A 461,373-nucleotide genomic window follows, 5' to 3' on the forward strand; every position below is an offset into this window, starting at 1 on the left:
GCCAGGGTTCGTTGTCGCGGCTCCCCCTCCAGGGCGCGCAGGTGAGAAATTCCAAGCAATCGGCTGGCCTCCTCGCACTCCTCGCGCCGCTGCCGATACGACCCTGTCGCATGGCTGTGATCCACGCCGGAGTGAATGATGATCCATTCGGCTGCGAGTGGAAGCGGGATGTGTTCGTATCGCAGGGACATCGTATCCAGAAGCAATGCGCGGCCCGCCATGCCGAGGGCACAGACCATCTGATCCATGACACCGACGGGGGCGCCGACAAAGTCAGTCTCGGCTCGATGCGCCAAACGCGCAATATCCGCATCCGTCAACGTCAGTCCCATCGCCTCACGTAAGACGCGGAACACCGCCACCAGTAATGAGGCGCTGGACGATAGGCCCGCCCCCAAAGGCACCGTCGACTGAAGCGTGAGGTCGAATCCCGTCAATCGTTGGCGCTCTTGGCCGAGCAGGTGCGTGACGCCTTGGACATAATCAACCCATGCTCCCTGACGTGCCTCAGTGCCGAGTTCGTACGTATGGGACGATTGCACGGCAGCGACGTTCCCCGACCATACGTGCACGGTTTGGTCAGTGCGCAAGGCCAGTTCCGCTCGCGTGCGTTGCGGAATGACCGTCGGCAGGACATACCCGCCGTTGTAGTCGGTATGGTCACCCATGAGGTTCACGCGGCCGGGAGCGCTCGCCTCGAACTCGCTCCTTCGTCGAAACACCGCCTTAAAATCCGGCACACCCGACTCCTGTACAGCGGATGAAGAGTTACTCATCGAGATGCACCGCCACTCCTTGCAACTCCAGTGCCTTTACTTCAGGGAGCGTATCGGAGGTAAACACTCCCGCGCCTAGCTCACTTCCTGCCAAATATTTAAGTCGGCCCGGCATGCGATAGGCCGAATAGCACTCGATATGGAGATGGCTCTCGGGATGGGGCCGGCCATCAGTCGGGGCTTGATGAAACACCATGACATAGGGAAAGGCGATGCCCCATAACCCGTCATATTTCAGGAGCACGGTCTTTAACGCACGGGCAAAGTCGCGCCGCTGGACGGTTGAAAGTGAGGCGAGTGAGGCGCTGGGCTGTCGCGGCGCGATCCACACTTCATAGGCATAACGCGCACACGCCGGGACAAACGCGACCGCCTCCTCGCCTAAATAGAGCAGCCGTTGGCCATCAGTGATTTCTGCGTCAATATGGTCCTGCAGCAACCCCCGCCCGTGCGCACGGTAGTAGTCGGCTTGGTGCTGAAGCTCCAGTGCGGGAAGCGGGGGCACGAACGGGTAGGCATAGATCTGTCCGTGTGGGTGGGACAGCGTCACGCCGACCTCCATCCCTCGATTCTCAAACGGAAAGACATACTGGATGTCGTCACGGCTCCCTAACTCGCGATATCGGTCGGCCCATATTTCAAGGACGAGCTCCACATGCGAGAGCGAAAGGCTTCCGAGCGAGCTGTGGGGGTCCTGTGTAAAGACGACCACCTCGCAGACGCCGACTCCCGATCTCGTTTCCATCATACTCGGAGGCGGCGGCTTGGCATGTGTTGTCATCGTCGGGAACAGATTCTCAAACACCGCGACATCGTACGTTCCTCCCGGCAGCTCCGTCGGATTTCGCGCATCAGTAGTTGGTGCGAGAGGACTGTACTCAGGAGGAGGCAGGAACGTCCGCTGCTGCCGATGTCCCGCATAGACGACCCATTCGCCGCGCAGCGGGTGCCACCGGAAGTGACTGGCCGGTTCATTCCGCCCTAACGTCGGTGAAGGAATGGGGGTCGAAATCTCAATCGGCGTGCGGCCGTATAAGAGGAGTGTCCGCCCATCCGGCTTGGTGTACTCGCGCTTGTACACCGGATGTTCAGCGGGCCCGATGACGGTCATGCCATCGGCTCCCGCCGTTCGGGCGGGCCAGGGAAATCCCACGGTGCCACGCTGCCCCGCGTCGCCCGGGCTATGTCCTCGAGGGGAAATTTTGGTGTGCGATCGGCATACAAGAGCCCATTGGCCTCTTGATAGGTGTCGGTAAATTGTGTGTAGCAGAAGCCGGCGAGCAACTGAAGACCATGGACGACCCCTAGCAGGTCCGTGTAGCGTCGCCCGAAGTCTTTCGGGGTGTCGCAGTGGGAATAGCCCCAGGTCGAGCCCTCCCGCAGAGCGATGCCGCCGAATTCCGAGAGAACGACGGGGTGATTGGCTTGCTGATGACCTTCAAGCAGCAGCAGGCGACCGCCCGGGCGCTCGTGCTGAAAGAGCCGGACACGGACGTCCTTTGCATAATAGCGTCGCGCCATGCGTTGAGGATCTTCATCATAATCGTGGATTCCGATGATGTCGGTTGCGACGCTTTCCCAGCCGTCGTTGCCGATCACCGGTCGAGTCGGATCCAACGTCTTCGTAAAATGATAGAGTGCCTGGACATAGTGGCGCTCGGCGGCATTGTCCGGAAGATTGGGCACGCCCCATGACTCGTTGAAGGGCACCCAGGCGGCAATGCAGGGATGGCTGTAATCCCTCGCAATGACTTCTTCCCATTGCCGTTTTACCCGGCTGATCGACCGAGAGGTGAAGCGATAGGCGCTTGGCATTTCTTCCCACACCAGCAGGCCGAGGTGATCAGCCCAATACAGATAGCGCGGATCCTCGATCTTTTGGTGTTTGCGGACGCCATTGAACCCCATAGCCTTGGCCAATTCCACATCGAGCCGCAAGGCTTCGTCATCCGGAGCCGTGAGGCCGGTCTCCGGCCAGTATCCTTGGTCCAGGACCAGACGCAATTGATAGGGGCGGCCATTGAGTACTACGCAATCACCCTGTACCGAGATCTCACGCAATGCGGTGTACGTCGTCACCTGGTCGATCAGACGGCCATCGTTCCCCAACAAATGTAGCTGCACGTCAATCAGCGTCGGCGAGTTGGGGCTCCACAGCAGCTCGTTTCGTGAATCGTCGATGCCGGGATCGGACAAGGCAATGCGCCGATGGACATCCTGTCCGACGACGACATACGTATCGTCCGCAATGATGGTATCATTGGCCAGAAACCTCGCGCGCAATCGGAGTGGTTCCGCTCGGCGGCCCTCAATCACCACGAGCGAATCAATTTCCCAGCGCGTCAAACTGGACGTGAAGCGGACCTCAGCGATTCTCGTTTCGGGCACACGCTCGAGCCAGACCGTTTGCCAAATGCCGCTGGTTCGTGGATACCAAATCAAGTGCGGCTCCCGTTGCCAATCTTGTTTGCCCCGCGGCTGCTCCAAATCTTTGGGGTTATCGCGCGCACACACCACGATCTCATGTCGTCCTCCGCCATGGACCCACTCGGTCACGTCGACATGAAACGGGGTATATCCGCCTTCATGGATCGCAGCCCGGGCGTTATCGATCCATACCGTGGCGAGATAGTCCACTGCGCCGAAGTGCAATAGAAGCCGCTCGCCGAGCGCGAGCCGGGGTGGATCGAAACCGCGCCGGTACCAGCAGGCTTGGTAAAATCCGGTGTCTCCAACGCCGCTTCGCTTCGTCTCAGGAGCGAAGGGAACATCTATCGTGTCGTTCCAACGCACGTGTAACGGGTGTGACCACTGGGCATCCCGGTCCAATGCAAAGTCCCACGGCCCATTGAGGTTGATCCATTCGGATCGGGACAACAGCGGCCTTGGATACGCGTGCACAGAATTGCTCAACAGGACCGACCTGCTTGGAAGCCAGAGAACCGCGAGAGCATACCGTATCCATTGGTCATGCTGCATTGTCGCAGATGGAGACGGACGGGAACGACCGGTGGAGCGGAAGTCAGGCGGCAGGTGGGAAGATAGCACCTTGTAGGCGGCGGTTCGGATCTCTGAGGCCGAACTCCATCTGCCACACCACCGGGAAGGGTGCGACGAGGCATTCGGCGGCGGCTGAAGAACCTTGGCAATAAAGCTTTTCACTTCGCGACTTCGGTCTCGACACCAAAGATGACCAGCGGTTTGCCTATGACCGGTTCCACGGGATAATGCAGCATCTCCGATAGGACTCGATTCGCTTCGAGGATGACGCCGCGGGCCATCCGTCACGCCATACCCGTCAGGCGCGATTCGAAGAGTTCCGGTGGCAATCCGCATGGGCTTACTCCACGGCCTTCTCGGTCGCGTGGCTTTGCTGGGCACCGTTTCTTCGGCAATCTTGAGCGCTTCCACAGCCGTGTCGGGTGTAGAGGAACCCACGCTCGTTCGCTCGTTCAGGGCCCCCAGAAGGAGGCATGGTCAGCAAGCTCTTTCGAATGTCGGTCCGGATGGGATCAACGGCTGTCGGCGTCCGCGGGACACATTCATCCAAGGACCAGACGAACGACTGCTTCTCGAAGCACCGCAATCGTCCTCGCTTGGAGCCGCCTGCGTAGGCGGACCGTTCGCCGCAATTACAGCTTTCTTCCACGGACGATTCTATCCGTCGCCGATAGCGTTCGGCGGACGAGGGCAGTAGGGTGAAGCATGTGTCCAAAATGTTCTGAGACGAGATTTGATCCATACGGGATCTTTTTGGCGTTGTACCGGTTGCGCATTGGCGATCACTGATCAAGCATTGCGCCGCGAAAGCGATCGTGTTCCCGCTCGTCGCTCAATCGAGAGCCGTATTCTCATGCCAGACACACTCATGAGACAAGCTGATTTGGCGGAGGGGTATCGGCATTTCAGCGCCATCTGATAGACCCTTGAGCCTCATCCTGATGCGGTCAGCAACTCTCAAGGGAGACATTCTATGCGCCGACCCGTCGTAGTGATCGTAGCGACTGTAAGCCTTGTGTGCAGCATCGGAGTCTGGGCCGCGGACAAGTCAACCCGCCAGGCGCCCCAGGCGTACGGACAGGAAGAGAATCTGGCGAATGGTGTTATTGGGGTATCGCTCCATGTAGGAGCGGATCGAGTCGGAGATCCGGCCGTCCTGTACGTCGCGATGGTGCATCCGCAGGGTCCCGCCCAGGAGGCAGGTTTAGCCCACGGAGACGAGATCACAAGCGTGGATGGGGCGGCGGTATCCGGTAAGAGTTATGAAGAGCTCGTGAAGATGATCCGCGGTTCAGCAGGTACCGTCGTCAGGCTCGGGGTGAAGGGCGAGGCCGGTACGCGCGAGGTCTCGGTTACTCGGGTACCGAGCGAAACCCTTGCCCAGGGGCCGGGGGGGTCGCGGCACAGCCCAACCCCGTGACCATCTCGCCTTCGGAGTCTCCCTGGTGGCGCTGTGAACGTGCCGTCATGTCACGCCGCTCGGGATAGGCCGCAGAGAGAGCATCGGTACGCCACCTGGTCATGATTTCTCCTATCCTATTCCTCTTGTCTTGTCGAGCGGGATTGGTGTTGCCTCGCATGTCACGCCGGATGTCCCGGCTGCCGTCCGTACCTCGGTCCGATTAATGGTCCATAAGCGGGCCGCGCGAAACGTCGCCTATTGTCTGAGAGGAGCGTGGAGTTTCCTGATAGCACGGTCAGGCGACCCTCGCTCTCAATGTTCACCTTGGGTCTGTAGTCTCGCCGAATGGTTGGACGTGATTTGGCGCAAGAAGCGAGGGTCGATGTATGCGCTCGACGTGACCGTCGGTGCCGTCGTTTTGAGCAACTATCGCAATAGTGTTCAGTGTCGGAGCGTGGCGGTGAACCGCCGGTTTTCGCACGAAGGCGACAAGGCTCGCTATGAGGTCTTGGCGCTAGACGACCTGCTGTGGCTCCGGACAATCCCTTCCTGAAAGGCGCCCTCGTGTCCGCATGTCCCTTCATTCCATCGGGTGAAGTCGGAAACCACGGTGTATGGCCACAATTAGCCTAAGTCATATTGTGAAACGGTACGGACAGACGGAGGTCTTGCACGACGTTTCGCTCGACGTCGGCGAATCTGAATTGATGGTCTTTGTCGGTCCATCGGGGTGCGGCAAATCGACGCTGCTGCGGACTATCGCCGGGTTTGAAAGGCCGACTGCCGGCGACGTCGCGATAGACGGCCGCGTGGTGAACGATAGGCCGCCGAACCAGCGGGGAGTGGCGATGGTCTTTCAGAACTATGCGCTATACCCACATATGACGGCCGGGGACAACATCGGGTTTGCGTTACGGAACCTCCGAGTACCGGAATCCGATGTGCGGCGACGGGTCGCCGCGATCGCGGAGATGCTGCAAATCCAGTCCCTCCTGCAGCGCCGGCCTCATGAAATGTCGGGCGGTCAGCGTCAGCGTGTGGCGATCGGCCGTGCCTTGATACGGGATCCCAAAGTATTTCTCTTCGATGAGCCACTGTCGAATCTCGATGCTGCTCTACGTGTGCAGATGCGAGTGGAACTGGCCCGTCTGCACCAACGGTTGAGCGCGTCGATGGTGTACGTGACCCATGATCAAACCGAAGCCATGACGCTGGCGGACCGCATGACCATTCTCAATGCTGGTCGCATCGAGCAGATCGGCCGCCCTGTGGAGGTCTACCGGCATCCGATCAATCTCTTCGTCGCGGGATTTCTTGGCGCGCCTCCCATGAATCTCCTTCCCGGCGTCGTGCACGCTGCACGAAACCACGAGGTGCACGTCCGTCTTGGCCATGGCTTTATCGTCCACGTGGACGCCGATGCCACTGCGCTCACGCCTGGCGCGCCGGTTACGGTCGGGGTCAGACCGGAGCAGCTCCGGATTGGTGCGCCTGGCGACGGCATGGTGGGTGTGGTGAGCGTCGCGGAGCGTCTTGGGCATCGTACGCTCCTGTATGTGGCGCTCCGGCACGCAGCGTCCGTCTCGGACGGGAGCATGCCGGACATCATTGTGGAGGCCGGGGCAGCCGAGTCCGTCGATGAATCGACCATCCCAAAGCCCGGGGACCACATTCATGTCAGTGCCCCACCACAAGCCTTGCACCTCTTCGATTCCAGGGGACGAGCTGTGCCGGCTCTCGGGGAGCGCACTGCCTCTGTTCCCGAAGCGATGGGACAGTAGCGCGGCATGCAGGCCCGGCGCTTTAGGCAACATCGGAATATCTATGATGCCGCGGTGCTCCTGACTCCGTTTGTAATCCTCTACGCGGCATTTCTCGTCTATCCCTTTTGCAAGGGGCTGTGGATGAGCTTCCATGACTGGCCCCTGCTCGAGCCGGCCGGCACGGAACCGGTCTTTCTTGGACTCGGAAACTATGGCGAGCTCGTTACGGATACAGTGTTCTGGACCTCACTGCTTCACACGCTCGAGTTTACCCTCTTGGCGGTGCCGCTCATTACCATCACCGGATTAGTATTGGCGCTCGGATTACGTCACACTCGACGGGGCTCAGCGGCGATGCGCGCCGTCTTTTTCACCTCGGGCGTCTTCTCCGTCACCGTGGTCACGCTGATCTGGCTCATCGTCTTCAATCCGGTGCGAGGACTGTTGGGGCAGGCCTTCTTCGCGATGGGACTGACCCCGGTCGATGTCCTAGCCGACCGACGGTTCGCGATGCCGGCTCTTGTCGTGACGACGCTATGGTGGTCCGTCGGGCTTCCCATGGCGCTGTTTTTGGCCGGCCTTCAACATATTCCCCCCGCACTGTACGAAGCCGCGGAACTCGACCATGCCAGCAGCTGGACAATGTTTCGACGGATTACATGGCCCGGCTTGACGCGCACGACATGGCTGGTCGTCTTCATTGAAGTCGTGATGCATTTTCAAGTCTTCGGGCAGGTCCTGCTGATGACCCGGGGAGGTCCTGCCAATTCAACTCGGGTGCTCGTCCAGCATATCTACGAGAGCAGCTTTCGCGACTGGCGAGTCGGGTATGCGTCCGCCGCCGCCATGGTGCTGTTCACTGTCCTGCTCGGCGTGTCCCTCGTGCAGTTCCGCATCTTACGACAGGACGACTAGCGGTGCTCGCCGGAGGAAGAAGAGGGGAAAGGCCGATACTCTCGATGCTGATCGGCATCATGGCGTTCTTATGGGCGCTTCCGATGCTCTGGGTCGTCCTGCTTTCGCTGAAGCCCAACGAGGTCTTGAGACTTGCCGGGCGATCTCTGTTTGTGCCCTATCCGGTGACCCTGGAACATTACGAAACGCTGTTCCGGGTGTCTCAGGCGCCGCGGTGGCTTCTCAATAGTTTTATCGTTGCCGGCTCTACCACCGTGCTGACACTTGTCGTGTCGTCCCTCGCCGGCTATGCCCTCGCCCGCATTCCGTTTCCAGGAAGGACAGCCGTGTTTGCCGGCATGGTGGCCGGCACGATGATTCCTGAGCAGGCGGTCTTTCTTCCTCTTCATTCTATGCTCTCGAGCTGGGACCTCCATAATACGTATGCGGCGCTGGTGGCGCCCCGTGTGGCCGGACCGTTCGGCGTCCTCTTGATGGCGCAGTTCTTCAAAGCGGTGCCGCGCGAGTTGGAAGAGGCGGCCGAACTCGATCATGCCGGGCGGTTCAAGATCTTCCTGACCATCATGCTTCCGCTCTCGCGCCCGGCGCTGACGACGCTCGGGATTTTTACATTTCTCGCCGGATGGAACGACTTCCTATGGCCGCTCGTGTCGGCGACCGACTCCAACATGTTTACGATTACGGTTGGTCTCTCGTCGCTGCAAGGGAACTTCGCGCAATCGGAGAGCCTCGGTTTTCTCATGGCCACTGCTGTTTATGCCAGTCTTCCCATGGTGACCGTCTACCTTCTCTTTCAGCACCATATCGTCCGCGGCGTGGCCATGGCGCCAGAGAAGTAGCATCCATGTGGAATGCGAGAAACAGGACCGGTGTTGCCGCCGCGGTGGTGCTTGCGCTAGCCATGGCCGGACTGTTCGCGAGGTACGGTGCAAGCAACATGGCGGATGAGGCGGACCGGCGGCGGATAGACCTGACACTCTATCGCTTCTTTGGCGGATGCTCCGATCAATACTCCGGTGTGACAGATGTTTCACAGGCCGTTGGTGAATGCGGCATCATTCAGGTCTTGACGAATGCCTTCAATGCCACGAATCATCAAGGCGCGGTGGTCCGCACTCAGAACATTGAATGGAGCGCCTATTATGACCGGCTGAGCGCCGCCTATGCCACGCGTCATCCGCCGACGATTGCGATCATGAATCGCAGTGCCCTGCCGCGCTTTGCCGATCGGGGCCTCCTGCTGCCTTTGAAGCAGGACCTTCTGGCGGCCGGCGTCACACTGGACGACGTGGTTCCGTCGGCCCTCGAAGGCGTCATGTTCCACGGCGATCTGTATGCCTTACCGTTCGATATTCATGGCCTGCTGTGGCATATCAATGTGGGGCTCATGGCGCAGGCCGGGCTCGTGAGCGCGACCGGTGAACCGGTTTTGCCCGGAAGTGCTGAGGAACTCCTGTCACATGCCAAGCGCCTGCGGGAGAAAACGGGGCGCGCGTATCTCGCCATTCCATCACAGACAGACCCGATGCCGGTGTGGACGTTCGAAACGTGGCTCTGGCAACAACGCGCCACGATAATTTCGCCCGATCACCGCTCCGTCTACGTCGATACCGTGGCTGGGCGAAGAGCGCTGCATCTGTTACAGAAGCTGTACGATGACGGATACGCCAATCCGCATCACGACTATGCCGGTGCTGAGCAGGCCTTTCTCAACGGACAGGCCGCGATTCTGGTGAACGGAACGTGGGTTGTGGATGGCTATCTGGCCCACGCGCAGCTGCCGGATGCGAGACTAAAACACTACGCGGCCCGCACCGTACCCAATTTATTCGACACGCCGGCCGCGTGGGCTGATAGCCACGTCTGGGTGCTTCCGCGACCCGAACGGCCAAACGCGCCCGTTCATGGCGCCGCCATCGGATTTCTGAAACATCTCTTCGAGCAGAGCCGCTATTGGGCCAAAACCGGACATCTGCCGGTTCGCCTTAGCACACTGACAAGCCCCGCGTTTCAATCCTTACCAGAACGAAAGGGATATATGGACACGGCCGCGATCGCCCACATGCTACCCCCCGTTCAAAACCATAAGGCCATCCAAGATGCGCTTATTCAGGAGATCGCTGCGACATGGTTGCTGCCGCGCAGTCCGGACGAGACGCTGCGGCGTGCTCAACAGCACGTCGAGCAGATCCTTGAACGATGAGCGCGCGCGATCCCGCATGATTCTCTCTGTTCGACGGTGAGCGAGCCGTCGCCCTTCTGACTGACATCCGAACGCGACCCCCCTCGCGACGACTGTCACGCGGTTCAGTGCTGCCCACAGGTTCCGCCCAAAGTCGCGGGTTCCGATATTCGTCATCCCCTCACGTTTATGAAAGATGACTCCCGACCCTAATCTGCAGCCCGGCTGATTGGAGCGGCTTGATGAAATACGGTACTTGCGTGTTTAACATCAACCGGTGTCTGGCCTGCCAGACCTGCTCGATGGCGGACAAGTCCACGTGGCTGTTTTCCAAGGGACAAGATGCTCAACGAAACGCCGAGTACATCGCCAGAGAAATCCGGTTTCGGTGGCGTCACAAAGGTGACTCGGATCACTGTATGCTTAGGGCATTTCCTGTTCATTCAGTTTCGGGATAGTGCCAGGATAGCGCTGGAGGATCATCGAGCCATCAAAGGGCTCCTTGAAGCCCTTCACGCGATGCCCTCCGGTTTCCAATGGGCGACCAATTCAACGAATTGTATGAAGCCGCAACTCGCCATATGAAATGAGGAAGACGAATTATTTGGCCAGGCGGATGGCGTATTGACACAGCAAGAAGCGGATGAACTGGGAATGAGCAGGTCATCGGTGTCCGGCGTTGTCCGGTACTACTCAGAGCTGCTCCGGTGGTGCAGGATCTCGGGCGGCTCACCACTCACGCTCCTTTCTTAGGAGGCCCAGAACGCGGATGACCTTACTGACGATGATGTTAGCCGGCGACCAGGCGGGATGACGAGGCCGAATCGACGTGTGGAACACGAACCTCTACGCGTGGTCTTCTCTCATGGTATGACTCTCCGGCAAGTGCGTGTGGGGAACATGCAGTAAAGGGTGAGCTGGAAAGTGTTGATTTAGAGTCGGCTTGGAGGATGCTTTTCAGAGGTGTGCCGGTCGTATCGAAGAAAGTAATTCGTTCAAGCTATCACCACTTTGGGCAGTCAAAACTTCGCGTGCGGGTCGGCAAGGTGAATTAGGACAGATATCTTCTCCGAAGATCACGACCGGGTGACTGCACATCATGGAGGACTGGCACCATGGATTCGCCGGATAGCACAATGACGTGGCCGTGGTAGCCGTCCTGGCGCTTTAATACCTCGGCGCCACTTGGCGCTGCCGATACAGGTCTAACACAATCACGGCCGGTTGACGGTCCTTCATCGCAGCCATGAGATCTTCACGATGTTCGGGAACACATGGTCTGATAACCCTTGGCTTGCAGATTCTCAGTTAGGTGCCACGACTTCTGCAAACTGCTCCAACCCGTGAATTTTTTCCCGTAATTGGGCGTTGAGCTGCTCTGTGGCGTTCTTTGCGGTCGTTTGGTCCCGCACAATCTTTCCAAAACATCCGCTTTCCTTTATCGCCACGAGACAGCCCTCGATCCAAATGCGGCGTCCATCCTTCCGTACCAGCCATCGATTGTCACACGCACGCCGACCCTCCGCAGCCTGTTGAAGCTCTTTTTGCGGCACCGCACTTTGGATGCCCTCTTGGAGAAATAAACGCGAAAAAACTTTGGCCCGTGATCTCGGGGCTGCGCGCGGTGCTCACGCAGTTGGCGAATACGCTGGGCAAAGAAGGCGCCATCGACCAACGCGAAAGCTTCATCGATGCCACGTTTGCCGCGGCCAAAGGCGGAGGCGCTGAGATCGGCCCGACGCGCCGGGGCACAGGCGTCAAGATCCCCGCTATTGTGGATCGTCATGGGCTGCCGCTCTCCGTGAGCACGCATGCGGCCAATCATCATGAGGTCACGTTGGTGCAACTCAGTTTCGGCTTCTACATGCTCGAGGCCAAGCCCGAACATCTCATCGGCGACCGCGCGTATGGCAGCGATGGTCTCGATGCTGCCCTCAAGAGGAGGGCGTGAATATGATCGCGCCTCATCAGTCCACTCGCAAACTGAAGACCCAAGATGGCCGCCATCTGTGGCGGTACCAACGACGCTGGCTCGTCGAACGGTTCTTTGCCTGGCTGCAATGGAAGCGTCGGCTGTTGATTCGCTGGGAATACGACGCCACGAACTTTTTGGGCTTCGTCCAGCTTGCATCCATCACCATGCTGCTCAAGCAATTTTCAGATAGGCTCTAAGACAGCTCTTGAGAGCGGCTTCGACGACGCTCTTGGGTGATCGCCGTTGGCGCGACCGGTGTGAGGTGCGATTGTGCCTTGCTGAGAAGCGTGTCGTATTCCTGCAGCACACTAATCCGCCCCACCACCACTTTCTCCGCCTTTGGCGCTACGACGACTGATTGTCTGCTCGTCGGCATCCTCCGCAACCGCAAGGGGCGCATTCTGCTCCGGCGTGGATTGCGATGTTGTCTTGATCTCTTCTTTAGAGGCCCCGCGTGGGGGAACTCGTTCCTGATTCTTTTTTTCCTCTTCGAGCGCAAAATGTGTGACGCCCGTCTTTTTGTTGTCGTCTGATGATTCCGCCATGTCTATATCCCTTTTTATATTAGATATAAGGCTGCGCTATCGCGAGATCGCGATTGCACGGGTAGCGAACTAGTGTCCCTTCTTCCCCCGTTCCCTCTCTTTTTCTTCTCGACTCTTTTGAGGCATCTGCCCTGCTTCCTCTTGCTTAGTGCTGGAACTCAGCCCCTGGGGCGAGTCCTTCCCTTCCTGTTGTTCCTTCATGCGCTCCTGGTGCATCATTTCTTGGGATTGCTGCGTTCCCCCTTTGCCTGATGCGCCGCCCGACATTCCCCCCGAACCACTTTGAGCGAAGCCGAATGGTGCACTGATCAATAGAATCAGCAGCGTTGACGGGCCTAGTGTTGCTAGAAAAGTCATAACGCACCTCCCTGTGTTTCGGGAGTGTACGACTGAATAGGCACAACGCAACATCAGTCCTGTTTTCCATTCGCTGTGAGAGTACGCCGACAGACCCAGGTGATATGTGCTATGCCGGCCTACACCAGTGATTATGGATGGAAAGTAAATGAATCACCGGGATCGAAATGTAGGTGTGATCGAATGACATGGCCCTCTGTCAATTTACCGGACACAAGGTCGTTTTTTTATTTCAATCTCAACATGTGGCTTGAGAATGCGCTGGACGCTTCTGCGGCTTCATATTACCGTAGCAGACGGAGGTGACGCGCCTCACAAAGGCTGTCCTGAAACATGGCGGACGTTGGCACGCGGTAAAGGACTGGTTATCTCACGCGGAAGGAACATGTAACGGCTTTCCACGGAGTTGGTCCTGCGGCTGCTACAGTGTCATCATCCGTTGCCCATGGCCAATCCGATAATTGCCGGGCGTAGCCCCGTTACGACTTCGGCGAGTGCCCCATAGCTCAATTTGTCCGGAGTATCGTACCGCGTGTGATAATAGGGATAGCGAAAAGGCGCCGTATCGGTCGCCATCATGGCGGGATAGCCGCATTGCCAGAATGACCAGTGATCGGACGAGCGCACCCCCGGCAAGAAGCCTGGAAGCGCGATGGCCCGGACCGGTAAGTCTGAACCTCCACGAAACGTTCGAGCGACAGTGTGCACAAGATGTCGAGAGTTTATGTTGGAGACGAGCGCGAGAAACTTCCCTTGTAGTGGACGAAGGAGTTTCGCTGGCCACGGGTCCTTTAATGGAGGGTCGTACGCGGGAAAACATCCCAGCGTCTCTAAGCTGAACATCGCCACAATGTGATCCCCCCGATGACGACACGCCCTTGCATAGACGAGGCTGCCCATCTTCTTAGTCCGAATGTAAGGTGGTTCTTCATTCACAAAAGCGACAAATCGCAACGTGCGGCTCATTCGACTGCTGGCCAATGCACGAGCGAGTGCCAAGAGGGCTGCTACACCGGTGGCATTGTCGTTCGCGCCTGGGCCACCCCGCACCGAATCGTAGTGGGCGCCGATAAGAACAATCTCGTGCCTATCGCCGATTCCGGCCAACTCACCCACAACGTTGTGACAAGCGCGCCCCCCAACCGTATAGGTCTGACGACATACCGGTACGCCCGCTGATTGAAGGGCGTCGTCAATGAAGGTGGCAGCTCGGTCCAGGTTCGCATATCTCGCCGTGTTACGCTCCCCGATGTCGGATGCTAGCACGCGGACATCGTGCTGCAGCGCTGCCTTCAATTTCTCTCGACGGTCCTCTGACCAACCAGCCGTGACAGGGCGCAATAGTGAAGCCAGTCCCATTCCTCAGCACCGCGCCGTTCCGAGGCAGGCATACCTAGTCATGTAGGCATCGTCGCAGGACAACTTATATCTCATAGACCTCGCCTTCAGTACCACTTCCTTCGATGTCCTCATTGCTGGTCACCATGCCGGTGCCCCTTCAGTCCGCCGCTGCTTGGTGTCGCTCAGGGCCCCTAGGACCTGCTCGTGGAGCGAGAGAATCTTATTCCTCTGACCGCTGTCTTGCTCAGCCTGGGTGAACAAGCACTCACGGAGCAGTTCAGCCTGCGCCACGGTGAAATCCAACTGTACTCTCGAGGGGTCCAGCTCACTGCTCATCGGGACGGGCTCCTTGGTATCCGTTACCTTGCCCCGTGCAGAAAGAAGCCATGCCAGCACCGATGCACCAAGGATGCAAGCGCCCAAGACTTGTCCGGGCAGCAGTCGCCTATTCTCCCACATCCAGTGTCCGCTAACCTCTCGCCCCTCAGCCATCGGCTCAAAGAGGTTGCCAGCAGTCGGCGTCGCGCCTTTCTTTCGGGATAACTGGAAGCGATCCGACAGGACTGCCATAAATCGTTCGGTGAAGCCGGGAGCGAGCTGATGCTGCGCGTTGAAGAACCGGCCGCTGTGGCCAACAAACACCTCACGTCGGGGCTTCTTTACTAAGCGAAGGATCGTCTGGGCGACACGTTGCGCCTCATAGACGGGCGGCATGGCGTCGACGGCACGTCCGCTGTAATTCGCCGCGTGCTGGAAGAGTGGCGTATCAATGGTTGCCGGCATAACCGTACAGACGTGCACGTCGCGGTATCCCTCAAGCCACAGCTCTTGTCGGAGGCTCATCCCCAGCCCACGGATAGCATGTTTGGAAGCGACGTAGGCACTCATATAGGGTTGCGAGAGTCGGCTGTCGATGGAGGCGACATTGATGAGGACGCCATGTCGTTGCGGCAAAAAGTGCTGAAAGGCGGAGCGCGCGCCATGGATGTAGCCGAATAGATTCGTCTCAATCACCCGCCGATGATCGTGCATCGGTACGGCTTGGAGGGACCCGAATGCGGTCACCGCTGCATTGTTCACCCAAACATCAATGCGCCCGAATCGAGCGCCCGCGCGGCTTGCCAAGTCATCGACAGCGGCCGAATCGGTGACATCGAGCGGCACAGCCATCGCCTCACCGCCTGACCGTCGGCACTGCTGGACGAGCGTCTCCAACACATCGTTGCGCCGCGCAGCGAGGACAACATCTGCGCCGCGCCTGGCAAATGCCAGCGCTGTGGCTCTTCCAATGCCACTGGTTGCCCCAGTAATGACGACGACCGGCCGTTTATTCACCATTGCCATGTATTCCCTGGGATGTGACAAGCTAAATCACGCTATGGTCAGACGATAAACCATGCCCAGATGCCGCAGTATCGGTCATATGGAAGACTGACGTGCAGCAATATGGCACTGATGTGCCTCCATCCATATGAACGCTGCGTCGGCGTTCTGATACAAGGTCTAACCGTAGCCGCCGGGCCGAGAAAAGACACGCATCCTGATTCTCCTACCAGCTCAGGCATCAGTACGTATAGGGCGGTCGTGAACCGCTTTCTTTTACCTTCCCCCCCGAGCCCGAGAATCCTGTGGCAGCTGACAATCGATACCGGGGTCCTGGGCATGGCGGCAACAGGGAAGGTTGGATTAATGCTACGTCAGGCTTACACCGTTTGACCTCCATCGATGACCATGGCGTGCTCGACGACGAAGGAAGACGCATCGGAACACAGCCAGAGGACGGCATTGGCAATCTCCTCTGGCTTCCCCATCCGTCCGACGGACTCCTGTGCGATCACCCTGTCCGTCCTCAGAAGTGCCCTGGTGAAGCGATCCATCGGGCCCCTTGTGCGGGTGACCTCCAGAGTACCATCGACATGCGGGTTGGTGTCCTTAGACCGCGCAATGTCATTGACCCTCCGACCCCACGCGGGCCCCAGCGGCTCTATCCAGTGCCCTGCCTCTTGACTCTCTTTTTCGACGTGCTACCTGTTGCGGTAGTTTTGGATGGAAATCAGCAAGGAGGTGTCGTATGAATGTCGCGCGCTGGGATCCCGTCCGGGAACTCGAAGACATGTCTGAACGGCTGAATCGGATGTTTGCCCGTCCTCTGGCTCGTCAGGAGAATGGTAAGGAGAGGCTAACGGTAGCTGATTGGGTACCGACCGTCGATATTGAAGAAGGGGAGCAGGAGTATTTGATCACGGCCGAACTGCCTGGGATCAAGAAAGAGGATGTGAAGATTACGCTTCAGGATGGTGTGCTGACCCTTCATGGAGAGAGGAAACAAGAAAAGGTTGAACAGGGCAAGCGACTCCATCGGGTCGAACGTTCGTATGGCGCCTTTGTGCGAAGCTTCGCGCTGCCGGATGTGGTAGATGAAGGCAACGTCTCGGCAGAGTTTAAAGACGGTGTTCTACACGTTCGGCTCCCTAAATCCGAGAAAGCCAAGCCAAAAGCCATTGAAGTCAAAGTCGGATAAGCGCTCGGCAGAAGGACGGCATTGAGTTTTCGCACCCATCAAAGCCCGCCCGTCGTGCGCGGGCTCTGATGGGCGCCCCATTACGGCAATGGGGAACGGTTGCGCCTACATTGTGTCGTAGAACTTTATAGCAGGGCCTCTTCAGCTTTCATCCAACGTGGGCGCTTCATAAAAGCGATGCAGCGTTGACCCGAGAGACCAGTCACGACAGTAACCAATTCCCATCCTGAAATCCCTTGATGGTTCAACCACAACTCTACAGTGGCACTATCTGAGGGATCAAACTCCTTCATAAAGTATTCCCACCCGTCATTTTTCATCTCAGGCATACATCCTCCTTAGAACAGTGGCTTATACATCAAAAGATCGCGCGTACGTTAGCATTATCGGCAGCTCTCCAGCATGGCAAGAGCTCGTGAGAAGCGTGGGATCTCGGATACGGGAACACCGGATATCTCCACTGAGTAATCAGGACTCTTCATTTCATCTGCCTATATGGAAAGGGTCCTATTTGCATGGTAATGCTTAGGTTAGTCTGTCACCTGATAGCTGTACAAGCCATCACGTTGTAAAACTCACTCTTACGTTATTACGCGCGACAACATTTTGATGTCCCTGGACTTCTGTCGCCTCTATTAGCGCCTCCATTTCAGGATCGTCTTCTTTTCCGTGCCACCCACATATTAGGAGGTCGTTGATGCGACGAGCGGGACGTCCCCGTCGGACTCAAACAGATGTTATGATGATCGTTGCCTATGATGCGCGCCGCGTTCACGGCACGCTCAGGAAAGCCGCGGCACAGTTGCAGTTGAGCCATGAGCGGGTTCGGCAGCTCGTGGCACAGGGCGTGGCGAAGGGGCTGGTGCCAGCACTCCCGCCGAAAGACGCCATACGTTCACCCAATCCCTTTGTCGATCGAACCACGACCATGAATCTGCTAGCGCAATACGGGACGACCGTCGCCATCAGCCGGGTCACGGGGTGCTCCATTACGCGACTGCGCAGTCGGCTGACTGCGTACGGTCTGCGGGGCCGGAAGTTATGGGCCCTAAATCGTGACTACCAGAAACGGGTGATGGCCAAGCAGCGCTACGATGCCTTTGTAAACGCGCAGTGTGGGACCCATCCTACGACGACCCAACTAACGTTCTTCAGAAGGCAGGAATCTTGATGCCTTTATTCGTCGGCATTGGCGATCGGCCGTGGCCTTTCGCCGGGCGTATGGCATCCGGGTCCATGCACCCGTCAGGCGGGCGCCGATTGAGAGGGCGGCATGAAGGAAGGGGCTCCTCCCTGCCAGAGGCTTTCAACGATGATCTAACTATTTCCTGCCGAGGATCGCATCCTTAGCCGCCTTGGCCACGCGGAATTTCACGACGCGTTTGGCGGCAATCTTGATGGTTTCCCCGGTCTGCGGATTACGGCCTAAACGGGCTTTACGGTTCGCGAGGGCCAATTTCCCAATGCCAGGAATTGTGAAGGTGTTCTTCGCTTCCTTGTAAGCCAAGGCGTTAAAGGCATCGAAAAACTCTCCTGCGGTCTTTTTGGGGACACCCGCCTTTTCTGCCAAGTGAGTGAGCACCGCTGATTTCGTCATTGCCTTTGCCATGGAGCCTCCTGGATTGGTGTACAGAGAACGACCGGACGCTGTCTTGTAGGAGTTTTCAGTATATCTGTCAAGAGCACAGCCGCTTCAACTCTTAGATTGGATGATAAGCTTCCTGCACTCTATCGCCCCCAATGCCTATCGGTTCGTGCGGCGCTACCGCTCTGGAGATGGCCTGCAGTCTGATCTACGGACCCTCAAGGATAAGCAGCAGGTGTATCGGGTTGGTGGTCGATGCCCGGGATCCGGACCCGCTGGCCCGACGAGGTGATCCGGAGCTTTCTAAAGCTTGTCGGCCGGTGTGACGCATGGTTGTGGCGACGGAACCCCACGGTATGGACGAATTTTCTACACGAGCTCAATCGTCGGCTGCGCGCAGCCTCTACTCGTCGGCCGGGTCTCGCTAGGGCGAGGGAGCAACATGCGCGGTGAGGTTGTGACGATGACTGCCGCAGGGGAGTCGGTGAGTGAAGCACATCAGAAATGCCCTTTTTGCGCCGCCCGAAAAATTTTACCAGCCGGGCCTAGGGCTAAGAGGCATGGCGAACACGCCGGTGGTCGGCCTAAGCCACTCAGTAGGCCGGAAGGCTCCGCAAGGGTATCCCCTCTTCGGATCGATATCTCGCGAAGACCGAGATACGTCGGGTGACGAAGTTCCGCCCGTTGTCCACTCCGTGAATTTCACTCTCCACAGCAATGAGTGCCCGGATGCCATCATACTTTGGTTCGTAGACGTATTGACGATCCGTCAGTGATACCTCAACCAGTGAGGCGAACATCGGGCAGAGGCTGGCAGTATCCATACGTCAGGTTACGGGCCGTTGAGTCCGCTGCCGTTCGCAGTCTAAGGCATTACTCATGAACTCGCGACTCGACGCGTTTCTCGGCAGGGTCTTACGAGAATATGGTTCGGGACGGCTGATCAGCAGAGACCTTGTCACATTTTATTTGGATTTCCGTTGGTCGCCGCGATCGCCCTGTCCTTTCGGCACAGTGGCATTCGCGGTGCTCTTCTTGTCTCGACTCAGGGACCGCCCGATATCGACCTGCCGTGGCACGAGTCTCAACGTCTTCTGCATACTTTATGTCCAAATCGAATTGTCGTAAGGCACAGTTGGCGGGAACTATGAAAGTGGAGACGCAAGTGTGGCTTCTAAAACGTTGGGCACAGTTGAGAGCGAAACCGCCTATAAAACCGCCTATAATTCTTCGGCGAGAAAAACCGCTTTTCTAAGTTATTGAAACTGGAGCGGGAAACGGGATTTGAACCCGCGACCCTCGCCTTGGCAAGGCGTGGGTCAAGGTATTAGCCTTCAGCAAACTCATGTTGATGGTATGATTTCTTCGTGACAGCAGCGTGACAGAATATACAACTCCTAATGATATAAACCACGACAGCCGGAATGGTTGTTGGTCAGGCAGCAGTTTCTAAGTGATTGTATTTGGGAAGACCGCCCACTTTCTTTATGGAAATTTTCACTCGTACGTATTGGCTGTAACGGCCCTCTCAAGGCTCAAACACGGGTTCGAATCCCGTTGGGACCACCAACTTTTTTAAGCTGTTGTCTTGCATCATCAGCACAATTCCATGCCTGCCGACAAGGCCTGACCTTTATACATAATAGTAAGAAGATTTGTCGTTCCTGGTCCGTTCACAGGAACTACCGCCATCTCAGATGCTTGTCGGCAACGATCGTACGATCAGTCCGGTCACAGCCTGATCTCACACGGATGGCAATGCTGGTAGATTCTAATCAGCATTGAACATGCGCCTCTAGTGCGGGAGGATGAACGATGCAGATGGCGATGATTGTTTCCGCACGTCATGGAAGGGAAAGTTCAAGGCAAGGGAGCTACGGGCACGGTCCCTATGTCAGCCATGTGCGGCGGCGCCAGCCTTCCCTGCCTCCTCGACGAGGCATCCCCCACGGGTAAGGTGATCACGATACCCCCATTACATCGTTCAATCTGAAGTCACGGCGGGGGCTACGGGGATGGGTAGTGTAGCGGCCGATACAGGCTTGAGCCAACAGCCCATATCGGCATGTGTGCAAGGTTGTCTAGCTCATAGCTGTTCATCTCCGTCTCTGATTACATTTCGTCGCGAGAGACAAAAGAGAAGGCTGAAGGAAAGAGGTCCAAACGAGGGCAAAGTTGTCCGCCAAACCTTTCGACCGCGCAAAGTCGTTAGCGTGAACATTTGATGGCGGGGCCGATCCGTCACTCATCCTAATTGAAAGCAGCGAGCAAAGTTAGATACTGGATAATGGGTCAATAAAGTTCGATACTACTTTCGGTTCATTCGGCTATTCCCTATGGTTGAGACCATCTGTTCCGGTATTTTCCAGTCAAACCGACGATAGCCGTAATCACCATTGTGGTTAATGAGGTTCTGACCTCTATCACTCAGCGAGACCTTATCTTTGAATCCCCTGCTAAGCCAGTATCAGACAGGTAGAAAAGAATGTTAGCCAATTCCGCATGAAAGACCACATGGATGTCTCCCGGAAGAAAAGTGCGAGGGATGAACTTGGGAAGGGCTATGAGCTGAGCAAGAGCAATATGTCGAGGTCGCAGAAGAGGAACTGGAGGCGCTGGAGGCGGACGCGAATCGGAATATCGCGGTCTAAGGATTGTGCCGGTGAAAGTGGGAGATGCCGCGGAGTTTCAAAAAGCCTAGCGACTCTAACGTCTGCTCGCACAAAGCAACGGCGCAAGAAGCGCAGGCTACCGTGGCTCAGCTTCCCCTGTGAGACAGGAAGGCTCGTCATGGTTCGTGCACTCGCTGATGAGCGGCTCATGCTCCATGTACGGACGCGTCATCCGTTCAGTGTGTTCACGGGATCTAACTATGTCGACAATCCCTGTTTCTCATGATCGGCATGAATACAGAGGGTCGTGGTCTCACTGGAAATACCATGGTCATCTGGTTGGATCGTTCCTGGCCGCCCTTTTTATGGTCGGACTTGTCGCCATCTCCCTCGCTCCTGCAGAGGATGAGACCCCTATCCACAATGTGACGTCCCCTCTTTCTAAAACTGACAAAACCTCCAATACCAACGATCATCGAATCGATGACGCGGACATCGCCGCATTGCAAGACAAACGCATCGAGGCTGCCAAAGAACTGGCCGCTGTCAGCAGATCCGGGGATCTGCGAAGGGATGCCCCTTCCGGCGTATCTCAAGAACAGCTATCGGAACGACATGCCTTACTTCAGCAAATAGTACGAGCATATGACCAGGCGATAGATGAGTACCACCGGCTGGAGCAAGCTCGCGAGCGCCATGGAGACGTCACGAAGAGCAACACGGAGTGGAACGGCTTTTCGGAACCGGCGCCTTACTCTATTCTTCTTGCGGATGAACTGTGGAACACGGCATTTTCATTAAGGCTCGCGGTCGAGGGCCTCCAATCGCAGCTCAATATGATTGAGCTGCGATTTGGGAGAGCCCGGGAGTTACACAAATCTGCGGAAGAACGTCTTCGGCAAGCGTCTGAGCGCGTGGAAGCGGCAAAGGACCCAGCGGCGCTCGCGCGGGCTCAATGGGCACGCGACATGGAAGCGCTACGCAGTCGCACGGGATCTATCATGCTCACCGCTGCAGAACGATCGCGGAAACGTATTGAAGAGGAGCTGGCCGAGGCCCGCGACCGTCTAGCTTTTGCCCAGCGGCAACTGCAGACCGCCGAAGAACACGTTCGTTTCACGGAGGAGGACCTCAATAAAGTCCGTGCCCGTCTGACACAGGAGCGACAAGGACTTGATCGAGAATTGCAGCACACCATCGCTGCTGAGCACGTACAGTCGCACGCTTTGGAGGAGGCCGAGCGTCAACTAGATGCCATGAGCGGGCGGCAGGCAAGTCGATCATCCGGCAAACTCACCGGCAGAATGGGACGGCTCAGAAGAGCCGTGGAACTAAGACGGGTGCAATCCGACAACATGACGCTAAACGTGGATCTGCTCAAGCAGATGCTCGATATAGTGGAAGGCGAGCGTCAGCTTTGGGAAAGTCGATTTGCCCTTGCGCAAGGCGTTGAGCCAAGTCAAGCCCGCGAGGCGTATCGCCAGTCCGATCGGCTGCTGAACAGCTTGCACGCCTCTGGCAATTATCTACAGCAGCAAGTGACCGTTGTTTCGGGCGAGAGGAGCGAACAGGACAATCGGCTGAGCAACGCCTCCGTTGGCGATGATCACGCTCACTTGCAGGCCGTCCTGGATGCCCACCGTCAACGTGAAGCGCTTTACAACCGCGTGCTCCAGCGCGTGGATCAGGCCACGCGTTTTGTGGAACGTTGGCAATCGGAATTCAAGGAAAAACGAAAGAAGTTACCGCTGTCGGCACGCCTGACAGATTGGGCAAAACAAGCCTTTGGTCTAGGAACAGCGTTCTGGAACTTCGAGGTCTTCGCGGCCGAAGACACGATCGAAGTGGAAGGGAAAAAGATCACTGGACGGCGCAGCATCACCGTGGGGAAAATCCTCACTGCCCTCGGGATCTTGTTGATCGGCTATTGGATCTGTTTGTACCTGGCCCGGCTTATCAGCGCGCTCGTTGTTAGGCGACTGGGAGTAACACCGGAGCTCGCGAATCTGCTGCGACAGTGGACACAAGCCTTCCTCATCATCATCCTCATCTTGATCAGTCTCATTTCCGTCAAAATCCCACTAACCATTTTCGCCTTCCTGGGCGGTGCCTTTGCTATTGGACTCGGCTTTGGGGCACAAAATCTTCTGAAGAATGTGATCAGTGGCATCCTCTTGCTGATTGAGCGGCCACTGCGTGTCGGCGATTTAATCGAGGTGGACAATATCCGCGGGCGGGTGATGACTATTGGTCTTCGTTCCTCGACCATCCGCGATGCCAAGGGCGTTGAGACCCTTATCCCCAATAGTAATTTGTTGGACCGCAATCTCACCAATTGGACGTACTCCAGTCCGATCGGTCGGTTCTCGCTTCGCGTGGGAGCGCCGTATGGTTCCAATCAGGTCGGTGAAGTGCTGATAGACATTGCCAGGCAGCATCCTCGCGTGCTGAAACTTCCATCACCCCAAGCACTGCTTGAGGAGTTCGGGGACAAGGCGGTCATCTTCACCTTGCATTATTGGCTCGACATAGGGCGCGAGGTCGAACCGGCGGAGGTAGCCAGCGACCTCCGGTATATGATTGAGAAAAGGTTTATGGAAACAGGTCTCAAACTATTGCCAGCAGGATAGGCCTTGAATAGCCTTAACCACACCTGCTGCCGGAGTACATTACCGGGCCCCTGACTTTATGACCAAGGAGGGCTGAGCCCACTACAAGTCCAACGCCGAAAATTCTGGAGGCGCATCGCGAAAGTATGCCCGAAGATCATGGAAGTGGAGATCCTGCACGTTCCCACGCTTGCACAGGCGACCCCAATAGACGGTGAGGGGCGTCCATTGTCTGAAAACGTGATCCTCGATACAGGCAGGCCTTTGCCTCAGTGCCTGAGCAACGATTGCGCTTAGCGGAATCTCTTTTGGGGTTCCCTTCCAGCGACTTCTCGCAGGAGGCAGCACAAGCCACCATCCGTTATCCCGGAGTTTGGCTACGATCGCCCGATGTTCAGAATGTTGGCTTCCCTTAGCCCGGTATGTAAGCGACAAGACAGATCGCCCACAACTCTTCTGACGCGACCTTCTGAATGGCGGCCAATTTCTCGTCTGCTGCCATCCGTTCTCGGTTCACGGCCTCAGGCAGCGCCACGCGTTTCAACCTATTTTTATCGAGCGTTTCAAAATCGACGGCGAGATTCAGAATCCTCATGAGGACATTCCACTTCCGTCTGATAGTCGCGGCCGCAGCCTTCGCCTCCACACGCTCAGCAACATAATTATGCCGTCCGCTGCCCTCAATGAGGCAAGGGGCCGGTTTCCAATAATGCTCCGCACGGCGAAACGGGTTATTCTGACAGGCCTCGCGCATACAGCTGACAGAAGCAATCAAACGCGGCCTTATAATGCGCCTATCATAACCGCTGTGTGCCCAACCGATTTCGCTTAATATGAATCTACGAGGCAAAAATGCTTTCACTATCCGGAGAGGATGAGGTCCATAGAGACCTGTCACCGCGTTCAAGGCGAAACATCGAGCCTGATGAGAAGAGTCAAGTATCCGGTACGCTCGCATGCGTCGTTTTATGCGGGGCAGTTGCGTCGACCGGGTGTGGATCGGTTCCAGTCACAGATGGCTTCCGCACTCAGCTGCCGCAGCAGTCGGAAAAAATTATCGTATGGGGTCACCATCCGAGTGCGGTTGACACGGCTACCATCTGGTTGCAACGACGTGGGCTGTCCGCGCTCGATCAAGCCGGGTTGCAGCAGGCCCTGGGTGAGCACCGGCCACGCGCTGTCCGTTGGGAAGCGGCTGCCGAAGAGGAAGCGGTGATTTTGAAAGCGGCGACGGATCTCGGTGTGGATCAGGTGGTGTTCGTCCAGGATTTCGGCGATCTCCGCGCGCCGATGGTCTCGATCCGTAGTGTCCAGGCACCGACGCGGCGAGTGCTGTGGGGCGGCACAGCGCGGTTTGCCGATTATCGTTCCAAGCCACCGACGGATGCGCTGGCGGACCTCACCTGTCAAGCTTTGGCGACAGCCTGGGGCCTTCGTGAGCCGGGAGAGAAATGGTTCAAGTCCTCTCAAGCGATGTGTACGGCGCCATGAGACCGTACGTTGTCCCGCTGCTCTGTCTAGTATTTTCCGTCTCCGCCTGCTCGACGACACGTGAGCTGTCCAGCACGCCAAGGTCGCCGGTCGAGCAGTTGCTCATCACACAATCCATCGTGCGCAGCCTCGACATTGCTGCGCTACCGCTTCTGCCCGGCGACACCGTCGCGCTTGAAACCGTGGGGATGACCGACGACAAGAACTTCGGGCGTGATGTGATTGCCGGATGGCTGGGCCGCCGTGGCGTGTTTGTGGGAGGCGGCGAGCCCGCCTATTCAATCCGCATTATTTGGCACACCCTTGGCGCCGAAAAAAGTGAAACCTTTTTCGGCATGCCGCCAATCCAAAGCGCCTTACTCCCATTTTCGACGCCTGAGCTGTCCTTGTACAAAGCGACCCGCCTCCGCGGCTATACGCGCTGCTCGCTTGACATCGTCGAGAAAAAGACCGGCCAACTGCTCGCCTCGACGCCGGTGACAGAAGCGGACGTGCACTTCAGTCGCTATACGGTGCTGCTTTTGTTCGTGTTCGATTCGACGGATATGATGCCCCCACCGTTGTGATTGAGATGTCCTGATGTGATGATCTGATGAATTCGAAGTCCTATCCATGAATCCCACGGTACTGTGATTCTGGAATGGCTCGCGCCAGAACGGCGTGAGCCAACATGAAGTGGTTCTCCTCGATGTCGGACTCCAGTTGCCCGGCAGCTCGTGGACCACGGACAGGTGAAGGGAAATCGTCAGCGCAATTCTGGGCTACATACTGCCGGTATCCTAGGTTATGCCGATCACCCGTATCGAAAAAATCATCTCAGGCGGACAGACTGGTGCAGACCGTGCCGCGCTGGACTGGGCCATTGCGAATGGGATTCCCCATGGGGGCTGGTGTCCAAAAGGGCGCCGTGCAGAGGATGGCATGATCCCCGAGCGGTATCGCTTGCAGGAAACCCCAGGACCTACGTATGAGCAGCGCACCATGAGGAATGTCCGCGACGCCGATGCCACGCTGATCGTCACCCTGGCAAGGGAACTAACTGGTGGAACGCTGTTGACCCGCCAATTTGCGAACACCATGAGCCGGCCGTGCCTGCATGTCATGCGTTGCGACCATTGGCGAGAAAAGATGAAGGACTTTTTGAAAAAGTACTCGATTCGGATATTGAATGTAGCAGGCCCGCGAGGTTCAGAATCACCCGGCATCCAGCAATTCGTTCAAGAGGTATTGAGCGAAATAAAGGCGATCACTCTATTCGGAAAACCCATCACGAGCTCTGGATGTAAATGATCGGAACATCAAGATCTAATGAAAGCATTTGGGGTTACACAAAAATAATTTGGCATCCCTGCCGTGATAGCGACCATGTTTCTGCCATTTCAGCTGCACCTTCAGCGGACCGCCGGGATTGCCGCTTTGATGTCATTTCCAAGGGGTTCTTTAACCCATAGGCCCTCAAGCTGCTTCCTGAGCCGTTCGAGTATTCGTCCTTCGATGAAATCAGAGAAGAATGAACGTTATGGCAAAAGCGTTATTTTTGCTAATTCATTATACCTCCAATAGTATACGTAAAGTCGCTAATTGCTATTGATCCTAGCTGAGCAGAGCCATAAAAGTTCATACCTGCCAGCATCTTCTCGTCTAAAATGCCGCCTCACGTACTTCGTAGGTCAGCGCAGCCATGCATGATCCGGACCCTCACGCGGCATGCATCTCATTCCGCTTGGCAGTACTCCCGCCTTTCCTCATAGAGGGGTAGTGCTAAATGTGAACCGTCCTTCGTCCGTCTGGGGTGTCTTGGCGACCTCATTTCAAACGGCGAACTGTGAAGGAGGTTCATGCTAATGGGCCAAAAGTGCCGATTCCCCATTTTAGTGTAGAAGTAGGTGTTCTCTATCTGAAGAAAACCATCTGCCGGAGCGGCGACCTGCTGGCTTTGAACCGACGACCCTTAAAAGTAGGAGTCACGATATAGAGATGGATGTGCTTGAGGACCAACAACACATACAAAGGCTTATCCAGCGCCTGCATGAGTCAGAAGCGGTGGCCAAATTAATCGGGAAAGCGCCTGCATTTGTTCGAGCCATTGCGCATCTTCCAATGATTGCGAAGAGTGGCGCAGCCATCCTGATTCATGGTGAGACGGGAACCGGTAAGGAGCTTGTGGCGCGAGCCATTCATTATATCGGCAGTCGGGCGCATTTCCCTTTTGTGCCGGTCAACTGTGGGCTGCTGTCCGATACGCTTCTCGAAGACGAACTATTCGGCCATGAGCGCGGCGCGTTTACTGATGCGCATAGCACGCGGCGCGGCCTTCTTGCTCAGGCCGAAGGGGGAACGCTTTTCCTTGATGAAATCGATGCGCTTAGTAAAAGGGCCCAAGTGTCTCTGCTCCGCGTCTTGCAGGACAAGAAATATCGGCCCGTCGGGTCGGCAAAAGAGCAGCACGCGGACGTCCACATTGTCACTGCAACCAACGCCGATTTGGATGGCCTCGTCCAGGCCGACCGTTTTCGTGCAGACCTATTTTTCCGGCTGTGTGTATTCTCCATCGCTCTCCCTGCCCTCCGTGAACGACGGGAAGATATCCTACTGTTGGCAGCACATTTTCTGAAGAAACATGCATTGCGTCCCCATGCTGTGCAGGAGTTGACTCCGCGAGCTGCGGCCATACTGACATCTTATGAATGGCCGGGGAATGTCAGGGAGCTGGAAAATGCATTGATTCGTGGCATGTATGCAACAGAAGGGGAAGGTCCTATCGATATCTATGATCTGGGCCTGAAGACCAGTGATCGGGGGCATAGCGCATCGGAAGAAACGTCCGGACCGCAACCATATGAAGTCCTCAAAAGGGAGGCCATTTCGAAATTCGATAGAGAGTATCTGACCAGACTCATGGCCGCTCATCAAGGCAATGTGACGCGGGCGGCTCAAGCTGCAGGAAAAGAGCGGCGGGTATTGGGTCGACTTCTAAAGAAGAATCAGATCGATCCAAAACACTTCGTCGTGCGTCGGTTCCGGGATGAAGCTGGGACTCCCGTGGCCCAGCAAGCGGGACCGTATAGTCCCACCTAGGCATCGTAAGTCGTAACTCATCTTTTTGTCGGCTGACCTCAGCCGAAGGCGAGAGACCATGCGTCTCCGCGAGCCCAGTCCGGTGTCGCCATTGGTCTTCTTCATTTATAGTTCCTTTGAATTACGTCGAGTTAATTAAGTACCTAAGCTGGCCCGCGTCTTGCTCACCTTATCAACTGACTGAAGTTCAGCACGGTTGCTCTAGTTCCATGACTGACTCTCAACAAGATTCGGAAGAGCGGCGAATAGCGAGGGTGATCCAAAATTATCTCGCTCATCATCCCAAAGCCATGGATACCCTCGAAGGCATTGCGGAATGGTGGATTCCTCGAGAACAGATTCGCGCCAACGTCACGATCATTGAGAAAGTGCTGGCTGACTTAATTCATCAAGGGACTGTAGAGACCTTCGGTACAGGCAAGAACCTGCGATATCGGCTGCGAGTCGACGCAGAAAGCTCAATGCAGTCTTTCCCGATGACGCAGCGTTGTTGCAAGAAAGCGGTGACTGAGTGATCCATGCGGCCCTCCATCATCTTGCATCTCACTTAAACCTCTATGTCCGGAGAACAGTAGACCTTGGCGAAGATATCGTGGTCCTCTCGAATATGATCGAGCAAGACGGCCAGGTGGCTCCGCACGTCAACAACAAGCTCGTGATGTCGCTCGTCAATATCGAAAAGGACACCGTTTCATTTCGCCGGTCGAATAGCAGCAACCCCGGAGCCTCACGGTCAGTCGAATCCCATCCTCCCATCTATTTGAATTTGCATCTGATGGTCGCCGCGCATTTCAGCGGCAATAACTATCCGGAGGCGCTGAAGTTTATCTCGCATGCCATCGGTTTTTTTCAGCGGTCCCCTGTGTTCGATCACCACAGCACTCCGGATTTGGACCCACGGATAGAGAAGCTGGTCTTGGATATCGAGAACCTCAGCATCCCGGATCTCAGTAATCTATGGGGAGTCTTAAGTGGCAAATATCTACCCTCTGTTCTGTATAAGGTTCGAATGGTGGGTTTCGATGCGCGAGATGTTCGAAGCCAGACGCCGACACTCAAGGACCCGCAAGCCTCATTGAGCCATTAAGCCTGTACGTATCTATGGGATCGTATCGACCATTGTTCAGTGTAGCCGTGGAACATCAGTTCTTCTCTGATGCGGTGCCTCTTGGCCTTAAGTTTGTCCCGACCCCGAAGACCGTGACGATGCTGCAATGCACCGGCATGCTGTTGAAGAACACGACGAAGGGCATCTCCTGTTTTTATGATGAAGCAAACGCCGAAACTCTGGGCCGCGATGCCGCCGGCCAGGATGAGGCGTGGACCATCGGCTTCAAGGTATTTTCAAGCGACTCTGCCTTTGCCAACTATACGGAGCTGTTCCGTCATCGAGAGGACGCCATCCTTTACTTCGACAATCGGAACGGCACGGATGATGTGACAGGCATGGTCAGATTACATCATGAAGAGTATGTCGCTGAGGAGAACTTGCAATCAGTGACCTCACCTAGCTTGGAGGAACTTCTGACCAAAAAGGACCGGCTTGTCAGACCGCTCTGTCTTGTCAATCTGTGGATGACCGAGCGAGAACGGGGCGTTCTTGCGAGCCTTGCGCATACACCCGCCGGCGTCTATGTCATCAAGTTCAAGGCCCGACAGACATTTTGGAAATACTATGTGCTGGGAAAGCTGAGCCGAAGACGCCTCTCAATCGTGGACTTGGACAATAAGATCGAATTTGAGTATGCCGGCAACACGTCCTTGTCCGATGACCGAACGGCGATCACTTTTAGGTCACACGAGGCGATCTCCTTAAGCGCCCGGTCCGATTATCGTATCCAGTTAAAGGAAGCCGGACCTAGCGGGGCGAAAGTGCTCATCCCGCGCTTGCCCGTTCCAAACGCAAGCCGGCTTCATAAAGAAACACTCGATGGGCAAGAGATACTCGTGTCCGAACTCTACATTAACTATTAACGCTGAAAGGGAGACAGTATGGGACAGATGAAAACGCCGGGCGTATATGTCGTCGAAAAGAATGCCTTCCCAGGGTCCGTTGTCGAAGTCGCCACTGCTGTCCCTGCGTTTATTGGGTACACCGAGAGAGCAGACAACAAAGGCAAGTCCCTTTTCAACAAGCCTTGGCGTGTGACCTCCTTATCCGAGTTCCATAGTTATTTCGGCTTTGGACCCAAGCCGGAATTTTTTCTAGCGGAGAAGACTCCTGCGTCGAAAGAAGAGGCGAACTTCCAGTCGGCAGAAAAGCAGTATCTGTTGACACAAGAGAACGGCAAATACTTGCTCTATGTCAGCCTGGCGCTCTTTATTCACAATGGGGGTGGTCCCTGTTACATCGTCTCAGTGGGAAACTATAACGACCCCATCGACCCGGACAAGCTGCAACAAGGCCTTGATGCGCTGATCAAAGAGCAAGAACCAACCATGATCGTGATCCCCGATGCGATGTTGTTGAAGACGGCGGATTGTACGACGGTACAGCAAGCGGCATTGGCCCATTGTGGGGGCAAGATGAAAAACCGGATCGCGCTCTTGGATATTCCTGGGGGCTACAAGAGCCGTCAGCATCCGGACGGGGACTGTATCGAACAATTTCGAGGGGCACTGGGAATTAATTACTTGGATTTTGCGGCAGCCTATTATCCCTGGCTCAACACAACGATCGTCCAGGACAAAGATTTAAGTTATGAGAACGTGTCGAATAAGAGCCTCTTGCAGAGTCTGCTCAAGATTGAGTTGAAGCTTCCAGACGCCAAGGATGATAAGACCCCGGTCAAAACCGCGCAGCAAATGGATGCGGTCGACGCCATTACCAAGGACTGGGCCAAAGATACGACGATCAAGCCGGAAGATATCTCGACGAACAAACGTCTCTTGGACCAGAGCTTGCGTTCCATGAGTCCGTTGTACGTCACGATACTCGGTGAAATGCAGCATCAGCTGAATGTGCTGCCTCCAGCCGCGGCTATGGCCGGGGTGTACACCATGGTGGACAATACTCGCGGGGTCTGGAAGGCGCCCGCCAATGTGAGTCTGAATGCCGTCGTGTCACCCACGGTGAACATCAGTCATGATGAACAAGAAGATTTGAATGTCACGACCCAGGGCAAATCCATCAATGCGATTCGCACCTTCATCGGTGAAGGGACCCTCGTCTGGGGGGCGCGGACGTTAGATGGTAATAGTCTGGATTGGCGCTATGTGAACGTTCGTCGAACGATGATCATGCTTGAAGAGTCCATTCGTCTGGCGACGAAAGCCTATGTGTTCGAAAAAAACGATGCCAATACCTGGGTCACGCTGAAGAGCATGATACGCAACTTTTTAACCGGCATCTGGAGCCGTGGTGGCTTGGCAGGAGCCAGTCCCGACGATGCCTTCAGTATCCATGTCGGACTCGGCGAGACCATGACGCCCGAGGACATCCTAGAGGGCATTCTCAAAGTAACCGTGCTCGTGGCGATCAGCCGCCCGGCCGAGTTTATTGAGATCACCTTCCAGCAGCAGATGCAGAAATCGTAGCGAGATGAGTATCGAAGGAAAACATCCGGTCTTTAACCCCGCTCGAAGAGGTGAATGATGGCAGATGACGGATCCGCTCAATCCAAGGATGTATGGCCCTTACCGAAGTTCCATTTTCAGGTCAAGTGGGATACGACGGTGATGCGATTCCAGGAAGTATCGGGCCTCGATACCGAAACTCAGGCGATTGAATACCGCCATGGCGATCATCCGGTTTTCTCGACCATGAAAATGCCGGGAATAAAGAAGTTCGGCAACATCACGATGAAAAAAGGCATTTTCAAGTCAGACAATAAATTCTGGGATTGGTACAACCAGATCAAGATGAACACGATTAAGCGCGTTCCCGTGACGATCAGCTTGCTGGATGAAGCCGGCGGCGCCACCATGACGTGGACGTTGGCCAACGCGTGGCCGACGAAGATTTCCGGCACGGATCTCAAAGCTGATGGGAATGAAGTCGCCATTGAATCGATTGAGATAGCGCATGAAGGGCTGACGATTGCTAATGCCTGATTCAGACAAACGTGAGGGGGCAGGCGGAATCATCCGTCCATCTGCCCTCCGACAACCTCCGATGGAACGATAGCGATGCCGCTCTGGGACAGTGCAGACGGTGGTGCGGGCGCAGCGATCTATGGGTATCCGCCTTCTGCGTTTTATTTCCGCGTCGTCTTCGGAAAACCTTCGGAAGGCTTGGATACATCGTTCCAAGAAGTGACAGGCATCAAATCGGAACTCACCCTTGAAGAGGTGATCGAAGGCGGTGAAAACCGGTTCGTGCATCAGTTGCCGAAAGGGGTGAAACAATCCAAGCTAGTCCTAAGGCGAGGGATCGCGAACCAACAGTCACCCTTAGTCCAGTGGTGCCAATCGATTCTCGAAGGAACGTTGTCCGTGTCTTTCGAACCTAAATTAGTCTATGTGCATTTACTGAACCCAAATGGAACGCCCGTTCGTTCGTGGTCTTTTGCCAATGCCTATCCAGTGAGCTGGGAGGTGGAGTCCTTTGAGTCGTCGAAGAACCAAGTGGCCATCGAAAAAATCGAACTCAGTTATCACTACTCGAAACGCGAATTGTAATCATTATGACCATAGAAGTCAGGCAGTTGCTTATCAAGTCGACCGTGAATCAACACTCGGACACGGACAATCACGCACGTGACCGCCGTGACATCGTGGAAGAGATCAAAGGGGACATTCTGGAGGAATGCCGACACTTGGTCCGTTCGCTGTTACGCCACAAGCCGGAGCGATAAATGAAGAAGCTGGCCATTTCACCCTGCACAATCGAAAACAATGGACAGGTGACGGTCGATCACACGCGCCTATTCGAAGTCATGTTGAATCCCGCGACGTATAGCCATGCGTATTCCATCGACTACAATCAAAAGAATGCCATGGGGCAATCGGGAGCAAATTCGAAATTCAGTGCGGTGAACCCCGACGCCGTCACGTTCAATATTGTGATGGATGGAACTGGTGTCGTGACGACCTCTGCACCCGGTTCAGGGTCGAAGGACGTCAAAACCCAAATCCTACAGCTCAAGAACATTGTGTATCAGTATCAGGGCAACACTCACGAGCCAAACCATGTGCGGCTCTTGTGGGGGACGTTGATATTTTTCGGCCGCCTGAAATCGATGTCCGTCGAGTACACCCTGTTCAAACCGACTGGAGAACCATTGCGGGCAAAGCTCACGCTCGCGTTTGTGGGTTTTATGAGCACGGAGGAAGAGGCGCTCAGAGCGAACCGGTCGTCCCCAGATCTGACCCATCGCGTAGAAGTCAAAGCCGGCGATACCTTGCCGCTCTTATGTTATCGCATCTATAAGGATAGCTCCTACTATCCGAAGGTCGCCGCAGTTAATCAGCTCACCAACTTCCGCCATCTTACACCCGGTATGCGCCTCCATTTCCCGCCTTTGAGATAACGGATGCCACGAAACGTTGTCGAGGATAGCCTTGTCAGGTTGGCGGTGTTCAGCGATGGCGTCCAACTTGATGAGACGATACAGATTGTCTCCGTAGACATGAGCAAGGCGCTCAACAAAATTCCTATGGCGACCCTTGTTGTGCTCGATGGCGATATGCCCGGAAAGGATTTTCCGATCAGTAATGCCGCGCACTTCAAACCGGGAAACGAGATTCAGATCAAGGCAGGTTATGACCAGGATGAGGCGACGATCTTTCAAGGCGTGATCGTGAAGCACGGCATTAGGATCACGGGAAACAATTACTCACGATTAGTACTCGAATGTCGGGACAAGACGGTGGGGATGACCATCGGACGACGCAACGCCACCTATCTCGACTCGAAGGACAGCGACATCATCACCAAGCTGATCAGTCAGTACAGCGGGCTCTCCTCCGATGTGACTCCCAGTCAGACCACGTATAAGGAACTCGTACAGTACTATTGCACGGATTGGGACTTTTTGCTGTCACGCGCTGAAGTCAACGGAATGATGGTCATCGTGGATGATGGGAAGGTCACGGTCCAACCACCGCAAACCACGGAAGCTCCCGTCTTGACGGTGACCTATGGTGAGGACCTCATGGAGTTCGAAGCCGATGTAGAGGCCAGGACGCAACTCACGTCGGTCAAGGGAATCGCGTGGAACCTACAGAATCAAGCGGTGGTCGAAGAGGAAGTCACTCCCATAGCACTCAATGCGCAAGGCGACATTGATTCAGCAGCGTTGGCCCGCGTGGTGGGACCCCAGTCCTTCCGTTTGCAGACCACGGTTCCGATGGAGCAAACGGCGTTGAAGGCATGGGCTCATGGTCAGCAAGTGAAATCGGGACTGGCCAGAATTCGGGGGTACATGAAGTTTCAGGGCAATGCGAAGGCCAAAATCGGGGGCCTGATCGAGTTGGACGGGGTGGGAAACCGTTTCAACGGCAAGGTCTTTGTCAGTGCCGTGCATCACGAGATTGCGAACGGGAACTGGATCACAACCGTGGAATTTGGCATGTCGCCGGATTGGTTTGCGGAACAGCGAGATCTGGTGTCCCCGTCGGCGTCCGGACTCTTGCCGGGCGTCGAGGGTTTACAGATCGGAGTGGTAAAAGCACTGCACGAAGATCCGGACGGGGAGCACAAGATCCAGGTCACGGTTCCCGTCTTGCAGGCGGAACCAGAAGGCGTATGGGCCAGGTTGGCGAGCTGGTATGGGTCCGATGGTATTGGTGCGTTCTTCATTCCGGAGATCGGGGACGAGGTGGTTTTGGGATACCTGAACAATGATCCGTGCCACCCGGTGATCTTGGGCAGCCTGTATAGCAGCAAAAGGAAGCCCGCGTATGATCTCACCGCCGAGAATAGCATCAAGGCGATCGTGACCAAAAGCAAGCTGAGGCTTGAATTTGATGATGAGAAGAAGACGATCACGATCGTCACACCAGGGAAGAACACCGTTGTCGTTAGTGACGAGGATCAGTCGCTGCTTTTGAAGGATCAGCATGGCAATACCGTCAAGCTGAATTCGGAAGGCATTCTCTTGGACAGTCCAAAAGACATTGCCCTCAGCGCGAAAGGAAAAGTCACGCTGAATGCCGTGGGAGACATGAGTCTCAATTCGAAAGCGGATCTGACGCTCGCGGGCCTCAATATCAACCAAAGTGCCAACGTTGGCTTTGTTGCCAAAGGGAATGCGAGTGCAGAACTGTCCGCTTCCGGACAAACTACGGTGAAGGGCGCGATGGTGATGATCAACTAGCGAGTCGGCAGCTCGCGGGCAGTCTGCCCGTGTTGCCGTGAAGGCGCGATGCCATCTTCATGGAGAGAATGGCATACACAAGGAGAGTACGATGCCACCGGCGGCGAGGATCACCGATATGCACACCTGCCCCATGCAAACCCCGGCCTTACCACCGATCCCGCATGTCGGAGGGCCGGTAATCGGTCCGGGAGTGCCGACCGTGCTTATTGGAAAGCTGCCCGCAGCGGTACTCGGTGACAATTGTGTCTGCGTGGGACCTCCGGATGCGATCGTGCAAGGATCAGCAACCGTGATGATCGGGGGAAAACCCGCTGTAAGGCTGGGCGATACCAGTGCCCATGGAGGCGCCGTGGTGCTGGGGTGTCCCACCGTCATGATTGGGGGATAGGTGGGACACGTCAAGTCATGAGCATCGATAAGACGTTTCTCGGAACAGGTTGGAGCTTTCCTCCTGAGTTTCAGGGGCAGGCCAAAGCGGTCAAGATGGTCTCGGATGAGGAGGATATTCGGCACAGCTTGTGGATCCTGTTGTCCACGGCGCCAGGAGAGCGGACGATGCAACCGGCGTACGGGTGCGGGCTCAGAACACTCGCTTTTGAATCGCTCAGCGCCAGTGTTTGTACTGAAATGCAGGACATGATCGAACGGGCGATCCTCTTTTTTGAGCCACGAATCACCCTCGACAGAATTGTTGTCTGCTCCGAGGAGATGGCGCAAGGCCTGATCGAAATCGAATTGACATATACGATCAGAACGACCAACACGCGAAGCAATATGGTCTATCCTTTTTACTTTCTTGAAGGCACGAATCTTCCACTGAGATGAGCCGGTTTGGTACCGCATGGTGGATTAGGGCAACATGACCTCATGGCCTAACGTGTATATTCCCGACGGAACCGACCAAGGAAGTCGCATTCCGTCCGCATTGGAAGCGAACTATTTCAATGTGGACGAAATGACACCCGAGGAGTTACTGGCCATGGGGGCGGAGTTGGCATCTGCGTTGCGCTTTATCAACGTCAAAAATGAAAAAGACGGCACGTGGGCTGACCTCTTTCTCGCTGATGAAGCGGTGGTCATGGCATTGATTCTCAGCACCAACGTCAAGCGGCTCGAGTCAGACTTCCTGCGTGCTGCCGAGTTCAGTCTCCGGCGCATGGCCACCTGCGTGTACCGGCTGGCCAAGGCGATCGACTTCTGGTTCAGAACATTGCAGGCGTCGGATGGCCACGCAGGAAAACTGCTGAGCCTGAAGATGGCCGAGGTGATTCAAGGCAAACTGGCTGCGGAACTCGCTGTGGTGCGGGCCTATACCCGCCGCCTCACGCGCCAAGGTGATGTACAGACAACCGATTTCGGCAGCTTTGCCCATATGTGGGGGATAGGGCAAACCGAGGGGCCGCTCGTATTTCCGCAATCCAAATTATCTAATGCGACATCGGCGACAGAAGCCCACAGCCATGTGCGGTCCGCGTTTTATTCATTCTTGCATGCGATTGCCTATTTCAAGAAGAGCACGGCCAGGTCGTGGCAGGACACGTTCCAGAGTCAGACGCACAACCCCGCCATCGGTCTGTTCATTGCGTTTCTCCGACTGTTTGAAAAGGCGCAGGACACCATAAACACGTTTAGCCAACGGCATCTCTCTTTTTATTACCACCAGTGTCTACAGGCTGTTCCCATGAGGTTTGTCCCGGAGAGCGCCTATCTTCTGTGTGCGCCAGCGGCGCTCAATCATGATGTGTTTGTCTCCAAGGGAACTGTGTTCACTGCGGGGAAGGATGACGACCAGCACGAGCGTCTGTACCGGGCCGATGACTGTCTGGTCGTGACCGACGCTCAAGTCAAATTGTTGTACACCCTGTACTTGGAGCGGGATCGCCTGATAGTGCCCGAGCGGGAGTTACAGTATGTCACCCGGGCTCAAACCATACGCGTTCTGCTTCCTGGCTCTCTTGAGAGTGATCGGCCCATCACGGCTTGGCCTCTCTTCGGCGCTGGAGAAAAAAGACACGGACTAGCCGAACACGCAGAAATGGGTTTTGCGATTGCTTCACCGATTCTGTTCCTCAAAGAAGGGCGGCGAAAGATCGACATCACCCTGCACTTTAAAGGCCCAGCGGCAAGTGATGAGGCCTCCGGACGTGCCCCCTTGGAACTCCTCAAGCAGGCTGAATCGAGCGAAGCATTTGCCAAACAGCTGGGGAAGGTGTTCAGCCGATATCTTCTCACCGGTCCGGAACGACACTGTTTTAGCCTGGAGAATGTGCAGTGGCGCATCCTATTGGACAAGAAGGAATGCCCGGAGGGTTTACGTCAGGAGTTTGCGACTCACAGCTGTGCGCTTGTGGGTGCGCGGATCGAAGTCATCATCGAGGGGAAACGCTGGAGCCTCACAAGCGGGGAGCGGACTTACCAAATCAGGCAAGAGGGCCATCGAGTGACGGTGTTAGAAGAATGGCTGACCGAGGAAGATAAACAGCTCATTCTCGAACGCGTGCAAAGGTGGTCGGATCCCGCAGTATCTTATCAGGCTATTCGTGCTCTCTTCGGTGGAGACCGGGAGGCGCTTGCCTACACATTCCTCAACAACCTGTTCACGATCAGTCTCACCACGGAACAGGGATGGCATGATGTCGGGCACTACACGATGCAGCTTCACCGGAGTGAGATGGAGCTTTCCAGCGGCGGCCTCACATGCAGCCTCACGTTGGGCCCGGGCATTGCGCCGATCACTTCCTATATGGCTGAGGTGCATGGTGGCCGGTGGAAGACGCAGCTGCCGGTCATTCGCTTCTGCCTGAATGCGCAAAGCACTCGGTGCGCCTACTCGTTGTTTGAGGACCAGCCGGTACGTGATATTGCCATTGAGACCGCAGTCGAAGAGGTGAACGATGTGCTGGTCTACAATAACTACGGACAGCTCGACCCGTCGAAACCCTTCCAGCCCTTCGGCCCCCTGCCCACAGTTCACTCGTACATGGTGGTCGGAAATTATGAGATGGCAAGAAAGAAGCTCGTTGAGCTGAAACTGAAGATCGAGTGGGGCGATCTGCCGAAAGACGCCGGCGGATTCCGGAGCTATTACCAAGGGTATGGGCCCCCGCTGTCTACCGAGAGTTTTCAAGTCGAACTGTTAAGTCTTCAGGATGGCCATTGGCAGCCGGCGCAAGACAGTCGCCGTCAAAAGATCGCGTTATTCGATGCGGAAAAGACTGAAGGCAGGATCAACGAGACCCGTGTCCTGCCGGTTGATATTCTTCATGGCCGGAAACCAATCGGTTCGACACTTTCGGAAGAAGAATACCGGTTCGGTGTCAACGCGAGGAACGGTTTTTTCAAGATGGCACTCGTGGCACCTGATGATGCATTCGGTCATCGGGAGTATGCACCACTGCTGGCTCAGGTCTTGTCGCAGAATGCAAAACTGAAGTCGGCGACGCCCATCCCCAATTCTCCCTATACCCCGCTGATCAAGCGAATGGGATTGGAGTACACGGCCAAGAGCCATCTTCATGTGGAGTCTGGCCTCATCGATGCGAATGACGCGGGCGAAATGGTGTTCCACCTCCATCCGTTCGGTGTGGAAACCGTATTCCCCTCCGAGGTGCCTACCTCTCCTACTCTCTTGCCTCAGTACCACTACGACGGAAATCTCTTTATTGGACTTTCTGCTCGACGATTGAAAGGACCCCTGACTCTCTTGTTTCATTTGTCCGACGATTCTACCCAAGAGCCATCATGTGAGCGACCGGAGATCACGTGGTTTTATCTCGCCTCTAATCGTTGGCGACGGCTCGATCAGTCGTGTGTGGTGTCCGATACGACGGACGGCTTTTTGTCTTCAGGCGTCGTCACTCTGAATCTTCCCGACCAGATTAATCAGGACAACACCATTATGTCCGAGGATCTGTCCTGGCTGAGAGTGTCTGCCAACACGCTCCTGGACTCCTTCTGCAGCCTCTACTCAGTGCAAGCCCACGCGCTCAAGGTCACGCGCTGCGACAGTGGCAGCCCGGTCTCACCAAAGACGCTCCAGGCAGGAATCCAATGCCGGCCGGTGGTCTCGATTCCCGGGCTTGGAAAGGTGCGTCAGATCGGGGACGCGTTTGGCCGAAGACCTGCGGAGAGCCGGACTCAGCTGAACACGCGCCTCAGCGAGAGGCTGCGTCACAAATACAGGGCGTCAACGCCGTGGGATTACGAGCGGCTGATTCTGGGCGAGTTCCCGGGCCTGTTCAAAGTGAAGTGCTTTCCACACACGATGTTCGGAAAAGCGGAGCCCCATCCCGGTCACGTCTTGATCGTGGTCGTTCCGTACGTAAAGGCGGGTGAGCGCAGCAACGATTTCCGCGCCATGGTCAATGCACATGAGTTGAACCGCATCCACACGTTCATTCATAACCTGGCCGCCCCTTGCGTTGAAATTGAGGTGCGCAATCCGGTGTATGAACAGATACAGATCAGGTGTACCGTCAAATTCACCACGGACCTAAGCTCGGGACTCTCGCTCGAGAGGCTGAACGGGGCTATCAACGATTATCTGTCTCCATGGCACGAGTTGGGGTGCAAGGCCCGGTTTGGTTGGTGTATCCGGCGGGAAGATATTGAGTCCTATCTCCGGGGATTGGACTATGTCGACGCGGTAACCAATCTATCCATGCTCCATATCACCGAGGACGACCAGGATCGATTCAGCCTTGAAGACACAGCGGCGATGACCGAGCGCCGGCCACGGACGGATCACTCAGACAGCGCGTCATTAAGTGCGCATGGCGCGTCTGAAGAAATCCGGCCGAAATATCCGTGGAGCCTTGCGATCCCGATCAGGACGCATTTTATTCAGACCATGGATCGTCGGCAGACGATTCAGGCCAAACGAACAGGACTCAATGAATTGGAAATCGGAACGACGTTGATCATAGGCTCGACTCAGCATGGCTAGGAGGAATCGAGACACGCTCAAAGCCTTTTTTAAAAAGGGGGCGTTGCCGTCTGAAGAGCAGTTCCACGATTTCATCGACTCCGCCCTGAACACGATCGATGAAGGATTTAGCAAGTCGCCCGAGAAGGGTTTGGAAATTTCCTCCGTCGGGAATTATGACCAGCTGATCACTTTTGGCCGGAATGATCAACCCATGTGGGTCGTCCGGTATGATGAGGGCCACCACACCCTCCTCTTTCAAAACCTCCAGGGCGCGACGCTGCCCTTGGCATTGACCGAGAGCGGCCATGTGGGGGTGAATCAAAAGGAACCGGCATGGCCGCTCGATGTGGCCGGAGTCATCAGAGCGGAAGGGCGAATCGGCGTCACAGTGACCAAGGACACAACGGTCCCGGCTGACGGCGCCTGGCATGACATCACCAATGAACTGAGCGGCTGCCAGGCGTTTGAAGTGATGGCCGGCGTCGGGAAACGACGGACAGGAAAGTATGCACTGATGCAGGCCGTTGCCATCAATACCTTCAATCCAAAAGGACTGTTCTTTAATTTCCTGAACCTGAAAAAACGAATCCGATACCACCAGGCGTATTACCGTTCATTCACCGATAAGTTAAAGCTGCGCTGGTACGGAGCCAATCAAAAATACACGCTGCAGCTTCGCTCCAACAGCGACTATGGAGATGACGTTCAGATCAGGTATTACCTAACGAGGCTGTGGTTTGATGAGGATATGAGCGAATCTTCTCCGCAGACAAGCCGTGAGCCCGGAGCAGAGAGAGATTGATGGAAAGCCACTACATAGAGAGAAGGACGGATGCGGAGGACAAGACCAGCTTTGACAGTTTGAAACGAGACGGACTCAAGGTAGTCCAGGAACTGTCCGGGAAAATGTGGACGGACTATAATCTCCACGATCCCGGGGTCACGATTCTTGAGCAGCTCTGCTATGCGCTCACCGATCTGTTGTATCGGACGGACTTCAAGGTTGAAGACTACCTCACGGATGAAGACGGGATCCTCGATTGTTCACGGCTGGCCCTGCATCCTCCGGACATCATCTTCCCCTGCCGCCCGACCACGCTCACCGATTACAAAACGACCATCCTCGACGCCATAGTTGAATTGGAAAATGTCTGGCTGTGCCAAGGGAGCGGCACGACCTACCGTGGGCTTTCGCGTCTCGCTGTACGACTAAGGCCACTTCCAGGAGAGGCGAGCGGAGAGGAGCTGCGTGAAAGGGTGCGGCTCCTCTATGGAAGAAACCGCAACCTGTGTGAGGATGTCGAAGACGTCAGCATCGTCCGGGAGATCGAGTGCGATCTGCATGCCGAAATTGAAGTGTCAGGAGAACGGAACCGCGCTGATATTATGGCGGACATTTATTATCAATGCGCACGGCGCGTGCTGCGTGGGGTGAGGTGGTGCCCCGTTCAAGAGGGCCTCCAAGAAGGCAGAAGCCTGGAGGAGATGCTCAGGGGACCAATTTCTCGCAGCGGCGCGATCGAGGATGACGGACTGGACGACGATGGCGATGAGACACTACTCGCCGATCTGTTTTCGATCATCAAAGGAATCGACGGCGTCGAGCAGATCATGAGCCTCTCGATCGTGCCTGTACAGGAACAAGGGTCGACACCACTCGGGTATGAATGGCCAAAGGCGGTCCTCCGCCTGCGCGTTCCTCGCGACGCCGGTGAAGTCAAGGTGACGTTGAGCAAGAATGGAAGAGAACTCTCCGTCCCGACCCCGGAAGTCGTGACTGGGTACAAGAAGCTGAATTTCAAGCACGAGCCGATTACGCGCCAATTTCCGGGCTCCGCCGCACTCTGCGCGCGGCCTCAGGGCGTATTCCGAAACCTGTCGGTCTATACGTCCATCCAAAATCATTTTCCTCGCATCTACGGCATCAACCCGTATGGTGTGCCGAACTCTGCACCTCCAGATGTCAAAGCCAAGGCCGCACAGCTGAAGACGTATCTTCTGCTGTTTGAGCAACCTATGGCCAACTATCTGGCCCATCTGGATCATCTTCGGACACTCTTTTCGACGGACCATCCGCGGAAGCAATCCTATGGTCGCCAAGTGCTGGACGATGCCATCATTCCCGGCATCGACGCATTCTATGAGGAACCTCCAACCGATGTTCTCCGTAGGATCGTCGGCAAGTACGACGACTCCACGGACCGTAAAAGTCGTGTGCTTGACTACCTGCTGGCTTTGCATGGGGAAACCTTCACTCAGGAATCTCTGCGGCATTTTAGTTATTACTCTTCTTCAGAACGGGCGGAGGAGGTCCTCCTGGAGAACAAGCTCACCTTTTTGAAACAGATTGTGGAGATCGGTCGGGACCGAGCGGGCGCTTTCGATTACAACGCCGACTCCTGGAATTCGTACAATGTCTCAGGTCTACAGCGGAAGGTCAGCCTGCTGCTCGGATTTCGGCATCAGCAGAGCCGGTCGCTGACGATGCCCATTTTGAAGCATGGGCTCAAGCTGATTTCACACGAGCAATACAGTCGATTGCAGAACGGGATCCTGGACCTGAAGTTCACCACACTGCAGGACATCGACGAACAGCCGGGCGCGCAGTTTCATCGGATCCCGACGACAAGGCGTGGCGAGCGAGCCAATCCAACTATCCTTCGTCGGCGTATTCAGGATCTGCTCCCGTTGAAGCACAATCTGCTCAGCGATGCGTTATTGCGGTGCGGAATCGACATGGACCGGTATCGACTGGGAAGCCTCACTGCCAATGAGAATGATCAACTGGTGTTCCGCGCGGAACTTGAGGGGCCCTGGTGGTACCTTGGAACATGCGCGAACAAGGCGCGTGGGATGAGAGCGGCAAATGCGCTGCGTTGGTTTCTGATCCATCTCAACATCGAGAGCGAGGGGTTCCATCTCGTGGAGCACATTTTGCTCAGACCCGAGGACCGAGCGACGCACGCGGACCTGGCTTTGCCGAATGACTACGACTTCTACTCCTTTCGACTCAGTGTGATTTTCCCGGCCTGGACGGCGCGCTGCCACACTCGTCAATTCCAACTCTTGGCCGAAGAGACCGTTCGAGTGAGTTGCCCGGCGCATATTGCCCCGGAGTTCTATTGGCTGGATTTTGACACGATGTGCCGGTTCGAACTCCTCTACAAGAACTGGCTTGATGCCCGCACTGCCTCCAGGAAAGATAGCGAAGCACGCAATGCGGCCGCCAAGGCCCTCATCGTCTTCCTGCTCCATCACAAAAGACGCGACGCGAAACCGTAGGCATTCAGGAATGGGGAATCGCCACATCATCGAACACGCGGTCATAGACATGACGTTCAGCTCGGAAGACCTCGCGTTCGAACAGCAGGCAATGATGAGCGACTATGTTCAGCGCCGGCTGATGCCGGTCGTGGACGAAGTTTTTACTGAATATGGCCCGGTAGATAAAGTGCTCAGACTTGACCGCCTGGAAATCGATTTAGGCCCCATGGGGGACCACGGCTTTCAGGACGAGATGCCACGCAGGCTGCGAGAACGACTGGGGAGCGTCTTGCGAGAACAACTTCGGTCGATAGAGACGGCCTCGACAGCCACAGAAGCGGTCCTCTCGCAACCACGCTCCCAATTCGAGCGGCTCGAATACTTTCTCCGAACGGGTCGCCTGCCTTGGCAGGCGAATCCGACCGATAGCGAGAATAGTGATCGCATGCTCCAACGCATCGTTGAGTCAAGTTCCGAGCAGCTCGTCACTTTTTTAAAGCAATCAGCAGCGAGAGAACGTCCCATCCAACGACTGGTGAATCAGTTTCCCGTTCACATTCTGGCCGGCATCGTGAGGGCATTGGTATCCGGCTATTCAAGTGCGATCGTGGCTCTGATTGATGATTTGCGAACCGTCCCGATGCACATGCGCGCCAGAGGTCCGGTGAACCGTGACCTAGGTCAGTCTCTTTGGAAAGCGCTCATCGAGGAGCTCGTGGTGCTTCACGGAACCATTGTTCATCCGAAGGATCTGGTCGATCGGGTGTTGAGGAGGGTCTCGCTCTACGAAGGCGCGACGTATTCGCAGCTCTTAGCCCTCGTTGCTCACGAAGCGGTCCAAGCTGACCATCCCCAGGAAGATCATGTGCCATTGATTGCCATTCTGAACACGTTGAGAACAACGGAAAACGGCACGCAAAGGCACGCGCTACCGGCGGATGTAGAAATAGCGAAGATAGCGCCATTCCCTGACGGCGAGGAAGATGCTGAGATGGGAGCAGCCGAATGGGACGGCGTGGAGGTTGCGGTACCCCTTCAAGAGGCGCACCTGCGAACCCAGATGGTTGAGGCGATGGTCCGTAGCCGTGTGGCCGGCATTGAGGCGATGTGGCCGATGCTGGTGCAGGAACATGCGGCATGGCTGGAAGGGATACTCAGACAGTACGGGCGGCGGGCGGAGGTCAGGCACACGATTGCCTGGAACTTTACGGATTCTATGCTCCGGGAGCTTGTGGGGATCGTCGAGCCGGGTGCGCGCGAGTTTATCGATGAGGTGATCGAGAGACCGGAGCTCTTCCAGCGAGCGAGCGACGCCCCGCCCGCGGAGCCAGGCCGTCAGAAGAAACGGCTTTGGGAGTGCACCCTTGCCTATTTGCTGGTGGAGCGCGGGAGTCGATTCAATGCGCGCGCGTACCTCGGAAGCGTGATTCGGCAGATGGCTGCGCATGACAATCTAGGCGAGCGCGACCTGCTGCGCTCCTTGACGGCGGCACTGGATCAGATTAGAGCGTCTTCAGCGATGCACCGCAAGTTGGTACAGATGCTGAGGGAACTCGCGACAGAACATGAGGACCGACCGTCACCCGCAGCCGAGTCTAAGAAATCCAGTGAGGCCGTGATTCGCGCCTATGATCTCTATGCAGGGCTCGCAGGGCGGTTGTATAGCGAGGGGGGGCGCTATCCAGAAGACGTCAGCGAACTGACAACCCTACTGAATGACTTGATCCGAGAGTGTCCCTGGCAATTGCAGCGGTTCTATCGGGAGCTTCAGGCCGGCGTGCTGTCCTGGGCACAGGCGGTGGCCTCGCTCTCTGCCAACGAACTCCGACAACTGATCACCGCAGTGCTCTCCGGGACCTCGCCGGGCGGTGCCGATTTCATCCAAGCAATGGACACCGCTGCGACCCGAGCCCGGCATGCCAATCTCTACTATGAGCAGATCTTTGCCTGCCTGATGTTGAATCAGGTGATTGACTTAGAGGCGATCCTCGCAGGGAACCGGTCAGCGGAGAAAGTGAGTAGCGAGGACACAGTTCTGCCGCCTGATCGAGAGGTCCCGCTGTCCACCGAGTTGCAGCAGCGTCACCTCTCGTCTCCGCTTACCCCTTCGGCTGATGATAAGCGCCCGTTTCAGGAGGCGCGGCTGCGAACCCGGCTGGTCGAGGCGATGGTGCGTGGCCATGTAGCCGACATTGAGGCGATGTGGCCGATGCTGGTGCAGGAACATGCGGCATGGCTGGAAGAGATACTCAGACAGTATGGCCGGCGGACGGAGATCAGGCACACGATCGCCTGGAACTTTACGGATTCTATGCTCCGAGAGCTCCTGGGGACGGTGGAGCCGAGTGCGCTCGACCTTATCGACGAGGTGATCGGGAGACCGGAGCTCTTTCAGCGAGCGACTGGTGCCCCGAACGCCGAAACGGGCCACCAGCAGAAACGGCTCTGGGAATGCACCTTGACCTATCTGTTGGTGGAGCGTGGGAGTCGATTCAACGCCCGGGCGTATCTCGGCAGCGTGATTCGGCAGATGGCCGCGCATGACAATCTTCGGGAACGCGACCTGCTGCTCGTCTTGATGGCGGGGGTGAAGCAAGTGACGGGATCCAATCGGCTTCATCACGAGTTCGTGCAGTTGCTGGAAGAATTGGCGCTGGAGCAGGAGGACAGACCGATGTCTGCAGCCAACGCTGCGGTCGCCGGCGAAATTGTGCTCCGCGCGTACGATGCGCAGCCTGACCGAGAGGCGCCACGTTCCACCGAGTCGCAGGGGGGCCATTCCTCAACCCAGATCGCCACTCTGCCTGAGGACGAACTCGCTGCATACTTGAAAGAGTCCTACGGAGTGACTCCGGAAGAGATAGTCCGCCTCACAGAGGCGTGTGAGCAGGTGTTGAGTCGGCAGCCTACCCGATTGCGGCGGGTGTTTGAAGCGAGCCTCGATAATCCGAAGGCTGTTACAAAACTTATTGAGCTGCTGCCGGAACGATGCCTTACCCGTATCCTCTTCTTGTTGCGGGCCGATCAGCATGCGCAGGCCCAACAGGCTGCAGATACGATCGTCATGGCCGGTATGGTCAAGGGTTTTTGCATCGCACCCGAGCGCCTGCACCGGCTGAAGTGGCAGTTTCTCTTTACGTATCTAGTGCTGGAAGGCCGTCCGTTTGATGAAAAGAGGTTCGCCGTCGCCTTTGTCGACTATTTGGCAAAACAATCCGATACGATGGATGCCAAGGAGATCCGCGCGTTTCTTGCCCGACAGCTGGCGATGACGATGCTTCCATCGACGCGATCATGCCATCTGGCGCTCATTGACGCGCTCTCACAGACGGCCGACGACGCTTCAATCCCCATGCCGCGGCGCCTGACTTTCGAGACACCCAATACCGGTTCTCATCGTGAGCAGGAGATCGAAGACGAGCCCTGTGATGAAGAGATCTATATTGCCAATGCCGGCCTTGTTTTGGCGGCGCCCTATCTGCCAAGCCTCTTCGACCGACTGTATCTGACTGAGCAGGGAGCCTTTAAGGACCGGAAGGCGGCAGAGCGTGCCGTGCATCTGCTGCAGTACCTGATCAACGAAAGAACGGCTTCACCGGAATATCAGCTCGTGCTGAACAAGCTCCTCTGCGGCGTGCGAACCGGGACTCCGATCGCAAGGGAGATCGCGCTCATCGATCCGGAACAAGAGATCATCGAAGGGTTGATCCAGGGGATGATCCGGAACTGGACGAGCATAGGCCAAACTTCGAGCGCCGGCTTGCGACAATCCTTTTTGCAGCGCGAAGGGCGACTGCAGCGCAAGGAAGACGCATGGCATCTGCTCGTAGAGCCGCGGGCCTATGACGTGCTGCTCGATCAGATTCCTTGGAGCTTTTCCATCATCAAGTATCCCTGGATGGAACGAATCCTTCATGTGGATTGGCGATGAAGACCATGCATGTCCGGTATGCCAACGCTGCCAGCCTGGAGCAGGAAATCGACTGGTTCAGCCGGGTCTTGGAGGCGCGCATCAGTCTCTACTTTAAGCAGCCGTGCGAGTATCGCTCCATCGAGGACATTGCGCCTCCTAATCTTGACGGCGACGACGGCTCGGAATATGCCCGCCTGGTGAGTGAGTGCAAGCTGAGCCGCGAGGAGCGTCTCGTGCTGATCCTAGCCCTGATTCCTCACATGCGGCCTCAGGCGTTGGACGCGTTCTTTGTATCCAACAAGAATTTTAATCGAGGCTTCACCGAGTTCGGTGGCTGGAAGGGCAAAAGCCACGGCGGGTTTCTCCCAACCTGCGAAACGGCCTCCTTTCTTTTGGCGGGAGCCGACCTGCACATGCGTTTCGACATCATTCGGTTGTTTGAGGCCGATCATATCTTTGCCAAGAAGGGAATTCTACGGGTCGAGCCACACTCAACGGGTGAGCCGTTTTTCAGCGGAGGGCTGATTATCTCGACCGAGTACCTGAACCGGCTGACTTCAGGCATTTCCCATAAGCCGGATTACAGTATGAGCTTTCCAGCCAAGCTGATTACGACACAACTGACGTGGGACGATCTCGTGTTGGCGGATGACGTGTTGGAAGAAATTGAACATATCAGGACCTGGCTTCACCACTCGCAAACCATTATGGAGGAGTGGGGGTTGGAGAAGTCCATCAAGCCGGGCTATCGCAGCCTGTTCTATGGTCCGCCCGGGACCGGCAAGACGCTCGCGGCAACCCTCATGGGCGCGGCCGCGGGAATCGATGTCTACCGAATCGATCTATCCATGATCGTCTCCAAATACATTGGAGAGACGGAGAAAAATCTGGCCAATGTCTTCGACCAGGCGCAACACAAGAACTGGATTTTGTTTTTTGATGAAGCGGACGCGCTTTTCGGCAAGCGGACACAAACCAGTAGCTCGAACGACCGCTATGCCAATCAGGAAGTCTCCTATCTCCTCCAGCGGGTTGAAGATTTTCCGGGGGTGGTCATTCTCGCAACCAACCTGAAGGCGAATATCGACGAAGCCTTTGCACGCCGCTTTCAGTCCGTCGTCTATTTCCCCATGCCGGATGCGGAACAGCGTCTTCGACTGTGGGCGGGCATGCTCAAGGGCAGACGCGATCTCGCCCCAGATGTGTCACTAGAAAAACTGGCTGATGTCTACAGCCTTTCCGGTGGCGCCATCACCAATGCCGTCCGCTACGCCGCCATTAGGGCTTTGCAGAATGGGAAAGAGACCATCAGCCATGGAGACCTTCAGAAGGGAATCGCAAGAGAGCTGATGAAGGAAGGAAAAACAGTATGAGTGCCCGACAAATCCTTGGCTTGCTGAGCGGGCAAGGAAACCTCCACGCCTCCTGGGGCGATAGAGAAACAGACTACGTATGAACCATGCCGCCATGAGATTCCTGCTCCTTGTCTTGTTGGTCTCTTCTGTACCGCTGAGCCTCTTCGCAGAACAGCCCAAGCCATCGGCGAATGGACCGGCCACGGTACTGGAGAGATTTACGTCGCAAGAAGGCGGGGCCCAAGTAAAAGGAGCCAGAACCCCACCGGAATGGACCCCGACCGATTGCGGATGTGAACCTGTTCCCACGTCCTTCCAACTGTTCGGGCTGTATCCATTTCAGGCCATCACGAAAGAGACCCCGATCAATTTCGCGATGTGGTCGAGGATCGAATATGCCTTCCTATCGCCGGATGCCTATGGCACCTTTTCATCCTGGAACGAGCCTAGCCATGAACATATGAACGACCTCCCGCATCGATATGGAAGACAGGTCGATGTTGTGATCAGTCAGAACACCTGGCTCACGTTCGATCATGAAGATCCGGATGCATTGGACTTGACCAGTAGCCAGATTACTCAGACACTCACAGACAATATGGTGAACCTTGTGAGTCGGTATGATTTTGATGGGGTCACCATCGATTTCGACTTTAGTCGTCCTATGGGTGTGTTGAAGGAGAAGAATGGAGAACTTCAGCAGGCGCGTGCCCAGAAGCTGACTCAAGAGCTTGTTGAGGCGATCAGTAGGGACGTCCATCAACTTGAGCGCCGATTGGTCCACCTGAAACACAGCTATATCTCCTTCATCCAACAGTTGCACAAGGCGCTCAAGGAAAAGAATGAAACCTATCGACTGCACCTGACACTGGGAGATTATGGAGCCGTCGCGCTGGAAAAGGACGGAGTCTCGACCACGATTCCGGGTCGTCTGTTCACGAAACAAGAAATGGAACTGCTGGCCGAATCCGTCGATTTCATGCTCTTCATTCCAAATGTGAAAGAGTCGACCGGACAGTGGGGCAAAGCCATGGGCGCCGTGGATGAAGCGTTTCAGGATTATCGTTATGGCGAAGATTCACAGATCTTCAAAAAGCTGGTGATCATTCTCGATGCGAACGAACGTGGGGCGGATGACAAAGAGATTGTCGGAGAAGAATTCAAGACCATCGACAGCAACAGATTCGGTGGTGTCGGGATCTGGGCACCGAACCAGACCGTGGAGAAGGTGGTGACGCAGAAGGCCAATGAGATTGTGCAGCGTGAAGAGGATTACGTGATCACCTTCGCGTCGGCGGCATTGCCGAAAGCACCCTGCACTGTTGTGTGCCTGCATCGGGCCTTTGTGATCCCGCTTCTTGCCGGGTTGACATTCGTGTATGTCGGAGGGGGCATCCTTTCGGTGTTCCTTGCCGAGTTACGGCGGCTCTATCGAACCTATTTTGTCTACGTCCTGGTAGGAGGCGTCATCATCATTCTGCTCTTTTTGTCCCTCGTCTTGTGCGTGCCGAGCTTGTGGGAGGGGATTCAAACGCAAGTGGTCTTGGCCTTGCTGATGCTGCTGGGTGGTTATTTTGTGAAATCGACGGTGGATAAGAAGCGAGCCGCAAATTACCCGTAAGTGACCCTGGAGGGATAAGACCAGGCATGGTGGCTTCGGCAGGGCGACTCTGTTCCCTGCGATGCAGCGAGGCTCATGCGGCGGACGTTAGTCAAGCCCGCCAGTGCCATACGAAAAGCCAGTGGTATTTGCAATCAAAGGAGGACGGGCCATGACAATGTTTGTGCCGAGTCAAGCCGATCAGGAGCGCCGCTCCGCCGTCATAAATCGTACCCCGCAGGTCGAACGAGCTTTGAAGGAACGGAGTCACTTCAGCCTGAATCAGACCATCGATGCCAGTCCACGCATGGTCGCCCAGATGAAGCAACTGCGCAGCATCTTTGGGGAGGCGGCACAGTTGAAGGGCGGGCCGGATGAGGAAGAACTGCAGATGAAGGCCGACACAGCGGTGCCCCAGCATCCCGCAGGAGAAATCCTTCAAGGCAAGGGTCCTCAGAATGGTGTTGTCGCGCACATGCAGGGGTCTCCTGCCTCATCCATCAACCGTACCGGTCTGCCCGATAATCTGAAGGCCGGCATCGAAGCTCTCTCCGGTTTTGCGATGGATGATGTGCGCGTCCACTACAACTCATCCAAGCCCGCGCAGTTGCAAGCTTTTGCGTATACGCAAGGCACGGACATTCATGTGGCGCCCGGCCAAGAGCAGCATCTCCCGCATGAGGCCTGGCACGTCGTGCAGCAAAAACAGGGACGTGTACAGCCGACGAGGCAAATGAAAGACGGGGTCGCGATCAATGATGATGCCGGATTGGAGCACGAGGCCGATGTGATAGGAGCCAAGGCGCTCACGGATGGCGGAAAACATCAGTCCTTGGTCCAACGGAAATGTGATGCGTGTGCAGAGGAAGATGCAGGCCACGCGCAGCACGTCGTCTCGCGAATGCCATCACATGCTCCCTTCCAGCTCGTTCGGAACGGCATCCATGCGGCAGTCGTGCAGTTGAGCTGCTACTTTTTCAAGAATGCAGACTGCCAAGGGCAGCGAGTCTATGCATCAAGCAAACATAATTTTAGAGATTGGGCGACATACAACTGTTCAGGCGAACGCGGCGGAGACGACTGCGTGGACAACGATGGGAAAGGGCATTGCTACTGCCCCAGCCTGCAAGAGGAGGACACTGGATCGGACCGTAAACCGGGAACCTCCGGCCCCCTGAGCGCCTATGATGATCCTACGACGAGTCGTGCTTCAAAGGCCTTGATTGAGAGAGGATTGTTGACCGGACAATATCCACCTCGGTGAGCGTTGTGAACTGCTTTGAGTGGAATTACCAGTGTCCGCCGTGGTCGCGGCCGACCGGAACTGACGTAGTCGGTAACAACTCAGGGTCAACCGCATGTTAGGGTCAAGGGCGCCTCGCCTGGTTATCCTTCGACAACTGGTTATCCTTTGATAAGAGGAAGAAGCCATGAAAACAATGGATCAACCCGAATCCGACCGTCAACCATGGGCCGCATCCCGTGCGGGGCACGCGAATCCGCAAAGAGAGGGTCTCACAATTGCCGGCAACGGAGTGGTGGTGAGCGCTGCACGGCGCCTGGCAGGCGCGATTCACAATAGCCCGCGCTTAGTTGCCCAGCGAGCCCAACTCTCCCGCATGTTCGGCAAGGCGGCGCCATTCAAAGATGGATCCGGAGACGTGGAGCTCTCTCAAGGGAGACTCGAAGCGCTTTGGGGGAAGACAGCAAAGACCGCACCGGCAGCCGCTCCTGGCCCCGTCGTTCAGCACAAGAAAACGACCAAGCCTGGTGACAAAGAATTGATGGATACATTCCCTGAATACAAGCTGCCCAGCGCCGTTCTTTCCGGCAAGCTCGCCGATTCCGAAAAGGGCGATGCCATTTGGGCGCATCTGACGTCGGTCTATAACACTAACAAGGACAATGGTCAGCGGTATTGGGGAGAGTTGAACAAGGCCATCACGGACTACAAGGACGTGGACAAGAAAGGGACCGTGGTGGGCGGGAACACCGGCAAGCGCACCGGGTATGACTCGCGATTTGCATCGAACTATTCCAACACGGTTGAGGGCCTTGGCGGGACGAGTTATCGTGTCAACACTAGAGGATACGATCCGGGCAAGTCCCCAAAGCCGGTGGTGCCGACAGGCATGTACGAAGGCAATTACAGCAATGAATTTGATGTGGCCGGCGGCACTATCAAGGCCGCCTGGAACTTTGGAGCCAGTAAGGATCGGGATACGGGTGTCGTCGGTTACGACGACGAGGCGCTGGAGGTGGGCAAAGGGCTCAATAACTCCGAGATTCTGTGGCAACAGTACCAGCTCGCCGCATCGCAGCACTTTAGCGCCGATCCCGATCAAGCGAACAAAGTACAACAAGCCATGAAGAATATCACGACCATTAAGCGTGATACGGTCATTAACGATGAGACGCAGGAGACGGTGTATATGGCCTATCCCGATGGCAAAAAATGGGGTGATGAGGACAAGGTGTGGAGGCCGAATCAGGAGGAATTCATGGCGGTCCTTGGGACGCCGAACGCGAGAAGCAGTTCCCACTTTCTCAAGGATCATCTCGATCAAATCGAGAAAACCATAGACAAAATCACCACCACCTCAGCCGAAGGCATCGACATCGATTTTACCCCTATCTGACCTCGCGGCACAGAAAGGGTGCGGTAGCCTTGTATCCAAGTCTTGGAGCCATGGCTCCCAGATAGCTTGCGTCTATCAGGGCCTCCCGGGCTTGTGAAGTCAGAGCCCCGCACTTTCCAGAACATATGGCTGAGGCTGATGGAAACTCATTCGAACTCGAAAATACGATAAGGCGCGCTTGACGGGAACCTCTTGAACTGCACGTACGTCGCCAAATTCCATCGTCATCCGGGAAGAAGCGGCCTTACGGAATTTAATGATGAGAAGTTGGTTCACAGTAGGCGCTTGAGGCATCATGAGTTCGACCTCTGCCATATCGATCGCAAAGATGATGGCCATGCCCTCGTGCGTGACAAAGTTTTCTTCATTGAGGGGCTCGAACATTTCATAGGAGCAGATCCGTGAGACCGGCGTTGAGTCTCCGATGTGGGGGGTTGCAAAAGAAGCCCCAAAAAGCTCCTTCATATCCATGGATGATCTCCTCTACATATCTAAGGTGGAGCGTGCTTGAACTGCCGTACTGCCCGTCCGCGCTATGGGGTTTACTATACAAGCAAGGCGTGCACAGTGAGGGTAGGCCCGTGGGATGTTGGTTTGAAAGAAATGGAGTTTTAGTCTAGGCCAAACTTCTCTATGTGGCGCAGTGCCGTATGTAAAACGCGGCCGCTTGCGATCGGCGACGAATCTGAAGTTTTTGAAAGATATGGCTTACGTAGTTCTTGATCGTCTTGTCGCTGAGCCCCAGAGCAACTCCAATTTCCTTATTAGTCTTACCGTCTGCTAAAAGGGCAAGCACACGGGACTCTTGTGGAGCCAATGGCGTACTCTTCTTCTTTCCGACGGAACTCTCCGACGGGTGCCTGGGGGCGACGGCGTGTGCGGTGACTGACCGATCGAGCGAGCGTCTTGCAGGCGCTGAAACGCCATCGATGAGCGCTTGTCGGCGGATGGTCTTATGCAGGTGCCCATGCGCGCTTCCGACAAGAGGGGCAGGCATTACTTCTTCGTCGGAGAAGGAGGTAAGAACCAAGACGCAGGTCTGTGGCGACAAGGCGGGGATTTTGCGGCAGACGTCTATGCCGGCCCCATCTGGCAATCGCAGATCCATAACCACCGTGTCTGGTTTCAGTCGAATGGTGTGTTCAACTGCAGACGCCATCGTGTCTGACTCACCCACCACGTTGAATTGTGCCTGTTGCAATAGCTCTCGTAACCGCTGCACGACTTCGCGATCGTCAACAAGTAACAGTCGTACCTTCTCTCGACTGCTCATGGCTACCGGCACCTCTTCTGCCCCTTCGTCCAGAAGCACCCTACGGTTCATCGTCACGCGAGAAAGATGCATGCTGTTCTTTCATTGCTCACCGTAATAGTGCTGTATAGTTCTTCAGGCATAAGCAAAGTTTCGGCCAATGGTATTACAATAGACGAATCACACATGAAACCGTTGCGAAGCGTGATCCTAAACGGCGCATCGTGCTCATTGACGATGATGACACACGCCAGGACATTGCTCGCGTCCCCTCACCGCACAAAGCCGGTTCTCTGTAGCCCATACTGACCTATCATGGCTAGGTTAATCCGCCGACTTGCCACAGCCGACCGATTCTGTGTAGTCTGATAGCGATTCTCAATATCACCTAGGCCAGAGACCGTTTGTCCAGAGCCCGGCTGCTTGGCAGCTTGGGCTCTTTTTTTTGCCATGTGCAAGACGCAGGAGCATGAACGATTTGAACCGATCCGATCTCGTCATTGAATTCGAGGCACACGTGTCTGATCTGCACCGTGTCCTATCGCATCGTTTGGTCGAGCCGAGCGACGTGTCTGATGTCATTCAAGAGCTCTGGGTAAAAATCCTGGCCCTTCCTCTCACGGATTCTATTCGCCATCCGCGCGCATACCTTTTTCGCGTGGCCACGAACCTGGCCATCGATTGGGTGCGCCGTCGGTCTGCCGATCTACATCGACATGCGGAACTGGACGACGCCGACGATGAGTTGTCGCTTCTGCCTACTCAGGAAACGATGATGCAGGCACGGCAGCAGTTGAAATTGCTGGACGATGCTATTAACGAACTGCCGCCGAAGTGCCGGCGAGTATTTGTTCTGCATAAGTTGCGAGACTGGTCGCATAAGGAAATCGCCGCGCACATGGGCATCAGCCAAAACATGGTGGAAAGGCATGTCATGAAAGGACTCTCGTACTGCCGGAAGCGTCTCGATCTCGCCCCATAATGCTCCAACGACTCGCGCGTTCATCTATTCGCAAAAAAATTTTTAGAGCTGGAGGTCAGGGTCGAGCAGTCGCCATACGTCTTACATCCGATGAGTGATATCGATAATCAATATCATTGTAAGGGGCTCCATGTTTTCGCGCATTGTTCTCTGCGGTGTAGTGGTCTCACTGAGCGTGTCTATCCTTTCGTGGTCCGGTACTGTTGTGGCGCAAGAAGGAATGCCTTCTGATCATGGAAGGGCGGAGACATCTCGGCCGGTTGTGGACAGTGAAATTTCGAAGCCAGGAAAAACCGTGGCCATGCCCGAAGTAGCCATTACTGCCACGAGGAGTGAACGCCCGGTGGCATCGATCCCCGAGGCCGTGACAGTCATCACGCGCGAAGACATCGAAAAACAGGCCTCCTCACGCGTGACGTCGGTGAATTGCTGGGCAAGTTGACTCCGGGGTTGGCTCCCGGCAATCAGTCGCTGAGCAACTTCGGCCAAGTCCTCCGCGGCCGAAATGCACTGGTCATCATCGACGGCGTCCCGCAAGGCACGGCCCGCAATGCCGGCCGAGACCTCCGAACTATCGATCCGTCCGCCATTGAACGCATCGAAATCGTGCGAGGGGCGACGTCCATTTACGGAGACGGCGCGACGGGCGGCATCATCCATATCATTACGAAGAAGCCGGCGGAGGGCAAGGCGACGTTTACGACCGACCTGTTGGCGAGTACCGCGGTGACGAACCCGACCGCGGGGCTCGGTGGCCGATTGGTGCAATCGGTAGCCGGGAAAAAGGGCGCGTTCGACTACTCGTTGAGCGGGGCCTATGAGCGAACCGGGGGCTATTTCGATGCGGCCGGCAGCCGCATTCCTCCTGACCTTCAGAGCGCCCAGGGCGGATTGTCGGATCTGAATACGTATAATCTTTTTGGAAAGTTAGGATATGAATTTGCCAAGCAGCGTCTTCAACTCACCGCCAATCGGTTTGTCAGCTCTCAGGATACGGACTACGCGACGGATCCCTCCGTCAACGCCTTCCCCCCGAAAACCCAGAAGGCGCGGACACGTCAAGGATTGCAACTGAGCGACCAACCCGGGATCGTCAATACCCTGGTGAATGTGGATTATAACCACGCTGGCCTGTTGGGCAGCCGGCTCCACGTGCAGGGGTATTATCGGAACTACTCAACCCGGTTTTTCCCTTTCGATGGCCGCACATTTGCCGCTAACCCGTTTATCTTTCAGTCCCGGGTGGAGTCGGAAAAAGTCGGTAGTCGTTTGGAAATCGATACCCCTCTGCCGGTGCCGGGTATCACAGTGCCCCGGCTGCTGTGGGGGCATGGATTTCATCCGGGAAGTCACCGCTCAGCGTGCCGCCATCATGGACCCGGCGGCGTATGACAGCAGCGGTGGCCTAGTGTTCAATCAGACCGGTGATCGAATCTGGGTCCCTCCCATGACTCAGCGCAACATCGGGTTATTCGCGCAGCTGGAATGGAGCCCGTTTTCGCGGTGGGTGTTGCGGGGCGGCGTTCGACACGAGCGCGTCGATCTCGACGTCTCCAGCTTTACGACGCTGGCGGGTAATCCGATCGCAAGCGGCGGCCGAAGTTTTAATGCCACGCTGTTTAACGCCGGCACTGTGGTCTATCTGACCGACGAGATCAACGTGTTTGGCAGTTTTGCGCAGGGATTTTCGATCCCGGATACCGGGTTGATTCTGCGTGCGGCCCCGGCCGGCTTTCGTTTCTCCTCCTCGCAACTCGCTCCCATCAAGGTGAATCACTATGAAGTCGGTGTCCGCGGTGAGTGGAGCCGCATCCAACCGTCTCTCTCGGTGTATTACAACGAATCTGACCTGGGCGTGACGTCGGGAGGATTCTTCGCGACTATCATCCGCGCGCCGGAACGGGTGTACGGCCTCGAAGGGACGCTCGATATTCAGCCGATCGAGCGCTGGCGGGTGGGTGGCACCTTCACGTGGACGGAGGGAGAGAATGATCCCGATCTGAACGGCGACTACACGGCGCTCAACGGGTTCCGGATCGCACCCCTGAAGCTCACGGGGTATATCGAACACGATACGGTGCCGGCATGGCAATGGCGTAACCGCCTTCAGGTCCTGTATGTCGGCGGGCGTGATCCCGGCCTCGCGCCAACCGTGTTCGGCGGTCGGCCCGTCGACCCCTATACCCTCGTCGATTTCATCAGCACTGCGAAGGTCGGTCCAGGATTTCTGCAATTTGGAATTGAGAACTTGTTGAACAATGAATACTTCAACACCATTTCACAATTGCTGCGGACGGGGCGGAACGACAGTTATACCGCCGCCCGAGGCATGGTCATTTCACTCGGCTACACCTTCAAATACTAAACGTATCGGCCATGAAACAAGAAAAGGAGACGAACCATGGTGCATGACTCGGTGGTGAGTTGTATCGGCGGGACCCCGGTCGTACGGCTGAGCCGGTTGTTTCCGGTGGAGCGGCTTTCCGTGCTGGCGAAACTGGAACTGTGCAATCCGGGCGGCAGCGTGAAAGACCGGCCGGCTCGATACATCGTGGAGGCGGGTCTCCGCGATGGCACGATCACGTCCGAGACGCATCTGATCGAAAGCAGTTCAGGGAATCTCGGGATTGCCCTGGCCATGGTCGCACGGGTGTATGGCTTGCGGTTCACGTGCGTGGTCGACCCGAAAATCGCCTCGGCAAATCTCGCCATTCTGCGCCGCCTCGGTGCGACCATCGACATGGTCCAGGACCACGACGACCAAGGCGGATACCTGAAGACTCGCATCCGCCGCGTGCATGAATTGATCAATCGCGTCCCTGGCAGTCTGTGGGTCAATCAGTATGCCAACCGGAAAAACTGGCAAGCCCATTTCCATGGGACCGCAGGGGAAATCTTGACGGACGTTGGCGAACATCTCGACGCCCTGATCGTGGGGGTTAGCACGTCGGGCACCATTATGGGATTGTCCCGCCGCCTACGCCAGGCGTTTCCCAAATTGCGCGTGATCGGCGTCGATGCTGTCGGCTCAGTCATCTTTGGAGCGCCGGCCGGGCCGAGACACCTTCCGGGGATCGGGGCAAGCCGTACCCCGGAACTGCTGTCGCTTGAAGAGATTGATGACGTCGTCCATGTCAGCGACCTGGAATCCGTGCAAGGTTGTCGAGATCTGGCTCTCAAGGAAGGCATCTTTGCCGGAGGCTCCTCCGGAGCCGTGGTGATGGGCATCCGAAAGATGGCCTGGTCATTTCCTCCAGGCTCGACGGTCCTCACGCTACTCCCGGACCGAGGCGACCGGTACCTGGATCTTGTCTATAACGACGACTGGGTGGCGGCTCTTCCTCAAGGACGGAACGCCGTGTCGTCAGCAGCCATTGCCGGGGTGTGATTGAAGAACAACGCTACTGAGGAGGTGACCATGGATCAACGACGACTGGTGGAGACCCCCACACTTCTGTATCTGAGCAGGGCCGATCTCATACGTGTCGGCGGTGACACGCCATCCGTATATATGAACGCCGTGCGCCAGGCGCTATGCTTGCACGCAGTGGGGGACACCGTCCAACCACTCAAGCCATACCTGCGGTGGGGCGACAGTCATATTGCCGACCGCCTAATTGCCATGCCGGCCTATGTTGGCGGGGCTGATGCCACGGCGGGGCTGAAGTGGATCGGGAGCAATCATGCGAACCCCAGTCGCCGCGGCTTGGAGCGGGCGAGCGCGCTCATCATCCTCAATGACCCCGTTACCAATTACCCCATCGCCTTGCTCGAGGGGTCGCTGATCAGCGGCATGCGGACGGCGGCGGTGACGGCGCTAGGCGTTCAGCATCTCGCCCGCCGAGGCTTTCATTCCGTGGCCTGCATTGGGTGCGGCCCGATTGCGCAGTTCCAGTTGCGCACGCTGCTGGACCGCTTCTCGTCGATTCGGACAGTGCATCTGTTTGACGTACGAGAGGAGGCATCCCATCGCTTGGCGGACTACCTGCAGGGTCAATGTCGAGCGTGCGATGTCCGCGTAGCGGCTTCCGCGGAAGAGGCCGTCCGAGCCGGTGAAGTCGTCGTGACCTGTACCGTGACTGATCGTCCCTATCTACGCTACGAATGGCTCCAGCGCGGTGCGTTTTTGAGCAATGTTTCCATTATGGATGTCGAGAAGGATGTCTTTCTGAACGTGGACAAAGTCGTTGTCGATGACTGGGATCAGTGCAATCGAGACAAAAAGATCATCAATCAGCTCGTGCTCGAGGGACGTTTCTCCAGGGAGCGACTGCATGCCGAATTGGGGGACATCCTGATCGGCCGCAAGCCGGGACGAGAGTCGGATGATGAGACGATCGTCTTGAACCCGATGGGCCTCGCGATCGAGGACATCACAAGCGCCGTCGCTTTGTATCAGCGAGCGCTTGATCAGGGCATCGGCGTCCGGTTGCCGTTGTACGAGGCGACGGAGTCTTTACGATGGGATGCGCCCGCCGCCGTCCTTGAATCGTAGTTACGTCCTTTTATGCCTTGGCCGATTTCTGACGACGGTGGGACTGACGGTGCTCGTCCCGTTCTTGCCGGTGTACCTGGCGGACGTCGACCGGGGCGATATGGGATCGGTCACGTTGTGGGCGGGGTGGTGCATCGCCGCGCCAGCGGTTATGCACCTGTGGACCGCCCCCATGTGGGGCCGGTGCAGCGATCAATGGAGCCGAAAATGGATGGTCATTCGTGCCTTGATGGGGATTGCGTTCAGTCTGGTCTTGATGGGACTGGCACAGCACGCGTGGCAACTCTTGTGTTGCCGGCTGTTGCAAGGGGCGTGTGGCGGGGTGGAAGAAGCGGCTGCTGCTTACGTCGGCTCTGATCCGGAGGAGCATCGTCAGTCCCGGCAATTAGGGGGACTGTACAGCGCCATGGCGGGGGGCGCCCTGCTCGGACCGCTGCTCGGTGCCTGGGCGATTGTGGCCGTGGGATTTCGCCCGGTCCTCATTATGCTGGGAGCTCTGATTGCCGTGCTGGCCGTTGTGATGATGATCATGCTGCCGGAGGCTCGGTCCCGTGGTCCGAGCGTGTACCAGGGCGCTTCGCTCTGGCGGACAAGCCTGCTCTTGCTGAATCATCGCCGTCGCGGGACTGTCCTCGTGTCCGTGTTATGCGGGCAACTAGCGCTCTTTGGAATGGTAACAGTGTTTGCGTCCCATCTGGAGCAGCTTCTCCAAGACGTCTCGAGCATTCCGATGTGGATCGGGGCGCTCCAAGCGACGCTTTGGGGAGCCGCCATGATAGGCGGGCGTTGCTGGAGCCGATGGAACGAGAGACAGCCGGCAGAAGTCTCTCTGCTCTACGCCATGGTAGGAGCGGGTGCAGCGCTGCTCGTCCAGGCCGTCCTCGAAGAGGGCGTCTGGCTTTTCCCGGCACGGCTCGTACAGGGATTCTGCGTGGGCGCGCTGATACCTTCTCTCCAACTCGTCGTGCTGGAAGAAGCCGGAGGGCGGGATCAAGGGGCATGGATGGGAATGACCGCAAGCACGATTGTTCTTGGCCAGATACTCGGCTCGGTGGTGGCCGGTGTGGCGGCGGGAATTATGTGCCCTAGAGCAATCGTTGCGCTCATGGGGTGCGTGTCTCTCATCGGGGCAGCGGTGCTGGCGTTCTCCCCGTGCATGTGGTGGGCCAAAAAGGCAAGTGCATGAAGCCTATACCGACAGACAGGAGTGATGATGAAAATGATTGATGGTGAAGTCCCTTCGCCTGTGGTACGTGACCTGTCCGTTGTCCGCGCCGAGCGGGCGGCGATCGAACGGCTGCTCAATACGTATCTTCGGGAAACAGGACAGTACGATGTGCTATGCCCCGATACGGTCGAGATACCGCCCAAGGTGGCTCCTGTGGGAGCCAGTCTATTCCGAGTGGTGTTGCCCCGGACACATCAAATACTGTGGGGCACCTTCACGGCCGCCTCTCCTTCCGGGCATCATCGATACGGTGAACTATTCTATCTCCACCAGCAGACCACACCGCCGCAGTTCATCTCCGTCAGTTCGTGGAAGGAGATCGCCGGTTTCATTCTTGAAGAATTGGGAGAAGGCCACCCCGATCCCATAGCCGGCGAAGAACAAGCTTGGGCGCTGTTCGGGCGTCTGGAAAACTCGGTCGACAAAACGATTTGTTATGTCGAACACCACATGGAAAGCCATCGCTCCTTTCTTTCCTTCCATGGACCACGAAAATTTCAGCTCGCCGAGCAATCGCTTATCTTCGGACATCCACTGCATCCCACCCCAAAAAGCTCTGAGGGCTTCTCGTTGGATGATGTCTCACGATATGCCCCTGAACTCGGTGCCGAGTTCACCTTGCGCTATTTTGCCGTTGCTGAAGATCTCTGTGTCGAATCTCCGGCGTTGGAAGATCACCAATTCTTTACAACCGGTGTCCTTGCGGCCGCGGCGCGCAGACTAGGCCCGCGCCGGAATCGCTATCGGCTCATTCCTTGCCATCCGTGGCAAGCCGATCATCTCCATCAGTGGCCGGAGGTCCAGGCGTTGCTTCGGACAGAACAGCTCGTTGATCTTGGCAGGCAAGGCGACCCTGTATTTCCCACCTCATCGGTCCGAACAGTCTGGGATCCGAGGCACCCGTATGGGTTTAAGTTGCCGCTCAATGTACGCATCACCAACTTTGTTCGCACGAATCCACTCGAACACCTCCAGCGTGCGGTCGACGCCGGGCGTATCCTCGGCGCCTTACGCAGCAGCGGTAGATGTGCAGACATCGCCATTCTGCTGGAGTTGGGCTATCGGACCCTCAACCCCCCGGGCTTGGGAGAGGACGAGCGGTCGCGTTTTGCCGAAAGCTGGGGTGTGCTGCTTCGCGAAAATCCCTTTATCGATGAATTGAAAGACTGTCCCGTCGTCGTCGCCGCTCTGGTCGAGTGCGATCCCGAACGTGAACGACCTCGATTAGGAGGCATCATAGACGATCTGCAGGCACGTGAAGCAGGCTCGGACATTCCGTTCCTCTGGACTCGTCGATATGTGGACACCGTCATTATGCCGCTCCTGAAACTGTTTCTAAAGCATGGAGTCAGCCTCGAAGCTCATGTCCAAAATACCTTGCTGCTGCTTCGTGGCGGCTGGCCGGAGCGCGTCTATATCCGTGACCTGGAAGGGGTGGGCATCGGCCGTTCACGCGCCGCTGAGCAACGGTGGTTCGAAGGGTATTTGGCCGAGACAAGCCCAGCCGTGATGAGTGATGACGAAGCCTGGAAGCGCCTCAAGTACTACGTCTTCGTCAATCATCTGGGCCACATGCTCCATTCTCTCGCGTGGTGCACCGACCGGTCTGAGATGGAACTGTGGCGGATCGTTGCCGACACATTGGCGGCGTCACCGGAGCGCAGTCGCTACCCCGATGAGTTCGATGATCTGTTGAACGGGGATACGCTTCCAGCCAAGGCGAATCTCACCAGTTGCTTTCTGGGAAGAGGTGAAAAGCCGTTGTATGTCGCAGTCCCGAACCTTATCCGCGAGGCCCGGCGATGCTCGGCATAAGGATCGATACAGCAGCCGAGGCCAAACCGCGGCAGATGGATTCACAAGCCGAAGCTGAAGCGTCGGTGCTGGTTGACCTGGTCAATGCCTTGCTGAGTGAAGATCTGTTCAACCTGGCCACGCGACTCACCACGCACTCTTCAGTGAAGTCGCACAATGGAAAGGACGCCTGCGAGCCGGGTCTTGGAGAAACCTTTGCCGCGGTCCACGCTGCTCGAAGCGCATGGACGCTCGTCTTCCCGGCGACATCATGGTCGGGTGGCAGATGTCGTATGAGCCGTGCGCCTCTCTTCTGTTTTGAGCAGCCAGAGAGTTCGCTTCCGCGGTCGATTGGTCCTCTCGAATTAATGCAACTGTTGATACAGGACATGGCCGAGAGTGAACGAACGGGACTTCGGGGCCTGCCGGCATTCCTCAAGGATCTCCGTCTGGCGTTGCGCCATGCGAGTCTCGCACTCGATGCGGCGCCAAGCGTTGTGCGGACCTTTCGCAGCATCATGGGTCCACACCTCAGGGATTGGGAACGACTGGCTGCTCTTCGCGATCGGCCTTTCCATCCCACTGCACGGGCTCGCCGAGGCTGGGACGATGAAGCGTATCAGCGCTATAGCCCCGAATACGGAAGAACGGTCACTCTGGAATGGGTGGCGTTGCACAACGAATGGGTTCAGCAGAGTCAACAGGTAGGGCTTACCACCCCGGCCGCTCTCTTGCTGTCGCAAGCCGACCAACTCCATCTCAACCATATCCTTGCTGCGCATCGCTTGGAAAGCCATATCCCCATTCCGGTCCATCCCTGGCAAGCGGCCCATGGTCTTCGGCGATTCTTTGCGAAGGAAATCAGAGCCGGCATCGTGAGGGTGCTAGATGCCCCACTCGGTGACTTCGTCCCGACGTCTTCCATCAGGACGCTGGCCCCCCTTGCTGGGAACGGCTATCACGTCAAATTGCCGCTGGCGATCGGATCGTTGGGCGCACTCCGGATCTTGCCACCGCACTATCTTCACAATGGCGAACAGGCACAGTCGTATTTGGAAACGATTCTGGAGCGTGACCCTCGTCTCTCGGAACGGCTCATGTTGTGCAACGAACGGCGATGGTGTCGTATCTGCCGCCGGGCAGAGGATTGACAGACTCTGACGCCGGCCATCTCGGGTGCCTCATTCGGGGCTATCCGATTATCCCGGCTCGTCATGCCACCGTGCTGCCGCTTTCGGCCCTGACCGTTCAAACCCAGGACCATGAGGTACCTGCGCTTGTTCGCTTGATTGGCCCAGGGTGCTCACTGCACCGGGTCTTGCAGTTTTTCGCTGATCTCGTGACGGTCGTGAGCGAGGTCGCCTTTATGTGTTTGGAGTATGGCGTCATGCCGGAGTTGCACGGCCAAAATGTGCTGCTCGTACATGAACCGGGATGCCGTCTCAGGCTCCTCTTGCGAGATCACGATACGCTTCGGATGTATCCACAAGCCGTGGAGCGGACCGGCCTGCCGGCACCGACGTATCTGCTTCGTCCCGGTCACAATACGCTCATCAACAGCAGCCGTGAAGAACTCCTGTCATACTTTCAAACTCTCGCGGTCGAAGTCATGCTGGCCTCCATTGGGAAGACGCTCGCACAGGCGTGCCACGCCAAAGAACACGTGTTCTGGCGCATCCTCCGTGAGGGGATTGAACGGGCCCATGCGTCATTGGCTCTCTCATGCGAACTCCGGGAACTGCTGCGCACCCATGTGCTGGAGTCCGAGACATGGCCAAGCAAGTTGATCCTTTCGCCGTTATTCCAACACCCGGCCTGCGAGGGACCTGGAATGCCGAGCGCTCAAGGGGTCACTGCTAACCCGCTTCGAGACGTCAATAGTCGCAAAAGAAAGGCGAGAAGGTGAGGGCTATGCGAGCTGATACCACGGCAATGATGTGGGCCGGTGCGGCGGTCATGCACGACGCGCTGCCATCAGAGGTGTATATCGATGTTCGGCGTCGAGTGTTTCGCCAGCTCATTGAGTCGTTGCTCTACGAGGGACTCTTGACCGTTCCGATGCCATCCCCTAGAACCTTCGGTCCTGTTGTTATCGAAGGGCGTGACGATCGCAATGAGCCCGTCACCTATGAACTCTCCGCGAAGCGCCGGTTCAGCTTCAACCGCATGTGCCTCGGTGCAGACCCGGTCATCCGGCGAGACAGACGTGCAGCAGCCGAGGCCGAGTCTGTCACACAATTCTTGAAAGAGGTTCAACAGGCGCTTGGCGCCGACCCGCAGCGGCTCATTACCTTCGCGCATGAACTGGAACAAACCGTGCTGAAAGATGCCCTGGCACAGAGCCATCGCCGGCAGCTCGTGGGATCGCTTCACGATTCAGATTATAACGAATTGGAGGCCTTGGTCATGGATGGCCACCTCTATCATCCTTCCTACAAGTCTCGAATCGGGTTCGACTGTTGCGACCATGCCGACTATGGGCCGGAGTTCAGACCGGCATTGGACCCGATGTGGCTTGCGGTGGATCGCCGATATGCCCGTATGGCGGTATCGCAACGCCTTGAGGTCAACTCGTTCATCAAGGATGAGCTTGGAGCGGCCTACCCGCGGTTTGTCGCGGGTCTTCCGAAGGGCAGCCACTTCCCGAGTGACTATCTCTTCATCCCGGTTCACCCGTGGCAATGGCGCGAACGGGTGCTACCTCTCTTTCATGATGACTTCATGGGAGGACGCGTTATTGCCGTCGGATCGTCCGGCGAGTGCTTCCAGCCGCAACAATCACTGCGGACGCTCTCGAATCGTTCGGCGCCGGACAAGTGCGCGCTGAAATTGCCGCTCAGCATCCTCAATACTTCCACGCTGAGGATTTTGGCGCCGCACACCGTTGTCAATGCGCCGCTGATCACCGACTGGCTGCAGGGTCTTCATGCCGAAGACGATTTCTTCAACCGGTCTGCACCGTGCGGCCTCTTAGGTGAAGTCCTAGGCATGGCCTATGAGGGACCGCCACAACGGCGCGATGAACTGGCCTATGGAATCCTGGGTTGCATCTGGAGAGAGAGCGTGAGCCGGTATGTCGTCCCGCCACAGCGGGCGATTCCATTCACGGCACTGTGCACGCTCGATCTCAACGGCGAACCGTTCATTCAGCCGTGGCTGTCGAGATGCGGCGTGGAGCGATGGGTGCAGGAACTCCTCCGTGTCGCCATTATGCCGGCCATTCATTTTTTGTATGCGCACGGCATCGCGCTGGAAGCGCACGCGCAGAACATGATTCTGATCCATGAACACGGCCACCCCGTCAAGGTCGTCTTTCGCGATTTCCATGACGGCGTGCGCTTCTGCTCGCGACTGCTCGCGCAACCGGAGAGGCGTCCCGCACTCTGCCCGACGCCGCCTCATCACGCATGCGTGAATCGAAACTCGTATATCGAGACGGACTCCGCCGAGGAGGTTCGAGATTTTCTGGCCGATTCGCTTTTTTTCATAAACCTATCGCAGCTCGCCCTCTTCTTGGCCGATCGCTGCGGCTATCCCGAGGAGCAGTTTTGGAATGTGGCGCGTGGAGTGATTCGGGAATATCACGCGCGCGTCGGCCCGCAGAGCGGCCGGTTGGAGGAGTTTAATCTACTCGCTCCGATGCTGTCCGTCGAGCAGTTGACCGCCAGGCGCTTGCTTCCTGAGACCGTGGCCAGAGTGCATGCGGTTGTGAACCCCCTGTGCCTAGAGTAACGCCGGAGTTGATCGTGGCTGCTGGTTCGCTCAAGCGTGCAATTCGCAACAGACAACCGCTGCTCGGACTGTTCTGTTCGACTCCGTCGCCGATCGCAGTGGAGCTGATCGCGCACGCTGGGTTTGATTTCGCGGTGATCGACACTGAGCACAGTCTGCTCAATCCGGAAACGCTAGAGCATATGGTCAGGGCCGCCCATGCGGCTTCTCTTTCCGTACTCGTCCGTGTAGAGGGTGTGTCTCCTGCTGCTATCGGCCGTGTGCTCGATGCGGGCGCGTCCGGCATTCTTGTCCCGAGGGTTCGAGGGGTAGGCGAGACTCGCACGGTGGTGAGGGCTGCTTTGTATGCACCGCAAGGTGAGCGTGGTTTAAATGCGGGACGGTCGGCTTCCTTTGGAGCGACCTCGCTGACCAAGTATGTGGAGAGGGCCAACGATGAGACGGTGGTCGGCGTCATGATCGAGGATCAAGAAGGTCTGGCCAATGTGGACGAGGTCCTCGCAGTGTCCGGTTTAGATTTTGTCATGGAAGGTGCGGCGGATTTGTCGCAGTCGCTTGGCGTGTCGTGGCAGACGCGCCATCCCGTTGTAGTCCAAGCCGTCACCTCACTGCAGGCCACGGCTGCAACACGACACGTCCCGTTTTGCGCGGTGCCCCGCGTGCTGGAGGATTTCGCGAAGTGGTGGGACCTCGGCGTGCGACTCTTTGTGTTGGGCGATGAGCGCGGCGTGGCGCTGAGAGCGTTGCAGGCCCATGTCCAGCGCTTCCGTGCCGCGATCCCATCCACAGAGATCTGCCGATGAATCTGCCGCCACGAATTGAACAAGCGGTCCGGCAGGCGATGGCCGCTCAGGATGGCCCGATGTGCGCCTATATCTATGATCTCTGTGCTCTGCGTGCCCATGCTCGGCGGCTGGTGACCACGCTCCCCGAACACTTCCGCCTGTTTTATGCGATTAAAGCGAATTCCGATCCATCGATTCTTCGTGCGTTGTCGGGACTGGTAAGCGGATTCGAGGTTGCTTCCATCGGTGCGAAACGTGCCCGAGAGGCGAAGCCAAGCCTACCCATTATGTTCGGAGGGCCCGGCAAAACGGACGATGAACTCGCCGAAGCGATCCGGCTTGGGATCCAGACGCTCCATGTCGAAAGTCTGCACGAGCTTCGCCGGGCTCAGCACATTGCCGGTGGTTTGGATAAGCAGGTGCCGGTGCTCTTGCGAGTCAATATACGAGGCGCGTTGCCCGCCAGCACGCTTCGCATGGGCGGGAGCGCCACCCAATTCGGATTCGATGAGGCCGATGTGCCGCACGCCATCGCATTGGCTCAAGCCTCTTCGCACAGTGTTCTACGGGGGTTCCATTTTCACTCCGTCTCAAATAACTTGGATGCCGCCGCTCACGTGGAGTTGGTACGCAACTATCTGCGGAGAACAAAGCATTGGGCGCGCGTCTTCGGATTGACGGTGGACTATGTCAATGCCGGGGGCGGAATCGGAGTCAATTACGCTTCGCTCGAGCAGCAATTTGATTGGCTGGCCTTCGTTCAAGGGCTCAAAGAGGTAGTGGAGGGAAATCGGTTTCTCAAGGACGTCTCGATTCTGTTCGAGTGCGGGCGCTATCTGACCGCCTTTTGTGGCTACTATGCCGCCGAAGTGCTGGACCTCAAACGGAACCACGGAAAAGCATTCGTCATTGTCCGCGGCGGCACACACCATTGCCGGCTTCCGGCCTCCTGGCAACATTCCCAGCCTTTCACCATACTCCCGGTCGACTCATGGTCCTATCCGTTTCCCCGACCGGAAATACGTGGCGAGGCCATTACCATCGCCGGTCAGCTGTGTACGCCTAAAGATGTCCTTGCCCGCGACTGCCCTATTGACCGTGTCCGGGTGGGCGACGTCATCGTCTTTCATCTTGTGGGCGCCTATGGCTGGTCGATCTCGCATCACGACTTTTTAAGTCATCCGCATCCAGCGCGTCTGTATCTCGACGATGCGGAGATCGAGATGGTGAAGGTCGGTGTGTCCAGCACGATGGACGGACGATCGTCGTGACCTCCGCGACGCGGCATCTGTCCAAGACCCATACGATACTCGGTATCGTTCTGATGGCGCCGCTCATCGTCACGACGATAACGGGAATTCTGTTGGGTTGGTACGATCAGTTGCGCTATGCCACCGAGCCATACGGCCTATCTTCTCCGTCAGACGCGCGTCTCTCACCGACGGCACTCGTCACAGCGATCCAAGACCGGTACCCCAATCATCGACTGGAAACCCTGTTCATGGCGATCGAGTCGTCCCGAACAGTGCGTGCCAAGCTGGGATCTCCGTCGCCTCTGACCGTGTTCCTCCATCCGTCAAGTGGCGACGTCTTGGGCACCCGGACGCCCGCGGAGCGCGATTGGGTGGATCTCCTGTACGATTTGCATCCAGGGAAAACCATCGGCGTAGCGGGCCAAGTGACAACCGCGGTGACGGCGTTCGGTCTCGCCGTGTTGTGGGGTCTCGGGATAGCCATGTGGTATGGCCGGCGAGGCAATGCGCTCAGAACAGGTCCTGCGTTGTCATGGCGTGCGACCGCCTTTCATCGGTGGGCCGGGTTCTGGCTCGGCCTGCCATTTATCGTCCTCACCGGGCTCGGCGCAACACTGAACTTCGCCGGGTCGCTCATCGCCACCTTTGATCCGCCTCCGAAGGTCGTTCCGACGGGATCACGGCCAAGCCTGTTGGGTCTGGCTTCGATCGCCGAAACACAGGCTCCGTTGTATCGGCCGGCATCATTGGAACGCATCATCTTTCCTAAACACGAGACCGATTCGGTTCAGTTGCGATATGCCGACGGTGGATGGGTGTTCCTCGATGGGTATCGAGGACGTGTTCTCGACATTAAGGGACCACTCGCTCACTGGACCCGGAGCTTGTATCCCTTGCATAGCGGGCGTTTTTTCGGTTTTGCCGGCCCCTGGCTGGTGGCATGCCTAGGGCTCGTACTTTTGGCGGCCGTGACAACAGGCATCATATTTTCTTGGCGCCTTCGCTCCAGCTTCCGCGGGAGAAACCGCGTGAGGAATTGCCTACACTTACTCAACATTCTTCGATGAGATCGTCGCCATGATTGAATCTACATCCGTCCAATTACTCGGCATCGCGGTCATTGCTGCCATTCTTCCTGTCTACGTGGGGATTTTCCTCGCGACCCTCGTTCGAAAGGTGTTGCCGCCGGACTGGGAGCGTCTTTTGCTCGGGGTCTCTACGGGAGTGGTCGTCTATCTGTTTTTTGATCTCATGCATGAAGCCACCGAACTGACCGGTGCACGGGACGTTCATTCCTGGCTGGTCTTTCTCTTGACCTTTCTCATCGGCTTTCTAGGGCTCGTCTGGTGTGAGCAGGCACCGCGTCATCGGCTTGTGCAACCGTCGACGGTCTTTCTTCCGTATATGGTTGCGTTGGGAATGGGGTTACATAATCTTGGGGAAGGCCTGGCGCTCGGTGCAAGCTATGCCGCGGGGCAGTGGCATCTCAGTGCCTTACTGATTGCCGGGTTTGCACTGCATAACGCCACGGAAGGGGTTGGAGTCGTCAGCGCGGCCGGCAGGACTCCCTTGGAGTGGAAAGACCTGCTTCGACTGGGCGCGATCGCCGGCCTGCCGACAGCAGTGGGCACGATGCTGGGAGGAATCGACCTCTCTCCGTATTTTACGTTGGCGTGTTATTCGCTGGCGGCAGGAGCACTGTTGTATGTAACTTTTGCGCTCGTCGCCATTGGGTTTACGATGGCTCGACGCATGCAAATGGCGGCCGGTGTCTTCGGCGGCATCTGCCTGATGTTTGTCACGGCGATGCTCTTGACGCTTTGGACCGGGTTCAGCAGCTGACTGCCATACATGCCGTGGTAGATCACCTCATCTCAAACTCATAATGAATCGGAATGTGAATCACCGCGTCGGGCTGGCATAGTGGCGGGTCTGACCGAGCGGCGATGCTGGTTTCAACATGTTGACGGCATCCCGATCAAACACCGCATGTCCTGAGCTTTGCGCGATTTGCAATGGACACTGACCGTCGTCTCGGATAACCGCGAAGGATAACTGGCCTTCCCATCGATTCATTGTCGACCTGTGACGCAGCCGCCGCTCGGTAACAACGGAATGCATGGCGACGGTATCGTTTCTTCACGACAGGAGCGTGATAGAATCTACAGCCATCATGGAATACACAATGTGAACCCGAATGTAAGGTTGCTCAGGAGTCTGCCGGTTATTGTGCTTGGGCGAGGTAGAACCTGGCGGCTCTGTTGTACGCCTGTCTATCTGTGTTTTAATTTCTTGCTTTATGCTTCATCCCTGGTATACGAGAAAAACCCCTCGGGCGGTTGCCGCTAATAGGGGACCAATCGGCGGCGGTAGCCTGTCGCGGCTCTGCGGGGATGGGGACGACATCAGTTAATCAGGTCAGTGGTGCCAAGAATGATTAATCGCACTAGGAATGAGATGTCTGACGCCGACGCGCTCAGTGGTGTTGGTCACGAAATCCTCGGCATGAGTGCTGATGGCTTAGAGGATGTATTGCGCGGTATTACCAACCGCGCGGTGGAGTTACTGCAGGTCGGCATATCGCTCGTCATGCTGAAGAACGATCAGATGGGGTGTTGGATCATCGAGGCGGCGTCCGGAGAATGGCACGAACGTCTCAACAAATCCGTGATGCTCTGGCAGGAGTTTCCGTTATCGGCCCAGGCCTATGAAACCAAGCAACCCGTTATTGGGGAAGACTTGAGCCTTGATGATGGTCCGGAGATCAGGAGGCGAAATCAATTTGGCCGCAGCATGCTCTCTATTCCTTTGCTCTCACAAGGGGTCGCATTCGGCGTGATCGTGCTCATGCACCAGCGAAGAGTGCCTCGAGAAGATTGGAATCTCCCGCTGGCCAACGCGTTGGCGAATTTGGCGGCTCTTGCAATCGTCAATGCGAGGCTGTATCAGAGCACCACATCTGAACAGGATCGAGACCTGCGGTCTCGTATTCGGGAGTTGCAGCACCTGGCAGAAAATCTAGCCCATGATGTGAAAGCTCCTGGAGAACGGATTCAAGGGTTGGCCTCTCTCCTCAGAGCGGATCCTGGCAGTCAATTGAGTGAGGAAGGCATCCACTGGTTGGCACTCATTGAGGTCTATGGAAACGAACTCAGAAAACGGGCCCAACATATTCTTGCCCTGGCGCGGATTGGCTCCGCGTCCATGGCGGTGGAGGCGGTCGATCCAGCCGTCATTATCAGAGATGTCGTGAGGCTGCGAAGTCATGAGCTTGAGCAAAGCGCGGGGCACGTTGAAGTTCAGGAGAACCTCCCGCTTGTCGCATGCCACGAAGCGTATCTTCGCCAGATTTTTGACAATGTCATCTCGAATGCGATCAAGTTTTCACGCATCAATCAGGCACCTCTGATTCGCATCTCATGGGAACGAAAGAAAGAACAGATCTATTTTAAGGTGTCTGACAATGGTCCCGGCATTCCTCCGGAAGACCATGAACGTGTCTTTACCCCGTTTGTACGGCTGAATCCGGATGCAACAGCGGGCAACGGAATCGGTCTCCCCATTGTTCGTCGGATTGTTGAACTCTATGGCGGACGCGTCTGGGTCGACTCACACGTGCGCAGTGGGTGTGCCATCATTTTTACCATGCCGGCATTGGCCGACTTGAGCCGAGAGACACTCGACGGAGAGCCGCTTAAATGGACCTATGGGAGCCTATGAACATGTTCATGTTTCAGTCGACTGTGCGTAAGGTGCCGGTATGACCAGGACCGCGGCACAAGAAGTGCCGTTTACTCTTTTGATCGTCGAAGACGATGCCGGAGATGCTGAAATCATGCTGAAGGCCGTAGAGCAGGCTGACCTACGAGCCATTGGCGGTGATATTTGGATTGAAATCAGGGCCACCGCGGAAGGCGCGTTGCAATTGCTCGCTGAACGGCCTGTCGATCTCGTGCTGTCCGATATGGTGCTGCCGGGTATGAGCGGGTTGGATCTGGTCACGAAAATACAAGAGATCGATCGGAACCTTCCTGTGTTGATCGTGACAAGGGTCGGTGATGTGCCGCGAGCCGTGGAAGCCATGCGTCGTGGAGCATTTGATTATCTGCTAAAGCCGGTGAACCCGTTGGATCTCGGCATGCGGCTCCATCGAGCTGTACGTATCTCGGAGATCGTCCGTCGCGCAGTGTCCTATCAGCGTTTATTTGAGCAAGGTATGACGACCGGGACGATGGTCGGGACGAGTAGTGTCTTTCAGGAGCTCATGCAACGTGTCCGCCTCGCGGCGGAAGCTCGATCAACTATATTGATCCTTGGTGAAACCGGGACCGGCAAGGGGATGATCGCAAGGTTGATTCATGAACAGAGCCGTGAGCGCGACAAACTGTACCAAGTGATCGACTGTACGACTGTGCCTGAAAACATGGTGGAGAGCGAACTGTTTGGCCATGTGCGAGGGGCGTTCACCGGTGCGGTATTGGACAAGCCGGGCTTGATTGAACTTGCCAATGGAGGAACGGCCTTTTTTGATGAAATCGGTGAGTTGCCGCTTCCCATGCAAGCGAAACTTCTCCGCGTCTTGGAAGATAACGAGATCCGTCCGGTCGGAGGAACCCGGACCAAGCGGGTGAACTTGCGAGTCATCGCGGCCACGAATCAAAATCTCGAGGAGAAGGTTCGCAAGGGAACGTTTCGTCAAGACCTTTACTATCGCCTTGCCGCCGTTGAGATTAAGGTTCCGCCGTTACGCGAACGCCGCGACGACATCCCCGTTCTGGCTCGCCATCTCCTTCAGCGGCTGGAATCTGAAATGCGAAGGCGGGGATGCCGGTTCGATCCAACTGCCCTCTCTGAGTTAGTGGCCTATGATTGGCCAGGGAATGTACGAGAATTGCGCAACATCATCGAACGTGCGGTGATGCTGGCCAAGACAGAATGCATCAGCGGAAGCGACATTAAGGCCTTGCTCCCAGTGCGCAAGGGGCCGAGTTCGCCCATCGAGGTGTCGGGGTCTGCGGAAGAGCCCTATATCGAAGCCAAGAAAAAAATCGTCGCTGATTTTACGAGTGCCTACCTCAAACTGAAACTCGCCATGTCGAATGGATTAATGACGCAAGCAGCGGAGAGCAGTGGGATCAATCTCCAATACTTCTCGCTGCTGAAAAAACGCTATCTCCCGCAGGAAAAGAAGCTTTAAGAGCGCCTGGTATTTTGGGTAACATCAGGTCCACCGGCGTAACACGGGTATGGCATCATCGACGATAAGCTTTTCCCGCCGTTACCACCTCGAAACGTTTTAGCCGGCTTTCCCTTATGCGAAGGTGTTTTGACCTGCCTTGAAGAGTGCATTCGCCATACAGCTATAGCCCTCATATTTTTGTATAAGCTGTAAGTAGTTGAAAGATAATGACGGGATGACAATCAATGTAGACGTTTATACTCTTTTATAAGAAATCTTCTCACTCCCAACCGACGCTCCCCATCGTTTATCGCTGCTACGCGCAGCGTAATTTATTTTTCAATCAGTTATGAGCTGACTGCCTTGACCGTCTCTGGCAGTGCCCAGTGGCAGCGGTTTTGCTGGATAACAGCGACGCGGTTTGAACTTTTGAATCAGAAAGGAGGGGATAGGCCAATACGTGCAGGGTTAACAGTGACAGCGACACTTTCTTAAGGAGGTATTAGATGTTTTTGTCACGACGGCAATTTTTAAAGGTCTCGGCGGGGACGGTGGCGGCGGCCGCCATTGCCGATAAGGCACTGGCGCTGACGGCGTTGCAACCGGTCATCGAGGTGGGCAACCCCCTCGGCGAGTACCCGGACCGCTCCTGGGAGCGGGTGTATCACGACCAGTACCGGTACGATTCGTCGTTTACCTGGTGCTGCTCCCCCAACGACACGCACGGTTGCCGGATTCGCGCCTTTGTGCGCAACGGCGTGGTCATGCGGGTCGAGCAGAATTACGATCACCAGACGTACGAAGATCTCTACGGCAACCGCGGCACGTTTGCGCATAATCCGCGGATGTGCTTGAAGGGCTATACCTTCCATCGGCGCGTGTACGGCCCATATCGGCTCAAGGGCCCGTTGATGCGGCGGGGCTGGAAGGAGTGGATGGACGCGGGCTCGCCGGAGCTGACGCCGGAAATGAAGCGCAAATATAAGTTCGATGCGCGGTTCTTGGACGACATGGTGCGGGTCTCCTGGGATACCGCGTTTACCTATGTGGCCAAGGCGGCGATTCTGATTGCGACCAAGTATAGCGGCGAAGCCGGCGCGCGGCGATTGCGCGAGCAGGGCTATCCGCCGGAGATGATCGAGATGATGAAGGGCGCGGGGGTGCGCTGCTTCAAGCACCGCGCGGGCATGCCGGTGCTCGGCATCGTCGGCAAGATGATGAATACGCGCTTTAACGGCGGCGTGTTGCCCCTATTGGATACGTGGATTCGCAAAGTGTCGCCGGACCAGGCGCAGGGGGGTCGCTATTGGACCAACTACACCTGGCACGGCGACCAAGACCCGTCGCAGCCCTTCTGGAACGGCACCCAGAATTGCGACGTGGACCTCTCCGACATGCGCTTCAGCAAGCTGAATACGAGCTGGGGCAAGAACTTCGTCGAGAACAAGATGCCGGAAGCGCACTGGAAGTTGGAGTGTATTGAACGGGGCGCTCGGATCGTCGTGATCACCCCCGAGTACAATCCCACCGCTTCCCGCGCGGACTACTGGATTCCGGTGCGGCCGGAGTCGGATTGCTCCTTGTTCTTGGGCGTGGTGAAGATCATCATTGACGAGAACATGCAGGATACCGATTACATCAAGGGCTATACCGACATGCCCATCCTGATCCGGACGGATACGTTGCAGTATCTGGATCCGCGGGATGTGGTCAAGGATTATGCCTTCCCGGACTTCTCGAAGTCCTATTCGGGGATGGTGCAGTCGCTCAAGCCGGAGCAGGTGCAACGGCTCGGCGGCATGATGGTCTGGGACCTGGCGAAGAACCAGGCGGTGCCGCTGCACCGCGAGCAGGTCGGCTGGCACTATCAACAGAGCGGCATCGATGCGGCCCTCACGGGAACCTATCGCGTGAAGCTGCTCAATGGCCGCGAAGTCGACGTGGCGCCGATCTATCAGTTGTACCAGGTGCACTTGCAGGACTATGACCTGGATACGGTGCATCAGATCAACCGGTCACCGAAGGACCTCATCGTCCGGTGGGCACGGGATAACGGCACGATCAAGCCGATGGCGATTCACAACGGCGAAGGCGTGTGCCACTACTTCCATATGACCGAGAACGGACGCGGCGCGGCGCTGATCTGCACCGTGACCGGCAATATCGGCAAGTTCGGCACGGGCTGCCATACCTGGTCTGGCAACTACAAGGCCGGCGGGTGGACGGCGACGCCGTGGTCGGGGGCGGGACTCGCGGTGCATACCGGCGAAGATCCGTTCAATCTGACCCTGGATGCCAAGGCGCATGGGAAGGAAGTCAAGACCAAGTCCTACTACTATGGGGAGGACGTGGGCTTCTGGAACCATGGCGATACGGCCCTGATCGTGAACACGCCCAAGTATGGCCGCAAGGTCTTCACGGGCAAGACGCACATGCCGACGCCCAGCAAGTTCCGCTGGGTGACCAACGTGAACGTGCTCAATAACTCCAAGCACCACTACGACATGGTCAAGAACGTCGATCCCAATATCGAATGCCTGATCACGCAGGATATTGAGATGACCTCGGACGTGAACCATGCGGACGTGGCCTTTGCCTGCAACAGCTGGATGGAATTTACCTATCCGGAAATGACCATGACGGTCTCCAATCCGTGGGTGCAGATCTGGAAGGGCGGCATCCGGCCGTTGTACGACACGCGCAACGATGCGGACACCTTTGCCGGCGTGGCGGCGAAGTTGACCGAAATCACCGGGGATGCGCGCATGAAGGGCGTGTTCCACTTCGTGTATCAGAACCGGGTGGACGTCTATCCGCAGCGCATGTTGGATGCCTCCAGCACCTATTACGGCTACAACGTCGATACGATGTTGAAGTCGGAGAAGGGCTGGATGGTCATGGTGCGCACGTACCCGCGGCACCCGCTGTGGGAAGAGACGAACGAGAGCAAGCCGCAGTGGACGCGGTCGGGCCGCATCGAGACCTACCGGATCGAGCCGGAGGCCATCGAATACGGCGAGAACTTTATCGTCCATCGCGAAGGGACGGAGGCAACCCCGTACCTGCCCAACGCGATCTTCACGACGAATCCGTACGTCCGGCCGGACGACTACGGCATTCCGATCACCGCGCAGCACCATGACGACAAGCACGTGCGGAACTTGAAGCTGCCGTGGCAGGAGATCAAGCGGCAGAGCAATCCGCTCTGGGAGAAGGGCTACCAGTTCTACTGCGTGACGCCCAAGACCCGGCATCGGGTGCACAGCCAGTGGTCGGTGAACGACTGGGTGCAGATTTATGAGAGCAACTTTGGCGATCCGTACCGGATGGACAAGCGGACGCCGGGCGTCGGCGAACACCAGTTGCACATCAACCCGCAGGCGGCCAAAGACCGCGGCATCAACGACGGCGACTACGTCTATGTGGACGGCAACCCGGTGGACCGGCCGTATCGCGGCTGGAAGCCGTCGGATCCGTACTACAAGGTGGCGCGGTTGATGATCCGGGCCAAGTACAACCCGTCGTATCCGTACCACGTGACGATGGCCAAGCACGCCCCGTACGTGTCGACGGCGAAGTCGGTCAAAGGGCACGAGACGCGGCCGGACGGACGCGCGATTGCCGTGGATACCGGGTATCAGTCGAACTTCCGGTATGGCGCCCAGCAGTCGTTTACGCGCAACTGGCTGATGCCGATGCACCAGATGGACTCGCTGCCGGGCAAGCACGCGGTGGCGTGGAAGTTCAAGTGGGGCTTCCAGATCGATCACCACGGGGTCAACACCGTGCCGAAAGAATGTCTCATCCGCATCACGAAGGCGGAAGACGGCGGCATCGGGGCGCGTGGTCCATGGGAGCCGGTGCGGACCGGGTTTACCCCAGGCCAGGAGAACGAGTTCATGATCAAGTGGCTCCGGGGTGAACATATTAAGATCAAGGTCTGAGATCTAGTGCCGAGCGCCGAGTGCTGAGTCCTGAGCGAAAACTCGGGACTCAGCGCCCAGGCCTTGACTTAGCACAGAGGACTCAGAACTCAGCACTGAAGAAACGGAGGAATGCAATGCCGGAAGTATATAACTGGCAACTGGGACGTAAGATGCTCTATCCCTATGAGGAGCGGCATCCCAAGTGGCAGTTCGCCTTCGTGTTTAACATCAATCGGTGTCTGGCGTGCCAGACCTGCTCGATGGCGGACAAGTCCACGTGGCTGTTTTCCAAGGGACAGGAGTACATGTGGTGGAACAACGTGGAGACCAAGCCCTACGGCGGGTACCCCCAGTTCTACGACGTGAAGATCACGCAGTTGATCGAGCAAGTGAACCCAGGCGGACAGGTGTGGAACGTGCGGGTGGGCCGCAAGCACCATGCGCCGTACGGGGTGTTCGAAGGGATGACCATTTTCGACGCCGGGGCCAAGATCGGTCAGGCGGCGATCGGCTACATTCCGACGGACCAAGAGTGGCGGTTCGTGAACATCTACGAGGATACGGCCACGTCGATGCGGGCCCTCGTCGAAGGCATCGACAAGACCGGCTTCTCGCGGGATGAACCGTGGAAGCTGCAGGGCAGCAGTCTGCCGGAGCATGAAACGTTCTTCTTCTATCTCCAGCGGATCTGTAACCACTGCACGTATCCGGGGTGTCTGGCAGCGTGTCCCCGCAAGGCCATCTACAAGCGGCCGGAGGACGGGATCGTGCTGATCGACCAGAACCGGTGCCGCGGGTACAAGAAGTGTGTGGAGCAGTGTCCGTTTAAGAAGCCGATGTACCGGGGCACCACGCGGGTGAGCGAGAAGTGCATTGCCTGCTATCCCCGGATCGAAGGGAAGGATCCGCTGACGGGCGGCGAGCCGATGGAAACGCGCTGCATGAGCGCCTGCGTGGGGAAGATCCGCATGCAGAGCCTGGTGCGGATCGGTGAAGACGGCCTATGGGCGGAGGATCGCTGGCATCCCCTGTACTTCACCATTCGGGTGGAGCAGGTGGCCCTGCCGTTGTATCCGCAGTGGGGCACCGAGCCCAACGGCTTCTACATTCCGCCGCGACACAGCCCGCGGGGGTATGCGCGGCAGATGTTCGGGCCGGGCGTGGACAACGCCATCGAGAAGTATCTGGTGCCGAGCCGGGAGCTGTTGGCGGTGCTGCAGCTGTGGCGCGCCAGCCAGCAGATCGTCTTCCGGTACGACGTCATTCCGGGGCCGAAGGTGTTTGAGACCCAGATCCACGGGAAGCGGTTTGAGATGTACAACGATACCGTGCTGGGGTTCAACAAGTCGGGCAAGGAAGTGGCGCGCATCCAGGTCGAAGAGCCGATCTACATTCGGCCGGCCGAACGCGTGACCTGGCTGTAGGTTCAAGCCGAGTTCGATGAGACGCCGTTAATGGGCGTCCGAAGGAGGGGCAGGCGAACAAGCCTGCCCCTCCTTTTTTGCCGGCGACTTTCCGCAACCGCGTCGGTTCGCGCCGTCAGAAGATGGCTTTCGTCAACAATCGATTCGTAAAGGCTGTTACAAATGGTAGTGACCGGCGGCTTCCGGTTGATACAGAATCTCATCAATCCTGAGTTGTTTGAATCCTGCAGGCACTTTCCACTCGATGATGTCCCCGACTCGGTATCCCAGCATGGCCGTCCCGATGGGCGCTAGGACCGAAATCTTGTTCAGTTCAATATCGGCGTCGCTAGGGAATACCAAGGCGCACAGCCTCTCCTCTCCGGTATCCACATCACGTAACCGTACCCGCGAATTCATGGTGACCACATCCTGCGGAATGGCAGTGGTCTCCACCACGTGAGCTCGGTCTAACTCTTCCTGCAACCGCTGAAGATGGTCATCATCCTTGCCCTTAAAGGTGATGCCGACCTGTACCAGTTCCATGAGCCGTTTCAAATCGAATTCAGTAATGTAAATATCGCGATCCATCTCACATTCTCCTTGTCCACCAGTGGAAGGCGCCTGTGCCGCGAGCGACACCCACTGTATCGCCACCTTCATAGTACCCTATTTCCTGCAGGAGGACTTCGATCATGAAGACTTCTTCACGGTCCGTTCATCATTTATTCATCGCGTCTCGTTACGATGTAGTTAGGGAGAACAGAAGCCATGGAGACGGTGGCCGTATTCATCGCTGAGACCGGCAACGCTTTCCTCCTGTAATGATCGGGAAATCAGGGGACAGGGGCCCAGCGCAAGGAAGGCTGGTCGTGACGATAAGGAAAATTGGCGTCTGGTATCCCGACCCATAGCGTTCCAGGCAATAGACTCGTTTTTGCCGCTGTAATAAGATGATATCGATTGATCCGTTCTCAATGGATACATACTCCGCTTCATGAGCAAAATTCGAAACGTACATGCGAATTCTTCTGATTGAAGACGATGCCGACCTGGCGCAGTTCATCCGCAAGGGGCTCAAGGAAGAGCGCTACGCCGTGGACGTGGCGGAGGATGGAGAGCGCGGCCTGGAACTCGGCACGCACAATCCTTACGATCTCTTCATCCTCGACATTATGTTGCCCAAGCTGGATGGCCTTGGCCTGTGCCGTGATCTTCGCGCCCACGGGATCGTGTCCCCGGTTCTGCTTTTGACGGCACGCAATACGGTCCAAGACAAGGTTTCAGGGCTCGATACCGGCGCCGATGATTATCTGACAAAGCCCTTCGCATTTGCCGAACTCCTGGCCCGTGCGCGCGCCCTCTTACGGCGCGGCGCGCCGCAGCAACTCGCTCGCTTGAAGGCGGCTGATTTAGAGTTGGATCCCGCTGCACGGCGTGTCTGGCGGGCGGGGAAGGAAATCCCCTTGACCAACAAAGAATACGCACTCCTGGACTTCCTCTTGCGAAACAAGAATCGAGTGCTTACACGCACGGCTATCATCGACCATGTGTGGGACATCAGCTATGACCCGCTCACGAATATCGTGGATGCCCATATCAGGGCCCTGCGCGCCAAGATTGACCGTCAGTTCGGCACGGAACTTATCGTGACCGTCCGCGGTGCCGGGTACATGCTCGAAGATCCTGAAGCGATGCGATGAAATCGCTCGATGGCCTGATTCGTCACTCGACACTGGGCCTAGTCGCGCTGCTACTCCTTGCTTTTTCCTTATTAGTGTATCTCGGTGGCGAGACGTTGTTGCACCGCTATGTGGATGGCCGACTCTTTGACCTGGCAGCAAGACTCGCACAACTCATTGAGCAGCGCCGTGATCTTCTTGTCAAGAGTGGAGAAGACCTGGTTCCACTCGGCGAGAGTGGCAGCACGGAAGAAGAGCGTCATGGCTTGCGTGAGGTGGCCCATTCCGTCCTGATCTTCTCTGCGGACGGCAAGCTGGTATTGAAGGGGTCCGATGTAGGGCTGCGTCCACCGCTTACTGAAGGGCTGATGGAGCGAGTCCGGCCGGGAGAGCCGTTGTTCGAAACCATCCGGCTCCCAGATGGCACGAATGTCCGTCGTGTGTCGATTCCGATTCTCCGTGAGGGTGCGCTTCGGTATATTTTGCAGGCCGAGGAGTCGCTCTTGTTTGTCGAGAAGACCCTCACAGGTCTGATGCTCCTCCTTGCCGTTGGATCGGGAGCGGTCGTGGTTATGGCCTGGTTGGGCAGTGGGTGGCTTGCCCGAAAAATCCTGCTCCCTATACACGCCCTCAGCGCAAGCGCGGAAACGATGTCCGGGTCGGATCTAGGAACTCGCCTCATGCTGGACTCCCCCTTCGGCGAGTTTCGCCGCCTTACGCAGGCGTTCAACGCCATGATGGATCGGTTTCAGCGGGCCTGTGAAAGTCAGCGGCGCTTCGTTGACTATGCCGCCCACGAAATGCAGACGCCTTTAACGATCCTCGAGGGCAATCTTGAGGTCACGCTTCAGAGGGCCAGGACTCCCGAAGAATACCGTGATGCTTTACTGGGTAACCTGGAGCAGGTGGAGCGGCTCATTACGCTGACCCGTTCACTCTTGATGCTCACGAAGCTCGCAGGAGATCGACCCGCAGTGCACCTTGAACCTCTGTCCCTGGATCCCTTGATCCGTCATCTCGTGAGTGAACTGATGATCCTGGCCGATGACCATCGGATTACCTTGACCCATGATCTACACCCGGTGCCGAGTGTTCCTGCAGATGCCGGGTGGCTCAATCAAGCGCTGATCAATCTTCTGGACAATGCGCTTCGGTACACATCGGCCGGTGGCGCAGTAACCGTTCGATTGCGCGTCGCGGGTGATCATGTGACCATTGCCATTGAGGATACGGGTCAGGGCATTGAAGCGGTGCACATACCCCGTCTCTTCGAGCGGTTTTATCGGACAGACCATGCGAGAGCCCGAGACTCCGGCGGTACGGGGCTCGGGCTTTCGATTGTGAAGGAAATCGTCGAAGCTCACAACGGGTTCGTGACGGTAGACAGCCAAGTGGGAAAGGGGTCGACCTTCACGATTTGGTTGCCACTCCCCGCCACCGTATAATCTCACTCCTCTTCATCCGGTCGACATCCTGTCTTGAGGACGGCCGGCCCTCCGTCATGAAGAAAACTTCATCGACTATTCATGGCGGCTTCATCTGGCCTCTGTAAATACAACACTGGTTTCTTACACGGTCAGCTTTATGCTCCGTGTCTTATTGTCCCCGTATTAGAGGAATTGATGCGAATTGCTCAGCTTGCACCATTGGTCGATACCGTTGCGCCTAGCGGCGTCGCTCCATTGCAGCGACTCATCCATCATTTAGTGGAGGCGTTGACCGATCGGGGTCACGATGTGACGCTCTTCGCCGGCGTTGAATCACAGACACGAGCGAAGCTGCATGCCTTGCCGTCCATTAGCGCCAGTAGTACTCGCCGGATGCAATATGCGGCCAAGGTGATGCTGTTTGAGCGCGGGCTGCTTTCCGACGCCTCGTTTGATGTCATTCACTCGCATCTGGATTGCCTCGCATTGCCTTTTGCGCGACGGGCTGTTTCGCCGGTTGTGACCACCGTATACGACGCGTTGGAGTGTTCCAGCACGGCCGACCTCTATGGTCAATTTAATGAACTGGCTCTCGTGTCCGATTCTGAGCGCCAGCGTGCTCACGTGCCGGCGGCACGATGGATAGCTACGATTTACCCCGGTCTGCCTGAAGACTCACTGCGGTTTCGCGCCGACACCGGTGGCTATCTCGCCTATCTGGGCCCGGTGTCTTCCACAACGCTTGGTCCATCTCTGTTATCGCTTATGCATGATACCGGCATTCCCTTTCGGGTTGCCGGATCAATGCCCCCGAGCCATCATGCCGCTGAGCAGCTCAGGCGGGACATGAAGCGTCACGATATTGAATACGTCGGTGACATTACTCAGGCCGATGAGGAGGAGTTCATTGGATCCGCCTTGGCCATGATCCTTCCGGAGGGAAACAGAGCTCCCTCGAGCCTGACAACCGTTGAGGCGCTGGCTTGCGGCACGCCTGTCGTCACCGTCGCAGCACACGTGGACGCTGAATTGATTGAGCATGGCATCACCGGCTTCGTCTGCCCGCATAGTCATGACATCGCGGGGGCCGTGAAGCAGATTGACCGGCTCGATCGGCACCATTGTCGTGATGCCTTCGAAGCCAATTTCACGCTGGATCGAATGGTGGAAGAATATCTCAAGGTGTACACGATGGTCGTAAATGAAAGAGTTTTCTGACACTTCGTGGATTGCAGGACACACCGTGCATCAATTGACGGTCGTGAAAGCGAGCTCCGTGAACGGCACGGAGCGCTGGGCGGGTCCAACCTTCCCTTTTGGATGGTAGCGATCGGTAAGTGGGGCTGGTGCCCCTTCACACCAGTCCCCGCCCGTCCGGCATAGCCAGTGACTCTTCCTTTTGGGTTCGAACTGCAACCACTACAATGAGAGCCGACAACGTATGGAAAAAGTTCTTCTGTATGCCGTACTATGGGGGTCGTAGACCGTTTCCGGGAGGGTGTTCCACTGAAGCGGACTTAGAAGGTCTCTCGTGATAGGCCGAATGATGAGGGTCAATCTGCCCGTCACTGAACCTTGGCTTGGCCGCTCCACCATGCCTGTCCCATCTCGAACCTGGCAACACACCTGTCCACGCCGTGATCCAGCCTCATCGTCTAGGCGACTCCGCATTCGCCCCCACACCGTCTCAACTTGTTATGTTGCTGCTCGCGCTTACCAGTCAGAAGCGTGAGGCATCTTCGTGCGACAGCGTAAGGCGATATCATGCAAAATACCTATTTGAGTTATCGAACACTCCTCGACGTCACCAATGCGTTGAACTCCCAGCGCGATACGGAGAGTTTGTGGGGAGTCATTACTGAGCTGATTCAACAAGTCACCCCGTGGGAGCGGGCAGGTATCACGCTGTACGATCGTGAAATCGACTCATTCAGATTTTATGCCCTCGAAACTACGGTGCCGACCCCGATGCTGAAGCGAGATTCGGTTATCCCCAGGGAAGGCAGCGCGGTCGGATGGGTCTACGAACATCATCGGATCCACGTACGACCTGATCTCTTAACCGAGAAGGTGTTCCTGGAAGATGCGCTCTACATCCGGGAAGGATTGCGGCGGATGATCAATTTGCCGCTGCTCATGCGCGATGCGTGCTTCGGAACCTTGAATATTGGGAGCACCCAAGCTGGAGAGCCGGCACGGGAGGAAGTGGAATTTCTTCAACAGGTCGCGATACAGATCGCCTTCGCGATCGACCATGTACAAGCGTATGAGCAGATCAATCGATTGCGGGAACAACTGGCACGTGAGAATGAGTATCTCGTCGAAGAAATCAAGTCGACCCATAACTTCGGGGCCATGGTGGGAGCAAGCGACGCATTCCAGAAGGTCCTCAGCCTCATGGAAGCGGTCGGACCGACCTCAACTGCGGTGCTGATCTCCGGTGAGACGGGAACCGGAAAAGAGCTGCTGGCTCGATCGATTCACGAGTTGAGTGCGCGCCGACATAAACCGATGGTCCGGGTCAATTGCGCGGCCTTGCCCATGGGGCTCGTTGAAAGCGAACTATTCGGCCACGAACGCGGCGCCTTTACCGGTGCAGTCCATCGACACGTTGGTCGATTCGAGTTAGCCAACGGAGGGACGCTCTTCCTCGATGAAATTGGTGAAATGCCGCTGGAGGCGCAGGCCAAACTGTTACGCGTACTGGAAGACGGCCAGGTTGAGCGAGTGGGAGGGACTCAAACGGTCACCGTGGATGTCCGGATCATCGCCGCCACAAATGCGGACCTCGTGGCCGCCATTGGGGAAGGCCGATTCCGGCCGGACTTATTTTACCGGCTGCACGTCTTCCCCATTGTAATTCCCCCTCTTCGTGACCGACCGGAAGACATTCCCCTTTTGAGCCAATACTTTTTAGAACGATACAGTGCCAAGTTAAAGCGGCCGCCACTTGAGCTGAGCGACGCATCCATCAAGCACCTGAGCCAATATCCGTGGCCTGGGAACATCCGCGAGCTACAAAACGTCATTGAGCGCGCGGTCATTTTATCCCGGTCTCCTATCGTTGAAATTGATCATCAGTTCCTGCCCCTGCCACGGTCTTTGCGCCAGGAGAACGTCCCTATCAATTTTCAGGAGATGGAGCGACTGCATCTTCTCCGTGTGCTTGACAAGACGCATTGGAAGATTCACGGCCCGTGGGGTGCCGCGGAACAACTTGGCGTCAATCCGAGCACGCTACGCAGCCGACTGAAGAAACTCGGCCTCAAGCGCCCCGACGACCTGCCAGAGTGATGTCACCATCGTCGTGACGCATCACGACGAATCGCGAAATCTCGCAACTTCCATCCTCCGATCTCATTGACTCCGCACGAACATTTACTCGCTCTATCAAATGCTTAGACGCCACGCATTCAATTGGTGAAGTGGCACCTTAGTTGCTGAACACGGTGACACATTTAGAAGCGCTGGGGTGTGACTGCAATCATCTGCATCATTCTCCCCTGCAGCAGTCTCATAAATCTTCTTAAGGGCAGTCCTTGTTGTTGAGCCAACAGGAAATAAGGGGGTGATAAAAGTTTGATCGTAGATCGCTTTATTTTTTGCAGTCATTCGATAGTTGAAACACGAGTATTCAACTGAGGAGGTATTCGGATGTTTTTATCACGACGGCAATTTTTAAAGGTCTCGGCGGGGACGGTGGCGGCGGCCGCCATTGCCGATAAGGCACTGGCGCTGACGGCGTTGCAACCGGTCATCGAGGTGGGCAACCCCCTCGGCGAGTACCCGGACCGCTCCTGGGAGCGGGTGTATCACGACCAGTACCGGTACGATTCGTCGTTTACCTGGTGCTGCTCCCCCAACGATACGCACGGCTGCCGGATTCGCGCCTTTGTGCGCAACGGCGTGGTCATGCGGGTCGAGCAGAATTACGATCACCAGACGTACGAAGATCTCTACGGCAACCGCGGCACGTTTGCGCATAATCCGCGGATGTGCTTGAAGGGGTATACCTTCCATCGGCGCGTGTACGGCCCATATCGGCTCAAGGGCCCGTTGATGCGGCGGGGCTGGAAGGAGTGGATGGACGCGGGCTCGCCGGAGCTGACGCCGGAAATGAAGCGCAAATATAAGTTCGATGCGCGGTTCTTGGACGACATGGTGCGGGTCTCCTGGGACACCGCGTTTACCTATGTGGCCAAGGCGGTGATTCTGATTGCGACCAAGTATAGCGGCGAAGCCGGCGCGCGGCGGTTGCGCGAGCAAGGCTATCCGCCGGAGATGATCGAGATGATGAAGGGCGCGGGGGTGCGCTGCTTCAAGCATCGGTCCGGCATGCCGGTGCTCGGCATCGTCGGCAAGATGATGAACACGCGCTTTAACGGCGGCGTGTTGCCCTTGTTGGACACGTGGATTCGCAAAGTGTCGCCCGAGCAGGCGCAGGGGGGGCGCTATTGGACCAACTACACCTGGCACGGCGACCAAGACCCCGCGCAGCCCTTCTGGAACGGCACCCAGAACTGCGACGTGGACCTTTCCGACATGCGCTTCAGCAAGCTGAATACGAGCTGGGGCAAGAACTTCGTCGAGAACAAGATGCCGGAAGCGCACTGGAAGTTGGAGTGTATTGAACGCGGGGCCCGGATCGTCGTGATCACCCCCGAGTACAGCCCGACCGCCTCACGTGCGGATTATTGGATTCCGGTACGGCCGCAATCGGACGGTGCGCTGTTCCTCGGAGTCGTGAAGATCATTCTCGACGAGAACATGCAGGATACCGATTACATCAAGGGCTACACCGACATGCCGATCCTGATCCGGACGGATACGTTGCAGTATCTGGATCCGCGGGATGTGGTCAAGGATTATGCCTTCCCGGACTTCTCGAAGTCCTATTCGGGGATGGTGCAGTCGCTCAAGCCGGAGCAGGTGCAACGGCTCGGCGGCATGATGGTCTGGGACCTGACGAAGAACCAGGCGGTGCCGCTGCACCGCGAGCAGGTCGGCTGGCACTATCAACAGAGCGGCATCGATGCGGCCCTCACGGGGACCTATCGCGTGAAGCTGCTCAGTGGCCGGGAAGTCGACGTGGCGCCGATCTACCAGTTGTACCAGGTGCACTTGCAGGACTATGACCTGGATACGGTGCATCAGATCAACCGGGCGCCGAAGGACCTCATCGTCCGGTGGGCCCGGGATAACGGCACGATCAAGCCGATGGCGATTCACAATGGCGAAGGCGTCTGCCACTACTTCCATATGACCGAAATGGGGCGCGGCGCGGCGCTGATCTGTACCGTGACCGGCAATATCGGCAAGTTCGGCACGGGCTGCCATACCTGGTCCGGCAACTACAAGGCCGGCGGCTGGACGGCGACGCCGTGGTCGGGGGCGGGCTTGGCCGTGCATACCGGCGAAGATCCGTTCAATCTGACCCTGGATGCCAAGGCGCATGGGAAGGAAATCAAGACCAAGTCCTACTACTATGGGGAGGACGTGGGCTTCTGGAACCATGGCGATACGGCCTTGATCGTGAACACGCCCAAGTATGGCCGCAAGGTCTTCACGGGCAAGACGCACATGCCGACGCCCAGCAAGTTCCGCTGGGTGACCAACGTGAACGTGCTCAATAACTCCAAGCACCACTACGACATGGTCAAGAACGTCGATCCCAATATCGAATGCCTGATCACGCAGGATATTGAGATGACCTCGGACGTGAACCATGCGGACGTGGCCTTTGCCTGCAACAGCTGGATGGAATTTACCTATCCGGAAATGACCATGACGGTCTCCAATCCGTGGGTGCAGATCTGGAAGGGCGGCATCCGGCCGTTGTACGACACGCGCAACGATGCGGACACCTTTGCCGGCGTGGCGGCGAAGTTGACCGAAATCACCGGGGATGCGCGCATGAAGGGCGTGTTCCACTTCGTGTATCAGAACCGGGTGGACGTCTATCCGCAGCGCATGTTGGATGCCTCCAGCACCTATTACGGCTACAACGTCGATACGATGTTGAAGTCGGAGAAGGGCTGGATGGTCATGGTGCGCACGTACCCGCGGCACCCGCTGTGGGAGGAGACGAACGAGAGCAAGCCGCAGTGGACGCGGTCGGGCCGCATCGAGACCTACCGGATCGAGCCGGAGGCCATCGAATACGGCGAGAACTTTATCGTCCATCGCGAAGGGACGGAGGCAACCCCGTACCTGCCCAACGCGATCTTCACGACGAATCCGTACGTCCGGCCGGACGACTACGGCATTCCGATCACCGCGCAGCACCATGACGACAAGCACGTGCGGAACTTGAAGCTGCCGTGGATAGAAATCCAGCGGCAGAGCAATCCGCTCTGGGAGAAGGGCTACCAGTTCTACTGCGTGACGCCCAAGACCCGGCATCGGGTGCACAGCCAGTGGGCGGTGAACGACTGGGTGCAGATTTATGAGAGCAACTTCGGCGATCCGTACCGGATGGACAAGCGGACGCCGGGCGTCGGCGAGAACCAGTTGCACATCAATCCGCAGGCGGCCCAAGACCGCGGCATCAACGACGGCGACTACGTCTATGTGGACGGCAACCCGGTGGACCGGCCGTATCGCGGCTGGAAGCCGTCGGATCCGTATTACAAGGTGGCGCGGTTGATGATCCGGGCGAAGTACAACCCGTCGTACCCGTACCACGTGACGATGGCCAAGCATGCCCCGTATGTGTCCACACCGAAGTCGGTCAAAGGGCATGAGACGCGGCCGGACGGACGCGCGATTGCGGTGGATACCGGGTATCAGTCGAACTTCCGGTATGGGGCCCAACAGTCGTTCACACGCAACTGGCTGATGCCGATGCACCAGATGGATTCGCTGCCGGGCAAGCACGCGGTGGCGTGGAAGTTCAAGTGGGGCTTCCAGATCGATCACCACGGGGTCAACACCGTGCCGAAAGAATGTCTCATTCGCATCACGAAGGCGGAAGACGGCGGCATCGGGGCGCGTGGTCCATGGGAGCCGGTGCGGACCGGGTTTACCCCAGGCCAGGAGAACGAGTTCATGATCAAGTGGCTCCGGGGCGAACATATTAAGATCAAGGTCTGATGGCTCCGATGTGTCAAAATGAGAAACAGAGGAGGTCTTATGCCGGACGGTTCTAACGGGCAATTGGATAGAAACCCTGACCATGGGGGCATCCAGACGATCGGGGCCAGGGGCCCGTGGGAGCCGGTGCGGACTGGATTTACCCCAGGCCAGAAGAACGAGTTCATGATCAAGTGGCTCAAAAGTGAGCATATCAAGATCAAGGTATAAAGGCTTGAGCAATAGGGCTGAGGCTGAGAGGTTGCCGTTCTGCGCTCAGCCCTCAGTCCTCAGCACTGTAAGGAGGAGATCACATGCCGGAAGTGTATAACTGGCAACTGGGGCGCAAGATGCTCTATCCCTATGAGGAGCGGCATCCCAAGTGGCAGTTCGCCTTCGTGTTTAACATCAATCGGTGTCTGGCCTGCCAGACCTGCTCGATGGCGGACAAGTCCACGTGGCTGTTTTCCAAGGGACAGGAGTACATGTGGTGGAACAACGTGGAGACCAAGCCCTACGGCGGGTACCCCCAGTTCTACGACGTGAAGATCACGCAGTTGATCGAGCAAGTGAACCCGGGCGGACAGGTGTGGAACGTGCGGGTGGGCCGCAAGCACCATGCGCCGTACGGGGTGTTCGAAGGGATGACCATTTTCGACGCCGGGGCCAAGATCGGCCAGGCGGCGATCGGCTACATTCCGACGGACCAAGAGTGGCGGTTCGTGAACATCTATGAGGATACGGCCACGTCGATGCGGGCCCTCGTCGAAGGCATCGACAAGACCGGCTTCTCGCGGGATGAACCGTGGAAGCTGCAGGGCAGCAGTCTGCCGGAGCATGAAACGTTCTTCTTCTATCTCCAGCGGATCTGTAACCACTGCACGTATCCGGGGTGTCTGGCAGCGTGTCCCCGCAAGGCCATCTACAAGCGGCCGGAGGACGGGATCGTGCTGATCGACCAGAACCGGTGCCGCGGGTACAAGAAGTGTGTGGAGCAGTGTCCGTTTAAGAAGCCGATGTACCGGGGCACCACGCGGGTGAGCGAGAAGTGCATTGCCTGCTATCCCCGGATCGAAGGGAAGGATCCGCTGACGGGCGGCGAGCCGATGGAAACGCGCTGCATGAGCGCCTGCGTGGGGAAGATCCGCATGCAGAGCCTGGTGCGGATCGGCGAAGACGGCCTATGGGCGGAGGATCGCTGGCATCCCCTGTACTTCACCATTCGGGTGGAGCAGGTGGCCCTGCCGTTGTATCCGCAGTGGGGCACCGAGCCCAACGGCTTCTACATTCCGCCGCGACACAGCCCGCGAGGGTATGCGCGGCAGATGTTTGGGCCGGGCGTGGACAACGCCATCGAGAAGTATCTGGTACCGAGCCGGGAGCTGTTGGCGGTGCTGCAGTTGTGGCGCGCCAGCCAGCAGATCGTCTTCCGGTACGACGTCATTCCGGGGCCGAAGGTGTTTGAGACCCAGATCCACGGGAAGCGGTTTGAGATGTACAACGATACCGTGCTGGGCTTCAACAAGTCGGGCAAGGAAGTGGCGCGCATCCAGGTCGAAGAGCCGATCTACATTCGGCCGGCCGAACGCGTGAGCTGGCTGTAATCTCGAGGCCGCGCGTCGTGAGTCAGGCAGGAGGTCCCGCCCGGGGCCTCCTGCTTTTTAATCGGAAGCCATGAGCCGCCTTTGACCCAATCCCGGCCTGCCGGGCCGACACTCGCTGCTCCTGTGATGGGGGTACACTGCACCACATCGTAACGCGGCCAAAGTTTCATCAGTTCTTCATGGCCCCTTCATCTCCAGGCACGACAATGAAGACTGCCGGGGACACTAGCTCGTCTGCCGCATACTACGCAGCGAAAGAGGTGCACATCATACGTTCACATTTTGAAAGCGAAACGATGAAAAACCATGTTGATTCTGATCATAGCCTTCCTGGTTTTTGAGCCCGTTGCGTGCACTGCAGTAGAGGATGCCGCGGGCTCCACGAAGGCGTATGGGGCTCATGGGGAATGGCTTGAGGAATTTCTCTCAACGGTAAAGAAAGCGGCACAGGAAGGGCCGGCATGGCGCAATGACCTTCAGGCCGTTCAACGGCACATTAAAGACATCGAACACCATGCCGAACAAATGATTGCGGCGAGGAAGACCGCAGACCGAGCAAGAGCCGAGGAAGCAAAAGACCAAGTCGTCGCCCTTCTTAGTCGTGGTCTTGATAAAGGATACTTTACCAACCCGGATGCCGAAGTACTTGTCCAAGCTCTGAGACGGTATTTGCCCGTCGCCCGTATGTAGACGCGCAATCAGGTCCACATTCTTGCGCGCAGTCGTGCTCGACAGTGGTGTGCCGCGACACCGCAGAAAATCAAAGCCCGATTCAATACAATGCCACTGAAACGCCCGACACTTCAGCTCCGGTATATCACGACATTTGTCAGGAGCGCGTGCGATCGTCTCCGCTGAAGGTACCGGCTTAGTGCGATTACGCTCGTTCCCTCTCAAGTAATACGAAATAGTCACCGTTACGACCCACGCATGGCCGTTACATGTCACGATACTGATTGTGAGTACCATCGTCACCCCAATAACATCAGTTACTTAGCGTCAGGCCGTGATCTTGCAAGATCAGTTCCGAGAGCGTTGATTGGACAATGGTCCCGAGTCAAGACCGTTCTTGGAACAAAAGAAACAAAGGGGGAACACGATGAGAATCACATGGAGGTATCGGTTATCAGCCTTCATCATCAGCTCTATGTTCGTCAGTCCGATGATCGGCTGTTCTGAAACCATGCAGACGACGTTGCCAAAGGGTTTAACCACTTATCCATGGAGCACCACTGAAAAAACTTCGGCGTGGGCTGAACAATTGCTTGGCCAAGTCGTGACGTTCAAATCGATGCATGATAATGGGGTGCTTCGGGGAAACTATACTCCTTATGTGGAGGTGCTTTCGAAAGCACGAGACGCGTATCGGTTAGGTGACCGACAGACGACCTATGATACGGTCAACCAATTCATGGTGATGTTAGAGGCGCGCGTGGGTGAGATTGATCCGCATGCCGCGGACATGCTGTGGGATCAGTGCTATCGCTGGACGCCCAATGAATATCACGCCCGGGATCGGCATACCCGTGCGATGGGGCACGAAGAACTTAACAAGGCCGAAGAGTTCCTCAGGAACATGGAAGAAAAGGCCTCGCTGTCATTTTAACAGGGAGACCGGCGAGTGTATTCCTCCTGTTTGCGCTCGTCGGTCCGTTTCGACGGAACGTATGCGGGTCTACCCTGTGGTGACTCGCCGCTTCTTTCCGCCGTCCTGGGGTTCCGGGTGCCCGGAACCCCAGCCTTATTTCGATTGCAATTTGCCCGCTACCTTCGTGGCGTGTGCGTGTCATAGGGAGGCCTCTCAAGCGAGGCGTTGCGGGATCTGAGTCACTTATTTTGGAATACCTGATGAGTCGCGCAGAACTCAATTACGAGATCTTGCTGGAACTGACCAATGTGCTCACATCGCAGCGCGATACGGAGAGCCTCTGGCAGGCTATTGCAAAGCAGATTCGCCGGGTCGTTCCATGGGATCGGGCGGGGATTGTCTTGTATGACCGTGATGTAGACGCGTTTCGTTTCTATGCGGTGGTGACCAGTTCCGCGACGCCTGTCTTGAACCGCGACACGTTGATTCCGAAAAAAGAGAGTGCCGTGGGATGGGTCTATGAACATCGACAGATCCATGTCCGTCCGAATCTTCATTCGGAGCAGGTCTTCTTTGAGGACACGTACTATCTGCAAGAGGGACTGGGACGAATGATTAATCTCCCGCTCATCGTGCATGACACCTGCCTGGGTACCTTGAACATCGGCAGCGTACAAACCGGTGAGGCGGATCCGGAGGACTTAAAGTTTCTGCAGTTGGTGGCGACCCAAATCTCATTTGCCATCGACCACGTGCGTGCTTATGAGCGGATCAAACGCTTGAGTGATCAGCTCAGCCGTGAGAATGAATATCTTGCCGAGGAGGTGAGGCTGAGCCGGAATCTCGGGACGATGGTCGGAGAGTCTCCGCTCTTTCAACAGGTCCTTACGCTGGTGAAGGCCGTTGCCCCTACGAATACGACCGTGCTGCTCTTGGGAGAGACAGGAACCGGAAAAGAGCTCCTGGCCCGAGCCATTCATGATTTGAGTCCTCGACACGCGAAACCGTTTATACGGGTCAACTGCGCTGGCCTTCCAGCCGGATTGGTCGAGAGCGAGCTGTTCGGACATGAGCGTGGAGCCTTTACGGGCGCCGATCAACGACGTGTCGGCCGGTTCGAGTTGGCGAACAAAGGCACGCTCTTCCTCGATGAGATCGGGGAGATGCCGCTGGAAGCGCAAGCGAAGTTGTTGCGGGTGTTGCAAGACGGACTGGTCGACCGCGTTGGCGGCACACAACCCGTGCCGGTGGACGTGCGCATTGTGGCTGCGACGAACGCTGATTTGAGCCATGCGATCGCCAAAGGGGGGTTCCGATCGGACCTCTTTTATCGGTTGCATGTCTTTCCAGTGTCGATTCCGCCTCTTCGCGAACGGCGCCAAGATATTGGCTTGCTGGCCCAGCATTTCCTTAAGCAAGCGGCGACCAAGCTCAAGCGGCCGAATGTGACGCTCGATCCTCTGTCACTGGATCGTTTGGCGAAATATGACTGGCCTGGCAATATACGGGAACTCCAGAGCGTCATCGAGCGAGCCGTCATCCTTGCACAATCCACGCTCATCGAAATTGATGAACGCTTCCTGCCTCCCCTGAATTCCGGGGGCGACCCTCCCCTTGCGCCGTCGGTTCCCTCTTCTGCTGCCCAAGCCACAAATCTCCTTGAGCTCGAGCGGCATCATATTCTCTCGGTCCTCAAAACCACGGCGTGGCGTATTTATGGCGCGCAGGGAGCCGCCCAGCAATTGGGTCTTAACCCGGAAACGCTTCGGAGTCGCCTGCGTAAGCTCGGCATTAAACGGCCAACATCTGTGTAGGGAGGCTCGTCTATTTCAGCAACGTCCGACTGGGGAACAGCGCATAAGTCACCAGTCTGATCCACTTTTCGTTCAATATCACGACAAGCCGTGCTTCGTCACGACTTGTCGTTTGCTATAACGACAGCAACGGCACGTTCCAGTTCCGCTACCGGAAATATTCCTTCTTTTCCCTTTTGTAGCTGGCAGTTAGCTCACACAAATAGAGACGTCGTCTCAGGCATTTCAATTGCTGGAAGCACCGCGATCACTCGGGAATTGTTTCCCTTGCCAGGCCGCTGCTCCACAGGACCGCGACGAACGCTGAATACCCGGAACTAGAACGACCGAAGTTGACTCCATCGACTCTATGCCATTTGCACCATCGTACTCTTCCTCTGCACGGTTGACCCATGCGACACGGAAGACCCCGTTTTGATCTCCAGCATTGTGAGGGGCAGAAATCTGGGCCAAAGGTTTCTTGTCCTCTGTAGTCTGCTGCTATTCTGTTGGTTCCCGTCTCACGTACAGGCTGAACTCTCACTGCCCCCAGGCGAGCGGACCACGGACCTGGGGGATGTGCTGCGTGGCATCCCTCAGAAAGAGGCCTACGAGCGCTACGATCCGCCCATCGGTCGCAACTTCGACATCACGAAATTTTGGATGCGTGGGGATCTTCGTGTCAGACCGGAATGGCGACGCGCGGTATGTTTTGGGGGAGGATCGCCGATCGGGGGTGCCTGTAATCGATTGGGGACCAATGGTAGCGGCACATCGGCCAATCCGGGATCGGCGCCCGATGACTACTTCGTGCAACAGTGGGCGCGGTTGGGGCTCGGGTATGACCTTTCCCCCGACGTCAACTTTTACCTGGAAATTCTGGACACAGCAAACTGGGGGGATTACGCCAGTTCTCAGCCGGCCTGCAGTGCCGTTGCGATAGGACAGTGCCGACTCGGTATCCGCGCCGGGTATGTCTTGATTCGAAACGTGGCAGGCGTACCGGGTCTCAGTATCAAAGCCGGACGACAATACGTCGTGTTTGGTAACCAACGCTTGTTTGGGCACTTTGACTGGTCGAATACCGGCTATTCCCATGACGGGGTGATGCTGCAGTATGGGAGTACTGTCGTCGATTCCTATGTCGGCTGGTTTCGGAGTGCGGAGACTGACCTTTCTGAGGCGGCTCCATATGTAACCGGGAACGGCCATTCCGATGGTCGCGCGGACGGCGACTTCTGGCTGTTGTACAACCAGATTAAATCGGTCCCCGGGTTCATCATCGAACCGTATTATGTGTTGTATCAAAACAACGTTCGCGACGTGAATCGGGGGCTCTTCACTCCCAAGGCTCCGTCCCAACTCAGGCATATGGTCGGCATTCGGCTTGAGATGCGCAAGGGCAACTGGGATCTCGGGCACGAAATGGCCTACCAATTCGGCCGTATGGCGGATGGCCTTACCCCTGACCATGGCCGTAACCTGCGCATCAATGCGTGGGCCAGCGGAAGCTGGATCGGCTACACAAAGTATGTTCATCGATGGAAACCGAGAGTGGCGATCGGCTTTGACTATGCCTCGGGAGACGGGGACAGCAATTGCGTAACTTCAACCGGTGAGGCGACGCGATCCTGTGGCGGCAACGCCAATACGTTTGAGAATTTCTATCCGACCAATTTCTTGCATGTGGGGTTTATGCTGAACGGGGCTTGGCGAAACATGGTCCAGCCATCAGTCAATGTCCAGGCTCGCCCAAGTCCTCGTGACCATGTGGAAGTGTGGGCGCAACGTAAGTATCTGGCCAGTGCACGGGATAACTGGTACCGCGGCTCTCAGGCTCCGTTAGTATTTTCAAGCGCCGACAACACGGTGAACCATGTCGGGGACGAAATTGATGCGGCATGGACACACATTTTTGCAGACGGGAAAATTTCTCTCAGCCTGATGTATGGCCACTTCTTCCCAGGCGCCTACGTACGCCATCAGCTCGGAACCTCTTCTCACCAAGACTGGGGTATCGTTCAGCTTTGGACAAATTTTTAGTCCCTTCTCAGATGTTGCTCGATACGGGTCCATCACCATTCGATGCTGTGCTGAGCTCAAGGTCTAAAGACTACAGCACAACCCGATGCCTTTGTCTTCGATAATTCACTCCAATTCAAAGTAGTTAACGAGTCGAACGGCTTGCTCGTCCATCGAACGAACTCTCCTGACTGTCATCGCAGGTGATGATCCCCTGGGCGGAGTGCTTCGGCGAATGCTCCAGCCGAAATAGAATGGTTTGGGCGTATGACATCAGATCGTTATGGCTCTGTTAACGCACATTGACGGTGCAGTTCACCTTTCCCGTGGAGCGAGCACAGGCAATATCGTAAGGTATGTCAATGTGTTAGGTAGCCATGCCATGTGTAACGCCCTTACTCATTTTCTATGGGCCTGTCTTGATAAATTGACACTTGCTTTCCTGTAAGAAGTGCTAGGTAATTTTCCCCTTATTTTCCTTCCTGTAAAGAAGAGGCATTGCGCGTGCATATCTCCCCTCCCAATTTATCAACCCGGGAGGAATCGACAATGCAACGTACGCTAGCTAGATTGGTTGTTCTTGCGGGAACGTTGGCAATGAGTGCACTGCCTGCTTTTGCGGATCCTGTCATCATCAATCAACCGGTGGGCTCTCCGTTGACCGCGAGCTTTATCGACTTCAGTTATGTCGCGCTCGTCAATCAAACGGCGACCGCCGGTACGGGCACATTCAATGAACAGGGAGCCGGCTTCTTCGGCTCGTATCGCGGTCCCACGTTAGCCGACGTCGTCCCTGGTTCCGGCTTGAATAACACCTATAAGCTCTATGCGGTCTATACCGGTAGTGGAACCGTGGCACCGACTACTGGAACGCCGGGGGGCACAACAGCCACGTTCACGAACTTCAATCTGCGGTTGTTTCTGGATCCAGGCATGAACACGACCATCACGGCGTCTCCGGTTGGAACGCCGGGTGGCACGGTGTCAATTGGCGGCACGACATCGGATGATGTGCTTGTCGGACAGTCGACGGGTTTAATTGCGGGGCAAGCGCATGCCTTTCCCGGATTAGCAAACGGCGATTTCAACGTGCAGGTGAATTTTAGTCCCGTCGGTGGTTTTTTGAGTGGTCCCTTGACCATCCAGTTTGCTGATTTTAACGGTGTGAATACCAGTCTCCAAGGGTTCAGCATGGGGAGTTTTACATCGGGGCGTGTTGATGGATCCGGTAACGTCAGCTTCACGGCCGTTCCTGAACCGGCGACCCTTCTGCTCATTGGCTCCGGGTTGGCCGCTATGGGCTGGATTCGCCGAAAGCAAACCGCATAGCCGCGACTCACAGTGAGTCGTCCTCCCTTCCGGGTATCCCGCGAGGGGAGGACGAATTGCTCTGCGCTTGATTACTGCTGAGTCGCTGATTCCACCCACACTGTTTCCTTTCCATCCCGAGCGTTAAGCCTCAAGCCGCCTCGAATCCGACATTCCTTTCCAGGCTTATCGTGGTTGCACCATGCACAATGCGTCCGTGTCATGAATTGACGCCTGAAGCTTGGTTATGTAATAAGTGAAGAAAAAGCAGCAGTAATGACATGCTGATTCGGACGTGTTGAAGGAGTTGTCGATGCAGGGACGTGAGTTTCGCGACGGAGCGCAAGACGGACTCGAGGCGCTGGAGCCATTCGACCCGGACAAGGTAAAGTCGTTTTCAGATCTCTTAGTCGCCATGAAAAAGACCGCCTTCGGCGGTCGTCGATTGGGAGAGGCGTTTGAGGTCCTCTGGACCATGGTGGAGGATCGCGAGTGTTCCGTCGTGCTGACATTGTCCGGTGCGATGACCATTGCCAAGATGGGCAAAATTATCAGTTCCATGATCGATCATGGGATGATCCAAGCCATCGTGTCGACGGGGGCTCTGATTGCTCATGGCTTAAGCGAGTCCGTCGGCAAAACGCATTATCGATACGATCCGGCCATGAGCGATGAGGAGCTCTTCCACAAGGGATACAATCGCGTCTACGATACTTTAGAGATGGAATCGAATCTCAACTATGTCGAACATGTCATGGCGAGTACGCTGAAGCGTCTCGATGCTGACCAATCCTTGTCATCTGAGTTGCTCACCCGGGAGTTGGGTCGCACCCTGGTTGATGAGCATCATGGGACTGGGATTTTGAAGAGTGCGTATCTTAAAGGAGTTCCCGTCTATATCCCGGCCTTTACCGACTCTGAAATGGGACTGGATGTCGCGACGTGGTCGATGGGGCAACAGATTGACAAGGTGAGAAGCACAGTGCCGACGCCGGATCATGACCTGGCTGTTTTGAAACAACTCCATCACACTCTTCCGCGCTTCAATCCCTATCACGATTTAAACAGCTATACCGATCGAGTGTTGGGGGCCAAGCGATTGGGCATTTTTACAATTGGTGGTGGCGTTCCGAGGAATTGGGCGCAGCAGGCTGCCCCGTATGTGGAGATCGGGAACGTTCGCATGGGGCTCAATGTCACTCCTCCCCGGTTTCAATATGGTGTCCGGATTTGTCCGGAGCCCGATTATTGGGGGGGACTCAGCGGCTGCACCTACACGGAAGGCATTTCCTGGGGGAAATTTATTCCTCCGGCCGAGGGGGGACGTTTTGCGGAAGTGCTCAGCGACGCGACCGTCGTCTGGCCGCTCTTAATGATGGGCCTGTTAGAACGGCTTCAGGCGAAGAAGGGGTCTTCGTAAGAGTCGTGTTGTTCGATAATTTGTCGAGAGACTTTGACGATGACACCGGCACCGCGGCCTCGTCAGCGACCTTACAACCTGGCGCGTGAGGTGTTAGAGCGTGAGGTCATCGTTGAGGCTTTTCGGAGCGGTGGGCCCGGAGGACAGCATAGAAATGTGACAGATAGCGCCGTGCGGTTGCGGCATATCCCTTCAGGGGTGCGGGTGACCGCCGCCGACTCTCGTTCGCAGACCAGAAATAAAGACACCGCATTTGCGCGGCTGATCGAACGTCTGCGCGAACTGAACCGCGTTCGCAAACCGCGCGTGCCGACCAGAGCGACAAAATCTTCCGTCGAACGGCGGATCCATAAGAAAAAGCAGCATCAAAAGGTGAAACGACGACGAGGATCGGTCAATGATGATCAGTAAGGCTTCCGCATGACACGAGGTAACGATCGGACATGGCGCGGCGGCGCGCTTGCTGTGCTGCTGTGGAGCGTTTTCCTCCTTCCTGTGGGTACCACTGCGAAGGAGGCGGATAGTCGATCGACGACGGATGTCCGGCTTCGGGGCAATCCGGGTGCCCCCATCACGCTCATCGAATATTCCGATTTTACCTGCGGCTATTGCCAAAAATTTTTCCGAGAGACCTGGCCACGCCTGCAAGCCAAATATGTGGAGACGGGCAAGGTCCGGTTCCTCTATCGAGACTTTCCGCGAGCCGCCCAAGGGCCTGGACTCAATGCGGCGGCTGCGGCTCGATGCGCGGGCGATCAGGGCAAATATTGGCCGATGCATGACCGGCTTTATGGGGGACGGCTTGACCTGCCCGAGTTTCAGCGTCATGCTACAGCCATTGGACTCAATCTGCCCGCCTTCACGAAATGCTTTGATGAAGGCCGGCACACCGACGCCATCTTTAAAGATAAGGAAGAGGGCACGTCTTTAGGATTTCGCGGAACGCCGGGATTTGTGCTCATGCTCACACGCCGCTCATCGCATGAATCGCCGTTACTGATCCCCGGAGCGTTTCCGTTCGATGTGTTTGAAGAAGAAATCGATCGTCTGCTGAAGCTGGAAGGTCGGCCTCAATAGATCGAGGAGAAAAGAAGGGAACCATGTCACAAGAACAAACATTTTGGTCAGTCGAGTGCGGAGACGAGGACCCTGAGTTTTTAGTCTGTATGTCGTGTTTGAACGAAGTCTTTCGGCGCAAGGTCCCTATGCCGGATTGCCCGACCTGCCATGGTGTGTCTACGTATGAGGCCTTTACGCTCGACTCCGTTCGCGATTGGGGCACCGAAGAACTCATCGCCAAAGCCGAGGCCGCTTCCAAACTGACAGAGCGGCCGGTCGAGACCAGTCTTGCCGAACAAGAACCGTAGCCCGCGTTTTCTATGGCACATGCCAGACCCTTGTTTATCGCTCATGAGTGGAAACGGACGGCCACGACCGTGCCCGTGCTCAATCCCTTTACCGGGGAGCGAGTCGCGGACGTCTGCCAGGCGGATCGAGCCGAAGCCGACGCGGCGACCGCCGCTGCGGCAGCGGCATTCTACTCGATGCGCCGACTCCCTTCGCATGCCCGGTCGAGTGCGCTCGCGACGCTCGCTTCGCAGTTAACCACTCGCCAGGACGAGTTCGCCAAAACGATCACGGCGGAATCCGGCAAGCCGATCACTGACGCCAGGCGCGAGGTGAATCGTGCTATTCAGACATGTGTCATCGCTGCTGAAGAGGCAAAGCGTATTCCGGGCGAGGTCGTCCCGCTCGATTGGACTCCAGGCATGGAGTCCTATCTCGGTCTGACCCGTCGTGTCCCCATCGGACCCATACTCGGGATTACGCCGTTTAATTTTCCGCTGAACCTCGTGATCCATAAGCTCGCGCCTGCGCTTGCAGCCGGTAATTCAATCGTCATCAAGCCTGCACCTCAGACCCCGTTGACGGCGCTGCTGCTCGGTGAACTGATCCTCCAGACGGATCTTCCACCGGGGGCGGCTAGCATTGTACCCTGCGCGAATACCGTGGCCGAGCAGATGGTGACAGACTCGCGTTTTAAGCTTCTGAGCTTTACCGGGAGCGCGGCGGTGGGATGGATGCTGAAGTCGAAATGCGGGAAGAAAAAGGTCGTGTTGGAATTGGGCGGCAATGCGGGTGTGATCGTCGAACCTGACGCGGATTTGGATATTGCGGCGCAGCGGTGTGTGGCGGGAGGCTACGCCTATTCGGGCCAGACATGCATTTCCGTGCAGCGCGTCTACGTCCATGCCGACATCTATGAGACGTTTCTTCAAAAGCTCATTACCAACGTGCGCGCCCTGAAGTCCGGCAATCCGTCGGATGACGGCACGGTGGTTGGCCCGGTCATCGATCAAGGGGCGGCACGCCGAATTGAAGACTGGATGCGTGAAGCGGTCGCTCAGGGCGCACGGGTCAATGTGGGTGGTGCGCGCTCCGGGTCGCTCCTTGAGCCGACCGTGCTCACTGATGTCACGCCATCCATGAAAGTATCGTCCGAGGAGCTGTTCGGGCCGTTACTGACCGTCACTTCCTATACCCGTTTTGATGAGGCGCTCGCCGCCCTTAACGATTCCGAGTATGGCCTACAGGCCGGCGTGTTCACGCAGGATGTGAACAAGATTTTTCTGGCATATCGGGAACTGGAAGTCGGTGCAGTATTGGCTAATGAGATCCCCACGTTCCGCGCCGATCATATGCCCTATGGAGGCGTCAAAGAGTCGGGAGTCGGACGCGAAGGCGTGCGGTACGCGATTGAGGACATGACCGAGCTGAAACTACTCGTGCTCAACCTGCGAGAGACCCCCTCCGCCTGACAGTTGTGCCAAGGCATGGCGGCCTGTCAAAAAAAGCCTCAGATCATATTGCGGAATCGGCTCTAACTTGATACAACAGCGGCCCTATGTAGAAGACGCGGGAGCCGAGGGGTAGGACTGCCTACCAACAGCACCTGGCATCACAGCGGATTGAATGGCGCTCACGCGCGGAAGCGGCCCAAGGGAGGCAAGATGGTTCCAACACATATGTTTCTCACCAGAGGAGTCGGAGTCCATAAGGAGAAGTTGGCGTCGTTTGAACAAGCGCTACGAAGCGCCGGGATCGCCTATTGTAATCTGGTGAGTGTGTCTTCCATTTTTCCTCCATCATGTAAAATTCTTCCAAAAAAAATGGGAGAAAAGCTACTGAATCCGGGGGAAATTACCTTCTGCGTGATGGCGCGCTCGGAAACCAATGAACGCAATCGCCTGATTTCTGCGTCCGTCGGTCTCGCCATCCCGACCGACCGCCGAACATACGGCTATCTTTCGGAGCATCATGCCTATGGCGAGACCGACGAAGAAGCCGGAGAATACACGGAGGACCTCGCCGCCCAGATGCTGGCCACCACGCTCGGGGTCGAGTTTGATCCTAACATCGCGTGGAAAGAACGCGAGCAGGTGTTCAAAATGGCTGGACAGATCGTCAGAACGATGAACATCACTCAGTCTGCCATCGGCAAGTCCGGCAAATGGACGACGGTGGTCGCGTGCGGTGTCTTTATTCCATCAGAAAACATCCCTAAAAGCATGCGTCGAAAAAGTTGATCTACGCAATACAACACCACTCCTCCTGACGGGTTACATTCACGCTGTAGGCATATGATGCTTCCCCCCGGCTGGCTAGGCACAGAGAAGAATTTTCTAGGATTGGACGAGCCGTGGTCTCACCCGGACGCCGCAGGGGTGTATGTCCTGCCGGCCCCGTATGAGCACACATCGAGCTATATTCTCGGGTCCGATCACGGCCCAACCGCGATCATTGAGGCGTCCCAACAGGTTGAGTTGTATGATGAGACGCTCGGCGTCGAACCCTATCGAGAGTGGGGTGGGGTCGCCACCGCCGTTCCACTCGAATTGGAGAAGAAAGTCGATCGAGACGCCGTAGCGGCGATTCAGGCGTATGTCGAACCTCACGTGAAGCGAGGCCGATTGATTGTCACTCTGACGGGAGAACATACCGGAGCGCTTGGCGCCATTCGAGCGCATGCCAAGGTGTATCCAGACCTCTGTGTCCTCCAGATCGATGCACATGGCGATTTGCGCCACGCCTATCAAGGGAATCCTTATAGCCATGCGAGCGTCATGGCCCGTGTCGTCGAAGACGGTCTTCCGCTCGTTCAGGTCGGCATTCGGTCCATCTCAGCCGATGAAATTGAGCTCATCAAGCGGACACAATCCGTGTCCACGTTTCTGGCGGCGCACATTCTTGACCCATCGGGACCCTATGGCGCGCACGCGTCTCGCTGGGTACCGGACGTCGTCAAAGCCTGTAGTGGTCCGGTGTATCTGACCTTCGATTGCGATGGACTGGATGCCTCGCTCGTCCCGGCGCTTGGTACGCCGGAACCTGGAGGGTTGGGATGGTATGATACGCTCAGCTTGATCACTGCGCTTGCGAATGGGCCCGGTATCATCGGAATGGATGTCAGCGAGATTGCGCCCATTCCAGGTTTTGTCGCCCCGCAGTTTGCCGTGGCTCGCCTGATCTATCGAATCCTGGGACGGATACGGGCAGCACGAAAAGCAGGATGCTGAAAAATGTCCCCCAACTTCGTTCTCAGGTCATCAACATCCTCAACGTACGCCAGAGGGTACGCCTGCGGTGTTCACTTCACCTCGGGCCTCGTTGGCTGCCCTTTTTTAGCATTCTGCCCAATTAGATTGCTCGCAAGATAACTGGTGCACCCGATCTTCCTTGCCTCATGGCTTCTCACAAGCTAATTAAGAAGCGCTCATCGAGCCCTTCATCGGCCGCTTCCGACTCTATTGCTGGTGCACACACGTCGCCTCTTCACGACCCTCGTATTCGAATTAACAAATTTTTCACTGCGCAGGGTGCCTGTTCCCGGCGGGAGGCAGATAAGCTGATTCAGGAAGGGCGCGTCGCAATCAACGGGCGCGTGGCCGTACTGGGTGATCGAGTGAGTCCGGAGGATGTGATTACGAAGGACGGCGTGGTCATTCCATGGGGCAATGCTCCGCTCTATATCAAATTTCATAAGCCGATCGGGGTGACCACGACCAGTGAACCGCATGTGCAAGACAATATCATCACCTATATCGGCCATCCTGAACGCATATTTCCAATCGGACGTCTGGATAAGGATTCATCCGGTCTCATTTTGCTGACGAATGACGGGGACATTGTGAATCGCGTCCTCCGCGTCGAATATGCTCATGAGAAGGAATACGCCGTACGGCTCGACCGTCCGTTCGATCAGGCGTTCTTGGATCAGATGGCTGCCGGCGTGGTCATTCTGGGGCAACCCACGAGACCGTGTCGCCTGAGTCGAGTTGGGCCACGCGACTTTCGGATTATCCTGACGGAAGGTCGGAACCGGCAAATTCGGCGGATGTGTCAGGCTCTCGGGTACCGGGTTGACACACTGCATCGTATCCGGATCATACATATCACGATTGACGGGTTGCGAGTTGGACAGTGGAAATATCTCACCGATGAAGAACGAACGACGTTGCTCGCCACAGTGCGGGCTCTCCGGACTGCGGCAGCCAGTGATGGGTGCGAAGACGCCCGTTGATGCTAGAGTCGACTCACCGGAGGGCGTAGGGGCGCATGAGGAGCGCCGGGCAGCGAGACTGAGGGTGATTCATCGAGGGATGGCTTCAAGGCGGGCCTTTGTGCGGGAGGAGCACCGGTTGAAGGTCTTCCCAACACGAGATTCAAAAACGCGATCAACAGACTTCCGATGAGCAGGGTGGCGCTGGTCGTACGGATCGTCTTTGTCCCTTCATCCCGCATGTCTTTCGCAACCTCTGCGACGGTCTCCAGAAGTCGATCCAAGGCCAGGCTGACTTGAATGAGTTTTGGACCGGCATTATCCGCCGCTTGTAGTTCCGCCTTGGTGCGAAGATTGGCGGCCTCTTCCGGAGATCCCGCCCCCCAGAGCTGGACCAAGAGATTGATGGTGCGATTCGCGGCCGCGATGTAGGCATCAAGGCTTTGCCGAACGGCTTCCAGATCTTGTGGTTCACTCCGGCCACTGCGCGATACGCGAAGACTGGCGGCGGCATACCGGTCGATCGCATGCTGGATGCGGGCGCGTTGATCGGGAAGAGAGCCGGTGATTCGTTCGAACTCCTTTTTGGAAGGAGCCTCCAGTGCGCGAATGACCGTGGTGCGGTATCGAATGATATCAGCGGAAATATGCGCCAGATCTGTCGCGGCGAGCGTATATTCGGTGTACATGATACGAAGGTCCTGGTCGACCTCGCTCAACGCGCGGTTCCCGATGAAGCCGAGCCCGATGATCAGGAGGCTGATCAGAATCTGGGCGACCGACGGGCGTACACGCCGGAGCGAACCGAGGAGAGGTTTCATCTTGTCCATACAGAGTCCGCAGAATACGAAAGCCGCAGTCTAACAGACCTACGGTCCAAAGAGAACCGACTGACCGCCTAATCGAGGATCAATCGGCGATCCACGTGCGTGGTCAGGCCCGGATCGTTCGAAACGAACAGCACTGACCACGGCTCCTCCTTCGAGCAGAGCCGGCGGAGGATGGCCTCACGGGTGCTCGGATGCAGGCTGTGGAGCGTCCCATCGAAGATCAGAAGTTGCGGCCGTGTCACAATCGCGCGCGCGACCAAGGTCTTCTGAATCTGCGTGTTCGTGAGCGCTTTCCCTTCGGGGCGGACCGGGGTCTGGAGTCCCAGCGGAAGCGCGTCGACCTCTTCTTCCAACTCGACAAAGCGCAAAGCCCAGACGATATCCTCGTAGGAAATGGACGGCCGATCCAACGTAATGTTTTCCTCGAGCGTGCCTTCAAACAATGTGGGCTGAGAATCCAGGACGAGGCCTCGGTAGGCGTTCAAGGACTCCATGTTCAAATCGCGTACGTCGACACCGTTATACCGGATGACGCCGAACGTCGGGATATACAGTCCGGCGAGTACTCTCGCCAATGCCGTTTTCCCGGCGCTGGTATTCGAAAAGATGGCAATTTTCTCACCGGGGGCGACGTCAAGGTTAAAGTTTGAAAATTCCGGATTCGAACCAGGAAAAGAAAACGCGAGGTCTTTGCACGTGAGCCGGAGGCCGTGAATCTTCGGGTCCGGAAGGGATACCGATACGGTTGTCGGGGAGGCATCTTTAGGCAGCGAAAAGACGAAATCCAACTCCGTCAAGGCGGTCAGAAAGTAGAAGACATAGCCTAGGCGCTTCACGACTGAATCAAAATTGATCAGCAGCGCGCCGACGATGACCTCGGCCGCCACCAATTGTCCCAGCGTCATTTGCCCTATGGCGAGCAGCCACCCCGCCGTTCCGATCAAGGCGCTGTGTGCCAACGCCTGCCAACCTACCGAGCCTAAATACTGCCGGATGAGAATCTTAAAGCGGGACCGCCGGGCGTCCACATAATGCCCCACCAATTCATCGGTCTTTTTTAACAAGAGCGGGTCGCTCACCGTCGCTTTGAAATGCGGTAGGTTGAAGGAGATTTCCTGCAGCCAGTGGAGAGTGTCGTATTTGGCCTGAGACATCTCGATGGTGGATCGCAACGCCCCATGGCTCAGAACGGTCACAATGAGCACGAATCCGGTGAGGAGCAGCGCATTAAAGACGAGAAAATACGGGTGGTAAAAAACCAAAATGATCATTCCGACGACGCCGCCCACCACGACATTGATGATGTCGACCAGCAACACGGACAGGGCGCGCTGCATCAGGACGGTTTCAAAAAAGTAGTTGGCGTAGCGAGGGCGAAAGCCCTGAACCTTGAGGCGTGGCAACAAGTGAGTCAGCGCAATGGCGACTCGAGCGAAGATGCGGCGCTCGAGGATCTCCACGGCATAATATTGCAAGGCGCGAAAGGCGCCGACGCAGAGCAAGGTCAACACCATGATACCGGCCAGGGTCACAATCATGACCGGCTGGATCGAAAAGGCAAACGTATTGACGAGCTCTTGAACGGTCAGCGGAATGATCAAGGAAAAAAGCCCAATGGCCAATGCGTAGGAGACAATCAGACCGATCACGCGTCGCTCAAGCCTGAAGAGCAGGCTGATACGAGCAATCATGTCGCGGACAGAGTGGCCCGTGGAAAGATGCTGCATGGTTAGTTAAAAGGATTACGTAATTGGCACGCGTTCGTTACACGCGCGCACTTCTTATCATACCGCATTACATCGGACCATCAAATAATCTATTGGCCGGGACGGTACGCAGCCGGCACGACCGAAGGCGCCGATTTCCCCCATGTACCGATGGCCCATTGATAGAAGGCCTGAGCCTTCTGATAGTCTGCCTGCGCCCGAATAAGCTGAGCCTCGGAATCGACCGCATTGCGCTCGCGCAGATTCACAAACAGCACGCTCGTAGCCCCGACGCTGAATCGGAATCGCTCACCTTCCTCCAGTGTTTTGGCGAGCTGAAGCGATTGTCCGGCCGCTGCGATTCGTTCTTTGGCACGCTCGATCGCCGACAGCGCATTATCGACATCGACTTGGACCTGTTGCTCACGATATTTTTGTACCAGTACGAAGCGGTCCGCCTTCCCCTGCGCTTCCATCACTTCTCCGCGAGATCGCCGTTGCAAGATCGGAATTCGCATTTCGACGCCGAATCGATAGCCTAGCCCCAGCACAAACTTTTCGGGAGTACGCGCGGGCGACGCTTCAACATCGAGGCTGGGAAGCAAATTATTCTTCGCCAAGGCCAGATCGATGTTATTCAATTTGGCTTCGATTTCGACCTCCCGGACTTCCGGGCGCATGGCGCGCGCCACGAGCTTATCGGCTTTCACGACTTCAGCAGATGGCGGCTCCACGGGTTTCGGGAAATCCCAGGCCCGTTCGGCAGGGGGTGTGACAGGCGAGTCGCGCTCCCACAGGAACATCGACAGTTTGTACTGCTCCTGCTCGACGGCCCGCGTGGAGGCAATCCATCCCTCGCGTCGGCGCTGAACTTCCTGATTGGCCTCCACCGCATCAAGCGGTGCTGCGGCTCCCGCTTTCGCCCGTTGTTCGACTTGTTTGAAGCGGTCTTCAGCCACGCGGAGCGCCCGCTTTTGGACGTCGGCAAGCTTGACCGCCGCCGTCCAATCCCAATATTGACTGGCGGCTGCAAAAAATAAATCCTGCCTGGTTTGCGCGATTTGAATATCGGCTTTCGGGTCGGCCAGATTGGACCGCTGCAGTTCTGCATTCTCTGGATTGATCATCAGCCCGCGCAGTAAGGGAATGAATCCCCCCACCAGCACCTGGTTGTGGCCATTGTTGAAGCCAAGATCCGGGATTTTCGCCGGACCGTTGATGACTTCCCGCATGCCTGCGCTCCCACGGAACCCCCAGGGATGGCGGGCTTCTATCAGCGTATCGTTAAATCCTACTGTTCTTGTGTCCTGCGGCCCGCTGGAGGGAATAAACCGCTCGAGCTCCATGTCGTTGACCAACGTCGGCTCAAAGGCGCCGAGTGCCCGGAGAAGTTTTCCTTTTGCGACGATCTTTTCCGTCCCGGCGCCCTTTAACAGCGGGTGGGCACGGTCCACCCACGCTAGAACTTCATCCAGGCTGAGCGGAATAGGCGCGAGCATTTTCCCGGGAGCGGCCGGTTCTGCGGCCATGAGGCGTTCGCCATGGATGAACATCATGAGAACCAGAGCCGTCAAGACCTTTAGACATAACACCATGATCATCTCCTTTGTAGAATACTGACGAAGGGTGGAGACAGGTCAAAGGGCAGGGGATCAACGGATCGCGCACGGCAACAATTCGCTTGTCATTGCCATAGGCGGTTACTTCGCACCTCTTCCGGCCTTCGGTAAGAGCGTATCGAGCAGGGACGGCGGACCTTCCTGATAATCGGGCGGGAACAAATTAAACCGCCGCCACAGTTCATACCACAGGGGAACTCGATTGAGGATGACCCACCCCATCACTTTCGTTCCCTGGCGTACATGCGTCTGCTCGGGCCAAGGGCGATCTTCCGGGTCCGGCACAACCCAATAGCGATAATTGCCCTTGCCGTCGTCCACTTGATCGATGACTTTAATAATGCCGCTGTAGGTCCCAGCCATGAGTTCAGGCCAGGCCGGCAGCGGGATGGCCGGGATCCCATAAAAGAGCAGGCGTACTTTTCGGCCCACATTCAACAGCGGCGCATCGATACCGTCGGCCTTCATCTCGACGGCCTTATCGACGCTGGTTGGAGACACGCGAAGGAGCTTATCGCCGGGCCGAACCGTTTCACCGATGCCGACTTGGGCCATACGAACTACCGTGCCGTCAATCGGGGCCAGTATTCGACTGGCCACGCGGCGCTGGGTAGCATTGGACAGCCTGAGTTCGACGCTGGCGACTTGATCGGCGGCCCGGGCAGCATCGGCAAGAGCCCCTGTTCGACTGGCTTCGGCATCGAGCAGCCGCTGAAGTACGTCGGCATTGATTTGGTCGCGACCGAAGCTGAGCGCCTTCATGGCCTGTTGCGCTTCCTTCAACATCGCTTCAGCGGCCTGGCGTTCGGCGTTACTCGCGATCGCGCCTTGAATGGCCAACTCCAACTCACGCTGGGACGCTAACCCGCGTGCCGCGAGCTCTTGCGTCCGGTTGACATTCAGTTCGGCGGTGTCGACGGCGATTTTAGCCGTCACGATCCGTTGTTCAGCGGCCCGAACCTTATTATCGGATTCCCGCACGCGTGCTTCTGCCGACGGGCCGGCAGCTTTGACGACCTCCTGCATGGCTTTGATGCGTTCGGTCAGTTGATCGGCCCGTTCCAGAGCGGCTTTTCGATTCTGGTCCAAGGCAATTTTCTGTTTTTCCAACAGGGCCAACAGTTCCGGCGCCATGAAGTTGGGATCAACGTCATCCAGTTCTAAAATCAGTTCGCCTTGTTTGACCCGCACGCCTTCATACACATGCCACTTTTTCAGCCGCCCCGTAATCTGCGATTCAATGTCCTGAGGACGTTCGTACGGTGAATAGGCGGACAGCTGACCCGTGGAAGTAATCGTTTGGGTCCAAGGGACAAATGCGATGGCCAGTGCAAAAACTAACAGCAGTTTGACGGCGAGCCGTGCCGAGAAACGCAGGCGATCGGGGATCTGAACGGCTTCCCACGACTGAAGATGCCGGGAGGTCGCAAGATGGTCAACGTGGATGTCTTCGAGCCCCGTCGGCTGCTCCACAAGAGAGTGTATGTTGCTTCTCAAACTCGGAAGGCTTTCCACGGTGTCCTCTTCAAAGCCATTATAGGTAGTTCGCAGCTTTCGGTCAATTTTGGGCAGGCGCACCGAAGGTGTACGGCTTTAGTCTTGACCCATGGGCCGGGAGAAGACTAAGGTGTGGCCCTTATCATCGAGAGGTCCGCATGCCGCGACGAAAAATGGAACAGGGTAATCGGGATCCGGACACCATGGGCCGTGGTCCATTAGTCGGCGTGGTAGGGGGAAGCCGAACCGACTTCCCGTTTCTCGAGAAAGCCATCGATGTGCTGAAGAGACTCGGCGTGCCGAGTGAGTTGCTGGTAGTGTCGGCTCATCGCACTCCGGATCGGTTGTTCACGTATGCCGAGCAAGCACCATCTCGGGGTATCGAAGTCATCGTGGCGGGTGCAGGGGGGGCTGCTCACCTGCCCGGGATGCTAGCGGCGAAAACCCATCTGCCGGTGATCGGCGTGCCGATTCCGACTGAAAATTTGCGAGGGCTCGATTCGCTCCTTTCGATCGTCCAAATGCCGAAAGGCATTCCGGTTGCCACGGTGGCGATTGGTGGTGCAGAAAATGCCGGCTTGCTGGCGGCTCAGATTTTGGCAGGCAAATATCCCGACATTCAACAACGCGTGATGGAGTACCGTGCGGAACAAACGCGAGCGGCCATCGCCTCGTCCCCGGAATCTTCTCACCACACCACGCCGCGGTAAACATGCCAGGTCCCATACCGCCGGGAGCAATGCTTGGGGTCCTCGGGGGAGGCCAGCTGGGCGCTATGTTTTCAGCGGCCGCCAGACAGCTCGGGTATCGGGTAGCCGTGTGGGACCCTGACTTCCAGGCACCTGCTCACAAAACTGCAGACTGTTCGTTCAGCGCACCCTTTGCCGACTGCGATGAACTGGAGCGGTTCACGAATACTGTCAGCGCGGTGACGTTCGAATGGGAAAATATCCCGGTGGCGGTAGCCTCGGGTCTGGAGCGATCGGTACCCGTCCGTCCGGGAAGCGCCGTGTTGCGCGTGTTACAAAATCGTCTCGATCACAAGTCGTTTCTGGCTCAGCAAGGCTTTCCGGTTGCGCCCTTTCGAGCCGTGCCGAACCCGAACGAATTGGCGAAGGCAGCAGAAGCAATCGGCTTTCCCTGTCTCTGCAAAACGGCGACGGCCGGCTACGACGGCAAGGGCCAATGGCGATTGTCTTCAATGAGCGAGGCGGTGAGTCTCCAGGAGCAACTGAGTCGGAGCGCTCCTCCACACAGTCGATGGATCATTGAGCAGTTGTTACGCTTTACGAAAGAACTCTCCGTTCTCGTGGTACGAGGACTCGACGGCGAACAGCGTCTCTATCCCGTTGCGGACAATGTCCATGAAGCCGGGATTTTGCGAACCACATCCATCCCTGCCGCAATCAATGGCGAGGTCGCCGAGCAGGCGCAAAAGATGGCCGCCTCGGCGATTCATGCCTTGGAAGGCGTCGGCGTGTTTTGTGTGGAACTGTTTCTCATGCCGGACGGGACGCTGCTGATCAATGAAATCGCGCCGCGCCCGCACAACTCGGCTCATTACACACTCGATGCCTGCACGATTTCCCAATTCGAACAACACGTCCGTGCGGTCTGTGGACTGCCGCTCGGCGAGGTACGATTGCTGAGTCCCGCCGTGATGATCAATCTAATCGGTGAAGATCTGAGCCGCGCCCTCTCCGAAGACGCTCTCATGTCGCTGCTTCGAGTTCCGGGCTCGAAGGTTCATGTGTATGGGAAGGCGTCGATACGTCCCGGACGCAAAATGGGACACGTGACGTTCCTGGCAGAAAAGCCGGAAGAGGCGCGGAAGGCAGCGTTGAATCTTGAGCGGTCTCTTCGATCGTCCACGACATAAGCCACAACGAATGTTAGGCTTCTCCAACCAGCCATTGCTCTAGTCCGGTTCTTCCCAGGCACGATGCCTTCCCGGCGAAAAGAAGTGAATGTCCGGGCGCTTGAACAATCCTACCAAGGCCATCCCCGCTATGAAGCCACCCACGTGCGCGAAGAAGGCGACTCCACCGCCGGACTGGCCGAGACTCATGCCGCCACTCAGCATTTGCATCACGAACCATAACCCCAATACGATTCCCGCAGGAATGTACATCATGCGCGTGTAGATGCCCAGCGGCACGAGGACCAAGACCTGCGCGCGTGGGTAGAGGAGCAGATAGGCGCCGAGCACGCCCGAGATCGCCCCGCTGGCTCCGACCATGGGGACGGTCGATGATGGATCGGTGATCGCATGGCTAAATACGGCGGTGATGCCGCAGACCACATAGAAGGTGGCGAACCGGACATGTCCCATCGCCTCTTCAACGTTATCGCCGAAGATCCACAGGTAGAGCATGTTGCCGATCAGATGCATCCAGCTTCCATGCATAAACATGCTCGTGAAGAGGGCGACAACCGGTGCAGCGCCATGCATCTCCGGTGGCAATGCGGCATTGCCGAAGATGGTCGCCGGAATCGCACCGAAGCGGTAGACGAATAGTTCCCCCGGCTGAGGCGGCAGGGAGGCTTGGTACATATAGATCAGCGTGCAGAGGACGATGAAGCTGACGCTGATAATTGGAGTCGTATGAGTAGGGTTGTCGTCTCGCAGGGGAATCATGGCACGGCGCTTCAGTACACCGGAATGATCATGCGTGAGAGGCGCGACCGTCGACGTCGACTCTATTCTACTGTGTGCCTGGTGTCCGCGTGGTCATACTCAGCGGGGCCAGCGGTGTAGGCGTATCGGCAGGAAGCGAGACTGAAAAACCCGCGGCATGTGTGTGCCCCCCTCCGCCATATTGCATAGCGATAGCCGCGACATCAGCCGCGTCATCCCGCGAACGGAGGCTGTAATATCGTCGGCCATCGCGATCGTGCCAAATGACGCAAAAGGGATGATCTCTCGAGAGCCGTTCACCGATTTGACTCGTGAGGACCGAGCTCTGAACGACCGGGACGACAGTTCCTTGAAACGGCAGTATCACGGCCGATGCGGCGATCTTTCCCACCAACTCAGTTTCATAGCGAAGGATCGCCCGCCCTTCCGCCTCCAACGCATCTTGCCGGAGCGTATCCCACACGTCAAATTCAAAAGGATATGAAGCCAAGGCGGCGTTAATTTCACGGCTACCCGGCAAGGCCCATGTCCACAGATCTTTATCTTGAACATATTGAAGCAACCAGGGGGCGGGCTGCTGATGAGCCCACTCCCATGCGAGCACCGCACCGGATTTTTTCAAGTCAAAGTAAGCAAACGGAAGACCGGCCAAGGCATCTTGCGCGGTGATGTGATGGTCTAGGACCTGCAAACTGGCCGCTTCTTGTGCCATGGCTTCCAAGGCCGTGCGGTGATAACTAAAGTCAACCATGACAATATGCCGGCCCTTCAAGTTCGGCGGTGGCGGGTGCCCATGTTTGACGGCTTTGAATTCGGCCGCCGGAAATTTTTTCCATAAGGCCCAGGCAGCGCCGAACCCGTCCGCACAGTCACCATGGTATAGCACCATGTCTGGCGGCGTGGGGGTAGGTAATCCCGCTAATGGATGGACACGACTCATCGTGAGTCAGCTTACCATGGCCGTACCGATCAGAGGAATGACAAAGTGAAGTCAGAGACCGGCCGGGGCCGGCATGGCGCTGACCGTTGGAGTTTCCACGGATTGGAGAAATCCATTGATCCGATCGATGAGCTGCCGCAAGCGTCCGGCGCTACGGCGATTGTAGTGGAACACGAGTCGCGGGAGGTCTTTCAGGGCCGCTTCATCCGATTCTTCGGGAAATGCGCTGCGTTGAATAAACGTTCCCCCGGCGAGCATGTCCGGAAACTCGGAATTGATCGTAGCCACCTGTTCGGCGGTCAGCGCATGCCGCAGGCGGAGCACTTGATTGTGATGCACAAAGCGGCTGGAGTGGTACGTACGGTAAAATTTTTCAATCTCCTCAACCGCCGCTTCCTGCGAATCGAAGATTTTAAACAGACTGAGGTCTTCGGGACTGATGAGCCCCTGGGGCAGCAATTCATCGGTCAGAAAGGCATGCCAGCGCTTCCAATAATCGCAGCCGGGTGCTTGCAGACAGACGATGGGTTGCGGATGGCTTTTCCCGGTTTGAAGTAGGGTCAAGACTTCAAAGCATTCATCCTGCGTGCCGAATCCGCCGGGAAAGAGTGCCGTCGCGTGCGATTCTTTCAGAAACATGAGCTTGCGCGTAAAGAAATATTTGAAGACGATCAGCTTAGGGTCGTCGGCAATCGTGACATTCGCCCCTTGTTCAAAGGGCAGCATAATATTGAGACCGAAACTGCTGTCCCGCCCGGCGCCTTCTTGAGCCGCACCCATGATCCCATCTCCGCCTCCCGTGATCACCATGAAGCCGCGTTCGACCAGACGGCGCGCGAAGTCGCGTGCCAGGCCGTAGTTCGGGTCGTCAGGCGACGTCCGGGCCGATCCAAAAAAGCTCACCTTCTGCCGGTCCCTGTAGTGATGAAACGTCTTGAACGCGTAGCGCAGTTCTCTCATCGAGCGGTTGAGAATCTTGAGGTCGAGCGTATCCAAGTGCGAATCGCCGAGCCGTAGGAGGGTCACGAGCATTTCCTTGCGGAGCGTCTGCCGGAGATCGCCCTTAGTTCCATTCAAGAGGCTTTTGACTTGGTTGAGGATCTCGTCGTTGGTGAGACCCAGTCGGGCCGCGGAATCAAATTCTCTCATCGTCGCGTCCTCTCCCTAGTATTAATCTTATCAGCCCCCTGTCAACTGGTCAAAACGCATCGACTCTTGTCAAAGCGCATGGACCATCAGTAGACTGAAGGTCGGCCATTTCTTGTGTTCGCAATCCGGTGATGATCAACATCGAACAGGAATTTATCCGTCGTCTCCTAAGGATTCCATCCCACGGGCTCGGTCTGTCCGTGGATGTCTATTCACCCAATCTATTCGACCTCCTGGACGCCGCCGCATCTCATGGATTGGAGTACGGTTATCTCGAAATTTTTCAGGCATCCCAATCGGCCTTAGCGGAAGTGCGCCGTCGGTTGCCGGGAGAATGTCTCGAGTACCATGCCGAAGGATTATGGCTGACCCAGCCCGAATGGGGATCGACGGAGACGAGCCTGAGGGATATCGACAAGACGGCCTCTCATCTCGCCACACTTGGCTGTCATTGGATGAATCATGAGTGTGCGACCAAGCAGATGGCTGGCTTCTCGTTCGGCACCTATTTGCCGGCACTCTTCACTGCGACGAGCGCCGACGTGGCCGCGGCGCACGTGACGCGACTTCAACGCAGCCTCGCGGCCTCCGGATACTTCACGCCAGACCGTGAACCGCTCGTGCTCCTCGAGATACCACCACTGACCTATTTTGCCTTCGGCGATCTGCCGGTCACGGAATTTTTCAGCAGGATTGCCGATCGGACTCCATGCGGTTTTGTGTTGGATCTCGGTCATGTATGGACGTACTACCGTTATGCAGGCGACTGGCGAGGCCGGTCTCTCACGTCGTTCGTGGCGGAATTTCTGGACGCATTTCCGCTGGAGCGCGTCGTCCAGATTCATATGGCAGGCCTGGCCGTTCCTGAGACCGCTGCAGGCGATCGGTTCGAAGCGCTGTGCGATCACGCTATGCCGTTCTGGCTCGATGCTCACGATGCCGCGATTCCCGAGGTACTCTTGGATATGCTCGAACAGGTCCTGGCCCATCCCAACCTGCGTTCGCTCAAAGGTCTTGCGCTGGAAGTGGATACAAAATCGATCGAGCAGATCGTTGTCGAACTCGACCGGGTGCAGGAACGGTTCGGAAAGCGGTTGAGTCTGGTGTGCCAGGCCTCGCAATCACCATCCGTGGCTGGGCCGCCGCATGACGTCACCGCGGGTGATTCGTTCTCGCTTGAATTTGATGACGAGGCGGTCAATACATTATGTCGTCAATATGAAGGCTATGCACGTGTTGTCAGTGGGCAGGTCACGGCATCACAGTCGGGCCTGCCCTCGCGCTGGCTCGAGCCCGGCAGTCTGGATCTGTACCGCGAGACCTACTTGCCGCATGAGATTTTGCACTGGGGTGGGGATTTGCAGGACATGTTTCCCGGCACGTGTACCCAATTGGCCCGTGAGGGCATCGAATTATCCGGGTTCGTCGACTTTTGGTTTCGCAAGCCTCATGCCGTCAATCAATCATATGATTTTTTTTTGTTGAAGCTGGACCGGTTTCCTCTATTCGTCCGGAAGGTCTACCCGGCAGCGTTCGCCGATGCTATGCGTGAAGCCGACGCGCTTCGTCAGGCGTATCGGACGGCCTGCGATGATGTGGTCCGGCCTCAAGAGGCGCAGTCATGAATTTTTGGACCAGGCTGCCTCAGCCCATCATTGGTCTAGCGCCGATGGATGGGGTGACTGATGCGGCGTTTCGGCTTATCGTCGCGCAGCAGGGCCAAGCAGATGTGAGCTTCACAGAGTTCACGAATGTGGGAGATATCTGCCGCGGGCCGGATCGTATGTTATCGTCGCTGCTCTACCATGAATGTGAGCGCCCCGCCGTGGCGCAACTCTATGGAAAAGATCCCGACCTTTTCTATCAGGCTGCCCATATCGTCTGTGAACTCGGCTTTGATGGGTTGGATATCAATATGGGATGTCCGTCGAAAAATGTCGCGTCATCGGGATCGGGTGCAGGGCTGATCCGAACGCCTGATGTGGCGCATGCCATTCTCCGTGCCGCCCGCCAAGGCGTGACGGATTGGGCCAATGGACAGACGCTTCTCGATGCCGGTCTCAAAAGAGCTCGCGCCGAGATGATTGGAGCTATGAACCTGAGTCGGGCCGGCGCGTCCGCCATCCCGCGGCGCCTGCTTCCCGTGTCCGTCAAAACGCGGTTAGGCTACGACTCGGTGATCGTTGAGCAGTGGATCAGTCATTTGCTGGAAGAGCAGCCGGCCGCGATCACCGTGCACGGGCGGACGCTGGAACAGATGTATCGCGGTGAAGCGGATTGGAATGCGATTGCCAGGGCCGGGGAATTGGCCAAAGGAACCGGCACCCGGCTGTTGGGCAATGGCGATCTGCATTCCATGCAGGATGTGGTGACTCGTATTCGCGATACGGGCGTACATGGTGTGCTCGTGGGCCGCGGGGCCTTGGGCAGCCCCTGGTTTTTCAAAACCAAAGATGTGGCGCGTGCCCTTGCGAGGTGCCACGGCGATGGAAAGGCAGAGCCGGGGTCTTCTGTGTCGATCGAGGCGGATCTTGCAAAACGGTTCGAAGTGATGATCGAACATGCCCGCCAGTTCGAGACGATCTTTGGTATCGCGCAGTTCCCCCGGATGCGGAAACATCTCGGCTGGTATTGCAAAGGATTCCCTCATGCCGCCTCACTCCGAGCGAGCATGGTACGGGCGTCGTCGGTATCGGATGTGCAGCGCATTCTGGAAGAATATCTGCGGGACCATCCATCGCCCTCTGATGAGCCGAATATCACGCCGGCGGATATGGCTTTTCCCATCCCTGTCTCATGCGGCTGATTTTAGCCTCGACATCTCCTCGCCGGCAGGATTTGCTGGCCCTGTTGAACACCCCCTTTGAAACCGTTGCGCCGACGTATGTTGAACGGCTGAGTCCTCACGTCTGTCCGGTTGATCAGGCTTGTCTTTTTGCTGAAGGCAAGGCGCGGTCCTGCGAAGACCTGTTCGCAGACGGTCTTATCATTGGATGCGATACGCTGATTGAGCTTGAGTCCCAAGTCTTGGGAAAACCATCGGATAGCAGGGACGCAGTTCGCATGCTGCAGCGGCTCAGTGGGCGGCAGCATCTGATCCACACGGGGGTTGTGGTCCTCTCCACTTCCACCAGTCGGCTTGAAACGGCGGTCGAGACGGTCCACGTGTGGTTCAAGAGTCTTTCGTCAGGAGAGGTGGAGGCCTACGTTGGTACGGGAGAAAGCTTTGGGAAGGCGGGCGCCTATGGCATTCAAGGACGAGGCGCGGACCTGATCGAACGAATCGAGGGCGACTATACCGCTGCAGTCGGTCTGCCGCTCAAGACGTTAGTCCGGCTACTGGAGGGTTTTGGCATAATCATCCCCGTCGATCTCAATGATGTCTATGAGCAAAAGTCCTATCCCAACTGGAGGCGGTTTACTTCCGCCTCCCGCGCTGAAGGTCGATTGCAATGAAGTGAGGCTTTTCTTACAATGGCGCGATTATTGCGGTCTTCTAGGCTCAAGGAGGCACTATGCAGTTGACGCTTGTCAGAATATTTATCTTCAGTAGTGCGGTCTTCTCATGGATGCTCGGGGTCAATGTCGTGCAAGCGATTGACGTGAACCTTACTATGGACGAGGCCAAGAAGGCGTTGGCCGCCGGCCGCGCGCCGATGGATGCCGCGAATAATCCTGACGACGTGAAGAAGGTGTTGCAGCAAGCGGCGGTCAGTACGCGAGTCGGGGCGGACCCTGAGAAAGATCCCTGTGGCGCGAATGCGGTCTTGCGGACAAAGCGGTATTGGCTCGAATCATTCGGTCGGCAAGAATCTACCGAATCGAAAAAGCAAAAACACGAAGTACGTATGCCGGACGACAAGATTCAGAAAATTTTGGACATGCCGAATCTCGAAATGTCCATCCAGCTCTGCGGCGACGACGAGTATTTTGCCGAAGGGGTTCAAGTAGCGCTCCAGCAGGGCAACAAAACGATCAAGCCGGTCGATGTGAGCCCCGCGGATAAAGGCCGCAAGAATGAGGGCCAGGGTCCCGCCTACCGATCCCGCTTCACGTCCCGCTTCGCGTACGACAGCTTTGATCCCACCGCAAAGACAAAAATTCTGATCTATTTTCAGGACGGCAAAATGATCGACTTCGATGCAGATTTGTCCAAGGTGAAATAAGCCATAGAGCTACACTATAAAAATTGTGCCCGTGTAACGAATTGTATTCTGTGTCGTAGAGTTGTATCTCGAGAGGCGTGCAACCGAGTTTGCGGTGCCAGACACGGTGTCGCCGACGAAAGCCTGATTCCTGCCGACCGTGTCTTCATCAAACATGGCTATCTGCCGCCGGTAGCTGCCATAGATTATCTCAAGGCCAAAGGAGTGATCTCGTTTTCGTCTGCGGAATTCAGGCTGATACCTGCTGCCTCGCCACTGGCTTCATGCTCTTTGACACAGGATTGCACCTTGCTCAGTGGTTTAGCGTCGGATCATCGCTTGATCGATCAGCCAAACTCGGTGCCGATATTTGGCAGCATCATTTTGGCAGCGTCCTTCACAGCTCGGATGAACTTCGTCTCTCTACATGATCATGTGACGTAGGCGCCGTCTCCCGCTCAACTATCCCCTCAGAGTGTGTCGACGACCGTTTGTTCGGCCAGCCGCAGCGTATAGAGATAGTGGTACAACCCTTTTTGCTCCATCAGGGTAAGGTGATCGCCCTGTTCGACGATGCGTCCCTTGTTCAGCACGACGATTCGGTCGGCCCGTTGAATGGTGCTGAGTCGATGGGCAACGATAAATGTGGTCTTACCCACCATCAACCGCTCTAACGCCTCCTGGACCAGCCGCTCGGATTCAGTGTCGAGTGCGGAGGTCGCTTCATCCAGCATCAGAATTCTAGGATTCTTCAGAATGGCGCGTGCAATGGCAAGGCGTTGACGTTGGCCTCCGGAGAGGTTGACCCCTTTCTCCCCGACGAGCGTGTCATAGCCGTCCGGAAGCGCGGCGATAAAGTCATGTGCATTCGCTGCACGGCTGGCCTCAATCACCTCGTGGTCGGTCGCATCCGGGCGCCCGTACCGGATGTTGTCACAGATCGTGCCTCCAAAAAGAATGGTTTCTTGCGGGACAAGCCCGATCTGCCGATAGAGACTTTCGAGTTGGACATCACGAAGGTCATAGCCATCGATCGCGATGGTCCCTGAGCTCGGATCGTAAAACCGGTGCAGCAGATTCACCAAAGTAGTCTTCCCGGAACCCGTCGGACCGACGAAGGCCACGACTTCGCCAGGCTTGGTTTCAAATGAGACGTCGGCAAGGACCGGTAGTCGTGGATCGTACGCAAAGGAGATCTGAGCCACGGTCACATGCCCTGTGATCGGCGGCATGGCTATGGCGTCGGGTCTATCTTGGACGTCCGACTTTGTATCAAGAATGTCGAAGACCCGACGCATGGCCCCCTGTGCTTCCTTGATCTGCGCGAAGACGCGAGCCGCAGACCCGAAGGGACCGATGAGAATGCCGGCGAAAAGGACAAAGGCAAACAGTTCGCCGGGGGAGACGATTCCCTCGATGACTTGTTTGCCGCCATACCAGAGGACGGCCGCGGCCGCGGCTAAGGTTAGTAGGGTAATGGTCGGAATAAAAACCGCCAGCACGCGGGCTCGGCGCAATGTGAGTTCCAGCATCGTTCGAACCTGCCCGGCAAAACGCATTTCTTCGCGCCGTGTCTGCACAAAGGACTTGACCACTCTGATCCCGGACACCACCTCTTCAATGAGGGTCGTGGCCGCAGCCGTCTGGTCCTGAATATCGGTGGACAGCGCTTTCAGACGCTTTCCGAAAAAGCGGGCGACGAGGACCAGCGCCGGCAGGAGCAGGAGAATCAGGAGGCACAGGCGCCAGTTCATAATCAGGAGAAAAGCCACACCACCGATGAGCGTCACGAGCTGTTTGGTTGAATCAATCGGCGTTTCGGTGAGAGTCGATTGGATCACGCTCACATCGTTCATCAACCGGGACAGGATTTCACCTGTGCGGCGTTTGGCAAAAAAATTCAGCGAGAGTCGCTGCAGATGGGCAAAGACGTGTGTCCTGAAATCGGCCATGATGTGCTGCGAGACCCAGGCCGTCATATAACTATGTCCAATGGAGAGCAGGCTCTGTGCGATGACCAAGCTCAAAAAAAAGCCGATGATATTAGTCATGCCTTGCAGATTTCGCTGCACCGTGATTTGGTCCCACAGGACACCGGCCAGCCGGATCAGGGCGAGGTTGAGTAGGGCGACTCCGACCACGAGGCCGGCGGCCGACAGCATTTTAGGGAGATAGGGCCGGATAAATGGATAAAAACGGGAGTAGTACGACATGATGAAGCTATCTTCTCAAGGATGGACTGGGGATAGTGCAGACTGAAATGCCGGAGCAGAAAAGGCTCAAGTGTAACTGGAGTAAAACTGAACCGACCGGGCTACCTACAATTGTGTGATCGATTCGATGAGATTTTTATTGATCGCGACAAACGAGGTCCGCTCTTTGTCGTTGACGACGACATCAGTGAGACTGATGAATAATCGCTGCTCTTCGTTGATCGCATCGGAGACGCGATTTCGCATGGCAGGAATAAGAAAGTCGCCGACGTAGATACCGCTTACCGTTCGGACTTGGATACGGACCTTTTTGCCCTCGGTCATGTCGACCTCCGGTGTATGGTGGACCTACGCCTAGCTCCTGCGTCGCAAGAATTTCTGGCGTCTGCGCAATTTCTTGTGCTTGTGCTTTCGCATTTTCTTGCGGCGCTTCTTTAAGACACTCGACATGCGGGCTCCTGCAGAATGACAAATAAAAATAATTGAGGCAAAAGGCACACCGATCCATCGCCGCCTCTCGCTCTCGAAACCGTGCACTGGTAACATAATTTCTTCCACCATGTCAAGGCAACCATGCGGACGCGGCCTTTATGGTACACGCTTCCTGTCGTTGCTTGACGGTGGTCGGGTCAGTTCCTATACTGCGCCATGCCTTATTCTGTATTGTTGAGAATGGCCATTGTGCTGTGCGTGCTGGCCGGTATATTGCCGAGCATCGGGTGTGGCTCAAAAGGTCCACAGTACCCCGAAGAGCACGCCCGTTATGTCCGGCTCGATGGCGCGGTCGAAGCTTTGCGGAACGCCTATATACGTAAGGACCTCTCTGCGATGGAAGCCTTAATGTTGCCGAACGACTCTCTCGATCGAATGGTTTCAGATATCACGCAGGACTTTCAGCAGTACGCGGACATCTCGCTGGATTTCTCGATCGAACGTGTGCTGATAGAGGGCGATCAAATCGATGTATTTTTTCATTGGCAAGGTCAATGGAAGAAAAATGCGACGGACACCGGAGTGCGTGACCGTGGGCATGGGTTGCTCCGGTGGAACGGGGCGCAATCCCCCTTACTCAACGGAGTCGGAGGCGACCTGCCGTTTGGCATGGCCGTTCGCCATACGGTCCCCCGGACGCAGCCGAACCATGCCTCGTAAGCTGCCCGTCTACGTTTTCGACTTCACCTCATCATCAGTCGCATAATAGACAACGCGACAACATGCACTAAACCATGGTCAAGAAAACGCATCCTATTCAGGCCGAGTTTCTCGTGATTGGGAGCGGTGTGGCAGGCTTGCGCGCCGCCATTGAATTGGGTCGGCATGGTCGCGTCGTCATGCTCACGAAGGGCCATCCCCTTGAAAGCAATTCGAGTTACGCACAAGGTGGTGTGGCAGTTGCCCTCAGTGAAGAGGATGACGTCGCGATTCATCTGACCGATACCGTGAAGGCCGGGCACGGCCTGTGCCGCAAAGAAGCCGTACGGATTTTGGTCGAAGAAGGGCCGGATCGAATACAAGAACTCATTCAATGGGGGGCACGATTCGATAAAATCGGCGGCAAGTATGCCTTTGCCAAGGAAGCAGCACATAGCCGAAGCCGCATTTTGCGCGCAAGGGGCGATGCGACGGGTAATGAAATGGTGCGAGTATTGATGGCGCAAGCTCGCCGGCAAAAAAATATTCAATGGTTCGGCCATCACTTCACCGTGGACCTCGTCGTCACGAATGGCGTGTGCCGAGGCGCACTTGTACTCGATGAGATCGGCGGAGAGCGATTCATTTTACCGGCTCGCGCGGTCGTGTTGACTACTGGAGGATCGGGGCAAGTCTATGCCAGAACGACAAACCCGCCCAATGCGACCGGGGACGGCATGGCCATGGCTTATCGCGCCGGAGCCACGCTGCAAGACATGGAGTTCGTACAGTTTCATCCGACTGCATTATATCTACCTTCCAGTCCTCCGTTCCTTCTTTCCGAGGCCATCCGTGGGGAGGGTGGACGACTGAGAAACGTACAAGGCGAATTATTCATGGGACGCTATCATCCGAATGCAGAGCTTGCGCCACGCGATGTCGTGGCTCGCGCCATTTGGTCTGAAATGGCGGCCACTCGTTCGCGTCATGTGTATCTGGATGTGACCCATCTCAGCCCCACCTTTACGAAGGAGCGCTTTCCGACGATTTATTCCACGTGTTTGCGCTATGACATCGATATGACTGAAGAATGGATCCCGGTCTCGCCAAGCGCCCATTACCAGATGGGCGGTGTGCTGACCGATACGGATGGGGAATCGACCCTTCCAGGCCTCTTTGCTGCCGGGGAAGTGGCTTGCAGCGGAGTGCATGGTGCCAATCGACTCGCGAGCAACTCGCTCTTAGAAGGGCTGGTGTTTGGCGAACGAGCGGCTCGGGCCGCCACAGAATTCGCGGCCAGCAGCGATAGCGATCAAGACGTTCTACCCTCTATTCATGACCTAGATGGGGGGCCGCTGGCCCAGTTGGAGGATGCGGACAAACTTCGCAGTTCCTTGCGTCGAGTCATGTGGGGCAAAGTCGGATTGATCAGAACCGCCGAGTCGCTCGCCCGCGCCATCGGCCAATTAACCAAGTGGGAGCGTCTGGTCTCACGTCCCTTTGCCTTGCGGCGGGACCTGGAGGTCAAAAATATGGTGCAGGTGGCGCGGTGTATCGCGGAGGCCGCCTTGTGGCGGGAGAACAGTGTCGGGGCGCACTATCGATCCGATTATCCCAAACTAGACGGTCCACGCTGGAAGGAACACAGTCAGGGCAGGCAGCTTATGGATTCTGGAAGCTTGAAAGTGTCACGGTCCGGGACCAAGTCGGAGCGGAAAATGGTCGTATTGAGGAAGGTTGAGAAATCCGCCGTTCGTCATACTGACGATAAAAGCGAAGCACTTTCTTGACGTAACGCCGTGTTTCATGAATCGGGGGAAGCGTATTGTACTGTTCCACTCGTGTCGCTCCGGCGTTATAGGCTGCAAGCGCAAGCGGTAAGTTCCCGTGAAAGCGGTTCAGCAAGTATCTGAGATAGCGAGTCCCGCCTGCAATATTCTCTTCGGGGTTAAACGGATCTCGGACCTCCAACCGGACAGCCGTTTGCGGCATGAGCTGCATGAGGCCGATGGCTCCCGCGCGCGAGACGGCATCAGGATCGAAATCCGATTCGGCTTTAATGATGGCGCTGATGAGAGCCGGATCTAATTGTTGTTGACGCGAATGATGGGCGATCGTCCCTTCCAGGTCTCTCAGGGGCAGACGAGCGCGGAGACGAAGAGTGCCCACGTCGACCTTGATGAAGGTATCGTTCGTCGGAACATTGGTAAAGGAAATGACCCCATTTCTGTCGACGCGTCTATAGATTTCGGCCTGCGTGGCCGCGAAAAGTGGATCAGAAAGGAGACCCTGAATGAGTAAAAGGCTCCCAACGGTCAACAAGATACCAATGATCGGCATGCGACGAAGCATGGTACAAAGATACCAGGCGGTGCCTAACTGTCAAAAGGGTCATGATAAATAGCCCTCTACTCCAAAAAACGCGGCAAATTGGCTCGGAAGAGTGCTTGTAGCCGCCCGGTCACGGGGCCTGGCATACCGGTTCCGATAGCATGTTTATCGATGTCACTGACCGGCATGATTTCCATGGTTGTATTGGTGAGAAAGCATTCATCGGCCCCGATCACGGCATCGGCCGTGTAATGTCCTTCTTGAATAGGGAATCCTTCCTCTCTGGCCAGCGATAAGACAACTTCACGCGTAATGCCATCCAAAATCCCGGACGCCACTGATGGTGTGTGCACACATCTATCCTTCACAAAGAAGATGTTGCTGGTTGTGCATTCCGTGATTCGTCCCTCGGCATTCAGCATCAGACCATCAAAAGCTCCCGACTGAGCAGCTTCCTGCTTGGCCAGAATGTTATTCAGAAAGTTAAGGGATTTGATCTGCGGGGACAGGGCCGCCGCGAGGTTGCGCCGGACGCTGACGACCGCGAGCTTGACTCCTGTCTGGAACAGGTCGGTCGGGTATGGCTGCAACGGCATGCTGATGACAACGACCGTCGGCCGCGGGCATAGCCGGGGGTCGAGTCCTATGTTGCCTTCTCCTCTCGATATGGTAATGCGGAGGTAAGCATCGGAGAGCGCATTTCGTTTCATCGCCTCCTGCAACAACGGTATCCAATCCTGTTCGGCAATGGGGACGTCCAGCCCGATAAGGGACGCGGAGCGACGGAGACGAGCCAGATGCTGACGTAACATGAATATGCGCCCACCATATGCTCGCAATGTTTCGTACACACCATCGCCATACAAGAAGCCGTGGTCGAATACCGACACCATGGCGTCTTCTTTGTGCACAAATCGATCATTCAAGAAAATCCACATTAGGCTGCTCCCAGCGCTTTGATCACGGCTTGGGCTTTCAACAACGTTTCTTCATATTCTCGGCGCGGATCTGAATCCGCCACGATGCCGGCCCCAACTTGAAGATAACTGCATGCGTCGGTCATGACTAACGTACGAATGATGATATTGAGGTCCAGATCCCCATTCCAACTGATGTAGCCTAATGAGCCGGTATAGGGTCCACGGCGGACCGGTTCGAGTTCTTCGATAATTTGCATGCACCGGATCTTCGGTACGCCGGTGATCGTGCCCCCGGGAAAGACGGCCTCTATCAGATCCAAGCTGTCCACGCCGTCGCGCAATTCACCGGACACGTTCGATACGATGTGACTCACGTGGGAATAGCGTTCAATGGTCATCAATTCATTCGTCTCCACCGTCCCATAGCGACAGACACGGCCGAGATCGTTTCGTTCGAGATCCACAAGCATAAGATGCTCCGCGCGCTCCTTCGTGTTCGACAAGAGTTCCTCGGCCAGCCGACGATCATCCATAATATTGGTCCCCCGAGGGCGGGTACCGGCAATGGGCCGCGTATCCGCATATCTTCCGGCGAGGCGAATCAGACGCTCCGGGGAGGATCCGACAAGACTGAAGCGATCCAGTTGCAGGAGAGCAGAGAACGGCGACGGATTGACCCCTTTTAATCTCCGATAGACATCGTGCGCAGTCAGGCGATCCGATGAATGTGGCGCATCATTTCGCTGGATGGAAAAGCGGTGAGAGAGATTCGCCTGGTAAATGTCCCCCGCACGGATGAATTCCTGGCACTGACGGACCCGTGCCATATAGGAATGCTCGGATTGGCCAGGCCGGATATCGAGTCGGCCGAAGGAGCGCGGTGGCTCATTGAGACATGGAACGGACAGTCTCGCTTCCCACTCGGCCAGGCGGTCGCGGCCTTCGCGATAGAGCTTTTCGCGCGGCTCCTCTTCAAAGCGGTGCAATGGTGGCGCGAACATCAGATGAAGCATCCCGGTGTGGTGGTCGAGCGCCGCGACCTGATCAACGAAGAGACATTCCAGGTCAGGGAAGTTCAGATCATCGAGCGCCAGCTCAGGAAGTGGCTCAAACTGGCGGACCAGATCGTAACTCAAAAACACAATTGCCCCGCCGAAGAATGGCGGAAGTCCTTCAGGCTTTGGAATATATGATGCCTTCAGCCGATCCCGTAGAGCCTTCCATGGGCTCCCTGCATGGACCGTGATTCCATCACGAGTCCGCAGCTCATAGGTCTGTTTGTTTCCGGAGAGCACCAGATAAGGCGTGCACCCCATGAACGAATAACGGGCGATCGTGTCATTGCCCTTGCCGCTTTCCAAGAGAAACGATGGATACCCCGGTACTTGTAGGCGGCGATAGAGTTCGTAGGGGTCTCCGGCTACGGCAGGAACTGACAGCACCAGCGGGCGAGGGTTCGCCTGATCAAGAAATTGAGTCCGAGACGGAATGATCATATTGTGGCGGTGCCGACGATTAAAATCGGATCGTCAATAACAACCGTGGATTCAGGTGGTCATTGTGCAATTAGCTTGTTGCGTTCTTCAAGGGCTCCTAAGAAAGGCGCCGTGCAATGCTACGTAGGTCGACGCTTACATCTATCTTTCAGAACGCCTAATTGCGAAGTAGAGGGATTCCGATATTTGCGTGATTATATCTAATTATATTTTGACGGTAGCCATTCATTATTGCCATGGAGGTTCTTATGCAATGCCGTCGGTGCCAAGGACTTATGGTCGAGGATTACTATATCGATATGGAGGATGATCAAGGTACACATTGGCTGCGAGCGTGGCGGTGTATGTCCTGTGGTGAAGTGATTGACCCTGGCATTCTCCAACGCCGGCTTATACGTGAGTCAAAGCTTCCGGGGTTTGTCGAGCAGGTCACTGGCCGACGAAGCATGCGGCGCACGCATCAGATTGTTCCAATCTAGTGCAGCGCCTTCAACATCCCACCGTGGCCTGAACAGGGGAATAAGGCCTTCTCGCCCCGATCGGCGGCTAAGGCGTTCACACTCACACGTTCGCCTTGACAATTCCCCCCTGATTTTGATTGAATGACGCGCCGTTTCAAGCCTCCGAGAATGATAATAGAATATGCCCTCGACCGATCCGTTGTATGCGGGCCTAGGGCAAGCAGTTCGCATCGGCACTGAATTGCTTGCAGCCTTGATTGTCGGTGGAGGGCTAGGCTGGGTTGCAGATACCTACCTCTTTGCATCAAGCCCGTGGGGCTTGGTGGTAGGATTGGTCCTCGGGGCCGCTGCCGGTATCCGTAGCGCGTATCGGGCCGCGCAGCGCTGGTCCAAGCCGTAAGCTCCCAGAGCATTGCCCATAAAGAAGGAACACGGTGGAAAATCCGCTTCATCCGTTTGAGTTACATAACTATGTGCAGCTGTCCCTCTTCGGGATTGATATTTCTATCAATAAAGCCGTGCTGCTTATGTGGCTGATCATCGCCCTGGTCGCCGCTCTGCTCATCGCCGCCGGTTCCTCACGTCGTCTTGTTCCGAGTAAGCTTCAAAGTCTCGCGGAACTGCTGGTGGACTTTATTCGCGGCATGATCCTGGACACGATGGGAAAGGAAGGATTGCGATTCTTTCCGTTTATCGCGACACTGTTTCTCTTTATTCTATTCAGCAATCTGTTGGGCCTCATTCCGGGATCGTATACCGTGACCAGTCAAATTATCGTCACCGCGGTCTTCGCTCTGTCGGTATATCTCATGAGCCTGATTGTTGGGTTTGCGCGTCATGGTATTAAATTTCTTGGGATTCTCGTGCCACCGGGGACGCCGGGCTGGCTCTTGCCCCTCATGATGCCGATTGAATTGATCAGCCAATTGGCTAGACCGATTTCACTTGCCGTCCGACTCTTTGCGAATATGACCGCCGGGCACGTCATTTTAGGCGTACTCTTCGGGTTAGCTATTGCCGGAGGTGCCTTGATCGGCTGGTTGCCTTTTGCGTTTACGATTGCAATGAACGGTTTGGAAGTCGGTATCGCGTTCATTCAAGCCTATATTTTTACCGTGCTGACGTGCGTGTATCTTGGGGACGCGATCACGCTGCATGGCCACGGCGACTCACACGCACACTAATTAAACGCGAGTGATCAGTTCCGAGCGCGAAAGCTCAGATGTCACTTAACAGGAACTCTCAAAACTCAAAAACGGAGGATAGCATACGATGGATTCTGCAGCTTCAGCGTTGTTGGGAATGGGAATGGCAGCGGCCGGCTTTGCGGGAGCCGGTGTTGGAATCGGCTATATTTTCGGCAAAATGATCGAGGCAGTCGCACGCCAGCCGGAAGCCGAAGGACGAGTCGGCAAGTACATGTGGATCGGCTTCGCACTAGTCGAAGCCATTGCCCTGTACGGCCTTGTCATTGCCTTCATTATCATGGGGCTGCGCAAGTAGATTAACCTTACGCGGTCATCTCTCTGACGCTTCCAAAGGAAAGACCATGCCACAGTTTGAATCCCATTTTTTCTCATCGTTGATCTTTTGGGAAATCGTCTCGTTCGGTATCCTGTTATGGGTGCTGTATAAATATGCATTCCCGCCGATTCTTGAGACATTGGAGACTCGGGAGAAAAAGATCCGGGAGAGTCTCGAACAAGCCGAACGTCTTCGTGTCGAGGCGGAACGGAGAATGCAGGAGTACGAAGCCAAACTCACTGTTGCATCTCGCGATGCCGAAGCAGTACTGGTCCAAGCCAAAGAGCGCGCACAGCGTCTCTTGGACGAAAATGAACAACGTCTGGTGGCGGAAGCCGAACGCGTGAAAGCTGATGCCGCTCGGGAGATTGACCAGGAGCGCCGTAAAGCGATACAGGAAATCCGGAACCAGGCGACCGATCTCGCGTTGCTCGTGGCAGAAAAGGTCGTCGAACGGAGCCTGACGGATGCCGACCATCGACGCCTAGCGGACGAGGCTTTGGCCGCTGTCGCGAAGACTTATCAGAGTTAAACTCCTCACCTACAAGCTCCGTCCCTACGAGCGGGTTCTGGAACTCGTGGAAAATATAGAAAGTTCATTGTGAAACGAATGAAGGCCGAAGGCTGTCTGAGTTGGACCTTCAGGATAGGTTACGTGCCTAACGTATCTATCCCCCCCGTGGGGCTGGCTGCTCGAGGCTGCTTCGATTCACCGCCTAACTACACGCTTCCCCGCTGATAGCCTTCCAGGTCAACCGTCACAAACCGGAATCCCACATCCTTCAATTTTTGAATAATGCCGCTTCGACGAGCAGCATTCTGTAGAAGCGCCAGACAATCATCGTCCAGCTCCAGCCGGGCAATGTCTCCATGATCGCGCACACGAAATTGACGGAAGCCTTCCCGGAACAGTGCCGCTTCAGCCAGTTCCACACGGCTCAATTTCTCTCGGGTGATGACCGTTCCTCGTGGAATGCGCGAAGAGAGACACGCTGCGGCTGGTTTATCCCAGTTCGACAGTCCGAAGTCTTTAGCCAGTCTCCGCACGTCGGCTTTGGTGAGGCCCGCTTCAACTAACGGGCTACGGACTCCGCGTTCACGAGCTGCAACAAGTCCCGGTCGGTGGTCACCTAGGTCGTCCATGTTGGTGCCGTCTACAATGGCGCCAAGTTGAAGATCTTGTTGGAGGCGGCCCAATAGTTCATAGAGATCTGTTTTACAGTGGTAGCAGCGGTTCTCGTCGTTACGGACGAAGTCGTCTATTTGAAGCTGGTCGGTTGGCAGCATGATATGGCGTACGCCGATCTCCGCAGCCACCTGCCGTGATAGGTCTAGCTCGATCTCGGGAAACGTGGGCGACACAGCCGTCACCCCAATGGCCTGGGTCCCCAGAGCATCGTAAGCTACCTTCAAAACAAGGGTACTGTCGATTCCACCGGAAAAGGCGACGACTACTGAGTTCATGGCTCTCAGCCGCGCTTGCATTTTATAAAGTTTGTCAGACAGCGTGACATCACTCATGGCAGGCGTGGTCGGCATGGCTAGGATTTCACTTTCGCCTTGCTCAGATTCGCCACGACCACAAGGGCATAGCGATGCGGGTGTAGGTACTGTTTCGCGACACGCAGCACATCCTCCTTCGTGACTTGGTCAATGAGCTTCGGATAATGACTGAAGTAGTCAAGACCAAGCCCGTAGAGTTCGACCAGTGCCAGTACTTCTGCCTGCTTCGAAATAGTATCCACGCGAAGCGGGAAGCTCCCAATCAAATAGGCTTTGGCGTCCGACAATTCCTGATCTGTCACGGGCGCTTCCCGAATCCGGTTCAATTCGCTGACCACGCCCGTGATCGCTTGATTAGCCGCTTCATTTCTTGTCTGAAGACTGACGATAAATGGTCCAGGCACTAGGTTTGCCTCGAAATGGCTCCCGACGTGATAGGCGAGGCCCTGGTTGTCACGGATAGAATCCATGAGACGAGAGGAGAATCCGCCGGCGCCGAGAATGTAGTTCATGACCGTCACGGCATAGTAGTCAGGGTTCGTCCGGCTGATTCCGACGTGCCCCATGAGGATCGTCGCTTGTGTGAGGTCTTTTTCAATTAACTTCACGACCGATTTCTCGAGTTGATGCGGCGGGGTGAGACTCCGTGCGCCATTTTCAGCGCGCTTCCAAGTTCCGAACCGTTTCGCGACCTGGGCCCGTGCTTGATCGACCGTTATGTCTCCCACAATAGTGAGCACAGTCTGATTCGGGACATATTCGCGTGTATAGAACTGAACGATGTCCGCGCGCTTGATCTTAGGAAGGGTGTCCTCCGTCCCGGTGATCGGCCACCGGTACGGATGGTTTGGGAAGACGATCTGTTTAAATGCCTTGGCCGCCACCTGGCCAGGATCGTCTTTCTCGCTTTGCATCTCGCCCATGATTTGGCTACGGACTCGTTCCAGTTCGTGGTCCGCAAATGCTGGATGGAGCAGGATGTCGGCCAGCAGGTCAAATCCGAGTTCAATGTCCTTTTTCAAGACCCTGGCGGAAGCGGTCGTGAAGTCCTCCCCGGCTTTTGCTTGGAGAGCCCCTCCAACAAACTCGATCTGTTCGGCAATCTGATTGGCTGACCGTGAGGTCGTTCCTTCGTCCAGTAATCCGGCCACTAGATTGGCGAGTCCTGCCTTGTCCGCAGGGTCCTGAGCTGCTCCCGCCTTGATCAACGCATGGATCTGTACGATCGGCAAGGCATGCTGTTCCTGCACCAGGACGGTCAGTCCGTTCTGCATGACAAACCGAACCGGATTGATGTCCGCCGCATACGTCACCGGATGAGCGCCAGCCCACAGCAGGACCGCCACGAACGTTGGGACACTGAAACGCATCATGATTTGCCTAACCATTATTTTCATTTAACGTCCTCAGTGCCGGTCGCTCACGGCGGCCGATTCGCCCTGGGGAGCAATCGGGAGGAGCGTGCCCACCGTGCGGGTATCCGGGGTCAGATATTGACGGGCTACCCGCTGCACATCCTGAATCGTGACGCCGCGTATCCGTTCAAGAAATTTATCGATATGCCGCCAACCGGCGCCGACCGTCTCGGCTTGACCGAGCACCATGGCTTGCCGAAAGTTGGAGTCCTGGCCAAAAAGATATTCGGCCTCCACCTGGTTTTTGGCCCGTTGAAGCTCTTGCTCCGTCGGAGGACTCTCGTGAACTCGTTCAAATTCTCGATACAAAGCCTGTTCGACGTCTTCAATTTTCGACCCTGGTTTTACGACGGCAAAACAATACAGCAGTTCGGGGTCGGTCTGAAGCAGGTTGTATTCCGTTCCCACGGCCAGCGCAATCTTCTGCTCATACACTAGGCTTCGATAGAGGCGAGAACTCTTGCCATGCGAGAGAATGGACTCGAGAATGGTCAAGGCATAGGAGTCGTCGCTGGTATAGTTCGGCACCCGATACCCCACCATGGCGAAGGGCAATTCGGCCTCCCGCTTGAGGATAAACCGGCGCTCGCCTTTCTGGTCGGGTTCCACAACACGCTGAGGCGGGGGAGTAGGCCCTTTCGGGATTGGTTCAAAGAGACGTTTAATCGTCTCGATGAGAGTCTCGGCTTTGAGATCGCCTACCACCACCAAGGTCGCGTTGTTCGGACTGTAATAGGTGTCGTAATACGTCTTTAAATCTTCCAGCGACATTGCGTTGAGATCCGAAAACCAGCCAATGACCGGCCAGTGATACGGATGCATGAGGAAGGCTTGCGCAAACAGCATCTCCACCAAGGAAGACTGGGGATCATCTTCAGTGCGCAGGCGTCGTTCTTCCTTCACCACTTCCCGCTCGAGTTGGAATTCTTTCTCGTTGAGCTGCAACCCTTGCATACGGTCCGCCTCAAGCGACAGAGCCAATTCGACGCGATCGGCCGCCACATTTTCAAAATACGCGGTGAAGTCTTGACTCGTAAACGCGTTGTCATTGCCGCCGTTCTTGCGAATGAGTCGTGAAAACGTGCCTTTCGGGTACCGTTCCGTTCCCTTGAACATCATGTGCTCGAGCATGTGTGACAGTCCGGCTCGTCCCATGACCTCATTCCGCGATCCGACCTTGTACCAGATCTGCACGGTTACCACCGGCGCTTTGGGGGATTCCACGAGCAGCACTTTAAGCCCGTTGGTCAAGACATACTCATGTACGCTTGACGCGACATCCAATGCCGCCGCCTGTGCGCAAGACAAGAAAAAGAGGCCGAGCCACAGCACCATGGCAGTCATGAAGGTTTGGATAGGAACTCGTCTCAGCGTGTGCATGATCTCCTTAATGGCGGTAACAACCCGCCATACTGACTAACAATGTACGCTCACCGGAGTCAAGAGAACCTGTTGCCGGCGACGAAGATCACCAAGTTGACCGCACGCCCCGAGGACGTCGCGGCCCTTACTCTTTCGAACGAACACATCAAGCCCCGCTCGCCGCAGCACGCTCTGAAACTGCTGGACAATCGCATCATCGGGACGGCGGAAGGCATTGCCGGCAAATTCATTAAACGGAATCAGATTGACCTTGCATCGGATTCCGTTCAGCAGCTTCACCAACCGCTTGGCATCCTGTTCAGTATCATTCACGCCAGCTAACAGGACGTATTCAAACGTCAGCCGTCGGTGAGGTGAAAGAGGATAGGCTCGACATGCGGCCAAGAGACGATCGAGCGGATGGAGTCTATTGACAGTCGGCATCAATCGGTCACGCTGTGCATCCGTCGTGGCGTTCAGTGAGATGGCCAGATTGACACCCAGTGCCGCGACCTCTTGAAGGCGCGAGGCCATGCCCGCGGTTGACAGGGTAATCCGGCGCGCCGGAATTCCGAGGCCCCAATCGATATTTGTGATGATTGCCACCGCGCTGGCAACAGCATCGAAGTTGGCCAATGGCTCACCCATCCCCATCAATACGAGGCTGGTTAGCCGTTCACCGGGTTCCAGGTGATCCTGTACGGTCATCACTTGATCAACGATTTCATGCGCGTGAAGATTGCGTTTCAACCCCATCGTCGCAGTAAGGCAGAACCGACAATCGAGCGTGCAACCGACTTGGGTGGAGAGACAAAGTGTCAAACGGCCGGCATCTGGAATCAAGACGCTTTCAATGGCCAAATCATCTTCAAGGCGCGCCACGAACTTTCTCGTTCCATCAGACGAGCGGAGGATCTGCACGTTTTGAAATCGCATAATGGCTGCGAGTTGCCGAAGTCGAGTCCGCTCCACCTGGGAAAAGTCCGTCATTTCATCGATCGTTTTCACACGTTTCCGGTAGAGCCACCGAAAGAGTTGAGAGGTCCGATAGCGCGGCCACCCAAGTCGCTGAACGAGTTGCGCGGCGGCGGAAAAATCGAGACCCAAAAGATTCAGGGAGTGCTCACGCGAAGGACCGCCATGGATCGACGGGATCGGAAACATAGGATCACACTAACACAGCGGAAAATTCTCTGACAAGCAAGGGCCGTCCATTCATGGACCTAGGGTCGATTGCTTTGCTATAATGTCGCCGGTCCATCGGTATTTTTAGAATGAGACCTTCTCTCGCAGCGCTTGTCCTCCTCCTGATCGCCACGATTTCAGCTTCGAGTCTTGCCCAACAGGATCCCGCACGTGATTCCCTAAGCCTCGTTCCAGACACACCGGACGTTTCCTGTGAATCCGCCGAGGCCTGTTATCGCATCGCCTTGATGACTCAGGACTCAGCTATGTCGCAAGAGGATCGAGTGCGTAGGAAAATCGAACGATTGCGCCTCGTCACGCTTCGGGAATCGGAATCGGTATGGGCCAAGCGCGCTCTGTTGCTTATTGGGCTGCTGTCGATGGACACGGATTCGGCTCAAGCAGTGCGGCAACTTCAGGCATCGCAGCTCGATTGGCCGCTGCTCGACGATTATGTTCGGTTATGGATCGGTGAAGCGCTTCTGAGACAGGGAGACGCCTCTCAAGCCGCTGTCCTCTTCGACTCCATTATTGAAGCTCCCGATAGCACGCTCTTGGCACGTGCGTCGTTTCGGTCAGGAGAGGCGTGGTATCGAGCAGGGCAATGTGCGCGCGCCATCGACGCCGCCGTCAGGGCGATCGCCCTCGCACCGGAGGACCCGTCTGCTCCAACCGCTCAATTCATGCTGGCAGACTGCGAGGCACGAGAGAATCGGATATCCGACAGCCAGGCGGCCTTTCGACACCTGTGGGTTCGCTATCCCAATTCGCCTGAAGCGCGAGAGGCGACGGCGCGACTGTCACTGATGACACAGAATGGGCTCTGGCGGCCGACGCCTGATGAACTCTACAGCCGTGCCACCGCTTTCCTGACGTTGGCGCTTCATGCCGACGCGGCGGAGGAGTTGCAGAAATTTTTGTTACTTGCACCCGAGCATCCGAAGCGCGACGAAGCAAAATTCAAGCTCGGAACTGCGCTGGTCCGCTTGAAACGGTACGATCACGCGCGGGATGTCTATCGCGCCCTCGCGAGTGGACACTCCGCTCAAGCCGCGGAATCCGCTGTGTGGCTTGCGCGGGTGTATCTCAGGCAGGACGCCGGTGACCGCCTATTAGGGCTGCTCTCATCTCTGCCATCCATTTCCCTGTCAGGTGATCAGAAGGCCATGATCCTGATGCTGTCGGGAATTTGGTTGGACGACCAAGGGCAGTATGACAGGGCCGAGCTGAAGTATCATCAGGCGGCGCAGGCGGCAGAAGCCAACCCTCAGCGATTGGAGGCGCTGTGGCGTATCGGATGGATTCACTATCGAACAGGGCAATATCAGGCCGCGGTAGACGCGTTTGAAAGACTCGTGTCAGGGGCTGAAGATCCTCAATGGACGCCGCAAGCCCTCTACTGGATCGGTCGAACGCGGGAACGCTTGCACGATGCTCAGGCCGTCGACGCCTATGCGCAGCTGTGCCGCCGCTATCTTTTCACGTACTACTGTCAACTGGCCCAGCCCAAGCTCAATCCTCCTCTTCCGGTGTCCACTGTCGCCGAAGTTCCACCAGTGGAGGCTTCCACAGCGGACACGATCAACGAACTGAAAAAAGATCGTCATTATCTCAAGGCCATCGAATTGAAATTGCTGGGCCTCGATCAAGAGGCCGCGAAGGAACTCGCCTCCTTGCCCGACCGCTATGGAAAGGACCGGGGGGTCATCATGGAGCTGTGCGGACTCCTCAGCGAGGTTGGGGAGCATCATCAGGCGCTACGGCTGGCCCGACTGTATTTTCGAGAGCCGATCGAACGAGGGACTGGAGTGGGTGTGCCGGGCAGGCTCTGGTCGGTGGCCTATCCGACGGCCTACCTGCCCCTGATACGGACCTATGCAGGGTCAGTTGACCCTTTTCTTGCCGCTGCGATTATTCGGGAGGAAAGCCAGTACGATATTCGAGCGTTGTCTCGCGTTGGAGCCGTTGGACTCATGCAAGTCATGCCGGCGACCGCACAGATTGTGGCCAAGAAGAACGGAGCCGGCGACGTCGGTAGGGAAGAACTTTTCGATCACGAGACAAATATCCGATTCGGCGTGAAGTATCTGGGGCAACTGCTTCAACAATTTTCCGGCAACGTGACGCTAGTGGTGGCGTCATACAATGCCGGTCCACAAGCGGTCTCTGGTTGGATGACCAAATATGCCGACAAAGATCCGGATGAATTTGTCGAAATGATTCCTTATTTAGAGACCCGTCAGTACGTCAAGCGCGTCCTCCGCAGCTACCGCGAATACCTTCGTCTCTTCGGTGCCGGTTGTGCGGCTCATTCGCTTGACAAGATGTGTTGAAAATTTTATAGTTCCCTTGATTTTTCGACATGTTCTGGCTTTTACACGAAGATGGAGCATCATGGCATTAGAGAAATTGGAAGCGTTGGAATCTCGGGTACGTGGGTTGGTTGAGGTGATTCAGGAGTTGAAGCGGACGAACGCCGCTCTGCAAGGTGAGCTGCGAGCTATGCGTGAGCGCGTGACGAAGCAAGAAGAATTGGGCCGACGTTGGGAAGAAGAGCGGGGAGACGTGAAAGCGCGGATCGAAAAGGTCTTGAACGAATTGGACTTCCTCGATTGCTTGGAAGAATCCAAGGAGGTGGCGCTTGACTAAGACAATCGATGTGGAAATCTGCGGTCAACGGTATTCGATTCAGGGTGAAGCCGACGAAGAGTATGTCGAACGGCTAGCCGGCTATGTCGACGAACAGATGCGGGGACTGTCGAAGAGTATGAAAACAGCGACCATGTCGAAACTTGCGGTCCTGGCCGCCATCAATATCACGCATCAGTTGTTTCAAGCTCAGCGGATGCGGGAAGAAGGCGACGCCGACATTAATCGCCGAGCGGCCCATTTGATGGAATCTATTGAGGAGCACCTACAGATCGCCGTGCAGTCGAAATAGAAGTCTTTCTCAAGGAGTTGCGTTCATTGGTGATTTTTGGTAGGGTGCGTATTGTCCTGACCTGATAACGGGGCGGGGGAGAGAATCGTGCAGTAATCGATGGACGAGAGTGCAAGGCTACACGACGTGATCAACGTATTGAAACTGATCTTGATGGTAATGTGCGGGGCGATTTTCCGCGGGCGAGAGGCCATGGGAGTGGTTTTTGGTCAAGCTGTTGTAAGAGCAGACCGAACTGCTCCACGTGAAAGCGGGTCGGCAGTGCAGCAGGGTAGATTGGGAAGAGGCCATCCGGTGCGACAGAGCTCATCTCATAGGTGGCCCACCATCTCTACTGGTGCAGTGTTCTACCCCTTTACGAGTAGAGGCCGTCCATCTCCCGCTCCGCCGCTCACGTTGCCGGTCGCTGTTCTTTAGCACGTCTTCTTCGTCCAGCCTCGCTGCGCGTTCTCTCATTCATCACAGGGTCGATTGATTCTGGCCTTTGCTGCGCGGAAGAGCAAAGCGCTATGCAATGATGACCGACGGACCTGAAGGGGGGTGCCGACCATTTTTACCGATATTGTCACATACCTCGCTGTCGCCATTGTGGGGGCTGTGCTTGGAATCACCATCAACGCAGTCAGCCAGCGCAAAAAACTGACCGCCGAGCGCCATCAGGCGGATGAGTATGCGCGTCAGACTCGACAGGGCGCGGAGCGGGAGGCTGAAAACCTGGTCAAGGAAGCCAAATTAGAAGCGAAGGACATGTTGCTCCAGGCTAAGGCCGACATTGAACGGGAACAAAAGGTGAAGCAGGGTGAGTGGGCCGGTCAAGACAAGCGGTTTGTTCAAAAAGAGGAGCAGTTAGAGCGCAAGATCACAATGGTAGAAAAGCGCGAAGCGGAGACGCAAAGACGCGAAGCCCTTCTTGCTAAACGGGAAGAGATCATCGCGGGGACCGAAGTGACGAGCGAACGTCTGCTGAAGGAACGTCGGCAGGCGCTGGAGCAAGTATCGGGCATGACCATTGATGAGGCGAAACGCCAGCTCATGTCGGAGATTGAAGGAGTCGCCAAGCATGAAGCGGCCGGCATGGCCAAGCGAATTCTCGACGAAGCCAAAGAAAATGCCGAGCGAGAGGCGCGTGAAATCATCACCCGGTCAATTCAGCGTGTCACGCGCGATTACGTGTCGGAAGCCACGATTTCGGTGGTCCCGATTCCGAACGATGGGATGAAAGGTCGGATCATCGGCAAAGAAGGGCGGAACATTCGCGCGATTGAGGCGGCCACGGGCATCGATCTCATTATCGATGAAACACCGGAGGCCGTGATCATCTCCGGGTTCGACCCGCTCCGGCGGGAAATCGCCAAGGTGTCACTCGAGCGATTGATGCATGATGGGCGGATCCATCCGACTCGCATTGAAGAGATTGTCGAAAAAGTGAAGACCGACCTCGATAAAATGATGATCGAGGAGACGGAGAAGATTATTTTCGAAGTCGGCCTCGCCGATTTCCATCCCGATCTCATCAAAATTCTGGGCCGGCTCAAGTACCGGACCAGCTATGGACAGAATAATCTGTACCATGCCAGGGAGGCTTCTTATATCTGCGGGATCATGGCTGCCGAACTGGGCTGTGATGTCAAATTAGCTAAGCGTGGGGCCCTGCTGCATGATATCGGGAAGGCCGTCAGCCACGAGGAGGAAGGTCCTCACGCCATGTTGGGTGCGGAGATTGCGAAGCGCTATGGTGAATCGACCAAAGTCGTGAATGCGATTGCGGCACACCATGAGCAAGTCGAGCCGCTCTGTCCGGAAACGGTCCTGGTCGCCGCTGCAGAAGCATTGTCCGCAGCCAGGCCGGGCGCGCGTCGTGAAGCGTTGGAATCATACGTCAAGCGTCTCGAGAAATTGGAGTCGCTTGCGGTGGCCTTCGCCGGCGTGCAAAAGGCGTACGCGATTCAAGCCGGACGCGAAATTCGTGTCATCGTGCGTCACGATGAAGTGAGTGATGCCGAGTCGTTGCTAATGTCGAGAGAACTCGCGAAGCGCATCCAGGATGAACTGACGTATCCGGGCCAGATTAAAGTGACCGTGATCCGGGAGAGCCGGTTCGTAGATTTCGCCAAATGAGAGCCGTCAGTTTGGAACGACGTTGATGGCCGAAAGCTGATTGCTGACGGTTGTGGATTTAAGGGGCATTACACTATGAAAGTGCTCTTCATCGGTGACATCATGGGGGAGCCGGGGCGGCGCGCCATCGCACGGCGGCTTCCGCGGCTCGTTGCCGACGAGCAGATCGATATCGTGTTCGGCAATGGGGAAAACGCCGCCGGCGGGTTCGGCATTACGCCAGAACTGGCACAGGAATTATTCGACCAGGGATTGGCCATCATTACCCTTGGCAACCATGCCTGGGACAAGAAAGAAATTGCTGATTATATCCGCTATGAGCCGCGGCTCCTACGGCCGGCGAACTACCCGGAGGGAGTGCCGGGACGAGGCAGTCTTGTTGTGGAGACGCCGGCTGGCGAGCGGGTGGCCGTGCTTCAACTCATGGGGCGGGCCTTCATGCCGACCTTGGATTGCCCGTTTCACGTCGGCCGACGGGAAGTCGAACGGCTCAAGGCGGAGACACGAGCCATTGTTGTCGACATGCACGCGGAAGCAAGTTCGGAAAAAATGGCGATGGGACATTACCTGGACGGAGATGTTTCGGCTGTTGTTGGAACGCATACGCATGTGCAAACGGCCGATGAGCAAATTCTTCCCAATGGAACGGCCTATCTAACCGATATCGGAATGACCGGGCCGATTCATTCCGTCATTGGCATTAAAAAGGAATTGGCGATTGAAAAATTTTTGACGGGAATGCCCCGCCGTTTTGAGGTCGCCACAGGGCCGGCGGTCTTGTCCGCCGTGTTGATCGAATTGGACAGTCAGCTCGGGAAAGCGACCCGCATTCAACGGTTTCGCATTCCGGATTGAAGGCAGGGCTGGGTCTTCCTTCGCGACTGTAGGCTCTGCGAAGCACCATGCTCGGGACCCCACAAAAAATCCTCACCGTGTCAGAGCTCACGCTGCTGGTCCGAGACCGATTGGAACAGGGGTTCCCGGATCTTTGGATCGAAGGCGAAGTTTCCAATCTCCGTACGCCTGGGTCCGGCCATCTCTATTTCACCTTGAAGGATCAAGCCAGCCAGATTCGAGCGATCCTCTTTCGGACCGGTGCGCAACGGCTTCGATTTACGGTGCGGGAAGGGGTTCATGTTATTGTTCGTGGACGACTCACTGTGTATGAGCCCCGCGGAGAATATCAAATTGTCCTCGATTATCTGGAGCCGAAAGGGATTGGCGCACTTCAGATCGCCTTTGAACAGTTGAAGGAAAAGCTGGCACGTGAAGGACTCTTTGATTCAAGCCGCAAGCGTCCGTTGCCTTTGCTCCCCCGCTGTATTGGCGTGATCACGTCGTTATCGGGGGCGGCAATCCAAGACATCCTGACCGTTCTACATCGGCGGTGTTCGATTCTCAAGGTTTTGATTCATCCCGTTGCGGTGCAAGGCGATGCAGCAGCTGAACAGATTGCCCGTGCCATCCGTGCGCTGAGCCTGTCCGGCGATGTGGACGTGATCATCGTTGGACGAGGCGGCGGGTCCTGGGAAGATCTGTGGTGCTTTAACGACGAACAGGTCGTGCGGGCCATCGCCGCTTCGCATGTGCCCGTTGTGTCGGCCATTGGCCATGAAATGGACTACACCTTGGCTGATTTTGCGTCGGACTATCGTGCGCCGACGCCATCAGCCGCCGCTGAAGCCGTCGCACCGGTTCTTCAGGATCTGGTGCGCATGATTCAGGATATGAAGGAGCGTCAGGAACGTGCCATGCGAGCCCGTGTCGATCATGTCCAGCGCCGGGTTGCGGATCACTGTGGCGCAATCGCGCTGCTCTTGTTCCGCATCCAGCGCTACAGTCAACAACTCGATGACGCCGCCGAACGATTGCGCACGTCGTTCAGAGAATATTTAGAAAACTTTCGTCAACGCGTTCAACTGGCACGACACCACAGTATGCTCTGCAGTCCTCGCAACAAAATCCGCGCGAACCTCTTATCAGTGCCCTACCTCATCAAGCGAGTGGAAGAGTGTCTGCATACGCGGTTGGCTTTCCGTCGGGAGAGAATGCGATCCTTAGCGTCAGCCCTGGACAGTCTCAGTCCGCTCGCAACTCTCGCGCGCGGGTATAGCATCGTGCAGACCGTTCCTGATAGCAGGATTGTGAGAAAAGCGTCCGATGTCGCGGTTCATGAGCAAGTCGGTATCACGCTGGCAGAAGGACGACTGAGGTGCGAAGTTCGTTATGTTCTGCCCGATTCTCGCCCTTGACCTGAGGTTAGGTCTATAATACGATCCTCTTCACTGGTGTACGAGCATGGCTACGACTGTTAAATTTGAAGACGCATTGGCTCGGTTGGAGACCATTGCCACTGAATTGGAAAATGGCGATCTACCGCTTGATGAGTCCTTGAAGATTTTCGAAGAGGGAATCCGACTCTCAAAGACGTGCTTGAAGATGTTGGATGAAGCCGAGCGGAAGGTCGAAATTTTAATCCAGGATAAGGATGGGAAAAAGCGGCTTCGGGCCTACAATCTTGGGTCTGAAGAGGCCGATGAATCCCTCCCGTCAGGCTAAGCCGTTGTCGCCTGCCATTTCCTTTCCGACTGTGTCGATTCAGTTCCTCATGCGACAGAAACCAGGCCGTGATCGATTGGACCGTGCGCTGGTGCTACGTGGGCTGGCCGAGAGCCGCGAGCAGGCTGGGCGATTGATCCTCTCGGGCAATGTTCGCGTGGACGGTATGCCTGTGGACAAGCAGGCCCGTCTGGTACCTCAAGCGGCAAAAATAGAAATCGTTGGAAAGGCCGAACCATACGTCAGCCGGGGCGGCCGGAAGCTCGAGGCGGCGCTGGATGCGTTTCATGTTGATCCAGACGGTCTGATTGCCATGGATGTGGGGGCTTCGACGGGAGGCTTCACCGATTGTCTGCTACAGCGTGGCGCACAACGGGTTTATGCCGTGGATGTGGGATATGGTCAGCTCGACTGGCGGATCAGGCAGGATCCGCGCGTAGTTGTCCTCGATCGCCGGAATATTCGATATCTCGAAACTTCCGCAGTGCCAGACCCCATTGATGTGGCCGTCATTGATGTCTCGTTTATCTCTCTCTCGCTTGTACTTCCCGCGGTGCTTCCATTTCTGCGCCGCCCGTCATACGTGATTGCCTTGATCAAGCCGCAATTTGAAGTGGGGCGTGGCCAAGTTGGACGGGGCGGGATTGTCCGGGATGACGCGCAGCGACAGGCCGTGAGTGCACGAATCATCGCGTCCGCTCATCAGCATGGATTGGCTAGCCTTGGGGTCTTGGATTCCCCCGTGCATGGTCAAAAAGGGAACCGCGAGGTTCTCGCCGCATTTTCCTGGTCATGATCAAGACAGTGGTAGGTGAGCGCAGAAGTAGAAAGAATTCTTGAGGAGAGCGGCATGAAAATTTTGGTGACAGGTGGTGCGGGATTTATTGGGTCTCATCTAGTCGACCGTTTAGTTCAGGAGGGACAGGAAGTTGCGGTTGTCGATAATTTATCCTCAGGTAAACGAAAAAATTTGAATCGCGCTGCGGAGTTTTATAAGACGGATATCCAAAGTTCCCGATTGGAACAAGCGTTTCGGAAGGAGCGACCGTCGGTCGTCGTGCATCTAGCCGCTCAGATTAATGTCCGTCGGTCAGTTGACGATCCCGTATTCGATGCCCAAGTCAATATTCTCGGCATGCTGAATTTGCTGGAACAGGCGGTGAAGCATGGCACGCGCAAAGTTGTTTTTGCATCTTCAGGCGGGGCGATCTACGGTGAGCAGGAAACGTTTCCTGCACCAGAGTCCCATCCGACCCGTCCGCTCTCACCGTATGGAATCACCAAACTCACCGGGGAGCACTATCTGGCCTACTATCAATATCTCAGCGGCATACAATATGTCACTCTCCGCTTTGCGAACGTGTATGGCCCTCGCCAAGACCCGGAAGGGGAAGCCGGCGTGGTGTCCATTTTTGCCAAGAAAATGTTGGGCGGGGAACAGCCTATCATTAATGGGAATGGCCGACAGACGAGAGACTTCGTATATGTAGAGGATGTCGTCGAGGCCATTCTAGCTGTGATGGGTCAAGAGATCCAAGGTACGTATAACGTCGGGACCGGCCAGGAAACCACCGTCAATGACTTATTTAAGACGCTTGCCGAGCTCACCGGCTGTGGGTTTAAAGGCATTCATGGTCCCGCCAAGAAGGGGGAGCAGGCCAGAAGTGTTGTGGATATCACCAAACTTCGCCAGGAAATAGGATGGGAGCCGAGAATAACACTAGAGGATGGTCTAAAGCGGACCGCCGACTATTTCCGTGACGAACTGGCGCGGAGTACTCATTGACTGAGGGACCGAAGCGTCACCGGTAGCGCGGAACAGCGGGATCGATCTGGACAGACCAGGCATCGATCCCTCCTACCAAGTTCTTGACGTTTGTAAACCCTTGTTGAAGGAGGAATCCAACAGCGTCCGCACTCCGCATTCCATGATGGCAGTAGGCCACGATTTCCTCATTTGGATCCAACTTTTCAAGGGATTGCGGCAAAGTCCCTAACGGAATTAAGACCGACCCTTCCAGCTTGGCGAGGGAATATTCGTATGGCTCACGCACATCAAGCAAAAATGGCTTATTCCCCATATCCACTTTCTGCTTGAGCTCTTGGACAGTTATTGTAAATCCCATGATACCCTCCATATTTCAAGTCAATGATCATAACCCTTTGTTTTAACACGTGTCAATGGAAACGAACGGGAGAACGATATCATGGACCCGAAAGTAGCACGTCATTTTGGATCTGAGGAATCGCAACTCATTATTGTCCTGGTGACTACGGCTTCCGAGGAGGAGGCCACTACAATCGGTCGTGACGTGGTCAAACAAGGGTTGGCTGCCTGTGCAAACATCCTTGCACTGAACAAATCTATCTTTCAATGGGAAGGTAAGTTAGCAGAAGAGCGGGAATTCTTAATGATATTGAAATCCAGAGCTGATTTGTTCGAGGATCTGGCAGTCGCTATAAAACGGTTGCATAGTTACAAGGTTCCGGAAGTCATCGGTATTCCAATAGTCCAAGGCTCTCAGGACTATATAAACTGGCTAGTGGATAGTACTCGTAAGTAGCCGATTTATTTGAATTCTATAACAAAAATGTTGACCGTGGCCGTGAGTTTGGCTACACTTGGCGCTGTCGGGGAATAGATACCGATTCTCATTAGGAGTAGGGGTATGGACGAGCCAAAAGATGCTTACACAGTGATGATCTTCAGGGGCTCAATGTCAGGTCCCCTCAAATTCAGTTTCTCTCGATCTCTCATACGAAAAGCCATTGGGTTTGGAGTGGCGCTTCTCATTATTGAGGCAGTACTGCTTTCTCAGACAGTGATGCGCATTGGAGAGATCTGGGAACTAAAGGCCTTACGGGCGGAGATGGCATCAGTTCGTGAACAGACAACGACATTTTCAAACAGCGTCAATGACCTGAAGCGTCGGCTCTTAGCCATGAAAGAGGTCAATCAGCGACTGCGTCTCATGCTGGGGATTGAAGCGCCGAAAGCTGAAGGCGTTCTAGACGGAAAGGGCGGAGATAGCGAGATGCCTGCCCAGGGTCAACTGGGCCGGATGGATATGGAACCGAGCGAATCTGTTGAGGTAAAGCCTGTTGCATACGAAACGGCTGGTGAGGATCAGCCCCAAGACCCGCTGCTCTTACGGGTGCAAGCAGGACTGACGTGGCTTCAAAATGAAGCCGGCTCAGAAGAACGCTCTCTTCAGAATTTGACGTCTGTTATCGAGAGTAAGCAGGCGAAGTGGGATGCGACTCCCTCAATCTGGCCGGTTAAAGGGTGGATTACTTCAGGATTCGGGAAGCGGGTGTCACCATTTACCGGACAAATGTCGGTCCATGAAGGAGTTGATATTGCCGCACCGTTTAATACCCCGGTTCAATCTCCCGCCGCAGGCAGAGTGGTGGTCACCGGCTTTGACCCAAGAATGGGGAATTTAGTGGGCATTGACCATGGATATGGCACAGAGACACAATATGGACACCTGGCGAAAATTCTCGTCAAAAGCGGCCAGAAGGTTCGACGGGGTGATGTCATTGGCCTTGTCGGGAGTACTGGCCTATCAACCGGCCCACACTTGCATTACCATATTAAGTCCAACAATCATGCGGTAGACCCACAGCGGTATGTTTTGGACTAATCCTGTAGGTTCTTCTCCCCTTTTGGTATTCTTCTCTGCCTTTCCTTTATTGAACGCTGCTTTCCGATAATCGCGAGATCCTGATCGCTTCCTCACCTCTGCAGCGCCATAGAGGGAGTGTGTTACACTGCTATCTTCGCCTGTCACAAGGAGGGATTAAGGGTGACAGACCTGGAAATCGCGCGTTCGGCAAAAGTAAAGCCAATCGAAGAAATCGGCGAGATGCTTGGCTTGCTTCCCGAGGAGGTCATCTCTTATGGCAGGACAAAGGCCAAGGTCGCCTTATCGGCATTGGAGCGACTTAAAGAGTATCCCACCGGCCGCTATATTCTTGTGACAGCCATCAATCCGACACCCTTAGGAGAAGGCAAGACTACGACCTCAATCGGGCTTGCTATGGGTTTCTGCCGGAGAGGGTATCAGGCTGTCGTCACGCTCCGTCAGCCTTCAATAGGACCTGTATTCGGTATGAAGGGCGGAGGGACTGGAGGCGGGCGAGCGCAAGTGGTTCCGATGGAAGACATTAATCTGCATTTAACCGGGGACGCTTATGCCGTTGCGGCCAGCCATAATCTGTTGTCAGCCTTCATAGATAACCATCTCTTTCATGGAAATGAGCTTCATTTGGATCCAACCCGCATAGGATGGCCTCGTGCGATGAGCGTCAGCGACCGGGCTCTTCGTACTATACGGATTGGAGATGGTGAAGGCCATGTTCGCATGGGGCGGTTCGTGATTACTGAGGCCTCTGAGGTTATGGCGATCCTAGCCCTTGCCTCCGGAGCCCAGGATCTGCGGAAGCGGCTGGGTCGTATCGTCGCCGGTTTTACCCAACAGGGGAGGCCGGTGGCGTCAGAGGAGCTAAAGTGTGCCGGAGCCATGGCGGCTTTGTTGAAGGATGCCTTGCACCCTAATCTAGTCCAAACCTTGGAAGGCACGCCAGCCTTTGTCCACACGGGGCCGTTCGGCAACATTGCACATGGCAACTGCTCGATCCTTTCGGATGCGCTGGCGTTGCGTTGCGCCGACTATGTGATTACGGAGGCTGGTTTCGGGAGCGACCTTGGCGCAGAGAAGTTTTTCAATATCAAGTGCCGCGCCTCGGGGCTCAAGCCGGATGCTGCCGTCATCGTGGCCACCTTACGCGCCTTAAAGCTCCATGGAGGCGGTGGTGTGGCAAAGGCCGGATCTCCGTTGCCACCGGGATTGACCGGCCCGAACCCCAAAGCCTTAGCCAAGGGCATCGCCAACCTGGAGCAACACATCGCGAATGTCACAACATACGGTGTGCCGGTTGTTGTGGCCATCAACGGTTTTGAAGGAGATTCGCAAGAAGAGTGGCAGTATGTCAGGCAACGTGCCTTGGAAGCGGGGGCCGTGGGCGCGGCAGTTTCCACTCACTGGGCTGATGGGGGAAAAGGAGCCGAGGCACTCGTTGAAGAGGTCGTGGCGGCGTGCCGGAAGCCGTCTGGATTTCGCTTTCTCTATCCTGGCACCATGCCGATCAAAGAGAAAATAAATACTGTCGCCACCCGTATGTACGGGGCGAGTGGAGTCGTTTTTGAGCCGGCGGCGGAAGAGCAGATTGAAACGGCTTCGCGCTTGGGCTGGGATGGATGGCCGGTGTGTATGGCCAAGACCCCGCTTTCGCTCTCTCACGATCCAGCCCTCAAGGGACGACCCACCGGTTTTACCGTGCCGATCAAAGAGGTTAGGGTTCTAGCCGGAGCGGGTTTTTTAACGGCGCTTTGCTCCGGCATCCAGCTCATGCCCGGATTACCCGCACATCCCGCCGGGGAACGCATAGACGTAGATCCAGAGACGAACCAGATTGTCGGGCTCTCTTAAAAATGTGCAGCCACCGACCCGTTCGCGGGGCAGGCTCTAGCGCTGTCTGAGATACTTGAAGAATTCCGAGTCCGGGGTGAGAACGAGGGTGGAACGGCCGTTGAAAGATTTCTTGTAGGCTTCCATTGAACGGGTAAATTCGAAGAACTTCGGGTCTTGGCGATAGGCATCGGCATATTGCTTAAACGCCTTGGCATCGCCCTCACCGCGTAATTCCTCGGCAGTTTTGTAAGCCTCAGCCAACAGAATCTCGCGATCTTTCTCCGCATCGGATCTGATTTTCTGAGCTTCCTCCGCGCCCTCGGCGCGATACTGCTTCGCTTCACGCTCGCGCTCGGCCTGCATACGGGCAAACACGGCTTTTTCATTCTGCTCGGGGAGATCGGCGCGCTTGATACGCACGTCCACGATCTCAATGCCATAGGCTGCCGCCTTTTCATTGCCCCGTTTCGTCACAATTGACATAATATCCGATCTGGTTTTTGAGACGATCTCAGACAGATCATGGCGGCCAACCTCTACGCGTAATTCTGAATAAATGATGTCGTCAAGTCGCTTGTAGGCGCTCCGCTGCGTCTGGAAGGCTTGATACACCTTTAAGGGGTCGGTGATCCGCCATTTTGCGAAGTTATCGATCAGCAGCGTTTTCTTGTCTTTCGTAATCACGTCTTGGGCCCCGGAATCATAATCGAGCAGCCGTTTATCAAAATAGGTCACGTCTTGTATGAACGGCACCTTCCATTGCAGTCCCGGTTCAGTGATGCTCCGCACCGGCTTTCCGAGTTGCACGACAATCGCGCTTTGGGTGAGATCGACGACAAACAGCGGCGAGGCCCCTAAGACGAAGAGCAGGACCACCACACCGATCAATGCCAAAATGAAATTTTGCTTGGTCATGAGATCATTTCTTCTCATCCGGGGTTGCCGCCACCGGTTTTTGCAAGCGATCGAGTGGAAGGAACGGCAGGAGCTTATCGCCTGCCTTTCCATCAACGATGACCTTATCGATTCCTGGCAACACTTCTTCCATCGTTTCGATATAGAGCCGCTTCGTGATGATATCTTTCGCCTGGGTGTATTCTTTGAGCGTCTTGAGGAACCGGTCCGTTTCACCTTGAGCCCTGGTGATACGGGCTTGTGCATACCCTTTGGCTTGATTAATCACTTGCGCCGCTTCTCCCTTGGCTCTCGGGATAATGTCGTTGCGGTAGCCTTGCGCTTGGTTGATCAGTTTCTCGCGATCTTCCTTGGCACTGGCGACATCCTTAAAGGCCGCGACGACGGCTTCCGGCGGATCGACATCTTGCAGTTGTACGGCTGCGATTTGCACTCCGGCCTGGTAGGAATCGAGAATCGTCTGTAGCAGAGTCTGCGTGTCATCCTGAATTTGCGCCTTGCCCGACGTTAAGGCTTCATCGATCTTGCTTTTGCCGACCACTTCCCGCATCGACGCCTCTGCCGCTTTCTGGATCGTTTCATCGATTTCGTCCACGCGGAACAAGTAGTCCTTGGCGTTTTTGATTTTATATTGAATGATAAATTCGATGCCGATGATGTTTTCATCACCGGTCAGCATGAGCGCTTCTTTCGGCAACATACGTTGCCGTCCTTGCTGATCGGTGCGAAAGCCGATTTCGACACGATGCAGCTTTTCCACCTTGGGCCTTGCCACCGTTTCAATGAATGGCACTTTCAGGTGAGGACCGGGACCAACGCTTCGAACGACCTCACCGAATCGTTTCACGACGCCTTCTTCATCAGGCGCGACGATAAAAGCACTTTGCCAGATAAATAGCAGCGCGGCGACCGCGAGGATAATCGGACGGAGGCCTTTAAACTGCCGCAGATGCGACTTCGCCTGACGGAGCGCCTCATCGAGAGGATCGTTTTTCGGCGTCCAAGGATCTTTGGGGTCCCAAACCACGGCACCTCCTTCGTGAAGAAGGAGTGCACCTTAACATGCCGGGGGTAAGGGGTAAAGGGGAAAGGAAGCTATATAAGGAGATGATGGGGTAATGCAGTAGAGAGATGTGGGATAGGGGGTAGGCGTCAAGAGTCTCTCATCACTTGTACCGCTTACCCCCTCTCTCCTTTTATTCCTTCCCCTGACTTCGCCGTCGAACGCATGAGGCCATCCGCTTGCGGCGGGGAAAATCCGAGGAAGCCTTCGTGCCGTTCCGTCAGTTCCACAACCGAGAACGGTGCACCGTTGAGATCCTCGGGAACCGTAAAAATCTGTCGCAATGGTCCGCCGCGCTCACCGATGATCGATCCGGCGAAGTGAATCCCTTCCTGTTGCAATCGCCCGATTGCCACATCGATATCTTCTACACGTACGGCGATATGATGTAGTGTACGATCTCCGAATTGCGCGACCCATCCGGGGATGATGCTCGTCCGGCCACGTGCGTCCGTATAGGCCTGGTCGATAAACAGAGCGGGATAGCCAGGTTTGCGATAAACTTTGGCAAACCAGTCTTGGTATTCAATCGTTTCCGAAAAGCTGTACCCCAATCCAATAAATTCCTCCGCGCGGTCATCGATATCGTAGGTTCGAAAGGTGAGGTGGTCTGCTAGCGGACTGAACCCCACTCCTACTCGATCAAGTTGTTGTTTGAGCATGCGTGCGGCACGATTGCGGGCGACAAAATCTGCGACATAGCCGGACAGCAATCCATCAAGTTGGCGTTCTGGTTTCATCGCGCACCTCTCTATGACTCGGCCAGGTTCGCAAGGCAACGGGCTCGCCGCTCTATGGCACGTTCTCGCCGAGAGCGCCCATTCAAATTCTACCAGGTCTCTTCTTCGATTGAATGAACGCGTTTCCCCATCATTGTGCCGACAACAGCTGCCGGCGGAGCTGCAAGACATTTCATCAGTCGGAAAGGTGTCCGGAGGCGAGATCTCATCAAGGCGAAGTGGCATCGTAGGAGGATGATTCGAGGACGCCGCAGCGTTTTAGAGCAAATCCCGGGTTTCAAGATTCGAAATATCTTTCGAAATAAGGCATGTTATCTAGAGCGACAATCGGCCATTGCGTCCGGCAATCTGCAACATCGCGTCCGTCATGTCGACACCGGTCACGTTGCCGGTAACCGCGTCGGTAATCGCGTCATGTGCCATGGGTCGCTCTGCTCCTTACGGAAGGTCTCCTTCCCAGGGATGTGTCTGCGCGTCAATGGCTGATAGTCCGCATGGTGTTCACTGCTCATTGCAAACGTAAGTCGTTGATAAGCTGACTAGTGTTTTCGTAATAGGCAAGGCTATGGACACCTTTTGCTTGTCAGTCCACAATATGTCTCTTGTAAGGATGACGTAAAGCTGAGTACTTAGCGTCGCTGTAGCACGGTACTTTGTTGGGGCCACGACCTAGATGAATCGCTTTATCACTCAACTCTGGCCGTATCTTGCGGCCACTGCCACGCTCGGGCTGGTCGGAGCCATTTTCTTCGTGGACTTGTCGACACCTGTCGGCCTCGCCTTCTGGGTACTGTATCTCTTTCCGCTATGGTTAACGTCACGGCTGTTCCGCCATCACCCTCTGTTTCTCAAATCTGTGGGAGGGTTGTGCGTCGCTTTGATTATGGCTGGGCTCTTTCTGCCCCGGGCAGCATTGGCAAATTGGATGGGTATTGCCAACCGTTTGCTGTGGGTTGCGGTCATCTGGACCGTGACCGTATTGCTCCTGAGGGCGATCCGTCGGGAACGGACGCTCGAAGAACGGGAAGAGCGGCTGAGTCTGGCTCTGGACGGCGCCCAACTGGGAACATGGGAAATCAATCTGCAAACCGGCCGGATGTCGGCGTCCTCGCGGATGAATGGGATGGTCGGTGTCCAGGACGACGCTTCGGCCCGTCGTTTGGACGACTGGTGGGAACGTGTTCATCTAGACGACCGACTTCGGCTGCGAACGGAAATTGCAGACGCGATGGCGCGGTTGACGATTTTTGAAACGGAATTCCGCGTCGTCTGGCCGGACGGGACCGTGCGCTGGCTCCTCCCGAAAGGAAAAATTGTCCGGGATGAGGAGAAGCGACCGATTCGCGCAGCCGGCGTGGCAATGGACATCACGGCCCGCCGTCAGGCGGAGGAGGAACGGGCACAACTCTTACACGAAGCGGAGCGCCGGGAGCAGGAGTTGCGTGAAAAGCAGGCGCAACTCGTTCAGAGCGCGAAGTTGGCCAGTTTAGGAGAATTGACCACCGGTGTGGCGCATGAACTGAACAATCCATTAAACAATATCAACCTCATTGTCGGTAATCTGATCGATCAAGTCCATACGCAATCGATTGAGCGTGAGGGATTGTTGGTTCCCTTGAAAGTGGCGATGGCACAGGTGCAGAAGGCATCGACGATTATCAACCATCTTCGGGCATTCGGGCGTATGGCGCCGATGGAGCGGGAACCTGTCTTGGTTAATGAGGTGCTCAGCTCTGCGGTCGACCTCATGCAGGAACAATTGCGCCTCAGGATGATCGAGCTGAATGCCTCATGGTCTCCGGCGAATCCCGTGGTGCTCGGCAACCGGATTCAGTTGGAACAGGTTTTTCTTAATCTTCTGGCCAATGCGCGCGATGCCGTCGATTCCAGGCCCCAAAAGTCCATCTCCTTGAGCAGTGCCGTGCAGGGCGACAGGGTTCACATCGTCTTTCAAGACAGCGGAATCGGCATTTCTGCCGAGCACCAGGGGCGTATTTTCGATCCCTTCTTCACGACCAAACCCGTCGGGGAGGGGACCGGTTTAGGCCTGTCCATCAGTTATGGCATTATATCGGAGCATCAGGGCCAGATTTCACTCAAAAGCCATCCGGGGGATGGAGCGACATTTACCATTCAGCTCCCACTGCGCAACGTCGCCAGTGAAGACCCCACAGAGGCTCGATTTTCACACACAGGGGAATCGTTGGGGATCAATTCGTAACGAGCCTCCGGGCATGATTGAACAATCGAAGTCGTCGGCTGCCAGTCCCTACGCGGAGGCATCTTTCAAGACGTCTTCTTCCAGTCTGGACTCGCCATAGTGAATCGGGCATGATGCCCAAAATCAGAATAGGGACGGCCCGGACGCTTCACCAGCCCCGCGGTATACAAGTCTGCCGTCCTCTTTAGTTGCGAAGGAGGGTAAGCGATGGAGGTTGACCGTCCTCGAAGTCATAATGTGCCGTACCTCCCATCCCAGGCTGACGAGCGCATCGGCGATCAAAGAACGATGACACCGCCATGGAACGGCTTCGGCACACATAATCGCGGTCGTCTCGCCCTCCGCATAGGTTATGAGCTGGGACAATCCTTCCTGGAACGGTTCCGTCTGCATGTAATCCGCATATCCACGAAAGCTGCTGTTTCGCCACGCCTGATTGATCGAATCGGGATGACTTTTTCTCCGGCCGCCGAGTAAGGGGAGGTGATGGTACGCCAGGCCGGCTTCCCGGAGACTCGCGGTCAAGGCCGCCGCGTGAAATTGAGGATGGCGGCGTGAAGAAGGGAACGCCCGTACGTCGACCACCTGGTGGATCGCGTGGGCCTTCAACAAGGCAAGAAAGGTTTCCATTGGCCTCGTGGAGTGGCCCAACGTCCAGATGAGAGATGCCATACATCATTATGCCATGAGATCGGCACCATCGCTGCAGCCGCGTTTACAGTTTTTGCGATTGAAGTGGCCGGCATAGACAAGTGGTCGCAGGAATCTTCTTGTCAGTCGTTCCAATGTCCTTCTGCGCAAGCAACTAGAACGGCTCTTTGACCCGTTCGGGACAGGGTTCGGCGATCATCGTCCACGAAAGACGATATTCTCTAGGATCCGAGTACGTGCAAATGCCGCCCGTAAAGGGGGCCCAGCAGGCTCTAAGAGCATTGCTTGTTGCCAACGTCAAGACCTGCACCTTCTCGTGATGCACGTGAATGACAACATACGTTGAGGAGAAATCCTGCATGAACTGTAATGCGTGGTACACTCTTGACGAACAGATCCGCAGCGTACTCGAGCAGAACGACAACATTTTGAACGGTGACAGACGACATGGCACGTATTCTTATTATTGACGACGACAAGATGGTCCTCAATATGCTTCGGCAGGTGTTGGAGGGTGCCCAGCATACCGTGGTGGAGGCCTCCAATGGCGAAGTCGCCATGCGATTATGGCGTGAGCACGCTGCCGATCTGATTATCACGGATATCTTGATGCCGGAAAAAGATGGTCTAGAGGTGATTCGTGAGTTGCGGCGCGAATGTCCGACTGTCAAAGTGATTGCCTTATCCGGGGGAAGTCGGAAGATTCATTTTGATGCGCTGGATGTAGCGAAGCGCTTTGGTGCGGTCTCTACTTTAGAAAAGCCGTTTGAGTTGAAAGAGCTGCTTGCCAACGTCGATACTGTCCTCAATACCAAGCCTTAGCGTCCTCATAGACACTGCGTAACTGCACTCAATGCCCGTGCCGTGACATGTTTTCTGTGTCCGAGATCCTCTGTGCCTTTTCCAGTCGATGCAGCAGGCGCTTTAGTCTAAAAACATCTATCATTCTCGGGCTGTGTAGGTCTCAGGTAAGCCCGATCCGGGCTTTTCTCAGACAGTGATGTCAGCCCTAAGGGGGAATTGCGTTTTTCGCAATATTTACGCTATGGTGATTGCAGTGGGGGAGATACCATGATCAGCTCCGATGTATTGACCGCCTATGTTCGTCGGGCGTTACCCGATGCAACGGTGGCTGTGACCGACCGGACCGGCACGATGGATCATCTTTCGGTCCGGGTAATATCCGACCTGTTCAAAGGGAAAAACTTGTTGGATCGCCATCGCATGATTTATCAGGCGCTGGATGAACCAATGAAGGATGGCCGGATCCATGCGCTGGAACTCAAGGCCGAGACATCTGATGGATGCTGAAAAAAGGCCGTCAACTTTGTTCTCCGTTCTGAAGCATCCTCAATGTACCCCAGAGGGTACACCTGCGGTGCTTTCTTCACCTGCGGCCGCGTTGGCCGGCCTTTTTTTGAGCATCCATCCCGTATAAATGAAGGGGGAATAGTCTATGAGCAATCCCATTGAAGAAGAAATTCAGAAAGAAGTCGGCTCGCACAAGATTTTGATCTATGGCAAGGGAACGAAAACCATGCCGATGTGCGGATTTACGCGCGAGACGATGCAGTTTTTTGATAAATACGGTTACCCGTATGAACTAATCGACGTGCTTCAGAACCCGGCAAAGCGAGAGGCACTCACGAAGATTACGAATTGGCCGACTCTCCCGAAGGTCTTCATCAATGGCACGTTCTATGGCGACACGGATATCCTAGATCCGATGGAAAAAAAGGGCGAGATTGAGCCGCTGCTAAAGAAAGCCTTCAATAAAGAGTAACCTCACTCTTGGTGTCTCCAACATTCTTCCTTGAGGGTGCTCGAACGAGGCCCGAGGCGAGAACAAACCGGAGGCGTAGCCTCGGCTACGTCGAGGATTTGTTTGAGCCGAAAACGAAGGTGGATGCCTTTTTCAGCACCCTCAGATCCCCCAGCCGCCGCTGACGTGGATGTTCGTTCCACTGACATAACGCGCTTCATCTGAGAGCAGAAATCGCGCAGCCGCAACCGTATCCCTGACCTCACCGACGTAACCCGCCGGTATCCGTTTGACCATCCCGGCTAACTCCTCTGCCGGCGCGCCTCCCGAATCGATGAATCCGGGTGAGATGGCATTTGCGGTAATTCCAAATGGCGCCAGCATCTTCGCCCACGTGCGCGTCAGAATGAGGATGCCGGCTTTCGCAATGTAGTGCGCAGTAACATCGGGCTGTGCAATCATCTGATCGGCATTCGCCATGCTGAACGTAATGATACGACCATACCGTCTGGCTTTCATGCCGGGGGCGACAGCCTGGGTCAGATAAAAGACCGGATGTAAGTTGTTGTCGAGCATGGAGGCCCATCCCTCGGGTGTTTCCTCCATCAAATTCACCCGATGGTACGGGCCAGCACAGTGGATCAGTGCGTCGATTCGGCCCCAGGTTTGCTCGACCTGTTCGAGCATGCGTCGTCCAGCGACCGCATCCGACACATCGCAACGAATGGCCTCTGCTTTCTTGCCCTGCGCTGCAATCGCGGCGGCGGTTTCTTGCGCGGACTGCTCACTTGTTCGGTAGGTAAATGCAACCGACCAGCCTTCGGCGGCAAGCTCCAGAGCAATGCCACGGCCGATTCCGCGAGCTCCCCCGGTGATCACCGCCACGCGATCAATCATGCATGCTCTCATAGGGGAAGAATAAAATCATGGTGCCGGAACGATCCTTCCCTCGGTTGGGCCCGCGCCCCTCTCCTTCAGCCGGCTGCCGATGAACTGTAGCGCGTCGGCGGTACGTTTCGAGAGAAGAGACGCTTTTGCTTTGTTGCTCTTCATTGCGGCACCTTGATGGCTATTCAGTCCTGCCTCGTGGATGATGGCCAGCACGTCGTCGATCGTATCGACGTCCCGTTGCGGTTGAAGTAATGCGACGTTCAAACCCAGGGCATGGGCTTTCGTCTGTGTGAGCGTCAGGACGTCGGGCGTCGACCAGGGGATCTGACGGAATAGTTCAGGCGCGGTGCGCGAGAGGCCAATCAAGTAGTAGCCCCCGTCGAGCGAGGGGCCCAGCACGAGATCATGTCGAGTCAATAGGCCGAAGGCGTCTTCATAGACCGATGCAGGAAGCGCCGGGAGATCGGTCCCGACGATGACGGATCGTTGATACCCAATCCGGAACATGTCGGCGAGAGCGAGTTCCATCCGTCCACCGAGATCGTCGCCGGTTTGATTGATGAGGCGAACGCCGTAACGCTCCTCCAAGATCTTAAAGAATACATGCTCCGTTGATGGTGCGCAGGCGACAAATCGATCGAACCTCGGCGCATGCTTCGCCACGCCTCTCATCGCCGCCTGAGCGCTGCGTTCCAACGCATCCAGCACAAAGCTTCCATGCAGGCTGGCCGCCTCGTCGTCGGTCAGCGGAGGGCAGAGGCGAGTTTTCACCTGCCCTGGAATGGGTGCCTTGGCGAAGAGAATCAAGGCATCGTCGGCGCGCGGGCGAGATTGCATGCGTTGCGTGTGTGTATGGCCCATGGCCTGTGTCCGCGTCATCATTACCTCACGTGGGCGTACATGCGGGTCAGTGCATGAGGGCTGATTCCGAGCCAATAGAGAGCTCGGAGCAGCCACATGAGTGCGATGGTTTTGACCGGGCCGCGCTGCTCCCAGCGACGGTAAGATGTGATCACCGTGGCCCGCAGGGCCGCCATATGGCCGGCTCGTTTAAGGCGCTGCGTGAAGTCGATATCTTCCATAATCGGCACATTAGAGAATCCGCCAAGCTGCTCGAAGCACTGCCGTCTCACAAAAATCGCCTGATCGCCGGTGGCAATGCCGCTCCAACGCGAGCGCCAGTTCATCATACGGCTGATGATCCGGCCCCATCCCGTCTCCGGCTCGAATTGCACATCAAATCGTCCGCCCACACAGGCAGGATTCACGAGAGCCTGTTCAATTTGACCACGAGCGTCTGGCGGTAATTGCGTATCGGCGTGCAAAAATACCAGCACGTCGCCGTGACTCATCGCGGCGCCGGCATTCATTTGACATGCTCGTCCGCGTGACGCGATCAATAAGGACAGGTTGCCCGGGTTCGTCTGTATCAGTGAAGTCACGAGGTCCGGCGTGCGATCACCGCTCCTGCCGTCCACGACAATCACTTCATCGAAGGAGAGTGACAGGGTATGTAACAGGGTCTTTCCCAGGATCTGCTCTTCGTTCAAGACGGGCATGATCACGCTGATGTACATTGCCTAAAATAACTTTAACGGTCAGCCCGCAGCTCTCAACCAGGACTGTGAAGCTGACGGCCTGACTACTATCTGCTCGGCGGAGCGGTTTTGAACATGAACACGATGACGATGGCGATGGTTCCCCAAAACACCGCTTGCTTGTGCCAGAACAGGACTTCACCAAAATGAAAGATCGCCAGTGCCAGGACGATGGCGGTTCCCATGACCAAGTAACGCACGGTGATGTTCGTAATGGTCGCTTGCGCCCAGAGCGCGACCCCGGCAAAATAGAGCAGCAAGGGCGTGACGCCGGCGAGTTCGAACCCGCCGCTGATGGAGAGAAAGACGTCGAGAAAGCCGACAAACATCATCGCGACGCCCACGAACATCATGGCAATGGTGAGGTGCCGGTCTTCTGAGCCATTGTCCGGCGGAGACTGCCTCTCTCGGTTCGGTTCGTCAGGTCCCACGGTACTCACTCGGTCTCGTTTACAGGGTTCAGGCGTGTCGGAAGCGCTTAAACTGTTTGCTGAGCGCGAGGCCTTGTCCTTGATAGGAAGAGCCAATGCCCATGCCGTAGATTTTATTTGGTGCTGTCAGCATCCGCTCGTAAATGAGACGCCCAACTATTTGTCCATCCTCTATTAAAAAGGGTACTTCGTGTGAGCGTACTTCAAGGACCGCATACGATCCTTTTACATCTCTTGCTCCGTAACCGAAGCCCGGGTCAAAAAAGCCGGCGTAATGAATTCGAAACTCACCCATCGACGGGTCATAGGCGACCATCTCGGCCGCGCTGCCAGGTGGTACACTGACCTTCCTTTTCGATAGCAAAAGATAGAAGTCGTCTGGATTGAGAATGATCCGTCTGCTATGGGGCGCTGGTATTGGGTCCCAGAATTCTTCCGGCTCGTAGTAGTTGACCTTTAAAAGATCAATGGCAGGGGCATTATGTTTGCCCCGATATCCAATAATATTGTCTTCCTTCGTCCCTTCAAGATTTAACGAAACCATTATCCCGCGATCAATGTCGGCATCTCTGCGGGTGTCTTCCTCGTCGTAGACTAGGCCTTCATTAGCATCCAGTTTTCTGTGCATCGATTCAGTCGGAGATGGGCAGCCTCTCACGAACCTCAATTGATTCAGTTTTACTCCCTGGCGAACGATAATAGTAAACGTTCGAGGAACGACCTCAGCATAAAGCATTCCTTTGTAGCCTTCCGGTACTCGTTCGAATTCGGTCGCTCCATCGCAGATAAGCCGTGTAAAAATATCCAAACGTCCGGTCGTACTCTTAGGGTTCGCCTTAGCGGAAGTTTGCGGTGGTAATGCAAGGGACTCCATTAATGGAACCAAATAGACCGACCCTCTTTCAAACACGGTGGGACGAGAGAGATCGAGCTCACTCATCATCAGGTTTCGTAATTTATTCTCAATGATTCCGTTTGGGCCTGGCAAAAAGCTAGCTCGCATCCTATAAGCGACAGGACCGAGTCTAAGATCTATGCTTGAAGGCTGAATTTGGTCTTCCTCGATTGGCGAGGACGACGATATACGGCCATCTTCTATCAGCTCTTGTATTTTTTGTGAAGGAAATATGCCTGTATTAAACGACAGACTTCGTAGGTCCCGCTCGAGTTCTGGAAACAGAGAATGAAGTTGGTCAGTCACAGCAGTCACAGCCTCGTGACACGTCGCGCTTTACTTCGCTGAAAAGGATAGTCATCAATCGTCCAAGGCTCCCTCCGCGCATGAAGAAAATGACGGCGACGCGCCGACCATCGGCAACTCCCGTCGGTCTTGCTTCTGTGGCTGCGGATAATGATACGTCTTTTGCTCATAGTTCTTCAGCATGGCGCCGTCTTCATCCAGATGCATCAGATAATCGGGCGGAAGGATCGGGATCTTCCCGCCGCCGCCGGGCGCATCAATCACGAAATGCGGTACCCCCATGCCGCTGGTGTGGCCCTGCAATTCTCGAATGATAGTCATGCCGGTCTCAACCCTAGTTCGAAAATGGTTGGTCCCCTTTGTCAGGTCTGCCTGGTACAGGTAATACGGCTTAACGCGGGCTAGCAAGAGCTGATGCATGAGCCGCTTCATTACCTCGGGATCGTCATTGACTCCCTTCAGCAGAACCGTTTGCGCGCCAAGCGGGACACCGGCATCCGCCAGCATTCCGCACGCGGCTTTCACCGCGGGCGTGAGCTCATCAGGATGATTGAAATGGAGGTTCATGTAAAGAGGGTGATATTTTTTGACCAGCTCGCACAGCTTCGGCGTAATCCGCTCCGGCAGCGTGCCGGGCACTCGGGAACCGATTCGAATCAACTCCAAGTGCGGGATCGTCCGCAACGCTCTCAAAACCCGCTCCAATAGATGATCCGGCAACAATAACGGATCACCGCCGGACAGGATGACGTCGCGCACTTCCGTATGCTTGCGCAAATAGGCAATCGCCCGATCCAGTTCGCCTTTTTTCAGAAAGCCCGGTTTGCCGACCAACCGTTTGCGGGTACAAAAGCGGCAATAGATGGGGCATTGATTCGTCACCATGAGCAGCACGCGATCGGGGTAGCGGTGCACCAGATGCGGCACCGGGCTCATCAGGTCTTCTTCGAGCGGATCGTCCTCCGCATCGATATCGTCGAGTTCGACCGGATCCGGTACCACCTGTTTCCAAATGGCGTCCCCTTTTTCTTTGATGGTGGACAGGACGGTCGGCGTGATCCGCATCGGATACGGACCGATGACGGCTTCAATGTCCTGTGGATCGACCCCAAGCTGTTTAGCCAACTCGTGCGGCTTCACGATGCTCTCGGCAAGTATCCGTCTCCATTCCTCCATAAGCACTCTCCTAAGGGTTCACCTCGGGCCTACCGCGCGGCTTGTGTCATAGGCTGCAGGACGGAGCTTCGTCGTCCGTCTCACCTTGGACATCCGACCCCGTACCTTGAACCTGTTGATGGCCGTAGCGCTTGTCCAGATAGGCCACAATCTCTCGCGTCTCCGTTAACACGGTCTCGCCGTCCTTCAATACGGGAACATAGTATTGGCCGGACACTTCAAAGACCTGTTGCCGCGACGGGCGGAAGTCGGGGACGATCACATCCTCATACGTGAGATTCAAGGCGGTCAGTTTATCCCGCACGACGGCACACTCTGGGCACCAAGACACATGATAGAGGATCAGATCCATTACGAGCCTTTCCGATCTATTTGCGTCGCACATGGCGCCATGATGGCGTCTTTCATGCCATGGATAATTTTTTTCTCGGGAGAGCAGACGGTCGCCAGAATCCCAGCGAGTTCTGCACGTCCACCGCTGACAAAATAGTAGGGCGAGAGCCTGGCGCGTCCGGGCATTGGCACAATATCGTCACGCTGCACGTCGAAATAGGCCAGATCGAACTGCCGGCCCTTATGGAACTCCTGAAGAATATATGGAGTTGTCGCAAAGGATCCCAATGCCGTGTCGAGAGCGGTGGCCCATTCGGCGGCGGGAAGATCATGTCCGACGGCCACGCCTCGGCTTCCCCACGCCAACTCGGAAAATCCGGAGGGCTTGATCACGTAGCGGCGCTCTTTTTGTGTCGCATTCGCTAGCGTGTGCCAGTCGGCCACGGCTCGTCCACTGAGTGTCAGATTAGGAATAATTGCTGATGGCGGAAGCGGCCGGGGATCCAGCACCCAGGTGCGCGGCATCATGGCACAGAGGAGACCAAAGGTCTCACTACCCAGCTGCTTATCCCAGAATGGGGCCAGGATAGGGTGATGAAGCAGAGCAAACGCCAGTTTTTCTTCCAATGCCGGTTTGAAGGGCGGCGTCACCAGCGTCTTGTCCTTCTTCGCGCTATACATGATGAGTTCGGATTTCGGGACGTTCTTCAGGTCAAAGAGTTCAAAGAAGCGATACAGGACCGCAACCGGTTGCTCGTCGCCCGCCTCGCCACCGATCCATAGGGCCTCTTCGGTAAACCGGAGGTCACGCGGGTTAACACAGTACGCGGGCAATCCAAGGACACGAAGTTGCGCCGCCATCCACATCATTTCAGCTCGATAGTCCTTGGCTTCGTCTGAAACTACAATAGCGAGATACCCGGGTCGATCGCGGAGCAGATCCCCAACCATCGCCGCAAATCCCTTAACGATCCCATTGTCTCCTCCGACGAGGGCCAAGCCCTCGCCGGTTGCAGCGGCGAGCTGAGCATAGGCATGCGAGAGGCCCCCGGTCAGGCCCATCCCTCCCGGAACGGAATCCAGTTCTGTAATGACCATGCCGTTGTCCGTCGGGATGATATCGGGGCGAATAACTCCGGGGAGATGATCGCGGAAGCGCTTCATTTGGCTATAGGAGAGAAGGGATTCCGGTTTGCCTTGATCGAGATAGGCCGACACCCACGCAGGTTGTGCCCCCCGCACACTCTCCATGTACAACACGTTTAGTGCACGATGGAACGACAGCAGATGTTGACCCAGCGACTGAAAAAAGGAGACCTCATCGGAGGTCAGCCAGAAAGGGGTTGCCGCAAGACGCCACTGCGTCACGAGCGGAGCCGTTGTCTGAGCCTCTGTGGATGCCGACGGGGTCGTCGTATCGTCGTACAGTCCCGCCTTGACTAAGGCGTCACGGAGGAGGCGGCCACGATCAAGAGGAGTCTCAGCCGGAATGCCACTGGAGAGATTGTACGCGAGTGCCAACAATTGCCTCTAGGAAAGGATCCTGAGCTGGTGTCTACACTCCAGTGCGTCGGAAGGTCGAGGAGAATCCATGTTGGATCGTTGGGGAAATCGGTGAACCTTCGAATGTCCTGTCATCTGTAAAAGATCGTAACATGGCCTCTCCGGTCGACACAAGGGGACTGGACCGTGGTGACCGCTGAGAACGCCTCCGTTGTCGGCCGGACAGACAGGGGCGTATGATGATCGCCGTGGAACCGAATCGTGCCATGACTAGGAGATCGGAGCTTATCCAAATCACCCCACTCCCTCAGCATGTGCCTAGCCGGGTGTGTCTGAGCTGCGACGTCTGCTGCCGGTTCCCGGAGGTTGATAGTTTCCTGCGCCCATATTTCACCGAACATGAAATCCGCAATGCGATCTCAATGGGAATCAATCCGGATGCTTTTCCAGACCACCGGGGAAGTCAGATTCGCGTAGTCCCCAATCCCGCGGGGGAGGGGTATGTCTGTTCAGCTTTTGATGTCGCCACGTCGCACTGTCGCATCTATCACAAACGGCCCCTGGATTGCCAAATCTATCCACTCGCCGTCATGTGGTCTGCCGACGGGGCGGAAGTTGTGCTGGGCTGGGATCGCAAGTGCCCATTTCTTGATACAGATTCTGCGGTCCGGGAGCGGGGTGCCAACGCTGGCGCTGAGATCAGATCCATAGAGGAGTACGGAACAGAGATAGCTGATTTGATCGAACAAGACGCATCGATTGAGGTCTATACGAATCATCCACGGCTGATTGGTCGCTATCAGGATGACGTCGTCATTCTGCGTTCGTTGCCCCGATTGACCCGCCGGATGCGTAGAGGCGAAGACTCATCGCTGCTTGCCGGGCCCTCAGGGGGGACGCGCTTCCCTGATCCCTCACCGCTGTCTTTTAAATTGCTCATGCCTGAGGATCACGTTCGGTTCCAAAAGGCACTTGCAGGTGGTGAGACCTCATTGGCTGCCTATGGTTTGGCTCCGCACCTAGTCTGGCGCCGGCTATTTACCTATTACTGGTCGGAATGCGACGGATACCTGTGTTTGTTTGCACAATATCCTGACGGTCTTTTTATGCCGTTGCCGCCGCTAGGCCGGGGGTCGATGAAATTGCCGTTGGCGCGCGCTTTTGCCGCGATGTACGAGCATAACCGTGGCTCGGGTGTCAGTCGTGTGGAAAATGTGCCGGAAGAATGGAAGGCGCAGTGGGAAGCATGGGGGTATTGTCTCACGCTCAAAGACGGAGACTACGTGTATCAAGCCCAGTCGCTGGCCGAGCTTCGAGGGGACCGCTACAAATCCCAGCGCGCGGCATGCAACCGATTCGTCCGGTCGAATCGATTCCGTTATGAACCGTACGACGCACGCGATCGGGAGCGTTGCCTCGACCTGTATCGCAGATGGGCGAGGCAGAAAGAGGCGCGCGGGGTGGATGATGTGGGGAAGATGATGCTCGAGGACGCGGCTGGGGCTCATGATGAGGCAGTAACAGCCGGACCACAATTAGGCCTCCTCGGTCGGGTCGTGTGGGTCGACGACGTGCTCGTGGCCTACACATTCGGATATTTCGTGAATCCATCCCTCTTTTGCGTGTTAGTGGAGATCGCGGATCGTTCGATCCCGGGATTAGCCTCCTATATGTTTCGCGAATTCTGCCGCGAGGCCTACGAGCAAGGGGCGATTCTCATCAATACCATGGATGACTCGGGGCTCGGGACATTGAGACAGTCCAAGTTAGCCTACCACCCATGTCGGACGGTGAACAGTTACATTGCCACCATCCCGGATCATTGGTAAGCGTCTACCAGTGCCCCCGGATTCTCTTCCCCTGCGCTGGCTTGTGGCAGGAGTGATAAAAAAAGGCCGCTTCGCGACGGATTCATGAATAATCAGTATCAGGAATATTTTGACTGATAAATGGAATGGGAGTACCATTATTTTTTCGTAGGGCTTTCAGCACCGAGAGCAATTCACCTCTGGAAATCCTACCCCTGACATCTGGGATGCCTTCACACCGACACGCGAGACCTTCTCAGGATCGCCCGCCCTATGCGTGGCTTCCGAGCCTCATCGTCGGAATGACATTCGTGGCCATCGTCATCGGGACGCTGGTCCTCCATTATGTGGAAACTCGCCTCGTAGCCGCTACCGGCCAGAATCTAACTCTCGCCGCCGCCGAAATCACCGACAAATTAGACCGCCTCCTTTTCGAGCGATATGGCGATGCGCTCATGACTGCGCGAGCTTTCAGCGCGCGGATGGAAGACAGGGTCTACCAGCAGTCGTTCCTCCAGTCGATGAAGGAGGCCTATGCCCGCGTCTACGTATGGCTGGGGGCCGTGGATGCGAAGGGCATTGTGATCGCCTCGACCGACCCGACGTTGTTGGGTCAAGATTGGAGCGGGAAAATTTGGTTCCAGCGTGCGCGGGACACGAGAACGATCCATGTCGGTGATGTAGGGACATATGAAGCCGTCCAAGGCATGGACGCGATCGCCTTTTCCGCCCCAATCATCAACCAAGCCGGTGAATTTATGGGGGTCGTCTCGACCCGAATCGGCGTGTTGATGATGGAAAATGTTCTCACGCAGACACTGCATGGAATCGAAAACCGAGACGGATTTTTAGGAACGATCGGCTATCAATTCATGACGCAGAACGGAGATGCGTTTATCGATTCGGATCTCGAGCACAAGGGCGGAGTGAACCTGAAGCGGCTCGGCGTGACTTCGGCCGTGTTGAGCGAGTCCGGGGAGGCGAGCTATGTCGAAGAAACGCATCTGCGACGCCATATCTCCGTGATCACAGGCTATGCGACGACCCATGGGTACGGGGATTTCAAAGGGCTGAACTGGACCGTTCTCATACGAATGGACCGAAGCGATATTCTCGCGCCTGTCCGTCTAGTGTTGCTGAACATCGGCATCGCGGGAGCCATTGTCTGGATTCCGATGTTTATCGTGCTCCTCTGGGCGACCGGCCGTTTACGGCAAGAGTGGGCCCAGACCCAACAAGAAGCGGCACGCGCCCATGCGGCGGAGGCGGCCGAGCGAGAAAGCGAGGCGCGCACCAGGATGATCATCGAAACGGCTTTGGATGCCGTCATCGTGATGGATGCCGGTGGGCGGGTAACGGACTGGAACGCACAAGCCCGCGCGATGTTCGGGTGGTCGCGGGACGAGGCGATTGGGCAATCCTTGTCGACGATGATTACTCCCCCTCGACTTGAGCAGGCGCATGACGAGACTCTTAAGCACTATCTCGAAACAGCAGAAGGACCGGTCCTCAATCGGCGCATCGAATTAGAGGTTCGACATCGCGATGGCCACGAGTTTCCCGTCGAACTCGCGATTTGCCCCACGAACGTAGGCTCGACCTACAGCGTGAGTGCCTTTATCCGCGATGTCACCGTTCAAAAACTGGCCGAACGGCAACTCCGTGAAAGCGAGGAGCGGTACCGATCCGTGGTGACCGCGTTGGATGAAGGCGTCATCCTGGCCGACGACCACGGCATCATTCGGGCGTGCAATGCGAGCGCCGAGCGGATACTGGGGGTATCGGCCGGACACCTGTTGCAGCGCAGTCTGCACGACCCGAATTGGCAGATCATTCATGAAGACGGATCGCCCTATCCAGCCGATCGGTATCCGATTCTCGTGACGCTGCAGACGGGCAAACCGTGCGCGGACGTCGTCATGGGTGTGCGCATTCAAACTGGAGGGTTACGGTGGATCTCGGTCAATACGCGCCCATTGATGCGTCACAGTGAAGCCGCCCCGCATGCCGTCGTGGCGTCCTTGACGGATATCACCGAGCAGAAGCGCGGCGAGCAACGTTTACGGGTTCAGCATGCGATTACACGAATACTGGCCGAAGCGACGACGCTGAAGGAGGCCGCCACCGCGATTCTGGAAACCCTATGCGAGCCGTTGGGGTGGAACCTCGGTGTGCTGTGGATTGTGGACCGACAAGCGAATGTCTTGCGATGCATGGATAGTTGGGCCCACCCGACGAGCAGCATGGAACCGTTTGAAGCAGCAAGCCGGCAACGGACGTTTGTGCGGGGAATCGGCTTGCCGGGGAGAGTGTGGACCACATGTGCGTCGGCGTGGATTGCGGATATTCAACATGATCCCAACTTCCCGCGGTTTCCCATGGCTGAAAAAGTCGGACTCCATGGCGGGGCGGCCTTTCCCATCCTGCTCGGCGGTGCGGTGGAAGGGGTCATGGAGTTCTTCAGCCGGGACGTCCGCCCCTCAGATGAGCACATCCTTGCCCTGATGGCGGCGATCGGAAGCCAAGTCGGACATCTCATTGAGCGGAAGCAGCTGGAGGAGCAACTCCGCCAGTCACAGAAAATGGAGGCGATCGGCAGGTTAGCGGGGGGGATTGCGCACGACTTTAACAACTTGCTGACGGTCATCAGCGGATATAGCGAGGTCGCGTTGAGCCGCCTCCGTGACGACGATCCTCTCCACATGGACCTGGAGGAAATCAAACAGGCGGGGAACCGTGCGGCGGCCCTCACCAGCCAACTCCTCGCGTTTAGCCGCCGTCAAGTCTTGCAGCCAAAAGTGTTGGACCTCAACACGGTGCTCACCAATCTGGAAAAGCTGTTACACCGACTGATTGGGGAGGACATCAATCTGGTCGTCTCGCTGACGCCTTCCTTGGGTCACATTCTCGTCGACCCGGGCCAGATCGAACAGGTCCTGATGAATTTGGTGGTCAATGCACGTGATGCGATGCCCAAAGGCGGCAAGCTGGTTATTGAAACGAAACATGCGGACTTCAGCGAACCGTCAGCCGGGCGGCCCCTTTCGGTTCCTCCTGGTTCGTATGTCGTGCTGATCGTCAGCGATACAGGCAGTGGCATGGACGAGTACACGCGTTGTCATATCTTCGAGCCGTTTTTCACCACGAAAGAACAGGGGAAGGGGACGGGATTGGGCTTGTCCACCGTCTATGGAATTGTGAAACAGGGTGACGGCGAAATCGTCGTCGATACCAAGCCCGGACGTGGCAGCACGTTTACCATCTACTTCCCACGTGTTCCCGACGAACAGATATCCGAGGACGACTCTACGCTTGTGAGGGGGATCCACGGCGGGACGGAAACCCTGCTGTTGGTGGAGGATGAGCCCGCCATTCGCGCCTTGGCCGGTGACATCCTTCGCCGATCCGGGTACAAGGTCTTGGAAGCGCGACATGGCGTGGAAGCGCTGCTGACGGGCAGCCAGTACCTGGGTGCCATTCATTTGCTGGTTACCGATGTCATTATGCCGCAGATGAGCGGCAGCGAAGTCGCCGAACGTCTGATGCACGAGCGGCCGCATATGAAGGTTCTCTATATCTCCGGCTACACCGATGATGCCATTATTCATCATGGCGTCGTCAAAGAAGGCACTGCATTCCTGCAGAAACCGTTCCCGCCCGAAGCCCTTGTCCAAAAAGTCCGCCAACTCCTTGATTCGTAGTAATGGGAGAACAGCGCCGTTCCCCTACATCCAATCCAGCCGCTCCTCCGTATACTCTCTCAAGACATCGGTTCCAATTCACAACCAAAAGGAGGGCGCGATGAAACACTTTCTAGGTCTTGCCATAATAGTGCTAAGCCTGACGTTCGTGAGCGGCCTGGGCTGGGCTGACATGGGGAAGGCGACGGCGGCCCCTCTGAAGACCGCGTCGGGCTCGAGCGCCGAGATGCATAACAACGAGGGCATCGAACATTTCAGGCAGGGCCATTGGGATGTGGCGAAGAAGCACTTTATGGAAGCGGCCAAAGCCGATCCCAAATCGGCAGAAGCCCACTACAATCTAGCGCTTACCCTGGACAAAGCAGGCGATCACAAGGGCGCCACGGAACACTTCAAGACGGCCTATGAGCTGGGCAAAGACAATCACGACATTCAGGAGTCCGGTATTCTGAAGGCGCACCTGAAGATGAAATAAAGTGCTGAGTTTCCTTTCTTTACCCATTCTCTTAAGGCAGGGCGGCTGGGGTCATCCTCATTGCGCGCGTCCAGCGAGCACATTGTGATCGTGCGCGCTACGCGCGCACAGGATGACCCCAGTCGTCCCTGCCTTTCCTTCCGCCCTTGCTATTTCCCCCCGGTTTCAGTTATTCGTCATCCATGACGGAATCATCCTCAAAAGGCCGCGAACTCGACATCGATCAGTATCGCGTACGCGACGAACCGTACTACGCCGAGGTCAATGGCGAGGTCGGGCTGTTCACTATCGCGGCACAAAGTCGGATGCCGGTCATGTTGAAAGGACCGACCGGATGCGGGAAAACGCGCTTCATTCAGCACATGGCGTTCCGCTTGGGGCGTCCGCTTATCACGGTCGCCTGCCATGAGGACTTGACCGCGTCCGATCTGGTCGGGCGCTACTTGCTGAAGGGAGATGAGACTGTCTGGGTCGATGGGCCGCTCACGCTCGGCGTGAAGCATGGGGCCATTGTGTATCTGGATGAAATTGTCGAGGCACGAAAAGACACGACGGTCATTATCCATCCCTTGACCGATGATCGGCGCGTTCTGCCGCTTGAAAAAAAAGGACAGATCATTGAAGCCGTCGATGAGTTTCTGTTGGTCATCTCCTATAACCCCGGCTACCAAAGTGTGCTCAAAGACCTGAAGCAGAGCACGAAGCAACGGTTTATGGCGATCGAGTTCAATTACCCGCCCCGTGAGGTCGAATCCCGGATTATCGAACGCGAAGCAAAGGTCACTTCCGATGTGGCACAGCGACTCGTTAAGTTAGGTGAAAAAGTCCGCAACCTTCGGAACCACGGACTTGAAGAAGGCGTGAGCACGCGATTACTGATTTATGCCGGCGAGTTACTCCGAAGAGGTATCACACCGATCCAAGCCTGCGATGTGGCCGTCGCGCGACCAATCACCGATGATCGCGATATGCAGCGCAGCATTCAGGAATTCGCCAAAGCCATCTTCGGATAGTGCGCGACGCGAGACGGCTCGCGTGGCGATTGAATCCGCCGAGCCGCGGCTGCATGCCTAGCTCTCACCACGCTCCCATACAGGACAGCGCTGAAGGCGTACTCCTGACCATCCACGTCCAGCCCAATGCCTCATGCTCGAATTATGCCGGCTTGCATGGCGACGCGCTAAAAGTCCGTATTGCCTCGCCACCTGTCGATGGCGCGGCCAATGAAGCCTTGTGCCGATTTCTCAGTGAACAATTGGCTGTACCGATGAGCCAGGTGATTATCCGCGCCGGACATGGTGCGCGGCGCAAGCGCGTGCTGGTGAAGGGCGTGGCCACTGCGCAGGTTCTAGCCGCCTTCAAGCTCGACAAAGTTCCAGGAGGTAATCGATGACGAGACAGGGCACCGGAAGCGCAATCTGCGTGCTTACCCTATTCCTCTCGGCCTGTGCAGGACCCAAACCGATCCTCTACCCCAACGACCATTTCAAAACCGTGGGACAGGATACAGCCACGCAAGACATCGCAGCGTGCCGGGAAATGGCGGAGGCAGCCGGGGCGAAGCCTGGTGCAGGCAAGGCGGGGCAAGTAGCCGGCAGTACGGCAGTTGGTGCCGGCGTCGGAGCCGCGGGTGGCGCGGTCGGCGGCGCAATCTATGGCGCGGCGGGACATGGCTCAGCCATCGGGGCCGCCAGCGGCGCGACCATCGGATTGCTGCGCGGCCTGTTCAGTCGTCCAAAGCCGGGGCAAGGCTATATTAACTTTGTCAATCGGTGTTTGAAGGAGAGGGGGTATGAGCCGGTGGGATGGGAGTGAGGAGAGAGGGCAACCTGACCGCCCTGCTTGCTCGCACAACGCGTACGATAGGAATGTGCTCGTTGCATGCGCGCAGTGAAGGGCAGTCAGGTTGCCCTCTCGGGATGTGGAGTGTTGAAAAGACGGCCTGGGAGGCGGGGCGAGGCTGGGGCAAGCGCTGTGCTCGCAGACCGCGCACAATCGGAATGTGCTCGGTCGATGCGCGCAGTTGGCGCTTGACCCCAGCCCGTCCCCGCGGGAATGAGAGTTTGTAAAGAGTAAAGTCGAAGAGAGAGGACGGCCTGACCGCCCTGTCTTGCTCGCGCAACGCGCACGATAGGAATGTGCTCGCCCGCGAAGGGGCGGGTTCTCCGCGCCTGGTGTGGGTCGGTGAAACGAACGTGCAGGTTGAACCCGCAGCTCTGGTCGTTCCCGTGTGAGTAAAAGCGTATGGAAAGCAAAGTCAGCCGCCAAAATTTGCATCCCCGCCCAGTCTGGTAGTACCCTAAGGCCATGAAGCAACCAGTGATTTCTCGCAATTCTGATGTCATGGGTGGAACTCCAGTATTTTACGGTACTAGGGTTCCTATACAGACATTGCTCGAGTACCTGGAAGCCGGGGAATCCATCGATGACTTCCTCGAGGGCTTCCCCTCAGTGACCCGCCAACAAGTGATTGCGTTCCTAGAAGAAGCCAAGGATCGTCTCGTTTCCGCAGCATCGTGAAGGTGCTTCTCGACGAGTGCATCGATTGGCGACTGTCACGCGACAGTGCCGGGCATGATGTCAAGACGACTCGTCAAATGGGATGGGTCGCTCTTAAGAACGGCGAATTGCTCAAGCTCGCCGCTGAACAATTTGGCGTGTTCATCACAGTCGATCGCAATCTATCGTTTCAACAAAATCTTGTCTCCTACCATATCGCGGTTGTCGTATTACATGCTCGCACCAACCGCCTTGCAGATCTCCAACGACTTGTCCCAAAACTCCTCGCTGCTCTTCCGTCTGCGAAGCCGGGGATTGTGATGCATATCGAAAGTTAGTTCGCTGTGGGCCATAGCTCTAGTATCAGGCAAGGGTATATCAATTTTGTGGATCCGTGCTTGGAGGAAACGGGGGTATGAGCCGGTGGGATGGGAATAAGAGGCGGGATAGGCCTAGGTCGAGGGACTGTGCTCGCACAACGCGCACGCCAAGACGGTGCTCGTTGGATGCGCGCAATCGCGCTCGACTCCCCCTTTCCCTCGGGAACGGAGATAATGGGGCGAACGTAGAATCAGATATCCGGGGGCAAATGGTGAAAAAGGAGCGAAAAGATCTTGATCCTGTCGAGAAGCGACTCAAGAATATGCCAAAAGCGCTTATACCTCGTTACAAAACCAAGGCTCTGAACAAACCTATCTCACTTTATAGGGGGCCACTTCATCTACATTTGCCGCGAGAAGAAAATCCGATGCTGATGAAGAAAGCCGAAATTGCATTACGGTATTTGCCTCAATGCAAAGTGGCATTCAATAGCAATTTGAACAGTAGCCTTCCAATCAGTCCAGGCGAGGTAACCATCTCGGCCCCAGGAGTGGGATTGCCTTTTAAAGTATGGATTACGAAATCGAACTGGAAAAATGGGATAGCCTTTCTCGAAGGAGTTTTTCTTGAACCGTTCCAAACACAGTCTGACTCCGCTGCGCATCGCGTACTCTTTCCCCTTAAAAAATTTTCATGACTACATTGGGTTTCCTCTGCGAAATATGCGCGCTTGCACGCTCAGTCGATTGACCCTAAATGATGATGAATGGCAAGTAGTGGTCGATAAGGTGAGGAGTGAAAGAAATAAAAAGATGGAGGTTGAGCGCGGGTTCTGTATTACACACGTTGGACAAATCAGTGAATCCATTCAGGTCAGTTTTGTTTGAATGATATTTCTTCTCTCCTCGAAGGGCTCCATTTCTTTTTCTCATTTGCCCGCGGCTTCTGGACGGGTCCTATTTTGTTAATCGGGGGGAATAAAAATGGTAATAGCTTAGAGAATTGGTCCGATAAACGTCTAACTCCATGGAAACCTGTTAGGTCATGGTTTCCGATGAAGATAGATGAGGAATTGAATGAACTGTTTCATGGGTTCATCCAAAGATGGAAAGATACATTCTGGAAAGAGTCATTGGCACGTGCAATTGATTGGTACGTCCATTCAAATGCTCTGACAGAAATTGCAGAGGGAAGCATCGTCCTAACGCAATTAGCTTTGGAAACCTTGGCTTGGACCTACTTTATTACGGATCAAACCGGACAACACCTCGGGAAGTATAGAAAGAAAAAGGCTGCCGATCGGCTAAGAGTGTTATTGGTCGGTCTTAGTATTCCCATAGAGATTCCAGAAGAAATGATTCATTTGAACAAGGCCAAACAGGTTTTTTCTTCGCTGGACGGGCTGATCTTCTCACCAAGCTTCGGAACGGGATTGTCCACCCTACACAAACGCGCCAGAAGGATATGGCCGACTTAGGCCGCACCCGTATGATGTATGAAGCTAAGCAGTTAGGACTTTGGTACCTGGAGCTTATCGTTCTAAATCTTTGCGGTTATGGAGGAACATATTCGAGGCGATGGTGGCAAGGGTGGCGAGGCGAAGATGAAGCCGTGGTGCCATGGAAATGCTGAATCCGAAACACAAGCGCAATAGGTCCTGAAGCCTCAATCGACCGCAAGGTCTGTCATTACTGGTTACCAACGTGAGGTCAGTCTTGGGGTCAGCAGTCTTGGGGCCAGGTCTTGTATCTTGCCATCACCCATTATGATAGTTCTGATGGATCATGGCTCGTCCGTTAAGATAGAATTTGACGGCGCGATTTACCATGTGACCACCCCCCGGGGCAAGGCTCGAGCAGACATCTTCGGAGTGGGCTGTGGTGATTGCGGAAATCGGGCGAAGCCAGAAACCAGAAGTATCTGGACCAGCCTACACTGAGGATGTTCTTTGAAGGAAAGAGCGCCAAAGCCAAGCGGGAAGCACGGATTGTCGAGGCGGTCCATCGTTACGATATAGCCAAAGACAGGTTGCCGATTACGTAAACCTGCATTACGCGATAGTCAGACGATTGGCAAACCAGCCCTGATACAAGAAAGATGACCTGCTCCTCGTTGTTTGGCCATTGACATTGCTCGACTACCTGAAAGCCGGTGAGTCCATTGATGACTTCCTGGAGGGCTTACCTTCAGTGACCCGCCAACAAGTCATGGTCTTTCTGTGCAAGACTTAACTGTATTAGCCAGCGGAACGGCGAATAGTAATAAGATAGTAATAAGCAGACGACCCCACTGCCACTAATTACTCAGGACGTTCACAAACGCATGTGTCCTGCCGTTGTTAGGCCCTTGCAAGGGTTCATCTCTTGTTTTAGCAAATCGTCGATTAGCTTTCCGATGCTCTTCAAGACCGGGCCGTGGACGCTAGCGGGATTAACCGCTGCCGCTGTTTCGCCCACAGCGAAAGGGGTAAAGAAAGTATAGGGCTGACCTTGAGCGGATAAAATTACCGACTGCCGCCTGAGCATTAACGGGATTCTTGCTCTCCCTAGTACTCCAAGGATGCGTGATCTCCGTGCCGGCTATCACCCCCGCTGGTACAACGTGATTTTGCAGAAGATGACTGACGCACTCCGAAGCCTCCAAGGTCGAGACCTTTTCAAGGACGGTGTTGGGCGGACGGACCAGAAGCGATAGGTCCAGAGCTATGATTCCGAGTCCCGGATTTGTTGCGCCGAGTACTTGGTCCCGCGCTTCTTCAAGGCAACCCTGAGATTGAGTTCGATATCCAATGCAAGCGGCCACGCTATCTTGAATCGGCCGAGAAGGCGTTTCAAGAAATGAAAGTTCTGGCGGCTGGATCGGCGACATTACCGTGAGCCATGCCCACTGGCACGCGGCCCGCAATTTCTCCAGTAATTCGGCTTTGCTAAAGCGTGACTCGAAGGGAGAAAACATCTTTAGTCGTACTTCAAGGTCTTTGAAAGTGTCAGTCTATCTGAAACATAGCAACGTACGTCGTCCATCGCAGAAGTCAGACGTGTTGAAGGATTGCCTAGGCACCTTTGGCTATAGGAGATGGCTTAGTGGGGTCAGGTCTTGTACGCCGCTATCGGCGTAGTACTTTTGATGGACCAAGCTCGGCAACATTCTTTGGCGTCATGAGGGGGTAGAACATGCCACATTCTTCAGGGAGATACAGTGTCATGGTGAAGCGATGTTATAGCTGGTGTTCTTGCTTCCTCCCTCATTACGGATAAGCAACCCAAGGTCAATAAGTTCTTTAATGTCGCGCTGAGCGGTAGGCATAGAGGTCTTTGTAATGATCGACCACTTGCGAGCGGTTAACTTGCCTGTAAAGCCATCCAGGACTTTATTAAGCATGAGCTTCTGGCGTTCGTTGAGACGGGCAGATCCATTGCGTTGCCAGAAATCAGCCTTACGCAGGACTGTCTCGCATGCAGCTTCAGCTGCGTCAATGGCTTTCGAAAAGCACTCTGTGAACCACAAGAGCCTTTCAGTAATCTCTAGATCGCCGCGCTGCGTGGCTTCCAGTGAGGCATAATATTCAGGTCGTTCTCGGCGAATAATGCTGGCCAAGCTATAGAATCGTTGAGGCGATTTGTCCCAGCGCGCTAAGACCATATCGGCGAGCGCGCGGGCGATTCGGCCATTGCCATCTTCGAAGGGGTGAATTGTCACGAACCATAGATGAGCGATAGCAGCCTTTATGATGGCATCAGTTCTTAGCGGCTCATTGAACCAAGTCAAGAAAGCGTTCATCTGCGCTTCTATTCGTTCGGCAGGAGGCGCTTGAAAGTGAACTTTCTCATTTCCAAAAGGCCCTGACTTAACTTCCAGTGGACCTTCGGCGTCATCACGCCATGCACCGGTCTTAATTCTACGGAGTCTTGAAAAACCGCTCGGAAATAACGCAGCGTGCCAGCCGAACAAACGTTCGCACGTGAGAGGAGAGCTGAAGTTCTTGGTAGCATCGAGCGTGATCTCTACAATTCCTTCAACACGTCGGTCCTCAACTCCAACGGCCGCGTTCGGAACGCCAAGGCGGCGCGCTATAGAGGAGCGCACACTTTCATGGTTGAGACTCTCGCCTTCAATTTCTGAAGTCTTGATCGCCTCTTCAGTAAGAGCCGCAACTTCAGCTTTGCTACGATCCGCAAAGCCGAGCCGCGCCATAGTAGCTACAAAAAAACCTTCCTTAAAATGGGCATTGGCTAATGGCTCAGCCAGGCGATCGGCGTCCCATCGGAAGTGTGGCCATTCTGAAAGTTCCCATATATACATCTATCGAATTCGCATCAATTAATGATGTGAATGTACTGCAATTCGAATCAAGATGCAATTCGCATCACTTGATGATATGAATGTCGGGGCTTTGGTGAAACGATCAAAAGAAGCTGATTCTCGAAGACATCTAAAGCGATCCCACTTGTTTTCGGTCGCTGTTGCTGGCGCGCGAACCCTACGATAAATGCCAATCGTCGTTTAAAGTAAAAAACATCCCGGCATATTGCTTAGCAGGCACTGCATTCTGATTGAGAGTCGTTCCATCCTTTTCACGTCTTCCGGCGTGGCCTTTGACGGATCAAGTCGTTCCAGCCAGTTGCGGTCTTGTTTCAGTTTCCAGAGTGAGAGAGAGGAGGTGCCTGGAATTTTGGTGGCTTCTTCGGCCGCTTTGATCGTCAGCGGACGGAAGGCGTCGACTTCGTCGCTGAATTCCAGGCGATCGTTCTCAAACCGATACGGCTCCTTGTCTTGATCGATCGAGAAGATCAGATGCTGAAGCCAGTGGACGGTTGACGCCATCCGCTCGTAATGAAGCGTGTTCGGCAGATCGGAGGGCTGATGGTAGCGCGGGGTGCGGCCGGCGGAGAGAAAGAGGAATGGGACCGAGGCATTTCTGAACGCATCGTAATCGCTGAAGGCGACTCGACCGATTAAGGGAATCTCTTCTACCAGATGCAGACCAACTGGATGGACGGTGAGTGGAGCGATCGTTCCGTCCTTCGCCGCGTCCTTCACGCGACGGTAGAGGCCGGGACTGTGTTCTGCTCCGGCCGCAAAGATGATCTTTTGCAACGGCTCCCAATGGACACCACCCATGAGATCCATGATGATGGCGGCTTGAAAGCGAGAGAGCGAGCCGATCTCGACGGGAAGATGATTGGCAAAGTGCTGCGAGCCCATCAGCCCTGTTCGTATGTATGGGGCCTCTTCCGTATTAAAGGCGACCAACATGACCGGATGGTTGTTGAGCGACGGCAACGATCGGGCGAGTTCGAGAAGAATTGCCAAGGCCGAGGCATTATCGTCGGCACCGAGGTATGGCCCGCCGAGGTGATCGTAATGCGCGCCGATGAGGATCCAGCCTGCCTCACGCGACTGTGAGGCGGACTGAATGCCGATGAGATTGTCGCCCAGTTCTTGAGAGACGGTTTGGCGATAACCATTCAATGAATCGAGAGGCTGGAGACCGGCCTTTTGAAACTCCGTCACGATATAGTCGGCGGCTTTCCGATGGCCGGGCGTGCCGGGCTTTCGACCTTTCAGCTCGGCGCTGGCCAGAAATTGCACATGTGTTTGCAGGCGACGCGCCAAATCGGTGATTGGAGGAAACTGTGTCGGGTCGAGAGCAGCCATGGCGATCAAGTGATACGACAACGTACCACAAACCAAGGAGAAGACGGCCAGGAGCAGGCAGCGGGCGGACGGGCGATCTTTCAATAGCCTCTATTGGTTCGGTATGCGTTTCGAGGGCATACCATCCGCAGAAGGAGTCGAGGGAATGGCCGCGGGCGCTCGATGGCGGAGCGCGCGTCCTTTGTCGGGTGTCGGATCGGTAATCAACCCATAGATCTGCCGTCCTTCGTGGTCTTCGGGCAAATATTCGGTGATCGGCATGCCATCTTCGCGTACGAATAACAGACAGTGGCAATACTTGTAGATCTGCATTTCGTCGCACGCGCAGATCCATCGTCGCAACTTCGCTTCCGCCTGCTTGTCCTTATAAAAGTTGCACGGGCAGAGGGGTTTTCCTAGCTCATCGACATGCGCGGCCAGGCCATTGACCACCGATTCCGTTACGGCTGGGGTGGGGTGAAAGGTCGTGCCGCTTTTGTCCGCGAAGCCCTTGACGAACTTCCACATTTTATCGAGACTGTCTTTATTTGGTTCGGCCATCGTCCCACCTAGCTCAATTCAAAATTAAGAATTCACAATGCGCAATGGTCAGCTTCGCCACCGAAGGATGACCGGTTCCTTTAGCGGATGCTCGATCGGGCCGCCATGCAGACGAGCGGCCAGATAGGCCGCCTTCAATTTGAAATACCATTTTGCCGGCGTGTCGGCATCATCCAACAGCATCATGGGTGGCGAATGTTTGAGGCCGACTGACTGTTGTTCCATCGCCCGTTTGTCCTGATCCAGAAAAATGCGTGCAAAAATCCGGAACAGGCTTTTGGAAAAAGGCAGCCAAGGCAAAATATTCCAGGCGGCACAAAAGTCGATCCGGCATTCGTCTTGTGTAATCGGTGTCACTGCCGCTCGCGTCGAGATCCACCAGCGACCGGCCCGGACCAGTTCCAAACGCAGATTCGGCAAGATGAAATCAATCGTGGTCGAAATGGGGCCGGAAAGCCCTAATAACTTATAAGGGCCGCTGTTTCGCGATGGTGCATGGGCCGTCATACGGAATCCGTTGGGAATCGGCTCAAAGGCTTTTGCCTTCTCATGGATGCTGTCCCGGCTCCGCCACCACACGCTTTGATGGACGAAGGGGCCATGAGCGGGATCCATGAGTCCCACGATACCGTTATCGATGGTGCACTTCAAAGTGGTGGAGATATGAAACAGCCTGTAGGATTCGGACAAGACGGGGAGGCGGGGGACATCCGGAACCGTTTCAGGGATGCCCTGCCTATCGGGCACGTAGACCCAGACATAACCATCTTGATCTCGGCAGGGATAGCTCGCCACACCGATTTTCTCGGGCTTCACCGGCGAGCCTTCAACGAGTGCGGGAATATGCCGGCACGTTCCCGTCATATCAAATTGCCAACCGTGGTACGAGCATTCGATCCGCTGGCCATCGAAGCACCCAAAAGAAAGAGGCATGGCGCGATGCGGACAAATATCCCGGAGCGCCGCGACACCGCCTTGTTTATCCCGACAGAGTACGAGCGGCATGCCAAGAAGCGTTTGGGCCTTCATCGCGCCTGGCCGGAGGTCTGATGAGAGCAGCGCGGGATACCAAAAGCCGGTCAATGGCGCACTGACGTTACTTTTCGTACTGTACTCAATCTGATTCATCATCCGTCTAGAAAAGGCAGCCGTGAGTCAGTTAGGGGCTTACAGAATAACGATTGTTTCAAGGAGGGTCAAGGACAGGCAAGTCACAGTCTTCGTGCGTGGCTAGTTTACAAAGCGCAGACCGCTTCTTTACAATCCGCATTCTACACGCCAACGAGAGACCATTCAGATTTCCATGTCCATTTCCTTACCTGAACAGTTGATTGCGCGGCTGTCGGAGCACAATGGCCGGGAAACCGCCGTCGCTATAACCGAAGAGCTCCTGACCTCGGCTGGTCGCCCCGATGTCCTTTCAGCCGTGCTCGTTTTGCTCGATGAATTGCAAGACATCTCGACCAAGGCCTCAGCCTACGCCATGGAAGCATTTCCGGAGATGGCACGCCGCCACGTGACCGATGCGATCGTGCCTTGGCTCGATCTGGGAACGGCGCTGGCCGAGTCGTCCGGTGCGGTCGCCATGAGGTATTTCAAAGAGAGTCCCTTAATGCTTGGATTGATCGACACCGCGCCTGCCCGGCACACGGTGTTGAGGCAAGCATTGGAATTGGCTGAACATGATGCGACTGCGGCCCTGGAGTTTTTTCGAACCGCACCCGAATTAGTGACCGTTCTTCCGCCCGCCGATCTTGCCGCATGGTGTGAAGTCGGTATGGAACTCGTGCGCTGGGATTTTGTGCCCGGCATCGAATTCTTTCGACAGAGCCCTGCGGTCGCCAAAGTGATTTCACTCAGTCACGTGCGGGCCTGGGTCGGCTTCGGAACCAAGCTGATCACTCAGAATAGTCTCGGCAAGCCCGACTATATGGGCACCCTCGAGTTCTTCCGTAGCAGTCCGGCCATCCTCGGTGAGATCGACAGTGCCGCCGTGCGAACACAGGTCATTGATCTCGGGTCGGCCCTTGCGGTTCGGGATCCGCAGCAGGCTATTTCGTTTCTCGCCGAAAGCGCATCCCTACTGCTGCGCATCGCCTCGGAAGAGTGGCAGGTCCGGATTCTGCACTATGCGGAGTTTGTCGCCGAACGGGACTCCGAAGCGACGTTGAGCTATATGCGGCGTTGTCCCGAGCTGCTGGAATTGATCGGCGACGTGCCTGATGCGCGCGCCAAGTTCGAGGAGTGGTACAAGGCCGGCATGGAGGTGCTTGCGTTCAGTGTCGACGGCGGTCGCGCCTATTTCGCATCGGAGACCCATAAGGCGCTCGCGTCCATCGAGCAGGCCATGAGCGGAGTGCCGTTGCGTCGTGTGGCCCGTTCCCTCAAGTTCTTTGCGGAAGGCCTCTGCGGCACGGAGATCCTCATCCGTTCCCTACCAGAGACTGAGGGCCCTGCACCGAACGCACTACGCCGACCGACTGTCAGTCCTGATGGGCGGATCATTTCCTTGCCCGGTCTTCTGCGCCACTATCCAACACAAGTAGAAAACGCGCGGCTGTACACGGTGATGGCGGCTCATGAAGCGGGCCACCTGGAGTTCGGGACGTATCATCTTCAATTGGACAAGCTGGCGGATCTGATCGCGGCAGTCCAATCGCGGTATGCTCGGTCAATAGCTGAGTCCGGGAAGACGCACGAGACGACATTGTCCGATGTGTTTGCGCTGTACCCCCAACCCGGCCTCATGCGCGACCTGTGGTCCATTGTCGAAGATGCCAGGGTTGAGCATCGGCTCCAGGAGGAATACCCAGGCCTGGCCCGGGATTTGGCCTCCCTGGCTCAGGAGGCTGTGCAGACTCGATCCTTGACACATGGCATGACGGTTCGGGAAATGGTGGTGGAATGCCTCTTGTTGCTGTCGACCCAGGATCCTCGCACCGTGCGTGTCCCGGAGGCGTTGACCGGTGTGGTCGAACAGGCTTGGAATATGTGTCGCAGTGTGCTCACGATGGCCGCCACCGCTGCAGATGCCGTGCGTCTGGCCGACCGACTCTACGTCCTGTTGGAAGGCCTGGTTGCGGGTTCTCGTTTTGATCATGGCCCGGAGGAGTCGGCTTCCGATACAGAGATCAATGCGGGTTCAAAAGCCTCCGAAGAAGGAGCCAATACATACCGGCCTGTGACGAACTTACTGTATCGCGGCGACATGGACCCTGCCATGGTCAAGGATCGGACCGGCGAAGACGAGACGGAAGACAAGAATGCGACTGATCCCGCAATCGGCTCTGCCGGATCGCATCCCGGTGCCGATCGCGCTCCGCATGCGGGTCGAGAATCGGTCAAGGAACTGGCAGGCGGAAGTGCACCTTCTCCGGCTTTCACAGATGAGAGCCACGATCACAGCAAGGATCAGGAGAGGCAATCGACATTCGGGTCTCAGGACAGCCACGAATTTCTTTATGATGAATGGGATGGCGCGATTCAAGATTACCGTTCCGCATGGTGTCGGGTCATCGAGCGCACGCCGGTGGAAACAGACAGTGACTTTGTCGATGCGACCATCGGCGCCCATGGAGCGGAAGTCCGGGTATTGCGGCGCTATTTCGAAAGCCTTCGTCCGTCCCGCCTACGCCGGATGTTTTCGCAGGTGGATGGCGAAGACCTGGACCTCGATGCGACGATCCGTCGGATCGTGGATCGGCGTGCCGGCGTGGATGCGTCCGATCGGATCTATGTTCGCCGTGATAAGCGGGAGCGCGAAGTGGCGGTGACCTTTCTGGTGGATCTGAGCGGATCGACCAGCCGCCAGATCGACTCTGCCGATAACCGGCGTGTCATCGATGTCGAGAAAGAAGCCCTGGTCTTATTGTGCGAGGCGCTGGAAGCGATCGGGGATCAATATGCGATCTATGGATATTCCAGCCACGGCCGCCGCCATGTGGATTTCGTCATGCTGAAAGATTTTGACGAGCCGCTCAATCGCTCCTCGTCGCGCATCGGCGGGCTGATGCCGCTTCAACAGAATCGCGATGGGGCGGCGATCCGTCATGCGGCACGCAAATTACAGAATCGTGAGGCGCGCGTGCGATTGCTGGTACTGATCAGCGACGGGAAACCGCTTGATGATGCCTATGTGGATGAGTACGCGCTGGAAGATACCAAGATGGCGTTACAAGAAGTGCGCAGGCAGGGGATTCATCCGTTCTGTATCACGGTCGACCGGGATGCCGATGAGTACGTGAGGCGCATGTATGGGGACGTGCGCTATCTAGTCATCGATCATGCAGCGGCGTTACCGGAAAAGCTGCCGAGAATCTATCAACGGCTGACGGCATAGCGCGATGCTGAAAAAGCCACTCTACTTCGGTTCTCGTCTCATAAGAAATGATGTTTCTGATCATCGTAAAGACAGCGACACTTATGAAAGAATAATCAAGAATGTCTAATAAGTCTCAAGAAAACGTGCCTCCGTGGCTCTATAAGCTGTTCACCGGCCACCAGTATCCGTATGTGCGGCGCTTGGCCAAATTTTCCAATAAGGTCGTGCCCGGAGAAGAGCGTGGCGAGCCGACCAAGGACGAAATCAACGCCAAGTTTGTAGAAGTTTTTCCTCGCTGTTGGGCGAAGATTTTGGAAGAAGTGAAGTCCGGCATGATCGTGACGTTTGTTGAACTCGGGACCTATCCTCCAGGCGGGTTCCAAGAACTGATCGATCATCCCGAAGACTTTCTTGCCAAGACCTATGGAAAAAAGAAAATTAAAGTGAATTTCTATGACGGCGAGAATTTCGTCTGCACGATTAACTTTAAGGTCGGTGGGTGGACGGGCCATGAAGGGCACTGAAGAAACGCGGCAATTTCCGTGCTCGCGGAGCGCGCAAGTAAAGAAGGTATCCCGTAGGAATGAGGGCCTTTGGGGAGCAGATTTGGTACCGCACGGATCGGTGCACGGTGCGATGACGCTTGCGGCGGGCAGGTGAAACGACGCCCGGGGTGAAGGTCGGCATCGGTCGGCTTTCAATATAGATTGAGAAGTGAGGGAGCAATATGCGGTCAAAAATTACAGTAGTGGGCGCCGGCAATGTGGGCGCGACGGTGGCCCAGCGGTTGGCTGAAAAAGATTGTTACGACGTAGTGTTGGTCGATATCGTCGACGGCATTCCTCAAGGCAAGACGCTGGACCTTTCTCAGGCCGGCCCGATCTGTGGGTATGACTCTCAACTGCAGGGTGCGACCACCTTTGATGGGACCGATGGTTCATCTATTGTCGTCATCACATCCGGTGTCCCACGCAAGCCGGGGATGAGCCGGGATGAGCTGCTCGCGACGAATGCGAAGATCATCCAGGGTGTCGTGAAAGAGGCGACGAAGCGATCGCCGGAGGCCATATTGATCATGGTCACCAACCCCTTGGATGCCATGGCGCATGTCGCTCATCGAATGAGCGGCTTTCCGAAGGAGCGCGTGTTGGGGATGGCCGGTGTGCTGGATTCTGCGAGATTCCGGTCGTTCATTGCCGCCGAACTGGATGTCGCCGTCGAGAACGTGCACGCGATGGTGCTCGGCGGGCACGGCGATACGATGGTCCCGCTGGTTCGCTATACGACGGTCGCCGGTCGGCCGATCGCCGAATGGTTGCCGAAAGAGCGGCTGGAGGCCTTGATCAAGCGCACGCGAGACGGCGGTGCGGAAATCGTCAACCTCTTGAAGTCGGGCAGCGCCTATTACGCGCCTTCCGCTGCGGTCGTGGACATGATTGAAGCCATCACCAAGGACCAAAAGAAAATATTGCCGTGTGCGGTGCGATGTGACGGCGAGTATGGTATTCACGGGTTGTTTGTGGGTGTACCGGTCAAACTCGGCCAACGCGGAGCTGAAGCGGTGATTGAATACGAGCTCACGTCGGACGAGCGAGCGGCGTTGGCCGCCTCCGCTGCGGCTGTGAAAGAATTGTGTGGTGCCGTGGACCGCGTGCTCACGTAATTATTGACAAGGTCATTCACCGTACGGTAGACACTGAGCCGCAGCATGAGCACTGAACCGAATAGGGGACGACGATGAAATTTCTCGAAGATGTGTACCAGACGATCGGTGTAGGATTCGCGATAACCGTTGTATTGTTGGTGCTGTGGCTGGCGATGGTGGGTGGAGCGCCGGACGCAGGGGCGTGGATCGAACAGATCTTTCGATGGACCCACTTTCTGGCCGGCATCACCTGGATCGGATTGTTGTATTTCTTCAATCTGATCAATGCCGGTTTCCTGAAGTCATTGGACGCCGCTCAAAAGGGGGTCGTCATCCCCCGCTTAATGCCGAGTGCACTCTGGTGGTTCCGTCATGGGGCAACCGTCACCGTACTGGCCGGTCTCGTCCTGATTTTCATGTTGCATCCCTCCCTGTCCGGCACGGGGGATAAAGCCATTTGGATCGGCGCCCTTCTTGGAATTATTATGATGGTCAATGTGCATGCGATCATCTGGCCCTGTCAGCGTGAAATCATCCGTATGACGAAAGAATCGGCGGAGACCGGCAAGCCGACCCCACCCGAAATGGCCGCACTGGGACGGAAGGCGTTGTTGGCTTCACGCGTGAATGTCATGCTCTCGGTCCCGATGCTGTTCTTTATGGGTGCCGCAGCTCATTTCAAGTAAAGCCTTCAATGGTAAGGTGTCCCGCGTCGGCCTAGAAGGCCGACGCGGCCTGACATAGAAGCGTGGACTGATTGAAGATGTGTGTATCCCTCCACTAGGCACAAATCACTCCGACTATTGAAAGCCGATTCAAGTCCCGATCGTAAGGTGAAGACGATGAGCTCCTCCACCTCCATGTCAAGGGGGTAGCGAGGCAGTGCCGTGGGACCGCTCATGGAGGTGATCTGTGGCACACCTTTCACGAGCTGATAAACTGGAACCGTGCTATCGGGGCTCGCGTGCGTTTCGACAAGCACTCCTGGCAATGTTTGTCCTTGATGCTGCCATCGCGCGGTGGGCTGAATAGAACTCCCAGGCGCATCTCGTTCAACACAAGCTTCTGAACAGACATCCAGTAGCTGTCTCCAGCCAAAAGCCCTATTCCAGCGAAGCCTCTATCCCCTAATGGCCTAACAGATTGAGAATAAGGCCCATTTAGCCCAAAGGTGGCTTGACGCTCGTTAAGCGGTCCCTTATAGTAAGCATTCCCCACTCAGTCCCATTGTTGGAGAGACACGTGAACGCCAACGGAGCACGACTGTTACAAAAACTCGAAGGTCCTCCTAGCGACATCGAAGCGTATATCGCTACGGGGGGATATCAGGCCTGGCAAAAGTGTGTCCAGGGCATGGCTCGCGAGGCGATCGTCAATGAACTCAAACAGTCAGGCTTGCGGGGACGAGGGGGCGCAGGCTTTCCCACCGGGATCAAGTGGGACAAGGTTCTCAATCACCGCATCAAAGAACGCTATTTCGTCTGTAATGCCGGCGAACATGAGCCGGGCACCTTCAAAGACCGGTATCTCTTAAAGCACTACCCGCATCAACTGCTGGAGGGGTGCCTCATAGCCTCGTTCTCCGTGAATGCCAAGGCCTCATTTATTTATGTGAATCACGAGTATCATGAAGAGCAAGCCAACCTGAAAAAGGCGATCGAACAGGCGAAGGCGAAAGGGTTTCTTGGAAAAAACATTCTGGGGACCGGAGTGGATTTGGACATTGAATTGTTTTCGGGACACGGCAGCTATGTGGCCGGCGAGGAAACGGCGATGTTGGAATCAATGCAAGGTCGGCCCGCGATGCCTCGTCAGAAGCCGCCGTTTTATCCCACTGACTTCGGTCTGTACGGAAAACCGACGTTGGTGAACAATGTCGAAACGTTGTGTAATATTCCGCGAATTCTAAGCAAGGGCGCCGCGTGGTTTACGCAAGTCGGCACGGAGAAGTGTCCGGGGACCATGATGTTCTCGCTCAGCGGAGCGGTGAATAAACCGGGCGTCTATGAAAAGCCCATGGGCATCACCATTCGTCAACTCATCGATGAATGCGGTGGAGGCATTCCAGGTGGGCGAAACGTGAAGGCTGTGTTTCCCGGCGGTCCCGCGTTTTCAATGGTCACGGCCGATCAGCTGGATTTGGCCATGGATTTTGATTCTCTGAAGAAGGCCGGCACCGGACTGGGTTCAGCAGGCGTGATTGTCGTTGACGATGCCACTTGCATGGTGGCGCAGACGTTGAAGTTCTCGAATTTCTTTAAAGGGGAGAGCTGCGGCCAGTGCCCGTCGTGTCGTATGGGGACGATTAACTTAGCCACGTTGATGACGAAGATCGAGAATGGTGAAGGGACACAAAAAGACCTCGATAGCCTGCTGCAGCTCTGCGGATTCGTCAAAGGGACGGGTTATTGCACGCTGGTGACCGGCGCCGCTGTCCTCGTTCAAAGCAGCCTTCGGCTATTCAAGCATGAATTCGAAGAGCACATCACCATGAAGCGCTGTCCGTATCAGCCTGCCGGCGTTGTCGCCGGTTCCCATGCCTGAGGCTGAACTTGGTATAATGTTGAACATGCCGAAAGTCACATTCCTTCATCCTGATGGGAAAAGCGGAGAGGTGATCCGCGGTCAATCCTTGCTGGAGGCCGCAGAAGCCTTGGGATTTGCCCTCAATCATGACTGTGGCGGCAATGCTTCGTGTACGACCTGCCGCGTTGAAGTGCAATTGGGAGAAGAGAATCTATCTGAAATCGACTTTGACGAACAGGATCTTCTGGATCGTGAAGCGCTTTCGGATCGATGGCATCGACTGGGGTGCCAAGCTCGTGTGCTGGGCGATGTCGTGGTGCGCGTGCCGGAACAGAAATGGGAAGCCCCCGGGTCGGTGGACCTGGAGAAGGTGGAGGAGTTGCAGCGGACTTTGGCTGAATTAGGAAAACCTCGTTCATAAGGAGAACAGTATGGTTACGATTACCCCGATTGCAGAACAGAAGATCAAGGAATTGATGCAGGAAGAGAAGGACACGGTCGGGTTGCGGGTGTACGTGCGTGGTGGAGGCTGTCACGGATATCAATACGGCATGGCTTTCGAGACGAAGATCGGCGAAGATGACAGCGTCATTGAAAAGGGCGATGTGAAAGTCATCATGGATTCACAAAGTGCGCCTCTCTTGAGCGGCGCGGAAGTTGATTATGTCGACAGCCTTCAAGGATCGGGCTTTGCGATCAAGAATCCGCAAGCCAAGACGACCTGTGGCTGCGGAAGTTCATTCAGCGCATAACTTGGATCTGTAATTGTGGGCCGGACTCGCGGCTGTTGGGCTGCGTCCGGCCCATGGTGTTTCAGGAGTCGGAGGAAGCGGTCGAGAGAGACCAGATATGTCTGAAACCGCCACACTAACCCGTCGCTATAAGTTCTCGGCTTCGCACCGGCTTCATTCCGCATGTCTGTCGGCTGAGGAAAACGTGAAGATCTTCGGCAAATGCAACAATGCGAATGGACATGGCCACAATTATCAGGTCTATGTCAGTGTGAGAGGCTCCATTGAACCACGAGTCGGCACGGTCACGGATGTCGGGGCGCTGGATCGAATCGTGACTGAAACCATCGTGAACCGTTTCGACCATCGGGATCTCAATCTCGATCCGGCCTTCTCCGATCGGACCACGACGGGTGAAAATGTCGCCCGGTTAATTTGGGATTTGTTGGAGGCGAAAATTCCGGGCGGTACCTTACAGAAGGTTGGATTGGTGGAGACGCGCGACAATTATTTTGAGTATTCGGAGCGGTAAGGATGTGGGAGTCGTTGGACTCCCCTTGTGCTCGCGGGACGCACAGGTTGGAAAGTGCACAGTCCATGCGCGCAGAGGCGGGAGTCCGGCCACTCCCACACGTGTGATGTAAACGCTCTTTTTGGGGTGGGAGAATAGATGAGCACGCGGACGAAAAAGTCGATGCAGCGGACGGTGGATGTGCGAGGCAATGGGCGCCCCGCAGAATTGCAGGATATGGTGGAGCGGATGCTCGTGGTGTTAGGCGAAGACCCGAAACGGAACGGGTTGCTCAAGACGCCGGAGCGGGTCAGCAAGGCGCTTCAATTTATGACCGCCGGGTACACGCAGAATATCGACTCGCTGCTCAATGGTGCCCTTTTCCCAATAGAGTATGACGAGATGGTGATTGTAAAGGATATCGACTTCTTCAGTATGTGCGAACACCATCTGCTCCCGTTTTTCGGACGATGCCATGTCGGCTACATGCCGAACAAGAAAGTGGTTGGGTTGAGCAAGATCCCTCGGTTGGTGGATGCTTTTAGCCGGCGGCTGCAAGTGCAAGAGCGACTGACAGTGGAGATTGCAGAAACGCTTCAATCCAAGCTCAAGGCGCACGGTGTGGCCGTCGTCATGGAGGCCCGCCATCTATGCATGATGATGCGCGGCGTGGAAAAACAAAATACAGTGGCAGTCACCAGCTCCATGTTGGGTGTGTTCCGGACCCAACTGCAGACTCGCGAAGAATTCCTCAAGCTCATCAACCACGGTTGAGTTCGCCCCGGTCTCTCGCCTGTATACATTTCCTCGCAATCCTTATCAGCGTGACCCGTCTTCCGAGGAAGGCGGGTCAAACAATCTCTTTGACGAACGACAGCACGGCCTGATTAAAGGCCTCCGGTGCTTCAAGATTCGACAAATGGGCGGCAGCCGGAAGTACTGCCAACTGAGCACCCGATATGCGGTCGGCCATGAGTCGAGCATCGGATGGGGGCGTCCCTTGATCCAGTTCTCCGACGACGACGAGCGTCGGCCGGGCAATCTGTGCCAGCAGCGGAACCGAATCAGGACGCTCAGCCATGGCTCGTAGATCAGCCACAATGGTTTCAACCGGATTGCGCAGAATCATGCCGCGCACTTTCTCGACAAGCGCAGGATCCGTCTTAATGGTGCGGGCGCTGAGCAAGCGAGGAATCATGATATCTGCAATGGCGCTCGTTCCGTGAGTCTCCGCTGTACGGATCATGTCCAGTCTGCCTGCACGGCCTTCGGGCGTATCGGCCTGCGCGCGCGTATCGGCCAAGATCAGGCCCTTCACTCGATCGGGATAGAGTCGGTAGAAAGCCATGAGGATATATCCGCCCATTGAGAGGCCGACGAAGATCGCGTCTTGAATATCCAGATGGTCCAGAAGATGTTCAATGTCAGTCGCCAAGTCTTCGAGTGTATGGGGCGTGCGGCCTTGACCCGATTCTCCATGTCCTCGTAGATCAATGGCGATGGTTCGGAAGCCCGCAGAGAACGGACCCATTTGCGGGTCCCACATCATCTGATTGAGGGGAAACGCATGGAGCAGCACCACAGGCGTGCCCGTTCCCTCGTCTATATAGTGCAGGCGGATGTCGTTCAGATGTGCGTCCATCGGTTCCTTGTGATGCGATAGCGTACGCACGGGACTAACATAGGGCATCAAATTGCGTCAAGCTGATCACCTAAGTTGCGGTGTCGTTTGTCGGCCTTGTACAATCCGGTCAGCGTCAAGGGAGAAGCCCGCCATGGGAAAACACCCTTCCGGTCCTTCTCTGTTCCATATACCGGAATCAAGCGATAAAACGGGTGTGCCGCTCGCTGAACGGATGCGCCCGCAGGATTTTGCCGATTTCGTAGGGCAGGATGACATCGTCGCTTCGGATCGGCCACTGCGACGTGCCATTGAGAGCGATACGTTATCTTCCGTCATCCTTTGGGGGCCTCCAGGAACCGGTAAAACCACGCTCGCCAGGATCATTGCCCGCCATACGAAAGCCGAATTCGTTCTGTTCTCTGCCGTCACCAGCGGGATCGCCGATCTGCGAGAAGTTGTGAAGGCCGCCGAGCGGCGGCGCGTCACGTACCATCAGCGCACCATCCTCTTTGTGGACGAGATCCATCGATTCAACAAGGCGCAGCAGGATGCGTTCCTGCCCCACGTGGAGCAAGGCACGATTATTCTCCTAGGCGCCACGACGGAAAACCCATCCTTTGAAGTCATTGCACCACTGCTATCCCGCTCGATCGTAGTGGTGTTGCAACCTATATCTGATGAGGCGATGGCCCGCATCATCGACCGGGCCTTGACGAATACCGAGGTCGGTCTCGGCCGGTATCAGGCCGAATTATCAGACGGCGCCCGCCGCCGTTTGATCGCCTTTAGCAATGGGGATGCTCGTTTGGCCCTCACGGCGCTGGAGTTTCTTGTCATGCAGGTACCGCCCGGCCCCAACGGCCGTGTCTCTGTGACCGAGGCGACCTTAGAAGTGGCGATGCTCAAGAAGGCCCTTCGATATGATCGGAGCGGCGAGGAGCATTACAACCTGATTTCGGCCTATATCAAAAGTCTTCGGGATTCCGATCCGGATGGTGCACTCTATTGGCTGGCCAGAATGTTGGAAGGAGGGGAAGACCCTAAGTTTATCGCACGGCGGATGGTCATTTTTGCCTCAGAAGATGTCGGCAACGCCGATCCTCGGGCCCTGCTCATCGCGACGGCCGTCTTCCAGGCTGTCGAGCGAGTGGGGCTTCCCGAAGCGCAAATCAACCTGGCGCAGGGGACGACTTATTTGGCGACCAGTCCAAAGGACAACGCCTCGTATGTAGGACTGCTGGAGGCCCTACAGGATGCCCGTGCATTCGGCAATCTTGAAGTTCCTCTGCACCTGCGCAATGCCGTCACCTCCCTCCTGCGGGATATCGGCTATGGCCGTGGCTATCGATATGCCCATGACGATCCCTCGGCGACCACGGATCAGGTCCACTTGCCTGACAAGCTGAAGGGGAAGCGCTATTACCGTCCGAAACCCAAGTAAGGCAAAAAATGGCCATGCGGTGGGATTTGTCCAAGAATACCCTCTAGACAAATCGTGTAAAGAGAGATACTCTGAATTGTATGGGGCAAACTACTAAGGCCGATGATCGTCGACGTCAACGCCGTGTGACGCTCGTGGGGCCTGCCTTGATTACAGCCTCCAGCCGCTCTGGACGCGCCTTAAGCGCCGTGCTCGATAATGCCAATCGGCTTGGGGCCGGATTCCATGCGAGAGAGCAACTTCAGGTGAACGACACCGTGTCCGTATCGATTGCGTTTCTTGATCAGGAAGGCGACGAACAGCAAGAAAAATTGACCGGGACGGTGGCCTGGGTCAAACCGTGGGAAAAGGGGTTTCTCATCGGGGTGGTCTGGGACCAGATGATTACGAAGGACCGCAATCGCTGGCTGTATTCGTATCTCAATGAAACCTTGAAAGAAACCGCATAGCAGCCGTCGAAAAGGCATCTCACTTCGTTCGCGGCTCCAAAAAATACTGAACGTACCAGCTGATCTACGGTCTTGAAGCACTCATCCCAGCCATCGGCCTCAAGGTATTCAATCAGAATCAAACATCCGAAGGCGATAGTGGAGTGCTGATACCTTAACTATTGCGTGACCGCTTGCAACTTCTGCTTGACGGATTCCAGCTCTTCCGACAGAGAACTCCACCGGGCTGTCAGGCGTTCCAGTTCGCCTTTCCATCGCCCCTGTTCAAGATGTAGGGCGTGCCATTGGTCTTGCTTTTCATAAACGACAGGGTCGGCCAATTCCTGATCTCGCACCTTGAGGCGGGATTCCAGTTCTACAATCTCAGATTCAGCCCGGGCAATCTGCTTTTCTAAGCGAGCCTGAGCTTTGGACATTTCGCGACGATCGGCCGCGGCAGATCGGGACGGCGTTCCCGATGACGATCTGCCGTTCATGTCCGAGTGCGTGGCGTGCTTCTGCGTGGGCGCCAGATCCTCCTGATTCCCTTTAATCGATTCCAATTCCTGGGCGCGCTTCCAGAGATAATACTCGTAATCGCCGGCGTAATTGCGGGCTTGCCCGTTGTCAATTTCGACGACACGTGTGGCGACACGATTCAGAAACGTCGGGTCGTGCGAGATGAAGACAATCGTGCCTGGAAAATCCGTCATGGCGTCGGTCAACACATCGACCGAGGCTGGATCAAGGTGATTCGTCGGCTCGTCCAACAGCAGCGTGTTGGCAGGTTCAATTAACATGCGTGCCAATGCGACCCGATTTCGCTCGCCTCCACTTAACGCTTTGATGGGCTTTTTCTGGTCCGGGCCGGAAAAGAGAAACGCTCCTGCGATGCCGCGAAGGAAATTCACTTCAGCTTGGTTAGACACTTCGCTCAGCGATTCCAGAATCGTATGTTCCGAATTCAGCGTATCAGCTTGATGCTGCGCGAAGTAATGGATGGTGACCCCATGGCCGACGGTTCGGGTTCCTTTTTCGAAGGCCAGCACGCCTGCCAACATTTTCAACAGTGTGCTTTTCCCGGCTCCGTTCTCCCCCACCAGCGCAATCCGTTGGCCACGTTCAACTGAGAAGTCCAGGCTGTCATAAACCACTGTCGATCCGTAGCTTTTCGCGATATCCCGCAACTCGAAGACGTGCCGACCACTCGCCGGAGGGACAGGAAATTTAAAACGAACACGCTTGACATCTCGAGATAACTCAATCCGTTTGACCTTGTCGAGCTGCTTGAGGCGAGATTGGACCTGGCTCGCCTTATTGGCCTGATAACGGAAGCGATCGACAAACTTCTGCACGCGCGCGATTTCTTTTCCTTGCCGCTTGGCGGCCGCTTCTTGATGCGCGTCCCGCTCCGCCCGCAGTTCCAGAAACTTCGAGTAATTCCCTCGGTATTCTTGAATGCCATGCTCCCGAATGTCCCAAATATGCGTCACGATGCGATCGAGAAACACGGTGTCGTGACTAATCACTAGAATGGTCATCGGCGACTGCAGAAGGAACTGCTCGAACCAGGCTTGCGTCGGCTTGTCCAGATGGTTTGTCGGCTCGTCCAACATCAGCACGTCGGGGTCGGAGAGAAGCAGATGGGCCAAGGCGACTCGCATGCGGTAGCCGCCGGAAAGCGTCTCGACGGGACGACCAAAATCCTGGTCACCGAACCCCAGCCCGGATAGAATACGCTTCGCCTCATGTTCCGGGTATTGATTCCGATGTGCTGCATCCAGAATCGTTTTGCCGGAGAGGGTTTCCAATTCTTGAGGGAGATAGCCGACCCGGAGACGGGGACGCTTTCGAATGATCCCTTTATCGGGCGATTCCTCCCCAAGGATCATCCGAATTAACGTGGTCTTCCCCACGCCATTTGGTCCCACGAGTCCCGTTCGCGTGCCCGGGCGCAAATGCGCGGACGCATCCCTAAAAAGAATACGCGAGGCAAATTGTTTACTGACGCCTTCAATTTGGAGCATAGTGTTTGCGGGGTGTACGACCCGCCGCTACTGTTATAGGTTCAATGTTGAATGCTGAATGGGCAGGAGGGTGAGCGTGACACTCGAAACTTACACTTCACATTTAAGCATGGCCGGGCTCAAGCCCTGATAAAAATTGGTGGAGCTGGCCGGGATTGAACCGGCGACCTCGTGAATGCCATTCACGCGCGCTCCCAACTGCGCCACAGCCCCACTTGAATTCGTTCTGAATATCCGATGATCGGCAGCAATCGTCAATCGTCAATCGACAAACGACCTGGATGCTACCATTGCACCTCATGATGAGTCAACGTCGATGCATTCGTCCTGTTTTTCATCTCACTTCGTCGTATATAGACAATGCAGGGATCACTTATCTTGACAAAGTCCGTGCCGCGTCACTAGTATGAGGTCGGCGCGGCTCTGGCCATCGTGGTCAGGGCTATTTTTTTGTATGTGTATTCCGCGAAAGGCTCGTACGGCACATGCCTAACCTCGTGATCATCGGGACGCAGTGGGGGGATGAGGGCAAGGGGAAGATTGTCGATATCCTCGCCCGTGAAGCCGATGTCGTGGTGCGCTATCAGGGTGGATCAAATGCAGGTCATACGGTTATCAATGATCGCGGCACATTTATCTTCCATCTGATCCCATCCGGCATTCTGTATCGCGGCACTTTGTGCTTAATCGGAAATGGTGTCGTGATCGATCCCGCTGCCCTCATCGAAGAACTCGATCACCTGCAGGGAAAAGGAATTCGAATTGGGAGTAATTTCGCGGTCAGTGGACGCGCGCACCTGATTCTTCCCTATCACAAGGCCATCGAGAAGGCGAATGAGCAGTCCAAAGGCTCACGACGGATTGGCACGACCGGCCGAGGCATCGGTCCTTCCTACGCGGATAAGATGTCGCGTATTGGCATTCGCGTCAGCGATTTGCTCAACCCGTCTCTCTTCCGGCAGAAACTGCAAGAGAATCTCGTGGAGATCAACTGGTTTCTTGAGCGGCTGTATCGGGTCGACAAAATTGAATTGGAGAAAGTCTTTCAACAGTATATGACCTATGCTGATCGCTTGAAGGACCACATTGCCGATACGTCTGTCTTACTCAGCAAGGCGATTAAGCGGGGACAGAACATCATTTTTGAAGGCGCGCAGGGGACGCATCTGGATGTTGATCTTGGGACCTATCCGTATGTCACGTCCTCGAGTTCCACGGCCGGTGGAGCCTGCACAGGCACCGGCGTAGGGCCGACCGTCATCAATGGCGTCTTGGGTATCGCCAAAGCGTATACGACCAGAGTCGGAAGTGGTCCCTTTCCCACTGAATTGACCGATGCGGTTGGCGGAGGATTACAAGAGCGCGGTAAAGAGTTCGGCGCCACGACGGGCCGCGCCCGGCGCTGCGGGTGGTTCGACGGCGTCGTTGTGCGGTATGCCACGCGTGTGAACGGGCTCACCTCACTGGCAGTCACCAAGCTTGACGTCCTGGACGGCTGCAAAGAATTAAAACTCTGTACCGGGTATCGTCATGATGGGAAATTGTACCGCGAAATGCCGGCGGATCTGGATGTCTTAATGGGTTGTGAACCGGTATACGAAGTGATGCGCGGGTGGACCACGTCCACGACAGGGGCCACGTCGTATGCGAAGTTGCCCCGCGAAGCCAAGCTCTATCTTAAGCGGATTGAGGAATTAGCCGAGTGCCGCATCGACATGATTTCCACGGGATCCAAACGCCAGGAGACCATTATCGTCCACAATCCGCTCGCGCCGGCGCGACGGAAGACGACCACTGCCCGCAAACGCTGACGTATCTGATGTGACCCGTCAAGAGATTGACAAGGTGATCCCATCGGTGCCAGCATCCCGTTACGGTGAGCCGGTAGCTCAGTCGGTAGAGCATCGCCCTTTTAAGGCGAGGGCCCTGGGTTCGAGTCCCAGCCGGCTCACCAAATAAATCAGTCACATAGCACGACGCCTCCCGAACCACTGCTCTGCGAAGCGATTTCCCTATGCCTGTCTACTTTGAATACCACGGTATCGGATGGCGCGTTTTATTTAGCGGTGTATTGTCATAAATGGTCTCTCTGAGACCATAAATGGACCTGGCAAAGGTACCCCTGTACCCTCGAAAGCTACTACCACTGTGCCGAGTTGTTGACTCTTTCAGCTCAGATCAATGACACCTTAGTCTCGCTTCCTGCGCTGGCCACCACGACGCGTGCGAGTGTCAGCCGTATAAGCCAAACGGGAGACGACGAGACAGGCGTGTGTTAGATGGTACAAAGTCCTATGGGGCGGTCACCGTGCGCATTACGAAAGAATTCGGGCTTCCACGGAAGAACGAGCAGTAGAACGGTGGATGGTTGGATTTCGTAATATTCCTCGCGATTTGATGCACAGGATTAAAGTGGCGGCGGCAATAGAGAAAGAAGTCTGTAAAGCGGCCATTGATAGAGCTTTCAGAAACTTATCTTCAGGAGATGGCGAAATATCTCGTTGTGTGACAAGCAGCACATGAACGGGGAAGCGATTGAATGAGATTCTTTTGATGCTTCTATGTCTGTCAAGTCGGGGTCGCTACGACCGGCGTGACGGCAGTTCTCTCAAGGATGGGAAACAGCCGCCGAGCCAGAAAGCGTTTGAGGCATCGGCGAATCTCGCGATTCGAACGTCCCTCACTCTGACGCCAGACAGCGTAGCGCCGAGTTTCCTCGTGGTGAGACGGGCGGCTAAGGACGATTGTGTGAAGCGCGCAATTGAGCAGCCGATCGCCGCAGCGGTTGAGGCGATGGCGTGTGACCTGCCCCGACGAGGCGGGGAGCGGCGCCGCTCCGGCCATCTTCGCGAAGGCGGCTTCTGAGCGTAGCCGCCCCGGATGCGACCAGGCGCAAATAATCTTGTCAGCCGTGAGCGCCCCGATGCCAGGCTCGGCTAGGAGCGCCGGGGCGGCGTCCTTTACCAGAAGTTCGATTTGCGTCTCGTGCTCGTTGGCTTCGGCTTCGAGCATTAGCACGCGCCGCGCGGTGAGCCGAATCGCCATGATCGTCGCCCGGTGCTCGGTGCTCTGCTGAGCCGTCGTACGCAACCGTGCGCAGCGTGCGACGAGCTCGTCGGTCGCCATCTTGTGGAGCGAATAGCGCAACAACTCGGGCGCCGTGACCACGAGCGACTTCAGATGGCAGAGTGCGCGACTGCCCGCATGGATAGCACCTTGGCGTGTTCGGAGCAGCACGCGGATCGCCTCTCGATCGCCCCGGCGACGGGGCTGAGCCAAATGCTCGCGGCCGAGAGCTTCGCGTGCCGCCCGTGTCGCATCGAGTTCGTCGCTCTTGGCACCGTTGCGCCGTGCCGGGCGGGCGGGGCGATCGATTTTGGCGACCCGGTCCGACTGTTCTAGGAGGTAGGTCGTCAAGCCCGCGCCGAAACTGCCTGTGCCCTCGATCGCGCAAAGCCTGCGCCCGGGCGCATGCTTCTTGGCAAATGCCAGCATGCGGCGATAGCCGAAGGCATCGACAGCAATGGTCGCCGTGGCGAGTTCGGCACCGTTCATGGCGACGACCGAGGTGGTGTGGGAGAGCTTGTGCGTACCGACACCGATCACAAAATCGACACTCTCGTGGATACTGAGCATGGTGTGTCCCTCCAGCGTATGATGGTCGTGGTGCCGGCCTAGAGAGCGAACACGGCATGGCAGGACTGTGGGGAGTCACGCCGCACAGGCGACGGGCAGGCTTCTAATCAGGCCAAACGAACAGTCGTCAGGGCCGGCACCCCTTCGGATGAGAGACATATCCAAAGCAAAGGCAACGTCTTTTGCGAAACGCGCCAATGAGTCTTGGGGTTATCTCGTTCCGATGGGATGCAGCCTGGCATCGTTTCCGCTCGTGGGCCATAGACGACCAATTATCACAATGGCTTTTGCCCACCCGGGGAGGACCCAGGATCACGAGATTCTCGCCGTGCCCGATGAAGTGACAAGAGGCCAACTGCTGAACCTGCTTTTTATCCAGCGACGGCTGGTAGGCGAAGTCGAAGGCCTCCAGACTCTTCACGAACGGGAATCGGGCGAGACTGGTGCGCATGGTCTTGGCGGCCTTGTCGGCGACTTCTTCGCCGAGCACCTGGTCGAGGAAGTCGGCGTACGAGCGCTCGTGGGTGGCTGCGTCCTGGTGGAGGGCTTCGAGCCGCTCGCGGCTCTTCAGGAGTCGCAAGCGCGTCAACTGGTCTCGGAGTCGCTCGAGCTGGGCGGGGTTCATGCGTGCCACCTCATGGGCGGCCGAGGTGCCGTAGAGCGCGAGACCGCGGACCTCGACGTCCGGCATCGAGCCCGAGGTGGGCGCCGACCCGGTCAGAGTCGAGCGGCGCTGGGGGCTCGTCCGTGCGATGTCGCCGGGGCCGTGGCCGGGCAGGATGCGGAACTTAGGTGCCGGACAACACCGGGTGCGTCGCGACCTCCCGATCGCGGTGGAAGATGTGCACCGTGTCGCCCCGCCGCTGGACTTCTACCCGCTGGCCGATGAGGCGACAGGGCACCGAGTAGCGGTTCGTGTCCACGCTCACGAGATAGTCCTCGGCCACGATGCGCGAGACGCGCGCCTCCTGGTGAAAGCTGCGTTGGCCCGGCCAGCAGCACCAGCTGCCCGCGTTCGCGCGCAAATCGCGCGATCGGCAGCTCGTGCGTCGTGCCGTGCAGGCGACAGTCGGCGATCGTCGCATTCCACTCATCGAGTGGGGTTTGAAAGTCCACGAGATCGACAAACGTCCGCCCGGGCAGACAGTTCCGCTTCACATACTTGGCGCCCGATTCACCCTTGCCCTTGGTCTGCGCCCAATAGGGCCGGCACACACGCGGCTCCAAGCCCCACTAGTCGGCATACGGTTTGAACGTGGGATTCCAGATGCGCCGTCCGGTCTCATCCGCATAGCATACGGTGCATGGGCGGTTATAGAGATGCTCCCGGGTGTGGCCGCCGAAGTGCGCAAAGGCGCGTTCGTGCGTCTCGAGGAACTGCGCGAGAAGCTCATCCGCGCAGGCGTGATAGAACCCGCGGCGGCTGAACCCCAACGTGAGCACGAAGACGTGCACGACGGAGGGGCCACCGCGAAACGGGATCCTGGCTTGCCCCCCAATCAATCTGACTTTGCTGCCCCGGCGGCGTCTCAAACCGCAGGCGCGCGCTCCGCTTGCATCTGCACCTCGCGCAGCGGCGCCACACCCCGCTTCACCGTCTCGTAACTGCCGGTGTAGCCGCGGCGGGCCCGTAGTTCCTGGTACAGAATCTGCGCCGAGTCATTCACCTCGCGGGGCGCGATCACGCGAGAAGTCGGCATGGGCCCTCAGCAGCGTGTCGGTCATCACCGCCGGTGGTAAGGCCGCCAGGTCGTTTGTCGCAAATGGCTGCGCACGGTCTTCCGATCCGGGTCGAACCGCCGCCCAATCTCTGAAATGGACACCCGCTCCTCGTTAAACAACCGTCGAATCGCCGCCCACCGCTCCTGATTCACCATGCGCGCCTCCCCAAGTCGGTTCACCTAAGGACGCATGATCGTCGAATCTTCGGCATCGTCAAGTCCCATCTCACCCTCCTTCTGATAAGAGCGTGAGGAAAATTCAATGACCACATCTGGGGATTATTGAATGACCGCTGACAGCCAGTTCAACGTGCCCTGTCTCTCGCCATATTTAAACTATGCGAATGAGCGCGTTACGAGCGGTAGCGCCTTTGCGCTAACGTGCGTGTGAGCTCTGGCGTTATTGGTAATGACGTCTCGTTCGGGGCTAGCGACTCTGAAGTTTTGCGAGTGAACCCTATCGCGCTTCGCTCGATCGGGTATGTATCTGTGTTACTAACAAATGCTCTGTAATCGGTACGATTGTCGATACCTCCGTTTGCGTTCCATGCTTTTCCTGCTTCGGCGCCCATATGAATGTTAGAGGAGTGGTGACATTGCGTGCCGTCATCACGCGCTGTAAGCATGTCGATATGGTTAAGATTTCCAGAAGATGGGCACGTCGAAAAACAAGAACAGAGCAAGGAGGGGTCTGCGTGAAACCACTGATACGTCTTCTTCGTCTTGAAGATGATATTACGGATGCCGACGTGGTGCAGGCCATGCTTGTGGCAACTCCGGTGCACTATGATGTGGGCTGGGTGGAGAGTTATATCGTTTGTCGTATTCGGTCTAGATCTTAACGCCAACTTACTGTCCTCAACGGTGCCCTGCCGTGATCATCTGCCATTAACTGTACAGCATATAGCTAGAATTGCCTAGTACTGTCTCCCCCCAGCGTAGCGTAGTGTCATCAGCAGAACCACATTCCACTTACTCAAATGTTAGGGAGGAACGACATGAAACAAGTGAAGCGCGAAGCGGCACAGGACAACGCCATTCTGTGGGTGAGCCCAAGTCTATTAGTAATTGACGAACTAAACGACCTGCTGTTTCCCCTGACCGCTAATGATCTTGAAATGCTTACTCGTAGTATCGAGCAAATAGGTTTCCAGGACACAAAAATCATAGACACCGTGCCCGATACGAAACGGGACGGCCACTACCTCGTATTGGATGGGCGAAAGCGCACCAAGGCCGCGCAGCTACTTGCGATCGAAAAAGTTCCCATCCGCGTTCTCACTAAATTAACCGACGAACAGAAATTCGAGGCGGCGACAGTAAACAATGTACTTTTGAACTCAATTCACGCGAAACTACCACCGAGTCAGCGAGTGGTCTTGGCAATTCTCCTCCTTGAGCGCGAGCGGTCCTCTGGGAAGAGCAATCGGCTGTTCCCGGCGAAGATTTGGTCTGTCGCAAACGTGAGCAAGAGTGACTGGTGCGACGCTAAGCGCTGCGTTGATCGATGGCTAGCTGAGGCAAGCAAGCAGAATCCAAAGCTAAATACGCATGATTTGCTTGTAGCAATTTTAAAGAAAGAGATTGAATGCCCCGGATTATTTAATTTCTATCACTCGTCAAAGTCCATCCGTAAGCAGCTTCAAAGCCTAGAAGGTGCCCCGTCATCTGTCTCCCATGATGCCGTAGAAGTATCACCTCTGACGGCTCTACGAAAATATGTCACTCATCTCGGCAAGAACTCCACATTGACGAATAGCGAGCAAGTGATTGTAGGTCAGGTTTTGCAAAGAATCTCGGATGGCCTCCTTTTGGGAAGTGGCCACCAGGATCTTCTACGTTCTACCTGCATCGATGTCGCGGAATTGCTTGAAGTAAAACACCACAGGGCTGAATGATAACAAGTATTAATGCTTATACGGGTCTAGATCGGCAAATCATAAAGCGCCCGGATGGAGGGTCATTTGAAGTCGTGAATGATGAAAAGGAGAGAGTTCACATGAAACGGCAACGGACCACCACAGTAAGTGAACCACTTGAGATGCCGAGTGAAGATTTGATTGAGCGCACCCTACCTCATCCCCTTTTTACGCTGACGGAAAATTGCCGACAAAGGCGGGGAATCAATGGGAAACGAAAAAAACACCGACATATTTTGCCGAGGTTCGACGTGTTGAATCGACGGCAGCCACTTCCAGCACTGTTTACGCGTGAGGACCTCCTTAGTAACACTCTCGCAAGGACGTGTCGCGTGCTCAAACTGCATAAGAAACGCCACGTGCTTCTTACCAATCCGATGGCACTGCAGTGGTGTTGTCGGCTCGGGGTCAACGTAGTCGTAGAATACATTTCGCACGCCGGCCCCATTGAAGATGCGCTTATAAGCACCTGCAAAGAAGTCATACGGGAGTGCCTTTCTCCCACGATGCTTGTGCCAGCTGCGTATTCGCATGATTGGCGCATTCAAGTATTGCTTCGATTAAGAGGGGAGTCGCCCTGGCCTCCAGAGGGGGTCGCAATTGTGCGAGAGAATGGCTTCGGCTCCTTTCTTGAGAAAGTCGAACATTGTCGCACCGAGCTTGCCGGTCGGGGCCCGCGCATGCGCGAACAGGAGAGCGGCAATGTAGGTTGGCCGGCTGGCTCGCTGTTCTCGCTTTGCTTCCCTAATGTCACGCTGGCGCAGGTCCTCGAGTCCTTGCATGTCCATCGAAGCACTTATCAGGCTGCCAGAACCGTCTACGGAGAACAATCTGAGTTCACCACCGATTGAACGATTATCAATTCTTCTGAAGGCTGCAGCTATCTGCATGAAGCATAAGGAAACGATATGAGAACATTCGCCCGGTCGTCACATGCCCTGTTTAAGAATCCTGAACTTAACTTGCTCCATGAGAAGTGCGGGCAGCTGATCCCTGCCATTCCGGGGTTCCCCTTGGGTCGCCATCCCCGTGTAGCTGAAGTGCTACAAGGGCTGAAGAGCTGCCGTCTTTACAAATCAAATTCAGATTTTGAGTTTTATGCAGAGGCGGCTCAGTTTTTAATATATGCGCTGCTTCCGCCCCCTGACCTGTGGGGATGGTGTCGATGGACAGATTTGCGCACGTCTCTCCTTCGCGGTCTTTGTTTGTCGATACACCTAGCAGGCGACATCCACAAGCGTTTAATGGTCACCCATGAGATGCTCACGGAAGTTGTCGGTAAGAATTCTGCTCCGAGCACTGATGTATCGGAGAAGGATTATCCGCTTTACTTTTTGTACATGCACCTGTCGGAGGATCTGAATGCATTGGGACAAGAGCCCTTTCAGGCATATGGGGTTTCCACATACTTGGCTCTCACCCGTGTGATGACAAAGGAATTGGCAGCAATTGAGCAAGGGCGTCCACACCGAAGCCCCTTTCGCCAAAGCATTGAGTACGATACGGCTATAGCATTGCGCCGTTTCTTGACGTATTGCCCGATTCCATTCCAAATATCCGGGTGCGACACGGACCCTAAGGTGCTCTGGACCGCATTCTATCGAGCACTGCGCCGTGAGCGTGCGCTCGATGACAGTCGTCATCAGAGCGGCAAGCTTCTAGAGGCACAGAAAACAGTGGAGAATAACTACAATCTGGCGCTTGCCGCTTTTGAATATAGTTCTCCACGCCGCTGGGGTTCCCGCGTTTCCAGGTATGTTCTTAGTTTGCCCCGCATGATTTCCAAGGAAGTGTGCCGTCTGCGCCCCCAGCCCAATGACGTGTCAAGGCAGCTGATAGAATGGCGTGATACTGACATGCGACGCGGGTCGGTTGCCGTCCGGGTGCGTGAGGTCAACAGTAGCGTCGAACTAACGGCCGCTGGGTATCGGGAGCTCTTAGAAAATGGAGAATCATTGCACGAGGAGGCGAAGAGTCGTCTGGAGTTGTCTCGCTCCGCCGATATTCCGACCACTTCACTGCAAAAGCGTATCTATCAGTCTCATTTGGCCGCACAGGCCCAACGAGGGCGCCTTGTATGCTTTTGGACTGGTGACATTCTGTCGATTTCTGCATTGGCCGGTGCACTCGTTTTTATTGTCAAATCGTACCTGCGTGAGCCGTGTTTGACCACAGCGGCCGCATTAGCAAGCTTTGCTCTTGTGCTCTTTCACGGCATGCGGCCTTATCGAGTGGAATCCGCGACTATTCGGCTATCCGATGAGGGGCTGAAGTCCGATTCCCTCGCGCCAATATCATTGGTATATGACGCGAAACACCGAGCGTTGGCCTACCAAGTCGATGGAGACGTTCTTGGTTATACGAACGGCAGTGCGCCGGAATTCGTGAACCAGTGTCGATCTGCCTCGCCTGTTGCCTATTTACCCCTTGGACAATTGGCCTCCGGTCTCATGCGCTGTTATCTGACGCATCGGCCGCTCCCTGAGCACATTCCTTCTTCACTTCGACAGCACTTGTTCTTAGTCGGCTCAGACGGAAGCCTGGGCAAAGGGTCGATTGCAGGACTCGATCGCGTCCTGGCCTCATGCGGTCCGTTTAATAAGGTCTGTGTCACCTCTGAGGCCGTGGCCCGCAGTTTCCTTGTACACGCGACGACCCAATTCGGATTAGATCCCATTTGCGCTTGCTACGTGACGGCGGACGTGCCGAGGCAGTACCGCGCTCAGATGGCCTATACCTATGTTTCCCAGGATCGTCTTTGGAGCGACGCTGCCTCAATTGATGTTCAATTTACCCGCCTAATACTCGCTGAAATTGACCAGCATGGTGCCGCATCAGCTGAAGTGGCGGCGTTCCTACAAGGTTCTGTTACCGAGGGTGGCAAATGTGAATCTATTGTTCCCAATGGCTATCAGGGCACGGGAACTCGTTGTGTTATGACTGACGCTCATATTCAGGAATTTAATCGTGGAATAAAAGAGGCGATCACGAAACTGACAGATCGCGCCGCAGCCGATCAACGTTTGGTTCTGGTGACTCTCCTGTTTAATTTGCTGATGGTACATAATTACCTCCTTTTCAGCTTTGCAACCGGTCTTCGACCGCGGCGCATCCCACCAGTCAATGCCGCCACTGTGCGGCTTGGCCAAAACAGTCGTGTTCTTATTAGAGATAAGCACAACAAGCGTTTTAATATGGAACCACGCCAGATTCCCTTGCCCCCGCTCGCCTGTCAAGGCCTAGTTGCCTGTGCAGCGGCAGGTGACATGATGGAGACATATCTTCGCCGACGCTTTATCTTCATTAACAAGTGGTTAGAGCGCGAGGGTCAGCCATATTTTTATCTTCTTACGGAGGACGGACACCCAATACATCTTTCCCCCGCAAGGCTCACAGATGTACTTGCTTCCATCGACGATCTGTTGACGTTGTTTTTGGTGCCGGTTAATGCTGGACGCCACTATCTCCGAACCAGCCTATTTGAGGCTAGATGGGCGTGGCGCATGATTGATCTGTTCATTGGCCATGTTCACGAAGGGGAGGAGCCTCTCGGCGTATTCTCCGCAGCCCGCATTCATGAAGCCGAGCAACATTTCATTGAACACGTCGAGCCTATGTTACGGAAACTGGGATTTAAAGCGGCGACGTTACAACCTTCCGTGCTTGGCCTCCAATGAACACCCGATGCTACAGAGAGAGAATCATGTCACGTGCAGCGTATCTCACTGAAGTTGAAACGTGTGTCCGACGTTGGCTTCCGCAGTGGGTCGGAACACAGCTGAAGCATTCCAACGATTGTGAACAAACGCTGGGCGATCTGTGCGAGCGTCTCTCCGCTCTCACCATAAACACGTCACTGGTCAGCACTCCTTATCCCTTATCTGATCTGGAGGTTGACGCTCTTGTTAAGAAAAAGATTGGATCATCGTCCACCACAATTCCCGCTCGGTGCCTAAAAGACGTCCTGATAGTTCTTACGGAGGCCCGGTTGCTGGATGCACGCTGGCCGGTCGTGGGGCTCAGAACCCCTCGACGGGTCGTCGTAGATTTAACACCTTCACATACAGTGTATTGGAGCCGGATTGATGATGTGCGTTTGCACTGGTTTCGAACAGTGATTACTGAAAAGTTTCCCTCCTCGTTGTTGTCAGCGGACAGTAGACGCTTTCGAGAGTTGGAGGATAACTATGCCTGTGCCGCCATGTTTGCTCTGCTTTTGGATGTGGGGATGCTGGCCGATCTTCATGGACGAGTAGTGGCCTGGACGAGACGTAAGGATCTCCATGTTACACAAGGTCTGCTTATCGTCCGTGGCCCTTCTAAAGGCCGACGAACAGGACGGAGAAAGTATGAAGAGAACGCGGAGGTCAGTAGCCGAGGACGCGTGCAACTTGGCGTGCTAACGCGTCTTATCCTGAACCGGTATCTACTATATAACCAGAAATGTGGCTTCAGTGACGGGCGATCTTGTCAAGACCCGTATCTCTTTCCGGTGCGCTATCGGGAGCACCCGACGTTATTTCAGCAGTGGGTCCATGCAGAGCTATTGAAGCTGTTCTATTAGCTGAGCAGGAAGACATCATGGCGATCACGGCATCGGCTCGTCACATCATCTATGCCTCTCGTATCGAAGCTTTACGATCCTTACCGCCCTTCTTGCTTACGCCTCTGCTTGGCCTGGTGTCCTACCGGCCCATGACAGAGGAGAGTTTCAATCGCTTTGTTCTTCCTAGCTCGGCGACTGAGGATCCCGTGGGGATGACTGACGCCTGCGGTTCTATCCCTTCACAGCTGCCGACACAGGCCCCAACTAGCGATATTGGATTGGATGATGCTTCCCCACCTTTCCAAATTCCGGCTCATCTCGATGACACCGTCAGCGCTGTCCGATCTTGGACCAAAAATCTTCGATACCTTAACGATCGCCCGGCACGAATCCTATTAGCTCGCCAAATTCGACGCCAGAGCGAAAGATTAACCCTAGCTTCGGCGTCTATGTCTCATAAGGAACTATTTTTAGAATCAAACTGCAAGCTTGCACTGGAGTATTTGGCGCACATGCTGGAGCCCTCCCCCAAGAGGCATCGTGGATTGAAGGCGTCGACTGTGGCCAGCTATTGGTCTAATTTCATGGAACACCTCATCATCCATTCCCATGCCACGAATCTATTGTCCCTCTCTGATTCTGATGCCGTCGTGAATTTTGTGGCAGGCTGTCTCCGTACGATCCGGGTGCCCAGCACACGCGCAACATATCGAAATAAATGGTCTCAATTTATTCAATTTCTACATCCGCGTGGCGTGGCCCTTCTGAACTGCCATGACCCTCGTATGTATATTCCTCAGGACCATCTTCCCTATCCCATGCTGCACTATGCTGACATCGATCGGGTGATTGCATTGATTTCGACACAGGCTGACGTCGATATCGCAATGGACTTAATACAGACCGCGGGCTTGGCGGGTTTTCTTGGATTGCGTCTCCACGAAATCCATAACATCGCGCTTCAGGACGTATTCATGAGTCAGAACTTGCTCTTTCTTTCTATTCCGAAGTCCAAGTCATCCGCTGGAATACGAACCCTTCCATTAAGCTTGTTACTACCCTCCCATGACCTTCAGCGATTTCTGAATCATTGGGCATGTCGGTTGCGGGAGGCCAATGGAGATTTAAGCCGCCCATTCTTGCGCGTGGCAGAAGGCGGCCTCAGTGTCAATGCACTTGGGACGCGCATGGCCTCCTACATTAAGCAAATCCATCCTGAGTCAAGCTTGCATGATTTTCGGCACACGGCTGGCTCCTGTCTCCTATTGGCATGGTGGCTCTCTCGTCATTGTCAAGCTGCGACGGAGCTGCCTTTTCAATTCACGCACCGTGGATTTGCTTCAGAGCGGATAGCCCGCGTCCGAACACTTTTTGACGGAAGCGACGATCGTCAATATTGTGGCGGCGACCTTTTTGATCCGATTCTCTTTGCGATTGCGAGAATTCTTGGTCATGCCTCGCCAGACACGACCGTCTCCACATATCTTCACACCTTTGAAATCGTATCGCTGTTGCATCAGTGCGCACACCGGGACGGGGCCGACCACCACAGTGGTGTGCCCGCCTTGAACCAAGGTCAAGCAGCGAATCTACTCCAACGTAGCTCCCCCGTTGTGGCCAAGATTCTTTCGAGCGTCCCAGGCGCTATGCCCATACAGAGTTCTCGTGTGTTGGAGCATCAACTGTCCTTCAAAAGGGTACTCGAGGCCCAAATTGCGCTCTTACATCGGCACAAAACGTAGAGGGTTGGTCATTCTTGATCGGGAGACACCGACACTAGCATCGTCAAGACGCTACCCCCTTTGGCACTGCCTTGCCATGGACCGGCCGGTCCGGGATCTCACCTTTTCTCGAATCTTTGTTCACGTCGAACTCTAATGCTATTCCCGGACTGAGCACTTCAGTCATCACGGGTTTTCTTCGAATGGGTCTGTATTTGGGATTTGAGCGTTCCGCTAGACATTTAGTGGGAATATTCTCCCCCATCAACTGCTGTACGGTTGCTATCGGTCTCGGTATCGCAGAGACACTGCCGTTGTCTGCACTGTTCGGTCCCACTGTCTGTATCGCCGATGGGAGGATATCAACAATCGGGATGTTTGAAGCACAAAAGGAGGTATGTGGAGATAATATGGAACAGGTCAATATAGGGACAAGCTATGAAGCACGAACGTTCGGGAGTTTTCGTGCCATCTATGAGAAAGAACTTAGGGCGGAAAAACTCGCCGATCTTCGCAGACCGCTCGGCATTGTAGACAGCCTGCTCTTACCGCGCTGGGGAATGCTATCCTTGGTCGCACTCACCAGGGAACATGGTATCGATCTGATTCTGCAACTGCGCGAGGATGGATATGAGGAGCAGGGCATCCGCCGTATCATTAATACGGCGCGACGCTATGTGAACCTTGCTATGCGGCACGGCTTGGTGTCTTCGAACGTTTTCCGGGGTCTTCCATTGCAACCTTATGTGCCGCGGGACCGTATCGCGTCCCCAGATGAACTCAGGATGCTACTTCAGTCCTGCTCCCTTCGCATGGGGAAGGTCATTGCATTGGCGTTCAATGTGCCTTTCAGGCAGGAATTGATTCTAGAAGCCAGTCGAAACTACGTGTATGAGAGAACAGATGGCTTATGGTACCGACCGCCGAAGGCGCCGACAATCGTTAAGGGCCGGCCCCTTGAAATACCTCTCAATAAAACCGCAGCAGAAGTTGTGCTGGGCGGCACGGCTCACCAACCGAATGTTTTTGGGGGCTGGAAGTCCGAGAAGTTCCGGAAGAGTTGGCGACGACTGACTAAGCGTGCCAAAATCGATGACTTGCACTTCCATGATCTTCGAAGAAACGCGGGAAGTGCCCTCCAGGAAGCACGTGTCCATCCTGAAGTTATCAGGCTTCTCTTAGGCCACAAAGGACAGGATGTTACGGGGATATACAAAACATTTGACAGTTGGCGGCCAGACTTAAGGAATGCCATTGAAGTGCTGCATCAAGCCTGGTGCGACATTACTCGTAGAGATGGCTCCGGAAATCAGACAGTATGATAAGGGGTTCCCTTGTGTGACCGAAGCCATTGCCTGGTGGCGAAACAGAACAGTAAGGCGATGAAGAGGACGCGAAGGAATGACGGGGTGGAATTCAAGGCCAAGGGGCCTTGAGTGCGCTGCGAGGCGACAAGACGCTGGCCGAGTTGGCTGAGCAGCTTCCTAAACCAGATCTCATATGGAAGCACAGGTGCCGGAGCTGTGCCGACAATGCCGCGGCCGAAAGATTGTTCAGAGTGCCCAAACGCGAACGGGTGAACCGACGTCAGTACCAAACCCCAGCCGAGGTCAGGGCGATATCGAGCCGTCTCGCCATCAGCGCGAACGGCGGAGACTAAAACTCACAGCAAGCAGGGAAACGCCATCTGATCCGCAAAGACCATGACATCCGCCACCCAATCATAGGATTGGGTTTGGCGGATGGCGTATTGAGTCCTGAGCTCCTTGTGCTTCCTATTCCAGGTCGGTGTCTCGCCCTTCGCGATCGCATTTCTCATCGGCCTCGCCGGTATCACGCTCTTCACTTTCTCATTTGCCAATCTGTTTTCGCATCCAACCGGTGAGTTCTGCCTTAGCTAAATCGGCCGCAGCTACCCGACGCGTCGCAGTCTCCAGATCTCTGGGAGGAGGCAATTGATCGACACCGTTAATTTTTAAAAGGCGAGGGCTGCGACGGCTGCGGCACGTTTATTTCAGTCGTTGAAGGGATGGTTTGGAGCAATATGAAAGAGGTAGGCCCCTGCCATAGCCGCTACGTCTTCATGCAGATAAGCTCCGGCCAGGAATGTCGACCGTGTCGAGATCTGGAGGTGAAAGGTGGCACCGGGAGGTAGACGTGCCGTCTATCACCGGCGATAGGGCATGCTGAAGTCTTTTAGAACTGCATGCCACCATTGCATGGTGATGGCAGGATGGACTAGGGCTGTCGGTCCTTAAAACGGCAGGCGGATTCCAAGCTGCACTTCGTTCGGCATGACGGTTTTCCCCATGAGATCCCGGAGGATCCGCTCATCCTGTAGACTGCCCTGCTGCGCGAGGCCGCGAACCATGCTGCCATTCACATCAGTCGTCGTGCCGCGGGAGAAGCCAAACCCCAAAAATGGCACCAGCGCGCGGCGCCCGTGATAGTCAAGTGCTGGCGGCTCTCGCATGAAGGCACTATCAGTGCCTTGGGAGAGAGTAAATGGAAGAGCTTCACGGTGCGGCAGAGGCGGTGGTGGACCCATTGAGATATTTTCAGTAGCAAGGCTAGGGATAGCCGTACCGAGACTGACTGCCATGACGATGAAGAAAACATGCCCTTATGGTGCCCCCTGTTCATCCTTGAGGGCAAGAGGGGCGAAGTCCGTAGGAAGTATAGCCGGGACGCGCAACTCATCTATATCACTAGGGAGAACAGTTGACCTCTGAGTCTAAGGCTGATAGTGTTCGAGCTGACGCGTCCAAAACGGGCGAGAGGCATGACCCAACCTTCCCGACTTCGTTCCCCATCGCTCTAGCGTGTAGTCATCGGCGGGCGCTGGCGACACATCTCTCATTGGTGGTGGCAGCACGCTACTACTCCTATGTTGCTCCATAGTAACCATACGAACTCATTTATCTCGGGGACGACCACAGTGGCTCAATCGGGAATCTGGGTGCTTCCGATCCTCGTCTTGAACGGCAGTGCCGCCCCGGTCTATCTCATATCCCCTGTGGTGATTCGCCTTCCGCGGGCCTTTTGACCTCAAGGAGAAGATGAAGGCGACACCCGAGGGAGACGGACAGCATTTCTGTTCCTACGCCAGGGACTCTTTCATAAGGAGGACCGTATGGTCAGAGTCTTTACCCTTTCCTATGCGATAGTCTTGGTCTCTATGGCAGCCTGCCAAAGTCAACATACCTCCTCGATCAGCACGGACACCATCCCGTCTCTCTTGCTGCGTGCCCCTCACTCTTCCGGAGCGTTACCAGGAGCGACGGAACGCATCATGGAGGATCAGGTCACCGTGTCGGGTCGGATTGCGCCGCAAACCACGGAGCGCCGGACCGCCACCGGCGACAGTGTATCGGAGCGCCGCCAGGAAAACGTCTACTTTGATTATGATAGTGCGCGTATCACCGAAGAAGGACAAATGATTTTACGTGAGGTCGCCAACCGTCTGCGCGCGAGCGGCACTTACGCCAAGGCAACCATCGAAGGGCATTGCGATGCGAGAGGAAGCGAAGAATACAATTAATACTCGGGGAACGCCGAGCCGTCGCCGCGACACAATATTTGCGGGACCTCGGCATCGGTCCAGAACGCCCGACCGTGCTGTCATATGGCCATTCCCGCCCAGCGTGCACTAAGACTGATGAAAGCTGCTATCGCCTGAATCGGCGAGCTCACATTCTGTTAGAGTCGGACACAATCGCGGCGCGACCCTGACCACTGGCCCTTCAATTCTAGGACTAGTCACCCCTTTCGGCCCGTTATCTAGTAAATAAGCGTTGAGAATCTTCCGGAACCGGTTTTCGATAGCAGTCTGATTAGTGCATCACTCGGAGAAAGCAGACGCTAATTCGATGCATGTTCGACTGTCGGTCGCATCAACCCAGGCCAAAAGCGGGAGCTGGCCCGTTCTATAGCGCGGCACGGAAAGGCCACGGCCATGGCCGCTGCGCCGGTTCCTATGTCCACGTGGGAGATGCCTGGCTCTCGCTTAGCCACCTCAATTCGCCGTTGACTCAATATCATTTCTGCCTCCTTCTCGTTGCTTAACAGCTTTCCCAGTGGACTTTTCCAATTGCATCAGCATAGGCCATCCAATAGGTTTTTCCGCGCCGGTAAAGGCCCCAGAGCTTCCGAGCCATAATTCAACATCCTATTTACGAATTGTGTTGTTGAGTTGCTGTTGCAATTTGGTGTGCCAGATCGGTGCGAATCTATCGAAGTTTGATATGGTCGAATTTGCTGACAAACTGAACTCGTTCTCTGATGAGTTCTCAAAGCGCATTCGGACCGCATGATTGGATACTCCAAGGCGATCCACTACTTGAACGTTTCTCACGCCCGCCTCAAATAGCCACGAAGCGCACGTCCAACGTAAATCCTCACATTTGAGCGTGGGATGCCAATAGCTAGACGGGCAACATAGAAATCAATTGGTGAGTGGTGTTGCGCGATAGATGCCCCATCCTCGCCACGCAGCGAATCCACCTATCGAACCGAGGTTCAGGACCAGTCCGGAATGCCGTTTGCGCATCGACGGCAATACCGCACCGGTCAGGTTCAGTAAGCCTCCACATTCACAGCGAACACGGCGTGTCAGCCCTATAAGGCAAAAGCTATCTTACGGGTAAAGCCCGAACCGCTGACGCGTCCGAAACAGCCGTTTGCTGAGATAAACGTGTCTGATAAGCCCACGAAGGCTCAAGATAGAGGACGGTTAACAGCGTAACGAGCCGGACCCTTCCTGGTGACCGTTAGCCCGACCTCTTGCTAACCAGGGAAGTAGGCCAAACAGGGACAACTTCACTTCTTCATTTGCGCACACTTGTGCCGAGATATTACATCGTATTAACGAGGCAAGCTAAATAGCAGCCTCGGTTGCAGCTTTCTTCTGGCCGTGATCGTGCGTGTGTGGGAAGGTTTGACGATTAGCGACAGCGTAATACTCTTATGATCAGTCCCCGTTCCTAGCGCCTTTACTGCTTGCCGTTCTCATGCTCCGGACGGGACACATTTCGTGACTCGGTAAAACGGTAGCGTTTGGGTAAAGCCTTCGGCTACTTATTGCGATAGTCGCGCCGGGAAGCGGAAATGTGTTTTAGAATTAAGCAAGGGTCAAAGCCAACTGCTTTGGCAACTTGAAGGAACTCGACCACGTCTAGCCTACGTTCTCCCTGTTCATACTTTGACACATAAGACTGTGGCCGGGATAGCTTCTTGGCGACCTGCATTTGGGTTAAATGCTTACATTTCCTGATTTCAATGAGTTGTCTGCAGAGTAGCTTGTATTCTCGGGTGAATGTCGACTTTGGCATGAGGCCTCCTCTGAGGAGGCCCATGATCGATCCTAATCTAGGATTATTCCAAAATAGGATATTAATTTAGCTGCCCCATTGGTATAATGGCGCAAGCCAATAGGGAGGTTTCAATGGATGAATACGGAATGTGGGACATACGGCCAGAGGATGTTCTCCCATACCTTTTTGGGGCTGCACCTGACTGGCATTCCTTCAAACACTTTGATGTAGAAAGGCAGGCGAGATTTCTTCTAGAGCAAGCAGAGAATCAGCAAGAATACGAACTGGCGATGTATTGGACCCGCTTAAAAGGAAAAAATCCCAAAACCATCCGGCATACACTGTATACGGAAATTCTCGCCGCGGTTGCAGAGGACGATGATTGTCCGCCTTTCCTAAAGCGACCGGCTTCTCAGAGCCGTTATGATATTGAAGAATCTCTATTTCGGGATAGGTTTTTCATGCTCACTCCATCAGAGTTGAAAATGTTCCATCACTTGCGCCGAAGGGCCTGGGAACAACAACGAGCGGCGGAGACGTGGATCACGCGACTCCAAAGCCTTGATCTCTGTCTTTCCCGGACCTTTGAAGCGACGAACCACTATCTTGGAGGCGGAGCGGAGCCCATCGTCTGCATTCGTGTAGCCTATGACGGGTTTGAACACTTCGTCAGAAGACAGGCCGGAAACAATTGCCTTCGACTGACTGATGAGGCTGCATTAACCAAGTCTTTCCCGGATCTGGCGCCATGGGTCAGGGACTATATCATCGAAGCTGGAATTCATGCTGACGATGAGAAGGAATTGGTCCCTGAAATTGAGCGTGATAAATATTTCCTATTGTTTCTTATGGCGGCGGTCGCCGCCGTGTTAACACGGCCAGCGGATGCGGCTCTCTGCTACCCCTTATTCGAGATGCCTTTTGTCGGTAAGGTACAAAGTTCGCCGCCAAATGATTCCCGTATCATGAATTATAGAAGATAGGCGGTTGGTTGCGTCCTATAAGCGGGTCGGGTGTTTTCCATAATGAGCAACAGTGTTCGCTTCCCGTCTGAGACGACGGCCCATGGCGGTCCATGTAGTAGATGGCGGCTTGGGATATTCGAACGAACGCACTCCTGGCGAGTGGGCGTGGTCAATTACGCTAGGAGAAGGACAACAATAGTGCTCCCCATCAAGCCCATTTCGGATCTAAAGAAGAAGAGTGGTGACATTGCACAACTCATCCATAGAAGCAATGGTCCTATCTTAATCACAAAGATTCTAGAGAGACATGGTGATGACCCTATGGCTCAGTACAATCATCTTCAAAGGACAATTGAGTTGTATGAAAAGTTGCTCGTAGCGGAATTTCAAGGTTGAAGCTGGGGAGAGACGTCGATCCATGAGGAAAGTGATGAAAGGTCTAAAGAAGCAGATCGGTAAGGCGAAGGTAACTTTCCAAACAGGTGTTCGCCATGGTGTTGAGGTTAAAGAACCAACCGTGAGTAGTCGCCCTACCATTGAACACAAGGACAACGTGAAAGACCTGGTGAAGAAAATCACCAAACAGAATCGGCATGAGGCCACAGACTGGACTCCCGTGGGAAAAGAGGAACTGTGAGACGGTGGCTTCTCCAGAGAAGAGTTCAAGGCTGGCGAGAGAGGACGGTTGGTGAGCACAGTTAGAAGGAGTTTCGTCTTAGCCCCTTCAGACTTAACCTTTGGGATGAATGTGTGCGCTTATCAAGGAATGAACGTGCCCGCGCGTGATGATGATAGCTTACCTGGATCGTAACGAGGTCAAGTGCTTTTTTGAGATTTGTCGTCCTTTTCATTGGCGGTACACGATGGAAGCCGCGATCTTGGGGTTCATGGCTGTGGTCTGGGCGTTGGCGGTGTGGTGTGCACTCTCGTCCAGGACATCTCATGCCAGGGAGTTGACGAATACAGCCGGTCGACCCGTCACCGCCGAGGAATCCCATGACCTTGGCGAAGTGAAAATCGAACTGATAGACGGGCAAATCGGCACTCCAGAAATGCGAGCAAATACTCCTCCGTGCTTTCCTTATTAACGAGGGACTAAGTGCCGTCATCAGACTCGCGCCTCCTCAGGCCTGGCAAAGGCGATGAAGAAGTCATATAGCCACATGTGAGATCGTGCACGGTTGCTCCGATGAGCGCGGCGGCGATTACATGGATGGGCAGTTTATGTGCGGCTCGGATCGCTCTTGCCTAGGCGGTCGCTGGCGCTCCGCTGCATGTTCAGGATTCGCGGCCAGGCTACTAGCCGTGCGGGCGATGCGGGAATCCGCAGCAGCTGCCAAACTCGCCTTTTAGCCTGCGTGGCTTCATTTGGGGGAATTCATGACGCCGCTTGATTGGGTATTGCTCGTGGGGACCATTATCGGTTTCATCGGTGCCACGAGGTCCGTGTACCTGGCGTACTTTCGAACCGGTGAGTGGAAGAACTCAGTCCCGATTACATCGCCCACCCTTTCGGCGGGTCCTGAGTTGGATCGGCGCATTGCCGAAGACTTTATGGGACTCATCCCCTGCGATCAGTGGGAAGGTCCCTATCCCCAAGAAGGGGGGCTCATATGGAACCACACCGGGCCGACTGATCATCGGTGTTACCGACAGGACGATCCCCCTCCGTATTCGCGATTATGGGGTCAGGCCTGGGCAGTCCTGGAGGAATTGCAGCGAGGAGGACGAGTCGTGGTCATCACCCTGGATGGACATCGGCGCCCACCAAAATATACCGTGATGATCGACCACTTTCATCCTGTCGAGGCCGACACGGTGATCCATGCCCTTGCTTATGCCGCGCTGAACACGATCCAGCGAACACGGCGGCCTGTCGAAGAGGGGTCATGCTGCATAGGGTTTGACTCTAGGAAGTTGTTAGAGATGCAAGAGACAAGCAGACGCGCATGAGTCAAGAATACGCCCAACAAACTCGCTATTCAAGGCGCTTTGGTACTGTTGTCAACCCAATTTAGAAATGTCCTCTTTCTCCCAAAGTAGAAATGTCCGGGGTTATGTCGTCGCCGCCGCCGCGGCTTTGTGACGCTCGGGTAAGAAGCGGCGATGCCACGGATGCGCGCGGCTTCGGTTTGACGGGGCGCCGCTTCGGGGTGAACGGCGGGGATGCGGGCCACCTTGATTGGGCATTAAATCACTTCAATGAAATCGCCATAGTGGTGGAGTTGTGTGTCGGCGGTGAGGAAATGTAGGTGGTCAGACTGTGCTTGCGCCATCAAGAGCCGGTCAAAGGGATCACGATGATGCCACGGCATGTGCTGCAGTCCGAGGGTGTGCAGAGCCGTCACCGGCAGCTCATTGAATCCACTGGCGGCGATGCCTTCGACCAATTCGTGAGGATTGGCGGTGAGTTTCTTCAGGTGAATTTTCAACACGGCTTCCCAGATTGAGGCGGCACTGACGAAGACGACAGGTGCCTTCTGAATGCGATGGCGAATCTGTTTGGAGAGTTTCGGGGAGTCCGCGACATACCAGAGGTACACATGAGTATCCAGCAAGTAGTTCATAGATCACGTTCAAAATCATGGACGACCTTACTTGGCAACGCGGCATCGAAGTCCGGCGCAATCGTAATCTTGCCTTTGAGAAACCCGGGGTGCCGTGCGGGAATCGACGCGTCCAGTGGGGTGAGTTGTGCGATGGGTGTACCGCCTTTGGCAATGATGAATCGGTGCCCTGCAGCCACTTTGGCAATGAGTTGGGATAGATGCGTTTTGGCTTGATAGATATTGACAATCTCTGCTTTGTCTCTCATGACGCACCTCCACTATGAACTAGACTAAGTCTAGTCTGATTTGACCTATGAGTCAAGTTGACATCCTTCAACAGAATGATTTCGCTATAGAACTATCACGGACGATCAGATATTTGAGTAAAATACCCCCCAAATGATACCTTGTCCCCACGCGGCAAGGGCCGCGTGACGACCGCTGGCCGGGTCGCAACTGAGCGCGACTGGACAGACGTGGACGAACGTGATCTGGCGGGGACCTGCGCCTTAGTGAAATCCTGAGTGCAAGCCATCAAGGCTTCAATAACTGAATGACCCTCATGATCCAAGAAATAGCAAAGATTTCTGATTGAGCCTTGCAGATCGACCGTTGCTTTTCAAAATTCCTTTTCGATATTCCTTGTCATTACCGGTATCCTTGCTGAACGTTTGGCGCAAAGGCCAGGGATAGATGGAACCACGGAAATCACGTTTCTCGGCCTGTCTCAGCTCGTGCATCATCACCTGCTCTGGTTCCTACTCGGCATCTATGCCCTGGCTGCAATTTTCCCCGGAACTGGGCTCGCAATTAGACAGGTCTGTTTTGGTACCCTCTCATTTTTTCAGACCGAGACCCAAGTATCGGTTCTCTTGAGGTTCCGATCTAGAAGGAACGGCGTTGTCGTGTCAGGAGGCCCCGAGTGGCGGCGTGCTTTAGGTTTGATTCTTACATCCTCGTGGTCAGACGGTTATACAGCATCCCTGTGCCGCTTGCTTTGCGAGAAAAACTGGCCGAAATGTGATTCAGTGACCTGACTCTGAAAGAGAATCAGACAAGTCCATCATTGGTGCATTTACTATATCTCCGTTCTCGACTCAGTTTTGCCCGCTCGTCGGAACTGTTCCAAATAGTCCAGTATTCGTTCCTTCGAGAGTCCTAACTGTTCCAATGCATGTCTGATCACAGTGCCAGCCGCTTCAATCTCAGGCTGAATCACTTCGCTGGCTCCAACCGCCATCAGTTGCTCTGCTTCCGTTCGACCGTGGGCACGGGCAAGAATTGGCACCATGGCATTCATTGTTCGCAGGCGTTGAACGGCCAGTTTGGCCGGCTCTATTTCCGGAAGCGCAACGATTACTAGAGATGCGCGATCTGCACCAGCCCTCACAAGAAGCTGCGCATGCGAGGCGTCCCCATAGAGAGCGTAAATATCCCGACTCCGCAGCTTGCTAACGGTATCCGGATCGCGTTCGATGACAGCATAGGAAAGACCGAATGTCTCTAAGGCTGCCCCCACAGCACTTCCCACACGACCGAACCCACAGATGACCACACGCGTGTCTAATGCCTTGGATTCAGGTGAAGGTGGATCAGTCAGATGACCGGCATGTAACCAAGGGACGCCGGCGATCCATGAGGGGACATACCGTACGAGTGCCGCGTTGAGGATAATGGTGATCAATGAGGCGGCCAGCGTGGCATTGTACACTTCTGTGCCGATGTGTCCAGCCATTCGAGCTGCTTGGACAAGCACGAAAGAGAACTCACCGATCTGCGTCAGACCCGTCCCCACCAAGATAGCCGTTACCAGGCTGTAACCGAATATGCGAACTACCGTCGTCCAAATGAAGAACTTTCCCACGATAATCAAGGCAATTATGATTCCAAGCAAAGGCAGATTCGCGATGATGACGGATGGGTTAATCAGCACACCAATCGTCACGAAAAATAGGGCTACGAAGACATCACGGAGGGACAGGAGTCGTGCCAGTGTTTCGTGTGCGTATTCCGATTGACTGATGATGAGCCCGGCTAAGAACGCTCCGAGGGCCAGCGACAGGCCAACCAGCTGAGTGAGCGCAGCGGTGCCAAGTCCAATGGCCAGCGCCACGAGAAGAAACAGCTCCGAGTTCTGAGTTCTCGCAACGCGGGTCATGATGAGAGGGACGACTTTCGACGCCAACAGAGCAAAGGGGCCAAGGATGAGTAGGGCTTTGCCCAGGGCCTGCCCGATCAGAATGAATCGGCCTGGCTCTAACGCTCCCAGCGCCGGCAAGAGCACCATCATGGCAACCACCGCGAGATCCTCCACTAGGGTGATCCCGATCATCACGCGCCCATGCTGAGTATGGAGTTCTCCACGATCGATCAGCAAACGAGCCAGCACCATGGTACTGGCCATTGAGATTACGGCGCCGATGACGATACTTTGGATCGAGTTCCACCCGACCACACTCCCGATGCCGACTGCCAATCCAATGGACAGCATGATTCCTAGGGGGCCGCCCATAAGCGCCACCCATTTCACCTCCATCAAGTCCTTAAAGGAGAACTCAATGCCGATGGAAAACATCAGGAGCACCACACCGATTTCGGCAAACAGCTCGAAGGTGTGGGCATCCAAAATGGCGGGACCGGGGGTAAACGGACCGATGAAAATGCCGCCCAAGACGTATCCCAAAATCAGCGGCTGCCGAGCCATCCAAGCGAGCCCCCCTCCGAGCACCGCTGCAACGAAGACATACGCGAGATCACGGAAAAAGATTGGGTCCGGAGTCATAAGTACCTCTTCCGACTTTTTGCAGATCCGATCAATCGAACTGGTCCATGAATTTGGTTGCGCATTCCTTTAGCCTCCCCTGGTTTTCAGCGCGGCCTTCCCATCTCTATTTAGCCGGCCCTAGATTAGGGGATGTCTCCCAAAGAGCCAGAAGAGGGCTCGCAACAAACACCGATGAATAGGTACCAATTATGACCCCCAGTAATAAGGCCAGGGAGAAATCATGAAGCACCTCACCTCCGCCTTTCATCAGAGGAATCAGAACCAGGATCACCGTCAGCGAGACCACGATGGTGCGGCTGAGAACTTGATTAATTGCGTTGTTGATCATGTTCTCAAACGATTCCCGCCGCCGAACCTTGAGATTCTCGAATCCGGTCGAAGATGACCACCGTATCTGTGAGGGAATACCCGGCTAACGTGAGCAGGGCTGTGACAAGAAGGAGTGTTATTTCCTTGTCCAACAAATAGAAGATGCCTAGTACGGCCATGGCGTCATGCAGGGTTGCGATCGCGGCCGCCACACCGAATCGAAATTCAAAGCGCGATGCAATGTAGACAACGATGCCAACAATGGACAGCGTAATGGCAAGCAATGCGTCCCGCTGAAGTTTCTGACCAATAGTGGGGCCAATTTTCGTACTCGATTCCATGACGTACACTTTGTTCTCTGTCATAATGTCCTGCAATTCGACGTTTGACCATCCCCGATGTACCAGTTCAGCCCGAACCAGCTCAATGGACACTGGAAGATCGAATGTCAGTTGAATCGCTGTCCCCGTAAAATCGATTCCGAGGTTGGCCGCGCCACGAGCTATTTGGACGACGGCAATAATGCCTAAGATTACTAATACAGAGAAGAGTGCAAAGGAGTAGCGCCGCCAGCCTATAAAGTCTATCGAGGTCTTTCCTATGATTTCGAACATTGAATTTCCTTATGTTCTAAGCTTGAAGGAGTTCGGACCTTTCGACCTCCTCAGAGGCCGCAAAACAGCGATAGGGAGGTGGCTCTGCAAAGTGCCTGAACCGCAACCTAAAGGAACATTGGCTATATGGCTGTGGACCGATCGGCTCTCGCGATGCGGACACTCCGCATCCGTTCATGAGAGTCGATCAAATGAGATAGAGGGAAACGGTTTGGTGGATGGGACGCGGGGAAGGACGATTGGCCGTCTGTCCATCTGGTTTTACTGTCGTTAGTACACTCAGAAGAGGAATGTGGGATCTATAAAATCTCAGTGAAATCGGATCTGCATGGTGACGGCGTAAGGTGTCCCGCTTCTGACTATCGGAGTGTTCTGCTATAGCCTTTTGATTGAAATCATGGTTCTGCTCAGCTTTAAAACTAGACTGAGGTCCGGTGTCGCTGTGGGCGAGACGGTATAGGTCACTAGATAAAACAGAGAAGAAGAGAAGACAGAATAGCATTATGTGGCGGAGTAGGGCAGTCACCTGACTAATGTAGTGGTTACAGAGGTCCCGAATCAAGGTCCAATCCGCCTGCCCTTCTTGGTACGTCTTTCCAGAATTCCAATTTGAGGCGCTATCTATGACAAGCTGCTGCAAACAGTTGTGGCCTATGGGACAGGTGGGTTTACTAATGCTATTGATCTTACATAGCGGTAGTGTTTTTAAGTCGAGAGCCCTTCGGTTCGAGTCCCAGCCGGCTCACCAAACTTCAATAGCTTCTGCTCATCGTCCAACCGCCACCAGCAAGCCGCACTGGGATTTTGAACGTCACTATATCTATATCAGTATAGGTAACCCTCGCCGCTGCAGTCGCCCGGCGTCCAGCAGAGAACCATGGTCCTTTCGACGAGTGCTACTGGACGGTGCGGGCGGACGTGGGTGACACTTGTGCATAAAAATGGAAGGGGCTGACGGAATTTAGCATCGATACTTGATGTGTAAGAGCAGGAAGAGAAGCGACTGGTAAAGCCCTTACGAGACCCTAAGAGAGGAGGCTGCTATGCCTGGGGCCGCACCGAATTAAGAAAGGCCTCGACCTCTTTGATAACAACCGCCTGTTCCTGGGGTGTTAACTTGTCCCAATGCTCTCTTAATGGTTCAAAGTACCGCCGAAGCGAGCTATACAAGCTATAGGCCTTGCTGCCTTTTTCCTCCCCGATATCCGCCATAGGGTCCTCCCTAGTCTGCTCAGTGTAAAGAATCCGGCTTCGCCGAACAAGTCGATTCCAAGGTCATCGTTCCACCCTTTATGTCCGTATCTTTTCAATGAGGCGCTTAACCCAGTCCTCACTCCACGGAGACCGCCACTTCCAACATGAAGGCCCTAGACCTAGGCCCTAGACCTTACGCCCAATATATTTCATCGATTCTGCCTGGTACAAAAGATGTGGACCACTCGAAAGACAGCAAAGGAGATACTATGCGTCCACATACACTTTCAATGTTAGCAACCGCGTTATTGATCTGCTTTGTATCTCTCGCACAAGTCGACCACGCCGCCGCTATGTCATTTGGGAAACATCACAGCGATGGCGGAGCGTACAATCCACCCGCGAGTCAAAGCACGGGACCATCATCTATATCAAGCCTAAACTCCATTGATGCACCTCCCTACATGACTCCAGTTCCGGAACCTTCGACCGTGGTGCTGCTTGGATCAGGAGTCGTCGCGCTGGGCCTATGGCGCTGGAGGAAGAAAGACTAAGGATACATTGTGCACCGCGTCCCCCGTTCTTTCGGGACTAGACGCGGGGCTGTGATAGGCAGTAGACTATCTCCGCCCAGGCAGGCCTTGATCTGCTCCGCATGTACGAATAGGAGGATTGGGCGATGGATATGATCAAAGCTCCGCTCGCTTTTATTGCCGCATTGGCGATTCTTCTCACTCTCTGTCTCTTTGCAGCGCTATCCATGTACTTGCAACCACAACGGTGGAGTGAGCGTGCATCATGAGCCGAACTTGCTTAGCTGTCATTACAACATTGATGCTGGCTGCGGCAACCAGCTTTCTGTGGGCCTAGGTCTGTTCTCTGGTAGAACGACACTATTTCCTGTTCGGTGAGCTACGTCTATCCCATCTCACGGCTGCGAACCTTTACCTAGGTTTCCTCTCCATCCTCTAAGCACGCGTGACATTGCTCCATTCCCCAGGTACCATGATCGCTACAAAAATGCCGACGACACTGTGAGCACGTCATGAAAGTCATCCGTATACGGTCAGCCTTCTCACATACATAACAATTTTTTTCCCGAGCAGCTTTTGGCACGCAACGCCTCCTCTAACATCAATAGAACCCGTTCTACTTTGCCGTCTTGCATATTAACGTGCGCCGCATAATTCACACCAGTGGTAAATGCACGGAGGGAAATCGGTGGTCCCTACGCCAGCCGTACTAAGGAAAGATAAGCATGTCAAAAATGTAAGGAATGCGGTAAGCTTATGTTGGTTGCGCAACACCCCGGCTCGCCAGGAGGTGATGTTTTGTCTGTGCCGTCACTAAGTCATGACGAGTTGAAAGCTGCTGAAGCCGCATTTCGCGGCCGTCCATGCAATTCAGGGTGGTCGGAACGTGCGCAGGCCATCTATGAAGGTATTTGGGCGCAAACGGAGGGGCGAGATATCGTCGAAGCGAAGAGGAGTAGCGTGGAGCAGGCCGAGGACCTGCAGGTTGCCTTAGTTGGAGTGAATATATGAAACAGGTCCTCCGGTGTTATTTGGTGAACGACTCTAATGAGGTGAAACGGATCCCCGTACCGCACTATCGGCGTGTCCTGGCTGGCGGCGTCAAGATAGCCCAGTTTGCAGGGGAGGCGATTCGGTTTGCGGAGACGACGCTATGGTTGGATAAGGATAGAATCATCGTTCGCGCCCTCATCTGCTTCCCATTAGTTCATTTCAATTGTGATGGCCGGCGTGACGTCTTAAAACTGCAGCAGGAAATGGATCTACTCACGAAGGAACAAGCCTCATCCCCAGACGGTTATTGGCCAGAACTGTATCGAGCAGAACGATTCCACGCCTTTCGTTGGGTTCCGTCACAACACATCCTTGAGCAACTCCGTCAGAGTCTTCCCCATCATCCCACTCAAGTCCCGATGCATACGCCTAACGAAACCTTTCCCCCCAGTTGATGGGGTCTTTCATAGTTCCCATTTCGTCTCTTTGGGAGTCAATAGCTTCGGCCGAAGTGAGTCGCGACTAATGAGGCCCAATCGTGGCTGCTTGCCATCCATTCTCTATTGTCAAAATACATGTATTTTCTGCTTGCTGAATCCAGGTCCATGATGGATAATGCGCTCCTTTTTTGGTCATTTATGCAGGAGGTTTTCTATGTCATGCCCACGTTGTCGCGGTGTAATGATCGCACAAGATCTTCATGATCACCACGGGACCTATCTCACGCTGCCCGGTTGGCGGTGTCTTTCGTGTGGAGAAGTGCTGGACGCAACAATCCTAACAAACCGGCAGTCGTCTCCGGTCAAGAGCGCTGCCGGACGACCTTCCTCCCCTAGCGTCTGCCGGTAGTCTTGGGGGACCCTGGTTCGAAATCCAGGGTCCCAGCCCAGTTGGATTCAACATTAGATTTATTGAGAATGATGTTCAGCGGGCTTTTTGTCCCTTGGGACGATCTGTCCCGCATCTCACTGATGCGGGTCTGACAGATGCTAGAAATTCAACGGCCTTAAGCTATCGATGGCCTGGCATTCCCATTGCTCGGTGGTGGTCTATGCGGACGTTCTTGCACATCTTCTTGCTAGCAGCTCTTCTTCCGGTCTCGTGCGATGCGGCACGCATGACATTACATGGCAGCCACGAGGTGAAGGCACTGACGAGTCGCCAAGACCTGTTGCTGATGGCTAATGAGCGGCAAGTGGTACACTATCGATACCTTGCAGCCGAGCAAGTGGGGGCTGCGTCGCGCCTCGCCGAGGGAGGTGACGTAGATGGGACGACCCGGATGTTGTTCAGCGCCGTTGAATATCAGGCACTTGCAGAGGAAGTGGAAGAGCAGACTGCCGATCATCTAGCCGCTCAAGTACGCGCCTCCACTGAAGAGCATGAGCAACGGTAGAAGCCGAGAAAGAACTTTATAGAGACAAGATGCTATGCCCGAGGAACAGGGATATGGCAATAGTCTATGGACTTATCGATAGAATACCCGCCTGGTCTGTATTGCCATACCGTCGCGAGCGCGTGACACAAAATATGGCTCGGGGCAAGGCTTCGGTCGTTTTCGTCCATCTTCTCGGGTCCTAAGAAATCTGTCCCGGTGGCGCTGAAGATTTCTTTGCCGGATTTGACGGCAAAGCCGTTGATCGTGACGGAGAATCTTTCAGGAGTGTGGTCCATAGAGACGCGGAAAAACACGACATAATCCACGCCCGCTGCCTTGGCCGCCCCGAGGACTGCTGCCGTGTGGCACTGCTCTGGACAGGTCGCAATGCTCTCAGGAATCGTAAGCGGTTGCGCAGGCCCTAGCTCGATGACGTACAGATTCCGATCATGCAGCCACTCTTTAGCAGAGGATAATACCCTTGCATCGTTTCCGATTACGGATACGCGAGCACCCGGCGAAGGGAGGGCGTGGTATGAAGAAGATGAAACGTAGATCTGTCTGTTGGCGCCGCAGGCGCTGACGATCACGCACATGCAGAGCACACTGACGTGCCACATCACCGGCATGATAGTGTTCCGTACCATGTAATCGATTATAAGATAAGACGGGGTAGGGAGAAGTGTCTTTCTTCTGGCTGGGTTAGGATAAGATGATAGGCAGCGAGAGTTCGGTGGCATTGTTAAACTCAATCCCTCAACCGGCACATCTTCGGTAGCGATGCTCATCATCACCCCAGAGGCACGCACGGTGTTGCAAGACTTGCTTGTAGAACATCCGGATGAACGGGTGGTCCGTCTTGCCGTAAAGGATCTCGATGAGCAGCGCCTCGCTATTAATATCAGCCTTGAGCATGCTCCTTACCCCGGGGACCGAGTTCAAGAGAATCAAGGGATTACCGTGGCGATTGCGGCTGATAGCGTGAGTCGCTTGGACGGAGCGACACTGCGGTTTGCCAACAATGCATTCCATCTGGAACATCCAACTCCACCTCTCCGTGAACTGCGTCTCATTTCACCTAACTAGACCCTGTCGTAGGCTGACCCGTACGCTGATCACCTCGAATCTTCCAAGCAACATCATAACAGGGAAAGCCATCGTACCCTGACCAGGCTTCTGATCGTAACGAGTCAGTAACGACGTTCGCGTGGCTGACCAGTGGATGGATTATACAGAACCAGGCTTGTGATCATAACGGGTCAGTACTGAGGGAGGAGTATGGTTCTCTGGGAGGAGTTGGAATCGGGAAAGGAAGTGGTAAGCAGAACCGTTCAATTCATCGTGACGCCGATCGCCGAGAGGTAGGAGGCGGTGGCCACACCGCCTCCTACTTCCTTCTCACTGGAGGAGTATCCTCGGCGAGAAGAAGGCAGCGTCCGAGTCGACCGCTCGGCCCGGACACTGGTAGCTTACCATGAAGGTGTCTCTCGTGTGAATCATGATTTATGGATTTAATTTCAATAACTTAATAGTCTTGAGGCGGTGAACATCGCGAGGAGATGGAGCAGCAAAAGGAATCAATCAAGAGCGAGTCCGAGCCTAGCGGGCTGACGACCCTAAGAGTGACACTATGCCAGTAGTGCTATTCACACGGTGGGCGCCCAATTGCAGTGAACATACGAGATAAAGATTGCCAGCGTGGAACATCTTGAGTATTTCGAAATGTCACCCCTCCACCGGTTTGAAGGTTAAGCATGGTCCATTCCTGGTACAAGGCACAGGCATCCGGAGTCGCCGTGAGAGCTTCAGGTGTGGTAGCGACGACAGGCGGGACTGCCGGTCCGTTCTGTTCAAAGAATGGGGCAAGGTTTGCTCGGCGGCCACCTTCAGGGGCAGCCATGACGGTTCCACGCGGCTCATACGGCGCGCAGAGCAGATCCGCGCGATTCGTGAATGTCCCATCATCGCAGCGAAAGAATTGGTCGTTGCCTGATGCGAATGGTGCCGTCACGGCGAAGAAGATCAAGAGCATGAGTGGCATCATGGTAATACTCCTTCTGCAGTGACAAGTACCATATCTCAATGTTGACTGCCTATCGGACTCCAGTCGTGGACTGGGATTTTATAGCGGTGAGATTTGCTGCCGATGGCGATACAGCTTCATGGGCTATCGTAGCGCGCGCCCACCGGCACGTGCGTTGCGCGTATACCCGATAGAGTAGACAAGAGATAGAGGAGAACTTTAGCGGGAAGTCGCAGATCTCAAATATGCTCGTTAAGCACTGTTTCTCGGTGAACCTGCAAAGCCGCCCGATTCATGACCCCGAGTGGACCAGCCGGTGGCGCTGACCGTTGAGATCAATCGCATAGCGGAACCGTTCATCTGGAGTGGAAGAGGGCTCCCTGGTTGTTCATTGCTGGGGGCACTCGGGTCAAGGAGAACACAGGGGCATGGCGCATCGCCGACGTTCAAGGCATAAGCATCGATCCGATTTGGGGTCTGAAGAGCGGTTGGATCATCGCTCGGAGTGAGTTGATAAGCATCGAGCGCCGAAGTGGCCGGCGGCCAATTCCCGCCCGCATGATGCAGTGCAGTAGGGGTGATGTCGCAGGCGAGAACATAGCTGTCCTTCGGTAGCACAAGCAAATAGTTGCGAATGCGCTGCTGATCAAGAAGAGAAGACAATAACACGGCAATGTCAGCCGCATCTCCGGTCTTAATAGAAAGAGTGCGAGCGGGGTGTTGTGGGGCATGAAGCCACGGATTTTGTTTGGCTTCCGGCATCACCGTAGCCACGACAAAGTCGTAGAGCGCGAGCAATTGACAGGCCGTATCGTGAGGTTGGCAATGCGTGACCTGCGAGGTCGCCACAGTCTTGATGGACGGCACGTCTACACTCTCGGTCGGGCGATTTACCGGCTCCTGGACGGAGTGCAACGGGGCTGAAAGGGGCAGCGACCGACCGAGGGTGAGGTCAAATAGACCGAAGGCAAGTATTCCAATAAATAAAACGATGACTAGTGGCATGGCTGTGTTCCGACACAGAAGTGTAGCTGATCCAGAAAATTATGGTCGATCGGGATGCGCCTACAGGGATGGGTTTATCCTCGTCCGCGTAGGGGGACAATTGGATATTCTAGGGGTCCGGCATTACGACTCACTCGTCCAGATCACTCGTCCAGATGCCCGGAATAGATTTAACGGCTGAGACGGCCCAACGTTTACGACTTGCTCGCCGCACAGCGCCATTGGAATCTGCAGCGAGTCGTTCAAAAAGGGATGGAGACAGGAAGGGGGTGAGACGACTAAGAGGCGTATGAGTGGTTCATCATCCAATGCCAATTGCTCCAGAGTCTCTTCGTCGATCGAGGGATGTTCGGCCAGTTTCAACCGAACTTGAAATTGCATCATCTTCAACCGAAGCCGCAAGGAGGACGGCCGGAACGTCACGGCGTGAGTCGATCGTTCGCCGAACCAGGGCGGATCTGTCTTCAATAAGGATGGTGAAGGCCACGAACGGAATTGAGGCTCTTCGGGCAATTGCTAGTCAAACGCCGAGATCGGGGTCATTCGCCCAAAAGGACCAGTTCGTCCGCAGGGGCGTCGTGGTCCCAGGCGATCAAACGACGCAGGCCTGGTTCTGGCGCCGAGACAAGCGTCTTTAAAATCGGCGGAAAGGTCATTCCTGTGAGGCCCGGGTCGAAAGGGACATCTGATGTTCCATTTTTCGCGTCAACGTACATCCAGGACAGTCGCCGTAGCGGCCATGTCCAGGTACATGAAACTTTGTTACTTCTTGATACAGCTCGCGTCCCCGGCAGGAATTCCATACAAGCGGTTGCGGATGATCTTTCATACGTCACCTCCTAATTGATCGTTATATCGGCTCAACATTGCGAGGACTTGAGGAACTCCGCCGTTTCGGAGATGAAGGCCGGGTGGACCTCGGACGAAGATGATCGAGGTGATCAAGGTCGAGGGGTTGGATAACCTAGATGACAGGGGGTGGACAATGGAAAAGAGGCGAGTCGCCGCCTAATGTCCCTGATAGGAAGCTATAGTCCCATCCGCGGGGCAGATCTGTTGAAAAGTGCTGACCAGAGACGGTGTCACCCGATGAGGGGGGCCTTACTCCCTTAAACGATAGTGTGCGGATTCAGAGAAGGGTGAAGCGAGTTTAAGAAGAGAGATCGAGAGGCTGATGGGGTTCATTCACAGACGATCACAGTAAATGAGCCCCGATGAAACCCATGCACGTCTTATAGTCGTCGCATTCTCCATGCTGCGAGAGCGGCAAGTCCGCTACCGAGAAGAAGCAGCGAGGCTGGTTCGGGGACGGCAGGTCCCGTCCCGCCTCCTCCAGGTGTCGGGGGGATGACCACTGGGACACCGCCCACTAAATTAAACCAGATATGATGATTGGCAACCACTCCTGCGATGCCGTTTTGTGTTGATCCAGCCAGCACTTGCCCATTACCCGCTCCGTCGCCAAATCCAACGGCGCCGGGCGTCCCTCCGAATCCACCGGTGCCTCCACTCGCATCGCCAGTTTCCCAGTTCATGCCCTTGTAGAAAAATCCGATCTGTCCTTCACCAGCGGGAATGGCAAAGCCGGGGCCGCGCAACACCAGTTGGAAACTATTCAGCTTGTCGTCATGTGCACCAAAGTATCCGACCTGATCCCAGGTCACGATGATTTCGTTGGCGATATTCGTCCTGAGATGTGTCACACCGCTGAGTGCGCCCCGTGTATCCACATCAGCGAAAAATGGGGAGATGAGGGGCTGCGGCGCGCCTGTTGGGCCGCTCGGTGTGAAGGCCGAGATGCCATTGTTGAAGCTGATGTTGCCGTTGTTATTCACCCAGTATTGTGTTTGATTTGTCCCAAAAAAATTCAGCGTAAAGCCGAGAGGTTTTGGTCCGCTGAACCCGTCGTCATTGCGGCCGGTGGGATCGCCAACGCCCGCTGCATTGCCCCCGCCGGTCATGACGACCACATCACCAATCCCCCCGCCAATTGTATCGGTATAGTAGTTAGTGGAAGACACCAGCGCACTCTGCGGGATCACCGTTTCAACCGCATGTGCACCCGGTGCGCCTCCCATACAGGCAGCAACCGCGGTTGTCATCAGTATAGCTAGAAGCGACTTACGGCTCATCATTTTGAAACCTCCTCTACGGCGGTGAGCTTTGTGAAAATCTTGTCTCTGGTTGCGGGAGACATGCACGGCGCATCTGTTTCAGTATCTCGATGCAAGAACATCACTTGCTGGCAAGGAGCTCCAGCAAAATCGAGTCCAATACGTAACCATCTGATTGACAAGGCTATGAAGAGAACGGGTGATGGCAGGAAATCGGTGAGTGTCGTCTTTTCCGACTTGGAGCTACAGCCCTGTCGGCAGTATCTCCATTGATAGGGATGCCAACCTATTGATTCTGTGTGTGTTTAAAAATGTCTTGGGATCCAGATGCCGCAGGCACACGGAAAAATAAGTTGACACTATGTCAACAGCGCCTCGCAGCATATTGAATGGATGGCAGGTATGAGTCATCTGGGATTCAGGAGAGGCACGTACTCTGTTCTAGGGCATCGACACCGTAGACATTTGTCGGCCCGTTGCTATACTTTGTGTAGGCCAATGGACTACACATGGAGAACGTCGACATGAAAGAATTGCACGACGAACTTCACCGCTTGAACGGTCTACGTTTTTGCGGTGTCTGGCAGACTGAGCACGGTGAATTCGCTCTTTTTGAAGACGCGCTCGGTACGCGTTCTTCATTTATGTTAAAAACCGGAGAGACCCTTGGTGAGGGTGTGGAACGAGTGACGACTCGATATCGCACCGTCAGTTCCTAAGCCTTATTTTTATGCGGCGATGGCTCTAATCGCCTCAATCATTCCGTTTACCCTCTTTGGAAAGTGTGTGCCTTGTTCCGTAGGCTGGATCAATGCAGACACGCACCCGTTTGGTAAGATCTAATCCAGCCAACCCCTTTGCTTGAAATACCAATAAGGTGTGCCTCCCGCTAAGATCATGACCAGGATGGCAAATGGGTAGCCGAATGGCCATCCGAGCTCCGGCATAAAATCAAAGTTCATGCCGTAGATGCTGGCCACCAATGTCGGCGGAAGGAATACGACGGCGGCAATGGAGAAAATTTTGATAATCTTATTTTGTGCGAGGCTAATTATCCCAAGCAAGGCGTCCATTAAGAAGTTGATTTTGTCAAAGATAAAGCCTGTATGGCCGTTCAACGATTCAATGTCCCGCAATATCCCGCGCACCTCTTCATTTTGATCCGGCGAGAGGATTCGGCTGCGCAGCAAGAACGATAAGGCGCGCCGGTTGTCCATCAAATCCAAGCGAACCTTTCCGTTGAGATCCTCCTGGCTCGCTATGCGCTCGATATTATCCCGCATGATTCGATCCGTAATCTCCTTGTGTCGGTCCAACACCAGAATGCTGATTTGGTCTAAGACCTTGTAGATCTTTTCCAAGACGTCCGCATCCTGTTCCACGGAGAGCGCATAACAGGCGAGCATAATCCCCACCGCATCATGGACCATTCCCGGTCCGGCGCGTGCTTTCATCCTGAACAAGCGAAGGAACGTCAGGTCTTCTTCATGGACCGTCAGCAATCGCCCGTCGTGCAGAGTAAAGGAAAGATTGACGCTTGACGCTCCATCTTCGTAACTTTGTACAAATGTCGACTGGATATGGATGCCATGCTCGTCTTGGTAATGGCGCGCACTGGCTTGAAGGTCCTTCAATTCGTCGTCTTCCGGTAGCTCTAAGCGAAAAACCGACTGAACCAGTTCACGTTCATGTTCGGTGGGCGACACCAGGTCGATCCACAGGGTCTCTTTTTTCGTCAAGTCCTCTTTGGATGTGATCGGGGCTTGCATGAGCCGGCCCTCAATCAAGGTAAAAGCAGTGATCATGATGTCTAGACTTCCCGTTTCAGAAATATTGTGCTGAGACTCACGCTGGCTCCACTTCGATACCTGTGCCCCGATGTAGCTACATGCCACATGTAACACGAGAGCATGACAGATCGGTAATGTATTTAATCTATTTAAGGAGGAGAAGTTCGCAGAGAGGAGGGCGTGCTCAAAGATTTCGAATCTGAATTCCAATGCGTGAGCAGCCAGTCTTGAGAACTCATTGGAGTCTCGCCAGCCGCCGGTCTCAGACGTTCGTAGGTGCCGTCCGGACATAGACGCCGAGCCTGTTGATTGTCTCGTAGCCCGGCTCCAAGAATGTCCGTGATGATGGTCTCGCGCAGGCGCGGATGTTCCACGGGATAGAGGACTTCGACGCGGCGATCGAGATTTCGCGGCATGAGATCTGCACTGCCGACCAGCACTTCATCCTGACCACCGTTCCGGAAATGATAGATGCGGGCATGTTCGAGAAAGCGGCCGACGACGGAGGTGACCGTAATGGTAGAGCTCAAGCCGGGGATACCGGGCCGCAATCCGCAGATGCCCCGCACTTGGAGGTCGATCTTCACGCCGGCTTGTGAGGCGCGATACAGGGCCTGAATACACGGCTTATCAACCAAGGCGTTCAACTTAAATCCGAGATACCCATGGCCATGTTCCCGGTGGAGGCGAATCTCACGTTCGATCCGTTCCAGAATCTGCCGGCGCATGGTAATGGGAGCGACGAAGAGTTTCTCGTAACTTTTCTTGTGTGAGTATCCGGTTAGCGCATTGAACAGGTGCGTGACATCAGCGCCAATCGCCGGATCACAGGTAAAATAGCTCACATCCGTATAGATCTTGCTGGTCGCCACATTATAATTGCCCGTGCCGAGGTGTACATAGCGGCGAATGCCATCCGATTCCCGGCGCACGACGAGACACAGCTTCGCATGCGTCTTCAGTCCAAGTACGCCATAGACAACATGCACGCCCTCATCCTCCAGTTTCCGAGCCCAGGCAATGTTGTTTTCTTCATCAAAGCGCGCCTTCAGCTCCACGACCACCGCCACCTGCTTGCCGTTGACCCGGGCTTCCATAAGTGCCTCGACAATGGGTGATTTCGGGTTCACCCGATACAGCGTTTGCTTGATCGCGAGCACGTTCGGGTCAGTCGCGGCTTGACGGACGAAATCCACCACAGGACCGAAACTATCGTAAGGATGATACAGCAGCACATCCTCATGCCGGACCGCATCAAATACGTTACCCGGTGAAGTCAGCACGGCAGGAATCCTGGGCTGAAACGGCGGATCTTTCAGATCCGGACGATCTAGGCCGACCAGTTCCATGATGCTCGCCATGCCGATCGGGCTCTCAACGGTATCCACGAGATACGGTGCCAATTGGAGATTGCGTGTCAACGTATCGCGAATATCATCAGGTGTGTGGCGCTCCAACTCCAAGCGCACGGCGGATCCGAATTCACGCTCATCAACCTGGGCTTCAACTGCCGTGATGAGATCGGCCGCCTCGTCTTCTTCAATGGCAAGCTCCGCATCGCGGGTCACACGAAACGGATACGACGCGACCACCTCCAGACCAGGAAAGAGCGTCTCAAGATTGGCCGCCACGATTTCTTCGAACCAGACGAAGCTATACCCTTTGCCGGTGCTGGGCAGGTCCGTCTGTGGCACATGATTTCCGGGTTGGGTCAGGACGGGCACCAGCCGCGGAAACACGTCAGGCAATTTCAGGCGAGCGAAACACTCACCGCGCTCGGGATCTCTGACCACCACCGCCAAGTTGAAGCTGAGATTGGAAATGTGTGGAAACGGATGAGCAGGATCGAAGGCCAGCGGGGTTAGTGTCGGGAAGACCTCGCGCAAAAAATACTGCCGCAGCCGCTCCTGCTCGGTGTCGGCTAAGTCTCCATAATGCACGATGTGAATGCCTGCCTCGCGGAGCTTCGGCAGCACGTCCTCGCTCCAGCACGCGTGGTAGCGGCTCAGTTGTCTCTTCAATTCTTGACGGATGGCGGCAATTTGTTCCGATGGCGTCATGCCGTCAGGCGGCGCCTCCGTCGCCACGCCACTGAGCTGGCATCGTAGCCCCGAAACCCTGATCATGAAAAATTCGTCTAGGTTCGTCGCGTAGATGGCCAGAAACTTCACGCGTTCCAAGAGGGGATGTCGTTGATCCTCGGCCTCTTCGAGCACTCGGAGATTAAATTGCAGCCAACTCAGCTCGCGGTTGAGAAACAGCCCTGGACTGTTCAGATCCAGGGAGGAATCCGCTGTGGCGTTCGCCGGCTCTGATGGAGGAGTAACCATAGTGATGATCGCGACGGGTGCCTCGGTGGCCCATCCGGATGATGTCCTACGCACACTGCTTGTACTATCCTATCATGGCGAAAGGATGGACTTCTCCATTGCAGCCTTCCCCCTACACGATGCCTCAGTCACGTGGTATGGTATGCCATGGCGAATTTTAAGAAGAAACTTCCCGCCAATATCCCTGGGAATTTCTTTGTCGACTCGACCTGCATTAACTGCGACGCTTGCCGGCAGCTGGCGCCTGAGACGTTTCAGGAGCAGGAGGACTTTTCGTCCGTCTTTCACCAGCCCGCTAGTAAACTGGAAGTTCACCGGGCGTATCAAGCCATGATCGCCTGCCCGGTCGGCTCGATCGGCGTCATCGACTCAGATCATCAACATTGGCAAGAGGCCATGGCGAGCTTTCCACTTCGCCTCGATCAGGGTCTTTATTATGCAGGGTTCAATTCTGACAAATCCTTCGGCGGGAACAGCTATTATCTTCAGCACGCGGACGGCAATTGGCTCATTGATTCACCACGCTATCTCAAGCACCTGGTGGACGCGTTTGAGCGCTTAGGCGGTCTGCGGTATATTTTTCTGACGCATGAAGATGATGTGGCTGACGCCTCACGGTACGCCAAACGGTTTGAAGCGACACGCATTATTCATCGCGCCGACCTGATGGCTGCTCCCGAGGCCGAATGGGTCATTGAAGGACGCCAAACGGTGTCGGTCTCCAAGCAGTTTCAGATCATTCCGGTGCCCGGTCATACACCGGGCAGCATGGCGCTCCTATATGGCGAGCGATATTTATTTACCGGCGATCATCTGTGGTGGGACCGGGACTGCAAAAGGCTGGACATCCCTCGGGTGTATGTGGCCAATCAACACGATCTGGAGCAGTCGACCGAGCGGCTTCTCGATGTGCACTTTGAATGGGTCTTGCCCGGACATGGCGATCGCATCCATTTACCCGCAGAAGAGATGCGAGGCCAGCTTGAGCGGTTGGTGAAACGACGAACCGCGCAGCCCACCAAACAGTAGCGGAATCGACAGGATCCCGATTTGTGCACTGCGCCGACCAGAACAAAATCTGTCAATCCATGCCAGCGTTAACATGCCGGTCAATCCACCTCCAACAATGGAGTCCATTGTGTCTTTGAATACGACAAGGCCAAGCCGGTGGGGCTATGCCGCGTGGGCGTGTTTGCTTCTGTGTCTGTTGATGCCGACCTGGGCAAGCGCCTCGACGCCGGTCGAACTGGAAAATGCTCGCCCCGGCAGTGCGGCGTGGCACCTCACTAATCCAGCGGAATACGGAGAAATCGAAGGTTACGCGTCTCTCACCAGTGTGAACCGTGGCAAGGCGATCAAACTGTTCGTCAATACTCATGAATCGTCCTATACCATCGAAATCTATCGGATGGGCTGGTACGGCGGTGCCGGGGCCAGACGCGTCGTTGGACCTATTGAACGTCCGGGTACTGTGCAAGCGATACCGGAGCCGGACCCAGAGACGGGATTGATCGAATGCCGCTGGACGGATCCCTACGAATTGACCACCGCCAATCCCTCGGATCCGCGTGATTGGTTGAGCGGCATCTACCTTGCCAAGCTCACAACGGTCAGCGGGAAGCAGAGTTACATCATCTTTGTCGTGCGTGAAGATGAGCGCCCTTCGGATTATTTATATCAATCGAGTGTCACCACGTTTCAGGCCTATAACAATTGGGGTGGAAAGTCCCTCTATCAGTTCAACAGTGTGGGACGCGCGGCCAGGAAAGTCTCTTTCAATCGGCCCTACGCTCCCAGCGAGAATCCCGTCGCGGCGTTCGGCGGAGGAGCGGGAGAGTTTTTGACGAACAATTCACCGGGCGACCGGGTTTCTTCTGCGGGCTGGGAATACAACATGGTGCGGTGGCTCGAACGGGAAGGCTATGACGTAACCTATTGTACGAATGTCGACACGCATGCCGATCCGACCTTGTTAATGCATCACCGCGGATGGCTGTCCGTTGGGCACGATGAGTACTGGAGCTGGGAGATGCGGGACCATGTCAAATATGCGCGGGATCACGGTGTGAGCCTCGCGTTTTTCTCTGCCAATGTCTGTTATTGGCAAATCCGATTCGAGCCGAGTCTGATGAGTGGGGATCGGTACCGAACCATCGTCTCATACAAGGAAGACCCCGAGGATGAGTTTCACGAAGATCCTTACGTGCTCGATCGTGACCCGACGAACGATCATCGAGTCACGAGTCGATGGCGGCGGGCTCCCGTGAACAGCCCTGAAGAAGCGTTGCTTGGCGTCATGTACGAAGCGGACCCGGTGGACTCCGACGTGGTCATTGCGAATGCGGGTTCCTGGGTGACGAGCGGGACCGGTCTTCGGCCCGCAGATCATCTTCCGGGTCTCTTAGGGTATGAGGTCGATCGGGTGTTTGGATCCGGACCCGGATCCGTCACGGTGGTCGCCCATTCTCCCTACACCATCGGCGAGCAACCGCACTATTCGGACCTGGTCTTCTATGAGTGGCCCAGCGGTGCCACGGTCTTTGCCACGGGATCGATTCAATGGAGCTGGGGCTTGGATGATTTTAACGTCCCTCTGTTGCGCACATCGCGTTTGCATGCCGGCGCCCAGCAGATGACGCGGAATGTCCTGGCCCGTCTGGCGGGAGACCACTTCCCTGTGGCGGCTGTTTCTGGGCCGACGGAGGGGCGGACCGGTGTTCCTCTTTCCTTTAACGGACGCTCGTCGAGCGATGAGGATGGCGGGATTGTCGGCTATCAGTGGACGTATGGCGATGGGACCAGCGAGAAGGGACCGGCCACAACACACGTGTATCGCTCCCCGGGCCGGTACACCGTCACGCTGACGGTCATGGACGATCGGGGCGCGCGCCACAGCACGAGTCGGGAGTTATCCATTCATGAGTAGCAGGAATTGAAAAGGGCAGTGATGCCGATCGATCAGCGTGCGTCACGCTTATGACTCAAGGCCCCACAAGCGTTGAGGGGTGATCTTCCGCGTCATGTCCATCGTTCGCCGGTAGTCGTCAATGTGGCGCAGCCGGGCAGCAGCCTCCTGATCGACCAGCACCGTCACCTGAGGATGAAATTGCAGCACCGATGCCGTCACAGACGCCGTCACAGGTCCTTCTACGGCTGCCGCGACGGCATGGGCCTTGTGTTCACCTGACGCAAGCAAGAGAATTTTCCTCGCCTCCAGGATAGTGCCTAGTCCCATTGTAATGGCGCACTCCGGAACCTCCTCGTGCGGACCGAAAAAGCGACGGTTGTCCTTACGGGTTTGCGTCGCCAATGTTTTAAGCCGTGTCCTGGAGTTGAGACTTGATCCCGCTTCGTTGAACCCGAGATGGCCTTCTTTGCCAATGCCTACAATCTGCAGATCAATCCCTCCGGCCTCACGAATACAGCCTTCGTACCACGCGCAATACTCACCATACGAGTCTCGTAATGTTCCCTCCGGCATGTGAATGTTCTCCGGCCGGACATTGACATGATCGAAAAAATGTCGCGCCATGTAGGCGTGGTAACTTTGCGGATGCTGTGGCGGAAGGCCCAGATACTCGTCCAGATTAAACGTCACGACGTGCGAAAAATCGAGCCCCTCTTCGCGGCGGAGCCGGACCAACTCGCGGTACATACCCATGGGCGTACCACCGGTCGCCAAGCCGAGCGTCACATGCGAGCGAGTGTTCACCGCATAGGCGACCATCCGGGCCGCGTCTCGACTCAGCGAGCGATCATCGTCTTCCAGTACGACCAACACGAGGGGCCGGCTCCAGTCCCACAGAGCGTGCTGTACGTGGCCTCACAGCTCACGCAGCCATGGACGAGGCCACCGCAATCCGACGCTGTTGCATCTGTTCCCCAAGCGCGTTGACGTCCAGTTTGAGACGGGCAGCCGGGAAAATCAGCTCTTCCTCTTCCGAGACGTGATCCAGCACGGCGTCTTTCAGTTCACCAAAGCGGGTCTTGTAGTCGGCGGACTGCGCGTCCATCCCCTTCAGTTCCTGAATAAGATCCTTCACGATTTGGTGCTCTTCATATGAGACGGCGATGATATCGTCGCTGTCATCCGATTCTTCAACATCCATGTCTTCATCCAACTCTTCTTCCTCTTCGGTTGATGACGCTTCTTCACTCACTTCTTCATCTTCAATGACATCCTCAAAGTTGATGTGCTCGCGCACGGCCGGATAAAAAATCTCCTCCTCGAGAATGGTATGAAGAGTCAGCTCATTGAAGATCTGGGTGGCGATCGCCTGACGCTCGCCAACCTCGGCCCGTTCAAATTGACCGAACAGATCGGTGACAGTTTCGTGATCCTTTTTCAGCATATCGACGGCATTGGTGTCTTCTCGTGGTGTCTGGGCCATAGGACCTCCTCTTGTGTGACAGCCTCATTCTGCCCCGTGCCGCCGGCGTAGGGGTATCAGGCAGTGACTCTCCTGCGCGTCTCAATTTGTGTGATGGGTTCTATCGGTGTTTGGCGTAGGAAGTCCGCACATTGACGCCACTGACCGTGTCCGAGAGAGAAGCGATGGCATGGCGAAGACCAATGACAACATCGGCCAGTGCCCGGTAGCTGAGCTTGTCCGGTGTGTCCTGAGTCGTGTGGTAGAAGGGATATCGGAAGGGTGCCGTGTCGGTAAGCATGAGAGCGGGATATCGGCATTGCCAAAACGACCAGTGATCCGACGATTTGACTCCGGGCAGGAAGCCCGGGACTGAGACCGGCATAATGGGAACCCGGGTGCCTTGACGCAACCAGCGCGCGACGTCACGGACCAGACGGCGCGACGGCCGATTACCAACCACGGCGAGAAAGTTCCCTTGAAATGGTCGTAGTAACGTGCGAACCGGCCAGGGATCACGCAAGGGCGGATCCAGGCAAGGGAAATAGCCAATTGTTTCTAAGCTTAACATGGCGACAATGCGTTCCCCTCGCCGCCGGCATTCCCTGGCATAGACAAGACTGCCCATTTTTGGGGTGCGGACGTACGGTGGCTCTTCATTCACAAAGAAGACGAAGCGGACAGTGCAGCCGAAGCGGTCATGAGCAAAGAGGCGGGCGAGAGCGAGCAGCGCCGCGACGCCGCTGCCATTATCATTGGCCCCTGGTCCCCCGCGAATTGAATCGTAATGCGCCCCGATGATGATGATTTCATCACGACCTATGGGGCCGGCCATTTCGACTTCCAGATTGTCGCAAAAACGACCATTGACCTCATAGGTGTATCGCGACACGGCGAGTCCGTAAGACTGCACCGAGGTGCGGATGAACGAAGCCGCCCGCTGCAAATTCTCGAAGCAGGCGATATTGCGTTCGCCAATATCACCGGCCAGCGTGTGTACGTCCGCCCGTAGCCGGTCGATGAGCGCCTCACGAGCCCCATACTCAGAGAGAGACAATACCGCGCCAGGTATCGGCATAGTGAGTGCGCCAACACTAACCGTTGACGATGGTCCCTCCATTTGGATGGAGCACCTGCCCGGTCATGTATGATGAATCGCCCGACGCGAGGAATACATAGCTTGGCGCGACTTCCTCCGGTTGCCCGACGCGTTTCAGCGGAACATTGGAACCGAACGTCTCGACTTTTTCTTTTGGAAAGGTGGACGGGATCAGCGGGGTCCAGATAGGCCCGGGGGCTACAGCATTCACGCGAATGCCTTTCTCCGCCAGGCCAAGCGCCAAGGACCGGGTAAAGGCCACAATCGCGCCTTTGGTAGAGGAGTAATCCAACAACTGCGGGTTGCCCTTGTAGGCGGTCACGGAAGTCGTATTGACGATTGCGCTCCCTTCCGGTAGATGCGGCACAGCGGCCTTCGTCATATAAAAACATGAAAAGATATTCGTCCGAAAGGTGCGCTCGAGTTGATCCGCGGTGATCCTCTCGATGCTGTCCTGCGGATGTTGCTCCGCGGCATTGTTGACAAGAATGTCGAGCCGGCCGAGCGATTCGACCGTACGGGCTACGGAGTCCTGGCAGAACGGCTCGTGACCGACGTCACCCGCGATGGCCATACATCGGCGCCCTTCCTTTTCGACGAGACGCTTCGTTTCCTCGGCGTCCTTATGCTCATTCAGATAGACGATGGCGATGTCCGCGCCTTCCCGTGCCAACGCGATCGCCACGGCTCGGCCAATGCCGCTATCGCCGCCGGTGATCAGCGCCACCTTGTGCTGGAGTTTCTGGCTGCCCCGATGGTCAGGATCGTCAGTTTTGGGGCGAGGGATCATTTCGGACTCAATGCCCGGTTGACGTGTCTGTTGTTGCGATGGCTGTTGTTGTTTGGGTTTCGGCTTCGATTGATCCGGCGACATGGATCGTTCCTCCCATGTTGAAATGTCACTTCGACTCGATGGGCGCTGCGACGGCTGTCGACTGTCGTGCTACGCCGGCTGAGGGCTTCGCGGACGTTGGCGTGGGACATCAAACGTATACGCCTCGCCATGACTCAAATACCGAACCCTTTCTTCGAGTCCGGCTGAGCGCACTTCTTTCTGGAAGTGACTGAGAGGCGATTTAAAGACTGTGTAATCGTTGTAGTGAACGGGAATGGCAAGCGTTGGTCGAATGAGCTTGATCGCTTCCACGCCTTGCTTTGCATCCATTGTCACCAGGACGCCGAGCACGCGCGTGCCGCCGAGGTGAAGCAAAGCCTGATCGATGTTGGGATACCGCCGGGGAATGGCATGGAGCGCATCGTGGACGAGTGTGTCACCCGTGATATAGAGGCGGAAGAGAGGCTCCCCCGTGGTGGTCTCGAACTCGAGCATGCTTCCCATGACGGGCGGAAGCAGGCGTGAAAAGAGCCACGGCCCATGGCGGCCGGGCATCGCAGTAAGCCGCAGACGTACCGAGCCCTTTGCCATTGTCACATCCTCCCACGTCCGGAGCGGCACCGTTCGATGAAACCCTATTTTCGCGAGCGTCCGTGCGGCCTTTGGGGTCGTGACGAGTGGGAGGGCGCGATCCAGCGTGCGTTCGACGACCCCATCGAAATGGTCCTCATGTAAATGCGACAGTACAATGGCGTCAAGGGGAGGCAGATCAGCCAATCCCATAGCCGGCTCAGTGAGTCGCCGCGACCGCAGGCCATATCCCAAGTGCACAAATTCTCCCCGATGTAAAAAATTCGGATCTGTGAGGATGGTGAACCCGGCGTACCGAATGAGCACCGTCGCGGTACCGATAAACAGGATCGAGCCCTGTCGCACGTCGGGAGTTCCATCCTGTGAAGGAAGGTCTAGATGCTGCAATGTTGCCTGCACGGTAGTGCCTCCACTAATAGTAAACCGCCTGCCTAGAAACGCAGGACTCGACGTCGCCGCGAACATTCTTTTGAATGTTCGGGCGTCGATGAGACTGCGTCAATATTGATGTCCCGAAGGACTGGATCCTTCGGCCCTGGAGGTGTCTTATCGGATTCGTTCGCCCGGCTTACGCCGTATTATTCATGAATGTCGTCGCGAAGCGGCTAAGGAGCTCAAACGAGATCTCGCAGATGATCAAAAAGGTCGTCCAGCGAGGCCGCAGGCAAAGCCAACACCGCAGGTGTACCCTCTGGGGTCCACTGAGGATGTTGGCGAGACGAGAACGAAGCTGGCGATCCTTTTTCATCATCCTGCCAAAAGCCACGCATGCGGCCTAGGCCGCCGTTCGTTTTCGACTTCGCCCGCGACCAGCCGACTTGGACGATTTCTTCTTCGAGCGCGATGGCCCTGCACTCGTCTTCGCCATCAATTTTTCTTTGCGCATCATGGCGTCTTGTCCCAATTCCATCAAATCAAGATCCGACTCTTCAGCCTGGGGAAAAACTTGCGATTCCTCTTCCTCAATGTGATGCTTCACCATCTCCGCCATGACCTTAAACTTGGCTCGATAGCGCTCATCCTTCGGTCCCATCTTGCGCAGTTCCTTCATCAGAAGCTCAACAGCGTGATGTTCTTCCAACGCCTCATCCATCAAGTCTTCTTCATCAATGGCGTCCCGAATGGCGGGGTAGACCAGTTCTTCCTCAAGCTTGGTGTGAATCTCCAACTCTATCAACGCCTGATCGGCGATGCGTTGCCGTGAGCGGTTGTCGGCGCCTTCGAATTCCTCGAATAGGTCCTGCACCTTGCGATGGTCTTCTCTTAGGAGCTCAACCGCGTTGACGCCGCCCTCTTCTCCCTGCTCATTTTCGTCAAAATTCTCGTCAGATTGTTCTCGTTGTTTCATGTGGTCTCCTTGAATGGCAAAAAGTAGACGAATAGTGTCTGTGCCATAGACTACTGGCGGTAATGGCGTGGCGCAATCGGAGGCACACGACTGAGGCGTAGTGCCGACAGCCTACAAAGGAATAGCAGGGCAATGTTGCGAATCGTGTGTAGGCAGTACGTGAGCCGGTTATTCCATCAAGCCGCCGCTAAGCGGCGAGAGCAAGCTGGGTCCGTTGTATTGACCCACGGAATTCCCGCGAGCCGGCACTTGCCAAGACATGGGATTTGCCGGAGGAGCTCTCGTTCCATCGTTTGTTGCAGGGCCGGATCACAACTGATGAGGCTTAGGGACAACAATGGGGTAGATGAAGGAGTTGCTCGTCAAGAATGAAAGAGTCGTGCGAATTTCCGGGAGGCCCGGCGCTGAGGTTATTGGAGGGCGCAGGAACGGGCTTGCTGCCACCGTCGTTCCTGGAGGGCTTGCTGAAGTAACGCGACAATGAACGTGGCATCGAGAGGCTTGGTCAGGAACGCGTATGCCCCTGCCGCTGAGGCCTGTCCACGAAGGCCATTTTCGCCGTGGCCGGTAATCAGAATCACGGGCGTGCTGGGCTGAACTTCGCGCATTTTCATTGTTAAGGCCACGCCATCCATGCCCGGCATACGAATGTCGCTGATAATGGCGTCATAGGGTTTATCCTGAACGAGCTGCAGCGCCACGTCGGGATTGTCAGCCGTATCGACAACGCAGCCGTGCAATCGTGACCGGAGCGTATCGGGCAATGCCATCAAGAGCGCCGGATCATCATCAATAAGCAAGAGACGATGGGGCAGAACGGCTGAAGTGTCTTCGGTATCAATCATGATGTGACTATGTATCACCTGTGCTCGGTACCGCCTATCAGTCATTGTGAAGGGGGATGTCGGACGACGGCCCTGAGAGATAAATTCTGGAGGGGACGTTTATGGAATGACTCTCACATGAACCGTGCCGATCGCCGTCGCGCCCTGCTGGTCGCTGACGAGGTATCCGAAGGTCGCAGAACCCGTAAACCCTCGATCAGGCTCATAAGTCACGTGGTCTTTGGCGAGGCGCACGGTGCCGTGGGTATCATCATTGGCCATGACTGCTATGACGGTCAGGACATCTCCATCGGGGTCCATATCGTTGGCCGTTAGGTCGGCGGAGGGGAAGGTCAAGGTCGCATTCTGGCGAGTGGACTTACGATCGGGATTAGCAACCGGCGGATCATTGATCGTATTGGCATCGACGGGAGGCACGGGCAACCAGGGTGGTGTCATGGTCTGAGCGGAACGATGAGGAGGACGTAACTGTTCGCCGAGTGTGCCGCTTCGTCGAAGGACGGCTTGCAACAAGAGCGGCGTGACGAAGGTCGTGAGTGTGCCCATGAGGACGAGAATCGAGAAGATCTTTTGGTCAATAAACCCATTCGTCAGGGCAATACTGGCGATGACCAGTTCCATAATCCCTCGGCCATTCAAGCCTATCCCCAGGGCAATACTGTCCTGCGTCGATTGCCCTGCCAACTGTCCCCCTAAAAACCCGCCTGCGATTTTTCCCACGAAAGAAATCACCAACACCGTCACGACTAATGGCCAGTCGGACAGCGTCGACGCATTGAATTCCAGGCCGATTGCAGCAAAAAACAACGGACCGAGAAATCCCATGGTAATGCGGGACGCTGTTTTCTGGACTTCCTTGAAGTTCGCAACCCCCAACCACTGATGGCTCAACAGCATGGACCCAAAAAATGCTCCCACGACGAAATGAAGACCGACTAGCTCCGACGTTCCCGCGAAGATCAGCACAAAGAGCAGGGTCAGGGCAAACAAAGCTTCTTTGCCTTTGAGCTCTGCGAGCCACCGGTTCAGCCACTGCCGGGACAACGGGATCCGTCCACTCGAGTACCGGATCAGGTGACTCGCGAGCAGCACGCATCCCATGAAGAACAACGTCTTAGCGAGAATCCAGAATGCGCCTTGTATATACGTCCGCCAATTTCCACCGTCCTGCTGCATTTCGAGAATAATGCCCAACATGAGCAGGGCGCTTACGTCATTTAAGATGGCGGCCGAGATAATCTGGCGGCCTAGCTTCGTCTGCAGGACGCCGAGATCCATGAGAATGCGCACACTGACCGGTAAGGCGGTAATTGCGATGCACAGCCCCAAGAAAATGTTCCGCGTCATATCGAAACCAAAGATCCATCCTGCCGCAATGCCCAGTGCTAACGGGACCACGAATCCCATGACGCCGACCCAAATACCTTTGCCTTTCATCGCTGTGCGCAAGTCATGGAGATCCATTTCCATACCGGCGAGAAAGACGAGCAACAGAACACCCAGCTCGGCGATGGCTTTGAGTTGCGGCGTCATCGCAATGAGGCCAAGGATCGAGGGGCCTAACAGAATTCCGGCGGCAATTTCGCCGATCATGGACGGCTGGTGGTACCGCTCGGCGATTTCCCCCGCAATACGAGAAACCACAAGCAACAGCAAGATGGATTCGATCAGGGGCATGTCACATTATACGAGAGACGTGAATCAGCATTCCGCGTTGGCCTTGAATCGGCCATACGAAGGAGACGGAAGCGCCTTCTATGTTGGAAGGGAGCCCTTTTTCATCATCCTGAAGGGTTCTACCCTTGTTGGGCAGTCTTGGCTCGTTTGCGTGGCAGCCGTGGATCGAACGGTGATCGGCGCCCTCGAGGCTTGCGTTCAGTATCGATGACCGTGTTGGTCAGGCCGTCGCGACAGTTGTCGCAATGGCCGCAGTCTGTCGGAGGCTCGTTTCCGAAATAGCGCGCCAAATATCGCACGCGGCACATGGTCGTCTGCCCGTAGCGCATCATGCGATCGAGCCGATCGCGATCGTCGGCATGGCGCTGCTCATATTCTTTGAGAAAAGAATCGAACTCATCGTTGGTGGAGAACTCGCGAAGTTTTCGGAGACGCCTCCCACGCTCGATAATGCCGGTCGCCTCCAACAGCGCCACAATGACTTTGATGCGATTCTTGTGCAGTCCTGTCGCGTCGACCACGGACGCCACCGTCACGCCTTTCTCCGATCCACTGTCTTTGGAGAGTTGACTGATCGTCTGATAGACCCGCAGCGATTCCTCGCGGTGTGGATATTTTCCGCCCAAAAAATAGGCTTGTACCCGCCGATCTTCTAACCGGTACAGCAGGACGGCCCTGGCGGGTTGGCCGTCGCGTCCGGCACGTCCGGCTTCTTGGACGTAACTTTCGATGGAGTCGGGAAAGGCATAATGGACGACGGCCCGCAGGTTCTGTTTGTCGATGCCCAGGCCGAACGCTTTGGTGGCGACGATGAATTGGTAATGGTCCCTCATGAAGGCACGCTGCGTCTCTTCGCGGTCGTTGGCGTTCATCTTGCCATGGTAACGGCCTGCGCGAATCTGTTGTTGCAAGAGACGAGCATGCAGGTCATTCGCCTGCCGGATCGTCGGCACATACACAATGCCCGGTCCATCGTGTGTAGCGTGAACAATCTGCATAAGACGTTCAAACTTTTCGTCGTCGTTGACGGTCCTGAACACTTCGAAAAAGAGATTGGGACGTTCGATGCCGTGATTAACGACCAGGGCGTCCTCAATGTCGAGCTGCTTCAGGATGTCGGTTATGACGTCAGGCGTCGCGGTGGCGGTGAGGGCCAGCACGGGAGGCCGTCCTAACGTTCGAATCGCATCGCGGATGGCGAGATACGCAGGGCGAAAGTCATGGCCCCACTGCGACACACAATGTGCCTCATCCACCACAATTAGTGACACCCCCGACCGTTTGAGGATGTCGAGGTAGTCCGGATTTTCTAATCGCTCAGGCGTGATATAGATGAGTTCCGGCTCCCTGTCTCTAATATCTTGGATGGCATCGCGCTCCTCAGTGGCCGACAAGGTGGAATTCAAATTGGCCACCTCAATATTCTGGCCTATCAGTTTGGTTTCCTGATCCTGCATGAGCGAGATGAGCGGTGAGATGACAACAATCGCCCGTGGTAGAAACAGTGAGGGCAGCTGATAGCACAGTGATTTGCCGCCTCCAGTGGGCAAGATGCCGAGTGCGGACTTGCCGTCCATGACGGCTTGAATCAGCTCTCGTTGCCCTGGTCGGTAGGCGGTGACGCCAAAGCGCAGCCTGGCCTTTTTCTCGTTGAGGGGCGTCCAGCGCCAGGCTTCATTCATGTATGTGTGGGCTTACCAAGATGCAGCGCGACAATGCCAAGGTCTTCCTAGCCTGGATTATTTATGAATGCCGTCACGAAGCGGCTGAGAGGGAAGCCCGCCGGGACTTCTCGCAAGTGAGGGCGACGCAGGCGTACTTGCGGTCCGTCGAGGAGATCGAACGAGAAAAGCCCCGCCGGGCGAGAGGATCGGCCGCTGTAGTAGGTGTTCACGAATAGTCCAGGCTAAAGCTTAGTGTAACAAATGTTGAGCAGAATGTGTGGCGGGTGGCCGACAGTTTTGCCGGGTTCTTGAAAATCTTTCTAATATTCCGGTGAGCTATCCAATAGGATATTCAAAAAGGTCGACAATTGCACCCGCCCACCCCAAATGCGCCCAGACGCATTCCTTCCCGAGCAAGGCCGCAGGCGAAGCCAACACCGGAGGTGTACCAACATTTGACCCGCCCAGCCCTGAGCCGGCCAAGACCGACTCTTGCCCAGGGGTACATTGAGGATGCTGGCGAGACGAGAACGAAGCTGCCGGCCTTTTTCAACGTCCTACCTCAGGATTGTTGAGCAGAATGTGTGGCGGGTGACCAGCAGCTTTGCCGGGATCTTGAAAATCCTTCTGACATTCCGGTGAGCTATCCAATAGGATGTTCAAAAAGGTCGTGCAGCAAGGCTGCAGGGGAAGCCAACACCGCAGGTGTACCCTGTGGGGTACATTCAGGATGGTGGCGAGACGAGAACGAAGCTGCCGCCCTTTTTCAACATCCTAGCTAGGACAAGTGGCGCTCAGCCATGCAGCACTTGCGCGACAATCGCCGTGCGAGTCGAGCACTTCGTTTTTTCCATGATGTGCTTAATGTGAGCTTTAACGGTGGGCTCGGTAATCCCCAGGGCTGAGGCAATTTCCTTGTTCGTAAATCCCTTGGCTAGGTTTTGCACCACGCTTTGTTCGCGGTTGGTCAACTGAAAACGTTCCTGAATTTGTTGCGCCACGCGTTCTCGCCGTCCCATCGCCTCCATCACGATTAAGACACGAGAGTCCGGTCCCGGAAGTCCGAATCCGCGGAGCAAGATCGGTCGTTTCGGGTCGCCGACCAAGCGCCTCACCTCGAGCTGTTCCCAATCCTTTGATGCCAACTGTCCTTTAAGAAGGGTGTGGATTTCTGTGCAGATGTCAGTGACGGCCGTGGGAAGCAATCCACCGGCTTTAACCGTCTCGGCGACGGTTTGAGCGTCATTAATATGGCGGATCAGCTCCCAGCCGCGTCGATTCATATGGAGCAGCCGGTTATCCGTCGACAGGATGATCAGTCCAGGTCCTCCACGTAAGTCAGCTATCCCCTGTAAATCATGATAAAATCCAACCGGTGCTTCCATTGTCGTGCCCCTATCCGTGCCCTTGTTCATGTCACTCCCTTTGATCGTACTTTCGGCCCTGATCCAATTTACCTAGGTTGGTACCATATAGATAAGTTCGAAAATAATCAATCAGACTAAAGTCGAAGATCTGCGAAAAAACATAATTACTACAACTAAGCAGTCATATAAATAGATAAGTTATTCAGTATGTTACTGATGAAGTTATATACGCAACGCTCGCATGAGTATCCTCGTTAAAAATACGACGATGTACTAAGTACGGAAGTCGCATTGAAGGAGTGAGGGCGGTTGTCGGCACTGTGGCGAAGGTGAAATCAACCATGCTTCTTTCGTAGGGGGCACAACAGTACTTCAGATGGATTGAGCTAGGAAAACTAAGGTAGTACTGTAGCTTACACATGCGCGGGTATAGGACAGCAGGTTTGACACCCTCGTTCAAGATGGTACGCTAAACAGCACTACTTAATGGGACACGATATGGCTGTGCATCTCGGGATGGAGACTGGAGGAGACATGATGGCGGCACCGGACTGGGAGTGGCGGACGGCGCCAAGCCAGCAAAAACATAGCGAGCGAGTCACCATGATTCGCCCGATTGAGTATGAGAGCACCAGCCCGATCGATCCGGACCTGTTCGAAGAGCAATTCCATAGTCGACAGGGCAAGGCCCTGACCCTGAACATCAGCTCGGGCGGCATGTTGCTCGTTATGGATCATGCGCCAGGCCTCCTGCAGCTCCTCAAGGTGCACGTGCCTATCCCGATCCAGAAAACCCACATCCCGACGTTGGCAGAAGTCGCCTGGACTCGACCGCTCCCAATGGGGCCACAGGATTTACACTTCGTAGGACTCAAGTTTGTACTCTAATCCACGGCTTTCTCGTGAAAACCTTGCGACAGATTCCAAGACGATAAAGGCTCATCGGCCAGGAGGCAGTATGAATCGTCTATTTATATGGAGCGTAACAACTGGGCTGTATGTCGGGCTCTCACTTGGAGCGGCCTTGGCCCAGCAGGCGGCGCCCATAGCGACCAAGTCACCCACCTCGACGTCTGCACTGAGCCTACCGAGCACGGTCACATCGCCGGCACCCGTTACAGCGCATCAAACGGCTGAGAAGTCCTCGTTGATTGTGACGAAGGAGTACATCATTGGACCCGAGGATGTGCTCGAAATCACGGTTTGGCGGAATCAGGACCTGTCTAAGGTGGTGGCAGTCCGGCCCGATGGGCGAATTTCCATGCCCTTGATCGGCGACGTGACGGCGGTGGGAAGAACTCCATCACAGCTCACGGAGGAAATCACAGCACGACTGAAGGAGTTCAAGGAAAATCCGTCGATTGCCATCGTCGTGAAGGAAGTGAACAGCTACACGGTGTTTGTTCTGGGTGAAGTGCAAAAGCCGGGAAGGTACCCACTTAAGAGTAAGACGACGCTGCTGCAGGGCATCACGATGGCCGGCGGGTTCACCCCCATGGCGTCGCGAAACAAGATGGTGGTCTTTCGATTTGTTGATAACGGGTCGGGTGATGAACGGATTAAGGCAAGTTACGACGATATCGTCCTGCGTGACGGCTCTCGTCAGAATGTTGAACTCAAGCCTGGAGACACCGTGGTGGTTCCAGCGGAAACAATGGTGTTGATGCCATGAACGTAAAGTTTTTGAACCAAACTGCTTCGGCATGTCTAGCGATTCTTCTGATCGTCGCCGTCGCGGGATGTACGTCTCGTTCCGGGAATCTGAAAGAAACTCAGACAACTCCAACGGATTTCTTTTTAGGGCCCGAAGATGTGTTGGAAATAACAGTGTGGCGCAATCAGGACCTATCACGCCAGACCGTCGTCAGGCCGGATGGCATGGTCTCGATGCCGCTGATTGGCGATGTGCAGGCCAGTGGTTTCACGGCCAACCAGCTTGCGGCCCGGATCGCGGACCGGCTCAAGGAATTCAAGGAAAGCCCGTCCGTGTCGGTCAGCGTTAAAGAAGTCAACAGCTACAACATTTTCGTTTTGGGCGAAGTGCAGAAACCCGGAAAGTACCAACTCAAATCGAATACGTCAGTGCTACAAGCGATAGCAGTAGCAGGTGGCTTCACGATTTATGCTTCAAAAAACAGGATGCAGGTGGTGACGACTGAAGTCAATGGTGATGGACGACCGCACGAGATTCGTATTCCCGTGCGCTACAGCGAACTTCTAAGCGGAAAAGGAGATCGAGGAAATTTTGTCCTGAAATCGGGGGACATCGTTGTGGTGCCATAGGGTTAGTGGGCGGGATCTCCCAACGGCACCTTTTGTCGTCACGGGTCTAATCCTAGCGGTATTGATTCCCCAAGAGCTCTGGGCAGAGCCATTGTTGGTTCAATCAGAGACCAAGCTGATTCCGGCACTGACAATTGCTGAGCGGTACGATAGCAATGTCTTTTTCATACAAGGAAAGAATCTCGAAGATTATGTCACCACCTTTACACCTCAACTCAGGCTTGACCATTCAGGACGGCTGATATCAGGGAGTCTATTAACATCCTTGACCGGAGAGTATTACGTCAAAAATCCGGGGTTCAACTATATTGCGCCCAGTGCTGCTCTTAACCTGAACTTGGACGACTTGATAGGACAGTTGGACAGAAAAGCTAAGTTGAAGGTGAGCGATAACTTCATGTTTACGCCAAAACCGTTGGCCTTTATTGGACCTGAATCAGGAAGTGAGGTTCCCGACACTTTTGTGCGAGGAATTCAGGCGTCGCGTGCGAATGCTCTCATGAACATGGCCATGGCTACCGCGGCATACCAGTTCACTCCTGGCGTGACGCTACAAGGGACCTATACACATTCCATAATGCGATTCGGGACTGTATTGGTCCAGCCAAGCGTCGGAAGGTTCTTCGATACGACTTTCCAAAACTATAGTATCGGCCCTCAATTTCAGGTCACAGCGCTTGACGTGTTGAGTCTGAACTATCAAGGCTCTCGTGCGGAGTTCGGTCAGGACGGCGTCTTCAGCTCAAGTTTTAAAACTCAAGGAGGAACATTGGGGTGGAACCGAAAGCTGACCTCAACCTTAACGGGCAATGGCTCTGTGGGGTTAACGCAAATTGGTAGTGGATCGAGTGCAACAATAACCTATGTCGTTGATGCTTCCCTGCAGTGGCAGCGTGAGTATGGTGGAGCAATGTTGCGTTATTCTCGCTCAGTCTTCCCCAGTTTTTTTGTTGTAGCTGTTCCACTGCTTAGTCAAGTCATCACTGTATCAACCACCTATAATCTTTCTGGAGATCTATCACTAACGGGAAGTGCGAATTACGCAAGAAACGAATCTACCAGCGGCCAAATACCGTTAAATTTTGACTCCTATGCGTTGTCTATGTCCCTGAGTTACACCATCACGCGGTCGATCAGTGCAATTGGTTCATTCACACACTCGCAGTTTAGCCAGTCGTTCTCAGGAAGTGACTTAACGTTTAATCGCAATGTCGCAAGTCTCAGTCTCAGAGGAGAGTGGAACTGACAATGACTACAGCATCCTCGACATCGATAAGCCCACAAGATTACTGGAACATGGTGATGCGGAAGAAATGGCTGGCTTTGTCCATCTTTCTTCTGTCGGTAGGTGTTGCGATAACTTTGTGCTTTATCATACCGAAAAGCTATCGCTCCAGTACGTTAATCGTCGTTGAAGATCAAAAGATTCCAGAGAATTATGTCAAAGGAATTGTCGGTTCAAACATAGAAGAGCGGCTCACAATGATTCAGCAGCAGGTGATGAGCCGTACCCTACTCAGTCAGGTCATTGAGGAATTTAAGCTCTACCAGGATGATGCGAGAAAGCAGGGGATCGAGAGTGTGGTTGAGCGCATTCGTAAAGGCATTAAGGTGGACATGTATGGAACTACGGGAGGTGGCGGTAGAGGCTCCATAGAAGCATTTAAGATCTCTTTTGCCCATGAGAGTCCCGTAATCGCGATGAAAGTGACGGCAAAGGTGGCTTCTCAATTCATCGAGCAAAATTTGAAAGTGAGAGAACAGTTGGTCGAGGGAGCGTCGGAGTTCATCGAACAAGAATTAAACCTGGCCAAGAGCAGATTAGAATCCCAAGAACAAGCCATCAGCACTTTTAAATCAAAGTACATGGGTGAACTACCTGGCCAAATGGAGGCCAATCTTCGAGCATTGGATCGACTTCAGAGCGATCGAACGGCAATTACTGAAGGCCTCAGTCGTTTGAACGATCGTCTCGGCATGGTTGAAAAGGCGATGAAAGAGTATGAAGCCACCGGTGTAACGAGCCCGGGCGTTCCTGTGATGCAAGGGAGAGGCGTTGATCCGGTCGCTGTTCGTCTGAAAGAACTTGAAAGAAACTTGGCCACGCTAACTGCCGAATATAAAGACAACTATCCGGATATTATTTCGACCAAGCAGGAAATTGAAAAAGTAAAGGCACAGCTAGCTGGTAAGACAGATGATGGCGAAGCAAAAATCGAATCCAAGAGCATTCCGATCGATCCATACCTAAGGGAACTTCATAAGCAAAGAGACGAAATTAAATCTGATATTGCCGCACTAAAAGAACGCCATATTCGGCTGACCGGCCAGATGAAAGATTTCGAGGGGCGAGTGGAGCGCTCTCCTGCCCGTGAGCAAGAATTGATGATCTTGCTTCGTGACTACGGGAACCTAGGTGAGAACTATCGCTCTCTTCTGGACAAAAGATTGAACGCACGAGTTGCTGAGAATTTGGAAAAAAGGCAGAAAGGTGAGCAGTTCCGAATCATCGATCCTGCCAATTTACCGGAAAAACCAGAAAAGCCCGACATTATGAAAATCATGCTGATGGGCCTTGCAATAGGGTGCGGCCTGGGAGTTGGAGCACCGATTGCGTTAGAACAATTTCAACCGGCATTTAGAAAATCCGAGGAGGTGGAGTCGCTATTGGGACTTCCAATCCTCGCATCTATTCCCCTATTTCACACCGCCTTTGGGATGTCCGCTCGAACATCGACAAAACTATTGGGCTATGCCGGTGGACCTTCGCAGCCGACTCAACCAGTTCCAGCTCTGTATTTAGAAAAAGCAGAATCCGGACTGAATGGAAATGGTCATAAGGCACCGTCCAATGGTGCCGAAAAAGCATGGATACGGCCTTGGGCAAAATGGAAAGCTTCACCGGTTTCTTCGGAGGAGTTTCCTGTCGAATTGAATCTCGTAAGCAAGTGGAGACCTTGGTCTGTCGTCACAGAACAGTTTCGCGTCGCGGCAACGCGCCTGACCCTTATGCAGGGCAATCGAGGTAGTACGGTGATCATTGTTACGAGCGCCGTCAAAGGCGAAGGCAAATCAGCGGTGGCCGTCAATCTTGGCTATGTACTCGCACGCGATCTCGGCAAGTCGACATTGATCATTGATGCCGATCTCAAGCGCCCGGTGGTTCATGGCTATATGAGCAATCCATTAGCTCCAGGGCTACAGGATCTTCTTGAAGGCGAGCAATCGATCGATGCGTGTCTACATCCGCAAGGGGAATTGCCTCTCTGGGTCATGCCGTCAGGCACACCAGCGGACCAAACAATCGAACTATCTAAAATTAATCGGCTGAGCGAGACCATTACGCAGCTGCGCGGACGATTCGACTACATCATTCTGGATGCACCTCCCATTCTTCCGTTGGCTGATATGCATGTCTTGTCAGGTATGGCCGATGTCGTGGCAATGGTGATACGCGCCGGCATCACACGGCAGGCAGTCGTGCAAAAGGCGCTCAGTACCCTGAAGTTGGGCACGGCTCCCTGTATCGTCTTGAACGGATTGCAAGCTGAAGTCATCCCTTATTACATGCAGGAAGGGTACGACTATTTTTCTCAGAAAAAGGAACTCCCTCGCGCATGAACGCTATGAGAGAGTCGGTTAATACCACGGCAACCGTACCCAAATCTGTGCTTGGAGACCGTTCATTCTCGACACGACGGAGTCGCGTCTTGATACTGGGCGGCGACCAGCTCGCTAAGGAACTTGGACAGACACTCGTGTACAGGAGCAAGTTCCGTTACGAGCTGGTCGGGTTCTTGGAGGCCGATTCAGCGCGTATCGGAGAACGCATGGTGAATCCCGGCATTATCGGAAGTTTCGATCAATTGCCTGAGATCGTCGAGAGCTATCGCATCGGAACGATTGCAGTCTGTATGAGTGATAGGCGTGGGGGTCGACTGCCAGTGCAGATGTTGCTTGACGCGAAGGCGATGGGGGTCGAAGTTGTCGACGGTCATGATCTATATGAGCAAGAATCGGGACGGCTTTCGATAGATCTCTTAAAGCCGAGTACGCTCATCTTCTCCACGGGGTTTAGGCGACGTGCCCTGACAATGGGTCTAAAGCGTCTATTGGATGCCACAGTCTCTGCGCTAGGGTTGATCGTCCTTGCGCCTCTGTTCGCGTTCATTGCGGTACTGATCAAGTTGGAGTCCAAGGGACCGGTGTTTTATCACCAAACGCGTGTCGGACTCCGAGGAACGCCTTACTCTATTTGGAAGTTCCGGTCCATGCAGGCAGACGCGGAGGCTGAGGGGGCACGCTGGGCAGTAAAGGGGGATAGTCGGATAACGCGAGTCGGGAAGTGGCTCAGAAAACTGAGAGTTGATGAGCTCCCCCAATTGATCAACGTGTGGAAGGGGGAAATGAGTCTCGTTGGACCACGCCCCGAGAGGCCGGTCTTCGTCCAAGAGCTGCGCAACAAAATCCCATATTATGACCTCCGCTATACAGTCAGGCCTGGGATTACTGGATGGGCTCAGATCCGGTATCGCTATGCGGCAACGGAAGAAGAGTCCCATGTGAAGCTTCAATATGACTTGTATTACGTCAAAAATTTGTCTCTGGCTCTTGATGCTCAGATTTTGATTGAGACGGCTCGGGTCGTGTTGCTCGGTGAAGGGGCACACTAGGAAGTGGCACGCATTGGCAGAACAAATTATTCCTCTCGTCACTAATTCTTATCTAGATACCATGTTACAGGAATTTGCCTCGATACCCTTGTTGGATGCCGCCTTCTTCGGATTTTTATTCATTGTGTTTTATACCTATGTTGGTTACCCGCTGCTGCTGACTGTGTGGAGTCTGAAAAAGCCGCGCTCGCTCGTGCGGGAATACTGTACTCCTCGGGTGACGATTGTAATTGCAGCGTGGAATGAAGCACGGCATATTGCGGCTCGCATCGAAAACTGTCTTCAACAAGTGTATCCTCCTGACCTCTTGGAAATTGTCGTAGTCTCGGACGGATCTACAGATGCGACGTCATCGATCGTCAAATCATTTGCCGCCAGAGGTGTGCTACTGGTCGAACTGGAAGAGCGGATGGGAAAGGCCGTGGCATTGAATGTCGGTGTGGCGGCCGCGCATGGGGAAATTGTTGTCTTTGCCGATGCCAGGCAATCATTTTCAACGACAGCAGTCCGCGAATTGGTGGCCAACTTTGCCGATGCGTCGGTGGGAGCTGTCAGCGGTGAGCTGATCTTGGAATCAACTATGGGGGGGGCCACAGCAGAAGGCGTGGGTCTGTACTGGACGATTGAGAAATGGGTTCGCCAAAAGGAGGCTGCCATTGATTCCATCGTTGGTGCAACAGGAGCGATTTATGCGATCCGACGCGATTTGTTTGAAGCCTTGCCTCCGGGGACGATACTTGATGATTTGCTGACTCCCATGCGCATCGTCATGCAAGGCTTCCGCATCGTGTTCGAAAGCCGGGCGCTGGCATACGATCGGGTGGCAGATGATTATTCGAGTGAATTCAAACGAAAGGTGAGAACGCTGGCTGGAAATTATCAAGCCATGAGTCTGTGCCCCGGTCTCATGAAGCCGTGGGCCAATCGCTTATGTTTGCAATTTATGTCACACAAAGTATTCCGCCTGATAGCGCCTGTTGCCCTGATCGGGTTACTTGTGACTAACCTTGCACACCTTGGAGGCTGGTATACCGTGTTTATGATGGTACAGGTGACGGGGTACACGATGGCCTTGGCCGGATGGTGGCTCAGCAGGATTGGAGTTCGTGAGCGGCTCACAGGTGCAGCCTTTACCTTCTGCTTGCTCAACTATGCGGCGGTGATGGGCGCCATTCAGTTCTTGAAAGCGGAGGCTGTCCGTTGGGAAAAAGCAAGTTAACCTGCATTAATCATGAATGTCGTCGCGAGGCAGCTGAAACTGAAGGCCCTTTTATTGCACCCTCCCACCCCAGCGCGCCAAGACGCGCCCCTTCCGTGGGCTTCTCGCACGGGATGACGACGCAGGCGTACTTGCGGTCCGTCGAGGAGTCCGAACGAGAAAAGCCCTGCCGGGCGAGAGAATCGGCTGCCGCAGCAGGCGTTCATGATAATGCAGGTTAGAAAGAGGAACGTATGAAAGTAATGTGTGTGGTTGGCGCAAGGCCCAATTTTATGAAAGCCGCGCCTGTCATTGAGTCGTTGCGGCGGTATGCAGACATGCAAGTGATGCTCGTGCATACCGGTCAGCATTATGACCATAAAATGTCGGCGCTATTCTTCGATGAGCTTGGGATGCCGAAACCGGATGTGGACCTTCAGGTAGGTTCAGGTTCCCACGGTGAGCAGACCGGGCAGATCATGATGAAAATAGAGCCGCTCATGAAAGCGGAAAGGCCGGACGTCGTCATTGTCTTTGGTGACGTCAATTCAACCATCGCGGCTGCCTTGTGTGCTGCAAAACTCGGCATCCAGATAGCTCATGTTGAAGCTGGTCTGCGAAGTTTCGATCGGACAATGCCGGAAGAAGTGAACCGGATTCTGACCGACAACCTGTCCGACTTGCTCTTTACGACGGAACCAGGTGCACGAAAGAACCTGGTCCGCGAGGGAATTTCAGAAGAGAAGATACATTTCGTTGGTAATGTCATGGTTGATACGTTGCTCAAGCATCGCAATCGGGCCGCCGCGCTCAATATGAGTCAGAAACTCGGGATGGGACCACGAACGTATGGATTGTTGACCCTGCACCGCCCCAGTAATGTTGACGATGATCAGACGTTGTCGGAAATACTCGGGGCAATCGAGGAAATCTCGAAACGACTAACAATCATTTTCCCGTGCCATCCACGGACACGACAACGATTGAGCAATGGTTCTTTTGCTCACCTACTGAACACCGAAAAAAAAGAAACTGATCGAGTGCGACTGATGGTCGTGGATCCGCTGGGCTATTTGGAATTCTTGTCCTTGATGGCCGATGCCCGCCTTGTCATGACCGACTCCGGAGGGATTCAAGAGGAAACGACCGTCCTTGCAGTCCCATGCTTGACGCTTCGCCACAATACAGAGCGACCGGTGACGGTGGAACAAGGAACAAATGTCCTCGTCGGTAATTCTCGCGATCAAATTCTGGCAGCAGCGGAGAAGGCTCTAAGTGGCACGGCACAGCACGCACGCGTCCCAGACCTGTGGGATGGAAAAGCATCCGAACGCATCGCAAAAATCTTGCACGACCATCTGTCATCCAAGTAACGACAATAAGGAACTTATGGCAGTGGTTAAAACTTTAATTTCTTCCAATAAGGCAGGATGTTCAAAATGGCCATCCAGCAAGGCCGCAGGCAAGAACGAACCGGAGCCGTACCCGCGGGGGTACGTTAAGGATTCTTTCGAGCCGAGAACGAAGCTGGAGGCCTTTTTCAACATCCTGATCGAACGATGATACTAGTGACAGGCGCCGCCGGCTTCATCGGTTTCCACGTTGCTCAGCGCCTATTACAGCGCGGAGAACGGGTGTTGGGACTAGATAATCTCAATCCCTATTACGATGTGCGCTTAAAGGAAGCCCGACTCGAGCAACTTCAACGATCCAACCAGTTTGAATTTGAGCGTCTGGATCTAGCTGACCGAGCCGCCATGACTTCGCTCTTCGAGCGCTACCCAATTCGCCGGGTCGTGCATCTGGCAGCACAAGCCGGTGTTCGCTACTCGCTCACGAATCCTCATGCCTATGTCGACAGTAACCTGACAGGATTCATGAATATCCTTGAAGGATGCCGGCATACCCACGTTGAGCATCTCGTCTACGCGTCGTCGAGCTCGGTCTATGGCGGGAACACGCACATGCCGTTCTCAGTTCAGGATAACGTCGATCATCCCGTATCGCTGTATGCCGCAACCAAAAAAGCCAATGAACTGATGGCCCATTGCTACGCACATCTGTATCGCATCCCGTGCAGTGGGCTTCGTTTCTTTACCGTCTACGGTCCATGGGGCCGACCCGACATGGCTCTTTTTATATTCACGAAAGCCATCTTAGAGGGAAATCCGATTCAAGTCTTCAATTTTGGAAAAATGCAAAGAGATTTCACGTACATCGACGACATCGCAGATGGCGTCATCCGAGTACTGGATAAGCCCGCTCTAGCCGATGTGGCATGGAATAGCGAGCAACCTGATCCCAGTAGAAGTGCAGCGCCTTATCGAATTTACAACATCGGGAACCATCAGCCGGTCGAACTGCTACACTTGATTGAAGTGTTGGAGACCTGTATTGGGAAAAAGGCGGAGAAGGTCATGTTACCGATTCAGCCCGGTGATGTACCCGCCACCTATGCCGATGTTCATGATCTCGTCCGGGATATCGGGTTTAGGCCCGCCACGCCAATCGATGTCGGAGTCAGCCGGTTCGTGCAATGGTATCGAGAGTTTTATCAGGCATGATGTCAAGCAAGAACCGGCAGCCCTCCTTCCTCCACTCTAAAAGAAGCGTGCGATGAAGGAGAGAATTGCCAAGTCAGTATTCTGGATGGTCTGGTCACGTGGAGGGCTCCAGCTTGTCTCCTTTGTCATTACTATTACTGTCACGAGACTCCTATCTCCAAGTGACTACGGGCTGATGGCGTTGGCGACAATATGGACAGCGACTATATCTATGTTGGCAGAAATGGGCCTCGGTGCAGCCATTGTTCAGTTTCGTGATCTTGATAAAAGCGAACTAAGTGCTTGTTTCTGGCTGATCATGACTGTCGCGGTGGTTGGATATGGAACTTTATTTCTGGCGTCGCCTAGCATCGCAGACTGGTTTAACACCCCCGAACTAACAACTATTTTGCGCGTGGTCGGCTTGACGTTGCCACTTATCGCCATACGAGTTGTCCCAGACAGCCTTCTGCGAAAACAGTTGCGATTAGACAAGGTGTCACAAGCTGAAATCCTTTCGGTGATGATCACCATGCCGGTAGTGCTTGGTTTGGCGTTAGCAGGCGCTGGAGTGTGGGCACTCGTCGCCGGGGCTATTATTATGCCATTGGTCCAAAGTATGGCTACCTTCTGGTTTGTTCGGTGGTCGCCGACACTCAAAATACGTGGTCGCAGGCTGCGCGAGATTATTCACTATAGTGCAGCTACTCTTGGGTCGAGGCTGTGCTGGGCTCTGTATCAGCAAGCTGACACCCTGGTGCTAGGGAAGGTGTGCGGCGAAGCGGTGCTGGGCTTTTATACCGTGGCTAAACAACTTGCTACATTACCCGTGGAGAAAGCCACACCCTTCGTGAATCAGTTAGCGGTTCCTGTCATGGCGGAGTTGCAAGGAAATCTGGAAGCGTTGCAAGCCACATTTTTAAAAGGGCTTCGATTGGTGACCTGCCTGGCGTTTCCAATGTGCGTCGGACTGCTATTGGTGGCTGATGATCTTGTAGCCGCCACTCTTTCAGATAAGTGGGTGGCTACCGTTCAGATTTTAAGAATCTTATGCATCTTTGCAGCGACCAGTTCGATCGCAACCTTACTCGGTCCTGTGTTGATGGCTAGAAATCGAGTGAAGCTTCAATTCTGGTACACCCTTATTCAGCTATTCGTCATGCCATTAGCATTTTGGGTAGGCGCTATCGTACTGAAGGGAATGGGAGTGGCCATAGCCTGGGCCATCATTTATCCGCTATCGCTTTTGTGCTTAACGCACTTTACGCTCACGGAATTAGGACTCGGGTGGCAAACGTTCTGGAGCCATTTAATGGTGGCCAGTATGGCAACAATGGTGATGGCCGTCAGCGTCTTAGCTGTTCGATGGATGTTCACCCAATTCGATTTAGTAAATCCAGGCGTGAGATTATCCGTCAGTGTCGTGACCGGCGTGGCATTCTATAGTCTGGCTCTATTTCGTCTAAGGGGGCCGCTTCAGCGCGAAATTCGAGAAGTGTTTGGATGGGTGCTGGGACGCGGAACCATTTTAAAATCAAAACATGCTTGAGCCAAGCTCACGCTACGCTGATGTTCCGGGCCAAGTTTTATCGCTTTTGATGGGCATGCCATTCGCGGCAATAATCATAATTGCCGATGGTCGCAAACAGAAGCAGGGCAATCGTTGCTAAACGAACCGTTTTTCCATGTTAAAAAGGTTGGGGAAGGATTGCTGACAAGGGGAAGGCCTACGTGCTTCTTAGGCCACCGAATCAAAGCTAGTGGCGCGACGCCCAGTGAGGGCGTGTTTGCCGAGTGGCAATGGGACGGGCGACGTATCCGTTTGCAAACTGACGGCTATGGATTTTATCCGGTCTACTATTTCGCACGAGACAGCGAATTCGCTATCTCGCCTTCTATTCCAACGTTGCTGGCCTTAGGCGCACCGACCGATTTGGATTATTCAGGCTTGGCTGTATTTCTGCGGGTTGGATTTTTTATTGGAGAGGATACCCCATTCAAATCCATACGAGCGTGCCCACCAAATGCAAACATCGAATGGACCGAGGGTAAGCTCAACATTTCCGGCGGGTTGCCGCTCCCGAAGGTTAACGATATGGATAGAAATACGGCTATTGACGGTTATGTGGATCTGTTTCGAGCCGCTATACGACGACGTCTTCCGTCAAGTGAGAATTTCGCAGTTACGCTAAGCGGCGGAAGAGATTCACGCCATATTCTTTTGGAACTCTGTCACGCGGGATTTCAGCCGAAAGTGTGCGTCACTGTGGGAACGTATTTGTACAATGAAAATCAAGAAGTGCAAGTTGCATCAGAACTCGCGGCTTCACTCAACGTGAATCACGTCGTTATTGATCAGAAAGAATCGCCATTTTTATTAGAATTGAGAAAAAACAACATAACGAATTTTTGTGCTGACGAACATGAATGGCTCTTGGCTATAGCCGATTATTTAAACGGAAAAGTATCGATTGTTTATGATGGTCTTGGGGGAAGTCTCTTCTGTGATGGGTTTGGATTGAATAAAGAGCGTAGGAGAATGTGTGACGTAGGTGATATGCGAGCGCTCGCTGATGATGTCTTGGGAAATGATACAACTCTTCTAATGTTGAGAACAGCTGAGCTTAAGAAAGTTAGCCGCGAGATTGCTCTCGCTCACCTCACTAGAGAGCTTCAAAATCACAGAGAATCTCCGAATCCTATTGGCTCATTTTACTTTTGGAATAGATCAAGACGAGAAGTGGCGCTTAGTCCATATCGTATCTTTAACAAATTCGAATCAGTCTTTAGCCCCTTTACGGATCACGCCCTGACTGAATACTTGTCGAGTCTTCCAGCTAGCATTGTGCTAGACCATACCTTTCATAATGATACGATTGCGCGAGCATTCCCCCGGCATGCACACATGCCGTTTGCAAACAAGCCTGGCGTTCGAAGAGTGAACGCCGACGTGTTAAAGCAATTTGCGTGGGATGTGGGGCGGTTTGGCATTGGAAACGGACGTTCTTCATTCATCAGCTACTCGTGGTTATATCCACGGCTGATGCGATGCTTTATGGATAAAAATTATAGTTCATCGATTCTGTGGATAGGTCCATTTGCGACATACCTTCTTCAATTGGAGCGCCTTCGCCGGCAAGCTCGTGAAACATCTACACACAGTGTGGTCGTCTCATGAGCACGATGTCTCAACGACACAACGTTTTTGAGTTTCTCGGTAGCCAGAGGAAAGAAGTCAGTGTTTCTCAAGATGAACTCGAGAGGATTGGCCTAACAAAGGCGATGATTCCAAACAATGTCCAATCAATCTTGGACGTGGGATGTGGAGATGGGCGAATACTTGAAGAGCTGTCGCCACAATATAAAGCTGTCGGAATCGACTATGCATTCAGTTCAGTACGACAAGTCAACCGCGGAGCGGTACAAGGGAGTTCAAGTCAGTTGCCATTTTCTGACAGGTCATTTGACTTGGTTCTTTGCTGTGAAGTTCTAGAGCATCTGGACCAACAACTATTTTTAGCTACCATTACTGAGTTAATGAGGGTCACCCGCCGATATGTGCTGATTTCCGTTCCGTATAAAGAAAATTTAAGGCGATTGCTGACAAAGTGCCAACAATGCCACACCGTGTTTCACATCTGGGGCCACGTACGTTCCTTGTCGAGTGGCGATCTGGATAAAAGGTTTGTACCTTTCAAAGCAGTCTTGACTCAGTTTTCTGGAAAACGCCCACCATACTTCAATCCGATAATTTTATGGTGTAATCAGCAGATTGGTAATAGATGGACTGAGTTTGCTCCCACCACTATGTGTCCTTGTTGTGGAAATACTGAATTCAAGGCGACGGGGAGAAATAGTGTCACACTTGCCTGTGGATTATTAAATCTCATTACATCCAAGACCATCCCTACGTCCAAAAGAAACTGGATTCTAAAGTTGTATGAACGATGATTACTCAAGTTAATGAGAATGGCGTTCTTATAATAACCTATGATTGGCCACCTAGTGCTGATGTCGGTGCAGTGCGCGTCGAAAAAATAGCCCGCTCTCTGGATGCCCTTGGCATCATGCCGGTCATTTTGACAACACGTGAATCAAATTATGAACGTGTATTCCGGCAAAAGAAGGAGTTTTCTTTTCCGGTAATTAGAACCAGAGAAGTGCCAAGCCCACTTAAAGCGTACAAATACTTGAAGAGCCTCATATTGAAAACCAGAGGTTCCAAGGATTTGAATGGTAGTGGTAATAAATCACAGCGTAGTTCTTGTCAAACGGCGGAATCAATCTTCCGAACCTCTTATCTCAAAAGGTTAGTCCTGTCGTTGTTCTTTATGCCTGATGAATTCCAGGGATGGCTTCCTTTTGCAGTTTTAAAGGCCATGTCTGCCATGAAAGCCCATTGCATTTCTCGTGTTGTCACATCAGGCCCTCCCTTCACGACACATCTGGTGGGCTTAGCAATTAAGAAATGGAAAGGCGATCACATCAAATGGATTGCTGATTTTCGTGATCCATGGGTTGCGAATGAACAACGTACGGAACTGGTGACTACTGCAGTATCCAATTACTTCAATCGACTACTGGAGAAACAGGTGGTCACTCATGCAGATCATGTGGTCTGTGTGACGCCTTCAATGACGGATTGGTATCGAAAGCGGTACCCATTGGTTGAGGATAGTGTGTGGCAAACCATTACAAATGGGTTCGAGCGCGCAGAGTTCGATCGGATCAAAGTCGATAATGGGACTAAGAAGTTCACGATTAGTTATATTGGGAGCATTGAGTACGACAGAAACCCTTTAGCCTTATTGCAAGGCTTCGCAGAGCTTTGCCAAGAGCGAGTTTTCGATAAGCAGCAAATAGCCATCCGATTTATAGGGAAATGTGGTTCGGTGCAAGGACGTCCGACGACTGAAATAATCCAAGAGTGCGGTCTCGAAGGGGTAGTCGAGTTGGTAGGGTTGGTTCCGCGTTCAGAGGCACTTAAAGAGATGAAAGAAGCGCACGTCCTTCTTTTACTCGCGAACGCGCAGCATCTTCAGGTCCCGGGTAAGGCCTATGAATATATTGGTGCCGGATCATTCATCTTAGCCGTGACAGAAGAACATGGGGCGACCGCCGATTTTGTCCGACGAGTTGGAGGAGGGGCAATTGTTCAACCCGGTGACCACAAAGCAATAAAAAGTGTTTTGAGAAACCAATATGAGCAACTCGTTAAGAGTTCATCAGCCCAAACCATGGGGCACGAGCCAGTGCGTTCCGCGGCCATTCTCAATGAATATGAGTGGACTCAACTAGGTGCCCGCTATGCCGAGATGCTTCGCTAGTTGTTCCTGTGTAAGTCTCGAGAAATGAACATGAATAATTCATGGTGATGGATTAGATGTTGGCATTTCTAGTTACTGGACTTATTGCAATCATTGCAGGCGGCATAGTGTGGCACGAGGTGCGAGTAAAACACCTCAATATCTGGATGGGGACGTATCTTCGAGCGCGACTGCGAAAAGCCTGTGGGTTTGAAGGCGCCTCATCAGTAACTCCTGTTCATGTTCTGTTTTGCATAGTGGATCACTTTGAGCCTGTTGCAGAAGGCTCCACGGTAGAACAAGAGCGTGAACGCATGCGCGATTGGTTAACCCGTTATCCGGCGCTTGCTCGACGGCACAAGGACTCAGAAGGACGTTCACCACAGCATACATGGTTCTATCCAGGTGAGAATTACCGCGCAGAGTATTTGGATGATCTAGTGACATTATGCCAACAAGGGCTTGGAGAGATTGAGCTTCATCTGCACCATGGTTATGACACGTCAGATTCATTGCGCGAAAAGCTTCTTCGCGCCATTTATCAATTCAACAAGCATGGAGCACTTATTACGCAAGACGTGCCGTCGAAGCAAGTATATGGGTTTATCCATGGCAATATGGCGCTTGATAACTCGATGGATAACCAGGCTCTCTGTGGAGTGGATGCTGAGATCACGGTGCTGCGTGAAACCGGTTGCTATGCCGATTTCAGCATGCCCACCGCCCCGGCCATCAGCCAGTCGCGAAAGATCAACGCTGTGTACTATTCAACCGATGATCCGTCCAGATCGAAATCCCATGACACCGGTATTGACGTAGAAGTAGGGCGGACATCAAGCAGCGACTTAATGATCATTCAAGGACCCCTTGGCATCAATTGGTACAACCGAAAAGGGGGAGTGATCCCCAAAATAGAAAATGGAGAACTTCAAGCCTCGAACCCACCTTCATTAGCCCGAATTCTGAACTGGGTGCAGCAGCATGTCCATGTAAAAGGACGGCCGGAATGGGTCATTGTCAAAGTGTCTTGCCATGGAGCGGAGGATAGGAGTCGCGATGTTCTGCTTGGAGACATTGCTGATGAGATGTATTCCCTGCTCGAACAACAATATCGAGATCAACTCGCCTACCGGCTTCATTATGTAACAGCGCGTGAACTATATAACATCATTAAGGCGGCTGAAGCCGGCCTCATGGGAAATCCAGCGTTGTACCGAGATTATGTGATACCGCCGTACCAAACGCATTCGGAGGACATGCTCTCTCGGGCTGCAGGGTTGAAATAAGAGCAATGCACGTAGCAACATCTACGATGAAAGTCCAAGGGACTCAGAGTCCTCCATTTGATGCTCCTATAGCTTACTGGAGCCTTATCTTTTTGACGTTCGTCATGTTTATCTGTCCACAAGCGTTCTTACCGGCCTTGGCACCACTCCACCTGGCGCTAGTCTCTGCACTGGTGGCAATAGGCACGTACCTAGCATCTGCGTTGAGGCAAGGACATCCGATAACCGTCTGGACCTTTGAAGTGAAGGCCATTCTTTGGCTTGTAGCCTTTGCCATTATTTCTATTGTGAACTCAAGGTGGCGAGGAGGCAGCTATGACCTTCTCTTCGACAGTTATCTTAAATCGGTGGCGGTCTTCTTCTTGATCGCGAATTTGCTGACTTCAGAACTTCGCATTCGCCGTTTCTTCTGGGCGCTCACCTTCTATGCAATGTTTAATGCTGTTCTGGGTATTAATCAATATAGGACAGGAACTTTCTATAACGAAGCGGAAGGGCGAATTAGTGGAGGCTTTTCTCCGCTCACAATGAACCCAAATGACTTAGCCTTTGCGCTGAACTTGCTCATTCCACTCGTAGGCTACTTGTTTGTTTCTTCTAAGAATCTGCGGCAAAGAATAATCACTGGTGTAGCCTTGGCTGCTTCTATTGCATGTATTGTTGTGACATGGTCCCGTTCTGGTGCGCTCACTTTAATAAGCATGTTTATCTGGTATGCCTGGAAACAGCCCGGACACAAAAAGCTTAACGCATTCGTAATGATTGTTCTTGTAACTGGGATGGCTGTGACATTGGCCCCGCAGGGCTATTCGGATCGACTAGCCTCTACAACTGACTTCTCAAAGGATAAGACGGGCTCTGCCGACGTGAGATTGGAGATTATTAAAGCGGGATTGGTACAAACTTTCGAACATCCCTTTGGCGTTGGCTTGGGGATGAATGGGCTTCTGAATCATGATGAGGGACGGGGTTGGTCTGCCGGAGTTCATAACGTGTACTTGCAAATTTCGACCGAATTGGGGGTAATTCCTGGTATTTTATTCATTGTCCTGCTCTGCAGTTTGATTGTAAGCCTCACAAAAGTAAGCGCTGCGTGCAGGGGAGAGCGACAAGCGAAAGCCTTGTTGCCAGCAGCCGCACAATATAGCCTTGTCGCATTTTCTGTGGGCGCTTTTTTTGAGCCAGTAGCCTACCACTTTTACTTTTATATTCTTGCCGGGGTAGCGGTTGCCATAAAACAATTATGTGAACAACAGTTGCCAAGGGAAAGTGTACTGCGGATCCCTGGCTATGCATCAGCCAGTAACCATGCCTCGATTTTACATTAGAAGATATAGAGCAGCTAGTTTTTGTTGTACTTGGAGGTGAGGTAAGTAGGTGAACATTTTAGGCATCTCGGGCTATTACCATGACAGCGCGGCGGCCCTATTGCGGAATGGGGAGATTATTGCTGCGGCTCAGGAAGAACGCTTTTCACGGAAGAAACACGATTCTCGATTTCCCAAAAACGCTATTGCCTACTGCCTAAAGGAAGCCGGGATCACTTTACAGCAGGTTGATCAGGTCGTATTTTATGAGAAACCCCTGGTAAAGCTTGAACGGCTTCTTACAACCTATTTGAGTTACGCTCCAAAGGGTTTCCGGTCCTTCCTGGCGGCCATGCCTGTTTGGCTAAAAGAAAAGCTGTATTTAAAAGACGTGCTTAAAAAGGAACTTGCCAGTCTCGGTGGCTGCAGCGTTTCGAACCTGCCAGCACTCCTCTTTACCGAGCATCACCAATCCCATGCCGCGTCGACGTTTTTCACGAGTCCATACGAACGTGCTGCGGTGATGTGTTTGGATGGAGTGGGCGAATGGGCAACATCAACTTTATGGTTAGGGGAGGGCAACACCCTCACCCTGAAGCGAGAAATCGATTTCCCTCACTCTTTAGGTCTGCTTTACTCCGCCTTTACGTATTACACTGGATTTAAGGTCAACTCTGGTGAGTACAAGGTCATGGGGTTGGCTCCGTACGGCACGCCAAAGTATGTCGACCTGATTTTGAAGCATTTGATCGATCTGAAGGAAGATGGGTCGTTTCGCTTGGACATGAGCTATTTCAACTATGCCACCGGTTTGACGATGACGAATCGCAAGTTTGATGAATTGTTTGGGGCGAAGCCAAGGCAAGGTGAAGCGCGTCTCACCCAAAGGGAAATGGACCTTGCACGCTCAGTGCAGGAAGTGACGGAAGAAATCATGTTGCGCTTGGCCCGCACAGTCCAAAAGGAACTGGATGTTGACTATTTGTGCTTGGCTGGGGGAGTTGCACTTAATTGCGTGGCGAATGGACGCATTCTGCGCGAAGGTCCGTTCAAGGATATTTGGATCCAGCCGGCCGCAGGCGATGCCGGTGGAGCGCTCGGCTGTGCACTCGCCGTATGGCATCTCTACCACAATAATCCGCGTCAAATAGTCAGCAGCGTCACAAGCATGGCAGGCTCTTATCTTGGGCCTAAATTTAGCGATGACGAAATACGGCGTGATCTTGACTCGGCTGGCGCTGTCTATAAGCGAATAGAAGAAGACGAATTAATGAGCCTATTGGCGCAGTTCCTCGAGGACGGCAAGGTCCTTGGATGGGTCCAAGGGCGGATGGAATTTGGTCCGCGCGCGCTCGGAACGCGTTCCATCATTGGTGATCCACGCAATACCAAGATGCAATCGGTGATGAATCTCAAGATTAAGTACCGAGAATCATTCCGTCCCTTTGCACCGGCCGTTCTAGCCGAGCGGGTATCAGACTATTTTGAGCTCAACCGCCCAAGCCCGTATATGCTTATTGTTGCACCGGTGAAGGACTCTCTTCGCATACCAATGAGCCATGAGCAGGAGCAGCTCTTCGGGATTGAGAAGCTTAATGTGCCTCGTTCGACGATTCCAGCCATCACGCACGTCGATTACTCCGCTCGCATTCAAACGGTCCATCGGGAGACAAACCCTCGATTCTACCGTCTGCTGAAGTCTTTTGAGGCCAGAACGGGCTGTGGAGTGTTAGTGAATACATCCTTCAATGTAAGGGGAGAGCCGATTGTTTGTACGGCTGAAGACGCCTATCGATGTTTTATGCGTACTGAAATGGACTACTTGGTGGTCGAAAACTTTCTGCTCGCGAAGGCGGATCAACCGATTCGGAAGCAGGATGAAGCTTGGAAATCTGAATTTGAACTTGACTAGGTAATCTATGCATGAAATTCCACAACTTGATTCAAAGGGGCTTCGCAAGTTCGGTTTAACGACCGGGGCTATTGTGGTCGTGTTGTTCGGCCTACTCCTGCCATGGTTACGGGATCGGCCTTTGCCTTGGTGGCCATGGGGCGTAGCTGTGGTGTTGGCGGTCTGGGCGCTCCTTGCCCCAGCTTCACTGAATCTTGTGTATCGGCCTTGGATGAAAGTGGGTTTGATTCTTGGATGGATTAATACAAGGATCATTCTCGGCATCGTATTTTGGATCATAGTCCTGCCTCTCGGTATTCTTTTGCGTTTTGTTAAAGAAAAGAAAGTATCAAAAATGATCGCTGGATTTGATCCATCCGCGAGGACCTATTGGGATCTCTGTCCTCCGACATACCGAGTTAACATGGAGAAACCATTCTGATGTTGGACCTATTGAAAGATCTCTGGGAATTCATGAGAGAACGAAAGGTGTACTGGATGGCGCCGGTGATTATTGTGCTTGTCTTGCTCGGTGGCTTGATCATTCTAACTCAGGGTTCAGCCGTCGCCCCGTTCATCTATACTCTGTTTTAAGCTGGAAGGGCTACTGTCTACTATGTGAAAAGATCGGTCATTCTGCTTTTTGACGGCATGATCTAGGTGAACCTATCCTGCATCGACCCAGATGAGTACGAGCACTCATTCCGGCTTGTATGTCTTATAGGGTGTTATGTCTCATGCGCATATGTGAGTTGAGATCGCTTTGGTATTCCGATTTGTACAGATATTCAGGCCGCGCCGATCTAAGAACGTGTTTAAGGTATTTAGTGATTTCAGAGGGGTATAAGTATTCATTCCATATGAGGTTGTGTAAGTACCTCTCAAAGGCAACTTGGCGAGAATTCGGAAGACCTTTGTATTTATTTTGTATGATCATCCTGAAGCGGTATCAGTACAAATTTGGTATCTCGATTTATCCTAGTGTTGAGATAGGGAGTGGACTGTATATTGGTCATTTTGGAGGCATTGTGGTTAACGATGGGTGCGTCATCGGGAAAAACTGTAACATCAGTCACGATGTCACCATTGGAGAATCTTATAGAGGTGAAAAACAAGGGATCCCTAAAATAGGCAATAACGTCTTTATTGGGCCCGGGGCAAAGATTTTTGGTGGTATATACATCGGCAATAATGCAGCCATTGGTGCGAATTGTGTCGTCACGCATGATGTGCCTGACAATGCCGTCGTTGTTGGTTCTCCAGCTAAAATAATTTCCTTCAAAGGCTCCGATGGGTACATCAACCGCACGGATTATGAAGACATTGTCTTCCCACCTCACCAAACAGAAAGCTGCAACTAATGTGCGGGATTGCTGGTTACGTTGGAGCAGAGGGAACCGGGCCTCCTGTTAGAGCCACCATTGAAGCCATGTGCCAAACAATGGTGCATCGCGGCCCCGATGATCAAGGTATCTACTTGGACGACTCAGTCGCACTAGGTATGCGGCGCCTTAGCATCATTGATCTCAGCACCGGGCATCAACCTATTTCAAATGAAACCAACCGCATTTGGGTTGTATTGAATGGAGAAATCTATAACTATCGCGAGCTCGCTGTCTGGTTGAGAGGAAGAGGTCACACACTCGTTACATCGTCAGATACCGAAGTGATCGTCCACCTGTATGAAGAGCTTGGCGACGAGTGTGTCCACAAGCTCCGCGGGATGTTTGCTTTTGCTCTGTGGGACAAAGAGCAGGACCGTCTGCTTATTGCCCGTGATCGCCTCGGCGTGAAGCCGCTGTATTACTATTGGGATGAGCAGCAATTAATCTTCGGGTCTGAATTAAAGGCTGTCCTTGCCCACCCGGCTGTCGAACGGCAACTAGATCCGCATGCCTTACTCTATTATCTCCGTTATTCATATGTCCCAGATCCACTGTCAATTTTTAAAAATATCTCGAAGTTGCCTCCTGGATGTCTCTTAACCTTGTGTAATTCAAGACTTAATATTCGATCCTACTGGAATGGTGCTATCGCTTCGCAAGATGACAGACTGGACTTGTCCGAAGAAGAAGCTAGTATCCAACTAGAGGAACGATTACAAGAAGCCGTAAATCTGAGACTCATAAGTGACGTACCATTAGGTGCATTTCTGAGTGGTGGACTTGATTCCAGTCTGGTCGTGGCTCTCATGGCCCACCAGATCGGCCGACCGGTCTCAACCTTCTCAATTGGTTTTGAAGAGCCAACCTACAATGAACTTCCCTATGCCAGAATGGTGGCGAAGCATTTCAGCACCGATCATCACGAATTGATTGTCGGTCCACAAAGCTGCGGTCTCATTGAACGGCTTGTTGCGCACTTTGATGAGCCATTTGGTGATGCTTCAGCTATCCCGATGTATCATCTATCGAAACTGGCGTCAGAGTCAGTGAAGGTCGCACTGAGTGGGGATGGAGGCGATGAGCTATTTGCTGGATATGACCGCTACCGAGTTGACCTGGAACGACATCGATATCAACGTTGGCCTAACTTTACCCGGCAGGCGCTTGGCAGGGCTAGTGACGCACTGCCTGAAGGATTTCCAGCCAAGAGCCTGTTTCGCAATATTTCACTGCCTGCGCGGTCTCGCTATCTGGATAACATCTCGTATTTCGCGCCCGGGCAATTGCACAAGCTTCTTATGCCGGAGGTCTATCATGCTGTCTCTGCTGACCGTGAAGCCGAGGCCATAATGATGGAACATTTCGAGGTTGGATCGAATGAGCCATGGTTGTCTCAATTGCAGTATATCGATACGAAAACCTATCTGCCTGCTGACGTGATGACAAAGGTCGATCGGATGAGCATGGCTCATTCGCTTGAGGCACGAGAACCTCTTCTTGATCATGAATTATTTGAGTATGTTACGAGACTTCCAGTCAGCATGAAATTTCAAAATGGAATTTCAAAATACATGCTACGGCGGATGGCTCAGAAATATCTGCCGACAGAAATTCTTCAACGCAAGAAACAAGGATTCGGGGTGCCGTTGGAATTCTGGTTTAAGGAAGACTTGAAACAGTATGTGAATGATGTGTTGTTCAATGAGCGGACACGTACACGTGGGCTGTTCAATCAATGCGAGGTGAGTCGGTTGGTACAGCAGTATGAGGGTGGGCGTCGGGAATTAGCGACGACGATTTGGATGTTACTCATTCTTGAAACGTGGTGTCGGATATACCTGGACGGGGTGCCTCCTCTTTCTTGTACAGAGCCGGTTTTGGGCTTCGCCGGATCACCACAAAACTCTGCCACCATACCAAGACTATAGCGTGAATCGGATGATGAAGCAGATGAGAGTTTGTTCCTCGCCTGGTGTTCATTTCTCAGGCTCCTAAATCTGCTTCAAAATTCACATCGGAGACAATCTTGAAAAGAGTTGCGATCTTTTTGTATGCGTAGAAGTAAGGTATTAATTTTCATCAATAGCTTCCGTGCTGGTGGGTCAGAGCGTCAAGCCCTCGAGCTGATCAAGCGCCTCGATCGCACAAGGTATGAGCCTTTCGTTGCTTGTTTTAAGAAAGAGGGGCCGCTTCTGTCTGAACTTCCGGCCGATGTAGAGTTTATACATACCTTTCCTCTTCAGAGCTTTTTCAGTTGTGCATTCTTCAAACAGGGGATAGCGTTTAGCAAATTACTTCAACAAGCCGGCATTCAGATTGTTCAGTGTTTTGACTTCTATTCGAATCTCTTCGCCGTTCCATGGGGCAGAATAAGTGGTGTTCCCATTATTCTTGGAGCTAGACGAGATGAAGCCTCAATGAGGACATCAGGACAGCACCGCACAGAATTGTTGGTTTATAAGCTGACCAACGGGGTTATCGCCAATGCGGAGAGCATCAAGGATCAATTGGTGGTTCGTGACAAGCTGGTCTCGGACAAGGTTTGGGTTATCAAAAATGGTCTGGATCTGGACCGGTTCGATGGACGTAGGCAGCACTCTTTGGATTCACGAAAAGAAAAAAGCACCGGTCCGTCCGTTGCAGTTGTGGCAAATCTTCGCCCTGAAAAAGGTCATTTGGTACTGCTGGAGGCCTGTCGCCATCTGGCAGATCGTTTCTCCACGCTGAAAGTCTTTATCGTTGGCAATGGCCCTATGAAGGAGTTGATTGCCCAGCGAATTAGTGAATTAAAACTGACGCATTGTGTGGAGATGACGGGAGAGCTAAAGAATGTTCCTGCTTTTTTTGAAGTTGCTGACATTGCTGTGCTGCCTTCCTTGAAGAACGAAGGTTTTCCAAATTCAGTCATGGAAGCCATGGCCGCCTCTTTACCTGTCGTGGCGACAGATACTGGTGGCACAGGTGAATTAGTAATTGACGGGATCACGGGCTATCTCGTGCCAGCTGGTGATCCTGAGGCTCTGCAAAATCGCTTGGAAAAATTATGTGCAGACCCTGAACTTCGGAAAAAAATGGGGAAGGCGGGGCGGCAGAGGATCATCGAACGCTTTACGGCGGACGGAATGGTCAGGCGATTCGAAAGTCTCTATGAAGTCTTGCTAAAACGTAATGCAGGATAAGGGCATGAAGCAGTTCAAACTGTTGTTGGTTGGTCCCTACCCTCCACCCTATGGAGGCATTGCAATGACGGTCTTTGATCTCCAGCAGTACTTACTGGCGCAGCGTGCATGCCATGTTGAAGTATTGAACATCGGTGAAGGCCGATCTGTGATAAACGGCGAATGCATTGGTGTGAGAGGCGCTTTGGATTTTTTCCACAAGGTCATGAGTTTTGCCCGGAGGGGGTACTTCATCCATCTTGAAACAAACGGCCATAACCTTAAAAGCTGGATTTCGGCATTAATTTGCTCAGCGGCAGGTTATCTGAACGGACGCAAAACAATTATTGCTTTCGGGTCAGGAAATCTTCCGGCCTACCTGCTTCACCTGAATCGATGGAAAAAGCTAGTTGTAAAGGCTGTTCTTGCTTTGGCAGGTGTTGTCATTTGCCGAAATCAGAATATGGTGGAAGCCATTCAAAACGTGCGAGAGCGCCAGGACCGAATTGAGATTGTACCGGGATTCATGGGGCTGCATACCAGAAAGCTGATCGACGTTCCTAGGGATGTTAAAGAGTTTTGCGACGCCCACACTCCACTCATCGGTGCCACAGTCACCCTGGCGCCTGAGTACGGAGCGTCATTGGCGCTTCAGGGGATCCAACGACTTCTTCACAAGCATCCTAATCTTGGACTGGTCCTTTTAGGCATTGGCCCTGAGGAAGCGAACCAGTTACCTGGGTTAGCCGACGTGCGCGAGCATGTCTTTCTCGCAGGGTCTGTAGATGCAAACGTTTCTTTGAGCGTGATGCGACACCTCGGTCTGTTTCTACGGCCGACGTACTTCGATGGTGATTCTCTATCCGTAAGGGAGGCGCTTGCCTTAGGAATTCCTGTCGTCGCAAGCAGCACCGGCCTACGACCTAAAGGAGTTGTGCTCTTTGAGCCCGGTCAAATCGACGATCTCGAGAAACAATTGAATTATGCCCTTCACCATCGCGAAGAACTGATGGCTAACCAGCGGAATGAATCTGAAACACGCGGCGGGGTCGATCTGATGATGCAAATTTACCGACGACTCAGCAACCAGTGAAGCGCACTTTCTTGCATGGGCTGATACATACACGGTCAGAATCAATGGCGATTTCAGAAGATAAGGTTTATTGGGGTCGACTTGGGATCAAGCAGGAGGTCTTGTTGGTTACCTTGATTATGCTAGCTGGAGCAGTGCTCAGGCTTTTCGCCTTTGCTGAAATCAGTGATGGCACTCTTCGATTTGTGGGAACATGCGGGCAATTGTTTGATGAAGCAAAGCCGCTATTTGATGCGAGAAACCCGCTACATTTTGAAGTTTTCTTTTATCCTCCGGTCGCTCCCATAATAGTTGCCTCCACCGGTATGTTGCTCCAAGCCGTTTTGCCTGAAGCGCTCGACTTTGCACACTACTGCCTGGTCTTCAATATTGGAGTCAGCGTTGCGACATTGCTTGTCATATACATGATAGGCAGGCAGTGGAGTGTGCCAGTTGGCTTGGCCGCGATGTCATTCTATGCGGTTACGATGATTGCCATTTATAGCTCAGACAATGTTCAGATGTACCCGACATTCTTTTCTATGCTGGCTTTATATTTCTTTTTTAGAAGCATTCAGAAACAGTCGATGACTAACTTGATTCTGATGGGTGTCTTGTTAGGGTTGGCCGTCTCATCAAAATATTTCCCTGTTATGCTGATTCTGATGCTTTTTATGGTCTACTTTGTGTCCGGCGCCAGTAATGATCGTGAAAGTTTCATAGACGATACTGAAAGTCAGGCAGCAACAGGGAATGGTAATCCACAGGTCGCTTACGCGTGGAATTACATGCTCTATACGGTTCTTAGTGTCTCCATAGGAATCTGTTACATCACCCTGTTTCATAACAACCTGGTTTGGTCTGGTTTTCAATCTCTCTATGATATGTACCCACATGACCATCCGTTTGAACATCATTTTCAGATGGTGAATCGTCTTTATCATATCGGGATATTATGTGTCGGTGTTGTTGCGAGCTTGACCGTGCTCAGTCTTTACATCCCGCACCGGCAGGGCCTTATGCCATGGGCATGGTTCAAGAAATTCTCAAGGCATCAACGTCTTTGGCTTATTCCCGCCGCCTCCATGTCACTTACCATTGTCGTTGCCCTTGGAGTGCCTGCGATCCTCAATCTGAATAATTATTTGAGGTACACGACCTGGATTGCCAAAACCTATGCGTCTGCTGATGGAGGATTTTTCCCTGCCGGCAACCCGGCGCCATCGTACTTGCTCTCTTATTTCCCTGAGAATCTTGGCATCCCGCTTTTTATCCTAGGGTGTCTTGGAATTATTTACTGTCTCTACATCAGGGATCTGAAAGCTGTTCTACTCTTATTCATAGCATTACCGCTCTATATTGCACTCGAGCTGAGTTCCGTTAAGGTGAATCGGTTCGCGATGGATATTATGCCGGTATTTTGTCTATTAGCAGCTATTCTTATAGTGCAGGTTATGAACGTACGACATTCGATTATCCTGAGGACATTGTCCATTGTGACGTTCATATTTGTTATGTCGTATTCATCTCTGTATTCCCTTGCCTGGGCAAATCTTCAAAGATCATTACATGTCATACCGGTGCAAACGGCCGGTTGGATCAGTACCTATGTCCCTCAAGGCAGTCGCATCGGTATGAAAGCCGATCTTTGGCTGGCCGGGTCGCCCGGCCTATTACCTGATCCGAATTCGCTGAGCAGGTTCGAAATTGCTAACTACACGGAATATCCAGAGTTTATAATCCTGCCAAAGACTCTCTATGAAATCATGAAGCAATATGCCGATCTGACAAGTCTTGGCTATACGTACCGACCGGAGGATTGGACACCTTTTGCGCCACCAATTCAGGCTGAAGCAACTGTCCTTATGGATCTGGTTTCTGAACAGCAATATGAATTGGTGAAGGAGTTTGAGCAAAAGCCTACTATTTTAGGCGTTAGTTTCTCGCCTCAATCATTAGGAGGTCGCACGTGGCTGTTGGAACACACAGGTCCTTATGGCATACGTGTTTATAAAAAACGTCAATTACGTGATGAAGCAAGCCTCTATCAGAGATCTGACACTCACTGAGGGCACACGACATGTATAAAGGTAAAAAAGTGTCCGTGGTCGTTCCTGCCTACAATGTAGCGCCTCACGTTCTGGATGTTTTAAAAACGATACCAGACTTCGTGGATGAGACCATTGTCGTGGATGACTGCGGGTCTGATGGCACGAGCAGAATATTAGCGCAGCTGTCTGATCCTCGTGTCACCATTGTCAAGCACGAGACGAATCAAGGTGTCGGTGGTGCAATGGTGACGGGTTTCAAACGAGCGTTAAAAGAGGGTGCCCAGATAATTGTAAAAATGGACGGTGACGGTCAGATGGACCCAACCTATATTTCAGCACTCCTTGATCCTTTAATAGATGACGGCTATGCCTATGCCAAGGGCAATAGATTTCTCGACAATACCAAACTTAAGGAAATGCCCACCCATCGGCTGATCGGCAATTACGGCCTTACATTTCTTACCAAATTGGCTTCAGGCTATTGGCATGTGTTCGATCCCCAAAATGGATTTCTAGCTGTTAAAGCTGAAGCCTTGAAATGGATTGACCTTGATCATTTGGCCAAAAGATATTTTTTCGAGAATGATATGCTTGTCCATTTGAATATCTTTGGAGTTCGTGTGAAAGACGTGCCGATACCAGCTCGATATGGTGAAGAAAGATCCTCGATGTCAATTTCTGAGGTATTGGTCACATTTCCGATCTATTTATGGCGGCGCTTCTGGTATCGGATCTATCAAAAAGACGTGCTTCGAGACTTCTCTCCGGTCGCCCTTTTCTGGATCTGCGGGCTAACACTGTTCTCATGGGGCTTCTTTTTCGGGGCATACACATGGGCAAAATCGAGCTTGCTTAAGCAATTTGCTTCCACCGGTACAGTGATGCTCAGCGTCTTACCCCTGGTGTTGGGCTTTGAGTTGATACTTCAAGCCATTATCTTAGAAATCAAGGAAAGTCCGAAGTGAACATCTGCTGGTGAAACAGTCCTACCACCATAAGACACTACTTATTACTGGAGCGAATGGCTTTATTGGCGCGCAGTTAGCGATCGCCGCCTTTGCTCGCGGGTACCTCGTCAAGACGCTTTCTCGATCTACTCCGTCTATCCCTTCATGCATTCCCAACGAACATCGATACGCTGGAAATTTGCCTGGTAGCATTCCTCCGCAAGCTCTGGAAAACGTCAATAGTATTGCTCACTGTGCTGCATGGGTGAAGAGCGGATGGGAGATGGCGCAGGCAGTCAATGTCGACGGAACCTTGAAACTTGCTGAAATGGCGCTTCGACAGAAGGTGGAGACATTTATTTTCATTTCATCCCAATCAGCAAGGGCGGACGCCACATCGGACTATGGTAGATCAAAGTATTTAGCAGAACAAACTTTACTATCGAGGTTTTCAAATACAGGACTTAAGATCATCATTCTTCGTCCCGGCTTGGTGACAGGCCACGGCCATCAAGGCCTATACCGACGTTTATGCCGCATGGTGGATTCGTGGCCTTTCCTTCCTCTTCTACATAGTGCGAAAACGATCGTACAGGCTATTCATATCGATGATTTATGCAACGCCGTTTTGCGATGCGATCAAATTGCTCATCAGCTTAACGGGAGAATATTGAAGCTCGGACATCCGCATGGCGCGTTACTAGTCGAATTCTTACAGGAGCTCGCCTTAGCAAGGGGAGGACATAAGAAATTGGTCGTCACAGTGCCGATGTGGCCTATAGCAGCTTTGGTGTCCACGGCTGAGCATTTAGGTTTGTCTTTGCCCATTACGAGTGTGAATCTCAAAGGGCTTACTACAGTTGAAAGGATGGACACCGCGACTGATATGGCCCTTCTCGGCATACCGGTACGGTCATTAGATATTCTCGTTCGAGATCACATGGCCCATGACCCTGCTATCTTGCGGGACGCTGCTCTCATTAGCCGTTATTTGCTTCACATCACAGCTAGTCCTGAGCTTCAGTATCGCTATGCAAGCGCGATCCAGCGATTGAATATTAGGTTTGATCGAGATGAAGACCGCTTATGGCGAATCATCGAACGGTATCCCCGCACATTGCGAATGATCGACGGCGGGTTGGCATTTCTACAGCCGCAAGGTGGTATTAGACGAAAAATTTATACGATGCTGGCGATCTTGGAGGCCTCTCCCGAACACTGCGACCATTTCTTGCCAAAAACATGTACCCGGTTTCAAAGGATTAGGCTCTTCGGCATTGGTCTCCGTGCCGGTCTTACTACGCTACTGGGCCTCCTCTTTATTCAAATGGTGAAGGTAAAGTCGAAGTGATACACGATTATATTGTAGTTGGATCTGGTGCAACCGGCGCTCAGGCTGCGCAAACGCTTGTCGAGCATGGAGCCAAAGTTGCTATGTTGGATGTGGGACATCGAGATGAGAAATACAAAGATCTCATTCCGAACCAGGACTTTACCACCTTGCGCCAACAAGATACCAATCAGCACCGGTATTTTGTTGGAGATGAGCTCGAAGGGATACCATGGGGGAAGGTGAAGGTTGGTGCTCAACTGACACCTTCTCGCCAGTTTATGGTTCGAGACGTAGAACGACTGATTCCGTTGTTGTCGGGCTCCTTCACTCCAATGGAAAGCCTTGCCTATGGAGGCTTAGGGAATGGCTGGGGCCTCGGATGTTTTGTCTTTTCCGATCCGGAATTGGACCAGGCGGGTCTTGACCGCTTGGAGATGAAGGTAGCCTATGAGACTGTGAGTCGGCGGATCGGAATTTCAGGCGTGCGTGATGATGCGGCCGCCTATACTTTAGGAGATCTTAAGCATTACCAACCTCCCCTTCGTCTAGATCAAAACTGCCATACTCTTTACGAAACCTATCGACGTAAGCGCCTTTCCCTAAATCACAACGGTTTCTTCATGGGCCAACCGTGCATGGCAATACTTACTGAAGATTTGGGGGATCGGAAACAGACCTCTTATCATGATATGGATTTTTATGCGGATCACGGGCTCTCCGCCTATAGGCCTTGGATAACTACCAGTCAACTCTTAAAGCATTCTTCTTTTACATACCAACCAAATTGTCTCGTCCTCAAATTTGAAGAGCATGGAAACTATGTCAGCGTCTTCGTTCATCGAACCGATACCAATCAGAAAGACATCTTTCAGTGTAAAAAGTTGGTTCTCGCACCAGGCGTGCTTGGTACGGCTCGAATAGTACTGCGCTCATTTAGGGACGCGGGTCGCTTGCCCTTGATCTGTAATCACTACTGCTATGTGCCCTGCCTTCAACCGGCCATGCTCGGACAGCCCATTGAGCAGTTCAAGAGCAGCATGGCCCAACTCGTCTTGTATCATGACCAAGATCGCACTCATACTGATGTCGCTGTTGCATGTCTGTTTAGCTATCGTTCCTTATTGTTGTTCAGACTCCTCAAGGAGATGCCACTGAACTATGCTGACGGTCGAAGCATCATGCAATATCTACAATCGAGCTTTGTTATTGCGGGCATTCATCATCCAGATTCTGCGGGTTCGCACAAAACTTTAAGGTTAGTTGAAGATGATAATTCGATCACGGGAGATAGTTTACGAGCTGATTATTCCATGACGGGTGAAGAAACTGCAAAAACAGATCGACGGGAGCGCAAGTATCTTGCAGCGCTACGAAAATTACGGTGTTATCCCATAAAAAGAGTTTATCCAGGGTTTGGGGCCAGTATTCATTATGGCGGGACATTGCCTGTATCTCTTCAGGAAAAGGCCTTTACACTTGCTCCGGATGGGAAATTACATGGCACCAAAAGGGTCTTCGTTGCTGACGGGTCCAGCCTGAAATATTTGCCTGCGAAAGGGCTGACTTTTTCACTTATGGCAAATGCTCATCGCGTCGCGCAAAAGCTCGTTAGACATGAGCAAGAATGCCGTTGAGCGAGTCTTGTAGAGGAAGCGAATGTAGTGATGGGTACGGGCGCTGACCGCATGAAGCTGCTCAACCTTAGAGACTATGTATCCGATGAATTTGACTTTGGGGAGTTTCCTCATGGCGCTCTGATAGTCGATATTGGGTGTGGCACTGGAAAGCAATTGCAATTACTCGAACTCCGCGGGTGTGCTCCAATTGGGATAGAACTTGACAGGAATCATGTCAAGAGATGTGGTAAGGACGGCCTTAAGGTGATTCAGGGTGTTGCGGAGCAAATGCCGTTGAAACAAGCGAGTTGTGATGGCGTAATATGCAAGGTTGTTATCCCTTATACGAATGAAGCAATGTCTCTCCAAGAGATAGGCCGTGTTCTCAAACCGGGTGGGATTGGCAGAATTTGCTATCACGGTGCAGGTTACTACCTTCAGTATGTGCTGGGGGCTGTTCCTTGGAAATATCGAATTTATGGAGTTCGGGCTCTTGTCAATACGTGGCATTACGCTATGACGGGTAGACGGTTGCCTTCATTTCTCGGCGATACGCTATATCAGTCTAAGGGTCGATTAAATGAGTACTACTCGCGGTACGGTCTTGAGCTGTTTAGAGAGGAAAAGTCGCGTGAATTCCTAAGCTTCCCTGTTTTCATCTACCATTCAATTCGAAAGCTCAGAGGACGATAGACCAGAAAATCCAGGGTACGCATGAAAGAAGTATATACCGCTAAAGGAACGGCCAGGCCATTTATCCCCGAGTCGGAACGTACATGTCCTATAATACAATCTAGATCTATCTCACCTTACTCTATCCATTAACTGTTTGAGCTTACCCAAGAAGTTCTTGCCCGTATCTTTCTTAGTGGAAGTGGGTGAAGTCGTCGTAGAGGGAATACTGGTTGAAACGGCCGAACTCGTTGTCGTTGATGTAGAGCCCGTAGACAATAATGAAGATGGTGTCGGGTTTGTCGTCAATGTAGAGCCGGTTGACAGTGAGGAGGATGGTGGCGTCGTCGACGCCACTAAAGGCTCACTATTCGATGAGTTCTGTGCTGCATCAAATTCGGCCCAATCCACACCAATGTCTTTGCCATCGGACGCTGCGTTTTTGTAAGGCGAATTCGATGCCAAATGATAATTACTGTCAGACAGATTCACATATCCAATATTTGACGCGCTTCCAGGATAACTATTACCGTTTCCAATCGGCATAGGAATGGGATATGTCACTTGGTAACCGCCGGCTGTCGGCCATGGCCCAGCCATTACTGTGTTTGTCCAAATATATCCTGGAATGAGTGTATTCATATCGGGTGCTTGGTTCAAAACTATCGGCGTATGTCTCGCATGAAAGAGGTTGTCCTGTACGACAAAATTTGACAAGGGAAAGAGCGCTTTTTCATCGGAAAGCCCATAACTAAAACTAAAGATAGTGCCTCGAACTGTACTGCCTGCATAAGAAGCGACTGTATTATGCTTAATCTGAACATCGGATGGCCCCATGCCGATATTCGCGAAGTTGCCGGAAGTATAATTCGGATCGTAGTCTCCTCCTAGACCGACAAATAAGTTGTTTTGAAAAAGAAATCGTCCGCCTCGCTGTGTGGGCCCGCCTTGACTTAGTTCAATCGTCGGTCCCCCTCCAGAGAGAGCAATACCATTAGCGCAATTTATAAATTTATTATTGGTTACCCTGATGTCAGAAACAGTGGTCCAGGAGTCACTCCCAGTAGCACCGCCGCCGCGGGGAGTTAAAACCATCGCTTGACCCGTCTGTCCATCCGGCCAAACATTTTCAAAGATATTCCCATCAATCAAGACACGCTGAGCATTCTTTAGCTCGAACAAGTTCTTTGTTGACACAGGATTGGGCCCACTCCTATAAGCTGGATCATCTCGCCACTTCAATGGCTTATAAAAGTGATTGTGTCGAAACTCTATGTCGGAAGGCGTAAGCCCAGATATCAGAGGCGTGGCTCCTCCGATCATAATATTTTCGCCTGATGCTGACAGGAAATTGTTTCGAATGACTAGAGGGCCGGCACTATCCCAACTAACAACCGCCTTAGCTTCTCCGTCGCTTGACGTGATTTCTTCGATAGTTGAATCGATGATTCCCTGATGTTGTCCACCAAACACTATGCCGAACTTCAGTGTCCATGCCCCAGGCGCTGAAGGCCCATGCATATAGACTCGGTCGAACAAAATATGATGGCTCTGACTCGACAGAGTTGTCTGCTGAATCGAGTCGCAATTTACAAAATTCCCGATGCGCAAGGTATCTTTATTGCCCGGATTCATAAATTCGATGCCCATAATCCGATAATGATGAGAGGAGGCATCACAAGACATCGCGTAGTTGCCGACTGCTGACCGCACTATTTTGGGTAACACGTTTGCGTAACTTGGAGTTAGCCTTGTACCTGCTGAAGGTAGAGAAGAATCAGGCGCAGATGTCCGAATGATGATCCACCCATTGCCAGAGGTCTTATTCCTCAACAGAAATCCACGGTCATCCAGTGGCGTATATATGGCACCTGCTTGCAAGAGAATCGTTGTGCCGAGCTGTGCCTCGTCGATTGCTTGCTGGAGCTGGTCATTCGTGTAGTTGCAACCACTATTGCAGACGGTCTTTGTAATGCTCGTGGTCGGCATCGAGGTATCAACATACACTCGGGGCAGCTCAGGCGGAGTGGCCGCATAAGCAGAGATTGTCTGCAGCATCAATAGTCCTGAAAGGACTAGCTTCAACTTAAACATGGTGCACGCCTCCTTTTCTTTTCCTGCATGTCAATGGAACCATGCACTGCCATGTGGGGTGAGCAAGGGGTATGCCATTAGGTATCTCATATGTGCAAAATAGCTAAAGTATCGATATCTATATATTTATTAAAGTTTTTGAAAATTCGTATGCTCTGAGAGTTTCAGACAACTTTGAACAGACGTGCCGTTAATTATGGTACCACCTGCTAAGGTGTTGAAAAACATTAATCCGCAATAATCTGTATACTTATCGAGTCAGACGTATGACTATTTCGCAGGCGACGCTATTAAGACAAGTCTACAAAAGTAGTATCACCCACCACTCACGGATAATTGATCAATAGTCCTAGCTTGTCCATAGTACCTAAAGGAATTTGGTTGTTTAACTGCCGAAAAGGAGTTGTTTTTGAAAGCACTCTCTTTCTATAGGACTGCCAGGATTTTTCAGCAGCTTAAGATTCCTATCTTCCCTTTGCTATTGGAAAAGCTAACCATCTTGGTATTTCGGTGCGTTGTGCCAAGACATTGCGAAATCGGAGAGGGCACAGAGCTTGGCTATGGAGGAATTGCTGTCGTAATTCATGAGCGCGCTAAAATCGGCCGTCATGTGATGATTAGCCCATGCGTGACGATTGGTGGACGTTCTGGCATGTTCGGCGTGCCGGTTATTGAGGATGATGTATTTATCGGTGCGGGCGCTAAGATTTTGGGGGATGTGCGAATTGGTCGACGCGCAACGATTGGCGCTAACGCTGTTGTATTACATTCTGTTCCTGCAGGGGCAGTTGTCGCCGGAGTCCCAGCCCGCGTGATCCGTATTGAAAATGAGCCGGTAACGAGCATTGGCCGACTCAAAGAAAGCCTGTGACAGGCACAGCATGCTAAGCGGGTCTTTGAGCTTTGCCTTACGGGCTCTGAAACAGGAAATCTTTGGTTTCAGGTTGGATTATCCAGTTGAGGTCATCGAAAAGGCTGGACCTTCCGATTGCCTCCACTATTATCTGTGGAACCCATCACTTTTTCTGGATAATTTAGACTTCGATCAAAAGGAAGTTCCCAGAAAGCGCTACCGTGCACAAGGCGCTCAATATAATCCCTTGTTTATTGCTTGGTGGGGACTCTCGAATTTGCAGCAGTATTTGAAAAACCATGACAAGGACTATCTTAAGAAATTTCTGATCCAAGTCGCGTGGCTCAAGGCCAATGCGGTGCACCGAGTAGACGGTGCTGTAGTCTGGCCTTGTTACTTTGACTGGCAGGAAGGTTTCTGCAAGCTGGACTCTCCTTGGATATCTGCCATGTATCAGGGTGTGGTCATTAGCACTTTGGTACGGGGCTATCGAATTAATGGCGATCGGGAACTACTCGATCTCTGCAAGAGAGCCGTTATTGTCTTCTCGCAAGACATTGAGAAAGGCGGGGTGAGAACTTTCGAAGGCGGCAGAGCGCTCTACGAAGAGTATCCGGCGTATCCACTGCCCAGAGTACTTGATGGTTTTCTCTTCAGTTTACTGGGACTCTACGATCTCGCAATTGAGACTGGTTCCGCTGATATCCGTCGCTTATTCGAGGACGGCATCGATGGTTTGAAAGGGACACTCGAATTTTGGAACTACCGAAATAAATGGAGCTGGTACGGATCACATGGCTACCTTTGCCCCCCGCACTATCACAAGCTTAACGGGATACTTCTCTTAATCCTTGGCCGCTTAACAGGGGATACCACCGTCGAACATTTTGCGACTCTATGGGACACCAAACAACGCACCTTCATCGATAAAGTTGAAATCTTCTTAATGTTTGCATTTACAAAAAATCGAGCCCGGCTGGGCCTTCCAAGGAACTAAAGCATGTGCGGGATAGCGGGCATATTAGACCTCGATGGGCATGTCTCGACTGATTCATCCCACATCAAGCGGATGGCTGATGCAATGGTCCACCGTGGACCGGATGATGAAGGGTTTTTCGTCTCAGGTCCTGTCCATTTGGCACACCGACGACTCAGCATCATTGATCTGAATACTGGGCAGCAGCCGATGTTCAACGAAGACAACTCAATTGTGGTTGTCTTCAATGGCGAGATTTATAACCACCGTCAACTTCGAAATGTCCTTGAAGCCAAAGGACATATCTTCCGCACTCACTCGGATACTGAATGTATCCTGCATGCCTATGAACAGTTCGGGAACAATTTTGAGTCGCACCTCACCGGCATGTTTGCTTTTGCTCTTTGGGATATTAGACGTCGTCGGCTGGTCCTTTCCCGAGATCGACTTGGCATTAAACCGCTCTATTATACGGTTCATCACGGCCAACTCATTTTTGCATCAGAGATCAAGGCAATTCTGACCATTAAGGAAATAGAACGACGAGTCGATCATGACGGGTTGGATGCTTATTTGAGCCTTCGCTATGTTCCAGGGCCGAGGACCATGTTCAAGGACATCTATAAACTGGAGCCTGCCCATACGATGATTGCGCAAGAGGGGACGATTACTACTCGCGCGTACTGGGAACTCACCTTTGAGGAGAATCATCGCGACGAGCGACAAGCTGCTCAGGAGCTTGAGGCGCTCGTGTCCGAGGTCTGTCATGATCATCTCATGAGCGAGGTTCCGTACGGGGTATTTTTGAGCGGAGGAGTCGATTCCAGTGCTGTCGTGGCCGTCCTCCAGAAGACTTTGTCGGACAAGCTTAGGACGTTCACGGTGGGCTATGAACATGCCGAAGGAATCAACGAATTTGATTATGCAGAAAGTGTGAGCCGGCATATTGGCACAGTACATCACAAGCTGACTCTACAGGCGCAGGATTTTGCCAATTGGATTCCGAAACTGGTTTGGCATTTGGATGAGCCCGTGGGCGATGCGGCCTGTATCCCACTTTATTTCCTGGCCAAGTATGCAAAAGAGCGTGCGACAGTGTTGCAATCCGGTGAAGGCGCAGACGAAATTTTTGCTGGGTACTCCATTTACAAAAAGATGGAGTTCATGAACCGCCTGCAAACAGGCATCTTGTCGCCGCTACTCAGAGCGGGGTCTCAAACCGTGGCCCCGCGCGCGGGCGGTGGGAAGCTAGCCCGATACCTTCGCCTCTTTGGAAAGCCGCTCGAACAACGCTATCACGGGGTGTCTGGACATTTCATGGAAGGCATCAGAGAGAAGCTGATAAAGCCAGGGATTTTCAGGGCCGACAACAAGGAAACCTTTGCCGAAAAGACCTTTTCACAGTACTATGATCGCGTTTCTACCGATCATGATCTCAATCGCATGCTCTTTATCGATACGAAGACCTGGCTTCCGGACGATCTGTTAGTGAAGGCCGATAAAATGACTATGGCCGCCTCCGTTGAACTCCGCGTGCCGTTTCTGGATCATCGTCTTGTGGAATTTGCCGCTCGGCTGCCAATTTCACTAAAGATTCAAAAGGGCGAAAGCAAGTATTTGTTGAAAAAGATCATGGAGCCGTATTTGCCGCGCGACGTTATTTACAGGACAAAGGCCGGATTCCCTGTTCCTGTCTCCGAGTGGTTCAAGAATGGGCTCAAAGATTTGGCGACTGGCATGCTGCTAAATCCAAAAAGCGCTGTCAGTAACTATCTTGACGCGGGCGTTATTCGTGGCCTGTTGCAGGAGCACAAGTCTGGGGCTGGAGATTACGCGAACGAACTCTGGGGTTTATTAATTTTAGAATCATGGTTTCATGAATTTCGCGTACAGGTATAGTGAGGTTATAGACCTTGCACTGTCTAATCCCAGAAATAAAGCCTAAAAGCAGCGAAGTTATCATTCCTGATCAGGGCAAGCGGCTCAAAGATTGGCGCCACAAATCATTTTTAGTTGCGGTTGCTTTTATCATATCTTTTTGTCTGGGTGAAGGAATTGTGCGGTGGTGGGATATTATCGATCCCCCTGCATTTGAAGCTAATCCATACTATGGATATCTGATGCGACCAAACCAATCGGTGTCACCTCGTGGGTACCGGTTTCAGATTAATAATGTCGGTTTTCGCGGTCAGAAATTCGCCGTGCCTAAGCCCGAATCTACATTTCGTACTGCCTTTTTAGGGGATTCCATCACCTATGGAGGAGGAGAAGTTTCAGATCACGCTTTATTTGTGAACCGTTTTGTGCAGTTGCTCCAAAACGAAGAAGGACTCAAGGCAGAATCCGTTAATTTATCCGCGCCGGGATGGGGAATTCAAAATATGGTGGCCTATATAGGCGAAAACGGACTGTATCAGAGCGACTGTCTGGTATGGGTAATCTCCTCGGCTGATTTTCGGCGACCTAAGATGTCATTGGAAGAGAATGGATTTTGGGAAAACAAGCCATCCAGTCGTCTTATCTATGGAGGTTCAGTAATATTGCGACGTGCCTACTCTGTTGTACTAAAAAGGATGAGTCAATCAAAGACAGCGGAAGCTCGATCAACATCGGAAACTCTGGAGAAGAATCTTGAATTGGTGAAAACGACATTGGCTGGATTGAAAGAGAGCGGAATCGTAAGCTTCGTCGTGGTTGTACCAGATTCGAATGGCTATGATGGATATGATGGATGCCGTGAAGATTTTCAGAAGTACAAATCGATAGTTGATGGATTATCAATTCCTTTCTTGGACCTCAATCCGATCCTTCAGCAGCACAAAACTGAACACCTCTTCTTTGATGGTGTCCACTTAACCTCTCGGGGACATGAGCTGGCAGCCGAAGCCATTGTTTCTTTTTTTCGTGCTAATGGTCCGAGGCACAACCGAGGCATTTCATAGTAATGAACGGAAAGTACCAGGTATAGTCATGATGTCTGGCCAGAACATTGTATGTTTTGCGAACGACTGGGATGCCGATCCTACCAGCAAGCATCAGGTCATGAAAATTCTTGCGCGGTCCAACCGCGTGCTGTGGGTCAATTCGATCGGCCTTCGCCGTCCAGGAGCCACGGCCCATGATGCGTCTCGGATTGTAGCCAAGGTCAAAAAGTTTTGCAGTGGCCCGGTATCGGTGACCCCAAACCTACACGTGCTCACTCCGCTTGCCATTCCATTTCACGAGGTGCCGGGCATTCCGACTGCCAACGCATGGTTGCTGAGTCGATATATTCGGCATCACGCGCGACGATTGGGGATGGATCGGTTTCATATGTGGACGTTCATGCCGACGACGGCTCCACTCGTTCCTTACTTAAAACCGGACAAGCTCATTTATTATTGTGTCGACGAGTGGTCCGCATTTAGCTTTCTGAACAGTCAACTCATGGAGCAGATGGAGCACAGTTTGATTCGGCAAAGTGATGTTGTCATCGCGTCGGCGGAAAAGCTCTATGCGACTAAGCGCCACTTGAATGCCGAGACGCACTTGGTCTCACACGGCGTCGACAGTGAACATTTTGCCAAAGTGCAAGCGGCGTCGACTGAAGTCGCAGCCGAGTTGCGCAGTCTTAATCGGCCAGTCATCGGGTTCTGGGGATTGATCGGGGAGTGGATTGATTTGGATCTCATCCGATATGTGGCCGAACGTCATATAGATTGGTCTATTGCTCTCATCGGTAAAGCGGACGTTTCTTGCGCAATCTTGCAGGGCTTGCCGAATGTTCACTTGATTGGCTCGCGATCGTACGATTCGCTGCCGGGGTTCGCCAAAGGATTCACGGCGGCCATTCTTCCCTTTAAAGTGAACCGGTTAACTGAAAATGTGAACCCTATCAAGCTCAGAGAATATCTGGCTGCGGGACTTCCTGTTGCATCGACTGCACTACCTGAAGTGAAACAGTATGATGGCGTGGTAGGGATTGGTCACACACGTGATGAGTTTGTCGCCCAGTTAGAGGCGGCAGTGCTGGATACGAGTCCTTCCGCGGTGCGCAAGCGCATGGCCGCCGTCAGCCATGAAAGCTGGGACGCTCGAGTTGAGCATATTAGCCGGCTTATCGAGCAGAGTCGACCGAAGTCTGGATGCTGAAAAGGGCTTCCCACTTCGTTCTCAGTTGCGCATCTCCCTGCGACGTACCTCTGAGGGTACGCCTCAGTCACCGCACTCCCTGCGGCTTCCCCTGGGAAAGGGCGCGTCCTTCTGGAAAAGCGCCTGTCTTGGCTGGCGCGGGGTCGGTGGGTGAGACAACGCCTGGGGTGGGCGGGTGTGACAGAGATCCTTTTGAATATCCTGTGACGGACAGTATTATTATCCACTTGGCTAATAGACAACGGAGTGTGTTTCGCTAACAATGGACACATTGTATGGATAGAACTCTATCTAAAGAATTCCCGCAGTCTCAAGCCGGCAGTTTGCCTGGTGAGATAGCTCCCGGAGAGGCACTCTCCACCGGCGGTTCAAGGAACTGGCAAGCCATGCTGGTTGTCGGTGCTCTCGTCGCCCTGTTAGCCGGCCTTTATCATGAAGTCCTAGTCAAATTGGGGATCCAGTGGAATGACGATCCCGATTATTCACATGGATTTCTGGTGCCGGTGCTCGTTGGCTATTTCGTGTGGGAGCGGTGGGACCGACTCAAGGTCATTCGCATTTCGCCCAGCCTGTGGGGTATCGCCCTGTTGGCCAGTGGCTTATTGATGCTGGTCATCGGATCAATTGGGGCGGAACTCTATCTCCAGCGATCGTCGCTCATCGTAGTCATAGCGGGTTTAGTCCTGCTGATTATGGGACGGGACGCGCTGAAGACCTTCATGTTCCCCATTGCCTTTATGTTGTTCATGGTTCCGTTGCCGGCTATCGTGGTCAATGCCGTTGCATTTCCGTTGCAACTATTTGCCGCAAGAACGGCTGAATTTTGCTTGTTCAATTTCGGAATTCCTGTCTTACGAGAAGGGAACGTGATTGTGCTGGCGGGTACCACACTCGAAGTGGCAGAAGCCTGTAGCGGAATTCGATCCCTGCAAGCACTCTTGGCGTTGGGCACAGTGTACGCGTACTTCTCTCAGCGATCGACATGGAAGCGTTGGACCCTGGTGCTGCTTTCAGTTCCTATCGCCATCGCAGCGAATGCTTTTCGCGTTAGCGGTACGGGAGTCTTGGCAAACTATTGGGGGTCGCAGGCTGCTGAGGGGTTTTATCATACGTTTTCAGGCTGGCTTATCTTTGTGGTCGCCTTTTTACTGTTGCTTGCTTGTGGTGGTTTGTTGTCGAAGATGGGCCACGGTCATAGAACTGCCGCGCAAGGGAGACATACCTGATATGAAACGATGGCCCGTCGTGGTCGCGATGACCATGTTATTGATGACATGGGGTTCCATCCAACTGTTGTCTCACGGTGAACCTACCCTCAATAAGAAACCGTTTTCTGAATTTCCTCTTGCCATCGCCGACAAATGGCACGGGAAAGAGCTTGGGATGGATCAAACCGTGCTCGACATCTTAAGACTGAGCGATTATATGATGCGCGTCTATGTTCCATCTCAAGAAGCGCAAGTGCGGGGGACGCCCCTCTGGCTCTACGTCGGCTACTACCAGAGTCAGAGAACAGGGTCCACGTACCATTCTCCCAAGAATTGTTTGCCAGGATCGGGTTGGCAATTTGTGGAGACTGATCAGGTTGCCGTGCCGATATCGGAAGGCACATCCATCCAGATCAATAAGGTGCTGATCCAAAAGGGCTTAGACAAGCAAATGATCCTCTACTGGTATCAGGATCGGGGTCGAGTCATTGCCAGTGAGTATTGGGCCAAGGGTTATATGATTTGGGACGCCATGACGCAAAATCGGACCGATGGATCACTCGTGCGCATTTCGGTCCCGGTCACGACCACCACGGAAGAAGCGTACCAATACGGCTTGAGCTTTCTACGGGATATGTGGCCTTTGCTTCTTGACTACATGCCCGCCGGAGAGAGAGTAACCTGACAGTGGGCGCGATTCTCTCCCCTGTATCTGCCTTCGTCGTTAGCGGTCTGACCTTTTCCCTTGCCTGTCTTCTCATCGTTAAGAAAGATCGAGCCAACTCGTTAAATCGCGCCATCGTCTTTGTCCTGCTCGTTGGAAGCGTCATGCAGGCTGCCAATGGCATGGCTTTGGTGGACTCTACTGATGTACCACTTTGGCGTGGTCTCACACTGCTGTGTGAACTTCTTTTTCCGGCAGCCTTGCTCTATATCGGGTTGGCACTGATGCGAGTCGCAAGCTTGCAGGGTGAAGCGGGTGCTCGTTGGCGCGCACATGCCGTCCTGGTGATTGGTGTGGGACTTAGTCTTCTTGCGTGGTCTGAGCTGACTTTCCAGACCAAGGGCGGACTCATTACTTTAGGAGGACTGGGCCGGGTCGACTATATCTTTATTGTCTTTACGCTGGCATTGGGATTAGCGCAGCTTGAGCAAATTCTACGAAGAGCACGCGACCCTATCCGCTACCAGTTGAAATTTATTGTCATTGGCCTTGGCGCATTTGGTGGTTACAGGGTGTACGAGTCGAGCCGGCTGTTGCTGTTCCCGATCTGGCAGCCTAACGATGCGCTCGTTGACAGCCTCGTAACATTAATTTCTATCGTTCTGGTGATCTACGGATTACGACGGGTGCACGTTCAGGAAATTAAATCAAAAGTGTACGTGGCTCCCCAAGTGCTGTACGGATCAGTCACGTTCCTCGTCATCGGGATATATCTGTTTGCCGTTGGCGTGGTGGGAGAGTTGTTACGCTATACCGACCAGTCACTAGGATCGGCGCTCAGTACATTGGTGATCTTCTTGGCCGTTGTCGGCCTCGTCGTTGTCCTCTCGTCGCGGACCGTTCGAAGTTCGCTGAAACGGACGATTAGCCGCTATTTTTACCGGGTGAAATACGACTATCGTTCTAAATGGCTTGAACTGACCGAAGCATTCCGATCCTGTGCGTCCGTGGATGCCATCCTCGACCGTTTCCTGGATGTCTTGAGTGCCACTTTCGGTGCAGGCCGTATCTCAATCTGGATGCGCTTTGAAGCAGATGGCCGATTTCACCAGGTACGGACTATCAATACTGAATTGGCTCCGCCACCAATGGCTCTCACTCATCCCCTCATACACAAACTCCTTAATACGGAGGATCCCTTAGGCGCTGAAGAATTGAGGTCAGTCAGAGGCGCCGGCACGGACGATAATTTTTGGGAAATGACGAGGGCTGTGCTGTGCGCACCTCTGCGATCGGACAATCGTTTGGTGGGATTTGTCACGCTCAGTCAGGAACGGGGAGCAGCCTACGGCACAGAAGATGCCGATTTGCTTCGCGCCATTGCTCATCACGTCGCCATGCTTGTGTCCCTTGCAGAACTGGCGGAGCAACGGCGGGCCGCCTCAGAACTGGAAGCACTCCATCGATTCTCGGCTTTTTGTCTGCACGACATCAAGAATCTCGCAGCCCGGTTATCACTCGTCATGCAAAATGCAGAAGAGTATGGGCAGGACCCTGCATTCCAGCAATCCGCGATGCGCACGGTTTCCACCACCGTGCAAAAGATGATGGCACTGATTGCCAAACTTTCTCCCGGCGTCGGGTCCATTCATGCCACCGAAGAAGGCGATTGGGAAGTGAGTGAGTTGCAAGCAGTGTTGTCAGAGACCGTGGATTCACTTAACGGAGGATTGCGCGTACCGATCCGAAGGATTGACTCGCACCTTCCCCCCGTGCGGATGAAGCGAGATCAAATTCAACAAGTCTTGCTCAATGTCATTTTGAATGCCCAGCAAGCATGCGGCGAAAAAGGCGCGATCGAAATAAAAACGGTCTGCGGCGAACGTGCCGCTGTCATCACAATTTCCGATAATGGTCCCGGGATCTCGCCATCCGTTCTGAGAACGTTGTTTCACCCGTTTCAGACGACTAAGAAGGAAGGACTTGGCGTCGGACTCTATGAGTGCAAACGCATCGTCGAGTCCCACCAAGGCACGATGTGTATCGAAAGCCAAGTTGGTCAGGGTACGTTGGTTCGTATTACCCTGCCTTTTGCTTCTAAGGTCGATGCGTTGTCTCACATCAGTCATACTAGGAGCCAAGCTGAAGCATGATGGAAACCCTTGAACATCGGCGGCCTACGGTTCTCATCGTCGATGATGATGCGGAGATTCGAGAACAACTCAAATGGGCACTGGCCAAGGAATATTCGGTGGTGGAAGCCGAAGACAGGTCAACGGCTGTATCGCTGGCGCGCACGGAGTCTCCAGCGCTGGTTACCCTTGATCTTGGGTTGCCGGGTGATGTCGATGGGGCGACGGAAGGACTGGCTGCCTTGGAAGAAATTCTCGCCTTGAACCGCCTGACGAAAGTGGTCGTGATGACCGGAAACAGTGACCGGACCAATGCGGTGAAGGCCGTGCAACTTGGTGCGTACGATTATATCCACAAGCCTGTCCAGTTGGAGGTGCTCAAGGTCATTCTTCAGCGAGCAACCTATCTGTACGAGCTCGACCGCGAGAACCAGGTCCTTCAGCATGAAGAGCGTCATGAAGGCTTTGGCGATATGCTCGGGGCCAGTCCGCCCATGCAAAGAATTTTCACGATCGTTCGACGGGCCGCACCGTCCGAAGTACCCGTGCTCATCACGGGCGAGAGTGGAACTGGCAAAGGTCTGGTGGCCCGCGCGATCCACCGCTACAGTGGCCGGCAAGCGGGCCCATTTGTATCAATTAACTGCGGGGCCATCCCCGAGAATCTTTTAGAGAGTGAACTATTCGGTCATGAGAAAGGCTCATTTACGGGCGCGCATATGCAGCGAAAGGGGCGAATCGAGTCTGCGGATGGCGGCGTCCTATTTTTGGATGAGATCGGAGAACTTCCTCTTACGCTTCAAGTCAAACTCTTGCACGTGCTTCAGGAACAGCGAATCGTCAGGGTCGGAGGACGAGAAGAAATTGCCGTCAATGCGCGAGTCATTGCTGCCACGAATCGCGATTTAAGTCAGGCGATCCAAGCCGGTGCATTTCGCGAGGATCTGTTTTATCGTTTACAAGTCGTCACAATTGTCGTCCCCCCGCTTCGCGATCGAGGTGAGGATATCGTCTTGCTTGCAAACTCTATCTTGCGGCAATACGGGAATGAATTAAAGAAAAAGATTGCCGGCTTCACGCCTCAGGCCATCAAAGCTATTGAAGGGCATGATTGGCCTGGCAATGTCCGGGAGCTGGAGAATCGAATCAAGCGTGCCGTGGTAATGACCGAAGGAAACCGAATCACTCCCGAAGACCTTGAAATCTCTAGTGTGGGAACAAAAGGTGGTGGTCAAAGCCTCAGAGATGCCCGTGAATCAATCGAAAAAGAATTTATTCAGCGAACGCTTGCTAAACACCGCGGAAACATCAGTAAAGCAGCCACGGAACTTGGCATCAGCCGACCCACTCTCCACGGCCTTCTTACTAAGTATTCCATAGACCGTTGATATGCAGGGCATTGCCTCTCTCAATTGCTAACCACGTCCAGGTGATCATTCCACTCAAAAGGAAAACTTTCTGCACTCAATCTGGGCGATCTCACAAATGTGTCCACGATTGGTCCGGTCACCACGTCGCTCGACTTAACAGCAGCGGTACACACGCTCGCCGCACGCTAAACGGAAACTCGCCAGCTAATTTGTGCAACGAACACGGTTGCGAGTGAGTCTTATAGCTTTTTCGCCAGCATCTCCTAGAGCATGACCTTATCTAAGGTCAGATTGGCCACCAACTGTTTGACCTTCAGCTTTGGCCCTCAGTTGCGGAAGGCGACGGATATTGGCCGCCGGCCCCCTGTATACCTTCCCTAACGCTGTCGCTATCTGCTACCCGGCATACTTGCTCTTCTTCAGATCGGTTCTTCCTGGTTGAGGACAGCAGCGCAGTCGATTTTCGGTTTGGCTGGTGTATTCCTTCGGGGAAGAGCTGAGTGCCGACGAACACCTTCACATACTGTCAAAGAATTTTACACAAACTCATCGCTATATAAGGCATTGAGAATAAAGGTTAGTGGCACAAACTAAGGCCTGCGCGCATTATACAATAATCAAAATTTTACAAAATTGTGCTTAGTCAATTCTGGCAACTTCAAAGATTTCATTTATTTGTATATTCCCACTGAAAGGCACTGCTTTTGCAAAAGTATAATACTAGTTAATGGTACTTATTATGGATTGCAAAAGCAGTTCAGATGCCTCAGGTTCAATTCTAGATTATCTGCTGGGTAAAGCGTGCTCTTACCTCTTAGCGCCATTTCAGTCCCTAGACAGTTTCATTTTCGTTATCCTAGGCCCATTCAAAGCAGTATTGGATGTAAACTTTAAGACTGGTTGGCCCTATCTTATATCGGCTGTTATCCTGGCGTGGTGGGTCTTCATCTGCGGGAAAAGAAAAGGAGTCATTTCTTCGAACCAGTCATTCAAAGCTTTCCTTTTTCCACGAGAGATCTTTCAGCATCGCTCGGCGATACTCGATTATAAATTTGCCCTTGTGGATCTGACGATCAGTGGTCTTGTGTATATGCCCTTTATCGCTGGGCTGAGTATGCTCGTTTATAAAGCTCTCCTTCATGTCCTACCGTCGATGCCTATTCTATCTAAAAGTGTCGTCGTGACGTTCCTGGTGGGTGTGATTCTTGTCGACCTCGGGTCATTCCTCGGTCATTTAATGATGCATAAAGTACCAATGTTATGGAAGTTCCACGTAGTGCACCATTCCGCTGAGGTATTGACGCCGGCCACCTTTTACCGGGTACATCCGATTGAAACTTTAGTCAATGCTGTGGTGGGGTCGATTCTGAGTGCCGTGGTGGCTGCGGTATATGCCACGATGTCTCATGAAGACATGACGCTGCTTTCCATTGCCGGCGTGAACGCGGCTACGTTCCTATTTCTGTTAGGAGGTAGCGTTCTCCGCCATACACATATCTGGCTGTCATTCGGTTTTATGAATTGGATCATTGTTAGCCCTGCTCAACATCAAATTCATCATAGCCAGGACCCTAAACACTGGGATAAGAACTTTGGGTATATGCTCGCGATCTGGGATGGCATCCTCGGTTCGTTATATGTTCCGCGAAATCGCGAGAATATTCGCTATGGCATACCAGACCACGACCCCAAAGATCTATCATCGGTAACACAACTGTATTTCCAACCGTTCTACGCTGTATTAGGCCTTGGTCGAAAGCGACAAATAGAAGCCGAAACCATCTCAACACAGGACCTGCCCATTTCTTCCCTTCAGCACAATAGTCCGCCGAAAGCCCCTTCTATCGGAGTACGAGAGCCTACTCAGGCGCAGTGGAATGCATCAGTCCACGCCTTAGCTAGTAGTCCTAACAGGGATTCTTAACTTTGCAATCCCATAGCCGTGATATCCGCAGTCACACGCGATTGACCAGGCGGTCTTAAGACTGATTCTTTAGAGTCACTACTTCGAGTCCTGCTTCTAGGAAGCTTGCTTGTCACGAGCCAGCGAAGCCAGTGATAGCTCTAGTTCCTAGGCTGGATACTCATTTCCGTTTCCTTGAGGCATCATGTCAATAGTCCACCCCCCGCCGGTTGGCCAAGGGCCGGCGAAGACATTGTTCGTCCAAATATAGCCAGGCATAAGGGTGTTCAGGTCCGGTGCACCACTTAAAGTCATGGGATATTCTCTGGCTGCGAAGTGGTTATCCTGTAAGGCGAAGTGAATGAGTGGAAATAGTGCACCTTCATCCGAAATGCCGTAAGTAAAGGCTAGGGTGGTGCCCCGTATATTGGTCCCTGCATACGACGCAACGGTATTATGTTTTATCTGAAGGTCCGACGGCCCCATCCCGATTGTTGCAAAGTTTCCAGAAAGGTTGACTGAGTCGTAATCACCTCCTAACCCTGTGAAGACATTGTTCTCAATAAGAATGCGACCTCCTCGTTGTGTAGGGCCACCTTGATCCAGGGAAATCGTAGGTCCACCACCCGATATGGCAAATCCATTGGCCACGTTCAGAAATTGGTTATTTGTAATTGCAATGTCCGATACGGTCGTCCACGAGTCACTGCCTGTCGATCCTCCTCCTCTTGGAGTCAGCACCACCGCATGGCCAGATTGTCCGTCTGGCCAGACATTTTCAAACGTATTGGAGTCTATGACGACGCGCTGGGCGTTTTTCAGCTCAAGCAAATTTTTTGTCAGTACTCGGTTTGGCCCGGACGTGTAGGCGGAATCATCACGCCACTCCAATGGCTTATAAAAGTGATTGTGGCTTATCTCAATATCGGAAGGTGTGAGCCCGCTGATTATAGGTGTTGCGCCGCCTATCATGATGTTTTCACCGGATGCAGACAGTAAATTGTTAGAAATCAACCATGGACCGGCGCCATCCCAGCCTGCAATTGCTTTTGCTTCCCCATCATCGGAGACTAAGCCTTCGATTGTTGAACCAATAACCGCCTGATATTGACCTCCCAGTATCACTCCAAATTTAACGCCGTCCGATCCAGGCGCAGAGGGACCATGAACGTAAAGACGGTCCAGAACAATGTGATTGCTCTGGTCGGAGAGACTGCTTTCCATTCCATCAAGGTTGATAAATGCGCCATTTAATCTAGTGTCTGCGTTCCCTTGGTTCAAGAACTCAACGCCAATGATGCGATAATTATGAGCGCCTGGTTCAACTGACATTGCGTATGAGTTTTCATCTCCTCTCACGATTTTTGGCATCCATGCCGAATCGGCAGATGTGACTCTGGCGCCGGGTGCCGGTAGGGCAGAGTCGGGCATGTCGGGACGAATCACAATCCATCCTGTCCCTGTCTTATTGGGAAGCACAAATCCAAGTTCATGCGTTGTCGTGTACGAAACGCCTGGCTCCAGAAGAATAGTCGTCCCCAGGGAAACATTATCAAGCGCGGTTTGGAGATCGGTATAGTCGCCATGAGGACCGACCTTTACTGTCACGGACGTGGTTGGCATTGATGTATCAACTGATACCTGAGGCGGTAGCGGATTAATGGCGCCATTTGTTGGAGCTTGTATGCTCGGGGACGTTGATGTTCCACCATTCGCAGAAGGTAACGGGAGAACGGGGTTCACAGGGATTGGTTGTGTGGGCACTTGGGTAATTGGCTGCTGTGTCTGCAGCGCGAGGATTTCCGCATCCGTAAGGCGCGGTTGGCCCTGGTGAATGTCGGGGCTCGCAACGCTTTGTTGTGTTGGAACTTGAGTAATCGGCTGCTGGGTCTGCAGCGCGAGGATTTCCGCGACTGTAAGGGCCTGTTGACCCTGCTGCACCAAGGGAGGTTGTACGGTGGAAGAGGTCGCTGGTCCGCCATTATTGCCAGAAGGTAACGTAACCGGAGGGCTCACAACGGCTTGTTGTGCAGGCACTTGGCTAAGCGGTTGCTGCGTCTGTAGGGCGACTATTGCGGCATCCGTCAAGGTCTGTTGGGCCTGCTGGACCGTAGGCGGTAAGGCGGCCTGCGAGGCAGCTTGGCTTGCGTCATGAGAGGTCTGAGGAAAGGAGGATGCCTGCTTTGCAAGCACCTCGGAGACCGAGATAGTTTGTTGACCGGCAGCAGGTGCCGCCTGGACATTAAAAAGCACGGCCTGCTGGGGGACGGCTTGGCCGACTGATGCCACTTGAAGCGCACCGGCAAGATCGGCAGACAATAAGACGCGCGACTCCAGCAGTTCAAGGGCGTAGGCCGTCGCCGTCTTTTTCCGCCTGGACGTTTGGCCCTTCTTGCTGAATAAGCCACTCTTGGCACTGTGCTTCTTATGCTTGATCAAGTTGCCCTCCTAAGCGTTCTCTTTGTAATTGTCTATTTTCTGCTTTATCAGTGGCGGCACCGGTCCATACTATCTACAGGAGAGAACCGGTATTTTGGTAATCACGGACTGACATAATACCTAGCTATTTAGGCTTAGACAGCGAATGAACGAAAAGTGGAAACTATGTACTTTATCTAGACCCAAAAGAAAATTGATATGTTGGCGTTTATTTCTCCAACTTTTATCAAATCCAACTGAACGTTTTACTTTGAAGACGTATGCCTGTAAGGCACTTTTAACTTTGGGGATCTCGATGCTCGTACAATAAGACTTATGTCCAAGTAAAATCGGGAGATACTGGAATCCCAGTGTCGGGATATTTTACAAAAGTCACTGGTTAGGCATATTCCGCTAACCTGCCGCATTAGTTGTTATTTCTTGCTCTCACTCCTCCTAAGTTAAAACCTATGTAAATGTTTTTTACGAATTCTGATTGTATTTTAGATTTAAGGCTGCGATTCCCTTTCTACTCCTACGCCTCGGTCCAACGCCAATCTATTTAAATTTAGATACTTATACGGCTATATCGCTCTTACATTATGAGTCCGTCTGATGGCATGGGTCTTGAAATCCTTTAGTACCGTCTGACGGTAGAAAATAGGGCCTATTACACTTAGGGAGGTAGATGATGAAAAGTGCAAGTTCGAAAGTAGGGATGTGGGTCGCAGCGGCGGTCCTATCCCTCGGGCTGTCGTCACAGGCGTTTGCGTCGCCTATTCTTAGTACGGGCAATGTTCGCCCAGTGCCTGTGAATGTCATTGCGAGTGAGCCGAGCCTGCAAAGCCTTCTGGATGCCATGTTTCCAGGAGCAGGCTTAAACGCTGTTACGAGCCAAGAGAGCACTGGAATGTGGACGGCTGTTACCCCGATTTTCCCGGCCATCGCCCCGACCTTGGTATTTGAATATACGGCGAATTCTACTGTTCAAACGTTCGGCATTTGGTCCGGAACTGATACCACGGCGATTACAACTGTGGATATTTTTAATGGATCCGCCGTGCCAGGAGCCAGCGCTTCGGTCTCCTGGGCAGTGCCTGGAACCGGAGCATTGACCATTGTTGGTGGTGTGGGCGTCAATTCCGGTACGTTTAGCGGCATCGATCCTTTCGCATTTGGTTTCTATCTGAAGCCGAATGGTTCGCCGACGCCGACCTACTTCACGCTGGATCAGCTGAATGGTGGTACGGCCCGCGCCCTGGCATTCAAGCCGGCCGGTGGCGATACCTGGGCCCTTGCGTTTGAAGATGGTACGGATAATGACTTCAATGACATGGTAGTTCGTGTTGAGTCCATCAAGCCGGTTCCTGAGCCCGCCTCAGTTCTGCTCCTCGGTTCAGGCTTAGCCGGACTCGGTCTCTGGGGTATGAAGCGCCGGAAGAACGCGTAATTCAATCATTCTTTCCAGTTTCGTGAGTTAACCGGCCCGGGCTACAACCCGAGCCGGTTTTTTTTGGGGCCTCTGCACTGGTTTGTAACCCAACGTAAAACTGTCGGACGTTTTTACACTTTCACCGCCTGTAGGACGTTTCTCCTAATCACTCGATTTATAAGCGTTTTCATTCATGTTGGAAGAGTGGCGAGACGAATGCTGTTAAATCACTTTACAACCCTCATTGGATCAGGTCCTAATGGCACTACTGTATTGTTATTAACCTCAGCAACTTATGTAGGTGCAGTCGTAGGCACAGCTCTTGTATTACCTATCTGCAAGACGATTGACGCTTACAAAGACGGCGTTAGTTTACGTTCATTAACAAAAGGGGGGAAGTCGATGAAAAGACAACTCAAATCGCTCCTATCGCTCGGAGCAGCTCTCGTTGTCGGGAGTTTCATTCAGGTTGCGCAGGTGCACGCATTGACGTTTGACCTCAATTGCGTCCTGTCGTCCAGTGGCTGTGCGCCCAGTGTGTCCTACGGGACAATCACGCTCACCGATAACGGAAGTAGTGTGAATGTCACCGTGGATCTGGTTGGGGCAGGAACCCATAAAGTCCTAGAGTTTGGCCTGAATATCGATCCATCGCTGAATAACACCGGATGGTCCATTACCGGCACCACCATTACGGCCAATGAAGACGCCATCCAAGCGGACGGCTATACCGCTGGAAAGTTTGATTTGAACATTCCGTCCAATGGCAATCTTGGGTTTGAGCCCTTCAGCGGAACCATCAGCAAGACAAGCACGAACTTGGATCCTGCCACGTTTGATTTCAACGACACGAATAACCTCGTGCGCGGGTTTGTCCACATCGGCAACATTTCGTGCGGGACAAGTGGTTGCACGCCCGGAGTGGGCGGTGGCGATTCTCTCTGGGTGGGAGCTCGCCCGACCTCGACCGTTCCAGAGCCAGCCTCTTTGATCCTCCTGGGCTCGGGATTGGCTGGAATTAGCCTGTACCGCATGAAGCGCCGAAAGTCCGTATAAGACACCTCCTAGTAGTTTCACAAAGGGCCAGTCCGATTTCCATCGGACTGGCCCTTCGCTTTAACTAAAGCACCGTAAGTATGCTACATTCTCCACACGCACCAAATCTGGATATAAAAGCCGCTTAACAAAAAATGACTATTCTTCAGACTATTTTCCCACAGCGAAGTTGAGACCAGGTGGCTGCTCGAATCCTTCCATTTGCCGTCTATCTCTCCTTCCTGGCCGTCGCTCAAATCGTCTCATGGGTCAGCGGTTCTAACGAGAGCCAAAGCGATTGGGCGAGTCACGTCGATGTGTGGCTCTATCCCATCAAAACTGCCGCTGTCTTAGCGCTATTGATCTATTTTTGGCCGCAGTATCGAGAGCTCAAGGACAAGGCTATCAATGGCCCTGCGGACGCTTTTCTTACAGTGACCGTCGGTTTGCTGGTGTATTTGGCTTGGGTGCGAATGGACTGGTCATGGGCCATGCAAGGGGATGGAACAGCGGCAGGATATGATCCATTTCGCGCCGGTACTGGGATTGGGATTGTCCTGGCCGGCATTCGAATCTTTGGCGCCTCAGTGGTGGTTCCGATTATGGAAGAGCTCTTCTGGCGCTCGTTCTTGATACGTTATTTGATCTCTTCGAAATTCGATTCCATTGCACTAGGCACGTTTACTCTCTTCTCCTTCGCCGCGACGGTCGTCTTGTTCGGCTTAGAGCATGATCTGTGGCTGGCCGGAATGATGGCAGGGGTCGCCTATACGGGGCTGCTGTACTACACCAAACGACTCTGGCCCTGCATCCTTGCTCATGCCGTGACCAATTTCGCCCTTGGTATCCATGTGTTTGTGACAGGCGAATGGCGGTGGTGGTGATGTACCTAGTATCCTCACTGTCTGGGCTGTCGGGAGTTTTTACACTTAACGATCAAGAGATATAAGGTACTTAAGTAATTGATTTAATTCTAGTGCCTGGCGCATCGCGCCTTCAAAAAACTTAATAATCCGACGAACTGTAAAAGTTATTTACGTTTTCTCCCTTTAGCATCCGAACCCCCAAGACCTAACCGCTCTGCCTTTCTATCTTAACACGCCGTAAACATTGGTAGTTTTATCTGCGGCTTTACGGTCTTCGAATGTAAAGAACTTAGCACGCAATATGCTAACCACCTACGTAGTAATTAGGTTCTAACCGTTTTGGCATTTCGAACGAAAGGATGGGCAGTATGGGTAATAGGACAGCAAAGCAAGGGTGGATCGTTCGCGCAACGGCAGCCCTATTCTCGCTAACGGCGGGATTCGCCATGTCGGCCCCAAGCGTGGTCTTGGCCGATTCGGTCTCACCGTCTTCCTACGAGAACACTTTAGGCGTGGGCGAAAGCGTCACCATCGACAAGACGGTGACCATAGCTGCCGGCCGTCCCACGACATCGCTTGTCGATGTCTTTTTCTTGGCGGACACGACAGGCAGCATGGGCGGGGCCATTGCCTCCGTTATTAGTAGCGCGTCAACTATTCTTTCTACCACTGCCTCGCTCGGTAATGTTCAGTTTGGTGTAGGCGAGTACAAGGACGTCGGAGATGCGTTTGTCTACCGAACGAACCAAGCACTCACGAGCAATCAGGCCCTAGTCACGGCTGGGATCAATGCATGGTCGGCCAGTGGTGGTGGAGATCTTCCTGAAGCCAATTTGTATGGTTTACAGCAGGTGGCAACGACGACTGCATGGCGTCCTGGCTCAGCGCGCATTCTGGTGTGGTTTGGCGATGCGACGGGTCATGATCCGAGCCTCGGAGTCACCGAGGCGGCCGCGACGGCGGCTCTCGTGGGCCAGAACATCAAGGTCGAGGCCATCAACGTGGGTGACCTCGATGGCACCGGCCAGGCGACGCGCATTACCACTGCAACCGGCGGACAGCTGTTCAATGGTGTCGCGAGCAGTGCCGTCGCGACTGCCATTCAAAATGCTATCACGACGGCTTTTTCGACCTATAGCTCTGTCTGTCTCTCACCAAGCGGCAATTTGCCTGGTGTAGGAGTTTCGACGAGCGGATGCATCACCGGTTCCTTCGATCGGTCGATTGAACGTACGTTCAATTTCACGGCAACGTTCACCGGACTGACGCCCGGAGATCATTCCTTCGTGATCAATGCCACCGTTAATGGTGGCACGGTCGCCACGGAAAATGACCTCATTCATGTCGGCGGTGCGGCTGTACCGGAGCCGGCTTCCTTACTCCTCTTGGGCACGGGCCTTGTCGGTCTGAGCGCTTGGCGGTTTCGTCGACGGGCGTAATCGCTTCTAACGCCGACCGCTGGTAGAAAGAAGGCAGGTAGTTGGACATCCAGCTACCTGCCTTTTTCTTGCCGATCACACACTACTCGGGCATACTTAATAGGCGAAATTACTATCCCCCTCAGTCAATATTAAGGTGTGCCTACACAAAGGAGCTCAGCATGCTCAGCCTTGTCCCGGTGATCGTCCTTGCTTTTCTTTTTGTGTCCAATGCGTGGGCTGTCTCCACTCAAAGCGAGCCCGATACCGGCCACATTCTTGATTTACGAGATCTTCCCGCCTTTTCTCCTGAACGAGAACGAGTGTTGCTTGACGCCCTTGATCTCGTGAATGCGGCCAAGTACAAGCCGGCCATCGAGATGGCTCAGACCTTTCTGCAGTCCAATCCGAAGTCAGCGCCGGCTCTTGAGTTGCTCGGTGCCGCTCAGATCCTCGATACGCAGGTCGAGCAGGGACTGAAGAACCTCAAGGAAGCCGTGGCCATCAATCCCCGGCAAAGCACTGCTGTCACGAAGATCGGCGACGTGTATCTCGCGCAAGGTGACTCCACCAAAGCGAAAGAACAATTTCTGAAGGCCGTCGAACTTTCGCCCGACAACAGTCGCGCTCACCAGAGACTGGGCGTCCTGTTGGAACAAGAGGGGAAGGTCAGTGCTGCGATCGATCATTATGAAAAGGGATTAGTCGGTACACCGATCGGCTATACGGGTATCAAGGTGAATCTTGCAGGCCTGTACAACCAAGTGCACCGTCCTGATAAAGCCATTGTCCTGTTGGAGACGCTCATCACGGAAGACAATAAGAATGCAACCGGCCATCTGGTTCTTGGGAACGCCTATCTCGCCGTCAAAAAAACAGAGAAAGCGTTGCATGAATATCACCTCGTTGCGAAGCTGGAGCCGCAAACAGAGCGAGCGCCACTGGCACTGGGGGTGGCTTATAGAGCGCACGGCGATTTTGCGGCTTCACTGAAAGAGCTGGAGAAGGTTGTGAAGCTCAAGCCATCCTGGTCAACCGGCTTATTCCAGATGGGGGAAACGTTTTTCGCCATGGGACAGTATGAGAAGGCACTGGAATCATACCGGCAGGCGCAGCAGTTCAGCGCTACTCCCGTTTTAATTAACAAAAGAATTGGAACCGTGTACCTCAAGCAGGAGAAGTATCCGGAAGCCATTGCCGCCTATAAGAAGGTGGTCGAGGCTAATAATCCCAGCATGGACAGCTACGATCTGCTGGCCACGGCGTATCAAGTGAGTCAGCAAAACGAGTTAGCCGAAAAAACCTATCGTTCGATGGTGGACGCATTCTCCCGGGAGCCGTATCCGCTCTATCGACTGGGCACGTTTTACGGATCGATTAGGAAATATGATCAGGCAATTACCGAATTGAAGAAAGCCGAAGCGCTCTCGCCGAACGATCCGCCGGTTCTGAAGGCGCTGAGCATTGCCTACAGCCGAAAAGGCGAGCACGACCAGGCGATTACCTTCGCGCGGAAGATCGTCAAACTACATGGAGACAGTGTTCCGGATAAATTTTATCTCGCTGCCTTGATGCAGGATGCGGGGCGTGCGACAGAAGCTATCGCATTGTACCAGGAGATTCTGGCGCAAGACCCGAAGCATGCTCTCGCGATGAATAATGTAGCTGCCTTGCGACTGGAACACGGCGACCGCAACCAGGCATTGGACTTCGCTCAAAAAGCAGCCTCCCTGTCCCCGGAGAATCCCGCGATTTTGGATACGTTGGGGTGGGTCTTATTTAAAGATGCAAAACATGCGGAGGCACTCACGGCTCTTCAGAAATCCGTCGCGCTTGTCCCGAAGAATCCTGTCTCACGCTATCATCTTGCTGCCGTGCAGCATGCGCTGGGAAACAAGCAGGAGGCGAAGAAGGAACTTGAGCAGGCGTTGGCGCTCTCGACCGGTTTTAAGGAGGCAGGGGAAGCAAAACGCCTGCTGGCAAGCCTCAATGGGAGCTCTTCAGCCAAGCATCCCTGACTGTCAGGCGGGGATGGAGCCTAACGCTTCTGTTTTCGGCTTTGCTGATTCAGTTGCTCGATAAATGCATGGGCTTCCGTTAATGCCGCGTCTCGTCGACGTTTCAGGTCCTCCCTCGCCTTGACTGGGTCGTTGAACGGTAGCGCGAACGAAGCAATCGTAGGGTTACCTTGCGGGCGTACATGCCTGAGCACGGTGTCCTCTTCAGTGAGGAATCCACGTCCCCGCCAGGGGTTATATAGCGGATCTCCGAACAGCACCATGCGCCAACTGACGTAGCGAGTCGTTAAGGCGTATGCTTCCGCCAACGTGTATCGTCCGGTTAACAGCAGAGCAACAAACTCGTTCGGAAGCGGGAATGCATCGACGTATGGCTCACCGGTCGGCCCGAGTGTGACCGTAATGCCTCGCTCGAGCGCGTTCTTGCACCACCCCGGTTCCTTCGGATCATGAATGCTGACGGCTTCGCCCGACGCGATATGGTATCCGATCGCGCCAGGATTGAATGTGAAGGCATCTTCATAGGACCGAAGTTTGTACCATCCGGCGTAGATGGCTACATCAGGGGCCTCTCCGCGCCGGCTGAAGCGCCGTTCGGTGTCTTCGAGCACGACTGGATAGGGCGTCCGCGTCCGTAAAAGATCAGCCAGATCACGCAGCCCCTGGTCGTAATACCCATAGCCTACTGTTCCATCTGGTTGTATGCCCCGCGAGTCGACGTATGCGTTTCCAGTCAAGCCTTGTTGTTCGGTCTCGATGGTCTTATCAACCAAACCCATCGCCAGTTGTGGCGTCGGCGCATCAAGCCGGCTTACCAGGATGATCGGCAACGTGAAGGATGATGGATTGGCAAGCGATGGACTTCCATGAAACAGGGGGTTCCCCATTCTTTCCGCGACACGATACTGGTCTCGATCCCACCATAATAAGGTCAGTTCGCTATCGACGCTGGCATCGCCATTCTTGTAGCTATAGGTCTCAATCTCTGCAGTCGACAGACGAAGGATCCCTTCGAAGCCAAATACGCGTTCAGTCAGTTGGTAGGCTTTTTTTCGATTTGTGTCCGAAGGGATCTCGGTGAGGACGCGGACCACGTTTTGTGCCGAGACGATGTCCTGGCGGAGCTTTGACAGATTGGCTTTCGCCTGTTGGTCGGCCGGCTCTACCTGTAAGCGATGGACCAGCGATGCAGTTCCGCCAGCCTGGACCATGATGCGAGCGATTTCCTGATTCCACCTCGCTATTGTGTCGCGTGACTCCTTGGCTTCGGCTTGCTTCACGCGTGTGATGGCATCACCGATGGCTCGGTTCACATGGTCCAGAAGGCTTTGATCGCTTTCTATTGTCTTCAAGTCCGGTTCAGAAGGGGTGCCTTCCGTAGAATGAGCCGGCGCGACGCGTTTAGCCCATCCAGGAATTTGCGCGAGATACCCTCGTGCGAAACGCTGCCGCTCCGTGGCTTCCTGAACCCAACGCTGCTCAGACTCATTCGGTTGCGGCGCGTCAACACGTAAGGGCATTCCGTACGTGGTGACCAATGCACGGATTGTCGTGGTGAGTCCTTTGGACTGCAGCGCCTCTCGGACAGGCGCCACCAGCCGTTCTTCATAGTCTTTTCGGCTGATCGTGTCTTGAGGGGGGAGATCGAGCTGAAGAAGGTGTGTCGAAGGAACGCCGCGGCGGGTCGCGTAATATCGGGCGACAGCCAGGCTGTCTGGACTGTTCCGATTTGCCAGGATGGCAACGTGGGTAGCGGTCAGCTCACCAAATGCCGAGCTGACCGCCGTACTGACCCAGACACAAACAAGGAGACTCAGCGAAAGATGCTTCGAACGCGTCACAACTCCTTCAGCGTCTTTTTGGCATCCTCGGCGCCGGGAAAGGTTTCGCTCAACTTCAGCGACGTCTGAAGGCTTTTCTTCGCACCGGCCAGATCGCCGTTTTTCTGCTGTGCAAGCCCGTAGTGGTAGTGAATGATGGGATTATTGGGCGCCTTTTCGACCGCCTCTCTCAGCAGTGAGCTGGCCTTCAAATACGCGTTCTTCTTGTAGTAAATCCAGCCGAGCGTATCGGCCACACTAGGATCGTTCGGCTGTTGCTCACGAGCCGTTTGCGCATAGGTCAGCGCCTGATCGAGATTCGTTCCCTCTTCCCCGAGGATGTAGGCGAGATTATTTGCCGCCGGCCCGAACTTTGGATTTAATTTGAGGACTTCTTCGTATTTGGCCTTGGCTTTGTCTACTTCTTTGTTGCGCTCATGGATCATGCCTAAGATCATGTGGGCGCCCACGAGCTTCGGGTTTTTTTCCAGCGCCGCCTCATATTCTTTCACCGCTTGGTCTTGCTTGCCCGTCGCGAGATAGAGTTCGCCCAGATTGGTATAGGAGAGAGGAAGATCGGGCGTAATCTCAATCGCCTTCTTATAGGCAGCTTCCGCTTGGGCGGTGTCCTTTGTCTGCAACCAGATTTTCCCAAGCAGATTATAGAAGAGTGGATTCTTGGGAGAAGCTTCGATCTGCTTCAACACGCGTTCTCTCGCCTCTTTCGGCTTGCCTTGAGCAAGCCTGATCGTCGCAATCTGATCCAGTGGTTCGATCGCATGTGGATTGATGGCCAAGGATTCTTCAAAATGCGCAAGAGCGCCCGCGTCATTTTTCTCGCTGCGTTCAATCAGGCCCAAGCGGTACCGACTGACTTGCTCTTTTGGCAATGCTTTCGCAATGGCCTCAAAGGTTTGCTTCGCCTTCGCGATCTCGTTCTTCCGGAGGTAGGCATCACCTAAAATCGTCGCAGCCGCGAGATCCCGTCCGTTCAAACGAAGCGCTGCTTGAGCCTGTTCAATGGCAAGATCCGGAGACCCTTCCGCCAAATGAATGGTGGCCAAGGCGGTGCGCGCTTCCCGCATATTAGGCGCTAACTTCACGGCTTCCGTCAATTCGCGTCGAGCTTGCGGGATGTCATTTTTCTGACCGTAGGCCAACCCGAGGATATGGTGTGCGCCGGCGTGTTGCGGCTCATCTTTGATGACGCCTTGCAGAATCTCAATCGTTTCATCGGCCTTGCCGCGGGCGAGACGCAGCCTGGCATCCAAGTAGCGCGCAGACAGATCTTTCCTATTCTTTTCATAAATGGCTTGTATGCCTTTGTCCGCCTCATCCAGCTTGCCCATGTCCAGATGCAGATCGATCAATTTATCGCGGGCGATGCTTGACGACGGGTTCAATTGAGCCGCCTGCTGAAAGCTCGCGAGGGCCTTATCCCGTTGGCCTATTTGCTTGTAAAATTCTCCCAAAATCAGTTGAGGCGTTTCATCCTTTGGCTTGACGGCGGCCAATTTCTGATACGTGGATTCCGCTTCCGCCCATTTATTAGCCAGTTGATAATAGCCGGCTAGTTTGAGGTAGAGGGCGTCCTTGTCAGGAGCGATTTCAAGGGCGCGCTTGTACTGTGCTTCCGCCTCATCCGGCTTGCCGCTGATCAGTCTAAAGTCTCCCATCGCGACAATGGCCTCGACGGACTTTGGATCCGCTGCTAAAGCTTGCTCGAGAGCATGTTCCGCTTCCGAGACGTTCTTCATCTGGAGATAGGCCTGCGCCAGCGTCAGGTACGTCGGGATGTGCTTGGGGTCTAACTCGATGGCTTTCTTCAGTTCGGCGATGCCTTTTTCAAATTCTTTTTCGCTGATAAGGCTTTGCCCGTGCAGAATTAACCCCTGCGTGTTTTGCGGTGTCGACGCCAGCACCACTTCGGCATGTTCCCGTGCTTTCGCCGGCTGCTGGCTGACGAGATACATTTCGCCAAGCTTGAGCTGCGCATCCTGGTTGGATTGATCCAGTTCCACCGTCTTGCTTAATTCACCAAAGGCGGCTTGGAGGTTGGGAAGACCGCCGACCTTGAGATAGGTCAAGGCGAGACGATAGTGACCATCCGCATCTTTGGGATCGATTTGAACGACATTCTTTAATTCGATCAGCGCTTCCTGGTATTGTCCCTTCTCGTAATACGCCAGACCGCGCTCCCGGTGCTTGGCCTTTTTGGCTTCCGGTGAAAATCGATCGCAGCTCACAAACGGGACCGCAGCGATGGAGACGAGCAACACCGCCGCGATTAGAGAGCGAACGCGCATGGGAACCTCCTACTGAAAAGTATCACGGGGGCCTGTCCCACTCTTAAGCTTGGCCTGAAGCAGGCACTCCGTCAGCATGCTAAGTGTGGCAACACATAATTATCTGGTATAATCCGTACCCGGTCAACAATATTCAATCCTTCGAAAAGGTTGTGGCATGCTACGAAAGTCGAGGAGGAAGCCTTCAGCAATAAGCCTCAGCTATCAGTCTTGGAGAATCGTACCGCTCTTGAGATCACTGCTAATAGAGCTAATGACTGAGAATCTTACTTCCGTTTGTTTATCCTAGGATTTCTTCAATATGGCACAGATCGCGACACAATTGCAGGGTGAACTGCGTGCTGAGGCGGGTCGACGGCGGACGTTCGCCATTATCAGCCATCCCGATGCCGGCAAAACGACGCTTACTGAGAAACTGCTCTTATACTCCGGCATGATTCGGACGGCCGGTATGGTGAGGGGACGTAAGGGCGGAAAGGTTGCGGCGTCCGATTGGATGGAGATGGAGCAGGAGCGAGGCATTTCCATTACGGCCTCGGCGATGCAGTTTTACTACAAGCATGCCGTCATTAATGTCCTGGATACCCCCGGCCACCAGGACTTTTCAGAAGATACCTATCGCACGCTGACGGCGGCAGACAGCGCCATCATGGTCATTGATGCCGCCAAAGGTGTCGAGGCGCAAACCCGTAAGCTGTTCCAAGTCTGTCGGTTACGGAATATTCCTGTGCTGACGCTGGTCAATAAGATGGATATGCCGGGGCGACCACCCCTCGAACTGATGACGGAAGTGGAGGACGTGCTGGGCATCCAGGCGAGCGCGATCAATTGGCCTGTCGGCTCGGGCAGCGACTTTGCCGGCGTGGTCGAGCGCGCCACTCGGCAGATGCTGCTCTTCTCCAAGACCGGTGTCGGGGGATCGACGAAAGCTCAGATGGTCCAGGTGCCGTTCGACGGAGCTGAAGCGGCCTCCCTGGTTCCTGAAGAGATACGGCATCAGGTCGAGCATGATTTGGAATTATTGGACGTGGCCGGGAATCCCTTCTCACGCGAGCGTTTTTTGCGGGGCGAGGTCACGCCGGTCTTCTTTGCGTCGGCTTTGACGAACTTCGGCATCGAAAACTTCTTCGACGCCTTCGTGGAACTAGCCCCGTCTGCTCAGGTCCGTCTCGCGGATGGGCCGGACGGCACAGAGTTGGCCATCGATCCGATCGAGACGCCCTTTAGCGCCTATGTGTTTAAGCTGCAAGCCAACATGAATCCTCGGCATCGGGACAGCACGGCCTTCCTGAGAGTCTGCTCCGGTCGGTTTGAGCGCGATATGGTAGTCAGGCATCATCGATCGGGGTCAGATGTGCGGCTGTCGCGTCCTCATAGCCTTGTCGCCCAAGAGCGCAACACCGTCGATGTGGCCTACCCTGGAGATATCATCGGCATCATCAATCCCGGCACGTTCGCCATCGGCGATACGATTTCATTGACCGATGGCTTCAACTATAAGCCGCTTCCACAGTTTCAGCCTGAAATGTTTGCCCGCATTCATCCGACCGATGTCGGGAAACGCAAGGCCTTCGATAAGGGTATGATGCAGATGGCGCAAGAAGGCACGATGCAGATTCTGCGGAGCCTGAGCGAATTGGATTCCTTCGTGGCGGCCGTCGGTCGATTGCAGTTTGACGTGTTGCAGTATCGTCTGCGTCAAGAGTATCGGGTTGAGACGGTGCTGACCCCGCTCCCGTTTGAGTGTAGCGCCTGGTTGATCGGCGATCCGGCGACCTTCAGGCTGCCCATGGACGCGCTGATTGTGAAAGATCGTCTCGATCGCCCCGTCGTGCTCTTTCCTACTCAACGGTCGAAGACGTTTGCCCTGGAGCGTAACCCTGACCATCGCCTGCAGGATATGGGGTGACGTATCCGTCTTCGCTTGTTCGCTGAGCCTCCATCGCTTGTCAGCGCCTACAGCTTCTCCTTTCAAACCGTCACACAAAATTTTGGGCGAGTGCCACGGCCCTTTGCAACGCTAATGGTGTCCCTGCCATGCGGGTTTTCGTAAGCTCAGCGGACGCCGTTTCTCACTCACCTCCGGCGAGCGCCATAAAAAGGGGAGAAAATGGCTCGGTTGAATGACGAGGCTCTCGACGTTCTCTTTCGAGAAGCACGCACTCGGCCTTCGTTCGGATAAATACGATCACGGCCACATCGGGTAGCTTTGGGAGGGTAGATCTTGGCGTTACGGGTGCAGCACTTGTGCGACAATTGCCGTTCGAGTGGTGCATTTTGTTTTGTCCATGATGTGTCTGATATGAGCCTTGACGGTCGGTTCGGTGATCTTCAGTTCCGCTGCAATTTCCTTGTTGGTCCACCCCTTGGCTAACCGCTCGACCACGCTATGCTCTCGTTCAGTGAGTTGAAACCGTTCCTTCGCGTGATGCGTCGACGTGACCCTTCTAGCGATGGTTTCCATCATGATGAGCACGCGGGCGCAATCTCCGTCCTGTCCGGGTAACCCAAATCCTCGCAGCAAGACCGGTTGTTCAGGGCCTCCCGCCATGCGTCTGATCTGGACCTGTTCCCATTCTTTGATAGGTGAGCCGATCCCGTGAAGATGCTGCATCTCCCGGCATATCTCCATAACTTCCGCGGGCAGCAAGCCGCCGGAGGGATACGTAGACGTCGCTTCATTGATCAGCCGAAGAAGATCCCAGCTCCGCCGATTGATGTATTGAAGTTGACCACCCGTGGTTAAAATCATCACGCCAGGCCCCTCACGGAGACAGGCCAATCCGGTCAGCTCGGAGCTATATTCCTGTTGCCGCACCATGCTGCACCTCCCATGAGTGTCTTCTCCACGTCGTTTCACGTGAGCAGACAGAGCAAGTTATCTGCCGGATCACTTAGGAGTTCCTATGTATACAAAAAGATTTGGTGTAATGCTGTAAGATTGACATCACCATGCGTGTCATCAACATAGGTAGACAATAGATCCCGCTTCCCGTCAATTGCGGGCGGATGGGTTGAAAGTGTCACGGCGTGGACAAGACCGGAAAGATAGCATCAAGTGCTGTGACAAGCCGACATATCTATTTGGATACATCAGAGAGGAATGGATACCGATGCGCCGGAGAACCGATTCAGGATGCATGGAAGCAAAAGCTCGGTGGTTGGGCTCCTGCTTGCTGAGGATCCTTATGCCTGAAGTTTCGACGACGTACTGGACGAGGAAAGGGCACGGCGACTGTGCCCGATCTTGCCCGCCATCTTGATCGGGATGTCGAGTACATCGAGCGAGCCGGGATGAGACGGAGCATTCACGTCATTCTCTACCGGCAGGTGAGTCGGTTTCAAGAAAATGCCCTCATGGCGAACGTCCAGCTCCGTCCAGGGGAGACGAACCAGCTCATTGGTCTGGGCCAACATGACGTCCGCGTAGGATAGTTCGCGCGTGTTCGAATCGATGATCAATTTTCGAATGCTGCCAAATTCCTCGCCACCCGCTTTCTTCACGATCCAGTTATCTGTATTCATCGGATTTCCTTTCGTCCTTAAGCACACTTACCAAGGGCGGGACCTTGTTCTGTCTATCATACTGGGTTCGACCCTAGCAGTTCACTCTATCCGCCACCATTCACCGGAAGGAGCGGTCAGACACCCGAAAGTCGTAGGCCCAAGGCTGCATGAATTTATAGGAGGAACACGTGGTATAGCTCGGGCGGGAAGTAGTGTCTTGGATGCTCAGCAAAAATCCCATCTAGGATCGCAACTTGTTCGCAGCGAAGACACCCAACACGAGGAATGTGATGCAGATAGCCAAGAAAATGAAGAAGAGTACCTTTGCTATCTCTGCAGCACCTTCCGCGATACCGCCGAAGCCAAAGAGCGCGGCGATAATCGATATGACAAAGAAAATGGCAGCCCAGCGAAGCATGAGTTGACTCTACAAGCGGCCGCGCTCATCGGCTATCGGCCTGACATGAGGCGCCGTGTCGTCATAATGCACGACGCGACGATAGGACTTTACAGGACAAAGATTTGATACTTGTTAGCCGAACACGGTGATTGTTCGTACAGCGTCCTCCGATAGGTTTTGTATGGCGCCTCATTTATGATGATCCAATGAGGACGTTTGGAGGTGTCTATGTGATTGCCTGCCTGCTCGGCTTGATGGGTTGCTCATCGCACAGACCCATTCTCTATCCCAATGCGCATCTTCAGTCCGTCGGCGAAGAGACGTCTAAGCAGGATATCGCGGACTGTCGCGAGATTGCGAAAGAGGCAGGCGCTTCAACCGGATCGGGCAAAGGCGGCACAGTGGCAGGTCACACGGCGATGGGAGCAGGGACCGGTGCGGCAAGCGGTGCGGTCGGTGGAGCGATCGTGGGATCGGCAGGGACTGGTGCCGCGATAGGAGCCGCAAGCGGAGCGGTCTTCGGTTTCCTTGGCGGCCTCTTCAGCCCATCCCAGCCGGATGCCGCCTATGTGAATATTGTGAACCGATGTCTGGGTGAACGGGGTTATGAAGTCGCCGGCTGGAAATAGTCCCATATCGCTCGTCAGTGTTCTCTTCGAGGTCGCGAGAGCGAATTGCGCAAGAGATTCCACGATGAGACTATTGTGACTGGTCAGCGTGGCGCCGTTGAAGACAGCCCTCGATGTTCCTTCAGCCAGCAACGGTCCATGACGACGAGCAGTCCCGCCTCATGCGCCCGTTTCGCCCCTGCCTCGTCGATGACTCCTTCCTGAAGCCAGATCGCTTGCGCACCCATTTGAATGGCCTGATCTATGATCGCGCCTGCTTGATCGGAACGCCGAAAGACGCTGACCAAGTCGACTTTTCTGGGGAAGTTTGACAAGCTGTCATACGCGCGCTCCCCAAGCACGGTCCGCTCATTGGGATTGATTGGAATAATAATATAACCGTGCTGTTGCATGTAGGCAGCCACCCGGTGTGCCGGCCGGGACGAATTCCCGGATAGGCCGACGATGGCTATTGTGCGACATGAATCGAGGATGCATTGGATCATGTGAGGACGGCGAAATCCATGGATGTCCCCTCCAGACTCTCGTCACCCTCTACTTAGATGATGGCTTCGGGACATCGAGTTCAATGAGAGTTGCGCTTAGCTTGTCGCCACAAATCTCCAGCTTCGCAACCGACACGGGAAGCCTAAACCGTCTGGGACCGGCACTGCCTGGATTAATGAATAGGATGCCCTCACGTTCCTCAATTCGGGGCCGATGGGAATGACCGGTTACGACGACTCGAACCGGTTGCCTAGGAGTGGCGATCTTCAGTTCGGCGATATCGTGCAGCACATGGATGCAAATCCCTGCAATGGTCACCTCCGTCGCGAGTGGAATGGCCGCGGCCCATTCGGCCGTATCATTGTTTCCGCGAACCGCATAGACAGGTGCGATCTGTTGAAGCGTATCGAGAACCGATGCACTGCCGATATCGCCCGCATGCACGATAGCCGAGGAGCCCTGCAATGCGGCCAGCGCTTCCGGGCGGATGAGCCCGTGCGTGTCGGAAATGAGTCCGAGCGTCGAAGACATGGGCACACACAAGACGGTTATACGTTCTGCCATGAATGTCGCGTGCCATGTAGTTTAGCAGGCGATGCCCGGCCGCTCAATCAGCTCTAGGCCACAAGGGGGGAGAAGAACATGCGTTCACTCGTCACGACTCTCATTGTCTGCCTCCTACTGGTACTCTCGGCATGTGCAGGGCTACCAAGGGAGAGCCAAACCGGTCGAACCGCCGTCGTGCGCATCAGCAATGGCCAGGTAACGCCGCGGGATATTACGGTACAGTCAGGAGATGCCGTACAGTTGCTTAATGTCCGAGACAAACCCGTTTGGATCTACTTTAGCCGGGATCGGCCAAAGGAACTCTCCTGTCAGCGGGGATTTTCTTTTTTTTGGGGCGTCGAAGAGGTGGCGAAAGTCGCACCAGGGTCGTCCGCGAGTGTCTGTTTCTCAGCCCCTGGTGAATATGGCTACTGGGTGCAATCGCAGCCGTCTGTGCAAGGCGGGGCGAGGTTGGGAGAATTAGATATGCCCGCTTCGTTGCCCGGGGCCATCATTGTCGAGGGCATTCATGCGGCGCCACATGACCGTTGATATCGGGGTTAGAATCCCGCCTGACCGCTTCCTTGTCGCTCACTCCACTTACCCGGTTGCATGACGGCGCTCAATGCCGCGGCGGCACACAAAATCGCGAAAAATGCCAGCGTAAGCAATAACAGGGACCAGGCTTTGATCTCTGTGTGCATCACAAACCTCCCCGTATGAGTTATGCGCAATCAATAGAGGCTGCCCATCCAGAGGCTGACCATCGACGGCAAGGCGACACACAATGTCATAGATACTCTACCGCGAATTGCCGAAGATGCAAGGCTGAGGAAAGGCACTCATAGCGTCAGCCTTCAACTGACAAAAAATATCGGCACCACCGATGGGAAGTCAGCTTACCTCTTCCGTACGCTTAATTAGATAGTACGGAGGTGACCGATGAAGGCAAACACGTATTGTAGGTCTTTTATTTCAGCTGCTGCACTGACGAGTCTGCTATCCGGGTGTGGGGCGATACAGCCTCTTGTCACACAACCGACGCTTGATGTGACGAAGGCGCCCTTTCAAGCCACCACGGATCTCAGTGAAGCGCCCTTCAGGGCGTCGAGCGAACTCACCGACGGGACTTCCCAAGCGGTGACCGATCTCACGGAGCCAACCAAAAATTTTACGTCCAGTACCTCCCCCAGCTCATGGTTTGCAGCTGATGGGACGCTTAAGGCCGAATACAAGGTGATGGCCTTTACCGTACTGAACTATGACAACGTGAAAGAGAACATTGCGCGCGGGGAGGGGGAATACCTTGCCTCGCTTGCCTCGCTGGCTCACGTGCCTCAGGAGGAGCAGGCACGATTTTTCACCTTTGCCCAAGCTCTGTACCCGAGCGTCTATGGAGACGGAATCGAACCGGTAGAGTCGGTGAACCGGTTAATTTCAGAACTGCCAAAGAAACCCTAGGAACGGGCGGCAGGAGGAGCCGATACCCTCATTTATGGCCGAGGCTCTATAGCGGGCATCGAACATTCACCGCTTCAGGCACACTGTCTGACAATTCAGTGTGCCGGCAGAATAGCCACTGCACTAATCACGGGGGCACTTCTCTCGTCCCGCGTTCTGCCAGGGGGGAAGAGCACCCGTATGCGACGGCGCGAGAGCTTACTCGCGTTTCCTAAATTGCGGGGGGAGATTTTGGGGCGGTGGCGAGGATGGCGCGGCCGCGGGATTGCCAAACAGCAAAGGATAGTAAGGACCATAGAAGGGGTATCCATACCCGTACCCATATCCATACCCTCCTCCAAAGAAGGGCGCGTAGGCACCATAGTAGCCGCCGTAGCCGCCGTAATACGGATATCCACTTCCGCCAGCGTACTGTGGCATGCTTTTGTTCCAATCAATCAGCCGCGTGATCTCGATGACTGGATAGGTGTATTCGCTTTCGTCCAGCGGTCGCGCGACACTGCCTTTGACTTCACCAACAACGGTTACCGGTGTGCCCGGCTCAATCGTCGCAGGATCGAGAAACTTACCTTCAACGGCCAAAAAACGACCTTCTGAACGGGTCCGATCACCGGAGGGCAAGCCTCCAGGCGCAGCGGGAAGTTGAAGCACTTCAATCTCAGTCCGGTCCTTGGCGCGCTTGGCTTTGAGCACAATGCCGCTCAACATGATTGTTCGCCCTACATAGGAAGATGGGGCAGCCTCGAGATCGCTAAAGCGCACCGTCGAATCGATCTGTTGCCGAACATCTGGGGGTAGGACCTGATCCAAAAGGTCTCGTCCTGTCTGGTGCGCCGACTGGGCGCATGCAGAAACGATCAAGAGTTGAATGAGTCCGATGAAGAGGCGTGCATGAACCATGTTCACATCTTAAAAGTGGTATGACACACCGACGAGGAGCTGCTGGGCTCGATAATCACCCATAAAGCCACCCGCCGTCCCAAAGCCGCTGAATGCTTGATCGAACCGGAGTGTGGCTTGCGTCACCTTGTACTCGGTAAATATCGCGACATACGGCGTGACGAAAGCGCGAATCCCTGCCAGCAAATTCAGTCCTCCCGTGACGTCGGAATCGCTTTGCGTCGTCGGCGAGTTACTGATATGTGCCATGATCGCAGCGGCCCCGACTCCGGCATAGGGTTGAAAGGTCACGCCCGGATATCGTGCAATAAAATTGACCCCTGCCGAGGTCACCCGCATGTGGATGCCGGGGATGTTATCGAGGTTCTTGATGTGCGGAGTTGTGTGAAAGGCGTCCAATTCAACGCCGAACCATCCATTCCCAGGAAAATACCCGAGCTTGCCGCCGTACGTGAATGAGTTACTCAAATCAAAGTCAGGGGCACTGGAACCGGCAAATCCATTTGTTCCTTTCACATCAGTGAGGCGATCCGCAAAGTTCACCCCAAACTGTCCGGCGACATACCATTCCCCCGATGCGTCATGGACAAGGCACGCACTTACTAGACATACGGCGACGCATAGGAGGCCGATAGCCCTGAGCATCCCTCGTGTCATCGTTCACTCTACCGTGCAAGCAGCGAGGATCGTGTCAGTCGATACGGAGATCGAGCGCGCCATTTCCCTGACGCGAGGCCGTATGCCTTCTTTCGCAGTGCAGGTACCGAGACTGGTTACGCCGGAACGAATTTCAGCGCCACCCCGTTGATGCAATAGCGCAACCCGGTTGGCGGGGGGCCGTCGTCGAAAATGTGGCCTTGATGTCCGCCGCATCGGGCGCAATGCACTTCCGTTCTGGTCATGAAGAACTTCCGATCCGTTTTCGTCTCAACCGCGGCCTCCTCGATCGGCTTCCAAAAGCTGGGCCAGCCGGTTCCGCTCTCGAATTTGTGCTCGGATGAAAACAGCGGAAGCTCGCATCCTGCGCATTGATAGACGCCTGGGTCATGATTTTCGTGATAATGGCTGGTAAAGGCCCGCTCCGTTCCTTCCTGCCGAAGCACATAGTATTGATCCTTGGTGAGGACCTTTTTCCATTCATCATCCGTCTTGGTCACTTTCACGATGCGTCCCTCCTTTGCTACGACCGGCCAGAGCTCCATGTAGCCGGCGAAGAGGCCCATGCCTACTCCCAGACTGATTTTGAGAAGCGTCCTTCGATCCATGGCCGGGCCTCCTTTCTGAAGGCAATGATGTTCCGGATTACATCCCAACATGGTTCTGGATCGTCTTCGACAACATCCGATCTACGGACAGCGAGGCGGATCCGATGTATTTTATGATGAAGTGAGCCAGTGGTGCCAGGTGGATCGGCAACCGTGGTTCGTGACTAGGATGAACGGTGCAAGGCGGTTGAGCGTGGGCGTTCGCCGATGACGGTAAGCATGCGCCCACAATATACGGAATATTATGATGTGCTTTGAGATAGTGTGGCGACTGTATGACGGAGGGCCGAACACGGTGTATGCCAGTAAAAAAGCCGGCGTTCTCCCCTAGGTCGTATGTTGCGCCCGTCCCACCGGACCGTCATAGCGTCGTGAACTCTTGTATAGTTCGAAGCGTCCATCGGCCGCATACTGGGCAACACGGCCCCTGAGCGTGTCCATTTCGGCGGCGGTCATGGGGACGAACCGCTGGGCAATGGCGAGATTCTGGCGAAGGACCTCCAGCGAGTCGATCCCGCTTACGACCGCCGCGATGGGGAGACTCAAGGCGTAACGGAGGCACTCCTCCGCCGTGACGATGCCTTGTTTGATCGCCTCTCCATTTCCACCCATTGTCTTCATACCAAGCGGAGCGATGTCTAGTCGATGTAGTGCCGGCAACACGTCCCGCTCAAAACTTTGGAAGGTTGCGTCGAAGCAATTCAGTGGAAGCTGACACGTATCGAAGGGAAACTTATGGCTCAGCATCTTGAGATGGATCGCCGGATCTTTGTGCCCCGTGAAGCCGATGAACCGAACCTTCCCTTGGTGCTTGGCTTCCAAGAGTGCCTCTGCTGCGCCACCAGGCGCAAAATGGCGATCGGGATCGTCCTCGTAAATGACTTCGTGGATCTGCCAGAGGTCGAGGTAGTCGGTCCGTAACCGCCGAAGCGACTGTTCCAGTTGTTGCATCGCCACCCGCTTGTCCCGGCCGTGTGTGCAGACTTTGGTCATGAGGAAGGCCTTGTGGCGTCGGCCTTCAAGTGCACGTCCCATCCGTTCTTCACTCCGCCCGTCGTGATATTCCCAGGCATTGTCCATGAAGGTCAGGCCGGCGTCGATCGCTTCGTGCACGATGCGGATGGCGTCTCGCTCGCTGCCGGCTTTGCTCAAGTGGGCGCCGCCGAGGGCCAAGATCGAGACTTCGACTCCCGTGGTTCCTAAGGGACGCCGTGATATCTGGTCGCTTACTTGCGGAGTTGAAAGCCCTTCCTGAACCGTATCCGCTGCCTGGAGAAGCTGGAACGGGACCTGCAGTGCCATGGCGGACCCGGCGAGGCCTATTGCTTTGAGAAGATCCCGTCTGTTGACGGAATTGGAGCTGGTAAGCGGACTCCGATGGCCTGACCTGTGCTTCATGGCGTCTCCTTGCCACCAATCAATTTGCACATTTGAGCAACACAGTTGATCCTCGCTCAGGGAGGCAGGCTTGGCCAGCCTCCCTCTTGGACTGTTCCTGTCGGTGAAGGGCCGACAGAATTCGTGAGCCCATACGCCATTTCTCGCATTGCAATAGTCGGGCGGCTCGTTGTTATCTGGCCTAATATTGTTGAAATCGCCAGGCATAGTCGTATAAGTAAAGATGCGGCTTCCTATTCGTTGTTGAAAGGGCCGATTCCGTAGGCTCTGCAGGACGAAGGAATGACTCATGGCACAACGCGAACGCCCCTCCTGGCCCATTCCAATCGGGTTGATTGTCGCCATTGCGGCCGGCTTCTTGATCTATCAGTCCCCATTGCAAAGTTCACGTCCGAGCTCGACTGAGTCGCAACACCCACGGGCGCTCGGCGAGGAGCAGGTTCGCGCCCGCCTGTGGCAGGATCCGCTCGCAGCGGCAGAAGAGCATGCGCGTGCCGAATCGTCACAGGGCAAAACCTTCGAATTTCGTGTTGAAGGCGGCACCCTGAAGGCGTCCGAGAAGCGGACCGAAACAAACCATCATCATCCAGTCAAGGCCCTGACGGATGACATCGCACAAGTTATCAAGAAGCCGCCTGGCCACGTGACCGTCTTGTTCATCATGATTCCAGGCGGCCCATATGTTGAGGGCACGGAGACTCGTATCCGGACGCGCTATGCCGTAGTCTCGGCACTCGGCGTAGCATGCTTTGTTCCTGAAGACGCTGAACACATCGGATATGTGAATTGGACACCCCGTCCATCCGTGCCGACCGCCATTCCGTATGACAAGCTGGTCGTGCCGTATGAATGGTATCGACCGCGGAAGTTTCAGCAGTGCAGGGAAACGACCGAGCAGCCGCACAACATTCTGGTCATGTGGCTGAACGAAGATGCGTTTTCAGAGGAGCCACTTCAGCGCTTATCCTGGTTGACATCTGACGTAAAGGGGCAACTCAACGGTGCCACCATTACATTTAAGACAATCGGTCCGGCCTCCTCGACCACGTTGCGCGGGATGCTGGAAGATGCGATCGCGCATCCGGCGCCGCGAGATGTTGTCCCGCGCATGCCGCTCTATTCGCCCTGGGCCACGGCCAACCCCGGTCTCCTGGCGTTGAGCTTACAGGATAAACTCGGTTCCGCTCCTCAGCCCAAAGAGCCCCAGAGCTACGCGGAGTTTGAACGGCAATTCACGACGATCCTTAATAAGGTCGTCGATGTCCGGCAGCACATCGGCCACGATGATGAATTGGCTATGGCTCTTCTGAAAGAACTGAATCGAAGGGGGATAGAAGTAGGCCAGGACCACATTGCCTGGCTCGCCGAATGGGATAGCTTCTACAGTCGCGCGTTACAAGTGGAGTTCTCAGCCGCAGCGTGCGTCGAAGCGGAACGGATTCGACCGCCTGCAAAAAGCATCTGTCCGGACATGCCGACCGCTCTGGACGCGGTGGTGACAGAGGACCGCAGTTCTCAGTCGGGCCGCTCGTGGCTGCATCATTACAGTTATCTGCGAGGGTTGGACGGCGAAATTCCGGGCGAGCCAACAAGCCGCGAGTCATCCAGTCAGGCAGGGAAAAGCAAGTCGAAGGAAGGAGACAACGACATACAGGCGAGCGTCAAAGAGCTGGAGCGACCGGAAGGACACGCCCAGCTCGACTACGTACATCGACTGGTTGCCCGATTAGAGGCGGATGCGGCGCTTTGGGAGGGCAGCGGCAAGGAGTTGAAGGCCATCGGAGTGCTGGGCAGCGATGTGTACGACAAGCTGCTCATCCTGCAGGCGGTGCGGAAGCGGTTCCCTTACGCGATCTTCTTCACCACCGATCTCGACGCCCGGCTTCTTCATCCCAGCCAGTACGATTGGACGCGGAATCTAATTATCGCGTCGCATTTCGGTTTGCAGTTGCATCCGGCCCTGCAGTACGACATTCCGTCCTTTCGAGACGGCTATCAAACGTCCGTTTTTTTCTCTGTATTGACCGCGGTCGGCTATCTCACCTCCACGGCACCATCGTCGGGCGACTATCGACGAGGACAGTATGCATTTTCGACAGGTGCCGTTCCGAGAATCTATGAAGTCGGTCGGACACAGGCCGTTGATCTTACCCCCGATCCAGTTCATGCGGTGGCGGCTTCGGAGTGTGAGAATACCAACCACACCGAACAACAACTGAAGGGAAGCATTCATCCTCCGCGCGAAGCGTTTTCACTATGGTATGAAACCGGCTGCGCAGGCTGGGCCGATAGTCTCCACAATCTTCGATATAACCATGCCATGTGGGCCGTCATCGCAGTGTTCTTGGCATGCGTGCTGCTGATCCCATTCGATGTTTCGCTGGCGAAGGCTGCGTTTGGAGGCGCATTCCTGCTCATCGTGATGTTGCTCGTATTCTGGCGCCTGTCACTCGACCCGGAAGGTGAGCCATTCTACTGGCTTGAAGGAGTGAGCATTTGGCCGACGGAGCTCCTCCGAATGATCGCCGCCGGACTGAGCATAGTCTTTGTGCTCAAAGCCGTTCGTGCGTTACGGCGAAACTATGAGCAACTGACGCGGCGCGTCTCACAGCAGACGGCTCAGAACAGTCAGCATGGCATGGAGACGACGGCATCGGAGGCCAGTTGGCGAGACTGGATCAGACCGGGCGCCTGGGGCATCTACTACAGTTGCCACCACACCACTCTCATGTCGTTGTGGGACGAGTACAGACGATTCAGCGAATTTCAGGCTCAATGGCGCCGAGTGGTTCCGCAAGTGCTGCTGTATGGCTTCTTTGGAATGGTCTTATTGTTGGGCGTCTTTACGCCTCCTCATACACCATTCCGGGGATCGGTCAGTGCGGTGGCGGATCGACTGATTGTATTCCTCGGCGTCTTGTCATTCCTCGCCCTGATCTTTTTTGTCGTCGATGAGACACGGCTGTGTGAGCAATTCATCCGGCGGCTCACGGCTCTGTGCTGTGGAAACAGTAGGCCGGTTGCGGAGCCCCAACTCATTCGCTTTTCGATCGATCTCATCGCGGAACGCACGAAGGTGGTCGGCCGACTGATCGATTACCCGTTCATCGTGCTCTTGATCTTGATTGTAGGGCGGATGCGGTTGTTCGATAACTGGGATATCCCTGTCGGGCTCGTTCTGCTGTGGGGGCTCAGCGCAGGGTATGCGATTGTCTGCGCCATTTTATTGGGCCGTGCAGCCGAACACTTGAGGCAGGCGGCGATCACACGCCTGGTGGTCACACGAGATGAGGCAAGGCAAGCGGGGAAGACCGATGATGTGGAGCAGATCAGCCGCGTCATGGGCGAGATCTCCGAAGAGGGCAGTGGCGCATTTGCTCCATGGACTCAGCATCCGATTTTTCGTGCCGTCCTATTTCCCACCAGCGGGCTTGGCCTTGCGTCCTTACTGGAATATTTCTCCTTCCGCTAATCAGGCCGCATTCAAGCCGACTGTTATAAGTCTCCATCGCATACCAGTCTTTTTTTCGGTATGGAGGATGTGCTTGAGGTGGCGGTGTCGCCTGTCGGTATGATAGGTGTTTTCTTATGGCCACGCGCGTCCTGCTCATGATTCCGCCACTCACCCAGCTCAATACGCCATACCCGTCGACGGCGTATCTCACCGGCTTTTTGAAATCCCGCGGATATGTCCTGGGACAAGGCTCCGTCTCGGCGGAGCCGGGGTGGGAGGGTGAGATTAGACAAGGCTCCGTCTCGGCGGAGCCAGGGTGGGAGGGTGAGATTAGACAAGGCTCCGTCTCGGCGGAGCCAGGGTGGGAGGGTGAGATCAGACAAGGCTCCGTCTCGACGCAGTCGGGTCGGGCGCGTGCGATCAGACAAGAATCGATCCAGTCAACGTCGGAGTCGGTAGATGTTGTCGCGCAAGCCGATGTCGGCATCGAAATGGTTCTGGCGGTATTCTCCCGGGCAGGATTGAGCCGAATATTTGAAGAGATTCGTCGCATGCCTGACGTCCCGGGAGAAGCCCTGCAGATGTTATCGTTGGAACGGGCGTATCTCGATACTATCGACCCCGTGATCGGATTTCTCCAAGGCCGGGATGCGGCCTTGGCTCCGTTGATTTGCCAAGGGAAGTTCCTTCCGAGGGGGCCACGGTTCTCGCCCGTCGACATCGCATCACGTCACTCGTCCGCCACAACGGACATGGCGAAACATCTGGCCACACTATATCTCGAGGACCTTGCCGATCTTATCAAGCATACCGTCTCACCATATTTTGCTTTGAGCCGGTATGCGGAACAGGTCGGCACGTCCGCGAGCTCCTTTGATGCCGTCGCGCGTGCGCTGGAGCAGCCGCTGAGCCTTCCCGATCAATTCATGCTGGATGCCTGCTGGAAGCACATGACGGCCGTCGATCCCACGGTCGTCGGATTGACGGTTCCATTCCCGGGGAATTTGTATGGGGCGTTTCGAATTGCTCAATCAATCAAGTCCAGACGCCCGGATACGACGATCGTGCTTGGCGGCGGCTATGCGAATACGGAATTGCGACGACTCACCGATCCCCGGGTGTTTGAGCTGGTCGATTATGTGACGCTGGATGATGGTGAGCGTCCACTGCTGTGCATCCTGGAGCATGTCGCCGGCAAGCGAAATGACACAGACTTGAAGCGCACGTTCATGCGATCGGCCGGCCAGGTCGTCTTTCGGAACGGCGCACGGGAGCCGGATTTCGGGATGGCGGAGGTTGGCACTCCTACGTACGCGGGCCTCAACCTCGATCAGTATCTCTCGATTCTCGATACCCTGAATCCGATGCATCGCCTCTGGTCCGACGGGCATTGGAACAAGCTCACCGTGGCGCATGGGTGCTACTGGAAACAATGCACATTCTGTGATGTCGGCCTGGATTACATCGGACGCTATGAAGCCTCGCCCAGCGAACTCTTGGCGGATCGCATTGAAACACTGATTGCAGAAACCGGTCGCCGCGGGTTTCATTTTGTCGATGAAGCCGCTCCACCGGCCGGTCTCAAAGCGCTCGCCTTGGCCTTACTTGAGCGCGGGGTCTCGGTGAGTTGGTGGGGCAATATTAGGTTCGAAGAAGCCTTTAGTGCGGACTTGTGTCGGCTCCTGGCTGCCTCCGGATGCATTGCGGTCACCGCGGGATTGGAAGTGGCGTCCGATCGTCTCTTGGCTATCATGAAGAAGGGCATTACGGTCGAGCAGACGGCACGGGTGGCTGCCACGTTTCAGGCGGCCGGTATTCTGGTCCATGCCTATTTGATGTATGGATTTCCCGGGGAAACTATTGCTGAGACAGTGGAAAGCCTCGAACGGGTCCGGCAATTCTTCGCGCGGGATCTTCTCCAATCAGCCTTCTGGCACCGATTTACCGCGACGGCTCATAGTCCGGTGGGGCTGAATCCGGTCGCGCACGGCATTCGCATCACGGGTCCGACGTTCGGCGGCTTCGCCGAAAACGATCTGACGCACGAGGATCCCGTCGGGGAGGTGCCGGACTGGCTCGGCGAGGGTCTGAGAAAAGCCCTGTTTTCTTATAAGGAACGGGACGGCCTCCATACGGACGTGCGACAGTGGTTCGATCATCCGGTGCCTCGACCTAAGATTCCATGTGATTGGGTCACGTCGGTGGTCCGTGAGCTAGACGAATCGCCCATCGAGGCGGTGCGCATGCTTGGGGTATCGACCAAGGGACAGTCTTACGCGGAGCGCCGATCCGTGTGGATCGGCGGCACGCCGGTAGTTGAGAAGAACGGGCGCTCTCATCACGTGATTCTTCCTAATCGAACGGCAGACGTCACATTGCGATTGCCCGCCGACAAGGCCCATTGGCTTGTTGACCTGATCCGAGCGGCGACGCCCATGGCGGGGAAGCGCGGCGAGGGGTATCCGGTCCTAAAAGACATGCAGGCCGGTTATCCTGGCGGATCTCGCCAGTTCGATGCATGGCTCCGATCAACGGCCTGGAAAAAGACGCGCGAGATTGGCCTCTTATTGGTGTGACACCTTAGCGGCGACAAGCAGACCGGAAAAATTGTCACCCCCTTCGTTTAGGGACAATCACCGCCTGTCGCGTGAATTGCCTCGTGACTCCAGCATCATAGCGATATCCTGCCTGCCTTGTTGACTTCCTGACGTTCCGCCGACCCTACGGTCGGCTTTACACCACCATGTATTATTGCGTACGGGCCTCATGACAGTCGTGATTTGCCAAGCACTTACGTGTTGAGCATGAAGATTGCCAGGAGAAGATGAGGGGATCGACACATTCAGGAGGTGGTCTATGGCGAACAGACTGTTGATGACGAGCGCGCTCATGGCAGTGATCGTCGGCGCGTCCTCTCCATCGTGGGCCGTTCCTATCGTGGAACAAGGAAGCGGCGCAAATCCGGCAGTGATTCAAGGTACCGTCGATGCGTTTCGGGCCGACCTGGGCAATCCACTCAATCCGAACGTCGCGGGCTCGTTCCCTAGCGGTCGACGCGAGATCAACTGGGACGGGGTTCCGAACAACTTTGCAGCTCCGAATAATTTGCCCCCGGACTTCTTTAATGTAAATTCACCGCGCGGGACCGTCTTCTCCACCCCCGGCACGGCTGTTCAGGTCAGTGCGAACGCCGGTGTCGCTCCCGTGCGGTTCGACAATATCAATCCAACGTATTCCTCAATGTTCCAAACCTTTAGCCCTCAACGGCTCTTTACTGCAGTGGGCAGTAATATCGTCGATGTGAACTTCTTTGTACCAGGCAGCACGACTCCAGCCACCGTGAGTGGGTTTGGTTCCGTCTTTACCGATGTGGATCAGGCCAATACGACCTCCATTCAGTACTTCAATGCGAACGGCACCTCCCTCGGCACATTTTTCGCGCCGACTGCGAATAACGGCCTCTCATTTCTCGGGGTCTCCCGATTTGATGAGGGCATTGCGCGGGTTCGCATTACCACTGGGAATAGTGCATTAGGCCCAAGCGAACTCGCCGGGACCCCCATCGATGTGGTCGTCATGGACGACTTCCTCTACGGCGAGCCACAGGCTATCGTTCCAGAGCCGTCTTCACTCCTGCTACTGGTGACGGGCTTGAGTGGATTGGCCTGGATCAGGAAGAAAACCGGAAGCCTGAGGGTCTAACGAACGCTCGACCTCTCGGCACAAAGAGCTGACTCAAAAAAGGAGCCGCGTAAGGCGGCTCCTTGTCTTTGATGTCCCGTCGAGAATCGATTACTTGTTTGGTTGCGGGGTTACACGCAGGTAGGGCTTCACCGCTTTCCAGCCTTTCGGGAATAAATTCTTGGCATCGGCGTCGGACACGGCCGGCGTGATGATGCAATCTTCGCCGTGCTTCCAGTTGGCGGGGGTGGCAACCTTGTACTGAGCCGTCAGCTGCAACGAGTCCATGACCCTCAGCAGTTCATCGAAGTTGCGTCCAGTCGACGCCGGATACGTCAGCATCAGCTTGATTTTCTTGTCCGGGCCGATCATATAGACCGAGCGAACCGTCATATTGTCCAGGGCGTTCGGATGGATCATGTCGTAGAGCTGTGCGACCTTTTTTTCCGGATCGGCAATAATCGGATAGGACACCGTACAGTTCTGCGTCTCGTTGATATCCTTGATCCAGCCCTTATGCGAGTCGACCGGATCGACGCTGATCGCGAGGACCTTCACATTCCGCCTCTTGAACTCGGGCATAATCCTCGCCATGGTACCCAGTTCTGTCGTGCAGACCGGGGTAAAGTCCTTGGGATGCGAGAACAGAATGCCCCATCCATTGCCAAGCCATTCGTGAAAATTAATGGTACCTTCCGTCGTTTCTGCCGTAAAATTCGGCGCTTCATCCCCTAATCGTAGTGCCATGGCTTGCCTCCTTGTGCAATTGATCTGCTGTGCCCAGAGAAATTATCGTTAAACTACTCCTTCCACGGATCGCTGTGCAAGACCGGACACTCCTTCTTTGCCTCCTCACGAATAGCGCCATCCTCGAGGACGTTGCCAAAAAGCCATCTCGGTCGGTCTTACGAAGTCTCCCCCTGTAGTTTGACATTTTACGTGGAATCCCAATTTCTTTGTCCAGTGAAAAGGGCTCGATAATGAAGGCCGGCCATTGTGATGTTCGCCGTTATTCGCTATGCTTCGCCACCATCGTTCAGTCCGATCTTCTCGCAGCTGCCTTCTTCGTTCGTCAATCTAATTAAATACTCTAAGGCTATCGGTCGACGACACGTGTAATCAACACTGACATTAGCTAGGTGATCACAGATGCGAGATACAGTTAGCGCCACGTCACAGCGGGAAGCGACCGCGGAACTTCCAGCTTCCACGGCTTCCGTGCCGGCTCATCCGGAGACCGTCCTCAGGACGATTCTGGGTTCAGTGGCAACCGCCGTTCATTCAGAGCGGTATGCAGAAGCCGCGACGGCCTGTGTGACGGCACTGGCGGGCCAATGCGCCTGCGATCGCGTGAGCCTCGGCATGGTGAAGCAGGGGGCCGTGTCTGTTCAGGCCCTCTCTCATAGCGCCCGCTTCGATCGTAAGACGGATCTCCTTCAAGCGATCGGATCGGCGATGGAAGAAGCGCTGGATCAACGGGCATCCGTGGTGTTCCCGCCGAGGCCGGGTCATGCGATGCAGATTACGCAGGCTCATCAGGAACTCGCCAACCGTTACGGAAGCCGGGCAATCTGCTCGGTCCCTCTCCAGGCGCATGGCAAGACGATCGGCGTGCTCACGTTCGAGCGTGGGAATGAGCGGCCCTTCGATGAGCAGACCCTGGCCGTGTGCGAGGCCCTGGGCGGTTTGACCGGCCCCGTTCTTGAGCTGAAACGCCGTGATGACCGATGGCTGGTCGCGAAAACCTGGGATGCCGGTCGTGAACAGCTCGCGGCTCTGCTCGGGCCCGGGCATCTGGTTCTCAAGATGGCGGCTGTAGCTGTGGTGACGACCATCATTGGATTAGCGACCATCACGGGCGACTTTCGGGTGACGGCGAAAGCCGTGCTAGAAGGCGAAGTTCAGCGGGCCGCGGTGGCGCCGTTTCAAGGATTTCTGCAGACCGCGCCTGTTCGCGCAGGTGATGTCGTGCATGATGGCCAGGTATTGGCCACTTTACAGGACCACGATCTTCGGTTGGAACGACTGAAGCATTTGAGTCACCGTGAGGAACTCACGAATCAATATCGGAAGGCACTCGCCGACCGGGACGCCCCCAAGGTCGAAATTGCCGCAGCGCAGCTTCGCCAAGTGAATGCGGAACTGGACCTGGCGACCGATAAACTCGCCCGCACGCAGATCGTCGCCCCGTTCGACGGGGTCGTCGTCACGGGTGATTGGAGTCAACACCTTGGCGCACCCGTCGAAGAAGGAAAAGTCTTGTTCGAGATCGCCCCCCTGGATACGTACCGGATTGTCCTGCAAGTGGACGAGCGGGATATCGCCCCGGTCGCGGTAGGCCAACAAGGGCATTTGATGTTATCGGCCATGCCGGGCGAGACGATTCCCTTCACGCTCGACAAAATTACACCGGTCTCCACGCCGAAAGACGGACGGAATTTCTTCCGAGTGGAGGCCAGGCTGGCCACACCATCATCGCAATTGCGGCCCGCAATGGAAGGGGTCGGCAAAGTCGACATTGATCAGCGCCGGCTTATTTGGATCTGGACGCGCGAGGCCTTCGATTGGGTACGTCTGAAGCTGTGGGCATGGTTGCCGTAGGAGGATACGATGGCTGACGATCTCTTCAGCGCATCCTGGTATCGAGTGGAGCGGCTCAAGCCTCGTCTTCGTGGCCACGTGCGCCTTCAGCGTCACCAGTATCGTGGTCAGGTCTGGTACGTCCTGCATGATCTCTCCACCGATCGGTTTCATCGTTTTGCGTCCTCTGCTCATGTGGTGATCGGCCTCATGAACGGACAGCGGACGATCCATGAGATCTGGGAAGCGGCGAATGCACAACTCGGAGACGACGGGCCTACGCAGGATGAGGTCATTCATCTCATCAGCCAACTGCATGCCGCCGATGTCCTTATGATCGACAACATGACGCCGAATACCGCCGAGCTGGCGCGGCGCGCCGCTCAACAAGCCCGCCGCAAGCACACCTCGGCATGGATGAACCTGTTCGCCTTTCGTATCCCGCTCTGGGATCCCGATCGGTTCCTGAGCCGGATCGTCCCGTTCATACGCCCATTCCTGGGGCGGACCGCGGGCGCGATCTGGATGTTGGTGGTGGGGATGGGTGTGCTGATGGCGGCGATGCATTGGACGGATCTGACGCAGGATTTTTTCGATCAGGCGCTGGCTCCCCAAAACCTTGTCCTGCTGTGGCTCCTGTTTCCCGTCCTGAAGCTGGCCCATGAGATGGGCCATGGCATCGTTACAAAGGCGTTTGGCGGAGAGGTCCATGAACTCGGCATGATGCTCATGGTGTTCACGCCGGTGCCCTACGTCGAAGCGTCGGCGGCCTGGTCATTTCAAGACAAATGGAGGCGGATTCTCGTCGGCGCGGCCGGTATGATGGTGGAACTGTTTCTCGCATCGATTGCCCTTGTCATCTGGCTGCACACGGAACCTGGCCGCGCCCATCTGCTCGCCTATAACACGATTCTGATCGCCGGCGCGTCCACCGTTCTCTTCAACGCGAACCCGCTGCTTCGATTCGACGGCTACTACATGCTGATGGATTTTCTTGAAATCCCGAACCTCAAGCAGCGCGCGAACCGGTATTTCGAGTACCTGAGCGAGCGGTATGTGCTGGCCCAACGAGACGCGCAGTTACCGATTGCCACCACTGGAGAACGGGTATGGTTCGTTTTGTACGGCGTCGCCTCAGCCGCGTACCGCGTCCTCGTGGTCGTCGGGATTCTGTTGTTTCTTGGAGACCAATTCCCGTTGGTCGCGCTGCTGTTTGCCGGGTTGACAGCCGTCACCATGATTTTCAGGCCGCTCGGCAAAGGCATCATGTTTCTCTTTTCCAACCCGCGGCTTCGCCTGGTGCGGGTTCGAGCGGTGGCCACGGTCGCACTCCTTCTCATGGTGGTTATCGGGACCGTGGGATTTGTTCCGATGCCGTTCCATACGATGGCCGAAGGTATTGTCTGGTTGCCGGAGGATGCGTTCGTGCGTGCGGGCGTGGATGGATTTGTCGATCGGGTGATCGTGCAGCCCGGGGGGCGTGTGCAACCCGGCGATGTGCTGGTGACCTGCCGCAACTCCGAGTTGTCCACTCGTCTCCGCGTGCTCAATGCGCAGCTCCAAGAATTGGAGGCGCGTCGCCGGGAGCAGGCGCCGACCGATCGGGTGAAAACCGAAATGCTGGAGGAAGAGATCCGATACACGACTAAAGCCCGTGATGAAGCACAGACGCGCGTGAATCGGTTGGTCATCCGCAGTCAGCGAAACGGCACGTTTGTGGCCCCAACCGCTCAGGACTTGCCCGGTCGCTTCCTCCATCAAGGCGATCTCGTCGCGCATGTCGTGGATGTCGACACGCTCACCGTTCGGGCCATCGTGGATCAATGGGACATCGATCTGGTACGAAACCATCTTCAGGAAGTGCAGGTTCGGTTGGCTGAACGAATCGGAGATATCATCTCCGCCCAACTTGAACGCGTTGCCCCCGCGGCCGTTAAAGAATTGCCGAGTGCCGCGTTAGGAGCCGACGGAGGCGGTCAGCTTCCTATGGATCCGAAGGATGAGAAGGGCCTCACCGCTATGCAGCGGGTATTTCTCGTGGACCTGATCATGGCGGATGATGCCCATGTCATCAATGCCGGCGGCCGTGTGCACGTGAGGTTTGCGCATGAGCCGCTTCCATTTGCGGAACAATGGAGCCGGTATTTGCGCCAACTTTTCCTGACCCGGTTCAACGTGTAGCAGGATGCTTCAAAAGGTCGCCAGCGTTGTTCTCGGGTCGCTCAAAGCCCTCAACGTACCAGAAGCGTACGCCTCCGGTTTTCGCTCGCTGCGGCCGCGCGACATGACCTTGTTGAACTCCTGCAGGTAGGCTGTCGGTTCGGGCCTGGTTAGAGAACAGCAGACGGAGTTTGAACATTCTGTTGTACAGAGAAGAAGTTGACATGAACTTTTTAAACATCCTCTTTCAAGGACAGATCTCGTGGTGATATCCGGTGTGGGATATGCTGAACGTCTGCTGCCGCACGTCGGCAAGCTGGAGGAATGGGCGGGCCGGGCCATTGGGCCGCTGGCTCGGCGATTCCGAGCCGCCATTTTCCGCCGTGACGAGTTCGTACGATGTGTCGCTGCCGAGGGCAAACAATATGTTCGCATGAAGGATGGCGACTTGAAATCTACGGCTCAGGCATTACGACCCATGCTGATCCGCTCCGGCTTCCGCCAGGACCTTGTGGCCAGGACCTTTGCCTTAATACGGGAAGTCGCGCACCGCGCGATCGGCCAACGGCATTTCGATGTGCAACTGTTGGGCGGGTGGGTTTTACTCAACGGTCGGGTGGCGGAGATGGACACGGGAGAGGGGAAGACGCTGACGGCGACATTACCGGCTGGTACGGCGGCGCTTGCCGGTCTGCCGGTCCATATCGTGACCGTCAACGATTATCTAGCGACCCGCGATGCGGAGGCGATGGCGCCGGTGTATGGGGCCTTGGGATTGACCGTCGGCGTCGTGAAGCAAGGGATGGATCCGGATGCTCGCCGGGCGGCCTACGCCTGTGACGTGACCTATTGCACGAACAAAGAGTTGGTGTTCGATTATCTCAAAGACCGACTCGTCGTGGGGCAGATGCCCAGCCAGACCCATCTTCAATTAGAGCGTTTACATAATCCCGAGACGCCTCAGCGTCTGCTGTTGCGGGGACTCCATTATGCCATCGTGGATGAAGCCGATAGCGTCTTGGTGGACGAAGCGCGAACGCCCTTGATCATCGCACAACGCGGCAATGAAGCCATGGAGCAGGCGGTCTATGAAGAGGCGCTGAAATTGGCAAGCCGTCTTACCGAAGGCGAGGACTTTGTGGTGGACCAGGCTGAGCGTAGCGTGCGATTGACCGCAAAGGGCGAAGCGAGACTCCGAGAGTCGGCGGAGTCGTGTGGCGGACTCTGGAAGGGACGCAAGCGACGCGAATACCTCGTTCAACAAGCGCTGACGGCGCAACATCTCTTTCATCGCGAGCAGCATTATCTCGTTCAGGATGATGCTGTGCGAATTATCGACGAGTATACCGGGCGCGTCATGCCGGATCGCAACTGGGAGCGCGGACTTCATCAGATGATCGAAGTCAAAGAGGGCTGTCCGTTGGGTCAACGTCAGGAAACGCTTGCACGGATCAGCTACCAACGATTCTTTCGGCGGTACCTGCGACTGGCCGGCATGACCGGAACAGCCAAGGAAGTGGGGGGAGAACTGTGGTCGGTCTACCGGCTCGGTGTTGTGCGCATTCCGACCAACCGGCCTGTCCAAAGACGCCGCATTCCGGATCAGATTCACGCCACCGCCGGTGCGAAATGGGACGCCGTCATTCGCGCGGTGACGGAGGCGCGTCAGCACGGGCGCTCCGTGCTGGTCGGCACCAGAACGGTCGCGGCCTCCGATCACTTGAGCCGCCTTCTTACTCGGCATGGCGTTCCGCATCGGGTGCTCAATGCGCGACAGGACGGCGAGGAAGCGGCCATCATTGCGGAAGCCGGGGAGCCGGGCCGCATGACAGTCGCCACCAATATGGCTGGTCGCGGGACCGATGTGCGGCTGGGGACGGGTGTTGCGAAGGCGGGCGGGCTCCATGTCATTGCCACCGAACGCCACGATGCACGCCGTATCGACAGACAGCTCTTTGGCCGGTGCGGCCGGCAAGGCGATCCGGGTACGTACCAAGCGATCCTTTCGTTGGAAGATGAGCTGATCATGGCGCAGACGGGTCCTTTCTTGCGATGGTTCTCACGGTCGGTGTCCTCCGTCGGAGGTCCGGCTCCTCGGTGGATCGGACGGGTGTTGTTCTGGTGGACACAGCACCGTGCCGAACGAACGCATGCACGCATGCGCGTCGCCGTGTTGAAAATGGACGAACACCTAAATACGGCGCTGGCGTTCGCCGGGCGGCCGGAATAGGAGGAACAGCGTGACTAATCGGTGGATGTACACAGTCGGACTCGGGATGTTCGGGATGTCGCTGCTGTTGCCGAGACCGGCAATATCGGCGGCGGAGGGCAACTGCCTGATTCATCCCTATGTGGTGATTACAGTGACGACTCCGGTCGGCGGCATACTCGAGACCGTCACCGTGGACCGCGGCGATCTGGTCAAAGAAGGCCAGATTGTGGCGACCCTTGATACGAGTGTGGAGCGCGCGACCGGCGCGGTGGCGCACGCCCAGGCGGAACTGTCCAACCGGCGGTTGGCCGACCTTGAGCTGCAACGCACCACTGCCGAAGTCAATATGCGAACGATCCGCAGTCCTATTAACGGCGTGGTTGTCGAACGCTTCATGTCGCCGGGCGAGTATCCGAAGCAAGAAAAGATCCTCAAGCTGGCCCAGCTTCATCCGCTGCGGGTCGAAGCCTATGTCCCTATTTCGATGCTGGGGAAAATCACGGTAGGGATGGAAGTGCAAGTGAAACCCGAGGAGCCGGTGGGCGGCACTCATAAAGCCAAGGTGACGGTGGTCGATCACGTCGTCGATGCCGGGAGTGGAACATTGGGCATCAGGATGGAACTACCGAATCCGGATCTACGGATCCCTGCAGGGCTCAAGTGCACCGTTCGGTTTCCTCAGAAGCAAGAGAAGAATGGGGCGGCAACGGATTCAACCTCAACCAACAAGGATAGATAGCCGGCATGAGACAGCGCATATGGCGGTGGGCATGGTCCCAATGTGTGATATGGATGGCGGTCGTTGCAGTCAGTCCCGTCAATGCCGGGAGCGACTTGTCGTGTGTGGTGAAGCCGCGCGTCATCGTGGCGGTCGGAAGTCCCATCCCGGGGCTACTGACGCAGCTTTCAGTGGATCAAGGAGATCTGGTGAAAGAAGGACAGGTGTTGGCGAACATAGAATCGAGTCTTGAACAGGCGGAAGTGGATGTCGCCAAAGCGAAAGTCGAGATGGAGGCGGCGATCACAAGCACGCAAGTGAAAGCCGAGTTCAGTCGCCGCAAGGCAGGGCGCGCACGAAACCTGACGAGCAGCTCCGCCATTGCGTCGAACGAGTTCGATGAAGCGGAGACCGAGCAGCGGGTAACGGAGGCCGCTCATCTTGAGGCGTTGGAAAATAAAGTCTTGGCCCAGCGGCAACTGGTGCGGGCGGAAGCGGCTCTGGCATTGCGGACCATCCGGAGCCCTATCACTGGGGTGGTGATTGAGCGGTACGTGGCGCCCGGCGAACTCGTTAAGGATAAGCCGATCTTACAGATCGCTCAGCTCGATCCGCTTCAAGTCGAAGTGTTAGCCCCTGTGTCCTTGCTCGGGAAGTTTACCGTCGGCATGCCGATCGACCTGAAGATGGACCATACGAAGCCGGGTATGCATCGGGCCCACGTGACGGTCATCAATCCGATTGTGGACAGTGCGAGCGGTACCTTTCGCGTGCGTCTGGAGCTTCCCAATCCGCAATACCGCATTCCGGCCGGTGTGGCGTGTACGGCACGCATTGCGCCGCAATAGCTACGGAATGTTCAACAAGGCCTCCAGCTTCGTTCCCACTCGTTCAGAGCCTCGGACGTACTGACTAGAGTGCGTCCCGGCTCCTCGTTCACTGCGGCCTTGCTGGATCTCCTTTTTAAACATCCCGCTGCGCGACATTGCGACGCGCTGCGCAGTCGGATTGCGGTAGCGGCAATAGCGCATTCAGTGATTTCCTCCTCTCAGTAAAGGGTATCTGAATGAATAGAACAACTCTGATACTAGCCATACTCTGTGCAACATGTGCTGTAGCTCTTCAAGTCGAGACAAGTCGCGCCGCTTCTCCGCTCGACCCTACGACGCTGCCTCCCACTGAGCTGCGGCTGTCACTGAAGGGGGCGATGGAGGCGGCACTGGATAACAATCCCGACGTCCGGTTGTACAAAGAGAAAATTGAGGCCGCACGAGCGGCCAGCTCCACGCAATTCGGAGCATTGTTGCCCAATGTGAATGGGGCCGGGCAAATCACGCACCAAACCGTGTATCTCGGAAAATTCGGGTTGACCCCGATGCGAACGAATCCATTCGAGGTGTATGACGCACGGGTCTCTATGACGCAATCCCTCTTCAGCTTAAGCCTCATTCAGCGATGGAAGGCGTCCCGTGAGGCACTGAAAGTAGCGGAGCTCGAGTCCGAGACGACCAAGTCTGATACCATGGGAACTGTTGGCTTGCTGTATGTGGAAGCGTTGCGGGCCGATGCTCTGGTGAAGGCGCATGAATCGAATCTGCAACTGTTCACGGAACTGATTCAATTAGCCCGCGACCGTCGAGGTGGCGGTATGGGCACGGGCTTGGATACGGCTCGTCTGCAGGCTCAACTCGAGAATGAACGCCAGCAATTGGCGACTGCACGCTATGAGGTGGAACGCGTGCATTTGAATATCATCAATGCCCTCGGCCTTCCCTTTGAGGTCCGGCTCGTGTTGACTGATAGCCTCAAAACCGAGGTCGATGCGGTTCCTTCTATTCAGGATGCCGTGACGACGGCACTGGCGGACCGTATGGAAGTAAAAGCCCAAGCGCAACGTATCAAGACGGCTTCGATCGGACTCGATTCGACGAAGAGCGAGCGGTTGCCATCGATTCAGGCACAAGGAGATTATGGGCGAATCGGCAATCGTATGGATACGACGATCGACACGTATAATATCGGGGCATTTCTCTCCGTCCCTTTGTTTGACGGGGGACAGCGTCAGGGGCGTATACAAGAAGGCCGCAGCCAGGTCAGACAGGAAATGATACGTCTTCAGAACGTGTCGAACCATGTGACCCTGGAGGTGCGAGAAGCGCTCGTCACCCTCGCGTCAGCGCAGGAACAGTTACGCATCGCCAAGTCGGGGATGGAAGCTGCACTCACCGAGTTGGCCTTGGCCCGCGAGCGCTTCGCCGTGCTCAGCTCCAGCAGCAATCTGGAAGTCACCAATGCGCTCTTTTCGGTGAGCCGGGGGCGTGAAAATACGGTGGATGCAATGTTTCGTCTCAATCAAGCGCGTATCAACCTCGCTCGTGCCTTAGGACAGCTGGACCGCGTGTCGTAATCAATTCAGCTCATTCACGAAATGGTCTTCCGATCGACACACAAAGGCCGGTCGTCTGTGTCGGACGACCGGCCTTTGTATTCTCTTCCGATGGCCTCGGAGGCCATGTCCTGAATCGTGGGTCTACCGAGTCGTCCAGTCCATAGCGAGCATCTCGGCCACGGTAAATGACCTCTCAGCGGTCGTGGGTGGCGGCGGAGTGTTGGTCACGGGCTCTGGCGCGACGGGCGCCACGGGGATCACAGGCGCAGGAGGTACTGTATCGGGTACTACGACCTGCGAAATGACCGGCGCTGGAGGCGTTGTCGGCAAGACAGTCTCATTAGAGGGAAACGAAAGGGCAAGCATTTCTGCGACGGTCTTGCTTTCCGATGCGGCCGGTAATGGCGAAGTCGCTATGGGCGCCGGCGCAGGCTCAACACTGACCGGTGTCGGGTTGACCACCGGCGCAGGCTGTACCATCGGCGTCGGCTCAACCGCCGGCGCCGGCGCTGTGCTCACCGGCGTGGCGGCCGGAACAGGTGCCGCCGGGGTCGCCACTACATTCGATGCCACAGTGGAAACGGGGACGAGAATCAGCGCCTCGGCATTGCGAATTTGCACACTGTTCGTCACCGGCCCCAGCGTCGCGTCTTCCTTCAGTTGACGGTAGTTGCCGTTCAGCTGGACTGTCACGGCGCTCCTGTCTCCGTAGTCCGTGCTCGACCATTGGTCCATGGGACGAAAGAGAACTTTCGCATTGGTATAGGACCGTGAGAAGACCGTGTACGGAGCCCCATCGCTCGGCGAGGTGCCGCTCTGGGCCTCAGTCATTCCACCAGTCGGTTCACCGACATCGAATTGATAGGCGCTATACCAATGGCTTGCGTCGCCAGGAATATCATTCGTCATATAACTTGGCAATGTCAGGTCGAAATAGCTGTGTCCACTACTTCCTGCCGGCTCCTTGGTCAAATAGTAAAAGGATAATCTCCACATATCATTGCGCGCTTCGCCCGATCCATAGCTTCCGGATGTGTAATTCGCCGGTTGGAAATTCCATTTGCCGGTGATAACCGCGTGTCCCCCATTCGCCGTGACGCGCTGCGTCAGGTCATACAGACTCCACACACTATCCGCGCCGCGCAAGGAGTCCGGTGCGATCAAATTTTCCGTCTGAAATCCGCCGATGGCGATCGCTTGCTCTCGGGACATCGGGTCGTAGGCAAAGTTCGTTGCCTGATTGAGAATTCCCCACTTGCCGGCCGCCGCTAAGTCGCCATGAAGCTGTGTCATCCAACTGAGCAAATCCGCGCCATACGCCGCATCTAATCGCGGATCGCCGGGCCGCAAGCCGCCATACTCTTGAATGCCGCCGCCGGAGTTAATGATCGTTTGAAATCCAATCTTGAAGGTGTCCGAGAATCCCGATCCGTGCGCATCGAGAAAGACGCCCGCTTCACCACCGACTAAGTTGAGTATTCTGTTGCTATCGTATGCACGGAGGTTGGGATCTTTGATATTGAATGGCCAATGCTTGTTGACCCACACTGCCGCTTCGAATCGGCCTCCGGTGGGAATGGTGTAGTCCGCGAGGACGTTACCATTGATATCTTTCAACGTGACCGAGGTGGGTTCACTCACGTGAAGAAAGGAGGACTCGGGCAGTCCGCTCACTTCGTTTTGGTATTGATAGAGATCCAGAGCGTACACCCAGGATTGAATCGTGGGATTGTACTGCCGAAAGTGTCCGACTGTGTCTTGGCTTTCCGTCAGATCGACCCGATTTGCGAACCATTGTACCGTGCTTTCCGTCCGCGACGGGTTTGCAGGACTACCCCAGGAGCTCTCGTGATACGAGCGCCCGAAGTCTGCAACCCGCAGATGCGGCAAATGCGGGCTGCCGGACTTGATGTCCTGAACAACGGCTATTGCTTGAGTGGCATTGACTACGCTAACTGTGGCTGCGGCGTCAATATTTTGGGTGACAGGAACCACAGGTGCTGCCGTCGCGAGATCCGCGCTGAGCAGGACTCGGGCTTCGAGCGATTCCAGAGCAAATGGCGAGGCCTTGTGGACACGAGTCCGGCGCGTCGCGTGGCCCTCCGACCTCTCAGGCGTCGGGGCACCATACCGGGTTTGATACCACGTTCGAATCCTCTTAAGAGAACGTGCCTTCGCCATTACCCTATCCCTCCTTGTCTTGTTATGTGTACACCAGCGATCGGGGCTGAGGTGGAAGTTCACTGATGCGACACGCAACGTATAGCTCGGCCCCCTTCAACGCAAGAACGGATAATAACTTAGGCGTATACACGTGTTATGGTTTGGCTATCGAAATGATCAGCAAAAACATCTGATCAGGCCTGCAGTTAAGCGCAATACAGCCGTCATGTGGGTAATGATCGCATGTCCGTTGGACGGAAAGGGAAAAGCGAATCATGATTTGTACAAGAGCGAGGCCGCTTTATCTGCCCTCGCGGTAAGGCGCGGCCGGCTTAGCCCGGTCTTCATGAACGCCTGCTGCTACAGTGGATGCTCTCACGCCGCACGGGGCTCTTCTCTCTCGGTCTCCTCGACAGACCGCAAGACGTCTGCGTCGCTCTCATAGTGGCCCCCGCGGCCTTTGGACTCAGCTGTGGGCGATGACAATGCTGAATATTCAGGCTAGGCACTACCGCCTCGTTACGATACAGTAGCCCTACCGATGGATGAACATCACGAACAGGGACGGCTGCCGGGACGATCTCCTGACCCTGCTCCTCGGTGGGCTGAATCCGGCGCGCCGGGTTCAAAATGGCCACGCTATTCATCCCGGGCGTTCCCTGCGTATCGCTTCATCCCGGGGGTCACGCCCCATCCCCGCCGGCATCCTGACGGGCATTCTTATGGCCATGCTGAACCAGCTCTTTCAGCCGTGGCTCCGGATCAATGGCAGACCAATGACGCGTACCTCTACGGCGTGGATCTCTATAACTTTGACTTTTGGTGGGAGTGTCATGAAGTATTCGAAGGCTTTTGGCGCGGGGCACGGAAAACAGAGCAAGGCTGCTTCTTCCAAGCGCTCATTCAGGTTGCGGCCGCTAACTTAAAGCTATGTATGGGCAGTCCTGCATCAGCCGGCCGGCTGAGTTTGGCAGCCTTCGAACGCTTTCAGCCTCTCCCTCATATCTACATGGGAATCGATGTCAGACGTTTTGAGCGGGACATGCGGGCGTACATCGCCGGTTCACGTGACACGCCGGCCCGCATCCGATTACTGACCTCTGCCGACTAGCTGCGGCATTAACGGCTGGATGTGCTACGCTCGCTAGGTTGATACAAACCAGTCTCTGACCAGAGGATCGGATAAGGAGCACGGGAAATGGACACAGTGACATATCCGCGAAGCCCCAAAGTACTCCTGGGCGGCCTCGCACATTTGGGCCGATTAATCGACAAGATCCGCCTGCGCCACGCCGGCCAGATTCAGGACTATAACTATCTGATGGCGGGATTCGACAAGTATTTGCTGGACCTGTTAGGTCTCACTGGTGAAGTCTTGGAACGTCGTGTCCTGCAAGGCGGGACCGACGATGACATTGTGCTTTGGGTGAAAAGTCACGCCCGTCCTTTGAGCGATGAAGACATTCGGCAGTGGAACGACCGGATTGTTACAAGCGGTCCGCAAGACGACGCAGCCTGCCAACGTTTTCAGGGACGGTTGCGCGAGGTTGCGGCGAAGCGGGGCGTGACGGTGGATGCGCTGCCGGCGGTCGCAACATGGGCCGACGTGATCGAGCTGGACGAAGGCCGATTGTAGTTTGACTCTGCGCGCTCCTATTTGCTACAGTTCACGACTCACCGAGGGGTCCCCATCGTCTAGCCTGGCCTAGGACGTCGGCCTTTCAAGCCGGCAACACGGGTTCAAATCCCGTTGGGGACACCATTTTCAACGGACCCGCCAAATTCAGCCAGGAGCGACAGATAACTGTCGTCCCGGTTATTCAATACCCTCGCTGATTTCCCTCTCTTACTGCCTCACAGTGTAGCGGTTGATTAATCCGTGTTTTGAGAAGCCATCTGGCCCTCGACATCTGCCTGCCTAGCAAGGCCTGCGTATCCGCAACACGCGCTTTGAGATCGCGTTGGGCCGGGCTTCATTAAGGTCCGAAAGGCCATCGGCCGAGGAAAGCCACTCCAGTTCGATGATCAGTTGCTGCCTCCTAGGCTCCTCAGCACTCAGACCTTCCCGGATAGCGGGATCCTTATTTCCATCGCTCTCATCATCGACAGCTCCCGTTCGCCGGTCCAGCTTACCTCCTTTCCCAGCTCGAAGTTGAACCAGCGCTTTGTCTGCCGCAATCTTGAGCATGTGTGGAGACGACGGCAAGACGTGCGCCTCTGCATGGCGACATATTAAGATCGCGAAATGCGGCCAGTGCCAAAGCGAGCAAGAGATTAAAGAGACCTGACCCGGAATACGTCGTCCCGGAGAAACATCAATGTCCAAGGACTTGTGCGTGCAGTCACTTTCCTTCAGGGTTATCACGGACACTAGAAAGAGCGTTGAGGAAATTGTGAAAGTGAAGGTAGTAAGGATAAGTCTAAAAACAGGGATAGATAATTTCCGTTTTGCCCGCCCTCCAATCCAGGATCGCGTCCGATACTGCGGTCCGACAATTGAGCTCCGCCAAATATCATCGTAATGAAGAGAACCATCCGGTTGATCCGCTTTTCAACGCTCGCCTGTCCAAGTCTAAGTCTTGCATTTTCAATTCCCCATAATGCTCATGCGGTGAAAATCCAGGCGTACAAGGTCCATTCTGCAGTGCCGATGCTCAAGATGGCCATGTTCAAGGAATAGGTGCCGCCATAATGTCTTTCCGCGCCGGAACTGTGTCGCGAAGTCATGGAGGACTCCTGGCAGCGGGCGTCAGGGATCGACTGGGCTCCAGCGAATCCGAATCAGTATCCCATATCCGTTGCGAGCAGCAGTCCACAAGCCCTAGCTCAAAAGCAGCACCTAAGAGCCTGCCACAGTATTAGCTCTATTCAAATTATGCTATCTATGTGGCTCACGCGCTGAGTGTGATCCACCGGAGGTCCATATGAACCATGGGGAATTCTCAGGCACACCAAACGCAAATTGGCTTACTGAAGATGAGATCGATGACCGAGGCATGCGGCTGCTCGATGACTTCTGGTTTGTTGAGGCCGACGGGGAACAATGGGATGCACCGAAAGGCTCTGTAGTTGACGGCACTTCTATTCCCCGTGCTTTGTGGTCGTTAGTTGGGCCACCGTACACTGGTGATTATCGACGTGCTTCAGTCGTGCACGATGTCGCGTGCGTCGCAGCTGGAAACAATTCGGAGAAACGTTTGGCCGCCGACCGTATGTTTTATCATGCGTGTCGTGCAGGGGGCTGCTCGATCTATCAGTCGATCCTCTTATATGTTGGGGTGCGAATCGGGGCGGCGGTACCTAATGTGAAGCAATGGAGAACCGCGGATTCCGCAGTGAAGGATGGTGCCCGGCTCCATCAGACGGAAGATGAAGAACGACTGGTGCGCGACTATCAGCGAATATCCGAGCACGTATTAGCTAGGAGGGGAGTCCGATGATCCAAAGGAGTTAGAGCGGCGCATGAATAAGGCGCTAGAGGTCGTGGTTGGCCTGAAATTGCCCAAGGTGGGCAAAGGTCGAAAGCATCGTCGCTAAAAGGGACATCTTCACACATGCGCGATGTTAATTTATAGCGTCCCGGGTCGATGTGATCATGTCTCTGCAGGTGCGGGTTCATGCCGAACGACGCCATGGGATTGAGCATGATCGCTTCTCTATGCGCATTGGGACCTGGATGGCGATACGCCTCCCGGATACGTGGATCTTACCCTTTGAGGGGGACATTTCTTTTTCCGATCCGCCGTGTGGTATCGGGCGCAAGGACCTCATTTTGCCGTAGTCCGGCCTTCTGTAGGCATCCGTCTTGTGGTTCTGCCTCCCTCATACTCAACTCCATCAAGCTAAAATTTCTTGCATGGTCTGAAAACTCATGCTGTTGAGCGATAGGAGAGAAGAGCAGAGGATATAATTGGGCAGTCTGTCAGGCTACGGAAAGTTGAGAGAAGACTTCCGAGGCAGTCGACTTACTTGGGCGAGCCTACACTCGTCATCTCACCGATTGAACGGTCACGATGAGCCGAGGATCGAGTTGCTTTATTTCAGCGTTTCGGGGGCCGGTCATCGGCGACGCCGGATTTTTTTGAATGACTGCAAGCTTGATCAGAGTCTCCTGGATAGTAAACCGCGGTCGGCTGTACAACTCTTCGAGGGTTTCGATACATTGTCCATCCAGCAGCGCGCGTTTGTCCGGGTCTTCTAAAATGCTTTTGAGGGCAGGTCGAAGATAGACCGTAAAGGGATTCTGGCTCAAGCCCTTCTCTCGCAGGTTTTCCTGCAGGCTGTCTAACTCACCATTGCCTTTATATGCGCTCAGTTTGTATTCCAGCTCCTTCAAACTTCGGCGAACTTCCGCGAGGACTTGCGAGTACTTCTCGGCGTACGGAGGACGTCTTCCAGGTAAGCGTTGTCCTCCGTCAAGCGCTGCAGTCTTGAGAATCTTTGCCTTCGCCCACCATAGGGGTCACCTTCCTTCCCAAAGGGTTTCGCTATCTCACCATGAGCGAGGTCCATTGGATACGGATTTTCATCCGATGCCCGTCTTCGCATAGATCCGGCTCACGATGAAGGCGGAGCAGTTTTTCGTGTCTCATAAGCACAGAACGATTTTGGAAACGTGGCCTGCTGCTCGTTTCAGTCCCGAAGAAGTGTTTCCCATTGGTTGTCTACGGCCTGCAGATACGTATTCGACACGGCCGACCGTAAGTCGGCAAATTGGGGATTGCTCGTGAACCAAGCTGCCAGCCTTGCTAATGAGGAGCCCTGAGCAGGCGTCGACAGAAAGAGAACCGCCCGCACAAGCCGAAGTTGTTCCACCTTGCTCTCCCTGTTCAGATCAACCAGCATCCGTTTGATTATCAGGCCACCCATGCTATGGGCGATAAAGTAAATCTGCTTGAACCGATCAAAGAGGCCGCCATCTTGAAATTGCTGCAGTAGCCGCGTCGCATTTTCTTCTATCGTCGACGCTCGGCCGAGGAAAGGACTGGGATAACTCACTACAAATACATCGAACCGGCCGAAATCCGGATCTTCTGTAAGAAGCGTTGGCCAATACGCCCCGCTATGCCTGTTGAACCATGTCTTCTCGGGATCCCCGGTGATGCCGTGGATAAATACGACGAGATGGTCTTGGTCGGTTGACTTAATAAAGCGAGATACCTTCGGGCGGTTTGCTGCCCTAAAGCATGAAAGAGGGGAGGTCGATTCCATATTGCATCTATTCTCCCCGGGTGAATGGATTCTCGAATTTGGCGATCGTATTCTGTTTAGGCGACCTTTCGCGAGCGTTTTCCGGACTTCACGCGGACCTTCTTTTTTCCTTCAGCGGCCGGCGCGGCTGTCCTGTCTTCGCTCGCCAGGCTTTGCTTCAGCGCCGTCATTAAGTCCAAGACTTTCCCACGGGTGGGAACTGGCTTCGGCGTGACAAGTGTCTGGTCCTGCTGTTTTTGTTTAATCAATGCGAGAACCCGCTCTCGATACGTATCGTGATAGCGGCTAGGATCCCAGGTCTTATTCTGAAGATGGTGAATCAGTTGGGTGGCGAGCTGCAGCTCACGCTGGCTGGCCTCTTGCCCTTCCGGCACCTCATCAAAGGCTCGAACCTCGTCGGCGTAATACAAGACATGGAGCAGGAGTCGATCATCGCTCATGGGGCGGACCATCACCAGTTCTTCTTTCCCTCGCTGCACAAATTGTGCAATGGCGGCCTGATCTTCCTGATGCATCGCCTGCGCGAGCAACCGATAGGGTTTATCACCGCCTTTGTCGGGACCCAGATAATACGTCTTATGGAAATAGACGGGATCTACGGCTTTCACTGGCACGAATTCTTGGATCTCGACATTCCTATTCGCTTCCGCCTCCAGCGACTCTAATTCCTCATCCGCAATCTCTACATACTTACCTTTACTGACCTCAAAGCCTTTCACCAGTTCGTCGCGAGAGACCGGCTTCTCTTCCGTTTGGCAGACCGGTTGTTCACGGATCCTCGACCCGTCTTTCTTGTGTAACAAATGAAACGAGACCGATTGAGAATGCGCGGCCGTATAGAGCTTCACCGGTATGGTGACCAGTCCGAACGACAATGAGGCGGACTGCAAGGCTCGCGGCATAGCAACCTCCTTCAGTGTAGGCGCCTCCATTCTCTGCACCGCTCCCTCCCGCGAACAAGTATGTCTGATGCGCCTCTTAGGTAGGACTGATGATGACAACGTGGCTCAGGCCGATTCCAAAGCGATGGCTTCTAGTACTCTGCCGAATGCAGCCTCCGTCGGCGAGATGCCACTCCGCCTAGCCATGAACGGCGCATCACTCAGCCGATCGCCACATGAACAGAGACTGCCAGCGACCAAGGGCATAAAGCCAGTGAAGTTGGACGTGGGCTGATTTTCGTGGCTGGTATTCTTTGCCAGCGAGCCAGAATGCGGAATCTTTGACAGAACTGACGTTGGAATTGGGCGACGGGATGGAACCAGAAATAGTGGCGGTCGTCGATGACACGGAACGACACAGTATTGAAGCAAAGTGGCTTCCAGTGATGATGAGCGGCAGGGCATGTTTCGCTTTCTGGGAGTGTATAGGAAACAATTTGCCGGTGCTATCGCGGGTTGCAACCAAGATACCTAACGAGATGTGGATACGTGCCGCGATCACATTGTCGTTGGTGTTCGCTCTTTGCGTGCGGTTATCATGCATAATATTTGGTATGCCTGGCTCTTCAAGCCGGCTTCCCTTGCGCATTGTACGCTGAGTTTGCAATAGACGCTTTTTCTGCACTGTGATCGATTGAAGCACTTACTTCTGGGAACCGATTGCTGTTATGATGACTCTCGTGTACCGTTTGTTTGCCGACCGACGAAAGGAACTGACTTTGAAAACAACGAGGCTGATTGCCACCATTATCGTATTCTCTCTTATCGGGGCCCCGGCTGTATCGTTTGCAAAAGCCAGAGGCGGCTCTGGAGGATACTCGAGCGGGTCGCGCAGTAGCGGCACCTCCGGGAGCATGGGAAGCCGAGGATCACGGACCTATGATCAGAACGGCTCTCGACCGATTGAGCGGTCCACCACGCCTTCAGCAGCGCCTTCCCAACCAGGGACAGCTCCCTCGGCCGCCGGACCCTCCGTACAGCCCTCCCCGGCCATGCAGCCGTCCTTTCTGCAGCGCCATCCCTTACTGGCTGGAATTGCCGGAGGTATGGCAGGGTCATGGATCGGACACATGCTCTTCGGAGCGACGGACAGCTCCGCCCGTGTGAGTGAAGAGGCGCGCGATGAGGACAGTGGATCAAATGGCTCCGGTTCTCCTGGATTGCTCGTCCTGTTGATGCTGCTCGGCGCCGGAGCAGTCTACTATTTTATGCGAACACGCCGGACGCCGGTGCCTGACTTCTCGGGTCTCAGGGCGAGTGCCTTACGTGAGACGTCCCTGCAACCCGTGTCAACCGGCAGCATTGCAACCAAGGTGCTTGAGGCAGAAGTCACTCCGAGTGATGAAGCGGCCTTCAGACAGATTCTGATCGATGTGCAGACGGCTTGGGGGAAGGGGGATCTCGCCGCGTTGCGGCGCCTCGTGACGCCGGAAATGCTCTTTTATTTCAGTACGGGCTTAAGCGAGAACGCCAGCCAGGAAGTCGAGAATCGCGTGGAAGACATCCATATCGTGAAGGCAGAGGTGCGCGAAGCCTGGATGGATGATGCGATACAGTATGCGACGCTCTTGCTGCGATGGATGGCGAGGGACTATACGGTGTCTTTAGCGAAGCGACCGGGAGAGCCCGGCTATGTGATTGAAGGCAGTGAACAGACACCTCGCGAAGCGGCTGAGACCTGGACCTTCATGCGATACCAGAATGGCAAGTGGTTGCTGTCCGCGATCCAACAGGTGGACTGAACCCGCACAACACCAGCTTAAGGTATAGCCGACATTTAGCTGCTGCCGCATAGATCGTAGCTGAAACTGAAGCTAAACACACGTAACCGTTTTCTCCTTCTCCCTCTTAAGAGAGATAAGCTAAACGCCTACTCCTCCATAATTCTCCCCCAGGCGGCAATGAAAACCTCATTGCTGGATTACATAGAATCCCGGGGACCGTCCGACTTCCCCCTAAACTTATCAATCGCTTCTGTTTTGTCTTCGGATTACCGCCAACCGACGACCCGACATGCTTCTGACACCCGCCACAACCAGCTGCCGATACTCGCCATTGCGCCTCGCTGTTAGGATCAATCCGTAAAGACACGTGAGGGATAGTTAGATGCCACGAATATCTAAACAAGGAGGCACTCATGATTAGAAAAGCCATTCAGTTCTCTGTCGCGGCTGGCATGTTGTGCACCGTCCCGGTATTTGCACAGACCGGGCAACATGCACCGGGTTCGTTGGATATGACGAACACCAAGGACCCTACACCAAGTGAGTATGCTGTGCTACCACTGGCCCGAGGACAGAAACAGGACGCGAACAGTGATCTCGTAGGTGAGGAAGTCAAAGGCAAGGACGGACAGGTTGTCGGCACACTGGACAAGCTCATTATGGATTCCAAAACCGGGAAGATTGAATACGGCGTGGTGAACTTCGCCGATACTCATGAGACGTGGCCGATCCTCTGGAACAGTTTTAAAGTCAGTAAGGACGGAGAAATTACCCTCAACCTCACGAGGGAGGAGTTGCGGAAAAAAGAGACGTTGGAGCAATCCAAAGATCTGTCTCCGGATATCAAGAAGCTGATGAAAGACATGCAGAAAAATATGGGGGATCCCAAGGTTAATCAGCAAGGACTCGGCGTGACCAAGCAGCCGGCGTCGGGCGGCGGAATGGGCGAAGAAAAAGCGGGAGGCGGTGGTCCGAGTGGACCGCGTGCAGATCCGCTCTCCGATAAAGCTCCACAATATGAAGGCGATGACAAAGGACATCGCTAATCGACACGGCGCAGGGATCGGTCGCTTGGATCGATCCCTGCCTTCTTGGTCCTACCCGTCGCGTTGATTTCTCTGCTCCGCTCACCACGTTACCATCGTCACGAGAAACTCGGTTCTTCTGAAGCCGTCGATCTCAATGCAGTCGTCTAGGTAAACACTACCTACCGTGTGGCGATCTTTGCCGATTATTCAACGGCAGGAATGAAGAATCGCCACGAAATCCATGACCGGTATCTGCGGCATAAAACTTGAGACTAAGGCGTGTGAGCCGATGTGCGATGGTAAGGGCAAAGACGTCCTCGTCTCAAACAGCATGGTGCGATGATTGAAACAATAGCAGGATGGCTCAGTCACGACGTGGCTCTGTGGGGCAGGTTATACAGCCCATTGCTGAGTTGGATCGGCGCGGGAGCGCTGATCGTGTTCGCATGGTGGCAAGCCATGCGGCTCTATGCAGCCGTTCGGGCAGCGCGCGCCTTGTGTACGGATATCGATGATTCACTTGTTCCATTGCTGCAAGAGCGGCGCGCAACGCATCGAGATCCGTTAACCCCCCAGCACCATACATTCCGCTCCAAACCCTCGCTCCCCAATAATTCGCGCGATGCCGACGATCTGGGCCGACTCGACCGCCTGATGGACATCGACCCCGCGATGGCACAGGCCTGGGTGCAATATCGAAAAACATTGGTCCTGGAGCAAGTCGCGTGGTTTCAAGAGCCTCGAATCTTTAGTACACGACACGCCGAGGATTTCTTCACCTTCGATCGGCTCTTCGCCCGGCGGATCCACTACGCGTGGTACAGCCATGTGCCGTCGTTTGTGACGGGCATCAGCCTGCTCTTGACCTTCGTTGCGCTTCTCATGGGGCTCAGTCACTTACACGCCGATGCACAAGGCATTCAAGGACTCCAGGGTTTGATCAATGGGCTGGCGGGTAAATTCCTGACGTCTATTGTCGGGCTGTTCTGTGCGAACATCTTTTCCCTCGTCGAGAAACGAGTGTCGATCGGACTGGTCACGGCTCATCAGGAGTTAGTCAATTCCCTCGAAGGTCTGTTCCCACGCAAAATGTTGGAGCAATGGCTTGAAGAGCAAAACGGTTCGGCAGGGACCATGAATGTCAGGGAGGGGAGCGCGGGGCGTCCCGACTTGGAGGTCTCCATTCATAACCTGGGGCTGATGATTCAGGATCTCACCAAGGCCGTGAAGGCACACACTGTGGCGTTGGAGGAAGAATCCGATGCCGGCGACGCAGTGCTCAAGTTCGCGACACCGGTGAGCCATGGCCGGCACGGTGCCTTCGCCGCGACTGGCAGTCTATCGGATCGACCATGACCGTGCGAGGCGTCTGAACATGGAGATTCCATGATACGAGGGTTACCGGAGCAGCAATTGTCGCAGTCCTCGCTCACAGTTCATGGCATGGCGGATCTTATGACCTCGCTGGCCGTGATGTTCCTCCTCTTGTTTGTCGCCGTACCTTGGCGCCCTCCCGTACATGAGGTTCCGGCCGATCAGATCGACAGCCCGGCCGAATCGGCTTCAGTCGCGTCGCTCCTTGCCGAGCAGGTGCGCCAGTTTGGGCTGGCCCCTGAAGAGGTCGATGCGTCGGAGCTGATGGTTGTCATGCCGGAAGCGCTGCTGAATTTCGAATTCGGTAAGAGCACGCTATCTGCGGCGGCACTGCAGTATGTCGCTGAAGTCATGCCGATCTACGCGGGGACGGTATGCGGGCCGATACGTGATCGCATTGAGTCGATTGTCGTGGAAGGTCATACCGATGATGTGGGGGATGATGCCGCGAATCTCAAGCTCAGCCAAGCACGTGCATTAGCCGTCCTGGTGGCAAGCATGCAGGCCATCGAAGTATCCGACCCGGCTTCGGCCGAGTGCTTTCAGTCGCTCGCATCTGTCAGCGGTCGGGGCAAACAGGATTTGGTATACCGAGACCGGAGCATCGATCGGAATCAGAGCAGACGAGTCGTGTTGAAGATGCGTCTACGTCCGCCTCGTTCGGCTACACCGTCATCGAGATCGTCTTCATCGCACCCTTCCCGGCCTTCCCAGCCTTCTTAACCAAGGAGTACTCCGACAGTTCATCCTTGAGTATCTTCCCGACCGACAGACGCGGGACAGTTACGCTTGTACAATGAAGGTAGTGTTTGGACGCAGCCTCCCCGTGGATGCATCTATGCGCGTGCCGTGGATCACAAACGTGTCGTGTGCCGGATGCCTATTGATTGCAGGTTGTACGTTGCCCGCCGGCGATACGCGCCAATCAGTCGTGGTGGAGAGCGCTGAACATGTTCCGGAATCTACCTTACCCTCTTCTGATACGGCACAAAGTCATGTTGAACGCGGGATCGCGCTAGGCGTTCAAGGGCATTTGGATCGCGCGATCGACGAGTTTCAGAAGGCGATTCGTCTTGAGCCGGACCATGGCGACGCTCATATTAACTTAGGTTTGGCGTTCGAAAAGAAGGGTGAATGGGACCGTGCTCTCACGGAGTATGAGCGTGCCATCAAGGCTCAGCCAAACCATGCCGCTGCGCATCGCGGTTTGGGCGTGGTGCTTCACCGAAAGGGCGATCTCACGCGCGCTATTGCGGAATACCGGACGGCGCTTCGCCTTGACCCCACCTCCCTGGATGCGCATTACAATCTTGCCTTGGCGCTGCACGCGCATGGGGATCTCCAAGCCGCGATTGCCGAATACGATACGGTGATCCGCCTGAACCCCCAGTACTCCCCCGCCCATCACCATCTTGGCTTGGCACTCTGGCAACTAGGCGATATCGACGGTACGATTATGGAGATGGGTATTGCTGTCGGCATGGAGCCGTATGTGGCCGACTCTCACTACTATTTGGGGTTGGCCTTAGAAGCCAAGCACGATCCGGACGGAGCATTGGCAGAGTACGAATCCGTCGTCAAGCTGAAGCCTGATGACTCCTCAGCGTACCTTCGTCTTGGGCACGTCTTGGAACAAAAAGGCCGAGTCAGTGATGCCATCGGTGTCTACGAACGTGCAGCTCGCATTGTGCCCGGGGATGCCGACGTGCACGCCGCCCTTGGACTGGCATTGAAGGCGACGGGAGAGTATATCGCCGCTCGTGCAGAACTCGAGGAAGCGCTGCGTCTGATTCCGAAGGAGCCGGCGCATCAAGAGCGGCGCGAACAGTTACAACAAGCGCTTCAAGCCATTGCGCTGAAAGGGTGAGGTCATCAATCGTCACCATTCCGGCGTGGCATGCCTTAGATGCCCCGACATTACGTCATTCATATACACCAAGATACGGGGGCTTTTATGAAACTCCATCACGTCACACTCGTCCCGTTCATTGCAATTGGAATCACGGCCGTGACTCTCTCGGCATCCGCGCAGCCGGCGCAACTCAATAGCGGACCGCAAGCCGTGAACCCCAACTCGGGTTCCCCGGGGATTTCTCCTCCCGTATCGGGAAGTTTTGGCGTCACGCCGGCACCGGGTGCAGTCCCAACACCAGGCTACGCACCGGGCGCTGCACCATCGTCCGGGGTGGCGGGAGGCGCGGGGCCCGGGATGTCATCGGGTGCGCCGTTCTCAGGGACGGGCTATGGCACCAATTCGATCGGATCAACGCTCCCACAACCGGGTGCAACCGTTCCGTCTTCCCCTGCGATTGGGACTCCAGGCGGTGCAATGAGACCTGGTGGAACTTCGACCAATCCCGCCTTAGGTGTAGGGCCTGGACCCGGATCGCCAGGCCCGAGCATGGGGACGACGCCATCTTCCGGCGCCCTGGCACCTGGCGCTGGTGCAGGAGCCGGCGCAGGACGGTAGGTCACAACTATGCAGGCTATGGGTGGACAGGAGTGTGGCGTTCCAACGCCAAATCGAGCTCACTCAACTGGTGCGTGAGTATCGGATTTACCCGTCTCAATCCTTCGTATCTGGGTTGATAATGCCAAATCGAGCTGGGATATGAGCGTAGAAGACTCGTAGGTGCTGTTCCTTGAGGAGGTTCAATAAACGTTCAGCTTCCTGATCGCTGACGATGAATTCCACTTCAACCGTGACACTGCCGGCCAATTCAAAGAAGTGATCTTCATGCAACACGTGGTGTCGGCCAAAGCCCGCCATGGCTCGAAATGCCGAACCACCACCGATACCCATCTTGTTGGCTTCTTCAAGCAACCATTCCCAAAGAAGGGCACCTCGATGGCGGTCCCGTTCATGGATATACACCCGTAGAAATGAACCTTCCATGGTAGAACTCCTTTCATGGCCGATTGCGGTCTTGCTGTGCTGCCGGAGTCTTGGTCATTAGACATGGGACTCATGCACTTCCATTGAAACGGGGTTATCCTTTTGTCACAAGCATCTTAATCGTAAGAATACCTAATCCGGTGAGCAACACCGAGCCGCCTAGATGAAGCGCCGTCAACACAGCGGCCCAGGCATATTGTTCTCGCGTCAGAAGCGTCATCACTTCCGCAGAGAATGTTGAGAATGTCGTGAGGCCCCCCATGAATCCGGTAATAATCAGCAGCCGGATCTCAGGCGGGACGCTGGTGTTATGCGCAAAATAGGCGACGGCCACGCCGATAAGGTAACCTCCGACCAGATTGGCAGCGAGCGTTCCAAGCGGTAGAGTGGGAAAGACAGGGTTTAACCGGATGGCGAGTATCCACCGGAGCCAGGCACCAAGTCCGGCTCCTCCAAACACGGCGAGGAACGCATATACCCCCATGAGTCTCCCTTCCTGGTCATCTTCCAATTGATGAGGTGACCATCATCTCTGACAGTTCATACACGGCACATGCAGGGCATAAAAAAACCCCTACCATGCAGGATGCATTAGTAGGGGTCATCAGCTGACGCACAGCGGTTGATGGCGAACCCCATCGCCGTTTTTTGAGCCATTATAGCGGACGTCTTCTAAAAAGCAATCGCCTTCTAATGAGATCCATTGTGCCGAGGCGTCGCTTATTCATTTCACGTTCCCGCCTCATTTGACAGCACTTAAATAAAAACACATAATCGTGCCTGCCATCAGTAGAATGGGGGATGGAAAATGAATTCAATGGAAAAGGAGGATGTAGATGAAATTGGAGAAACTATTTGTTGTCTTCATGCTCATTGTTCTCTTGCTCCCTGGCTGTTCCCCAATTATGGCGGCAAACCGGTCTTCGTACAGAGGTGATGTCAATGTCATCAAAGAAGGTATCGATCGGGGAACTGTGATCGCTGAACTGGGTGAGCCTGATTCTTTCAGTAAAACGGAAACTGGGGGATACGAGGATAAGTACACGTTAGATCCTGGTGCCCATCGCGCGGCTGTGAAAGTTCTCACAGTCCTGTTTCACCTTGGAGCGGACCTTGTGACTCTTTGTTTATGGGAAGTGGTCGGGACACCGTACGAACTTGCCGTCAGGGATAGATTGGCAACATACGATCTCAAGTACAACGAGAACGGCAAACTGGCTTCTTTTGAAAAGAGAAAGTCGTGAATCTGCTCCATTCTGCGAACAGAACTTGGCGTCCGCGGCTCTGTTTATTAAAGAGGAGTTCCAACAATGATGCAAATTGTGTCCATGGGCGTTCTCACGATGCTGATCTTGGCAGTCGGCGTGCCGTCCCATGCGGATACTATGTATGCCGATCACGTCACAGGGCTGTATAGGGGCGATACGACGATCGGCTTTGCGCCTGGCTGGTATGGCGGCACGTTCACGTCCAGCTTTCCCGTTACTTTAACGGATAGTCAGGCGGCGGCGGCCGTTCTCGGGGCGCCGGACAATGTGTTTCTTTCATTGCCTGGAAACGAAGCTGCCAATCCGACAACTGTAGGGTCCGCGTTTCAGTGGGCGTATGTGGAAGTGGGATTTGCGAGCCACTTCGGGGCGAACACAGAGCTCTTGATTACAGAGCTCGGTGATAATGTTGAATCGGCGCAACTCTTTATCTGGACTGTCGATGGAGAAAATATTCAACAGACGATCACGAGGGGGACGAGCGACACGATTGCCGTCAATCTTTCGTCGTATGCCGGTTTTGTAGCTGCTCATGGTGGCGCGTTTACCCGGGTAGGCATCGGCGGCGTGGATCTGAATGGCGCCTCGCCGGGATTCGATCTGGATGCAGTCGGTGTCACGTTCGTTCCCGAACCGTCTGCCTTACTCCTTCTGGGGTCCGGTCTTGCCGGGATGGGATTAATCAAGCGAGGTAAAATTACAATGCAGGCTTTGCGCTAGTGCAGGTGCCGCTGCATGCAGTGGGCGCGCTTTAGGTAATCCCACCCGCTCTCCTACGGCGGTCCTCTTCTCTTTTCTCTTAAACAATCAACTCAGCCGCCTCGTTTACAACCTTCTATCGCCTTGTTAGGATGCGTCTTCTATGCGATCCAGCATGATGGTGTTCTGGGGATTCGTTGCGGCGTTGTGCACGGTGGCCTTTAGCTTCGTCACCGGCCTCGTCAATCCCGATGAAAAAGTGAACGGGCTCTGGCTGGTGGTGGCCGCGGCGTGCTTCTATGCATTGGCCCTCCGCTTTTACAGCGGATTTCTGTCTCGGCGTGTCATGGAACTTGACGATACGCGTATCACGCCCGCTCACCGCCTTCACGACGGCACCAATTTTTATCCTGCAAACAAGTATGTCTTGTTCGGCCATCACTTCGCGGCTATTGCCGGCGCCGGTCCACTGTTGGGTCCCGTGCTGGCCGCGCAGTTCGGATTTTTACCGGGGTTTCTGTGGCTCGTGGTCGGCGCAGTCCTGGCCGGGGCGGTGCAAGACTTTATTATTTTGGTCGCGTCCATGCGGCGAAATGGCCGTTCGTTGCCTGAAATCGCGCGCGATGAGCTCGGCCTCGTCACAGGAACCGCCACTGCAGTCGCCGTCCTCTTTATCGCCGTCGTGGCATTAGCTGGATTGGGCCTTGCCGTAGTGAATGCACTCTATCGTAATGCATGGGGCACGTTTACGATTGCGATGACGATTCCGATCGGGTTGCTGATGGGCTTTTACCTCCAGACGTTTCGTCCCGCGCGCATCGGTGAAGTTTCGGCGCTCGGAGTCGGTCTTCTTGTTGCGTCCGTTATCATGGGGCGCGTGGTGGCACAATCTGACTTCGCCGCATGGTTTGAATATGAACGGTCAACACTGGTCTGGCTCTTAAGTGGATATGGATTCTTCGCTTCCGTGCTGCCCGCCTGGATGCTCTTGGTGCCACGAGGCTATCTGTCGACCTTCATGAAACTTGGCGTCGTGCTTCTGCTTGGCCTTGGTGTGGTCCTCATGGCGCCCACCGTAGAGATGCCGCGTGTGACGTCATTTATCCATGGCGGCGGGCCGATTATTCCCGGCACCCTGTTCCCCTTTCTCTTCATCACCATTGCGTGTGGGGCCATCTCGGGATTTCACTCTCTGGTCTCATCCGGGACGACGCCCAAGATGATTGAATACGAGACGCAAGCGCCGGTGGGCTATAGCGCGATGCTACTCGAAAGTTTTGTGGGGGTGATGGCCCTGATTGCCGCGTCGGTCCTCGTCCCCGGAGACTATTTGCGCATCAATACGATGTTGTCTCCTGATGCGTTGGCCACGATGGGTTTTCCGACGGCAAAGGTTGAAGAACTGTCCCGGTTGGTGGAAGTGGACGTCGCAGGGCGGCCCGGTGGAGCGGTGTCTTTGGCCGTGGGCATGGCCTCTATCTTTTCCGCCTTACCGGGCATGGGAGGCTTAATGGCCTATTGGTATCAATTCGCCCTCGTCTTCGAAGCGCTGTTTATCCTCACGACCATTGACACCGGCACACGCGTGGCGCGATACCTGATCCAAGAAATGGGCGGCCGATATTACGTCCCGTTACGGAACATGACGTGGTGGCCCGGTGTCGTGCTCAGTAGTGGGATAGTGGTCGGCGCGTGGGGATATTTAATCTCGACAGGGAGCATCTCGACGATTTGGCCGATGTTTGGGGCAGCCAATCAACTCTTGGGAACCTTAGCCCTGTGCATTGCTACGACCGTGCTGATTAAAATGAGGAAGTCCCACTATGTCTGGGTGACAGTCATTCCGATGGTCTTTGTCGGCATGATTACGTTGACGGGGTCCTATGAAATGTTGGGCATGTTTGTGGGAAAGGCAATGGCTGCGGGCGGGACGGGACAAGCGGTGGCCTTGTACGTTGATGCCGCCTTAGTCGGCGTGGTGGCACTTTTGGCCGTGATCGTCCTGGCGGATAGCAGTCGACAATGGTACGGGTATATCGTCCTGAAGCGCTCGTTTACGAGCAGCGAGGTAGTCGTCTCCAGCGGCGGATCTGCGGTGACCGGCCGTCTGACTGCGAGTGACGGTTTTCATCTTCCCCCGGGCGGCTGTTGTTAATCGGAGGTGTTATGGCTGACCAATTTTCATTTGATGTGGTATCCCAGGTGGACTTGCAGGAAGTGAAAAATGCGGTTGAGCAGACGACCAAGGAAGTGCGCCAGCGCTTCGACTTCAAAGAATCGAAGACAGAACTCACGCTCAATGAAAAAGAGAAACAGTTGACCATCGTATCGGACGACGAATATAAGCTCAACGCGGTGCTCGACATTTTGAAAGCAAAATGCGTCAAGCGCGGCGTTTCTGTCAAAGCGTTGAACTATGGCAAGCTCGAAGAGGCACTTGGCGGCACTGTTCGTCAGGTCATCACCATTCAAAGCGGCATCCCGGATGACAAAGCCAAGGCGATTGCCAAGGACATTCGTGATGCCAAGTTGAAGGTCCAAGCCCAAATTCAGGGCGAACAAATCCGCGTCTTAAGCAAGAGCAAGGACGAGCTCCAAACCGCCATTACCTTTCTGAAGCAAAAAGATTTCGGGATTGATCTGCAGTTCGTGAATTATCGCTAAGCCTAGGGATCTCAAAATGGCCCTATCACACCCACCCTGGCCCAGGCGCGCCAAGACGCGCTCCTTCCTGAGCTTCGTTCTCGGGTCGAAAAATCCTCCACGGACCCATGGGAGAGAGCCGGTCTTGGCCGACTTAGAGATGGGTGGGTAGTGTATCGGTATGCCTCCGATTTTTTCTTGCCTGCGGCCTTGCTCGGGAAGGAGTGCGTCTTGGCGCATCTGGGGTGTAAGGTTATAGTTCATGACGTTTTTGAGCCTCCTAAAGAGCCTGTTCTTATATCTCTCTGATTACCAGACATGCTCACTTGCCGATACCTGTGCTTTCTGATTCTTGCTTTCCTCTCCCTAGTCTCTTCCGGATGTGGTCGCAGCGATGCCATTGTGGTAATTGCGCTGCACCCGAAAAATCCTGACATCCTGTATGTCGCCACGAACGACTATATTTATAAGTCGCGTGACGGAGGCCGCACTTGGGAGAACCTGTCGCATAACATGAGCCATTCCCGTGTCATCTCCATGGCCATCGATCCCGCTTATCCGGCAACGGTATACGCAGGCACAAAAGGGGACGCCGTCTATAAAAGCTATGACGGCGGGCAGCGATGGGTCTCACTTCGTGCAGGTCTCGACGATGTGACCATTAGCTCCGTCGTCAATCAATTCGTCTTCGATCCCGCCGATAACAATCGTCTCTTTGTCGCCACGACGATGGGTGTTTTTGAATCAACGAACGGTGGCGAGCAATGGCAGAAACGCATGGACGGCATGAAAGAAGTCTTGATGGTCGTGACGCTGGCGATGGATCCCGTGCGGCCGGACATCATGTATGCGGGGACAAGCGGAGGCGTGTATAAAAGCGTCAATCAAGCCGGTCGATGGGAGAAGATCAACAATGGCCTGGTCTCTCCGAAGGAACTCACCTCTTCTCGGGCCCTGGGCGTCACCGTCATGGGTGTGGACCCATTTTCGTCGGATACGGTGTACGCCGCGACGCTAAGTGGAATCTATAAGTCAACGAATGGCGGACAATCATGGGAACGGATTGCTCTGTCTCTGCCCGATCAGATGATCAGTGCAATGGTCCTGGATCGAACGACTGCCGGCACGGTGTACGTGGCGAGTCGTGAAGGCGTGTACAAGAGCGTTGATGGCGGAGGCACATGGCACGCGATCAATACGGGACTTGCGACGCTCAATATACGCTCGTTGGCTCAAAGCCCAACTGATCCACGCGTCCTGTATGTCGGCACCAATGGCAGCGGATTGTATCGCAGCCGCAACGGCGGGGAGACCTGGGAAGCCATGGCCCCGGTTGGATCAGAAGGGTAGCGAAATGCTAGCTACGAATGGAGAGTAGCTCACTGGAACCGTTAGCGGTTATTCAGGCTAGAGTCTCCAATTGAAGGCCCTACGCGTACTGGGTTCGTTGATGCACCAGTTGGACCTTGTGTCGTCCCGATTTCAAATCCCGTGGAGATCGGCAGATCGCTAGGCGGTGTATTGCCCCCGCCAAGTGCCGGGCCGGATCGGGTGGGTAGATTCGTATCTTCGATACTTTGCCCTCTCCGTGGATGCAGGTCTTCCCGAACATCGCTGTAAGGAGATACGGTGCGATTAATATCCGCTCCAAACGAACTTCCCAACGTGGTGCTTTCAATATCGCCACCGATTCTGGTTGGAATGGTGGTATTTTGAATTTCCATCCCCGTGCGAGCCGATGCCGGGGGTCGCTTGGCACGAAATTCTTTGGCGATCGCATCCTCTTCTTCTTCAATCTTTCGGCGTTCTCGTCCTGCGGTTTCGTAATCAAGCCTATCCAGTTTCTGCTTCGATTCGGCGAGTTGTTCCAGGCGAGTTTGAAGCTTGCGCAGGTCGTCTCGAGCGCGTGCCACGGTTCCGACGATGGCTCCCAGTGTATACTGTCTTGCAAACGTGCCGAGCTTAGGACTTTTCCCTGCCCCGCCGAGCAACCCACCGCTTCCTGTCCCGTCTCCTGGCCCGGCCGTGGTCGCGCCATCTCCTTTGCCAAAGCCGGTGCTATTGTAGATTCCTTTTTGCTGGACTGATTTGAGGATATACGAGGCCTGTTCATGGAGGTCATCGAGTTCCTCCATCGATTCGATCTTGTTCGCGCAACAGTCCAGGAACTCTCGATAGCGTTGCACGAACTTCGACGCCTCATTCTGAATCTCCAAGATCTTAATGGGATTCTCTGCCTTCCCTTCTTTTCTTCCGGCCTTTTGGTCGTCTACCGGATCGACAAGGGGAGTGCAGCCCGGGTCAGGAGTCGTTGTAATCAGATTGTCAGCGGTCCGATTGGGGCACCAATAAATGGGGGCTGGAGGGTTGAGCGGATTGTTAGGGTCAAACTCTTTGGGCCAGGCGTCTGTCGGTCCTATCACAAGGCTTATCAGTGCGATTGCCGGACCGAAATGTTTCATATGTTTCTCCTAGGCTGTCTGCCTAATCATTGTCTCCGTGGTCATCGGAAATGTCAATGAAAGCCTGAATTCATGCGCCCTTGAAAGCTCTCAGGGAATGCGTTACGCTGCATTCCTGCACAAAAAATGGGCATGGTGGAGAAGCGAAGATGACGCCTATTGTCTATGTACAAGACGTGCCTCGATACGTGGGACAAGAGGTCACTATTCGAGGATGGCTGCGGAACAAGCGTTCGAGCGGGAAGCTGCACTTCTTAATTGTTCGGGACGGGACCGGCGATATTCAAGCGGTCGTCAGTAAAGCAGTCGTCGGAGAAGAATCGTTTGGGCGTTCCGCAACACTCACACAGGAGTCGTCGATTGTTGTGACCGGCTCGGTCCGGCAAGATGCTCGTGCGCAAGGCGGCTACGAACTGGATGTGAAGCGTGTGGAGCCGGTGCACATTGCCGAATCGTTTCCTATCCAGCCGAAAGAACACAGCGTCGGATTTTTAATGGAGCATCGGCATCTGTGGCTGCGATCCACCCGGCAGCACGCGGTGCTTCGTATCCGGCACGAAATCATCCGCGCCTGCCGCAATTTTTTCGACGATCGTGGTTTTCTCCTCGTTGATACGCCGATCTTTACTCCCAATGCCTGTGAGGGGACTACGACGCTCTTTCAAACTGACTATTTCGATGAGAAAGCCTATCTCACGCAGAGTGGCCAACTCTACAGCGAGGCCACAGCGGCTGCTTTCGGCAAGGTCTATTGTTTCGGTCCCACGTTTCGAGCCGAAAAATCTAAAACACGCCGTCACCTGATGGAGTTTTGGATGGTGGAGCCGGAGGTTGCCTTTGCCGAATTGCCCGACATGATGAATCTGGCGGAAGAGTTTCTGTCATTCATTGTCGAGCGGGTATTGGAGAACCGGCGCGATGAACTGGCCGTCCTTGAGCGGGATATCACTAAGCTCGAGCGGGTGAAAGCACCATTTCCGCGGGTCTCGTATACCGATGCCGTGGCGATACTTCAGCAGAAAGGAAATCCAATCCAGTTTGGGGATGATTTTGGAGGAGACGAGGAAACTCTGCTGTCGAATGAATTTGACCGACCGGTCATCATTCATCGCTATCCAGCCGCCATCAAAGCATTCTACATGCAAAATGACCCACATCAGGCGGACCTGGCACTGTGCATGGACGTGCTGGCTCCCGAAGGCTACGGCGAAATCATCGGCGGCGGGCAACGCATCCATGAGTATGAAAAGTTGCTTGCTCGCATCCGAGAACACAAATTGCCCGAAGAAGCGTTTCAATGGTATTTGGATCTTCGGCGATATGGTTCAGTGCCGCATGCAGGATTTGGGATGGGCATTGAAAGAGCTATCGCCTGGATCTGTGGGTTGGATCACGTGCGAGAGACCATCGCCTTCCCACGGATGCTCTATAAGCTCTATCCTTAACCCAGGATTGGGCGTAGGCCCCGCTTAAGTGATACAATCACAGTGAGAATCTGCGACACTTCAAGCAACATCGCCCTCTTTCCTCACCTATACCTACAATCAAACTCAGCGGTATAAACACTATTTCGCTACGCATGATAAGCGCTGACAACACCGCGCTCTTACAAATTGAAATAGCTTTGCCCTGTGTTGACGTGTACGCGACCCCGCGCATATTCTTTGACTGCTTGATTCACCTTAAATGGGTAAGCTTGTGTTCAGAGCATGATCGGCATGAAGACCTCTCTCACAAAGCTATGAGTCTGTTGCTCAGCTCGTGGCAACTCGCCTCAATTTTCTGACACTTACACGACTCCCATGGAAGGCTCGGGCCTTATCACCGGGTTGTAACAGACGGCCAAACCTTTTCTCTGCAGTACGTTTTGCGTGCCATGGCGGCCCCCACCTCTATACCTTTCCGCTCAACGGTCCACGTAACTTGGGATCTAAAACGTTCAGTTTTATGGTTCCCGACGCAAGATGCCATGGCAATGGCTGGTGTGTTGACCCGAGGAGCACGAAGGTAGGCCGCTCGGCAAAAATGGGGCGCCGATGATGTTCCACGGTTGGTAGTCCTTTGGGGTTGGATAAGACGCCAAGAAGCCAGGTTGCCTCATAACTGTCCATCGGCAAGCCCGATAAAGTACCTATTTGGATACGCCTGTGTGTAAGATGAGTATCCTATTAGAAAAATAAAGTTTTTGATTGACAACCTATGAGAGGCGGGTATACTTCTGGCGAAAAGTGGGAGAAAGTGGAGGAAGATGGTGGCAGCCATATCCGTCCTGAGTTTGGCCATATTCCAGTCCTGCTGGAAGAGGTCATGGCGGGGCTCCATTGCCGAACAGGTGGAGTCTATGTCGATTGCACCATCGGGCAAGGAGGTTTGGCTGCGAGAATCCTCGATGCAGTAGGACCCGGCGGAATGTTGATCGGCATTGATCGAGATGAGGAAGCTCTTGCCATGACTCGCGGACGACTCAACCAGTTCACGCCGCAATTAAGGCTTATGCATGGAAGTTTTCGCGACATCAAACAGCATGTTCACGCATCAGGATTCTCATGCGTCGATGGAATTGTGTTTGATCTCGGGGTTTCTTCCACTCAATTGAATGATCCAAGCCGCGGCTTCAGCTTTATGGAGGAAGGGCCTCTCGATATGCGGATGGATCGAAGTGCTGAGACGACGGCTGCTCAGTTGCTCGAAGACCTATCAGAAGTCGAACTCTCCAATATGATTTTTCAGTATGGTGAAGAGCGGTATGCACGCCGCATTGCTCGCTCGATTGCACGCGCCCGTGAGCTGCGACCTTTGCGAACGACTACGGACCTCGTGTCAGTGATCCGGAGTGCCGTTCCAGGCTCCTACCGGCATGGCCGCATCCACTTTGCGACCCGCACATTCCAGGCTCTGCGAATCGTGGTCAACGGTGAGCTCGATATCTTGGCCGCTGCCTTTCGAGATGCGGCCGGTATGCTGTCTCCAGGCGGCCGCCTCTGTATCATTTCATTTCATTCTCTCGAAGATCGCATTGCGAAGCATACGATTCGCGAGTTGTCGCAAGGACCGGAGCCGGTGTTGCTCACAAAGACCAAAAGACCGATCGTTGCTTCAGAGCATGAAGTAACGGCCAATCCACGGTCGCGCAGCGCGAAATTGCGAATTGCTGAACGGCTCCCTCAACGGAGGTGTGCATGAAAACATTCACCGTCCTTGCGGTATTGTCCGTCTTGCTCTTGTACGTGTGGGAGCGAGTCGATGTCGTGCAGGTCGGGTATCACATTGAAGAACTGAAGTCCAAGAAAGTAGCTTTGGAGCGAGAGCGTGATGAGCTCCGATTAAGGGTTTCGACGCTCAGCTCGCCGGAGCGGATTGCAAAAGCGGCCACCGAGAAGCTTGGTATGTTGCCGCCCCAGCAGGGCCAGGTTCGACTGGTGCGGCTGATGCCTGATGTACCGACAAAAGAGTCGGCCATCGCAGCCGTGGCGATGGAATTAAAGGTCGCGAAGCACGACGTATTGCGAATGGCGCCATGACAAAATCAGACCCTCTTCGTCATCGACGGGTCTTTATCGGTATCCTGCTCTTGCTGGGGTTTGGCGGCATCCTAACCAGATTATTCTTTCTGCAAGTCCTTCATGCGGCCGAGTTGACCGCAAAAGCGGATCGTCAGCATCAGAAGACCGTGACCGTTGAGGGGGGGCGCGGCGCGATCGTGGATCGGCAGGGCAAAGTTCTGGCAGTGAACATGGATGTGCCGTCGGTCTTTGGAATCCCTACATCACTCGACAACCCGTCAGGCGTCGCGCACGATCTCGCTCGAGTGCTCCACGCGAGGCCGGAAGATATTGAACGCAAATTGAAGCAAGAACGGAACTTTGTCTGGATTGCTCGTAAACTGGACCCCGAGCAGGGGCGTCGGCTGGAAGCTCTTTCCCTGGATGGTATCGGCATCGTCCTGGAAGGGCGTCGGTTTTATCCAAACGGCACATTGCTCTCTCATGTTTTGGGATTTGCCGGCATGGACGGCCAGGGTCTCGAAGGCCTCGAACGGCGTTATGACAAATATCTAAGCGGCGAGAAACAGTTGGTGATCCTTCAACGGGATGCGCTGGGCCGGACGGTGTTTCCCAAGGGAATCAGCGAACGGACTCCGACCCCGGGGCATAGCCTGACATTAACGATCGACGAATTTATTCAGTATGTCGCCGAAAAAGAATTGGACGAAGCGGTCACGTCCGCTCGTGCAAAAGGCGGCATGGCCATTGTCATGGAACCGAAAACAGGCGCGATACTCGCGATGGCGCTTAGCCCCAAGTTTGATCCTAACGCCATGTCGGGAATGTCCGCTGATCGATGGCGGAACCGCATTATCACGGATGCGTATGAGCCTGGCTCAACAATGAAAGTCGTCGTGGCGGCGGCAGCATTGGAAGAGCGAATCATGAAGCCAGACTCGCTTATCTATGGGGAGAATGGCCGGATGGAAATCGCCCGTACGGTTATTCACGATCATGAAAAATCAGGCTGGATTACGTTCGCGGAGGTCATTCAGAAGTCCAGTAATATCGGGGCGGCGAAAATAGCCATGCAGCTTGAGGAGGCACGGCTCTATCGCTACGTCAAGGCGTTCGGATTTGGGGAAAAATCGGACATCGATCTGCCCGGAGAAATGGCCGGGCTTGTGAAAGTGCCTAAAGATTGGGGGCGGCGCTCGTTGGCCTCCATCGCGATGGGGCAAGAGATCGGCGTCACGCCGTTGCAACTGGTAACGGCCATTTCCGCAGTCGCCAACGGCGGTTGGTTAATGAGACCCTATGTCGTTTCCGAGATCCGTGACGCCGGCGGTCATTTGGTCGGCCGAATCGAGCCGCAAGTTCGACGGCAGCCAATTTCAACTGCAACTGCTCGCACGGTGACGGATATATTGGAGGGTGTCGTGACGATGGGAACCGGCCGCAAGGCTGCGGTACCGGGATATCGTGTGGCGGGGAAAACAGGAACCGCCCAAAAAATCGATCCGCGTACGGGCGCTTATTCTTCCAGTCTATTGATTGGGTCCTTTGTCGGCTATGCTCCCGCAGAGGACCCGCGTGTAGCTATCGTGGTGGTGATTGATGAACCAAAGGCGGAGGCCTGGGGTGGTGTCGTGGCGGCACCGGTGTTTAGACGGATCGCCGAGCAGGTCTTGCCGCATCTTGGCGTGTCACCCCAAGAGCCAGTCAAGCTGGCGCTGGCATCCTGATGCTGATCTACTTGGAATGAGTAAGAAGGGGTCGATGCGTTTATGACCTTGGAGGAACTCATCGCTCCGCTGAAGAAGCAGGGTGAGGTGACGCGTCAGCGCGGCGATATGCACGTGCCTGTCGCTTCGCTGACGGATGACTCTCGGCAGATCAAACCAGGCATCCTTTTTGTGGCGGTCAAAGGAGAACGGCTCGACGGCCATTCCTATCTGCGTGAGGCAGTAGCGGGTGGGGCGGCGGCGTTAATCGTGCAAGACGCCTCGGTCTCACAGGACCAGCCCGTGCCAATCGTCGGATTGCGCGATTCTCGACGAGCGTTGGGTATATTGGCGGCTCGATTGCTCCATGATCCCTCGGCGCATCTCCGCATGATTGGTGTGACCGGCACCAACGGCAAGACGACCACCACCTATCTTTGTAAAGCCGTACTCCAGTCCGCGAAACGGCACGTGGGGTTGATCGGGACCGTGGCGTATGAGATCGGTTCCGAGCGGATCGATGCCTCCCATACGACACCGGGAGCCGTTGAACTGCAGCAGCTCTTGGCCCGGATGGTCCAAGGCGGGCTGGATGCTGTCGCCATGGAGGTTTCGTCTCATGCCTTAGCTATGGATCGCACGAGTGGATGTGAATACGACACGGCCGTCTTCACAAACTTAACGCAGGACCACCTGGACTATCACCATACGATGGAGGAGTACTTCCAAGCGAAGTTGCGTCTATTTACAGGATTGACGACGTTGGGAAGCAAGCCGGGGCCCAAACGAGCCATTGTCAATGTGGATGATCCATGGGGGCCCCGTATTAAGGAGGCCTGTCGTGTGCCGGTGTGGACCTATTCAATACGTGAGTCCTCAGACATTCGTGCTCATGATGTTCGCCTCTCGGTCGATGGCACACGCTTTCGCGCAGTGACGCCAAGCGGGGACTGCCAGGTCGAAAGCCGACTGGTCGGTGAGCACAATGTCTCCAACGTCTTGGCCGCGATTGGGGTGGGCCTGAGCGAGGGATTGTCGCTCGACGTCATCCGCGAAGGCATCGCTACCGTACAGAACGTGCCCGGACGATTCGAACGAGTCGAGGCGGGGCAAAATTTTTCCATCGTCGTAGATTATGCGCACACGGAAGACGCGCTGGTTCGTCTGTTGACGGCGGCGCAAGCGCTCAAGACCGGGCGGATTATCACGGTGTTTGGTTGTGGAGGAGATCGGGACCGTGGCAAGCGCCCGAAGATGGGCCGTGCCGCAACTGAACGCAGCGATGTCGTCATTCTGACGTCGGACAATCCGCGTACGGAAGACCCGATGGCCATCCTGAAAGAAGTGGAAGCGGGCGTTCGCGAGGTGCTTGAGACCAATCGAGTCCGCTATGAGATGATCGCCGACCGCCGCATAGCGATCGAAACGGCCATCCGAGAGGCGCGGCGCGGCGACATGGTGCTGATTGCCGGCAAAGGCCATGAGGATTATCAGATCATCGGAAAGCAGAAGTTTCACTTTGATGATCGAGAAGTGGCGCGGGAAGCGGTCGGAAAGCTCAGATGATGATCGTGCCGTTGCCTCTTCGAGCCTCCGGACCCGAGGCGATGAAAGTGGATAGGTCGCTGTTTACCCTTGAAGAAGTGCTGGAAGTGACGAGCGCTCGCCTGCTCCTTGGCGACACCACGGGGCTGCGCCGCAAGATTCGCCGCTTGTGCTCGGACTCCCGAGATGTCGGACCAGGAGACCTCTTTGTCGCATTCAAGGGCGACCATTTCGATGGACATGAATTCGTCCAGCAGTCGCTTCAAAAAGGCGCCATCGGTGCACTGATCGAGAGCAGGTCTCGGGCTGCCTCATCTCTACAATCATGGAGGGGCGAGACGACTCCATTCATCCTGGGAGTGCCGGATGCGCTTCTCGCCTATCAGCAACTTGCGACGTACCATCGAAGCCGTTTTCAAATCCCCGTCGTGGCCGTTACGGGCAGTAACGGAAAGACGACGACGAAGGAGATGGTCGCTCGCGTCCTTGAGGAGCAGTGGAAGGTCCTTGTCACCGAAGGGAACTTAAATAATCGTATTGGCGTCCCTCGCACGCTCCTCCGGCTCACTGATCGACACGAAGCGGCGGTGATCGAAATGGGTGTGGACCACAAGGGGCAAACGACCCGATTAGCGGAAATCGCCCGGCCGACGATCGGACTCATTACCAATATCGGGCCGGATCATCTCGAGTTTTTCGGAACGATGGAAGTGTCCGCCGAGGCGAAAGGGGAATTGCTGGATTTACTTGAGCCTGATCAAGCCGCCGTGCTCAATGCCGACGATCCCTATTTCGGGTACCTGGCCTCACGGGCCCGTTGCCGCGTCGTCTCGTTCGGGCTCTCACCCACTGCGTTGGTCCGGGCGACGGACGTGCAGTCCGATGCCAAAGGCATGACATTCCGGTTAAGCCTTCCCGGCCGGATCAGGCCAACGCCGGTCACCTTACCGGCCCACGGGTTTCATAATCTTTCTAACGCGCTGGCGGCGGCGACCGTCGGCTATCTCTGTGAACTCAGCGGCGCGAAGATCGCTCAAGGCCTGCTTCATTTTCAGCCGGCCACCATGCGTTCTCAAGTCGAACACCTCAGCGGCATCACGGTCATCAATGACTGCTACAACGCCAATCCGGCGTCTATGAAAGCTGCGGTCGATCTGCTGGCGGAGCTTGGCGCTGGGACGCACACGATTGCAGTGTTGGGCGATATGTTAGAGCTCGGCGTTCACTCAACTGCATTTCATCTGGAAGTTGGCGCCCATGTGGCGGCTCGTGGCATAGGTTCGTTAGTGAGCTGCGGGGCCTTGGGACGTGCGATCGCAGAAGGAGCCCGGAAAGCCGGACTCGCACATGGGCGGATTACGGAATGCTCCGATGCACAAGATGCTATTTCCCACGTGCTCTCCATTGCACACCCCGGCGATGTCGTGCTCGTCAAAGGCTCGCGCGGCATGGCAATGGAGCAGGTTGTCGAGGCCTTACGCCCAGACACATCAGCCTCCGCACAAAAAGGAAAACGATCGATGGCCGGTAAAGGAGCGAAGCGCTAGGTATGCTGTACCTCTTGCTCTATCCCTTGCATACCGAGTTTTCATTTTTGAACGTATTCCGGTACTTAAGTTTTCGGATCATCTATGCGGCGGTCACCGCGTTTCTCCTCGTCTTTGTGCTGGCGCCTCCGCTTATTCGAAAACTGCAGGAAATCAAGCTCGGCCAAAACATCCGAGACGATGGACCCAGCCGGCACCAGACCAAGAGCGGAACTCCGACTATGGGAGGGCTTCTGATTCTCTTTTCAGTCGTGATTTCGACGATTTTGTGGGCCGACGTGACGAATCGCTATGTCTGGTTGGCGTTATTAGCCACCGCGGGATTTGGATTAGTGGGGTTTGCCGATGATTACATTAAGTTTGTTGGCAAGCGCTCCAAAGGGCTCACTGCATCACAAAAATTCATTGCGCAGGGAGCGGTCGCTTTGGCCATCGGTATCTTCTTCTATTTCCTGCCCGGCTATTCCACTCAGCTGAGCGTGCCGTTTTTCAAATCGTTCACGCCGGATTTGGGATGGCTATACATTCCGTTTGCCGTTGTGGTGATTGTCGGCGCGTCCAATGCCGTGAATCTAACGGACGGCCTCGATGGTCTGGCTGTCGGGCCTATCATGATTGCGTCTTTGGCCTATACGGTCGTCGTCTATGTCGTGGGCAATAAAATCACGTCGGAGTATCTCTTGATTCCGCACATCGACGGGGCGGGCGAGTTGGCTGTGTTTACCGCGGCGATCTTCGGAGCGAGCCTGGGATTCCTATGGTTCAATACGTATCCCGCGTCGGTTTTTATGGGGGATGTCGGCTCGCTTCCGCTCGGAGCGGCCCTCGGAACGGTCGCGGTCATCAGCAAACATGAATTGCTGTTGCTCCTAGTCGGCGGTGTGTTTGTCATTGAAGCCATTTCGGTCATCTTCCAGGTCGCCTCGTTTAAGTCACGTGGAAAACGGATTTTCTTAATGGCCCCCATCCATCATCATTTTGAGATGAAGGGGTGGGAAGAACCGAAGGTCGTCGTGCGGTTATGGATTATTGCGATTCTTCTCGCGTTACTGAGTTTGAGCACCTTAAAACTACGATGAAGCGAATGCTGAAAACGGGTCCTATTCCACCCGCCCTACCCCCAAGAGCCCCGAGACGCGCTCTTTCCCGAGCTTCGTTCTCGCCTCTGCAAAATCTTCAACCATTCAGAGGCTACGCCTGCTGTTTTCTGTCGGCTGCGGCCTTGGCTGGGGAATGGGTGGTGCCTCTGGGGGAGCGAGTGTAATCGGTGACCGTTTTGAGCGTCCGTTAAGATAGAAATTTCGATGAAGCCTGAAGAGCTAAAAGGCAAGAAGGTGACGGTGGTTGGGTTGGCGAGAAGCGGCGTCGCTGCGGCGAATCTCCTTCAAGCGGTGGGGGCAGACGTGACTGTCGCCGATGCGAAGGACGAAGCCAAGCTGGCCGGGGCGCTGACGCGCCTCGATCGAAACGCGATCCGAGTGATTATCGGGCCTCGATATGAAGCAGCGCTCGAAGGGGCCGAATTGGTGGTCATCAGCCCAGGCGTGCCAACCGAGCTGGACATCCTCAGCGAGGTGCGGGCACGGCAGGTGCCGGTGATCGGAGAACTGGAATTGGCGTTTCGTTTTCTTGACGCTCCGGTGCTGGCCATCACAGGCACGAATGGAAAAAGTACGACCGTCACGCTGATCGGGTTGTTGTTGAAGGAGCAGGGCAAGCGCGTGTTCGTGGGCGGCAATCTTGGCACGCCGTTAAGTGAAGCGGCACTCAAGACCTACCGCAGCAGATTGCACGGCTCCTCGTATGATTATGTGGTGGCTGAAGTGTCCAGTTTCCAATTGGAGTCTATTCAGTCGTTTCGCCCGTGGGTGGCGGCGGTCTTGAATATTACGCCGGATCATTTGGACCGGTACCCTGCCCTGGCTCCCTACGTGGCGGCGAAGGCGAGGATCTTCGAGAACCAACGGCAGAATGATTATGCCTTATTGAACCACGATGATGAGCGGGCGCTCGCCTTGCGAGCAGGTATCCGGGCACACGAACTGGGATTCAGCCGAATGGGTGCTGTGGGTGAGGGGGCCTTTCTTGACGGCGATCAATTGGTGGTGAGTTTCAAAGGGCAGCGTCACTTCATTTGCAAGATTGGCGATATTCGAATCCCCGGAGCTCACAATGTCGCAAATGCAATGGCTGCCTCCATGGTCGCCCATGTCTGCGGGTGTCCGCCGGATGCGATGCGCCGAGTCCTCTCGACCTTCCCAGGGCTTGAGCATGCACTGGAGTTGGTCCGCGAGCGGAACGGGGTACGGTTTATCAATGACTCGAAGGGCACGAATGTCGATGCCACGATGAAAGCGCTGGAAAGCCTTGATACGCCGATCGTCTTGATTGCCGGCGGGAAAGACAAAGGCGGCGATTTTGGAAAACTGCGCGATCTCGTGGCACGTCGGGTGAAACGGCTGGTGTTAATCGGGGAAGCGGCGTCTCGCATTCAAGAGGTGTTCCAAGGGCTCAAGCCGATGACGCATGCGACCACATTTCGAGAAGCCGTTGAATCGGCGGCACAGTCTGCTCAGTCAGGAGAGGTCGTGTTGTTGTCCCCGGCTTGCGCCAGCTTCGATATGTTTGTCGATTATCAAGATCGCGGACGTCAGTTCAAGGCATTGGTCAATGAATTGGCATGAAAAGAGATGGTCGGCTGGGCTGGATCTCCGTGCTCGCGCATCATACAGCTATGAGCTGTCCACTCTGGTAAGTAGGCGCGCGCAGTAGGGAACACCCCAGCTGCCCATTATTATATTAAGGGACCACGACGCTGAGGCTATTGAAAGTTAGGATGTGAAAGGGGATGTCACGAAAAGCCGGCGAGGCAGGAACATTAGCACTTCCTTGGTCGTTCAACAGGGAGCGGTCGACCACGCGTCCGAGCGCCGATGGCACGGTGTTGGTCATTACCGTCGTGTTGGCATTGATCGGATTGGTCATGGTGTTCAGCGCGAGCGGTGTTGTAGCCGGCAATCGGTTTCACGATGCGATCTATTTTCTCAAACGCCAAGTCGCCTGGCTGCTCTTTGGCTTTATTCTTTTGCACATCGCCTCGCGTCTGGATTATCTCATGTGGCGGAAATTAGCGGTGCCCATTCTGATCGTGACCGCCGTCCTCCTGATCCTCGTGTTGATTCCATCGATTGGTGTCGCGGCGAAAGGGGCGAGACGATGGCTCAAGCTCGGGCCGATTTCGATTCAGCCCGCCGAGATGGTGAAGCTTGTGGTGGTCCTGTATGTCGCCGCGTATTTGACCCACAAGGGAGACCGGGTGAAAGAATTCAAGCGGGGCTTTCTTCCGCCATTCATCATCGTCGGTATGCTCAGTGCGCTGGTGCTCTTGCAGCCGGACCTCGGGACGGTGGTCGTCATCGGAATGGTGACCCTTGGGTTGTTGTTTTTGGCCGGCGCTCGACTCCTGCATTTGTCCGGGTTGATTCCTCTTCTCCTGGTCGCCGTCGGGGTCATGATTTGGAAATCGCCCTATCGGTTGCAGCGCCTGTTGACCTTTCTCGATCCGATGAAAGACCCGACCGGAGCCGGATTCCAGGTCAATCAATCGTTTCTTGCCTTCGGCAGCGGCGGGCCCTTTGGGGTTGGATTGGGCGCCGGAAAGCAGAAGCTCTTTTTTCTGCCGGAGGCGCATACTGACTTTGTCTTGGCACTGGTTGGAGAAGAACTCGGATTGGTCGGGACAGCCGCCGTCATGCTGCTCTTCGGAGTATTGATCGTGAAGGGTTTTCAGATTGCCGGACGAGCGCAGGATCCGTTTGGGCGGCATTTGGCAATGGGCATTACGTTACTGATCGGTGTGCAAGCCTTGATCAATGCCGGGGTGGCGACGGGTCTCCTGCCGACAAAGGGATTGACGCTGCCACTGGTCAGTTATGGGGGGTCGTCACTGTTGATCAACCTGTTGGCGATCGGCATGTTATTGAGCATTTCACGAGACCGACAACGGGGTCGGCACACGAGCGACTATGGCGGTCGGATTGCAAACCGATGACCATTATCATTGCCGCCGGCGGCACCGGGGGACACCTCTATCCCGGGGTCGCGCTGGCCAGAGAATTTCTCAGGAAGGATCCGACCGCGATAATTCGGTTCATTGGAACGACGCGTGGGATCGAAGGAAAGGTCTTGACGCACGAAGGTTTCGCGCTGGATTACATTACGGCGTTGCCCTTGATGGGCCTAAGCCTTCGAAAACGGCTGTCCGCCCTTGTGTCGCTTCCGAAAGGTCTCTGGCAATCGTTGAACCTCTTGCGGCGCCATCGTGCCGACCTCGTGGTCGCCATTGGCGGATATACCGCTCCACCGGTTGTCTTGGCGGCGTCTCTGTTGCACATTCCCCGTGTAATTTTAGAACCCAATGCTTATCCCGGGATGGCGAACAAAATACTGGCGCCGCTGGCGAATCGCGTCTTTGTCGCATTCGAGGCGACGGCCGGCTTTTTCAAGTCATCGCAGGTCCGGGCTCTTGGCGCACCGATCAGGCGGGACTTTTTCCATTCGGTGGCACGAACAAAGACCGTCGATGGGACCGAGGCGAAAAAGACCTTGCTAGTGTTTGGGGGCAGTGGGGGTGCGCATGCGATCAACGTCGCGATGATGGAAGCGCTGCCCTTGCTCTTCAACGATGCCACGGTCAACGCGCGCTTATCCGTCGTCCATCAGACTGGACAGCAGGATTACGAACGAGTCAAAGAATTCTATGCGTCAGCAGGGATCAAGGTCGACGTAATGCCGTTTCTTTTTGATATGCCGTCGGCGCTCCGTGGGGCCGACCTTGTGGTGTCCCGGTCTGGCGCCATGACATTGGCCGAACTGACGGTGTGCGGCAAGCCATCTGTCCTGATCCCGTTTCCGAATGCCATCTATCAGCACCAAGCACACAATGCAGACATATTGAAGAAGGCAGGCGCGGCGCTGGTGATTCCACAAGGCGAACTTTCCGGGGCAAAACTGGCCGAGATCATTGGAGCGCTCTTTCGCCAGCCCCATCGATTGCAGCAGATGAGCGAGCGGAGCCGTGCATTAGGACGAGCCGATTCGGCGGAAGCAATCGTTCGCGAATGTCTACAGATCACAAGAGGAAAGGCGAGGGGCTAGAGGTTGACAGGAGGAAAGGGAACCCTGTTCCCTTTGACCTCTAGCCCCAAGCCGACATCATGTTTAGAAAAATACAACACATTCATCTGGTGGGAATCGGTGGATCCGGGATGAGCGGCATTGCCGAAGTCCTCCTCACGCTGGGCTATAAGGTCACAGGGTCGGACCTCAACTATTCGGATACCGTTCGCCGCCTGGAGGAACTAGGCGGAACCATCTTCATCGGCCACCACGAATCCAATGTCGGAGAGGCTCAGGTCGTGGTGATTTCCTCGGCGGTGTCGTCGTCGAATCCGGAAGTCATTGCGGCCCGTGCCAAACCAATCCCTGTGATCCCGCGAGCCGAGATGTTGGCTGAATTGATGCGCCTCAAATATGGCGTCGCGATTGCCGGTGCGCATGGCAAAACGACCACGACCTCGATGGTCGCCACCGTCCTGGCCCAAGCCGGTCTCGATCCCACCATGGTGATCGGAGGCAAGGTGAATGCACTCGGCAGTCATGCCAGATTGGGGCGCGGCGATCTGCTCGTCGCGGAAGCCGACGAAAGCGACGGATCCTTTCTGAAGCTGTCGCCCTCTATCGTCGCGGTGACCAATCTGGATCGCGAACATCTGGATCACTACGGCACGATGGAACGTGTCGAGGACAGTTTTGTCGAGTTTATCAACCGCGTCCCGTTCTATGGCTTGGCGGTGCTCTGTGCCGATGATGATCGCCTTCGGACCTTGCTGCCTCGCGTCGTGAAGCGATATCAGACCTACGGCCTGAAAGAACACCCTGGAAGTATTCCGCCTGACTTTTTCGCAAGTGACATTACGCTGAAACAAGGAGAGTCGGAGTTTCGCGTCCGTTTCAGAGATCGAAACCTGGGTCCTTTTCGTCTGTCTGTTCCGGGCATCCATAACGTGTCCAATGCCCTCGTGGCGATCGCGATCGGACTGGAGTTGGATGTCCCGATGGATTTGATCCGCAAAGGGTTGGCCGCCTTTACCGGTGTGGAGCGACGCTTTCAGCGACGGGGAGAGAAGAATGGCATCATGGTGGTCGACGATTACGGCCATCATCCGACCGAGATACGGGCGACCTTGGCAGCCGCGAAACAAGGGTGGAACCGACGGCTCGTCGTCCTCTTTCAGCCGCATCGGTACACGCGGACGCGTGATCTGCTTGAGGAATTCGCTCGCGCCTTCGATCAAGCCGATGTTCTCTTTGTCACTGATGTGTATCCCGCAGGCGAGGCGGAAATCCCGGGGGTAACAGGCGAAAAACTGGCGGATGCCATTCGGGCCGTCGGTCATCCATCGGTTACTTGGGCAGGCCGAAAGGACCAACTGGCCGAGCGAGCCGGTCCGATGCTTCAGTCCGGCGATATGGTGATCACGCTGGGTGCGGGGGATATTTGGAAAGTCGGACCTGAACTGTTGGAGCGGCTGTAATGGAGGTGAGGCTCATGCCGAACCGCATGTCGTCCGCAGGATCCGGATCCGTCACACGATCGTCCGATCGTCCTGATCGTATGCTTCATGCAGTCACGGCTGGTCTCAAAGGCGAAGTCCGTTTCAAGGCACCGCTGAAGGACTGGACCTCATTCAGGATCGGGGGGCCTGCCGATGCCCTCGTCGTCCCCGATGACGTCGAAGATCTCTGTCGTCTCCTCCAGCAAGCCAGAGCGGCCAAGGTTCCGCTGTTCGTCATTGGAGGAACCAATGTCTTGGTTCGCGATGGGGGCATCCGAGGTATCGTGGTGAGTCTGTCGAAATTGAAAGGGATTACGGACCAGCCGAATGGGGTGGTCTATGCGGAAGCTGGAGTGACGATGCCGGTCCTTCTGCAACATAGCATCAGTCGCTCGCTCAGTGGACTGGAATGGGCGGCCGGAATCCCAGGAACGGTCGCAGGATGTGTCGTCATGAATGCAGGCACACGCCTCGGGGAGATGAAAGATGCAGTCAAGGCCGTACGCATTGCGTCTCCCTCGGGAATACTGAAAGAAATTCCCGCCTCCGCTATTCCATTTAGCTACCGACGTGCGCGTGTGCCGCGCGGGATTGTGACGGGTGTGTGGCTCCAGCTCACGCCGGGAGTGAAAGATAAAATTCAGACGGTCGTTAAGGACTATCTCCGGTATCGCAGAGACACGCAACCGCTCACCATGCCTAATGCCGGCTGTGCATTCAAAAACCCAAAGTCGGAAGCCGCCGGTCGGCTCATTGAGGCGGTAGGGCTCAAAGGATTTCGTATTGGTGATGCGCAAGTGTCCGACAAACACGCCAATTTTATTGTGAATCGTGGTGAGGCGCGTGCCGAAGATGTCATGGCGCTGATCGCACAGGTACGTCGAACGGTGCAAGCAAAGGCAGGAGTGAAGTTGGAATTGGAATTAAAAATCGTTGGCGAACCATGAGACGAACGATGCGCGACCATCTGCGGCATTCTCGGCTGGAAACAATCCTCAATGTAGTCAGGGGAAAGGGTCGGTCTCGGCTTGCCCAGGCTTGGAAGGGTGAAATGTCGCTACGCTTCCGGTTGTTCAAACCTGCGGCCGTGCATCTGGTCACGCCTCCTTCGCCTCCTCTCCTGTATCCGCTGACACGTGCCCCAAGATTTTATGAAGAATACAAAAAAGAAATTAAAGACTTCTCAATCCGCTCCGCTTACGAGCGTTCGGATTGGTGTATTAATGGGTGGGCAATCCGCTGAGCGAGAGGTCTCGCTTCGAACCGGACAAGCCGTCCATCAAGCGCTTTCGCGCCGTGGGTATGATGCCGTCGCTTTGGATGTAGATCGGTCTGTCGCCGACCAGTTGCGCGACCACAAAATCGAGATGGCGTTCATGGCTCTGCACGGCCCAGGGGGTGAAGACGGAAGCATGCAGGGATTGCTGGAGACGTTGGGCATTCCTTATACCGGGTCCGGCGTGAGAGCCAGTGCGATCGCAATGCATAAGGGGATGACAAAAACGCTCCTCTCGGTTTCAGACATTCCGGTCCCACGTGGAATCGTCGTCCACGCCCACAGCAAGCTTCCCAAGACCATACCTGCGGGCTTTCGATTGCCGGTGGTCGTGAAACCGGCAGCACAAGGGTCGACGATCGGCATCACAATTGTGCGAGCGTCCTCGGAATGGGCAGTGGCATTGCGTCGGGCGCACAAGCATGACGAAGAAGCCATCGTCGAGCCTTATATTCCTGGACGGGAAGTCACCGTCGCGGTTCTCTCAGGAGACGTCTTGCCGGCGGTCGAGATCGTCGCGCCGGGAGGATTCTACGATTATGCCGCGAAATATCAAAAAGGACAGACACAGTATCTCTGCCCGGCTCCCTTGTCGTCCGGTGTCACCCGTCAGCTGAAAGACGTGGCTTTGCAGACCTATCGGATTATCGGATGCGAAGGGGCTGCGCGGGTGGACTTCCGGATTACGCCCCGTGGAAAGCCGTTCGTCCTTGAGATCAACACCACGCCAGGCATGACAGAGACCAGTCTCTTACCAATGGCTGCAGCGAAGGCCGGTTTGGACTATGACACGCTCACGGAGCGGATTCTTGAGTCTGCGATCACACGGGCAACCGCTTTGAAGAGGATGGCCACGTGAGACTGTGGCGCTCACAACATCGATCAGCCAGACGGAAGCAAGGCCCTCGACCCAATCTTTCCACGCGTCCTTCCCGCAGTACTCGGCGTCGGTGGCAGTGGGTTCGTCCCGTCGGAAAGTTCGTGATGGGCATCATGCTCGTAGGGGTGACCGGATGGGTTGGGATCCTCGGCTACCAGACGGCAGCGCCTCTGGTTGCCACATGGTTGACGGTCAAAGACGTGATGGTATCCGGTCATAATCAGGTGCCGCGTGCGGAAGTGTTGGACTATTTGAAGCTTGATCCTCATGTGACGCTGCTCACCGTGAATCCCAGGCATCTCGCGATGCGCTTGGAAGCCCATCCCTGGATCAAACATGCCGATATCAAACGTGTGCTGCCGAACGCGCTGCAAGTCCATATTGTCGAACGTCACGCCGCCGCTGTGTTGCGATCTTCCGCTATGACGCTGCTGCTTGATGACGAAGGACATCCCTTGTCGGTCCTTGCCCAGGGTAGCGAACCGGGGCTCCCGATTCTTGTGGGATTAAACCCTACGCGTCTCATGAGCGGAGAGCGGGACCTTATCAAGACCGCTCAAAGGGGTATCGAGGTGGCCGGGATGTTGACCCGCACGTTTGATGGCCGTCCGGAAGTCGATGTCGCAAATGGAGAGAACGTCGTGGCGTATGTCCAGGGAATGCGTCTGCAGTTCGGCGGGTCCTCCTTTGAAGAAAAATGGGATTTGTATCGGAAGCTCGAGCCACATGTGGCCGGTAATCTGAGCAATGGCCGAGCCGATGGCCGAAGCGACATCGATCTTCGCTATCCAGGCAAAGTGATCGTGCGGGAAAGGGGGTAACCAACGGTGGCCAAACGAGATCACATTGTAGTGGGATTGGATATCGGGACGACGAAAATCTGTGCCATTGTCGCCGAGGTCACCGAAGAAGGCGCGATCAATATTATTGGAGTGGGATCAAGCCTCTCTCGCGGTTTGCGAAAGGGTGTGGTCGTCAATATTGAAAGTACCGTGGAGTCGATCAAGAAGGCCGTTGAAGAAGCCGAACTGATGGCGGCGGTCCAGATCAATTCTGTCTATACGGGGATCGCGGGGAGTCACATCTCCGGCGAAAATTCACGTGGAGTCATTGCACTGAAGAAGCAGGAAGTCACTCGGTCGGATGTCGAACGGGCGATTGAAACGGCGCGGACGGTCGCGGTGCTGCCGCATGATCGTCGGGTACTACATGTGTTGCCACGTGAATTCATGGTCGATGATCAAGACGGCATCCGCGAACCGCTGGGCATGTCCGGAACCCGTCTTGAGGTGGATGTGCACATTATCACCGGCGCGGTGACCTCCGCGCAGAACCTCGTCAAGAGTGTAAACCGGGCCGGCCTTGATGTCGTCGATATCATCTTGCAACCGTTGGCGTCCAGCGAAGCGGTCTTGAGCCCTGAAGAGCGCGAATTGGGAGTGGCGATGGTGGACCTCGGCGGAGGCACCACCGATTTGGCCATCTTCGTGGAGGGGAGTATTCGGCATACGGCGGTCTTGCCGATCGGGGGACAACACTTGAGTACCGATCTTGCGATCGGCCTGCGCACGCCGCAAGCGGAAGCGGAGAAATTGAAGGTTCGCCACGGTGTCGCCTTAGTGGAAATGGTCAAGGAACACGAGTTCGTAGAAGTCCCGAGCGTAGGGGACCGGCCGCCCAGAAGCTTGGCCAGGAAAATGGTGGCTGAAATTATCCAGCCACGGGTTGAGGAAATGTTCGATCTCATGCGCCGGGAGATTGTACGAGCCGGGTATGAAGGCATGTTGGCGGCCGGTGTGGTGATTACCGGCGGGACTTCCATGCTTGAGGGTATGCCTGATGCGGCAGAACGAATATTGGATTTGCCCGTCCGGCGCGGGATCCCTTCCGGGGTCGGAGGACTCCGGGACATCGTGAGCAATCCCATGTATGCCACCGGCGTGGGCTTAATTCTCCATGCATGCCGTCACGCCGAAGCATTAGAAACAGTGGGCGCACGGGGCGGAAAACGGTTTGGGCGGGTCTTCGATCGCATGCGCAGCTGGATGCTGGAGTTCTTTTGACTCGGCTTCAGACGGCAGCGATCAGCCGTCAGCTCAAAAAAGGGATAGATGGCGTTGGGTATCTTGCAAGGCCGGCATTAGACCATTAAAGCTGAGGGCTGACGGCTGCAGGCCGATCGCTTCATTCAGCGAAAGGAGGGACGCAATGTTCTCATTTCAAGACGACGACATTATGCCGATTCGTATTAAGGTGATTGGAGTCGGCGGTGCCGGCTGCAATGCGGTCAATACGATGATCGGCTCGGGGCTCAGTCGTGTCGAATTCATCTCCGCCAATACCGATGTCCAGGCGCTGGGCCGCTCATTGGCGGCGTTCAAAGTGCAATTGGGTCCTGAGCGGACTCGCGGTCTTGGCGCAGGGGCGAAGCCGGAAATCGGCAAGGAGGCCGCCATAGAAAGCAAAGATCGCCTGCGCGATGCGCTGGAAGGGTCCGAAATGATTTTTGTCACCGCTGGCATGGGCGGGGGCACGGGCACCGGCGCAGCCCCCGTCGTTGCGAGCATCGCCAGGGAACTTGGGGCATTGACGGTAGGCGTGGTGACGAAGCCGTTCCAGTATGAAGGGAAGCGGCGGTGGGCACATGCGGAAGAGGGACTTCAGGAATTGCGAAAAAACGTCGATACCTTATTGGTGATTCCCAACCAACGGCTCCTTGGACTCGTGGATAAGTCGACCCCGCTGCTGGACGCGTTCAAAGTCGCCGACGACGTCTTGCGACAGGCTATTCAGGGCATCGCCGATATCATTACCACGACCGGCCATGTGAACGTCGATTTCGCCGATGTGCGAACCGTCATGACCTATACGGGACGGGCAGTCATGGGCATGGGGATCGCACGCGGTCCGAACCGAGCGCTCGAGGCAGCGCAAAAATCCATTTCTAGCCCACTCCTGGAGGAAGGGAATGTGCAAGGGGCGCGCGGCGTCTTGTTGAATATCACCGGCGGGCCGAGCCTCTCGCTGCATGAGGTGGATGAAGCCTCATCCATTATCAAGGAAGTCGCCGATCCGGATGCGAACATCATTGTCGGCCAGGTCATTAATCCGGACCTGAGCGACGAATTGATCATCACGGTCGTCGCCACAGGGTTCGATCGGGACGAGTCACCGTTTATCGCTCCTGCCATTGAGCAGTCGAAGGCTAAACCGGTCCGAGCACCGCAGCCGGCGCTGGTATCCGCTCGTCTTGCCTCGGCAGAAGCCACGCCGCAGAATTTGGAGCGTCCCGCGTTTCTCCGTCGCATGAATGGGCAAACGGAAGCTCAAGAGCGGTTAGGACTTGCGGTCGATGACGAATGGGATGTCCCGACATTTTTGAGAAAGCAGGCGGATTAGGGAAGGGCTCAGGACAGTGTACGAGTGCGGTAGACCTTTGTCTTCTATGGGGACGTACCGATGTCGCAGCCTCTCACGAAAAAGAGCGCCGCTACAGGCCTGATTACGGTCGCTGAGTTTGAAGCGGGCCATCCTGTTCGACACTTTTTCGGGACCCGCCATTGGAACAGTGGTCAGCGGTCTTTGTTGGACGGTACCGCATACTCTGGACCCGGCTTCTGGAAGGCCCGTGCCATCGTATCGGTGAAGCAGGTGCATGGAGCGGATGCCCTGGTGGTGGACCGACCGATTGAAGCCGGAACGACCTTTGCCGGCGGGTGGGATGCCGTGATCACGAACCAACCCGAGCTACTGGTCACTGTAAGGACAGCCGACTGCGTGCCAATTTTGCTGCATGACCCGATTCACCACGTTGTCGCAGCAGTACATTCCGGTTGGCGAGGGAGCGTTGCCGGGATCGTTCCAAAAACGCTCACCACAATGCAACAACAATTCGGATCCCAGGCTAGCGCGATTCAGATGGCGATAGGGCCGTCGGCCGGACGGTGTTGCTATGAAGTGGATGAGCCTGTTTTGAAGCCGCTTCAATCGTATCCCTTTTGGACATCGGTCGTTCGTGAGACGGGATCCGGGCGTGCCCTGCTGGATCTTCGCGAGTTCGTCCGTCGCCAGGCTCAGGCAGCGGGTGTGCCCGATCAGAATATTTGGACGGTGAGCCATTGCACGATCTGCGAGCCTGACCTCTTTTTTTCGTACCGCCGGGAAGGGGTAGTGAAGGAGACGATGGTCAGTGGAATAATGCTGTCGGAATCCCTTTGCTAAGATCGCCATGTTGCCCAAAAGAAGAGTGACTGAGTTGGCACCACTGACACAGGGCAACGCTTCCTGTACAATGCCGTCGAATTGTTTATGTGCTCAGGCCTTGATTAGCGGGCGTGTGTGGAAGATTTTTCGGATTCGGACACTATTGCCGACCGCGTCGCCATCATTTGGAAGCGCATGCATGCTGCGGCGTCCAAAGCGGGGCGAGTTCCCGACACGATTCAACTGGTTGCTGCCACGAAAGCCGCGCCGCTTGCTCGAATTCAGGCCGCTCTGGATGCAGGCATCACTCATTTTGGCGAGAGTAGGGTACAGGAGGCGCTGCCGAAGCTGGATGCATTCGCCAGGCGGATGGACGTGACCTGGCATTTCATCGGGCAGTTGCAGCGGCGCAAAGTCAAAGCGGTGGTCGGGCGGTTCCACCTCATTCACTCGGTGGACAGTCTCGAGCTGGCGCAAGAGATTAATCGTCGTGCAGAAGAAAAAAACATATGTCAATCCGTGCTGCTGGAAGTGAACATCGGCGAGGAGTCAACGAAGACCGGGTTCTCCTCGTCGGGATTACTAACGGCCCTGGATAGAATCGACACGATGCCGTATCTCGCTGTCAAAGGCCTGATGACAATTCCGCCGCCGACAGAGACGCCGGAATCGGCGCGGCCGTATTTTCGGGCAGTTCGTGTCTTAGCCGATTCCGTGAAGCGCTCGGCCCATGAACGCATTCGAATGGATCAACTTTCCATGGGCATGTCACACGATTTTGAAATTGCCATTGAGGAAGGGGCGACCTGCGTTCGTATCGGCACTGCCATTTTCGGCGAGCGACCTAAGAAGGTTAGTCCGTGAAGGCCGTAGCGTCCCAGAAGATTGCCTGTATCGGCGCCGGTCAAATGGCGGAGGCGTTCATCGGAGGGCTCTTGGCAGCCAAGATCGCCGAGCCGGCGGATGTGTGGGCAACAGATCCAAGTGAGCCGCGACGGGATTTGCTCAAACAGCGCTTCGGCATTCGTGTCGGCTCCAGTAACCATGAAGCAGTGACATGGGCCGACACCGTCCTGCTGGCTGTGAAGCCTCAAGTACTGGGTCCTGTGTTAACCGATTTGTCATCGTCGCTGTCCGGCCGGTTGATCATCTCCATTGCAGCGGGGATTACCATTCAGTACGTGAGTGACCGGCTTTCGACGGGAGCCAGAGTCGTTCGTGTCATGCCGAATGCGCCGGCCATGGTTCGGGAGGGTATGTCTGTGTTGGCATTCGGTCCAGCGGTGAGGGACGCGGATAAACAATTTGTACGAACCATGTTTGAGTCTGTCGGGCGTGTGGCATTCGTCGACGAGCCGTTAATGGATGCCGTCACGGGCTTGAGTGGAAGCGGGCCGGCGTATATCTTTATGGCCATTGAGGCATTGGCCGACGGCGGTGTCAAAATGGGTCTGCCAAGGGCTGTGGCTGAACTACTGGCTGCGCAAACGGCCGTAGGAGCAGCCCGCACGGTTCTAGAGACGGGCGAGCATCCGGGCCGGTTGAAAGACCGCGTGGCCTCTCCGGGCGGAACGACCATTGCGGGTCTGCATCAGTTGGAACAGGGTGGTGTACGGGCCAGCCTGATGGCCGCCGTGCGTGCGGCGACTGAGCGCGCACGAGAGTTGGGGCAATCGGGTTGAGAGTCCATCAAGTTAGGAGAATGTGAAGGATGTTCGTCGCGGGTAACATTCTACAAGCAGTGGCAGTCATATTCGATTATGTGCTCTGGCTCTATATGTGGGTGATCATCGCACGGGCGCTGATTTCCTGGGTCAATCCGGATCCGTGGAATCCCATCGTACAATTTCTCCAGCGTGTGACTGAGCCTGTGCTCTATCCCATCCGCCGGCGTCTCGGATTTGCTATGGGAGTCGACCTGTCACCGATTGTTGCGCTATTGGTCATTATTTTTCTGCAGGTTGCCTTGGTCCAGTCGCTGAAGGACCTGGCGTTTCGCATGCATTGACGAACAGAGAGGTATCCGATGAGACTCACGCCCCTCGACATTCAGCAAATGGTCTTCAAAGTTCGGATGCGAGGCTACGATTGCCAGGAGGTCAAGCAGTTTCTCGAAGATCTCTCGCAAACCGTCGAGTCGTTGAATCATGAAAACAACGCGCTCCGTGAAAAGCTGGCGGCGACCGAGGAGCAGCTCATCGCGCTCAAGAAGGCCGAAACGACATTGACTCACACGCTGATTTCGACGCAGGCCATGGCTGACGATATGAAAGAAATCGCGCAGCGCGATGCCGCACTGCTGGTCAAAGAAGCAGAGTTCAAGGCGGCCGAAATGTTGCAAGACGCCCGTCAGGAACTGGTTGTTCTGCAGCGTGAAATCTCCGACATCCGCAAACAGCGATTGCTGGGCATCGAGCGCTTGCGCTCGACGTTGCGTACCTTCGAGCGCGTCTTGGAAATTGAAGAGGAAGATGAAGAACATTCTAACGTCTCGGATATGACGGGGAAGCTCACGCGAAGCCCCGATCGATAGCCCTTCCGTGAAGGGTTCATCGGAGCAAGCCACTATTCGAGCCATATTAATGGCACACTCCTGATTCACTGATCTTTTCTTCACCGCGGACGCCATGGCTGATCTCATTACACATGCGATGCAGTCCGCTGTGGAGGAGCGCATCTTTCCCGGGGCCGTATTGCTCGTGCGGTTTCGGGGACACCTCGCTTACCAAGGCGCGTTTGGGTGGGCGGCATTGATTCCGCAATCCGAGCCGGCGAGGCTGGAGACGATCTACGACCTCGCTTCCCTGACCAAACCGCTTGCGACGACAACCGCTGTATTATGTTTGATTCAGGATGGAAAGATCCGTTTAGAGGATTCTCTTCACGCCTATTTCCCTGAGCTTCAGGGAAAGACGCTCGGATCAGCCACAGTTTTTCACCTTTTACATCACAGCTCTGGCCTGCCGGGATGGCGTCCGCTCTATCAAGAGATCGGTACGCAGGAACGGCAGCAGCGCGGCGTTCTTGAAAGCGATGCCGCTAGGAAGTTCGCCGTACAGTATATCGGCAGAGAGCCACTCGTCTATCCGTTGGGGACGGGGAATCTCTATAGCGATTTGGGATTTATCTTGCTCGGACTGATGATCGAGCGTGTCACCAGTGTGTCACTCGCCACATTCTGCCGGGAACGAATATACGAGGCGCTTGGTATCCAAGGCCTGACGTTTATGCCAATTATCAATGGACGGAGTGGTGTGGATAAGCAAGATGTGACGGCCGGCTCCATTGCGCCCACTGAAGATGATCCTTGGCGAGGCCGAATGCTTTTGGGTGAAGTCCATGATGAAAACGCTTATGCCTTAGGAGGCATCGCCGGTCATGCGGGACTATTTGGGACGGGTTCAGCCGTGATGGCGATAGCCGATGCCTGGTTAAGCGGATATCAGGGCCGAAGCCATTTCTTTGATCGAAAGCTGGTTCGTCGTTTTCTGACTCGCCATTCCCAGACGCCCAAGTCAAGCTGGGGCTTAGGCTGGGATACGCCATCGTCGCCATCGTCCTCTGGGCAGTATCTCTCCGCGCAATCCTTCGGGCATCTTGGCTTTACCGGTACCTCGCTTTGGATCGACCCGAGCGTGGAACTCGAAGTGGTCCTGCTCTCGAACAGGGTGCACCCAAGCCGCCAGAACACGAGGATCCAGCAGTTTCGGCCGCTGATACATAATGTCGTCTATAAGACGATCGTGGGAGGAACACCGCAGGGGAGCTAACGTGAAGTGCTGTTAAGCGCAGCGAAGAGGCTTACGAGTCGGGATATTCCACCCATGTTTCTTTTTCAGCCAGATAGCGACGCCCTTTGAAGTTTGGCCGAGTCCGCATCCGCCTGAACCCCAATTCTCGGAGCTTTTCCACGACGCTACTGACTGCTGCCGCGATGGTGGGATAGGTCTGGCCTTCGACCGCCAATGCTTCATAGTTCAGCTTGGCGAGATAGCCCTGACCGACACGGCTGACCAGAATCGCCCGGCTGAAGTAACGATCGCTGGGATCATTCCCCTCAAGCTGATGCCGCTCGACAACTCCATCTTTTTGTCTCAGTGAGAGGGGAAGAGTGCTCACAGTATCTCCTAGGATCTGCTGTTGATCAACAAGAATGCGGCGCCGAGAACAGGATTATAGATGGACTGTTCCACAGACTTCAACTATGGTTGACAAGAAGAAATCATTCTTATAATGTGCCTGCGTCGGTTCCTTCCCCTACCTGTATCCGCCAAAGGGCCGGCCAGTGTCCACCGGCGATTCCATGAATGTTCCGAACAGCCTGACCATCCTCCGCATTCTTCTCATTCCTGTGTTCATAGGGTTTCTTAACTATGAGCGATATAGCCACGCGCTGGTCGTAATCCTCATCGCCGGCCTCACGGATGCCCTGGACGGCACCATCGCGCGTGTCGCCAATCAGCGTACCAAACTCGGCGCATATCTGGATCCCTTAGCTGATAAACTCCTGCTGACTTCCGGCTTCGTCACCCTCTCTGTTCTGCACCTTGTGCCGCTCTGGGTTGCCATTCTTGTGGTCAGCCGCGACTTGATTTTGCTCACAGGGGCCTTGCTAAGCCGCTTTACGGACTCATCGCTCGATATGTCACCGACATTTATAGGCAAAGGAACAACGTTAGTTCAGTTGTTGTACATTATTCTTATTATTGTCTTTACATCACGTCACCTCGAACGCCAATTGCTCCATCCTCTTCTCTATCTCATGGTTGCGCTCACCGTATCCTCGGGGCTCCATTACCTGTACCGGGGCGTCGCACATCTCAATACTCGTGAAGCGTAACGAGAACCAGCTCTTGACCTGCCTGCAAATCGGCCTTTCTAAATCCAGTAAGGTTGACAGCTTATACATCCTCCAGTAGACTTCGGAGGTACCACACCTAAACGTAACCCCTGAGAACCACATGGAAATGACCTGTTCCGAGTTTGTTGATAACAGGATAGGCTTAATTCGTATCATAGACATCTCGCCTTCTCACAACCAGCTCAATCACCATGGCGAAGTTCGTTTGATCCACATACGAGGTTGAACTGCAATGGCTACGTTTTCATACGTCGGTAAAAACCGGCACGGAGCTGTAAAAAAGGGTGAAGTCATTGCAAAAACCCGTAATGAAGCCATCGAACAACTGCGAAAACTCAATGTAGGGGTCACCAGTCTTCAGGAAAAGGCCTTGACCGAAGGCATAATGAGCCGGCTAAGCGGGACCGGCATTAAAGACAAGGACCTGGTTGTCTTTACCCGCCAGTTTTCGACGATGATCAACGCAGGCCTGCCTCTTGTTCAATGCCTCGACATTCTTTCGACCCAATCCGAAAATAAAATTCTTGGCAAAGCCGTCGGAGAAATCAAGCTTGACGTGGAGGGAGGGGCGACCTTTGCCGATGCGCTGAAGCGACATCCAAAAGTGTTCGATGACCTTTATGTCAATATGGTGCATGCGGGCGAAGTAGGCGGTTTGTTGGATACTGTTCTGCTTCGTCTGGCAAAGCACATTGAAAAGGCCATGAAGCTCAAAGGCGCAGTCAAGTCCGCCATGGTCTATCCCGCGACAATTGTCAGTGTGGCGATTATCGTCATCACAATCTTGATGATTTGGGTGATTCCGATTTTCGCTAAGATGTTTACCGATCTGTCTGGGGGGAAGGCGGGACTCCCGGGCCCGACTCAGTTGGTGATCGATCTCAGCGAATTTATGCAGCACTACTTTATCTTCATAGCGGTAACCTTGGGTGCAACTGTGTATGCCGTTAAGCGGTATTATAAAACCCCCAATGGCCGCATCATTATCGATCGCCTCCTTCTGAAACTGCCTGTCGTCGGCCAATTGGTTCGCAAAGCTGCGGTTGCGAAGTTTACGAGGACCCTAGGGACTTTGATCACGAGCGGCGTACCGATCATGGATGGATTGATGATTACCGCCAAGACATCGGGCAATAAGATCGTCGAGAATGCGATACTTGAAGCTCGTCTGAGCATAAGCGGAGGCAAGACATTAGCGGATCCCCTTTCGAAGGGCGACGTCTTTCCTAAAATGGTCACGCATATGATCTCAGTGGGAGAATCAACCGGCGCCTTGGATGCAATGCTCGGGAAGATCGCGGATTTTTATGACGACGAAGTGGATCAAGCAGTGGCTTCATTGACGGCTCTGCTTGAGCCCATGATGATGGTCTTTCTCGGCGTGGTTATCGGGTTCATCGTCATTGCCATGTATCTGCCGATCTTTAAGATGGCGTCGGTGATAGGCTAACGCAGTATACAGAGGGGCGATCACACCTGTTTCGTTGGTTTCTTGTCTTCCTCAGGACTCCTCTGTAAAGTGCCGAAGCGATTCCTTCCGCCACGATCCTGAAATGGCATCTACGAACTGCTCGACCTGATGGAAAATCTTCGGATAAGACTCTACTGGCTCATGGGCTTTCGGGTAGTTGTCGTCACCCTGTTGCTCGGGCTCTCCGCGGTGCTTCAGATAGGGAAGAGCCAGCCTGTTTTTGCTTTTTATCCCCTGATTGCGTGTACGTATATCATCACGATCCTCTACGCCTTCGCCCTTCGCTATGTCGTCAGCACTGCGCTGTTACAGCAATTTGCCTACCTGCAGGTAGGCATCGATCTCCTTCTCGAAACCTATCTCGTCGCAAACACGGGCGGCATCGAAAGTCCCTTTTCCGTCTTTTACATCATCACGGTCACATTGGCGAACCTGATCCTTCGGCGGCAGGGAGGATTGATCGCGGCCGGAGTCAGCGTCATCCTGTTCGGTATAGTCGCTAATCTTCAGCTGTCCGGTGCTTTTGATTTTGCTCCACCTAGCCGACTCTCGGCCCCGGCCACATTGTATACATTCGGCATTCATAGTCTGGCCGTCATTATGGTGGGACTTTTAAGCGGTGCCCTGGCTGATCAATTGAAGCGGGCGGGACAGTCGCTCGTTGAAAAGGAGCAGGGCCTCAGCCGCTTGCAAGCCTTTCACGAAAATGTCGTTCAAAGTTTGAGCAGCGGGTTATTTACGACGGATGAAGCCGGACGGATCACGTCTTTTAACCGGGCCGCGCAGGACATTACACTCTATTCATTCGAAACAGTAAAGGACAGGCCGTGGTGGGACGTGTTCAGCTGGGAACAGGCGAATCTGTTTGATGCGGATACGTCTACGGTCATGGCGCCTTATCGATTCGAAGGAGAAGGGCGGCGAGCCGATAAGACGCGGGTCGTTATCGGCATGACCCTGGCGCCATTGACGGAAAGCGGCGTGCGAACCGGTTTGGTCGGGATTTTTCAGGACTTGACGCAGATCCGGGATCTGGAAGAGCAGATGCGGCGCCGTGAATGGCTGGCCACGCTCGGTGAAATGTCGGCGGGTATGGCGCACGAAATCCGAAACCCCCTCGCAGCGCTTGCCGGTTCTATGCAAATATTACGAAAGGACGTTGATCTCGATGAATCTAACCGGCATTTGATGGATATCGCGATTCGAGAAACGTCTCGGCTCGACTCTATTATCACGGAGTTTCTGCTGTACGCGCGTCCGCCGGCGTTGAATTTGAAAGAGTACGATGTCAATGTGGTATTGGCCGACACGCTGGATCTCATACGCCACGAGGCCCAGTCGCATCTGAATATCGTCATTGTTACGTATCCTGGTCCCGGCGTGATGAACGCCCAGATTGATCCCGATCAGATGAAGCAAGTATTCTGGAACTTGGCGACCAACGCGTTTGAAGCCATGTCGTTGGGAGGTCAGTTAACGATTTCAACCGGTCGTCGTCGGATCGGCTCGGGGGATCGCAGCGGGGAGGTCATTGAAGTCTTGTTTCAAGATACGGGGGAAGGCATTCAGAAGGATGCGCTGGACAAAATTTTCCTTCCATTTTTTACCACCAAGAAACGTGGGTCGGGTCTCGGCCTTGCCGCTGTTCATCGGATTGTCGACCTTCACGGTGGATGGATTCGTGTGGAGAGCCGCGAGGGCAAGGGATCTCAGTTTAGCGTCTGTTTACCCGTGTCCGTTGACGCCGGACTACGGCTTTGGCACGAAGGTAGGGAACCGTGGAAAAGATCTTAGTCGTCGATGATGAACGCAGCATGCGGGATGTCCTGAGCATTATGCTCAAGCGCGCCGGGTATGACGTCACCTTGGCCTCGGACGGGAGCGAAGCGATCGTTCAGATCGGGAAAGAAATTTTCGATCTGGTGATTACCGATCTCAAGATGCCGAAGGTCGGCGGGCTCGAAGTCTTGAAATCGGTCAAGGAGATTTCGCCGGATACGGTTGTCCTGCTGATTACGGCGTTTGCCTCCAGCGACTCTGCCGTGGAAGCGATGAAGCTCGGCGCGTATGACTATCTGAGCAAGCCGTTCCAGGTTGATGAAGTCCAGCTCATCGTGCGCAATGCGTTGGAGAGGCGGCGGCTTTCGACCGAAAACACGTTGCTGAAACGTGAGATTGCCAGCCAATCCTCTTTGGCGAACATTATCGGGCAGAGCGAACCCATGCAGAAAGTGCTCGAAGTCGTTCTCAAGGTTGCCGACAGTAAGAGCAATGTCTTGATCTTCGGAGAAAGTGGAACGGGAAAAGAGTTGATTGCCCGAGCCATCCACTACAATAGCTCCCGCAGTCGACTGCCCTTTGTCACGGTCAATTGCAGCGCGCTCCCGGAACCGTTACTTGAAAGCGAATTATTCGGCCATATGAGAGGGGCTTTTACGGGGGCTATTGCCAATAAGGCTGGGTTGTTCGAAGTGGCGGACGGCGGAAGTATCTTCCTCGACGAAATCGGGGAAACATCGCCGGCGATGCAAGTCAAACTGCTGCGTGTGATTCAGGAACGTGAATTCAGGCGTGTGGGAGGGACACGCGATGTCAAGGTTGATGTCCGCGTCATTGCCGCGACCAATAGGGATTTGGCCAAAGCGGTCGCCGATGGAACTTTTCGTGAGGATCTCTACTACCGCCTCGACGTCATTCCTATTACGCTCCCTCCACTCCGTCTCAGGACAGGCGATATTCCATTGCTCGCGAAACATTTTCTTGAGCAATTCGCGAAGGCCAATGGGAAACCTGTCCCGACCTTGTCGGCCGACGCCATGCGAGTGCTATTGGCTCATGAGTGGAAAGGGAATGTACGAGAGTTGGAGAATTTGATTGAACGCGTCGTGGCTTTCTCAACGACAGCCCTAATTGATGAACGGGATATTGAGGGGTGGTTGCATCGTCCGGTGGCACCCGGTCAGTCCTCCGCGTCCACGCACGGCTATCCCACGGAGCTTCCGCCGGACGGGTTGGATTTAGAGAAGTTAATCAACTCGATTGAAAAGGACCTGCTGCTCAAGGCATTGGAACGAAGCCGGTGGGTGAAAAAGAAGGCGGCTAGATTGTTGCAACTGAATACACGATCTTTTCGATACCGCTTGGAGAAGTATGAGATCAAAGGCGGCACTGATGATTCAGATAATGAGTGAGCGATGATGAGCGACGTTCGGGTCTACGCACCGGCGAAAGTCAACTTAATCCTGAGAGTCCTCGATCGGCGGACCGACGGGTACCATAACCTGTGGTCTCTCATGCAGACGGTTGGGTTGGAAGACGAGTTGCACATCCAACTGCAGCCTGAAACGACCGGCGTACATCTGCGATGCGATGACCCATCGCTTCCGACGGACGGGCGAAACTTAGTCGCTCGAGCGGCTGGCGTGGTTTTGGAGCGGGCCGGACTGTCCGTTGGATTGGATATTCGGATCGTAAAACGAATCCCGGTTTCTGCAGGGCTTGGCGGAGGGAGCAGCGATGCGGCTGCCACTATTGTCGGCCTCAATCGTTTATTGTCGCTGGGATGGTCGGCGTCCGAGATGGCCGACGTCGGCCAGGTCCTGGGCAGCGATGTGCCGTTTTTCTTTTTTGCACCGACAGCTCAGGTCCGTGCTCGCGGTGAAGACGTGGTGCCATTGCAGCTGGTCGGGGAGCGGTGGATTGTCCTGTTAAATCCGGGATTCCCGATCAACACGCGATGGGCCTATGACCGGTTGGCCGCCACACGAAGCAGCATGGCTGCTCTTTCTCCGGGTATCATCCGTTTAGCCGGAAAGGCTCACGCGGACTGGGATGAAGTGCTTCCATTAATGGAGAACGATTTTGAAGCAGCATTAGCTCCGACACATCAGGTGCTTGGGGAAATGAAACGCTCCTTGATATCATCGGGAGCGCAGGTCGCTCTCTTGTCGGGAAGCGGCGCTACGGTGTTCGGCGTATTTTCAGACGAAGAGTCAGCTGTCCGGGCTCGGGATGGACTGAAACGCCAACATGGATGGTGGGCCTCAGCGATCCGGACGGCCGCACGCTCATCAGGCTCGCAGGAAACTTTCCCGTTAAATCCTCTCCAAGTCGGTTGACAATTCCCCCATCTTTTCGCTACCGTATCCTGCTTTACTACGGCGGGTGGTTCCCCGATCGTGGCGTGGCTTACATTCGAACGGGTCATCCGACAATGACTGTCTTGTCGGGGGAATAGCATGGAAAAAGAACTCAAGTTATTTTCAGGAAAAGCGAACCCCGCCTTGGCCAAAGAAATTTGCGCCTATCTGGGAATCAATCTGGGAGAGGCCACGGTTTCGTCGTTCAGCGATGGGGAAGCGAGAATCCGGATCGAAGAAAATGTCCGGGGCGCCGATGTTTTTGTCATGCAGTCGACCTGCCCTCCCGTCAATGATTCGATCATGGAACTGCTCATCATGATCGACGCGCTCAAGCGTTCATCGGCCTATCGAATTACTGCCGTCATTCCTTATTTCGGTTATGCTCGGCAGGACCGTAAGGATCAACCGAGAGTTCCCATTTCCGCAAAGCTGATTGCCGATTTAATTACGACCGCCGGGGCAGACCGGGTGCTGACGATGGATCTCCATGCCGGGCAAATACAGGGATTCTTCAACATTCCCGTTGACCATCTGTACGCCACACCTGTGCTGTTGGATTACATCAGCAAGGCGGGCGGGAAGGATCTGGTAGTCGTGTCCCCCGATGCCGGCGGTGTCGAGCGTGCCCGAGCGTTTGCAAAGCGGCTGCAGGCAAACCTGGCCATTATCGATAAGCGTCGGGAAGGCCCGAATCAGACGCAGATCATGAATATCATCGGAGATGTGGAGGGCCGGAGCGCATTGTTGTTGGACGATATGATCGATACCGCGGGAACTATCGTCCAAGGCGCGCAGGCCTGTGCCAACAAGGGCGCCGCACGAGTGTGGGCAGGGTGTACCCATCCCGTTCTGTCAGGGCCGGCGTTGGAGCGGATCCAAGCCTCCTGCCTGGAGGAAGTTGTCGTGACCAATAGCATTCCGCTGAATGGAAAAGAACAACGCTGTCCCAAGCTTCGGGTACTGTCAGTGGCCCCATTGTTGGGAGAAGCCATTACGAGGATTCACGAGGAAGAATCGGTCAGTTCGCTCTTTGCATAGCGTCCGTCCCACCATCTCGATACTCCATCGTTGTCCAGCGTCTGAGATTGCTCAGTGGAGGGCGAGATGCAGTGAGCCAAGGAATTATTAGTAGACGGAAAGGAAGATACCATGAAATTCGACATGACAGCAGCGTTGAGAGAACAAGCCGGCAAAGGAGTTGCGCGACAACTCAGACGGCAAGGGAAAATCCCTGCCGTGCTGTACGGGCAAGAAGAATGTCTCCTGCTGACCTTGGAGCCTGATGTGGTTCGAAGGATTCTGCGTTCTCATGCCGCCGGCACCGCCCTGCTTTCCCTTTCGGTTGCCGGAGCGAAGACGAAGGCCAATCGAACGGCCTTGCTCAGGGATTACCAAGTCGATCCCGTGACCAACGAGATCCTGCATGCCGATCTTTTTGAAGTATCGATGGACAAACCAATTCGCGTGAAGGTGCCGGTGACTTTGACAGGGGGCGTGCCACAAGGCGTGAAAGAGGGCGGGGTACTTCACCACAATGTGCGTCAACTGAACATCGAATGTCTGCCGGGCGCCCTCCCGGACCATATCGAGATCGATGCGTCCCAACTGGGGATCGCACAAGGCATTCACGTTCGGGAACTGCCTCAACAGGAAGGGTGCCGGTTCCTCGACGACGGCGATCAGATGGTAGTGAGCGTGGCGGCCCCGATGTCCGAGGCGAAGCTCGAAGCATTGCTCACCGGTGGAGCTGCCGGGGAGGAAGGGAAAGAACCCGAACTTATCGCGAAGGGCAAAGCCGAAGGTGAAGCAGCGGCTCCCGGAGCCGGTGAGGCCAAAGGCGAAGCCAAAGCCGCCGGCGCTCCAAAAGCCGAGAAAAAAGAGGTTAAGGAGGAAAAGAAGAAGTAAGCTTGCGATTGATTGTGGGCCTTGGCAATCCCGGGCCGCCGTACGAGTCTACGCGTCACAATGTCGGCGTCATGGCATTGGAGCGTGCGGCTGTTCGCTGGGATATTGTTCTGCGTGAGATGGGATACGCCCGTAGAGGCCAAGGGATTGTGGATCGTCTCGAGATTACGTTAGCCCAACCTCTGGCTTGGATGAATCAAAGCGGACCGGTGGTGCAAGCACTGGTCACGGAATTGGGAATTCCCTCTCACGATCTGATTGTCATCCACGACGATGTCGACTTGCCGGTTGGCCGCCTGCGGATCAAACGTCTAGGCGGTTCGGGCGGGCATAACGGCATCCGTTCCATTCAGACTGCCCTAGCCTCTCAAGAATTTTGCCGGCTTAAAATTGGAGTTGGTCGACCGAGTGCCGGTGAGGACACGGCGGACTATGTTCTCTCGCCGTTTCACAAGGAGGAACGGGAAGTCGTCGATCGGGCATTGGATCATGCGGTGATGGCATTGGAGTGTTGTCTATTGGAAGGGATTGAGAAGGCGATGAACCGATTTAATATCCGCGACACGGAGGGGCCGAATAATCGTACTTAAGTACGCCTCACCCACCAGTAATAGGGCCTCCTTACGGAGTCATTTTGAGCTATCTGTTGGCATAGCAGTACGACGGTGCGGAAGTTCAGTCTTTAAATGCAACGATGCTATCGCAATCCCCGAGAGTCTGTGAGCAAGGAGCACTATGGGCATGCTGCTGGAAGATAAAAAAGGGCTGATTATTGGTGTTGCCAATAAGCACAGCATCGCGTGGGCAATCGCTCAGGCGACGGTGCGTGAAGGGGCGCATCTCCTGTTCAATTATCAGAATGACCGTTTGCGCGAAAATGTCGAAGAACTCGCCCGCACGATCCCGAAGGCGAATGCATTTCCCTGCGATGTCGCGGATGACGCGCAAATCGATACCTTGATGAAGCATGTCGAGAAGGAATTCGGCCAGCTGGACTTCCTCGTGCATTCAGTGGCATTCGCGCCCCGCGACGAACTGACCGGGTCATTTCTGGAGACCACACGGGCCGGATTTGCGACGGCTCTCGATGTCAGTGCCTATTCCTTAGTCGCGGTCACACGAGCTGCCGCGCCTTTAATGTCCTCCGGAGGCGCTGTCGTCACCTTGACCTACTTGGGCAGTGAGCGGGTCGTGCCGCATTATAATGTCATGGGAGTAGCCAAGGCAGCGCTCGAGTCGACCGTGCGGTACCTCGCCTATGATCTCGGCCCGAAAAATATCCGCGTGAATGCGATCTCCGCGGGTCCTATTAAAACACTGGCGGCCCGTGGGGTTTCAGGGATCAGTAAGATGGTTGAGCATCACAAGGAATGTGCCCCTCTTCGGCGGGCTACCGAGCAAGGAGAGGTCGGTGATACTGCGCTGTTTTTGGTGAGTTCGCTTGGAAGAGGCATCACCGGGGAAGTGATCTACGTCGATGGCGGCTATCATATCCTTGGGTCCTTGGCTGCTATGGAGTAAGGCGCTGTCTTGCACAAAAACGGCGCTTGCTCGTGTCGTCTGGATAGGTAGTCGATCCAGATCCAAAACAGTCCGTTTATTGACACCTTCTGGAGGTCTATGGTAGCTTCTGACGCTCATTTGGTGTGACGCGCCTCGATAGTAACCGACATCGCGGTCAATATTTTATCCCTCGCTCCAAGTCCGGTCTTGGGGCCATTGTCCAGGAGGTTCTGCATGCAGCTCTACGAGTCTATCTTCATTGTCCGTCCTTCGTTATCCGACGAAGATACTTCCAAGCTCATCGACAAACTCAAAGGTGTGGTAGAAAAGTCCGGCACGGTGTTAAAACTTGAAAACTGGGGCAAGAAAAAGCTGGCGTATGAAGTAAAACGGGAGCGGAAAGGGACGTTTGTCTATCTCAATTTTCAATCCAAGGGCGATCTTATCAGTGAGCTTGAGCGATCCTATCGATTGGAAGATTCCGTGATTAAGTTTTTGACCGTGCGTATGGAGCAACCGTCGGTCCCAGCATCTACCAGCGAGGTGCCCGATCATGACAGGGTTCAATAAAGTTGTTTTGATCGGAAACTTGACCAGAAATCCGGAAGTCCGCTATACGCCCAATGGAACACCGGTCACAAGTTTCGGACTGGCGATCAACCGCCGGTTCAAGCAGGCCGAAGACTTGCGAGAAGAGGTCTGTTACATCGATATTGTCGTGTTCGGAAAGCAAGCAGAGCATTGTGGCCAGTATCTCAGCAAAGGCAACGGCGTGATCGTCGACGGACGGCTTCAGCAACGACGCTGGGAGACGGAAGACGGGCAGAAGCGGAGCAAGCATGAGGTGGTGGCTCAAGCCATCACCTTCTTGCCGAAGCGCTCAGAAACAGCGACCGAGTCGGCCGCCACAGAAGACCCACACTACGAATATGAGGAGCCGGTATAATGATGGACGAGAGAGGGGACCGCGGAACAGGGGGAAGTGGAAGCGCGAGTGGCGGTGGCAGTGGCAGGTTTTTTCAGCGCAGACGTGTCTGCCGGTTCTGCTATGAAAAAATCCCCATCGACTTCAAGGATGTGGGGTTGTTGCGGAACTTTTTAACCGAACGGGGTCGAATTGTGCCGCGCCGGATCTCCGGTAACTGCATGCCGCATCAACGTGAACTGACGGTGGCGATTAAGCGAGCGCGAACCATTGCGATCTTGGCGTTTGCCGAAGAGCGATAGACTCGCTCTGCGAGATGGTAGAATGGATTGGCTTCGATGATAGGAGATATGACCGGAGTAGCGACTGTGGCAAGGCTCGGCTTTCAGTTAACGGACATACTAGAAGAGGGACTTGATCTTGCTGATGAGGTTCAGCCTGACGAGCTTGGTTTGTTGCCTGAGGAAGCTCAGGTAAGCGGGCCGCTGTCTCTCTCGGCGCGCCTGACAAAAGCCGGGGACCAGATCTACGTCGAGGGCGTCATCGATGGGACATTCGTGCGGGAATGTGTGCGGTGCCTCAAACAATACGAAGCCTATGCTGAAGTCCCATTCACGGCATCGTATCAGGGTCCTGATCCTTCAGGTCGAAGCCGAGGTCGTGCCACCAAGGACCGCCGTCATGAGTCTGATGAGGAAAGGACCTTCGAAACATCAGATCAGGAAGATGATCTGTATTTCTGCACAGGCGATCGGGTAGAGCTGGCGGAGATGCTCCGCGAGCACATCATCTTATCCACTCCGATGCAACCGCTGTGTCGTGTAGAATGCCGTGGCCTGTGTCCTGTCTGCGGTCAGGATCGAAATGAAGCGCCGTGTAACTGTAGTGAAGCACCGATAACAAACCCATTTGCCATTCTGCAAGAGCGGTTAAAAAAGTCACGGTAAACATCGTGAGCATTAGCACGAGATAGACACTGAAGCGAGGAAGACCATGCCAAATCCAAAACATAAAATATCCCGAGCACGTCGAGACAAGCGCCGAACCCAAAAGTTGAGGATCACGCCTCCAAGCTTTTCCGTTTGCCCGCAATGCCATGAGCCGAAACTTCCCCATTACACCTGCCTGAATTGCGGGACATATAAGGGAATGGACATTATCGCCGTTGAGGAAAGTTAGGGGTGCTGAAGATGGACCGCAACTTCGTTCTTCGCGCTGTCTTTGCCTCAACGTAGCTGAGCTACGCCCCAGCACCCCACTTTCTGGGGCTTCCCCGGAAGAGGCGCGCCTTGTCGCATGCCTGAGAGTGCGGGAGTCATAGGTGGCCTTGTGAGCATCCTCTCTCGTTAGCGTACGAATCATCGAATGAAAATAGCCGTTGATGCCATGGGGGGGGACCACGGTCCCGCTCCGAATGTCGAAGGGGCCTTGCAAGCGGCCACAGAGTTGGGTGTCGAGGTCATTCTTGTCGGTGATGAATCGGCGCTTCGCGAGCAGCTCTCTCGTCTTCGGATTACCGATCCGCGTCTCTCGGTCCGCCATGCTTCACAAATCGTGGAGATGCACGAGTCACCCGCGCAAGTCGCCAGAAAAAAGCGCGACTCCTCGATATGGGTGGCAACAGAATTAGTCAAGACCGGTGAGGCTGCCGCAGTGGTCAGTGCGGGAAATACCGGGGCCAGCATGGTCGCCGCTTTTTTTCTGCTGGGGGTGATCAAAGGTGTAGAGCGGCCCGCCATAGCGACGTCTCTTCCGACACTCACAGGCACCGCCATCATGTTAGATGTGGGTGCCAATGTCGATTGCGAGGCCCCTCATCTGATGCAGTTTGCCTTAATGGGGAATGAGTACGGCAAGTATTTGTTCGGCAAGGCGAATCCACGGATCGGTCTCTTGAGCATCGGCGAAGAAGATAGTAAAGGCAATGAAGTCACAAAAGAGGCCTTTGCCCTGCTGAAGGCAAGTCCCATTAACTTTATCGGCAATGTAGAGGGGCGCGACGTCTATAGCGGGGCGGCCGACGTCATCGTGTGCGACGGGTTCATCGGCAATGTCGCTTTGAAGATTTCCGAAGGCGTGGCGGATACGATCAAGAAATTGCTGATGAAGGAAATCGCCAGTTCGCGACTGGGGCGATTGGCCTATCTGTTTCTCGCGGGTCCCTTGATGCGACTTCGTCGGCGGATCGACTACGCGGAGTTCGGTGGGGCGCCGCTGCTTGGCGTGAACGGCGTATGCATGATCTGCCACGGGCGTTCCTCCGCGAAGGCGATCAAAAACGCAATTGCGCGCGCGAAGGGATTGGCGGAAAGCCGGATGCATGAATTGATTCAGCGGGATATCGAGGAAAGTCCTGCCCGGCAACCAGGAGACGAGCCACTATCATCCCCATGAGAAGCAGAATAGTCGGCATAGGCGCCTATGTACCCGATCGTGTGCTGACCAACGCCGACTTGGAACGGATGGTTGCGACATCCGATGCCTGGATTGTCGAACGCACAGGCATTCGGGAACGGCGGATCGCGGCTCCGGGCCAAGCCTGCTCCGATCTCGGTACGCGCGCCGCCCAACAAGCCTTGACGGCGGCCGGGATTCAGGCGACCGATCTCGACATGATCCTGGTGGCCACCTGTACGGGTGATCAACCCTTGCCGTCGACGGCATGCCTTGTCCAGGCTCAATTAGGCGCCTCGCGCGCAGCGGCATGCGATCTTTCCGCCGCCTGCTGCGGATTTGTCTATGCGCTCTCGGTTGCTGATGCTTACGTCAAAACAGGCTCACGCTATGTGTTGGTGGTAGGAGCGGAAATCATGTCCGCTATTACTGATTGGACCGATCGAGGGACCTGTATTCTCTTTGGAGATGGAGCGGGGGCCGCAGTGCTCGGCCCTGCAGATGGCGACCGCGGCATTCTCTCCACCCATTTGCGATCGGATGGCGCGCTGGGCGATTTGATTTGTGTGCCGGGCGGCGGGTCGGACATGCCACCGAGTGAGAAAATGCTCACGGAAAAAGCGCAGTATCTCAAAATGAAGGGGAATGAAACGTACAAGGTGGCCATCAAAACGCTGGAAGAGGTTGCGCGTGAAACCTTGTCGGCTCACGGCCTCGCCGTCAGTGATATCGATCTGTACGTGCCGCATCAGGCGAATGTCCGCATCCTGAAAGCCGTAGCGGACCGGCTTCAATTACCGATGGAAAAGATTTTCATGAACATCGACCGATATGGCAATACATCGGCTGCATCAGTTCCCTTGGCGCTCGACGAAGCGGTGAAATCGGGGCGAGTCAAAGACGGCAGTCTCGTGATGATCGGCGCCTTCGGCGCAGGCTTGACCTGGGCTTCAGCCCTGATCCGGTGGTGAGTGGAACGATCGGCAAACCGACAACCGCACAACGATCGGCTCTGAAAAATGTCACGGCACAATCAAGATTTCGCAGGTTTCTGGAAGTGTCTCGCTCAGTGTTCAAAGCCCTTTTTCCCGTTGACATTGGGAACTGTTTCCCTCATATCTAGCCCGATATGACGTCCGATATCGCGTTGGTTTTTCCCGGTCAGGGATCACAGTCGGTCGGGATGGGCCGAGCCTTTTATGATGCCGATCCAGAAATCAGGAAGATGTATGAAGGCGCCGCAGCGATTCTCGGCTATGACATCGCCGCTCTGTGCTTCGACGGTCCGGCCGATCGGTTGAACTTAACGGAATACACCCAGCCAGCGCTTCTTACGGTGAGTATCGCAGCGCTCCGGGCTTTCGAGCCGGCTGGCATCCGTGTCACGGCCGTGGCTGGCCATAGCTTGGGAGAGTATTCCGCATTGGTCGCGGCAGGTGGATTAACGTTCGAAACGGCTGTCTCGCTGGTGCAGAAACGGGGCCGGTACATGGCGGAGGCGGTTCCTTCGGGACGGGGCCTGGTCGCAGCCGTGTTGGGCGTTTCGAAAGAGGTAGTTCTCGAAGCATGCCGGGAGGCGACTTCAGTGGGTGTCGTGGCCCCGGCGAATTTTAATTGCCCGGGACAGATCGTGATCGCGGGGGAAAAAGTTGCGGTCGAACGAGCGATTGAGTCGATCAAGAAGAGCGGCTGCCGGAAAGCCATCCCATTACCGGTCAGCGTCCCGGTGCACACGCCATTAATGCAGTATGCGGCCGACCGCCTGGCTCAGGACGTCGAGGGAGCGATGTGGTCGGACTTGAAGATGCCGCTCGTGAATAATGCCGAAGCAAAACCCTTACGTGTGGCGGCCGAAGTCAGGGAATCGGTCATACGGCAACTTCCTTCTCCCGTGCTGTGGGAAGATTCGATCAAGGTGCTGCAAGGCATGGGCGTGAAGAGCTTTATTGAAGTGGGGCCCGGCACCGTGCTGACCGGCCTCGTCAAGCGCATCGCCCCGGACGCGAAGACCTTTAATGTGCACGATCCGCAGTCTTTGGAACGTACCCTCAAGGGGCTGAACGCCTGAACGTTCACTCGTTGTTCTCGAAGGAGTTGTGATGCCGCTCGATGGAAAAGTTGCGATTGTCACCGGTGCCGCGCAAGGAATTGGACGGACCATTGCGGAGGGGCTGGCTCAAGATGGCGCCGATGTAGCCGTCGCCGATATGGATCCAGGGCGGGCCCAAGAAACCATCGAAGCCATCAAAAAACTGGGCCGGCGCGCGATCAATATCAAAGTGAATGTGGCGGAGTGGAACGATGTCAAAGCAATGGCTGATCAGGTGCTCAAGGAATGGGGAAAAATCGATATCCTTGTGAATAACGCCGGGATCACTCGCGACGGTCTGTTAGTCAGAATGAAGGAGGAAGACTGGAATCTCGTGCTGCAAGTCAATTTGAACGGGACCTTTCACTGTACGAAAGCGGTGATGCAGCCGATGACCAAGCAGCGGTATGGACGCATTGTTAATATTGCGTCGATCGTCGGCGCCATGGGTAATGTCGGGCAGGCGAACTACGCAGCCTCGAAGGCGGCGGTCATTGGGTTTACGAAGACGGTCGCGCGCGAATATGCCAGCCGATCCGTCACGGTCAACGCCGTGGCCCCGGGATTCATCGATACTGCCATGACGCAAGGATTGTCGGCGGACGTCAAGGACCTGTTGCAGAAACAAATTCCGCTGGGCCGCCTGGGGCAGCCATCCGATGTGGCGGCAGTCGTGCGATTTCTTGTATCGGACGAAGCCGGATATATTACCGGCCAGGTCATTCATGTGAATGGCGGAATGTTCATGGCCTGACCTTGTAGAGACAGATCAAGATCGAAGTAGCACTGTTCGATGAGGGCCGTAAGGCCGGGAAGAGGAGGATCTTTATGGAGGAGGTGAAGAAACCAATGGCGATCGAAGATCGCGTCAAAAAAATTATTGCGGAACAACTGGGCGTAGACGAGGATGAAGTGGTTCCGGAGGCGTCCTTTGTGGAGGATCTGGGAGCCGACTCGTTGGATACGGTTGAATTAGTCATGGCGTTTGAAGAAGAATTCGATATCGAAATACCGGACGAAGATGCCGAGAAGATTCTGACCGTCGGTAAAGCGATGGAATACATCAAGGAAAAGGTGTAGTCGGTTCATCCATGATGCATATGCCTGCTGCCAGACGAGTGGTTGTGACAGGTATCGGACTCGTCACACCGCTAGGGATCGGCCTGGAAAAAACTTGGAAAGCGCTGTGCGCCGGGCAGTCTGGTATTGCACGGATCACGCGGTTTGATCCCACCGACTATTCGACGCAGATCGCCGGCGAAGTGAAGGATTTCGACCCTGCCGCGTTTATCGAAAGAAAGGAAATCAAGAAAATGGATTTGTTTATCCATTTTGCCGTCGGCGCTGCGCAGTTGGCGACTGACGATGCCGGGCTGAAAGTCACGCCCGACAATGCGGAAAGGGTCGGGGTCTATATCGGATCAGGCATCGGGGGGCTGTCTTCCATTGAAGCCTATCACACGGTCCTCAAAGAAAAGGGGCCCGATCGGGTGTCGCCCTTTTTCATTCCGATGACCATCATCAATCTCGCGTCCGGACAGGTCGCGATTCGCTTGGGCGCGCGTGGACCGAACTCGTGCGCGGTAACGGCATGCGCCACGGGCAACAATTGTATCGGCGATGCCTTTCGTCTCATTCAACGGGGCGATGCGGACGTGATGGTCGCCGGAGGGGCTGAAGCGGCGGTTTCCCCGCTGGGTGTCGCGGGGTTCGGTGCCGCCAGGGCCTTATCCAGACGTAATGATGAGCCGACGCGTGCGAGCCGGCCGTTCGATCGTGATCGAGACGGGTTCGTGCTCGGTGAAGGCGCCGGCGTGTTAGTGTTGGAGGAATTGGAAACGGCCAGGCAGCGCGGTGCCAGAATCTATGCGGAGATCGTAGGATATGGAATGACGGCCGATGCCTATCATATCACGGCCCCTCCGGATACCGGCGAAGGTGCTCTACGGTGCATGGAGTTGGCCATTCGAGATGCGGGGATCGCCAAAAGCGAAATCGGATACATCAATGCGCATGGGACGTCGACATTTGCCGATAAGATTGAGACGCTCGCCATTAAACGAGTCTTTGGGGAACGGGCGCCACGCATTCCCGTGAGCTCCACCAAATCGATGACCGGTCACCTGTTGGGTGCCGCCGGAGGGATTGAGGCGGCGTTCAGCGTATTGGCCATTCATCGAGGCTCCTTGCCGCCGACGATCAACCTGGAGCATCCCGATCCAGAATGTGATTTGGATTACGTGCCTGGACGCGCTCGTGAGACATCGGTGGACGTCGTCTTGTCCAATTCGTTTGGCTTCGGCGGAGTCAATGCATGCCTGCTGTTTAAAAAGCTCGCGGCCTGATCAACAACGTTTCCTCATCTGCGACGCGTCGATGTCTCACTCTCCCACCAATTTTGCCGAACAGACCATTGGGCATAGTTTCCGCGATCAGACACTATTGGATCAAGCGTTGACCCATAAGTCTTACGTCAATGAGGCAAGACACAAGCACTCAAAGCACAATGAGCGGCTGGAGTTCCTTGGCGATGCCGTCCTCACCTTGGTGATCAGCGAACATTTGGCTGCCATGTTTCCCGAATCGACAGAAGGAGACCTCTCGAAATTGAAGGCCAGGCTCGTCAGTGAAGTGTCGCTGGCAGCCGCCTCCCGCCGGCTGGATCTTGGCGCGTTGCTCAGACTGGGACGAGGCGAAGAGCTGACACAGGGTCGTGAAAAGCCGTCGATCTTAGCAAACACATTTGAAGCAGTTGTCGCCGCCATTTACCTCGATGCCGGCTTGGAAGTCGCTCGGAAATTTGTCCTTCGGATTTTTGCGAACGAGTTCCAGGACGTGCAGGAAACGGGTGGTCCTGGGACATTGCACGATTATAAGACACGGCTACAAGAATGGTGTCAAAAGGAACGCGACACGCTGCCACACTACGTGATTGTGCGGGAATCAGGTCCGGATCATCAAAAAACGTTTGAAGTGCAATTGACTGTTCGAGGCGATGTGCTGGGCGTCGGCGTCGGACGAACGAAGAAGGAAGCCGAACAGATGGCGGCCAAGCAGGCGTTGGCCGATACACTGAGGCCGTCATGAAGTACAAACAGGAGGACCGGCATGCGTGGGACGAGAAGCGGGTTAATGATACTGGGCTTGGTGTTGATGACCTTGGCCGTGTGCGGCGGATGGGAAGCTTCCGTCATGGCGGCGGATAAAGCCCCCGCTGTTCAGCCGCCGACGGATAAGGGCCCCAGGGCCATCATTAAGACGAAGTTCGGTGACATCGAAATCAAATTGTTCCCCGACAAAGCGCCCAAGCATGTCGAAAACTTTATCAAATTGGCAAAGTCTGGGTTCTACAATGGGACCATCTTTCATCGGGTGATCCCCGGGTTCATGATCCAAGGCGGGGATCCAAACACGAAGGACCTCAACAAAAAAGAATTATATGGAATGGGCGGCCCGGGTCATAGCGTGAAAGCTGAATTCAACGATATCCCGCATAAGCGCGGGATCGTCTCGATGGCTCGGTCGAATGACCCCGATAGCGCCGGTTCACAATTCTTCATCGTTGTAGAAGACTCGCCGTTTTTGGATGGCAAATATACCGTCTTTGGCCAAGTGGTAAAGGGAATGGGGTTCGCGGATAAAATTGTCATGCAGCCGCGGGATGCCCGGGATAATCCCACCGACCGGATTGAGATGACCGTCACGGTGGTTGAGTAGATGAAGGGTTCGTGTGGTCCTGTGCTCCCGGGCCCATACGGTTGGACGGTGCCCGCTTTGGGAGGAGGTTGTCTCTCGAGTAAATCGGGCCCCTTGGCCGACGCCGGGTGAGCGGTTTCAGATAGGCATCTCATGGCGGCCGGGGAGATAAGAGTGCAGGATCAGACCGACTGACCTTCCTCTTGCGTTGGTACTCGTCGAAGTCTGGGGAACGGTATGGCCACAGGGCGAGTGTTAATCGTCGACGATCAAGTGTATGTCCGGCAGGCTGTCAGGCTGGTACTGACGAAGGCCGGGTATGACGTGATTGAGGCGGAGGATGGAGCTCAAGCCATTCAGACCATGGGAGAGCATCAGGACGCGTCCAATGTGGACACCATTATCTGCGACCTGCAGATGCCGAATGTTGACGGTAGTCAGGCCATTACCTACTTCAAGCGTCACCATCCGCAGATTCCGCTCGTCATCATGACCGGCGCACCGGATTTCGTGCTCACTGAAGTCTTAAAGAACCAGGGTGTCACCGATTATCTTATTAAGCCCGTCAGTGACAAGCGTCTTCTTGACGTCATTCGCGCGACGGTTCGTCTCCATCAGCTTCGAAAGAAGCCGACCTAACCCCTACCGCTTGTTCTCCTTCCCATCCGACTAATCTGGGATATCAATGAGGGATTTCAATGGGGAACATCAATGATAGTGGCCGTGATGATGTGCGTGTGGATGAGTATGCGTGGGTTCCAGTGCCGGAGCAATACCGCTCGGGGGTATCTGGCCCGGCAGCAGAATGCGACCGCTTTCTTCGACTTGTTTCGACAAGTGTTCGGCGATCTGCGGATGATAATTATTGATGTAGCCGATCAGCGCCGTCAAAAAGCGTGTCGATTGTAGCCCGTTCCCTGATGTCTGAGTGATGAACGCGAGAGCTCTATCGATTACCTCAGTGGCCACGTGTGGATCAAGAGGCGCCTGGTCCTTCCGCTGCGATTGTTGCTTGGCAAAGGCTTCGTATTCCGTTCTGAGACGTTCCGCAAACACCGGCGGCGGTCCTGCAGGAATATGCAATGGGCTGAGTGTCCGGCGCAACGATTGCACGGCGGCAATGACTTCTCCATCCTGGCCGTCCCGTCGATCATGAAAATATCCGAACGTCGTGACCTCGATAAGGTTGAACAGCGCCGCAGCTGGGTCGCCTCCCAGCTCGAACAGCGTCTTGTAAAAATCCCTGCGCTCCAGCGAAAAGCGTTCTCCTGCTCGTTTCTGCTGATAGGCGCTGTTCCCATCGAGGTACACGCAGTCGGTCGGGCAGGTGATGCGGGCCATGCGGTGTTCGCCGCAACACTGACTGCAAATCGATCCTCCCAGCGCCGGACACGGTCGTTTGCCTTTGCGTTCATGACAATACACACACTTGCTCACTGGCCTGGCCCTTTCTTCATCCAGTCAAATCCATAATCAGACAGGCTCCGCTTCTTGGAGCGTCCACTAGTCGACGGGCGCTCGAGCCCATTGATCTCGGCCGCATTTCCATAATAGTAGGGTACGAGAATCAAATGGCCCTTTCGATCGATCCCGATATCAGCCGGCGTCGACAGATATTCGGCAATCACCTCAAATTTCATATCCGGTCGGATGCGCCAGACTTTGCCGGCAGAGAAGTCCGAGACGTACATACTGCCCCAGTCGTCGAAATCGACACCGCTCAGATTGTTGAACCGCGAGGAAAAAAAGGAATTGGATACCAATTCTCTGACGGTGCCGTCCGGCGTAATCTCAAGAATCTTTCCCTTGTTCCAACTGACGGCGACCAGCTTGCCGGTCCTGACATTCCACGCGAGACCGGCCGGCCCGGCCAAGGCTGAGGTTTTCGCTAAAATAGAAACGGCATGCTGTTGGGCGATGTCGACGCGATAGATGGTATCGGCCTCGGTGTCCGAAAGATACAGCGCACCATTGCCGTCGTAAGCCACATCGGTTAACGCGATGGGTTGTTTAGTGTTGCCTGAGAGGCGTTCCTCTAAGGAGACGATGACAGCGGTCCTTCCCGTGACTTTGTCGAACCCGCGCAGTGTATCGACGTCAACGACATAGAGAAGACGGTCGACGATCGCCATGCCTTTCGGACCGTTCAATGTCGTCCCGTTCTGCCCGCCTTGAATAAAATGCAGGTCTGTAATTTTCCCGGCTTTATCAAGCTTAGTAATGAAGCCATTGTTGTCTTTCGCATCGGCTTCACCATTGACATTCGAGATGAAATAGAATTCGCCGGAGGGATCGGCGAGAAAGCTTTGTGGTGTTTGGAGCCCGTCGACCTGCGAAGCCGCAGCCGGACTCGTACAGCCCCACGCGTAGAGCAATGCCACGCCAATCCACAGTGCGGATAGAACCGCTTGTTTTGCGACGAACTGACCCTGTGTGCGTGTATACATCAGAATCGACTGAACGATGGTTGATCGAACGGCAAAGGAGAGTGGTTACATCGAGTCGTCACGCATCGTACTGGACCCCTGAAGATACTGTCAAGGAAAGGGCCGGAGCTTGACGGGATTTCCAAGGCCCTGGTATTGTTCAGCGGTTCGGATTGCTGACAACGGTCTCCAACTTCGTTCTCGGCTTAACAAAATCCTCAACGTACTCATGGGTACGCCTCTGGTTTTGCCTGCGGCCTTGTTGGATACCCGTTTTGGCCCATCTGTTTTGCGAGGCTTCAAGAAAGAGAGGTAATAGTGGCGGCACGACTGATCGATGGTAAAGCACTATCGCAAACGATTCGGGAACGGATTGCAAAAGATGTAGCGGAGCTGCATGCCCGAACCGGGATTCGTCCCGGACTTGCGGCCATTCTTGTGGGGGAAGATCCTGCGTCGAAACTGTACGTCAAGAACAAGCAGAAGGCCTGTGATGCGGCCGGTATCTATGTCGATGAACACAAACTTTCCTCGAATACCACACAGGCGGAACTGCTGGCATTGATCGAAAAGGTCAATGCCGATCCGAAGGTGCATGGCATCCTCGTCCAATTGCCGCTACCGAAGCAGATCGACAGTAAGGTCATCCTCGATGCCGTCTCTCCCTTGAAAGATGCCGATGGCTTTCATCCCTACAACATGGGACGGTTGGTCGAGGGCATGGCAATGTTCACCCCGTGCACGCCGAAGGGGGTGATCAAGATGATCGAGTCGACCGGAGTGGGCATCGAGGGCAAGCGTGCCGTCATTGTGGGTCGGAGCAATATCGTGGGCAAGCCCGCCGCGCTGTTACTGATGCATCGGAATGCCACCGTGACGGTATGTCACTCGAAAACGAAAGATTTGCCGGCCGTGTGTCGGGAGGCTGATATCCTTGTGGTCGCAATCGGGAAGGCGAAATTCGTCACAGCAGACATGGTCCGTGATGGGGCAGTCGTCATCGATGTCGGAGTGAATCGCCTTGAGGATGGCACATTCGTCGGCGATGTGGATTTCGGACCCGTCAGCCAGAAGGCTGGCTGGATCTCTCCGGTTCCCGGCGGCGTGGGACCGATGACGATTGCGATGTTACTGGATAACACACTGGAGTCGGCGAAGCGAGCGGCCGGCTGAGCCTAACGAAGAAGGGCTACTTCCATGAGCAGGGGACCACGACGTTTCAAAGAGATTTTAGATCGCGGTGAGTTTGCCGCCACCATCGAATACAACCCGCCCAAGGGCACGAATATTTCCTCAATCATCGAGAGCGCCAAAAGCCTCGTCGGCAGGGTGAGTGGAGTCAATGTGACGGACAACACGGCGGCGGTCATGCGGGCCAGCTCATTGTCCGTGTCGCGTCTCCTGTACGAAATGGGGCACGACCCGGTGATGCAGATAACGTGTCGCGATCGCAACCGCCTCGGGATCCAATCCGATTTGCTTGGAGCCCACCTGCTCGGTATTCGAAACATCCTATGCCTAACCGGCGACTATCCCACCGTGGGGGATCACAAGGATGCCAAGCCGGTCTACGATTTAGACTCCGTACAAGTCATGCAAGTTGTGCAAGGCTTAAATAACGGCCGGGATCTGGCGGGCAATAGGCTGGATGGCTCGACGGAATATATGATTGGGGCCGCCGTCACTCCGGAGGCAGATCCACTCGGACCGATGCTGGCGAAATTCGAAACGAAAGTCAAAGCCGGTGCACAGTTTTTTCAGACCCAGGCGATCTATCATCCCGAGCAGTTTGCATCGTTCATGCAGGGCATCCGCCGGTTCAAGGTGAAAGTGCTGCCTGGAGTTCTCCTGTTACGTTCAGCGAAAATGGCGGAGTTCATGAATGCGAATATTCCCGGGATTTCCGTTCCCTCCGACATGATCGAGGAGTTGAGGCAGGCGGGCGAGAAGCATGCGCTGGACGCGGGTGTTGAGATCGCCGTACGTACGATTAAGGCCATCCGACCGCATTGCGATGGCGTGCATATCATGGCGATAAAGGCGATCGATCGACTGCCGGAAATCCTCACGAAGGCGGAACTCGGCTAGAGTTATCCTCATGACTGTTCCACAATTTCAACAACGCAAGCGAGACGGAAAAAAGATCGCCTTGGTCACCGCCTACGATGCGCTGTTTACTCGGATCATTGAAGAGGCCGGGATCGAAACGATCTTAGTGGGAGATTCCTTGGGTGTCGTCGTCCAGGGCAAGAAGGATACGCTCTCGGTCACCATGGATGACATGCTGTACCACACGAAACTCGTGGCGGCCGCCGCGCAGCGCGCCTTTATCATTGCCGATATGCCGTTTCTTTCCTATCAGGTCAGTGTCGACGACGCGGTGCGGAACGCGGGGCAATTGCTTCAGGCGGGTGCGGCCGCCGTCAAGCTGGAAGGCGGCGAAGCGGTGTGCGACCGGGTGCGAGCCATCACGCGATTCGGCATTCCGGTGATGGGCCATCTGGGCATGACCCCGCAGTCCGTCAATCGCTATGGCGGCTATAAAGTGCAGGCCAAGGAGCCGGAGGCCGCCGATGCGCTGCTATCGGATGCCAAGGCACTCGAGTCTGCCGGCGTTTTTGCGATCGTACTGGAAGCCATTCCTGCTGCACTCGCGAAGACTGTGACACACTCCGTCTCCATTCCGACGATTGGAATCGGTGCCGGCCCGGACTGTGACGGCCAAGTGTTGGTGCTGTATGATCTCTTGGGTCTTTTCGATCAGTTCGTCCCCAAATTTGTGAAACCGTACGCTCATCTCAAAGCCGACGCCCTGCAGGCGCTTCGCCGCTACCAAGAAGAAGTCGAACGCGGGAAATTTCCATCCGATACGGAGAGCTACCACTAAGGCCGTATTGTTGAGTCTCACGTTTTGGTCAACTATAGAAGTCTCACCAGGGAGGTTTGTGTGAAGACACGCCGCAACCTTGTCTTGACTGCTTTACTGAGCTGGTACGTGGTCTTTTTTGCCGCCATGGCGATCGCCCCGGTGAGTCGTCAGTTTTGGGTTGCGGCCAATATCCTGCCCGTCATGTTGGTCATTGTTCTGACGATGACGCGTCGGCTGTTTCCATTGTCGACGGCGTCCTATTGTCTCATTACACTCTTTCTGACCTTGCATACGATTGGGGTCCATTATACCTACTCCCAAGTTCCCTTAGGCGAGTGGATGCAGCAGGCGCTTCACCTGAACCGCAACCATTTTGATCGCATTGTGCACTTCAGTTTTGGGTTCTTGCTGACGTACCCCTTGGAAGAATGGTTTCGTGTGTTCACGTCCGTCCGTGGATGGCTGATCTACTACCTTCCCGTGATGACCATACTCGGTTTGAGCGGGCTATGGGAAATTCTCGAATCGTGGGTGGCTCGAGTCTTTAAGCCCGAGCTCGGCCTCACATTTCTTGGCTCGCAGGGCGATGTGTGGGATGCGCAAAAAGATATGACAGCGGCACTCTATGGATCGTTGCTTTGCGTGGTACTGATCGTGATAAGCCGGAAACTTGTGGACCGATCCCGGGCGGGTGTTCGCGGCTCTGCACTAGCGCTTGACGAGTCATCATGACGGTGACTGCCGCACTCACGGCGCCGCAGAAGCAGAAATCAGGACCGCCCAGGCTTCATGTCCTGTTGCTGGCGTCTTATCTCATCGTGTGGTGTGTGCTGGCCGTATCGCCCGTCGACCGTAAAGACTGGCTCCTGGAAAACTTATTGGCGGTGACCACGGTGGCGGTCTTGATCCTTACCTACCGCCGATTCGCCTTTTCCGATGTTTCATACATTCTAATCACGGTCTTTATGGTGCTGCATGCTGTCGGCGCGCATTACACCTATGCAAAGGTGCCGTTCGGCTTCTGGATGAAAGATCTCTTCGATCTGAGCCGCAACCATTTTGATCGCATTGTGCATTTCGCCTTTGGTTTCCTGTTGGCGTACCCGGCCTATGAACTCTTTCTCAAAGCGTCAAAAGTAGGGACGGGATGGGCATTGTTCATGGCCGCGATCGCGGTGATTTCGCTAAGCGGGATTTTTGAAGTGGTCGAATCATGGGTTGCCCAGATAGCCAGCCCTGAACTCGGTGATGCCTATCTCGGCACGCAGGGAGACGTATGGGATGCCCAAAAAGATATGACCATGGCCATCATCGGTGCGCTGATCACCGTCGGGCTGACCTCCGCGATGTCGAAACCTGTACAGTGCCCTCAAGTAAACGTTTCCTGAAGCTTGCTACGGAGGCGCACCGACGGAGTTTACTAGAAGTATAACTCCCTGGCCTTGGGTCTCATTCGCAGGAAACCTGAAACAGGTGTCGATCTTCCAGTCGTATCGCCGTCAACTGTCTTCCCCATACGCACCCGGTATCGAGCCCCATGACATTGTCTTGTAGATGCAGGCCTAAGGCAGCCCAATGGCCGAAAAGAATCGTGGCGTCGGTGTTGAGGCGATGCGGAACTTGAAACCATGGAAGATAGCCGCTCGGCGCCTGTTCCGGCGGACGTTTGAACGAGAGGTCCATTTTCCCTTCCATGGTACAGACCCGCAGCCGCGTTAAAACCTTTGTGATCACCGCTAATCGATCGATACCGGTCATGCCGCTGGACCATTGACGCACTCGCCTGTCGTCGTACAACGCGCTCAAAAAACTTTGGTAGTCGGCCGACTGTAAGATCGATTGCACTTCTTTCGCATAGGTGTCGGCATCCTTCACGCTCCATTGCGGCAAGAGGCCGGCGTGGAGGAGAGCGATATCGGCTTCTCTGTACACCAAAGGCCGGCGTCGTAACCATTCAAGCAGCTCCTCGCGATCCGGCGCATTCAGCACATCGTGAAAGGTATCTTTCTCCCGGGCCGGAGCGCAGCCGGCGCCAACGGCCAGCAAATGCAGATCGTGATTGCCCAGTACTGTGACGGCCGCGTTGCCGAGATCTCTGATATAGCGTAAGACCGTAGCCGAATCAGGCCCGCGGTTCACCAGATCGCCAACGAACCACAGGCGATCTTTCAGGGCATCAAAGTGCAGCTGCTGGACGAGCCGCTCCAATGCGGAGAAACATCCTTGGACATCACCGATTGCGTATATCGCCATAGCGTGAGTAGGGCGTTGCGCAGAAGTAAGGCGGCAAGCCTACGCGAGAGAGACGGGAAAAAACAAGACGTGATAGGCGGACGTTAAGCCATCCAGTGAGACAGGTACAGTATAAGAATCGTTTCAAGCGGAGGTGGATGAAAGTTAGAAGCGGAAGTCTTGAATGACCCAGCGGTCTCCGTCTTTCTTCAAGACATAGGTCACGGGCACTTTTTCTTTATTGAAGGTTCGGACATGACCGGAAAAGGTGGCGATGTCGTTGTCGATTTTTCGAGAGAGAAATTCACCCGTATAGTTATTGGCGACCACTGAATTCTTCTGCACCATCTCTTGAAATGATTCCAAAGAAAGGCGGGACTGTGTGTCGGCGGAAAGGTAGCCGTAAGCTTTCTGATAATCGTGCTGACTAATTGCTTCAAGCTGCGCATGTACGACTCTTGCAGGTTCGAGTGTTCGTCCCCAAAACCACCATGCGAGACCGCATGGAATCATTATCAAAATAATGAATCTTCTCATGAAACGTTCGCTGGTCCCACACTACACTTAAGTTTTGGGGAGACGCCAGATTCCCTGCTTATCAAGCGGTCTTTATAAAAGGTAGGGACAACGTGTGATTGTGTCAAGGAACGCAGGCCGGCAGCGTAAAGCAGTCTGTCGCCGATTAGCTCCCTAATCCTTACGAACGCCGGCAGAGTCCTTGAAGAAGCTTTTGAGTGACGTCCGGTGTCTTGCCTGCCGAACTTGAGTGTGACAAGACATCGAGGTCGCCTTGAAGCTCACGGTGCTTCCGCTGGCATTTGCCACATCTGTGCATGAGCCGCCACCGCTCCTCAGTGGATCCAGGCGCGGATAAGAGTAGAAACTAGCAACAGGAACTGGATCGGCGGATCACTTCAGGATTTCAATAGGTGCCGCTGGCATGATCCGAGACTCGAAGAAAGGACAGCGTGGCAGAAGGGGAGCGAAAGGTTTGGCCTAGGGGTATTTTGCCTCTATCGTACTGCGAAGACCGCCTCGCGCGGTAAATTCGCCAGTGACGCTGGCCCAAACAGGCCGGCACGCCGTGACGACATCCTGAAGAATCCGATTGACGGCATTCTCATAGAAAATGCCTAGATTTCTGTATGCATGGATATACAGCTTCAGCGATTTTAATTCGAGACAGGCTTTATCGGGCATATATTTCAACCGGATAGTCCCAAAGTCGGCCAGTCCGGTTTTCGGGCAAATCGCCGTGTACTCGGGTATTTCGATCGTGATTTCATAGCCCTTGTACTGGTTAGGCCATGTGTCAATCCCGGGGAGTTTCGAGGTGATGCCACTTTGAGCATGCCGTTCGTTGTACCCGAGTTTCTTAAAGTCTGTTTTCGTTTTGGATTGACGTGTCATACTTGTTTCATCCACTCGACCTGTCCAATCTTCTCCAATTGAAAATAGAGGGTCACCCAGGGGCACATCATGTCCGGATAGACCTCACAGAACCCTCCCTTCCGCACGCCGCCACAAGGTCCATGGCTCATGAACTTAGGGCATTCGGCTTTGAGGGACCCATCAGGAATAGGCGGTCGAGTATGCACCCCACCGCAATGCTCCTCGCCATTTTCTTCCCCAGGGATGATCACCCGTAACGGCATAGGCACTACTGTATACCGATTCCTAGCGATTCGGCAATCGGAAGATAAAAGGAGAGTGGGCGAACGAGTTTCGTGTAACCCGTGACTTTATTGGGGTTGTTCACGGGTTCGCCGAAGTTGGGACCAATGGCCTACTTTTGGAGGGTCACGCTAGGCCTTCTTTCGTTCCCGGTGGGCCTTCTGTTGAGTTGCATTGTGTTGCAGCAAGGAATACGATTCAACCTGCGAGTGAAGTGACCGTTTTGGTGAGTTTTCCGTTGACAATGTTTTCGCTGCTTTGCTAGGATCATTTGCTCAAATCGCTTTGAATCTGAAGTAGTTGTGATGTTCTACCTGAGTCAGTTTGTGTAAACGGTAGACCTCGACAAGAGAACGATCAGTATATTTAAGGGAGGGCGGCCAATGAGTCTCGATTACGTGAAATTTTCAAATGGATTCGAAAAGTTCATGCCGAAAGAATATCGGGATATGGTGGAGCACGGCCCCTTCGGCAAGAAAACTTCAGTCTCACAAATGGGGACGTTTAAGGAAATCCTTGAAGAGCACCCCATGTGTGCTGGTTGCGCCATGACGTTGTTCATCCGGCTGGCGATGATTGCTTTCCCCAATCCGGAAGATACCATCACAGTGGGAACGGCAGGCTGCGGACGTTTAGCCATTTCTCAGGCTGCCATTCCGTTCGTCTATGGGAACTATGGCGACCAAAACGGTGTGGCAAGCGGACTGTCTCGTGGATTGAGGCTGCGGTTTGGTGATAAGCCTAAAGATGTGGTCGTCATGGTGGGTGACGGTGGTATGGCGGACATTGGATTTTCGTGTACCTTGCACTCCTGGTTCCGCAGAGAAAAGTTCACCACCATCATGTTGGACAATGAGGTCTACGGCAACACCGGAGGTCAGGAAAGCGGTATGACAAGCCGTGGCGCCGTACTGAAGATGGCGCCGCTTGGGAAAAAGTTCGAGAAAATGGACATGGTGTCTATGGCAAAAGTTGCCGGCTGCGCTTATGTGGCAACCGTTGTCCCGAACAACCCGCGTCGTGTGGAAAGCGTTATCAAAAAAGCTGTATTGATTGCTCGCGAAGTCGGTCCCACTTATATCCAAGCCTACACGTCTTGTAATATCGAATATGCCATCCCCACCGACAAGGTCATGGAGGATGCCAAGAACGTTGAGAACGATCGGTATGCGTTCACCGAGTACTTCACCGACGAAGCCAAGCAATATCTGGGCGAGCGCTATGGCTATAAGGAGTTCTTGCCGAAGCCGGCAGCAACTCCTGCCATTCCAAAGGCCTAAATGGGAATTGTCAGCCCGAAGTCGAAGCGCTCCAAGATTGATTGCGTAAGGAGAAATGGCCATGGCGAAGCGTTTTAATATCCGAATGGCGGGTGTAGGCGGGCAGGGTGTTGTCACTGGCTCACACATTTTGAGCACGGCAGTGATCAACGCAGGCGGAGAAAGTACAATCGTTCCGTTCTATGGTTCGGAAAAGCGTATGGCTCCGGTGGAGAGCTATGTGCGCGTCTCAGACGAGCCGATCTATGAGATTGGCGAAATTACGTTCCCGCACATCATTATTATCTTCCACCCGCAAGTCATTACGCATGGCAAGTCCTATACCATGCCGTTCTACTTCGGATTGAAGGAAGACGGCGTTTGCTTGATCAACAACGATGGTCCCATGAAGTTGCATCGGGATCAGGCGGCCGAGCTCAAAGAGCGCCGGGCGCGTATGTATTACCTCCCGGCGACTAATCTCTCGCTCGAAGTGGCAGGGATGGACTTGGCCACAAATATGGCCTTAATGGGGGCCATCGGCTGCATTACCGGCTTAACGACGATTGAGGCGCTTTCGCAGGCCGTGAAGGACCGTTTTCTCGGCAAAGGTTTCGTGGTCTCTGGTGGAACGGCCGCTCTCGACAGCGTCGTCGAGCGGAAGTTCAAGAAAAAGCAGGAACTAATTGATAAGAACGTGGCGGTGATTCAGGCTGGCTGGGATTTTGCCGCGAAGAACGGTTGGGATGAAATCAGCAAGGCCGCCAAGAAGGCGGAAGATGCGGCGACTGCAAAGGCATAACCTCTTACCCGTTTCAGAGAGGTCTTCATGTATTTGGTAGCGGATATTAACGTCGATATTTGTGCTCAGACAAGTTGCCGACTGTGCACTCAATACTGCCCAGAGGCAAACACCATCCAATATAATGATCAGGCCGGCAAGGACAAGGGCTATAAGTACGGCTCGGCGTATGTGGCCGTGGATCGATGCAAGGGTTGCGCGCAATGCGTCTGGGTATGCGACAACATGGCTAAACATCAAGCCATCAAGATGATCATGATCGATCAACTGCCGAAGGCGGCGATCACCGATAACATTACCTATGGCGAGAAGACGACGACCGCCGTTCTTGCCAGTCCGATGGTCGGATAAAGGGGCATACTAGTGGAAACGACGAAGCAGAGACCGGAGCGAATTATTACCCCAGGCCCAGCGGGCTTCCATCCCCCGTCGGCGGCACAATTGGGCGTCATGCTGCCTGATCAAGGTCAGGGACTTATGTACGGTGTCCTTGAGCCGCAGGAAGAGAAGGTCATCGAGGAGATGGCTCGGGTGATGCTAACGAGCCCGAATGCGACCCTTTTCCCAGGCCCGATGGTCCTCTGGGCATGGAACGACCATGCCGTGGAAAAGGCCAAGGCTCTTTTAGAAATCGCTGCGCAAATTCCTAATGTCATGATCATTCCCATGCCGGATTACCGGCCAAAGTATCCGAAAATCGACCCTGAAGAGGTCATCAATCCGAATCACCCGAATCTGACGATCTGGGGCAACAAGATCGAAGCCTGTATTTTTGTAGGCGTCCATTGCCATTATGCCAACCTTACCCTCAAGATGATTCGGGCGGGGACGAACTGTTGCACAATGGCGATCTGCGCCGAGCAGGGCCATGAGGATGCGATGCTCACGATCCGTGATTCTGACACAGCCAAACTGCAGCTGGTCGCGAAGGTCTTCAAGCGGGTCCGTGAGGAAATGGGGATCAAGCTCCCGGATAATGGAGAGAATGTTCGTTTTACCGGAACTCAATCCAAGGTGTACGGTGGGAAGACCCATACGAATCCACTCGAGTTTATGCCGAGTTCAACAGGCGCTGCCGGCGCGGCGGCATTCGGCCACAACGCAGAACAGATGAAACGCGAAGCCTAGAGCTACGCCACCGATGAGCAAAGGGGTGGAATTATGAGCGAATCCTTGGAAACCGAAGTCAAAACCAACCCGCAAGGTGATCCGATCACGAGTGTCGCTGCCCCGAAAGTTGAGGGCAAGAAAGATCCTCACGCGGAAGCGAAGAAACAGAAGGTCGTCAGCCCTGAATATCTTTTCTTGGAGGCCCCGAGGAAAAGAGAGTTTATTACCGGCAGCGAGGCCGCCAAGGAAGCCGTGCGCCGCTCCAACGTTGACTTCGCAGTCGCGTATCCCATCACCCCGCAGAGCGAAACCATGCAGCTCATCGGTGTGCTGTATGGCGAAGGGTATGTGAAGGAGTACTACCGAGGCGAAGAAGAGTACGGCGTGATGTCGGCTATCGCAGGAGCCTCCCGCGCTGGAGTCAGATGCTATACGGCGACCGCCGGACCCGGCACACTACGTGGGATCGAGCCTATTGCCTCCTGGCCGGGCCATCGACTCCCCGCCGTCTGCATGTTCACGTGTCGCGTCGTGAATGCGCCGCTGGCGATTCAGCCCGACAATATCGAGATCTCCTATCTGCTCAACTGCGGCATGATTGTCTTTCATGCTGAGAATCAGCAGGACATGTTCGATTTTACGATGAAGGCGTTCATCATTAGCGAAAAGAATGATGTGACCCTTCCCGTCGGTGTGTGCTGCGATGGGTTCTTCGTGACTCATGCCCGCGGCTACGTGCACATGCAGGATCGCAGTATGAAGCTGCCTCCGCGGGAAGCCTGGCGCGGCGCGGTACCCGTGCTCGATGCCGAAAATCCTCCTGCCCGACTGTCTCGTGACGCCCCGGTTCAGAAGTCGAATTTCATGGCCTACAATATTCATGCGGTGTGGCAGCAGGAGGTATGGGCTGCTGTCGAACGGTCACGAAAGTACATCAATCAATACATGGGTGGATTGTGCTCGGCCGAAAATATGGAAAATGCCGATGCCGTCATTATTGCCTCAGGCAGCGCTTGCGCCCAATCTCGTGAAGCCGTACGGCTCTGTGCGGACAAGGGAATTAAGGTGGGGTTGATAAAGGTTCGATCCCTCCGGCCGTTTCCGACCGACGAGCTGCGGAAACTTTGCAAGGATGTCAAACTCATCGTCATCCCAGAATTCAACTATGTGGGGTGGCTGGCAAGGGAAGTGGCAACGGCGATTTACGGCCATTCCAAGGCGAAGATCATTGCCGGACCTCACGTGTACGGCGGCCAGTCCATGCCGGTGGAATTGATCGTCGATGAAGTGGAATCGGGACTGACAGGGAAGAAGTCCACGAACGTACCGCTGTCGGCAATTATGGGAACCGATGTCGATCAGTCTGCGGTGACACACTTCATGCAGAATATCTAACTCCTCGCGTGCGATGAAATGACAAGAGCCCGTCCGGTAGGCCGGACGGGCTCTTTGTTTTTGCGGCGTTTGTAAAAAACGGTCAGCCTTGAAGATCTTCTTGCACCTGCTCTTCGCTGTCAGGCATACCATAGGCGACAAATTTCGCATAAGAGAGATAGATTGAACTACTGTCGCGCATCGCTTTCGTGCCTTGTGTCATGCGGTCAAGCTTAATCGGATCCGATGCCTCGGATGACCGAAGGGCTTGCACCTGTGCTTCCAACACGTCATTGTAGTGCCGCATAGCGCGTTCCACTTCCAGGTAGGCTTGCATAATGGGATCAGTCATGGCAATCACCTCATGGTGGGCCAGAATACACCACGCTGTTTCTGAGGGTCAACACGATGCCCATTGAGCGTGTGCTTTCATCAGCATTCCTGCAGGTGCTTGCGGAGCGGATTGGCTGGCAACAGCTCAATGGAAATGATCCAGGAAGATTACAGCATTTGTCAGCCGGCGTGACTGAGCTCTCTCGGCTGTTCACCAGGAACCGGCATGAGCTCGAGCGCCCATACCTGGCTGATGAGCGACTGCGGCTTGCGTATCTCTCGTATTTTCTGCCGGTGAATGCCGCGAAGGTTCAGGCGATTTTAGAGGAACTTCCCGAAAGCGATGTGCCGGCCAAAAATATGGAAGTGGATGCATCTATTCGTGTGCTGGATGTAGGTAGCGGACCCGGCACCGCATCACTGGCCGTTCTTGATTGGATGCAGGAGCCTTCGCGCCGGCAGCAATCGATTGAGGTGACCTCGGTGGAGAGCGTGCGAGCTGCGCTTGATGAAGCACAGAATTTATGGAAGCAGTACTGTCGTCTCAATGCCGCTCACCATGCGCGTCTCCACTGCATTCATTCCAATCTTGAACGAAATGCGTGGCTCAAGTCCATCGATCAGTCGAGTCCGTATCATGTCATCATCGTCGCGAATACGCTCAACGAGCTGTATCGCACCTCTCATGACCCCTTGCAGCGACAGGTCGAACTGATCCAGGTGTTGCTTGAGCGGCTCACGTTCAATGGCGCATTGATCATTATCGAGCCCGCGTTGAGACAGACTACTCGGGATCTTCATCGCGTCAGAGATCATCTGCTCACCCTGAGAGCCTGTACGGTGTACAGCCCCTGTTTGCATGAACAATCCTGCCCTGCCCTGGCCAAAGAGGATGACTGGTGTCATGAAGAACGTCCATGGATTCCTCCGTCATGGATTTCCGCCATCGATAAAGAAGTGGGATTCATCAAAGATGCGCTGAAATTTTCCTATGTGATTCTCAGAAAAGATGGCGCTCGGATAGTCCCGCGAAATCAGGATGTCTTTCGACTCGTCAGCGAACTGCGAGTCTTGAAGGGGGATACGCGCGCCTGGTTGTGCAATGAAACAGAGAGAGCAGAAGTGGGCCGATTAGATCGCGATGAAGCAGCGAGCAATGCATCCGTAAGCGAGTGGCATCGAGGTGCCATCGTTCGGATCAGTGGAATAGAAAAGAAGAGTTCCGGGAGTATCGGTCGGGTGAGGCCGACCACAGCCGTGCGGATGATCAGGCCGGTGTAGTCTAATCAGCTTCGGGCTCTGAGCTGCCGTGCTTGTGCGTGACCTTGTCTTCCTCGAACAGCTCCGCCATTTCTTCAGCAATCATATCCCGATCATTGGGTACTGAGACCAAAGGAATTTCCTTTCTGCCCTTTGGTTCAGGCCTGTCCGGTTCAGGTTGATCGCTGTTTTTTGAGGGATCGGATTGTCGGGGGGGCGAGTCAGCCATAGAGACAGTATACACCAGATGCTATAGGCAAAGGCTATTCAAATGATTCGAGTGAAGACTTTTCCGGGAATGAATGCCTGCACGTTTTACAGGTGACGAAGTAGAACGCCTCGCGGACCGAGAGAACAATTCGAAAATCAAGCGTCACTCCCTGCATTTCGCATTTGGGGCACGGAATGCTCTTCAAGTGATAGGGAATATCAGGTTGCGTCTGCTCATAGAATTCCATATCAGTGTGAACGGGGAAGGAGTAGCGGCATTTCATGCAGCCGGCTTTCCATTCGCCATCAGGTTGTAAGCTGCGACGGTCAATCGAAAAGGAATTGGCCTTACAGATCGCACACCGGACCATGCTGAGCCGCGATTCGACCTGTTCCGGCGTCATTCGTACCATCACTCCCGATCCTTTCAAGTAAGCCGATCTAGGCATGGAGTATAGCGATTGGAACGCGGGCTCTGCAAGCCAGCCGAACAAGCAAGAAGGTGTCAGAACGATTGAGTCGAAGCAAAGGATACGGGCATGGCTGGATGAAAAGCCGCGGTTCGTCTCGGGTGCGGCGTAGCGTCGGCATGATGTAGTCGGTAAGTCAGTGGCCACCGCATACTTATCTTGCGCCCTTCGAATGCCGTATACTGAAGCCGGCCGAATTTTGATGAGGCGGTGGGCCGAAGCTATTAAGTATTCGCTTCGCCGCTGAAGCAGATCATTGAGAACGTTCAGACATGGGGGTATACGAGGCATGGCGGAGTCTGACGGACAGATCGAGGGATTGCCCAAGATCCGACCGCTGCTTCGAATTGAAGTTAACCCACTGTCTTCGCCCGGCTCTTTTTTGACAAGACTGCAGAGCGACATTGCAGGCTGTCGCCTCTGCGGCTCAATGGACCCGTGGCGACAATTCGGATCGAATGCGTACGGGACTGCGGGCACCGGGTATCTGTTGGTTGGAGAGGCGCCTGGCTACAAGAGCTGGGCACAGCGGCGGCGGTTCACCGGCCCCGCCGGTATGCTGATCCGGCGTGCGTTAAGACAGCTAGCCCATCCGCACTATCGAAACCTCGAAGATTTGTTTTATATCACTGATGTGGTCAAGTGCCATCCGAGTGTAGGTCCACAGTCAACATCCAACCGCTCCCCCCGGCGAGCCGAAATACACTCGTGTCTCACTCATCTCATTGGAGAGATTCATCTCCTCCAACCTTCCAGTATTGTGACGTTTGGGAAAATTGCCGCCGAGGCAGTCACAATGATCGAGCCGTCGTCTAAGGTCATCGCCTTTCCCCATCCCTCTCCGCGGAACCAATTGGCGATCCGAAAACACTACGCGTCGATGAAGGCCTTCGAAGATACCATCTCCCATACATTTTGCGACTTGATTGCTCAACTGGAACAGCGGTCTTTTCATGCCTGAATTACCTGAAGCCGAAGTCGTCACCCGTCAATTGCGCAGTCGGGTGCTCGGTGCCACGCTGAAAGATAGCTGGATTGGACGACTTGATATTGTCCGGCAGGGCTTGGAGACGCTTGACTGGTATCGAGGCAGTTGGATTGAGGCGGTGCGACGAGAAGGCAAAAGCGTCGTCTTGACGTTTACGCGAGGTCATGAAAGCCGTTATCTGATAGCGGAACTCGGCATGACCGGCCTCCTCCTGTTTCAGCCGCCCATCCGATTTCACAAACATACCCATGTGGTGCTCTCTCTCGATGGAGGGCAAGAGCCGGAACTGCGCTATTGGAATCCCCGACGCTTTGGCCGGATTTACCTTCTAGATCGTTCGGAATTAGACCGGTTCGTGGAAAGACGGTTCGGCTGTGATCCGTTGTCCGTATCATGGGAAGAATTTCATCGCGTCGTGAAAGGACGGCGAGGCCGTCTCAAGGCGCTTCTCATGCATCAGCAAACCATTGCTGGAATCGGAAACATTTACGCGAACGAAATTCTCTTTCGCAGCCGGCTGCACCCGTATCGCGTCGCCAGCACCTTACGGACCCCCGCGATAAGGCGCCTGTATGATGTGATGCAAAATGTGCTGACAGATGCCATCATACATGGCGGCTCGAGTGTGCGAGACTTCATTGCTCCCGATGGAAGCGAAGGCCAATACAAACGCCGTCATCTTGTCTACAACAAAACCGGTGAGCCTTGTCCGAACCGCTGCGGCAAAACCGTGCGAAGGCTCGTCGGCGAGCGAAGTTCGTTTTATTGTCCGTCGTGCCAACGAAAATAACGCCAGTATCCGACCTACGGTAGAGCTGTCTTGGCCTTCCAAAGGCTGAATGAGAAGACGTACGTTTTACGTCTGCATTTGTAGTTTTTCTGATTGACTGCTTCCGCTCGAACTCCTTAGAATTCAGCTTCAGTTTATCCTTTCTCTCGATAATTGAATGTCTTGGAGACGATTCAGGCCTTTCTTGTCCGAATATGACATAGGACTTCTGGCCGGACGGGTTAGTCCCTTTGGCGCATTGAGTCTTATTTGAAAATCCGCTAGGTTAGCAGCTCTTTTTCGACACGATCCTCACCGTAAGGAGCAGTTCCATGGCAAAGGTACTCGAAGGCCCCGGAATGGGGCTTATGAAGAAATGGGGAATTCTTGTTCCCAATTACGTGGTCGTGACCTCGGTGGATGAACTGAACAAGCTGAGTGAGGTCAACGATTGGCTGAAGAAAGCCAAGCTCGTCGTGAAAGCGCACGAGGCACTGGGCTCTCGTTTCAAGCTGGGATTGGTCAAGGTCGGATTAGACCTCAACGGCGCCGTGGCGGCGGCGAAGGAGATGCTGGGGCGGCAGGTAGGCAGCATCACTGTGTCCCAAGTGATCGTCTCCGAGATGATTGCTCATAAAGAAGAATATTATATTTCGGTGAAATCCACCCGTGAAGGCGCCGAGGTCCTGGTCGCCAACTGCGGCGGGATCGAAGTGGAATCAAATTGGGATCGCGTCAAGAAGTTGCCGGTTGAGGTTGGAGGCAAGCCATCTCCTGACGCATTGGAACAATTAGCGAAAGAGGCGAGCTTCGCAGGCGCACTGGTGAAGAAGGTCGCCGATTTTGCCGGAAAGATGTTTGCCTGTTTCGATAATGAAGACGCGCAGTATCTCGAGGTCAATCCCGTGGTGGCCCGCGAAAGCGACGGCGAACTTGTTGCGCTCGATGCCGTCACCTTATTGGACGCCGATTCAAAATTCCGTCATTCCGATTGGAACTTTCAATTTGCCGCCGAGTTCGGCCGTGCTTATTCCAAGAACGAGCTGGAAGTGATGGGCGTCGATTCAAAAATTAAAGGGTCCGTGAAATTCATCGAAATTCCCGGCGGTGATACGGCAATGTTGCCGGCCGGTGGCGGAGCCAGCGTCTATTATTCAGATGCAGTCGTCGCTCGAGGGGGCAAGCTGGCGAACTATGCCGAGTATTCAGGCGATCCACCGGACTGGGCTGTAGAAGTGCTTACCGATAAGGTTTGCTCGCTGCCGGGCATCAAGAATATTATCGTCGGAGGCGCCATCGCAAACTTTACCGACGTCAAAAAGACCTTCGGCGGCATTATTAACGGATTTCGGAAAGCCAAAGCGGAAGGCAAGCTGAACGGGGTCAAGATTTGGGTGCGTCGCGGTGGGCCGCGTGAGAAGGAAGGTCTCGATGCCATGCGCGCCCTTCGCGAGGAGGGATTCGATATCCACGTGTTCGACCGCCATACACCGCTGACCGATATCGTAGACAAGGCACTGCAGTCGAAATAATTCACTGACCATAGCGACTAGGGGAGATCCCGATGAGTATCCTTGCCAATAAAGACACCCACGTGGTGATTCAGGGCGGTGCAGCCGGTCTGAATGCTGCTCGCCGCATGGCCGAATTCTGCTACATGATTAAGCGTCCGCTTAACGTGGATGCATTCGTGTATCCCCCCGATGCCGGGAAGACCAATGAAGTGCCCTACGGCAGCGGACTCTTGACCATTCCTGTGTATAAAAGCGTTGCAGAAGCGACGGCCCATCATCCTCAACTCAACACGAGCTTAGTGTATATCGGCGCGGATCGCGCGAGCGCAGCCGGTATGGAGGCCCTCAACGATTCCAAGATTCAGCTCGTCTCCATGATAACGGAAGGCGTGCCTGAGAAAGATGCCAAGCTCCTGGCGCGGCATGCCGTCAAGCTGGGCAAGACGTTTAATGGGCCCTCGTCGATCGGGATTATTTCGGCGGGCGCCTGCCGGCTGGGTGTCATTGGTGGTGCCTTTGACAACCTCGTGTCGTGCAAGCTGTATCGAGAAGGGTCGTTCGGTGTTATTACCAAATCCGGCGGCTTGTCCAATGAGATCATCTGGATCTGTTCGCAGTTCGCAGACGGGATCACAACGGCCATCGGGATCGGCGGCGATGCCTTTCCTGGAACCGACTACGTCAGCTATCTCGAAAAGTTTGAGCAGGATCCTCAGACCAAGGCGGTCGTCATTGTCGGCGAGATGGGCGGCGACTTGGAAGAGCGTGCGGCGGAGTGGTATGGCGCGAAGAAGCGGCGAATCAAATTATTGGCAGTCGTCTCCGGGTTCTGCCAGGAGAGTCTCCCCAAAGGCATGAAGTTTGGCCATGCCGGCGCCAAGGAAGGTCTGAAAGGCGAAGGATCGGCACGGTCCAAGTCCGATGCCCTCAAGAAAGCCGGCGCCATCGTGCCGGATACGTTCGGCGCGTTGGGTCCTGCGATCAAGGCGACCTATGAAGAATTCGTCAAGAGCGGTCAAGTCGTGCCGATTCCCGACCTTAGCCCGGCTGAGCAGCCGAAGCTGCCGAAGAGCGTCGATGAAGCGATGAAGGCCGGCGAAGTGACGGTTGCTCCACTCATTCGAACGACGATCAGCGACGATCGGGGCGACGAGCCCTTATATGACGGCTATGCGGCCTCAGAACTCATTAACAAAGGATACGAAATACCCCATGTAATCGGCCTGCTCTGGGATAAGCGCCTTATCTCAAAGCAAGAAGCGGAGATCATCAAGCGCATTATGATGCTGTCGGCGGACCACGGGCCCTGTGTCAGTGGGGCGCTCGGCACGATCATCGCGGCGTGCGCCGGGATTGGTATGTCACAAGCGGTGGCGGCTGGCATGATCATGATCGGCCCCAGGTTCGGAGGTGCGGTCACGGATGCCGGACGGTATTTCAAGCATGCCATCGATAATAAGATGTCCGTGGACGACTTCCTCGTCTATATGAAGAAGAATGTGGGCCCGGTCCCGGGTATCGGCCATCGAGTCAAGAGTGTCCGAAATCCCGACAAGCGGGTGAAGGAACTCGTAGGGTACGTGAAGAGCATCGGCATCAAGACGCCGCATCTCGATTTTGCCCTTGAAGTAGAGAAGGTGACGTCGGCGAAGAAAGACAATCTGATCCTGAACGTGGATGGAACCATGGCGGCGGTGCTGGTCGATATTGGATTCCCGGTCGATAGTTTAAACGGGTTCTTCATTCTGTCCCGAACCATCGGTTTGATCGGGCACTGGGTGGATCAGAAGCGACAAGAGAGCCGGCTGATTCGGTTGTTTGACTATCTCGTGAACTATGCGGCGCCGAAGAGGCGGGAAGTTCCGCCGCTAAAATAACGGCGCGAGGTCCCGCCGTTCCCGTAACTGGTGAAGTGTCGCCGTTGAAATACGCTGTTCGATTACGGTACCCTAGTCACCCTTTATGAATGGAAGCACGGAGAGCACGTATGTCACTGGAACTCATTAAAAAACTCTACACATCGATGCCAGATAAGCTGGCGAAGGCCCGAAAGAAGTTCGGTCGTGCCTTGACGCTTACCGAAAAAATCCTCGTCTCGCATGTCGATAACTTTGACACGCAAGTGTGGGAACGTGGCAAGGCGATGCTGTCCCTGCGCCCCGATCGCGTCGCGATGCAGGACGCGACGGCACAGATGGCGATCTTGCAATTCATGCAGGCGAATAAAAACAAGGTAGCTGTGCCGAGCACGATTCATTGCGATCATCTGATTCGCGCGGAAGTTGGCTCGGAAAAAGATCTGCTGCGCGCGATGGATGAGAACAAAGAAGTATACAATTTCCTTGCCTCAGCCGCGAAAAAATACGGGATTGGCTTTTGGAAGCCCGGCGCCGGAATTATCCACCAGGTCGTCCTCGAAAATTATGGGTTCCCTGGAGGCCTGATTATCGGCACGGATTCGCACACTCCGAACGGCGGTGGATTGGGCATGCTGGCGATTGGTGTTGGCGGCGCCGACGCAGGCGAAGTCATGGCCGGCTTGCCGTGGGAGGTGTTACATCCGAAATTGGTCGGTGTTCGGTTGACCGGCCAGTTGAACGGCTGGGCCTCGCCGAAGGACGTGATTCTCTACATCTGCGGTCTGCTTACGGTGAAGGGTGGAACCAATAAGATCGTCGAATATTTCGGTCCGGGCGCCGAAACGATCAGCGCCACCGGCAAAGGGACGATCACCAACATGGGTGCGGAGTTGGGCGCCACCACCTCCATTTTCCCGTTCGACAAAAAGATGGTGGCGTATCTGAAGCTCATGGAACGCGCTGATGTAGCCAGTCTGGCGGAGGCGAACCGAGAATTACTGGTCGCGGATCCTGAAGTACTGCAGTCGCCGGAAAAATATTACGATCAGATCGTCGAAATCGATCTGTCAAAACTAGAACCGCACGTCGTCGGACCACACACACCCGATTTGGCACGACCCATTTCAAAGATGGCGGCGGAGGCCAAAGAGAAGGGCTACGCCGTTGAGCTCAAGGCCGCGCTCATCGGAAGCTGCACCAATTCATCATACGAAGACATCAGCCGAGCGGCGCACGTTGCGCAACAAGGCTTGAAAGCGGGGCTCAAGGCGAAGACCGCCTTTTTAGTGACGCCGGGCTCCGAGCGGATTTTTCATACCATGAAGCGTGACGGATTTATGGATACGTTCGAGCAGATGGGCGCTACCGTCTTGGCGAATGCCTGCGGGCCGTGCATCGGGCAGTGGAAGCGCGCCGATGGTGTCAAAGGTAAGTCAGATTCCATCGTCAGTTCATTTAATCGAAACTTTCCCGGCCGGAATGACGGCATTAATGAAACGTTGTCCTTTTTGGCCAGCCCTGAAGTCGTGACGGCTTATGCCTTTGCCGGCGACCTCGGCTTCGATCCTGTGCATGGAACTCTCAAGAGTGCGGACGGGAAGGAACTGAAGTTTGAGGCGCCGCACGGAGAGGAGCTTCCGTCTAACGGCTTTGCCAAAGGCGAAGAAGGCTTTGTCGCCCCCGCTGAAAAAGGAGAAGGGCTGACCGTCGATATTCCAGCCACCAGTGAACGACTTCAGTTACTGCAGCCGTTTCCACGCTGGAACGGTCAGGATTTCACCAAGCTTCCCTTGCTTATCAAGACCAAAGGAAAGACCACAACGGACCATATCTCTCCAGCCGGCCCATGGTTAAAGTATCGTGGGCATCTCGACAAGATTAGCGACAACATGTTTTTAGGTGCCAACAATGCCTTCTTTTCGGAATTGGGCAAAGGGACCGATGTTTTGACGGGTGAATCCGGTTTAACGATTGCGCAAATCGCCCGTCGCTATAAAGCACAAGGAATTGGTTCGATCGTCGTAGGCGATGAGAATTATGGGGAGGGAAGCAGCCGGGAGCATGCGGCCATGTCGCCGCGGTACTTGAATGTTCTGGTGGTCTTGACCCGTAGCTTTGCCCGGATTCATGAAACGAATCTTAAGAAGCAGGGCATTCTCGCACTCACATTTGCCGATCCAAAAGATTACGAGAAGATCGATCAGAATGATCGCATCAGCGTGATCGGATTGAAGGATTTGGCCCCTGCCAAACCGGTGCAGGTCATTGTTCACAAAGCGAATGGACCGGATGTCATGATTCAAGCCAACCACAGCATGACTGCGCAGCAGATCGCATGGTTCAAGGCCGGGTCTGCGCTGAACGCTCTGAACTAAAAGAAGCTCAAAGAGGATACACCATGACAACAAAAGCAACCAAAATCCTGTATACAAAAACTGATGAAGCGCCGGCACTCGCAACCTATTCTTTTCTCCCGATCGTCAATGCCTTCACCAAGGCAGCCGGCGTGACTGTCGAATTGCGGGATATCTCGCTGGCCGGACGCATCCTTGCCGTATTTCCTGACTATCTGACGGCTCAACAAAAACAATCCGACGATCTGGCGGAGCTGGGAGAGCTTGCCAAGACCCCGGAGGCCAATATCATCAAGCTGCCAAACATCAGCGCTTCGATTCCTCAAATCAAAGCGGCCATTAAGGAATTGCAGAGCCAGGGATACAAGGTGCCGGATTATCCCGAGAACCCGAAAGATGACAAAGAGAAGGACATTAAGGCGCGGTACGACAAAGTAAAAGGGAGCGCGGTCAATCCGGTGTTACGTGAAGGCAACTCGGATCGCCGGGCACCCCTCTCGGTGAAGAATTACGCCAAGAAACACCCGCACAAGATGGCGCCGTGGAGTCCGGATTCCAAGACGCATGTCGTGCATATGAACGGTGGAGATTTCCGCTCCAACGAAAAATCCATGACGGTCCCGGCCGCCACAGAGGCAAGAATCGAATTCGTCGGTCAGGACGGGAAGACCACGACCTTGAAGCCAAAGGTTGCGCTTCAGGCCGGTGAAGTCATCGACGCGACATTCATGAGCAAGCGCGCCTTGCGGCAATTCTTAGAAGAGCAGATCGAGGATGCCAAACGGCAGGGCGTCCTCTTCTCGCTCCATATGAAAGCCACCATGATGAAGGTCTCCGATCCCAAGATCTTCGGTCATGCCGTGTCGGTGTATTACAAGGACGTGTTCGAGAAATATAAGGATGTGCTCCAAAAGCTTGGCGTGGATCCGGACAACGGCCTTGGCGATCTGTACAGCAAGATTAAGTCGTTGCCGGACGACCAGCGCAAGGCTATCGAAGCCGATATTCAAGCGGTCTATCAAAAGCGGCCTGCTATGGCGATGGTCAACTCCGATAAGGGCATCACGAATCTGCACGTGCCCAGCGACGTCATTATTGACGCGTCCATGCCGCCGGTCATTCGTGACGGCGGTAAGATGTGGAACCCGGAAGGCAAGTTGCAGGACACGAAGTGCGTGATCCCCGACGCCAGCTATGCGCCGGTCTATCACGAGGTCGTCGAATTCTGCAAAAAGCATGGTGCCTTCGATCCCCGCACGATGGGGAGCATTCCGAACGTCGGTCTCATGGCGCAGGCGGCGGAGGAATACGGCTCGCACGACAAAACCTTCAAAGCTCCCGGCAACGGCACGATCCGCATCGTCGACGCATCAGGCAAGACTTTGCTGGAGCACAAGGTGGAAGAAGGTGATATCTGGCGGATGTGTCAGGTGAAGGACGCGCCCATTCAAGACTGGGTCAAGTTGGCCGTCAACCGAGCGAAGGCGACCGGTGCCCCAGCGGTCTTCTGGCTCAACAAGGATCGGGCGCATGATGCCGAGTTAATCAAGAAGGTGAATCAATATCTGCCGAACCATGACACGAAGGGCCTCGACATCCGCATCATGTCGCCCGCCGAGGCGACGCGCTTCTCGCTGGAGCGGATGAAGGAAGGCAAAGATACCATCTCCGTGACGGGAAATGTGTTGCGCGACTATCTCACGGACCTGTTCCCGATCCTCGAAATCGGTACCAGCGCGAAGATGCTCTCGATCGTGCCTCTGCTGAACGGTGGGGGTCTGTTCGAGACCGGTGCGGGAGGCTCTGCGCCGAAGCACGTGCAGCAATTCCAGGAGGAAGGCTATCTCCGCTGGGATTCGTTGGGTGAGTTCTTGGCCCTGGCCGCGTCACTGGAGCACCTAGCCAAAGCGGCTAACAATCAGACGGCAAAGATTCTGGCGGACACGCTCGACCGCGCCAATGCCAAGTTCCTCGAGAGCAATAAGTCCCCGGCCCGTAAAGTAGGCGAGATCGATAACCGCGGCAGCCATTTCTATCTCGCGCTCTACTGGGCGCAGGCACTGGCCGAGCAGACCGAGGACAAGAATCTAGCGGCCAAGTTCACTACCGTCGCCAAACAGATGGCGGAGAGCGAGGCGAGGATTTCGACCGAGCTGCTTGGCGCGCAGGGCAAGCCGGTTGAGATTGGCGGCTATTATCATCCCAACGACGAGAAGGCGACAAAAGCTATGCGTCCGAGCCCAACGTTGAATGCGATCGTGGACGCAATCGCCTAAAGGAACGACTCGTCCGGAGAGGGAGCTCGCCTGCATTGCGGGTGAGCTCATCTTTTGATACGTATGAAAGCTGAGACCTTCGATACACAAAACATCATCGACCAGGAAGAAGTCCTCCGGCCGAAGATGGTCACGGTCGAAATCGCCGGCAAGAGACATCAGGTGCCGGAAGGCATCACCGTGATCAAAGCCTTGTGGTATACCGGCCAGGAAGTGGTTCGAGGCGCCGGCTGCCTGGGAGGATTTTGCGGCGCGTGCGCAACGTACTATCGAACCAAAGACGATCCCAAGGTCAAGACGTGTTTAGCGTGTCAAACCGCCGTGGAAGATGGTATGTCCTTCACGATGGTGCCCCCATTTCCGGCACGCAAGGCGACGTACGACATTGCGGGCTTGCAAGATCCGAAGCAGGATTTGTTTACATTATATCCCGAAGCGCCAATGTGCCGGAATTGTAACGCCTGTACGGAGGCATGTCCGCAAGGGATCGATGTTCGCGAAGGTGTCTGGCGTGCGGTGTTCGGAGATTTTAAAGCTGTTTCAGAAATGTTCATGGATTGCGTGATGTGCGGGCTCTGTGCCCCCGTGTGCATTGCGGATATCGCACCGAACCTGGTTGCCTTGTATGCCAGCCGTGCCCAAGGTGCACATTTCACGGCCAAGCCTGAACGACTTACCCATCGTATCAAGGAGATTGAAGACGGTCGATATGATGCGGAATGGAAGAGCGTGCTCTCGATGAACGAGCAACAGTTAAAAGATCTCTGTGCAGAACTGAAGTAAGTCTAACCGCCAGTTTTCATCCATGGACATTCACGAACTTCAAAAGATCGTTCATAAGACCCGCGACGCACGTCGCGCCCAGACGCTTCCCAAATATTCACCGGCGGAGCGCGATACGCTCATCAAGAAATATCATCCGGATCACCGGGAAAGCGCCTATAGACCTGTTAAGTTTGGGCCGAATGCCGGTGAGCGCACCGTCCGTGAGTTGGCGGCGCTCTTAGAAGGCGAAAGCCCCATCCCGACCGATCTCGATCTGACACCGAACTATACGACCGATGTGCTCGTGGTTGGCGGTGGTGGGGCGGGTTGTGCGGCAGCGCTTCACGCTCATGCGAACGGGGCAAAGGTGATGCTCACAACGAAGCTTCGCCTCGGTGATTCGAATACCGTCATGGCGCAAGGTGGAATCCAGGTCGCCGTGACCTCGGATGACTCTCCCGTGCAGCACTTCCTTGACACGCTCAAGGGCGGCCACATGAAGAACGACCATCAGCTGCTTAAGGTGATGGTCGAAGAGGGACCATCCGTGGCCCAGTGGTTGTTGGAACTTGGTGTGCTCTTCGATCGGGATGCCGATGGAAATCTGCACGTCAAGAAAGGTGGCGGCAGTTCGAAACCACGCCTCCTCACGTGCTCGGACTACACGGGTCTCGAGATCATGCGCGTGCTGAAGGATGAGGTCCAAAACCAGAAGATTCAACTGCTGGAATTTGCTGCCGTGGTAGAACTGTTGAGCGACGGCAATGGAACCTGTACCGGTGCAGTGCTGCATGATCTCGATAACAAGCGTTTTGTCGTCGTGGCTGCCAAAACCGTGATTCTCGCCACGGGAGGGATCGGCCGTTTGCACATTCAAGGTTTTCCAACAAGTAATCACTACGGCGCCACCGGCGATGGTCTCGCATTGGCCTATCGCTTGGGCGCCAAGCTCTTGCAGATCGATACGTTTCAGTACCATCCATCCGGCGCGGTCTACCCGGAACAGTTGATCGGCGCGCTGGTCACAGAAGGCATTCGATCCGAGGGCGGACATCTGGTCAATGCGAAGGGCGAACGCTTTGTCAATGAACTTGATACGCGTGATGTAGTGTCTTCCTCCATTATCCGAGAGTGCGAAGAAGGGCGCGGCATTCGTACCATGTCGGGCCGCGTCGGTGTCTGGCTCGATACGCCGCTCTTGGACGTGGAGCATGGTCCCGGCACCGTCGCGAAACACTTCCCTGCCATGGTGAAGCAGTATGAACGATTCGGGCTCGACATTTCGAAGGATCCGGTCCTTATTTATCCGACCCTTCACTATCAGAATGGGGGCGTGCAGATCGATGTCCACGGCGAAGCCAATGTGCGGAATTTGTTCGTCGCCGGTGAAGCGTCCGGCGGATTGCACGGGCGCAACCGTTTGATGGGCAACTCCCTCCTCGATTTAATGGTCTTCGGCAAGCAAACCGGGACGATGGCCGCCGCCCGCGCCGCGGCAATGCCACAAGGCAAGTTGACCCTCGAGCATCTAGTACGGTTCCGTGCCGAAGCGAAAAAACACGGCGCCTCGAGTGATGTGATCTCGCCGATGGTCTTACCGGCCTACGCCAAAAAAGAATAGCAGGATGCTGAAAACGGCGCCCAACTTCGTCCTCGGTCATGCAGCCCCCTCAACGTACCCTCTCGGTACGCCTCGGCACCCGCATTCTCTGGGCCCTCGTTGGTTCACCGTTTTGAGCATCCTGTCAGCTGTATCGCTCTTTATCTAATTCTTCCGATAAGAGGACTCGCCGATGAATATTCATGAGTTTCAGGCCAAGCAGTTGTTTGGACAATTTGGCATTCCCGTGCCGAAAGGAAAAGAGATCAAGACGCCGGTCGCGGCAGAGAAGTGGGCCTCGGCTCTCAATTCCCCCGTCTATGTCGTGAAGGCGCAGATTCATGCAGGGGGCCGCGGAAAGGCGGGTGGCGTGAAGCTCACGAAAGACCGGGCGGAAGTGGCGACGCTGGCAAAGGACATCCTTGGGAAGACATTGGTGACCCATCAGACCGGCCCGAAAGGCCGGAAGGTGCGGCGCTTGCTGATTGAAGAGGGTGCAGGCATTGCCAAGGAACTGTATTTGAGTTTGCTCGTCGATCGTGACTCGGGTTGGCCCATCTTCATCGCCAGTACAGAAGGTGGCATGGAAATCGAAGAAGTGGCGGCTCATACGCCTGAGAAAATCGTGAAAGAAACCATCGATCCCGCAGTCGGGTTTCAGGGGTACAACGGCCGCAATCTCGCGTTCGGGATCGGGCTTCAGAATTTTGAACCGGCAGTGCTGAATCCGTTTGTTGCGATGCTGGGCAACCTCTATCGATTGTTTATGGAGAAGAATGCCTCGCTCGTAGAAATCAATCCGTTGGTGATCACCACCGATAAGCGATTGATTGCGCTCGATGGCAAGGTCTCGTTCGATGACAATGCGCTTTTCAAGCACGAAGATGTGCGCGGCATGCGGGATCTACATGAAGAAGAGCCCTTGGAAATTGAGGCGACCAATAATAATTTGAACTATGTGAAGTTGGACGGCAATATCGGCTGCATGGTGAACGGGGCGGGATTGGCGATGGCGACGATGGATGTCATTAAGCTGGCCGGCAGCGAGCCGGCGAACTTCCTGGATGTCGGCGGTGGGGCGACCAAGGAAACCGTCGCGGCCGGATTTCGGATTCTGCTCAAAGACAAGAACGTCAAAGGCATTTTCATTAATATCTTTGGCGGCATCGTTCGATGCGAGCGCATTGCACATGGCGTGATTGAGGCCGCAAAGGAAGTGAACATCAAGATTCCGGTGGTGGTGCGCCTTCAGGGGACGAATGCGGAAGAAGGACGGAAGCTGCTGTCGGAATCGGGTCTGAAAGTCGATGTGGCCACAGACTTGTGGGAAGCGGCGCAGAAGATTGTGGCGGTGACGGGAAAGGGAAGGGCAAAGGCGGCAACGGCATAGTAGTGGCGTGTGACGCCAGGATTTCGCATGGTGCTCGCGCAACGCGTACGATAAGAATGTGCTCGTTGGATGCGCGCAGGCAGCGAAGTTCAGCCGTCATATCCTTTATTGAGTTGAAGGTAGCCGTCGACGGTAAATATAAAAACGAGTAAAAGAGGGTAGCCGTGAGCATTTTAGTGAATAAATCGACGCGGGTGGTGGTGCAGGGAATTACCGGCAAGGAAGGGTCGTTCCATGCGACGCAGTGTAAGGCGTATGGCACTCAGATGGTTGCCGGGGTGACGCCGGGAAAGGCCGGACAGGAGGTCGAGGGGATTCCGGTCTTCAACACGGTGCGGGACGCCGTGAAAAAGACGCAATGTGATACTTCTTTGATTTTTGTGCCGCCTCCATTTGCCGCCGACGCGATTCTTGAAGCCGCTGATGCCGGTATTCGATTAGTGGTCTGCATCACGGAAGGGATTCCCGTCAATGATATGGTGAAGGTGAAGCGGGCCTTGCGCGGGCGTGAGGTTCGGCTGATCGGACCCAACTGTCCGGGAATCATTACGGCAGATGAGTGCAAGATCGGCATCATGCCCGGGTTCATTCATAAGAAAGGCCGGGTCGGAGTAATTTCACGGAGCGGCACCTTGACCTATGAGGCCGTGAACCAGTTGACCAATTTGGGGTTGGGGGAGACAACGTGTATCGGCATCGGCGGCGATCCGATCATTGGTACGGGCTATATCGATCTCTTGGCCCTCTTTGAAAAGGATCCTGAGACGGAAGCGGTGGTCATGATTGGGGAGATTGGCGGCGATGCGGAAGATAAGGCCGCTGCCTTTATTAAGCAGAACATTAAAAAGCCGGTGATCGGTTTTATCGCCGGGATCACCGCGCCTCCCGGGCGTCGTATGGGCCATGCCGGCGCGATTATCACTGGGGGGAAGGGGACGGCAACGGAGAAGATGCAAGTGCTCGAAGCCGCCGGGGTTCGTGTCGTTAGAAATCCTGCTGAAATTGGTGAAACCGTCCAATCAGCCTTGGGTCATTAAGCGGCCTGAAGAATCGGCAACCTTGTTTCGCCCTCTGTTCTCTGAAACGTTTGCAGATTACCTCCTGGTTGATTCGTTGTGCGCCTCCCTTCCTGGATTATCCAATACTTCACGAACTTTGCAGGACAAGACCTGAGGCGTAAACGGTTTTTGAAGAAAATCGGCTCCCGCCGGGAGCCCTTCCTGACGTAGCAGCGCCTCATCGGAATACCCCGACATATACAAGACTTTGACGTGCGGGCATTGTAACCGGAGGCGTTGCGCCAGCTCAACGCCTCCTAAGCGGGGCATCACAAGATCCGTAATTAAAAGATGGATTGCAGTGCACGTCTGTTCGACCGTGCGAAGCGCTACGTCGCCATTTGACGCGTCGATCACGTCATAGCCCTGGTGCACGAGCATGCTTGAAATAAGCTTGCTCACGGCTCGTTCATCTTCCACAACCAAGATACGTTCACGGCCCGTTGCTAACGTAGGTCCCGCTACCGGTAGAGGCGAGAGTGCAACAGTGGGACTCAGCCGAGGCAGATAGACTGTAAACAAGGAGCCCGATTGAGGCTCACTGATCACTTCGATATAGCCTCCGCTCTGCTTGATAATCCCGTAGACGACCGATAAGCCAAGGCCGGTTCCCTTTCCGACCTCCTTGGTTGTAAAAAACGGTTCGAATATCCGGCGCTTGGTGTCCGGATTCATTCCAATGCCGGTGTCCCGCACGCTCAGCTGAACATAGCTGCCCTCCTGCGAGCCTGGATGTTGACCCGTATAGACGGAATCGAGTTCGATGTTGGAGGTTTCGATGGTAAGCGTGCCGCCAGAGGGCATGGCGTCCCTTGCATTGAGAGCCAAATTCATGATGACCTGTTCGATCTGTATCGGATCTGCTTGCACGTGAGCGACGGGGGGCAGCTTCGTGACGAAATGAATTGACTCACCAATCAATCTGCTCAACATGGGCGCAATACTAGACACGACCATATTGAGATCGATCGGCCTGGGATGGGTCACTTGTCGTCTACTGAATGCCAACATCTTCTTAGTCAAGGCAGCTGCGCGTTCGCCGGCTAGCTTGATCTGTTCAACCTTAAGGCGTTTCTTATCAGCGGACTTCAGCTCATCCAAGAGCAGTTCACTATAGCCGTTGATGACCAAAATCAGATTATTAAAATCGTGCGCGATTCCGCCGGCCAATTGTCCTATGGCGTCCATTTTTTGCGATTGTAAGAGCTGCTCTTGGCTGGCCTGTAACGCCGCTTCGGTCTGTTTACGCTGCTGAATTTCTCCCTTCAGCTCTTTATTGAGTTGTTCAGCTTGTACATTGGCTGAAGTCAGATACTGAACCAGACCTGTATTTTCTGTGCGGAGTGTTAACGAGGAGACGATCGTGTCATGTAGGCGGCGAGCGGTGAACAACAACGCCAACATGAAGATCAGCAGGACTCCTCCCATGGTGAGATAGAGTTCGCCGGGCTGCCTGGCCAGCTGGACCATGATCGGGAGCAATGTCGGCAGAAAGAAGACGAGCAACGTTTCCATTCTCGATGCGAGGACAGCGACCGCGCCTGCTGCCATCCCGCCAAGCATAAAAATGAGAAACACCTGATGCGGTATGGAGTTCACCGGATAGAGGACTATGCCGGCCGCTCCCCATCCGAGTCCGGCGAACGCGGCTCCAATGCCATAACGGCGGCTCCATCGATCGGCCCTCGTGTCGGTGTCTGGCGATCGCCAATACTGATACACGAGGGCGGCGCGGCCTAACGTCACCATAGCCATGTACGCAAGCCACCATCCTACGATCGGTGCCGCAATGACATCTCGTTGTATGTACGCCAGAATAGGAGCATTGATCGCGGTTGCCAGGAGTCCTTCGATACTACTGCTATACAGGAGCCTGATTTGTTGCGGAAATATGTTGGCTGGAGCGGTGTCGGCAGATGCTGAGTGAGCCAATGCGGTGACATCCTGGTGAATGGTTCTAGGAAAATAGCATATTACGCCCGATTATCAAACGCCGCGGTGATACTGAGAACCAACAGTATGATCGTGTCGACCGTACTATTACAGAATTTACCTTTCCCTTTTCTCCTCGACATGCTATCGTCCTGTTCCTTGAAGCCTCTTGTTTTACAGTCGATTCTCCTGCGCCTCTGACTTTTCCTGTCCGTTCTGACTCTAGTTGAATGTCGCTCGTTGTTAAAGGAGTCCGTTCATGCGTGTATTTTTAATCCATGTCCGCGACCCGCAATTTTATGCGGTTCCCACGGCTACGCCTGACGTACACGGGAAAAAACGCATCATGGGGTTTCCGCCGATCGGTATCATGTCGCTCTCATCCGTCCTCAAGCAGGCCGGCCATGAGTGTGTGATGTTCGATCAGGCTAACCCCGATACACCGAACGAGCTTATTGTTGACGAGATTCAACGACAACAACCGGCGTTAGTTGGCCTCAGCTTTTTAAGCACCACGAGTTACCCCTATGCGAAGATCCTCGCGCGGCAGATTCGTGCCGTCAATTCTGCGGTCAAGCTCGCCTTTGGAGGCGTCTTTGCGACATTGAATGCTCAGTTAGTCAAATTACAATGTCCGGAGGTCGATTTCGTCTGTCGTGGCGATGGCGAACAATTACTGCTCGATCTGCTCGAGCGACTGGATGATCCGGCCACGGTCGCCGGTCTTACATGGGCCAAAGACGGGCGGCTCATGCATAACCCGAATCAAACTATTGAGCGACATCTTGATCGATGGCCATTTCCGGATCGTGAAAGCCTCCCGCTCGAATTTATCGAATCCATGCCGCTCGACGTACCGGCGGTGTTGTCGATGGAGCGGTTTACGACAATGCAGACGTCGCGCGGTTGTCCGTGGCCGTGTGTCTTTTGCGACATTCCCATGTTCAATGAGGGGAAATGGCGATCCAGAAGTGCGCAGCATGTCGTGGATGAGTTCAAGCATCTCCAGGCCCAAGGCTATGGATGCGTCTACTTTGTCGACGACCATTTTTTGCTCCAGCCTAAACGAATCGAGGCGATCTGCAAGGGCATACAAGAGGCCGGCGTCACGATCCAATGGGGGTGCGAGGGCCGTGTCGATTCAGTCGCTCAGCACCTGTTCCCGACCATGTCGAAGGCTCACTGTCGGACGATCATGTTTGGCGTGGAGAGTGGGAGTCAGAAAGTATTGGATCGGTTACAGAAAGAACAGACGCTCGCGGAGGTTGAAACCGCCGTCACGAACGCCAAGCAAGCCGGAATCGAAATCGTCCATGGATTTTTCGTGGTCGGCAGCCCGGAAGAAACAGTCGAGGACATGCGAGCCACCTTTAGCTTCGCTTCGAAGCTTCCCCTTGATACGTTCGCCTTCAACAGACTCTGCGTCTATCGGGGCACGCCGCTATGGCAAGAATATGTCAAACGAGGATTAGTCGATGATGCCGTCGACTGGTATAAATACTTCAAATGTTCCGAAATCGATCCCACGTGTCTTCGGGGGGAAGTGATCCATGCCGAACGTCGCGTGGGGTTGCGACGACTCATCATCTATAAATTCCTGCACTTTCCTGTGCAGGCGTTCCGACTGTTGCGTCGGTTCCTTCGATACATGCCGCTCGGCGACGTGGTCTATCTCATCGCGAAGCCGTTTCTCGGCACGGGGAAAGGTCCGACCAAGGCTGAGGTCTTATCTCGAGCGGTCGAGCATGGGGCGAGCAAAGATGCGGCGGCGACGCTAACGCAATTGACGGATGTCGAGCTTCAGGAAGTCATGCGGGAATCAAGGGCTGAACGTCAGCGGATCCAACGAGAGGCGAAAGAGCACCGTGAATTGCCCATGATTCACGTGTAAGGCCGGTCCCATGGTTATCGGTAGACTTTTGCGCGTATCTTCTATTAGTATCCGCCCGTTCTTACGGTGGCGGAACACCTTGGTTTTCGATTTTCCAGCGTGAATCGCCGCTGCCGCCTGTATACCCGAATGATTTTGTTCAGAGCGGTTTCCAAGGCAACAAGTTGAGCACCGTTTCGCCGGCCGGCCGTCATGGCCAGCCAGCGGCAATAAGGAGGGGCTTATGCGCATGCAGCCACGCCATCGCATCATCGAATGTCCGATCCACACCTCTTCCAAGCGGGTCGTTGTTACTACACTCACGATCGCACTGTTGGCGGCGCCGATATCGGTCGGTTGGGCCCAGGGCAATCAGGGGCATGATCAGATCCATAGCGCGAGCCCGACACAGTTTGGAATCGGCGCAGCGAGTGTCGTGTTGTCCATACCGTATGGAGCGGCCAAGATAACCTATGCGGCGCTTGGTGGGATCATCGGTGGCTTTACCTATCTCTTCAGTGCAGGAGATAAAGAAGCCGCGAAGGCCGTATGGACGCCCAGCCTAAACGGCACCTATGTGCTCACCCCGGATCATTTAAAGGGCGACAAGCCGATTCAATTCTTGGGCAGGGCTGAAGGTGATGATGTGGCGGAGCAGGCCGGTTCACGACAATCGATCCACCTTGTCGTGACCGATACCAGGTAGGTCGCGTCGCTAGACGGCGATTCCAAAGAGATCTTTCACGACTCGGCCGATGACGTAGGTGACGCCCACGGCGGCGGCAATGATGACGACGTTGGTGAGGATGCGTCGCCGAATGTTCATGCCGGAGAGAAAAGCCAGCAGCATAGACACCAGGATAATGACGCTGCCTGCAGTGATCAGTGAAAGGAGCGCACTGGTCGTGCCGAAGAGGACGGGCAGCAGCGGGACCATCGCACCTGCAAAGTAGCTGATTCCTACGACTATCGCAGCCCCTAGGGGGTGATCTTGTGGATCCTGGCGCAAGGATGCTTCCTCTAAGACTCCAGGCAATGAGGCATTCCCCAAAAAACGTTTCTTGTCTTCCTCCGTCGCATTAATTTCCCGTTCGGAACTAATAGCCACGTAGATCCCGGCTGCCATGGAAAGTGACCCTGCGACCGCAGTGGTCGAACCTGCAATAAGCACCATCGTGGCACTGCCAAATGCGCCGAAAAACCCGCTCACGGCGCCAAGAATTTCCACCAGTCCATCGTTGAGGCCTAGGAAGATATTCCGGATGCGCTCGGGATTGATCTTCCGTTCTGTCATTTGCGTGACAATGACATCCTCGTGTTTAAACTCATCCATGAGAATGCCCTTCACGGCCGAACCCAACGGCTGGTCTTTGTAGGTCTTCCAAATGGACAAGTACTTGCGCACACCATACACCTCAATGGCCTCAAGGATGAGATGAATGGCCGGAGCGCCGAATAAGCGACAGGTCCACACGATGAGCCGTAGCTTGAGACGACGCGGCAGATCAAGCTCCGTGAGCGGACTGTCAAAGAAGTGTTGCCAAAAGCTGACGTGCGTCTCCTCCACTCGAATTAACTCATCGAGAAGGTCTCGGAGTTGACCATCGGCGATGGCGCGCAGTTCACGATAGAGGGCGAGGTCGAAAATTTCATCCAGGATCAGTGTCCTGGCGAGGGCGGGGTCATGCGTCGGAGAAACTGGCATAGCCACAGCGTGCAAAAGGACGTGTTCAACTAAACCGACAAACCGATATAGCTAACTACCACAGGATGCTCAAAAAGGCCATCCAGCCCGACCGCAGGCGAAGAAAGAACCGGAGGCGTACCCTCTGGGGTACGTTGAGGATTCTTTCGAGCCGAGAACAAAGCTGGGGGCCTTTTTCAGCATCCAATCATCTCAATGAGTTGAGATGCCCACACCCATGGAGATCCTTGATCCTCGTGCTTGCAGTAAACAAAGCAGTCCTTTCCTCGGCGAGCCATATCAGTGAAACGTGCAGCCCATTCCGCTAATGTCGCTTCGGTGTATTGGCTCCGTCTCAACCGCACGTACCAGAAGTCGGCGGTATCGCGAATCTGGGCCGGAGACTCATCCGTATCTGCTGCTACCCAACTGACGCCATGATGCCTCATTAGTTCCTCCACTTCCGGCACATGCCAAGATTCGTGACGAAACTCGAGTGCCCAACGCGCCGTTCGCGGCGCTTGTTCTAAAAACGCCTTGAGCCGATTATCATCGCGCCGAAGATTGGGAGGCAGCTGCAGCAGGACAGGGCCAAGTCGTTTCTGCTCCATCAGCGGCGCCAGCCGATCTAGCATGACCTGGACAAAGGCCAGCGCGTCCGGCCGCAGTCGGTGCATATGCGTAATCTGCCGATGTGCCTTCGGTGAAAAGATGAAGGCAGAGGGTGTCTGATCCAACCATCCATGCACCGTTTGTGCGCTTGGCAAGCGGTACCATATTCCGTCCAGTTCGACCGTCTCGAAGCGACCGGCATAATAGCTAAGAAACTCAGTCGATTTGAGTTTCTCGGGATAAAAGCGCCCTGCCCCCTGCCAGGGCTTATACGAATAGCCGGATAAACCGATGTGAATATGGTTCATCGTGGATATTGAGCAGCCGCAAGGTGCGTCCTGTCAACCATTTTTACGTCTCATCGGTGCCATAACGTGCACTACAAGGCCTCTTCAGTGAGCAGCGCTGTTAAAAAAGGCGGTACGGCCGTATTCAACTTCCTGCTCCGCGATATTGGCGCCAGCTTCAACGATGGCGTGTCGCTCGGCGTTGGCTCATTCTTATTATTGCATCGGCCGCATCAAATATAAGTATAGAACCGATGCAGCTTGAATGGGTAAGAAACGTTCTTGTACTGGAAATTTCGATGGTCTTTGCGGGCAGGAGGAGACGGTTCAAAATGCCACGAGTTAACCGGATGAGGCCCGGAGCTCAGGAGGCAGGCTATCGTTAGAGGCACCGGTCAGCTCTGAGGAGCCAAGTCCAATTTATTGCCTCGTCAGGAAACGTGAAGGCAGGATGCTCAAACAGGTCATCCAAAGGCCGCAGGGAAGCTCGGATCGCGAAGCATACTTTTGGTATGTTGAGCGATCCGAGCGACCGAGAACGAACCTTCGGGAAGTGCGCGTCTCGGCGAGCCTGGGGGTCGGGTGAGTGAAATAGGACCCGTTTCAGTATCCTGCTAGGTGCCCATCTCCCATGAGGCCAGATACTTTTCCTGTTCCTTCGTCAGCTTATCGATCGCGACGCCCATGCCGGCGAGCTTGAGGCGGGCGATTTCTTTGTCGATGAGCGGCGGAACGGGATACACCTTCTTCTCCAACTTCTTGTAGTTCTTCACAAGATATTCGGCCCCCAAGGCTTGGTTGGCGAAGCTCATATCCATTACGCTGGACGGATGCCCTTCGGCGGTCGCAAGATTGACCAGCCTTCCTTCGCCGAGGAGATTTACTTTCCTGCCATCGCGTAACGTAAATTCCTCCACGCCCGTTCGAATGACCCGCCGTTTGCGGCTCTGTTTCTCCAGGGCAGGAATATCGATTTCGACATTGAAATGCCCCGAGTTACAGACAATGGCCCCGTCTTTCATTTGGGCGAAGTGGTCACCGCGAATGACGTGGATATTGCCGGTCACTGTCACGAAAAAGTCCCCCACCGCAGCCGCTTCTTCCATCGGCATCACTCGGAATCCATCCATGACCGCTTCGAGCCCCTTGACCGGATCGATTTCCGTAACGATGACATCGGCGCCCATGCCCTTTGCCCGCATGGCAATGCCGCGTCCACACCAGCCATAGCCCGCAACGACCACCTTGGAGCCGCAGATCAGCCGATTGGTGGCTCGGATAATGCCGTCCATCGTGCTCTGTCCGGTCCCGTAACGATTGTCGAACAGGTGCTTGGTATCGGCGTCGTTCACCGAGATAACGGGAAACCGCAGCACGCGGCGATCTGCCATGCTGCGAAGGCGGATCACCCCCGTGGTCGTCTCTTCCGTTCCACCGATGACGTGCTTGAGCAGGTCTTTGCGTTTCGAGTGGAGAATCGACACGACATCCGCGCCGTCATCCATGGTCACTTGCGGCCGATGGTCAATAGCGGATTGGATATGGCGGTAGTAGGTCTTGTTGTCCTCACCCTTTATCGCGAAGACCGCGATGCCGTCATGCTGAACCAGTGATGCCGCAACATCGTCCTGCGTGCTCAGTGGATTCGAGGCGCAGAGGCGAATCTCTGCGCCACCGGCTTGCAGCGTCTTCATCAAATTGGCCGTTTCAGTGGTGACATGCAAGCATGCGGTAACTCGAATGCCCTTCAGCGGCTGTTCGCGTTTAAAACGCTTCTTGATAAGCCGAAGGACCGGCATCGAGGCTTCAGCCCACTCAATCTTGAGCTTGCCCTGGTCCGCAAGCTTGATATCTTTCACATCGTAATCCACTGCATCCTCCTCGGCTTCGCAATCAATAAAAAGGGGGGACGGATTTGCGCATCCATCCCCCCATGGTTAGGTGAAGCGACCGTTACAGGCCCGCTTCCTTCTTAAGAATCTTGGCCTTATCCGTGGCTTCCCAGGTGAAGCCCGGTTCACTGCGGCCGAAATGTCCGTAGGCAGCCGTCTGCTTATAAATCGGGCGGCGTAGCTTCAAGTGGTCGATGATCCCGCGCGGCGTCATGGAGAAGTGTTTGCGCACAAGCTTATCGAGAAGATCAACCGATCCCTTCTCGGTATTTTTCGTATCGATCAAGATCGACACCGGGTCGGCCACTCCGATGGCATAGGCCAACTGCACCTCGCATTTATCTGCCAATCCGGCCGCCACAATGTTTTTCGCGATGTACCGAGCCATATAGGACGCTGAGCGATCCACCTTGCTGGGGTCTTTTCCGGAAAATGCGCCGCCGCCATGGCTGCCGACGCCCCCATAGGTGTCGACGATGATCTTCCGCCCGGTCAATCCGGTATCGCCCATCGGGCCGCCTGTCACAAACCGCCCGGTTGGATTAATATAGTACTTCACGCTGACGGGATCGAAAATGCCCTTCGGCATGACGGGCTTGATTACTTTTTCTATGATCTCGGTCTCGATTTTTTTACTCGTGATATCGGGACTGTGCTGTGTGGAGACGACAATCGTATCGATGCGCACCGGCTTGCCGTTCCGATATTCGACGGTGACCTGGGATTTGCCGTCGGGGCGGACCCACGGCAGAATTTTCTTTTTCCGGACCTCGGCCAGCCGTCGAGTCAATCGATGGGCTAAGACAATGGGCATCGGCATCAGCTCGGCCGTCTCGTTCGAGGCATAGCCGAACATCAGCCCCTGGTCTCCGGCTCCACCGGAATCCACTCCCATCGCAATATCCGGTGACTGCTGGTGGATCGACGTGATCACCGAGCAGGTGTGGAAGTCAAACCCCCACGAGGCATCGGTATAGCCGACATCCTTGATGACTTCACGGATGATATCGGGAATCTCGACGTAGGCTCTCGTCGAGATCTCTCCGGCGACAAACGCGATGCCGGTGGTCAAAATTGTTTCGCATGCGACCCGGCAAGTTTTGTCCTGGCCGATGATAGCATCGAGGATCCCGTCGGAAATTTGATCGGCAATTTTATCGGGGTGTCCCTCTGTCACCGACTCGGAGGTGAACAAATAGTGATCTCTCATTGTTGCCTCGTCTCTGTATTAAGGTGGTGGGGAACGGGGCCGTGGTACGTGTTCGGCGGCATAGGATCCCCTTAAAAGGCACAACAATTAAAACAGAGCGCCTGGGTTTGTCAATCAGCCTTTGGCAGTAGTCTAGTACGTGGTCATGCGCGGGCGGCTTGCTTGACAGTGGTTTCCGCCGACTTGTAAGATACCCACGCTCACACAAAGCTTTGATGATGCCACGATTTTTCTAATTTCAACGGCTTAAAGAAGTAGTGATCCCCCCATACCTTTTTTGCGCCGCAACTTGATGGACCAGACGGCGTGAAATTCTAGTGTAACCTGAAGGCGATAAGGCGTTGAACGCATGAACGGACGGGAGCAGATTGCGGTAGAACCGGAGGCCTCACAGCAGTCGCCAGGATTGGGTTGGAACGAAATCAAGACTGAATTGGTGACGTTTTTTGCCTCCATTAAACTGGCGATGTTCCTCTTTATCGTATTGGCGATGACGGCCACGATCGGTACCGTGATCCAACAGGGAGAACGCCCTGAAACCTACATTAAGGAATACGGCGAGGAAGCGTACCGCTGGTTTGTGCGATTGGGCTTCACGGACGTTTACCATACCTGGTGGTTTACCAGCCTTCTGGGTATGCTGTGCGTGAACTCCCTCACCTGTTTTTATAAGCGATTTCCAGGCGTGTGGAGGTCGATGAAGCATGATAAGGTGAATGTCTCCCTCCCCTTCATCAAAAACCTCAAACAGACGGCCGAGTTCCCCATTTCCGCCACAAAAGAAACAGTTGCGGAAGGCCTCGTGGGGCTTCTTGCCGAAAAGGGCTATCGCGTCCTGGCCAAGAATGACCCCCAAGAAGTAACCTTGTACGCAACGAAAGGCATCATGGGCCGAGTAGGGGCCCATATGGCGCATCTGAGCGCCACGGTCATTGTCCTTGGTGGGTTGATTGGAAGCTACTACGGATTTCAGGAATTCGGGGTGTGCCTGGAAGGTCAGACCTATCACATCCCTAAAGGCAATTTCGATCTTCACGTCGATAAGTTCTGGATCGATTATCACGAGAATGGTTCGGTGAAATCGTACAATAGCACGCTGACTGTCCTTGAACAGGGACAAAAGATGGCAACCAAGACCATTACGGTGAACGATCCGCTCGTATACAAGGGCATTTGGTTCTACCAATCCAGTTATGGCGACTCCTGGGATCGCATTGACGTCGCGCGAGTCAATGTGAAGGAGAAGGACACCGATAAGGTGGTGGGCACGGTTGACTTGGAATGGCAGAAAGAGGCGCAGCTGGATAAGCTTGGGCTGAAGCTGCTGATGACGGACTTCGTCGCCGACTTCGGCTTTAATTCTACCGATAAGAAGGTCTACTCCAAGACTGCAGAGCATGCGAATCCGGCTATTCGGCTGGCGATTACCGAGGGGGGACTGCAAACGTCCCCTTGGATTTTCTATCATTATCCCGAACTGTTCGACATCAAGGGTTCCAAATACGCCTTTGAATTGGTCGGCTATCAGCCGAAAAAATTCACGGGACTGCAGATCACGAAGGATCCGGGCGTGATCATCGTGTGGATCGGCTCTACCATGATCGTCGTCGGCATCACGCTGTCCTCCTTTATTTATCACCGGCGGCTGTGGGCGAAAGTGATCCCCAACGACAGCGGAGTCACCGTGCATCTCGGCGGCACGACACACAAAAGCCAAATCGATTTTCAAAAAGAGTTTCGTAAGCTGACGGAGCGGATCACGAAAATAAATGCCTAAAGGCGTATGACGTTTGGAGTCAGCTATCAGGCGTTCTGCACTCAGCTAAGATCTAAAAAGTGAATGCCGATAGCTGAGGGCTGATCGCTCGTTCTTGGGAGGTAATTATGGCTCGTTCGCTATTTTTGTTTGACATGACCTTTTGGCTGTATCTGGCCGCCTTGGTCTTATACGTGACCTATATGCTGGCCAAGCGCCCGGCGATGCAGTTGGCCGCCGCTGGACATCCGGTTGAATATTCCGAAGGAAACGACAGCGGCTGGGCCGCGCAGATCGGACAGGTGGCGACGATCGTGACGGTGTTCGGCTGGGTCGTCAATTCGTTGGCTTTGTTCACGCGTGCGTACGAGCGCATGCAACTCTCCGGGACGTTCGCTCCATGGTCGAATCAGTTTGAGGCCATGTCGTATGTCTCGTGGGCGATTATTTTAGGATACGTCCTGTTGGAATTCCGATACCGCATCAAGGCGATTGGGGCGTTTGTCGTCGGCATCGGATTCATTGCCATGGGAGCGGCTTCATTGCTCCCGTATCGGTATCAAACAGCCGAACCGCTCGTTCCGGCGCTGAATAGCTATTGGATTTATATCCACGTGTCCGTCACGCTGACCAGCTATGCCGCATTTGCAATGGCCGGTGGGTTGGGCGTGATGTATTTGCTGAAGGAGAGAGCTGAGCGGCGAGGAAAGGCCTCTTCCGGCCTTTATGCCTCGTTTCCGGATTTGGAGACGATCGACGAATTGGGTTATAAGGCGATCATGGTAGGCTTTCCGCTCCTAGCATTTGGAGTGATCCTCGGCGCGATGTGGGCCAACTATGCCTGGGGTGGATATTGGAGTTGGGATCCCAAGGAAACGTGGTCGCTCATCGTCTGGCTTATTTACGGGGCATATATTCATGCGCGCATGACGCACGGCTGGGAAGGCCGTCGGGCGGCGATCTACGCGGTGTTTGGATTTTTGATGGTCATCTTCTGTTTCTGGGGAGTGAACTTCTTGCTCAGTGGACTCCATGCCTACGCATGAAGTTTACTGAGCACGATGCTGAAAACGGTTCCCAGCGGCGTTCTCAGTCGCGCCTCTCCCTGCCGAAGTGTCCCAGAGGCTGCGCCTCAGTCGTCTCGGTCCCAACGGCCTTGCTGGATAGCCGTTTTGAGCTTCGTCTAGAGATGGAGACTTGTGGATGTCTGAACACGTAGCGACCGAGCCTGTCCAAAAGTCGCAGCCGGCACGATCCAAGCTGACGATTACCCTCGTCTCAATCGTCATCTTAGCGGTGACGTTTGGCATCGTCTGGCTACAGAGCGCCAAGTACGAGCCGCTGACGGTCGGGAAGGAGGCGCCCGATTTCGTCCTGCCGAACTTGAATGAACAGAGCGTGCGCCTGTCCGACTATCGAGGAAAGGTGGTGTTTTTAAACTTCTGGGCGACGTGGTGCAAGCCGTGTCGTGAAGAAATGCCCTCGATGGAAGTCCTGTACAAGAATTTTGACCGCGACGGCCTTGTGGTGCTGGCGGTAAGCATTGATCGCGTTACGACCAAAAAAGATATTCCCCCATTCGTCAGCAGTATGAATTTGACCTTTCCGGTCTTAGTGGATTCATGGGGACAAACCGATAAACGGTACAAGCTGATGGGCGTTCCGGAAACCTACATCATCGATCAACAAGGTATCCTTCGCGAGAAGATTATCGGTCCTCGAGATTGGACAGTGCTGGACAATCTGAAAACGATTACGGGATTGTTGAAAAATAGTTCCAAGCCGGTGCCGGCGACTCCCTCAACGTAACGAACCATGAACATCCGGTGTCCGATCCACGCTGCTCTGTTGGGCCTGCTGGTATTGTGCAGCACGTCCTGCGAGCCGACCTATTCCGACTCCTCAGTCGAGCCCTCTTCGGAAACCGCTCTCGTCCAGGATCGTACGGGAGTCAAAATCGGCGGCCCAGCCCCGGACTTCGAGCTCTGGAGTCTGGATAACCAGCCGATCACGCTCTCCGGAAATCGTGGCCGCGTGATCATGCTGAATTTTTGGGCCACGTGGTGCGGGCCCTGCCGGGTCGAGATGCCCGCGATGGAGCAGCTGTATCACGTGTTTGGCCGAAAGGATTTTGAAATCCTGGCTATCTCCACTGACGCTCAAGGTCCGTCGGTCACTCGCCCCTTCAGGGACGATATGAGACTGACCTTCCCGATCCTTCATGATTCGGATTTTCGTGTCGGTGTGACGTACGGAACGCGCACCCTGCCGATGACCTTTCTCGTCAACCGCCGTGGTATTATCACCCATCGGATCTTCGGCGCTCGGGACTGGTTCAGTCCTGAGGCAAAGCAGATGATCCAAACCTTAATCCAGAGCTATTAATGTGACGAATTCCATGCAGCAGATCTCCTTATTCGCCGCCTTTGCCGCCGGCTTGCTGTCGTTCGTCTCGCCCTGCGTCTTGCCATTGGTGCCCTCGTATATTTCCTACATTACCGGTCTGTCGTTGGACCGGTTATCGGACGCGTCCGAGCGTCACCGTTTTCGCAAAACCATCATGCTGAACTCGCTTCTCTTCATTGCTGGTTTCTCCACTGTCTTCATTGCCTTTGGCGCGTCAGCGAGTTTGGTCGGCCAGCTGCTCATTGTCTATCAGGATCATATTCGTCGGATCGGCGGCGTGCTCATTATTATTTTCGGCCTGTACCTCCTCGGCGTTCTGAATTTGAAATTCTTGACCGCCGAAAAACGGCTGCACTTCAGTACCCGACCAGCCGGCTATGTGGGGTCCTATCTGATCGGGGTGGCTTTCGCCGCCGGGTGGACCCCGTGCGTCGGACCTGTGCTTGGCACCATCTTGCTGTATGCCAGCACAACCGATTCATTAATGAACGGGGTGACCCTGTTGGCGTCGTATTCTCTGGGTCTCGGGCTTCCGCTCTTTATCACGGCCCTGGGTGTCGATCGTTTTCTCTCGTACTTCAAACAAGTCCGTGCCTATCTCTGGGGCGTTTCCACCGTGAGTGGCGTCTTTTTGGTCGTGGTGGGGGTGATGATCTATGCGAATTCTCTCACCATGATTACGAGCTTTCTGGAGCGGTATGGGATCGGCTGGTACCTGGGACAGTGACGCAGGATGCTGAAACAGATCGCCAACTTCGTTCTCGGTTCGCCACAATCCTCAACGTACCCAAGAAGGTACGTTTCCGGTTTTGCCTCGCCTGCGGCCTCATTGGATGACCTGTTTGGGCATCCTCGTCTCATGTCAGGTAATGCACACCCAGCCTGAAGCCAAAGTCTGCGATGTGCTCGTGGTCGGCCTTGGCCCGGCTGGCGCGACGGCCGCTTACGAGTTGAGTCGATCCGGTATCTCTGTCATTGCTCTCGAGAAAGATACCCATCCTCGCTATAAGGTCTGTGGTGGCGGACTCTCTGCACGTATTGAGCACATTCTCGGCTCAGACTTTCACTCGGTCGTGGAGCAAAGGATCCATGGCGTTCAATTTACTTATCAAGGGAAAGAGCCGCTCCTTATTGAAGCCGATGGGCCCATCGCCTATATGGTGATGCGCGATCGATTCGATCATCTGTTAGTCGAAAAGGCGCAACAGGCCGGAGCATCGATTTATCAAGATGAGCCCGTCGTGGATTGCGTATCTCTCGTTGACGGGGTGGAAATCACCACGGAGCGCGGACGCTATCGGGCCAAGGTGGTCATCGGAGCGGATGGCGCCAACAGCCGGGTGGCTCAGCGCCTCTTTCCCGGACGCCGGGCCCGTCGAAGCCCGGCATTAGAAAGCGAAGTTCACACCGACCGGGTGTCGGCCTATCCCGGAGAGCGGCGTATTGCGGTGGACGTCGGGGCCACGAATCGCGGATATGCCTGGGTTTTCCCCAAGAAAAATCGACTGTCCATCGGTATTGGGGACTTTCATGGTCGGCCATCGAGCCTCAAACGCATGTTCCATCGCTTTATCATGCGTGATCAGGAGTTGTCGGGGCTGGCGATTCCACCGGCGTTCGGACATCCACTTCCGCTCTACGATGCGCCTCACGCCATGTCAGCCCAGAGCCTGGTTCGAGGCCGCGCTGTCTTGGTGGGCGATGCGGCGCATCTTGTCGATCCTCTGTTTGGAGAAGGGATCTATTATGCTATCCGATCCGGTCAGATGGCTGCTGCGGCGGTCCTAGGCACCTTTTCGGATCCGAGTCGGAGTCTTCTTGACTATGAAGCCGCCGTTCGACAGGAAATTTACACCGAATTCCATGTAGCCTCCCGTCTTGCTCACATCATTTACACGTTTCCCCGGCTGTGCCACCGACTCACTAGTCGGTATCAAGATGTGATCCAGCTGTACTATGACGTGTTCAAAGGACGGGAGACCTACCAAACGTTTTATGCGAAAGCGAAAAGACTCGTCAAAGCCTCGACCAAGGATCTTCTCCGCAGGGCTATCGCCTTCCATTGAAGCCGCTGTCTTTAAGCCGGCAGACGTTTTATCGCGCAGCATTGACCGATGAAATAGGCAGGTTGCTCAAACAGAGGCCAGGCGAGAAAAACCAGAGGCGTAGCTTCTGGGAACGTTGAGATTATTCGACTCGAGATGATTCTGTTTCAGCGATCTGTTAGCACCAGACGCCGAGGCGGCAGAGCGTGGTGCTCCCGGATTGGATCGCATGATCGGGGGTAGGGCTGAGCGCCGTCGCCGGCGAGAGCGAGGGGGTACGGGCCGGCTCCTGGGACGAACCCGCGTGGACAACGGAAGGAATCTTTGTGGTCGTATCGGGTGAAGGAGTGGTCGCCTGGGCCACCGCTTCCGTGGGGTGTTTGGCATTCAGGGCGGCCAACACCTTTTGACCTCTTGCGGCGTATTGATTGTCCGGATAGCGTTCGGTGAACGCCATCAGTTTTTCTCGCGCCCAGTCTTCCGCGCCGATTTCTTTATACGTGAGCGCGAGATAATATAAAGCGTCGCCTGCAATATCCATATCGGGATATTGTTTGAGAATGGCTTCGAAGCGGTGTGCCGCTGCGAGGTAGGCATCGCGCCGGTAGTAGAATTGGCCGACGAACAGATAGGATTGAGCAATCATGCGGTGACAAGCCTGTATGCGTTCGCCCGCGTCACCGTCGTATCGACTGCCTGGATAATCCCTTCGGAGCTTCTGATAGGCGTCTAGAGCCTTATAGATCGGATTGATATCGCGATCGACGGTCTTCACCTGTTTGAAGTGACTTTCTGCAAGCTTGAATTGCGCGTAGGATGCTAAGGTGTGAACGCGGTGCAGGTCTAAAAAATGCTGATATTCGATGATCGCTTCCGCATAGTCTTCTTTGTCAAAGAATGACTCGGCGCGTTTCATGATGACGTTGGGATCGTAGTTTTTTTCAACCGTATCGCCGATAAAGATCTGTTCATCCTTACCGCTCAGGGTTTGACCGCTCGATTTGGTCGACTTGGATGAACTAGAGCACCCCACGGACACGGTGACGAGCATGATGAGCGGAAACAGAACCCAACGACAGCACATACTTACTGATTCCCTTTCTTGATGCGGCATCATCGTAAAGACCTGTAAGGCTATGATCACGGTAGCAAAGGATCTCTACAAATGCAACTCTGATTGACGCCTCCTCCAGTGATCCCTATAATCCGCCGCAGGTTTTGACAGGTACTTCAAAGTGTCTCTTACAATCAACAGGGTATGCGCAGCAGGATAATTGGAACAGGCTCGTATCTTCCCGAGCGGCTCGTCGACAATGGTGAAATCTGCCGTCCCCTGTTGATCGATGCGCAAGCCGTCTTTCGATTGACAGGCATCCGGAGCCGGCATCGGGCGGGTGCTGAGCAGGTAACGTCCGATTTGGCGGAACAGGCCGCGCGGCGAGCTTGTGAGTCTGCGGGAGTCGAGCCGGCATCGCTCGAAGCCGTCCTTATCTCGACGACCTCACCGGATAGGACGCTGCCGTCGACGGCGTGCTCCGTACAGACCCGGCTCGGAATGCGGGGCGCCGCCGCATTCGATCTTGCGGCATCCTGTTCAGGATTTCTCTACGGTCTGTCGATGGCGGATCGGCTGATTCGAAGCAGACAATTTCGACGATGTCTCGTGGTGGCGGCCGAGATTAAATCGCGATGTGTGAATCCCGGTGATGAAACGACCGCCATTCTTTTCTCTGATGGGGCCGGGGCTGCGGTTGTGCAAGGTGAGGAGGTGAGCGCGACGTCCTCCGGTGTACTTGGAATCCGTCTCTACGCGGATGGCGCGCGCTATGGCTTGATCGGTATTCCGGCGGGTGGGTCTCGGAAGCCAAGCACGCTGCAGACATTTGAAAACCAGGAACATGTTATCTGTATGCACGGAGGGCCGTTGTTCAAGACGGCGGTCAAACAGTTGGCCGGAGCAGTCACGGATCTGTTGAAGGAATTCGGCTACGGCCTCAACGACATCAGCCGGGTGATATTTCACCAGGCGAACGGTCGATTGTTGTCCGCCCTGGGCAAGCGACTCGGCCTTGCTCACGGTCAATTATATTCCGTGATCGACCGGATCGGGAATCCATCATCAGCCTCGCTCCCTATAGCGTTGGATGTGGCGAATCGTGAGGGGGCCATACGTGCGGGAGATCTCGTTCTACTCGGCGCATTTGGTGCCGGATTGACCTGGGGAGCGGGCTTAGTGCGTTGGTAGGGCCGGGAAGCGGACGCCGGTCGATCAGATTCGTGCCCCCACAGGGCGCACACCCGGAGGGTGGTTCTCAGGAAGCGGCGTGTCTTGGCGCAAGTCTGCATGCCTACTGGTGCCCCTAGTGCAGTTTTGCCCGATAACGTTCCTCGTCGTTCTGTGTTGAGCGGATAAGGAGTTGTTGATGTTTGGTTTGATTCCAAAGGAAACGGCGTTCTTTGACATGTTTCAAAAGGCGGCGCACAACATGATCGAAGGCAGCCGGTTACTCCAAGAGATGATGGAAAATTTTCAAGATCCCGTCACTCAAGCGCGCCGTATCAAGGACGTCGAGCATATTGGCGACAGCATTACGCATGAGATCGCGAAGAAGCTCAACCAAACGTTCATTACCCCGATTGACCGAGAAGATATTCACGCGCTGGCGAGCGCGCTGGACGATATTCTGGATCTCGTTGAGGCAGTGGCCGACCGATTTGTCGTGTTCAAGGTAACGGTGCCGACCGAGCCATCGGTGAAGCTGGCTCATATTCTGTATCAATCATCGGTCGCCGTGGGCGCTGCAATTGACCGGCTCGGCAAGCCGCATGCCGACGTGACGGAATGTTGCGTGCTGGTGAATAGTTTGGAGAATGAAGCGGACCGCATCACGCGCGATGCGATTTCGTCTCTCTTTGAAGAGGAAAAAGATCCCATTGCCGTGATCAAATGGAAAGAGATTTATGAAAACTTTGAAGAAGGAACAGACCGCTGCGAAGATGTCGCCAATATCCTCGAACGCATTGCCCTCAAGCATATATAGGCTGCTGAAAAAGCCCCCCGCCTGTACGCTCATCCCCACGCTATTTTCAACGTACCAAGGGGGAGATAGCCAGTCTTGGCCGGATAGGCTGAGGACAGGTGTGAGTGTCGCCCCATTAGAGCCAGAGCGGCCTACAATGTCAATCCTGCCGATAGTCGTATGATTCACGAACTCAGCGGTATGCTTTTGCTTGTCGTCGCATTGGCCCTGCTCTTCGATTTCTCGAACGGATGGCACGATAGCGCAAACGCCATCGCGACCGTCGTCTCGACACGCGTACTCAGCCCGTTCGTCGCGGTCATTATGGCCGGAGTGCTGAACGTGGCGGGCGCCTTTATGTCGACGGCCGTTGCGAAGATGGTGGGGTCTGGAATTGTCGATCCGGCGTCGGTGACGCAAGCCGTCGTGGCATCGGCGCTCGGCGGCGCGATCTTGTGGAATCTCTTCACGCTGGTGCTAGGATTGCCGACCAGTTCCTCTCATGCTCTCATCGGTGGATTAGTCGGAGCCGGACTAATGCATGGCGGGTGGGCGGTGGTGAAATTCAGCGGCCTGCGCGCCGTGCTGGAAGCTATGGTGCTCTCCCCATTGCTCGGTTTCTTGATGGGGCTCACCCTGATGGTGCTGATTACTTGGACGTTTTTTCGCGTGGCCCGAAGCGTCGCCACCCGATTGTTCAGTCGGCTCCAACTGGTCTCGGCCGGCTTCATGGCATTTAGTCATGGCGCGAACGATGCGCAAAAAGCTATGGGGATCATCACCCTGGCCCTCGTGTCGGCGGGACAGATTCCATCTGCTGAAGTCCCAGGCTGGGTGATTACGCTCTGTGCGCTGGCGATGGGCTTAGGCACCACCATCGGTGGATGGAAAATCGTACGCACGCTCGGCATGGGGATCGTGAAGTTAGAGCCGGTGCATGGGTTTGCCGCTGAAACGGGGGCAGCCGCCGTGTTGCTGGCGACGGCTCATATCGGTCTGCCGGTCAGCACCACGCACACGATTACATCCGCCGTCATGGGCGTGGGAGCGATCAAACGCTTTTCAGCCGTGCGATGGGGCGTGACGACGAGAATTCTCTATGCCTGGGTCTTTACACTACCTGGGGCGGGGTTGTTGGGCGCGGCTCTCTATCTGTTCCTCTCCGCGCTCTCATGATATCGGGATAGCTGTTCCTGCAGAAGGAAGTCTGACGACAAACCGTGTCCCCATGGGTTGATTCGCCTCCACCCAAATTTGGCCTCCGTGTCCTTCCACGATATGCTTCACGATGGCCAATCCCAATCCCGTTCCACCCAGTTCGCGCGATCGGGCTTTATCCACCCGATAGAACCGTTCGAAGACCCGCGGTCGATCGGCTTCCGGGATGCCGATGCCGTTATCCGAGACGGTGAGCTCCACCAGATCGCTTGATCTGCCATCCACTGTGCCGTCCAGACGGCGAGCTGCAATGGCAATTATTCCGCCGTCGGGCGTGTATTTCACCGCATTGTCCAAGAGATTGGTCAAGACCTGAACCAACCGTTCCTCATCTGCCGATACGCAGGGAAGCGTGTCTGGAAGCGAGACCGTCAGCTGGTGGTCTTTTTTATCGAGGAGGGGCTGAATCAAGGCCACCGTTCGCTCCACGACCGATCGTAGTGAAACGGGATCGCGCTTGAACAGCACCTGTCCAGACTCGATTTGGGAGAGCTGGAGTAGATCGTCCAGGATCAGGTTCAGGCGATCGCTTTGTTTCAAGATGATGTGTAAAAAACGGAGGGCTTCGTCGGGATTGTCCTTCATCCCGTCCAAAAGTGCTTCAACATAGCCTTTGATGGAAGTCAGCGGGGTTCGGAGTTCATGCGACACATTGGCGACGAAGTCTTTCCGGACCTTTTCCAGTCGGCGAATGGCCGTGACATCATGAAACACCAGCACGACGCACGCCTCATTTTCGCGTCGCCCTCCGGCGACCGATGCTTCGACGTGCAACGTGTGGCCGCCGGCAATGGTTGAGATTTCCGTGCTCCGGTTCAGTCGCGTTTCTAAGACCTTCATTACGAGTTCATTAAGCTCCTGGAGCCGAATGACTTCCTGGTAAGTCCGTCCTCGAGCAGTTGCGTTGTGAATCAGAAACGTGCGTTCAAGGGCAGAATTGACTTGGAGCACGACACCCCGGCAATCCAACACCATGACGCCTTCGGCCATAGAGCTCAGCACGGCTAACAATTGGGCGCGATCTTCCGTCAGTTCACGAATGGTGGATTCTAACTGGTCGGCCATATGGTCGAGGGCGTTGCCTAATACCCCGATCTCATCACGATCGGTGGTGGTGATTCGCCGGCGTAACGATCCCGAGGCGAGCTCTCGCGCGACCGCAGCCATCTCGGAAAGCGGGCGTGTCAGCCCCCGTGACAGGAACACGCTGAGGAGGGCCGCTACCAGTAACGCGATCCCGAAGGCAACGGTCAACGCATGTTCAAGGTCGCGAATGCGCGCCTCTAAGGTGGTCATTGGAAGGGCCAGTCGAATGATCGCGAGGATACCCCCATGGGCGGACCGGATCGGGAGGGCGAGATAGAACATCCGCTTGCCCGTCGTCGCGCTGAGTCGAATATCCGTTCCACGCCCGTCAGCAAGTGCACGGGCGATTTCTGGCCGAGTTCGATGATTCTCAAGATGGGTGATGGCCTCCTCGGCCGTTTCGCTATCGGCTAGGACAACACCGTCGGCTCTGATGACGGTCACTCGTGCCAGCGCATGGCCACTGATCGTTTTCACCATCATTTGAAGCTGAGGCGACGAGGCTAAGGGCGAGTCGGCTTCGACCAGCCGTTGCAATGCCACGGCGGCGAGAGCGGTTCGGGACGTCAGGGTTTCTTCCAGCCGAGCGAGTTCGAGCCGTTCAATAGATCGAAGTGCCAGCCATCCGGCTGCAAGCAATCCCACGGTGATGGCGACGAGTGCACTGAGCGTAATCTTCCATCGGATCGGGATGCTCATGTGACGAAGAGCGGGACAAGGATGCTCAAAGCGGCCGTCTCTCTCTCCCTGTCCCAATGTGAAGCTGTCACGGCAAGCGGGCCGAACAACGTACCCTTTGTATCCTTTCCTAAAGGAGGCCGGTGAAGGTGCGGGCACCGAGGCGTACCATACACGTAAGGCGACATGTCTAGTCGGCCGGGAATGAAGCGGGAGGCTTGTTTGAGCATCCTACTAACGATCTCGTAACTTGTAGCCCAGAGATTTGATGGACGTGATCGCCTCGTTCAGCGAGGGGATTTTTTGCTTAAGCCGGCGAATGTGTACATCAACCGTCCGTGTGGTTCCATAATAGTCGTATCCCCACACGGCGTTGAGTAAGGCATCACGCGTGAGCACGCGTCCTGGGTTGCGAAGTAAGTGTTCCAGAAGACCAAATTCTTTCGCCGTAAGGGAAATCTCCGCGCCGTCAGTGACGACTTCATGCCGTGTGAGATCCATTACTAGTTCCCCATAGGTCAAGCGGTTCGGTCCTTCCTGCGCCCGCTCCAGTCGTCTGAAGAGAGCCTTCACCCGTGCGACGAGCGCTTTGGGGCTAAATGGTTTCGTGACGTAGTCGTCGGCGCCGAGCTCGAGCCCGATCACGGTGTCCGCTTCCTCTGCTTTCGCAGTCAACATAATAATGGGGGTGCGAGAGAGACGAGGATCGGCTCTGATTTGCTTGCAGACTTCCAGCCCATCCATTTCGGCCAGCATCAGATCCAGAATGACCAGATTGGGTTGCTCGGATTTTGCTTGCCGTAGACCATCTAACCCTGTCGTTGCCGTGCAGGTTCGATAACCCTCCTTCTCAAGGTAGAGTTGTACGAGATGGAGAATGTCTTTCTCGTCTTCTACAATGAGGATTTTTTTCGCCGTCGCGTCCATGATGACCAAAAAGCGTAAAGGGATCGAAGAAAGGAGTCAAGCTGTCCCTCTGCGATGGAGCGATCTAGGCAATGTACCGTTTGTGCTTCCTGGGTCAGTCGTGAATTCAGTTGACGCATCGAATGGTTCTGACGTATCGTAACCGCTTCTATCAACTGTGCGAGGATGGTCTCAATGATGAAAATCTATCTTGCCAAACCACGAGGGTTCTGCGCCGGGGTCGACCGGGCTATTGAAATTGTCGATCTCTCCTTGAAAGCGTACGGGGCCCCAATTTATGTACGTCATGAGATTGTCCATAGCCGCCACGTCGTCAATACCTTGCGGGATAAGGGCGCGGTATTTGTGGAAGAATTGAATGAGGTGCCGGACGGAGCGATCGTGATTTTCAGTGCGCACGGGGTGGCGAAGGAAGTTTGGGAGGAGTCCACCCGGCGAAATCTGAAGGTCATTGACGCGACATGTCCGCTCGTCATCAAGGTACATAACGAAGTCAACCGGGATTACACGCAGGGGTATGAGTTGATTCTCATCGGCCATGCCGGGCATCCCGAAGTGATTGGAACCTTAGGACAGGTCCCGGACAAGTTTCATCTGGTGTCTTCGGTCGGTGATGTTGAAAAGTTGGAGGTGGAAAACCATCAGCATCTGTCCTACGTGACGCAGACGACGCTCAGCGTCGATGAATGCCGCGATATCGTGGCTGCGTTGAATCGGCGATTCCCGGGAATCAAAGGTCCTCATCAGGAAGATATATGTTATGCGACCCAGAACCGCCAGAATGCCGTAAAAGAACTCGCTAAGCTCTGCGACGTGATCCTCGTAATCGGGTCGCCCAATAGCTCGAACTCCAACCGTCTAAGAGAGTTGGCTGAGCACTGCGGCATCCCTTCTTACTTAATCGACTCCTATCGCGATATTCATATCGAATGGTTGAAGAACGCCCAGGCGGTTGGAATCACGGCCGGCGCCTCTGCCCCGGAAGTGCTGGTCACCGAAGTCGTGGAGTATCTGAAGCGATCGGGCGCTCATGAAGTTGAAGAACTGACCGTCATCGAAGAAGATGTCGAATTTCTCCTGCCCAAGGAACTGGTCACCGTTAAAAACTCCCACGGCGTGTAATCTCTTCAAACATCGCGATATTCTATATGTTGGGCCTCAACCAGCCGGCGCATACTGCCTGCTGTGTTTTATTTTGCTTTTGTTGAAAGCCTATGGTACAAGGGCCCCGCATGGTGGCCCCTCTTTTTGACGAGACTCCTTTCAACTCGTAACGGTCCCGAGGAGGAATGGATGCATCTAAAATCCCTAGAACTGACGGGCTTTAAGTCGTTTGCGGAGGCGAAGATTGAATTTCCAAGTGGAGTCACCGCGGTCGTGGGTCCCAACGGGACCGGGAAAAGCAATGTGGTCGATTCCATGCTCTGGGTGCTCGGAGAACAGAGTGCCAAGACGCTCCGCAGCGAGAAGATGGAAGACGTCATTTTCAATGGGACGGAAATGCGAAAGCCGCTTGGGATGGCGGAAGTTTCGCTCGTGATGGCCGGGATCGACGAAGAACGATTGAAGGGCCTGCCAGCGCTTCCTCATCAGCTCAGCGAATTTCATGAAGTCATGATTACCCGCCGTCTGTACAGAAACGGGGACAGCGAGTATTTGATCAATAAAACACCCTGCCGACTGAAAGATGTCCGGGCACTCTTCCTCGATAGCCGAGCGGGAACCAAGGGTCATACGATCATTGAGCAGGGGCGGATCGAACAGATTTTGAATGCGACCCCCCAAGATCGCCGTGAGCTGATCGAGGAAACGGCCGGGATCGTGCGCTACAAGAAGCAAAAGGCCGAAGCGCTTCGCAAGCTGGACTCGACCCAACAGAACTTGCTTCGCGTCAAGGACATCATCGTCGAGGTGCGCCGACAATTGAACTCGCTCGAACGTCAGGCCCGCCAGGCGCGCTCGTACCAGCATCTGCAGGAAGAAGCCAAAACACTGGAAGTCCGATTACTCGCGCATGAATGCCGGGGACTCCTCGCCGAGCGAACGTCTGTAGAGGCAGAATTGTCTGCCGTCGAAACCCAAGAAGCGACGCATTTAACCGACCAAGGTAGGCTGGAGGGCGAGCTGGAACAGGTCAAGGTGGGGCTTGTGTCCGGCGGCGAAGCTGTGAGTCAAATTCGACAAGACCTAGCAGAAGTCGAGCAGCAACAGTCCCAGGCGCTGACGGCCATGGAGGTGGAGAAGGGACGCCTGAAACTCTATGAAGAGCAGGGCGGCGCCGGCCAGGAGGAGCTGGCACGCCTGACGGCCGACGTGGAGCGCACCGCCACCGCCATACAAGAGCTTCGCACCCGCCTCTCCGCAGATGAAACAGAGGTACTGGAACGAACTCAGGCATGTGCCGAAGTCGAAGAACAGGCAAAGGCGCTAGCCGCCAGGCGAGCCGCCAGTGTTGCTCAAGAAGCACAGGCAAGACAGGCACTGATTGCTGTCACTGTCCATACGACCCGGGCTGAAAATGCCTTGTCCAGTTTGGCGGTGCAAGAAGACCAGGCGCTGCGCCGTATCGATCGATTGGGCCAAGAGTTGGCTGAAATCGAAGCGCAGCATGCCAGCATGCTGGAACGATTCCATGGCGCGACGTCAGGCCGCGTCGAACACGAGCGGACCGCGCAAGACCTTCGCATACAAATTCAGGTCAGGACTGAAGAGACACGGTCCGCAGAAGAACAGGTACGAAACAGTGAAGACACCATCCGCCGGGAACAACAGGCCCTCGCCGCGATCGAGTCTCGCTTGAAAGCGCTCCAAGGCGTGTTGCGGGAAGAAATGGGTTATGGCCGGGAAGGTGAAGATGGGAGTACGTCGCTGCGAGCCGCTTGTGGCGGAGTCAGAGAATCGGTCGCGGAATGGCTCATTGTCCCGCCTGGATTGGAGCGGGCTGTGGAGGCCGTCTTAGGCGAGCGCCTGCATGCCTGGCTGGTCAACGAGCCGGTCGATGCGCGTCGGGCCATTGATTTTCTTACTCAGCAGGGGCTTGGACGAGGTGCCTTCGTTCCGGCCCGGCCTCGCTATCAGCACCGGACCGGTCAATCAGATGGCTGGTGGTCTGTTCTCAAGGGCCAAGCAGGGGTGTTGGGCCGGGGCGTCGATTTGCTCCGCACCGACACCGAATCCCAAGATGTGCTGGCCTGTCTATTTGAGGGCGTCGTCATCGTGAATTCGTTGGAGGTGGCGCTGGAACAATGGGGCCGCGGAATGTGGTCGGCTCCCGATGGACCGACTTTGGTGACGATTGATGGGGAAGTATTGGATGCGGCCGGCGTCATTACCGGCGGGACGGCCGGATCAACCGGTGGTCTCCTGCTTCGGCGCCGAGAAGTCCAGCGATTAGAGGAAGAGCGCCGCGACGTGTCGCAATCACTCGGTGAACATCGTGAACAATTGACCACCCTGATTGCCCAGGCCCAGGCGGGACGGGAAGCCGTGCGCGGGCTCGAACAGTCCATTCGCGAAGCGGATATGCAGATACTCGGATTGGTAAAGGACGAATCGTCGTTTCGCCGGACGGTTGATGAGTTGGCGCATCGTCTCGAGACCATCCGAACCGAGCGGCGGATACAAGAAGAAGAGCGGGCTCGTACGCAGCAGGAGTTAGAGGCGACGCGCAGCGAATTGTTGGCCCAAACTGAAGAAAAAACGATGCGTGAGGCGGCTCTCGAAAATCTGCAACACTCCCTTCATGAGTACGAGGACGAAAACCTGGCATTGCAACATCGAGTGACAGAATCGCGTCTCTGCCTGGCTTCAGTCCGCGCCAGATTAGAACATGGCCAAGCCGATCTGACCCGATTAGGTCGTGAGCATGAAGACCTGACGGCCCGCATGGCGGCGCTCACGCAGCAACTTGGGACGCTGACTGCGTCCGCTGCGCATAGTCGGATCGAACGAGAGCGGAGCGAACAACTTTTCAATGAACTTGACCAGCGGGCGCTCCGCATCCGACGAGACCTGCAGGCTGCCCAGGAGCGATATGATGAGGATTCGCAGGCCGTCCACGTCCTTGATCGCCAGTTGGCTGCCGTTCGTCAAGCCTTAACAGCTTGTCGGGAGACGCGGCTTGGGATCGAAGTTCGCCGGGCCGAGCTCGTGACCCAATTGTCAGTTCGGGAAAGTACCTTGATGGGCACCTATCAACTTTCTTTGGACGCCACCCTGGCACAAGAACCGGAGGCGGCGGAGGGCACGATTCAGGACGATGCGCTCCCCTTGCGGGATCAATTGCAAAAAATCCGTGATCGTCTCGAACGCCTGGGGCCGACGAACTTAGCTGCTATTGAGGAGCACCGAGAGCTCGAGGAGCGGTACCGCTTTCTCACGACGCAGGAAGAAGATCTGTCGAAATCCGTTGCGTCGCTCAAGGAGATTATCACGCGTATCAATCGGACGACCAAGGAAATGTTTCTGGAGACGTTCAACGAACTCCAGCAGAAGTTCGTCGAAGTATTCGCTCGATTTTTCCCCGGCGGCCGCGCGGAACTCGTCTTGGTCGAACCGCAACCTGATCCTGAAGGAGCCATCACCGGCGGTGAAGAGCCGGGCGTTGATATTGCCGCACAACCACCGGGGAAGCGGCTGAAGAGTATCACGATGCTGTCGGGTGGAGAAAAGACGCTGACGGCGATGGCGTTGATTTTTGCGAGCTTCCTGATTCGACCGACACCGTTTTGCATCCTTGACGAAATCGATGCACCGCTGGACGAAGAAAATATAGGGCGCTTTACCACGGTACTCCGTGAATTATCCAACGCGGCACAATTTATCGTGATTACGCACAATAAGCGCACGATGTCGATCGCCGATTCTCTGTTCGGAGTCACGATGGAGGAGCCGGGCGTGTCCAAACTGATCTCAGTCCGTTTGGCTGACCTACAGCCCGTGTAAGCAATCACGGAGCCGTGTATACAGGTTTCCACTGATTACGGTAAGGGCACGCTGAGGCCGGCTCTATTGAGGCCCATGCAGAGTAAAACATTCCCCGCGCACGCGGTGTGCGGGTCTGAAGATCGAACCCTAGTGGTGTCCCTTCATCTTCAATCCATTTGCTTGACAGCCCCAGGGCACTTTGCTATAAACCCACGTTATGGTAATGGTTTTTTTGCGTAGCAGTCTAACCGGCATGCACTGCTTCAAGGCTAAGTTTTCCCACCTTGGCTCAATTTTTCATTGCTAGGTGACAACAGGCAGATGAAGCTCCTCAAGAGTCTCATTATTCGTTTGTCCGATAGCCTACTGGCGTCTATGCCCCGGCGGCTCAAGGTCGGCTCACGACTTCGCGCCATGCCGATGCTGCGATTGGTCTCCGACAATCCGCATCCAGTGGTACATCCGGACCCGACTATTCGTAAACCGGCGGCTTCCATTGGGCATTCGGAATTTATTGATGAGGCCATTCGTCGCAGTAAATCCTGGTTGTTAAAGCGACAACATGCCGAAGGATATTGGGTAGCGGAACTCGAGGCGGATACGACGTTGACGTCGGAATATCTGATGCTTCGCCGCTTCTTGAACCTTGTCGATACGGAGAAGGAACGGAAGGCCGTTCGCTATTTAACCGCGACACAACTTCCTGACGGCGGCTGGCCTATTTACTATGGTGGGCCCTCGGAGATCAGCGCATCGGTGAAGGCGTATTTTGCGCTGAAGTTATGCGGGGTCTCTCAGGATGAGCCGTTCATGGTCCGGGCCAAAGAGGCTATTGTGGCGAAGGGTGGCGTGGCTGCAGCGAATGTCTTCACGAAAATTACCCTGACGCTCTTCGATCAATACGATTGGCGCGGCATTCCGAGCATGCCCCCTGAGATCCTGCTCCTACCGAAATGGTTTTACTTCAGCATCTACGCCATTTCGTATTGGAGTAGAACGGTGCTAATTCCATTGCTCATTGTATTTGCCCATCGCCCGGTCTGCCGGATCCCACGCGAGCAAGGCATCGATGAGTTATATGTACAGCCTCGTCATCTTATGGATTATCGCGACGTTCCCCCGCTGCACAAGGATGAATCTCTCTTTGCATGGCGCAATGTGTTTATCACACTTGATCGGCTGTTGAAGATTTACGATCGCATGCCGATTCGCTCGCTGCGCGATGCCTCCGTCCAGCGGGCGGCGCAATGGATGCTGACGCGCCTCCACGGAAGCGGCGGTTTGGGAGCTATTTATCCCGCGATGGCGAACTCAATCCTGGCCTTGCGTTGTCTCGGGTATGGCGTCGATCACCCGCTGATTGTCAAAGCCTTGCGCGAGATTGAAGCGCTGGAAGTCTACGATTCGGTCGCGACTGCTCAAGGACGGATCGAGGCCCTGCATCTCCAACCCTGTGTGTCTCCCATCTGGGATACCGCGCTCTTCATCAATGCCGCGCTCGAAGCGGGACTGCCGCAGGATCACCCCGCGCTCTTACAAGGCGGGGACTGGCTTGTGTCACGGCAAACGCAGAAAGTCGGTGATTGGAAAGTTTCCGCACCGGCCGCACAGCCGGGCGGCTGGTATTTCCAGTTTGAAAACGAGATGTACCCGGATGTG

418 protein-coding genes, 4 tRNA genes, 5 pseudogenes and 1 riboswitch (2 of these 428 running past the window's edge) are annotated in these 461,373 nt (G+C 54.9%); of the genes and pseudogenes, 298 read left to right on the plus strand and 129 right to left on the minus strand.

Features of this window, described 5'->3' with window-relative positions; translation table 11 throughout:
- The 5 genes from galK to ACWHYZ_RS03675 all read right to left on the minus strand — a co-directional run.
- Positions 1-740: the 5' portion of a galactokinase gene (gene galK, locus ACWHYZ_RS03655; RefSeq protein WP_447985936.1), read on the minus strand. Its footprint begins 412 nt before the window's first position; only the first 740 of its 1,152 coding nucleotides appear in the window; its start codon is at positions 738-740; its stop codon lies beyond the left edge, outside the window.
- 28 nt (positions 741-768) lie between these two features.
- Positions 769-1,857, minus strand: coding sequence for a galactose-1-phosphate uridylyltransferase (gene galT / locus ACWHYZ_RS03660; protein ID WP_447987511.1), 1,089 nt, complete (start codon positions 1,855-1,857; stop codon positions 769-771).
- Between the two features lie 26 nt (positions 1,858-1,883).
- Positions 1,884-3,677 (minus strand): glycoside hydrolase family 2 TIM barrel-domain containing protein, encoded by a 1,794-nt coding sequence (locus ACWHYZ_RS03665; protein WP_447985937.1) that lies wholly within the window; start codon positions 3,675-3,677, stop codon positions 1,884-1,886.
- Positions 3,678-3,934: 257 nt separating this feature from the next.
- A complete protein-coding gene (locus tag ACWHYZ_RS03670; RefSeq protein ID WP_447985938.1) occupies positions 3,935-4,057 on the minus strand; it encodes a hypothetical protein in 123 nt (40 codons plus the stop codon).
- Positions 4,058-4,116: 59 nt separating this feature from the next.
- Positions 4,117-4,518, minus strand: coding sequence for a hypothetical protein (locus ACWHYZ_RS03675; RefSeq protein WP_447985939.1), 402 nt, complete (start codon positions 4,516-4,518; stop codon positions 4,117-4,119).
- A 231-nt stretch (positions 4,519-4,749) separates the two neighbouring features.
- On the opposite strand from ACWHYZ_RS03675, the gene ACWHYZ_RS03680 reads away from it, so the two are divergent.
- The 6 genes from ACWHYZ_RS03680 (at position 4,750) to ACWHYZ_RS03705 (ending at position 10,059) form a co-directional block, all read left to right on the plus strand.
- The gene (locus ACWHYZ_RS03680; protein ID WP_447985940.1) at positions 4,750-5,196 is read left to right on the plus strand and encodes a PDZ domain-containing protein; all 447 of its coding nucleotides are present in this window, start codon (positions 4,750-4,752) and stop codon (positions 5,194-5,196) included.
- Between the two features lie 337 nt (positions 5,197-5,533).
- Positions 5,534-5,731, plus strand: coding sequence for a hypothetical protein (locus tag ACWHYZ_RS03685; RefSeq protein ID WP_447985941.1), 198 nt, complete (start codon positions 5,534-5,536; stop codon positions 5,729-5,731).
- Positions 5,732-5,792: 61 nt separating this feature from the next.
- The gene (locus ACWHYZ_RS03690) at positions 5,793-6,959 is read left to right on the plus strand and encodes an ABC transporter ATP-binding protein (RefSeq protein ID WP_447985942.1); all 1,167 of its coding nucleotides are present in this window, start codon (positions 5,793-5,795) and stop codon (positions 6,957-6,959) included.
- 6 nt (positions 6,960-6,965) lie between these two features.
- A complete protein-coding gene (locus ACWHYZ_RS03695) occupies positions 6,966-7,856 on the plus strand; it encodes a carbohydrate ABC transporter permease (protein WP_447985943.1) in 891 nt (296 codons plus the stop codon).
- Between the two features lie 44 nt (positions 7,857-7,900).
- Positions 7,901-8,695, plus strand: a complete 795-nt coding sequence (locus ACWHYZ_RS03700; RefSeq protein ID WP_447985944.1) for a carbohydrate ABC transporter permease — start codon at positions 7,901-7,903, stop codon at positions 8,693-8,695.
- Between the two features lie 5 nt (positions 8,696-8,700).
- Positions 8,701-10,059, plus strand: coding sequence for an extracellular solute-binding protein (locus tag ACWHYZ_RS03705; protein ID WP_447985945.1), 1,359 nt, complete (start codon positions 8,701-8,703; stop codon positions 10,057-10,059).
- Between the two features lie 1,283 nt (positions 10,060-11,342).
- On the opposite strand, the gene ACWHYZ_RS03710 is transcribed toward ACWHYZ_RS03705, so the two are convergent.
- Positions 11,343-11,591, minus strand: coding sequence for a hypothetical protein (locus ACWHYZ_RS03710; RefSeq protein ID WP_447985946.1), 249 nt, complete (start codon positions 11,589-11,591; stop codon positions 11,343-11,345).
- 50 nt (positions 11,592-11,641) lie between these two features.
- On the opposite strand from ACWHYZ_RS03710, the gene ACWHYZ_RS03715 reads away from it, so the two are divergent.
- Positions 11,642-11,989, plus strand: a complete 348-nt coding sequence (locus ACWHYZ_RS03715; protein WP_447985947.1) for a transposase — start codon at positions 11,642-11,644, stop codon at positions 11,987-11,989.
- 2 nt (positions 11,990-11,991) lie between these two features.
- The gene (locus ACWHYZ_RS03720) at positions 11,992-12,210 is read left to right on the plus strand and encodes a hypothetical protein (protein WP_447985948.1); all 219 of its coding nucleotides are present in this window, start codon (positions 11,992-11,994) and stop codon (positions 12,208-12,210) included.
- Between the two features lie 111 nt (positions 12,211-12,321).
- On the opposite strand, the gene ACWHYZ_RS03725 is transcribed toward ACWHYZ_RS03720, so the two are convergent.
- The 5 genes and pseudogenes from ACWHYZ_RS03725 to ACWHYZ_RS03745 all read right to left on the minus strand — a co-directional run.
- Complete coding sequence (locus tag ACWHYZ_RS03725) at positions 12,322-12,558, minus strand: hypothetical protein (RefSeq protein WP_447985949.1); 237 nt, start codon at positions 12,556-12,558, stop codon at positions 12,322-12,324.
- 69 nt (positions 12,559-12,627) lie between these two features.
- The gene (locus ACWHYZ_RS03730; protein WP_447985950.1) at positions 12,628-12,915 is read right to left on the minus strand and encodes a hypothetical protein; all 288 of its coding nucleotides are present in this window, start codon (positions 12,913-12,915) and stop codon (positions 12,628-12,630) included.
- Between the two features lie 432 nt (positions 12,916-13,347).
- Positions 13,348-14,274: a M28 family peptidase gene (locus tag ACWHYZ_RS03735; RefSeq protein ID WP_447985951.1), complete on the minus strand. Its 927-nt coding sequence runs from the start codon at positions 14,272-14,274 to the stop codon at positions 13,348-13,350.
- Positions 14,275-14,394: 120 nt separating this feature from the next.
- Complete coding sequence (locus tag ACWHYZ_RS03740) at positions 14,395-15,600, minus strand: SDR family oxidoreductase (RefSeq protein ID WP_447985952.1); 1,206 nt, start codon at positions 15,598-15,600, stop codon at positions 14,395-14,397.
- A 359-nt stretch (positions 15,601-15,959) separates the two neighbouring features.
- Positions 15,960-16,133 (minus strand): annotated as a pseudogene (locus ACWHYZ_RS03745) (SDR family oxidoreductase); the annotation flags it as partial.
- A 194-nt stretch (positions 16,134-16,327) separates the two neighbouring features.
- Here ACWHYZ_RS03745 and ACWHYZ_RS03750 point away from each other — a divergent pair.
- Entirely contained in the window at positions 16,328-16,777 is a 450-nt protein-coding gene (locus tag ACWHYZ_RS03750) for an Hsp20/alpha crystallin family protein (protein WP_447985953.1), read from the plus strand.
- A gap of 125 nt (positions 16,778-16,902) precedes the next feature.
- Here the strand turns inward: ACWHYZ_RS03750 and ACWHYZ_RS03755 are convergent, their stop codons facing one another.
- Positions 16,903-17,106 (minus strand): hypothetical protein, encoded by a 204-nt coding sequence (locus ACWHYZ_RS03755; RefSeq protein ID WP_447985954.1) that lies wholly within the window; start codon positions 17,104-17,106, stop codon positions 16,903-16,905.
- 368 nt (positions 17,107-17,474) lie between these two features.
- Between ACWHYZ_RS03755 and ACWHYZ_RS03760 the strand changes: the two genes are divergently transcribed.
- Positions 17,475-17,948 (plus strand): hypothetical protein, encoded by a 474-nt coding sequence (locus ACWHYZ_RS03760; RefSeq protein ID WP_447985955.1) that lies wholly within the window; start codon positions 17,475-17,477, stop codon positions 17,946-17,948.
- A 150-nt stretch (positions 17,949-18,098) separates the two neighbouring features.
- Here the strand turns inward: ACWHYZ_RS03760 and ACWHYZ_RS03765 are convergent, their stop codons facing one another.
- Complete coding sequence (locus ACWHYZ_RS03765) at positions 18,099-18,386, minus strand: HU family DNA-binding protein (RefSeq protein WP_447985956.1); 288 nt, start codon at positions 18,384-18,386, stop codon at positions 18,099-18,101.
- Between the two features lie 941 nt (positions 18,387-19,327).
- A complete protein-coding gene (locus ACWHYZ_RS03770; RefSeq protein WP_447985957.1) occupies positions 19,328-19,462 on the minus strand; it encodes a hypothetical protein in 135 nt (44 codons plus the stop codon).
- Between the two features lie 407 nt (positions 19,463-19,869).
- On the opposite strand from ACWHYZ_RS03770, the gene ACWHYZ_RS03775 reads away from it, so the two are divergent.
- A tRNA-OTHER gene (locus ACWHYZ_RS03775) sits at positions 19,870-19,931 on the plus strand.
- 1,303 nt (positions 19,932-21,234) lie between these two features.
- Positions 21,235-23,604: a mechanosensitive ion channel domain-containing protein gene (locus ACWHYZ_RS03780; RefSeq protein ID WP_447985958.1), complete on the plus strand. Its 2,370-nt coding sequence runs from the start codon at positions 21,235-21,237 to the stop codon at positions 23,602-23,604.
- 391 nt (positions 23,605-23,995) lie between these two features.
- Here ACWHYZ_RS03780 and ACWHYZ_RS03785 read toward each other — a convergent pair whose 3' ends face one another.
- Entirely contained in the window at positions 23,996-24,358 is a 363-nt protein-coding gene (locus ACWHYZ_RS03785; protein WP_447985959.1) for a hypothetical protein, read from the minus strand.
- A 77-nt stretch (positions 24,359-24,435) separates the two neighbouring features.
- On the opposite strand from ACWHYZ_RS03785, the gene ACWHYZ_RS03790 reads away from it, so the two are divergent.
- From ACWHYZ_RS03790 to ACWHYZ_RS03900, 23 genes are all read left to right on the plus strand, one after another.
- The gene (locus ACWHYZ_RS03790) at positions 24,436-25,074 is read left to right on the plus strand and encodes a hypothetical protein (RefSeq protein WP_447985960.1); all 639 of its coding nucleotides are present in this window, start codon (positions 24,436-24,438) and stop codon (positions 25,072-25,074) included.
- Positions 25,071-25,640, plus strand: a complete 570-nt coding sequence (locus tag ACWHYZ_RS03795) for a hypothetical protein (protein WP_447985961.1) — start codon at positions 25,071-25,073, stop codon at positions 25,638-25,640. The genes ACWHYZ_RS03790 and ACWHYZ_RS03795 overlap by 4 nt, the downstream gene beginning before the upstream one ends.
- A gap of 220 nt (positions 25,641-25,860) precedes the next feature.
- On the plus strand, positions 25,861-26,364 hold the full coding sequence (locus ACWHYZ_RS03800; RefSeq protein WP_447985962.1) for a putative molybdenum carrier protein: 504 nt from the start codon (positions 25,861-25,863) through the stop codon (positions 26,362-26,364).
- Positions 26,365-27,051: 687 nt separating this feature from the next.
- Entirely contained in the window at positions 27,052-28,152 is a 1,101-nt protein-coding gene (locus ACWHYZ_RS03805) for a sigma 54-interacting transcriptional regulator (RefSeq protein WP_447985963.1), read from the plus strand.
- 209 nt (positions 28,153-28,361) lie between these two features.
- Positions 28,362-28,667, plus strand: coding sequence for a hypothetical protein (locus ACWHYZ_RS03810; RefSeq protein ID WP_447985964.1), 306 nt, complete (start codon positions 28,362-28,364; stop codon positions 28,665-28,667).
- Entirely contained in the window at positions 28,664-29,239 is a 576-nt protein-coding gene (locus ACWHYZ_RS03815; RefSeq protein WP_447985965.1) for a DUF4255 domain-containing protein, read from the plus strand. Before ACWHYZ_RS03810 ends, ACWHYZ_RS03815 begins: the two co-directional genes overlap by 4 nt.
- A gap of 14 nt (positions 29,240-29,253) precedes the next feature.
- Positions 29,254-30,126: a hypothetical protein gene (locus tag ACWHYZ_RS03820; RefSeq protein WP_447985966.1), complete on the plus strand. Its 873-nt coding sequence runs from the start codon at positions 29,254-29,256 to the stop codon at positions 30,124-30,126.
- Between the two features lie 18 nt (positions 30,127-30,144).
- On the plus strand, positions 30,145-31,689 hold the full coding sequence (locus tag ACWHYZ_RS03825) for a phage tail sheath family protein (RefSeq protein WP_447985967.1): 1,545 nt from the start codon (positions 30,145-30,147) through the stop codon (positions 31,687-31,689).
- A 57-nt stretch (positions 31,690-31,746) separates the two neighbouring features.
- Positions 31,747-32,205, plus strand: a complete 459-nt coding sequence (locus tag ACWHYZ_RS03830) for a phage tail protein (protein WP_447987512.1) — start codon at positions 31,747-31,749, stop codon at positions 32,203-32,205.
- 75 nt (positions 32,206-32,280) lie between these two features.
- A complete protein-coding gene (locus tag ACWHYZ_RS03835; protein WP_447985968.1) occupies positions 32,281-32,772 on the plus strand; it encodes a phage tail protein in 492 nt (163 codons plus the stop codon).
- 5 nt (positions 32,773-32,777) lie between these two features.
- Positions 32,778-32,948 (plus strand): DUF5908 family protein, encoded by a 171-nt coding sequence (locus ACWHYZ_RS03840; RefSeq protein ID WP_447985969.1) that lies wholly within the window; start codon positions 32,778-32,780, stop codon positions 32,946-32,948.
- Positions 32,949-33,623, plus strand: a complete 675-nt coding sequence (locus ACWHYZ_RS03845; protein WP_447985970.1) for a CIS tube protein — start codon at positions 32,949-32,951, stop codon at positions 33,621-33,623.
- Between the two features lie 3 nt (positions 33,624-33,626).
- Complete coding sequence (vgrG, locus tag ACWHYZ_RS03850; RefSeq protein ID WP_447985971.1) at positions 33,627-35,411, plus strand: type VI secretion system tip protein VgrG; 1,785 nt, start codon at positions 33,627-33,629, stop codon at positions 35,409-35,411.
- Between the two features lie 91 nt (positions 35,412-35,502).
- Positions 35,503-35,802 carry a PAAR domain-containing protein gene (locus ACWHYZ_RS03855; RefSeq protein WP_447985972.1) on the plus strand — a complete coding sequence of 100 codons (300 nt, stop codon included), beginning with the start codon at positions 35,503-35,505 and terminating at the stop codon, positions 35,800-35,802.
- A gap of 17 nt (positions 35,803-35,819) precedes the next feature.
- Positions 35,820-36,239, plus strand: coding sequence for a GPW/gp25 family protein (locus tag ACWHYZ_RS03860; RefSeq protein WP_447985973.1), 420 nt, complete (start codon positions 35,820-35,822; stop codon positions 36,237-36,239).
- A gap of 34 nt (positions 36,240-36,273) precedes the next feature.
- Positions 36,274-40,359 carry a hypothetical protein gene (locus tag ACWHYZ_RS03865; protein WP_447985974.1) on the plus strand — a complete coding sequence of 1,362 codons (4,086 nt, stop codon included), beginning with the start codon at positions 36,274-36,276 and terminating at the stop codon, positions 40,357-40,359.
- Positions 40,352-41,143 (plus strand): hypothetical protein, encoded by a 792-nt coding sequence (locus tag ACWHYZ_RS03870; RefSeq protein ID WP_447985975.1) that lies wholly within the window; start codon positions 40,352-40,354, stop codon positions 41,141-41,143. Before ACWHYZ_RS03865 ends, ACWHYZ_RS03870 begins: the two co-directional genes overlap by 8 nt.
- Positions 41,143-43,623 (plus strand): hypothetical protein, encoded by a 2,481-nt coding sequence (locus ACWHYZ_RS03875; protein ID WP_447985976.1) that lies wholly within the window; start codon positions 41,143-41,145, stop codon positions 43,621-43,623. Before ACWHYZ_RS03870 ends, ACWHYZ_RS03875 begins: the two co-directional genes overlap by 1 nt.
- 10 nt (positions 43,624-43,633) lie before the next feature.
- Positions 43,634-47,536 (plus strand): contractile injection system tape measure protein, encoded by a 3,903-nt coding sequence (locus tag ACWHYZ_RS03880; protein WP_447985977.1) that lies wholly within the window; start codon positions 43,634-43,636, stop codon positions 47,534-47,536.
- The gene (locus ACWHYZ_RS03885) at positions 47,533-48,891 is read left to right on the plus strand and encodes an ATP-binding protein (protein ID WP_447985978.1); all 1,359 of its coding nucleotides are present in this window, start codon (positions 47,533-47,535) and stop codon (positions 48,889-48,891) included. The genes ACWHYZ_RS03880 and ACWHYZ_RS03885 overlap by 4 nt, the downstream gene beginning before the upstream one ends.
- 94 nt (positions 48,892-48,985) lie before the next feature.
- A complete protein-coding gene (locus ACWHYZ_RS03890) occupies positions 48,986-50,494 on the plus strand; it encodes a hypothetical protein (RefSeq protein WP_447985979.1) in 1,509 nt (502 codons plus the stop codon).
- A 151-nt stretch (positions 50,495-50,645) separates the two neighbouring features.
- Positions 50,646-51,737, plus strand: coding sequence for an eCIS core domain-containing protein (locus ACWHYZ_RS03895; RefSeq protein ID WP_447985980.1), 1,092 nt, complete (start codon positions 50,646-50,648; stop codon positions 51,735-51,737).
- Between the two features lie 166 nt (positions 51,738-51,903).
- Positions 51,904-53,112, plus strand: a complete 1,209-nt coding sequence (locus ACWHYZ_RS03900; RefSeq protein ID WP_447985981.1) for a hypothetical protein — start codon at positions 51,904-51,906, stop codon at positions 53,110-53,112.
- A 99-nt stretch (positions 53,113-53,211) separates the two neighbouring features.
- Here the strand turns inward: ACWHYZ_RS03900 and ACWHYZ_RS03905 are convergent, their stop codons facing one another.
- Entirely contained in the window at positions 53,212-53,583 is a 372-nt protein-coding gene (locus ACWHYZ_RS03905) for a hypothetical protein (RefSeq protein ID WP_447985982.1), read from the minus strand.
- 160 nt (positions 53,584-53,743) lie between these two features.
- Complete coding sequence (locus ACWHYZ_RS03910; protein ID WP_447985983.1) at positions 53,744-54,457, minus strand: response regulator; 714 nt, start codon at positions 54,455-54,457, stop codon at positions 53,744-53,746.
- A gap of 376 nt (positions 54,458-54,833) precedes the next feature.
- Here ACWHYZ_RS03910 and ACWHYZ_RS03915 point away from each other — a divergent pair, with 376 nt between their 5' ends.
- The 18 genes from ACWHYZ_RS03915 to ACWHYZ_RS04000 all read left to right on the plus strand — a co-directional run bounded on the left by ACWHYZ_RS03915 (position 54,834) and on the right by ACWHYZ_RS04000 (position 79,162).
- The gene (locus ACWHYZ_RS03915) at positions 54,834-55,346 is read left to right on the plus strand and encodes an RNA polymerase sigma factor (protein WP_447985984.1); all 513 of its coding nucleotides are present in this window, start codon (positions 54,834-54,836) and stop codon (positions 55,344-55,346) included.
- A 426-nt stretch (positions 55,347-55,772) separates the two neighbouring features.
- Positions 55,773-56,738: a TonB-dependent receptor plug domain-containing protein gene (locus ACWHYZ_RS03920; RefSeq protein ID WP_447985985.1), complete on the plus strand. Its 966-nt coding sequence runs from the start codon at positions 55,773-55,775 to the stop codon at positions 56,736-56,738.
- Positions 56,677-57,711, plus strand: a complete 1,035-nt coding sequence (locus ACWHYZ_RS03925) for a TonB-dependent receptor (protein ID WP_447985986.1) — start codon at positions 56,677-56,679, stop codon at positions 57,709-57,711. Before ACWHYZ_RS03920 ends, ACWHYZ_RS03925 begins: the two co-directional genes overlap by 62 nt.
- A 36-nt stretch (positions 57,712-57,747) precedes the next feature.
- Positions 57,748-58,734 carry a 2,3-diaminopropionate biosynthesis protein SbnA gene (gene sbnA, locus ACWHYZ_RS03930; protein ID WP_447985987.1) on the plus strand — a complete coding sequence of 329 codons (987 nt, stop codon included), beginning with the start codon at positions 57,748-57,750 and terminating at the stop codon, positions 58,732-58,734.
- Between the two features lie 30 nt (positions 58,735-58,764).
- Entirely contained in the window at positions 58,765-59,841 is a 1,077-nt protein-coding gene (gene sbnB, locus ACWHYZ_RS03935; protein ID WP_447985988.1) for a 2,3-diaminopropionate biosynthesis protein SbnB, read from the plus strand.
- Complete coding sequence (locus ACWHYZ_RS03940; RefSeq protein ID WP_447985989.1) at positions 59,813-61,027, plus strand: MFS transporter; 1,215 nt, start codon at positions 59,813-59,815, stop codon at positions 61,025-61,027. Before sbnB ends, ACWHYZ_RS03940 begins: the two co-directional genes overlap by 29 nt.
- A 24-nt stretch (positions 61,028-61,051) precedes the next feature.
- Positions 61,052-62,884, plus strand: coding sequence for an IucA/IucC family protein (locus ACWHYZ_RS03945; RefSeq protein ID WP_447985990.1), 1,833 nt, complete (start codon positions 61,052-61,054; stop codon positions 62,882-62,884).
- Positions 62,872-64,014, plus strand: a complete 1,143-nt coding sequence (locus ACWHYZ_RS03950; protein WP_447985991.1) for an IucA/IucC family protein — start codon at positions 62,872-62,874, stop codon at positions 64,012-64,014. The genes ACWHYZ_RS03945 and ACWHYZ_RS03950 overlap by 13 nt, the downstream gene beginning before the upstream one ends.
- On the plus strand, positions 64,011-64,769 hold the full coding sequence (locus tag ACWHYZ_RS03955) for an IucA/IucC family C-terminal-domain containing protein (protein ID WP_447985992.1): 759 nt from the start codon (positions 64,011-64,013) through the stop codon (positions 64,767-64,769). The genes ACWHYZ_RS03950 and ACWHYZ_RS03955 overlap by 4 nt, the downstream gene beginning before the upstream one ends.
- 5 nt (positions 64,770-64,774) lie before the next feature.
- Entirely contained in the window at positions 64,775-66,595 is a 1,821-nt protein-coding gene (locus ACWHYZ_RS03960; RefSeq protein ID WP_447985993.1) for an IucA/IucC family protein, read from the plus strand.
- A gap of 14 nt (positions 66,596-66,609) precedes the next feature.
- Positions 66,610-67,398 carry an HpcH/HpaI aldolase family protein gene (locus ACWHYZ_RS03965; protein ID WP_447985994.1) on the plus strand — a complete coding sequence of 263 codons (789 nt, stop codon included), beginning with the start codon at positions 66,610-66,612 and terminating at the stop codon, positions 67,396-67,398.
- Complete coding sequence (locus tag ACWHYZ_RS03970) at positions 67,395-68,651, plus strand: type III PLP-dependent enzyme (protein ID WP_447985995.1); 1,257 nt, start codon at positions 67,395-67,397, stop codon at positions 68,649-68,651. The genes ACWHYZ_RS03965 and ACWHYZ_RS03970 overlap by 4 nt, the downstream gene beginning before the upstream one ends.
- The gene (locus ACWHYZ_RS03975; RefSeq protein ID WP_447985996.1) at positions 68,648-69,700 is read left to right on the plus strand and encodes a PepSY-associated TM helix domain-containing protein; all 1,053 of its coding nucleotides are present in this window, start codon (positions 68,648-68,650) and stop codon (positions 69,698-69,700) included. The genes ACWHYZ_RS03970 and ACWHYZ_RS03975 overlap by 4 nt, the downstream gene beginning before the upstream one ends.
- A gap of 10 nt (positions 69,701-69,710) precedes the next feature.
- Entirely contained in the window at positions 69,711-70,475 is a 765-nt protein-coding gene (locus ACWHYZ_RS03980; protein WP_447985997.1) for a ZIP family metal transporter, read from the plus strand.
- A 615-nt stretch (positions 70,476-71,090) separates the two neighbouring features.
- The gene (locus ACWHYZ_RS03985) at positions 71,091-72,353 is read left to right on the plus strand and encodes a sensor histidine kinase (protein WP_447985998.1); all 1,263 of its coding nucleotides are present in this window, start codon (positions 71,091-71,093) and stop codon (positions 72,351-72,353) included.
- 40 nt (positions 72,354-72,393) lie between these two features.
- Positions 72,394-73,830, plus strand: a complete 1,437-nt coding sequence (locus tag ACWHYZ_RS03990; RefSeq protein ID WP_447985999.1) for a sigma-54-dependent transcriptional regulator — start codon at positions 72,394-72,396, stop codon at positions 73,828-73,830.
- A 488-nt stretch (positions 73,831-74,318) separates the two neighbouring features.
- Positions 74,319-77,756 (plus strand): molybdopterin-dependent oxidoreductase, encoded by a 3,438-nt coding sequence (locus ACWHYZ_RS03995; RefSeq protein WP_447986000.1) that lies wholly within the window; start codon positions 74,319-74,321, stop codon positions 77,754-77,756.
- 116 nt (positions 77,757-77,872) lie between these two features.
- A complete protein-coding gene (locus tag ACWHYZ_RS04000) occupies positions 77,873-79,162 on the plus strand; it encodes a 4Fe-4S dicluster domain-containing protein (protein WP_447984456.1) in 1,290 nt (429 codons plus the stop codon).
- 156 nt (positions 79,163-79,318) lie between these two features.
- Here ACWHYZ_RS04000 and rnk read toward each other — a convergent pair whose 3' ends face one another.
- Positions 79,319-79,732 carry a nucleoside diphosphate kinase regulator gene (gene rnk, locus ACWHYZ_RS04005; RefSeq protein WP_447986001.1) on the minus strand — a complete coding sequence of 138 codons (414 nt, stop codon included), beginning with the start codon at positions 79,730-79,732 and terminating at the stop codon, positions 79,319-79,321.
- A 428-nt stretch (positions 79,733-80,160) separates the two neighbouring features.
- Between rnk and ACWHYZ_RS04010 the strand changes: the two genes are divergently transcribed.
- From ACWHYZ_RS04010 to ACWHYZ_RS04105, 20 genes are all read left to right on the plus strand, one after another.
- Complete coding sequence (locus ACWHYZ_RS04010) at positions 80,161-80,844, plus strand: response regulator (protein ID WP_447986002.1); 684 nt, start codon at positions 80,161-80,163, stop codon at positions 80,842-80,844.
- Positions 80,841-82,268: a sensor histidine kinase gene (locus ACWHYZ_RS04015; RefSeq protein WP_447986003.1), complete on the plus strand. Its 1,428-nt coding sequence runs from the start codon at positions 80,841-80,843 to the stop codon at positions 82,266-82,268. The genes ACWHYZ_RS04010 and ACWHYZ_RS04015 overlap by 4 nt, the downstream gene beginning before the upstream one ends.
- A 177-nt stretch (positions 82,269-82,445) precedes the next feature.
- Positions 82,446-83,468: a glycosyltransferase gene (locus ACWHYZ_RS04020; RefSeq protein WP_447986004.1), complete on the plus strand. Its 1,023-nt coding sequence runs from the start codon at positions 82,446-82,448 to the stop codon at positions 83,466-83,468.
- A 546-nt stretch (positions 83,469-84,014) separates the two neighbouring features.
- Positions 84,015-85,544: a sigma 54-interacting transcriptional regulator gene (locus ACWHYZ_RS04025; RefSeq protein ID WP_447986005.1), complete on the plus strand. Its 1,530-nt coding sequence runs from the start codon at positions 84,015-84,017 to the stop codon at positions 85,542-85,544.
- 360 nt (positions 85,545-85,904) lie between these two features.
- Positions 85,905-89,342, plus strand: a complete 3,438-nt coding sequence (locus ACWHYZ_RS04030; RefSeq protein ID WP_447986006.1) for a molybdopterin-dependent oxidoreductase — start codon at positions 85,905-85,907, stop codon at positions 89,340-89,342.
- Between the two features lie 39 nt (positions 89,343-89,381).
- On the plus strand, positions 89,382-89,552 hold the full coding sequence (locus tag ACWHYZ_RS04035; protein WP_447986007.1) for a hypothetical protein: 171 nt from the start codon (positions 89,382-89,384) through the stop codon (positions 89,550-89,552).
- A gap of 83 nt (positions 89,553-89,635) precedes the next feature.
- The gene (locus ACWHYZ_RS04040) at positions 89,636-90,925 is read left to right on the plus strand and encodes a 4Fe-4S dicluster domain-containing protein (RefSeq protein WP_447986008.1); all 1,290 of its coding nucleotides are present in this window, start codon (positions 89,636-89,638) and stop codon (positions 90,923-90,925) included.
- A gap of 306 nt (positions 90,926-91,231) precedes the next feature.
- Entirely contained in the window at positions 91,232-91,615 is a 384-nt protein-coding gene (locus ACWHYZ_RS04045) for a hypothetical protein (protein ID WP_447986009.1), read from the plus strand.
- Between the two features lie 409 nt (positions 91,616-92,024).
- Complete coding sequence (locus tag ACWHYZ_RS04050) at positions 92,025-92,531, plus strand: hypothetical protein (protein WP_447986010.1); 507 nt, start codon at positions 92,025-92,027, stop codon at positions 92,529-92,531.
- Between the two features lie 242 nt (positions 92,532-92,773).
- Positions 92,774-94,327: a sigma 54-interacting transcriptional regulator gene (locus ACWHYZ_RS04055; RefSeq protein WP_447986011.1), complete on the plus strand. Its 1,554-nt coding sequence runs from the start codon at positions 92,774-92,776 to the stop codon at positions 94,325-94,327.
- A 414-nt stretch (positions 94,328-94,741) separates the two neighbouring features.
- Positions 94,742-96,349 (plus strand): alginate export family protein, encoded by a 1,608-nt coding sequence (locus ACWHYZ_RS04060; protein ID WP_447986012.1) that lies wholly within the window; start codon positions 94,742-94,744, stop codon positions 96,347-96,349.
- A 528-nt stretch (positions 96,350-96,877) separates the two neighbouring features.
- Positions 96,878-97,657: a flocculation-associated PEP-CTERM protein PepA gene (gene pepA / locus ACWHYZ_RS04065; RefSeq protein ID WP_447986013.1), complete on the plus strand. Its 780-nt coding sequence runs from the start codon at positions 96,878-96,880 to the stop codon at positions 97,655-97,657.
- Between the two features lie 292 nt (positions 97,658-97,949).
- Positions 97,950-99,056 (plus strand): deoxyhypusine synthase family protein, encoded by a 1,107-nt coding sequence (locus ACWHYZ_RS04070; RefSeq protein WP_447986014.1) that lies wholly within the window; start codon positions 97,950-97,952, stop codon positions 99,054-99,056.
- A gap of 39 nt (positions 99,057-99,095) precedes the next feature.
- Complete coding sequence (locus ACWHYZ_RS04075; protein ID WP_447986015.1) at positions 99,096-99,467, plus strand: peptide chain release factor-like protein; 372 nt, start codon at positions 99,096-99,098, stop codon at positions 99,465-99,467.
- Between the two features lie 9 nt (positions 99,468-99,476).
- Entirely contained in the window at positions 99,477-100,133 is a 657-nt protein-coding gene (locus tag ACWHYZ_RS04080) for a DsbA family protein (protein WP_447986016.1), read from the plus strand.
- 23 nt (positions 100,134-100,156) lie between these two features.
- A complete protein-coding gene (locus tag ACWHYZ_RS04085) occupies positions 100,157-100,423 on the plus strand; it encodes a hypothetical protein (RefSeq protein WP_447986017.1) in 267 nt (88 codons plus the stop codon).
- 12 nt (positions 100,424-100,435) lie between these two features.
- Positions 100,436-101,875, plus strand: coding sequence for an aldehyde dehydrogenase family protein (locus tag ACWHYZ_RS04090; RefSeq protein WP_447986018.1), 1,440 nt, complete (start codon positions 100,436-100,438; stop codon positions 101,873-101,875).
- 192 nt (positions 101,876-102,067) lie between these two features.
- Positions 102,068-102,643, plus strand: a complete 576-nt coding sequence (locus ACWHYZ_RS04095; protein WP_447986019.1) for a pyruvoyl-dependent arginine decarboxylase — start codon at positions 102,068-102,070, stop codon at positions 102,641-102,643.
- 54 nt (positions 102,644-102,697) lie between these two features.
- On the plus strand, positions 102,698-103,633 hold the full coding sequence (gene speB / locus ACWHYZ_RS04100) for an agmatinase (RefSeq protein ID WP_447986020.1): 936 nt from the start codon (positions 102,698-102,700) through the stop codon (positions 103,631-103,633).
- 269 nt (positions 103,634-103,902) lie between these two features.
- Positions 103,903-104,637, plus strand: coding sequence for a pseudouridine synthase (locus ACWHYZ_RS04105; protein WP_447987513.1), 735 nt, complete (start codon positions 103,903-103,905; stop codon positions 104,635-104,637).
- Positions 104,638-104,639: 2 nt separating this feature from the next.
- Here the strand turns inward: ACWHYZ_RS04105 and ACWHYZ_RS04110 are convergent, their stop codons facing one another.
- The 4 genes from ACWHYZ_RS04110 to ACWHYZ_RS04125 all read right to left on the minus strand — a co-directional run bounded on the left by ACWHYZ_RS04110 (position 104,640) and on the right by ACWHYZ_RS04125 (position 110,286).
- Entirely contained in the window at positions 104,640-105,437 is a 798-nt protein-coding gene (locus ACWHYZ_RS04110) for an MCP four helix bundle domain-containing protein (RefSeq protein ID WP_447986021.1), read from the minus strand.
- A gap of 77 nt (positions 105,438-105,514) precedes the next feature.
- Positions 105,515-107,095, minus strand: a complete 1,581-nt coding sequence (locus tag ACWHYZ_RS04115) for an ATP-binding cassette domain-containing protein (protein ID WP_447986022.1) — start codon at positions 107,093-107,095, stop codon at positions 105,515-105,517.
- Positions 107,096-107,262: 167 nt separating this feature from the next.
- On the minus strand, positions 107,263-108,747 hold the full coding sequence (locus tag ACWHYZ_RS04120; protein ID WP_447986023.1) for a TolC family protein: 1,485 nt from the start codon (positions 108,745-108,747) through the stop codon (positions 107,263-107,265).
- A 105-nt stretch (positions 108,748-108,852) separates the two neighbouring features.
- Positions 108,853-110,286, minus strand: coding sequence for an HlyD family secretion protein (locus ACWHYZ_RS04125; protein ID WP_447986024.1), 1,434 nt, complete (start codon positions 110,284-110,286; stop codon positions 108,853-108,855).
- Between the two features lie 140 nt (positions 110,287-110,426).
- On the opposite strand from ACWHYZ_RS04125, the gene purE reads away from it, so the two are divergent.
- Both purE and ACWHYZ_RS04135 read left to right on the plus strand, forming a co-directional pair.
- The gene (gene purE, locus ACWHYZ_RS04130; protein ID WP_447986025.1) at positions 110,427-110,978 is read left to right on the plus strand and encodes a 5-(carboxyamino)imidazole ribonucleotide mutase; all 552 of its coding nucleotides are present in this window, start codon (positions 110,427-110,429) and stop codon (positions 110,976-110,978) included.
- A gap of 2 nt (positions 110,979-110,980) precedes the next feature.
- Positions 110,981-112,147, plus strand: coding sequence for a 5-(carboxyamino)imidazole ribonucleotide synthase (locus tag ACWHYZ_RS04135; protein ID WP_447986026.1), 1,167 nt, complete (start codon positions 110,981-110,983; stop codon positions 112,145-112,147).
- Between the two features lie 39 nt (positions 112,148-112,186).
- Here the strand turns inward: ACWHYZ_RS04135 and ACWHYZ_RS04140 are convergent, their stop codons facing one another.
- From ACWHYZ_RS04140 to ACWHYZ_RS04150, 3 genes are all read right to left on the minus strand, one after another.
- Complete coding sequence (locus ACWHYZ_RS04140; protein WP_447986027.1) at positions 112,187-112,906, minus strand: rhomboid family intramembrane serine protease; 720 nt, start codon at positions 112,904-112,906, stop codon at positions 112,187-112,189.
- Between the two features lie 67 nt (positions 112,907-112,973).
- Entirely contained in the window at positions 112,974-113,846 is an 873-nt protein-coding gene (locus ACWHYZ_RS04145; RefSeq protein ID WP_447986028.1) for a phosphoesterase, read from the minus strand.
- A gap of 51 nt (positions 113,847-113,897) precedes the next feature.
- Positions 113,898-114,995 carry an LOG family protein gene (locus tag ACWHYZ_RS04150; protein ID WP_447986029.1) on the minus strand — a complete coding sequence of 366 codons (1,098 nt, stop codon included), beginning with the start codon at positions 114,993-114,995 and terminating at the stop codon, positions 113,898-113,900.
- A 131-nt stretch (positions 114,996-115,126) separates the two neighbouring features.
- Between ACWHYZ_RS04150 and ACWHYZ_RS04155 the strand changes: the two genes are divergently transcribed.
- From ACWHYZ_RS04155 to ACWHYZ_RS04175, 5 genes and pseudogenes are all read left to right on the plus strand, one after another.
- On the plus strand, positions 115,127-116,620 hold the full coding sequence (locus ACWHYZ_RS04155) for a multinuclear nonheme iron-dependent oxidase (RefSeq protein ID WP_447986030.1): 1,494 nt from the start codon (positions 115,127-115,129) through the stop codon (positions 116,618-116,620).
- Positions 116,617-117,801, plus strand: a complete 1,185-nt coding sequence (locus ACWHYZ_RS04160) for a tRNA dihydrouridine synthase (protein WP_447986031.1) — start codon at positions 116,617-116,619, stop codon at positions 117,799-117,801. Before ACWHYZ_RS04155 ends, ACWHYZ_RS04160 begins: the two co-directional genes overlap by 4 nt.
- Positions 117,792-118,451, plus strand: a complete 660-nt coding sequence (locus ACWHYZ_RS04165; protein WP_447986032.1) for a Maf family protein — start codon at positions 117,792-117,794, stop codon at positions 118,449-118,451. The genes ACWHYZ_RS04160 and ACWHYZ_RS04165 overlap by 10 nt, the downstream gene beginning before the upstream one ends.
- Before the next feature lie 59 nt (positions 118,452-118,510).
- Entirely contained in the window at positions 118,511-119,161 is a 651-nt protein-coding gene (locus tag ACWHYZ_RS04170) for a hypothetical protein (protein ID WP_447986033.1), read from the plus strand.
- Positions 119,162-119,245: 84 nt separating this feature from the next.
- Positions 119,246-119,571: pseudogene (locus ACWHYZ_RS04175) on the plus strand (hydrolase); the annotation flags it as partial.
- 39 nt (positions 119,572-119,610) lie between these two features.
- Here the strand turns inward: ACWHYZ_RS04175 and ACWHYZ_RS04180 are convergent.
- The 3 genes from ACWHYZ_RS04180 to ACWHYZ_RS04190 all read right to left on the minus strand — a co-directional run bounded on the left by ACWHYZ_RS04180 (position 119,611) and on the right by ACWHYZ_RS04190 (position 121,803).
- Positions 119,611-121,353, minus strand: a complete 1,743-nt coding sequence (locus ACWHYZ_RS04180) for an ABC transporter ATP-binding protein (protein ID WP_447986034.1) — start codon at positions 121,351-121,353, stop codon at positions 119,611-119,613.
- Between the two features lie 105 nt (positions 121,354-121,458).
- Positions 121,459-121,677 (minus strand): DUF6812 domain-containing protein, encoded by a 219-nt coding sequence (locus ACWHYZ_RS04185; RefSeq protein ID WP_447986035.1) that lies wholly within the window; start codon positions 121,675-121,677, stop codon positions 121,459-121,461.
- A 30-nt stretch (positions 121,678-121,707) separates the two neighbouring features.
- Entirely contained in the window at positions 121,708-121,803 is a 96-nt protein-coding gene (locus ACWHYZ_RS04190) for an AURKAIP1/COX24 domain-containing protein (RefSeq protein WP_447986036.1), read from the minus strand.
- 198 nt (positions 121,804-122,001) lie between these two features.
- Here ACWHYZ_RS04190 and ACWHYZ_RS04195 point away from each other — a divergent pair, with 198 nt between their 5' ends.
- Positions 122,002-122,505 (plus strand): hypothetical protein, encoded by a 504-nt coding sequence (locus ACWHYZ_RS04195; RefSeq protein WP_447986037.1) that lies wholly within the window; start codon positions 122,002-122,004, stop codon positions 122,503-122,505.
- 74 nt (positions 122,506-122,579) lie between these two features.
- Positions 122,580-124,274, plus strand: coding sequence for an L-aspartate oxidase (gene nadB / locus ACWHYZ_RS04200; protein ID WP_447986038.1), 1,695 nt, complete (start codon positions 122,580-122,582; stop codon positions 124,272-124,274).
- A gap of 43 nt (positions 124,275-124,317) precedes the next feature.
- Here nadB and ACWHYZ_RS04205 read toward each other — a convergent pair.
- From ACWHYZ_RS04205 to ACWHYZ_RS04215, 3 genes and pseudogenes are all read right to left on the minus strand, one after another.
- Positions 124,318-124,836: pseudogene (locus ACWHYZ_RS04205) on the minus strand (transglycosylase SLT domain-containing protein); the annotation flags it as partial.
- Positions 124,837-124,892: 56 nt separating this feature from the next.
- The gene (gene ilvE, locus ACWHYZ_RS04210) at positions 124,893-125,753 is read right to left on the minus strand and encodes a branched-chain-amino-acid transaminase (RefSeq protein WP_447986039.1); all 861 of its coding nucleotides are present in this window, start codon (positions 125,751-125,753) and stop codon (positions 124,893-124,895) included.
- Positions 125,753-127,231: an anthranilate synthase component I family protein gene (locus ACWHYZ_RS04215; RefSeq protein ID WP_447986040.1), complete on the minus strand. Its 1,479-nt coding sequence runs from the start codon at positions 127,229-127,231 to the stop codon at positions 125,753-125,755. The genes ilvE and ACWHYZ_RS04215 overlap by 1 nt, the downstream gene beginning before the upstream one ends.
- 248 nt (positions 127,232-127,479) lie before the next feature.
- On the opposite strand from ACWHYZ_RS04215, the gene ACWHYZ_RS04220 reads away from it, so the two are divergent.
- The 5 genes from ACWHYZ_RS04220 (at position 127,480) to atpF (ending at position 129,748) form a co-directional block, all read left to right on the plus strand.
- The gene (locus tag ACWHYZ_RS04220; protein WP_447986041.1) at positions 127,480-127,710 is read left to right on the plus strand and encodes a hypothetical protein; all 231 of its coding nucleotides are present in this window, start codon (positions 127,480-127,482) and stop codon (positions 127,708-127,710) included.
- 163 nt (positions 127,711-127,873) lie between these two features.
- On the plus strand, positions 127,874-128,092 hold the full coding sequence (locus ACWHYZ_RS04225) for an AtpZ/AtpI family protein (RefSeq protein WP_447986042.1): 219 nt from the start codon (positions 127,874-127,876) through the stop codon (positions 128,090-128,092).
- A gap of 34 nt (positions 128,093-128,126) precedes the next feature.
- Complete coding sequence (locus ACWHYZ_RS04230; RefSeq protein WP_447986043.1) at positions 128,127-128,876, plus strand: F0F1 ATP synthase subunit A; 750 nt, start codon at positions 128,127-128,129, stop codon at positions 128,874-128,876.
- 88 nt (positions 128,877-128,964) lie between these two features.
- Entirely contained in the window at positions 128,965-129,195 is a 231-nt protein-coding gene (atpE, locus tag ACWHYZ_RS04235) for an ATP synthase F0 subunit C (RefSeq protein ID WP_447979179.1), read from the plus strand.
- A gap of 46 nt (positions 129,196-129,241) precedes the next feature.
- A complete protein-coding gene (atpF, locus tag ACWHYZ_RS04240; protein ID WP_447986044.1) occupies positions 129,242-129,748 on the plus strand; it encodes a F0F1 ATP synthase subunit B in 507 nt (168 codons plus the stop codon).
- A gap of 188 nt (positions 129,749-129,936) precedes the next feature.
- On the opposite strand, the gene larE is transcribed toward atpF, so the two are convergent.
- From larE to rlmN, 4 genes are read right to left on the minus strand one after another with little or no spacing between them, the layout of a single operon-like run.
- Positions 129,937-130,755, minus strand: a complete 819-nt coding sequence (larE, locus tag ACWHYZ_RS04245; protein ID WP_447986045.1) for an ATP-dependent sacrificial sulfur transferase LarE — start codon at positions 130,753-130,755, stop codon at positions 129,937-129,939.
- A gap of 2 nt (positions 130,756-130,757) precedes the next feature.
- Complete coding sequence (locus ACWHYZ_RS04250) at positions 130,758-132,116, minus strand: M16 family metallopeptidase (RefSeq protein WP_447986046.1); 1,359 nt, start codon at positions 132,114-132,116, stop codon at positions 130,758-130,760.
- A gap of 9 nt (positions 132,117-132,125) precedes the next feature.
- On the minus strand, positions 132,126-133,514 hold the full coding sequence (locus ACWHYZ_RS04255) for a M16 family metallopeptidase (protein WP_447986047.1): 1,389 nt from the start codon (positions 133,512-133,514) through the stop codon (positions 132,126-132,128).
- Positions 133,515-133,550: 36 nt separating this feature from the next.
- Positions 133,551-134,660 (minus strand): 23S rRNA (adenine(2503)-C(2))-methyltransferase RlmN, encoded by a 1,110-nt coding sequence (rlmN, locus tag ACWHYZ_RS04260; RefSeq protein WP_447986048.1) that lies wholly within the window; start codon positions 134,658-134,660, stop codon positions 133,551-133,553.
- Between the two features lie 305 nt (positions 134,661-134,965).
- Here rlmN and ACWHYZ_RS04265 point away from each other — a divergent pair, with 305 nt between their 5' ends.
- The 9 genes from ACWHYZ_RS04265 (at position 134,966) to ACWHYZ_RS04305 (ending at position 144,085) form a co-directional block, all read left to right on the plus strand.
- On the plus strand, positions 134,966-137,014 hold the full coding sequence (locus ACWHYZ_RS04265) for a lytic transglycosylase domain-containing protein (RefSeq protein WP_447986049.1): 2,049 nt from the start codon (positions 134,966-134,968) through the stop codon (positions 137,012-137,014).
- A 61-nt stretch (positions 137,015-137,075) separates the two neighbouring features.
- Positions 137,076-137,330 carry a cell division protein ZapB gene (gene zapB, locus ACWHYZ_RS04270; protein WP_447986050.1) on the plus strand — a complete coding sequence of 85 codons (255 nt, stop codon included), beginning with the start codon at positions 137,076-137,078 and terminating at the stop codon, positions 137,328-137,330.
- The gene (locus ACWHYZ_RS04275) at positions 137,323-137,622 is read left to right on the plus strand and encodes a cell division protein ZapA (protein ID WP_447986051.1); all 300 of its coding nucleotides are present in this window, start codon (positions 137,323-137,325) and stop codon (positions 137,620-137,622) included. The genes zapB and ACWHYZ_RS04275 overlap by 8 nt, the downstream gene beginning before the upstream one ends.
- Positions 137,623-138,171: 549 nt before the next feature.
- The gene (rny, locus tag ACWHYZ_RS04280) at positions 138,172-139,740 is read left to right on the plus strand and encodes a ribonuclease Y (protein WP_447987514.1); all 1,569 of its coding nucleotides are present in this window, start codon (positions 138,172-138,174) and stop codon (positions 139,738-139,740) included.
- Between the two features lie 75 nt (positions 139,741-139,815).
- Entirely contained in the window at positions 139,816-140,595 is a 780-nt protein-coding gene (locus ACWHYZ_RS04285) for a TIGR00282 family metallophosphoesterase (RefSeq protein ID WP_447986052.1), read from the plus strand.
- 47 nt (positions 140,596-140,642) lie between these two features.
- Entirely contained in the window at positions 140,643-141,992 is a 1,350-nt protein-coding gene (gene xseA / locus ACWHYZ_RS04290) for an exodeoxyribonuclease VII large subunit (RefSeq protein ID WP_447986053.1), read from the plus strand.
- 46 nt (positions 141,993-142,038) lie between these two features.
- Positions 142,039-142,299, plus strand: a complete 261-nt coding sequence (gene xseB / locus ACWHYZ_RS04295; protein ID WP_447986054.1) for an exodeoxyribonuclease VII small subunit — start codon at positions 142,039-142,041, stop codon at positions 142,297-142,299.
- Positions 142,277-143,095: a TlyA family RNA methyltransferase gene (locus ACWHYZ_RS04300; protein WP_447986055.1), complete on the plus strand. Its 819-nt coding sequence runs from the start codon at positions 142,277-142,279 to the stop codon at positions 143,093-143,095. Before xseB ends, ACWHYZ_RS04300 begins: the two co-directional genes overlap by 23 nt.
- Positions 143,096-143,149: 54 nt before the next feature.
- Positions 143,150-144,085 carry an NAD-dependent epimerase/dehydratase family protein gene (locus ACWHYZ_RS04305; RefSeq protein WP_447986056.1) on the plus strand — a complete coding sequence of 312 codons (936 nt, stop codon included), beginning with the start codon at positions 143,150-143,152 and terminating at the stop codon, positions 144,083-144,085.
- Between the two features lie 16 nt (positions 144,086-144,101).
- Here ACWHYZ_RS04305 and ACWHYZ_RS04310 read toward each other — a convergent pair whose 3' ends face one another.
- Positions 144,102-144,425: a rhodanese-like domain-containing protein gene (locus tag ACWHYZ_RS04310; RefSeq protein WP_447986057.1), complete on the minus strand. Its 324-nt coding sequence runs from the start codon at positions 144,423-144,425 to the stop codon at positions 144,102-144,104.
- Positions 144,426-144,506: 81 nt separating this feature from the next.
- Here ACWHYZ_RS04310 and cutA point away from each other — a divergent pair, with 81 nt between their 5' ends.
- The 3 genes from cutA to ACWHYZ_RS04325 all read left to right on the plus strand — a co-directional run bounded on the left by cutA (position 144,507) and on the right by ACWHYZ_RS04325 (position 147,794).
- Positions 144,507-144,863 (plus strand): divalent-cation tolerance protein CutA, encoded by a 357-nt coding sequence (cutA, locus tag ACWHYZ_RS04315; RefSeq protein ID WP_447986058.1) that lies wholly within the window; start codon positions 144,507-144,509, stop codon positions 144,861-144,863.
- A gap of 105 nt (positions 144,864-144,968) precedes the next feature.
- Positions 144,969-145,946, plus strand: coding sequence for a M23 family metallopeptidase (locus ACWHYZ_RS04320; protein ID WP_447986059.1), 978 nt, complete (start codon positions 144,969-144,971; stop codon positions 145,944-145,946).
- Positions 145,947-146,108: 162 nt separating this feature from the next.
- Positions 146,109-147,794: a formate--tetrahydrofolate ligase gene (locus tag ACWHYZ_RS04325; RefSeq protein WP_447986060.1), complete on the plus strand. Its 1,686-nt coding sequence runs from the start codon at positions 146,109-146,111 to the stop codon at positions 147,792-147,794.
- Positions 147,795-147,830: 36 nt separating this feature from the next.
- On the opposite strand, the gene hflC is transcribed toward ACWHYZ_RS04325, so the two are convergent.
- The 3 genes from hflC to ACWHYZ_RS04340 all read right to left on the minus strand — a co-directional run bounded on the left by hflC (position 147,831) and on the right by ACWHYZ_RS04340 (position 150,494).
- Positions 147,831-148,691: a protease modulator HflC gene (gene hflC, locus ACWHYZ_RS04330; protein WP_447986061.1), complete on the minus strand. Its 861-nt coding sequence runs from the start codon at positions 148,689-148,691 to the stop codon at positions 147,831-147,833.
- A 4-nt stretch (positions 148,692-148,695) separates the two neighbouring features.
- Entirely contained in the window at positions 148,696-149,718 is a 1,023-nt protein-coding gene (gene hflK / locus ACWHYZ_RS04335) for an FtsH protease activity modulator HflK (RefSeq protein ID WP_447986062.1), read from the minus strand.
- A 152-nt stretch (positions 149,719-149,870) separates the two neighbouring features.
- Complete coding sequence (locus ACWHYZ_RS04340) at positions 149,871-150,494, minus strand: VOC family protein (protein ID WP_447986063.1); 624 nt, start codon at positions 150,492-150,494, stop codon at positions 149,871-149,873.
- A 673-nt stretch (positions 150,495-151,167) separates the two neighbouring features.
- Between ACWHYZ_RS04340 and ACWHYZ_RS04345 the strand changes: the two genes are divergently transcribed.
- Positions 151,168-152,715 (plus strand): sensor histidine kinase, encoded by a 1,548-nt coding sequence (locus ACWHYZ_RS04345; protein ID WP_447986064.1) that lies wholly within the window; start codon positions 151,168-151,170, stop codon positions 152,713-152,715.
- Positions 152,716-152,838: 123 nt separating this feature from the next.
- Here ACWHYZ_RS04345 and ACWHYZ_RS04350 read toward each other — a convergent pair whose 3' ends face one another.
- On the minus strand, positions 152,839-153,345 hold the full coding sequence (locus ACWHYZ_RS04350; RefSeq protein WP_447986065.1) for a DUF488 domain-containing protein: 507 nt from the start codon (positions 153,343-153,345) through the stop codon (positions 152,839-152,841).
- Positions 153,346-153,813: 468 nt separating this feature from the next.
- On the opposite strand from ACWHYZ_RS04350, the gene ACWHYZ_RS04355 reads away from it, so the two are divergent.
- The 3 genes from ACWHYZ_RS04355 to ACWHYZ_RS04365 all read left to right on the plus strand — a co-directional run bounded on the left by ACWHYZ_RS04355 (position 153,814) and on the right by ACWHYZ_RS04365 (position 155,149).
- A complete protein-coding gene (locus ACWHYZ_RS04355) occupies positions 153,814-154,188 on the plus strand; it encodes a response regulator (protein ID WP_447986066.1) in 375 nt (124 codons plus the stop codon).
- 249 nt (positions 154,189-154,437) lie between these two features.
- On the plus strand, positions 154,438-154,677 hold the full coding sequence (locus ACWHYZ_RS04360; protein WP_447986067.1) for a BolA/IbaG family iron-sulfur metabolism protein: 240 nt from the start codon (positions 154,438-154,440) through the stop codon (positions 154,675-154,677).
- A 145-nt stretch (positions 154,678-154,822) separates the two neighbouring features.
- Positions 154,823-155,149: a glutaredoxin family protein gene (locus tag ACWHYZ_RS04365; protein WP_447986068.1), complete on the plus strand. Its 327-nt coding sequence runs from the start codon at positions 154,823-154,825 to the stop codon at positions 155,147-155,149.
- A gap of 141 nt (positions 155,150-155,290) precedes the next feature.
- On the opposite strand, the gene ACWHYZ_RS04370 is transcribed toward ACWHYZ_RS04365, so the two are convergent.
- The 8 genes from ACWHYZ_RS04370 to ACWHYZ_RS04405 all read right to left on the minus strand — a co-directional run bounded on the left by ACWHYZ_RS04370 (position 155,291) and on the right by ACWHYZ_RS04405 (position 162,279).
- A complete protein-coding gene (locus ACWHYZ_RS04370; RefSeq protein ID WP_447986069.1) occupies positions 155,291-156,025 on the minus strand; it encodes an SDR family NAD(P)-dependent oxidoreductase in 735 nt (244 codons plus the stop codon).
- Between the two features lie 27 nt (positions 156,026-156,052).
- On the minus strand, positions 156,053-156,901 hold the full coding sequence (locus tag ACWHYZ_RS04375) for a TIGR04282 family arsenosugar biosynthesis glycosyltransferase (protein WP_447986070.1): 849 nt from the start codon (positions 156,899-156,901) through the stop codon (positions 156,053-156,055).
- Positions 156,901-157,578, minus strand: a complete 678-nt coding sequence (locus tag ACWHYZ_RS04380) for a TIGR04283 family arsenosugar biosynthesis glycosyltransferase (RefSeq protein WP_447986071.1) — start codon at positions 157,576-157,578, stop codon at positions 156,901-156,903. Before ACWHYZ_RS04380 ends, ACWHYZ_RS04375 begins: the two co-directional genes overlap by 1 nt.
- Before the next feature lie 86 nt (positions 157,579-157,664).
- The gene (locus tag ACWHYZ_RS04385; RefSeq protein ID WP_447986072.1) at positions 157,665-158,057 is read right to left on the minus strand and encodes a hypothetical protein; all 393 of its coding nucleotides are present in this window, start codon (positions 158,055-158,057) and stop codon (positions 157,665-157,667) included.
- Positions 158,058-158,076: 19 nt separating this feature from the next.
- A complete protein-coding gene (locus ACWHYZ_RS04390; protein ID WP_447986073.1) occupies positions 158,077-159,249 on the minus strand; it encodes a 2'-deoxycytidine 5'-triphosphate deaminase in 1,173 nt (390 codons plus the stop codon).
- Between the two features lie 54 nt (positions 159,250-159,303).
- Entirely contained in the window at positions 159,304-160,425 is a 1,122-nt protein-coding gene (locus tag ACWHYZ_RS04395; protein ID WP_447986074.1) for a KamA family radical SAM protein, read from the minus strand.
- 46 nt (positions 160,426-160,471) lie between these two features.
- Complete coding sequence (locus ACWHYZ_RS04400) at positions 160,472-160,777, minus strand: glutathione S-transferase N-terminal domain-containing protein (protein ID WP_447986075.1); 306 nt, start codon at positions 160,775-160,777, stop codon at positions 160,472-160,474.
- A complete protein-coding gene (locus tag ACWHYZ_RS04405; RefSeq protein ID WP_447986076.1) occupies positions 160,777-162,279 on the minus strand; it encodes a hypothetical protein in 1,503 nt (500 codons plus the stop codon). The genes ACWHYZ_RS04400 and ACWHYZ_RS04405 overlap by 1 nt, the downstream gene beginning before the upstream one ends.
- Positions 162,280-162,497: 218 nt before the next feature.
- Here ACWHYZ_RS04405 and ACWHYZ_RS04410 point away from each other — a divergent pair, with 218 nt between their 5' ends.
- The 11 genes from ACWHYZ_RS04410 (at position 162,498) to ACWHYZ_RS04460 (ending at position 173,296) form a co-directional block, all read left to right on the plus strand.
- Positions 162,498-164,090, plus strand: a complete 1,593-nt coding sequence (locus ACWHYZ_RS04410; protein ID WP_447986077.1) for a phosphatidylglycerol lysyltransferase domain-containing protein — start codon at positions 162,498-162,500, stop codon at positions 164,088-164,090.
- Between the two features lie 206 nt (positions 164,091-164,296).
- Positions 164,297-167,770 (plus strand): PAS domain S-box protein, encoded by a 3,474-nt coding sequence (locus ACWHYZ_RS04415; protein WP_447986078.1) that lies wholly within the window; start codon positions 164,297-164,299, stop codon positions 167,768-167,770.
- Positions 167,771-167,870: 100 nt separating this feature from the next.
- Positions 167,871-168,245 carry a tetratricopeptide repeat protein gene (locus ACWHYZ_RS04420; protein WP_447986079.1) on the plus strand — a complete coding sequence of 125 codons (375 nt, stop codon included), beginning with the start codon at positions 167,871-167,873 and terminating at the stop codon, positions 168,243-168,245.
- 182 nt (positions 168,246-168,427) lie between these two features.
- Positions 168,428-169,258, plus strand: a complete 831-nt coding sequence (locus ACWHYZ_RS04425) for an AAA family ATPase (protein ID WP_447986080.1) — start codon at positions 168,428-168,430, stop codon at positions 169,256-169,258.
- Positions 169,259-169,311: 53 nt separating this feature from the next.
- On the plus strand, positions 169,312-169,638 hold the full coding sequence (locus tag ACWHYZ_RS04430; protein WP_447986081.1) for a DUF167 domain-containing protein: 327 nt from the start codon (positions 169,312-169,314) through the stop codon (positions 169,636-169,638).
- Positions 169,635-170,060 carry a glycine zipper family protein gene (locus ACWHYZ_RS04435; RefSeq protein WP_447986082.1) on the plus strand — a complete coding sequence of 142 codons (426 nt, stop codon included), beginning with the start codon at positions 169,635-169,637 and terminating at the stop codon, positions 170,058-170,060. The genes ACWHYZ_RS04430 and ACWHYZ_RS04435 overlap by 4 nt, the downstream gene beginning before the upstream one ends.
- A gap of 492 nt (positions 170,061-170,552) precedes the next feature.
- Positions 170,553-170,765, plus strand: coding sequence for a DUF433 domain-containing protein (locus tag ACWHYZ_RS04440; protein WP_447986083.1), 213 nt, complete (start codon positions 170,553-170,555; stop codon positions 170,763-170,765).
- Positions 170,762-171,082: a DUF5615 family PIN-like protein gene (locus ACWHYZ_RS04445; RefSeq protein ID WP_447986084.1), complete on the plus strand. Its 321-nt coding sequence runs from the start codon at positions 170,762-170,764 to the stop codon at positions 171,080-171,082. Before ACWHYZ_RS04440 ends, ACWHYZ_RS04445 begins: the two co-directional genes overlap by 4 nt.
- A gap of 164 nt (positions 171,083-171,246) precedes the next feature.
- Entirely contained in the window at positions 171,247-171,762 is a 516-nt protein-coding gene (locus tag ACWHYZ_RS04450; RefSeq protein WP_447986085.1) for a hypothetical protein, read from the plus strand.
- A 186-nt stretch (positions 171,763-171,948) separates the two neighbouring features.
- A complete protein-coding gene (locus ACWHYZ_RS04455) occupies positions 171,949-172,542 on the plus strand; it encodes a hypothetical protein (RefSeq protein ID WP_447986086.1) in 594 nt (197 codons plus the stop codon).
- 625 nt (positions 172,543-173,167) lie between these two features.
- Positions 173,168-173,296, plus strand: coding sequence for a DUF433 domain-containing protein (locus ACWHYZ_RS04460; RefSeq protein ID WP_447987515.1), 129 nt, complete (start codon positions 173,168-173,170; stop codon positions 173,294-173,296).
- A gap of 970 nt (positions 173,297-174,266) precedes the next feature.
- Here ACWHYZ_RS04460 and ACWHYZ_RS04465 read toward each other — a convergent pair.
- From ACWHYZ_RS04465 to ACWHYZ_RS04480, 4 genes are all read right to left on the minus strand, one after another.
- Positions 174,267-175,367: a DUF4172 domain-containing protein gene (locus ACWHYZ_RS04465; RefSeq protein WP_447986087.1), complete on the minus strand. Its 1,101-nt coding sequence runs from the start codon at positions 175,365-175,367 to the stop codon at positions 174,267-174,269.
- Between the two features lie 201 nt (positions 175,368-175,568).
- Positions 175,569-176,723: a M28 family peptidase gene (locus ACWHYZ_RS04470; RefSeq protein WP_447986088.1), complete on the minus strand. Its 1,155-nt coding sequence runs from the start codon at positions 176,721-176,723 to the stop codon at positions 175,569-175,571.
- A gap of 90 nt (positions 176,724-176,813) precedes the next feature.
- On the minus strand, positions 176,814-177,263 hold the full coding sequence (locus ACWHYZ_RS04475) for a ferredoxin-thioredoxin reductase catalytic domain-containing protein (RefSeq protein WP_447986089.1): 450 nt from the start codon (positions 177,261-177,263) through the stop codon (positions 176,814-176,816).
- A gap of 48 nt (positions 177,264-177,311) precedes the next feature.
- Positions 177,312-178,394: a Rieske 2Fe-2S domain-containing protein gene (locus tag ACWHYZ_RS04480; RefSeq protein ID WP_447986090.1), complete on the minus strand. Its 1,083-nt coding sequence runs from the start codon at positions 178,392-178,394 to the stop codon at positions 177,312-177,314.
- 172 nt (positions 178,395-178,566) lie between these two features.
- On the opposite strand from ACWHYZ_RS04480, the gene ACWHYZ_RS04485 reads away from it, so the two are divergent.
- The 9 genes from ACWHYZ_RS04485 to folE all read left to right on the plus strand — a co-directional run bounded on the left by ACWHYZ_RS04485 (position 178,567) and on the right by folE (position 187,771).
- A complete protein-coding gene (locus ACWHYZ_RS04485; protein WP_447986091.1) occupies positions 178,567-181,602 on the plus strand; it encodes a VWA domain-containing protein in 3,036 nt (1,011 codons plus the stop codon).
- A 101-nt stretch (positions 181,603-181,703) separates the two neighbouring features.
- Complete coding sequence (locus tag ACWHYZ_RS04490) at positions 181,704-182,108, plus strand: hypothetical protein (RefSeq protein ID WP_447986092.1); 405 nt, start codon at positions 181,704-181,706, stop codon at positions 182,106-182,108.
- Positions 182,109-182,311: 203 nt separating this feature from the next.
- On the plus strand, positions 182,312-183,247 hold the full coding sequence (gene mdh / locus ACWHYZ_RS04495; RefSeq protein ID WP_447986093.1) for a malate dehydrogenase: 936 nt from the start codon (positions 182,312-182,314) through the stop codon (positions 183,245-183,247).
- A 74-nt stretch (positions 183,248-183,321) separates the two neighbouring features.
- On the plus strand, positions 183,322-183,915 hold the full coding sequence (locus tag ACWHYZ_RS04500; RefSeq protein WP_447986094.1) for a urate hydroxylase PuuD: 594 nt from the start codon (positions 183,322-183,324) through the stop codon (positions 183,913-183,915).
- A 556-nt stretch (positions 183,916-184,471) separates the two neighbouring features.
- Positions 184,472-185,773 (plus strand): NADH-quinone oxidoreductase subunit NuoF, encoded by a 1,302-nt coding sequence (gene nuoF / locus ACWHYZ_RS04505; RefSeq protein ID WP_447986095.1) that lies wholly within the window; start codon positions 184,472-184,474, stop codon positions 185,771-185,773.
- Between the two features lie 25 nt (positions 185,774-185,798).
- Complete coding sequence (locus ACWHYZ_RS04510) at positions 185,799-186,176, plus strand: 2Fe-2S iron-sulfur cluster-binding protein (RefSeq protein WP_447986096.1); 378 nt, start codon at positions 185,799-185,801, stop codon at positions 186,174-186,176.
- Between the two features lie 10 nt (positions 186,177-186,186).
- Positions 186,187-186,507 (plus strand): iron-sulfur cluster insertion protein ErpA, encoded by a 321-nt coding sequence (erpA, locus tag ACWHYZ_RS04515; protein WP_447986097.1) that lies wholly within the window; start codon positions 186,187-186,189, stop codon positions 186,505-186,507.
- A gap of 97 nt (positions 186,508-186,604) precedes the next feature.
- Positions 186,605-187,018, plus strand: coding sequence for a 6-carboxytetrahydropterin synthase (locus tag ACWHYZ_RS04520; protein ID WP_447986098.1), 414 nt, complete (start codon positions 186,605-186,607; stop codon positions 187,016-187,018).
- 216 nt (positions 187,019-187,234) lie between these two features.
- A complete protein-coding gene (folE, locus tag ACWHYZ_RS04525; protein ID WP_447987516.1) occupies positions 187,235-187,771 on the plus strand; it encodes a GTP cyclohydrolase I FolE in 537 nt (178 codons plus the stop codon).
- A gap of 76 nt (positions 187,772-187,847) precedes the next feature.
- On the opposite strand, the gene ACWHYZ_RS04530 is transcribed toward folE, so the two are convergent.
- Complete coding sequence (locus ACWHYZ_RS04530; protein WP_447986099.1) at positions 187,848-188,639, minus strand: alpha/beta fold hydrolase; 792 nt, start codon at positions 188,637-188,639, stop codon at positions 187,848-187,850.
- A gap of 133 nt (positions 188,640-188,772) precedes the next feature.
- Here ACWHYZ_RS04530 and ACWHYZ_RS04535 point away from each other — a divergent pair, with 133 nt between their 5' ends.
- Positions 188,773-190,062, plus strand: a complete 1,290-nt coding sequence (locus tag ACWHYZ_RS04535; RefSeq protein WP_447986100.1) for a replication-associated recombination protein A — start codon at positions 188,773-188,775, stop codon at positions 190,060-190,062.
- 80 nt (positions 190,063-190,142) lie between these two features.
- The gene (locus ACWHYZ_RS04540) at positions 190,143-190,511 is read left to right on the plus strand and encodes a PilZ domain-containing protein (RefSeq protein ID WP_447986101.1); all 369 of its coding nucleotides are present in this window, start codon (positions 190,143-190,145) and stop codon (positions 190,509-190,511) included.
- 158 nt (positions 190,512-190,669) lie between these two features.
- Here ACWHYZ_RS04540 and ACWHYZ_RS04545 read toward each other — a convergent pair whose 3' ends face one another.
- Both ACWHYZ_RS04545 and ACWHYZ_RS04550 read right to left on the minus strand, forming a co-directional pair.
- Positions 190,670-192,517, minus strand: a complete 1,848-nt coding sequence (locus ACWHYZ_RS04545) for an ABC-F family ATP-binding cassette domain-containing protein (RefSeq protein ID WP_447986102.1) — start codon at positions 192,515-192,517, stop codon at positions 190,670-190,672.
- 137 nt (positions 192,518-192,654) lie between these two features.
- Positions 192,655-192,730, minus strand: a tRNA-Ala gene (locus ACWHYZ_RS04550).
- A gap of 272 nt (positions 192,731-193,002) precedes the next feature.
- Here ACWHYZ_RS04550 and ACWHYZ_RS04555 point away from each other — a divergent pair.
- Positions 193,003-194,328: an adenylosuccinate synthase gene (locus ACWHYZ_RS04555; RefSeq protein ID WP_447986103.1), complete on the plus strand. Its 1,326-nt coding sequence runs from the start codon at positions 193,003-193,005 to the stop codon at positions 194,326-194,328.
- A 67-nt stretch (positions 194,329-194,395) separates the two neighbouring features.
- A tRNA-Lys gene (locus ACWHYZ_RS04560) sits at positions 194,396-194,471 on the plus strand.
- Positions 194,472-195,085: 614 nt separating this feature from the next.
- Here ACWHYZ_RS04560 and ACWHYZ_RS04565 read toward each other — a convergent pair.
- The 6 genes from ACWHYZ_RS04565 to ACWHYZ_RS04590 all read right to left on the minus strand — a co-directional run bounded on the left by ACWHYZ_RS04565 (position 195,086) and on the right by ACWHYZ_RS04590 (position 198,030).
- On the minus strand, positions 195,086-196,153 hold the full coding sequence (locus tag ACWHYZ_RS04565) for a transposase (protein WP_447986104.1): 1,068 nt from the start codon (positions 196,151-196,153) through the stop codon (positions 195,086-195,088).
- Between the two features lie 127 nt (positions 196,154-196,280).
- Positions 196,281-196,844: an ATP-binding protein gene (locus ACWHYZ_RS04570; protein ID WP_447986105.1), complete on the minus strand. Its 564-nt coding sequence runs from the start codon at positions 196,842-196,844 to the stop codon at positions 196,281-196,283.
- 26 nt (positions 196,845-196,870) lie between these two features.
- Complete coding sequence (locus ACWHYZ_RS04575; RefSeq protein WP_447986106.1) at positions 196,871-197,368, minus strand: hypothetical protein; 498 nt, start codon at positions 197,366-197,368, stop codon at positions 196,871-196,873.
- An 18-nt stretch (positions 197,369-197,386) separates the two neighbouring features.
- Positions 197,387-197,686 (minus strand): hypothetical protein, encoded by a 300-nt coding sequence (locus ACWHYZ_RS04580; protein ID WP_447986107.1) that lies wholly within the window; start codon positions 197,684-197,686, stop codon positions 197,387-197,389.
- On the minus strand, positions 197,683-197,853 hold the full coding sequence (locus ACWHYZ_RS04585; protein ID WP_447986108.1) for a hypothetical protein: 171 nt from the start codon (positions 197,851-197,853) through the stop codon (positions 197,683-197,685). Before ACWHYZ_RS04585 ends, ACWHYZ_RS04580 begins: the two co-directional genes overlap by 4 nt.
- A 24-nt stretch (positions 197,854-197,877) precedes the next feature.
- Positions 197,878-198,030: a hypothetical protein gene (locus ACWHYZ_RS04590; RefSeq protein WP_447986109.1), complete on the minus strand. Its 153-nt coding sequence runs from the start codon at positions 198,028-198,030 to the stop codon at positions 197,878-197,880.
- A gap of 539 nt (positions 198,031-198,569) precedes the next feature.
- Here ACWHYZ_RS04590 and ACWHYZ_RS04595 point away from each other — a divergent pair.
- The gene (locus tag ACWHYZ_RS04595) at positions 198,570-198,716 is read left to right on the plus strand and encodes a hypothetical protein (protein WP_447986110.1); all 147 of its coding nucleotides are present in this window, start codon (positions 198,570-198,572) and stop codon (positions 198,714-198,716) included.
- 156 nt (positions 198,717-198,872) lie between these two features.
- Positions 198,873-199,772 carry a ParB/RepB/Spo0J family partition protein gene (locus ACWHYZ_RS04600; RefSeq protein WP_447986111.1) on the plus strand — a complete coding sequence of 300 codons (900 nt, stop codon included), beginning with the start codon at positions 198,873-198,875 and terminating at the stop codon, positions 199,770-199,772.
- Positions 199,773-200,353: 581 nt separating this feature from the next.
- Here ACWHYZ_RS04600 and ACWHYZ_RS04605 read toward each other — a convergent pair.
- Entirely contained in the window at positions 200,354-200,581 is a 228-nt protein-coding gene (locus ACWHYZ_RS04605; RefSeq protein ID WP_447986112.1) for a hypothetical protein, read from the minus strand.
- 120 nt (positions 200,582-200,701) lie between these two features.
- Between ACWHYZ_RS04605 and ACWHYZ_RS04610 the strand changes: the two genes are divergently transcribed.
- The 4 genes from ACWHYZ_RS04610 (at position 200,702) to ACWHYZ_RS04625 (ending at position 207,382) form a co-directional block, all read left to right on the plus strand.
- The gene (locus ACWHYZ_RS04610; protein WP_447986113.1) at positions 200,702-203,470 is read left to right on the plus strand and encodes a hypothetical protein; all 2,769 of its coding nucleotides are present in this window, start codon (positions 200,702-200,704) and stop codon (positions 203,468-203,470) included.
- Positions 203,471-203,496: 26 nt separating this feature from the next.
- Complete coding sequence (locus tag ACWHYZ_RS04615; protein WP_447986114.1) at positions 203,497-204,357, plus strand: hypothetical protein; 861 nt, start codon at positions 203,497-203,499, stop codon at positions 204,355-204,357.
- Positions 204,358-204,851: 494 nt separating this feature from the next.
- Complete coding sequence (locus tag ACWHYZ_RS04620) at positions 204,852-206,081, plus strand: hypothetical protein (RefSeq protein ID WP_447986115.1); 1,230 nt, start codon at positions 204,852-204,854, stop codon at positions 206,079-206,081.
- A 389-nt stretch (positions 206,082-206,470) separates the two neighbouring features.
- On the plus strand, positions 206,471-207,382 hold the full coding sequence (locus tag ACWHYZ_RS04625; protein ID WP_447986116.1) for a tyrosine-type recombinase/integrase: 912 nt from the start codon (positions 206,471-206,473) through the stop codon (positions 207,380-207,382).
- Between the two features lie 341 nt (positions 207,383-207,723).
- Here ACWHYZ_RS04625 and ACWHYZ_RS04630 read toward each other — a convergent pair whose 3' ends face one another.
- Together ACWHYZ_RS04630 and ACWHYZ_RS04635 are read right to left on the minus strand one after the other, a co-directional pair.
- A complete protein-coding gene (locus ACWHYZ_RS04630) occupies positions 207,724-207,879 on the minus strand; it encodes a hypothetical protein (RefSeq protein WP_447986117.1) in 156 nt (51 codons plus the stop codon).
- 435 nt (positions 207,880-208,314) lie between these two features.
- Positions 208,315-208,533, minus strand: coding sequence for a hypothetical protein (locus tag ACWHYZ_RS04635; protein WP_447986118.1), 219 nt, complete (start codon positions 208,531-208,533; stop codon positions 208,315-208,317).
- Positions 208,534-209,193: 660 nt separating this feature from the next.
- Here ACWHYZ_RS04635 and ACWHYZ_RS04640 point away from each other — a divergent pair.
- Positions 209,194-209,601 (plus strand): OmpA family protein, encoded by a 408-nt coding sequence (locus tag ACWHYZ_RS04640; RefSeq protein WP_447986119.1) that lies wholly within the window; start codon positions 209,194-209,196, stop codon positions 209,599-209,601.
- 903 nt (positions 209,602-210,504) lie between these two features.
- On the opposite strand, the gene ACWHYZ_RS04645 is transcribed toward ACWHYZ_RS04640, so the two are convergent.
- Both ACWHYZ_RS04645 and ACWHYZ_RS04650 read right to left on the minus strand, forming a co-directional pair.
- Complete coding sequence (locus tag ACWHYZ_RS04645) at positions 210,505-210,681, minus strand: SDR family NAD(P)-dependent oxidoreductase (RefSeq protein ID WP_447987517.1); 177 nt, start codon at positions 210,679-210,681, stop codon at positions 210,505-210,507.
- Between the two features lie 451 nt (positions 210,682-211,132).
- Positions 211,133-211,414: a helix-turn-helix domain-containing protein gene (locus ACWHYZ_RS04650; RefSeq protein WP_447986120.1), complete on the minus strand. Its 282-nt coding sequence runs from the start codon at positions 211,412-211,414 to the stop codon at positions 211,133-211,135.
- 89 nt (positions 211,415-211,503) lie between these two features.
- Here ACWHYZ_RS04650 and ACWHYZ_RS04655 point away from each other — a divergent pair, with 89 nt between their 5' ends.
- The 4 genes from ACWHYZ_RS04655 to ACWHYZ_RS04670 all read left to right on the plus strand — a co-directional run bounded on the left by ACWHYZ_RS04655 (position 211,504) and on the right by ACWHYZ_RS04670 (position 214,290).
- The gene (locus ACWHYZ_RS04655) at positions 211,504-212,355 is read left to right on the plus strand and encodes a hypothetical protein (protein ID WP_447986121.1); all 852 of its coding nucleotides are present in this window, start codon (positions 211,504-211,506) and stop codon (positions 212,353-212,355) included.
- A gap of 412 nt (positions 212,356-212,767) precedes the next feature.
- Entirely contained in the window at positions 212,768-212,974 is a 207-nt protein-coding gene (locus tag ACWHYZ_RS04660) for a hypothetical protein (protein ID WP_447986122.1), read from the plus strand.
- 226 nt (positions 212,975-213,200) lie between these two features.
- Positions 213,201-213,425 (plus strand): hypothetical protein, encoded by a 225-nt coding sequence (locus ACWHYZ_RS04665; RefSeq protein ID WP_447986123.1) that lies wholly within the window; start codon positions 213,201-213,203, stop codon positions 213,423-213,425.
- Positions 213,426-213,717: 292 nt separating this feature from the next.
- A complete protein-coding gene (locus ACWHYZ_RS04670) occupies positions 213,718-214,290 on the plus strand; it encodes a hypothetical protein (protein WP_447986124.1) in 573 nt (190 codons plus the stop codon).
- 236 nt (positions 214,291-214,526) lie between these two features.
- Here ACWHYZ_RS04670 and ACWHYZ_RS04675 read toward each other — a convergent pair whose 3' ends face one another.
- The 5 genes and pseudogenes from ACWHYZ_RS04675 to ACWHYZ_RS04695 form a co-directional block, all read right to left on the minus strand.
- Positions 214,527-214,904, minus strand: a complete 378-nt coding sequence (locus ACWHYZ_RS04675) for a type II toxin-antitoxin system VapC family toxin (protein WP_447986125.1) — start codon at positions 214,902-214,904, stop codon at positions 214,527-214,529.
- Positions 214,901-215,152, minus strand: a complete 252-nt coding sequence (locus ACWHYZ_RS04680) for a type II toxin-antitoxin system Phd/YefM family antitoxin (protein ID WP_447986126.1) — start codon at positions 215,150-215,152, stop codon at positions 214,901-214,903. Before ACWHYZ_RS04680 ends, ACWHYZ_RS04675 begins: the two co-directional genes overlap by 4 nt.
- A gap of 812 nt (positions 215,153-215,964) precedes the next feature.
- Positions 215,965-217,668, minus strand: a complete 1,704-nt coding sequence (locus ACWHYZ_RS04685; RefSeq protein WP_447986127.1) for a cation:proton antiporter — start codon at positions 217,666-217,668, stop codon at positions 215,965-215,967.
- A 106-nt stretch (positions 217,669-217,774) separates the two neighbouring features.
- Positions 217,775-218,594: pseudogene (secF, locus tag ACWHYZ_RS04690) on the minus strand (protein translocase subunit SecF).
- A 1,041-nt stretch (positions 218,595-219,635) separates the two neighbouring features.
- The gene (locus tag ACWHYZ_RS04695) at positions 219,636-219,806 is read right to left on the minus strand and encodes a hypothetical protein (protein ID WP_447986128.1); all 171 of its coding nucleotides are present in this window, start codon (positions 219,804-219,806) and stop codon (positions 219,636-219,638) included.
- Between the two features lie 446 nt (positions 219,807-220,252).
- Between ACWHYZ_RS04695 and ACWHYZ_RS04700 the strand changes: the two genes are divergently transcribed.
- The 5 genes from ACWHYZ_RS04700 (at position 220,253) to ACWHYZ_RS04720 (ending at position 222,710) form a co-directional block, all read left to right on the plus strand.
- Positions 220,253-220,342 carry a PEP-CTERM sorting domain-containing protein gene (locus ACWHYZ_RS04700; RefSeq protein WP_447986129.1) on the plus strand — a complete coding sequence of 30 codons (90 nt, stop codon included), beginning with the start codon at positions 220,253-220,255 and terminating at the stop codon, positions 220,340-220,342.
- A 125-nt stretch (positions 220,343-220,467) separates the two neighbouring features.
- Entirely contained in the window at positions 220,468-220,590 is a 123-nt protein-coding gene (locus ACWHYZ_RS04705; protein WP_447986130.1) for a hypothetical protein, read from the plus strand.
- A 535-nt stretch (positions 220,591-221,125) separates the two neighbouring features.
- Positions 221,126-221,332 carry a hypothetical protein gene (locus ACWHYZ_RS04710; RefSeq protein WP_447986131.1) on the plus strand — a complete coding sequence of 69 codons (207 nt, stop codon included), beginning with the start codon at positions 221,126-221,128 and terminating at the stop codon, positions 221,330-221,332.
- Positions 221,329-221,769 carry a hypothetical protein gene (locus tag ACWHYZ_RS04715; RefSeq protein ID WP_447986132.1) on the plus strand — a complete coding sequence of 147 codons (441 nt, stop codon included), beginning with the start codon at positions 221,329-221,331 and terminating at the stop codon, positions 221,767-221,769. The genes ACWHYZ_RS04710 and ACWHYZ_RS04715 overlap by 4 nt, the downstream gene beginning before the upstream one ends.
- A gap of 596 nt (positions 221,770-222,365) precedes the next feature.
- Positions 222,366-222,710: a hypothetical protein gene (locus ACWHYZ_RS04720; RefSeq protein ID WP_447986133.1), complete on the plus strand. Its 345-nt coding sequence runs from the start codon at positions 222,366-222,368 to the stop codon at positions 222,708-222,710.
- 32 nt (positions 222,711-222,742) lie between these two features.
- Here ACWHYZ_RS04720 and ACWHYZ_RS04725 read toward each other — a convergent pair whose 3' ends face one another.
- Positions 222,743-223,339 (minus strand): hypothetical protein, encoded by a 597-nt coding sequence (locus tag ACWHYZ_RS04725; RefSeq protein WP_447986134.1) that lies wholly within the window; start codon positions 223,337-223,339, stop codon positions 222,743-222,745.
- Positions 223,340-223,472: 133 nt separating this feature from the next.
- Here ACWHYZ_RS04725 and ACWHYZ_RS04730 point away from each other — a divergent pair, with 133 nt between their 5' ends.
- Entirely contained in the window at positions 223,473-223,778 is a 306-nt protein-coding gene (locus ACWHYZ_RS04730; protein WP_447986135.1) for a hypothetical protein, read from the plus strand.
- A gap of 556 nt (positions 223,779-224,334) precedes the next feature.
- Here the strand turns inward: ACWHYZ_RS04730 and ACWHYZ_RS04735 are convergent.
- The 4 genes from ACWHYZ_RS04735 to ACWHYZ_RS04750 all read right to left on the minus strand — a co-directional run bounded on the left by ACWHYZ_RS04735 (position 224,335) and on the right by ACWHYZ_RS04750 (position 227,855).
- Positions 224,335-224,736 carry a hypothetical protein gene (locus ACWHYZ_RS04735; RefSeq protein WP_447986136.1) on the minus strand — a complete coding sequence of 134 codons (402 nt, stop codon included), beginning with the start codon at positions 224,734-224,736 and terminating at the stop codon, positions 224,335-224,337.
- 231 nt (positions 224,737-224,967) lie between these two features.
- Positions 224,968-225,720, minus strand: a complete 753-nt coding sequence (locus tag ACWHYZ_RS04740; protein ID WP_447986137.1) for a hypothetical protein — start codon at positions 225,718-225,720, stop codon at positions 224,968-224,970.
- A gap of 123 nt (positions 225,721-225,843) precedes the next feature.
- Positions 225,844-226,104, minus strand: coding sequence for a hypothetical protein (locus ACWHYZ_RS04745; RefSeq protein WP_447986138.1), 261 nt, complete (start codon positions 226,102-226,104; stop codon positions 225,844-225,846).
- An 848-nt stretch (positions 226,105-226,952) separates the two neighbouring features.
- Positions 226,953-227,855: a nidogen-like domain-containing protein gene (locus ACWHYZ_RS04750; protein ID WP_447986139.1), complete on the minus strand. Its 903-nt coding sequence runs from the start codon at positions 227,853-227,855 to the stop codon at positions 226,953-226,955.
- Between the two features lie 503 nt (positions 227,856-228,358).
- On the opposite strand from ACWHYZ_RS04750, the gene ACWHYZ_RS04755 reads away from it, so the two are divergent.
- Positions 228,359-228,553: a hypothetical protein gene (locus tag ACWHYZ_RS04755; RefSeq protein WP_447986140.1), complete on the plus strand. Its 195-nt coding sequence runs from the start codon at positions 228,359-228,361 to the stop codon at positions 228,551-228,553.
- Between the two features lie 120 nt (positions 228,554-228,673).
- Here the strand turns inward: ACWHYZ_RS04755 and corA are convergent, their stop codons facing one another.
- Positions 228,674-229,639: a magnesium/cobalt transporter CorA gene (corA, locus tag ACWHYZ_RS04760; RefSeq protein WP_447986141.1), complete on the minus strand. Its 966-nt coding sequence runs from the start codon at positions 229,637-229,639 to the stop codon at positions 228,674-228,676.
- A 134-nt stretch (positions 229,640-229,773) separates the two neighbouring features.
- A complete protein-coding gene (gene ppk1, locus ACWHYZ_RS04765) occupies positions 229,774-232,008 on the minus strand; it encodes a polyphosphate kinase 1 (protein ID WP_447986142.1) in 2,235 nt (744 codons plus the stop codon).
- Positions 232,009-232,101: 93 nt separating this feature from the next.
- Here ppk1 and ACWHYZ_RS04770 point away from each other — a divergent pair, with 93 nt between their 5' ends.
- Complete coding sequence (locus ACWHYZ_RS04770; RefSeq protein ID WP_447986143.1) at positions 232,102-232,983, plus strand: MBL fold metallo-hydrolase; 882 nt, start codon at positions 232,102-232,104, stop codon at positions 232,981-232,983.
- 109 nt (positions 232,984-233,092) lie between these two features.
- Positions 233,093-234,880 carry a N,N-dimethylformamidase beta subunit family domain-containing protein gene (locus ACWHYZ_RS04775; protein ID WP_447986144.1) on the plus strand — a complete coding sequence of 596 codons (1,788 nt, stop codon included), beginning with the start codon at positions 233,093-233,095 and terminating at the stop codon, positions 234,878-234,880.
- 48 nt (positions 234,881-234,928) lie between these two features.
- Here ACWHYZ_RS04775 and nagB read toward each other — a convergent pair whose 3' ends face one another.
- The 10 genes from nagB to ACWHYZ_RS04825 form a co-directional block, all read right to left on the minus strand.
- Positions 234,929-235,735: a glucosamine-6-phosphate deaminase gene (gene nagB, locus ACWHYZ_RS04780; protein WP_447986145.1), complete on the minus strand. Its 807-nt coding sequence runs from the start codon at positions 235,733-235,735 to the stop codon at positions 234,929-234,931.
- 49 nt (positions 235,736-235,784) lie between these two features.
- Positions 235,785-236,345 carry a hemerythrin domain-containing protein gene (locus ACWHYZ_RS04785; protein WP_447986146.1) on the minus strand — a complete coding sequence of 187 codons (561 nt, stop codon included), beginning with the start codon at positions 236,343-236,345 and terminating at the stop codon, positions 235,785-235,787.
- A 100-nt stretch (positions 236,346-236,445) separates the two neighbouring features.
- Entirely contained in the window at positions 236,446-237,402 is a 957-nt protein-coding gene (locus tag ACWHYZ_RS04790) for a M28 family peptidase (RefSeq protein ID WP_447986147.1), read from the minus strand.
- Between the two features lie 16 nt (positions 237,403-237,418).
- On the minus strand, positions 237,419-238,297 hold the full coding sequence (locus ACWHYZ_RS04795; protein ID WP_447986148.1) for an SDR family oxidoreductase: 879 nt from the start codon (positions 238,295-238,297) through the stop codon (positions 237,419-237,421).
- Between the two features lie 69 nt (positions 238,298-238,366).
- Positions 238,367-239,248, minus strand: coding sequence for an MBL fold metallo-hydrolase (locus ACWHYZ_RS04800; protein ID WP_447986149.1), 882 nt, complete (start codon positions 239,246-239,248; stop codon positions 238,367-238,369).
- 376 nt (positions 239,249-239,624) lie between these two features.
- Positions 239,625-240,197, minus strand: a complete 573-nt coding sequence (locus tag ACWHYZ_RS04805; protein WP_447986150.1) for a hemerythrin domain-containing protein — start codon at positions 240,195-240,197, stop codon at positions 239,625-239,627.
- A 410-nt stretch (positions 240,198-240,607) separates the two neighbouring features.
- Positions 240,608-241,042 (minus strand): response regulator, encoded by a 435-nt coding sequence (locus ACWHYZ_RS04810; RefSeq protein WP_447986151.1) that lies wholly within the window; start codon positions 241,040-241,042, stop codon positions 240,608-240,610.
- A gap of 99 nt (positions 241,043-241,141) precedes the next feature.
- The gene (locus ACWHYZ_RS04815; protein WP_447986152.1) at positions 241,142-242,719 is read right to left on the minus strand and encodes a cation:proton antiporter domain-containing protein; all 1,578 of its coding nucleotides are present in this window, start codon (positions 242,717-242,719) and stop codon (positions 241,142-241,144) included.
- Between the two features lie 119 nt (positions 242,720-242,838).
- Positions 242,839-244,401 (minus strand): RecQ family ATP-dependent DNA helicase, encoded by a 1,563-nt coding sequence (locus ACWHYZ_RS04820; protein ID WP_447986153.1) that lies wholly within the window; start codon positions 244,399-244,401, stop codon positions 242,839-242,841.
- A 776-nt stretch (positions 244,402-245,177) separates the two neighbouring features.
- On the minus strand, positions 245,178-245,798 hold the full coding sequence (locus tag ACWHYZ_RS04825) for a LuxR C-terminal-related transcriptional regulator (RefSeq protein ID WP_447986154.1): 621 nt from the start codon (positions 245,796-245,798) through the stop codon (positions 245,178-245,180).
- 450 nt (positions 245,799-246,248) lie between these two features.
- Here ACWHYZ_RS04825 and ACWHYZ_RS04830 point away from each other — a divergent pair, with 450 nt between their 5' ends.
- From ACWHYZ_RS04830 to ACWHYZ_RS04960, 27 genes are all read left to right on the plus strand, one after another.
- Entirely contained in the window at positions 246,249-246,638 is a 390-nt protein-coding gene (locus tag ACWHYZ_RS04830) for a PilZ domain-containing protein (protein WP_447986155.1), read from the plus strand.
- A 70-nt stretch (positions 246,639-246,708) separates the two neighbouring features.
- Positions 246,709-247,422, plus strand: coding sequence for a polysaccharide biosynthesis/export family protein (locus tag ACWHYZ_RS04835; RefSeq protein ID WP_447986156.1), 714 nt, complete (start codon positions 246,709-246,711; stop codon positions 247,420-247,422).
- Complete coding sequence (locus ACWHYZ_RS04840) at positions 247,419-248,033, plus strand: polysaccharide biosynthesis/export family protein (RefSeq protein ID WP_447986157.1); 615 nt, start codon at positions 247,419-247,421, stop codon at positions 248,031-248,033. The genes ACWHYZ_RS04835 and ACWHYZ_RS04840 overlap by 4 nt, the downstream gene beginning before the upstream one ends.
- 94 nt (positions 248,034-248,127) lie before the next feature.
- The gene (locus ACWHYZ_RS04845; RefSeq protein ID WP_447986158.1) at positions 248,128-249,279 is read left to right on the plus strand and encodes a hypothetical protein; all 1,152 of its coding nucleotides are present in this window, start codon (positions 248,128-248,130) and stop codon (positions 249,277-249,279) included.
- A gap of 2 nt (positions 249,280-249,281) precedes the next feature.
- The gene (locus ACWHYZ_RS04850) at positions 249,282-251,654 is read left to right on the plus strand and encodes an XrtA system polysaccharide chain length determinant (RefSeq protein WP_447986159.1); all 2,373 of its coding nucleotides are present in this window, start codon (positions 249,282-249,284) and stop codon (positions 251,652-251,654) included.
- 5 nt (positions 251,655-251,659) lie between these two features.
- Complete coding sequence (locus tag ACWHYZ_RS04855; protein WP_447986160.1) at positions 251,660-252,706, plus strand: TIGR03013 family XrtA/PEP-CTERM system glycosyltransferase; 1,047 nt, start codon at positions 251,660-251,662, stop codon at positions 252,704-252,706.
- Between the two features lie 13 nt (positions 252,707-252,719).
- A complete protein-coding gene (locus ACWHYZ_RS04860; protein WP_447986161.1) occupies positions 252,720-253,925 on the plus strand; it encodes a glycosyltransferase family 2 protein in 1,206 nt (401 codons plus the stop codon).
- Positions 253,926-254,158: 233 nt separating this feature from the next.
- Entirely contained in the window at positions 254,159-255,277 is a 1,119-nt protein-coding gene (gene wecB, locus ACWHYZ_RS04865; RefSeq protein WP_447986162.1) for a non-hydrolyzing UDP-N-acetylglucosamine 2-epimerase, read from the plus strand.
- Between the two features lie 186 nt (positions 255,278-255,463).
- Positions 255,464-256,468, plus strand: coding sequence for an NAD-dependent epimerase (locus ACWHYZ_RS04870; RefSeq protein ID WP_447986163.1), 1,005 nt, complete (start codon positions 255,464-255,466; stop codon positions 256,466-256,468).
- A gap of 52 nt (positions 256,469-256,520) precedes the next feature.
- Positions 256,521-257,996, plus strand: a complete 1,476-nt coding sequence (locus tag ACWHYZ_RS04875) for a lipopolysaccharide biosynthesis protein (protein ID WP_447986164.1) — start codon at positions 256,521-256,523, stop codon at positions 257,994-257,996.
- Between the two features lie 234 nt (positions 257,997-258,230).
- Entirely contained in the window at positions 258,231-259,625 is a 1,395-nt protein-coding gene (locus ACWHYZ_RS04880) for an asparagine synthase-related protein (protein WP_447986165.1), read from the plus strand.
- 104 nt (positions 259,626-259,729) lie between these two features.
- Positions 259,730-260,398, plus strand: a complete 669-nt coding sequence (locus ACWHYZ_RS04885) for a class I SAM-dependent methyltransferase (RefSeq protein WP_447987518.1) — start codon at positions 259,730-259,732, stop codon at positions 260,396-260,398.
- Positions 260,395-261,774, plus strand: a complete 1,380-nt coding sequence (locus tag ACWHYZ_RS04890; protein WP_447986166.1) for a glycosyltransferase — start codon at positions 260,395-260,397, stop codon at positions 261,772-261,774. Before ACWHYZ_RS04885 ends, ACWHYZ_RS04890 begins: the two co-directional genes overlap by 4 nt.
- Before the next feature lie 56 nt (positions 261,775-261,830).
- Complete coding sequence (locus tag ACWHYZ_RS04895) at positions 261,831-263,039, plus strand: hypothetical protein (RefSeq protein ID WP_447986167.1); 1,209 nt, start codon at positions 261,831-261,833, stop codon at positions 263,037-263,039.
- 104 nt (positions 263,040-263,143) lie between these two features.
- The gene (locus tag ACWHYZ_RS04900) at positions 263,144-264,367 is read left to right on the plus strand and encodes an O-antigen ligase family protein (protein WP_447986168.1); all 1,224 of its coding nucleotides are present in this window, start codon (positions 263,144-263,146) and stop codon (positions 264,365-264,367) included.
- A gap of 49 nt (positions 264,368-264,416) precedes the next feature.
- The gene (locus ACWHYZ_RS04905; protein WP_447986169.1) at positions 264,417-266,258 is read left to right on the plus strand and encodes a carbamoyltransferase family protein; all 1,842 of its coding nucleotides are present in this window, start codon (positions 264,417-264,419) and stop codon (positions 266,256-266,258) included.
- A gap of 7 nt (positions 266,259-266,265) precedes the next feature.
- Positions 266,266-266,679, plus strand: coding sequence for an SxtJ family membrane protein (locus ACWHYZ_RS04910; protein ID WP_447986170.1), 414 nt, complete (start codon positions 266,266-266,268; stop codon positions 266,677-266,679).
- The gene (locus ACWHYZ_RS04915) at positions 266,679-266,831 is read left to right on the plus strand and encodes a DUF5989 family protein (protein ID WP_447986171.1); all 153 of its coding nucleotides are present in this window, start codon (positions 266,679-266,681) and stop codon (positions 266,829-266,831) included. Before ACWHYZ_RS04910 ends, ACWHYZ_RS04915 begins: the two co-directional genes overlap by 1 nt.
- A gap of 335 nt (positions 266,832-267,166) precedes the next feature.
- Entirely contained in the window at positions 267,167-267,598 is a 432-nt protein-coding gene (locus ACWHYZ_RS04920) for a serine O-acetyltransferase (RefSeq protein ID WP_447986172.1), read from the plus strand.
- Entirely contained in the window at positions 267,598-269,550 is a 1,953-nt protein-coding gene (gene asnB / locus ACWHYZ_RS04925; protein WP_447986173.1) for an asparagine synthase (glutamine-hydrolyzing), read from the plus strand. The genes ACWHYZ_RS04920 and asnB (ACWHYZ_RS04925) overlap by 1 nt, the downstream gene beginning before the upstream one ends.
- A gap of 123 nt (positions 269,551-269,673) precedes the next feature.
- On the plus strand, positions 269,674-270,801 hold the full coding sequence (locus tag ACWHYZ_RS04930) for a glycosyltransferase (RefSeq protein ID WP_447986174.1): 1,128 nt from the start codon (positions 269,674-269,676) through the stop codon (positions 270,799-270,801).
- 4 nt (positions 270,802-270,805) lie between these two features.
- Positions 270,806-271,873, plus strand: coding sequence for a glycosyltransferase family 4 protein (locus ACWHYZ_RS04935; protein WP_447986175.1), 1,068 nt, complete (start codon positions 270,806-270,808; stop codon positions 271,871-271,873).
- 44 nt (positions 271,874-271,917) lie between these two features.
- Positions 271,918-273,921 (plus strand): ArnT family glycosyltransferase, encoded by a 2,004-nt coding sequence (locus ACWHYZ_RS04940; protein ID WP_447986176.1) that lies wholly within the window; start codon positions 271,918-271,920, stop codon positions 273,919-273,921.
- Between the two features lie 11 nt (positions 273,922-273,932).
- A complete protein-coding gene (locus ACWHYZ_RS04945) occupies positions 273,933-274,868 on the plus strand; it encodes a glycosyltransferase family 2 protein (RefSeq protein WP_447986177.1) in 936 nt (311 codons plus the stop codon).
- Positions 274,869-274,878: 10 nt separating this feature from the next.
- Positions 274,879-276,201: an NAD-dependent epimerase/dehydratase family protein gene (locus tag ACWHYZ_RS04950; RefSeq protein WP_447986178.1), complete on the plus strand. Its 1,323-nt coding sequence runs from the start codon at positions 274,879-274,881 to the stop codon at positions 276,199-276,201.
- A complete protein-coding gene (locus ACWHYZ_RS04955) occupies positions 276,198-277,817 on the plus strand; it encodes a hypothetical protein (protein WP_447986179.1) in 1,620 nt (539 codons plus the stop codon). Before ACWHYZ_RS04950 ends, ACWHYZ_RS04955 begins: the two co-directional genes overlap by 4 nt.
- Positions 277,818-277,847: 30 nt before the next feature.
- Positions 277,848-278,492, plus strand: a complete 645-nt coding sequence (locus ACWHYZ_RS04960; RefSeq protein WP_447986180.1) for a class I SAM-dependent methyltransferase — start codon at positions 277,848-277,850, stop codon at positions 278,490-278,492.
- 111 nt (positions 278,493-278,603) lie between these two features.
- On the opposite strand, the gene ACWHYZ_RS04965 is transcribed toward ACWHYZ_RS04960, so the two are convergent.
- A complete protein-coding gene (locus ACWHYZ_RS04965) occupies positions 278,604-280,565 on the minus strand; it encodes a hypothetical protein (protein WP_447986181.1) in 1,962 nt (653 codons plus the stop codon).
- A 409-nt stretch (positions 280,566-280,974) separates the two neighbouring features.
- Here ACWHYZ_RS04965 and ACWHYZ_RS04970 point away from each other — a divergent pair, with 409 nt between their 5' ends.
- The 10 genes from ACWHYZ_RS04970 to ACWHYZ_RS05015 all read left to right on the plus strand — a co-directional run bounded on the left by ACWHYZ_RS04970 (position 280,975) and on the right by ACWHYZ_RS05015 (position 293,823).
- Complete coding sequence (locus ACWHYZ_RS04970; RefSeq protein WP_447986182.1) at positions 280,975-281,436, plus strand: serine O-acetyltransferase; 462 nt, start codon at positions 280,975-280,977, stop codon at positions 281,434-281,436.
- 25 nt (positions 281,437-281,461) lie between these two features.
- Complete coding sequence (locus tag ACWHYZ_RS04975; RefSeq protein ID WP_447986183.1) at positions 281,462-282,415, plus strand: D-glucuronyl C5-epimerase family protein; 954 nt, start codon at positions 281,462-281,464, stop codon at positions 282,413-282,415.
- A gap of 3 nt (positions 282,416-282,418) precedes the next feature.
- Positions 282,419-284,293, plus strand: coding sequence for an asparagine synthase (glutamine-hydrolyzing) (asnB, locus tag ACWHYZ_RS04980; RefSeq protein ID WP_447986184.1), 1,875 nt, complete (start codon positions 282,419-282,421; stop codon positions 284,291-284,293).
- Positions 284,294-284,307: 14 nt separating this feature from the next.
- Complete coding sequence (locus ACWHYZ_RS04985) at positions 284,308-285,336, plus strand: SGNH/GDSL hydrolase family protein (RefSeq protein WP_447986185.1); 1,029 nt, start codon at positions 284,308-284,310, stop codon at positions 285,334-285,336.
- Between the two features lie 100 nt (positions 285,337-285,436).
- On the plus strand, positions 285,437-286,525 hold the full coding sequence (locus ACWHYZ_RS04990) for a glycosyltransferase family 1 protein (RefSeq protein WP_447986186.1): 1,089 nt from the start codon (positions 285,437-285,439) through the stop codon (positions 286,523-286,525).
- Positions 286,526-286,800: 275 nt separating this feature from the next.
- On the plus strand, positions 286,801-287,751 hold the full coding sequence (gene xrtA, locus ACWHYZ_RS04995) for an exosortase A (protein WP_447986187.1): 951 nt from the start codon (positions 286,801-286,803) through the stop codon (positions 287,749-287,751).
- A gap of 1 nt (position 287,752) precedes the next feature.
- Positions 287,753-288,418 (plus strand): exosortase C-terminal domain/associated protein EpsI, encoded by a 666-nt coding sequence (locus ACWHYZ_RS05000; protein WP_447986188.1) that lies wholly within the window; start codon positions 287,753-287,755, stop codon positions 288,416-288,418.
- Between the two features lie 2 nt (positions 288,419-288,420).
- Positions 288,421-290,550, plus strand: a complete 2,130-nt coding sequence (gene prsK, locus ACWHYZ_RS05005; protein WP_447986189.1) for an XrtA/PEP-CTERM system histidine kinase PrsK — start codon at positions 288,421-288,423, stop codon at positions 290,548-290,550.
- The gene (gene prsR / locus ACWHYZ_RS05010; RefSeq protein ID WP_447986190.1) at positions 290,547-291,917 is read left to right on the plus strand and encodes a PEP-CTERM-box response regulator transcription factor; all 1,371 of its coding nucleotides are present in this window, start codon (positions 290,547-290,549) and stop codon (positions 291,915-291,917) included. The genes prsK and prsR overlap by 4 nt, the downstream gene beginning before the upstream one ends.
- A 721-nt stretch (positions 291,918-292,638) precedes the next feature.
- Entirely contained in the window at positions 292,639-293,823 is a 1,185-nt protein-coding gene (locus tag ACWHYZ_RS05015) for a sterol desaturase family protein (protein WP_447986191.1), read from the plus strand.
- A gap of 147 nt (positions 293,824-293,970) precedes the next feature.
- Here ACWHYZ_RS05015 and ACWHYZ_RS05020 read toward each other — a convergent pair whose 3' ends face one another.
- Positions 293,971-296,055 (minus strand): hypothetical protein, encoded by a 2,085-nt coding sequence (locus ACWHYZ_RS05020; protein ID WP_447987650.1) that lies wholly within the window; start codon positions 296,053-296,055, stop codon positions 293,971-293,973.
- A 39-nt stretch (positions 296,056-296,094) separates the two neighbouring features.
- Positions 296,095-296,241, minus strand: a pseudogene (locus ACWHYZ_RS05025) (LEPR-XLL domain-containing protein); the annotation flags it as partial.
- Between the two features lie 667 nt (positions 296,242-296,908).
- On the opposite strand from ACWHYZ_RS05025, the gene ACWHYZ_RS05030 reads away from it, so the two are divergent.
- The 5 genes from ACWHYZ_RS05030 (at position 296,909) to ACWHYZ_RS05050 (ending at position 302,989) form a co-directional block, all read left to right on the plus strand.
- Complete coding sequence (locus tag ACWHYZ_RS05030; protein ID WP_447986192.1) at positions 296,909-297,670, plus strand: DUF4114 domain-containing protein; 762 nt, start codon at positions 296,909-296,911, stop codon at positions 297,668-297,670.
- Positions 297,671-298,054: 384 nt separating this feature from the next.
- Entirely contained in the window at positions 298,055-298,708 is a 654-nt protein-coding gene (locus ACWHYZ_RS05035; RefSeq protein WP_447986193.1) for a PEP-CTERM sorting domain-containing protein, read from the plus strand.
- Between the two features lie 179 nt (positions 298,709-298,887).
- Positions 298,888-299,571 (plus strand): CAAX prenyl protease-related protein, encoded by a 684-nt coding sequence (locus ACWHYZ_RS05040; RefSeq protein ID WP_447986194.1) that lies wholly within the window; start codon positions 298,888-298,890, stop codon positions 299,569-299,571.
- Between the two features lie 350 nt (positions 299,572-299,921).
- Entirely contained in the window at positions 299,922-300,992 is a 1,071-nt protein-coding gene (locus ACWHYZ_RS05045) for a vWA domain-containing protein (protein ID WP_447986195.1), read from the plus strand.
- Between the two features lie 161 nt (positions 300,993-301,153).
- Positions 301,154-302,989 carry a tetratricopeptide repeat protein gene (locus tag ACWHYZ_RS05050; RefSeq protein ID WP_447986196.1) on the plus strand — a complete coding sequence of 612 codons (1,836 nt, stop codon included), beginning with the start codon at positions 301,154-301,156 and terminating at the stop codon, positions 302,987-302,989.
- A gap of 20 nt (positions 302,990-303,009) precedes the next feature.
- Here ACWHYZ_RS05050 and ACWHYZ_RS05055 read toward each other — a convergent pair whose 3' ends face one another.
- Both ACWHYZ_RS05055 and ACWHYZ_RS05060 read right to left on the minus strand, forming a co-directional pair.
- Entirely contained in the window at positions 303,010-304,830 is a 1,821-nt protein-coding gene (locus ACWHYZ_RS05055) for a TIGR03790 family protein (protein WP_447986197.1), read from the minus strand.
- Positions 304,827-307,115, minus strand: a complete 2,289-nt coding sequence (locus tag ACWHYZ_RS05060; protein WP_447986198.1) for a tetratricopeptide repeat protein — start codon at positions 307,113-307,115, stop codon at positions 304,827-304,829. Before ACWHYZ_RS05060 ends, ACWHYZ_RS05055 begins: the two co-directional genes overlap by 4 nt.
- A gap of 301 nt (positions 307,116-307,416) precedes the next feature.
- Between ACWHYZ_RS05060 and ACWHYZ_RS05065 the strand changes: the two genes are divergently transcribed.
- Positions 307,417-309,024 carry a peptide chain release factor 3 gene (locus ACWHYZ_RS05065; protein ID WP_447986199.1) on the plus strand — a complete coding sequence of 536 codons (1,608 nt, stop codon included), beginning with the start codon at positions 307,417-307,419 and terminating at the stop codon, positions 309,022-309,024.
- Between the two features lie 321 nt (positions 309,025-309,345).
- Here the strand turns inward: ACWHYZ_RS05065 and ACWHYZ_RS05070 are convergent, their stop codons facing one another.
- The 3 genes from ACWHYZ_RS05070 to ACWHYZ_RS05080 form a co-directional block, all read right to left on the minus strand.
- The gene (locus tag ACWHYZ_RS05070) at positions 309,346-309,936 is read right to left on the minus strand and encodes a response regulator transcription factor (RefSeq protein WP_447986200.1); all 591 of its coding nucleotides are present in this window, start codon (positions 309,934-309,936) and stop codon (positions 309,346-309,348) included.
- A gap of 365 nt (positions 309,937-310,301) precedes the next feature.
- Positions 310,302-310,640, minus strand: a complete 339-nt coding sequence (locus tag ACWHYZ_RS05075) for a hypothetical protein (RefSeq protein ID WP_447986201.1) — start codon at positions 310,638-310,640, stop codon at positions 310,302-310,304.
- 223 nt (positions 310,641-310,863) lie between these two features.
- Positions 310,864-311,040 carry a DUF1328 domain-containing protein gene (locus ACWHYZ_RS05080; protein WP_447986202.1) on the minus strand — a complete coding sequence of 59 codons (177 nt, stop codon included), beginning with the start codon at positions 311,038-311,040 and terminating at the stop codon, positions 310,864-310,866.
- 188 nt (positions 311,041-311,228) lie between these two features.
- Here ACWHYZ_RS05080 and ACWHYZ_RS05085 point away from each other — a divergent pair, with 188 nt between their 5' ends.
- Positions 311,229-311,651, plus strand: coding sequence for a glycine zipper family protein (locus ACWHYZ_RS05085; protein ID WP_447986203.1), 423 nt, complete (start codon positions 311,229-311,231; stop codon positions 311,649-311,651).
- Between the two features lie 83 nt (positions 311,652-311,734).
- On the opposite strand, the gene ACWHYZ_RS05090 is transcribed toward ACWHYZ_RS05085, so the two are convergent.
- Together ACWHYZ_RS05090 and ACWHYZ_RS05095 are read right to left on the minus strand one after the other, a co-directional pair.
- Positions 311,735-312,136: a CoA-binding protein gene (locus tag ACWHYZ_RS05090; RefSeq protein WP_447986204.1), complete on the minus strand. Its 402-nt coding sequence runs from the start codon at positions 312,134-312,136 to the stop codon at positions 311,735-311,737.
- Positions 312,137-312,185: 49 nt separating this feature from the next.
- Entirely contained in the window at positions 312,186-312,701 is a 516-nt protein-coding gene (locus ACWHYZ_RS05095) for a metallophosphoesterase family protein (protein WP_447986205.1), read from the minus strand.
- Between the two features lie 78 nt (positions 312,702-312,779).
- Between ACWHYZ_RS05095 and ACWHYZ_RS05100 the strand changes: the two genes are divergently transcribed.
- On the plus strand, positions 312,780-313,235 hold the full coding sequence (locus tag ACWHYZ_RS05100) for a hypothetical protein (RefSeq protein ID WP_447986206.1): 456 nt from the start codon (positions 312,780-312,782) through the stop codon (positions 313,233-313,235).
- Positions 313,236-313,243: 8 nt separating this feature from the next.
- Here the strand turns inward: ACWHYZ_RS05100 and ACWHYZ_RS05105 are convergent, their stop codons facing one another.
- Positions 313,244-313,387 carry a hypothetical protein gene (locus ACWHYZ_RS05105; protein WP_447986207.1) on the minus strand — a complete coding sequence of 48 codons (144 nt, stop codon included), beginning with the start codon at positions 313,385-313,387 and terminating at the stop codon, positions 313,244-313,246.
- A gap of 238 nt (positions 313,388-313,625) precedes the next feature.
- Here ACWHYZ_RS05105 and ACWHYZ_RS05110 point away from each other — a divergent pair, with 238 nt between their 5' ends.
- Positions 313,626-314,144 (plus strand): DUF3015 family protein, encoded by a 519-nt coding sequence (locus ACWHYZ_RS05110; protein WP_447986208.1) that lies wholly within the window; start codon positions 313,626-313,628, stop codon positions 314,142-314,144.
- Positions 314,145-314,342: 198 nt separating this feature from the next.
- On the opposite strand, the gene ACWHYZ_RS05115 is transcribed toward ACWHYZ_RS05110, so the two are convergent.
- The 4 genes from ACWHYZ_RS05115 to ACWHYZ_RS05130 all read right to left on the minus strand — a co-directional run bounded on the left by ACWHYZ_RS05115 (position 314,343) and on the right by ACWHYZ_RS05130 (position 317,707).
- Positions 314,343-315,044: a Slp family lipoprotein gene (locus ACWHYZ_RS05115; protein WP_447986209.1), complete on the minus strand. Its 702-nt coding sequence runs from the start codon at positions 315,042-315,044 to the stop codon at positions 314,343-314,345.
- 9 nt (positions 315,045-315,053) lie between these two features.
- The gene (locus ACWHYZ_RS05120) at positions 315,054-315,701 is read right to left on the minus strand and encodes an outer membrane beta-barrel protein (protein ID WP_447986210.1); all 648 of its coding nucleotides are present in this window, start codon (positions 315,699-315,701) and stop codon (positions 315,054-315,056) included.
- 116 nt (positions 315,702-315,817) lie between these two features.
- A complete protein-coding gene (gene msrB / locus ACWHYZ_RS05125) occupies positions 315,818-316,309 on the minus strand; it encodes a peptide-methionine (R)-S-oxide reductase MsrB (protein ID WP_447986211.1) in 492 nt (163 codons plus the stop codon).
- 327 nt (positions 316,310-316,636) lie between these two features.
- Positions 316,637-317,707 (minus strand): aldo/keto reductase, encoded by a 1,071-nt coding sequence (locus tag ACWHYZ_RS05130; RefSeq protein WP_447986212.1) that lies wholly within the window; start codon positions 317,705-317,707, stop codon positions 316,637-316,639.
- Positions 317,708-317,996: 289 nt separating this feature from the next.
- Here ACWHYZ_RS05130 and ACWHYZ_RS05135 point away from each other — a divergent pair, with 289 nt between their 5' ends.
- The 3 genes from ACWHYZ_RS05135 (at position 317,997) to ACWHYZ_RS05145 (ending at position 324,863) form a co-directional block, all read left to right on the plus strand.
- A complete protein-coding gene (locus ACWHYZ_RS05135) occupies positions 317,997-321,179 on the plus strand; it encodes a hypothetical protein (protein ID WP_447986213.1) in 3,183 nt (1,060 codons plus the stop codon).
- Positions 321,180-321,295: 116 nt separating this feature from the next.
- Entirely contained in the window at positions 321,296-323,737 is a 2,442-nt protein-coding gene (locus ACWHYZ_RS05140) for a B12-binding domain-containing radical SAM protein (RefSeq protein WP_447986214.1), read from the plus strand.
- Positions 323,738-324,017: 280 nt separating this feature from the next.
- On the plus strand, positions 324,018-324,863 hold the full coding sequence (locus ACWHYZ_RS05145; RefSeq protein ID WP_447986215.1) for a PEP-CTERM sorting domain-containing protein: 846 nt from the start codon (positions 324,018-324,020) through the stop codon (positions 324,861-324,863).
- Positions 324,864-324,953: 90 nt separating this feature from the next.
- Here the strand turns inward: ACWHYZ_RS05145 and ACWHYZ_RS05150 are convergent, their stop codons facing one another.
- Positions 324,954-325,589 carry a peroxiredoxin gene (locus ACWHYZ_RS05150; protein ID WP_447986216.1) on the minus strand — a complete coding sequence of 212 codons (636 nt, stop codon included), beginning with the start codon at positions 325,587-325,589 and terminating at the stop codon, positions 324,954-324,956.
- A 402-nt stretch (positions 325,590-325,991) separates the two neighbouring features.
- Between ACWHYZ_RS05150 and ACWHYZ_RS05155 the strand changes: the two genes are divergently transcribed.
- The 5 genes from ACWHYZ_RS05155 (at position 325,992) to ACWHYZ_RS05175 (ending at position 333,360) form a co-directional block, all read left to right on the plus strand.
- Positions 325,992-327,443, plus strand: a complete 1,452-nt coding sequence (locus ACWHYZ_RS05155; RefSeq protein WP_447986217.1) for an HlyD family efflux transporter periplasmic adaptor subunit — start codon at positions 325,992-325,994, stop codon at positions 327,441-327,443.
- 9 nt (positions 327,444-327,452) lie between these two features.
- The gene (locus ACWHYZ_RS05160; protein WP_447986218.1) at positions 327,453-329,603 is read left to right on the plus strand and encodes an HlyD family efflux transporter periplasmic adaptor subunit; all 2,151 of its coding nucleotides are present in this window, start codon (positions 327,453-327,455) and stop codon (positions 329,601-329,603) included.
- A gap of 241 nt (positions 329,604-329,844) precedes the next feature.
- Entirely contained in the window at positions 329,845-331,812 is a 1,968-nt protein-coding gene (locus ACWHYZ_RS05165) for a preprotein translocase subunit SecA (protein WP_447986219.1), read from the plus strand.
- A 10-nt stretch (positions 331,813-331,822) separates the two neighbouring features.
- Entirely contained in the window at positions 331,823-332,533 is a 711-nt protein-coding gene (locus ACWHYZ_RS05170) for an efflux RND transporter periplasmic adaptor subunit (RefSeq protein WP_447986220.1), read from the plus strand.
- 5 nt (positions 332,534-332,538) lie between these two features.
- Entirely contained in the window at positions 332,539-333,360 is an 822-nt protein-coding gene (locus ACWHYZ_RS05175) for an efflux RND transporter periplasmic adaptor subunit (protein WP_447986221.1), read from the plus strand.
- Here the strand turns inward: ACWHYZ_RS05175 and ACWHYZ_RS05180 are convergent, their stop codons facing one another.
- On the minus strand, positions 333,361-333,543 hold the full coding sequence (locus tag ACWHYZ_RS05180; RefSeq protein ID WP_447986222.1) for a hypothetical protein: 183 nt from the start codon (positions 333,541-333,543) through the stop codon (positions 333,361-333,363).
- A gap of 176 nt (positions 333,544-333,719) precedes the next feature.
- Between ACWHYZ_RS05180 and ACWHYZ_RS05185 the strand changes: the two genes are divergently transcribed.
- Complete coding sequence (locus ACWHYZ_RS05185) at positions 333,720-334,919, plus strand: TolC family protein (protein WP_447986223.1); 1,200 nt, start codon at positions 333,720-333,722, stop codon at positions 334,917-334,919.
- Between the two features lie 123 nt (positions 334,920-335,042).
- On the opposite strand, the gene ACWHYZ_RS05190 is transcribed toward ACWHYZ_RS05185, so the two are convergent.
- The gene (locus ACWHYZ_RS05190) at positions 335,043-337,082 is read right to left on the minus strand and encodes an LEPR-XLL domain-containing protein (protein ID WP_447986224.1); all 2,040 of its coding nucleotides are present in this window, start codon (positions 337,080-337,082) and stop codon (positions 335,043-335,045) included.
- A gap of 523 nt (positions 337,083-337,605) precedes the next feature.
- On the opposite strand from ACWHYZ_RS05190, the gene ACWHYZ_RS05195 reads away from it, so the two are divergent.
- From ACWHYZ_RS05195 to ACWHYZ_RS05215, 5 genes are all read left to right on the plus strand, one after another.
- Positions 337,606-338,175, plus strand: coding sequence for a DUF309 domain-containing protein (locus tag ACWHYZ_RS05195; protein WP_447986225.1), 570 nt, complete (start codon positions 337,606-337,608; stop codon positions 338,173-338,175).
- 87 nt (positions 338,176-338,262) lie between these two features.
- On the plus strand, positions 338,263-338,700 hold the full coding sequence (locus ACWHYZ_RS05200) for a DUF5069 domain-containing protein (protein WP_447986226.1): 438 nt from the start codon (positions 338,263-338,265) through the stop codon (positions 338,698-338,700).
- A 48-nt stretch (positions 338,701-338,748) separates the two neighbouring features.
- Positions 338,749-338,826 (plus strand) — tRNA-Glu (locus ACWHYZ_RS05205).
- 1,162 nt (positions 338,827-339,988) lie between these two features.
- Entirely contained in the window at positions 339,989-340,504 is a 516-nt protein-coding gene (locus ACWHYZ_RS05210) for a DUF1353 domain-containing protein (RefSeq protein ID WP_447986227.1), read from the plus strand.
- Between the two features lie 155 nt (positions 340,505-340,659).
- Complete coding sequence (locus ACWHYZ_RS05215) at positions 340,660-340,845, plus strand: hypothetical protein (RefSeq protein WP_447986228.1); 186 nt, start codon at positions 340,660-340,662, stop codon at positions 340,843-340,845.
- Positions 340,846-341,052: 207 nt separating this feature from the next.
- Here ACWHYZ_RS05215 and ACWHYZ_RS05220 read toward each other — a convergent pair whose 3' ends face one another.
- The 3 genes from ACWHYZ_RS05220 to ku all read right to left on the minus strand — a co-directional run bounded on the left by ACWHYZ_RS05220 (position 341,053) and on the right by ku (position 343,177).
- Positions 341,053-341,400: a hypothetical protein gene (locus tag ACWHYZ_RS05220; RefSeq protein WP_447986229.1), complete on the minus strand. Its 348-nt coding sequence runs from the start codon at positions 341,398-341,400 to the stop codon at positions 341,053-341,055.
- 296 nt (positions 341,401-341,696) lie between these two features.
- Positions 341,697-342,275, minus strand: coding sequence for an esterase/lipase family protein (locus ACWHYZ_RS05225; protein ID WP_447986230.1), 579 nt, complete (start codon positions 342,273-342,275; stop codon positions 341,697-341,699).
- A gap of 56 nt (positions 342,276-342,331) precedes the next feature.
- Positions 342,332-343,177 carry a non-homologous end joining protein Ku gene (gene ku / locus ACWHYZ_RS05230; protein ID WP_447986231.1) on the minus strand — a complete coding sequence of 282 codons (846 nt, stop codon included), beginning with the start codon at positions 343,175-343,177 and terminating at the stop codon, positions 342,332-342,334.
- 707 nt (positions 343,178-343,884) lie between these two features.
- Here ku and ACWHYZ_RS05235 point away from each other — a divergent pair.
- The 6 genes from ACWHYZ_RS05235 to ACWHYZ_RS05260 all read left to right on the plus strand — a co-directional run bounded on the left by ACWHYZ_RS05235 (position 343,885) and on the right by ACWHYZ_RS05260 (position 349,812).
- Complete coding sequence (locus ACWHYZ_RS05235) at positions 343,885-344,958, plus strand: Tim44 domain-containing protein (RefSeq protein ID WP_447986232.1); 1,074 nt, start codon at positions 343,885-343,887, stop codon at positions 344,956-344,958.
- Positions 344,959-345,353: 395 nt separating this feature from the next.
- Complete coding sequence (locus ACWHYZ_RS05240) at positions 345,354-345,986, plus strand: PRC-barrel domain-containing protein (protein WP_447986233.1); 633 nt, start codon at positions 345,354-345,356, stop codon at positions 345,984-345,986.
- A gap of 321 nt (positions 345,987-346,307) precedes the next feature.
- Complete coding sequence (locus ACWHYZ_RS05245) at positions 346,308-347,324, plus strand: hypothetical protein (RefSeq protein WP_447986234.1); 1,017 nt, start codon at positions 346,308-346,310, stop codon at positions 347,322-347,324.
- Positions 347,325-347,354: 30 nt separating this feature from the next.
- On the plus strand, positions 347,355-348,065 hold the full coding sequence (locus ACWHYZ_RS05250; protein WP_447986235.1) for an OmpA family protein: 711 nt from the start codon (positions 347,355-347,357) through the stop codon (positions 348,063-348,065).
- Positions 348,066-348,180: 115 nt separating this feature from the next.
- Positions 348,181-349,209 carry a tetratricopeptide repeat protein gene (locus ACWHYZ_RS05255; protein WP_447986236.1) on the plus strand — a complete coding sequence of 343 codons (1,029 nt, stop codon included), beginning with the start codon at positions 348,181-348,183 and terminating at the stop codon, positions 349,207-349,209.
- 87 nt (positions 349,210-349,296) lie between these two features.
- A complete protein-coding gene (locus tag ACWHYZ_RS05260; protein WP_447986237.1) occupies positions 349,297-349,812 on the plus strand; it encodes a hypothetical protein in 516 nt (171 codons plus the stop codon).
- 96 nt (positions 349,813-349,908) lie between these two features.
- Here ACWHYZ_RS05260 and ACWHYZ_RS05265 read toward each other — a convergent pair whose 3' ends face one another.
- Entirely contained in the window at positions 349,909-350,238 is a 330-nt protein-coding gene (locus tag ACWHYZ_RS05265) for a DUF190 domain-containing protein (RefSeq protein ID WP_447986238.1), read from the minus strand.
- Positions 350,239-350,332: 94 nt separating this feature from the next.
- Entirely contained in the window at positions 350,333-350,722 is a 390-nt protein-coding gene (crcB, locus tag ACWHYZ_RS05270) for a fluoride efflux transporter CrcB (RefSeq protein ID WP_447986239.1), read from the minus strand.
- A 104-nt stretch (positions 350,723-350,826) separates the two neighbouring features.
- Positions 350,827-350,890: riboswitch (Fluoride riboswitch) on the minus strand.
- Positions 350,891-351,074: 184 nt separating this feature from the next.
- Between crcB and ACWHYZ_RS05275 the strand changes: the two genes are divergently transcribed.
- From ACWHYZ_RS05275 to ACWHYZ_RS05295, 5 genes are all read left to right on the plus strand, one after another.
- Entirely contained in the window at positions 351,075-351,482 is a 408-nt protein-coding gene (locus ACWHYZ_RS05275) for a hypothetical protein (RefSeq protein WP_447986240.1), read from the plus strand.
- Between the two features lie 66 nt (positions 351,483-351,548).
- Positions 351,549-352,226 carry a PEP-CTERM sorting domain-containing protein gene (locus ACWHYZ_RS05280; protein ID WP_447986241.1) on the plus strand — a complete coding sequence of 226 codons (678 nt, stop codon included), beginning with the start codon at positions 351,549-351,551 and terminating at the stop codon, positions 352,224-352,226.
- Between the two features lie 142 nt (positions 352,227-352,368).
- On the plus strand, positions 352,369-354,360 hold the full coding sequence (locus ACWHYZ_RS05285; RefSeq protein ID WP_447986242.1) for a carbon starvation CstA family protein: 1,992 nt from the start codon (positions 352,369-352,371) through the stop codon (positions 354,358-354,360).
- A gap of 11 nt (positions 354,361-354,371) precedes the next feature.
- The gene (locus ACWHYZ_RS05290) at positions 354,372-354,869 is read left to right on the plus strand and encodes a YajQ family cyclic di-GMP-binding protein (RefSeq protein ID WP_447986243.1); all 498 of its coding nucleotides are present in this window, start codon (positions 354,372-354,374) and stop codon (positions 354,867-354,869) included.
- Between the two features lie 381 nt (positions 354,870-355,250).
- Positions 355,251-356,198: a WD40/YVTN/BNR-like repeat-containing protein gene (locus ACWHYZ_RS05295; RefSeq protein ID WP_447986244.1), complete on the plus strand. Its 948-nt coding sequence runs from the start codon at positions 355,251-355,253 to the stop codon at positions 356,196-356,198.
- A 41-nt stretch (positions 356,199-356,239) separates the two neighbouring features.
- On the opposite strand, the gene ACWHYZ_RS05300 is transcribed toward ACWHYZ_RS05295, so the two are convergent.
- Positions 356,240-357,310 carry a hypothetical protein gene (locus tag ACWHYZ_RS05300; protein WP_447986245.1) on the minus strand — a complete coding sequence of 357 codons (1,071 nt, stop codon included), beginning with the start codon at positions 357,308-357,310 and terminating at the stop codon, positions 356,240-356,242.
- Between the two features lie 149 nt (positions 357,311-357,459).
- Here ACWHYZ_RS05300 and asnS point away from each other — a divergent pair, with 149 nt between their 5' ends.
- The 22 genes from asnS to ACWHYZ_RS05410 all read left to right on the plus strand — a co-directional run bounded on the left by asnS (position 357,460) and on the right by ACWHYZ_RS05410 (position 382,357).
- Positions 357,460-358,755, plus strand: a complete 1,296-nt coding sequence (gene asnS / locus ACWHYZ_RS05305) for an asparagine--tRNA ligase (RefSeq protein WP_447986246.1) — start codon at positions 357,460-357,462, stop codon at positions 358,753-358,755.
- 754 nt (positions 358,756-359,509) lie between these two features.
- Entirely contained in the window at positions 359,510-360,493 is a 984-nt protein-coding gene (gene rsmH, locus ACWHYZ_RS05310; protein WP_447986247.1) for a 16S rRNA (cytosine(1402)-N(4))-methyltransferase RsmH, read from the plus strand.
- On the plus strand, positions 360,490-360,831 hold the full coding sequence (gene ftsL, locus ACWHYZ_RS05315; protein WP_447986248.1) for a cell division protein FtsL: 342 nt from the start codon (positions 360,490-360,492) through the stop codon (positions 360,829-360,831). Before rsmH ends, ftsL begins: the two co-directional genes overlap by 4 nt.
- Positions 360,828-362,540, plus strand: coding sequence for a peptidoglycan D,D-transpeptidase FtsI family protein (locus tag ACWHYZ_RS05320; RefSeq protein WP_447986249.1), 1,713 nt, complete (start codon positions 360,828-360,830; stop codon positions 362,538-362,540). The genes ftsL and ACWHYZ_RS05320 overlap by 4 nt, the downstream gene beginning before the upstream one ends.
- A 42-nt stretch (positions 362,541-362,582) precedes the next feature.
- Entirely contained in the window at positions 362,583-364,085 is a 1,503-nt protein-coding gene (locus ACWHYZ_RS05325) for a UDP-N-acetylmuramoyl-L-alanyl-D-glutamate--2,6-diaminopimelate ligase (RefSeq protein ID WP_447986250.1), read from the plus strand.
- Positions 364,082-365,611, plus strand: coding sequence for a UDP-N-acetylmuramoyl-tripeptide--D-alanyl-D-alanine ligase (locus ACWHYZ_RS05330; RefSeq protein ID WP_447986251.1), 1,530 nt, complete (start codon positions 364,082-364,084; stop codon positions 365,609-365,611). Before ACWHYZ_RS05325 ends, ACWHYZ_RS05330 begins: the two co-directional genes overlap by 4 nt.
- Positions 365,612-365,613: 2 nt before the next feature.
- Positions 365,614-366,690: a phospho-N-acetylmuramoyl-pentapeptide-transferase gene (gene mraY / locus ACWHYZ_RS05335; protein WP_447986252.1), complete on the plus strand. Its 1,077-nt coding sequence runs from the start codon at positions 365,614-365,616 to the stop codon at positions 366,688-366,690.
- Between the two features lie 225 nt (positions 366,691-366,915).
- A complete protein-coding gene (gene murD, locus ACWHYZ_RS05340) occupies positions 366,916-368,295 on the plus strand; it encodes a UDP-N-acetylmuramoyl-L-alanine--D-glutamate ligase (RefSeq protein WP_447986253.1) in 1,380 nt (459 codons plus the stop codon).
- A gap of 164 nt (positions 368,296-368,459) precedes the next feature.
- Entirely contained in the window at positions 368,460-369,662 is a 1,203-nt protein-coding gene (gene ftsW / locus ACWHYZ_RS05345; RefSeq protein ID WP_447986254.1) for a putative lipid II flippase FtsW, read from the plus strand.
- On the plus strand, positions 369,659-370,768 hold the full coding sequence (gene murG / locus ACWHYZ_RS05350) for an undecaprenyldiphospho-muramoylpentapeptide beta-N-acetylglucosaminyltransferase (RefSeq protein ID WP_447986255.1): 1,110 nt from the start codon (positions 369,659-369,661) through the stop codon (positions 370,766-370,768). The genes ftsW and murG overlap by 4 nt, the downstream gene beginning before the upstream one ends.
- Before the next feature lie 59 nt (positions 370,769-370,827).
- Complete coding sequence (gene murC, locus ACWHYZ_RS05355; protein WP_447986256.1) at positions 370,828-372,207, plus strand: UDP-N-acetylmuramate--L-alanine ligase; 1,380 nt, start codon at positions 370,828-370,830, stop codon at positions 372,205-372,207.
- A gap of 14 nt (positions 372,208-372,221) precedes the next feature.
- Positions 372,222-373,175, plus strand: coding sequence for a UDP-N-acetylmuramate dehydrogenase (gene murB, locus ACWHYZ_RS05360; RefSeq protein WP_447986257.1), 954 nt, complete (start codon positions 372,222-372,224; stop codon positions 373,173-373,175).
- Between the two features lie 204 nt (positions 373,176-373,379).
- The gene (locus ACWHYZ_RS05365) at positions 373,380-374,363 is read left to right on the plus strand and encodes a D-alanine--D-alanine ligase (protein ID WP_447986258.1); all 984 of its coding nucleotides are present in this window, start codon (positions 373,380-373,382) and stop codon (positions 374,361-374,363) included.
- A complete protein-coding gene (locus tag ACWHYZ_RS05370) occupies positions 374,360-375,205 on the plus strand; it encodes a cell division protein FtsQ/DivIB (RefSeq protein ID WP_447986259.1) in 846 nt (281 codons plus the stop codon). Before ACWHYZ_RS05365 ends, ACWHYZ_RS05370 begins: the two co-directional genes overlap by 4 nt.
- Before the next feature lie 6 nt (positions 375,206-375,211).
- Positions 375,212-376,447, plus strand: a complete 1,236-nt coding sequence (gene ftsA / locus ACWHYZ_RS05375; RefSeq protein ID WP_447986260.1) for a cell division protein FtsA — start codon at positions 375,212-375,214, stop codon at positions 376,445-376,447.
- 145 nt (positions 376,448-376,592) lie between these two features.
- On the plus strand, positions 376,593-377,783 hold the full coding sequence (gene ftsZ, locus ACWHYZ_RS05380) for a cell division protein FtsZ (protein WP_447986261.1): 1,191 nt from the start codon (positions 376,593-376,595) through the stop codon (positions 377,781-377,783).
- Positions 377,784-377,843: 60 nt separating this feature from the next.
- Positions 377,844-378,605: a peptidoglycan editing factor PgeF gene (gene pgeF, locus ACWHYZ_RS05385; protein ID WP_447986262.1), complete on the plus strand. Its 762-nt coding sequence runs from the start codon at positions 377,844-377,846 to the stop codon at positions 378,603-378,605.
- Positions 378,606-378,722: 117 nt separating this feature from the next.
- On the plus strand, positions 378,723-379,451 hold the full coding sequence (locus ACWHYZ_RS05390) for a YggS family pyridoxal phosphate-dependent enzyme (protein ID WP_447986263.1): 729 nt from the start codon (positions 378,723-378,725) through the stop codon (positions 379,449-379,451).
- Positions 379,448-380,269: a pyrroline-5-carboxylate reductase gene (proC, locus tag ACWHYZ_RS05395; protein ID WP_447986264.1), complete on the plus strand. Its 822-nt coding sequence runs from the start codon at positions 379,448-379,450 to the stop codon at positions 380,267-380,269. The genes ACWHYZ_RS05390 and proC overlap by 4 nt, the downstream gene beginning before the upstream one ends.
- Positions 380,270-380,298: 29 nt before the next feature.
- The gene (locus ACWHYZ_RS05400; RefSeq protein ID WP_447986265.1) at positions 380,299-380,595 is read left to right on the plus strand and encodes a YggT family protein; all 297 of its coding nucleotides are present in this window, start codon (positions 380,299-380,301) and stop codon (positions 380,593-380,595) included.
- Between the two features lie 18 nt (positions 380,596-380,613).
- Complete coding sequence (locus ACWHYZ_RS05405; RefSeq protein WP_447986266.1) at positions 380,614-381,120, plus strand: DivIVA domain-containing protein; 507 nt, start codon at positions 380,614-380,616, stop codon at positions 381,118-381,120.
- Between the two features lie 94 nt (positions 381,121-381,214).
- Entirely contained in the window at positions 381,215-382,357 is a 1,143-nt protein-coding gene (locus ACWHYZ_RS05410; RefSeq protein ID WP_447986267.1) for a serine hydrolase domain-containing protein, read from the plus strand.
- Positions 382,358-382,388: 31 nt separating this feature from the next.
- On the opposite strand, the gene ACWHYZ_RS05415 is transcribed toward ACWHYZ_RS05410, so the two are convergent.
- Positions 382,389-382,706 (minus strand): hypothetical protein, encoded by a 318-nt coding sequence (locus ACWHYZ_RS05415; RefSeq protein ID WP_447986268.1) that lies wholly within the window; start codon positions 382,704-382,706, stop codon positions 382,389-382,391.
- 184 nt (positions 382,707-382,890) lie between these two features.
- On the opposite strand from ACWHYZ_RS05415, the gene ACWHYZ_RS05420 reads away from it, so the two are divergent.
- The 23 genes from ACWHYZ_RS05420 to ACWHYZ_RS05530 all read left to right on the plus strand — a co-directional run bounded on the left by ACWHYZ_RS05420 (position 382,891) and on the right by ACWHYZ_RS05530 (position 402,212).
- Positions 382,891-383,427 (plus strand): CDP-alcohol phosphatidyltransferase family protein, encoded by a 537-nt coding sequence (locus ACWHYZ_RS05420; protein WP_447986269.1) that lies wholly within the window; start codon positions 382,891-382,893, stop codon positions 383,425-383,427.
- A 253-nt stretch (positions 383,428-383,680) separates the two neighbouring features.
- Positions 383,681-384,898, plus strand: coding sequence for a type II secretion system F family protein (locus tag ACWHYZ_RS05425; RefSeq protein WP_447986270.1), 1,218 nt, complete (start codon positions 383,681-383,683; stop codon positions 384,896-384,898).
- Between the two features lie 129 nt (positions 384,899-385,027).
- Positions 385,028-386,713 (plus strand): two-component system sensor histidine kinase NtrB, encoded by a 1,686-nt coding sequence (locus tag ACWHYZ_RS05430; protein ID WP_447986271.1) that lies wholly within the window; start codon positions 385,028-385,030, stop codon positions 386,711-386,713.
- Positions 386,698-388,110: a sigma-54-dependent transcriptional regulator gene (locus tag ACWHYZ_RS05435; protein ID WP_447986272.1), complete on the plus strand. Its 1,413-nt coding sequence runs from the start codon at positions 386,698-386,700 to the stop codon at positions 388,108-388,110. Before ACWHYZ_RS05430 ends, ACWHYZ_RS05435 begins: the two co-directional genes overlap by 16 nt.
- Positions 388,111-388,113: 3 nt before the next feature.
- A complete protein-coding gene (gene ispE, locus ACWHYZ_RS05440) occupies positions 388,114-389,037 on the plus strand; it encodes a 4-(cytidine 5'-diphospho)-2-C-methyl-D-erythritol kinase (protein WP_447986273.1) in 924 nt (307 codons plus the stop codon).
- Positions 389,038-389,157: 120 nt separating this feature from the next.
- On the plus strand, positions 389,158-390,099 hold the full coding sequence (locus ACWHYZ_RS05445; protein ID WP_447986274.1) for a ribose-phosphate diphosphokinase: 942 nt from the start codon (positions 389,158-389,160) through the stop codon (positions 390,097-390,099).
- A gap of 111 nt (positions 390,100-390,210) precedes the next feature.
- Positions 390,211-390,966 (plus strand): 50S ribosomal protein L25, encoded by a 756-nt coding sequence (locus tag ACWHYZ_RS05450; protein WP_447986275.1) that lies wholly within the window; start codon positions 390,211-390,213, stop codon positions 390,964-390,966.
- A 2-nt stretch (positions 390,967-390,968) separates the two neighbouring features.
- Positions 390,969-391,556: an aminoacyl-tRNA hydrolase gene (gene pth, locus ACWHYZ_RS05455; protein ID WP_447986276.1), complete on the plus strand. Its 588-nt coding sequence runs from the start codon at positions 390,969-390,971 to the stop codon at positions 391,554-391,556.
- A 145-nt stretch (positions 391,557-391,701) separates the two neighbouring features.
- Positions 391,702-392,487 carry an enoyl-ACP reductase FabI gene (locus ACWHYZ_RS05460; RefSeq protein ID WP_447986277.1) on the plus strand — a complete coding sequence of 262 codons (786 nt, stop codon included), beginning with the start codon at positions 391,702-391,704 and terminating at the stop codon, positions 392,485-392,487.
- 216 nt (positions 392,488-392,703) lie between these two features.
- A complete protein-coding gene (gene rpsF / locus ACWHYZ_RS05465) occupies positions 392,704-393,039 on the plus strand; it encodes a 30S ribosomal protein S6 (RefSeq protein WP_447986278.1) in 336 nt (111 codons plus the stop codon).
- Positions 393,023-393,415, plus strand: a complete 393-nt coding sequence (locus ACWHYZ_RS05470) for a single-stranded DNA-binding protein (protein ID WP_447986279.1) — start codon at positions 393,023-393,025, stop codon at positions 393,413-393,415. Before rpsF ends, ACWHYZ_RS05470 begins: the two co-directional genes overlap by 17 nt.
- Positions 393,415-393,696 carry a 30S ribosomal protein S18 gene (gene rpsR / locus ACWHYZ_RS05475; protein ID WP_447986280.1) on the plus strand — a complete coding sequence of 94 codons (282 nt, stop codon included), beginning with the start codon at positions 393,415-393,417 and terminating at the stop codon, positions 393,694-393,696. Before ACWHYZ_RS05470 ends, rpsR begins: the two co-directional genes overlap by 1 nt.
- A 48-nt stretch (positions 393,697-393,744) precedes the next feature.
- The gene (locus ACWHYZ_RS05480; protein ID WP_447986281.1) at positions 393,745-394,341 is read left to right on the plus strand and encodes a YceD family protein; all 597 of its coding nucleotides are present in this window, start codon (positions 393,745-393,747) and stop codon (positions 394,339-394,341) included.
- A 46-nt stretch (positions 394,342-394,387) separates the two neighbouring features.
- On the plus strand, positions 394,388-394,573 hold the full coding sequence (rpmF, locus tag ACWHYZ_RS05485) for a 50S ribosomal protein L32 (RefSeq protein WP_447986282.1): 186 nt from the start codon (positions 394,388-394,390) through the stop codon (positions 394,571-394,573).
- A 186-nt stretch (positions 394,574-394,759) separates the two neighbouring features.
- Entirely contained in the window at positions 394,760-395,788 is a 1,029-nt protein-coding gene (plsX, locus tag ACWHYZ_RS05490) for a phosphate acyltransferase PlsX (protein WP_447986283.1), read from the plus strand.
- Positions 395,785-396,759, plus strand: coding sequence for a beta-ketoacyl-ACP synthase III (locus tag ACWHYZ_RS05495; RefSeq protein WP_447986284.1), 975 nt, complete (start codon positions 395,785-395,787; stop codon positions 396,757-396,759). Before plsX ends, ACWHYZ_RS05495 begins: the two co-directional genes overlap by 4 nt.
- A 158-nt stretch (positions 396,760-396,917) precedes the next feature.
- Entirely contained in the window at positions 396,918-397,856 is a 939-nt protein-coding gene (gene fabD, locus ACWHYZ_RS05500) for an ACP S-malonyltransferase (RefSeq protein ID WP_447986285.1), read from the plus strand.
- A gap of 31 nt (positions 397,857-397,887) precedes the next feature.
- Entirely contained in the window at positions 397,888-398,631 is a 744-nt protein-coding gene (gene fabG, locus ACWHYZ_RS05505; protein WP_447986286.1) for a 3-oxoacyl-[acyl-carrier-protein] reductase, read from the plus strand.
- 95 nt (positions 398,632-398,726) lie between these two features.
- A complete protein-coding gene (gene acpP / locus ACWHYZ_RS05510) occupies positions 398,727-398,957 on the plus strand; it encodes an acyl carrier protein (protein WP_447987519.1) in 231 nt (76 codons plus the stop codon).
- 14 nt (positions 398,958-398,971) lie between these two features.
- Positions 398,972-400,222, plus strand: coding sequence for a beta-ketoacyl-ACP synthase II (gene fabF / locus ACWHYZ_RS05515; RefSeq protein WP_447987520.1), 1,251 nt, complete (start codon positions 398,972-398,974; stop codon positions 400,220-400,222).
- Positions 400,223-400,253: 31 nt separating this feature from the next.
- Positions 400,254-400,964, plus strand: coding sequence for a ribonuclease III (gene rnc, locus ACWHYZ_RS05520; protein WP_447986287.1), 711 nt, complete (start codon positions 400,254-400,256; stop codon positions 400,962-400,964).
- Between the two features lie 105 nt (positions 400,965-401,069).
- Positions 401,070-401,594: a peptidylprolyl isomerase gene (locus ACWHYZ_RS05525; RefSeq protein WP_447987521.1), complete on the plus strand. Its 525-nt coding sequence runs from the start codon at positions 401,070-401,072 to the stop codon at positions 401,592-401,594.
- Between the two features lie 216 nt (positions 401,595-401,810).
- On the plus strand, positions 401,811-402,212 hold the full coding sequence (locus ACWHYZ_RS05530) for a response regulator (protein WP_447986288.1): 402 nt from the start codon (positions 401,811-401,813) through the stop codon (positions 402,210-402,212).
- 69 nt (positions 402,213-402,281) lie between these two features.
- Here ACWHYZ_RS05530 and ACWHYZ_RS05535 read toward each other — a convergent pair whose 3' ends face one another.
- Together ACWHYZ_RS05535 and ACWHYZ_RS05540 are read right to left on the minus strand one after the other, a co-directional pair.
- On the minus strand, positions 402,282-402,998 hold the full coding sequence (locus ACWHYZ_RS05535) for a hypothetical protein (RefSeq protein WP_447986289.1): 717 nt from the start codon (positions 402,996-402,998) through the stop codon (positions 402,282-402,284).
- Between the two features lie 8 nt (positions 402,999-403,006).
- Positions 403,007-404,020, minus strand: coding sequence for a hypothetical protein (locus ACWHYZ_RS05540; RefSeq protein ID WP_447986290.1), 1,014 nt, complete (start codon positions 404,018-404,020; stop codon positions 403,007-403,009).
- 297 nt (positions 404,021-404,317) lie between these two features.
- On the opposite strand from ACWHYZ_RS05540, the gene folD reads away from it, so the two are divergent.
- From folD to ACWHYZ_RS05565, 5 genes are read left to right on the plus strand one after another with little or no spacing between them, the layout of a single operon-like run.
- Positions 404,318-405,172, plus strand: coding sequence for a bifunctional methylenetetrahydrofolate dehydrogenase/methenyltetrahydrofolate cyclohydrolase FolD (gene folD / locus ACWHYZ_RS05545; protein ID WP_447986291.1), 855 nt, complete (start codon positions 404,318-404,320; stop codon positions 405,170-405,172).
- A gap of 24 nt (positions 405,173-405,196) precedes the next feature.
- Positions 405,197-406,087 (plus strand): methylenetetrahydrofolate reductase, encoded by an 891-nt coding sequence (locus ACWHYZ_RS05550; protein WP_447986292.1) that lies wholly within the window; start codon positions 405,197-405,199, stop codon positions 406,085-406,087.
- A gap of 4 nt (positions 406,088-406,091) precedes the next feature.
- On the plus strand, positions 406,092-406,886 hold the full coding sequence (panB, locus tag ACWHYZ_RS05555; RefSeq protein ID WP_447987522.1) for a 3-methyl-2-oxobutanoate hydroxymethyltransferase: 795 nt from the start codon (positions 406,092-406,094) through the stop codon (positions 406,884-406,886).
- Positions 406,887-406,946: 60 nt separating this feature from the next.
- On the plus strand, positions 406,947-407,600 hold the full coding sequence (locus ACWHYZ_RS05560) for a DUF2238 domain-containing protein (protein WP_447986293.1): 654 nt from the start codon (positions 406,947-406,949) through the stop codon (positions 407,598-407,600).
- Positions 407,597-408,256: a DUF2238 domain-containing protein gene (locus tag ACWHYZ_RS05565; RefSeq protein ID WP_447986294.1), complete on the plus strand. Its 660-nt coding sequence runs from the start codon at positions 407,597-407,599 to the stop codon at positions 408,254-408,256. The genes ACWHYZ_RS05560 and ACWHYZ_RS05565 overlap by 4 nt, the downstream gene beginning before the upstream one ends.
- A 61-nt stretch (positions 408,257-408,317) precedes the next feature.
- On the opposite strand, the gene ACWHYZ_RS05570 is transcribed toward ACWHYZ_RS05565, so the two are convergent.
- The 4 genes from ACWHYZ_RS05570 to ACWHYZ_RS05585 all read right to left on the minus strand — a co-directional run bounded on the left by ACWHYZ_RS05570 (position 408,318) and on the right by ACWHYZ_RS05585 (position 410,755).
- On the minus strand, positions 408,318-409,121 hold the full coding sequence (locus ACWHYZ_RS05570; RefSeq protein ID WP_447986295.1) for a symmetrical bis(5'-nucleosyl)-tetraphosphatase: 804 nt from the start codon (positions 409,119-409,121) through the stop codon (positions 408,318-408,320).
- Positions 409,122-409,265: 144 nt separating this feature from the next.
- Complete coding sequence (locus ACWHYZ_RS05575; RefSeq protein ID WP_447986296.1) at positions 409,266-409,637, minus strand: DUF4864 domain-containing protein; 372 nt, start codon at positions 409,635-409,637, stop codon at positions 409,266-409,268.
- 459 nt (positions 409,638-410,096) lie between these two features.
- The gene (gene queF / locus ACWHYZ_RS05580) at positions 410,097-410,510 is read right to left on the minus strand and encodes a preQ(1) synthase (RefSeq protein ID WP_447986297.1); all 414 of its coding nucleotides are present in this window, start codon (positions 410,508-410,510) and stop codon (positions 410,097-410,099) included.
- Entirely contained in the window at positions 410,507-410,755 is a 249-nt protein-coding gene (locus ACWHYZ_RS05585; RefSeq protein WP_447986298.1) for a methylenetetrahydrofolate reductase C-terminal domain-containing protein, read from the minus strand. The genes queF and ACWHYZ_RS05585 overlap by 4 nt, the downstream gene beginning before the upstream one ends.
- A gap of 402 nt (positions 410,756-411,157) precedes the next feature.
- Here ACWHYZ_RS05585 and ACWHYZ_RS05590 point away from each other — a divergent pair, with 402 nt between their 5' ends.
- From ACWHYZ_RS05590 to ACWHYZ_RS05610, 5 genes are all read left to right on the plus strand, one after another.
- Entirely contained in the window at positions 411,158-412,054 is an 897-nt protein-coding gene (locus ACWHYZ_RS05590) for a thiamine pyrophosphate-dependent enzyme (protein WP_447986299.1), read from the plus strand.
- Positions 412,055-412,115: 61 nt separating this feature from the next.
- Positions 412,116-412,835: a 2-oxoacid:acceptor oxidoreductase family protein gene (locus ACWHYZ_RS05595; protein ID WP_447986300.1), complete on the plus strand. Its 720-nt coding sequence runs from the start codon at positions 412,116-412,118 to the stop codon at positions 412,833-412,835.
- Positions 412,836-412,862: 27 nt separating this feature from the next.
- A complete protein-coding gene (locus tag ACWHYZ_RS05600) occupies positions 412,863-413,186 on the plus strand; it encodes a pyruvate ferredoxin oxidoreductase (protein WP_447986301.1) in 324 nt (107 codons plus the stop codon).
- Positions 413,187-413,285: 99 nt separating this feature from the next.
- Complete coding sequence (locus ACWHYZ_RS05605) at positions 413,286-413,963, plus strand: carbon monoxide dehydrogenase beta subunit family protein (protein WP_447987523.1); 678 nt, start codon at positions 413,286-413,288, stop codon at positions 413,961-413,963.
- A gap of 33 nt (positions 413,964-413,996) precedes the next feature.
- On the plus strand, positions 413,997-415,340 hold the full coding sequence (locus tag ACWHYZ_RS05610; protein ID WP_447986302.1) for a transketolase C-terminal domain-containing protein: 1,344 nt from the start codon (positions 413,997-413,999) through the stop codon (positions 415,338-415,340).
- Positions 415,341-415,422: 82 nt separating this feature from the next.
- On the opposite strand, the gene ACWHYZ_RS05615 is transcribed toward ACWHYZ_RS05610, so the two are convergent.
- Positions 415,423-415,671 (minus strand): hypothetical protein, encoded by a 249-nt coding sequence (locus ACWHYZ_RS05615; protein ID WP_447986303.1) that lies wholly within the window; start codon positions 415,669-415,671, stop codon positions 415,423-415,425.
- A gap of 56 nt (positions 415,672-415,727) precedes the next feature.
- Here ACWHYZ_RS05615 and ACWHYZ_RS05620 point away from each other — a divergent pair, with 56 nt between their 5' ends.
- The gene (locus ACWHYZ_RS05620; protein ID WP_447986304.1) at positions 415,728-416,933 is read left to right on the plus strand and encodes a small ribosomal subunit Rsm22 family protein; all 1,206 of its coding nucleotides are present in this window, start codon (positions 415,728-415,730) and stop codon (positions 416,931-416,933) included.
- A gap of 242 nt (positions 416,934-417,175) precedes the next feature.
- On the opposite strand, the gene ACWHYZ_RS05625 is transcribed toward ACWHYZ_RS05620, so the two are convergent.
- Positions 417,176-417,535 (minus strand): hypothetical protein, encoded by a 360-nt coding sequence (locus tag ACWHYZ_RS05625; protein WP_447986305.1) that lies wholly within the window; start codon positions 417,533-417,535, stop codon positions 417,176-417,178.
- 346 nt (positions 417,536-417,881) lie between these two features.
- Between ACWHYZ_RS05625 and ACWHYZ_RS05630 the strand changes: the two genes are divergently transcribed.
- From ACWHYZ_RS05630 to sucD, 10 genes are all read left to right on the plus strand, one after another.
- Positions 417,882-418,553 (plus strand): uracil-DNA glycosylase family protein, encoded by a 672-nt coding sequence (locus tag ACWHYZ_RS05630; RefSeq protein ID WP_447986306.1) that lies wholly within the window; start codon positions 417,882-417,884, stop codon positions 418,551-418,553.
- On the plus strand, positions 418,546-419,370 hold the full coding sequence (gene mutM / locus ACWHYZ_RS05635) for a bifunctional DNA-formamidopyrimidine glycosylase/DNA-(apurinic or apyrimidinic site) lyase (protein WP_447986307.1): 825 nt from the start codon (positions 418,546-418,548) through the stop codon (positions 419,368-419,370). The genes ACWHYZ_RS05630 and mutM overlap by 8 nt, the downstream gene beginning before the upstream one ends.
- A 311-nt stretch (positions 419,371-419,681) precedes the next feature.
- Complete coding sequence (locus ACWHYZ_RS05640) at positions 419,682-420,881, plus strand: ATP citrate lyase citrate-binding domain-containing protein (protein WP_447986308.1); 1,200 nt, start codon at positions 419,682-419,684, stop codon at positions 420,879-420,881.
- Positions 420,882-420,913: 32 nt separating this feature from the next.
- Entirely contained in the window at positions 420,914-422,740 is a 1,827-nt protein-coding gene (locus ACWHYZ_RS05645; RefSeq protein ID WP_447986309.1) for a citrate/2-methylcitrate synthase, read from the plus strand.
- A gap of 110 nt (positions 422,741-422,850) precedes the next feature.
- On the plus strand, positions 422,851-425,097 hold the full coding sequence (locus tag ACWHYZ_RS05650; RefSeq protein ID WP_447986310.1) for an aconitate hydratase: 2,247 nt from the start codon (positions 422,851-422,853) through the stop codon (positions 425,095-425,097).
- A 23-nt stretch (positions 425,098-425,120) separates the two neighbouring features.
- On the plus strand, positions 425,121-427,352 hold the full coding sequence (locus ACWHYZ_RS05655; protein WP_447986311.1) for an NADP-dependent isocitrate dehydrogenase: 2,232 nt from the start codon (positions 425,121-425,123) through the stop codon (positions 427,350-427,352).
- A 63-nt stretch (positions 427,353-427,415) separates the two neighbouring features.
- Positions 427,416-428,135, plus strand: a complete 720-nt coding sequence (locus tag ACWHYZ_RS05660) for a 4Fe-4S dicluster domain-containing protein (RefSeq protein WP_447986312.1) — start codon at positions 427,416-427,418, stop codon at positions 428,133-428,135.
- A 22-nt stretch (positions 428,136-428,157) separates the two neighbouring features.
- Complete coding sequence (locus tag ACWHYZ_RS05665) at positions 428,158-429,738, plus strand: FAD-binding protein (RefSeq protein WP_447986313.1); 1,581 nt, start codon at positions 428,158-428,160, stop codon at positions 429,736-429,738.
- A 172-nt stretch (positions 429,739-429,910) separates the two neighbouring features.
- Positions 429,911-431,107 carry an ADP-forming succinate--CoA ligase subunit beta gene (gene sucC / locus ACWHYZ_RS05670; protein ID WP_447986314.1) on the plus strand — a complete coding sequence of 399 codons (1,197 nt, stop codon included), beginning with the start codon at positions 429,911-429,913 and terminating at the stop codon, positions 431,105-431,107.
- Positions 431,108-431,271: 164 nt separating this feature from the next.
- Entirely contained in the window at positions 431,272-432,144 is an 873-nt protein-coding gene (gene sucD, locus ACWHYZ_RS05675; RefSeq protein ID WP_447986315.1) for a succinate--CoA ligase subunit alpha, read from the plus strand.
- A gap of 57 nt (positions 432,145-432,201) precedes the next feature.
- On the opposite strand, the gene ACWHYZ_RS05680 is transcribed toward sucD, so the two are convergent.
- Complete coding sequence (locus ACWHYZ_RS05680) at positions 432,202-434,097, minus strand: ATP-binding protein (RefSeq protein ID WP_447986316.1); 1,896 nt, start codon at positions 434,095-434,097, stop codon at positions 432,202-432,204.
- A gap of 259 nt (positions 434,098-434,356) precedes the next feature.
- Between ACWHYZ_RS05680 and ACWHYZ_RS05685 the strand changes: the two genes are divergently transcribed.
- Together ACWHYZ_RS05685 and ACWHYZ_RS05690 are read left to right on the plus strand one after the other, a co-directional pair.
- A complete protein-coding gene (locus ACWHYZ_RS05685) occupies positions 434,357-435,988 on the plus strand; it encodes a B12-binding domain-containing radical SAM protein (RefSeq protein WP_447986317.1) in 1,632 nt (543 codons plus the stop codon).
- 223 nt (positions 435,989-436,211) lie between these two features.
- A complete protein-coding gene (locus ACWHYZ_RS05690; protein ID WP_447986318.1) occupies positions 436,212-436,673 on the plus strand; it encodes a hypothetical protein in 462 nt (153 codons plus the stop codon).
- Positions 436,674-436,682: 9 nt separating this feature from the next.
- Here ACWHYZ_RS05690 and ACWHYZ_RS05695 read toward each other — a convergent pair whose 3' ends face one another.
- The 4 genes from ACWHYZ_RS05695 to metK form a co-directional block, all read right to left on the minus strand.
- On the minus strand, positions 436,683-437,672 hold the full coding sequence (locus ACWHYZ_RS05695; protein ID WP_447986319.1) for a VIT1/CCC1 transporter family protein: 990 nt from the start codon (positions 437,670-437,672) through the stop codon (positions 436,683-436,685).
- A 176-nt stretch (positions 437,673-437,848) separates the two neighbouring features.
- Positions 437,849-438,571 (minus strand): DUF72 domain-containing protein, encoded by a 723-nt coding sequence (locus ACWHYZ_RS05700; protein WP_447986320.1) that lies wholly within the window; start codon positions 438,569-438,571, stop codon positions 437,849-437,851.
- A gap of 593 nt (positions 438,572-439,164) precedes the next feature.
- Positions 439,165-440,421 carry an adenosylhomocysteinase gene (gene ahcY, locus ACWHYZ_RS05705; RefSeq protein WP_447986321.1) on the minus strand — a complete coding sequence of 419 codons (1,257 nt, stop codon included), beginning with the start codon at positions 440,419-440,421 and terminating at the stop codon, positions 439,165-439,167.
- An 82-nt stretch (positions 440,422-440,503) separates the two neighbouring features.
- Complete coding sequence (metK, locus tag ACWHYZ_RS05710) at positions 440,504-441,652, minus strand: methionine adenosyltransferase (RefSeq protein WP_447986322.1); 1,149 nt, start codon at positions 441,650-441,652, stop codon at positions 440,504-440,506.
- Between the two features lie 349 nt (positions 441,653-442,001).
- Here metK and resB point away from each other — a divergent pair, with 349 nt between their 5' ends.
- From resB to ACWHYZ_RS05740, 6 genes are all read left to right on the plus strand, one after another.
- Positions 442,002-443,429: a cytochrome c biogenesis protein ResB gene (gene resB, locus ACWHYZ_RS05715; RefSeq protein WP_447986323.1), complete on the plus strand. Its 1,428-nt coding sequence runs from the start codon at positions 442,002-442,004 to the stop codon at positions 443,427-443,429.
- A 107-nt stretch (positions 443,430-443,536) separates the two neighbouring features.
- Positions 443,537-444,454 carry a c-type cytochrome biogenesis protein CcsB gene (gene ccsB, locus ACWHYZ_RS05720; protein ID WP_447986324.1) on the plus strand — a complete coding sequence of 306 codons (918 nt, stop codon included), beginning with the start codon at positions 443,537-443,539 and terminating at the stop codon, positions 444,452-444,454.
- 157 nt (positions 444,455-444,611) lie between these two features.
- The gene (locus tag ACWHYZ_RS05725) at positions 444,612-445,217 is read left to right on the plus strand and encodes a TlpA disulfide reductase family protein (protein WP_447986325.1); all 606 of its coding nucleotides are present in this window, start codon (positions 444,612-444,614) and stop codon (positions 445,215-445,217) included.
- Between the two features lie 6 nt (positions 445,218-445,223).
- Positions 445,224-445,793 carry a TlpA disulfide reductase family protein gene (locus ACWHYZ_RS05730; protein ID WP_447986326.1) on the plus strand — a complete coding sequence of 190 codons (570 nt, stop codon included), beginning with the start codon at positions 445,224-445,226 and terminating at the stop codon, positions 445,791-445,793.
- A gap of 13 nt (positions 445,794-445,806) precedes the next feature.
- Entirely contained in the window at positions 445,807-446,541 is a 735-nt protein-coding gene (locus ACWHYZ_RS05735; protein WP_447986327.1) for a cytochrome c biogenesis CcdA family protein, read from the plus strand.
- Between the two features lie 142 nt (positions 446,542-446,683).
- Entirely contained in the window at positions 446,684-447,880 is a 1,197-nt protein-coding gene (locus tag ACWHYZ_RS05740) for a geranylgeranyl reductase family protein (RefSeq protein WP_447986328.1), read from the plus strand.
- 157 nt (positions 447,881-448,037) lie between these two features.
- On the opposite strand, the gene ACWHYZ_RS05745 is transcribed toward ACWHYZ_RS05740, so the two are convergent.
- Positions 448,038-448,943 carry an outer membrane protein assembly factor BamD gene (locus tag ACWHYZ_RS05745; RefSeq protein WP_447986329.1) on the minus strand — a complete coding sequence of 302 codons (906 nt, stop codon included), beginning with the start codon at positions 448,941-448,943 and terminating at the stop codon, positions 448,038-448,040.
- A 174-nt stretch (positions 448,944-449,117) separates the two neighbouring features.
- Between ACWHYZ_RS05745 and ACWHYZ_RS05750 the strand changes: the two genes are divergently transcribed.
- From ACWHYZ_RS05750 to ACWHYZ_RS05760, 3 genes are all read left to right on the plus strand, one after another.
- Complete coding sequence (locus ACWHYZ_RS05750; RefSeq protein WP_447986330.1) at positions 449,118-450,104, plus strand: 3-oxoacyl-ACP synthase III family protein; 987 nt, start codon at positions 449,118-449,120, stop codon at positions 450,102-450,104.
- 178 nt (positions 450,105-450,282) lie between these two features.
- Positions 450,283-450,900, plus strand: a complete 618-nt coding sequence (locus ACWHYZ_RS05755) for a DUF47 domain-containing protein (protein ID WP_447986331.1) — start codon at positions 450,283-450,285, stop codon at positions 450,898-450,900.
- 162 nt (positions 450,901-451,062) lie between these two features.
- The gene (locus ACWHYZ_RS05760; protein WP_447987524.1) at positions 451,063-452,055 is read left to right on the plus strand and encodes an anion permease; all 993 of its coding nucleotides are present in this window, start codon (positions 451,063-451,065) and stop codon (positions 452,053-452,055) included.
- Here ACWHYZ_RS05760 and pnpS read toward each other — a convergent pair.
- Positions 452,050-453,882 (minus strand): two-component system histidine kinase PnpS, encoded by a 1,833-nt coding sequence (pnpS, locus tag ACWHYZ_RS05765; RefSeq protein WP_447986332.1) that lies wholly within the window; start codon positions 453,880-453,882, stop codon positions 452,050-452,052. The genes ACWHYZ_RS05760 and pnpS overlap by 6 nt on opposite strands.
- 213 nt (positions 453,883-454,095) lie before the next feature.
- Entirely contained in the window at positions 454,096-454,788 is a 693-nt protein-coding gene (locus tag ACWHYZ_RS05770) for a response regulator transcription factor (protein WP_447986333.1), read from the minus strand.
- Between the two features lie 177 nt (positions 454,789-454,965).
- Here ACWHYZ_RS05770 and ispH point away from each other — a divergent pair, with 177 nt between their 5' ends.
- The 3 genes from ispH to shc all read left to right on the plus strand — a co-directional run.
- Positions 454,966-455,910, plus strand: a complete 945-nt coding sequence (gene ispH / locus ACWHYZ_RS05775; protein ID WP_447987525.1) for a 4-hydroxy-3-methylbut-2-enyl diphosphate reductase — start codon at positions 454,966-454,968, stop codon at positions 455,908-455,910.
- A 171-nt stretch (positions 455,911-456,081) separates the two neighbouring features.
- Complete coding sequence (smc, locus tag ACWHYZ_RS05780) at positions 456,082-459,732, plus strand: chromosome segregation protein SMC (protein ID WP_447986334.1); 3,651 nt, start codon at positions 456,082-456,084, stop codon at positions 459,730-459,732.
- A gap of 303 nt (positions 459,733-460,035) precedes the next feature.
- Positions 460,036-461,373, plus strand: the 5' portion of a protein-coding gene (gene shc / locus ACWHYZ_RS05785) for a squalene--hopene cyclase (protein ID WP_447986335.1). 834 nt of this gene lie beyond the right edge of the window; only the first 1,338 of its 2,172 coding nucleotides appear in the window; the start codon lies at positions 460,036-460,038; its stop codon lies beyond the right edge, outside the window.

The sequence above is a fragment of the Nitrospira sp. Nam74 genome, from assembly GCF_965152615.1.

Bases quoted from the DNA above. Each gene is read 5' to 3' on its own strand.
- ACWHYZ_RS03670 (WP_447985938.1), bottom strand. From the start codon at position 4,057: ATGGCCCGCGGCGTCATCCTCGAAGCGAATCGAGTCCTATCGGAGATG.
- ACWHYZ_RS03675 (WP_447985939.1), bottom strand. From the start codon at position 4,518: ATGGATCAAATCTCGTCTCAGAACATTTTGGACACATGCTTCACCCTA.
- ACWHYZ_RS03680 (WP_447985940.1), top strand. From the start codon at position 4,750: ATGCGCCGACCCGTCGTAGTGATCGTAGCGACTGTAAGCCTTGTGTGC.
- ACWHYZ_RS03690 (WP_447985942.1), top strand. From the start codon at position 5,793: ATGGCCACAATTAGCCTAAGTCATATTGTGAAACGGTACGGACAGACG.
- ACWHYZ_RS03695 (WP_447985943.1), top strand. From the start codon at position 6,966: ATGCAGGCCCGGCGCTTTAGGCAACATCGGAATATCTATGATGCCGCG.
- ACWHYZ_RS03700 (WP_447985944.1), top strand. From the start codon at position 7,901: ATGCTGATCGGCATCATGGCGTTCTTATGGGCGCTTCCGATGCTCTGG.
- ACWHYZ_RS03705 (WP_447985945.1), top strand. From the start codon at position 8,701: ATGTGGAATGCGAGAAACAGGACCGGTGTTGCCGCCGCGGTGGTGCTT.
- ACWHYZ_RS03720 (WP_447985948.1), top strand. From the start codon at position 11,992: ATGATCGCGCCTCATCAGTCCACTCGCAAACTGAAGACCCAAGATGGC.
- ACWHYZ_RS03725 (WP_447985949.1), bottom strand. From the start codon at position 12,558: ATGGCGGAATCATCAGACGACAACAAAAAGACGGGCGTCACACATTTT.
- ACWHYZ_RS03730 (WP_447985950.1), bottom strand. From the start codon at position 12,915: ATGACTTTTCTAGCAACACTAGGCCCGTCAACGCTGCTGATTCTATTG.
- ACWHYZ_RS03735 (WP_447985951.1), bottom strand. From the start codon at position 14,274: ATGGGACTGGCTTCACTATTGCGCCCTGTCACGGCTGGTTGGTCAGAG.
- ACWHYZ_RS03740 (WP_447985952.1), bottom strand. From the start codon at position 15,600: ATGGCAATGGTGAATAAACGGCCGGTCGTCGTCATTACTGGGGCAACC.
- ACWHYZ_RS03750 (WP_447985953.1), top strand. From the start codon at position 16,328: ATGAATGTCGCGCGCTGGGATCCCGTCCGGGAACTCGAAGACATGTCT.
- ACWHYZ_RS03755 (WP_447985954.1), bottom strand. From the start codon at position 17,106: ATGCCTGAGATGAAAAATGACGGGTGGGAATACTTTATGAAGGAGTTT.
- ACWHYZ_RS03760 (WP_447985955.1), top strand. From the start codon at position 17,475: ATGCGACGAGCGGGACGTCCCCGTCGGACTCAAACAGATGTTATGATG.
- ACWHYZ_RS03765 (WP_447985956.1), bottom strand. From the start codon at position 18,386: ATGGCAAAGGCAATGACGAAATCAGCGGTGCTCACTCACTTGGCAGAA.
- ACWHYZ_RS03770 (WP_447985957.1), bottom strand. From the start codon at position 19,462: ATGCAGAAGACGTTGAGACTCGTGCCACGGCAGGTCGATATCGGGCGG.
- ACWHYZ_RS03780 (WP_447985958.1), top strand. From the start codon at position 21,235: ATGTCGACAATCCCTGTTTCTCATGATCGGCATGAATACAGAGGGTCG.
- ACWHYZ_RS03790 (WP_447985960.1), top strand. From the start codon at position 24,436: ATGCTTTCACTATCCGGAGAGGATGAGGTCCATAGAGACCTGTCACCG.
- ACWHYZ_RS03795 (WP_447985961.1), top strand. From the start codon at position 25,071: ATGAGACCGTACGTTGTCCCGCTGCTCTGTCTAGTATTTTCCGTCTCC.
- ACWHYZ_RS03800 (WP_447985962.1), top strand. From the start codon at position 25,861: ATGCCGATCACCCGTATCGAAAAAATCATCTCAGGCGGACAGACTGGT.
- ACWHYZ_RS03805 (WP_447985963.1), top strand. From the start codon at position 27,052: ATGGATGTGCTTGAGGACCAACAACACATACAAAGGCTTATCCAGCGC.
- ACWHYZ_RS03810 (WP_447985964.1), top strand. From the start codon at position 28,362: ATGACTGACTCTCAACAAGATTCGGAAGAGCGGCGAATAGCGAGGGTG.
- ACWHYZ_RS03820 (WP_447985966.1), top strand. From the start codon at position 29,254: ATGGGATCGTATCGACCATTGTTCAGTGTAGCCGTGGAACATCAGTTC.
- ACWHYZ_RS03825 (WP_447985967.1), top strand. From the start codon at position 30,145: ATGGGACAGATGAAAACGCCGGGCGTATATGTCGTCGAAAAGAATGCC.
- ACWHYZ_RS03830 (WP_447987512.1), top strand. From the start codon at position 31,747: ATGGCAGATGACGGATCCGCTCAATCCAAGGATGTATGGCCCTTACCG.
- ACWHYZ_RS03835 (WP_447985968.1), top strand. From the start codon at position 32,281: ATGCCGCTCTGGGACAGTGCAGACGGTGGTGCGGGCGCAGCGATCTAT.
- ACWHYZ_RS03840 (WP_447985969.1), top strand. From the start codon at position 32,778: ATGACCATAGAAGTCAGGCAGTTGCTTATCAAGTCGACCGTGAATCAA.
- ACWHYZ_RS03845 (WP_447985970.1), top strand. From the start codon at position 32,949: ATGAAGAAGCTGGCCATTTCACCCTGCACAATCGAAAACAATGGACAG.
- vgrG (WP_447985971.1), top strand. From the start codon at position 33,627: ATGCCACGAAACGTTGTCGAGGATAGCCTTGTCAGGTTGGCGGTGTTC.
- ACWHYZ_RS03855 (WP_447985972.1), top strand. From the start codon at position 35,503: ATGCCACCGGCGGCGAGGATCACCGATATGCACACCTGCCCCATGCAA.
- ACWHYZ_RS03860 (WP_447985973.1), top strand. From the start codon at position 35,820: ATGAGCATCGATAAGACGTTTCTCGGAACAGGTTGGAGCTTTCCTCCT.
- ACWHYZ_RS03865 (WP_447985974.1), top strand. From the start codon at position 36,274: ATGACCTCATGGCCTAACGTGTATATTCCCGACGGAACCGACCAAGGA.
- ACWHYZ_RS03870 (WP_447985975.1), top strand. From the start codon at position 40,352: ATGGCTAGGAGGAATCGAGACACGCTCAAAGCCTTTTTTAAAAAGGGG.
- ACWHYZ_RS03875 (WP_447985976.1), top strand. From the start codon at position 41,143: ATGGAAAGCCACTACATAGAGAGAAGGACGGATGCGGAGGACAAGACC.
- ACWHYZ_RS03880 (WP_447985977.1), top strand. From the start codon at position 43,634: ATGGGGAATCGCCACATCATCGAACACGCGGTCATAGACATGACGTTC.
- ACWHYZ_RS03885 (WP_447985978.1), top strand. From the start codon at position 47,533: ATGAAGACCATGCATGTCCGGTATGCCAACGCTGCCAGCCTGGAGCAG.
- ACWHYZ_RS03890 (WP_447985979.1), top strand. From the start codon at position 48,986: ATGAGATTCCTGCTCCTTGTCTTGTTGGTCTCTTCTGTACCGCTGAGC.
- ACWHYZ_RS03895 (WP_447985980.1), top strand. From the start codon at position 50,646: ATGACAATGTTTGTGCCGAGTCAAGCCGATCAGGAGCGCCGCTCCGCC.
- ACWHYZ_RS03900 (WP_447985981.1), top strand. From the start codon at position 51,904: ATGAAAACAATGGATCAACCCGAATCCGACCGTCAACCATGGGCCGCA.
- ACWHYZ_RS03905 (WP_447985982.1), bottom strand. From the start codon at position 53,583: ATGGATATGAAGGAGCTTTTTGGGGCTTCTTTTGCAACCCCCCACATC.
- ACWHYZ_RS03910 (WP_447985983.1), bottom strand. From the start codon at position 54,457: ATGCATCTTTCTCGCGTGACGATGAACCGTAGGGTGCTTCTGGACGAA.
- ACWHYZ_RS03915 (WP_447985984.1), top strand. From the start codon at position 54,834: ATGAACGATTTGAACCGATCCGATCTCGTCATTGAATTCGAGGCACAC.
- ACWHYZ_RS03925 (WP_447985986.1), top strand. From the start codon at position 56,677: ATGGATTTCATCCGGGAAGTCACCGCTCAGCGTGCCGCCATCATGGAC.
- sbnA (WP_447985987.1), top strand. From the start codon at position 57,748: ATGGTGCATGACTCGGTGGTGAGTTGTATCGGCGGGACCCCGGTCGTA.
- sbnB (WP_447985988.1), top strand. From the start codon at position 58,765: ATGGATCAACGACGACTGGTGGAGACCCCCACACTTCTGTATCTGAGC.
- ACWHYZ_RS03940 (WP_447985989.1), top strand. From the start codon at position 59,813: ATGCGCCCGCCGCCGTCCTTGAATCGTAGTTACGTCCTTTTATGCCTT.
- ACWHYZ_RS03945 (WP_447985990.1), top strand. From the start codon at position 61,052: ATGATGAAAATGATTGATGGTGAAGTCCCTTCGCCTGTGGTACGTGAC.
- ACWHYZ_RS03950 (WP_447985991.1), top strand. From the start codon at position 62,872: ATGCTCGGCATAAGGATCGATACAGCAGCCGAGGCCAAACCGCGGCAG.
- ACWHYZ_RS03960 (WP_447985993.1), top strand. From the start codon at position 64,775: ATGCGAGCTGATACCACGGCAATGATGTGGGCCGGTGCGGCGGTCATG.
- ACWHYZ_RS03970 (WP_447985995.1), top strand. From the start codon at position 67,395: ATGAATCTGCCGCCACGAATTGAACAAGCGGTCCGGCAGGCGATGGCC.
- ACWHYZ_RS03980 (WP_447985997.1), top strand. From the start codon at position 69,711: ATGATTGAATCTACATCCGTCCAATTACTCGGCATCGCGGTCATTGCT.
- ACWHYZ_RS03985 (WP_447985998.1), top strand. From the start codon at position 71,091: ATGTCTGACGCCGACGCGCTCAGTGGTGTTGGTCACGAAATCCTCGGC.
- ACWHYZ_RS03990 (WP_447985999.1), top strand. From the start codon at position 72,394: ATGACCAGGACCGCGGCACAAGAAGTGCCGTTTACTCTTTTGATCGTC.
- ACWHYZ_RS03995 (WP_447986000.1), top strand. From the start codon at position 74,319: ATGTTTTTGTCACGACGGCAATTTTTAAAGGTCTCGGCGGGGACGGTG.
- ACWHYZ_RS04000 (WP_447984456.1), top strand. From the start codon at position 77,873: ATGCCGGAAGTATATAACTGGCAACTGGGACGTAAGATGCTCTATCCC.
- rnk (WP_447986001.1), bottom strand. From the start codon at position 79,732: ATGGATCGCGATATTTACATTACTGAATTCGATTTGAAACGGCTCATG.
- ACWHYZ_RS04010 (WP_447986002.1), top strand. From the start codon at position 80,161: ATGCGAATTCTTCTGATTGAAGACGATGCCGACCTGGCGCAGTTCATC.
- ACWHYZ_RS04015 (WP_447986003.1), top strand. From the start codon at position 80,841: ATGAAATCGCTCGATGGCCTGATTCGTCACTCGACACTGGGCCTAGTC.
- ACWHYZ_RS04020 (WP_447986004.1), top strand. From the start codon at position 82,446: ATGCGAATTGCTCAGCTTGCACCATTGGTCGATACCGTTGCGCCTAGC.
- ACWHYZ_RS04025 (WP_447986005.1), top strand. From the start codon at position 84,015: ATGCAAAATACCTATTTGAGTTATCGAACACTCCTCGACGTCACCAAT.
- ACWHYZ_RS04030 (WP_447986006.1), top strand. From the start codon at position 85,905: ATGTTTTTATCACGACGGCAATTTTTAAAGGTCTCGGCGGGGACGGTG.
- ACWHYZ_RS04035 (WP_447986007.1), top strand. From the start codon at position 89,382: ATGCCGGACGGTTCTAACGGGCAATTGGATAGAAACCCTGACCATGGG.
- ACWHYZ_RS04040 (WP_447986008.1), top strand. From the start codon at position 89,636: ATGCCGGAAGTGTATAACTGGCAACTGGGGCGCAAGATGCTCTATCCC.
- ACWHYZ_RS04045 (WP_447986009.1), top strand. From the start codon at position 91,232: ATGTTGATTCTGATCATAGCCTTCCTGGTTTTTGAGCCCGTTGCGTGC.
- ACWHYZ_RS04050 (WP_447986010.1), top strand. From the start codon at position 92,025: ATGAGAATCACATGGAGGTATCGGTTATCAGCCTTCATCATCAGCTCT.
- ACWHYZ_RS04055 (WP_447986011.1), top strand. From the start codon at position 92,774: ATGAGTCGCGCAGAACTCAATTACGAGATCTTGCTGGAACTGACCAAT.
- pepA (WP_447986013.1), top strand. From the start codon at position 96,878: ATGCAACGTACGCTAGCTAGATTGGTTGTTCTTGCGGGAACGTTGGCA.
- ACWHYZ_RS04070 (WP_447986014.1), top strand. From the start codon at position 97,950: ATGCAGGGACGTGAGTTTCGCGACGGAGCGCAAGACGGACTCGAGGCG.
- ACWHYZ_RS04075 (WP_447986015.1), top strand. From the start codon at position 99,096: ATGACACCGGCACCGCGGCCTCGTCAGCGACCTTACAACCTGGCGCGT.
- ACWHYZ_RS04080 (WP_447986016.1), top strand. From the start codon at position 99,477: ATGACACGAGGTAACGATCGGACATGGCGCGGCGGCGCGCTTGCTGTG.
- ACWHYZ_RS04085 (WP_447986017.1), top strand. From the start codon at position 100,157: ATGTCACAAGAACAAACATTTTGGTCAGTCGAGTGCGGAGACGAGGAC.
- ACWHYZ_RS04090 (WP_447986018.1), top strand. From the start codon at position 100,436: ATGGCACATGCCAGACCCTTGTTTATCGCTCATGAGTGGAAACGGACG.
- ACWHYZ_RS04095 (WP_447986019.1), top strand. From the start codon at position 102,068: ATGGTTCCAACACATATGTTTCTCACCAGAGGAGTCGGAGTCCATAAG.
- speB (WP_447986020.1), top strand. From the start codon at position 102,698: ATGATGCTTCCCCCCGGCTGGCTAGGCACAGAGAAGAATTTTCTAGGA.
- ACWHYZ_RS04110 (WP_447986021.1), bottom strand. From the start codon at position 105,437: ATGAAACCTCTCCTCGGTTCGCTCCGGCGTGTACGCCCGTCGGTCGCC.
- ACWHYZ_RS04120 (WP_447986023.1), bottom strand. From the start codon at position 108,747: ATGGTGTTATGTCTAAAGGTCTTGACGGCTCTGGTTCTCATGATGTTC.
- purE (WP_447986025.1), top strand. From the start codon at position 110,427: ATGCCGCGACGAAAAATGGAACAGGGTAATCGGGATCCGGACACCATG.
- ACWHYZ_RS04135 (WP_447986026.1), top strand. From the start codon at position 110,981: ATGCCAGGTCCCATACCGCCGGGAGCAATGCTTGGGGTCCTCGGGGGA.
- ACWHYZ_RS04140 (WP_447986027.1), bottom strand. From the start codon at position 112,906: ATGATTCCCCTGCGAGACGACAACCCTACTCATACGACTCCAATTATC.
- ACWHYZ_RS04145 (WP_447986028.1), bottom strand. From the start codon at position 113,846: ATGAGTCGTGTCCATCCATTAGCGGGATTACCTACCCCCACGCCGCCA.
- ACWHYZ_RS04150 (WP_447986029.1), bottom strand. From the start codon at position 114,995: ATGAGAGAATTTGATTCCGCGGCCCGACTGGGTCTCACCAACGACGAG.
- ACWHYZ_RS04155 (WP_447986030.1), top strand. From the start codon at position 115,127: ATGATCAACATCGAACAGGAATTTATCCGTCGTCTCCTAAGGATTCCA.
- ACWHYZ_RS04160 (WP_447986031.1), top strand. From the start codon at position 116,617: ATGAATTTTTGGACCAGGCTGCCTCAGCCCATCATTGGTCTAGCGCCG.
- ACWHYZ_RS04165 (WP_447986032.1), top strand. From the start codon at position 117,792: ATGCGGCTGATTTTAGCCTCGACATCTCCTCGCCGGCAGGATTTGCTG.
- ACWHYZ_RS04170 (WP_447986033.1), top strand. From the start codon at position 118,511: ATGCAGTTGACGCTTGTCAGAATATTTATCTTCAGTAGTGCGGTCTTC.
- ACWHYZ_RS04180 (WP_447986034.1), bottom strand. From the start codon at position 121,353: ATGTCGTACTACTCCCGTTTTTATCCATTTATCCGGCCCTATCTCCCT.
- ACWHYZ_RS04185 (WP_447986035.1), bottom strand. From the start codon at position 121,677: ATGACCGAGGGCAAAAAGGTCCGTATCCAAGTCCGAACGGTAAGCGGT.
- ACWHYZ_RS04190 (WP_447986036.1), bottom strand. From the start codon at position 121,803: ATGTCGAGTGTCTTAAAGAAGCGCCGCAAGAAAATGCGAAAGCACAAG.
- ACWHYZ_RS04195 (WP_447986037.1), top strand. From the start codon at position 122,002: ATGCCTTATTCTGTATTGTTGAGAATGGCCATTGTGCTGTGCGTGCTG.
- nadB (WP_447986038.1), top strand. From the start codon at position 122,580: ATGGTCAAGAAAACGCATCCTATTCAGGCCGAGTTTCTCGTGATTGGG.
- ilvE (WP_447986039.1), bottom strand. From the start codon at position 125,753: ATGTGGATTTTCTTGAATGATCGATTTGTGCACAAAGAAGACGCCATG.
- ACWHYZ_RS04215 (WP_447986040.1), bottom strand. From the start codon at position 127,231: ATGATCATTCCGTCTCGGACTCAATTTCTTGATCAGGCGAACCCTCGC.
- ACWHYZ_RS04220 (WP_447986041.1), top strand. From the start codon at position 127,480: ATGCAATGCCGTCGGTGCCAAGGACTTATGGTCGAGGATTACTATATC.
- ACWHYZ_RS04225 (WP_447986042.1), top strand. From the start codon at position 127,874: ATGCCCTCGACCGATCCGTTGTATGCGGGCCTAGGGCAAGCAGTTCGC.
- atpE (WP_447979179.1), top strand. From the start codon at position 128,965: ATGGATTCTGCAGCTTCAGCGTTGTTGGGAATGGGAATGGCAGCGGCC.
- atpF (WP_447986044.1), top strand. From the start codon at position 129,242: ATGCCACAGTTTGAATCCCATTTTTTCTCATCGTTGATCTTTTGGGAA.
- larE (WP_447986045.1), bottom strand. From the start codon at position 130,755: ATGCCGACCACGCCTGCCATGAGTGATGTCACGCTGTCTGACAAACTT.
- ACWHYZ_RS04250 (WP_447986046.1), bottom strand. From the start codon at position 132,116: ATGAAAATAATGGTTAGGCAAATCATGATGCGTTTCAGTGTCCCAACG.
- ACWHYZ_RS04255 (WP_447986047.1), bottom strand. From the start codon at position 133,514: ATGCACACGCTGAGACGAGTTCCTATCCAAACCTTCATGACTGCCATG.
- rlmN (WP_447986048.1), bottom strand. From the start codon at position 134,660: ATGTTTCCGATCCCGTCGATCCATGGCGGTCCTTCGCGTGAGCACTCC.
- zapB (WP_447986050.1), top strand. From the start codon at position 137,076: ATGGCATTAGAGAAATTGGAAGCGTTGGAATCTCGGGTACGTGGGTTG.
- ACWHYZ_RS04285 (WP_447986052.1), top strand. From the start codon at position 139,816: ATGAAAGTGCTCTTCATCGGTGACATCATGGGGGAGCCGGGGCGGCGC.
- xseA (WP_447986053.1), top strand. From the start codon at position 140,643: ATGCTCGGGACCCCACAAAAAATCCTCACCGTGTCAGAGCTCACGCTG.
- xseB (WP_447986054.1), top strand. From the start codon at position 142,039: ATGGCTACGACTGTTAAATTTGAAGACGCATTGGCTCGGTTGGAGACC.
- ACWHYZ_RS04300 (WP_447986055.1), top strand. From the start codon at position 142,277: ATGAATCCCTCCCGTCAGGCTAAGCCGTTGTCGCCTGCCATTTCCTTT.
- ACWHYZ_RS04305 (WP_447986056.1), top strand. From the start codon at position 143,150: ATGAAAATTTTGGTGACAGGTGGTGCGGGATTTATTGGGTCTCATCTA.
- ACWHYZ_RS04310 (WP_447986057.1), bottom strand. From the start codon at position 144,425: ATGGGATTTACAATAACTGTCCAAGAGCTCAAGCAGAAAGTGGATATG.
- cutA (WP_447986058.1), top strand. From the start codon at position 144,507: ATGGACCCGAAAGTAGCACGTCATTTTGGATCTGAGGAATCGCAACTC.
- ACWHYZ_RS04320 (WP_447986059.1), top strand. From the start codon at position 144,969: ATGGACGAGCCAAAAGATGCTTACACAGTGATGATCTTCAGGGGCTCA.
- hflC (WP_447986061.1), bottom strand. From the start codon at position 148,691: ATGACCAAGCAAAATTTCATTTTGGCATTGATCGGTGTGGTGGTCCTG.
- ACWHYZ_RS04340 (WP_447986063.1), bottom strand. From the start codon at position 150,494: ATGAAACCAGAACGCCAACTTGATGGATTGCTGTCCGGCTATGTCGCA.
- ACWHYZ_RS04345 (WP_447986064.1), top strand. From the start codon at position 151,168: ATGAATCGCTTTATCACTCAACTCTGGCCGTATCTTGCGGCCACTGCC.
- ACWHYZ_RS04350 (WP_447986065.1), bottom strand. From the start codon at position 153,345: ATGGAAACCTTTCTTGCCTTGTTGAAGGCCCACGCGATCCACCAGGTG.
- ACWHYZ_RS04355 (WP_447986066.1), top strand. From the start codon at position 153,814: ATGGCACGTATTCTTATTATTGACGACGACAAGATGGTCCTCAATATG.
- ACWHYZ_RS04360 (WP_447986067.1), top strand. From the start codon at position 154,438: ATGATCAGCTCCGATGTATTGACCGCCTATGTTCGTCGGGCGTTACCC.
- ACWHYZ_RS04365 (WP_447986068.1), top strand. From the start codon at position 154,823: ATGAGCAATCCCATTGAAGAAGAAATTCAGAAAGAAGTCGGCTCGCAC.
- ACWHYZ_RS04370 (WP_447986069.1), bottom strand. From the start codon at position 156,025: ATGATTGATCGCGTGGCGGTGATCACCGGGGGAGCTCGCGGAATCGGC.
- ACWHYZ_RS04375 (WP_447986070.1), bottom strand. From the start codon at position 156,901: ATGATGACGCGGACACAGGCCATGGGCCATACACACACGCAACGCATG.
- ACWHYZ_RS04380 (WP_447986071.1), bottom strand. From the start codon at position 157,578: ATGCCCGTCTTGAACGAAGAGCAGATCCTGGGAAAGACCCTGTTACAT.
- ACWHYZ_RS04395 (WP_447986074.1), bottom strand. From the start codon at position 160,425: ATGGAGGAATGGAGACGGATACTTGCCGAGAGCATCGTGAAGCCGCAC.
- ACWHYZ_RS04400 (WP_447986075.1), bottom strand. From the start codon at position 160,777: ATGGATCTGATCCTCTATCATGTGTCTTGGTGCCCAGAGTGTGCCGTC.
- ACWHYZ_RS04410 (WP_447986077.1), top strand. From the start codon at position 162,498: ATGATGATCGCCGTGGAACCGAATCGTGCCATGACTAGGAGATCGGAG.
- ACWHYZ_RS04415 (WP_447986078.1), top strand. From the start codon at position 164,297: ATGCCTTCACACCGACACGCGAGACCTTCTCAGGATCGCCCGCCCTAT.
- ACWHYZ_RS04420 (WP_447986079.1), top strand. From the start codon at position 167,871: ATGAAACACTTTCTAGGTCTTGCCATAATAGTGCTAAGCCTGACGTTC.
- ACWHYZ_RS04425 (WP_447986080.1), top strand. From the start codon at position 168,428: ATGACGGAATCATCCTCAAAAGGCCGCGAACTCGACATCGATCAGTAT.
- ACWHYZ_RS04430 (WP_447986081.1), top strand. From the start codon at position 169,312: ATGCCTAGCTCTCACCACGCTCCCATACAGGACAGCGCTGAAGGCGTA.
- ACWHYZ_RS04435 (WP_447986082.1), top strand. From the start codon at position 169,635: ATGACGAGACAGGGCACCGGAAGCGCAATCTGCGTGCTTACCCTATTC.
- ACWHYZ_RS04440 (WP_447986083.1), top strand. From the start codon at position 170,553: ATGAAGCAACCAGTGATTTCTCGCAATTCTGATGTCATGGGTGGAACT.
- ACWHYZ_RS04465 (WP_447986087.1), bottom strand. From the start codon at position 175,367: ATGTATATATGGGAACTTTCAGAATGGCCACACTTCCGATGGGACGCC.
- ACWHYZ_RS04470 (WP_447986088.1), bottom strand. From the start codon at position 176,723: ATGGCTGCTCTCGACCCGACACAGTTTCCTCCAATCACCGATTTGGCG.
- ACWHYZ_RS04475 (WP_447986089.1), bottom strand. From the start codon at position 177,263: ATGGCCGAACCAAATAAAGACAGTCTCGATAAAATGTGGAAGTTCGTC.
- ACWHYZ_RS04480 (WP_447986090.1), bottom strand. From the start codon at position 178,394: ATGATGAATCAGATTGAGTACAGTACGAAAAGTAACGTCAGTGCGCCA.
- ACWHYZ_RS04485 (WP_447986091.1), top strand. From the start codon at position 178,567: ATGTCCATTTCCTTACCTGAACAGTTGATTGCGCGGCTGTCGGAGCAC.
- ACWHYZ_RS04490 (WP_447986092.1), top strand. From the start codon at position 181,704: ATGTCTAATAAGTCTCAAGAAAACGTGCCTCCGTGGCTCTATAAGCTG.
- mdh (WP_447986093.1), top strand. From the start codon at position 182,312: ATGCGGTCAAAAATTACAGTAGTGGGCGCCGGCAATGTGGGCGCGACG.
- ACWHYZ_RS04500 (WP_447986094.1), top strand. From the start codon at position 183,322: ATGAAATTTCTCGAAGATGTGTACCAGACGATCGGTGTAGGATTCGCG.
- ACWHYZ_RS04510 (WP_447986096.1), top strand. From the start codon at position 185,799: ATGCCGAAAGTCACATTCCTTCATCCTGATGGGAAAAGCGGAGAGGTG.
- erpA (WP_447986097.1), top strand. From the start codon at position 186,187: ATGGTTACGATTACCCCGATTGCAGAACAGAAGATCAAGGAATTGATG.
- ACWHYZ_RS04520 (WP_447986098.1), top strand. From the start codon at position 186,605: ATGTCTGAAACCGCCACACTAACCCGTCGCTATAAGTTCTCGGCTTCG.
- folE (WP_447987516.1), top strand. From the start codon at position 187,235: ATGGTGGAGCGGATGCTCGTGGTGTTAGGCGAAGACCCGAAACGGAAC.
- ACWHYZ_RS04530 (WP_447986099.1), bottom strand. From the start codon at position 188,639: ATGGACGCACATCTGAACGACATCCGCCTGCACTATATAGACGAGGGA.
- ACWHYZ_RS04535 (WP_447986100.1), top strand. From the start codon at position 188,773: ATGGGAAAACACCCTTCCGGTCCTTCTCTGTTCCATATACCGGAATCA.
- ACWHYZ_RS04540 (WP_447986101.1), top strand. From the start codon at position 190,143: ATGGGGCAAACTACTAAGGCCGATGATCGTCGACGTCAACGCCGTGTG.
- ACWHYZ_RS04545 (WP_447986102.1), bottom strand. From the start codon at position 192,517: ATGCTCCAAATTGAAGGCGTCAGTAAACAATTTGCCTCGCGTATTCTT.
- ACWHYZ_RS04555 (WP_447986103.1), top strand. From the start codon at position 193,003: ATGCCTAACCTCGTGATCATCGGGACGCAGTGGGGGGATGAGGGCAAG.
- ACWHYZ_RS04565 (WP_447986104.1), bottom strand. From the start codon at position 196,153: ATGCTCAGTATCCACGAGAGTGTCGATTTTGTGATCGGTGTCGGTACG.
- ACWHYZ_RS04570 (WP_447986105.1), bottom strand. From the start codon at position 196,844: ATGCCGGACGTCGAGGTCCGCGGTCTCGCGCTCTACGGCACCTCGGCC.
- ACWHYZ_RS04585 (WP_447986108.1), bottom strand. From the start codon at position 197,853: ATGCCGACTTCTCGCGTGATCGCGCCCCGCGAGGTGAATGACTCGGCG.
- ACWHYZ_RS04590 (WP_447986109.1), bottom strand. From the start codon at position 198,030: ATGGTGAATCAGGAGCGGTGGGCGGCGATTCGACGGTTGTTTAACGAG.
- ACWHYZ_RS04600 (WP_447986111.1), top strand. From the start codon at position 198,873: ATGAAACAAGTGAAGCGCGAAGCGGCACAGGACAACGCCATTCTGTGG.
- ACWHYZ_RS04605 (WP_447986112.1), bottom strand. From the start codon at position 200,581: ATGGACATGCAAGGACTCGAGGACCTGCGCCAGCGTGACATTAGGGAA.
- ACWHYZ_RS04610 (WP_447986113.1), top strand. From the start codon at position 200,702: ATGAGAACATTCGCCCGGTCGTCACATGCCCTGTTTAAGAATCCTGAA.
- ACWHYZ_RS04615 (WP_447986114.1), top strand. From the start codon at position 203,497: ATGTCACGTGCAGCGTATCTCACTGAAGTTGAAACGTGTGTCCGACGT.
- ACWHYZ_RS04620 (WP_447986115.1), top strand. From the start codon at position 204,852: ATGCTGGAGCCCTCCCCCAAGAGGCATCGTGGATTGAAGGCGTCGACT.
- ACWHYZ_RS04625 (WP_447986116.1), top strand. From the start codon at position 206,471: ATGGAACAGGTCAATATAGGGACAAGCTATGAAGCACGAACGTTCGGG.
- ACWHYZ_RS04630 (WP_447986117.1), bottom strand. From the start codon at position 207,879: ATGAGAAATGCGATCGCGAAGGGCGAGACACCGACCTGGAATAGGAAG.
- ACWHYZ_RS04635 (WP_447986118.1), bottom strand. From the start codon at position 208,533: ATGCGAGAGCCGCCAGCACTTGACTATCACGGGCGCCGCGCGCTGGTG.
- ACWHYZ_RS04640 (WP_447986119.1), top strand. From the start codon at position 209,194: ATGGTCAGAGTCTTTACCCTTTCCTATGCGATAGTCTTGGTCTCTATG.
- ACWHYZ_RS04650 (WP_447986120.1), bottom strand. From the start codon at position 211,414: ATGGGCCTCCTCAGAGGAGGCCTCATGCCAAAGTCGACATTCACCCGA.
- ACWHYZ_RS04655 (WP_447986121.1), top strand. From the start codon at position 211,504: ATGGATGAATACGGAATGTGGGACATACGGCCAGAGGATGTTCTCCCA.
- ACWHYZ_RS04660 (WP_447986122.1), top strand. From the start codon at position 212,768: ATGAAAGGTCTAAAGAAGCAGATCGGTAAGGCGAAGGTAACTTTCCAA.
- ACWHYZ_RS04665 (WP_447986123.1), top strand. From the start codon at position 213,201: ATGGAAGCCGCGATCTTGGGGTTCATGGCTGTGGTCTGGGCGTTGGCG.
- ACWHYZ_RS04670 (WP_447986124.1), top strand. From the start codon at position 213,718: ATGACGCCGCTTGATTGGGTATTGCTCGTGGGGACCATTATCGGTTTC.
- ACWHYZ_RS04675 (WP_447986125.1), bottom strand. From the start codon at position 214,904: ATGAACTACTTGCTGGATACTCATGTGTACCTCTGGTATGTCGCGGAC.
- ACWHYZ_RS04680 (WP_447986126.1), bottom strand. From the start codon at position 215,152: ATGAGAGACAAAGCAGAGATTGTCAATATCTATCAAGCCAAAACGCAT.
- ACWHYZ_RS04685 (WP_447986127.1), bottom strand. From the start codon at position 217,668: ATGACTCCGGACCCAATCTTTTTCCGTGATCTCGCGTATGTCTTCGTT.
- ACWHYZ_RS04695 (WP_447986128.1), bottom strand. From the start codon at position 219,806: ATGGCGGATATCGGGGAGGAAAAAGGCAGCAAGGCCTATAGCTTGTAT.
- ACWHYZ_RS04700 (WP_447986129.1), top strand. From the start codon at position 220,253: ATGACTCCAGTTCCGGAACCTTCGACCGTGGTGCTGCTTGGATCAGGA.
- ACWHYZ_RS04705 (WP_447986130.1), top strand. From the start codon at position 220,468: ATGGATATGATCAAAGCTCCGCTCGCTTTTATTGCCGCATTGGCGATT.
- ACWHYZ_RS04715 (WP_447986132.1), top strand. From the start codon at position 221,329: ATGAAACAGGTCCTCCGGTGTTATTTGGTGAACGACTCTAATGAGGTG.
- ACWHYZ_RS04720 (WP_447986133.1), top strand. From the start codon at position 222,366: ATGCGGACGTTCTTGCACATCTTCTTGCTAGCAGCTCTTCTTCCGGTC.
- ACWHYZ_RS04725 (WP_447986134.1), bottom strand. From the start codon at position 223,339: ATGGTACGGAACACTATCATGCCGGTGATGTGGCACGTCAGTGTGCTC.
- ACWHYZ_RS04730 (WP_447986135.1), top strand. From the start codon at position 223,473: ATGCTCATCATCACCCCAGAGGCACGCACGGTGTTGCAAGACTTGCTT.
- ACWHYZ_RS04735 (WP_447986136.1), bottom strand. From the start codon at position 224,736: ATGATGCCACTCATGCTCTTGATCTTCTTCGCCGTGACGGCACCATTC.
- ACWHYZ_RS04740 (WP_447986137.1), bottom strand. From the start codon at position 225,720: ATGCCACTAGTCATCGTTTTATTTATTGGAATACTTGCCTTCGGTCTA.
- ACWHYZ_RS04745 (WP_447986138.1), bottom strand. From the start codon at position 226,104: ATGATGCAATTTCAAGTTCGGTTGAAACTGGCCGAACATCCCTCGATC.
- ACWHYZ_RS04750 (WP_447986139.1), bottom strand. From the start codon at position 227,855: ATGATGAGCCGTAAGTCGCTTCTAGCTATACTGATGACAACCGCGGTT.
- ACWHYZ_RS04755 (WP_447986140.1), top strand. From the start codon at position 228,359: ATGAAAGAATTGCACGACGAACTTCACCGCTTGAACGGTCTACGTTTT.
- corA (WP_447986141.1), bottom strand. From the start codon at position 229,639: ATGATCACTGCTTTTACCTTGATTGAGGGCCGGCTCATGCAAGCCCCG.
- ACWHYZ_RS04770 (WP_447986143.1), top strand. From the start codon at position 232,102: ATGGCGAATTTTAAGAAGAAACTTCCCGCCAATATCCCTGGGAATTTC.
- ACWHYZ_RS04785 (WP_447986146.1), bottom strand. From the start codon at position 236,345: ATGGCCCAGACACCACGAGAAGACACCAATGCCGTCGATATGCTGAAA.
- ACWHYZ_RS04790 (WP_447986147.1), bottom strand. From the start codon at position 237,402: ATGCCGATACCTGGCGCGGTATTGTCTCTCTCTGAGTATGGGGCTCGT.
- ACWHYZ_RS04795 (WP_447986148.1), bottom strand. From the start codon at position 238,297: ATGTCGCCGGATCAATCGAAGCCGAAACCCAAACAACAACAGCCATCG.
- ACWHYZ_RS04805 (WP_447986150.1), bottom strand. From the start codon at position 240,197: ATGAAACAACGAGAACAATCTGACGAGAATTTTGACGAAAATGAGCAG.
- ACWHYZ_RS04810 (WP_447986151.1), bottom strand. From the start codon at position 241,042: ATGATTGATACCGAAGACACTTCAGCCGTTCTGCCCCATCGTCTCTTG.
- ACWHYZ_RS04815 (WP_447986152.1), bottom strand. From the start codon at position 242,719: ATGCCCCTGATCGAATCCATCTTGCTGTTGCTTGTGGTTTCTCGTATT.
- ACWHYZ_RS04820 (WP_447986153.1), bottom strand. From the start codon at position 244,401: ATGAATGAAGCCTGGCGCTGGACGCCCCTCAACGAGAAAAAGGCCAGG.
- ACWHYZ_RS04825 (WP_447986154.1), bottom strand. From the start codon at position 245,798: ATGAACAAGGGCACGGATAGGGGCACGACAATGGAAGCACCGGTTGGA.
- ACWHYZ_RS04830 (WP_447986155.1), top strand. From the start codon at position 246,249: ATGGCTGTGCATCTCGGGATGGAGACTGGAGGAGACATGATGGCGGCA.
- ACWHYZ_RS04835 (WP_447986156.1), top strand. From the start codon at position 246,709: ATGAATCGTCTATTTATATGGAGCGTAACAACTGGGCTGTATGTCGGG.
- ACWHYZ_RS04840 (WP_447986157.1), top strand. From the start codon at position 247,419: ATGAACGTAAAGTTTTTGAACCAAACTGCTTCGGCATGTCTAGCGATT.
- ACWHYZ_RS04850 (WP_447986159.1), top strand. From the start codon at position 249,282: ATGACTACAGCATCCTCGACATCGATAAGCCCACAAGATTACTGGAAC.
- ACWHYZ_RS04855 (WP_447986160.1), top strand. From the start codon at position 251,660: ATGAGAGAGTCGGTTAATACCACGGCAACCGTACCCAAATCTGTGCTT.
- wecB (WP_447986162.1), top strand. From the start codon at position 254,159: ATGAAAGTAATGTGTGTGGTTGGCGCAAGGCCCAATTTTATGAAAGCC.
- ACWHYZ_RS04870 (WP_447986163.1), top strand. From the start codon at position 255,464: ATGATACTAGTGACAGGCGCCGCCGGCTTCATCGGTTTCCACGTTGCT.
- ACWHYZ_RS04875 (WP_447986164.1), top strand. From the start codon at position 256,521: ATGAAGGAGAGAATTGCCAAGTCAGTATTCTGGATGGTCTGGTCACGT.
- ACWHYZ_RS04885 (WP_447987518.1), top strand. From the start codon at position 259,730: ATGATTCCAAACAATGTCCAATCAATCTTGGACGTGGGATGTGGAGAT.
- ACWHYZ_RS04890 (WP_447986166.1), top strand. From the start codon at position 260,395: ATGATTACTCAAGTTAATGAGAATGGCGTTCTTATAATAACCTATGAT.
- ACWHYZ_RS04895 (WP_447986167.1), top strand. From the start codon at position 261,831: ATGTTGGCATTTCTAGTTACTGGACTTATTGCAATCATTGCAGGCGGC.
- ACWHYZ_RS04900 (WP_447986168.1), top strand. From the start codon at position 263,144: ATGTTTATCTGTCCACAAGCGTTCTTACCGGCCTTGGCACCACTCCAC.
- ACWHYZ_RS04910 (WP_447986170.1), top strand. From the start codon at position 266,266: ATGCATGAAATTCCACAACTTGATTCAAAGGGGCTTCGCAAGTTCGGT.
- ACWHYZ_RS04915 (WP_447986171.1), top strand. From the start codon at position 266,679: ATGTTGGACCTATTGAAAGATCTCTGGGAATTCATGAGAGAACGAAAG.
- ACWHYZ_RS04920 (WP_447986172.1), top strand. From the start codon at position 267,167: ATGATCATCCTGAAGCGGTATCAGTACAAATTTGGTATCTCGATTTAT.
- asnB (WP_447986173.1), top strand. From the start codon at position 267,598: ATGTGCGGGATTGCTGGTTACGTTGGAGCAGAGGGAACCGGGCCTCCT.
- ACWHYZ_RS04930 (WP_447986174.1), top strand. From the start codon at position 269,674: ATGCGTAGAAGTAAGGTATTAATTTTCATCAATAGCTTCCGTGCTGGT.
- ACWHYZ_RS04935 (WP_447986175.1), top strand. From the start codon at position 270,806: ATGAAGCAGTTCAAACTGTTGTTGGTTGGTCCCTACCCTCCACCCTAT.
- ACWHYZ_RS04940 (WP_447986176.1), top strand. From the start codon at position 271,918: ATGGCGATTTCAGAAGATAAGGTTTATTGGGGTCGACTTGGGATCAAG.
- ACWHYZ_RS04945 (WP_447986177.1), top strand. From the start codon at position 273,933: ATGTATAAAGGTAAAAAAGTGTCCGTGGTCGTTCCTGCCTACAATGTA.
- ACWHYZ_RS04960 (WP_447986180.1), top strand. From the start codon at position 277,848: ATGGGTACGGGCGCTGACCGCATGAAGCTGCTCAACCTTAGAGACTAT.
- ACWHYZ_RS04965 (WP_447986181.1), bottom strand. From the start codon at position 280,565: ATGTTTAAGTTGAAGCTAGTCCTTTCAGGACTATTGATGCTGCAGACA.
- asnB (WP_447986184.1), top strand. From the start codon at position 282,419: ATGTGCGGGATAGCGGGCATATTAGACCTCGATGGGCATGTCTCGACT.
- ACWHYZ_RS04990 (WP_447986186.1), top strand. From the start codon at position 285,437: ATGAAAATTCTTGCGCGGTCCAACCGCGTGCTGTGGGTCAATTCGATC.
- xrtA (WP_447986187.1), top strand. From the start codon at position 286,801: ATGGATAGAACTCTATCTAAAGAATTCCCGCAGTCTCAAGCCGGCAGT.
- ACWHYZ_RS05000 (WP_447986188.1), top strand. From the start codon at position 287,753: ATGAAACGATGGCCCGTCGTGGTCGCGATGACCATGTTATTGATGACA.
- prsR (WP_447986190.1), top strand. From the start codon at position 290,547: ATGATGGAAACCCTTGAACATCGGCGGCCTACGGTTCTCATCGTCGAT.
- ACWHYZ_RS05015 (WP_447986191.1), top strand. From the start codon at position 292,639: ATGGATTGCAAAAGCAGTTCAGATGCCTCAGGTTCAATTCTAGATTAT.
- ACWHYZ_RS05030 (WP_447986192.1), top strand. From the start codon at position 296,909: ATGATGAAAAGTGCAAGTTCGAAAGTAGGGATGTGGGTCGCAGCGGCG.
- ACWHYZ_RS05035 (WP_447986193.1), top strand. From the start codon at position 298,055: ATGAAAAGACAACTCAAATCGCTCCTATCGCTCGGAGCAGCTCTCGTT.
- ACWHYZ_RS05045 (WP_447986195.1), top strand. From the start codon at position 299,922: ATGGGTAATAGGACAGCAAAGCAAGGGTGGATCGTTCGCGCAACGGCA.
- ACWHYZ_RS05050 (WP_447986196.1), top strand. From the start codon at position 301,154: ATGCTCAGCCTTGTCCCGGTGATCGTCCTTGCTTTTCTTTTTGTGTCC.
- ACWHYZ_RS05060 (WP_447986198.1), bottom strand. From the start codon at position 307,115: ATGCGCGTTCGCTCTCTAATCGCGGCGGTGTTGCTCGTCTCCATCGCT.
- ACWHYZ_RS05065 (WP_447986199.1), top strand. From the start codon at position 307,417: ATGGCACAGATCGCGACACAATTGCAGGGTGAACTGCGTGCTGAGGCG.
- ACWHYZ_RS05070 (WP_447986200.1), bottom strand. From the start codon at position 309,936: ATGGTGCGGCAACAGGAATATAGCTCCGAGCTGACCGGATTGGCCTGT.
- ACWHYZ_RS05075 (WP_447986201.1), bottom strand. From the start codon at position 310,640: ATGAATACAGATAACTGGATCGTGAAGAAAGCGGGTGGCGAGGAATTT.
- ACWHYZ_RS05080 (WP_447986202.1), bottom strand. From the start codon at position 311,040: ATGCTTCGCTGGGCTGCCATTTTCTTTGTCATATCGATTATCGCCGCG.
- ACWHYZ_RS05085 (WP_447986203.1), top strand. From the start codon at position 311,229: ATGAGGACGTTTGGAGGTGTCTATGTGATTGCCTGCCTGCTCGGCTTG.
- ACWHYZ_RS05090 (WP_447986204.1), bottom strand. From the start codon at position 312,136: ATGATCCAATGCATCCTCGATTCATGTCGCACAATAGCCATCGTCGGC.
- ACWHYZ_RS05095 (WP_447986205.1), bottom strand. From the start codon at position 312,701: ATGGCAGAACGTATAACCGTCTTGTGTGTGCCCATGTCTTCGACGCTC.
- ACWHYZ_RS05100 (WP_447986206.1), top strand. From the start codon at position 312,780: ATGCGTTCACTCGTCACGACTCTCATTGTCTGCCTCCTACTGGTACTC.
- ACWHYZ_RS05105 (WP_447986207.1), bottom strand. From the start codon at position 313,387: ATGCACACAGAGATCAAAGCCTGGTCCCTGTTATTGCTTACGCTGGCA.
- ACWHYZ_RS05110 (WP_447986208.1), top strand. From the start codon at position 313,626: ATGAAGGCAAACACGTATTGTAGGTCTTTTATTTCAGCTGCTGCACTG.
- ACWHYZ_RS05115 (WP_447986209.1), bottom strand. From the start codon at position 315,044: ATGGTTCATGCACGCCTCTTCATCGGACTCATTCAACTCTTGATCGTT.
- ACWHYZ_RS05120 (WP_447986210.1), bottom strand. From the start codon at position 315,701: ATGACACGAGGGATGCTCAGGGCTATCGGCCTCCTATGCGTCGCCGTA.
- msrB (WP_447986211.1), bottom strand. From the start codon at position 316,309: ATGGATCGAAGGACGCTTCTCAAAATCAGTCTGGGAGTAGGCATGGGC.
- ACWHYZ_RS05130 (WP_447986212.1), bottom strand. From the start codon at position 317,707: ATGAAGCACAGGTCAGGCCATCGGAGTCCGCTTACCAGCTCCAATTCC.
- ACWHYZ_RS05135 (WP_447986213.1), top strand. From the start codon at position 317,997: ATGGCACAACGCGAACGCCCCTCCTGGCCCATTCCAATCGGGTTGATT.
- ACWHYZ_RS05140 (WP_447986214.1), top strand. From the start codon at position 321,296: ATGGCCACGCGCGTCCTGCTCATGATTCCGCCACTCACCCAGCTCAAT.
- ACWHYZ_RS05145 (WP_447986215.1), top strand. From the start codon at position 324,018: ATGGCGAACAGACTGTTGATGACGAGCGCGCTCATGGCAGTGATCGTC.
- ACWHYZ_RS05150 (WP_447986216.1), bottom strand. From the start codon at position 325,589: ATGGCACTACGATTAGGGGATGAAGCGCCGAATTTTACGGCAGAAACG.
- ACWHYZ_RS05155 (WP_447986217.1), top strand. From the start codon at position 325,992: ATGCGAGATACAGTTAGCGCCACGTCACAGCGGGAAGCGACCGCGGAA.
- ACWHYZ_RS05160 (WP_447986218.1), top strand. From the start codon at position 327,453: ATGGCTGACGATCTCTTCAGCGCATCCTGGTATCGAGTGGAGCGGCTC.
- ACWHYZ_RS05175 (WP_447986221.1), top strand. From the start codon at position 332,539: ATGAGACAGCGCATATGGCGGTGGGCATGGTCCCAATGTGTGATATGG.
- ACWHYZ_RS05180 (WP_447986222.1), bottom strand. From the start codon at position 333,543: ATGCGCTATTGCCGCTACCGCAATCCGACTGCGCAGCGCGTCGCAATG.
- ACWHYZ_RS05185 (WP_447986223.1), top strand. From the start codon at position 333,720: ATGGAGGCGGCACTGGATAACAATCCCGACGTCCGGTTGTACAAAGAG.
- ACWHYZ_RS05190 (WP_447986224.1), bottom strand. From the start codon at position 337,082: ATGGCGAAGGCACGTTCTCTTAAGAGGATTCGAACGTGGTATCAAACC.
- ACWHYZ_RS05195 (WP_447986225.1), top strand. From the start codon at position 337,606: ATGGATGAACATCACGAACAGGGACGGCTGCCGGGACGATCTCCTGAC.
- ACWHYZ_RS05200 (WP_447986226.1), top strand. From the start codon at position 338,263: ATGGACACAGTGACATATCCGCGAAGCCCCAAAGTACTCCTGGGCGGC.
- ACWHYZ_RS05210 (WP_447986227.1), top strand. From the start codon at position 339,989: ATGAACCATGGGGAATTCTCAGGCACACCAAACGCAAATTGGCTTACT.
- ACWHYZ_RS05215 (WP_447986228.1), top strand. From the start codon at position 340,660: ATGTCTCTGCAGGTGCGGGTTCATGCCGAACGACGCCATGGGATTGAG.
- ACWHYZ_RS05225 (WP_447986230.1), bottom strand. From the start codon at position 342,275: ATGGAATCGACCTCCCCTCTTTCATGCTTTAGGGCAGCAAACCGCCCG.
- ku (WP_447986231.1), bottom strand. From the start codon at position 343,177: ATGCCGCGAGCCTTGCAGTCCGCCTCATTGTCGTTCGGACTGGTCACC.
- ACWHYZ_RS05235 (WP_447986232.1), top strand. From the start codon at position 343,885: ATGATGACTCTCGTGTACCGTTTGTTTGCCGACCGACGAAAGGAACTG.
- ACWHYZ_RS05240 (WP_447986233.1), top strand. From the start codon at position 345,354: ATGATTAGAAAAGCCATTCAGTTCTCTGTCGCGGCTGGCATGTTGTGC.
- ACWHYZ_RS05245 (WP_447986234.1), top strand. From the start codon at position 346,308: ATGATTGAAACAATAGCAGGATGGCTCAGTCACGACGTGGCTCTGTGG.
- ACWHYZ_RS05250 (WP_447986235.1), top strand. From the start codon at position 347,355: ATGATACGAGGGTTACCGGAGCAGCAATTGTCGCAGTCCTCGCTCACA.
- ACWHYZ_RS05255 (WP_447986236.1), top strand. From the start codon at position 348,181: ATGCGCGTGCCGTGGATCACAAACGTGTCGTGTGCCGGATGCCTATTG.
- ACWHYZ_RS05260 (WP_447986237.1), top strand. From the start codon at position 349,297: ATGAAACTCCATCACGTCACACTCGTCCCGTTCATTGCAATTGGAATC.
- ACWHYZ_RS05265 (WP_447986238.1), bottom strand. From the start codon at position 350,238: ATGGAAGGTTCATTTCTACGGGTGTATATCCATGAACGGGACCGCCAT.
- crcB (WP_447986239.1), bottom strand. From the start codon at position 350,722: ATGGGGGTATATGCGTTCCTCGCCGTGTTTGGAGGAGCCGGACTTGGT.
- ACWHYZ_RS05275 (WP_447986240.1), top strand. From the start codon at position 351,075: ATGAAATTGGAGAAACTATTTGTTGTCTTCATGCTCATTGTTCTCTTG.
- ACWHYZ_RS05280 (WP_447986241.1), top strand. From the start codon at position 351,549: ATGATGCAAATTGTGTCCATGGGCGTTCTCACGATGCTGATCTTGGCA.
- ACWHYZ_RS05285 (WP_447986242.1), top strand. From the start codon at position 352,369: ATGCGATCCAGCATGATGGTGTTCTGGGGATTCGTTGCGGCGTTGTGC.
- ACWHYZ_RS05290 (WP_447986243.1), top strand. From the start codon at position 354,372: ATGGCTGACCAATTTTCATTTGATGTGGTATCCCAGGTGGACTTGCAG.
- ACWHYZ_RS05300 (WP_447986245.1), bottom strand. From the start codon at position 357,310: ATGAAACATTTCGGTCCGGCAATCGCACTGATAAGCCTTGTGATAGGA.
- asnS (WP_447986246.1), top strand. From the start codon at position 357,460: ATGACGCCTATTGTCTATGTACAAGACGTGCCTCGATACGTGGGACAA.
- rsmH (WP_447986247.1), top strand. From the start codon at position 359,510: ATGAGAGGCGGGTATACTTCTGGCGAAAAGTGGGAGAAAGTGGAGGAA.
- ftsL (WP_447986248.1), top strand. From the start codon at position 360,490: ATGAAAACATTCACCGTCCTTGCGGTATTGTCCGTCTTGCTCTTGTAC.
- ACWHYZ_RS05320 (WP_447986249.1), top strand. From the start codon at position 360,828: ATGACAAAATCAGACCCTCTTCGTCATCGACGGGTCTTTATCGGTATC.
- ACWHYZ_RS05325 (WP_447986250.1), top strand. From the start codon at position 362,583: ATGACCTTGGAGGAACTCATCGCTCCGCTGAAGAAGCAGGGTGAGGTG.
- ACWHYZ_RS05330 (WP_447986251.1), top strand. From the start codon at position 364,082: ATGATGATCGTGCCGTTGCCTCTTCGAGCCTCCGGACCCGAGGCGATG.
- mraY (WP_447986252.1), top strand. From the start codon at position 365,614: ATGCTGTACCTCTTGCTCTATCCCTTGCATACCGAGTTTTCATTTTTG.
- murD (WP_447986253.1), top strand. From the start codon at position 366,916: ATGAAGCCTGAAGAGCTAAAAGGCAAGAAGGTGACGGTGGTTGGGTTG.
- ftsW (WP_447986254.1), top strand. From the start codon at position 368,460: ATGTCACGAAAAGCCGGCGAGGCAGGAACATTAGCACTTCCTTGGTCG.
- murG (WP_447986255.1), top strand. From the start codon at position 369,659: ATGACCATTATCATTGCCGCCGGCGGCACCGGGGGACACCTCTATCCC.
- murC (WP_447986256.1), top strand. From the start codon at position 370,828: ATGTTTAGAAAAATACAACACATTCATCTGGTGGGAATCGGTGGATCC.
- murB (WP_447986257.1), top strand. From the start codon at position 372,222: ATGCCGAACCGCATGTCGTCCGCAGGATCCGGATCCGTCACACGATCG.
- ACWHYZ_RS05365 (WP_447986258.1), top strand. From the start codon at position 373,380: ATGAAGAATACAAAAAAGAAATTAAAGACTTCTCAATCCGCTCCGCTT.
- ftsZ (WP_447986261.1), top strand. From the start codon at position 376,593: ATGTTCTCATTTCAAGACGACGACATTATGCCGATTCGTATTAAGGTG.
- pgeF (WP_447986262.1), top strand. From the start codon at position 377,844: ATGTCGCAGCCTCTCACGAAAAAGAGCGCCGCTACAGGCCTGATTACG.
- ACWHYZ_RS05400 (WP_447986265.1), top strand. From the start codon at position 380,299: ATGTTCGTCGCGGGTAACATTCTACAAGCAGTGGCAGTCATATTCGAT.
- ACWHYZ_RS05405 (WP_447986266.1), top strand. From the start codon at position 380,614: ATGAGACTCACGCCCCTCGACATTCAGCAAATGGTCTTCAAAGTTCGG.
- ACWHYZ_RS05410 (WP_447986267.1), top strand. From the start codon at position 381,215: ATGGCTGATCTCATTACACATGCGATGCAGTCCGCTGTGGAGGAGCGC.
- ACWHYZ_RS05420 (WP_447986269.1), top strand. From the start codon at position 382,891: ATGAATGTTCCGAACAGCCTGACCATCCTCCGCATTCTTCTCATTCCT.
- ACWHYZ_RS05425 (WP_447986270.1), top strand. From the start codon at position 383,681: ATGGCTACGTTTTCATACGTCGGTAAAAACCGGCACGGAGCTGTAAAA.
- ACWHYZ_RS05430 (WP_447986271.1), top strand. From the start codon at position 385,028: ATGGAAAATCTTCGGATAAGACTCTACTGGCTCATGGGCTTTCGGGTA.
- ispE (WP_447986273.1), top strand. From the start codon at position 388,114: ATGATGAGCGACGTTCGGGTCTACGCACCGGCGAAAGTCAACTTAATC.
- ACWHYZ_RS05445 (WP_447986274.1), top strand. From the start codon at position 389,158: ATGGAAAAAGAACTCAAGTTATTTTCAGGAAAAGCGAACCCCGCCTTG.
- ACWHYZ_RS05450 (WP_447986275.1), top strand. From the start codon at position 390,211: ATGAAATTCGACATGACAGCAGCGTTGAGAGAACAAGCCGGCAAAGGA.
- ACWHYZ_RS05460 (WP_447986277.1), top strand. From the start codon at position 391,702: ATGGGCATGCTGCTGGAAGATAAAAAAGGGCTGATTATTGGTGTTGCC.
- rpsF (WP_447986278.1), top strand. From the start codon at position 392,704: ATGCAGCTCTACGAGTCTATCTTCATTGTCCGTCCTTCGTTATCCGAC.
- ACWHYZ_RS05470 (WP_447986279.1), top strand. From the start codon at position 393,023: ATGACAGGGTTCAATAAAGTTGTTTTGATCGGAAACTTGACCAGAAAT.
- rpsR (WP_447986280.1), top strand. From the start codon at position 393,415: ATGATGGACGAGAGAGGGGACCGCGGAACAGGGGGAAGTGGAAGCGCG.
- ACWHYZ_RS05480 (WP_447986281.1), top strand. From the start codon at position 393,745: ATGACCGGAGTAGCGACTGTGGCAAGGCTCGGCTTTCAGTTAACGGAC.
- rpmF (WP_447986282.1), top strand. From the start codon at position 394,388: ATGCCAAATCCAAAACATAAAATATCCCGAGCACGTCGAGACAAGCGC.
- plsX (WP_447986283.1), top strand. From the start codon at position 394,760: ATGAAAATAGCCGTTGATGCCATGGGGGGGGACCACGGTCCCGCTCCG.
- ACWHYZ_RS05495 (WP_447986284.1), top strand. From the start codon at position 395,785: ATGAGAAGCAGAATAGTCGGCATAGGCGCCTATGTACCCGATCGTGTG.
- fabD (WP_447986285.1), top strand. From the start codon at position 396,918: ATGACGTCCGATATCGCGTTGGTTTTTCCCGGTCAGGGATCACAGTCG.
- fabG (WP_447986286.1), top strand. From the start codon at position 397,888: ATGCCGCTCGATGGAAAAGTTGCGATTGTCACCGGTGCCGCGCAAGGA.
- acpP (WP_447987519.1), top strand. From the start codon at position 398,727: ATGGCGATCGAAGATCGCGTCAAAAAAATTATTGCGGAACAACTGGGC.
- fabF (WP_447987520.1), top strand. From the start codon at position 398,972: ATGCATATGCCTGCTGCCAGACGAGTGGTTGTGACAGGTATCGGACTC.
- rnc (WP_447986287.1), top strand. From the start codon at position 400,254: ATGTCTCACTCTCCCACCAATTTTGCCGAACAGACCATTGGGCATAGT.
- ACWHYZ_RS05525 (WP_447987521.1), top strand. From the start codon at position 401,070: ATGGCGGCGGATAAAGCCCCCGCTGTTCAGCCGCCGACGGATAAGGGC.
- ACWHYZ_RS05530 (WP_447986288.1), top strand. From the start codon at position 401,811: ATGGCCACAGGGCGAGTGTTAATCGTCGACGATCAAGTGTATGTCCGG.
- ACWHYZ_RS05540 (WP_447986290.1), bottom strand. From the start codon at position 404,020: ATGTATACACGCACACAGGGTCAGTTCGTCGCAAAACAAGCGGTTCTA.
- ACWHYZ_RS05550 (WP_447986292.1), top strand. From the start codon at position 405,197: ATGAGCAGGGGACCACGACGTTTCAAAGAGATTTTAGATCGCGGTGAG.
- ACWHYZ_RS05565 (WP_447986294.1), top strand. From the start codon at position 407,597: ATGACGGTGACTGCCGCACTCACGGCGCCGCAGAAGCAGAAATCAGGA.
- ACWHYZ_RS05570 (WP_447986295.1), bottom strand. From the start codon at position 409,121: ATGGCGATATACGCAATCGGTGATGTCCAAGGATGTTTCTCCGCATTG.
- ACWHYZ_RS05575 (WP_447986296.1), bottom strand. From the start codon at position 409,637: ATGAGAAGATTCATTATTTTGATAATGATTCCATGCGGTCTCGCATGG.
- queF (WP_447986297.1), bottom strand. From the start codon at position 410,510: ATGACACGTCAATCCAAAACGAAAACAGACTTTAAGAAACTCGGGTAC.
- ACWHYZ_RS05585 (WP_447986298.1), bottom strand. From the start codon at position 410,755: ATGCCGTTACGGGTGATCATCCCTGGGGAAGAAAATGGCGAGGAGCAT.
- ACWHYZ_RS05590 (WP_447986299.1), top strand. From the start codon at position 411,158: ATGAGTCTCGATTACGTGAAATTTTCAAATGGATTCGAAAAGTTCATG.
- ACWHYZ_RS05595 (WP_447986300.1), top strand. From the start codon at position 412,116: ATGGCGAAGCGTTTTAATATCCGAATGGCGGGTGTAGGCGGGCAGGGT.
- ACWHYZ_RS05600 (WP_447986301.1), top strand. From the start codon at position 412,863: ATGTATTTGGTAGCGGATATTAACGTCGATATTTGTGCTCAGACAAGT.
- ACWHYZ_RS05605 (WP_447987523.1), top strand. From the start codon at position 413,286: ATGCTGCCTGATCAAGGTCAGGGACTTATGTACGGTGTCCTTGAGCCG.
- ACWHYZ_RS05610 (WP_447986302.1), top strand. From the start codon at position 413,997: ATGAGCGAATCCTTGGAAACCGAAGTCAAAACCAACCCGCAAGGTGAT.
- ACWHYZ_RS05615 (WP_447986303.1), bottom strand. From the start codon at position 415,671: ATGACTGATCCCATTATGCAAGCCTACCTGGAAGTGGAACGCGCTATG.
- ACWHYZ_RS05620 (WP_447986304.1), top strand. From the start codon at position 415,728: ATGCCCATTGAGCGTGTGCTTTCATCAGCATTCCTGCAGGTGCTTGCG.
- ACWHYZ_RS05625 (WP_447986305.1), bottom strand. From the start codon at position 417,535: ATGGTACGAATGACGCCGGAACAGGTCGAATCGCGGCTCAGCATGGTC.
- ACWHYZ_RS05630 (WP_447986306.1), top strand. From the start codon at position 417,882: ATGGCGGAGTCTGACGGACAGATCGAGGGATTGCCCAAGATCCGACCG.
- mutM (WP_447986307.1), top strand. From the start codon at position 418,546: ATGCCTGAATTACCTGAAGCCGAAGTCGTCACCCGTCAATTGCGCAGT.
- ACWHYZ_RS05640 (WP_447986308.1), top strand. From the start codon at position 419,682: ATGGCAAAGGTACTCGAAGGCCCCGGAATGGGGCTTATGAAGAAATGG.
- ACWHYZ_RS05645 (WP_447986309.1), top strand. From the start codon at position 420,914: ATGAGTATCCTTGCCAATAAAGACACCCACGTGGTGATTCAGGGCGGT.
- ACWHYZ_RS05650 (WP_447986310.1), top strand. From the start codon at position 422,851: ATGTCACTGGAACTCATTAAAAAACTCTACACATCGATGCCAGATAAG.
- ACWHYZ_RS05655 (WP_447986311.1), top strand. From the start codon at position 425,121: ATGACAACAAAAGCAACCAAAATCCTGTATACAAAAACTGATGAAGCG.
- ACWHYZ_RS05660 (WP_447986312.1), top strand. From the start codon at position 427,416: ATGAAAGCTGAGACCTTCGATACACAAAACATCATCGACCAGGAAGAA.
- ACWHYZ_RS05665 (WP_447986313.1), top strand. From the start codon at position 428,158: ATGGACATTCACGAACTTCAAAAGATCGTTCATAAGACCCGCGACGCA.
- sucC (WP_447986314.1), top strand. From the start codon at position 429,911: ATGAATATTCATGAGTTTCAGGCCAAGCAGTTGTTTGGACAATTTGGC.
- ACWHYZ_RS05685 (WP_447986317.1), top strand. From the start codon at position 434,357: ATGCGTGTATTTTTAATCCATGTCCGCGACCCGCAATTTTATGCGGTT.
- ACWHYZ_RS05690 (WP_447986318.1), top strand. From the start codon at position 436,212: ATGCGCATGCAGCCACGCCATCGCATCATCGAATGTCCGATCCACACC.
- ACWHYZ_RS05695 (WP_447986319.1), bottom strand. From the start codon at position 437,672: ATGCCAGTTTCTCCGACGCATGACCCCGCCCTCGCCAGGACACTGATC.
- ACWHYZ_RS05700 (WP_447986320.1), bottom strand. From the start codon at position 438,571: ATGAACCATATTCACATCGGTTTATCCGGCTATTCGTATAAGCCCTGG.
- metK (WP_447986322.1), bottom strand. From the start codon at position 441,652: ATGAGAGATCACTATTTGTTCACCTCCGAGTCGGTGACAGAGGGACAC.
- resB (WP_447986323.1), top strand. From the start codon at position 442,002: ATGAACGGACGGGAGCAGATTGCGGTAGAACCGGAGGCCTCACAGCAG.
- ccsB (WP_447986324.1), top strand. From the start codon at position 443,537: ATGGCTCGTTCGCTATTTTTGTTTGACATGACCTTTTGGCTGTATCTG.
- ACWHYZ_RS05725 (WP_447986325.1), top strand. From the start codon at position 444,612: ATGTCTGAACACGTAGCGACCGAGCCTGTCCAAAAGTCGCAGCCGGCA.
- ACWHYZ_RS05730 (WP_447986326.1), top strand. From the start codon at position 445,224: ATGAACATCCGGTGTCCGATCCACGCTGCTCTGTTGGGCCTGCTGGTA.
- ACWHYZ_RS05735 (WP_447986327.1), top strand. From the start codon at position 445,807: ATGCAGCAGATCTCCTTATTCGCCGCCTTTGCCGCCGGCTTGCTGTCG.
- ACWHYZ_RS05740 (WP_447986328.1), top strand. From the start codon at position 446,684: ATGCACACCCAGCCTGAAGCCAAAGTCTGCGATGTGCTCGTGGTCGGC.
- ACWHYZ_RS05745 (WP_447986329.1), bottom strand. From the start codon at position 448,943: ATGTGCTGTCGTTGGGTTCTGTTTCCGCTCATCATGCTCGTCACCGTG.
- ACWHYZ_RS05750 (WP_447986330.1), top strand. From the start codon at position 449,118: ATGCGCAGCAGGATAATTGGAACAGGCTCGTATCTTCCCGAGCGGCTC.
- ACWHYZ_RS05755 (WP_447986331.1), top strand. From the start codon at position 450,283: ATGTTTGGTTTGATTCCAAAGGAAACGGCGTTCTTTGACATGTTTCAA.
- pnpS (WP_447986332.1), bottom strand. From the start codon at position 453,882: ATGAGCATCCCGATCCGATGGAAGATTACGCTCAGTGCACTCGTCGCC.
- ACWHYZ_RS05770 (WP_447986333.1), bottom strand. From the start codon at position 454,788: ATGGACGCGACGGCGAAAAAAATCCTCATTGTAGAAGACGAGAAAGAC.
- ispH (WP_447987525.1), top strand. From the start codon at position 454,966: ATGAAAATCTATCTTGCCAAACCACGAGGGTTCTGCGCCGGGGTCGAC.
- smc (WP_447986334.1), top strand. From the start codon at position 456,082: ATGCATCTAAAATCCCTAGAACTGACGGGCTTTAAGTCGTTTGCGGAG.